We start from the raw sequence: 461,373 nt of genomic DNA, 5'->3' as shown, positions 1-461,373 counted from the left end.
CAGGGAGCGCTGGTGGGGATTGCCATGGTACTTTCAGCGGTATTTATTCCCATGGCCTTCTTCGGCGGCACTACCGGGGCTATCTATCGCCAATTCTCGATCACCATCGTATCCACCATGGTGCTCTCGGTTCTGGTGGCGATGATCCTCACCCCAGCCATGTGTGCCACCATACTCAAGCCCATCGCCAAAGGCCATCATCATGGCAAGCGTGGGTTTTTCGGTTGGTTCAACCGGATGTTCCAACGTAATGCCGAACGCTATGAACGTGGCGTTGCCCGGGTGCTCCACCACAGTATCCGCTACATAGTCATTTATCTTTTACTGCTTGGCGGTATGGCGCTGATGTTCCTTAAGCTGCCAACCTCATTCCTGCCACAGGAAGACCGTGGTGTATTCACAGTACAGGTGCAATTGCCCGCTGGCTCTACTCTGCAACAAACCACCAAAGTGGTGGAGAAAGTTGAACAATACTTCCTAACCAAAGAAAAAGAAGATGTGTTGTCGGTGTTTGCTACCATCGGTTCTGGGCCTGGTGGTAACGGCCAAAACGTTGCGCGGATGTTTATCCGCCTGAAGGATTGGGATCTCCGTACCTCAGGTGCCAATAGCTCATTCGATGTGATTGATCGCGCGACCAAAACTTTTAGCCATATCAATGAAGCACGAGTTTTCGCCAGCAGCCCCCCGGCGATTACCGGGTTGGGCAACGCTTCTGGCTTTGACATGCAGTTGGAAGATCACGCAGGTATGGGCCACACCGCGCTTATGGCTGCTCGCGATCAACTATTGCGCCTGGCTGGACAAAATCCCCAGTTATCCCGCGTTCGTCATAATGGCCTTGATGACAGCCCACAATTGCAAATCGATATTGATCAGCGCAAAGCGCAGGCGTTGGGCGTAGCCATCAGCGATATCAACAGCACCCTGTCGACCGCCTGGGGCTCAAGTTATATTAACGACTTTGTCGATCGCGGCCGGGTAAAAAGGGTGTATGTGCAGGCCGCAGCCCCCTTCCGCATGCTGCCGGAAGATATCAACAAATGGTACGTGCGCAACGGTAACGGTGGCATGGTGCCCTTTTCCGCCTTTGCCTCTTCACACTGGGAGTATGGTTCGCCCCGCCTGGAACGCTATAACGGCAGTTCAACGGTAGAAATTGTGGGGGACGCAGCCCCAGGTGTCAGTACCGGTACGGCCATGGATGAGATGGAAAAACTCGTCCGCCAGTTACCCGCTGGATTTGGCCTGGAATGGACGGCCATGTCCTACCAGGAACGTCTGTCTGGCTCCCAGGCCCCGGCGCTGTATGCGATCTCACTGCTAGTGGTTTTCTTGTGTCTGGCCGCACTGTATGAAAGCTGGTCGATTCCCTTCTCGGTGATGCTGGTGGTTCCATTAGGCGTGATCGGTGCCGTAGCGGCAACCTGGCTACGCGGCCTGGAAAACGATGTTTACTTCCAGGTTGGGCTGCTGACGATTATTGGTTTGTCGGCCAAGAACGCCATCCTGATCGTTGAGTTTGCCAGCGAACTCAACCACAAAGGCAAGGATCTGATCGCTGCAACACTGGAAGCTTCGCGTATGCGTTTACGGCCAATCCTGATGACCTCACTCGCATTCATATTTGGGGTGCTACCGATGACGATCAGTTCCGGTGCCGGTTCAGGCAGCCAGCACGCGGTGGGGACCGGGGTGATGGGTGGTATGATTTCTGCCACTGTTCTGGCTATTTTCTTTGTGCCACTGTTCTTTGTTCTGGTGCGCCGCCGCTTCCCTGGCAAGCAAGCGAAGATGCTACCTAGCGATAAAAACACCAAATAACAGACGTAAAAAAAGCAGCGCCGAGAAACCGGTGCTGCTTTATTACTTACTTAATTTTTTACCCAAGGTGTTTAAAATAAAAAACAATCAGCCTTGATTTAAGCTCCAGCGCGGTGTTAGTTGCCTAACATCTTATCGATGAAGTCTTTCCAGTTTGTTAACTCACGATCAACCATACAATTTACTACCTCATTAATTAGAGACTAGAATTCTACGCGTGTTTTTTGACCAAGTGAAGCATTTTGGGAACGTTGCCAAGGACAAAAACCGTGGAGAACGCACATTTTTTGATTTATCAGAAAGCTACCCGGTTTTTATAACCCTTGTCCGATCAATTCTTACGTAGTAGCGTGCCAGAGGACAAAAAAGGACTTTTGAGGAATGAAAAACCATGCTGATCACTACCAAACTGAGCCACTGTAACATCAACTGGCAGCAGTTATGTGCATTGCTAGCCGCTGCAGGATTGGGAGCGCGCGATCCGCAGGTTATGCAACGAGTCTATCAGAATAGTCAGTTCTGTTACTGGGGCTTTGTCAACGGTGAGCTGATGGCAACCGCGCACGCCATCAGTGATATGACCTCGGTATCTTATCTGGCAGATGTGGCTATTCACCCAGACTTTCAAGGGCACGGCTATGGTCGCCAGTTAATGGATCGCGTTATGCAGGATCTGGCCCCGCTGGGTAAGGTATTTATCTATTCAGTGCCAGACAAGCTCGACTTCTACAAAAAGTATGGCTTTCACGATTTGACTACCGGCATGGTGTATGCAGAGGGCATCGCGCTTGAGCGTTTGCAAGTTAGCGGGTACGTGCGTTGATGTCACAAACGTTCATTTTAGAGCGCTGCCAGCGCTTCTATCAAGTATCAGTAGTAAGTACTTAGCAGTTACATTTTTTATTAAAAGTTTAATTATAAGCCTCATTAAAATAAAAGCCCGGACGAACTATCTACGGGCTTTTTATTATATTTAATTCTTAAAATTGAATTGGTCATAACAACATTTCAGAGTAACAACATTATAGGTTAGTCAACAGGCATTGATTCTTCGGTTCGCTTTTCTGCAAAAATAGCCTTCTCTTTTTCCCTTATGGCTTTACACTCATCTATTGAAATGGTTCCCTGCTGGCGTCTTTGTTCAAACTCTTTAAATGCTGGTTCCCAAATCAAGTTGTTCTTATAAAACTCCCCTTCTGCCAATCTTTTACAAAGCGTTTGATCATCAAGCTCAGCCACGGGAGCAGAACATGCTGTTATCATTAAAGAAAAAAAAGGAATCACAATATAGCTTTTCATAAAAACTCCTCAAGATAGATTTGCACTGCATATATACCCAAAATAATTCGGGTTGCTTGTAGGCGGCAAGCTTGCGAGGCCCCAGGAGCATAGATAACTATGTGACTGGGGTGAGTAAGCGCAGCCAACACCCAACCAACTTGAAGTATGAAGGGTATAAACCTCAAAAAAACATTAGCACATAGACCAGTAATTACACTAATTGCAAAGTAAAATAATGTAAAAAGATGAAATATGAAGAAATTATGATATTTACGTATGGGAAGGTTAAATATTAGCTAACGATAATGTAATAAAAACTGCAGTACGATATTAACGGGATATTTATAGTAGCTATTCAGTGATGTTGTAGATGGCCTAAAGCACGGATTTATCTTACTAACATAGGTATAATACGCTGATACACATAACATAAGTAAAGCTGGATTTTATCAAGTTAGATTCGAGCACGATCTAATTGTTGAATATATACCCAAAATAATTCGAGTTGCTTGTAGGCGGCAACTGAGCGAATTCCCAGGAGCTTACTCAGGTAAGTGACTGGGGTGAGTGACAAATCTGCCAAGCAGATTTGAACGCTGCTTGCAGCGGCCCCTAAGGGGCGAGGCCCGGCATGGGCCGAGTAACGCAGCCAACAACCAAGCAATTTGAAGTATGAAGGGTATACACATACTTAAAAAGACTTTAGTAGGAGAAGCATTCAAAGCAACGATGAGGAACCTTTCGCGGTCTCTCCGTCTTTTACAAGCCTGCAGAGTCGTCGTCAACCTGCATACTCATGCAAATGCTCAGCCTTGGATGCTGAACGGTCTGTATCGATAATTAGCTTGTAGTCTGGATCGAAATCCTGCACTGGGGCATTATCTTCAAAATACTAGGCTGTGTCCCTTAATTGCACGCGAGCGCCGCTGGCGGTCATTTGCGCACAGGGCAAGGCGTGAGCCGCGAGGTTTGGTGGACCAAATAAGCGACGAACAACGCAGCAATGCGCGCAAATGGCCCCAGCCCGTAGGGTCGCGCCCCAAAAGCCCGTTTTCTGTGTTGTCGGGCTTGAACAGAGGGCCACTCTGCCCTTCACCCTCCGCCTTGATAACGGGCTTTTGGGTCTGCGACGGCACCACGGGCAATTAAGGGACACAGCCTAGGTTATGATTCCTGCCGATCTAGATCATCGCCAGTTATCTGTTGCTCTAAGCGGCTCCCGATGTATAGGTAACATTTCTTCATGATAGATAAGGACTCAAAAAGTTTGCTTAAGCTCTATGGCATCAAAAATTGCGACACCATTAAAAAAGCACGCCGTTGGCTGGAAGAACAGGGCGTTGCTTATCAGTTTCACGACTATCGCGCAGACGGGTTGGACGAACAGTTACTGCGGAGTTTTGTGGAACGCCTTGGCTGGCAGCCTCTGCTCAACACACGCGGCACCACCTGGCGCAAACTGGATGAAGCGCAGCGCTCCACCTGTGACAACGCCGATGCCGCCATTGCCCTGATGCTGGAACAACCAGCGATCATCAAACGACCACTATTGGATGACGGCAATGGCCATACCCTGCTGGGATTCAGTACCGACAGCTATCAGCAATATATTACCGAGGTTAATTCATGATTTGCCCCGTTATTGAACTGGCGCAACAACTCATCAAACGCCCTTCCCTCAGCCCGCATGATGAAGGCTGTCAGGCGCTGATGATTGCCCGCCTGCAAGCCATTGGTTTTACCATCGAACCGATGAACTTTGGTGATACCCAAAACTTTTGGGCCTGGCGGGGCCAGGGCACCACGCTGGCATTTGCCGGCCACACTGACGTTGTGCCAACAGGGGATGAAAAACAGTGGGATCACCCGCCGTTTGAACCGACGATCCGTGACGGTATGCTGTATGGTCGTGGTGCCGCCGATATGAAAGGTTCTTTAGCCGCCATGCTGGTGGCAGCCGAGCGTTTTGTTGCAGCGAATCCCAACCATCAGGGCCGCCTGGCGTTCCTGATCACTTCGGATGAAGAGGCCAGTGCCACCCACGGTACCGTAAAAGTGGTGGAAGCACTGATGGCACGCAACGAACGCCTTGATTATTGCCTGGTGGGCGAGCCTTCCAGCACCGAGCGCGTGGGAGATGTGGTGAAAAATGGCCGCCGTGGTTCGATCACCGCCAATCTGCGCATCCATGGTATTCAAGGGCACGTCGCCTACCCGCACTTGGCAGATAACCCGGTGCATCGCGCTATACCTGCGCTAAACGAACTGGTGGCCATTGAATGGGATCGGGGTAACGAGTTCTTCCCACCCACCAGCATGCAAATTGCTAATGTCCAGGCCGGTACCGGCAGCAACAACGTGATCCCTGGCGAGATGTTTGTGCAGTTTAATTTCCGTTTCAGTACTGAACTCACCGATACCATGATCAAACAGCGTGTACATGAGCTGCTGGATCGCCACCAATTGAACTACAGCCTCGAATGGTGGCTGTCTGGTCAGCCTTTCCTTACCGCACGTGGCGCGTTGGTTGATGCAGTGGTCAATGCAGTGGAACACTATGGGGAAATGACTCCGCAGTTGCTGACGACCGGCGGTACTTCAGACGGTCGCTTCATCGCGCAAATGGGGGCTCAGGTGGTTGAGTTGGGTCCGGTCAATGCTACCATTCATAAAGTGAATGAATGCGTGCACGCTGCAGACCTGCAACTACTTAGTCGTATGTACCAACGTATCATGGAGCAATTGGTCGCATGATCATGCCGGAAATGCTGACAGGCCGGTCGACGGAACATCTGGCCGTGCTGTGTGGTCACCACAGGTTGCAGCCAACTGCGGTAGCCGCCTTTCAGCACATGCAGCGGGCAGCAAAGGCCGCTGGTTTCGACCTGCAACCGGCCAGTACCTTCCGTGATTTCGACAGGCAATTGGCAATCTGGAACGACAAGTTTGGCGGTAAACGCCCGGTGTTAAACCAACACAGTCAACCGATAGATGTTATGCAGTTATCGGTGGCTGAACGTTGTGAAGCTATTCTGCGTTGGTCTGCGCTACCAGGCGCAAGCCGCCATCACTGGGGCAGCGATCTGGATGTTTACGATCCGTCGCTACTGCCAGAAGGCAAGAAGCTGCAGTTAGAGCCTTGGGAGTATCAGCAAGGTGGCTATTTCTACCTGCTGGATCAGTGGCTGACTGCACATATGGCAGAGTTTGGTTTCTACCGCCCATTTACCGAAGATCAAGGCGGCGTTGCTGCGGAGCCATGGCACCTAAGCTATCGTCCGCTGGCAAAGGAGGCCGAACATTTATTGACACCTGAGCTACTACTGGCATCCTGGCGGGATAAGGACGTTGCCGGTGCCCAATGGCTTGAAAGCCATTTGTCATCGATATTCAGGCGTTTTATACATCTTGAAGGAAAGGTATAAACATGCAATGGCTAGCTGACTATTGGTGGATCATTCTGGTCATACTGTTTGGAATCATCCTGAACGGGATCAAGGAATTACGCCGTCTTGATCATAAGAGATTTCTCGCCAACAAACCCGAAATCCCGCCTCACCGTGATAATAATGCTCAGTGGGACGAGGAAGACGATTGGCCGAAAAAGAAATAACCTCAGGGCGCACATTGCGCCCTGCTGTTTATCTGAACGCGATCAAATCACCACGTTTGCCAAACATCGCTTCTTCCCAATAACGCTGCGGCACGTAGTAATGCAAACGCTCCAGAGCCTTGTTCATCATCCCTTGGTTAATTGCGTGACCAACACCCTCTTCAACATCCAGGGTAAAGTCACAACCAGCAGCCTGTAACCCTGCCGCCGCCGCTTGGGCATGTTCCAACGTGATAACGGCATCTGTTTCGCCATGGATAAGGTGAACCACTGTTTCGCCAAAACCCGTCTCTGGCAATTGGGCAAATCGGCCACTAAAGGCTACAACACGCCCGGCCAGCTTCGACTCGGCCTTCAGCCCCTCCAAGACCATGATCGCGCCTTGAGAAAACCCCACCAATGCCGTTCCGCTATAACCCACTCCGCTGTGCTGTTGCCAATAACGCACGGTCTCAACAAACTTCGGCATCACTTCTGCTACGCGTTCCACACGATTGCTTTCCGTAATCCCCTGAACCGAGAACCACTGGCGGCCATTACCGAAAGCAAAAGGACCACCGATGCTCACCACCAATGCCTGTGGGAATTCTTTAGCAAAATAACTGCCTATTTGCCCCATGGCTACTGGATTATCGCCAACACCATGGAACAGTAGGATCAACTGTTCTGCCGGTGTGGCGGGGCTTTGGACAACAAAATATTCATGTTTCATGGCAACTCCTCATGCCAGGCCATATGCCAAGCGTCTGCCAGTGACTATACGCCGCTGAGAAATCGGAAAAATCGGGTTTTATTGAATAACTCCTTCCATTTATTGCAACGACTGCGACCAGAGATGCCAATAGCGGCAATGCTCAGTATCGAGGTGCTGTAAAGCTTTGGCTGTCTCTTGCCGCCAAAGGCGTAGTAGTGCTTTCTGGCCACTCAGGCCATGAAACGCAACGCATTGCGCGACCGTCTGTTTTTGCTGCAAATAGCCGCGCAATGCCATGCAAGACAATTCAGTCACCATCAGCAGACGCTGCAAAGCGCCCAGGCTGGCCTCCAGTGGCCGATGCGCAAAAGCAAAACCGGCTAGTTCACGCCAGTCCTCCTGATCCAGGGAGGGACCACTCTGGTCATCAATCATAGGGAGTTGGGGGCCACCAGGTTGCTGCAACCACCGCCAGTTGCGTGCCAGTTGCCTGCTCGCCGCATGGCACAGGCTTTCCCCTTGTTCGCTTAGCGGCAGCAATGCCATGGCAGTATGGCAACCGCTACTGGCTTCTGCTTTGTTACCGATGCGCACCAGGGTAAAACCACATGATTGCCAGAAATGCCATAACGGCTCGGTATAGCCAAAACTCACGGAGAGAAAATCCAGCCCTTGCGAACGTTGCTTTTGCTGTTCAATTAACCGGCTGGCAATCCCTTGCTGGCGTAACTCAGGTAATACCGCGATGCGGGTTATGCGGCGCGAGCGTAGCGTTGGTGCCCACCACTGCCCACTGTGTGCGGCAAGGGATTGTGCCACCAGATTACCACGCGGTCTTCTTCGGCCCGCCCACACCTCGTGGGCCAATTCGTCTGACAAGCCGCCTTCATCCACCAACCACAGCGCACCGACGATATCATCCCCCTGCGATGCTGCACTGAAATGCATTCCCGGGGCATCCATCAAGCGGCGTAAATCCAGTGGCGAAGTGCGGTAATGCGCGCTACAGAGCAGCGCATAGAATCGCTGTAAGCGCTGCGGAGCGGCGCACAGTTCAGCCTGTTCAAGATGCTGAATGGACAATGAAGGGCTGTTGGCTTGCCACTGCGGTTCCTCGTTGAACAGCAACGCGTTATCGATAATACGTTCCAGCGCATCCCCTGCGGCCCAACGCATGGGTTGCCGCAAGCTTAGTGGTTGCCACTGTGGCAAAGCAGCACAGAATTTCAACAGGAATCCTCGCCCTGTGCCTTCGTAGCCCTGCACCGTGGTGGTCAGCAACACCCGAGGGAAATAGGCAACCAGTTGTTGTAACAAGGGGCCGGGGATTGCCGCAGCTTCATCTACCAGCAACCAACCTGCATCAACACTTCCCTGTTCAGTACAGTGCTGTAATAACGCATCGGGGGCCCAGAAGTTCGCCCGCCCGTTAGACCAATCACTGGCGACTTCGGTGGCGGCTCGGCTTGGCCCGGTGATCCAACAACTCGATGCGCTTGAGGCCATCAACATGCCTGCCAAGGTTGATTTCCCGCGGCCACGTGCTGCAGTCAACACCCAGATACCTGATTCAGCCGCCAGCAGCCGTGCCAATATGGCCTGCTGTTCCTGGCTTGGTTCACCCAGCGGTGCCTGCCAGTCTGGGCGTATTGGCAAAGGTGCCAAATGCAGCGGCTCATCCTGTTGCCAGATAGATACTTCACGGTCAGCCAACAACTCTCTTTGCAGATGGTGGATAAAGTTGGGTGTTGGGATAGGTTGCGAACAGTCGCTCCAACGCAGGCTGTCGCTATCTTGCTGTTGTGCCCAGCGTTGCCAGGCTGGTACCAGCAATAGTAGCCAACTGCCAGCGCGCAATGTTCCGCAGAGCTGAGCCAGTGCTTCTACATCTAGCCCTTCCGCCGCCTCAAAAACCGCATGCAATCGCTCCTGCCCCAGCAGCGTTTTCGCGCTGCCGCTTGGTAGCCCCTGAACGTCTGCGGGGGCATCATTCCCCACCCATGGCCAGTCACCGGGCAATTGCGCCATCATTTGCCGAGCTTGGGCCCGGCACCATTGTGGTTCACCGCTTATGACCAACAACCGCCGTATGCCCTGCTGCTGCATGCGCTTTTGCATTTTCTCTAACATCGGAATTCAAGCCTGATAGAAGCATACCGATGCTGAGCACCGGCACTTGGAAAAATCAACGGTAAGCAAAAGTATTGCAAACATTAGGATCGCCACTGTCAAATCCACGCTTGAACCACGTATACCGCTGCTGCGAGGTACCATGAGTGAAACTGTCTGGTACAACCCGCCCCTGACTCTGTTGTTGTAAGCGGTCATCGCCAATCGCCTGTGCGGCATTCAGCGCAGACTGCAAGTCTCCGGCTTCCAGCATGTGTTGTTTCTCGGCATGGTGCCCCCAAACGCCAGCAAAACAGTCAGCCTGCAACTCCATTTTCACCGAGAGGCGATTAACCTCCGCCTGGCTAACCCCTTGCTGCATTTGGCGAACCTTGCGCTCAATCCCCAGTAGATTCTGAATATGGTGCCCGACTTCGTGTGCCACCACGTAGGCTTGAGCAAATTCCCCCCCCGCTCCCAGCTTGGTTTGCATGTCCTGATAGAATGACAGATCGATATATACCTTACCGTCTGCCGGGCAATAGAACGGCCCCATTACCGATTGTCCGGTACCACAGGCGGTTCGCGTCGCTCCCCGGTACATCACAAGTTTGGGGTTCTGATAGCGTTTCCCCATCTGCTGAAAGAGTTCCTGCCAGGTATCTTCGGTAGAAGCCAGCACCACCGAGGTAAATTTGGCCATTTCATCATCCTTGGGGCTGATCCTGGCGCTTTGCTGCTGTGTCTGCGGTGAAATATCGCCACCATTCAGCAGTGGGGTCAGATCGATTCCATAGTAGCTGGCAACCAGCACCACCACCAGAATGACCAGCCCACCTTTGCCGCGAATCGGCACGCGCAAGCCGCCGCCTGGAGACTGCCCGCGACGATCCTCGACATTGTCACTTTCCCGACGCCCTTGCCAACGCATAGATAAACTCCAGATTAGATTTTCATTAGGCTGTGTCCCTCAAATGACCGCCAGCGGCGCTCGCGTTCAATTGAGACACAGCCTAGTCACATTATAAAGGGTTGAAGGCTGCGGAAAGGCAGTAATTCGGTGAAATAGACAGAAATGGGGTGCGAAGAGAGAAGGATTGATGATTTTCCCCTCTGGCAGCCTGTTGAACAGACATTCGGTTCAATAGGCTGCTAAGGGGGAATGGGCTAGATTGCTATCAGTCCAGCTTGACGCCGATGCGGCGAGCCACTTCTTCATAGGCCTCGATCAATCCACCCAGGCTCTGACGGAAGCGATCTTTGTCCATTTTATTCAGGGTATTTTTATCCCACAGGCGGCTACCGTCTGGCGAGAACTCATCCCCCAGCACCACCTCACCTTTGAATAGGCCAAACTCCAGTTTGAAATCGACCAAAATCAGGCCTGCGTCATCAAACAGTTTGCTCAATACTTCGTTGGCCTTATAGCTCAGCTCACGCATACGTGCCAGATGCGCTTTACTCACCCAGCCAAAGGTTTCGCAATAGGATTCATTGACCATTGGGTCATGCATGGCATCATTTTTCAGGAATAGATCAAACAGCGGAGGATTCAGCGGCAGGCCTTCTTCAATACCCAGACGCTTCACCAGTGAGCCTGCTGCACGGTTACGGATCACACACTCAACCGGTACCATATCCAGTTTTTTAACCAGCACTTCATTGTCTGACAGCAAGCGCTCCATCTGCGTTGGAATACCGGCCTCTTCCAGTTTGCTCATGATGAAATGGTTGAACTTGTTGTTCACCATGCCTTTGCGATCAAACTGCTCAATGCGCTGACCATCCAGGGCTGATGTATCGTTACGGAATTCCAGCACCAACAGATCAGGGTTTTCCGTGGTGTAGACCGTTTTTGCCTTTCCGCGATACAGCTCAGCTAGCTTTTGCATCTTACTTACTCCAATAAAGTTATACCTCCCGGTTGCCAGACATTGGATCGATGACTCGCCTACCGGGTATGAAATTGACAGTTTTAATTTTTTGGCGCGCTGGTGACGACAAAACCGGCTACGCAAACGATACCGTACCAACAAAACAAAAAGGGGCCGAAGCCCCTTTAGGGTAATTATTTAACGCTGGTCTGGCTGAAAGCCGCCTGGAATACCGCCACCAGCGCATCATTCTGCGCCTGAGCCAACGGCTTACCTTTGGAATCGATAAATTGCAAACTGGTGCGGTTATTCAGATCACCAACCTGCAGCTTGTAATCACCTTCCTTCAGTTCAGGATCATTCACGCCCAATGCTTGCCAATCGGCTGCATTCAGAGACTTATAGGTGACAGCAACGGTGCCCTGCGGACGGCTGCGGTCCCCCACTTTAATCCCCAGTTTTTCCAGTGCTGCCGGCAGGCGATCCCACACTATCGCGTAAGGTGCACGCACAATCAGCGTTGGCAGGCCTGTATCATCAGCACCGCTTTGTACATCCAGCGCACCAATACGCTTGGCCGTCTGGCTAGTGGTCAGATTGTCCTGTTTATCCAGACCTGCAACGATGGTATTCATCATCATGCTGTTGTAGCGCTGAACCTCGGCAGGATTAGTCACCTTCTCGGTCTGCCCTTGCTGGCGCAGTTCGAGGGTTTTCACCACCAACGCCTGTTGGTAACCCTGCTTCTGTAGCGAAATCTGGTAGCGGCCTTCGTACTGAATATCTTCATCCAGCCGGTTCCACTTCACCCAGTCGGTAGTCAGCGTCTGTTCGGCATCCTGGCGAGAAGCAATCGGCATGTTTTTCGCCTGAAGCAAACTGGCGATGCGCGGCCAGAGATTCTGGTTCTGCGGGCTATTTTCCAACAGCAACGTTCCGCTATCACCCGCATTTTGCCCACGAGAACCGCTCAGCAGAGCCAGTGGTTGCACTGGCGGACGGATATCCAGTTGCTTGCCAGTTTGGCCTTTCTGCGTGGCTACCGGAACCTCATAGTTACCTGCTTGCACCGGCAGGATAAGGCCAGCCGGTGCGTTCAACGGTTTTAGCGGAGCAGCATCAAGATAGGATTCATCTCCGCTGACCTGACGCTTGTAGCGCTGATCGGAAGAACATGCCGCCAGCGTCATCATAAGCGCTATACCCACGACTGTTGCTACCGTCGACTTTTGCAATGAATAAGCCATCAAATTTTCCTAAGAGTTACAGCAAACCGGCGCTTTTCAACGCACGCTCCACGACAGGACGGGCAGCGTCAGTCAACGGCGTCATAGGCAGACGCATCGTATCGGTTGCCATCAATCCCAATGCCTTACAGGCCCATTTCACCGGAATTGGGTTTGCTTCTACAAACAAATCCTGATGCAACGGCATCAAGCGCTGATTCAATCGGCGGGCCTCGGCAAAGTTGCCTTGCGCTGCCAGGCGACAGAGTTCAACCATTTCACGGGCCGCCACGTTGGCCGTCACGGAAATCACCCCTTTACCACCCAGTTGCATGAAATCCAGACCGCTGGCGTCATCGCCGCTCAGCAAAATGAAGTCTTCATCATCAACCAGCACTTGGATCTGACTAACACGACTTAAGTTCCCCGTAGCTTCTTTGACGGAGACAATATTTTTGATTTTGGCTAAACGTGCAATGGTTGGCGGCAGCATGTCACAACCGGTACGTGAAGGCACGTTATAGAGGATCTGCGGCAGATCGGTGCTTTCAGCAATGGCTTTAAAATGCTGATACAAACCTTCCTGAGTGGGCTTATTATAGTAAGGGGTTACCGACAGGCACCCGACTACACCCGTATTGCTCAAGCGTTGAGTGAGCGAAATGGCTTCGCTGGTGGAATTGGCACCGGTCCCGGCAATCACCGGAATACGGCCCGCGGCCAGCTCCAGAGTCTGCAATACCACGTCGATATGCTCATCGTGGTTAAGCGTGGCTGACTCACCGGTGGTCCCTACAGAAACGATAGCTGCAGTTCCGCTGGCTACATGGTAATCAATCAGTTTTTTTAGGCTCGCACGATCGACAGCACCTTTGTCGTCCATCGGCGTCACTAGTGCAACAATACTTCCCGTAAACATTGGCCATCCCCTCCACAAACAAGTTCTTCATGGTACTTTTGTCACCTATCCAAAAGCAAGCAATCAACGTGTTGTAAGCGCTTGGCAGGCGGTTTTTTTTATGTTTACCATGGTAACCCCATTGAGTTCGACAGGAAGCTGTATTTTGCCTAAGCCAGATGAGCACTATCTTGTGATTACCGCACTGGGTGCGGATCGCCCCGGTATCGTCAATACCATCACCCGCCACGTCAGCAGTTGTGGGTGCAATATCGAAGATAGCCGTCTGGCCATGCTGGGTGAAGAGTTTACCTTCATCATGCTGCTGTCCGGCAGTTGGAACGCGATCACCCTGATTGAATCGACTTTGCCGCAAAAAGGCGCAGAGCTGGATTTACTGATCGTGATGAAGCGCACAAACTCGCAAGAAAGGCCGCCCATGCCTGCAACGGTGTGGGTACAAGTCGAAGTGAAGGACTCACCGCACATCATCGAGCGTTTTACCGGCCTGTTTGGCTCCAGACAGATGAACATCGCTGAATTGGTTTCTCGTACCCAGCCAGCTGAGGGCGGCTTGCCTCCCCAGCTCTATATTCAGATCACCGCACATAGTTCTGGCGATCAGGATGCCTCAAATATTGAACAAGCCTTCTATCGCCTATGTACAGAATTGAATGCGCAAGGCAGTATTAGCGTTGCGAACTATCCGCAGCATGACGATAAAGATGGAGAGTAGTGATGAGCCCATTGAAAGCCGGTGATACAGCGCCGAAATTTAGTTTACCAGACCAGGATGGCGAGGAAATTAGTCTGGCCGACTTCCAAGGACAACGAGTACTTGTTTACTTTTATCCCAAAGCTATGACGCCAGGGTGCACCGTACAAGCTTGTGGATTACGGGACAACATGGATGAGTTTAAAAAGGCGGGTGTCGAAGTGCTTGGCATCAGTACCGATAAACCAGAGAAGCTGTCACGTTTTGCCGAGAAGGAGTTGCTCAACTTCACACTGTTGTCTGATGAAGATCATCAGGTCGCGCAGCAGTTTGGTGTGTGGGGTGAAAAAACCTTCATGGGTAAAACCTATGATGGCATCCATCGCATCAGCTTCCTGATCGACACCAACGGTAAAGTTGAAAAAGTGTTTGATGATTTCAAGACCACCAATCATCACGACATTGTTATGGATTACCTCAAGCAGTAACAATACCTCCAAGCGCAGCAAACCTCTTTGCTGCGCTTTATTCAAGACTTACTCGGTTTCAACCCGCAATTCATCCGGCCAGGCGTGGATCACCGCTTTCACCAATGTTGCCAATGGGATCGCAAAGAACACCCCCCAGAATCCCCACAGGCCACCAAAAATAACCACCGAAAGAATGATCACCAACGGGTGTAGATTGACAGCTTCAGAGAACAGGATCGGCACCAACAGGTTACCATCCAATGCCTGGATCACCAGATAAGCGATAATCAGCGTCCAGAAATCGGCACCGATACCCCATTGGAACATCGCCACCACCACTACCGGGATCGTCACCAACACCGCACCGATGTAAGGTATCAGTACAGAAAACCCTACCAGCACAGCCAATAGCAAGGAATAGCGCATATCCAGAATAAAGAACACCAGATAGGTAACGACCCCCACTATCACCATCTCCAGCACCTTGCCGCGAATATAGTTAGTGATCTGCTGGTTCATCTCGGTCCAAACCTGCCCCGCCAGCCCACGGTTACGAGGCAAAACGCGGCGTACTGCATTAATCATCTGCTCCTTATCCTTGAGCAGGAAGAACAGCATCAGTGGCACCAGGATCAGATAGATGGCCAGCGTCAATAGCCCAACCAGGGAGGCCAGCGAGAATTTCACCACCGATTCCCCCATGCTGGACAACCGCCCACGCAGGTTCTCGGTCATCATATCGATGATGCCTGCATCCACCAGCGCCGGATATCGTTTCGGCAAGGTCGTCGCAAAGTTGTAGAACTGATTAAGCATTTTGGGTAGATCGGTCATTAGGTTGATACCCTGCTGCCAGGCGGTTGGTGCCACCACAAAAACCAATAGCAAGGTAATACCGCCAAACACGATCAGCATCAGGCTTGCCGCCCAATTGCGTGAAAAACCCAGGCCTTGCAAACGCGCCGTCGGCCATTCCAGCAGATAAGCGAGTACAATCGCCACCAACAGCGGCGCCAAAATCCCGTGCATAAAATAGAGAATACAGAACCCAACAACCAGAATGACCAACAGTGCAACGGCCTGCGGATCGGTAAACCGACGCCGATACCACTGTAATAACATCTCCAACATCAGAGATTACTCCTTATTTCATCAATGCAAGTGGACGATGGTCGTTCACTATGTGGCCCTATTTGTTTGTTTTAACACAATTTCAGGTCGCTTATACCCTATGGCTGAAAGATGCCGCAGAGTGGCCAGTTTGAAAGCCGACAATTATATCGCCGGACAAACATTTCATTGTCGGCAGTGGCTGGCTATTATGATCTCATGGCGCCGCCCACTTAGGCGCACGCTCCGCAAGCGGACTATTTTGTGAGCCAGGCTGTGTCCCTTAGTTGCCCGTGGTGCCGTCGCAGACCCAAAAGCCCGTTATCAAGGCGGAGGGTGAAGGGCAGAGTGGCCCTCTGTTCAAGCCCGACTTTACTTCGAACGGGCTTTTGGGGCGCGACCCTTCGGGCTGGGGCCATTTGCGCGCATTGCGGCGTTGTTCGCCGCTTATTTGGTCCACCAAACCTCGCGGCTCACGCCTTGCCCTGTGCGCAAATGACCGCCAGCGGCGCTCGCGTGCAATTAAGGGACACAGCCTAGGGCACTCTCACAATGATTGTACTGGAGAGTCGGGCACGGAAGAAGAACTCTTATTGTGATGCTGACACCTTGGTAGTTGATGATTTTTTTAAGGGAAATGCCTGACTATGATCACCCGGTTCACCCAAACAGCTTTAGCCGTTTTACTGATCGGCACCCTGAGTGTTTCTGTACTGGCGCCAGTGAATGCCCAAACACAAGACCAACTACCGGATATAGGCACAACCGCCGGCGGAACCTTGAGCATTGCCCAAGAGCAGGTCATGGGTGATTTTTACGTGCGCCAACTGCGCGCCAGTGCTCCATTAGTCAATGATCCATTACTCACCCAGTATATTAACCAGTTGGGTAACCGACTGGTGGCCAATGCCTATTCGGTAAAAACCCCGTTCCACTTCTTTCTGGTGCGCAACGATGAAATAAACGCCTTCGCCTTCTTTGGTGGCAACGTCGTATTGCATACGGCACTATTCCGCGAGACCGATAACGAGAGCCAATTGGCCTCGGTGTTGGCACACGAAATTTCTCACGTGACTCAACGCCATCTGGCTCGGGCGATGGAAGACCAGCAGCGTAATGCGCCGTTGACCTGGGTGGGTGCATTGGGCTCAGTTTTGCTGGCGATGGCGAACCCTACCATGGGAATGGCCGCCTTGAGCGGCACCCTGGCGGGAGCACAGCAAGGGATTATCAGTTTCACCCAGGCCAATGAACAAGAGGCTGACCGTATCGGGATCCAGGTGTTGCAACGTTCAGGTTTTGATCCAGTTGCCATGCCTGATTTCATGCAGAAACTCGCCGATCAGTCCCGTTACGCCTCCAAACCACCTGAAATGTTACTGACGCACCCCCTACCAGACAGCCGTCTTTCAGACGCGCGTAACCGTGCCAATCAGATGCCACGCCATATCGTGCAATCCAGCCAGGACTATCTGCTGGCGAGGATACGTGCTCTCGGCATGTACAGTTCAGAGGGGTACGGCCTGAACGACGAACTGCTGGAAAAATACGCTAAGGGTAACGTGAGGGAGCAAATGGCCGCAAAGTATGGCCGGGCGATCCTCTCTTACGAAGCGAAAAAGTACGATGACGCCCGTAATATTATTCAGCCCTTGCTGGCCCAAGATCCGAAAAACGTCTGGTTACTGGATCTGATTACAGACATCGATTTGGGCCAGAATAAGGCGGCGCAGGCCATTGCCCGCCTGGAAGCCGTCAACGCCGCACAAAGCAAAAATCCGGTGCTACTGCTCAATCTGGCCAATGCCTACGTGGAGGGCAATCAGCCCGCTCAAGCCTCAAAAATCCTCAACCGCTATACCTTTACCCACCCGGACGACCCGAACGGTTGGGATTTGCTGGCCCAGGCCAGTGCAGCGCAAGGGTTACGTGATGAAGAGCTCTCGGCCCGCGCAGAAAGCCTGGCATTGACGGGTAATTTTGATCAGGCAATCGGCCTGCTCAGCAACGCCAGCTCATTGCAAAAACTCGGTAGCCTGAATCAGGCCCGTTATGATGCGCGTATAGACCAACTACGTCAGTTGCAAAAAACATTCAGCAAATTCCAGCGCACCTGATTTGAACAAGGAATGATTGAAATGAACAATATCACGATTTATCACAACCCACGTTGCTCGAAGAGCCGTGAAACGCTCGCGTTGCTGGAACAGCACGGCGTGAAACCGCAAGTGGTTTTATATCTGGAAACACCACCTTCCGTAGACGAGTTGAAGAAATTACTGAAAGAACTGGGTTTCAGCACCGCACGTCAACTGATGCGTAAAAATGAAGATCTATACAAAGAACTGAAACTGGCTGATGGATCCCTGAGCGAAGAGCAACTGCTTGCCGCAATGGTAGAAAATCCAAAACTGATTGAACGCCCTATCGTGGTGAAAGGCAGCCAAGCGCGCCTCGGGCGGCCGCCGGAGCAAGTACTAGAAATTATTTAACTACGCAGGGGAAGCGTAACGCAGCCAACACCGCTGCCGTTTGAATGGTGACGGGTATACATTCCTATTACTTTATCTGATGGAAAATATATGCAGCGTAAATCCCTTGAGAGTATTGCCCCAGGCCTGATGAACCTGTTGGCTTATGAACGCAGTTGGCTGAAATATGATATTCGCGCGGGCCTCTCGGTGGCAGCGGTTGCATTACCAGTCGCCATTGCTTACGCCGAGTTGGCCGGTGTGAATGCGATTGTCGGCCTTTACTCCTGTATTTTGCCGATGATCGCCTATGCCATTTTTGGCACTTCACGCCAACTAATCGTCGGGCCTAACGCGGCAACCTGCGCGGTTATTGCCGCAGTAGTGGCACCACTAGCCGCAGGTAATAGCGAGTTGCACTGGCAATTGACCATCATTATGACCTTGATGATGGGAACCTGGTGCCTGATTGCCAGCCGTTTCAAACTGGGAGCGATTGCCGACCTGCTTTCACGCCCGATTTTGAACGGATTGCTGAACGGTGTAGCGCTGACAATTATCGTTAACCAGATCAGCAAGGTGTTAGGCTACACCTCCCCTTCCAGTGAGCTGATTGAACGCATTTACGCGTTACCGGGGAACTTACTCAACAGTCACTTACCCACTATTGGGGTCTCGCTGCTGACGCTGCTGATCTTGCTTGGGGTGCGTCATTTCCGCCCCAGTTGGCCAGCACCTCTCTTCGCCGTCGTATTGATTACCGGTTTGACCTGGGCCGCTAATTTACCGCGTTTTGGTGTTGCAACAGTTTCAGCCTATGCCGGTGGTGGGCTACCGGTAGTAGCGTGGCCTGACTTTAAGCCGGGGCTGCTGCGTGAGTTGGTGCTCCCGGCGTTAAACCTGGCTGTGGTCAGCTTTGTCATTATGATGCTGACCGTACGCAGTTTTGCAACAAAAAATGGCTACGAGGTTGATGCTGACCGCGAGTTCCGCGCATTGGGGTTGGTGAATATCGTCTCCGGGCTTTCGCAGGGTTTTGCCATCAGTGGAGCCAACTCCCGTACCGCCGTTAACGACGCCAGCGGGGGCAAGAGCCAATTGGTGTCTGTGATTGCTGCTCTGGCGATCGCTGTGGTGGTGGTGTTTTTTAATGAACCCCTGCAGTTTATTCCTATTGCAGTCCTGGGGGTGGTGCTGATTTACGCCACTTGGTCGCTGCTGGATATGCGCAGCATCTTCCGCCTGCGTAAACGCAATCGCCGTGCGTTCAGTCTGGCGCTGTTTACTTTCTTGAGCGTATTGCTGGTGGGGATCATTCCCGGTATCGGCTTAGCGGTTCTGCTTGGCCTGCTGCAGTTTCTACAGACCGTATTCCGGCCCACCGAGCAGTTGCTTGGAGTCAATGATGAGGGTTTGATCCATTCAATAGGCAGCAACAACGGCATTAAAGCGGTCGACGGCGTGATGATGTACCGCTTTAATTCACCATTGACCTATTTTAATGTCGCCTATTTCAAACGGCGGATCATCAGCCTGGTAGAGAGTTCGCCTTCGCAACCGCGCTGGGTAGTGATTGATGCCGTAGCCAGCTTTACCCACGCCGATATCAGCGTGCTCTCCGCTATCGAAGAGCTGAAGCAGGACCTTAAATCACGCGGAATCAGCCTGGTGCTCGCGGGCCGTCGAACCGAGTTGACGCGCTGGTTTCGTATCAATCGTTCAGATAATAAAGAACGCGATCTGATCCTGGTTCCCGATCTTTATCTAGCGTTGAGGTTGATTCAAAGCAAAGAGAGCAAGGCGGAAGGAGAAAGAAATCCGGCCTGACATTTACACCTCAGACCGGTGAAACCTTTTGACTCAGTCGCCCCTTTCATTCCCAGCCATGAAAGGGGCTGTTTTACCAAAGACGTGTTGGCTTAGAAGTTGTATTTCACCCCCAACATCACTGCGGTATCATTGTAACCTGCGTTACCAACCTGCACGCCAACGTTGCTCCAGACGCTCAGTTTCTTGTTAACTTGCCCTTCAACGCCCATTTTCAGCTCGCCGATATTCTCTGCACCCGCCTGCGTCACTTTGGCGCCATCCATCGCTACGCCGAAGTTCTTGGTATTGTGCAGCCAGTTCACTTCCACAAACGGCTGGAGTTCAAGGTTCTTGCCGCTAGCGTTCGCAGTGTGCACTTTCGTGTATGCCCTCGCCCCCAGCCGCGTCTGAAGATTTCCATTACCCTCGCCCGTTACCTGAGTACCGTTGGCTTCCGTGTGCCGATCGGCTTTGACTCCCATCCATACCATCTGAGCTTTAGGCTGGATAAAATACGCCACATCTTTAGCGGAGTTTTCACCGAGTTTAAACGTATAGCCACTTTCTACCGATGCGGTAACCCCTTTGGATTTGTAATTTTCGCCGCTTAAACCCTGCCCATTGACCCTATTATTGAACCAGCTGTATTGCGCCCAACTGTCCACATACAACCCTAATTTATCTTTTTCATTGGCATACCAGGTGCCGTACAAACCTAGAGAGTAGCCGTTGACGCTGCCATCTGACCGATAATCTGAATGATCCGAGCGTGTACGACTCTTGCTATTACCGTAGCCTGCCATCGCTCCAAGATGGAAACCATCCAGCGAATTACTGCTCCACTGGCCAATTTCCCCCCCCAGTTGCAGTACATAGCGATTACTTTGCGTTGCCAATTGACCACTCTCATCGCGGAAACGATTGTGCCCTCCCTGATTACGCAGCCACATGCTGGTTACCTTGATCTCCCCGGTAATTGCATCAATGTATTGGGTTTCTCCTGAGCGATCGTACAGACGGGTTAAAAACATGCTATTGGCTGCAGCAAGGTTTGCCGCATAGCTTCCTGCTTCGGGGCGAGTAACCGAATCATCGTTCGAGTTTTTCACACTGGTCAGATACCAGTTAGCCACATTGGTGCCCGTACCCCGTGCCAGGCTGTAATCATAGGCCCCGGCGACAATACGCCCCTGTTGCACAAAATCCCCCCCTGATAGCCCGTTCACCTGGATTAACTCGATCCCCTCGACGGTCTGAGCCCCCAAACCGCCCGCGTTATCCACGCTTACACGCGTGGTTCCACTGCTATTGCCTTTAACAATCATGCTATCTGTGGCTGAGGTGTCATCACCCAGTGCCGTATTGAAATGCAGCAAGCCATTGTTACCCGTATAGTTACCGTTGATCACTAACTGGTTCCCAGCCATTGCGTTGCCTTCGCTGGCTTTATTACCAATAAATACCGTGCCGCTGTTATTCAAATCAGTACCAATGGTCAACACATTCGCAGATGAGGCGGGCTGGATTGCCGAGAATTGCGATATCTGCGGTGTATCCGCCTGAGATTGAGTTCCGACAAACAGCGTACCGAGGTTATTAATTGCGCCCGCTACACGACTAACACCGGCTAAAAAGGCATTTTCAGCAACGTTAACCTGCTGGCTGGCTAGCGTATTGCTGCCTAATACCAGGCCACCGGCATTGATGTCGGTCTGTCCGGTGTAAGTGACTGCCCCATTTAATGACAGCGTACCTGCGCCGTTTTTGACCAGAGAGCCACTGCCATCAATCGTATTGCTGAAAGCGGCATCCGTAGCTTGATTGATGATCAGCGTCGCGTCGTTGAGGATTGCACCACTGCCAAAGCTGGTAGCTGAACCCGCCAGCGTGCCAACGGCAATCGTCGTTCCTCCTTGATAACTATTATCGTTACTCAGCGTAGTGGTCCCGCTACCCACTTGTTTCACCGCACCCGTGCCAGAAATCACACCAGAGAAGGCTGTGTTATCCGAGCGGTTGAAAGCCAGTGTGCCGTCATTGACCACATCGCCAATGATCGAACCGGTGTTACCACCATCACCCAGTTGCAGAGTGCCCGCCGAGATAGTCGTGCCACCAGAGTAACTGTTGGTTGCGGTTAATACGGTGGTACCTGTACCTATTTGCTCTACAGCACCGGTGCCACCGATTACACCGCTAACACTTGAACTATCGGAACGGTCAAAGACAAGCTTCCCGTTGTTAAGCACATCGCCAATGATCGACCCTGAGGTACCACCCTCGCCTAACTGGAGCGTGGCGTCCTGGATGGTGGTTCCCCCCTGATAATCGTTGGCTCCTGTAAGCACCAGCGTTCCCAAGCCCGATAATGTAACGCCACCAGTACCGTTTAATTCAGACTCAATGGTAGCGACGTAACTGGCACCGTCCTGAGTACCATCACCCACTCGAATAAAGTTTGTATCCCCTACCAGCGTAATCGGCCCACCCTCGATCCGATAACCATCGACAATAAACTGCATCCCCGAAGAGGTCACCGCCCCAAGGCTGTTATCAACCGTCACCGTGCCCGGTGCGCCGCCAAAAATAGCGAAGGCATCAGCGGCATAGGCTGCATTGAGCGTACCGGTACTATCAGCCCATAAGGTATTGCCAGCGGCGCCCTGCCAGATCCCAGTGCCGCCGTTCACTACGCCATTAAATTCAGGCCCCGTACCATCCCAATAGTTGAGCACTAATCCTGTGGTATTGACCAGGTTGACCTGACCGGTGAAACCAGTCTGGATATAATCGATAGTGTTCGCAGGAACGGTGCCGAGCACCAGACCATTATCGACCAGCGTGCCGCCATAGCTGATGACGCGATAAATACCCGGCCCAAAATCACCTCCAGTTGGCACTAACACGTTTAATATACCGTCCAGCGTCAGATTACCGCCCACCACCGTCAGATCATTGAAGACACCACCGCTCACATTAGCCTGCCCGAACTGGTAGTCCATAGTAGAGTTATTACTCAACGTGAGATCGCCGTTGATGGTCAGCGTAATGGGTTTTAGTGCGGTTGAGGTCAGGAGGCCATCGGCAACAAACACATTGCCGCCAATAGTGCCATTACCGTCAAGAGCCCCTCCAGAAGCCACTGAGATCGTACTGCCCGCCGCGCCGAGAGTACCATTAACCACCAACAGCCCGTTGCTGACGTTGGTATCGCCCGTAAAGTTACTGCTGTCGCCATTCAGCGTTGTTATACCGCTACCGTTATGCTGGATTGTTCCCGAACCAATGATACTGCCGTCCAAGGTCAATGCGCCCGTACGATTAAAAATCAACGTGCCGTCATCAACAATGTCACCCACGACCGAGCCGGTCGCTCCACCGTCGCCCAGTTGCAGGGTGCCGCCAGAGATGGTGGTCACCCCGCTGTAGGTGTTATTGCCGGTCAATACCGTGGTGCCACTGCCCGCCTGGTTAAAGGCACCGCTGCCGCCTATCGTCCCCGATAGATTCAGCGTATTGGAGCGCTCGACAATCAAGGTGCCGTTGTTAACCACGTCCCCGATCAGTGACCCAGTCAATCCACCACTGCCCAACTGTAACGTTCCTGCGGCAATAGTGGTATTGCCACCGTAGGCGTTATCGGCGTTGAGCTGCAGTGTCCCGGCCCCGGTTTTAGTCAGACTGCCGCTACCGGTAAAGGCCCCGTTGGTTATCAACGTCACCCCTGTATCGGTCTGCACCGTCCCGTGGTTAGCCGTTACATCGAAGGCGCGTGCAGTGGTAAAGCTGGCGGTCCCTTGTAGCGTACCGCCGTTCAGCACCACATCCCCTGCTGAATCGCCGAGGTTGTTATCCGCGCTGACGGACAGGGTGCCACCGGAAATCGTGGTGCCGCCGGTATAACTGTTAGCTCCGCCCAACACCAAAGTGCCCAGATCGGTCTTTTCTACCCCACCAGCCCCGCTGAGTAAGGCGTCAATGGTGGCAACAAAGCCAGCTCTGGCAGCACCGCCATCCCCCACCCGGATGATATTTCTTCCCGTCGCCAGAGTAATCGGATCCCCCTGGAGCAGATAGCCGCTGGTGGCAAACTGCATACCCGAACTGGTGATATCCCCCAGACTGTTGTCGACGGTCACAGTGCCCGCAGTACCGCCGAAGATGGCGAAAGCGCCGCTGGTATAAGGGGCGTTAACCACCCCGGTCGAGTCGGTCCAACCGTCGTTCCCCTGCGCATTTTGCCAGACGCCAGAGCCACCGTTGACCACGTTATTAAACTTCGGCCCCGGACCATCCCAATAGTTGAGCGTCAGGCCGCCGGTGTTCACCAGGTTGATCTGATTGGCGTAGCTGGTCTGCAGGAAAGGCGTACTGCCCACCGGCATAGTACCGAGAGTGAGACCATTGTTGGTCAATATGCCGCTGTAATTAATCAGGTTATAAAGACCCGGGCCAAAGTTGCCGCCCGGAGTCGTGGCCACATTCAGCGTACCGTCGAGCGTCAGATTGCCGCCCACGTCGACAAGGTTATTTAGTGGGCTACCTACGGAGTTGGCCTGACCCAGTTGGTAATTCAGCACCGAGGCACCGGTCAGCCCCAGGTTACCGTTAATAGTCAGCTTGCCGGGAGCCAGGATGCCACCGTCTATCGAGACATCGCCGCCGAGTACCCCATTGCCACTAAGAGTTCCGCCCGAGGTGACGGAAAGTGAACTGGCTGTACTCCCCAAGGTCCCGTTCACCTGCAAGGTGCCATTGGTGACGTTGGTGGTGCCGGAGAAGGTTCCGCTATTCCCGGTCAACTGTGTGGTGCCAGCACCGATCTGGTTGAGGGTGCCATTGCCGCTGATGGCTCCGGCATAACTCAACGCATTCGAACGGTTAAAAACCAGAGTAGCATTGTTGGCCACATTACCGACAATACTGCCGGTCGCCCCACCATTGCCAATCTGCAGCGTGCCTGCGGATACCGTCGTGGGGCCTGCATAAGTATTGGCAGCAGTGAATACCAACGTACCGTCACCGGTCTTGTTCAAAGGGTTGTTACCGATAGCTGAGAACACTCCGGTCGCCGTCAGCGTAGTACCGCCACCGGTCTGGATGGCGCCATTGGCACTGTTCAGGGACACTCTACGTGTCAAAGTAAAGCTGTCGGTGGTTTCCAGGATTCCGCCGCCCATGATCACCGAACCCGTCGCTGCACCGAGATTGGCGGCCTGACTGACTTCCATGACACCTGACGAGACAAAAGTAGAACCGGTAAAAGTGTTGACACCGGTTAGCACCAGCCTGTTGCTGCCCTGTTGGAAGAGTGTGCCAGTGCCAGAAATGACTCCGCTGAAGGTCCTCGCGCTGGTACCGGTGAAGGAGAGTATGCCATTGTTCAACACATTACCGACTATCGACCCGTTTGTGCCAATTTGCATTGAACCCGCAAGGAGTTGGGTACCACCGGTATAGGTATTGGCGTTACTGAGCGCTAAATAGCCGGTACCGGTCTTGATCAACGGGCCGACACCAGATATTACCCCGTTAAAGCTGAGATCGGATGGTGTGTTGAAGGTGACTGCACCGCCGAGCGTAAACGGACGCGTGAGAAATGAAGTGCCACTTGTCTGGAGCTTGGTGCCATCGTTCATAAACACAGGGGTATCCGCCGCCCCAAAGGCTCCATTGTTGTTGACCACCACCGTACCTGCGGTAATAAAGGTACCACCAGTGAAGCTGTTGCCTGTTCCGAGCTGCAGTGTGCCGGTACCTGTTTTGGTCAAGGAACCCGCCCCGCTTATAAGACTAGGAAAATTAAAAGTGACACCGGCGTCTGTCTGGATAGTCCCGTTGTTACCGGTGATGGTCATCCTACGTTGGTTTGACGCTATGAAGTTGGCGGTTGAGCGCAATGTGCCGCCATCCAGTGTAACATTGCCGATATTGAGAGCCGCAGCGCCCATATTGGCATCAGCACTCACCGACAAGGTGCCACCCGATGAGATTGTCGTCCCGCCGGCATAGGTGTTGGTGCCGCTCAAGGTCAATTGGCCCTGAGTTACCTTGACTGCCATTGCCGCATTTGCGCCAGTATTGCCAAGATTACCCGACAGGGTCCATGCACCAGCCCCCAACTTGTTCACAGTCTGGAAATTACTGATATTGCCAGCCATAGTATCGCTGGTGCCGTTAATGCTGCTGAGGTTGAAGGTGTTGGTGCCACCTGCACCATCAACGTTGCCGTTGAGGATAGATCCGGTATCAAGCGTCACTGTGTCATTACCGTCCCCCAACAACACGTTACCGTTCACCGTCCCGCCGGTATGGTTGATGAACTGCACTGCCCCCGTCGTGCCTGCCTGAACACCAATAGCGGCGGCAGTGCCTTGTGCCCGAATAATACCGTAGTTATCGAGAGTGTTGGCTATCCCAATGGACCTGTTCAGAAACCAGATAGCAGAACTCGCGGTCCCTTGTATGGTACCAAAGTTGATGATCGCATTACTTGCACCGAACGCTGCAACCGCCGCGTTTTGCGTCCCGGTTCCCAGCGAAGACACTATCGCGCCAGCCTGTAAGGTGAGCTGGGTATTACTGTTAAATTCGATGGTGTTTTGACCGGCACTGAATAGACCTGCCGCACTATTGGTGTTACTCGAATCGTTCTGAACCAAAGCGTTGCTGCCGAGATCGATGGTTGAATTGCTGTCAACGCTAATCGCCGTATTTTCGCCGGTACTGATCTGAGCTGCCGGGTCGACATTGATGGTCACGTTGTTAAGACCCGGGCCACTACCCACCGTGGTGATTTGATCGGTACCGGTGCAGGTTGTGGTGCCACCGCCGACAGGCGTTGGTGCACAAGCGGCCCATGCCCCGGCTGAATTCAGCAGGAGATTCACGGCGATTGCTGTCGCACTCCATTTAGCAACACGTGAGCCGATTATCAGATCACCGGCAACCGTTCCGATGGAAACCTGCTGTAACCGCCGCGTAGAACCCACGTTTGTAGCTAAACGCCCGGCTCGGCTGGCGAGTTCTGATGCGACAACCCAAAGTTGGAGCGAAGAATTCCAGACAACGCTAAAAATGTGATTCATGGATTTACCCTATGATTTTTATTCGCATAGCCTAAAAGTAGTCCATAGCAATAATCATCGGCGGAAAAACCAATTAGAAGTAGTAATAAACTAAAAAGTAGCGGGAATTAGAGGCAGAATAGAGATAAAAATTGCCGAGCAGAACTGCAGCTATACTCAAAATAATACGAGTTGCTTGTAGGCGGCAAACTTGCGAGGCCCCAGGAGCATAAATAACTATGTGACTGTGGTGAGTAAGCCCAGCCAACAACCAAGCAACTTGAAGTATGAAGGGTATATCTATTGGAAAATTGCGGATAGTTTATAAAAATGAGCCTGGAACTCGGCTTAGCCCTACAGTTTTAAAAGGCAATAAACAGAGCACTTACAAGCCCAGGATTTCCTTAACGAATGGAATAGTCAGTTTGCGCTGCGCGGTAATCGAAGCGCGATCAAGCTGATCCAGCGTCATAAACAGCGTACGCATCTCGCGATCCAGCCGTTTTAACAGAAAACGCCCCACATCTTCAGGCAGTTCAAAACCGCGCAGCTTGGCACGCAATTGCAATGCCAACAGTTTTTCTTCGTCAGAAAGTGGTTGAAGCTTGTAGATTTGCCCCCAGTCCAGACGCGATGCCAGATCGGGTAAATGCAGATTCAACTGGCGGGGTGGACGATCGCCAGTGATAAACAAGCGAGTACGGCCCGTTTCCAAAATACGGTTATAGAGATTAAAAATCGCCATTTCCCAGGCTTGATCACCGGCTATACATTCGATGTTATCGATACACACCAAAGTCAGTTGTTCCATGCCATCCAGCACTTCCGGCACGAAGTACGCGCGTTTATCCAGCGGGACATAACCCACCGCATCGCCACGTTGCGAAAGCTCAGCGCATGCTGCATGCAGCAGATGGCTACGCCCCCCGCCCTCGCGTGACCAGAAATAGATATAGCTACCATGTTCCTGACGGACTGCGGATTGGATCGCGGCTAATAAGGATGGATTTTCACCCGGATAAAAACTGGCAAAAGTTTCATCATCGGGAAGATAAAGTGGCAGTGAAAGCTGTGCCGGCGTATTCAGAAAAGCACCTCAACCAAAACTGGCAGAAAAACGCGGTCAGTCTATCACAGAAAGCAGCCACAGTTGAACCAGCAGTAACAACAATGGTAACAATACGATTTCATGACTGTTTTTTAATCAAAAAGAACTCCCATGCACCCAGATCATTCGGGTGACAGGCAGAATGCCCCTCCAATATGTCACTGCATTGAGAAGAAACATTTATCTGGCAACGGCCAACCACCGCCGCCAGATCGCGCAAATTAATCCACTAGAACGCGTTTGTTGGTCGCCCCCCAGAGGATCGACATCTCGGTAAACAACGCACCGCTAATCTCTTCGACTTCCTCTGCGGTTACCTCCGCCTTACCCTGCTTGCCAAAGAACACAACTTCATCACCTGGGTTAACATTCTTTAGATCCGTGACATCAACCATCACGGTATTCATTGAGGTTTTGCCCACAATCGGCACCCGCTGCCCTTGGATGAGTACATAGCCTGCGTTGCTGAACACCCGGCGATAGCCATCGGCATAGCCTACTGGGATATTCGCCAGCACAGAGTCGCGCTTCAGCTTGTAAGTACGGTCATAACCAACGGTATTACCTTTCGGGTAATGATTCAGCGCGGCAATAGAGGATTTGAAGGTCATGACACGACGGTATTCTGTACTGGCGATAGTATCACCATAAAATACCCCACCGACGCGCACCATATCGAGCCAGGATTCCGGCACGGTCAGCGTGGCGAAGGTGTTGGCAACGTGCAACGTTACGGCATCACGCTTGAGCCCAGTAATATCAAGTACCTGCTGCGACTGGACTTTGAAACGGGCGAGATCTTTCCTGACCGCATCAGCATCTTCTTCCGGATAATGCGACATGATACCGACAATTTTCAGATGACTTAGCTCCGAGATCGCCTTAGCTTCATTCAGACCAGCGGCTTTACTGACTTCCAGCCCATTGCGGGACATGCCACCAGAGTTGAGTGCCAAATGGATCCGCAACGTTTTCCCCTGCTGGGCGGCGATGGCATCCAGACGCTTGGCCATATCCAGATTACCGATCAGTTCTTCAACATCGTAATCTGTAGCCTGGCGCATTTCCTGCTCGGTGGCATTGCGGACGCGCATCAAACGCCCCGTAAAACCCAGCTCACGTACGGTTTTCAGTTCCTGATTGCTGGCAACACCGATGCACTGAACATTGTTTTTCAGCATAATCGGCGTAACCAGAGAAAGATCGTGCCCGTACGCATCCCCTTTCAGAATGGCGCAGAGGGTGGATTTATTCCCCAGCAGCTTCTGAATTTTTTGCGTGTTGTATTCCAGTGCACTGCTCGAGATCTCAATCCTGGCATTGTCCACCACTGCCGGTTGGCTTTTGGCCATGATAGGAATTGGGCTTGTGGTGGTTACGCTGACTGGCTGATGGCAAGCGGTGAGAACTAACAGCGGTATTAATGCTAAATGACGCAAGTGCTGCGACATGCTAACTCCTTAGCAAATTAAAGGTAACTTCCTGAGAATAAATCAGTTTTCTATTTTTCACTGATGATTGGTTTTATACCGACAGAGGTTGCAGCAAAGCATCAAAATATCGGCTTTATGCAATAGACGATAGAAATCAAGCGTTGTCAATCTGATCGTTGGATAAAATGTAGGGAGGTAGCATTTTGATTTTATAAGTTTTTTTAACGTTTCGACTATTTTTACCCCAGCATAACTACCCTGTTTCACCCAACGCGCTGGTCATGGAATGTTAAGGCTTTATCCCTTAATAGCATGCGAACAGCACGGGCGATTAAGGAACAAAACCTAGGCCAGAGTGATACCTGGCGTAATAGCAGAGGCGTTTTTGAATCATCTAGCTACCCTATTAGGTGTGAAGCTTCTTTCCAGGATGGCATTTAGCGTCTCACGCTCATCTTCAAGTGTCGCCTTGGGTAGATTTTTTAAAATTTCATCTCTCACATCGGTTGCTATATAGAGCAATGAGGTTTCTGAAAAGAAAGAGGGCGTTATCAAATAAATAGCAACCCTATCGTGATAGAGTTCCATATAGTTGCTACCAAATAACGATGTTTTCTTTACGATGACAGAGTATTTCTTTTCCATAAACTTACTGAGAATACTAAAGCAATCGTTTTTAAACTGGAGTTGCAACGCAGTTAAACTCTTATTCTGATCAAACAATATAAAAACACTTTTTAGGTCTTCATGAACGATGTCTTTATTCACCTCCTTGTTTTCATTAGGCATTTCCTTGTAAATGTTCCCTCCTAGCTCCTTGTTAACCCCCACGCTCTCTGCATAAGGATGAGTCGCCTTAAACATATCCTCCGTTGTCTGGCCAAATTTCACCGTAAGGGTGCCGGGATTGGAGGCGTATGAGTGACTGCAATAAAAACAAATCGATAAAAAAAGTGACAGGTAACTTAAAAAATAACTAATGTTCATGATGTAATCCTATGATCCTTTCGGGGCGGTAAAACAACCCTCGCAATAAAAACAAGACCCTGGAACTAAGCACTATATTCTTGTATTTTTAGATTCTTGGTTTTATATGCTACTCTCCATAATTATAATATTGCTGACCTATGCAAGTTCTTCATACCCAATGATAAAGCCCCCGCTCAAATTACCTGAGCGTTGGCAACCTTACTCGCCCCATACTTGTGCCCTGCTCCTGCGGTAGTGCTGTTCGCAGCACGCCTGCAACTTAAAGTAACGTGGGTATATACCCTTCATACTTCAAATTGCTTGGTTGTTGGCTGCCTTCGTTCACCCCAGTCACTTACCTGAGTAAGCTCCTGGGGATTCGCTCAGTTGCCGCCTACAAGCAACTCGAATTATTTTGGGTATAATACCCCGTTTTTTAGCTAAGTTGTCATTAACAGAAGAGTTTTGTCAATAACATTAATATTTAAACATAGTTATACTCAGGATGATAATGCTAAAGATAATGCCATGTACAACAGCCACAGCTTAATTTTAATGCAGCTTATGTGATTTTCATTATAAATCACTCTTTTTCAGGGTGAAGGTGCATACCGTCATACGCAATTTATTTCCTTGTGAAATTTCAGGATAGTTCTTAATCAACTTGAAACATTATCCTGTTATTACTCTTATTCACCAGCTACTCGAACGTACGTATTTTGACTGTACGGCAATCCCTTAATTGGCAATCGAGCTATATATTTAAGTTTATACATTCACCGCCTAGATTTAATATTTAAAAACAGGTCAACCACATGAGAAATTTGCGATCCATCCCAAATTTTTGTCAGCATCTATACTTATAATTGCCAAAATATAAAATTCAATAAAGGAGGGTAATATGTTTCAGATGAAGAATATAATGAATCTGGCAATAGCTTTTGGGGTGTTTTTTCACTGTGTAGCAGCCCACGCAACAGAATTAACCTCTTGGCCAAAAGAGCAGGCTAAACAGCTTACTCAACTGATTGTTGAACGAGCTAATAAAGGTGATTTTGCGGTTTTTGATATGGATAATACCACCTATAAAAATGATTTGGAGGAATCACTGATACCCTATATGGAAAATAAGGGCATATTGAAAAGGGATAACATAGATCCCTCACTAGTATTAATTCCATTCAATGATAGTCTTGGTGAAGCCGAGAACCTATACAGCTACTACCACCGTCTTTGCGAAATGGACGATCTGATCTGTTACCCATGGGCGGCACAGATCTTTTCCGGTTTTACCTTACGAGAGTTAAATAAGCAGGTTGACGAACTCATGGCATTGAAGGAAGACATACCAGTAAAATATATCAAGAACAATAAATTACTGCAGAAAAGTGTCTCGCCTCCGCGTCCATTACCAGGTATGCAGCAGCTGTTTGCCAAACTGCAGGAAAACGGTATTGAAGTCTACATTATGAGTGCTGCTCACGAAGAATTGGTACGTATGGTGGCCAGCAATCCGCAATATGGCTATAACGTAAAACCGCAAAATGTCATCGGCATCAATACCCTATTACTCAACCGAAAAACGGGTGACCTGACTACCGCACGCAAACAGATAAAAGCGAATAATTACGTTCCAGAAAGCAACCAGGATCTCACCATTACACCCTATCTGGTTAATCCAATGACATGGTTCGAAGGTAAAGCTGGCAGCATCCTGGCCTATATTGACCAATGGAGAAAGCCAATTTTAGTGGGTGGTGACACACTTTTTTCAGATACCTATATGCTATTTAACAGCGCCGATGCTCAAATCGGCAAGCGCTTGTGGATCAGCAGAAACCCGGAAACCTTAAAACGGTTGGCACAGTTGCAGCAACAGGCGGTACAACAACAGAAAATAGCAGGTCAACCAGCCGATGCCGATAAAAACTGGATAGTCGTCAACCAGCAAGATTTGGAGTAAGTGGAAAGGCGTTTTTGAACGTGCCCCTTGTAAAAGCAAGGGGCACTGGTTAATGAATATTACCTACTATTTATGCTCGGAACGCTCTTCCGGTACGTCGATCACTTCTTCTTCTTTGCGGTAAAGGCTGATCAATTTAAACAGCAGACTCAGGCCAATGCCGACAATCGTCGCCAGTGCCATACCTTTCAATTCCGCAGCCCCAATATGCACTTTGGCACCGCTGACGCCGATAATCAGGATAACTGAAGTCAGGATCAGGTTTTGCGCCTTATTGTAATCCACTTTGGATTCGATCAAGACACGGATCCCCGAAGCACCAATCACACCATACAACAGCAGCGAAACACCACCCATAACCGGTACGGGTACCGCCTGGATCGCCGCGGCCAGTTTGCCCACACAGGAAAGCAGGATAGCCAGAATAGCCGCACCGCCAATCACCCAGGTGCTGTAGACCTTGGTAATTGCCATAACGCCGATATTCTCGCCATAAGTGGTATTTGGCGTTGAGCCGAAGAAGCCGGAAATCACGGTGGAGATGCCGTTGGCGAACATTGAACGATGCAGGCCCGGATCGCGCAGCAGATCTTTCTTGACGATGTTTGCCGTTACCACCAAGTGACCAACGTGCTCGGCAATGACTACCAGTGCCGCAGGCAGGATGGTAAAGATGGCAAACCACTCGAAACGTGGCGTGTAGAAGGTTGGCAAGGCAAACCAGTGCGCTTCACGGATTGGCGTCAGATCCACCACTCCCATAATGAACGACAGGGCATACCCCACCAATACCCCTATCAGGATCGGGATAATGGCCAGAAAACCACGGAACAACACCGAACCCAATACGGTTACGCCCAGCGTCACCAGTGAAATGGTGATGGTAGTGCTATCTGCCGTGGTGCCTTCCGCAGGCAATAATCCCGCCATATTGGCCGCTACACCGGCTAGCTCCAAGCCAATGACGGCAACGATTGCGCCCATTGCCGCAGGTGGGAACATCACATCCAGCCAGCCAGTCCCTGCCTTCTTGACGATCAGGGCAACCAGACAGAACAGAAAGCCGCACATGATAAAGCCGCCCAGAGCGACCTCATAACCCAGCGGCAATAACAGCAGCACTGGCGAAATAAACGCAAAGCTGGAACCAAGATAGGCCGGAATTTTGCCCTTACAGATAAACAGATACAGCAGTGTACCGATACCGTTAAATAGCAGTACCGTCGCCGGGTTGATCTTGAACAGGATCGGCACCAGCACGGTCGCCCCAAACATGGCGAAGAGATGCTGGAAGCTGAGTGGTATGGTCTGTAGCAGCGGCGGACGTTCGCTAACGCCAATGGCGCGACGGGTCATGTGGTTTTTCCTCTGAGTTATTTCAGTCGTGTAAGCGTAGTTATGAATGTTCTCGTAGTTTCAGCTCACAGCCAGCCCGGTGCTGAGGCTTGAAAATAAGAACATAAAAAAGCCGACTCTCTGGTCGGCTTAGATTTATTTAGTACCAAATATCTTATCGCCCGCGTCACCCAGGCCAGGCACGATGTAACCTTTTTCGTTTAGGCACTGGTCAATAGAAGCGGTATACAGCTCAACATCCGGGTGGGCTTTTTCCAGCGCGGCGATCCCTTCAGGGGCCGCAACCAGTACTAATACCTTGATGCTGGTGCAACCGGCTTTCTTCAGCAGATCGATTGTCGCGATCATCGAACCACCAGTGGCGAGCATCGGGTCAACAACCAACGCCATACGTTCTGAGATATTGGACACCAGCTTCTGGAAATATGGCACCGGCTCCAGGGTTTCTTCGTCACGATAGACCCCAACCACGCTGATGCGTGCGCTCGGTACGTGCTCTAATACCCCTTCCATCATACCCAGCCCTGCACGCAGGATTGGCACAACGGTAATTTTTTTCCCTTTAATCTGTTCAATCTCAACCGGCCCGCACCAACCTTCAATGGTGACTTTTTCTGTCACCAAATCGGCTGTCGCTTCATAGGTCAGCAAACTACCCACTTCAGAAGCCAGCTCACGAAAGCGTTTGGTACTGATATCGTGCTCGCGCATCAAACCAAGCTTGTGCTTAACCAGCGGGTGTTTCACCTCAACGATCTTCATTATTTTTCTCCTATTAAGGCGGTTGACGGCCAAAAAATCGCGGGATTATACCGCCTTTTCGTAATCACGCCACTACCATTAGCCGGATCAAGATCAACAAAATGGTGATAATAAAGGGTCAGCCTAGGCTGTGTCCCTTAACTGTCCGTGGTGCCGTCGCAGATCCAAAAGCCCGTTATCAAGCCCGACAACACAGAGAACGCGCTTTTGGGGCGCGACCCGTAGGGCTGGGGCCATTTGCGTGCAGTTAAGGGACACAGCCTAGTATATACCCGGTGGATTTCAAGTTGCAGCAGGCCACGCAGGCATTCAGCCCCAGAAGGTTACAACCCTGAAGAGGACGAAAAACTGGAGCATACCGATAAGGCTCTCGCAAACGTTTGCTTGCGCTGTTAGAATTGCCGCGCCTTGTTCCGGCACAATACCGGAAGCACCGTTTTCAAACCGCAAACCGTCGTGGGGATCGCGCAGTGACCGACAAAACCTCTCTCAGCTATAAAGACGCAGGTGTCGATATCGATGCTGGCAACGCATTGGTAGACCGCATCAAAGGTGTAGTAAAACAAACCCGCCGCCCGGAAGTCATGGGTGGTCTGGGGGGGTTTGGCGCGCTGTGTGCACTACCGCAGAAATACCGTGAACCGGTACTGGTTTCCGGCACCGACGGCGTAGGAACCAAGCTGCGCCTGGCTATGGACCTGAAACGTCATGACACCATCGGTATCGATCTGGTGGCAATGTGTGTGAACGACCTGGTGGTTCAGGGTGCAGAACCCCTGTTCTTCCTAGATTACTATGCCACCGGTAAGCTGGATGTAGAGACTGCAACCAGTGTGATCACCGGGATTGCCGAAGGATGCAAGCAGGCTGGTTGTGCATTGGTAGGGGGCGAAACCGCCGAAATGCCAGGGATGTACCATGGAGAAGACTACGACGTAGCGGGTTTTTGCGTAGGCGTGGTTGAGAAATCCGAAATCATCGATGGTAGCAAGGTGCAGTCTGGCGATGTATTGATTGCCTTGGGGGCATCGGGGCCTCACTCCAACGGCTACTCGCTGGTGCGTAAAATTCTGGAAGTGAGTCATACCGACCCTACCACGACTCAACTCGCAGGCAAACCGTTGGCGGATCATCTGCTGGCACCTACCCGAATTTATGTCAAATCCATACTGGAACTGATTGAGAAAGTCGACGTTCACGCTATCGCGCACCTGACCGGTGGCGGTTTCTGGGAAAACATCCCACGCGTGTTGCCTGAAGGGATACAGGCCGTGATCGACGAATCAAGCTGGCAGTGGCCGGAAGTTTTCAGTTGGTTGCAACAGGCAGGCAACGTCAGCCGCCACGAAATGTACCGCACCTTTAACTGTGGTGTCGGTATGGTCATTGCGCTGCCGGAAGGTTCGGTTGAAGAAGCCCTTGCCCTGTTGACTGCCGCTGGTGAAAAAGCCTGGAAGATCGGTAAACTGATCGCTTCCTCTGACGAGCAGCAAGTGGTTATTCAGTGATGAAAAAGATTGTGGTGTTGGTCTCTGGCCAAGGGAGTAATCTCCAGGCGTTGATTGACGCCTGCCAGCAGGGCCGGATTGCCGCCAATATTGTGGCGGTATTCAGCAATAAATCTCAGGCTTACGGCCTGCAGCGCGCCAAAGAAGCTGGTATTGACGCCCATGCGCTGGATGCCAAAGCCTATGTCGATCGCCAAGCTTTTGACAACGCGCTGGCGCAATCTATCGACCAATACCAGCCCGATCTGGTGGTGCTGGCAGGTTATATGCGCATCCTCAGTAACACCTTTGTGCAGCACTACCAAGGACGCATGCTGAATATTCACCCTTCCCTGCTGCCAAAGTATCCAGGATTGCATACTCATCGTCAGGCTATTGACAATGGTGATAGCGAGCACGGCACCTCAGTGCACTTCGTCACCGAGCAACTCGACGGTGGCCCCGTGATCTTGCAGGCTAAAGTACCTATCTTCCAAGGCGACGAAGAAGATGAAGTGATTGAGCGGGTACAAACTCAGGAACACACTATTTACCCGCTGGTGGTGAACTGGTTCATTGAAGGCCGCTTGGCGATGCGTGACAACGCCGCCTGGTTGGACGGTGAACGCCTGCCAGCACAAGGGTATGCGGCGGACTGATGACCACAATCTGAAGCTATACTAAACGGTGTCCTGCGCGGCACCGTTTTTTTTCCCCGTAATTCATTCTCTGAAGTTATACTTTTCACAATTTAACGACATAGAGGAACACGCATGTCCAGCACTGCCAGCGTCAAACTTCGCCCACTTGAGCGCGATGATTTGGCGTTCGTCCACCAAATGGATAACAACGCCAGCGTGATGCGCTACTGGTTCGAAGAGCCGTATGAAGCCTTTGTTGAGCTTGCCGATCTGTATGACAAACACATTCACGATCAGAGTGAGCGGCGTTTTATCATTGAGCATGAAGGTGCCAAGGTCGGGCTGGTTGAACTGGTGGAGATCGACCATATCCACCGCCGCGCCGAATTCCAAATCATTATCGATCCGGCGCATCAAGGCAAAGGCTATGCCAGCACTGCCGCTAAACTGGCGATGGATTACGGCTTTTCAGTGCTTAATCTCTACAAGCTGTATCTGATCGTCGACAAAGAGAATCCGAAAGCGATCCATATTTACAGCAAGTTAGGGTTTGAGGTTGAGGGCGAGTTGATTGATGAATTCTTTGTGAATGGTGAGTATCGCACCGTACTGCGCATGTGCATCTTCCAACCACAATATCTGGCGAAATTCAAAAACCCGCAACCAGGCGAAAAACCTCGGGGTTAACAGCAGAAAACGGGGAGAACGCTCTCCCCGGATGGCCATTGATTACACCGCGCCCAGATAATCCATCTTACCCAGTTCAACACCTTGATTGCGCAGAATGTTATAGGCAGTAGTCAGGTGGAAATAAAAGTTGGGAATGGCAAAGGTCAGCAGAAAACTTTCTGCAGTGAAGTCCAAGTCACGCATTTTGCTCGTCAGCACAATTTTCCGCCCCTCGGCTTCGGCAAAATCCGTTGGCTGGAAACGCTGAACGTAAGCAATGGTTTTATCAATCCGTTGATACAGTTGAGCAAAGCTGGTTTCGTCATCCGGCATTGGTGGTATTTCCTGCCCGGTAAGCCTGGCAACCGCACCTTTGGCAGTATCACTGACGATCTGCACCTGCCGCAGCAGAGGGAACATATCTGGCGCCAGGCGGGCTTCAAGTAGCACACTTTCTGCCAACTGCTTCTCCAACAAGAATTGTTCACCTTTTAGCAATAAACCAGACAGGATCTGCAAACCGCGAACAAACTGCAAAGGGCTATGAGCATAAATCGACAAAGACATAAAACCTCCTGATTTTAACAACGTGCTTCCGACACAAATCTTACACTTACTGGTGCGATAATACGTTGAGTAACTCAATAATGTTTTTCCGTATGCTATTGAATCCCAATCATCCGTGGTTGCTATTTTTCACTTTGGGTGATCGTCATTTTTTATCGGTAAAATGGAATAATGAATTAATGCACATTATTGGGTATCATCTTCTGCGAGATGGGTCGCCCCAAAGGAGCAGTAAGTTAGCTGCAAAAAGACAATGCAGGCCTCCCTTACCCGTTGCAGAATGGAATTCAAACGGCCTGGAAATATGCGTAATTACAACTTGTTATGGTGTTTATGGGTATTATGGGCTTTGCTGATAATACTCTGGCTGACAGGGATCAGCTTCACCGAATTCAACTTAGACCGCGTGTTACCGGCAGCCTTGTTATTGACGCTGTTGGCAACCCTGGTGTTTACCTACAAAATTACAAGGAAGGATAAAATGTTATCATTCAATAAACAAAAGAAAACCATTAATGAGCCAAAACCGCAGGACATGAATGATCAGCCCACCGTTCATGCCGAAACTCCTACTTCGGCTGACGTTGCCGACGCAATCAAACCGATTCGGGCAAAGAAAGATACTTTTATCTCCAATGGATCCCAGTTTACCGGCGTGATTGAAGGTGATGGCAACATTGTTGTCGAAGGGAAAGTGGAAGGAAATATTCTTTGTACGCATATGGTTCGCATTGAGAACAGCGGCCATGTCAAAGGTGAGATCCGTGCTCAACAAATCATGATTAATGGTGCAGTTGAGGGCCGTTGCTATGCAGACTCGCTATCGATTCAAGCCAAAGGCAGCATGCGCGGGGATATTTTTGCCGACGAGATTTCGATCGAGAAAGGCGGCATCTTTATTGGTCAGTCGCAGTTAATGCAAAAAGCACAGCCCCAGTCGCAACCTGCTGCGACAAAAATCACCTCACTGAAGACTGCCTCCGAACCCACCGAACATGCAGCACAAGATATCTTGTCGAGCAAACAGGCCTGAGCAAGATACGCCAAATCATTCTAGGCTGTGTCCCTTAACTGTCCGTGGTGCCGTCGCAGACCCAAAAGCCCATTAAGTAGCTTAAAAGCTAAACGGAACTGGGTAACCACAGCCAGCATCAGCCATAGCGCCCTGTAATGTAATCCTCCGTTCGCCGTTGACGCGGCGACGTGAAAATACCATCGGTGTCGTTATACTCTACCAGCGCCCCTTGGTGGATAAATGCCGTGTAGTCTGAAACCCGAGCCGCCTGCTGCATGTTGTGCGTGACCAACACCACGCTGTAGCGCTGTTTCAGCGCTGAAATCAATTCCTCAATGGTTAAGGTAGAGATTGGGTCAAGCGCCGATGTCGGCTCATCAAGCAGTAACACTTCGGGTTCAATGGCAATGGCGCGCGCAATCACCAGCCGCTGTTGCTGGCCGCTGGAAAGACGAAAGGCGTTCTCACGCAGCCGGTCTTTTACTTCATGCCACAATGCCGCAGCTCGCAAAGAGCGCTCTACCGCTTCATCTAAAATACGGCGGTCGCCAATGCCTTGCAGCCGCAGACCGTAAACCACATTTTCATAAATTGATTTCGGAAATGGATTGGGCCGCTGGAATACCATACCCACTCGCCTCCGCAGAGCAGCAACATCAACCTGCAATCCCGAAATAGTTTCCCCATTAAGCTGTAACTCACCTTCGATACGGCAATTGTCAACCAGATCGTTCATACGGTTAAAACAGCGTAATAGCGTCGATTTTCCGCAGCCCGAAGGCCCGATAAAAGCGGTCACTCGATGCTTGGGAATACGTAAGGAAATATCATGCAGCACCTGTTTGTTGCCATAAAAAAGATTCAGGTTGCGCACTGATAATGTGGTCTGTTCATCAGCAAGCTGCTGAACATCCAGCCGGGGTAAACTGCCTGGCGTTATCAAGCCCATCGTCAACTTCCCAAAAGTGTTAATAGCATCACTGCGACCATACCCTATACCGCTCCCTCAGCGAGTGTCGGATGCCCATTGCCGCCAGATTCAGCCCCACGACAATCAACACCAGCAACAATGCTGTGGCAAATACCAGTGGCCGGGCAGCTTCCACACTAGGGCTTTGAAACGCCATATCGTAGATTTGAAAGCTCAGGTGCATAAACTTTCGCTCCAGATGCAGGTAGGGGAAAATATTGTCTACCGGCAACACCGGTACCGATTTTACCACGCCAACCAACATTAACGGGGCCGTCTCTCCGGCAGCTCGCGCCACTGCCAGAATCAGACCGGTCATCATCGCCGGGGCCGCCATAGGCAAGACAATTCGCCACAATGTTTCTGCCTGAGTAGCCCCCAGAGCCAAGGATCCTTGTCGCAACGAAATCGGTATGCGAGAAAGCCCCTCTTCGGTTGCCACAATCACTACCGGCAAGGTTAACAGTGCCAGAGTCAGCGCAGCCCAAAGCACGCCCGGCGTACCAAAGGTCGGGTTCGGTAACGATTCGCTAAACAACAGTTGGTCGAGCGTGCCACCGACCATATAGACGAAGAACCCCAGCCCAAATACGCCATAGACAATCGAAGGGACCCCCGCCAGATTCACCACCGAGATACGGATCAGGCGCGTAAGCAGATTATTTCCCGCATATTCATGCAAATATATCGCCGCAATCACGCCAAACGGCATCACGATGATCGACATCAGGATCACCATTAATACCGTGCCGAATATCGCCGGGAATACCCCACCTTCCGTGTTGGCTTCTCTTGGGCTTTCTGTCATGAATTTCTTTATCTGGTCGCCCCAATGCAGCAGCTTCTGCCCAGTCCCCATAGCATTCGGATACCAGGCATCCCGCACCTGGCTCAGTGGAATAGTGTGAATTTGCCCATGCATATCGCGCAATAATAACGCATCCCGTTGGCTGTCGCGTTCCAACCCTTTGAGTTTTGTCGCCAGCTCTTGATATTGCCTTTGCAGTTCAATACGTTCGGCACGGATTGCTGCTTGCCAGCGGGCATCCAGCTCATTGTCCCGCAGCAAACGTTTCTCACGCAGGCGCAAGTCCTCAAATTGCTCATTAATCTGCGCCATATCACCAGACTGAATGTTATGTGCCTGACGCGAAAGTGCGGCAATCTGCGGCAGGCGTTGTTGCAATGCCTGAGCAAGATCGCGACCGGTCAACGGTTGACCATCCTCCAACATTCCAGCCAGATATCCATAAGCCGTTCCGTTGACGTTCCGTTCCAGCACCAGTAAGTCAGTTGGCGTACTCTGGCTGCGCACATCGGAAGCCAGCAGAGTACGGAAATCCTGCCCCTCAATCTCACGATTACCCACCTTGATTAAATAACGGGTAAAGCTCTGCGCGTCCCCTGGAGGTAAGGTCACACCTGCATCTTGCAGTTGCCTGCGTGAAATCGTCTGCCGCTGGTAAAGTTCGCCAATCAGTGTCACCGGGCCAGCCGCAGTCTGGTTCAGTTCGAACTGATACACCGGGCTAGGCCAGAAATAGCGCATTCCCTGCCCGGCCAAGAGCAACAGGATAGCGATCAATGCCAACAAACTTACCGCCACCGAGGCGGCCGTCAGCCAAATCCACGGGGAACCACTCCTCACCCAGGATTTCATGGTGACTCCTGGTTCAGCGAATAACGCTCACGCAAGCGTAGCCTGATAGCTTCTGCCAATGAGTTGAACGCAAAGGTGAAAATAAACAGCACCAACGCAGTAAGCAACAGAACTCGATAATGGCTGCTACCCGGCACCGCTTCAGGCATTTCGATAGCAATGTTGGCGGCCATGGCTCGCAGCCCCTGGAACAGACTGCCATCCATGGTTGGCGTATTGCCAGTGGCCATCAGAACAATCATGGTTTCCCCTACAGCCCGGCCAAAGCCAATCATCAAGGCAGAAAAAATGCCTGCACTGGCCGAAGGTAAAACAACGTGAATCAGGGTTTGCCACTGGGTAGCCCCCAAGGCCAGCGATCCCTGACTGAGCGCACTGGGTACGCTGAATAGCGCATCCTCAGCCAACGAAAAAATAATCGGCACCAGCGCAAATCCCATCGCCATCCCGACCACCAATGTATTACGTTGATCGTAATCTTCACCCAACCAAAAATGCAGAGGCTCACCAAATAGCCTGAGTTCCAGCCAAGGCCCGACGGCAAGCGCCAACCAAATGGTCAGAACCACCAGCGGCAAAAGCAGCAGTAAATCCACTCCTGGAGGCAGCGGTTGTGTAACTAACCGATTCACCAGCCAGCCCGTTGCCAAAACCACCAACGCCAACAATAGCGGCAAGGCCAAGACGGCCAGCAGATAATGCTCAATCATCGGTGCCAACCAGATCCCGGCAATCAATCCGATCACTACCGTCGGCAACGCCCCCATCACTTCTACCGCAGGTTTAACCACTCGCCGCAACCCTGCCGACATAAAGCAGGCTGTATAAATTGCCCCAGCCAATGCCAGCGGCACCGCGAATAGCATCGAATAACCTGCGGCCTTGAATGTGCCGAAAATTATCGGCATCAGACTGAATTTCGCCTGATAGCTATCTTCACCGGAGGTGGATTGCCACACATAGGTCGGCTCTGGATAATTTTCATACCATAACCTGTGCCATAAAGAGCGCCAGGTCACATCAGGATAGAGATTGTCCACGGCGTAATGTTGCCAACCCTGGGCGGTTTCCAACAATAATCCATCCCCGCGTGCAGCGAATGCCACTTGCCATGCTCCGGCAGATAGCTTGGTTTTCAGCAAGGGGAGGGGTTGAATACTGGAAAACAGAGCAAATACCCCGTCAGGCTGCAAAGTCGCAAATACCCGCCGATAGGGCTCTGTCACCAATACATCCGATGATGATGCCTGGTGAGCGAAATTCTGGATACGAGTCAATTGGCGATGCTGGTTTTTCGCCACATCGAACCATTCGCTCATGCTGCCGTCAGCGGCACGAATCAATAGAGCACTACCGCCTGGTAATGCCGTCAAATGGTAAGGTGGCTGTTCGCCAAGAGTGACGGTCTCGCTTAAGTGTAACCGTGCGCCGTCAACCTGATAGCGGGCCAGTTGATTGCCGGTAAGCAAAAAAAGTTGGCGACCATCTGGTGTCAGCAGTATTTGCTGTGCGGCCGAAGCCAGCTGTATTTCCGTTTGTTGCGCCGGTTCTATAGAACCGAATCGCCCAAGTAGCAACCGATGATCGTCAGTCACTGCCGCCAGCAGGAAATTCCCTTTGCGGGGTTCGGCCAACGCCATCAGCGTCAGCGACCGCTCTCGAGGATCGAAGGTTAAAGGTGTTTGCCCCAATGGGAAACGCCATTGAGCTTCACCTGCGTCTGTGGTAGCAAAATCCGCCTGAGCGACTAACCAGCGGCCATCAGCTTGTGCCAGTGCGAACAGGTCTCCCTCGCCGACAGCCTGAGCCAGCAACGTGGGCCTGGTCAACAATGTCTGCTGTACCAAAGGGTGCCCGGCTGGAAGATTGTCTTGTGTCACCAAACGATAGAAGTGCCCTACTCCCTGTTCATCAATGCGATACCCGACGCGTTGCTGAACGTCCATCCCAATGGCTAATGACGGCGAGGAACTGGCTATCGGTATTGTTCTGGGTAACCCCACCGAAGCCGTTTTGAACAACGGTAGTACCGATAACAACAAATAGACAAAAATCAGCATCAACATTATCAAAACCAGCAACCCACTGCCGGTAACAACCCGGCGTACGCCACGATCAACGAACGCACGCAGGCGATCGCGGGGATGTTGGTTAAGGGGTATCTGCGCCATGTCTCTGTCGTCAGTTCCGTTCGCTGGTTTACCTTCAAAGATAACCGGGCATCTTATGTCATTTTTATGACGTTTGTATGACAAAGTTTTCGCTACGGATAGCCAATGAGTTTCAGGTTATTGCTCGTAAACTTGATAGCATTAACGCCAGAGATATGTTGGACATTCCTGCCGATCTCTCGCAATAATGACATAGAGACTAGGGGCGCGGCGTCCCGGATCCTTTTCTGAAATTGAACTGGAGTGGCAATGGGTCAGGAAAAGCGCTATATCGACAAAGAATTGAGCTGGTTGTCCTTTAATGAACGCGTATTGCAGGAAGCCGCTGACAAGAGTAATCCGCTGATTGAACGGATGCGGTTCTTGGGTATTTACTCCAATAACCTTGATGAGTTCTATAAGGTCCGCTTTGCCGATCTGAAGCGGCACATATTAATCAGCGAAGAGCAGGGTTCATCCGGTACCTCACGCCATTTGCTGAAAAAAATCCAGGCCAAGGTGTTGAAAACCGATCAGGAGTTCGACAGCCTGTACAACGATCTGTTGTTGGAGATGGCACGTAACCAGATTTTCCTGATCAACGAACGCCAGGTTTCTGAGAACCAGCAGATCTGGCTGCGGCAATACTTTAAGCAGCATCTGCGCCAACACATTACTCCCATTGTCATTAATCACGACACCAATCTGGTGCAGTTCCTGAAAGACGATTATACCTACCTTGCGGTGGAGATTATTCGTGGGACTCGCACCGATTATGCGTTACTGGAAATCCCTTCCGATAAAGTGCCTCGTTTCGTTAATTTGCCACCGGAAGCTCCACGCCGACGTAAGCCAATGATCTTGCTTGATAATATCCTTCGCTACTGCCTGGATGATATCTTCAAGGGTTTCTTCGATTATGATGCGCTCAACGCCTATTCGATGAAAATGACCCGCGATGCCGAGTACGATCTGGTGACCGAAATGGAATCCAGCCTGTTGGAACTGATGTCTTCGAGCCTGAAACAGCGTCTGACAGCGGAACCGGTGCGTTTTGTTTATCAACGCGATATGCCGAATGAAATGGTAGAACTGCTGCGCAACAAGTTGGGGATTTCCAACTATGACTCGGTGATTGCCGGTGGCCGCTACCACAATTTTAAAGATTTCATCAGCTTCCCTAACGTCGGCAAAGCCAATCTCGTCAACCCGCCGATGCCCCGTCTGCGTCATATCTGGTTCGACAAGTTCCGCAATGGCTTTGACGCAATCCGCGAAAAGGATGTGTTGCTGTACTATCCGTACCATACTTTCGAACACGTACTGGAACTGTTACGCCAAGCCTCGTTCGATCCGAGCGTGTTAGCTATCAAAATCAATATCTATCGCGTAGCCAAGGACTCACGCATCATCGAGTCGATGATCCATGCTGCCCATAACGGCAAGAAAGTGACCGTTGTGGTTGAGCTGCAGGCCCGTTTTGACGAAGAAGCCAATATTCATTGGGCGAAGCGGCTGACCGAGGCGGGTGTTCATGTGATTTTCTCTGCGCCAGGGCTGAAGATACACGCCAAACTATTCCTAATCTCACGCCGTGAAGGCGATGACATTGTGCGCTACGCTCATATAGGTACCGGAAACTTTAACGAGAAAACGGCCCGTATTTATACCGACTACTCGTTACTTACCGCCGATTCTCGTATCACTAATGAGGTTCGCCGGGTATTCAATTTTATTGAAAATCCATACCGGCCAGTGACTTTCGACAATCTGATGGTTTCGCCACAGAATTCACGCCGGATGTTATATGAGCTGATCGATCGCGAAATTGCCAACGCGCTGTCAGGTGAAAATGCCAGCATTATGCTGAAAATCAATAATCTGGTGGATACTGGGCTAGTAGATCGGTTATATACCGCTTCCGCCGCTGGCGTTAAAGTTCGTCTGTTGGTTCGCGGTATGTGTTCCTTGATCCCTAACCAGCCCGGAGTCAGTGATAATATTCAAGTAATCAGCATCGTAGATCGCTTTCTGGAACATGATCGGGTCTATGTATTCGAAAACAAAGGTGACAAACGGGTTTATCTCTCTTCTGCAGATTGGATGACCCGAAACATAGATTACCGCATAGAAGTGGCAGTATCACTGTTGGATCCCGCGTTGAAACAGCGCGTTCTTGATATTTTGGAGATCTTGTTCAGCGATACGGTAAAAGCCCGTTACATCGATAAAGAACTGAGCAACCAGTATGTACCGCGTGGCAATCGTCGCAAAGTACGTGCCCAGGTGGCCATTTATGAGTATTTAAAAGCTCTGGAACAACCAGGAAACTAGGCCAGCAACTATGCCACTAAAAAGCACTACAACCAATAAACCGTTGGAAATCGCAGCCATCGATCTCGGTTCTAACAGTTTTCACATGGTGATAGCTCGCGTCGTGAATGGCGCTTTACAGGTATTGGGCCGTTTAAAACAGCGGGTACACCTTGCCGATGGTTTAGACAGCAATAATGTGCTCAGTGAAGAGGCAATGGAAAGGGGCTTGGCCTGCCTGGCGCTATTTGCCGAACGATTACAAGGCTTTTCCGCTGATAACGTCACCATCGTAGGTACGCACACTTTACGCCAGGCGATAAACGCCGAGGTGTTTCTAAAACGCGCTGCGAAGGTGATCCCTTACCCCATCGAGATTATTGCCGGCCAAGAAGAAGCTCGTCTGATATTCATGGGGGTTGAACACACGCAACCAGAGAAAGGCCGTAAACTAGTTATCGACATCGGTGGCGGCTCGACCGAACTGGTGATTGGTGAGGACTTTGAGCCCTTGCTGGCGGAAAGTCGCCGTATGGGCTGTGTGAGTTTTGCGCAACAATTTTTCCCTGCTGGTGAAATCAGTAAAACCAACTTCAAACGTGCTCGTCTGGCGGCGGCACAAAAACTGGAAACCCTGGCATGGCAATATCGCATTCAGGGTTGGCAATACGCGCTAGGCGCCTCTGGCACCATCAAAGCAGCCCATGAAGTGCTGGTCGCTATGGGCGAAAAAGACGGCCTGATTACTCCTGACAGGCTAGAGATGCTGGTCGAGCAAGTGTTGCAGTTTAAAAACTTCAGTACCTTGAGCCTTCCTGGGCTGTCGGAAGACCGTCAGTCGGTCTTTGTGCCTGGTCTGGCTATTCTGTGCGGGGTGTTTGATGCGTTGGCCATTCGCGATTTGCGTCTGTCCGATGGGGCGTTACGTGAAGGCGTGTTGTACGAGATGGAAGGCCGATTCCGTCATCAGGATATTCGCAGCCGTACGGCGACCAGTCTGGCCGATCACTATAATATTGACCGTGAACAGGCGAAACGCGTACTTGAAACAACCGAGCTACTATACGCTCAGTGGATGGCGCAAAATACCAAGCTGGTACAACCGCAGCTTGAAGCGTTATTACGATGGGCCGCCATGTTGCATGAAGTTGGGCTGAGCATCAATCATAGCGGCATGCATCGCCATTCTGCCTATATACTGCAAAATACCAACCTGCCCGGCTTCAATCAGGAGCAGCAAATTTTGTTAGCGGCGCTGGTGCGCTTCCATCGCAAAGCGATAAAACTCGAAGAGTTACCCCGGCTGAACCTGTTCAAGAAAAAATACTATCTGCCATTGATCCAACTGCTGCGCCTGAGCACTCTGCTCAACAACCAACGGCAATCTACCACCACGCCTGAAACCTTGCGCCTGGAAACCGATGATAACCACTGGACGCTACGCTTCCCTGCCGGTTACCTGGCCCAAAACAACCTGGTACAGTTGGATTTTGAGCGTGAACAGGCTTACTGGAATGACGTTGTAGGCTGGAATTTGATAATTGAAGAAGAGAATACCCAGGACGAACAACCCGCAGCATAACAAGTTGATTGAACGACTCGGCCGATGAATAGGCCGAGTCAGCCCAATATACAAGGTGTGCCCCCTAAATCAGTCAAGCCGTGGCAGCAAAATCTGCTTCGAGGAGACCATCGGCAGTAACGATGCAAGTGGCTGTGGTTCACCAATAAAATACCCTTGCATATAATCCACCCCGAGGTTTTTGAGCACATCGCGCTGCTCTGCAGTTTCAACATACTCAGCGACAATTGATAGCCGTTGCATTAAGGCGACTTTACAGATTGACGAGATAATCTGGTAATCCACTTTATTGGTCAGCATTCCACGCACAAAACTGCCATCTATCTTCAACGTATCCACAGGCAACGCCTTAAGGCGGTCATAAGTGGCATAGCCGGTACCAAAATCATCCAGGGCGATACGGCACCCCATTTCATGGAGCTCTTTCAGCGAGTTTTTGGCATACCTGATATCTTGAACCAGGTGGGACTCGGTCACTTCCAGAATGAGCTGATAAGGCTCAATCTGATACTGCCGCAACGAATCACGTATATCCTGACACAGTCCAGGCCGACACAGTGAAGACGGTGAAAGGTTCACCGCAAAACGCGCGCTGGGCAAAACCTCACGGTTACGCTCCATAAATTGGAGGGTTTGGCGTAGCACCCACCTATCCAACTGATAGGCTAGGCCAAACTCATGTACTACCGGTAAAAACTCATTTGGTAACAGGGTATTACCCTCATCATCCAACATGCGCAGGAGGATCTCGTGGTAAGTATCCCCACGCACGCCAACGATAGGCTGTGCCATCAGCACAAAGCTATCGTTATCCAGCGAACGTTGAACCCAATGCAACAGGGAAACTTTGCGCTTGACATCATCTTGCGCAACATGATGATCGTTTTGCATGTTCTCTGGCCGGCCACTGGTCAGCGATATTTCCGCCAATGAGCTCAATTCCCCCAGCAATAGATGCAAATGTTCCACTTCAGAATAAACACCGCAGAAACTGATCCCCAATGGTGGATGAATTGGCAGACCATTCCATACTAACCGGAACTTTTCCAACACAACCTGAATGTTGGCTACCTTCGCTTCACCATCGGAACCATTAAGACGTAATACCAAGTCATACCCAGGCAGATGGTAAACATCTTCCCCTTCCTCTAATACGGTGCGTAAGCTCCCTGCCAATTTCTGTTTAAAGCGGATACGCAACTGCATACCATAGTTACGGCTGAGTAAATCCAACTCGGAAATACGCAAAAAACAGAGTGTGGAACGCGGGGCTTTCGCCAGATCGCGTTTCAACGCACGCAAGTTTGGCAAACCGATCACCGGATCCTTCAACGAAGCGCTCTGTGCCTTGGCATGATCCATACGCTGGCGGGTGTGGATAGCTGAAGTCAGAAGAATGCTGAGAGTGAAGGCCAGCATCATAGAAGAAATCATTGTCAGGTTATGCAGCAGATTATTCCACTGCACATAACCCGGATAATTAAAGAACAGCACTAACAGGGTTATTGCCCAGATAATGCCATTGAACTGAAAACCGAAGCGCATTGCGCTATAAAGCATGACTGGTAATAACAGTGTCAGAGTGAAGTCAGGAACTTGCATCACATTGGTATCTGCCGTGTGATAGGCAAGGATCAAAACCAGCACACTGAGTACGACAAACCACAGTTGTAATTCGCCATTTTTTACTGATGGCGCCATCTCCTGGCGAATACGCCCTAAAAGCACCCTGGCAAATTTGGGGTTATTCAAAATCCGCAAAACAAAATAGAACAGCTTCATGGAAGAGAGGCAGCCGATCAGGATAGCCTGGAAGTTGATCAACGTATGCAGGTTGTTCCCATTGCCTGAAAGCAGACCAAATTCGTCCGGCAACAGATCGAGGCCTATGACCAGTTGTAAACCAAAGATAAACAGCACAGGAGGTGCCAGTACCAGCCAGATAAGCCGGTATTTGCCAAGTTTTAACTCGGTCATTCCCGCACACCAACGCCGCTGTGACTGACAGCGATAACCCAGCCAGCACACGCTCAGGCACGCCATGTAAATCAGCGTCATGACGATGTCAATGGAAACACTTTCCCGGTCGGAATAACGAACAATAATCGCAACAGCAATGCCCGGTAGTGCACGCCAGTCGTACACCATTAACAAAGAAAAACAGACCGCCAGTGGCAGATAAACCAGATAGGCTTTACCATCAGGCAGCATCAGACGTGGCGAGAGCCAGCCGGCAACGGGCAACAGCAGCAGGCTCAGCACCATAGGCTGTCCCCACCAACGGTCCCGTAATTTATTCCAGAAACTTAAAATACCCATCAAGATACTGTATCCGCTAAGGCGTGATTTATTTCGTCGATTAAGCGTATTCACATCGCAGCCAAGGCAAGATCAGAACCAGCCTCAAACCATTCAAAAAGTCAGCGGGCACTGCGGGTTCAGCATCAAGAATGACTGTTAATACAATTCACTGCAACAGCTTAAGATTCGACCACATTCAATTAATAAGTAAAAAACGAACGGACATGATTATGACGTTTTTATGTCAATAATAACCCATTAATACAAAACAAAAAATCAGATAAACTCTGTAAAATGATTAAATCGCTTTATCAATCAAAAGGAAATAAATAGACATTTTTTGACATCACCGTATAGAATTCCATATTCAAACGGATGAATACTGGTGAAAGTATTCAAAAAAGTAATAAGCCCTGTCATTTTTTGGTGACAGACCACGGCATTGAAGCACACACTTACATTGCCAGGGATAGCGTTACTGACGGAAGCTGACAACAATGAGAAAAAAAAAGACCGGGCGCATGACAAAGATAGTGCTGCTGATCAGTTTTATCATTTTAGTCGGCCGTCTACTTTATGCCTTTATTGTAGCGATTCCTCACCATCAGGAAAAGAGAGCAGCCTCTGAACAACAAACTCAGCAAGCCCACACAGATAATCAGTAAATTATCACTAAGTATAATCCGAATTGTAACATCATGGTAGCGAAGACCAAAGATAGATAACAATGCCGGGTTCAGGTTTATTACTCGCCCTGCGTACCTAATTCATAAAAATGACCTTAATCACGGCTATGTTCTATCTTAAAGATAGTTGAAAAGGAACCGTGTGTATCCAGTCAGCATTAAGGAATACCATGTCCACCGCAACACATAACGTTAAAAAAGTCGCTGAATATCGTCAACGTATTCTTAGCCTTCTATTAAACAACAAACAACTGGTAGAGGGCATTCTCGGCCGTACCGGGGATGAAAAAGAGCTCAGCAAAAATGAATTGCTGAATCATACCGCCGAAATTACTCATCTGCTGCAAGATATGCATGCCGCTGACCTGGCAGACTTGCTGGAGGCGTTGCCACAGGATGAACGGCTGGCACTGTGGCGATTGGTCGATAACAGTAAGCGCGGCCAAACATTGGTAGAAGTTGCTGAACCTGTCTGGGATAGCCTGATCGAAGAGATGAGCGATAAAGATCTGCTCAAAGCGATCAAAACGCTGGATGTCGATGAACAGGCCTATCTGGCTCAATACCTGCCACGTAACCTGATGGGGCGCCTGCTGACCTCGCTTGAGCCGGAAAAACGCGCTCAGGTCCGCGAGATGGTTCATTATGCCAAGGACACCGTTGGCTGGATGATGGACTTTGAACTGGTGTCGGTACGCCCGGAAGTTTCCCTGGGCACGGTGCATCGATTCCTACGTCAGCGCAAAACTATTCCCGATGCTACCGATAAACTGTTCGTTACCGATCGCAAAAATACCCTATTAGGCGAACTACCGCTGACAGCGATCTTACTCAACGACCCGCAAACACCCGTTTCTGCCGTCATGGACAGCGATCCCACCACTTTCCAGGCCGAAGACAAAGCGGAAGCTGCTGCCAGCGCGTTCGAACGTTATGACCTGATAAGCGCGCCCGTAGTCGATGCCAAAGGCAAACTCCTGGGTCGTCTGACCATTGAAGAAATCGTAGACAACGTTAACGAAGAGAGTGATACCACGCTGCGCCGAATGGGGGGGTTGAGTCCCGCTGAAGACGTTTTTGCCTCCGTAGGTAAAGCTGTAAAAACCCGCTGGGCATGGCTGGCAATTAACCTGTGCACTGCCTTTATTGCCTCACGAGTGATCGGTCTGTTTGAGAACACGATTTCGCAACTGGTGGCATTAGCCGCTCTTATGCCTATCGTTGCCGGTATTGGCGGCAATACGGGTAATCAGACTATCACCATGATTGTTCGTGCTCTGGCACTGCACCAAATCGAAGCGGGAAATATTTCCCGGCTACTGCTCAGGGAATTAGGTGTAGCAATTATTAACGGCTTTGTCTGGGGAGGGATCATGGGACTGGTCACCTATCTGTTGTACGGCGATCTGGCGATGGGGGGCGTGATGATGCTGGCGATGCTGCTCAACCTGTTGGTAGCCGCTTTGATGGGAGTCATCATACCTATGCTTATGATCAAGATGGGCCGAGATCCCGCTGTGGGTTCCAGCGTGTTGATTACTGCCCTCACCGATACCGGCGGCTTCTTTATTTTCCTTGGATTGGCCACCATTTTCCTGCTTTGAGATAACCAACCAACGGTACAGAAGAGAACTTCTCGGATGTACCGTCCCTCCACTCAGGTAACCTTATTCCAACACGGAAGGTGATGAATATATTTGGATGGACTATCGCCGCAAACTGTAATTCGCCACACACTGTACTACCCTCTTATAAGACAGATACCCATTATCAATTGCACTACATACGCCAGTGGCCGAAAGCACAGTAAGGTTGCCCATGAACGTCAGCACAGAGAATTACACTGTCAGCCCCAAAAATCACTTACTCACCCATTCACTGCTGACCGCTCTGATTGTGTTTATCTTGTCATTTCTTTGCCTGTCGATGGCTGCAGAATCCAGTCGCTTTACCCCGTTATGGTTCCCTACTGCCGCCATCATCATGATGCTGTACCACCAGCCGCCACGCAGTTGGCCATTACCATTACTGCTAAGCCTGATCAGCATGTGCGGGGCCAGTTTCATCCTGTTCGGGTTCAGTTGGTTTCCGGTCAAACTCACACTAATCAATATACTGGAAGCAATTGTCAGTATCCTGGTACTGAAGCGGGTGCTGCCCGCCAAGGATCCCTTAGATAGTTTGGCAAACTGGCTGAAATTTGTCGTTTGCGCGGTGATTTTTACCCCTCTATTCAGCGCGTTGCTTGCTGCATCACTGGTTCCTGTGCCGGGAGAGTCATTCTGGCAGCCATTCACCACCTGGTTTATTTCCGAAGCAATTGGTGTGCTGGCACTGGCCCCGATCGGGTTGGTTTATCACCGCTCAGCCTTAAAAGATCTGAACCTTTTCGAACTGCTTCTGGTATTGATGGGAACACTGATCTTCTGTTATCTGGCACTGACCAACATGCCATACCCGTTTACTTTCGTTATTCTGCCGCTGCTATGGGCGGCGATTAGCCTACAAAGACTTGAGGCCTTCATCACCTGTTTTGCCACCACGCTGGTGATTACGGTAATGATCTCACTCGGAAAGCTGCATTTTCAGGAGAGTGGGCATTATTTACCTGATGTGGAAATCTACTTGCCTCTGCTGCTGATCCTGATCCCTGCACACGCCATGGCAATGGTCATGTATACCCTTAAAGTAGAGAAAGAACATATCGTTGAAAGCGAGGCCCGTTTCCGCAACGCGCTGGAGTATTCCGCTATTGGTATGGCTCTGGTTTCACCAGAAGGGAACTGGCTACAGGTCAACAAGGCACTCTGCAGATTACTCCACTACTCTCCAGAGTCTCTGAGTCGAATGACTTTAAAGGAAATAACCCACCCGAGTGATTTATACATCGATCAGATGCAGTTACACGATCTGCTGGATGGCAGTATCAGTAGCTATACCATGGAAAAACGCTATATCCGCAGCGATGGTCAAAGCGTCTGGACACTGCTAGCGGTCTCTCTGGTACGCGACGTCCAGGGACAGCCTCTGTACTTTATTGTTCAGGTAGAAGATATCAACGAATTGAAACGTACCGAGTCAGAAAATCGACAACTGATGGAGCGTATCACGCTGGCTAATGAAGCGGGTGGAATTGGCATATGGGAATATGCGCTGGACACCAAACAGCTCACCTGGGACAAGCGGATGTTTGAATTGTACGAGTTACCGCAGAATCAGGTACCCACGCTGGAACTTTGGCGTTCATTGCTGGTGCCAGAGGATCGTGAACGTATCAAACATCAAATGTCCAAGATGCTTGCCAGGCGACGGCCGTTCGTTGTGGAGTTTCGCGTCAAAAACCGCTATGGGGGGATTCGCCATATTCGTGGGCAGGGTAATACGATTCGCGATGAACACGGCAAGCCGAGGCGGATGATCGGCACCAATATCGATATGACGGAGATAAAATCCCTTACCGAAGCGCTACATGAAGAAAAAGAGCGGTTACACATTACACTTGATGCCATCGGTGAAGGGGTGATTTCCACTGACAAAGAAATGCGCATCACCTTTATGAATCCGGTTGCTGAAAAGATGTGTGGCTGGCAACTGGACCAGGCTCTTGGGTTGCCGATCCATGGCGTCGTGCGTATGACCAATGACAAAGAGGGGCCTGAGATCCAAAACCTGGTGCAACAGTGCTTACAAGAAGGGGGACGCTCGTCGCAGGATTATGCATCAGTAATCCATAGCCTTGATGGATGCCGCTTCGATGTTCAGGCATCGGTATCAGCGCTGAAAACCCTCGGGGGTGAGATGATGGGGGCGGTGATAGTGCTGCAAGACGTCACGGACTCGCGGGAATTGATGAGAAAGCTCAGCTATAACGCCTCTCACGATGCGCTGACTAGCCTGCAGAACCGTACCAGCTTTGAAAAACACTTGAAGGCTGCTATTGCCAGCACAATAAACAACGAACAGCATCACGCACTGGTATTCCTCGATCTCGACAGATTCAAAGCGGTCAATGATAGCGCCGGTCACGCCGCCGGTGACGCATTACTCAGGGAGATAGGCCAGTTAATGCATCGTCAACTGCGCAGTAGCGACTGTCTGGCACGCCTGGGCGGCGATGAGTTTGGCATGATCCTGTTTGATTGCTCGCTTGAGAAAGCAAAAACGCTGATTCAGCAAATAGTTACTCAGATCAACGAACACCCTTTTTATTGGGAAGGCAAACTCTATCACGTAGGTGCCAGCGCCGGTATCACACCAATCAATGCCCCCATCAACAAGAGCAACGAATTGCTGGCACAGGCCGATATCGCCTGCTACACCGCCAAGCATCGTGGTCGTGGTCAAGTTCATATTTATGAGGCCCGTAATAAACAGCAGATGGTTCATCAGCATGAGTTGCCAACAGAGCAAGAAGTGCTGGGCATCATTGAGGCACAGCAATTACAACTGCACGTCAGCGCAGTCTGTCCGCCCAAAACACCGCAGGCAGTCAGCTTCTACCAGATAAAGGTTCATGTCACCCCTTCTGAAGAGCGTTTACTGACGTCTGATGTTTTTTTCGCTGCGGTACAACTTTATGGCCTGCAGCCCGACATCGATCGCTGGTTAGTGAGCCAGGTTCTGGATAAGTATGACGAAGCTATTCACCACAAAGGAATTTGCATTGCGTTTTCCCTGGCAACAGACAGCATAGTAGATACTCATTTCCAGCACTTCCTACAGGAAAAACTTGCCGCGTCAACGCTCCCGCCACACGCACTGTATCTGATGGTGGATGAAACGGTGATCCTCGATCACCAACTTGACTGCGCTGTTTTTATCCGTGGTTTACAGGCTTTGGGTTGCAAATTGATCGTCAACGGTTTTGGGCGCAACCTGAATGCGTTCGAGCAGCTCAACGGTCAAACCATTGATTTTATACGCATTGACGAACGCTTTATCACCGACGTGCACTGTAATCAAATGGATGAATTAATGGTGTCGATGATCAATGGTGCCGCCCACAGGATTAATATCCAAACCCTGGCAGGCCCTGCCGACCTACAGGTGACCCTGAACGCATTGGCAACTATTGGTATCGATCTGGTGGACGGGGATGCCGTTGGGCTCGAACAACCGTTAACCGAGTTATTCGATAGTGGTTACTTTGGTATCCGGTGAAGGCGCCCAGCGTTCATTGTGCCAAAGATGCAGCGTTGCGTAAGAGCGCCATGGCCGCCAACGTTCGGCATAGCGCTCTATCTGCCGGGGTGCCATGCCAGGGAACCGCTGTTTGATAAGATAATCCCCCGACAGAAAAACGTCTGGCCATGACCAGGCACGCATAGCAATGTAGTTGGCCGTCCAACTACCAATGCCCGGCAGGGTGGTCAGTTCGAGGATCCCCTGCTCGATATCGAGAACGTTATCCAACTGCAAGCGTCCTTCTATCACTGCGCGCGCAACTGCGATCAACGCTGCAGCGCGTTTCAGCTGTATCCCCGATAAACGCAATTCTTCCGGTTGCAACTGTGCCACACACGCCGCATCTGGAAACAGGTGAGTGACATTGCCATAAGGTTGTTCCAGAGCCACTCCCCAACGTTCGGTCATCCGGCTTGCAAACGTGGCGGCCATCTTGACGCTGACCAATTGCCCCAACACTGCCCGCGCCGCCTGTTCAAAGCTGTTGACACAACCAGGCAACCGCAAACCCGGTGCATCTGCGGCCAGATCGCCCAACGCATCAACAATACGGTCCGGGGCAGCATCCAGATCAAATAACTGCCGAATACGCCGCAAGACTTCAGTCGTTACCCGGCTAAGCGAGGATGAAATCTCCACGCGCACCCGGTTACGTGACTCTTCCGGCTGCACACAGATCCAACCTTGATACTCGATCCCCCCTTGATTAACAGCAATCGAGCGCCAGTATTGCTGACCGATCACACTTTCAACGCCGATGACCGCACGCGCCTGTAAAAAGCCGAACATGCGCGGCCAGTCATAAGGTGGCCGATAGCCGAGATGAAAAACCAACCCACTGCTGGCAGCCTGTTCATGACGCCCTGCTGTGCTGCGTAATACCGAGGGAATCAAACGGTAGCGCGCCTTGAACAACTCATTGAAACGGCGCAGGCTACCAAACCCGGCTGCAAACGCCACCTCACTGAGCGGCAAATCCGTATCGGCTAACAGGCGTTTGGCTTGCAACAGGCGATGGGATTGCGCGTAATCAATCGGCGATGCGCCAAACTGCTCGGCAAAAATGCGCCGCAGGTGGCGATCCGAAATACCCAGCCGGATTGCAAGTTGCTCGCAGCTGTGTTCAGACAAATAGCCTTGCTCAATCAACTGCACCGCGACCTGGGCATAACGATTACCCAGATCGATAAGTGCCAGCCCCGGAGCCAATTCCGGGCGGCACTTTAAGCAAGGACGAAAACCTGCCAGTTCAGCCGCAGCGGCGCTAGGGTAGAACGTACAATTTTCGCTTTTCGGCGTACGTGCGCTACACACCGGCCGGCAATAGATACCGGTAGAGGAAACGCCAACAAAGAATCGTCCGTCAAATTTACGGTCTCGCGCACTCAGAGCGGCATACAGCGCCTGGTGTTGATTATTCATGATATCGCTCAGCGTCGGTTTTTTCTTCATTATGGAGTTCGTGCCTGTGGCTGACGTGCGGGAATCGGACATGAACCTGAGATATCAGGGCGGTTCGCCTATGAGTTCTGCTTCTGTAGTAAAGCACGCGCAAGCAACCACAGAGAAATTTTTCGCCGGTTATCGGCTCATACGTTGCTCGCCGCAGCACTCTCGGGTAAAGTCGCCCCCCTTCATTGGCATGGGGAAGTTAACAGAAAATGTTTATTGGTTTCGATTACGGAACAGCCAACTGTTCTGTTGCAGTAATGCGGGATAACGGCCCAGAATTACTGACTTTGGAAAACAACCAACCGTATTTACCCTCGATGCTTTGCGCGCCAACGCGCGAAGCAGTCAGTGAATGGCTACATCGCCACTGGCAGATCCCGACCGGTAGCGATGAGAACCAGCAGCTATTGCGGCGGGCAATGGCCTTCAACCGTGAAGAGGATATTCCGGTAAACGACGGCAGCGTGGTGTTCGGCCTGCAAGCACTGGCGCAATATATTGAAGATCCGCAAGAGGTATACTTCGTCCGCTCGCCGAAATCCTTCCTGGGAGCCAACGGCCTGAAGCCACAGCAGATCGCGCTATTTGAGGATCTGGTGTGCGCCATGATGTTCCACATCAAGCGTCAGGCCGAAGGAATATTGCAGAGCAGCATCGATCAGGCAGTGATTGGCCGCCCGATTAACTTTCAAGGCATGGGCGGAGAAGAGGCCAACCTGCAGGCCCAAGGCATTCTGCTGCGCGCTGCCGAACGGGCGGGTTTTAAACAGATCGCGTTCCAATTCGAACCGGTAGCCGCCGGGCTGGATTTCGAAGCAACACTGAGCGAAGAAAAAACCGTACTGGTGGTCGACATCGGCGGTGGAACCACCGACTGTTCGGTGCTGCTGATGGGCCCACAATGGCGCGATCGTGCCGATCGTCAACAGAGCCTGCTGGGGCACAGCGGTTGCCGTGTCGGGGGTAACGATCTGGATATCATGCTGGCCTTCAAACAGTTGATGCCATTGTTTGGCATGGGAGGAGAAACCGAAAAAGGCATCGCCCTGCCTGCTCTGCCTTACTGGAATGCCGTTGCGACCAACGATGTCCCTGCACAGAATGATTTCTACAGTTCAGCCAATGGCCGCCTGTTACGCGATTTGATCCGCGACGCCGCCGAGCCAGAGAAAGTGAAGCGGCTGATGAAAGTGTACCAACAACGCTTAAGCTACAGGCTGGTGCGGGCAGCGGAAGAGAGTAAAATCGCCCTGTCCGATCAACAGCGTTTTCATACTGAATTAGCGTTTGTGCAGCCGGAACTGGCGATAACGCTAATTCAGGATCAACTGGCCGATGCCATTGCTCAGCCAATGATGCGTATCCAGGAACAGGTGAGTGCCGCATTGGCTACCAGCCAGAGCACCCCGCAGGTGATTTATCTTACCGGTGGTAGTGCGCGTTCGCCTTTGCTTCGCAGTGCGCTGCAACAACAATTACCGGGAATACCGATCGTAGGCGGTAACGATTTTGGTTCAGTTACCGCCGGGCTGGCACGCTGGGCACAGACGCTGTTTCGTTAATTTGAACCAGGGGCGATTAAGCCCCTGACAAGGGAACACAATGGCTATCATTGTCCGTGAAACACCAAGACTACTAATGCGAAGCTGGCAAGACAGCGATCTGCCAGCCTTTGCCGCAATCAATGCCGATCCCAACGTAATGAAATATTTCCCAGCACCGCTAAGCCGCGCAGAAAGTGACACCATGGCCGAGCGCATCCGTGCATTGATGCAGCAACAGGGGTGGGGATTTTGGGCCGTAGAGGTAAAAGGCGGCAGCCCCTTTATCGGTTTTGTTGGGCTAGCTAGCGCCGGCGATGACTTGCCCTGCTCACCTTGTGTAGAAATCGGCTGGCGGTTGGCTGCTGAACATTGGGGCCAGGGGTATGCCAGCGAGGCGGCAAATTGCGCTCTGGAATTGGCCTTTAATACGCTGCAACTGACAGAGGTGGTCTCTTTCACCGCCGAGAACAATCATCCCTCACGCAGGGTTATGGCTCGCATCGGGATGACGTTCAGCGGTGAAACCTTCGAACACCCTCGCTTGCCCCCTGGGCACCCGTTACGCAAGCACGTGCTGTATCGCAAACGGCGGCAAACTTGTTAACAACTGGCCTCATCCAGCGCTTTGATATCTGAAGCATCGCGTTTCAGACGTGTGGCACTAGGCTGTGTCCCTCGTTCGTCGCTTATTTAGCCCACCAAACCTCACGACTCACGCCTTGCCCTGCGCGCAAATGACCACCAGCGGCGCTCGCGTGCAATTGAGGGACACAGCCTAGCCAATAGGCGCAGTAATGTTGGCTATATGTCAGAAAAAATGCCACTGGCTGAAACTTCTTCCTGGAATCCTGACATTTCTTCCATATTTCCTTCATTTTTGTGCTGCTGTAACTCGCTAAAATAGTATCCTGTGAGGAGTATCACTGTTGGCAATGATTGCCTGCACGCCTGCCTCTGGAGAGAATATTCACCGCTATGAATGCAAAACCCAAACGCCGTTCACTGATACTCCGCCTGTTGGCTGCTGTTGTCGTGGTTATTGCCACCTTCCTGATTTGGCGCCACTTCAGCCCTCCCCAGGTGAACGATGCGGCACCAGTTGCCCGTAACGCGGGTTCAGGCAACAGCGCGGCTGGCGGAAGAGCAGGTGGCCGACGTAGTGCCCCTATGTCACCGGTACAAGCAGCGACCGCCACGCAACAAACCGTACCACGCTTTCTTTCCGGGTTAGGCACAGCGACTGCGGCCAATACCGTCACCGTTACCAGCCGCGTTGAAGGCCAATTGATGGCGATCCACTTCACTGAAGGCCAGCAGGTAAAAGCTGGTGATCTACTGGCGGAGATCGACCCACGCCCTTACCAAGTGCAATTAACCCAAGCCTTGGGGCAACTGGCAAAAGATCAGGCTACATTAGCCAATGCCAAACGGGACCTGGCCCGTTACCAACAGTTGGTAAAAACCAATCTGGTGTCGCGACAAGAGCTTGATACCCAGCTATCGCTGGTGCAGCAGACCGAGGGAGCAATCAAGGCCGATCAAGGTGCCGTCGACAGCGCAAAACTACAGCTATCCTTCAGCAAAATCACCGCACCTATTGATGGCCGGGTAGGCCTGAAACTGGTTGATGTGGGGAACTATATCGCCAGTGGCAGCAGCACGGGCATTGTGGTGATCACCCAAACACACCCCATCGATGTGGTTTTTACCCTGCCGGAAAGCAATATTGCCGATCTGGTTAAAGCGCAAAAAGCAGGCCCTGTGAGCGTCCAAGCCAGGGATCGTACCAATCAGCAACAGTTGGCCCGCGGCACTCTTTTGAGTCTGGATAACCAGATCGATACCACCACCGGCACTATTAAACTGAAAGCGCGCTTTGATAATCAGGATGATGCGCTGTTCCCTAACCAGTTCGTCAACGCACAACTGAAGGTGGATACGTTGCAGAATGCCATCGTGATCCCAAGTGCCGCACTGCAAATGGGTAACGAGGGCCACTTTGTCTGGATATTGAGTGAAGACAACAAAGTCAGCAAACATCGGGTCACTGCGGGTATTCAGGACAGCCAGCAAGTGGTCATCACTGCCGGTGTCAACGTTGGCGACCGGGTGGTGACCGACGGTATTGATCGTCTGACCGAAGGCATGCAGGTTGAGGTGCTGGAGCCACAGAAAGCCTCTGCAAACGTCCCAACCAATCGCCAAGCCAAAGCTCAGGGGAAATCCTGATGCAGTCGATGTCCCCAAATAGTGGTGGTGGCCCTTCCCGCCTGTTTATCCTACGCCCGGTAGCCACCACGCTATTTATGCTGGCCATCCTGCTAGCCGGGATTATCGGTTACCGTTCATTACCGGTTTCCGCCCTGCCGGAAGTGGATTACCCCACGATTCAGATAGTCACGCTGTATCCAGGCGCTAGCCCGGATGTGGTGACTTCAGCGATCACCGCCCCGTTGGAGCGCCAGTTCGGGCAGATGTCCGGCCTAAAACAGATGGCATCACAGAGTTCCGGCGGCGCGTCGGTTATTACACTCCAGTTTCAGCTTGAACTGCCACTGGATGTTGCCGAGCAGGAAGTGCAGGCCGCGATTAACGCCGCCACCAACCTGTTACCCAACGATCTGCCCTACCCACCGATTTACAGCAAGGTCAACCCAGCCGATCCGCCGATCCTGACGCTGGCCGTTACCTCAAACGCCATGCCGATGACCGAAGTGCAAGACATGGTGGAAACCCGAATAGCGCAGAAGATTTCGCAGGTAACCGGCGTGGGCCTGGTGACCCTTTCCGGTGGCCAGCGCCCGGCCGTTCGGGTGAAGCTCAACCCCACGGCGGTCGCCGCCTACGGGCTCGACAGTGAAACCATTCGTACCGTCATCAGCAATGCCAACGTCAACTCGGCAAAAGGCAATCTGGACGGCCCAACGCGTTCAGTAACGCTCTCTGCCAACGATCAGATGAAAACCGCCGAGGATTACCGGCAGTTGATTATCGCCTACCGAAACGGTGCCGCAATTCGTCTGCAGGATATTGCCACTATCGAGCAAGGGGCGGAAAACAACCATCTGGCCGCTTGGGCCAATAAAGAGCAGGCGATTGTGCTGAATATTCAGCGCCAACCGGGTGTCAACGTGATAGCCACCGCCGACAGTATCCGCGAAATGCTGCCAGAGTTGATCAAAAGCCTGCCAAAGTCGGTGGACGTAAAAGTATTAACCGACCGAACCGCCAGCATCCGGGCCTCGGTCAGCGATGTGCAGTTCGAGCTGCTGTTAGCAGTGGTACTGGTCATTATGGTGATCTACGTATTCCTGCGTAACGTGCCCGCAACCATTATCCCGAGCGTGGCAGTACCGCTGTCGCTGGTCGGCACTTTTGCCGTCATGTATTTTCTCGGTTTCTCAATCAATAACCTGACGTTAATGGCACTAACCATCGCCACTGGCTTTGTGGTGGACGATGCCATCGTGGTGATCGAAAACATCTCACGCTATATCGAGAAAGGCGAAAAACCGCTGGATGCCGCGTTGAAAGGAGCCGGAGAGATCGGCTTTACCATTATCTCGCTCACCTTTTCACTGGTTGCCGTGCTGATCCCGCTGCTGTTTATGGGCGATATCGTCGGCCGCCTGTTCCGTGAATTTGCCGTAACGCTGGCGGTAGCCATCCTGATTTCTGCACTGGTGTCACTGACGCTGACGCCAATGATGTGCGCGCGGATGCTCAGCCACGAGTCACTGCGCAAACAAAACCGTTTCTCTCGTGCTTCGGAACGATTTTTTGAACGGGTAATTGCGCGCTATGGCGTTTGGTTGAAAGTGGTGCTTAACCACCCCAGGCTGACGCTGAGCGTCGCGCTGAGCACACTGGTGCTGACCGTTTTACTCTATCTGCTGATCCCGAAAGGGTTCTTCCCGGTGCAGGATAACGGCATCATTCAGGGAACGTTAGAAGCCCCACAAAGCGTGTCATTCAGCAATATGGCGGAACGCCAACAGCGGGTCGCCGCTGAAATCCTCAAGGATCCGGCGGTAGAAAGTCTGACCTCATTTGTCGGGGTTGATGGCAGCAATGCCACGCTCAACAGCGGCAGACTTCAGATCACCCTGAAGCCCCTGAGCGAGCGCAGCGAACGTATTCCGGCGATCATTACTCGCCTGCAACAACAGATGGCGCATTTCCCCGACGTAAAACTGTATCTGCAACCGGTTCAAGACCTGACTATTGATACCCAGGTCAGCCGCACGCAATATCAGTTCACCCTGCAGGCCATGTCGCTTGATGAACTCAGCCTATGGGTACCCAAGTTGATGGCTGAATTACAGCAGTCCCCACAACTGACTGATTTGACCAGCAATTGGCAGGACCAAGGGTTGGTTGCCTATGTGAATGTGGACCGTGACAGTGCCAGCCGGCTGGGTATTACCATGAGCGATATAGATAACGCGCTTTATAACGCCTTTGGTCAGCGTCTGATCTCCACCATTTACACCCAGGCCAATCAGTATCGGGTAGTGCTGGAACATGATGTTACCCACACGCCAGGGCTGGCGGCATTAAACGATATTCGCCTGACCAGCAGCAACGGCACCACCGTGCCACTGAGCACCCTGGCCAAAATAGAGGAGCGCTTTGGCCCCCTGTCGATCAACCATCTCGCTCAATTCCCGTCGGCCACCGTGTCGTTTAACGTTGCCGATAATTATTCGCTCGGTGAAGCGGTGGATGCCATTACCCAGGCTGAACACAACCTCAATATGCCGAAAGACATCACCACGCAATTCCAGGGGGCAACGCTGGCATTCAAGGCCTCGCTGGGCAACACACTGTGGCTGATTCTGGCGGCTATCGTTTCGATGTATATCGTGTTAGGCATACTGTATGAAAGCTTTATTCACCCGGTGACCATCCTTTCTACCTTGCCAACCGCCGGGGTGGGAGCCTTGCTGGCCCTGATGATTTCAGGGCATGAGCTGGATGTGATCGCCATTATCGGTATTATTTTGCTGATCGGCATCGTGAAAAAGAACGCCATCATGATGATCGACTTCGCTCTGGCCGCCGAACGTGAGCAAGGGTTAACGCCCTATGATGCAATCTATCAGGCCTGTTTGCTACGTTTCCGCCCGATCCTGATGACCACACTGGCGGCGTTGCTGGGTGCATTGCCGCTGATGCTGAGCACGGGTGTAGGGGCAGAACTGCGCCAGCCTCTGGGCGTTTGCATGGTTGGCGGTCTGGTGGTAAGCCAGATCCTCACGCTGTTTACCACCCCGGTGATTTACCTGCTGTTTGATAAATTGGCACGCAGCACCCACCGCCAAGTGGAACCGCAGGAGTTACCGTGAAATTCTTCGCCCTGTTTATCCATCGGCCAGTGGCAACAACACTGCTGACGCTGGCCATCGCTCTCGCCGGGATACTTGGCTTCCGGCTATTGCCGGTTTCCCCCCTGCCGCAAATTGATTTGCCAGTGATTGTCGTTAGCGCATCTTTACCGGGTGCCGATCCGGAAACCATGGCCTCTTCGGTAGCCACGCCGCTAGAACGGGCACTAGGGCGCATCGCCGGGGTCAATGAAATGACCTCAACCAGTTCCCTTGGCAGCACGCGGGTGATCTTGCAGTTCGATCTCGAGCGTGATATCAACGGTGCGGCACGTGACGTACAAGCAGCCATTAATGCCGCTCAGAGTCTTTTGCCCACCGGGATGCCGAACCGGCCAACCTATCGTAAGGTCAATCCTTCCGATGCGCCGATCATGATCCTGACGCTGACCTCGGATACCTACAACCAAGGGCAGTTGTATGATTTCGCCTCTACACAGCTGGCGCAAAGAATTGCCCAGACCGAAGGCGTCGGCGATGTATCTGTCGGTGGTAGTTCCTTACCCGCTGTGCGTGTGGAGCTTAACCCGGGGGCGCTGTTTAATCAGGGGATCTCGCTGGATACGGTGCGCAAAGCGATCGCCAATGCCAATGTGCGCCGCCCGCAAGGTGCGGTAGATGACCCGCAACAGCGCTGGCAGATACAAGCAAACGATGAGCTGAAAACCGCTGACGCCTATCGGCCACTGGTTATTCACTACAATAATGGCGCGGCAGTGCGCCTTGGTGATGTGGCAAACGTTATCGACTCCGTACAGGATTTGCGTAACGCCGGGATGACCAACGCCAAACCGGCAATCGTTCTGACCATCAGCCGTGCGCCTGATGCCAATATTATTGAAACCGTCGACCGTATCCGCGCGGAGCTGCCTACGCTGAGGGAGAACATCCCCGCATCCATTGAGTTGAATATCGCACAGGATCGCTCCCCCACCATTCGCGCATCGCTGGCTGAGGTGGAACAGTCTTTGATGATCGCCATCGGCCTGGTGATCCTGGTGGTATTTATTTTTCTGCGTTCTGGCCGCGCAACCTTGATCCCGGCGGTGGCTATACCCGTTTCGCTGATCGGTACTTTTTCTGCCATGTATCTGTGCGGCTTCAGCCTCAACAACCTGTCGCTGATGGCACTCACCGTCGCCACCGGTTTCGTGGTAGATGACGCCATCGTGGTACTGGAAAACATTTCGCGCCATATCGAAACCGGCATGAAACCGATTAATGCCGCACTGAAAGGGGTACGCGAGGTCGGTTTCACCGTACTTTCCATGAGCATCTCGCTGGTAGCGGTGTTTATTCCATTGCTGTTTATGGGCGGATTACCCGGCAGGCTGTTCCGTGAATTTGCCGTCACGCTTTCGGTTTCTATCGGGCTTTCACTGCTGGTTTCACTGACCTTAACGCCGATGATGTGCGCTTATCTGCTGCGTTATCAGCCAGCCCGTGAACAACGGCGCAAGCGCGGTTTTGGACGCGTACTGATTGCTTTGCAACAGGGTTATGGGCGCTCGCTCAAGTGGGTTTTGGGGCATGCTCGCTGGGTACTGGCACTGTTTTTCGCCATCATTGCGCTTAACGTCTGGCTGTATATCAGTATTCCGAAGACCTTTTTCCCAGAACAGGACACTGGGCGTTTGTTGGGTTTTATCCAGGCAGATCAAAGCATCTCGTTCCAGGCGATGCGCGGTAAACTGGAAGACTTTATGAAGATCGTGCGGGACGACAAAGATGTCGATAACGTCACGGGTTTTACCGGTGGTTCCCGTACCAATAGCGGATCGATGTTTATCTCGCTAAAACCCCTGTCGGAACGAAGCGATGATGCGCAGAAGGTGATCGCCCGGCTGCGTGCCAAACTGGCGAAAGAACCCGGTGCCAGCCTGTTCCTGATGGCGGTGCAGGATATCCGTGCCGGTGGGCGGCAGTCCAATGCCGGTTATCAGTACACCCTATTGGCGGACGACCTGCGCGAGTTGCGCGAATGGGAGCCAAAGATCCGTGTAGCGCTCTCTGCGTTGCCCGAACTGGCGGACGTCAACTCCGATCAGCAGGATAAAGGCTCAGAGCTGGATCTGACCTACGATCGCGAAACCATGTCTCGCTTGGGTATTTCAGTCACTGATGCCAACAACCTGCTCAACAACGCCTTCGGTCAGCGCCAGATATCCACTATTTATCAGCCGTTGAACCAGTACAAGGTGGTGATGGAAGTTGCGCCACCTTATACCCAGGACGTCAGTTCCCTGGAGAAAATGTTTGTGATCAACAGCGGCGGCCAAGCGATCCCTCTCTCTTACTTTGCCCAATGGCGGCCTGCCAATGCGCCACTGGCGGTTAACCATCAGGGATTATCGGCAGCGTCGACCATTTCGTTCAACCTGCCGGAAGGGGGTAGCCTGTATGAGGCCACGGTCGCCATAGAACGGGCCATGACCCAGCTTGGCGTCCCCTCTACCGTGCGCGGTACTTTTGCTGGCACCGCTCAGCTGTTTCAAGAGACGCTGAACTCACAACTGTTCCTGATCGCTGCCGCCATTGCCACGGTGTATATCGTGCTGGGTATCCTATACGAAAGCTATATCCATCCGCTGACCATTCTATCCACGCTGCCTTCTGCGGGCGTCGGCGCACTGTTGGCGCTGGAGCTGTTTAGTGCCCCATTCAGTCTGATCGCCTTGATTGGCATTATGTTGTTGATTGGTATAGTTAAAAAGAACGCCATCATGATGGTGGACTTTGCCTTGGATGCACAACGCAATGGTGGGCTTAACGCTCAGGATGCGATCTTCCAGGCTTGTCAGTTGCGTTTCCGCCCGATCATGATGACCACGCTGGCGGCGCTGTTTGGCGCATTACCCTTGGTTTTAGCCAGTGGTGACGGGGCTGAATTACGACAACCGCTGGGGATCACCATCGCGGGTGGATTAGTCATGAGCCAGCTACTGACGCTATATACCACCCCGGTGATCTATCTGTACTTTGACCGATTGCAGATGAAATTCCGTAGAGGCAAGAAACTGGCACCGCTGCCGGAGTGAGTACGTGCAGCCAACAACGCTGCGGCCTGAAAGACGACGAGCCCTTTGCTCTATGGATTTCTGGTTGCAGCTAGGCGGCAAGCGTAAGAGTCCCCAGGAGCTTGCTCTAGCCAAGTGACTGGGGCGAGTACGTGCAGCCAACAACGCTGCGGCCTGAAAGACGACGAGCCCTTTGCTCTATGGATTTCTGGTTGCAGCTAGGCGGCAAGCGTAAGAGTCCCCAGGAGCTTGCTCTTGCCAAGTGACTGGGGCGAGTACGTGCAGCCAACAACGCTGCGGCCTGAAAGACGACGAGCCCTTTGCTCTATGGATTTCTGGTTGCAGCTAGGCGGCAAACGTAAGAGTCCCCAGGAGCTTGCTCTTGCCAAGTGACTGGGGCGAGTACGTGCAGCCAACAACGCTGCGGCCTGAAAGACGACGAGCAAAAAGATGAACAAACAAAGCGCGCCACTACTCCCCACCTCCGTGCGTTGGCAACTGTGGATTGTGGCTTTCGGCTTCTTTATGCAGACGCTGGATACCACTATTGTTAATACTGCACTGCCTTCGATGGCTGCCAGTCTGGGTGAAAGCCCGCTGCGTATGCAGTCGGTCATTGTTTCCTATGTGCTGACGGTTGCGGTGATGCTGCCTGCTAGCGGCTGGTTAGCGGACCGGATTGGCGTTAAATGGGTGTTCTTCAGTGCCATCGTTCTGTTTTCGCTGGGTTCGCTGCTGTGCGCACAGGCTGAAACGTTGAATGGGCTGGTTGCTGCCCGTGTCGTTCAAGGCATCGGCGGCGCGATGATGGTACCGGTTGGCAGGCTGACGGTGATGAAAATTGTCCCGCGTGCACAGTATATGGCAGCGATGACCTTTGTGACTTTACCCGGGCAGATCGGCCCACTGATGGGGCCGACATTGGGGGGATTTCTGGTGCAATATGCCAGTTGGCACTGGATCTTCCTGATCAACATTCCCGTCGGCATCGCCGGGGCAATAGCGACACTGCTGTTGATGCCTAATTACACCATGCAAACCCGCCGCTTTGACGTCAGAGGTTTTATTATGCTGGTCGTGGGCATGGCAACATTGACCCTGGCACTCGACGGCCACCAAGGCATGGGGCTATCACCTGCCGCTATCGGCGCACTGGTAGCAATCGGCTTTGCGGCACTGGCGAGCTACTGGTGGCATGCCAAGGGAAATAGCCGTGCGCTGTTTTCTCTCCGGCTGTTTAAAACTGAAACCTACCGGGTGGGGTTGACCGGTAGCCTACTGGGGCGCATCGGGAGCGGTATGCTACCTTTTATGACCCCGCTATTCCTGCAGATAGGCATGGGTTTTTCACCATTCCACGCGGGCTTAATGATGATCCCGATGATTATCGGCAGCATGGGCATGAAACGTATCGTGGTGCAGGTAGTTAACCGTTATGGTTACCGCAATGTGCTGGTTGCCGCCACCTTAATGCTGGCGCTGGTCAGTTTAAGTTTTCCGCTGATCGCCATACTGGGCTGGGTTTATCTGTTGCCAGCCGTGCTGTTCTTTCAGGGGATGGTTAACTCCCTGCGATTCTCGGCAATGAATACTCTCACGCTGAAAGATTTGCCCGATCGCCTTGCCAGCAGCGGTAACAGCCTGCTGTCGATGGTGATGCAGCTTTCCATGAGCCTTGGCGTCAGTATTGCCGGGATACTGATCGGTAGCTTCGCCCACCAGCAGGTAGTCGCCAACAGCCCGGCCATGCACCATGCTTTTATCTATAGCTATGGTTGTATGGCGCTGATTATTGCACTCCCGGCACTGGCCTTTGCTAAAGTCCCTGCCGATACTGCCACCAATCGCCAGCTGAAAAAGGAACCGGGTACCGGTTCAACGAGGACCCAATGAGAATAGGTATCACCGGCAAACTTTTCATGGCAATTTTCGCTACCTGTATGCTGGCGTTGCTCACCATGCATTGGGGAGTCCGGATTAGCTTTGAACGCGGATTCATCGATTATATCAAGCACAGTAATGAGCAGCGTATTTCGATGCTTGGTGAAGCGCTGGAGGAACAGTATAGCCAACACGGTAGCTGGGCATTTCTGCGCAATAACGATCAGGTGGTCTACCGGATCATGCGATCGTTTGAACGCAGCAATGACAGCAACCAGAGCCTGCCGCCCAAAGGCTGGCGAACCCAGTTTTGGGTGGTAGATAGCCAAAACAATCGATTGGTCGGGCATAGTGGCCCAATTCCTCAGGAAACTACCCGCCACCCTATCCGTTACAACGATCAAATCGTTGGTTGGGTGGTAGCAACTCCACCAGAGAGGCTGACACGCAACGCCGATATCAACTTTGACCGCCAGCAACGCCAAACCAGCTGGGTGATCGTTGCATTATCCACACTACTGGCTGCGGCAGTCACTTGGCTGATGTCGCGCGGATTTCTGGCCCCGGTTAAGCGCCTGGTAGCAGGAACACACCGGCTGGCGGCGGGAGATTTCAGCACGCGGGTGGCAGTGAGCAGCCAGGATGAACTTGGCAGGCTGGCGCAGGATTTCAACCATCTCGCTACCTCGCTGGAAAAGAACGAACAGATGCGGCGGGCATTTATGGCGGATATTTCCCACGAGCTACGCACCCCATTGGCGGTACTGCGCGGTGAGCTGGAAGCCTTACAGGATGGGGTGCGCCAACCGACACCCGCCTCCCTCATTTCGCTGCAGGCTGAAGTGTCCACACTCACCAAACTGGTCAACGATCTGCACCAACTTTCGCTTTCCGATCTCGGAGCACTGGCTTACCGCAAATCGCAGGTAGACTGCGTGCATCTGCTGGAAATCGCCGTAGCGGCCTTCCGTGAACGTTTTCATACCAAACAGTTGACGATCATCACTCACTTGCCACCACAGGCGATACTATTTGGCGATCCTGATCGCCTGAATCAGTTATTCAACAACCTGCTAGAAAACAGCCTGCGCTATACCGATGCGGGCGGCAAGCTGGAGATCGGTATTGAACACCTGCCGGGAACCGTGCAGATTTACTGGCAGGACAGTGCCCCCGGCGTTAGCGATGAACAGCTGGCCCGTATTTTCGAGCGTTTTTACCGTACCGAAGGATCGCGCAACCGTGCCAGTGGTGGATCGGGGCTCGGGCTTGCCATCTGCCATAACATTGTCGAAGCGCACGGCGGCAACATCCACGCGGAGCACTCGCCTTTCGGTGGCATACGCGTTACGGTAGACTTGCCCAAAACGGGTGAATAACAAGGTTACTTGATGGAAAATCTCAATCAGCCACTACAGATCATGATTGTGGAAGATGAGCCAAAACTGGGTCAATTGCTGGTGGATTATCTGCAGGCGGCGGGCTACGCCACATGTTGGCTAACCAACGGTAACGACGTTATCCCCGCAGTACATGCTCATCCACCAGCATTGATCTTGCTCGATCTGATGCTACCGGGCTGCGACGGCCTGACCGTCTGCCGCGAGCTGCGCCGTTTTACCGAGATCCCCGTCATGATGGTCACTGCCAAAATTGAGGAGATCGACCGCCTTCTGGGGCTGGAGATCGGCGCAGATGATTACATTTGCAAGCCCTACAGCCCACGCGAGGTTGTCGCCAGGGTGAAAGCCATTTTACGTCGCTGTTCCCGGGATCAGGAGCGCAACGATGATGATGCCTTGTTGCATATTGATGAGCCTCGCTTTCAGGCCAGTTATCGCGGCCAGATCCTGGATTTGACGCCGGCAGAGTTCCGTTTGTTAAAAACCTTGGCTAGCCAGCCTGGCAACGTGTTTTCACGCGAGCAATTGCTGAACAATCTTTACGACGATTACCGTGTGGTCACCGATCGTACCATTGATAGCCATATCAAAAATCTGCGGCGTAAACTGGAACATATCGACGAGGATAAGGCCTTTATCCGTTCAGTATATGGTGTGGGCTATCGTTGGGAGGCTGAGCCTTGCAAATTGCTGAATGGGCTTTAGGCTGGCATAAATAGCCCCTCATGTTACAGCCTTGTTGACTACACTTATCTCGCTCATTGCAACCAACAGGAGAAGGACTATGGCAACAGGCTACTATGTGATGAAAAGAGCGAGTAACGGGCAATACCACTTCACACTGCATGCCAGCAATGGGGAGATCATACTTTCCAGCGAGATGTATGCCAGCAAAGCGTCAGCAGAAAATGGTATTTCTTCCGTGCAGGTCAATTCGCCCCATGAGGCACAGTTTGGGCTGAAAACCAGCAGCAATAACCAACACTATTTCGTTTTGAATGCCAAAAATCATCAGGTGATCGGCACCAGCCAGATGTACAGTTCGGAAAGTGCTGCAAAAAAGGGCATCGAGTCAGTAATAAAAAATGGCCCCAGCCAAGACGTTCGTGATTTAAGCGTTTGAGCCTCCCCCCATGCGCGGCATCATGGCCGCGTATCCTTCACAGTGCTCAAAGTGCTGCCAGCAGCACCATAAGTAATAAAGTCCCCCTGCCATGACGAAGATCAATAGCCCCCGAAAAACTCCGGTTAATTGCTGATTTCTTGCCGCGCTGCCGCTACAATTCCCCGCTTTCGCTGCGCCATCGGGTGGCGCGGTACTGACCTGAAATCAGACCGAGAATGATTATGTTTACACCAGAACTGCTTTCCCCGGCCGGAACGCTGAAAAACATGCGTTATGCCTTTGCCTACGGTGCCGATGCGGTATACGCCGGCCAGCCACGTTACAGCCTACGGGTGCGCAACAACGAATTTAACCATGAGAATCTGGCACTAGGGATAAACGAAGCTCATGCGTTGGGCAAAAAATTCTATGTGGTCGTCAACATCGCGCCACACAATGCCAAACTGAAAACCTTCCTGCGCGATCTGAAACCCGTTATCGATATGGGGCCAGATGCGCTGATTATGTCCGACCCCGGTTTGATCATGATGGTGCGGGAAGCGTTCCCGCATATGGACATTCATCTCTCGGTACAGGCTAATGCGGTCAACTGGGCCACGGTCAAGTTCTGGCAGCAGATGGGGTTGTCGCGCGTCATTCTTTCCCGCGAACTGTCATTGGATGAAATTGCTGAAATCCGTAGCCAAGTGCCGGAAATGGAACTGGAGATTTTCGTTCATGGCGCACTCTGCATGGCCTACTCAGGCCGCTGCCTGCTTTCCGGCTATATCAACAAGCGTGACCCCAATCAGGGAACCTGTACCAATGCCTGCCGCTGGCAATACAAGGCAGAAGAAGGTAAAGAGGACGATACGGGTAGCATTGTACATATGCATGAACCTATTACAGTGCAAAACATTGAACCAACGCTGGGTATTGGTGCCCCAACCGATAAAGTATTTATGCTTTCTGAAGCGCAAAAACCCGGTGAGTATATGAGTGCCTTTGAAGACGAACATGGCACTTACATCATGAACTCAAAGGATTTACGTGCCATACAGCATGTTGAACGCCTTACCCAGTTGGGCGTGCATTCGCTGAAAATAGAGGGCCGAACCAAGTCGTTTTATTACTGTGCACGTACCGCTCAGGTCTATCGCCGCGCTATCGATGATGCCGTTGCCGGTAAGCCTTTTGATCCAAGCCTGCTCACCACCCTGGAAGGTTTGGCGCACCGTGGTTATACCGAGGGTTTCCTGCGCCGCCACACGCACGATACGCATCAGAATTATGATTACGGCTCTTCAATTTCTGAACGCCAGCAATTCGTCGGCGAATTTACCGGCGTTCGTCTCAACGGCTGGGCCGAAGTTGATGTTAAAAATAAATTCCTGCTCGGTGACAGTGTGGAAATAATGACACCTTCAGGTAACGTTATGTTTACTATAGAAAATATGCAAAACAAGAAAGGTACTGCTATCGACGTCGCCCCCGGTAATGGCCATATTGTTTATTTGCCAATCCCCGAGGATGTGGACCTCAATTACGCATTATTGATCCGCAATTTGCCGCAAGATTGACGTAAATTCAGTCAAATTCTTTATGGTGCTATTTTTTAGCAAATATTAGAATCTGATCACATCAATTTCCGAGCAGCTTGGTTATTATCATGCTGCTTAAAACTAATAACGAAAATATTTGCATAGCAATACTAGGAACCACCTCCTTAGCCAACCCAATCTCCCTTGGGTTGGCATTTTCTTTTTCTCTTTCTAAAATAAATTATTCAGGTATGCAGCAATCAGGCTCCTCATCGCTAGGTGCATACACAGCTGGCGCGGCCCCAAACGGTCTACGCCTCACTGAACGGACATCATCAATACTGCGTTCGCGGTAAACTCTCCATCAACGATCGTTTTTTGCGTGGGGTTTTTGACCGGGGAAAAATAAATAACGTCATGGCCTTGCCCGTTTTGTAATCGAGTATTAAAACTGCTGTTCGGCCTCACAACGTTGCCATTGTATTTCATAATAATCCCCAAGTCTTTATTACTGCTTGCAATATAATCGCTGGAAAAAGCACTTTGGCTAGCGACCAAGGTGATTTTTATCGGCAGGTTATAGTCATTATTACAGCGGTAGTCAAGTAATATACTTTTACCATAACGGCTACCATCGCTACCGATCTCTGCACTGCTCAAGTCACCAAAGTTCACATTATATTCACCCTGGTTTTTAACTCTAATGTTACATTTCGCCGGTATTGGAGCCATCTGCCCTTTTAAAAAAAAACGAAAGGCCGGGGTCGGGCTTCGCACACCAGGTGGCGTGGTATACTGCCCATAGGTTAATCCCCCATACACTTCTGCTATTAATATTTCATTCGGCAACAATGTCAAACCACCAATGATATTCCTTCTGAGCTTGAGCTTCATATCAATTCTAAGCCAGTCAGAGTTAGTATAAGAAAATCCCCCTGCATCAGAAAGTTGGATGGCACTTACCAGACGCCAGTCAAAAGGGACAGTAAAAAAACTACTCTGCCAACTGTTCATCCCTAATTGTACATCAATATCGTCATTCAGCTTTAAATATCCAGGGTTGATGGTGGAAACGGGAAAATTTGATACCCCATAAAGATGTACCAAGGCAGTAGGATAAATAACATCAGTTGGACGATTTGGAGCGTAATACTGAAAATAATAGCGATAACCGCCTACAAAAAAAGCCTTTGACACCGTTGCACCAGCTTGATCGCTGGGGAAATGGAGATCATTAATATCAATAAATGTAATTGGCATCCCCACTGCCCAAAAGGTACGAGGCGTGCCAATCTGTGCATAGGTGCATTTTACGCCAAGGCATAAAAAAACGAGTAACAATACCTTGTAACGCAAAGAGGGAGAAGGCAGTCTTATAAGACTTTGAAAATAATCAATATATTCAAATCGTTTTTTAAAAAAGCACATCGGGGATTTAAAAAACTCAAAAAACAACGTCATGATATTCCTTACCACATATGGATGTTGACAATAGATATCACAAAATCCAGAAAATTAAAAATAGAAAATAGAAAATAACAAAAAGTATAAAATTGATATGTTTATTCACAAATCAAATAATCATCACGATATTCATCAGAATCAAATTAACTTTATTTTCTGAAATTTCAACCGCGTAATTGTAGTGAGATTATTTCATTTTTCAGATTATAAGGCAATAAAAAGAGCATTCATCAGTTTATACTCTAAATAATTCGAGTTGCATGAAGGCGGCAACGCAGTGAATCCCCAGGAGCTTACTCAAGTAAGTGACTGGGGTGAACGAGGAAAGCCAACACACATGCAACTTGAAGTATGACGAGTATATATGAATGCCATGTGCCGTTGTGGAGGGTGCAATCGTCCTATTCATTAAAACCAGGTTGGGTTCCCTCAAAAATGTTCTACAATGACTCGCGCCCATTGAGATAACGCACCCGAATAGGCTATATGAACCCATTAGACACCACACCGTTCTTCACCAGAGGCGATCGGGAATGAGCCAATATCCCCCTGCACTACTTATAATCAATGGTAAAAGTGCCAGTAACGAGGAAGTCCGGGCAGCAGTGAGCAGGTTGCGGGATGAAGGCCAGATTTTGCATGTTCGCGTAACCTGGGAGCACGGTGATGCGGCTCGCTTTGTCACGGAAGCCCACCCGTTGAGTGCCGAAACCGTGATTGCGGGTGGCGGTGACGGCACAATTAACGAGGTAGTTACAGCGCTGCTAAAACTGCCGACAGAAGAACGCCCGATACTGGGTATCTTGCCGCTGGGTACCGCCAACGACTTTGCTACTGCCTGCTCTATTCCCTTGGAGCCAGAACTGGCGCTTTCCCTGGCGATCAAGGGGCGGACGGTGCCCATCGACTTGGCAAAAGTGAACGATGATCGTTGCTTCGTTAATATGGCCACCGGGGGTTTTGGTACACGCATCACCACAGAAACCCCAGAAATACTGAAATCGACCTTGGGGGCCGTCTCCTACTTTATCCATGGGCTGCTGCGGCTGGATGCGCTGAAAGCCGACAGTTGCGTGATCAGAGGCCCTGATTTTCATTGGTCTGGAGAAGCCTTGGTCATCGGCATTGGCAACGGTAAGCAAGCAGGGGGTGGGCAGCAGCTGTGCCCTGGCGCCCTGATTAACGATGGTTTACTGCAAGTGCGCCTGTTAACCACCAAAGAACTGCTGCCTGCACTGGTCAACACCCTGTTCAGCGGTGAAGAGAACAGTAACATCGTTGATGTTTCCTTGCCTTGGCTGGAAATCAGTGCGCCGCATGAAATCGCCTTCAATCTGGATGGTGAGCCCCTTAGGGGCAAGCATTTTCGTATTGAAGTGCTACCCAATGCCATCGCATGCCGTCTGCCACCAGATTGCGCTCTCTTGCAATAATTGCGGCTGAAACCAGGCCCTGAAACAGGGCCTCAGACTGCTGAAAAACCCCGTTATTAGGGAGAGGGTCGTAACGGCGTAAACCGTCGGAGCGCCCCTCGGTGCGCCAGGCCCTGGTATCTCGGGTCAGAAGGCCGCTTTGTCATCAACCCCCTGACCTTTTCTTTCCACAGCTCATCTCCCCTTTCGATCCGGCGATTAATGTGATCCTGATTGGCAAATTCGGCAACTCATACTTGTATGGTAGTTATATCACGGTTATTTTTCGCGCATAACGTATTGCGTTAGAACAGGATGAGGATGTCATGAAGATCATTAAAGCCGAGGTGTTTGTTACCTGCCCGGGCAGAAATTTTGTCACTATTAAAATCACCACAGAAAACGGGCTGACCGGGATTGGCGACGCCACCTTGAATGGCCGTGAACTGCCGGTAGCGTCTTATTTGAAAGATCACCTCTGCCCACAGCTCATTGGGCGTGACGCCCACCAGATTGAAGACATCTGGCAATTCTTCTACAAAGGTGCCTACTGGCGGCGTGGCCCTGTCACCATGTCGGCGATTTCGGCGGTAGATATGGCGCTGTGGGACATTAAAGCCAAAGCGGCCAATATGCCCCTCTACCAGCTATTGGGGGGCGCTTCCCGCTCTGGCGTCATGGTCTATTGCCATACGACCGGCCACTCGATAGACGAAGTGCTGGACGACTATGCCAAACACCAGGAAATGGGATTCAAGGCCATTCGTGTGCAGTGCGCTGTTCCAGGGATGAAAACCACCTACGGCATGGCCAAAGGCAAAGGGCTGGCTTATGAGCCAGCGACCAAAGGTCACTGGCCAGAAGAACAAAGTTGGTCGACAGAAAAGTATCTCGATTTCACCCCGAAACTGTTTGAGGCCGTACGCGACAAATTCGGTTTCGAGCAACATTTACTGCACGATATGCACCACCGTCTCACGCCCATCGAAGCGGCCCGTTTTGGTAAAAGCATTGAACAATACCGCCTGTTCTGGATGGAAGATCCCACCCCGGCAGAAAATCAGCAATGCTTCCGTCTGATCCGCCAGCACACCGTAACTCCGATTGCGGTTGGTGAGGTGTTCAATAGCATCTGGGACTGCAAACAGCTGATTGAAGAACAGTTGATCGATTATATCCGAACCACCATCACTCACGCCGGTGGCATCACCGGGATGCGCCGCATCGCCGACTTTGCCTCGCTTTATCAGGTTCGTACCGGTTCACACGGCCCTTCAGATCTCTCGCCAATCTGTATGGCCGCCGCGCTGCACTTTGATCTCTGGGTGCCGAATTTTGGCGTTCAGGAATACATGGGTTACTCCGAGCAGATGCTGGAAGTCTTTCCACACAGTTGGACCTTCGACAATGGCTACATGCATCCGGGGGAAAAACCGGGGTTGGGTATCGAATTCGACGAAAAGCTGGCGGCCAAATATCCCTATGATCCCGCCTACCTGCCGGTCGCCCGTCTGGAAGACGGTACTTTGTGGAACTGGTAAATCGAGGAGTCACGATGAAAAGTATTACCGTTCAACAGCCAGAACAGCTGGTTATCGAAGATCGTCCGCTGCCTCAGCCACTGGCTGGTGAAGTACGCATCCGCGTTGTCAGCGCCGGGATCTGTGGTTCTGATGTGCATATCTATCGCGGTCATAATCCATTTGCCAAATATCCACGCGTCATCGGCCATGAGTTTTTCGGCCATATTGATGCGATTGGCGCAGGGGTTCCCCCCTCGCGTATCGGCGAGCGGGTCGTCGGTGATCCGGTAGTCAGCTGCGGCCACTGCTACCCCTGCCAGGTTGGGCGACCAAACGTGTGTAGCGAACTGAGTGTTATCGGGGTACATCGTGACGGCGGCTTTAGCGAATATATCACCTTACCAGCGCAAAATGCCCATCGGATACCAGACAGTATCCCCGACGATAACGCTACGATGGTTGAGCCCTTTACCATTGCCGCCAATATCTGCCAGCAGATGGCACCCGGTCCGCTGGATATTGCCCTGGTCTATGGCGCAGGGCCGATGGGGTTGACCACCATTCAGGCTTTGCGTGGCGTTTACGGCGTAAAAACAATTATCGCTGTCGATCGCATTGACGAACGCCTTGCCATGGCCGCAGCCAACGGTGCTGATCGAACGATCAACAACAGCCAACTCGACTTGGCCAGCGAACTGCACAAGCTCGCTATTCGGCCTACGCTGATTGTTGATGCCGCCTGCCACCCGGCGATCTTGCCAGAGGCCATCGGCTTAGCCTCCCCTGCCGCGCGTATCGGTATCATGGGTTTCTCTGCCGAGCCTTGCATACTCAACCAGCAAGCCATCACCAGTAAAGAAATCACTATTTACAGTTCACGGCTAAACAGTAACCGCTTTCCACAGGTTATCGAGTGGATGGCTGCCCGCAAGATCTCCCCCGAGAAACTGATCACCCACCAGTTCGACTTTTCTCAGGTAATTGATGCCATGAAGATTTTCGAAAGTGACCAAAAGCAGTGCTGCAAAGTTCTATTGAAATTCTAGCCAACCACGTTTGCCTGCCTGCACCGCAACCTGACGGGCGAGCGGCGCTGACAAAACTTGCTGTACTCACGACAACCATTGCGGGAACAGAACAATGATAAACACTCACACTGAATATACTCAGCCTGAAAGAAACACTTCGGATCTGGTCAAGGCAGCCGTTTCTGGCTGGTTAGGCACGGCACTGGAGTTTATGGATTTCCAGCTTTATTCACTCGGTGCTGCCTTGGTCTTTCATGAAATATTCTTCCCTGAGCAGTCTGCCGCAATGGCATTAATACTGGCAATGGGAACTTACGGAGCGGGTTATATTGCCCGCATCGTTGGGGCATTCTTCTTTGGCCGCATGGGGGACACCATCGGCCGCAAGAAGGTCCTGTTTATTACCATTACCATGATGGGTATCTGCACCACATTGATTGGCGTCCTGCCAACCTATGCCCAGATCGGTATTTTCGCCCCTTTACTATTGGTGTTGCTGCGTATTATCCAAGGGTTGGGGGCTGGAGCAGAAATATCCGGTGCCGGGACTATGCTGGCAGAGTATGCCCCTAAAGGTAAACGCGGGATTATCTCCTCATTGGTGGCGATGGGAACCAACTGCGGCACGCTGTCCGCAACCGCGATCTGGGCGATGATGTTCTTCTTGCTGACCAAAGAAGAACTGTTGGCCTGGGGTTGGCGCGTCCCTTTCCTGGCCAGCGTGGTGGTCATGCTGTTTGCTATCTGGTTGCGGATGAACCTGAAAGAAAGCCCGGTATTTGAGAAAGTGAATGACGATAACGCCACTTCCAGCCCGCAAGCCGCAGTAACCGGCGACACCCATTCGCTGTCGGCAATGTTCAGCAGCAAATCTTTCTGGTTGGCTACCGGGCTGCGTTTTGGGCAAGCAGGCAATTCCGGCTTGATACAAACTTTCCTGGCCGGTTATCTGGTACAGACATTACTGTTTGATAAAGCTATCCCTACAGATGCTTTAATGATCAGCTCGGTCATCGGCTTTATTACCATTCCATTACTCGGTTGGCTTTCAGACAAGTTTGGCCGCCGGATACCTTATATTCTGGTTAACCTCTCGGCGATTATTTTGGCTTACCCGATGATTTCGTTGATTGTGGACAAGAGCAATAACGTAAGCACCATTATGGCCGCCATTATTGTAATTCATAATGTCGCGGTGCTCGGCCTGTTTGCGCTGGAAAACATCACCATGGCGGAAATGTTTGGCTCACGTAACCGTTTTACCCGTATGGCGATTGCCAAAGAGGCTGGTGGTCTGGTGGCTGTGGGTTTCGGACCGGTTCTAGCCGGTATTTTCTGCAATATCACCGATTCCTGGTGGCCTATTGCCATAATGATGATTGCTTATTCCATTATCGGTTTATCGGCGACACTGATAATGCCAGAAGTGAAAGATCGTGATTTGAGCGAGGTTGAAGATGCCGCCGAGAGCACGGCGTTTAAGGCAGCTAAAAGCCTGCACAGCCACTGAATAGCGGCTAGTGAGTATTGATTGCCCCAGCATCATTGCGGCAGGGGCAATCAGGCTGCTTATCTGCTAGTATGTTGGGCAACTTACTCTTAGCCTACTGATTGATTGTCGCCATGTCAGAATCGTACAACCTCACGAATAGCCTACCGGTCAATCAACAAATCTATCATTTCCTGCGTAAAGACATCGTCGATTGCACGATCCCGCCGGGCACACTACTTTCAGAAAAAGAGATCTCTACGCGGTTTTGCGTGTCACGCCAACCGGTACGTGAAGCCTTTATCAAGCTGGCTGAAGCTGGGCTGGTGCAAATCCTGCCGCAGCGCGGCACCTTTGTGATGAAGATTTCTGCCAAACGGGTGGCCGATGGGCGCTTCATTCGCCAGGCGCTGGAGTGTGCCATTGTACGGCGCGCTGCCACCAGCATCACCCCTGAACAGTTGCTGGCGCTGGAGCATAACCTGCATCGCCAGACGTTAGCCGCGCAGAATAATCAGATCAGAGAGTTTTTAGCGCTGGACGATGAATTTCACTATCTGCTGACGCAAATCGCCAACTGTACGCTGGCCTGGGAAACCATCGAAACCATAAAGGCGACGATGGACCGGGTACGTTTCCTCAGCCTGAGTGAAGTCTCTCCCCCCGAGAGCCTGATCGAGCAGCACTACCTTATCTTTGAAGCACTGAAGGGGCGAGATCCCGATGCGGCAGAACGCGCCATCCATGAGCATTTGCAGGAAATGATCTATTCTATAACGCCGATTGCCCTGCAGAATACCGACTGGTTCGAGGCCGAATAATTCGCTTGCGATCGTGCACCATGGTCCCTTTTACTCTGTTGCTCTAGCGTAAAAAAGCGACCACCTACACGTATTGCAACACCCAGATGGTATTTCTTCTCAATCGCATCTATTGACTCTCCCCGCCATCAGTATTTCGCTAGGCTGTTTCTCACCGCTTTAATCACCGCTTATTGACCGCCGGTTGTCAGTTACCTTAGCTGACCGGCATATGTAAGCGCTTAACGGGAGTTAATCATGACTGATATTGCACAATTGTTAGGTAAAGAAGCAGAAGACCTGCTGCAACATCGTTGTACAACCATCCCTGCTGAAAATCTGTATCTGCCCGGTGGCGACTTTGTTGACCGGATTATGATCGACAACAATCGCCCGAACAGTGTCCTGCGTTCGATGCAAACCTTACTCAATCATGGCCGCCTTGCTGGCACCGGATATTTATCGATTCTGCCGGTCGATCAGGGCATTGAACACTCGGCAGGGGCATCTTTCGCCGCCAACCCACTCTATTTTGATCCGAAGAATATCGTCGAACTGGCGATTGAAGCCGGATGTAACTGCGTGGCTTCTACCTATGGCGTGTTAGCCTCTGTATCCCGACGCTACGCCCACAAGATCCCGTTTCTGGTTAAACTCAACCACAACGAAACCCTGAGCTACCCAACCCAATACGACCAGACTCTCTACGCCAGCGTCGAGCAGGCATTCAACATGGGGGCAGTTGCGGTGGGGGCAACCATTTATTTCGGCTCTGAACAGTCACGCCGTCAGATTGAAGAGATTTCGGTCGCCTTTGAGCGTGCGCATGAATTGGGAATGGTGACGGTACTTTGGGCCTATCTACGTAACCCGGCATTCAACAAAGATGGCGTTGATTACCATGCCAGCGCAGACCTTACCGGGCAAGCCAACCATATTGCAGCCACTATTGGCGCCGATATCGTCAAACAGAAAATGGCCGAGAACAACGGCGGTTACCGTGCAGTGAAATTTGGCTACACAGACGATCGTGTCTATTCCAAGCTGACCACCGATCACCCTATCGATCTGGTTCGTTACCAGTTGGCAAACTGCTATATGGGGCGCGCAGGTTTGATCAACTCCGGCGGTGCGGCCGGTGAAAACGATCTTCAGGAATCGGTGCGTACTGCCGTAATCAACAAACGTGCTGGCGGTATGGGCCTGATACTGGGGCGTAAAGCTTTCAAGAAATCAATGAAAGAGGGCATCGCCTTGATTAACGCGGTACAGGACACTTATCTCGACAAAAGTGTAACTATCGCCTAACCCATTACTTTATAACATTATTATTCACAAGGCCCGAATCTTCGGGCCTTTTTTATGCCTATTAATCAGCAACATAACGTTAACACCCCTACTAACATCTTCCTTTTATTTCATTTATATCTTTCAAAATAAAACATTTATCTTTCAAAATGTGATCCATATAAACAAAAAAAATTTTAAAGTGAGTAATGTAAGACGCATGGCGACAGAGCCGCTATTCGCTCCAGGCCATAGCATCCATCACAGGAGAAAAATAATGATTGACATAATTACCCATGGAGCCGAGTGGTTTATCGGTCTGTTTCAGAAAGGTGGTGAAGTGTTTGTTGGTATGGTGACCGGCATTTTACCTTTACTGATCAGTTTGTTAGTTATCATGAACGCGCTGATCAACTTTGTTGGCCAGGATCGTATCGAAAGATTGGCACAGCGCTGTGCCGGTAACCCGATTTCGCGCTATTTGTTTCTGCCGTTAATCGGCACCTTTGTGTTCTGTAACCCTATGACGTTGAGCCTCGGGCGTTTTATGCCTGAGAAGTACAAACCGAGTTACTACGCTGCCGCTTCCTATAGCTGCCACTCCATGAATGGTCTGTTCCCACATATCAACCCAGGTGAGCTGTTCGTCTACCTCGGCGTCGCCAGTGGGCTGAGCACACTTGGCCTGCCACTGGCACCATTGGCAGTGAGCTATTTCCTGGTTGGGTTGTTCACCAACTTCTTCCGCGGCTGGATCACCGATCTCACCACTAGCGTGTTCGAACGCAAAATGGGCATCAAACTGGATCGTCATGTTCAACTTTAATCTGTGGAGCGCAGCATGAGTGCATATGTCCGTATTGAAAAAGGTGCTGGCGGTTGGGGTGGTCCATTGCAACTCCCGATCCTCCCCGGCAAGAAGATTGTCTATATTACTGCCGGTACACGCCCGGCGATCGTTGACAAGCTCAGCGAACTTACCGGCTGGCCTGCAGTGGATGGCTTTAAGGAAGGTGAACCACCAGCGGAAGAGATCGGTCTTGCGATTATCGACTGTGGCGGCACATTGCGTTGCGGTATCTATCCCAAACGCCGCATCCCGACTGTAAATATCCACTCCACTGGTCGTTCCGGGCCGCTGGCGCAGTTTATTCTGGAAGATATTTACGTTTCTGGCGTACGGGAAAACAATATCAGCCTGGTAGAGATTGCCGACGGCGCTGAAGTTCCTCCTGCGGCATCCACTGCCGCCGCTGAGCCACAACCCAAAGCTCGTGACTACGACACCAGCAAGAAAATCACGGAGCAAAGTGACGGTTTACTGGCCAAAGTTGGCATGGGGATGGGATCGGTAGTCGCGGTGTTCTTCCAGGCCGGACGTGACACCATCGATACCGTATTGAAAACCATTCTGCCGTTTATGGCCTTCGTCTCGGCGTTGATCGGTATCATCATGGCCTCTGGTTTGGGTGATGTTATCGCCCATGGTCTGACGCCTCTGGCCACCAGCCCGATTGGCTTGGTGACGCTGGCGCTGATCTGTTCTTTCCCGTTACTTTCACCGTTCCTCGGCCCAGGGGCCGTTATCGCTCAGGTGATCGGCGTGCTGGTTGGCGTGCAGATTGGTCTTGGCCATATCCCCCCTCAATTGGCATTACCGGCGCTGTTCGCGATTAACGCCCAGGCTGCCTGTGACTTTATCCCTGTGGGTCTATCACTGGCCGAAGCCAAGCAGGATACAGTGCGGGTTGGTGTTCCTTCCGTGTTGGTTGGTCGTTTCCTTACCGGTGCGCCAACGGTCTTGATCGCTTGGGCAGCATCTGCCTTTATTTATCAATAGATTAATCAGGGAGAATGCCATGAATACCATCTTTGAAACCACCATTACCCGTATCGGCGACTCGGCGTGTGATGCTTTACAGGATGACATGCTGATTACCTTCCGTGAAGGTGCACCCGCAGACATCGAAGAGTATTGCTTTATTCACCATCACAGCCAAACCTCGGGGGATTTAGAGGTCGGCGGGGTGATGGAACTTGGCCATACCCGTTACCCGATTACCGCCGTCGGAGAGGTTGCCACACAAAACCTGCGTGAACTGGGCCACGTTACCGTGCGTTTCAACGGTGATACTGAGGCCGAATTCCCAGGGTCAATCCACGTAACTGGTGACACCCCCACGGATATTCCGTTGGGCAGCATGCTGAAATTTAGCGTAAAAGGAGTAGAAAATGTCTGAAGTAGCTGTAGTGATTGGCGGTGGACAAACGTTAGGGGCTTTCCTGTGCCACGGTCTGGCTGAAGCCGGTTATCGCGTTGCGGTTGCCGATCTTAATGCCGATAACGCTAATCTGGTGGCACAGCAAATCAACGAGCAATACGGTGCCGAATGCGCCATCGGTTTCCAGTCCGACGCCACCGATGAAGCCAGCGTGATTGCTTTGGCAGGCGCGGTTGACCAGGCATTTGGCAAGGTAAACCTGTTGGTGTATAGCGCCGGCATCGCCAAAGCGGCACCGATCACCGACTTCAAGCTGGGCGATTTCGATCGTTCGCTTCAAGTGAATCTGGTGGGTTATTTCCTTTGCGCTCGTGAATTCTCACGCCTGATGATCCGCGATAGCGTTGCGGGGCGTATCATTCAGATCAACTCTAAATCCGGCAAAGTTGGCAGCAAGCATAATTCTGGTTATAGCGCTGCCAAATTCGGTGGTGTCGGGTTGACACAATCACTGGCTCTCGATCTGGCGGAGTATGGTATTACCGTGCACTCCTTGATGTTGGGCAATCTGTTGAAATCACCGATGTTCCAGTCATTATTGCCGCAATATGCGCAAAAACTGGGTATCAAAGCAGAAGAAGTGGAAAAATACTACACCGATAAAGTCCCGCTAAAACGTGGCTGTGATTATCAGGATGTGCTCAATACGCTGCTGTTCTATGCCAGTGACAAAGCTTCTTACTGTACCGGTCAGTCAATCAATATCACTGGCGGTCAGGTTATGTTCTGATTATAGGCTATGTCACTCAATTGCACGCGAGCACCACAGGCAATAGAGGGACACAACCTGGGGCTGGGTCTTCCCAGCCCTTCACTTTCTCGAGGAGCGGAATACTATGACCAGCGCACTGATCACTATTGCCATTATCGCCTGGCTAATGCAGATTGCCCTGGGTTGGTGGCAACTCCAACGATTCAACCGCGCGTTTGATCGTTTATGCCAACTGGGTAACGTGGGTGTTGGCCGTTCGGGTGGACGCTTCAAGCCACGAGTGGTATTGGCACTGGCGTTCGACCCACAACAACGCGTCTGTGGCAGCATGCTGATGCGTGGCTTGACCATTTTTGCCCAACCCAAACAACTCAAACAGTTACACGGTATGCATCAGAAAGAGTTATGTCCCGATGTGATCTTCCCCGAGAATCAAGCGTGCCAAACTGCACTAATGTTAGCGATTACATCGAAATCATGATATTTTCACAGTAAAAGACATTACCTTTCATAGTGAATTATTCACCGAGGGGAATGCTTAACTCTTGTGAACAAGGATCGCTATGAAACCAAAGCAGCGGCAAGCCGCAATCTTGCAATATTTACAGCGACACGGCAAAACCGCTGTAGATGCTCTGGCTGAACATTTCTCCACCACCGGTACTACCATCCGTAAAGATCTCACCTTGCTGGAAGGAGAAGGCGAGGTGATCCGCACCTACGGCGGTGTCGTGCTTAGCCGTGACGATGGCGACCAGCCTATCGACCGTAAAACCCATATCAATGCTGAAAAGAAACGCCGGATTGCCTCTGCGGCCATCAAACTGATCGAGGACGGTGATTCTCTGATCTTTGACGCTGGCAGCACCGTATTGCAGATGGTTCCCCATCTGGCGCAGTTTAATAACATCACCGTCATGACCAACAGCCTGCACATCGTTAACGCACTAGTAGAGCTGGATAACGATCAAACCATCCTGATGCCCGGCGGCACTTACCGAAAGAAATCAGCTTCCTTTCACGGTAGTCTGGCGGAATCGGCATTCCAACAATTCAGTTTTGACAAGTTATTCATCGGTGCAGATGGCGTCGACCTCAACGCTGGCGTGACGACATTCAATGAAGTGCACAGCGTTAGCCAGGCGATGTGTAAAGCCGCCAGTTGCCTCGTTTTGCTGGTCGACTCGTCAAAATTTGGCCGTAAAAGCCCGAATGTAGTGTGTGAACTGAGTGCCGTTGACACCTTAATCACCGATAAAAATATCAATCCAGATTACCTTAGCGCTCTACAGGAAAAGGGTATCAATATCATTCTGGTTGGAGACTCTGATGAGTAACGCAACAACTCTGCTCACTTTCGCCCGCGAAACGCTGGAAATTGAATTGGCCGAGGCACAGCGCCTGTTGGCAAGGCTGGATGACAACTTTGTCCGCGCCTGCGAACTGCTGCTGGCCTGCAGTGGCAAGGCGGTGATTTCCGGTATCGGCAAGTCAGGTCATATCGGTAAGAAAATCGCCGCGACGCTTGCCAGCACCGGTACGCCATCATTCTTTGTTCACCCTGCGGAAGCGTTACATGGCGATCTGGGCATGATCGGTGCCGGTGATGTGGTGATTTTCATTTCTTATTCTGGCCGCGCCAAAGAGCTGGATCTGATCCTTCCCCTACTGGCAGAAAGCAAAATCCCGGTGATCGCTATCACTGGTGGCAAAGAATCACCGTTGGCCTTAGGCGCTGCCTGCACGCTGGACATCAGCGTTGAGCGTGAAGCCTGCCCGATGGGATTAGCCCCAACCTCCAGCGGAGTCAATACGTTAATGATGGGGGATGCGCTGGCAATGGCCCTGATGCGTCACCGTGGTTTTAACGCGGAAGACTTCGCCCGTTCTCATCCCGGCGGCAGTTTGGGTGCTCGCCTGCTCAATCGCGTGCATCATTTGATGCGTACCGGCGACCGTCTTCCGGTGGTCAACGAGAATGTCAACGTAATGGATGCAATGCTGGAGTTGAGCCGAACCGGCCTGGGATTAGTAGCCGTGTGCGATGCCGGGCACAAAGTGGTCGGCGTATTTACCGACGGTGACCTGCGCCGCTGGCTGGTGAAAGGCCATAGCCTTAATGACAGCTTAAGCCAGGCGATCACCCGCCCTGGCTACCGTCTGCCGGAACAGTGGCGAGCCGGAGAAGCGCTGGAGGCACTGCACGAACAGCACATCAGCGCGGCTCCGGTGGTCGATATTGACGGTGTACTGGTAGGCGCAATCAACCTGCACGACCTGCATCAGGCCGGAGTGGGTTAACTCACTTGTCGAAGACCCGCAGCCCCTCAGGGCTGCGGTAATTTATGGGGCATCAGGCAAGTCTGCCTAGCCACTGTAATATTCCAGTTGATCAAAACTCAGATAGCGATAAACCTCTTCTCCGGTATTTCCTGCTAACCCAGCCATTGCCTGCCGATATTGTGCCAACTGCGGTAAACACCCGTTGACGGCGGCGATCGCCGCTAACTCCGCCGAAGCCAGGTAAACCTGAGCCCCTGTTCCTAAGCGATTGGGGAAATTACGCGTTGAGGTTGAAACAACCGTCGCCCCCTCGGCAACCCGCGCCTGGTTCCCCATACACAGCGAGCAGCCTGCGGGTTCCATACGCGCCTCACTCTGCGTGAAAGTCTGGTAACAGCCTTCCAACTGGAGCTGACGAATATCCATGCGAGTTGGTGGTGCCAGCCACAAACGCGTCGGTAACGGAAGTGGCGCATTGGCCAACAGGCGTTCAGCCGCGCGGAAATGGCCGATATTAGTCATGCAGGAACCAATAAACACCTCGTCGATCTTTTCCCCCGCAACTTCCGACAATGGCCGGACATCATCGGGATCGTTAGGCGCACAAAGCAGGGGTTCTACAATCTCGGACAGATCGATATTAAGCACCGCTGCATACTCGGCATCGTTATCCGCCACCAGCAGTTGCGGTGCCGCCAACCATTGCTCCATTGCCTGAATACGCTGTTCAAGGGCTCCCCGGTTCTGATAGCCCTCCTTCACCATCCATTTCAGCAAAGCAACGTTTGAACGCAAATAGCGCTCAACCGCAGGCTCCTGCAGTTTGACGGTACAGGCGGAGGCTGAACGTTCAGCGGAAGCATCCGCCAGTTCAAACGCCTGTTCCACTTCCAACTGCGGCAAACCTTCTATTTCCAGAATACGGCCAGAGAACACATTTTTCTTGCCCTGCTTGGCGATGGTCAGCAGACCTGCCTTGACGGCAAAATACGGTATGGCGTGCACCAGATCGCGCAGCGTGATCCCAGGCTGCATTTGGCCATGAAACCGAACCAGCACTGATTCCGGCATATCCAGCGGCATCACGCCAGTGGCGGCGGCGAATGCGACCAATCCAGAGCCTGCGGGGAACGATAGGCCAATAGGGAAACGGGTATGAGAATCCCCGCCAGTGCCGAGCGTGTCAGGCAGCAGCATACGATTGAGCCAGGTATGGATGATGCCATCCCCCGGATTGAGAACTATCCCGCCACGTTCGGTAAAGAATGAAGGCAGTGTGCGCTGCATATCCAGATCGACCCGTTTGGGATACGCACTGGTGTGACAGAATGACTGCATGGTTAAGCCAGCAGAAAAACTGAGACAGGCCAGATCCTTGAGTTCGTCGCGCGTCATGGTGCCGGTAGTATCCTGCGATCCGACGCTGGCAACGTAGGGTTCACAATATTCACCCGGCAATACGCCGGTAACCCCACATGCGCGGCCAACAATTTTTTGCGCCAGGGTATAACCCTGCGCTTTTTTCTCAACGGCTGGCGGTTGGCGGAACAGATTAGCCGTAGGCAACCCTAGGGCATTGCGGGCACGGGCGGTCAGTTGACGGCCAATAATCAACGGGATACGCCCACCGGCACGCACCTCATCAAGCAAGACTTCCGTCTTCAATTTAAAAACGCTAAGCAGCGCATCGTCGCTATGACGGCGGATCTCACCGCGATAGGGGTAAATATCGATCACATCGCCGCTCTGAAGCTGGCTGACATCGGTCTCAATAGGCAATGCCCCACCATCTTCCAGGGTATTGAAGAATATCGGGGCGATCTTACCGGCAATCACCACACCGCCGTTACGCTTATTGGGGACAAAGGGGATGTCATTCCCCATCAACCACTGCAACGAGTTAGTGGCAGATTTACGTGAAGAGCCGGTTCCCACCACGTCGCCAACATAGGCCAACGGATAACCCTGCGCCTTCAACCGATTGATCTGGGCGATTGGCCCTTGCTTACCCACCTCGTCAGGTTCAACCCCGTCACGCGGATTGGATAACATCGACAAAGCGTGCAAAGGGATATCTGGTCTGGACCAAGCCTCCGGCGCAGGGGAGAGATCGTCGGTATTGGTTTCACCGGGCACTTTAAAAACCGTAACCGTCAACTTTTCTGCTAGTTCGGCTCGGCAGGTAAACCAGTCGGCGTCAGCCCAGGAGGCGAGGACCTGTTCAGCAAACACATTACCTGCCTCGGCAAGCCGTTGCACATCAGCAAAACGATCAAACATCAACAATGTGTTAGCCAGTGACTTCACGGCTATCGGGGCCAACTCTGGCTTTTCCAATGCGGCAAGCAACGGTTCGATATTGTATCCACCCTGCATCGTACCGAGCAGTTCCAGCGCTCGCCGGGCATCGATGAACGGTGAGGAGATCTCTGAACGAGCAATGGCGGCCAGAAATTTGGCTTTTACCTGTGCCGCATCATCAACACCGACAGGGATCCGTTCGGTAAGCAGCTTCAGCAGAATACCGCCATCGCGCACGGCGAAGGATTGCAACATACTGACCAGTTTTTCCGTTTGTTGTGCGGTCAAAGGTTGAGGCGGAATGCCTTGTTTAGCGCGGATCTCACTTTGTCGTAAGTATTCCGTTAACATACTTCACTCCTTATCTTGTCATGGGCTATCAGAGGAATGGCTTGTACAGGGAAGAACTCAAGGAAACGCGTGACTACCAGCAGGTCGGCGCTACCGCCTGGGCTGAGATGCCTGGCTATACAGTGGCGATCAAACCGCTGTAGCTGAGGAATGGCATCCGGCTGGGCCAGACCTCCACGCTCAAGGAAGTCTGCGGCATACTGCTGTAACCAACTCAGCCCTGCCAAGCCGCCACGAGCGACGACATTGGTGTCTGCATTGACCCGCATCAGGCTCAACAAAGCCGTCAGCAGCGACTCCTGCCGCGACATACCGCCGCCCAGCGCTTGCCGATAGGCGGGTAACCCAATGTGCAATACAGTGGCAAAACCGGACTCAGCCTCCGCGCGAGCGCCGCCGAGACCATACAGATGGAACAAGCGCTGCCCGGCAGTTTCGCGCCGTGGATCGTTGTGCAGCTCGCGTTCGGTTAACCCCCGGCACAGATACGCCACCTGCTGGCACAGCCTTTCAGGCGTCGGAATTTGTTGCCGGGAAAGGATCATACCGAGCGCACAGCACAATAATCCCAGTGCAAACACGCTACCCTTATGGGTATTCACGCCATAAGTGGCACGGAACATCTCCCGCTCGCAGGCAATCCCCAGTTCGCGCAAGCCCGCAGGCCATTTACCTGCAGCCAAGGGAGTAGCAGCAAATCCATAGGCGATGAAGCGCGGTAACCAGGGGCGGATCGCTGCGGCGCTGCGATAAAAATCGTCCAGCGCCATATCCTGGTGCGCGCCACTGTTGCGGCGATCCACCAGCCCCGGTTTAGGCGTCAGGTTGACTTCATCAAGCAAAGCCTGCCACGCCAGATCGCCAAGGTGATGAAAAACGTTCGCGCTGTTCACTCCTGTACCTGCCGGATCGTGTCGATCACCGAGCCGTCGCGATAACGCACCACGGCCACGGTACGTTGCGTGAAAGCGATAGGTTCGGGTTCGCCAGTCAGTTCCAGAGCGCGCTGATAAAGCTCATTGATGGTCATCAATGGCAAACCCGCCTTGGCAAAGCGCGCCAGCAACTCTGGGCGAGCCGGATTGACCGCAATGCCGTGGTCGGTTACCAACACATCAATGCTGGAACCGGGGGTGACAATGGTCAGTACCTTGCTCACCACCGTCGGGATGCGGCCACGTACCAGCGGAGCCACAATTACCGCCATCTTGGCGCTGGCTGCGGTATCGCAGTGCCCACCGGAGGCTCCGCGCAGCACGCCATCCGATCCCGTCAGTACGTTAACGTTAAAGGCAGTATCAATTTCCAGGGCGCTCAAAACCACCACGTCCAGACGATCGACCGCGTTCCCCTTGCTATCAGGGTTGGCATACTGGTTGGCACTGATTTCGAAATGTCGCGGATTGCGCCCCAAAGATTGTGCAGCCTCACCGTCAAAGCCCTGCACGTCCAGCAAGCAATCAATCAGCCCTTTCTCGTGCAGTTGGACCATGGTTGAGGTGATCCCCCCCAAAGCAAAACCCGCACGAATGTTTTTGCGCACCATTTTGTCTTCGAGAAACCGCGTGACGGCCAGTGATGCCCCGCCAGTGCCGGTTTGCAGCGAAAAACCATCGCGGAAATAGCCGGAGTGCTCGATCACATCTGCCGCACGGCGAGCAATCAGCAACTCACGTGGGTTAGAAGTCATGCGTGTTGCGCCCGCCCCGATTTTGCCCGCATCGCCCACCTGTTCAACCTGTACCACCCAGTCAACCTGGTCCTGTTTGATGCTGGCAGGTTGAAGCGGGTAAGGGGCAATCTCTTCACTCAGAATGATTACGGTCTTGGCATAGTCTGCATCGGTGAACGCATACCCCAGCGAGCCACAGCGAGCTTTGCCGGTAAAACCGTTGGCATTACCAAACTCGTCACAGGTAGGTACGCCGAGGAAAGCAACATCGATGGATAATTCACCTGACTGGATTAATTGGACTCGCCCCCCGTGCGAGTGGATCTGTACCGGTTCGGCCAGCAAGCCACTGGAGATGGCTTCGGCCAGCGGACCGCGTAAACCGGAGGTATAAATCCGGCTAACCAGCCCATTACGAATATGCTCAATCAGAGGGGAATGGCAGTCGGTCAAGGAGCTGGAAGCCAACGTCAGGTTTTTAAATCCCATATACGCCAATAACCCCAGCACCAGATTGACGGTCATATCACCGCCGCGAAAAGAGTGGTGAAAAGAGATCGTCATGCCATCTTTCAGGCCCGAGCGCCGCACAGCCTCCATCAGGGAGGTGCACAGTTTGCGTGAGCGTGGCCGCTCGGCCAGGGCATTAGCTTTCGAGATAGGTTGATAATGGCGGTCACCCGCAGAATTATTCATGCTCATTTCCTGTTATTCCTCGCGTATTCCCGAAAGTTGCGCCCGTTGCAGCAACAGTTGGGCGCGAGCGATCACCGGGCTGTCGACCATCTTTCCGTTCAACGACACCACACCCGAGCCTTCACGCTCGGCGGCTTCGGCAGCCTCAATGATTTGCCTGGCCTGATCGCATTGCGCACGAGTCGGTGCATAAATATGGTGCAACAGCTCGATCTGCCGGGGGTTGATCAGCGATTTGCCATCAAACCCCAACTGCTTGATCAAGGTGGCCTCCTGAATAAATCCAGACTCATTGGCGGCGTCGCTGTAAACGGTATCGAATGCGGCAATGCCGGCAGCCCGCGCCGCCTGCAGGATGGCACTGCGAGCAAACAGCAGTTCGATGCCTTCAGCTGAGCGCTCGGTGCGCAAATCACGTACATAGTCTTCGGCACCAAGTGCAATACCGATTAACCTCTTCGAAGCCAACGCAATATCGTTGGCCTGGGTGATCCCACGAGCCGACTCCACTGCGGCAAGCATGCCGGTTGAACCCACCTCGCGCCCGCAGCGCAGTTCGATACGCTCAATTTCGCACTCCATGTCGAGCACATCCTGCGCACAATCGGTTTTCGGCAAGCGCACAATATCCACTCCGGCACTGACGACGGCTTCAAGATCGGCAATACCAAACGGTGAGTCGAGCCCGTTGACACGCACAATCGTTTCCACCTGCCGGTAACGCGGGTGCTGCAACGCATGGAATACCAGCAAACGGGCCGAGTCTTTCTCACGCAGCGCTACCGAATCCTCAAGATCGAACATAATGGCATCAGCCATATAGATAAACGCGTTGCTGATCATGGCCGCATTGGCCCCAGGCACGAACAGCATACTGCGGCGCACGCGTCCTTCAGTTTGCACAGTCATAACGGTTTCTCCCAAGGAGCAGAGCCGTCCTCACTGGCTCTTAGTAGAGCCGTGTGTAAACGTGCCCGCAGTATGCAATCGAGAGCGCCTTTGTCATCGACCATCACCTGCACCCCACGCAATTGGTAATGTTGCAGCACTTCGAGCACCGTACGGCGAATGGCCGCACCAAACTGTTTTTCCACCATGCTACTGATCACAATGTCGATCTCCTGGTCAGTGAGTGGGGCAATGCGGATCATCACATCGCTGGATTCAAGCGTGCCAGCAACCGCTTCCCGAAGTAGCTTCATGGTTCACCTACCATTAACGTTGTTGTTTGTTTTGATATCCGCTGCCCCTTAGCCGGGTGTTGCTGCAGGAAATGCAAGGTCGACTCCGGCAACAAATGGGGCAGTCTTTCTGTATCGTTTTGAGCCCAAAGCTGGCGCACCCAAGAGGCTGAGATGGCTCGTTCCTGGTAACACAGACGCGGCAGTTCTCTCACCGTCAGAACCGGGGCGGGAAAGTCAGGCGTTTGCAGCCAATAGGCCATATCGTGGTTATATTTCGCGGTGACGGCACAATTCGGTTCTTCACCAACGAAGCGATGAGTGATGCCAAGCGCCGGGGCCAGGAATTGGCGAAACAGCTTCAGATCGATTTCGCTGTAACAGTCATTCACGACACGGCGATCTTTGATGAAATAACAAGGAAAGGTGGCACGAGAGATCAGGTATTGCGATCCCTGATGCAACGTGAGATTGCTGATATGACGGGTTCCGAGCCGCGCCATCGCCAGCCGCTGCTCATAGCTGAAGAGTGACGCATCTTCTTTCACCAGAAACAGATGCAACCACTCACAACGCCGAGCTGCCTCTTCGATCAAATACTGATGCCCTAAGGTAAACGGATTGGCATTCATCACAATGCTGCCAATCCGCTTCCCTGGCTGGCGCAATTGCGCCAGTTGTTCACAGTAGCGAGCCAGGCGGCAGCGGCTGTTTTCCATCAGTACGACGGTGCCTGGCACACTGGCAAGAGGGAAAAAGCCGCATTGCCGGAATAGCGCCTCATTCTGCGTTTTGGTGTAAATAAACAGTTGCGTATGGCCACGCTGGTAGGCCAGATTCACCAATTCAGTCGCCAGCATAAGCGCTACCCCTTCACCACGCAGTGACGGATCTATCGCCACACATTTGATGATATTACCGGCAATCCCCCCGCAGGCCACTAGCTCGCCATGGCGCATTACGCGAATAAATACGTCCACCGAGGTATCAATATTCAACCCGTTATTGCGCAGGAACTGTTGAATAACAGCAATATCCTGATGAGCGGAACGGGGGATTTGCTTGAAAATAAACTCTTCAGAAAACATGGTATTCACCGTTACCCAGTTATAGGTAATTCAACCTGATCAGCATTTCCCACCACCACACGCCCAATGTGACATGCAGGAGAAAAGTCACCAGCGTGATCACCAGCCCGACCAGCCACCAGGATTTAATATCGTTGTAACCGACGCCGAAAATGACCGGACCCGCCGCGCCGCCATAGTGGGTGACACAGCCGCCATAGGAGTTGGAAAACAGCAACGCCAGCGCTGTGATCATTGCCGGAGCACCTGAAACATTGGCTAAGGTGGCAAATACCGGCACCATCGCCACAATGTAGGCACTGCCGGAGGCAAAGAAATAGCGCACAATCACGCTGAGGAACACGATGATCAGGAAGGCAATATTACCGTGATCGCCGAAATTGATGTGTTTGGCCATGGTGTCGGCCAACCAGATAAAAAAACCGGTTTTCGATAGCAGTGAGCTAAGGCTAATAATGCCGCCGTACCAGATCAGGGTATTCCAGCCCCCCTTATTCTTGATAACGTCGTCCCAGGTGACGATGCCGAGTAACAGCATCAGCGCCATAACACAAATCGCCACTGCCGCTTCATCCATCCCCAGCGATGAGCTGAATATCCAACCGAGTAACGCCAGAATAAACAGTGCACACAGCATCTTCTCGCGCAGTGTCATCGGGCCCAATGCTTTCAATCCCTCTGCGGCGATGACTTTATTATCCACCTGCTTGATTTCCGGCGGGTACATCTTGTAGATAATCAATGGGATCAGCACCAGCATAATAATTCCCGGCAATGAGGCTGCCAGCGCCCACCCTCCCCAGCTCAACTCTATATGTAAAATATCGACGATCATTTTCAACGCCAGAATATTGCCTGCCATAGCGGTGAAAAACATATAGCTGGTCGTTTTGGTCAACATGTAGATGTTGAGCATTAAAAAATGACCGACCTTGCGCGGGCTTTTGTCAGGATCTGACCCTAACGCCACCGCAACGCTATTGATAATCGGCAGAACAATCCCCCCTGCACGGGCGGTATTTGAAGGCGTAGCGGGTGCCAGGATCCCATCCAGAAAGGCAGTGACATAACCCAACCCCAGCGTGGTACCGCCAATTTTGCCGATCAAAATATAGGCAATGCGCTTACCTAACCCGGTTAATACGAATGCCGCACTGAGGGTAAATGCAGAAAATACCAGCCAAGTAGTACCCGAGGCATATCCGCTCAGTACCATCGCCATCTTTATTTCCTTTCCCCCTAGATTCCCGACTATCACCATGGAAGCGGCTATCGCCAGCAACAGAATGACTGGTTCAGAATAAGGTTTGATAACCAGACCAACTATAGCGGCCAAATAGATACCAAATAGCTTCCAGGCTAAGTCAGTCAATCCTTCCGGGCTGGGAAAAATAAAAGTCAACAATGGAATAATTAATAATACGCCTAATTTCCAGATACGTTCTCTGCTCATGCTAATTTCCCTTATTGCAGAAAAATGGCTATCTTCCGCCGTATAATAAAGCCAGGGTGAACTTATTTAGTTTCGCATTCAGGAATATAAACATTTCCAGAAAGGAGTTTACGTGCCGTGCGTACAACAGAAGCGCGTATGGTTTCGGGCTTATCACCATCATTAAATAAATTCACTTCGATCTTTCCGCTCGGGTGTTCAATTACTATCTGACGCAGAAAACGCACCGTCTTATCTTGGTTGATAATTTTGGCAGCGACGCTACCCGCCAGCGTTGTGGCGGTGGCAATACCGATTGATCCCGTCACGGCCAATGCCTTGTGGCAATGATGTGGCATAAAATAGCGGGTACTCAGGGTACCGCCGTGGCAAGCCTCGGCCAGCAGAACCGGTTTTGGGATCACCTTCTCGCTGACATCCCCCAATCCAATTGCCAAGCCAGCAGCCAAACGGATGCGTTCCAGACGTTGTAAAAAAGCCTTATCTTTATCCAGTTGCTGTGGCGTTTCCTGGCCCGTTTTGCCCAGTGAGCTCGCCGCAATCAAGACCATCGGCATCGCCATGTCAATACAGGTGGTTTCCACCCCTTGGAACATATCGGTAATATTACCGGTTGGCAGCAGATGCCCGGTTTTGGCACCGCAGGCATTAAGAAAAGTCAGCGCGACCGGTGCCGCATGGCCGGGCACGCCGTCAATGGTGGTATCACCGTCATAGGTTACAATCCCATCGGGAGTCTGTACTTCTGCATCCACCAAGGTATTGGTATTCACGTTACGGATGCGTACTTGGGTAACCGGATCCGTAGCTGGGATTAACCCTTGCTCAATAGCAAACGGCCCCACGGCACAGAGCATATTGCCGCAGTTAGGGGTAGTATCGACCTGGCGTTGTTGTACCATCACCTGGGCAAATAAGTAATCGACATCAGCATCGGGATGACTTGAAGGACTGATAATAGCCACTTTACTTGTTTGCGGACTACCACCCCCAATACCGTCTATTTCCAATTCGTGCCCGGCTCCCATTATCGACAGCAGAATTTCATTGCGTTCCTCAATATTTTCAGGCAAGTCTTTAGCGAGAATAAAAGCCCCTTTAGAGGTGCCCCCTCTCATTAAAACACAAGGAATCTTACGCATTCTTTCCCCTCATTATTTTATTATGCAATTGTGAAATTTCGCGCATAATCGCATGAGGTTAAAAAACAGACTAATGCAAAAAATGGAGGGATTAATTCCAATTACTCATAGATAATAAACACAGAGAAAATAATTAGCGCTCAAATAAAACACAGGATCGTCGCTTTATGAAAAATGAACTTCAGGGAATTAAAGCATTTGTTAAAATAGCTCAAACTGGTTGTTTCACCAAGGCTGCGCACATGTTGAACATTACGCAGTCCGCTTTAACAAGAAGAATTAAAAAACTGGAAGAGAACTTGGGGAAACCCTTATTTGAGCGCACCACGCGTAAAGTGACCCTGACGCGAACAGGTGAAAAACTATTGCCTAACGCCAAGAATCTTATAGATATTTTTGAAAGCTCATTATTAAACATTGAGGAGTTGGCAACCTATCAGACGGGAACCATCACTCTTTCTTGTGTGCCGACGGCCACGTTCTATTTTCTTCCCGATGTTATTAAAACCTTTAACGCGAAGTATCCAAACATCAGCATCCGCATACTTGAGCATAGCGCCTATGATTGTCTCGAAACGGTGTTAAGCGGTGACGCCGATTTTGGTATTAATATGAACAACGTCACAAACGCCAACATCGAGTTCACCCCGCTGGTCAGCGAACCGTTTGTGGTGGCTTGCCGCCGCGATCACCCGCTCAGCCAGCAGAAACTGGTATCTTGGCAGGAACTATTAAAACATAAGTTAATTGGTGTACGGCGCTCCAGCGGAAACCGTCTGCTAATTGAAGGCGAGTTATTGAAAATAGGCCTGCAGCCTGAATGGTTCTATGAGGTGCGGCATTTATCCACCTCGCTGGGGTTGGTGGAGGCCGGATTAGGGATTGCAGCGTTACCCAGCCTGGCCATGCCAAAACACGATCATCCAATCCTGGTCAGCAAACCGTTGGTAGAACCGGTGATCCGGCGCACATTAGGATTGGTAAAGCGCCGGGATTCACCGTTATCCCCGGCAGCAAACAGTTTTGTTGAATTGCTCCTAACGCTTTGGAATCAGGAAGAACATCACCCGTGGTCTGAGCGCTTCCACCTCTAGGAGGTGCCATTGAAGGTTGTTCGGGGCAAACAACCTTAAGAGCAACCGCCTTGGGTAGATCGGCAATCTGTTACCACCAGGCATGAAAATGGTGCACCGGGCCGATCCCCTGCCCGACTTCCAGACTGTCTGCCTGCTGTAAGGCATGCTGCAGATAGTCCTTGGCTACCGCTATGGTTTCTGCCCAGGAGCCATAGCGTGGACGCAAAGCAGCCAACGCAGCCGATAAGGTACAACCGGTACCATGTGTATGCCGAGTCACCACACGAGGCGTACTGAAACGCTGCTCAATACCGGCCATGAATAGCCAGTCTGGGCTTTCCTCTTCGCTAAGATGCCCCCCTTTCATTAAGACCGCCTGGCAACCCATTGCCAACAGTGCCTGCCCCTGCTCGCGCATTTGCCGTTCATTTTCTGCCGGCTCGCAGCCGAGCAAAGCGGCAGCCTCCGGCAGGTTAGGTGTAATGATCGAAACCAGAGGCAACAGTTCGTGACGGATCGATTCCACCGCTTGCGGTGCCAGCAACGCATCGCCACTTTTCGCCAACATTACCGTGTCCAATACCACATAGGGCAACGAGTAATGACGCAGCCGTTCAGCTACGACCCCTACGATATCGGCATTGGCCAACATCCCTATCTTGGCGCTGTCGATACGAACATCACTGAGTACCGAATCAAGTTGGGCAGCAACAAATGCCGGATCGATATGATATACCGACTGCACACCACGGGTGTTTTGCGCCACCAAAGCGGTGATCACACTGGTGCCGTAAGCAGCCAAGGCAGAGAAGGCTTTCAGGTCCGCCTGAATTCCAGCCCCGCCACTTGGGTCAGTACCGGCGATAGTTAAGGCATTAATCCGCTTCATTGCAGCTCCTCCGCACACAGATGGTAAAGCGCATCCAGAAATACTGCGGTAAAGCTGCCAGGGCCATGACAGCTGGCCGTTGCTCTTTCACCGCACAGTGCCATTACGCGGCAGGCGGTCGCCACATTGTCCAACCGCTCACCGGGAAGACTACAAAAAGCCGTTACCACCGCTGAAAGCGCACAGCCCGTTCCAACCACACGCGTCATCAGGGGATCGCCGCCGGTTACAGCCCAATCGCGTTCACCATCGGTGACGTAATCCACCGCCCCGGTCACCGCCACTATCGCCCCGCTGCTGCGCGCCAGTGCTCGCGCAGCCGGTAATGCCGCCAGCGAATCATCCCGGCTATCCACGCCACGGCCGCTGGCTTGCAGGCCACTCAAGGCCATCACTTCCGAGGCATTGCCACGGATTGCCGCTGGCTTCATGGCAAGCAGGTGCTGTGCAAAGCGAGTTCGATACTCCAGACCACCTACGGCAACCGGATCCAGCACCCAGGGCTTTCCCGCCTGATTAGCGGCTTCCACAGCGGCAAGCATGGCTTCGGCCCGTGGCTGATGCAGCGTACCGATATTAATCAGCAAAGCATCGGCCACACGGCTGAACTGCTCGGCCTCCTGGGGCTCCACCACCATGGCAGGGGAAGCCCCCAATGCCAGCAGCACATTGGCGGTAAGTTCTTGTACTACTTCATTGGTCAGGCAATGAATTAACGGGGAATGGCTTTTAAACAGGCTAAAGCAGGCAGCGGCACGGTTGCCGGGTAACACATCAGGTCGAGTGAACATATTGCTCCCAACCGGCGTTCAAGAAGGTGGGTACCGGTTGAGATACCGAGACTTCCCTACGCTGGTATAATCCAGATCAGGTAATACGGGTAATTTCTCAGCCGATTGCATCGGCACCCCGAGTCATTGAAAAATCATTAATTTTTGTTGGTTAACTAGCCAACGCCGATCAGGATAATCGCCAAACCTAGTGCTGTAAACTCATATCGGGATGAAAGGCAAGAATGCTAAAACAAGTGCCCCGAACCAATACGGGTATAGAAGTCGCGACTCATCAACAATTCTTAAAAAACTATCCAGGGACTTCACCGCCACTTCACACTCGGTGTTTAGATTAAGGTCCTTCTACTTCGAGGGATTGAATCATGATATTAAGCAAACGCCTGTGGGTTATCCTCTTTCTCACCATTGGTTTGATGACCGGGCTGGTCACCCAGGCGCGGGATCTGCCCACGGTGCAGGAAGGCGATATCATTTTCCACACTTCCCGTTCGGTACAGAGCCTGGCAATACAACAAGCCACCGGCTCGCGTTACAGCCATATGGGGATCATCCTGCTGCGTGACGGTAAGCCCTACGTTTTCGAGGCGGCGGCAACGGTTAAGTACACCCCCCTGGCAAGCTGGATAGATCGTGGGGAAAAAAAACAGTTTGTCGTTAAACGCCTGAAAAATGCCGAGCGAATAATGACGCCATCCGCACAGCTAAAAATACGCCAGCAGGCCAAGAACTTTGCTGACAAACCTTACGACATACGGTTTTCCTGGTCGGATGAAAGGCTGTACTGCTCAGAGCTGGTGTGGAAGATGTACGATCGGGCACTGGGGATAAAGATCGGTGAGCTGCAAAAAGTTCGCGAGTTCAATCTTAACGCGCCTGCCGTGAAACAAAAGTTGGGGGAACGGTATGGAACGCTGATCCCGTGGGATGCGTCGGTTATTTCACCAAAGGCGATGTTTGAATCACCGCTGTTGGTCACGGTGATAGCCAATTAATGTGAGAGTCAGTCCCCCATACACAGGGATAGGGGACTGACCTCTACCTATTAACTCTGGCACCTGACAACACTCCCTCGCCCTTCAGGAAAGGGTGAGGGGAAAATATCGATTACAAAAAACCAACACGACTCACGGAGCTAGATGGCGTCCTGCACCCGCAACTCCACCTCATGCGCCTCGTCCGCCTGTGGGATCTCCAATTTACTCAGCATCCGCGCCATCGCCTCAACAGGTACGCTGTATTCCCGTTCGGCATTCTGCCGCTGCCACTGGGCGTAGGGCACTTCCAAGTAAACAATCTTCACCCTGGCACCATAGGCGGTAAACAGTTCAACCAACTGGCTACGCAACTGCCGGGTAATATTGGTGGCATTCCAGACAAAAGGTTCGCCCCGTCGTAACAGCGCCTTAGCCTGTAATTTGGCCTGTTGCACCACCCAGCCGGTCGCGTTTTTATCGGTAGGAGACAACCGGTGTTGGCGGCGAATATTGTCCAGGCTGATAACCTCACACCCAGCGGCATGCTGCGCGATATAGCGATCTTTCCCCATTCCCGGCAGCGCACAGAGCAGCGTCACTTCACTCTGAAATTGCTGATAGGGAACAAAATCTACGCTCGCCAGTGGGTGCGTCAGGTAATGGTAACGCTGGCTATCGCTAGCAAAAGGACGCGCTTGTCCCCAGCATTGCTGCTCCTGACAAAACAGTTCGAACAGCTCAATGTTATCCAGCAGGCCGTTCTGGTCTTCGCAGTCGCGGCCCATCACGTCAGCGCGTGCCAACAACGCCAGCAACCGCGTGTCCAGCCGTAAGGCGGCTAATAACAGCGCCCGCTCCGGCGTTGGCCGCCCCATGATCCACAACGGTAAACCATGAAAGCGCACCAAAGCCGCAACCTGTTCACGTAGCTGAAACGGCGTAACAATATCCCGATACAAAATCGTGCGCGTGGTCAGTTCACCACGCTTAGCATGATTGGGTGATGTCACCGAACCATCGTCTGCGACTCGCGTGGTGCTACGTTTTTCGACATCATGCAGCAATGCGGCAGCCCAGACCAGTTCCTGCTGTTGCTCTGGCAACGTCAAAAATTGCGCAGACTCGGTCAGTGCCGCCAGCACGCGCTGGGTATGAATTGCCACATCGCCCTCCGCATGATGGCGGGGATCTTGCGGCACCGTGTGCATGTCAGCCACCCAGCGGAATTTAGCCGCCAGCCTGCTCCACTGTTTATCTTCACTCAGGCGCCACATGGTTGCCCCCTTGCTGATATTCATGTGCCATGCGTGCCCGTTGCCAATTCACCGTCCAGTGGCGGTCGGTTTTCACATGGTTTTTACGCACATACTTAAACACGTTATGAGAAAACTGAGCCACCGGGAATTCAGCCGCATTACGGGTGACAATCCCTTCCATAGTACAAGGCAAGCCAGTATGTACGTCGTGCGGCGCAAACCACCCCGCTCGACCCACCTGTTCCAGTATTGCCATGCGGTATTCCGCTTCAGTCTGGCGCGGCACGTTCTGCACCACTTCGGGCACACAGGCAAAATCAAATAATGCCGCGTAAAATTGTACCTCTTCCCAACTCAGCCACATGTCTTTACAGCGCACGGCGAAAAGATAGAAGTCCTGCTGCAGGCCGCGATACTCGATCGAATGCGTGGCATACAGATTCTCCCCAAACAGTTCGATATCGCCCAGATCGTTTTTAATCAGTTGCCAGCGCTGGCGGATCTGGCGTGTCCAGGCAGAAACCGTTGGTGCCGCATGGGAGCGCGCAAATACGCCATACTGATTCAGGCAGTTATTCTCGCCATCGAGTTTTTCCGTATGGACCAGAGAGTGAATTAAGCGTATGTCTTGCCAATAATGTTTATTGATCCGATCGTCACTCGTGGTTCCCGGCGAGAACGGATAATGGTACGTCCGACCATATTTATGAGTTTCCATATTCTTTCTTCTTAATTTATTGAGCTCTCGGCCTGCCCCATCAGGCCGAGAGTTTAGGCTAGGCTGTGTCCCTTAACTGTACGCGAGCGCCGCTGGCGGTCACTTGTACGCAGAGCAAGGCGTGAGCCGTGAGGTTGGGTGGGCCAAATAAGCGGCGAACAACGCAGCAATGCGTACAAATGGCCCCAGCCCTGCGGGTCGCGCCCCAAAAGGCCATCCTCTGCGTTGTCGGGCTTGAACAGAGGGCCACTCTGCCCTGCGCCCTCCGCCTTGATAATGGGCTTTTGGGTCTACGACGGCACCACGGACAGTTAAGGGACACAACCTAAGTTTCTTAAGCGAGCGGCGTAAATTTTTCGCCTTTAAATACACGAACCGGCGAACCACGCACTATTTGATGATGAAACATCCGTCGTTCAGCGCGCTGTTGGTCCAACTGCTGTTGCTCAAGCTGTTCCAAGCGGTGAGCGATCAGCAAATACGCTAAACGTTTATTGGCATGTTGGCTGCGCTCGGTCTGCACCTTAACGCTAATGCCACTGGCAATATGGGTGGCGCGAATAGCCGACTCCGTTTTATTCACATGCTGCCCACCCGGCCCGGAGGACTTCAAGGTCTCAAAACGGATCTCGCTCTCTTTTAGCACCGCTGCCGGAGAGAAACGCGCCGCACCAATAAACCAGTTTTTTCTGGAGCGCCCGCTGCGCCATGGGCTTTCGCAAATCCATTGCAGTGTCCCGCACCACTTGGCGGCCAATGACTCCGCCGCATCACCGTTAAGCATCAATAGCACCGAGCGCAACGTGCCCGGCAGGCGGCCATCTTCCCGCTCAACCTCATTGAGTTCCACCTGCATCGCCTGGGCTTCTTTGTGGAACTGACGCAGTGCCAGGCTCACCGCCAGGCAACATTCGTCCGGCCCTTGAGCGGCAGAAATTTGTAATAACATCATCCCTGCCCCCCGCTGGTTTTGTAGGTCAAAACCGGCTGCATACGTGCCACCAAAGTAACCAATCCGGCCTGCTGCAAGGCTCCCACTACGCTATCAATTGGCTTGTAGGCTTCTGGCGCTTCCTGATAAATCAGTTGGCGGTCGCGGCAAATCACCCGGCTGCCGAAGCGAGTTCTGGCCAACTGCTCGGTACTGAAACGCGTCGATAAGCGGCCTTTACACTCGGAGCGCATCCATTTGCGCCCGGCACCGTGCGCCAGTGAATACAGACTGCTGGCAGCCGGTAGCGGCTGGACAATATAGCTGTAGTCGCCGCGTGAGCCGGGGATCACCACCAGTCCTTCATCCGACGGTGTAGCTCCTTTACGATGCAGCCAGCCAGGCACACCCTCGATAGTTGCCGCTGCCAGCAGGTTATGATGGATATCCAGTAGACAATCGCCAGCAGTGCGAAGCCGTTGTAATATCCGCTGGGCAATGAGTTGCCGGTTATAGCCTGCAAAATCCAGCGCCTGTTGATGCTGTTGTAGGTAATCGTTAGCCGCGTCGCTATTTTCCAGTAGGCCGTGGTGCCCATGGGCGCGCAGATGCTGTTCCAGTATGAGCTGGCCCAAGCCACGCGAACCGCTGTGCACCAACAGCATCAGGCGTTTTTTATCAAGGCCGGTCTGCTGATGATATATTTCGTCGATGCGTAACAGTTCAGCAAAATGGTTTCCACCGCCAATGGTGCCCAAGGTTTGAGAATAAGCACTAAATGCTGGCGCAATATCCCCCAACGCTTCTTCATCTAACGGGCCGTCAATATTACCAATATTTTTTTCCAATTTATCCAGCGACTGTTTCATCGCCAGTAAATCTGTTTGCCATAGCGACATGCCGCAACCGATATCATTACCGATTAACGCCGGGTAGAAACGATGTTGTGAAAAGAAAGCGGCACCAACCGGGTACCCACGGCCTGGATGCAAATCTGGCATCCCGACTACGCGCAGCATATCCGGCAATTTGGCGGTAATTTCTAATTGTTGGATTGCATTTCCTTCAATCCAGGTTTGTTCCGACGCGATCAATGAAACTCGCGGCGCAACGGAGCGAATAGTATTGCTCATAACCAATCCTGATTAATATTTTATCTAATTTTGGGATTTGGCGGGCGGTAGCCCTAGCAATACCTGGAGAGCAGGAAATTATGCCTGAGGATACGACCCGCAAAGGGTAAACAGTGCTTGATAATTCATGATGTACCTCCTTTGCCAAGTGAATGAATGGGAAAACGCGGCGATAGTACATATAAACTACAGCGTTAGCAATGGTCGGTCGCCTCAATCGCAAAAATTAATTCGGTGAGCCTAAATATTCTATACTTTAAATAATTCGAGTTGCAGGACAAAAACGCAATGCGTTTTTGAACAGCGCTTGCGCTGGCCCCGCAGGGGCGAGGCCCAATTTTGGGCCGAGTAACGCGGAAACGCAACGAATCCTCAGGAGCTTACTCAAGTAAGTGACTGGGGTGAGTGAGGAAAGCCAACGCACATGCAACTTGAAGTATGACGAGTATATCCGAGTCAACGTTGCATTAAACTCAATGATAATTACTCTGTGCAGGCATCACATTTACCGTATTACAGATCCAGACAAGAAGGTTTTTATCAAACAACCTGCCAGTAGCCGCTTTTAGTCGACCCAACTCTGACTAAGCGTTTTTCCTGTTGCAACACCTTGATAGTTCGCTCAATCGTACGACTGCTTACCTTCAACTGTTCTGCAAGTTGCACAATTGTCATGGAGGGATTATCGGTCACAGCGGCTAAAATGCGTTCCGCTGTTCGGCTTAAAGGCAGTGGATTTTCTACCGACATTTGCACCGACATTTCTACCGACATCGCAATGGGATATCCTCGCTGCTCATCGATACCTTCGGTTAATGCTCGAACCAGTTTTTCCAGCATAAATGCAATGAATGGCGTACAGTCGCTGGCCCGGTCACACTCCCCCAATACACGGTAATATTCTTGCTGCTGATTGTGGATTAACGTTTCTACCGGCAACCATGCCAATTCTGAACGCCATTCACTGAGGATCAACGTTTGCCATAAGCGCCCCATACGCCCGTTACCATCGGCAAACGGATGGATGAATTCAAATTCGTAATGGAATATGGAACTGGCAATCAACGGATGAATATCTGTGTGCTGTAACCATTCCAGCAGATCGCTAACTAAACGCGGCAATTGATTGGCTGGCGGAGCCATATGGATAAGCTGTTTATCCCGATACACACCAACATTGCCACTGAGCAACTGACCTGGAGCATCCACTAGGCTGTGTCCCTTAATTGCACGCGAGCGCCGCTGGCGGTCATTTGCGCACAGGGCAAGGCGTGAGCCGCGAGGTTTGGTGGACCAAATAAGCGGCGAACAACGCCGCAATGCGCGCAAATGGCCCCAGCCCGAAGGGTCGCGCCCCAAAAGCCCGTTATCTGTGTTGTCGGGCTTGAACAGAGGGCCACTCTGCCCTTCACCCTCCGCCTTGATAACGGGCTTTTGGGTCTGCGACGGCACCACGGGCAATTAAGGGACACAGCCTAGGCCAACCATAAGTAAACGATGCGCTGCCAGTAAATCATCGAACCGATAGCTCTTCCAGCCAAGCAACTTTTCATAGGCAAGGATAGCGTTACGAACTTCCTGAATGTCTTTTGCTGGTGCCAAGACCCGTTTACCATCCATGATCGCGGTAACCTGTTCGGTAGACAGACTGTTGTGTTCAATAGCCAATGATGCCTGGATAGTACGGATGCGGTTCTCTTTGCGTAGCAAGGGAGAGGATTGCTCAGCATGCGCAGCCCAACGGCCTAATAGCTCGCCCACTTCAACCACTTGATTCAGAATGGTTGGTGTTATGGTGTAAGGCGGTTGATAACCAGCCATCTTGCTCCCCTTGTCATCAAAAAACAGGCCCGGAATCACATTGGCGGCCCTTGCGTTACGCAAATCATGGTGTGTTGGGTGCCAAATATCAAGCAGTTGACCGGTTTCAAATAGCTTCAGTTATTCCATGGGGTATCTTTATTAGAAATTGAATGCAACAAAATCGCAGGTTCGATGATAGTAAGATGAGCAGTGGTGTTGAAACCATTGAAGGAACCAGAGAGACGAGGCTCAGGGTGAGCCCCATTACAGGGCCAACCTTATGTATCGCTTTAAGCGAACCCAGACCTATTTATCACAATCTTGCCGCTTTACTCGGGCCAATCTGAGCTAGCGCTGTTTCAAGTTTTATACTCGTCATACCTCAAGTTGCAGGGGTGTTGGCTGCATCCAGCTACTCGGCCCGTCCATGGGCCTCGCCCCTCTGGGGCCAGCGCAAGCGCTGTTCAAAAACGCATTGCGTTTTTGTCATGCTACTCGAATTATTTAGGCATAGTTATGCCACTTAACTCACGGCGTAATGAAATGATTTCCACCGCAAGCTCTTGGCAAAGCATGGCATTCATTAAGTGATCCTGCGCGTGAACCATAATCAAATTGACCGGGATCTTACCGCAGCCTTCATCAGCCCCGATAAGCTGAGTTTGAATATGGTGTGCTTCGCGCGCAGCGTGGGTTGCCGCAACCAGTAATTCATCGGCTTTTTCCCATTCTCCCTGGCGAGCATAGCGTAATGCTTCCATTGAGTTTGAACGTGAATTCCCAGCATGGATAATAAGCTCCATTACCACTACTTCTAAATCCATATTTACTCCGATTACTGTTTATAAAATGCAAAGCCATATCCCATATGATTTATGGAATTTACACTTAAAATGATAAAAGCACTCGCTCAACTAATTGTTATTTACCACCAAACTTCAGCCTGGACACCAAAGGAGAGTTGGTCTTTCTTCCCATCATTGAATGTCCAATGATCAATCTCACTATCCAATACTTTTAGGTAAGTACTATAAAACCGGATTTCCGGGCGAGAATTAAGCAAGCTGGTGCCCACTTTAAATGTATGGAACAGCGTGGTTTTATAGCCAGACTCATGATAGCTGTTATTGTCTGCTTTATTAACTTGCTCAAAATATGCTAGCTCAATTCCGGTCTGGTTATACTCACTCCAGATATATGATGGGCGAACCACAGCACGGATACTGTGAAAATCAGTACCGGCCAAGGTATTATAGTCATATAAATTGTTACCCTGACTGTAAACCAAGGTATTCGCCATAATCACATTTGGCAGCAGATAGGCCTCCCCCTGTGAAATTAAGCGAAATGCCGTTCCGCCATCTTGGTCACCGTAGTAGCGCTTGCCACGGCCAAAATCTGGATTAGCATCGGAGATATTCATAAAACCAGCTGCAATGGAGTTATTTGCCACCTGTACAGCAAATTCATTAAAGGCCCCCCGTTCAAAATTCTGGCGCAGTATGGTTGTTGCCAGCCATGCATCTTTTACATCAAAGAAATCGTTATCTCTTTCATTGCGCTTATTATCGTTGGTTTTATTTGCTTGGTTATAACGCCCCCGGAAGGTCAGGCTGGCGTTATCCCAAAGGGGAATATCATGATAGTTAAAATCAATCGAGTTGGTGTTTACATCATCGGTCTGGCTACAGTTTGCCGAACCGTTAGCGTTGCGCGCACAGTTTTCAAGATCCTGACGGTTAAGTGCAACATCCAGCTTCCCTGAGCCAACAGGAAGATTCTCTACGCCGACACCGCTGGCGCTATTCTCTTTATGTGCTTTCCAATCAAGCATCTGTAGTTCATATTGTTGCAATGCATGCCTGCCAACCCACAAGTTGGTATCCGGCAAGTTTGGTATAAACCCGGTGGTTGTCAGATACATGTCGGAGAACTTTAACAAGTCATCGCCCCCATCGTTAAACCAGCCGTCATTGTTCCGTTGCCCGACATTGCCATCCAGTGTCACAACGGCTTTTGCTGTCTTGCCATTGTTGTTGTATACCCTTTGGCTGAGCGTTAGGTCGAACCAGCCACTATGCTCATTCCCCAAACGGCCTAAGGATCCAATTGCCCAGGATTTTGGCCCGCCGCGAGGGGTTGTTGCCCAGCCAGAACGGAAGTAACCAGAATAGTTGAAGCCAATATCATCTTTAATATACTTGCCGAGTTCATCTAATGTCATGGCGCTATTTTTAACTTCAGATGGGTTGCCAACTGTGGGGGAAGCTTGCTGCTGAACCAGCACGTAGTCATTTTTGGATACCGGGGTTTTAACAGCTTCCGCCGCGCTATTAAGTTTATATTGCTGTAATTCTGAACGCGTCACTTGTAATTCTTTTTCATTTTCAATGAGCTTTTTTTCTAATAAAGCCAGGCGTTGTTCAACCGACAGCGGCGCGGCCATAGTAGAATAAGATATACAGGCAGATAAAACACCCAGGGCAATTCTGGTTTTTAAATAGTAGCAAGGCATGTCATTCTCCAGGCATTGAGTATTAAGGTTGTATAAATACAACCTTAGGGGATATTTTAAATTATTAGTTGATAGCGTTCACACTTAAATTTAAACGAGTGTTGCCCCACCAATCACATAGTTGGTTATGAGCAAGCATAATCGCTGTTCGAAATAGCATTGCTTCTCCATGTAACTCTAGGCTGTGTCCCTTAATTGCCCGTGGTGCCGTCGCAGATCCAAAAGCCCGTTATCAAGGCGGAGGGTGAAGGGCAGAGTGGCCCTCTGTTCAAGCCCGACAACACAGAGAACGGGCTTTTGGGGCGCGACCCTTCGGGCTGGGGCCATTTGCGCGCATTGCTGCGTTGTTCGCCGCTTATTTGGTCCACCAAACCTCGCGGCTCACGCCTTGCCCTGTGCGCAAATGACCGCCAGCGGCGCTCACGTGCAATTAAGGGACACAGCCTAGTTATTTAGAGTTACATGGCGCTAGATTTTAATGTTAAATCACCCTCTAGCAGGCTATGGTTTGCTTAAAATGATAAACCGCCCCTAATAACCCTGAACTATTCTTATGAGTTGTAATATCAATAACTACATCTTTGATATCAAACCAACTAAGATGCGCATTCAGCTCGTTTAAAAAGGCTTCCCTCTCAGTAATTCCACCACCGATAAAGATGTGTGTTGGGTCAAACAGATGAACCAGGTTATATATACCGGCGCAAATGTCATGATAAAAAGTGTCAACCAGACGTCGGCAAATCACATCACCATGGTCATAACCGCTGAATATCTCCTCACCGGTTACCGTTTCAACGGGACGATTGACCCTGGCCGCATAGCGTCTACGCAATATCTGTAGGGTAGCGATTTCGTTCATGGTGTAGCTACCGGGGCGGTCGGTGCCGGGCTGGGTATTAAACATATAGCCAAACTCACCTGCCCGGAAGTTTCCACCTCGGACCAAGTTACCATTAGCGAAGATCCCCCCACCAATACCCGTTCCGATGGTCAAGCAGAGAAAATCATTAAGCTGACGCGCTTTGCCTAGCCACTTTTCTGCCAGCAATACACAGTTTGCATCGTTTTCGATACTGACGGGTAAGCCACGCTGCTGTTCCAGCCATATCTTTAAGTTGAAGTTATCAAATCTGCGAATAGCCCCGCCCATGGAAATCAGCCCTGTTAACGGGTTAACGTGCCCTGGGGCGCTGATGGCAATGCCTTGGTAGCCCTGCTGAAGATCCAGCCAACCCAACATTGCCTGGAGTATCTGCTCACCATCATTTCCTTGTATCGCGGCTTTGTCCTGCAGCAGAATTTCACCTTCAGATGAGACAATACCCATCTTTAGTGAGGTTCCCCCGATATCAAACGCGGCTATTTTCATTATGATCTCTCTTGATAATCAACGCGGTCATGCGTTCTCGGCATTCTTCATCTGAACTTTGTTAGAAACTATCACAAAAGGTAGATAAATCAGCGTTGAGACTATCAGACATAGGATACCGACACCAAGTGCGAGCCAATTACCTCCGGTACCCAGGAAAGGGATCAGTGGCCCTGGTGTCGTCCAGGGAAGCGCATAAGCTACCGGTGGAATAATATTCATCGAGACAAAGAAATAGCCAATTAATGAGTTAATCGCTGGAACCATAATAAACGGAATAATCAATACCGGATTAAGAACAATCGGTAACCCGAAGATGATAGGTTCGTTGATGTTAAATAGACCAGGAACAATCGATAGCTTGGCAATATCGCGATAATCAGCACGGCGCGAGGCGATGAAAATGGCCAGTATTAAGCCCAATGTCATCCCTGAGCCACCATAGTTGGCGAAGGTATCGTAAATACTTCCCCAGGTCGTTGGGTAAGGTGCGCCCCAGGTAGTACCATGTGCAGCGGCGTAAGACAGGTTTTCCAGATTAGCTTCGGAGAAGATGGCTTCACGAATTGCCGCAATAGTATTTGGCCCGTGAATGCCAAGTATCCATAGAAAGTTACTGACAACCCCCAGGATCACCACGGCGAAGATATTGGTACCAACATGTTTGAGCGGTGATTGAATGAGGGAGTAGACCAAATCATTCACGCCCAGAGGCGATATCATGGAAATCAGATAGCTCAGGACAGAGAAAAATATCATCACCGAAAAAACGGGGATTAGCACTTTAAAGGAGCGAGCGACCGCAGGCGGTACCTGTGCGGGCATCGTGATAGTTGCACGGGGCGATCGCGCAAGGCGACTGAATATCTCACCAGTGATCAGCGCTACAATAATAGCGACGAATAGCCCTTGCGCCCCCATAAACCGCATGGTGATATAAGCCTGACCATTAATGACTTCATAAGGGGTATATACGATAAAGAAAGCCCCAATTGCGGTCAGGCCACACAGCAGGTCATCCTGCTTATAGCTAATAGCAATATTCCTCGCCACTAAGAATACAATCAGTATTGACATTATATTCACCGAGCCTTGCATTACCGGTGAAAATATTGCTTGTGCACTGGCAATATTAGGGAAGATTTTACCTAAGAAAAGCATTTTGGCGATAAAGCCATCCGGGGAAAGAATGGCAAAGTTGATCAGGATAATAAACGAGCTTGCCATAACCAATGGGAACGACAGAATGAATGCATCGCGAATGGCTGCAACATGCTTTTGTGAATTTAATCTTATCGCGATAGGAACGAGAATTTTCTCCATTCCTTTTTCGAAGGATGCCATAAAACTCATTATCATACCTTATTGTCAATAGAATAGAGGCGCAAATGCAATTATCTGCGCATAATTACTATCCCCTTCATACTTCAAGTTGCATAACGGCAGCAAGCACTGGCCCGCAAGGTGAGCCTTTTAGTCCCCAGCAACAAATAGTTGGGTGAACGACAATCTGTCTGGAACAGATTTGAACGTTGCTTGCAGCGGCCCGGAAGGGCCGAGTAACAAAGCCAATATACAGGCAACCAGAAGTATCGTGAGTATATTACTGAATGGCGCTTAGTGCTGTATCCAATACCGCCTTGCCATTCATTGCACCATAATCTTTCATATCTATAATCAGTACAGGGATCCTACCGTTAACAATCTCTTCAACCTCTGGCTTCTGATAGCGCACCTGAGGCCCAAGCATAACAATATCTACCGTATCAACTTTATCTTTGGCATCTGAAATTGACAGTGCCTCAATATCTACTTCTAAACCAATTGACGTAGCGTGGTCTTGCATTCTTTTAACGAGCATGCTGGTTGACATTCCAGCCGCACACACGAGCAATATTTTTTTCATAGCTACTCTCTAATAGATATAATTAACTAAAGAATGGAGAGAATAATATTCTGAACTATTTCCCTGATAAAGTCGCGCCCTTACTGGCAATGAGATCTTTATACCAGTAAAAACTTTTCTTCTTATAGCGCGTCAGCGACTTTTCATTTTGCTCATCACGATCGATATAAACAAAGCCGTAGCGTTTTTGATAGCCGTTCAACCAACTCAGAAGGTCGGTAAAACTCCAGGTACAATAGCCAATAACATCCACACCGTCAGTAATCGCTTGTTGTACTGCCAGCGCATGTTGATGCAAATAGGTAATACGATAGTCGTCGTTAACTTCTCCAGTATCCGTCAACGTGTCGTATTCACCCAAACCATTTTCAGTGATCATAACTGGTAAACGGTAACGGCTGGCAATACGGCGCAGACCAATACGCAAACCCGTTGGATCAATATCCCAGTCCCAATTGGTTTTCTCCAAAAATTCATTGCGCACATGCTTATAAACACCTGGCTCGCCAGAGTACTTGGCGCTGTCCTTTTGACCATTGGTATTCATTGCTTGTATGCCAACACCGTCTGCCGGATTAAACGCATTAGTCATGGTGCGATAATAGTTTACCCCGATAAAATCCGGCTTACCCTGTTTAAGCAATTCAGTATCTTGCGGATGCGTCTCAGGAGCCAGGCCTTGCGCCTCTAGCCAATTCCATACTAATGCCGGGTATTCACCATACGTATAAACATCCAACCAGAAATGAGCACCAAACTCTTCAGCATTTTCGGCGGCTAGAACATTTTTTGGATCGGCATTAACAGAGTAATTAGGACCATACGCAAAACTCGGGCCGATCTTCCCGTTCATGCCGAGTGTTCTAAAAGCCGCAATGGCCGCGGCGTTAGCCAGATTGGCGTGGTGATTAGCCTGATACATTCGTTTATCATCAGCAACTCCTGGTGGATGTAGCGCGGTCTTATAGCCATGCCCGATGAAAACATTTTGTTCATTCAAGGTTACCCAATACTTCACGCGGTTGCCAAAATGCTTAAAAACCGTCACTGCATAATGGGCAAAGTCATCAACCACTCTTCTTGATTCCCAACCACCATAGGCATCTTGCAAAGCCTGGGGAATATCCCAATGATAAAGCGTGACCACTGGCTCAATGTTATATTTGATAAGCTCATCGATCAGATTGTCATAAAATTGCAGACCTGCCTGGTTAATAGCCCCATTACCTTCTGGAAAAATACGGCTCCAGGCAATAGAGAAACGATAGGCTGCCAGACCCTGCTCTGCCATTAGAGCAACATCTTCTTTATAGCGATGGTAATGATCGACGGCAGTATCACCTGTTGTATTCTCAAAAGTTTTACCTGGAATACGAACAAATTTATCCCAAACTGAAATTCCCTTACCATCCAGATCCCAAGCACCTTCTACCTGATAAGCGGCAGATGCAGACCCCCATAAGAAATTATCAGGAAAAGACTTAAGCTTTTTATGCTCCATTATTTCATACCTTTTGATTAGCCATTTTGGTAACGCCAGAGTGGAGGATAAATTACACATATGTTTTTTCAAAAAATGTTATGTAGATCACTTTATTTTACATTGAAGTGTGTTCATTTAGCCCACCAAAAATGAACCTCCTTGCCAACAGTATTTTAATGAAAGTAACTAACCATATGTTATATAATACAAAAGAACAAAGCACACAAAAACATCAAGAGGTGCATAAGTGATTTATGCTGAAGTTGTTAAATGCCTTAGGGATCGTGTTAATTCGCAAGAATATAGAGTCGGTGATATTTTTCCATCTGAGCAAAAACTAGCGTTAATGTTGAACATTTCGCGTAATACCTTGCGTAAGGCAATAACCGTTCTGGTTGATGAAGGGCTACTTGAGAAGCGACACGGTTCTGGCACCTATATTAAAAATAAAAATATCCGTCCGAATGTTAGTACATTAAAAAGCTTCTCAGAAAATGCACAACAGGCGGGAAAAAATTGCACCAGTAAAGTGCTAAAGTTTATGGTAATCGAATCCAATGCGGATATTGCCTCTCAATTGAGAATAAAAACGGGCGATCAGGTTTACTATGTTCGGCGTTTGCGATTTATTGATGGGAAACCGGTACAATTAGAAGATACCTGGATGTCCGTAGCCCTATTTCCCGATCTCTCTTTACAGAATATGGTGAAATCAAAATTTGAATACATAGAATTAAGTTGCGGGATGACTATTGCCGGATGCTACGAGACCTTTATGCCGGTAATACCGGATAAAGAGGTAGCCAGTTTACTCAAAATCAACCCCCGAGAGCCTGCCCTGCAGTTAACAACGCAGGCCATTGATATTAATGGTGTATATCTTGATTACTCATTATTGGTCTCCAACGTAAATGAGTTTCGGGTGAAATATTTTTGGCCACGCCAACGTCCTGAAACCCTGCATCCAGATAGTTAACCTGCCGTCCCCAAAGCCCGTCATCGAGCTCAACGTGATCTCGGGCGGGCTTGGGTGCCTCCGCAACTTTAGGCTGTGTCCCTTAATTGCCCGTGGTGCCGTCGCAGACCCAAAAACCCGTTATCAAGGCGGAGGGTGAAGAGCAGAGTGGCCCTCTGTTCAAGCCCGACTTTACTTCGAACGGGCTTTTGGGGCGCGACCCTTCGGGCTGGGGCCATTTGCATGCATTGCTGCGTTGTTCGCCGCTTATTTGGTCCACCAAACCTCGCGGCTCACGCCTTGCCCTGCGCGCAAATGACCGCCAGCGGCGCTCGCGTGCAATTAAGGGACACAGCCTAGTGACGAGATGACCGGGGAGACAGCCTAGCGCCAGAATGGATTACTGCGCGTTATTACCTTGTCACTGGGCCGCTGGCTAGCTACCATGCTGTCTGAAAAGAGGAGCGTTGCTGATGATTGATAGATATTCTACGGTTCCGGTTTATTTGCAGCTTGAACAATACATTAGTGAGCTAATCTCGTCAGGAAATCTGCGCCCTGGTGATGCCGTGCCTTCAGAGCACGATCTTTGTCAAAAATTCACCGTTTCCCGGATGACTGCCCGTAAAGCTGTGGATTACCTTGTTCGTCAAGGGAAAGTAGAACGCAGACGTGGGCAGGGAACCTTCGTAGTACCGTTGAAAAAAAATATCCTGGTCTCATTACCCCTTGACCGTCATCTTTCCTCGAGCGAAGTGACATGCGGGTTGGATGTGCCAGTAAACAACCGTCTAATCTGCCTCTTCCGGCAACAAGCCACCGTCGAAATAGCAGATAAACTCTGTATTGCCCCCGGAAGTGACGTGTGGTTTATGAAGCGTCTGCGCCTGTTGGGTGATGTGCCCTTTGTATTCGAGCAATCGTGGATGATTACCGAGCTTTTCACAGATCTGCATGAAGACGATCTTAATACCTCAAAGTATGCCTATATCAGCCGCAAGGGTTTTAGTGTAGAGAGTTCGGAAAAAGAGCTACGCGCGGAGCTCCCTTCGCATGAAGTACGGGATATGTTGGGGCTGAAACGCGATGAACCGGTATTACACGCCACCTCGTTAGCAACACTTAGCGGTGGTAAAGTGTTTGAATTTTCTCATATTTACTATAACCAGCAGCATTATCGCTTTACTCTGACCGCTCACACGCTGAAGCAGTAATTTTGGAGGTTTTGTGACCATCCTCTTACTTTACAAGTAGTGGGCTAGACAACTATACATTTAATGCGGGTATACTGGCGCACAATCAAAACAAGCCTCAACCCCCTTGCAGGAGGGAGAACCAAATGAGTCGTGCCGGTGAGTTTCTACAAGATTTGGGCAAGGCATTGATGATGCCAATTTCTGTTATTGCCGCAGCGGGCATCTTCCTGGGCCTTGCCGCTGCGTTACAGAATCCGGCCATTGTCGGTGACAGCATCATGCATGCCGAAACCATGCAGAGATGTATTGGTTTTATACGAAAAGTTGCAGGTTCCCTATTTGCTAACCTCCCGCTTCTGTTTGCTATTGCAGCCGCTATAGGCCTTGCCCGTGATGAAAAGCCAACCGCCGCACTGGCGGCAGTGATTGGCTTTATCACCTTTCATGTTGGGGTGAATTTCAGCTTAATGTCCCAGGGACTAACACCAGACACTATCTCGGCAGCTGCTTTGGTATCAAAAGGTTACAGCCAAACCGAAGCGGTAATGTATTCCGCAGAATTTACCCATACGCTGGGGATTTTCACTTATCAAATGAGCGTGCTTGGCGGGGTCATTGCTGGCTTGATGACGGTCATGCTACATAATCGCTTTTATACGATTAAGCTCCCGGCGCCCATCGCCTATTTTGGTGGCCGCCGCTTTGTTCCTATTATTACTGTGATTGTTTTACCTATCATCGGGGTGCTGATGTCGTTAATCTGGCCGGTTATCGCCAATGGCATTATTCATCTTGGTAAATATATCGGGGAATCAGGCCCTTGGGGCACTTTCATCTACGCGTTTACTGAGCGCGTGCTTATCCCCACCGGGCTGCACCATATTCTTAATGAAACGGTGCGTTTTACACCGGTCGGCGGCGTGGTTCATATCAATAATGAAAGCGTGATCGGGGCTTTATCCATTTTCAACTACGCTTTGGCTCATCCCGGTGAACTCGCTGATAGCATTGTGCGTGAAGCGACACGCTTCCTGGCGCAAGGGAAAATCCCTGTAATGATGTTCGGTCTGCCTGCCGCAGCATTGGCCATCTGGCATTGTGCCAGGCCTGAGCATAAACAGCGTGTGAAAGCCTTGATGATGGCCGGTGCCCTCGCCTCTTTCACCACCGGGATTACGGAACCGCTGGAATTCAGTTTTATCTTTGTCTCGCCGGTACTGTTTTTATTCCACGCCATCATGACGGGGCTTTCATTTGCCGTCGCGCAGATATTCCAGGTGATGATTGGCAACATACAAGGAGGGTTTATCGACTTTATCGTCTTCGGTGTATTGGGCGGTGAGAAAACTCATTGGTGGGTGAGCTTGATAATGGGCGCTATTTGGGCACCGGTTTATTACTTTGCCTTCCGATGGATTATTTTACGCCAGAATGTCAAAACGCCTGGACGTGAGGATAAAACCGAGGCCCCTACCCTTTCTGCGACGGGCATTACTCAGGATGACGAACTGCCTAGCCAAATTATTGCCGGTCTTGGAGGTAAAGAGAATATCCGGCAGGTTGATTGCTGCTTTACCCGGCTGCGCGTAAAGATAAAAGATATCAAGAAGATTGATGAAACTCTCCTGAGAAAGAGCGGAGCTAGCGGCATCATCCGTGCGACAGAAAATGACTTACAGGTAATTTATGGCACTCAGGTAGAGAGTATTGCCGGAGCAGTCAAGAAAAGCTTACTGGTTTAACAGGCGTGATAAGAGAAAATTATGATGAAAACATCTTTTAATATTGTATTAGTGGGTGGTGGTTCTACATGGACACCGGGTTTATTAAAAGCATTATGTAAACTCAAAACTCGCCTGCCGCTTAAAAAATTGGTGATGTTTGATATTAATAGCGAGCGTCAGGCAATTATCGGGGAATATGCCAAAGTCCTGTTTAGTGAGGAATACCCTGAACTGGAATTTACTTATACCAATGATAAAGATATCGCCTTCCGTGATATGGACTTTATCTTCTGCCAGATGCGTACCGGCGGGTACGCCATGCGCGAAAAAGATGAAAAGATCCCATTGGAGTTTGGCGTTATCGGCCAGGAAACCTGCGGTGCTGGCGGGTTTGCTTATGGTATGCGTTCCATACGTGACATGATTGAACTAGTGGAAGATGTCAGGGCGCGCTCACCTCAGGCATGGATCCTCAATTACACCAACCCGGCGGCAATTGTAGCCGATGCCCTGAACAAAAAATTCCCGCATGATAAACGCATCCTGAACATTTGCGATCAGCCGGTGAATTTACTGCGCTCTTATGGCCGTTTGTTAAATCGTGATCCTGCCACTTTCGATCCCGTCTACTTTGGCCTTAACCACTTCGGTTGGTTTACCCATCTTTATGATGAAACCGGGCACGATCTGGCACCAGAATTGAAAGCCTATATCGCCGAAAATGGTTTTAAACCGGTGGATGCGGAGCAGCGCGATCAATCCTGGCTGGAAACCTATGCCGCCGTTGCCGATATGCTGCGCGATTTCCCTGATTATTTACCGAACACCTACCTGCAGTATTATCTCTACCCGGAATACAAGCTTTCAAAGCTGGATCCACATTATACCAGGGCAAATGAGGTCATTAACGGGCGCGAAAAGCGTGTATTTGACGAATGCCGTTCCGCAGCCATTGAAGGGACAACGCAAAATGTTCATGTAGTGCATAACGATGCGCATGGTGACATGATCGTTGAACTGGCAGAAGCTATTGCCTTCAATCTGAAGAAAAAGTTTATTGTCATGGTGCCCAATAATGGTCTGGTAGAAAATCTGGACGATGACGTGATGGTTGAGCTCACTGCCGAAATTGGCAGCAACGGACCAAGGGCATTCGGCATAGGTAAAATCCCGACGTTTTATAAGGGGCTCATTGAACAGCAGTTTGCCTATGAGCGCTTGACGGTTGAGGCTTGGTTTGAATGCTCTTACGCTAAAGCATTACAGGCGCTGACGTTGAACCGTACCATCGTGGATGCCAAAAAAGCGCGTCTGGTTCTCGACGCACTGATCGAAGCCAACAAGGCATACTGGCCTGAATTGCGATGATTTAAACCGGCAATTATTGAGTACCTCAAACCTCAAGGTTCACGCCTTGCTCTTCGTGTGAATGGCCCCAGCCCGAAGGGTCGCGCCCCAAAAGCCCGTTCGAAGTAAAGTCGGGCTTGAACAGAGGGCCACTCTGCTCTTCACCCTCCGCCTTGATAACGGGCTTTTGGGTCTGCGACGGCACCACGGGCAATTAAGGGACACAGCCTAGGCATTCCATACTAAAACCGGGTCAACAAACACGTTCTTCTAATTTTAAATATCACTGAAAAATATAATTCAAACAAATACTTTCTTAACAAGATAAATATCCCGGATAAATCCTAGCAATTAAAGACAAGGATTATTCTTAATTAATCCTCAAGGAATCCTAACTAAAAATAAAAATCAAGATGGCAATTATCCTATTAATTTTAGCAATTTCACTTTCGTGATACAGGTCTACTAAAAAGTGAGTACGTAATGCATGTTACCTATTTATTATTATTAAAACCTTCTGTATGATGAAAGATGCATAGAGTATTCAAGTTATAAATCTTTTAATCACGGTGTCCTTATTGGGCACTGTTTTTTTATGTCTTTAAAACATCGCTTATAAAGCAGGCTGTGTCTCTTAACTGTACGCGAGCGCCGCTGGCGGTCATTTGTACGCAGAGTAAGGCGTGAGCCGTGAGGTTTGGTGGGCCAAATAAACGGCGAACAACGCAGCAATGCGTACAAATAGCCCCAGCCCGAAGGGTCGCGGCCCAAAAGCCCATTCTCTGTGTTGTCGGGCTTGAACAGAGGGCCACTCTGCCCTGCGCCCTCCGCCTTGATAATGGGTTTTTGGGTCTGCGACGGCACCACGGACAGTTAAGGGACACAGCCTAGTATTTAGTAACTACTGTTGCTTTTTAAACTCATCGGAGGAGTTATTTAGCATGAATAAAGTTTATCGTCTGGTCCGCCACCGCAGCACTGGTGTTCTGGTCCCCGTCTCTGAGCTTTCCCGCAGTGGTGGCAAGTCACCTCAAAACCGCAAAGTTGGTATTGCACCCAGTCTGTTCCTGGCTGCGGCAGGTATGGTCGGCTCACTAGGAGGCGCCAGTGCAGCTGAAGTCGTAATTGACAACGGTGTGGAAGAAACCGTGCCTGGCACCAAACCGGACGGCTGGAAAACCGGAAGCAGAGTAGATCTGGTTATTGGTGACAACAGTTCGGGTAAATTAACCATCAGTGAGGGGGCCAAGGCAACTACAGTCGGTGTTGGCTATCTGGCGAGGCAAGCAGGCTCATTCGGCGAGGCCATAATCTCAGGTGATAAATCCCGCTGGAAACTCTACAACTACGACCCTCTCTATGGCCAAAATCTGAAAGTCGGTGTCGCTGGCGAAGGTAAGGTTTCCGTACTTAATGCTGGCACGTTGGAAGTTTCATTCATTGAACTAGGTGTGAAGGAAGGTTCCAAAGGTACTCTGAATATAAACGGTACGGGCTCTCAGCTCTTGGGCCATCAGGTGATTATTGGCAAGCAAGGGATCGGGGAGTTCAACATTTCTGACGGCGGTAAATTTGTACTGGATACCTTCGACAAAGTGATACTTGGTTACGATGCTACAGGGCAGGGAACAGTTAACGTCGATGGCGCGGGAAGCCAGCTTTATTACAATCAGTTAGGCTCTTCAAACATCTATGTGGGCTACGGCGGTAAGGGCGTAATGAATGTGACCAACGGAGCCAAAGTCGGTGCTGTTGAACTCCACTTGGGAACACTCGCAGGCTCTTATGGTGAGTTTAATATTTCTGGTGTTGGCACAGAGGTATCCTCTCCTGGCAGTCTTGTTATGCGGGCCGGTGAAAAAGGGGAAGGAAAGGTCAGTATCACCGATGGCGCGGTGTTCAATGGCGGCTATTATAGAAGTTACCTGGGTGACAGTGCTGGCGGAAAAGGAACGCTGCTGGTTTCTGGTAATGGCTCGACCTGGAAGTCCACCTCGATCCTGACGGTTGGCAATAACGGTGAAGGCAACCTGCAGATCACCGATGGTGCCAGCTTGGAGGCAGGAGGTTTAACTGTCGCTTCGCGGGTTAAAAGTCAGGGCAACGTACTCGTTACCGGTGCAAATTCTTCGTTGAAGGTTACTACACTTGATGTTGGTGTAGATGGCGTCGGCAGCATGACGATCGCCGATGGCGCACAGGTGACAAGTACCGGCGCAGATAAATTCAGCGGTGTGACAATCGGTGAACGTATGTTCTATTCCGGCACCTCGCCTGCCAGTGGTAACATTCTGGTCAAGGATGAAGGAACACTATTATCAGCCGGATTTATCAATATTGCTGGCACTTACGGTGACGCCACCTTGACCATCGCCGATGGTGGACTGGTGAAGGTAAAAGACACCGGGGAAGTACGGGTCGGTGATAGCGGAAGCTCGCTGAAAAAGGCGGTGCTCAATATTGGTACCGGTGGCAAGGCTGGTATCCTGGAAGCTTCCAGCGTTTTTCTGCATAGCCGCGGCATTCTGAATTTAAACTATACGGATAATTTGGATTTCTCCACCAAACTGAGTGGCTTAGGTACTATCAATCATCTAGGAGCCGGTATTACGCGCCTGATGTCAAAAGATAATATATTCGGCGGAACCGTGAATGTTGTTGCAGGAACGCTGCAAGCAGGTGTCGAGAATGGTTTCGGTGCCAACTATTTTAGCCCCGCCGTTTTTAACGTTTCCAAGGCCGCAACTCTTGATCTGAACGGGTTCAGTGCTTATTTCAGCGGCTTGAGTAACGCGGGCGTCGTCAATCTGGGCAGCAACGGCAAAGCGGGAATGACACTGACTCTGGCTAACGCCACTTTCTTCAGTGGTGGCGACGGCAGCTATAAAGGCGAAGGTGGCACGCTGAGGTTGAATACGGTACTCGGGGGCGATGATTCTGTCACCGACCGCCTGGTGATAAACGGCAGCAGCAGTGGCCAATCTTGGCTGCAGGTCAATAACGTCGGGGGCCAGGGGGCCAGTACCGTTGAAGGCATTGAGGTCATCAGCGTAGCTGAAGAGTCTAATGGTGTCTTTAACCTGCAAAAACCTGTTGTCGCGGGTGCGTACGAATATCTGCTGCATAAAGGGGGGAAACAGGATCCTGCCGATGGTAACTGGTACCTGCGTTCTGAAGCAGTTAAAGTTCCTGAAACGCCTCAACCTGAGACACCTAAGCCTGAAACGCCTAAGCCCGAAACGCCTAAGCCCGAAACGCCTAAGCCTGAAACGCCTAAGCCTGAAACGCCTAAGCCTGAAACGCCTAAGCCTGAAACGCCTAAGCCTGAAACGCCTAAGCCCGAAACGCCTAAGCCTGAAACGCCTAAGCCCGAAACGCCTAAGCCCGAAACGCCTAAGCCTGAAACGCCTAAGCCCGAAACGCCTAAGCCTGAAACGCCTAAGCCCGAAACGCCTAAGCCTGAAACGCCTAAGCCCGAAACGCCTAAGCCTGAAACGCCTAAGCCTGAAACACCTCAGCCAGAGACGCCAGTACCTGGGACACCAGATCCGTTAACGCCACTGACAGGAGGTGCTCCATCTCTGTTACGTGTTGATGCTGCCGCCTATCTGAATAACCAGAACGCCGCCGTACATATGTTCGATCAGAGTCGTTCCGACCGCATGGGTACGCCTGGGTTTGGTGCAATAGGTAAAGACGGTGACGCCGCGGTATGGATACGTGCCACACGTAACAACCTGGATGCTGGCGTTGTTGGCGAGCAGTTATCGGTCGATACCAACCTTGAAGTCATGCAAATCGGCGGGGAATTACAGCATGCTATTGGTGAAAGCCGTTTGCACACTGGGATAATGATGGGTTACGGCAGCGCCGATACTCTCGCCTATTCCGATCTGACCGAACGTAATGCCAAAGGCAAGGTTACGGGAACCAGTTTTGGTATTTACAGTACCTGGTACCAGAACGCTTCTTCACCTGCAGGGCTTTATTTGGACAGTTGGCTGCAATATGGCCGCTACGACAACGAAGTCAACGGCAGCGGGCTAGCCCGCGAAGAGTATAAATCCAATACCTGGAGCGGATCGCTGGAATTGGGTTATGCACTGCCGCTGTATGAAGGAGCCAGTCGTGGCGTGTATCTGGAACCACAGGGGCAAGTGATTTTCACTCGCTATAGTGGTGATGCGCACACCGAGGCAAATGGTACCAAGATTGCGGAACAGCGGAAAAATCAGACCACCACTCGTCTCGGTGTTCGCTTGTTCAGCAACTCTCTGGATACCAAAGCACATCAAGTCCAACCATTCCTGCAGTTGAACTGGTGGTCAGGTGGCAATGATGCGACGGTTGAGATGAATGGAACCCAAGTCCACCATAAACTGGCCGATAATGTCTATGAGGCAAAAGCTGGCGTTCAGGTTGAACTGAGCAAAGGTTGGAGTGCCTCTGGTAGCGTTGGGGTTCAGGGTGGTAAAGATGACTTCCGTGACGTTAATGGACAGCTGGGATTAAGATACAACTTCTGATGAGGTACAGCGGTCGGTATTTGGCCGCTGTAAAGGACCCGGCACATCTGTGCCGGGTTTGTTGTAAATAACGGTGCTTCATACCGCATCCCCCCAAGCTTCAGGCAGTTGGAAGTGACATAGATTTGAACGCTGCTTACACTGGCCCCGAAGGGCCGAGTAATACTGCCTAGTGCAAATCGAGTAATGCGGATTTTATACAGCTCAACTTTATCAAATCTGACTCATCACACATTTTGCTGCGATACGCTTGTTATTTTCAAAACCAGGTTGTTCAACCTCGATTAAATAACTGACAAAAAATGCAATGATGTACAGAGAAGTATAAGCTATTACCACGCCAATGATATTGAAGCTAGGAAGTAAAATGACTGCAATCGCTGGCGCCAGAAAATTCGATAACCCGGCTGATAGGTTATAAGCAGAGATTGCTGCCCCTTTATGCTTGGGTTCTAAAGCAGGGAATACCGCAGTCATAGGAACAAAAGCTGCGACAAATATCCCTAATGATACTGCCGGAATCAGTGCTATGTAGAAATTATTACCAAAATGTTGCGGGATATAATAGAAAGCAAAACTGGACACCGCCATACCGATGCAACCAAACCAGCGTACGACTCTCATCCAACCCATTTTTTCACTGACAATTCCCCAAAAAATGTTGAAGAATATAGTCGTAGCAAAGAATACGGTCCAGACTTTTAGCCACTCAGCCATAGTAAAACCAAGCTCATCAATAAACATCAGCGGCATTATGACCGGAAAGCCAAACAAGGAGAGCGTATTAATTATGCGCACTATACTCGCGTACAAAATTTTTCTGTTGGTATAGAACAACGTTACTGCACGGCTGAGTTCAGTAAACTTTTCTTTGGTAGTGCCAAGATGTTTGGGTACGCTGACCTTGCGCATTGATACCATCGCAATCACGCCGCCTACACCACAAAACAACAGCGCAAGCCAGAGCGTACCTAGTCCCCCCAGGTGAGGAATAGTCAGGCTCGGGATATAACTACCGGCAACACCAATACCCACCGAGTAGACTGCCCAGAACCAACCGAGCGCAGAACTCACACTACTGTCTTTAACGTTATGAACAATAATAACAATGAAAGAATATAGAAACAGTGGATATGCTAGCCCTCGGATACCGTAAAAAAGCAGGATCAGCGAGTAATTTTTCTGGCCTAGACCAAATGTGAGGAAAAGCACATGGAATATACACCACATTAAGAAACCAATCAGCATGGTTTTTTGTGGCGTAATAATTTCTGCCAGTACGCCAGATACCCATGCGGCAAGTGCGGCGGCAAAACCATACACTGTAAAAACCAGCGACGATTGAGCAGGCGAAAATCCCAGTTCTTTAATATAGTGTGAGAGGAAGGCCATTTCAAAACCATCACCGGTCATGAATATAGCGATGGCGACATATCCCCAAATAAGACTCAGGGGTAAGCCTAACCATTGTTTATTTATATTTTCCATATATGTCTCGTCTGTAGGGTACGGTAGAAAGCATCACAAAATAGATTGAGATGCTCACTCTATCTAGATGACGTACTGGACTATGGTTATACTATTTTAAATAATTTAAGCTTTACTGCATTTCTTCTCTAATCAGCCTGGCACTATTTTGCAGCAGTTTATAAGCCTCATAGCGATGCGAATGAAGTTGACGGAAATTGGCGTCTGGGCAGTATTCAGTATCCAATACAGAGAAATGTTCCATAGCATCCAGGACTGATGGCGCAAGCTTGGCTGCAACGGCCCCAAGAATAGCGGAGCCCAGCAAAACAGGTTCATTCGCCTTGGTCCCCAGCACGGTGTAACCACAGGTATCTGCAATAAGCTGCCGAACCAACGGGTGTCGTCCTCCCCCACCGCTGATAACAATATTGTCGATGACGATCCCCAGCAGTGATTGAGCGTCGATAATCTGTCTCAAGCCATAACCAATACCGCAAATGCCTGCCACATAAAGTGCTATCAGGTTATCAAGATCACTTTCCATGCCAAGCCCAACAATAATGGCTCGGGAATGTGGATCGGCAAAGGGAGCTCGATTACCCAGGAACTCGGGAACCACATGCATCCCGTCAGCCAGTTTTGCCGCCTCTGATGCCGTAGCCACTTTGGCTTGCGCCATATTGGCCAGGAAAGTCGGTAGCGATACGCCCATAGCCTTTGCCCGTTCCATTGCCTCTGCCGCCGCCGGATGGAAGGAGATTAACTGCTTGATTGCCGCTCCGGCGGCACTTTGCCCACCTTCATTCAGCCAAAGCCCTGGCACCATTGCAGAATAATAAGGGCCCCATACTCCCGGCACAAATGTCGGATTTTTCGTTGTCGTCATCGTGCACGAGGATGTGCCAAAAACGTATGCCAGATTATTGGTGGCACCACCGCCGACACCCACGGTGCCAATACCACCAGCATGCGCATCAATCATGCCAGCAGCTACAGGTGTCCCAATCGGTAACCCCATTTGTCTGGCCGCATCTGCCGTCAGGCCATTACCACACGGCGTTCCCGGCTCCACGATGCGTTCACCAATGCGCCGGAAATTTTCATCAGCGAGATCCCCAAGGCCGATGGTGTGAAAATAATCGGGATCCCAACGTTTCTCATGTGCCAGATAGGTCCACTTGCAGGTCACCGTACAGACCGAGCGCGCAAGATCGCCTGTCGCGCGCCAGGTCAGGAAGTCGGCAAGATCGAAAAACTGCCAGGCCCGATCATAAATTTCCCGCTTATTTTCCTTCAACCAGGCGATCTTGGGTGTTTCCATTTCCGGCGAAATTTTTCCACCCACATACTTGAGCACCGCATGCCCGGTCGCATTAATCCGTTCTGCCTGTTCTGTAGCCCGGTGATCCATCCATACAATAATGTTGCGATCGGGATCCTCGGATAAGCTGACAGAGAGCGGTTCCCCCCCGGCATCGAGCACTACCAGAGAACAGGTAGCATCAAAACCGATACCGGCAACGCTTGAGGGTAAGACTCCCGATGATGCAACGGCACTTTTAATGCTGCTGCACACCGCGTCCCATATGTCTCGGCTTGACTGTTCGACAAAGTTTTCAGGCCCGCGAAACAGGGTAATCTCCTGGCTGGCGTACGACAACATGGTTCCGGAAAGGTCAAAAACCCCGGCCCGCGCACTACCTGAACCCACATCAACGCCAATGACTACACGCTCTCCAGAATTATTATCGCCACTCTTCTCACTGTTCATAATGTTTCTCTTTAAGGTATGGTTCGGCAAATATGGAATATTCAGAGATCCACGCTGTTCGGCAAGATCACCAAATCACGGATAGTCACGTTCTTTGAGCGTGTCACCATAAACAGTACTGCCTCAGCCACCTCTGTAGGTTGCATCAGGCTGCCATTTGCCAACGCCTCCTCCATTTTGGCCTTTGGCCAGTCATCCAGTAACGCGGTCACCACTGGCCCAGGCAATACTGCTCCTACACGGACACCATACTGGGCAACCTGACGACGCGTGGTATGCACAAATGCCTGAACAGCGAACTTCGATGCGGTGTAAATAGGTTCCCAGATAACAGGGACTACGCCTGCAACTGAACTGGTGAAAAGAATATCACCCGATTTCTGGGCAATAAGGTGTGGCAAAACTGACTGGACGCAGCGAAATGCGGCATTAATATTGAGGTTAAGTACACGATCCCACACATCGGGATCCCCTTCCGCCACCGGGCCACCAACATATGCCCCCGCATTGACGTGAAAAATATCGAGACGCCCTGCCGCTGCCAAGATACCTTCCAGCATGCCCGAGACCTGCTTCGGATTAAGCAGATCGATGCCGAGGGCATAGGCATTTTCACCCATTTCGCTTGCGATCAACTCAAGTTTTTCCTTATCCATATCAATAAGGACAACTTTGGCTCCGGCCTGCAGAAACATATGAGCACATGCAAGGCCGATCCCAGATGCAGCCCCGGTTACAGCGGCTACTTTGCCTTTGAGTGGTAATTTTGACTGGTTAATATCGTTCATTTGTCTTCCTTAATTAATAGCAATAAGACTATCGTCACGAATAATAGTTACTTCGCTGGTTTAGGTGGATATTTGTTAATAACACCTTGCTGCTTCAGCCGTATTTATAAATACGCTAAGGATTTACCCCTGTTTTTCGCAGGTATCATTTTTTATTCCTACTTATCTTTTTATCACCTCCCATATCATTTCTTTACTTTTTGCTCAATCGATTGAGCAAAATTGCTACTTTAAATTTTTGATGTCAAGATATAGAAAAAATTGGAGTGAAATTTGTGACTGACTTCAAAGCGAAGAAAATGACCATTTATGACCTGGCGGAGCTGGCTGGGGCATCTTCGAGCGCTGTAAGTGCCGTGCTCAATGGCAGTTGGAAGAAAAGGCGGATCGGGACGCAACTGGCTGAGAAAATTTTACGTATAGCAGACGAACAAGGGTATACGCTCAACCAACAGGCCAGTCTTCTGCGCCGCAGCAAGTCAACAATGATTGGCATGGTAATACCCAAATATGACAACCGCTATTTTGGCTCTATCGCGGAATTATTCGAATCGATGGCCCGTGAGCGAGGCCTTTTCCCCATCATTACCTGCACCAACCGTGATCCCGAACTGGAAATCCAAGCGGCACGTGCCATGCTCTCTTACCAAGTGAGCCAGGTAATATCGACAGGGGCAACTTACCCCGATGAGATTAGCAAAATCTGTTCCGTAAAGGGGGTACCAACCTTTAATCTGGACTTGCCTGGCACATTAGCCCCTTCGGTTATTACAGATAACTACTCTGGGGCCAAAGAAATTACTCTGCGTATTTTCAATAATTGCAAGAAGAAACTTGGGTGCACGAAACCACTTATTTTTATTGGTGGCCGCATTAGCGATCATAATACAATGGAAAGACTTAGAGGTTTCAAAGATGCGCATCAACAACTTGGTATTGAAATTATTGAGACAAATATTCTGACTTGTGGCTATTCCCCCGAAAAAGCAGAAGTATCACTCAAAGATTTTATTGCAAAAGGCGGTGACTTTCGAACCGGTTTATTTGTCAACTCTACCATTTCTCTTGAAGGTGTCATGCGTTGGATGGCGTCGTCAGGCCATATCGGTGAGCGTCAACCCGCTATCGGCTGTTTTGACTGGGACCCATTCGTCGTGCTCCTAGGCCATGATATTGTCATGGTCAGGCAGGACGTCTCAAGCATGTTAAAAGCTCTGTTCGCGCTGATTGATGCAGAAGAACAAAGTCATAGAATTATTGAAATACCGCCTATTTTCCCCGTTATTGAATGAAAAAGCGGAATTCAGATAGTTCACGTGACCAGAAGGCTACATGCACTAGGCTGTGTCCCTTAATTGCCCGTGGTGCCGTCGCAGACCCACAGGGCTGGGGCCATTTGCGCGCATTGCTGCGTTGTTCGCCGCTTATTTGGCCCACCAAACCTCGCGGCTCACGCCTTGCCCTGTGCGCAAATGACCGCCAGCGGCGCTTGCGTGCAATTAAGGGACACTGCCTAGCATCATGACTCTCTGTGATCGAGATCAGATTTACACAGATCACAGAATTCGCAGCCTGAAACGAGGTATCTTTTAGCGGTGATGTGTTGTGCTAATAACGCTCACAGGATATGTCCTTGCCTTGCGCTTCCCTTGTTGTTAACTAGACTGATTGAAGAAAAACCGTGTTCTCTCTGTATTTAAAAAGAAATGCACTAAACGGGATTGATGACAAAGTAGCCCTATTCCCCGAGTCACACGGGCTTGAAGCCCCTAGCTGGGTTCTGCCTAATAACGGGCTTTGTCAGCGGTCTGACTAAACGTTTTTTTCATCGTTTGAGGCTCCAAAGAGAGGCGACAGAATATTTTACGTAAATTGGCCAAATCCTTAGGGCCATGCCTTCGATAGGCTAAGAGAGAATGATGTGAGTACTAACTATGAAGCGTTGTTCAATAACAGTTACGATCGGATCACAGCCAAAGATCATGGAGACGCCTTTTTCTCTCATTTCTACAAATTGTTCATTGAAAGCACGCAGGAACTGAAAATTCTGCCCAACGCTGAACTTCATCAAAAGCAGCAGAAAATTATTTATAAATCCTTTTTCTATATGCTCTCAGTGGCAACAACCCACATTGTTTCCGACTATCTGGAACATGTCGCTAGGGAACAAAGTTCGGAAGGCCTGAATCTGCCAGCTTCCGTGTTTGCCTATTGGCGCAGAGCGGTATTACAAACCGTGCGGGAACTCGATCCATTGTGGGATGAAGAGGTGCTCACCGCATGGGCCATTTTTATGGCCCCAGGATTGGAATTCATGCGGCGTCAGGCAGAATTACACCATGACGCCAATAAAGGCGGCGACCATGAACGTTAATCTGTTGTTGCCTGCGCTGGATTCAGCCAATGCAGCATTGCTGATCTATGATGCAGATGAGCGGCTGCGTTATTGGAATAGCAAGGTCACGGAATACTATCCTGACTTACATGGCAAAATCAGGCAGGGGCTGACCTTGAAAGAGATGATCGATATCATTCTCGAAACCAGCCATGTCGCTTTAGGTGAGCAAAGAAAGTCGAAACTTGCCGAGACGTTATTTCATCAATACCGCCAGGAAGCGCACTATGAGATCCGCCACCTGGCCGAACGCACGTTTTACATACAACACCATCGCATAGCAGCTGGCGGCATCATTAGTCTGCATACGGATATTACCCATTTCGCTGACATTACCAGCGCCAGGCAGATCCTGAATAACAATTTCATTCTTGCTGCGGAAACTTCACGCATCGGAATTTGGGATTGGGAATGTGCTCAGGATAAGCTGCAGGTTAATGACGCATTACTTTTGCTGTTAGGTGTTAACCGTGAAAGCGGCGAATTTACCTCGGCACTTTGGCAACAAGTGATCCACCCCGATGATCTACCCATGGTATTGGACTGCGTGCGTCAAGCCAATAATGCAGTATTACCAGTTTTTGCCTGCGAGGTGCGCGTTAAGCACCAAAGCGGGCACGAACGCTGGGTTTTAATCCAAGGGCAAATTGCCAGCCTGGGCATTAACGGGGAAGTACAACGCGCCATTGGAACCCTACAGGACATTACCGAGCGTAAAGAAGCTGAAGCCTCCTCTCAGCAGGCCGTTGAACTGGCCCATGCTGCCAATCAGGCCAAGAGTGAGTTTCTGGCTAACATGAGCCACGAAATCCGCACACCAATGAACGGTATTCTGGGGATGACGCAGTTATGCCTGGAAACCAACCTTAATAAAGAACAACGTGATTACATCAATATGGTGTACTCATCGGCGCGAGCTTTATTGAAGATTATCGATGATATTCTCGATTTCTCGAAAATTGAGGCCGGTAAAATCATCCTCGAGCTCGAAGACTTTGTTCTGCGTACCCTAATCCATGAGATTACACGCCCTTTAATGCCCAAGTTCTCCGAGAAAGGACTTGAGCTGATTGTCGATATTGATCCGAACGTCCCCGCCTTGCTTTACAGTGACGCGCTACGCCTGCGGCAGGTTATTACCAATCTGATTGGTAACGCGTTAAAGTTTACCCACACTGGTGAGGTCGTTTTACGCATCGCGCCTTCAGTCTCTGCACCGGATAGGCTGACGTTCAGTATTATCGACACGGGGATTGGTATTGCCGAAGACAAGCAGGCAATCATCTTTGAATCTTTCAGCCAAGCTGACACCTCGACGACCCGTAAGTACGGCGGAACCGGATTGGGATTAACCATTTCAGCCCGCCTGGTTGAAATGATGGGTGGTAAATTGCAGGTTTCCAGCCAGCCTCAGCACGGTAGCCGTTTCTATTTTTCTCTGCCGATCAATGCCGATAGTGGCACTTCTGTTTCCCGTCCGGCGATCACACTACCTGACTGGTTGAGGGGAATGGACGTTCTGGTGGTGGACGATAATGAAACCAACTTACGGCTGTTGTTTGATATGTTACGCAACACCGGATTGAAACCCTATACGGTCAATTCGGGTAAAGCGGCGCTTGAGTTGTTAAATGCTGGCCAGCGTTTTCCATTGATTTTGCTGGACTCACAAATGCCGGAAATGGACGGTATGGCGCTTGCGCTGGAAATCATGTCCACACCAAGCTTGCGCCAGTGCAAATTGATCATGCTGAGTTCCATGGGCAACCGGATTGATACCGGGGTTCTACGCAAAGTCGGTGTTTCGAGCTTTTTAACCAAGCCGATTGATGGCGCTGAATTATTAGAGGCCATTATATCTGCCTTTAACCCTGGGGAAATTCCTCTTTCCAAGCCAGCCGTTGAGACGCCAGCCCAGCTTCCGAGTAATGGTTTACACATTTTGGTAGCAGAGGACAACCTCATCAATCAGCAACTGGCGATCAACTTCGTCCGTAAACTTGGTCATACTTGCGAAGTGGTGGGAAATGGCAAACTGGCACTGTTGGAATTACAGCAAAACCATTACGACGTGGTTTTAATGGATCTACAAATGCCCGAAATGGATGGTATCGAAGCTGTCCAGCATCTGCGCGCCGCTGAGTCACAGCAACCCGGTAAGCATCTGCCAATTATTGCCATGACGGCCCATGCCATGAAAGGCGATCGTGAAAGGTGCCTGTCGCAGGGATTTGATGGATATATCAGTAAGCCTATCCTGTTAGACAATCTGGGTAGCGAAATCCAACGAATACTGAGCATCAGCCAGGCACCTAGCGAGGAGAGTATTTTCGATTACGCTCAGGCGCTGGCTCAGTTGGGTGACGATAGGACACTGTTCCATGAATTGGCAGCAATTTTCCTTGAGGAGCTCCCTTCCCTGCAGGCTGCTCTGAGTGAAGCCATAGGGAAACAGGATATGGAAGCCATCCGACGTAGCGCCCACCGGCTTAAAGGGGAATGCCTACACTTTGTCTGTCTGCCCCTGGAAAGTAAGTTGGGCTATATCGAGAAGGCGGCAGCAACAGCAGACCTGGAAGAGATTTTAGAACACTATCAGGGTCTGGATAAGCTATGCCAAGGGTTACAGGTGGCACTGATTGCGACGAGAGAAGAGGAGTAACGGCATAACCAGCGGCACGGTGATGCTATAAGCTGCGGGCAGAGGGGTTGAATTACCCGTTCTCAATTGATCGAATACTGTCCTCTGCCCGCTGATTTTGCCCTGTACATCGCGCCATCGGCTTCTGCCAGAAGCATCGTGATCGTCGTATTGTCACCGGTATAAATCGCTGCTCCAATGCTGGCAGATAGGCGCACAGCCTGTTCGCCAATACGCTTTAGCGCAGCCAGTTGCGCTAACACCTGTTCACAAAAACGCTGAACCTGGGCGCGGGGATCAGATAGCTGCCAAAGCACAGCGGTAAACTCATCCCCAGCGAGCCGGGCAACAAACCCGGTATTATGGATACAGCCGCTGAGTAACTTGGCAAAGGTCTTCAAGACTGCATCGCCAAAGTCATGCCCCATGGTGTCGTTAATCTGTTTGAAGCCATCCAAATCAATGAACAGAACGGCCATGTTCTGCCCTTTGGTCAGGCAATCCTCCCTCGCTACTTCCAGTTGATGAAGAAATGCTCTGCGGTTGGGTAAGCCGGTCAGCATATCGTGAGTCACTTCGTATTCCAGCCGCAGTTGCAATCGCTTAAGCTCACCGATATCCATCGACAGAATGTAAAAACCCTGAGTTTCACAAGGTACCAACGTAGTGTGGATTGACAACACACCGTTTTTTGCCTGCAACTCATTCTCGAAACTGACGGTTTGCCCCTGCAGCGCCCTTTCGATCATTGGTTTGGCGACTTGGTAGGCAGTTTCCCCCATGAACTGGCGCAATGTCATTTTCTTCAAAGACAGCTCATCAATACCAAACCAACGCTGATAGGCGCTGTTGGCAAACAGATAGACTTCATCCGGCCCCACCTGACTAATCAATGCCGGCATATTATCGGTGATCGCTCGTAAACGTTCTTTTTCCGCATTGAGTTGATGCTGAGCATTAACTCTGCTTTCAATTTCCAGATTCAACTTGTTCACAACGGAGTTCAATTCTTTCGTGCGTGAAATAACCCGATCTTCCAGTTCATGCTGCAACGTACGGAGATTGGTTTCAGCCAATTTACGTTCGCTGATATCAACAATAACGGAAATCAAGTGATGTGGGGATCCATCTGGCAAACGGTTAAGTGCCACGGTCAGTTCCACCCACACGATCAGGCCGTCGAAACGGAAATAACGTTTCTCTATTGAGTAAGTGGATATTTCATTAGCCAGCAATTGCCTCAACAGTTCCAACTCGCTAGCCAAATCATCAGGGTGAGTGACTTCTTTGAACGTGCGTGCCAACAGCTCATGTTCGCTATAGCCTAACAGTTCGCAAAGGCGCGAATTGACTCGTAGCGGATATCCATCCAACGAAACCAGCGCCATTCCCACCGCAGCTTGAGCAAATGTTTGTTCAAACAGTGTCTCGGAGCGCTGCAGGTCAGACTGAAGATTTTTTGTATACATATCGCGCTCAATACCGTGCAGATATTCCTCGACGAGCGCCGCGAAATCCCTCAGTTCGACCGCTTGTTCTTCAGTAAATGCGCGGGGTTGACTATCAATAATGCACAAAGTACCCAGCGGTAAACCATCCAGCGAGAGTAACGGCTGCCCGGCATAAAACCTGATATAGGGCTCACCTTTAACCAACGGATTATCAGCAAAGCGGATGTCGATACCAGTATCGAGCACAACAAACGTTTCTTTGCGCAAAATAGCATGGCCGCAGAAGGATATATTTCTCGTCGTCTGCTGGGCATCTAAACCGTAGCGCGATAAAAACCACTGCCGATCCCGATCAACCAAAGAGATCAGTGCAATAGGCACGCCAAAATAACTGGCTGTCAGGCGCGTGATCCTGTCCAGTTTTTCCGACGCCATGCTATCCAGAATATAGAGCGAATCCAATGCATTCTGGCGCAATGATTCATTAGCGGGCATACCAGGTTCGAACATAACAACTCCATGCTGCTATTCTCAGGACTACGTACTGTTACTCAATAAACTCTTGCTCAACGTAAGCCGGTTTAGCCCATTCACCGTTTCATATTGCACATCATCCATGACAGATTGAATCAGTATTAGTCCCATGCCACCTTCCGGCCATCCGGATGGGTTGCATGGGTCTGGGGAAAGAGCTGGCCCTTTTACTGAATTCTGCAAAACCTCAGCAGGGATCGGTAAGCCCGGATCGGAAAGCGTTAGTGTCAGTTGTTGGCCATCAATGGCCAAGGTAATGATGACGTTCTGATTAGCGTCATAATTCACGGCATGCCTGACAATATTGGTAAATGCTTCGCTTGAGGCCAGATCCATCTGATAAACAACGGCTGGATCCAGCGAGAATGGAGCCACAAAGTCATGCAGCCCTTCACTCAATTTTGCAAGACTCGCCAATGATGCCGGTAAACGCAGCGTAGTGTTGGCATTTGCCATACGGCCTCTCCTTTCGTACACCGTTAGCGATACTCAGCGATTCATCATTTTAAGCGCCGCTTCACGATCGCTGCCAATCGTAAAAATGCGATCCATTCGCGTCAGTTTGAACATATTCTGGATATTGCTGTTGAGGGAACAGAGGGCCAAATCACCCCGTTCATTAAGCATTTTGAGCATTGAAACCAAGGCACCGAGGCAACTACTATCGATAAAGTCCACCTGGCTGAAGTCCAGCAGAATGCAGTTTTTACCCTGTTGGATAAAAGATAAAACTTCCTGTTTGAATATAGTAGCCACCGATGCATCCAGGCGGCGTACTAAAGGCATAATAATTTCCACACCATTCTCAGACTGGATCTCAAAGTTCATAACAGCTCCTTATTCACTGTGTAGCCGTTGAAAGGCTGATACGCTCAATGGCCATCAGCGAAATATCATCGGCAAAAGGTTGGGGCGATATTGCTCCTGTTCCCCGACTATTCTCATGTTCACTACAGCACCAGGTATTTAACGCATTCTCCACGCTCGCAAACACCCGATCCTTTGCCAAACCACGGCACTCGGTCAGCAACGCCTGTAGCCGCTGTTCGCCATAAAGCTCCTGAAGGTGATTTTCACATTCGATGATCCCATCGCTGTAAAGATAGAGTCGATCACCCATTTCGAGGGTAAAATGTATGTCCTGGTATTCCGCATCAGCAAACAGCCCAACAGGCATTCCCCCTTCGCCTACGGAAGACAACTCACCACCAGCGCGGATAATAAAGGGCGTTGGATGCCCCGCCTGGCAGAGAACCCCATTACCCGTAGCGGTATGAATCACGCCATAAATCAGTGTGTAGTAACTGACCACCTGCTCGTTATCCAGACAGAAACGCTGATTTAGCTCCTCTACCACGCGATGTGGTGCCGCAGGAACCCGCTCACCTTCCGGCGTTTGGTGCAACAACAGGCTGCTAATGCGGCCTGTGAGAAACTCCCTGGCCACCGCCAGAGACAACATGGCAGCACTGACACCATGCCCGGCAACGTCAACGCTAAAGAAAGCGATGTGTTGATCCCCGAGCGGGAAATAGTTCAATGAGTCGCCCGACACATAGGCCGAAGGTAAAAACATCCAATCAAACTCAAACCCTGACAAAAACAGATTGTGGGTTGGCAAAAAGCTGTGTTGCAGTTTGGCTGCCGCTTGCAGGTCGGACTCTATCTGGCGATAAGCATAGGAGAGCTTCTCATTACGCGCAGCCAAAGTGCTTTCCAATAACAGTACCCGCTCTGCCGCATGCAACCGGGCGCGAAGCTGGCTTTGGTTAACCGGCTTAGACAGAAAATCATCGGCACCGGATTCCATCCCCGTCAGCAAATCTTCGATGGATTGTCTGGCCGTCAGTAATATCACGTAGATATAGTGACCAAAGTCGCGACTGCGTATTGCCTGACACAATGCAACACCATCCATGACCGGCATTTCCCAGTCACTGATAACGATATGAATCGGCTGTTGAGCCAACTTTTGCAACGCCTGTTGGCCATCTTCAGCCTCGCAGACGCTAAACCCCCACTTGATCAACGCTGCCGCCATCAGATGTCGATAACTTTTTGAATCATCAACAATCAGCACGGTCACCTGCAGCGGCCCAGCAGGAGGACTTTGGGTAAGCAGTTCCATACATGATGATCCTTGCCTCAAAAGGCTGTAATCAGCTCAGGTTGATGATACTTCTGGCAATCAGCCGTGCTCCGCCAGAAGTATCAGTCTCAGGTTTGATCACTTTGCAGAAGTAACCATTCACTTCAACAGGTGATCCCCCAGATTTCAGATGCGTAACCTTTGATTGTTCGATCGCTTGAGAAGCTCCCCATGCCAGCAATATTCAACAGTGCCTTCTGGTGCCACTGTTGAGGCTGGGAGAAGTCAGTAAGCACCTGATGTTGGGCAAGGCGATAGCTATCAAAGTCAAGCAGATGACAATAGTGATCCCCTTCCGTCAGCATACGATAAATCGGCTGAAAGAGAGATTTATCCAGGTTAAACCTGCCCGACACCAAAGCATCTACGGTTTCTCTGATAACCGGGTTACTGTGGTAGATCTGGTTATGGGAACCTGTTGCCCGGTGAGTATTGATTTCAGCTGCGGTGGCACCAAACAGGTAAAAATTCTCTGCGCCGACGGCATCACGGATCTCAATATTCGCACCATCCATTGTGCCAATGGTCAAAGCGCCATTCATGGAGAACTTCATATTACTGGTCCCTGAAGCTTCCGTTCCGGCAGTCGAGATCTGCTCGGAAAGATCGGTGGCGGGAATAATGTGCTCAGCCAGAGAAACCTTGTAATCTTCCAGAAATAAGACGCTCAATTGCCCTTTGGTACGCGGATCGTTATTTACCGTTCTCGCCACTTCATTAATCAGTTGGATAATCAGCTTGGCCATTGCATAACCCGGCGCTGCTTTTCCAGAGAACAGGTGTACCTTAGGCTGTATTAGCGTATTCCCCGATTCCACAATCCCCAAATAGAGATGTATGACATGCAGAACGTTCAGCAATTGCCGCTTGTATTCATGAATACGCTTCACCTGGCTGTCAAACATAGCCAGCGGGTCGACTTTTATACCCTGCCGAGAAGCAATTAGCCGGCAGAGAGCCTGTTTGTTATGCAGCTTGATACTTTGGATCTCTTCCACAACACCGCTGTCATTGGCCAATTTTTTCAGCCGCTGCAATTTATCAAGATCGGTAACCCACCCTGCGCCCAACTGGCGGGTCAAAAATGTCGCCAGTTGAGTGTTGGCCTGTTGGATCCAACGCCTTGGCGTCACGCCATTAGTCTGGTTGGTGAATTTCTCTGGTGAGATAAAGTAAAAGTTTGGCACCAGATCCTGCTTAATCAGTTCAGAGTGCAGTTTAGCCACACCGTTCACCTTGTGGCTGCCCACGATAGCCAGATGGGCCATGCGGATTTTCTTCTCACCGCGCTCTTCAAATAGAGATAATGACGCTAGCAATTCTGGTCTGTCTGGCCATTTTTCGGCCACATCGGCCAGGAATCGGTGGTTGATTTCGTAGATAATTTGCAGGTGGCGCGGCAACAGTTTCTCAAACAGTGTGACCGGCCAGGTTTCGAGAGCTTCAGGCATCAGTGTATGGTTGGTAAATGCGCAGGTTTTCTGCGTAATATCCCAAGCAGCATCCCAATCCAGGCGATGCTCATCGACCAGAATACGCATCATCTCAACAATCGCCAAAGCCGGATGCGTGTCATTCAGCTGTATGGCAACCGCATCCGGCAGCGCGGTTATATCGTCCGATTTATCGGTAAACTCCTGAAAAATATCACGTAAGGTACAGGCAACCAGAAAATACTCCTGAGTCAGGCGTAATTCTTTACCCGATTGGATCTCATCCGCCGGGTAAAGTATTTTTGAGATGTTTTCAGAAGCAATTTTTTGGCTCACCGCCCGCAGATAGTCGCCACGGTTAAAAATATGGACATCAAATGAATCAGAGGCGGCAGCGCTATATAACCGCAGTTTGTTAACCGTTTTACCGCCATAGCCTGTCACAAAATAATCATGGGGCACGCCAACTATCACCCGCCAATCCATCCACATCGGATTGTAATTGCCGTCGATATCTTCACTCTCTTCAATATGCCCGCCTATAGGGATAAGCATCAGCTGTGAGTGATGATCAATCAGCCAGGGTGAGTGGGTAGAATGCCAGTCGTCAGGTTGTTCAACCTGCCTGCCATGCTGAATGGATTGTTTAAATAACCCATACTCATATTTTATGCCGTGGCCAGAGGCAGCAATATCCAACGTAGCCATCGAGTCGATAAAGCAAGCGGCCAGGCGGCCCAGCCCCCCGTTACCCAATGCTGCGTCCGGCTCTTCTGCGGTAATATCCTCAAAATCAAAACCCAACTCATTAAGCGCTTGGTGGGCAGCAGGATATAATCCCAGATTCATTAAGTTATTACGCAACGACTGGCCAAGTAGAAACTCCATGGAGAGATAATAAAGTCGCTTAGATTTCGCTTCTTTCTGATAATGCTTGGTAGCAAAAAAGCTGTCTAACTGAAAATCTCTTATTGTTAATGCTAACGCATTGAAAATATCCGCATGAGTTGCATCCTTTAGATCCAGACATAAGCTGTATCGCAACTTGCTGATTAAATTGTTTTTAATCTCTTCAACTCCGGGCATTTCAACACGAGTTTGCTTTGTATTCATTGTAATCCCTATGTAAGCCGAATATCCGAGTGGTTATCTCTGAAAAGTGAAGATGAGCAACGGGTAAAATTCTCTGTCAAGTGTAGACGGCTTTCAGTTTTCGAGGATGAAATTGCAAAACATCAAGTTGAAATAATTCAAACGTATATAAGTTCGTCACATTTTACATTGCCGAGGTCTCTGCTGCAGAGGGTTACAGAGCCTCGCGAGAACGCGAAATATGATGAATTAACCTGCTTACTTCCTGAAATCACGCCTATATTTAACAATGAAGTCCACATAACTTGATAGCGGTCAGGAGAAAATTATCAACTACTCAACCGGCCTCAGGCTGCTATTGGCAGCAGCGTTATTGTCATCCTTCGTGGCACACGCTGCTAACGAAGCCGCTACCGTATTTCTACCACCACTCGATGCCAACGCAGTAGACCCGATTATTCTGGCTCAACAGCAAGTTAACCAACTCAGTTCCTATCAGTTGCGGCTCCATTCACAGTCTCCCAAGGGGGGGAATACCTTATTGACATACAGCTACCGCAAGCCGGGTTATGTACGCATGGATTTTTCCGATCCTCATCACGGGGCAGTGCTGATCTATGCCCCTGATAGTGATCGAGCACGTGTCTGGCCGTTTGGTCTCGGTACGCTTCCTGTGGTCAGCCTTTCCCCAGACAACGCCTTGATACAGGATCCTAACGGCCACAGGGTTGACCAATCAGATATAGGTACATTTTTACAGACTCTGCGTGGCCTGCAGCAAAATGGTAAAACCACCGTGGTTGGCAAGGAAATCCTCTCGGGACAACCCGTTCTACACGTTTCTGTCATAGGTTCAGCCGGAATCATGGTGAGCCAGGTTCATCGCTTTGATGTCTGGCTGGAAAGCCGCCACGCTTTCCCTGTCAAAATAATCAGCTACGGTGCCAATGGGCAGTTGATAGAAACTGTGGTTATGGATGCCATCGTGTACAACATGCAGTTTCCTGCCGACTTTTTCACCCCTTGATCAGAATCAAGCAGTCGGGCATTGCCTTATTTACGCCAGAAGGGTTTTTGGCCTTCCCGTAACGCTTGCTTACGAGACAAACCCACGTCTGCCAACTGGTTGTCACTGAGCTGCAGCAAAGATTGACGTGTCTGATGGCGCTGCAAGCACAGATGCAACCAGCGCCATAGGCTTTGGCTCTGAGTAAGTTTCATCATCATAATCTCCGTGTTTATTGATTGGTTTGATGATGCCGTTCCTGCCAAAAACAATACAGACCCAGAAAATCACTATTTCCTCAATACAAAAGCTATTAATCGGCCACTGAATCATCTAATTTGGCAGCATCTGTACCGGTTTTTACTGGCATGCCTCTTTGGGATTATCCGCATGACACGATACGCCACTCTGGCGGCGATCCTCAGCCAACGTATTGAGCAAGGGCTTTATAGCGCAGGGGAACGCCTGCCCTCGATTAGAGCACTCAGCCTGGAGCATACCGTCAGTATTAGTACGGTACAGCAGGCCTATCGCTTACTCGAAGAAAAGCGTTTGGTGGAGCCACGGGCAAAATCCGGCTACTTCGTGCGTAACCAGCCACTGCGCGCCGAGCTGCCTACCGTTACCCGACCGGTACAACGGCCGGTGGAGATTTCGCAATGGGAGCAGGTGCTGGATATTGTCCGCTCTCCCCCTCGGGACGATCTGCTGCAACTGGGGCGGGGTATGCCAGACATTACTGAGCCTACGCTCCAACCCTTACTAAAAGCGCTGAGCAACGTTGGTCGCCATGGCGATCTGCGTAGTTTGCGTTACGACAGTATTCAAGGGGTGTTTGGCCTGCGCGAACAGATCGCCCGTTTGATGCTGGATTCTGGCTGCCAGTTGGATGCCGAGCAGCTGATTGTCACCACTGGCTGCCATGAGGCACTTTCCACAGGTTTGCGCGCCGTTTGCCAGCCGGGAGACATAGTGGCGGTAGATTCCCCCTGTTATCACGGCACTATGCAGACATTGAAAGGCCTGGGCATGAAAGCTCTGGAGATCCCTACCGATCCCTTGACGGGTATCAGCCTTGAAGCGCTGGAGATGGCACTGGAACAGTGGCCGATCAAGATGATCCTGTTGACGCCCAACTGTAATAATCCATTGGGCTACATCATGCCGGAAGCCCGTAAAAAGCGGCTTCTGACCTTGGCACAGCGTTATGACGTAGCCATTATCGAAGATGATGTGTATGGCGACCTTGCCTACAGCTACCCAAGACCACGCACCATTAAGTCTTTTGATGACGACGGGCGGGTGTTGCTCTGTAGCTCATTTTCCAAAACGCTGGCCACTGGCTTGCGCATTGGCTGGATCGCACCGGGCCGTTACCTTGAGCGCGTACTGCATATGAAATATATCGGTTCCGGCTTAACGGCCACCCAGCCACAGTTGGCACTAGTGGAGTTTATCCGCCATGGTCACTACCTTCAGCACCTGCGCCGCATGCGGCAGCGCTATCAGCAAAATCGCGACCTGATGACCCAGTGGATCGGCCAATACTTCCCTGCAAACGTTCGCGTCAGCCAGCCCAGAGGGGGCTTTATGCTGTGGATCGAGCTGTACGAGGATTTTGATACGCTGCGCCTTAATCGCAATTTGGAAAATCAGGGGGTACAAGTCGCCGTCGGCAGCATTTTTTCCGCCTCAGGGAAATATCGTAACTGCATGCGTATCAACTACGCACCAAAGTTAACGGCGGAGATTGAACTGGCGATTAAAAAGGTCGGTACCGCGATTAACCAACTGATGGAGGCCAATTCAGCAACGGCTGAAGAGTGCCTACCGGGCCAATAACGGCGAAGCAAAGCTGGCATGAGGCAAAACCGAGTTGCTATTATACAGCCGCGCGTGTGGTCACCCGACCTCACTTTCGCCCCCCCTTCAACAGAGACTCCATCATGTTAATCGAACGGGCCAACGCCCTGGAATAAGGTCAGTGCCCCAGCCAGCCGCTGCTGCAGGTGGGCAATGCCGTTCGGGTGTTTGACAAATTCGTCCGTCGACATCATTTGCCAGCGTTGGCCCTCGTTACCAAAGCGAATGGCAGCGATCTGCGCGGGGGTAATTTCCCCCACCATAAACCAGGTAGGGGAACCGCCTGGGCTAATCGAGGTATAGCATTTCTGCCATAGGATCTGCTGCTCAGAAAGCGTAATACCGAACTCTTCCCACGTTTCACGCTGTACGCACCCTACCGGCGTCTCATGGTTTTCACGCCCACCTCCTGGCAGATCCCAACTACCGGGCCAGGGAATGCCGGGCTTTTGATCACGTTGGTAGACCAATAGTTTACCCGCATACAGCAAAGCGATTTTCGCCCCGTCAAAGTCCTGATTAGCCAATTCCTTTATCCTCAACCTCGCTCAAACCATTGCCTACCACTATGCAAGATCGTTGGGCAGCGTGACATAACCTGCCTAGAGTTACAGGATTATCGAGGGAAATGAAAATATTACCCAGGCTTAACGAGCAAAAGATAATCCCTGCCCCTGCCATCCTGTCTTTTGCAGGAACTGTTCCCAGGTCAAACTGCCTGGATTGACTTGCCTACTCCAAAGCAGATCGCGATCTTGACGGAAATAGCCGTACTCCACCGCATATTCAGCCATTCCTAAAATCTCATCGACCAGCCCTTGCATACTGGAAAATGCAGGGAAGTGTTGCAGTAATTCCTCGCGAGTATATGCCGAGCTGTAAATGGCTTTTTTCCCAGTAACACGGCTGAAGGTATCAACCAGCTCCTTGGGTGAAATCATCTCGCCGATAACCGGCAAAGAATGGCCTGCATACTTGGCCTGATTATCAAAAATCTCTAAAACGGCCGGACCGCTTGCGGTTAGTGGATCAACAAAAGGTGCACGAAAATTTTCTGGTAAATAGAGAGGAAAGACTAAAGTGTCACCTTCCAGTCGCGGTTGATAATACTCAAGCAGATTGGTGTAAAAAAACGCCATGTAGATAAATGAACTGGTGACGGGCAGTGAACGGATATAGTCCTCAACCCGCGCTTTATCAGTAAAGTGTGGGACCCATTTCTTACCCTCGGTAATTTTTTCGACGTTTTCCAGGCTAGTAAACACAATATGTTCCACACCGGCTGCGACGGCCGCATCAGCGAGCTGTTTACCCAGTTCGGCTTCGTACGTTTCGGCGTGGCTTGCCTCTGGAGTGACAGGCGGCGTCATCAGAAATACCCCATGTGAACCTGCGAAAACCTGCACCAGTTCTTCCTTATGCCCCATTTCAAGTGGCATCACCAACAGCTCCGCCCCTTGCAACGCCATGTTTTGCGCTTCTGGGGAATCAAGCCGCCGGGTTAACGCTCGCACGCGATAGCGTTGGCTTGCCAACAGTGTGTGTACAACGCTGCGCCCCTGTTTACTTAGTGCCCCTACTACTGTGATCAGTGGTTTGCTATTCGACAACATTGATCTGCTCCTGAACGTTCCTACGGTTTGAACTTGCATTATCAGGACGAGTAAGGGATAAGAGAAATCGATTGTTTTATGACTAGGAATCCACCAGATGGATACCAGACGGATAGATTTAAACCTGCTATTAACCCTCGAAGCGTTGCTTGTTGAACAGAATGTGACGAAAGCTGCGGTGAGAATTAATCTCAGCCAACCTGCGGTAAGTGCGCAGTTGAACCGTTTGAGGGAGCTATTTGACGATCCTTTGCTTATTCCCGCTCGTCGTGGGATGACGCCAACGGTTAAAGCACTCGAGTTGCTCGAACCTTTGCGCGAGTCTTTGGATCAACTCCGCCGCACAGTGCAATCCCACAAGGATTTTCATCCTGAGCGGGCAAAATTAACCGTCACGATAGCCTGCACCGACTACATACAGGCTGCCGTGGTGATGCCCCTTGTAATGGCCTTGCGACAAACAGCGCCCGGCATTCGCATCGCGGTGCGCCACTATAATCCGGGGCTACTGGAACAGCAGTTGGCAAATGGGGAAGTGGATATAGCCGTGATCACCCCGGACTCGCACCATACTCATCTAAGAACCCGCCATTTATTTGACGAAACCTATGTGCTTATTGGCCGGCGGGATCACCCTGCCCTCAGAGACAACCTGACAATGGAGGAGTTTGTCCGACTGGAACATGTGATTGTTTCACCCTCTGGCGGCAGCTTTACCACCCCGGTCGATGACGTTCTAGCAGCATTCGGGCATCAGCGTAAGGTTGTTATGTCGGCAGCTTCATTCTTGTCCGTTCCCGAGATCGTCCAAGTTAGCGATCTTGTTGCACTGGTCCCTCGGCGATTGTTACAGAGCACGTCGGATCGCCTCTTGATGCTGGATATACCGTGGCTTACCGAGCAATTTGAAGTCAGTCTAGTTTGGCATGAGCGCAGCCATGGACACGCCGGCCAACGTTGGCTGAGGGATTTGATCGGTGAACTTGCTTTTTAAAGTGGCTGTAATAAAAAAGCCAGTCAATCATTTGATTTAACTGGCTTTAAGACGTTAATGACCTTCAGAAGACGCTAAAAACTCATTCCCACTCAATCGTTGAATCCTCATGCAACACATTGATTTTTAATCAATTTAAACCAATTAAAAATATTAATACCGTCAAATCTACCGTTGTAGAAAAAGACTACCCAGTGGTAACGATTCTCTCCCGATTTTACCCCTACTCAATGAAGTTCAGCGAGTTGCTTGGGCAACCAGCTTAACCCCAAGAGCAGCACAGACACGGTTAATGGTGTCAAATCGCGGATGAGCATCCGGGCGCAATGCTTTGTAGAGTGCTTCACGGGAAATCCCGGATGCGCTGGCAATGTCGCTCATTCCACGGGCACGGGCAATCGTACCGAGAGCCTGGGCCAGTGCAGCGGGGTCATTCTCTTCCATTACAACGGTCAGGTATTCGGCAAGTGCCTCGGGGCTGTCCAGGTATTCCGTAACATCGAATTCAGGCAGGTTAGAAATTTTCATGGTTCAGTCCTTAAGGGTTGCAGCAAGGGCAATGGCTTCAGCGATGTCTTTCGACTGCGAGGATTTATCTCCGCCGCCCAGCATTACAATCAATACGGTTCCGCGCTGGATGTAGTACATACGCCATCCAGCACCAAAGTGTTCACGCATTTCCCATACTCCTTCACCGACAGGCTTACAGTCGCCAAGGTTCCCGAACTGGGCCTTTTCGATGCGACGCGCAAGGCGACGCTTGGTCATACCGTCCTTGATACTGGACAACCATTCGGTGAATTTGTGAGTGGTCTTGATCGTATACATGTGATTCATTGTAATCGAACGATTACAAAATATCAAAAAAATTGTATTTGGGGAGTTTAAAGTGATGACTCAACGCCGGGTCGTGGAGCGTTAAGTTATCGTCCCAGATAAACCGCTGTAATAGCTAAACGCTCATGGCCTAATTCACGACTAATGATTTGACGTGCGGCCCGATCCTGAACGCGCTGTTCTCGGGTCAATGCCTTGGCGCTTGGTCCTCCGGCAGCAGGAGCCTGCCAGCCGGTCAAGGCTTCATACCGCTGTTGTGCATAGTGGTGTCGTAACCCGTGCATATGGCTTAATCCCGCCCCCTTGCACTGTCCATCATAAGTGTGGCGCTGCTGGATGTAGGTTTTTTGCGCAGGGATTAGTGAGCCTGCCCCGACCAACTGGTGCGCTTCATCGAGTACGGCTCGTTGCTGCGGCGTTGTAAGCGGTACAACCCGCTCCCGTCCGCCCTTCGTCCAGGAGCCTTTCAGCAAAATGAAATCCCCCTGATCTGCATAGCCAGGACGAAACTTGATTGCTTCTTCACGACGCAGCCCGAAAGCCTGTTGCAGGGCCAGACTCATGCGTACACAGGGATCATTCACCCTGTCCAGGGCATCACCCAACACCTGTGCTTTGCTCTCCTGGGCGACAAAGCGCCGTTCAGGAATACCAAGCCGGGTATTGTCTGCCGGAATAATACCGGCCTTGCCCACTTTCTCAGCCCACCAGCGCACATGTGCCAGACGGTTTTTAAGCGTGCCAGCCGATAAACCCTCGGCCTGCCAGCGTTGCAGCAAGACATCAATATGTTTGCCCTTGAGCGAAGTTGCACGCATCTGGCGGAAACCGGCGTCGCGTAACTGGCGGCTCATCAAAGTCAGTGATCGCAGCCGGTCGCCCTGTGTTGTATGGCTGCCGTCCCGGTTGCGCTGGCAAAGCTGGCGCAGTGTGTAAGTTAAATCATCCATCAAGGCCTCCTGCGGCTCTCGTGTGTGCGTGTAGGGTCAAAACTAAGTTTTAATCGGTGAGTGTTGTTGCCAACTCGCCAAAGCGAGATCCCCGAAGGGCGAGGGCCAGGTGCTTAGTCACCTGTTGCCTACATTGAGGCGTCCGCCGTACTCCCTGCGGGGAGATCGGGCGGGGTTGATGCGAGAAAAAGAGCGCACGGCGCTGTGGAGAACCTCCTGTGTGTGAGAAAAGGGATAGAAAAGAAAGACGAACGGTGTCAGGCATTGCGCACTGAACGATTGCCGGTGAGGGGTGAAGCACCTTGGGTACGGAGAGAAGAAGGGGACAGAATAATCAGGCTCCCCCTATGGGTAAGGGGTCACGCGCATGATGAGCCGGGCGCATAGGAAGGCAGCATCGACAATTTTTTGCCGACCTGACGCTGACTGCCTTACGTCAGTACCGATGAATGAATCCCACCGGAAAGGCTTATTGCACGACCAGTCTGCCAGGGCATCATCACGCAAACAATAAACAATAGGATACGGCGCTAACCCACATTCCTGCGCGGGTGGTGGGGGCTGTCACTGCGGGGCAGTGACAGCCCCTTTGCGGCAAATGGCTCTGTGTTAGCCCCCCAAAACTCCGCTCGCCGCGAGGCAATCGCCGGAGGATGGTTAAACACCCCATCCCCCGGCATTGCCGCCAGCGTCAGGCGTTCCAGTCGCGTCAAGGGTCCGCTTCGCCAGGGTGCTCACCCGGTCTCTTCGAGCTGCGGCTTCACCCCTGCCCTTGACCCGACTTCCACACCCCCGTACTTTAAGCGCCACATCAAAGCGCCATTGATGCTACATCGTGCCGCGACATCATCAGACCTCCCCAGGAAGACAACGGTTGCCGTTGTCTTCCTGGGGAGGCACCAAGCGCAGCGCGGTAGTGATCTATCTGCCAGACTTAAGGGTTGCTCGCGGATTGAACAGCATATCGCGAGGTGATACCTTACGGTTTTATGTCTTTTTCATCTGTTTTGTTCATCGCTGGAGGTCTGTATGCCTATGCTCAATCCCCCTCATCCAGGCGAGGCACTACGCCTGGATGTGTTGCCTGAGATTGGATTGAGCATTACCGCACTGGCGGAGCATCTGGGCTACTCCCGCAGTAATTTGTCCGCAGTGCTAAATGGTCGGGCGACTATCAGTGCAGATCTGGCCTATCGCCTGGAACTGGCTGGCCTGGGTCGAGCACGTCAGTATCTGGCGGAACAGGTTGCGTATGATCTGTGACAGGCAAAACAGCGTGTCCATCCACTCATCAAGCGACTATCATTTACCAGATTGATTAGTTGAAGGAAGTAATAAGAAAGCATGGAAATTCACAAAAACTCTGACTTGATTCACTTCTCTAGAGCGGGTGATATTTTCCACTATAGGTGGGCTGTAAAACGCTGTCTAAAACTTTTAGATTTCAATACCGACTTAACCCAAATAACTATTGAAGGCTCGAAGGAATCCAAGCTAGCTGGTGAATGTGTTGTAGATTTGGCGGAATACCGCGAGTCTGAAGGCGGAGAAAGGTCTGTAGAGTATTTTCAGTTAAAGCACTCTACTGTGAGAGTAAGCGAACCTTTCACGTTGTCCAAATTAAAGGAAACCATAGAAGGCTTTGCAAAGCGTTTTATGGCTTTAGAGAAGTCTGAAGGTAAATTTACCAGTATCAAAATAACGGTTCTAACGAATCGCTTAATTTCAAATTATTTTAAAAAAAACGTTAAAAAATTAGCAGACGGCGAAGCTGCCCCCAAAGGCTTCATAAGTACCATAGAAAATTATACAAAACTCAAAGGTGTTAAACTTAAACAGTTCTGCCAATGCCTAAACCTAGACGACTCAGAAGGCAATTACGACGAGCAAAAGTTTGATATCCATAAAGAACTGTATAAGTTAACTGTTTCAAGAAATATTCACGATAGGGAAAAACTGCTAGTAGCTAAGGTTTGGGAAAAAATTGAGCCTGGCAAGTCTAAGGTGATCAAACGAGAGGACATGTTGGAAGCATTCGATGCTATAAATATGGATGACTTTTTCCCAGCTCCACCATTATTTGAGCCGATCAAAAACTATATTCCAAGAGAACAACAAACCAGCATTGCCAAATCAATAAGAGCGGCAACAACTCATACCGTAATCACTGCAAGCGGTGGTGTCGGAAAATCGATACTAAGTAACAATATTACCACGGAGTTTAACGAAACATCCGTAGTTGTTGCATACGACTGTTTTGGTAACGGTAGTTACCGAAGAATCAGTGCTAAACGTCATGAGGCTAAACACGCCTACACTCAAATTATAAACACTTTAGCTAAAGAGGGGATGTGTGACCAGGTTATACCTTCAAGAAATGAACCGGATGAATACTGGACAAAAATATTTTTAAGCAGAATTAGCGAAGCTTGTAATACACTTAAATCACAAGATGAGACTGCTCTTTTAGTCATAATATTTGATGCGGCAGATAATGCTGAAATGGCAGCCGAAGAGCAAGGAGCGACTTGTTTCGTAAACTGCCTCCTGAAAGAGATGGTGCCTGATAATTGTAGATTAGTATTTACTTGTAGACCTGAGAGATTAGCTCTTCTTGATCCACCTAGCACAATTAATCGATTACAGCTGTCTACATTTTCAAATGAAGAAACGCTGGCGAACTTACAAACTAAGTTTCTAACTGCAACCCAAGATCAGGCAATAGAGTTCAATCGTTTAACAGGTGGAAATCCTCGAGTGCAGTCTAGTTCACTGTCACTAAAAACATCGTCGTTAAGCAAACTACTGCTATCTTTCGGTACTAAAACAGTTACCATTGAGGACTTGATTGAAAAGCAATTAGAGCAGTCAATCGAAAGAGTAAAGGATAAATTCCCCAAGAACTATAGAAATAGCATCGACAATATTTGTACTGGACTTGCAGTATTGCCACCATTTGTTCCGATAAGTGTTTTGGCAAATGCAGCTGATGTATCAAAGGACTCGGTAAAAAGTTTTATCGCCGACTTGGGGCACCCTTTATGGCAAATAGATGACACTGTTCAATTCAGGGATGAACCAACGGAGAAGTGGTTCCAAGACAACTACTCTGCGACACCTGAAAAAATATACACCTTCATTCAAGCTATTAAGCCATTGGCGACTGAATTTCCTTATGTATCGGAGGCGCTTCCTCTTCTGTTACTTAAAGCAAATCAGCTAGATGAACTTGTGGAGTTGGCATTATCTAATGAATATCTTCCTTCAATCAGTAAATACGATGATAACCAGGTTAAAGTGCAAAGATTGCAATACGCTTTTAAAGCAGCACTCAAAGCTAGTAAAACCTACGAAGCAGTAAAGCTGGCACTTCTGGCGGGTGAAGAAATCGCTGGCAATGATCGACAACTCAGTATCTTGACTAACAATATAGATTTGGCAGCAATTTTTTTAACGCCAGACCGCGTACAAGAGTTAGCCCATAGAAAAGAGCTTAGTGGCAACTGGGATGGTTCAGAAATTGTGTACGCAGCGTCGTTGCTATCTACCATTCCCTCATTGAAAGGCGAAGCATACAATTATTTTCGGTCTGCTAATCATTGGCTTCGTCGTTATTTCCAAAAACGAGATGAAGCAAAGAATGAAGAAGAAAGGTTCGATGGGAAGCTTGAAGATATAGAAATCTTAGAGTTAGCTTTTACTCAGTACAGGATTAATGGCTATAAAAAGTGTGTTGATTTCCTGCTCTCATGGACACCACCTAGCTGTATCTACAGAGTTACATCTGACTTGCTTGAAAGACTGATAGATGTTGGCGACTTCGAAAATATTGAATTAATGGCTAGTTACGGAAAAGACGATCCAAGTTTTATAATAGCTGTTACTTCAGAGCTAATGAAAGTAGGAAGAACACCTTCAAGGAGCTGCCTAACTCGTTGCCTTAACCGAATTATTCAACCTAAAACTAGGATAGATCAACCTAGTAATGACATTCATAATACTAGATTTTCAAATGGCGCTTATTTGTCATTTTTTGAGGCTTGTGCCATTCATCGTTTGCCCGCTTCTAACATCAGAAGAGGAGTAAACTATTACTATAATGCTCCTATGCTTTATCGAGTAGCTGACGATCATCAGTATGATGATGCAAGAGAGAACTTTTTACGTTATTTGTCACTTCAAGCAATTTTAAAAAACGACTTTGCTCTCATTTTCGATGACTTTATTCCAAAAAACTGGCAAAGCAAAAATGATACATACGAAGACAAGCGTAAACTGGAAAGAGCGAAGGAACTAATTGGCAAGCTTTTACCTTGGTATATGGTGAGAGCTAAAGCTCTATCTGGATTAGATATAGATTTAAAAGAAGAGCATGAAACTGCGAATTTATTGTCATCCAAAATGGGATATAACTCTTATCGAGAGTATGAACCAGTACCTTTTGAAAGCACCAAAGCAAAATTTCAAAATATTTTATTTTGCAATTCAGGTTATTCGACTGAGCAAGAGTTGTTCTTTGAAAGCTATATCGGCAACAAACTGAAAATATCATTTCTTGATGATTTTTACCTTCTCAGAGTTAGCTGTAGAAGCGATAAATTTATCGCACTAAGCGAGTCTATTGAAGATCGTTGTCGCATACGTTTAAATAGTTATGACTACGATGAACCACCCGAAACACGTTCAGAACACTTTATTAAGTTATCTAGGGCGGTTCTTACTGTTGGTAGAGATGATGCCGCCGCCTATTTTGACGAAGCACTAAGCAAAGCCACTGAGTTTGGTGAAGAAGGTGTTATACGTTGGGAAGCCTTAACTTCTATTGCCAAGCGTAGTGCACAGATAGAGAAAGATAATCCTGAACTTTCACACCGATATATGAGATGTGCAGAAATGATTGGAGACTCTGTTGCAAGGGAAAAATACTGGGATCGAAACGATGCTGTTTCAACTTGTTTCCAATTGTCAGCAAAGTCAGCATTTCCTATTTTACATCGATGGAAAGACAGAAACGTTGGTTTGCATGATAGACAAATATATCCTCTTGCACACAGTGCAATAGATTCAGAATTGGCACCCCCAGCCGCACTGTGGTCATTATCTGCATTTTCGTGGGAATATGGCCTAGAAAAATTTTTAGAAAAATGTCTTGCGAATGAGCCTGTAAAGGCTAATCAACAGAAAATGTTGAATCACTATATTCGGGATTTAAGAATACGCGGATACACTGGTGATAAATGGGCAAAAATCAAAAAATTGGCTAACAAATTTGTATTAGAGTGCTTACCTGAAAAAGAACTTAAACAGTTGGCTATTTCTGATAGGCAAGACAAATCAAGTTATTCACCAAGTAGCTCAAAAAAAGACAAGGATGAAGAGTATCCGTGGAATATGCTTTATGGGCAATTTGATTTATTAACCGATGGTGGCTTCACAAATGCGTATCAATATTTTGAAAATCAAGGTTATCCAAGAAAAACTGATAATTTTTGGCAAGGTTGCTTCCAGAAAGTAACATCTAGAAAGTTAGGTTCGTTCTTAAACATCATAGTCCACTCAGAAAAATTGGATTTTTTTGATTTGAGGTGGGCATTTGAACAAATATCTGAGGACTGGAAAAACAAAGCTTCCGTCCAAAAACAATGGAATATCGCCATAAAACATATAGCCTCTCGATTTCCAAGTAAGTTTACGGAGATATATGAAAGACATTATGTGTTAGGTGGGTTCCTAATGAATGAAGCTACCAATGACGCAATTGAAGATGGCGTTAACATAGGTCTTTCAAATTCAGTCGATATTGAGTCATCTAGAGTTTTATTTAGTTTTGCACATTACAGCGCCAACAAGTTAACTGTGGAACAAGCACGAGAAATAATTGATTTTGGGCTTGCAAGGCTTGAAAATTTTCTTGATGAAGATTATGCTGATGGTAGTTGGAATAAACACAAGCAATTACCAAGCGGCCTTCCTCATGCAGTCGCCTGCTATATATATGCAAATCTAGGTTCGCCTCACGCTGAGGAACGGTGGAAAGCTGTACACGCAGTAACGAGACTGTATGATCTTAATTGCCAAAATGAGATTAATTTACTGCTAGATTGTTATATCAAAGGGCTACCTCCATCATATATTCCAACAAAATATGAGTTTTATGACTTGCACGCCAAGCTATATTTGCTTGTCGCTTTGACACGATGCGTTCATAAATCTCCGGAGTTGTTGGTTAGCAGTAAGGACTCGTTTGCCACCATAGCTATCAATAACGAACAAGGAATATTTTTTCAATACTATGCTAAGCAAATATGTTTAGCGTTACAAAATTACAGCTCCGATATTTTTGAAGATACCTTAGCTGATAAGATTCAGCGGGCTTGTACAACTCAGCACCCCACTATAAACGAAAATAAATATCGATACCGTGTCGATACTCCTTGGCATAAAACAGGAAAGTTAGGCGTGCTACCTGATGTTTGGTTTGCTCATGATTTTGATAGGTATTGGTTCGAACCACTAGGTCGTGTTTTTGGTGTATCAGGGCCACAAGTGGAGGACCTTGCAAAATATGTATTACTAAATCAATGGAAAATGAGCTTTGGGTCGTCACATTTGGTAGACTCAAGAGCTGAACTTTGGGAAAGTAGAAGAAACTATCGAGATACATATCACTCGCATTCAAGCTATCCGCAAATTGATAGCTATCCTTTCTACATCTCTTACCACCTTATGCTTGAAGTAGCATCAATGTTGTTAGGTTCAATGCCTGTAATTAAAGATGAAGATTATGATGTTGATTTTTGGGAGGATTGGCTTAGTGGACACCTCATTCTTAATAAAAATAATGCTCTACTAGCTGAGTTTAGAGACCCTATGCCGCTTGAAACGCCAAAATGGCTAAACAATAAATGCGATAAAGATTGGCAATGGCAGATTATTGAAACAGACTTTCTCGATCACTTAGTTGTCAGTGATGATTTTCCCACTTGGCTGAACGTTAATGGAAGTTGGGACAATTATAAGAATGAAAGAAATGAACATGTATCATTCTCATGTGTTTTAGTACCCAAGCATCTCAGTCAGTCACTGCTGTCTACTATAGCAAACTTCGACAATCATATGCATGAGTGTCATTTGGTTAACTTTTGCAAAACTGAAGATGCTTATGGAAAAATAAACAAGTTTCAATGTAAAGAATGGTTGATTACAGAAGGTGAAAACAATGATATTGAATCAAATGATCCTTTTGTTGGTATAATATCCGCACAGCCATATAAGTTAAAAAAATTTGTAACCGAACAAATTAAAGTCAAACATTGTGACGATTACAAAACCTATAGCTTGTCATCTAACGATAGCCTATGCCTCAAAAATACATACTGGAGCGAAGATAAGCCTAATGACTCAAACTCATATATCAGCTCTGGTCGCCTAGCACTAGTGTCGCTAAAGTTTTTAAAATTAATTTGCAATACACTGAATGTAGATATTGCTATCCAAGTGAATATTCAGCGGACTTTTAAAAACTCTTATAGAAATAAAAAAAATGAAGACGAGCTCGGATACATACCAAGTTACAGTAAAACCTTCATCTTATCTGGGGACGGAAAACTAAGAGACATCAGAAAAAGTTATCAGCTTAGGTAAAAAGTTTGACCTTAGTTCGTCTTGCTTAGATGATCCTGTGCCTGCTTCGCGTATATTGCTTTCAGGTTAACTCTAAAAAATTCTGAAAGCATAGTGTTATAAGCATAGCAACTCTACACTTTATACTCTTCAACCCACCGATCCACCATATCGGCCCAATCCTGCAAAAGCTGCTTTCTTTGCTCCGCATACTCAGCCTTGTTATACACCGCCCTCACTCCTCGCTGCTCGTGAGCCAAGGCTTTCTCAATCCAATCCGAGTTGTAACCGGCTTCATGCAAGTGCGTGGATGCTGTGCGCCTCATATCATGGATAGTAAAATCAGCCAGCGGCAAGCCCTGCTTTTGAGCTAGCGCAATCGCATGATTCGCCGCACGGTTAAGAGAACTCAGCGCTATTGTTCCGTGCTGAGATTGCCCGAAACTTGGCATAACAAACGGGGAGCCGTCCGCCAAAATATGCAGTTGCATGAGCAGATCCAGAGCTTGGTGGGACAGATAGACGACATGCGGACGCCCTGCTCCCTGGCGGCTGGCTTTCATTCTTTCGGCTGGAATCACCCATTCTGCCGTAACAAAATCTATTTCATCCCAAGTAGCGTTGACGATGGAGTTCTTTCTGATCATGGTCAGCATGACTATCTTGAGCGCCACCTTCAGCGCATGGGACGTTTGAGCATTTTTCAGCGTATTAAAAAACAGGCCAATTTCTCTTTTGGATAAGGCCCTGTCTCTGGGTTTGAACGTCGCAATAGTCGAAGGGGCCACATGGTCTGCTGGGTTTTCGCATTTAACGCCCCTGGCTTTGGCGTAGGTAAATACGTTGCCCACAATATCGCGTGTCTTGACGGCAGACGCTGAGGCTCCCCTATCCTTAATCTTTTCACAGTGATTGCGCAGCATATCCGGGGTGATTTCACTTAGCAGCTTTTTGCTGAACTTTGGTCTGACATCGCGCTTGATGATGCCCTCGACAATATTGCGCGTACTGTCCTTGTAGTCTGCATCCTGAAACCAGCGTTCAAGCCAGTCGCCAAAATAGGTCGATTTTGTCTGCTCTTTCTGCCGTTGCTTTTCTACAGCAGGGGATGAGCCCTGTGCTAACAGTTTTTTGGCTTCAATCAGTTTTTCACGTGCTTGAGCAAGTGAAAGGATGGGGTACTTACCCATTGTCAGCGTTTCACGACGCTCATTGATTTTGTAGTCGTACCTGAAAGTGATGAGGCCTGACTTGGCAACAGTGACATACAGCCCGTCACGATCAGCCACTTTGTAGACCTTATCGCCTGGTTTCAAAGATCTCAGTTTCGTTTCCGTCAGCATACTGTTGCGCCTCCTGATAGCCGATTGGATTTTTACCGTCGCATTGAACGGTAAAAATCCGACTCTATCACATCAGGGAAAATTTTTTACCGTCAAATTTTACGGTAAAAATAGCAGGAACAGCATGGAACCCGGTGGCTTTCAGAAAACAAAAAAGCCAGTAAATCATTTGATTTTACTGGCTTTTTAACACATCACTGACCTTCAGTGGAAGCTAAAGACTTATTCCCACTCAATCGTCGCCGGTGGCTTACCGCTGATATCATAGACAACTCGGGAAATACCGTTCACTTCGTTGATGATGCGGTTAGAGACGCGGCCGAGGAAATCGTAAGGCAGGTGTGCCCAATGCGCAGTCATAAAGTCGATGGTTTCTACCGCACGCAGTGAAACTACCCAATCGTACTTACGGCCATCGCCCATCACTCCAACAGAGCGCACCGGCAGGAACACGGTGAACGCTTGGCTGACCTTGTTGTAAAGATCGGCTTTGTGCAACTCTTCGATGAAGATCGCATCGGCACGGCGCAGCAGATCGCAGTACTCTTTTTTCACTTCGCCCAATACGCGCACGCCCAGACCCGGCCCTGGGAACGGGTGACGATAGAGCATAGCGTATGGCAGGCCCAGTTCCAGACCAATCTTGCGTACTTCGTCTTTGAACAGCTCTTTCAGCGGCTCGACCAGCCCCAGCTTCATCTCTTTCGGCAAACCACCCACGTTGTGGTGCGATTTGATCACATGTGCTTTACCGGTAGCGGAAGCGGCGGACTCGATCACATCCGGGTAGATAGTCCCTTGCGCCAGCCATTTCACCTCGCTCTGCTTGCAAGCTTCTTCGTCGAACAGCTCAACAAACACGCGGCCAATGATCTTGCGCTTGGCTTCTGGTTCATCAACCCCGGCCAGCGCGCTCAGGAAGCGATCTTCTGCCGGAACGTGCACAATGTTCAGGCCGAAATGGTCGCCGAACATTTCCAGTACCTGCTCGGCTTCGTTCAGGCGCAGCAGGCCGTTATCCACAAACACACAGGTCAGGCGTTTACCGATGGCGCGGTGCAACAGCATCGCGGTAACGGAAGAATCCACACCGCCGGACAAACCGAGGATCACATGGTCTTCACCGACCTGCTCACGAATGCGTTGAACGGCATCTTCGATAATGGTGGCTGGCGTCCATAATGCTTCACAACCGCAAATATCCAGTACAAAGCGTTCCAGGATGCGCTGCCCCTGGCGGGTATGGGTCACTTCCGGGTGGAACTGCACGCCGTAGAAGCGTTTTTCTTCGTTAGCCATAATGGCGAACGGGCAGGTATCGGTGCTGGCTATGGTCACAAAGTCAGACGGAATAGCAGTCACTTTGTCGCCGTGGCTCATCCACACGTCCAACACAGGTTTGCCAGCCGGGCTGATCGCGTCTTCGATATCACGGATCAGTGCACTTTTACTGGTGATTTCCACCTGCGCATAACCGAACTCCCGCTCATTGGAGCCCTGCACGTGGCCACCCAGTTGCACAGCCATGGTCTGCATACCGTAGCAGATACCAAACACGGGCACACCGGCGGTAAACACATATTCAGGTGCCCGTGGGCTGTTCAACTCAGTGGTACTTTCCGGGCTGCCGGAAAGGATGATCCCGCTAGGGTTGAATTCGCGGATCTGCTCTTCGCTGACGTCCCAGGCCCAGAGTTCGCAATACACACCGATTTCACGCACACGGCGGGCAATCAGTTGGGTATATTGCGAACCGAAATCCAGAATAAGGATCCGATGTTTATGAATATTTTTTGTCATGTGGGAAAAATTCCAGCAACAGAGAAAACGAGCAAAAAGGGTATTAGGGATGAGAATGTTTCTCTCACCCCATTTCTCCCCCGCAGAGGAGAGCAAAGCATTAGCCCATGCGGTAGTTAGGTGATTCTTTGGTAATGGTCACATCATGCACATGGCTTTCCTGAATACCGGCACTGCTGATGCGAACAAACTCAGCCTTGGTACGCAGCTCATCGATGGTAGCGCAACCGGTCAGGCCCATACAGGAGCGCAGGCCGCCCATCTGTTGGTGTACGATCGCTTTCAACATACCTTTGTAAGCTACTCGGCCTTCGATGCCTTCCGGCACCAATTTATCAGCGGCATTATCGGTCTGGAAGTAACGGTCTGAGGAACCTTTGGACATCGCGCCCAGAGAACCCATGCCGCGATAGGATTTGAATGAACGGCCTTGATACAGTTCGATTTCACCTGGGGACTCTTCTGTACCCGCCAGCATTGAGCCCACCATCACACAGGAAGCCCCGGCGGCAATGGCTTTGGCAATATCGCCAGAGAAACGAACACCACCGTCAGCAATCACCGGAATACCGGTTCCTTCCAGCGCTTCCACCGCATCGGCAATAGCCGTGATCTGCGGCACACCGACGCCAGTCACGATACGGGTAGTACAGATAGAACCCGGGCCGATCCCCACTTTTACCGCGCTAACGCCCGCTTCCATTAGTGCTTTGGCACCGGCTGAAGTCGCAACGTTACCGCCAACGATTTGCAGATCGGGATATTTGGCACGGGTTTCGCGGATGCGTTGCAGCACGCCTTCGGAATGGCCGTGGGAAGAGTCGATGAGCAGCACATCAACGCCAGCAGCGACTAACGCATCAATACGCTCTTCGTTACCGGCACCAGCTCCCACCGCAGCACCAACGCGCAGGCGGCCATGTTCATCTTTACAGGCGTTAGGTTTACGCTCTGCTTTCTGGAAATCTTTTACCGTGATCATACCGAGCAGATGGAAGCTATCGTCAACCACCAGCGCTTTTTCAACGCGTTTTTCGTGCATTTTCTGCAGCACGACTTCACGCGCCTCGGCTTCCTTGACGGTCACCAAACGCTCTTTTGGCGTCATCACCGCAGTAACCGGCTGGTTCAGATCGGTCACGAAGCGCACGTCACGGCCGGTAATGATCCCGACCAGTTCATTGTCTTCGGTAACCACCGGATAACCGGCAAATCCATTGCGTGCGGTGAGTTCCTTAACTTCTGCCAGAGTTGTTGAAGGTGTTACGGTCTGTGGGTCCGTGACCACGCCGCTTTCATGTTTCTTCACGCGGCGGACTTCTTCCGCTTGGCGCTCGATAGACATGTTCTTGTGAATGAAGCCCAGACCGCCTTCCTGCGCTAGCGCAATGGCCAGACCAGATTCGGTTACGGTATCCATGGCTGCGGACAGCATAGGGATATTCAGGCGGATAGTTTTGGTCAGTTGTGTGCCGAGATCTGCAGTGTTAGGCAGAACTGTGGAGTGGGCTGGAACCAGGAGAACGTCGTCAAACGTTAGAGCTTCTTTAGCGATACGTAGCATGGGCAATATCTCACCAGGGTGGATGCGGAAAAGATAAAATATTGCCGCGGCATTATACAGAGCGTAATCGGTTGCCTCCAGCACTTTCTCACAAAAACTCTTGATTACCTTCTGAAGCGCTGTAGTATCGGCAAATTAAGTGGTTGTTTTGAAATTTGATCTGGGTCACATGTCGCTACCTACTTCACCGTCCATTTTTACCGTAAGCCGCCTTAACCAGACGGTTCGCCAACTGTTGGAAATGGAAATGGGGCAGATTTGGCTCTCTGCCGAGATCTCCAACTTCTCTCAGCCCTCCTCCGGCCATTGGTATTTCACGCTGAAAGATGACCGTGCGCAGGTGCGTTGTGCCATGTTCCGTAACAGCAACCGCCGCACAACTTTCCGCCCGCAAAATGGTCAGCAGGTTCTGGTTCGCGCCAGCATCACTCTGTATGAACCACGCGGTGATTACCAACTGATAGCCGAAAGCATGCAGCCTGCCGGTGACGGCCTGTTGCAACAGCAGTTCGAGCAGTTGAAGCAGCGCCTTGCTGCAGAAAGTCTGTTTGATCAACAGTTCAAGCAACCGCTGCCAAGCCCTGCCAAGTGCGTTGGGGTGATCACTTCCGCCAGCGGTGCGGCACTGCACGATATTCTGCAGGTGTTGCAGCGGCGCGATCCCTCCCTGCCGATTGTGATTTACCCCACTTCCGTGCAAGGTGCAGAAGCGCCATTGCAAATCGTGAAAGCTATCGAAACCGCTAACCGCCGCGCTGAATGTGATGTGCTGATCGTGGGCCGTGGTGGTGGTTCGCTGGAAGATTTGTGGAGCTTTAACGACGAGCGTGTAGCACGGGCAATTTTTGCCAGCCGTATTCCGATTGTCAGCGCCGTCGGCCACGAAACCGACGTTACCATTGCCGACTTTGTTGCTGATTTGCGTGCGCCAACCCCTTCTGCCGCCGCTGAACTGGTCAGCCGCAATCAGTTGGAGCTGTTGCGCCAGTTGCAGTCACAGCAGCAGCGGCTGGAAATGGCGATGGACTATTATCTGGCGCAGCGCCAGCAGCAATTCACCCGCATCAATCATCGTTTACAGCAACAGCATCCTCACCTGCGTCTGGCGCGGCAGCAGACACTGCTGTTGAAGCTACAGCGCCGCCTGGAAGAGAGTATGCAGCAGCAGTTGCGCTTTTCCGCACGGCGCAGCGAGCGCGTTCAGCAGCGGTTGGCGCAGTCACAGCCGATGAACAGAATTCACCGTTTGCAACAGCGTATTCAGCAGCAGGAATACCGCTTGCAGCAAGGAATGGAACGCCAGCTCAATGCTTATCGCCAGCGCTTTGGCGTCGCCTGTAGCCAGTTGGAAGCGGTCAGCCCATTGGCGACGCTGGCGCGTGGTTACAGCGTGACGCAAACGCCGCGTGGTGAATTACTGAAAACCACCAAGCAGGCACAGGTCGGGGAAATGTTAACCACCCGTCTGCAGGATGGCTGGGTGGAAAGCGAAGTGAAAACCATCACCGTGGCGAAAAAGCCGCGCAAAAAACGCACGGCGGAATAACAGCCTAGTATCCTAACCCCCATTAGAGGGTTAGGATAAACATCAACTACAGCGTATAGGTATTACGGCAAACGCCGTTCACCCACAGCTCACGCGTCTCGCCTGCGGGCAGAACGATATTCAGCGTTTGCCACGCCGGTTTAAAGTCCCCCTCGGTGGTGATGTTCAACGTAATACGCTGGTTATCACTCACCGCCTCCCAGCGGAGCCACAGCGCGTTCCCCTGCTGCCAACCATAGCTTTCGCCGTCATCCTCAAACAACAGCCCTGAAGAGCAGCCAGCGCCCTTGGTAGGGAACAGCCGTAGCTGGCGGTTATCGTCCGCGGCGATATCCACATGCCCCAAACGTTGTGACAACGGCAAACCTGCCCCGGCACGAACCAACAATGGCAAGCGCTCCAGCGGCGCGTTAAGCACAATAGTCTGCCCCCCACTGAACCACTGACCAGTGTAGAAACAGTACCAACCTTCCCCATTATCAGGTAAATAGACCTCACGCTGGCGCTGCCCCTGCTCTACTACGCTGGCCACCAGCAGATCGCGGCCAATCAGGAAATCATCGCTCTCACGCAGGGTACGCTTGTCGTGTTCATGATCGAGGAAGGTCGGGCGCAGCATCGGTTCATCATCGGCACTGGCCTGCCATAGCTGCGTGTAAAAGTAAGGCATCAGTTGATAACGCAGATTGATCGCCTCACGGATCATTGGCGTTGCTGACGGGTACATCCAGGGTTCGTTGACGGTGGCATCATCGTTCCACGAGTGAATGGTAAAGCGGGGATGCATTACGCCGTTTTGTACCCAGCGAACAAACAGTTCCGCATCCGGTTTATCACCAGAGAATCCACCCACGTCGTGACCGACGTTATATAACCCGGATAAGCTCATCCCCAGCCCCATACGGGTGTTGTAACGCAGGGTTTGCCAGTTGGTACGGTTGTCGCCACTCCAGGTCTGCACATAGCGCTGCATGCCAGCACAGCCTGAGCGGGAGATCAGATAAGGCCGCAGGTGCGGTGCAAACCTTTGCTGAGCCTCAAGGGAAGCGCGCATCATCAGTAATGGCATAACCGGACGAATATGCTTGATGGCAATCGGCTTGCCGAAACCGTGGCAACGCGCTTCACCGTCCCACACTTCATATTCGTTGTTGTCATTCCAAGTGGAATCGATGCCCATTTCCAGCAATTGCTCGGTCACCCCTTTCTGCCACCAGCGCACCGTTGCCGGATTGGTAAAGTCGAGGTGTGACCCTTCATCATCCCAGAAGCTGGAACGTTCGGGGCTGTCACTTTGCGAATCGCGGATGAACAGACCTTGTTCGGCAACCTGCTGATACTGTGGGTGATCCTGCAACAGGCAGGGTTTGATATTCGCCGCCAGTTTCAGCCCGGCGTCGTGGAACGCTTGGCTCAGTTGCTGAGGCTGCGGCACCTTGTCGTAGTTCCAGTTAAAGACATAGCGCTTGTTGGCTATCGACGTATAACCGGAAGAGAGTTGGAACGAATCACATGGGATAGCATGTTCGCGGCAAAGCTGAATAAACTTCTGCAGTTGCTGTTGGGCATCCGGCGCATCGGTGTAATGCATGGTGGAACCACTATAGCCCAGGCTCCATTTGGGGCCAAAATGCGTTTTACCGGTCAGGCGCACAAACGCTTTAGTCACATCCAGTACGCGTGGCCCCAGGAACAGGTAATAATCCAGATCGCCCGCCTCGGCCTGATAACGGCGATAAGCCAAATGGTAGTTGTCGATCTCATTACCCAGATCCAGCCAGCAACTACTCAGGTTATCGTAGAACAGCCCGAAGCTAACGTCTTCACGGTGTGTGATGGTGAATGGAATATGTTTATACAGCGGGTCGGTACTCGCCGCGTTATACCCCATCGCATCCAGATTGCGCATCTCAAAACGGCGGCCTGAACGTTCCAGATCGCCGGTTTTCTCACCCAGCCCGTAATAACGCTCACCGTTGAATCGACGTTGGTAGTGCGCCACACCGTCGCCGTGCGCGTTAAGCAAATAAGCGCTGGTTGGACGATCCGCCGCCAGCGGCAACCATTCACCCTCTGCGTTGCAATACTCCCATTCCAGCCACAGCGGTTGGTGAATTGTCACACGCAGTTGCGCAGTTGCCACCGTCAAGGTTTCCTCCTGCTGCTGCAGTTGGTAACCCGGCAAACCGAAACCGGCCACGCTGAGGCGTTCACGCCCTTCCCATGGCACATCACCCTGCGGGGCGATACTCCAGGTCCGGTCCAAAGCCAATTCGCCATTGCGCTTGATCAGCACGCGAAACAGATTGTTTTCCAGGACATACAGGCAGAACAGGTGGCGCTCATCCACCCGCAGTTCTACTCGGTCGGCGTACTCCCCCGCCAACGTCCAGTTTTTTAACGTTTTCATATAAGTCCAACTTAAACAGAAGGTGATGGTTTTTTGCCACGTTCCGCGATCAAGCCAATCAGGAACATGGCGCCGATCAGGTCAAAGAAGCCCATGGCGACGAAAAGCGGATTAAAGCCGATGGTATCGGAGACCGCACCAATCAACAGTGTGAACAAGAAGCTGGCGATCCAGGCGCTGGAGCCACGCATACCATTCACCGTAGCCATTTGGTTCTTATCGAAGGATTCCACTACCAGTGCGCTCAACATGCAGGAGATCACCTGATGGCCAAACCCACCAACGGAAATCAGCGCAATGGCAATGTAAGGATCTTTGGTGATTGCCACAAACGCCAGCGACACCATCATAAAGGCCCCGGTCACCGAGCTAGCCACCACCGAGTTAACACGAGTAAAGCCAAACCATTTACGATACAGGGTGGTGAGATAACCACTGGCAACACTACCGATGTCTGCCGCCAGGAATGGCAACCAGGCAAACATGGCGATCTGCTTGAGATCCATACCGCGCTCGGTAGCCAGATATAGCGGTACCCAGAAGCTGAATACTGCCCAGGCCGGTTCGGCCAGAAATGCCGGGATAGCAATACCGTAGAATTTCTTGTTCTTGCACAAAATCGCCAGGGATTTGAAGAAAGGCAGTTTTGGCAGTACCGGTTCGTTATCCTCGTGGATCAGATCGAATTCTTTTTGGCTCAGATTAGGGTGCTGCTGTGGCGAATGGTAAAACACCCACCACAGAACGACCCAAACCAACGCCAAGGCACCGGAGAACAGGAAAGCGCCCTGCCAGCCGAAGGAAACATGCGCAATCACAATGATTGGCGGTGCCAGCATCGCACCAATCGAGAAACCAACGCCAGCCCAACCGGCAGCAATGGGGCGCTCTTTTTTCGGGAACCAGTCAGAAATCGCCTTGGCGTTGCCCGGTGTAGCTGCTGCCTCTGCCCCACCCATGAAGAAGCGCAGGATTGCCAGTTGAACCCAAGTACCTGCTCCGGCGTGCAACATACACACTACCGCCCAAATACTGGCGCAAATCAGGAAGCCCATTTTCAGGCCGATAACGTCGATCAACCAACCGCAGATCGGTTGAAATACGGTGTAAGCCAGTTGGAACGAGGCGACCACCCAAGAGTACTGCTCAGTGGTCATATTGAGGCTGGTTTTCAGCTCTGGAGCCAAAATCCCTAACGAGTTACGGGTAATGTAGTTGACCGTCACGCCCAGCAGGAACAAAGCCAGCATCCACCAGCGCAGTGATTTGAATTTACGCCGGGTGCTGTGTGCAACCGTTTGACTGATTTCTACACTCATATGTTTCTCCGTGGCGACGATGCGCCTTGTAGGTAGAGCACACTTTGGTATCGGAGGTGTTAACAGCGTTTTTTGCGACAACCATCACAAACGCAACATCAATGCTGTGATAACCCTATGATTTAATATTGTTTTACTTATATTCCAGACCAATGAATTGGACTGATAAATCTATAAAATTGGTGTACCACAGCAGCGTAACCAGCAGATTGAACAAGCGAAATGGTGTTTTTTGCAAAAATTTTCACGAGCGAGTTTAAATATCGCCATTATTGCATTGGAAAGCCGTCTTAAAGACAGATAAAGGCCGTGAAAAAATTCTCACAGCCTAATTTGAAGGGGATCACAAAATGAACGGAAAGCTGAAAATACAGGAAATTGCTCACCAGACCGGGCTTTCGATCAGCACCGTCTCACGTGTGCTGGCAGGCAAATCCAATACCAGTGCCAAGGCGCGGCAACAGGTACTGGCATGTGCACAGCAGAACGGGATACTGCAGGGGATTTCCAGCGGCAGGCTGATGCTGAATAACGTAATGGTGTTTGCTCCTCAGCGCGCTTTCGATGTGCGTACCGATATCTTCTACTACAAGGTGATCCAGGGGATCGCCGCGGCGCTGGCAGAACATGATGTTAGGATCCGCTATTGCGGGTTAGAAGAGACGAACAGTGACAGTGCGCTGTTTCTGGAGAAAATGAACGACCCGCAGACAGAGGCCGTGCTGATCATCGGCATTGACGATCAGCATATCCACACCTTGGCGGCAGACATGAACAAACCCTGTATCCTGATTAATTGCACTGACAGCCAAATGCGGCTGGACAGCGTTTCCCCCGATCATCAATTGATTGGGGAATACTCGGCCAACTATCTTTTCCAGCAAGGCCACAGCCGCATTCTTAATTTGCAATGTCTACGGCGCAACACCATGGAGCTGCGTCTGGCAGGTATCAAGCAGGCCTACACGCACCATAATATTCCGTTTGACGATAGCCGATATTTGGTGACTACCTCCGGTTTTGGCAGCGAAGAGGCTGAACAGGCAATTACCACTTTTATCAACGGTATCAGCGATCCCAAACAATTACCGACGGCGATCCTGGCCGGTGGCGATTATATGGCGGTTGGCGCAGTCAATGCGCTGAGAAAAATGCAGATTAGCGTACCGGGGAATATTTCAGTGATGAGTACTGACGGCTTTAATCTGGCGCAGATCCACGACGTAGCACTGACCTCCGTGCACGTGCCGCGTGATGAGTTAGGCATTGAGGCTATCGCCCTATTGCAGCGCCGGATGCTGCGCCCGAGCGCACCACCATGCAATATGCTATTACAAGGAAGGCTGGTGGTGCAGGATTCGGTAAAACGCCTCAGCCCAAATAAAGTGACGCCCGCAGTGAGTACGCACCACCACCGGCTTTATGATGCCTGAAGCTGTCAAAGCAGTTGGTAACGATACTTCACCCGTTTTTTTGAGATCAGGCCGTGACCATGTTGGCATAGATAATCCACGGCTCCGCAGGCTTTCAATTCCTGCAATGGCACGCCACAGTCAGGGCAATCGGCAAGCTGCCGATAGTCGCTGTTGCAGGTCTGGCAATGAAAATGCCCATCCTGCCAGTTCATCTGCTGAGTGCAAACCGGACATAATGCGTCCATCTTTTCTCCTGGGCTAAATAGCGCCCCACAAGCGTAAAAAATAGATCCCCAACGCGGTGGTAAAAAAGGACCCTACGGTAGTGATCGCAATAATATTCGCGGCCAGTGTCGCATTCCCCCCCATGGCGCGTGTCATTACATAGCTGGCGGAAGCGGTCGGCGTGGCTGAGAACATAAAAATAATCCCCAACGTTGTACCACGAAAACCGCATAACCATCCGCCCAGCGTCATGAGCGTCGGTACCAGAAACAATTTTGCTGCTGACGACAGTGCCGCGACATTAGAAGAACGAAACATCGACCGCAGCTCAAGACTGGCTCCCGCACACAACAAGGCCAATGGTAATGAAAGACCTGAGATATAACTGCCCGTCTGCTTGATGACCTGGGGAATTCCCAGCCCGGTTTGTGCATAAGCCAACCCGCTTAACAGCCCCAATATCAGCGGATTAGTCACGATGCTGCGCAACAAGGAAAGACGTTTGATCTTCTGGCCCTGCCCACCATGGAGGCTACGCGTCAGGGTGATCACCGATAACACATTAAACAGGATCACCGTAACGGTCAGGTACAAAGAGGCAATGGCGATCCCCTCTTCGCCATAAGCAGTCATGGCATAAGCCAGACCGACGATGGCACTATTGGAGCGAAATCCCCCCTGTACGAACACGCCGCGCTCGCGTGGTTCTGCTACCAACCATTTGGCCGACACTTCCAATAGCAGGAAAGTGGTCACCGTCCCTATCGCACCGAACACCACCAGAGCAAGGTTATCACTCAAGTGCGGATGATTGGAGGCGATACTGAAAAACAGCAGGCAAGGAAGCGCCATGTTGAACACCAGTTTACTGGCCCCGTCGATCAAGCGATCGTCCATCAGCCGTAAATGGCGCAGCAGAATACCCAACAGCAGCATCAACAAATTGGGGACGGTGACGCTGAATGCAAAACCCCAGGTTTCCCAGGACATGACGTTCCTTCGTAAGGAGATACCCCCATCGGCCTTCGAGTTACAGCCGACTACCTGCAACCTGTAGTAACTTGGGGATAAAGAGTAGGTTATCGGCAAATAATAGAACGAATTAAGCTGGATAAAAACAGGGCGCGGATTTATTTCCACGCCCTGTTTCTATACTCTAAATAATTCGAGTTGCATGACAAAAACGCAATACGTTTTTGAACAGCGCTTGCGCTGGCCCAGTAGGGGCGAGGCCCATGGACGGACCGAGTAGTCAGACGCAGCCAACACCCATGCAGCTTGAAGTCTGACCAGTATATTATTTGGATTTCTTCAGGTGGCTCATCAAGCGCTTACGCTTACGCATCTGATTCGGGGTCAAGGTATTGCGCTTACCCGCAAACGGGTTTTCACCTTCTTTGAACTGAATGCGGATGGGGGTGCCCATCACATTGAGTGAACGACGGAAATAATTCATCAGGTAGCGTTTGTAAGAATCTGCCAGATCGCTTACCTGGTTACCGTGGATCACCACAATCGGCGGGTTATATCCACCGGCATGGGCATATTTCAGCTTCACGCGACGGCCACGCACCAACGGCGGCTGATGGTCATCAGCGGCCATCTGCATAATTTTGGTGAGCATTGAGGTGTTAACGCGACGTGTCGCACACTCATAGGCTTCCTGTACCGATTCGAACAGATTGCCCACACCGCTGCCGTGCAACGCAGAAATAAAGTGCACACGGGCGAAATCGACAAAGCCCAAACGCAGATCGAGCATCTCTTTTACGTGCTCACGATCTTCCTCGCTCATGCCGTCCCACTTATTGACCGCAATCACCAGCGAGCGCCCACTGTTGAGAATAAAGCCGAGCAGTGACAGATCCTGATCGGAAATGCCTTCACGCGCATCGATAACCAATAACACCACGTTGGCGTCTTCAATAGCCTGTAACGTTTTAATTACCGAGAACTTCTCAACGGTTTCGGTGACCTTGCCACGCTTGCGTACCCCAGCGGTGTCGATCAACACGTATTCGCGCTCATCACGAACCATTGGAATATAGATACTGTCGCGGGTGGTACCCGGCATGTCATACACCACAACACGCTCTTCGCCGAGGATGCGGTTAGTCAGTGTCGACTTGCCTACGTTAGGCCGGCCTACAATCGCCAGTTTGATCGGCAGATCCTGTGGGTTGAAATCGTCCTCAGGCTCTTCATCCTCGCCGTCCTGATCGTTTTCACCCTCCTGCTCGGCCCAGTAGGCAGCATTGGCCTCTTCATCCGTCAGTTCAACTTCTTCCGGTTTTTCCGGCAGAAAAGGCACCAGAACATGTTCGATCAGTTGCGCCACACCGCGACCATGGGAAGCGGCAATCGCATAAACCTCACCCAGCCCCAGCGAGTAGAAATCAGCAGTGGCCATATCAGGGTCGATGCCGTCGGTTTTGTTGGCGACTACGAACGTGGCTTTCTCACGGCTGCGCAAGTGCTGCGCAATGCCTAAATCGGCAGGCATCAGTCCGGCGCGAGCATCCACCATGAACAGCACAATATCGGCTTCTTCAATCGCCAGCAGCGACTGGCCAGCCATTCGGGTCTCTACGCCGTCTTCCGTTCCGTCAATACCCCCGGTATCGACAATAATAAATTCGTTGCCCTCCACTTCAGCACGACCATACTTGCGGTCTCGCGTTAGCCCGGGGAAATCCGCCACCAGCGCATCGCGCGTATGTGTTAAACGGTTGAACAAGGTGGATTTACCCACATTCGGGCGCCCGACCAGCGCGACGACAGGTATCATGGTTGAAGCCTCATTACTTGATAATCAAAGCGTTACCATGCAGCGCAATAGACAGCGGCAGCATAGTTTTAAAATACGAAACGGCCCCTGAAGGTCAGGAGCCGTTATCCCCTTAATCTTTCAAATTGCAGCACTGTCGGTACATCATAGGCCACAATTTGCAATCTACCGGGTCTACAACCTGTTAACGCGTGAAGGCATACACTTTGCCGCCACGCGCCTGGATCAGTAACTTATCACCCGCAACGATAGGCGCTGACAGGAAACCGGAGCTGTCCACTTGTTGTTGTGCCACAAAACGACCATCGGTCGTATTGACCCAGTGCAGATAGCCTTGCGAATCCCCGACGACCAGATAACCGTTGTACAGCACCGGTGGCGTCAGATTACGGTGCAGCAGATCGTTCTGCTCCCACACTTTCGCACCACCTTCAGCGTTGGAGGCGACGATACGATCGGTTTGATCGACCACATAGATACGGCCTGCATCAACGATGAAATCGTTAACCGAGCCCATATCACGCTTCCAGATGATCTGACCGGAACGTAGATCCAATGCGGTGAGGTTACCATTGTAACCCAATGCATAGACGACGTTATCAACAATCACCGGAGTGGTGTCGATGTCGTTGAGGCGGTCGATCTCCGTTGCACCGCTTGGCTGGGAAACGCGCTGCTGCCAGATCAACTGGCCCTGCTGCATCAGCACGGCACTGACGCGACCATTGTCGCCACCAACAACTGCTGCGCCAAAGGCAACCGCAGGGGCTGATTCACCACGCAATGACAGCGTAGGAGTATCCAGGTTGACCGTCCATTTGATGGCACCGTCAGCCTCATTCAAAGCCTGCAATTGGCCATTAGTGGTATGGATCAGCACCATGCCATCAGCAACCACCGGGCGGGAAATCGCTTCACCCGCTACTTTGGTCTGCCATGCCACATTACCGTCTTGAGTATTAAGCGCGAAAACTACCGCTCTCTCACTGCCGATGTAAACGTTAGAACCGGATACCGTTAAGCCACCAGATAACAATGCAGATTGATTACTGGCAAAGAAACTTTTTTTCTCAGAAAGATCGACCTTCCATTTTTCTTTACCGTCGGTCAAATCCAATGCCTTGACCACGCCATAGCGATCGGCAGCATAGACGGTATTGTCCTGGTAGGCGGGACGCAAGTGGGAGTAATACTCACCAATACCATTGCCAACCGAGGTGCTCCACACTTTGTTTGGTGTGAACTGATTTTCAACTTTTGGCAGCGGTGACATGGTCACCACATCTTCTTCGCCGCCAAACAGCGAGCAACCACTCAGCAAGGCAACGGAAACCAGCCCGACCAAGAGTGTTTTACGCAATTGCATGGGAATTCCCCTTAGCTGGACAAGTTATTCAATTTCATACGCATCATTGCTGCAAGCGCCTGAGAGGTATTGGATTCAATACCCTTGCTGTAAGCCTCACGAGCGCCTTTGACATCACCTTTCGCCAACAGTACGTCGCCACGCACGTCTTGCATCATTGCTATCCAGCCTTCGCCTTTAACGCCCTCAAGCGTTTTCAGCGCTTCATCCGGCTTTTTCTGCTGCAGTTGAACGCGAGCCAAGCGCAGGTTAACCATCGCCTGCAGGTTTTCATCTTTAGCCTGGCTTTGTGCCACTAACAGCTGTTGCTCTGCTTTAGCGAAGTCATCTTGTTGAGCAAAATACTGCGCCAGATGTAACGCGGCAAAAACGCCATAGCTGTTGCTGTTGGCCTGGATAAATGCCTCTGCAGCGGCCACACCCTCGGTTTTACCGGCTGCCAGTGCTGTGTTTGCCTGTTCAAATGACTGGGAGGCAGCCATCATGCTGGAGTTTTGGTGGCTCTGCCAATAGCGCCAGCCAAGCAGGGCACCAATACCGAGCACAACACCCACAGCCAAAGCTTTGCCATTTTCAGCAAAGAACCGGCGCACGGCGTCAAGCTGTTCATTCTCACTGGTATAGACTTCCACGGTGTCCTTCTCCTTAACCTAGCATCAAAGCCAGACGCGCAGCGACTTCGCTTTGCGCCAGCGTTTCTTGTTCACCACTACGCAGGTCTTTAACCACAACCTGCTGCGCCGCCACTTCATTCTCACCCAGGATCAGGGCAATACGTGCCCCCCATTTATCTGCACGGGTGATCTGTTTTTTAAAGTTGCCGCCGCCGTAGTTGGTCATCAACTTAATCTGCGGCGCTGCATTACGCACATGTTCGGCCAATAGCATGGCTGCACTCTGCGTACCGACACCGGAGGAAATCACATAAACGTCGATCGTTGCCGGTGCCTTGAAATCAGGGTTCACCGCCTGAACCAACAGCACAAGACGCTCCATACCCATGGCAAAACCGACTGCTGGTGTAGCACGCCCACCCAATTGCTCGACCAGGCCATCGTAACGGCCTCCGGCACAAACTGTACCCTGCGCACCCAGACTGGTGGTTACCCACTCAAAGACCGTGCGGTTGTAATAATCCAGGCCACGCACCAGACGCTCGTTAACGGTATATGGGATACCTGCCTGCTGCAAAAGTTCACACAACCCTGCAAAGTGCTCTTTGGATCCTTCATCCAGATACTCGGAAAGACGTGGTGCATCGTTGAGCAGGGTCTGTACTTGCGCATTTTTAGAATCCAGTACGCGCAGCGGGTTGCTGTACATGCGACGCTTACAGTCTTCGTCTAGTTTATCCTGATGCTGTTCCAGAAAAGCGACCAGCGCATCACGATACTGGGCTCTTGCTTCGAGCGAACCGATGGAGTTCAACTCCAGGTTGACGTGTTCCGCAATGCCTAATGCTTTCCACCAGCGGGCACTCAGCAGGATCAGCTCGGCATCAATGTCTGGGCCCTGAAGACCAAAAACTTCTGCACCTAGCTGATGGAACTGACGATAGCGCCCTTTCTGCGGACGCTCATAGCGGAACATCGGGCCGATGTACCACAGACGCTGTTCCTGATTGTACAGCAGACCATGTTCAATACCGGCGCGTACGCAGCCAGCAGTCCCTTCCGGCCGCAGCGTCAGGCTTTCACCATTGCGATCCTCGAAGGTATACATCTCTTTTTCAACCACATCGGTGACTTCACCGATTGCGCGTTTAAATAACGGGGTCTGCTCTACAATCGGCAACCGGATCTCGCTATACCCATAGCCGCCCAGCACTTGCTTGAGAGTGCCTTCAATTCGCTGCCACAGTGCCGTTTCTTCCGGCAGGTAATCGTTCATGCCGCGAATGGCTTGAATGTTTTTTGCCACGTGAGTTCTCTGTCCGTTTTAAATAAAAATGAATCCGATTATAGGGACTTTACCATCCGCTGTTCAACGTGGATGCACAGTTAAAGTCCCCGGATCCATGAATCGGCGGGCTAAAAGGCCCGCTGTGCCGGTTATGTTCATCGCCTTCAGGTATAGCTAATAATGCTGGAGGGTTGCTGCTACCTGCATCTCGACGTCACTTGAGTATCGCTTATTTATTTTTCCAGCAGGTTGATCGCGATACGGTTAGTTTCATCAAGCATTGCTGCTTTGGAACGGATTTTCGCTTCCAACTGGTCGATCATCTGTTCGTTATCAAAGCGTTCTTTCTGGCGAACACCATCTTCGTAAAAACCACTTTTCTTGTGCCCACCGGTAACACCCAATGTAGACACCAGCGCTTCGCCTGGCCCATTCACCACGCAACCGATAATAGAAACATCCATTGGGGTAATAATATCTTCCAAGCGTTGCTCGAGTGCATTGACTGTGCCAATGACATCGAATTCCTGACGCGAACAGGTTGGGCAGGCAATGAAATTAATGCCGCGAGCACGGATGCGCAATGATTTCAGAATATCGAAGCCGACTTTCACTTCTTCTACCGGATCGGCCGCCAATGAAATACGCAGCGTATCGCCAATCCCTTCAGCCAACAGCATACCCAGGCCAATCGCTGACTTCACCGAGCCACTGCGTGCGCCACCCGCTTCGGTAATGCCCAAATGCAACGGTTGATCGATGCGCGCAGCCAACAAGCGGTAAGACTGTACGGCCAGAAACACATCAGAGGCCTTTACGCTCACCTTGAACTGATCAAAATTGAGGCGGTCAAGAATATCGACGTGTCGCATGGCTGATTCCAACAACGCTTCCGGTGTTGGTTCGCCGTATTTCTCCTGGATGTCTTTCTCCAGCGAGCCGCCATTCACCCCGATACGAATCGGAATGTTTTTGTCGCGCGCGCAGTCAACTACCGAACGGATGCGCGACTCATTTCCAATGTTGCCCGGGTTGATGCGCAGGCAGTCAACACCGTATTCGGCAACCTGCAATGCAATGCGGTAATCAAAATGGATATCGGCAACCAGTGGGACGTTGACTTGTTGTTTGATCAAGCGAAACGCTTCGGCTGCGTCCATAGTAGGAACTGAAACGCGAACGATGTCGACACCCACTCGCTCCAGCGCTTTGATTTGATTAACCGTCGCTTCAACATCGGTGGTACGGGTGTTGGTCATCGATTGCACAGCAATCGGTGCACCATCGCCAATAGGCACATTACCGACGTAAATACGTGTTGATTTGCGGCGGTTAATGGGAGCTTGGTTATGCATTACTGACTCTCCACTGCTGCTCAGACATAACGACAATAACCGCGCAATTACTGCGCGGGAATGGTCAGACGAGCAACACGGTTTGACTTAACAAACCGGCTTAAATCGACCGGCTGACCCTGGAATTGGATCTGTACCGCGGCCGGCGCGCCGATCGTGAGTTTATACGGTGCGATTCCTGCCAGATTCAGCCGAGCACCGCCTTTTTGGATACCACTGAATAACGTCTTTCCCGCCGCATCGGTCACTTGCAACCAACAGTCGCCAGAGAAGTCCAGTAGCAATCCAGTAGCATCCGCTGCCGGAGCAGCCACACCAGCTTCACCGGTAGGCAACTGAGCCTGTGCAACAGGCGCTGCTGTTTCCGGGATAGTGGCCTGGCTTGGCGCAACAACTGCCGGTTGCTGTGTTAGCGCAGCCGGAACCTGTTGAGCAGCCGCAGCACTAGTGCTGGCCGATGCTGTGCCGTTTTCTGGTGCAGTTGCAGTATGTGTATCCACCGCCGAAGCGCCGTTATCAACACTACTGTCCGTCAAAGGAACAGATTGACTTTCACTATTCTGGGAGAGCTGAGCCGAAGATTGATCGGCCATAGTGGCGATCTCTTCCTGCTGAACCTTATGATTTTGCCACCACCAAGCACCGGTGAGGCCTATAACCACAAACAGGATCAACCAGGTAAAGCTCATCAGCCAGCCATCACGCTTCTTACGGCGCTTACCCAGAGAGAAACTCTGCATCTGAGCCACTTTGGCGGCTTTGACAGGCGCCTGTTTGGCCATCATCGGCAACAATTCTTCTTCGGGTATATGCACCAATTTGGCATAAGAACGGATATAACCGCGCGAAAACGTTGAAGCAAGATCGGCTGCGATGTTGTCTTCTTCGATATCACGCACGGTAGACATTTTGAGGCACAGGCGTTCTGCAACAGCCCGTTGGCTCAACCCGAGCTGTTCACGGGCTTGGCGCAGGCGTTGGCCTGTCGTCATAGAGACGGTTTTATCTTGAGAGTCTTCAGTATTCATTAGCTAAGAACTGCTGGTACTGTTTGGATTGTGGAAAACTTCGCGCTAACTGTTTGCCATAGCGCTGAACGCTATCCTGACGGCCTGCTAACGCGGCGAAACGAATCTGTAACCATAAACTGTCGGCACTGGCCGGCAGAACATGTTGATAACTGTCCAATAAAAGTTGCGACTGCGCGCGTTTCCCTTCTCCAAATTGCTTTTCTGCCTCGGCTAGCAGTGGTCCACCTTTATCCGGGTCGATCTTCAGCGCCCGTTTTAGTAACTTGCGCGCTTCATCGTTCTGGCCGGCTTTCAGGAAACAGTAACCTGCATTTTCCAGACTGTCGGCAACATGGCCATAATCTTGCGCCTGTGCCGCAGCGCTAAACTGCTGTTGGGCCGGTACATACTGCCCTAAACTACAGAGAAACGCACCGTAATTATTCAATACCGTACCATTGCCTGGCGCAAGTTTGAGCGCTTGCTGATAGCGTTGCTCGGCAGCAGCATTATCGCCCGTCTGCTGATTGTAGAGTGCCATACCCAAGTGGGCCCGATAATCCCCTGGCGCCGCATCCAACGCTTTTTGCAGATTAGGCAGCGCCGCCTGAGTGTCACCCTGTTTCAGATATTCCAGCCCCAATTGTAATCGCGTCTGGCCTGCTGCCAACGATGACGCGTCTTTATCCGGCACCGAGCTTGAACAACCTGCCAGCAAACTGGCCGCCAATAGCACACCACAATATTTCAGCTTCATGCTGCACTCACTTCCTTACCTGATGTTACCCGATTGCCTTGAGGAATGCTGCTCACATAACAGGCTGTTAGATAACAAAAAAATCAAGATATAGGAATCAGACCTCTCGTATATTGATAGGTTCCCCGGCCATCTTCTTTTTAAGGGTTCGCTTAGTACGATCGATCACTTCTCCCGCCAACTGCCCGCAAGCCGCATCAATGTCATCACCACGGGTTTTACGAACAATAGTCGTAAAGCCGTATTCCATCAACACCTTGGAGAAACGATCTACGCGGCTGTTGGAGCTGCGGCCATAAGGTGCGCCTGGGAAGGGGTTCCATGGGATCAGGTTGATCTTGCAAGGCGTATCCTTCAAGACTTCCGCCAGTTGATGCGCGTCGTCGGTGCTGTCGTTGATGTGATCCAGCATCACATACTCTACGGTAACACGACCCTGATTGGCATTGGATTTATCCAAATATCGGCGTACCGCAGCCAGGAAAGTTTCAATATTATATTTGCGGTTGATCGGCACGATTTCATCGCGGATTTTGTCATTCGGGGCATGTAGCGAAATGGCCAATGCCACATCAATCATCTCACCCAATTTATCCAGAGCGGGAACTACGCCAGAGGTAGACAAGGTGACACGGCGTTTTGACAGGCCGAAACCGAAATCATCCAGCATGATCTCCATGGCCGGAACCACATTATTCAGGTTGAGCAACGGCTCACCCATGCCCATCATCACCACGTTGGTGATCGGACGCTGACCAGTCACTTTAAGTGCGCCAATGATTTTGGCAGCACGCCACACCTGGCCAATGATTTCTGACACTCGCAGGTTGCGGTTAAACCCCTGCTGTGCCGTTGAACAGAACTTGCACTCTAGCGCACATCCTACTTGCGAAGAAACACATAAGGTGGCGCGATCGGCTTCGGGGATATATACGGTTTCGACCTGTTGATCGCCAACCTGGATCGCCCATTTAATGGTGCCGTCGGCAGAACGCTGCTCCTCAACCACTTCTGGTGCACGAATTTCAGCCACGCTTTGTAATTTATTGCGCAAGACCTTATTGATATCGGTCATTTGCTCAAAATCGTCACAGCAGTAGTGATACATCCACTTCATGACCTGATCGGCACGGAATGGTTTTTCCCCCATGTTGGCGAAAAACTCACGCATTTGCTGGCGGTTCAAATCCAGCAGGTTAATTTTGGCCGTAGCCGGTTGTTCCGTTTGAACGGATTGCTCAGTCAGCGAATGATTTTCAGACAAGGTGTGCTCGGATGCGATGGGTTCTAACATAATGATCTCTTGGCCTCGTTGTTACACGTTATGGCTCGAAGGAATGAAAAGTAAGTGTGTCACTGACCCGCTGCTTCGAAGTCGCGGGTATAAAACACGCCCCAGATAAGCTGGCTTACCTGGGGCGCGGCATTGTACAAATTTTGTGAGCAGGTTTCCACGTCAGAACGGCTTTCACGGCATTTTTATTGTATCTGCCGGTAAATGGCCGCATTTCGGGGCAAAAACCCACTTATCCTCACCAGTTTCAAGCTGCAAACCTGCTAGCTGGCCGCAGCTTGAAGACTACTGGGAGATTAACGCGGGCAAATCTCGCTTTCGGTAAAGAAGAAAGCGATTTCGCGTTGGGCAGATTCCACGGCGTCTGAACCGTGAACGGCATTCGCGGTGAAGCTGTCTGCATAGTCAGCACGCAGAGTCCCTGCCAGAGCGTTGTCCGGGTTGGTTGCACCCATGATGTCACGGTTACGCTGTACCGCGTTTTCTGCTTCCAGTACCTGAACCACAATCGGGCCAGAGGTCATGAACTCAACCAGACCGTCGAAGAAAGGGCGTCCTTTGTGCTCGGCATAGAAGCCTTCAGCTTGCTCACGAGTCAAACGCAGCATTTTGGCAGCGATGATTTTAAAACCGGCACGTTCGAAACGCGCATAGATAGCGCCGATATCATTGTTGGCAACGGCGTTTGGTTTGATGATGGAAAAGGTACGTTCTACGGTCATGATGGCCTCTGTATAGCATCCAAAACAGGCCGGACGAAAAGTGGTGTGCCGGCCTTCTCAATTGGCGCAGATTATATGTGTGCTGTTAACGCTTGCCTACGGGAAAATCAACATTTCATTAAAAAAATCACCGCAATTCGCCATATTCGGTGACAGCTGCTGATTTTAACCCTACGCAGTCGTTACTGAGTTGTATCGGTAGAAGGAATAATGTTACGTAACCAACTCCCCCAGCGACGCTGGTAGAAAGGTTGGGTATGGGTGATCAGGTAGTGGCTGACGCCGCGATCTTTTTCCGAGACCAGACAAAAATCAACCGGATCGTCATTTGGCGCCGTCTCGCTGGCAACGCTACCCGCTTCATTAATCAGGTTTTCAATCTCTGCCTGTTCACCATCTACCTCCAGCCCGATCAACAGATTGGGTTTCTCGTCAACCGCACGGTCGTGCATCAACGCCAGAAAAGCACGGCGCACCGACTTACGTTGGCTGAACAAGGTCGTCAGCGCATCCACCATCGCTGAAGGATACTCTTCCGGCTGCCCAAGCAGAATTTGGGTTTCCTCGTCGATATAACGCTCAGCGGGTTTTACCACGCCGCCGGTAGCCAACAGCATGGCGATTTCATCCGGAAAGAATTCTTTACCGTATTCCGCTTTTGGGTTGAGGAAGAGATCCGCCCCTTGTGTGATTTCGAATAGCACACGCGCGGGCATGGCGATAAAAGGTTGTTCATCTTCTACCGCATTCTGTAACGTCTCCAGCGAAGAGAAGAAAGGGATAATGCTGCTTCCATCCTGCTTTTCCCAGTGCTGAATATTCACTGGCGTTTCCGCATTCAACGTAATATCGCCTTGCTGCGGCACCTGCTCACTATCACCCAGAATGTATATCGCTGAATCCAGTAACTCACGGAAAAACGCCGGGCGGTGTGCGGGGCCAGCTACCGCCAGTTTCAGAAGGCGTTCAAGCTCAATTTCGCCTGGAACGGCGTCATCATGATGGTGGTGGGAACTCATTGCCTACTCCAATATATTAAGGGTTCAGCATGCTGAACCCTTCTGAGAAAATGTTATTTTAACCCGCCTAGCAATTATCTGGCTTTGCTCAGCAACAGATTGGCCAGCGTGCGCACGCCCAACCCCGTAGCACCTGCAGACCACTGTTCCACTGCGCCTTTACGGTACGTCGCAGAACAGTCGATGTGCAACCAGCCTGTTTGATAATTCTTTACAAAATGCGACAGGAACGCCGCGGCGGTACTGGCACCAGCGGTGTAAGCCGCACCGGCAACGTTGTTCAGATCGGCAAAGTTGGAGGGCAGTTGGTTGCGGTGGAATTCTGCCAACGGTAAGCGCCAGAATGGCTCATGTTCTTCATCGGCACAGGCCAACACTTCTTTTGCCAGCTCATCATCAAAACTGAACAACGCGTGATAGTCATTACCGACGGCCGTTTTAGCCGCGCCGGTCAAGGTTGCGCAGTCGATGATCAGCGTCGGGTTTTGCTCACAGGCATCGATCAGGCCATCGGCCAGAACCAGACGCCCTTCCGCGTCGGTGTTCATCACCTCAACGCTCTTGCCATTACGATAGCGAATAATATCACCTAGCTTAAACGCGTTGCCGCTCACCAGGTTGTCTGCACAGCACAGATAAAGTTTGACACGTTGCTTCAGACCGCGTGCTGCTGCCAGCGCCAGCGCGCCAGTAATGATGGCAGCACCGCCCATATCGGACTTCATCGAGTCCATAAACGCACTCTGCTTCAGGCTATAGCCACCAGAGTCAAAGGTGATGCCTTTGCCTACCAGGCAGGCGAATACCGGTGCATCAGGGTTGCCCGTCGGATTGAAGTCCAATGCCAGTAACACAGGCGAACGGTCAGAGCCCCGGCCAACGGTGTGCAAACCGCTATAGTTCTGTTCGCGTAGATCCTCACCTTTAGTGATCCTGTAGCCGATCGTATCACAGGCTACATCGCACATCAGGTCAATGGCACGGGTGGCCAATTGCTCAGGCCCCAGCTCTTCCGCTGGCATATTGATGGTGTCCCGCACCCAGTCGATAATCTTCAAACGCTGTTCCAGTTCTTTACTTTCCACTGCAGGCAATTCTGCCCATTCAACACTGCGCAGGCCTTTTGGCCCACGGAAACCCTGCCAGAATGCCCAGCTTTGCTCCAGCCCCCAGCCTTCTCCGGCCAGTTTCACTTTCTTGATACCTTGCCCATCAATCTTGCGCGCCGCGCGCTGGATAACACCCAGTTTATCGTTCGCCGTCAGATGGATGGTCATACCTTGATCATTGGTACTCAGTATTGCCTTTTCGCCCCAGCGAGCATCAGCCGGTTTCAGCGATAGCGTGATCTGCATGATTTCTGTTGTCATAGCCTTACTCCGGAATATTATTTTGCCAATCTTGCCAGCCCAAAATAAACGGGCCGCCATAGGCAGCCCATTCAGCTATTTATTTACTCCGCCTCATCCAACCAGACCAGTAAGATTGCTTCCAGTATTTTTTCGTTGGATGCATGCGGATCGTCGTCAAATTCTTCCAGATCGCAGATCCATTGGTGCATATCGGTAAAACGCACGGTTTTCGGATCGGTGTCAGGATAGGCATCGTACAGTGCTTCGCCGATTTCCCGGCTATCTGTCCACTTTAGTCCCATTATTCTCTCCAGCATTAGGCTCATTTGACCCGATGTATTTCAGGTTGCAGTTTACCAGACACAGGCTAAATCAATGTTCACGCGCATGGTTAATGGTATAGCGTGGCATTTCCACCACCAGATCTTCATCGGTGACACGCGCCTGACAACTCAAGCGGCTTTCAGGCTCCAATCCCCAGGCTTTGTCCAGCATGTCATCTTCCAGCTCGCTGCTTTCATCCAGGGAGTCAAACCCTTCACGCACAATGCAGTGACAGGTAGTGCAGGCGCAGGACTTCTCGCAGGCATGCTCGATTTCAATACCGTTTCGCAGTGCGACATCGAGGATACTTTCCCCTTTCTCTGCTTCCAGTACTGCCCCTTCAGGACAAAGATCTTGATGGGGTAGGAAAACAATTTTTGGCATGGTTAAACCTCATCCACAGAATGGCCAGCCAGCGCACGGCGAATGGATGCATCCATGCGGCGCGCGGCGAAATCTTGGGTTGTCGCATCGACACTTTTTATCGCGGCTTCGATCGCAGCGGGGTCGGTACTCTGCACTGTTGCTTGCAGGTTAGCTACCGCACTATCGATTGCCTGACGTTCTTCTTCACTCAGCAAAGCGGCATCGCTGGCCAAAGCACCTTGCAAGCTTTCCAGCACTCGCGAGGCTTCGACCCGTTGCTCAGCCAGCTTGCGTGCTCCGATATCGCTTTGCGCATTGGCCATAGAATCTTTGAGCATGCTGGCAATTTCGGTATCAGACAGGCCATAAGACGGTTTCACCTGGATAGAAGCTTCAACGCCAGTAGATTTCTCCATTGCCGTGACGCTCAGCAGGCCGTCGGCGTCTACCTGGAAGGTTACACGGATGTGCGCCCCGCCCGCAGCTAATGGCGGTAACCCACGCAGCGTAAAACGAGCCAGCGACCGGCAGTCTTGCACCAGTTCCCTTTCGCCCTGCAACACATGGATCATCATGGCGCTCTGGCCGTCTTTAAAGGTGGTAAACTCCTGTGCCCGTGCAACTGGAATGGTGGTATTGCGTGGGATCACCTTCTCTACCAACCCACCCATGGTTTCCAGACCAAGTGATAGCGGGATCACATCCAGCAGCAACATATCGCTATCCGGTTTGTTCCCCACCAGGATGTCCGCCTGGATCGCAGCACCAATGGCAACCACTTTATCCGGGTCAATAGACGTCAGTGGCATCCGGCCAAAAAACTCACCGACTTGCTCACGCACCAAAGGTACGCGGGTGGAGCCACCAACCATAACCACTTCCAGAACTTCTTCGGCACTGACGCCCGCATCTCTTAACGCACGGCGGCAAGCCATCAGGGTACGTTTCACCAACGGGGCAATCAGCGCTTCAAAATGCGCAAGCGTGACCTCACCTTGCCAACCGGCAATATTGACCTGGGTGCTTGGCGCGTCACTGAGTGCAATCTTGGCCGCGACTGCCGCATCCAACAACTGGCGTTGCAGACCATGATCGCTACGATCAGCGATCCCCGCCTGTTCGCGCAGCCAGTCAGCCAGCAAGTTATCGAAATCATCGCCACCGAGTGCAGAATCCCCCCCGGTAGCCAGAACTTCAAACACACCACGGCTGAGACGCAGTATGGAAATGTCAAAGGTACCACCGCCAAGATCGTAGACGGCAATTACCCCTTCCTGACCAGAATCCAACCCATAAGCAATTGCCGCTGCGGTTGGTTCATTCAACAGACGCAAAACATGCAGACCCGCAAGACGTGCGGCATCCTTGGTGCCCTGCCGTTGAGCGTCATCAAAATAGGCCGGAACAGTGATCACAACGCCATCGAGTTCGCCTTCCAAGGCGGCGGTAGCACGTGCGGCAAGTGCTCTGAGAATATCGGCAGACACGCCAACAGGATTAAGCAGACCGGCGGCAGTAGCGATCATCGGTAAACCGTTTTCGCTGGCCTGGAACTGATAAGGCAAATTTGGATAACGCTGTTGTACGTCTGCCAAGGAGCGGCCCATCATTCGTTTGATGGAACTGATGGTGTTGGCCGGATCCTGCGCTGCCTGTGCGCGCGCAGCCCAACCGACATGATGTTCTGTGGCCTGATAGTGCACCACGGATGGCAACAGATACCGCCCTTCAGCATCGGCCAAAGTTTCAGCCTGCCCGCTGCGCACCGTGGCTACCAGCGAATTGGTGGTACCCAGATCAATACCCACAGCCAGACGACGCTGGTGTGGTGCAGCGCTAAGGCCAGGCTCACTAATTTGTAATAAAGCCATATATCGAAGCTTCCAAAATCAGATCAGAAATGTGTTACTCAAAACCCAGCAGTTTTTCTTCGAGTTGTTCAACCTGTTGCTGGAGTTTGTCCAAGAAACGCAGTTTACGCACCGTATCAGCCGCTTGTAACCATTGCTGATTATCCAGTTCCAGAACCATCTGTGCACTGCGCTGTTTAAACATGCTATTCAGGCGTGCAGAAAAAGCCGCAAGTGCGCTTTCCGCATCTGGCCGGCGTTCAATGGCATCAAGTTCTTCGCGCAACTCCAGCTGTTCCATCAGGAATGCGGTGTCGCGCATGGTATGCTGTTCGTTACTCAAATCAATGCCGTGCAAAGATAACATATACTCTGCGCGTTTTAATGGGTGCTTCAGCGATTGATAGGCTTCATTTATGGTTGCAGCCTGTTGTAACGCCATCAGGCGTTCACGCTCAGGTTGGAAGGCATTGCGGTCGGGGTGGAATTGACGTTGCAAATCCTGGTAGCGCGAGGTAAGCAGGCTGCCATCTACGCTGTAGCGAACTGGCAACCCGAATAAAGTAAAGTAATCCATAGCGTGCTCTGGGCGTTATCGTGATGAGTAAGGTTCCCCCGTAAAGCGCGGGGGAGCACGATGGACTGTCAGACGTTAAAACTTTCGCCGCAGCCACACTCGCTTGAGACGTTCGGGTTGTTGAACTTGAAGCCTTCGTTCAGGCCTTCTTTGACAAAATCAAGTTCAGTACCGTCAAGATAGACCAGGCTCTTGCCGTCAATGATCACCTTGACGCCCTTATCTTCAAAAACGACATCGTCATCGTTCGTTTCATCAACAAACTCGAGTACATATGCCATTCCTGAACAGCCGGAAGTTCGTACCCCCAAACGCAGGCCGAGACCTTTGCCACGGTGATTCAAAAATGCCTGAACACGCTGTGCGGCGCTGTCGCTCATGGTAATCGACATAACAACCTCATTCGAAGCAAAGCCCGACGAGGCGGGCTAAGTGACTCATAATAACTACTTGGCGCTGTGTTTGCTCTTGTAGTCAGCGATTGCTGCTTTGATGGCATCTTCTGCCAGGATTGAGCAGTGAATTTTAACCGGCGGCAATTCCAGCTCTTCAGCGATCTGAGTATTTTTGATCGCTTCGGCCTGATCAAGTGATTTGCCTTTCATCCATTCCGTCACCAGAGAGCTGGAGGCAATGGCAGAACCGCAGCCATAGGTCTTGAAGCGAGCATCTTCAATAATGCCTTCGTTGTTGACCTTGATCTGCAGCTTCATCACGTCGCCACAGGCAGGTGCACCTACCATGCCGCTACCGACGGTAGGATCTTCGTTATCAAAAGACCCCACATTGCGCGGGTTTTCGTAGTGATCGATTACTTTTTCGCTGTAAGCCATGACGTTACTCCTGAATCCTGAGAATTAATGATGTGCCCATTCGATGCTGTTGATATCCACGCCCTGCTTAAACATTTCCCACAGTGGGGAAAGATCACGCAAGCGGCCAATGGATTTGCGCACCAGCGAAATGGTGTAATCGATCTCTTCTTCGGTGGTAAAACGCCCCAAAGAGAAACGGATCGAGCTGTGCGCTAACTCATCACTCATACCCAGTGCGCGCAGCACGTAGGAAGGCTCGAGGCTGGCAGAAGTACAGGCAGAACCCGAGGATACCGCCAGGTCTTTCAACGCCATGATCAAAGATTCACCCTCAACATAGTTAAAACTGACGTTGAGAATGTTTGGGGCACCGTGCTCCAGATCGCCGTTCAGATAAACTTCTTCCATATCTTTCACGCCGTTCCACAGACGGTCACGCAAGGCGCGCAGACGGGGCATTTCGCTTGCCATTTCTTCTTTGGCAACACGATAAGCTTCACCCATGCCGACAATCTGGTGAACTGGCAATGTCCCAGAACGCATACCGCGCTCATGGCCACCACCATGGATCTGTGCCTCAATACGGATGCGCGGTTTACGGCGCACATAGAGAGCACCAATGCCTTTCGGGCCGTAAATCTTGTGGCCGGTAAAGGACATCAGGTCAACCTTCAAAGTACTCAGATCGATAGGCAGTTTGCCCACGCTCTGGGTGGCGTCGACGTGGTAGATGATACCCCGCGCCCGGCACATTTCGCCGATAGCCGCGATATCCTGCGCAACACCAATTTCGTTGTTTACATGCATGATGGAAACCAGAATGGTGTCTTCACGCATTGCGGCTTCGAGAGCATTAAGATCGATAATACCGTTGCTCTGCGGTGCCAGATAAGTCACTTCAAAACCTTCACGCTCAAGCTGGCGGCAAGTATCCAACACGGCTTTATGTTCGGTTTTGCTGGTGATGATGTGCTTGCCTTTCTTCTGATAGAAATTGGCAGCGCCTTTGATCGCCAGGTTGTTGGATTCGGTTGCCCCTGAGGTGAAAACAATTTCACGTGGGTCAGCGCCAACCAGTTCGGCGATCTGGTTACGGGCGATATCTACTGCCTCTTCCGCCTGCCACCCGAAACGGTGGGAACGGGAAGCAGGGTTACCGAAAGTACCGTCCAGGGTCAGAAACTGCATCATCTTCTCGGCTACACGCGGATCGACCGGAGTTGTTGCCGAGTAGTCCAGATAAATCGGTAATTTCATTGTTCTTTTGCTCCGTACATCACTTCCAAAAACGAATAAATTTGTCGCCAGCTGCTTTATGCACGCAGATTAACGTTGATCGTTTCCTGCAGACGACCATTAGCCGTACGGCGAGTGTCGTTGTTTTGACGGTCCGCTACGTCCAGCACTTCCTGATTATTCACCAATTCAGCCAGCGTAATGTTGTTGAGAAATCCGCTGATGCGCTCGCTCAGATCACGCCATAGGGTATGAGTCAGGCAGCGATCGCCCCCCTGACAACCTTCTTTACCCTGGCAACGGGTAGCATCTACCGATTCGTCAACTGCAGATATCACCGCACCAATGGCAATACTACCAGCGTCTTTGCCCAGCAGGTAACCACCACCTGGCCCACGCACACTGGCCACCAGGCCATTCTTGCGCAGACGAGAAAACAGTTGTTCCAGATAAGATAGCGAGATACCTTGGCGTTCGGAAATATCCGCCAGAGGTACCGGCCCTTCCTGGGAGTGTAATGCTACGTCAAGCATAGCGGTTACCGCATAACGGCCTTTGGATGTCAATCTCATAGCTAAATGGTTACCAGTTGGTCTAACATGGTCGAAAGTTTGACATTCCTGAGTAATACAGTCAACTATTTAACCTAGTGTTTTACTCAAGTATTACCGTTTCTATGCCTTTCCGTATGCGATGCATATAAAATACACCTTATAATCAATAGATAACTAATGCTAATTGCCGTCAGGCGACATTAATATTAATTACCTTGATGTTTGTCCTGTTTTTCAATCGACGTCAGCATACCACGCAGAATATTTAGTTCTTGCGTTTCAGGGCGGGCCCTGGCGAAAAGACGACGCAAACGGCTCATTACCTGGCCCGGATGCGCTGCACGGATAAAGCCAGTGTGAACCAACGTCTGCTCCAGATGCTGATAAAAACGTTCAAGATCGTCCACCAGTGGATAAGGGGTTTCTTCCAGCATTGGCTCCCCAGCCTGCTGGCGATCGAGATAAGCAACGCGGACTTCATACGCCAGGATCTGTACGGCCATCGCCAGATTGAGCGAGCTGTAATCCGGATTGGCTGGAATGGCGACATGATAATGGCATTTCTGCAATTCATCATTAGTCAAACCAACACGCTCGCGGCCAAAAACCAATGCAACAGGCCCCTGCTCACCTTCGTTTACGGCACGCACACCGCATTCACGAGGTTCCAGCATCGGCCAAGGCAGCGTGCGTGAACGCGCACTGGTGCCTACTACCAGGCGGCAACCGGCTATGGCTTCGTCAAAGGTATCAACAAGAGTGGCGTTACCGATGACGTCGCTGGCACCTGCGGCCAGGGCGATCGCCTGAGAATCGGGTTTTACCAGCGGATTGACCAGATAAAGGTTGGTTAACCCCATGGTTTTCATGGCTCGGGCGGTTGAGCCCATGTTACCGGTATGAGAGGTTTCAACCAGAACAATGCGAATATTGTGCAGCATACAAACTCTGAGCGTTGCGGAAAATCGTAGCATCTTAGCACAGGCAGAAGGGTATTAGGTATTTTGCCGAACACCTGCTATACTTCGCGCCGTTTCCTGTTCTTTAACATCCTGTGGAAGATACCCATGCATCCGATGCTGACTATCGCCGTGCGCGCTGCGCGCAAGGCTGGTAACCTGATTACCAAAAATTACGAGACGCCAGACGCTGTAGAAGCGACACAAAAAGGGTCTAACGACTTTGTCACTAACGTCGATCGCGATGCCGAGCGCTTGATCATTGAAATCATCCGTAAATCTTACCCAAAACACACCATCATTGGTGAAGAATGCGGTGAGTTGGTTGGTGAAGATCAGGATGTACAATGGGTGATCGATCCACTGGATGGCACCGCCAACTTCATCAAACGTTTCCCACACTTCTCGGTTTCTATCGCCGTACGCATCAAAGGCCGTACCGAAGTGGCGGTGGTTTACGATCCAATGCGCAACGAACTGTTCACCGCCACCCGTGGCCAGGGTGCACAGCTCAACGGTTACCGTCTGCGCGGTACTAACGCCAAAGATCTGGATGGCACCATCCTGGCTACCGGTTTCCCATTCAAAGTCAAACAGCATGCTCCGGCTTACATCAACCTGGTAGGTAAACTGTTCACTCAATGTGCTGACTTCCGCCGCACCGGTTCTGCCGCGTTGGATCTGGCTTACGTTGCCGCTGGCCGCGTTGACGGTTTCTTTGAGATCGGCCTAAAGCCCTGGGATTTCGCTGCGGGCGAACTGCTGGTTCGTGAGTCTGGCGGTCTGGTTACCGACTTTGTGGGTGGGCATAACCACTTTAACTCTGGCAACGTGGTTGCTGGTAACCCACGCGTGGTGAAATCTCTGCTTTCCACCATGCGTGAAGAACTGAGCGAAGCGCTGAAGCGTTAATTTATTACCCCAATTCATCCAAGTTGCAGATAGGCGGCAAGTTTAGCCAACACCGCTGCGACTTGAATGGCGACGGGCATAACAGCCATCCGCCAAGGGTGGCTGCTACTCCATGACACCTAGCCTGATACCGTACTTCTTGATTTTATAATGTAGCGTGGTGCGGGAAATACGCAGGTAGTTAGCTGCGCCAACCACGCGACCATTAGAACGGTTCAGCGCATTAACAATCAATTGCCGTTCGTACTCTTCTACCAGTTGATTCAGTTCGCCATGCGGCAGTTCAACCGCCTGCTTTTGAAGCGCAAGTACCTCCCCTCCCCCAACGTCCGGAAGTTCCTCATCAAAAGCCAGATCGTCAAGCGGTCCATCGTGTTCCTGCATGATCATGCTACGTACAATCACGTTTTCCAACATGCGCACATTACCCGGCCAGCTCTGCTGTTGCAGGATACTCAGCGCCCGCTCGCTGATGCCCTGAATATCGTGACTGACCAGCGCCTGATGTTTGCTGATAAAATGCCGGGTCAACAACGCGATATCGTCCGGCCTCGAACTGAGTGACGGCAACGTCAGCAGCCCTACTCCCAAGCGATAAAACAGATCGGCACGCAAACGCTGCTGATTAATCAGCAAACCCGGTGACTCATTCATCGCCGCAACGATGCGCACATCCGAAGTGAGTTGTTGATGCCCCCCCAATCTCCAGTAGGTTTTATCCTGCAGAAAACGCAACAGTTTGCTCTGCATTTCTACTGGCATCGCATTCAGTTCGTCCAGGAACAACGTCCCGCCATGCGCTAACTCAAGATAACCCTTACTGTTTTCAGCGCCGGTAAATGCCCCCTTTACCGTACCAAACAGCGTGCTTTCAATCAGTGTGGCGGGTAAAGCTCCGCAGTTCAGGGCGATGAAAGGTTTTTCTGCTCGCTGGCTGCAACGGTGTATCAGCCTGGCGAACAGTTCTTTCCCTGTGCCGGTTTCTCCCACCAGCATTACCGGCACGTTGTTAAGCGCCAGGCGCTTGGCTTTGGCAATCTGTGCCTTCATTTCTGGATTATCGGTAATAATCTGGTAGCGCTCCTGCCCTTGCTGGCTATATAGCAGCTGATTAAGCTCCACCACCTGTTCCTGCAACCGCCGTACGCCGGACATATCACGGCCAATCTCAATTACGCCAATCAGACTGCCATCTTTCCCATAGAGCGGGGCCGTGGTGTGCTGATAATCCACCGCCTGCCCTTTGGCATTGTAATACACTTGGTAATGCCCAATGTATTCAACCCCATGCTGCAACGACTGCAACATGGTGCTTTGCTCCTCTTTCATCTTCGGGTAAACGTCCAACATATGCCGTCCGAGAGCCTGACGAATGGTGTAGCCATCCAGATCGGCACTCTCCTGGTTGTAGTAGACGTATTCCCCATGGCGATTGATGATCGCCAACGGTTGATGAATCAGATCGAAAAACCGTGAGAACATGCGCAGCGCACGTCGTAGTTCTGGATCGATATATGACATGAAATGCTCTTTAAAATGACGGATTTTCGTCATTTTTCTCATAACCTGTCTTTATGTGCAATAACGGTCAAACGAAAAAAATACCAACCTACTGATTTATAATAAATTTATAAGTGGCACGGTCGTTGCTATGGAAAAGACACTCTCCACCAACTCTTTTCCAAATGTGAGGTTTATATGACTGACCCAATAGCAACCCAATACAACGCGCTACGTAAAAACATCAGTAGCCAGGATCGCCGTTTCTCCCATCAGGATGGCAAGTTGTGTTTTGAAGGTGTGAATATTGAACAGTTGGCAAAAAAATACGGCACGCCTTTTTATGTCTTTTCTGAAGCAGAAATTATTCGCAACATCGGCGAAATCCAGCAGGCCTTTGCCGCCCACCCAAATACCAAAACCTTCTTCGCTTCCAAAACCTGCTCAGTAATGGGCGTGTTGAAAGCCATCAAAGATGCCGGGATCTACGCCGAAGCCAACTCGCAGTTTGAAGTACGCAAGTGCCTGGAAATAGGCTTCCCTGGTAGCCAGATCGTGTTTAATGGGGTAGTAAAAAAGCCAGAGGATCTGGAATATGCTATCGATAATGAACTGTATCTGATCAACGTTGACAGCCTGTACGAGCTCGATCATATCGATGCTATCTCGCGCCGCCTGAAGAAAGTGGCCAATGTCTGTGTACGTGTCGAGCCTAACGTCCCTTCCGCTACCCATGCCGAACTGGTGACCGCCTATCACGCCAAATCTGGTCTCGATCTGGAACAGGCGGAAGAAACCTGCCGCCGCATTCTGGCCATGCCATATGTGAAACTGCGCGGTTTGCACATGCATGTCGGCGACCAGGTACCGGAATCAGAACCCTTCGCCAAAGCAACCAAAGTATTGGTCGATGAGTCTCGCCGTTTGGAGGAAGTGCTGGGGATCAAGTTCGATCTGATCAACGTTGGCGGTGGTATTCCCGTCCCTTACAAATACGACGATGAAAACGGTAATCCGCTGCAAGACAACATGTATGCCGGGATCACCGCGCAAGACTTTGCCGACGCAGTGATCAGTGAAGTACACAAATGGCGTACCGATGTTGAAATCTGTATCGAACCTGGGCGTAAAGTCACCGGTTCCGCCGCACTGTTGGTCACCGAAGTGGCCTGTGAAAAACGCAAAACCAATTACGATCTCGAGGGCAATGTCGAATGCCACGTCGAATGGAAATTTGTTGACGCCGGTTACAGCGTCCTTTCCGATAGCCAGCACTTTGACTGGTTCTTCTATGTCTACTCCGCTTCACGCATCACTGAACCTCATGACCAATACATCAAACTGGCCGGTCCGCTGTGTGATGGCGGTGACTACTTCCACATGGGGGTAAAAGGCGAAGAGTTCCTGCTACCGCACACCACCCAGATTGGCGATGTGGTGGTATTCCTTGATGCTGGTGCTTATACCATCGAAAGCCAGACCGTCTACAACAATCGTCCACGTACCGGTGTAGTCATGATCGACAAACACGGCAACGACCGTTTGATACGCCGAGAAGATACCTACGAAGACATGGTTAAGTACGACATTTATTAATTACCACCTTGCCGGGGAGTGTTATCACTCCCCGAGCCTTTCAGGAGTTGATCATGAGTAATCAAGACTCAAACCTGCTGGGGATCAAAGATATTGTCTTTATGAATGTCATTGCCATCCTCAGCCTTCGCCAGATCCCCAACGTTGCGCCCTATGGTGCCTCAGCCATGATGCTATGGGTGATCGCTGCTTTTTGCCTGTTCTTTCCGCTGGCTATGGTTTGCGGCGAGCTGTCGACCGGCTGGCCAAAAGATGGCGGTATTTTCGTCTGGATCAAAGAGGCCTTTGGTAAACGCATCGCCTGGATTGTGGTGGTCTGTTTTCTGTTCTCTTGCGTGCTGTTTTTCCCACTGATGCTGCAGTTCGGTTTTACCGCGCTCGGCTATATGTTTAGCGCCAGTCTGGCAGAAAACAAAGTATTTATCGGCGTCGGTTCGGCAGCCATTTTCTGGCTGTTAACGCTAATGAACATTCGCGGTATGCAATGGACCAAAATCATTAACGGCGTCAGTGCCTGGCTTGGGGTATTTATTCCATCAGCCATTCTGATTTTGCTGGCAGTGGTCTGGCTGGCAACCGGCCATCAGATGCAGACCGACTACTCGACGCCCGCATCATGGATCCCCGATCTCAGCCATTGGGATACCATCGTGTTTGTTTCCAGCATGATGTTTGCTTTTGCCGGTCTGGAAGTGGCACCGATGATCGCAGGGCGCACCCGCAATCCGCAGCGCGATTTTCCAAGAGCAATGGCATTTTCTGCCTTGGTGATTGTGGGGATCTATATGGTCGGAACCTGGGCGCTTAATACCCTGCTACCCGCCGGAAAAACCGACATTGTGGCCGGGGTAATGCAGGCTATGCACTCCGCCGCCGATACTCTGCATATGCCTTGGTTACTGCCGGTGATGGCAATCTGTATGTTCTTTGGCGCATTGGGGCAGATTAACTCCTGGCTGGTTGGCCCGATTTATATGCTGCAAGAAGCCTCACGCGAGGATAACCTGCTAGGCGAACGGATTGGGCGGTTGCATCCAAAATATCAGACCCCTGCTTTTGCTTTAGTGGTACAGGCGTTGATTGTGACCGTGCTGTGTTTCTCCACCTTTATTTCACCCAGCGTTGCCGCAGCCTATTGGATGTTGACGGCCCTGACCACCATCACCTATTTCATTCCTTATCTGGTGATGTTCCCTGCCTTTTATCGCCTGCGGATTACGCAACCCGACACACCACGCAGCTTTAAAATTCCGGGAAAAGTACTGCCGATCCTGCTACCTGCCTTGGGTTTCCTCTCTATCGCATTCGCCGTTTGTCTGCTGTTTATTCCACCGTCACAGATCGATATGGGAGGATATTTCCAGTACGCAGGGAAAATTATCCTGGGCGCATTACTGGCGATAGGTGTGGCGGAGTGGATCTACCACCGGGCGCAAAAACGCAATCATCAACCGCTGACTGGCAAGGTGAACTGATATGTATATGCCAACGTTGTATATCAATTTGCAAAAATTGACTGAAAACGCCGCAACAGAAAAAGCCCTCCTCGCCTCAAAGGGTATCGAGGTGATGGCCGTCAACAAAGTTTTTGACGGCTGCATTGAAACCGCTCAGGCAGTAATGGCCGGGGGGATTGAGGTGATCGCCGAATCACGCACCTATAACCTGAAAAAGATCCGTGCGACCGGTTGTACCACCTGTTTGCTGCGTAGCCCTTGCCTGAGCGAAGTGAAAGACGTTGTCCGTTACGCTGATATTAGCCTGAACAGCGAACCACTCATCATCCGGGCTCTGGCAAAGGAAGCCCTTAATCAGGGGCGAGTCCACCGCATTCTACTGATGGTTGACATGGGGGATTTACGCGAAGGGATATGGTTCGAACATTACGAGCAGATCCTCGCAACGGTGAAGCTGATTAACGAATTGCCAGGCGTTGAGCTGTATGGCATCGGCACTAATTTCAACTGCTATGGCACCGTGCTGCCAACGGTGAAAAATGGCGAGGACTTCCTGGCTATTATCAAACGTATCGAGGTGGATTGCGGTATCTCCGTCAGCCATATCTCTGCCGGTAATTGCACCAGCTACCATTTGCTGGACAAAGGTCTGTGGCCCGTTGGGCTAAACCATTTGCGCATTGGTGGCCTGCATGAGTTTGGCATTGAGTATGTGGATATGAAGTATCTCGATGAGTTCCACCACTCGTCAAAACCGGTCGGCAAAGCCTGTTCCGATCTGTATCAACTGGAAGCTGAAATCATAGAGTTGAACAGTAAACCGACAGTGCCGGTTGGCGAACTGGGGGTGGATGCCTTTCTGCAAGCGAAATCCTTCACTGACAATGGTACTCGACGCCGCGCTTTACTCGCGTTTGGCCGCCAGGATGTACCGGCAGAAAACTGTATTCCGGTCGATGACCGCATCACCCTCCTCGGCCAGACCAGCGATCATACGCTTATCGATATCGAAGATTGCACTAGTCACCTACGAGTTGGTGACCGCGTTCGTTTCGAACTGGACTACACCGGACTATTGATGGCTTGCCAAACCAGTGGGGTACAGCGCCGTTTCATACGCTAACCCTTATTTTTGATGTGAAACCGGTGGGCCTCCCACCGGTGGAGAAATAGAGTGAGTAGTTTACCTGTAACGCCTGAAGCTGAACTCGGTAACAACTTGAAGCAAACGCTGAAAAAGCGTCATTTATTGATGATGTCATTAGGGGGAACCATTGGCACAGGGCTATTTGTCGGTATTGCAGCGCCTTTGCATACCGTCGGGCCACTGGGTACAGTCCTTGCGTATCTGCTAGCAGGCAGCGTGATGATGGCGACCATGTTTTGCCTGGGTGAACTCTCTTGTGCTTTTCCCCACTCAGGGTCATTTCAACATTATGCACTGATGTTCTTCCCCTCGCCGATCTGGAGTTACACCATCGGCTGGTTATATTGGTTGAGCTGGGTGTTGAGTCTCGCGGCAGATCTTACCGCTGCAGGTCTGATCGCACATCAGTTTTTCCCGCACATTCCTGTCTACTATTTCTGCCTGGGCATACTTGTTGTCTTGGTCGCAGTGAATCTGTTTTCAGCCCGAGTATTTGGCGAATGCGAGTACTGGCTATCAGCGATAAAGGTTTTTGCCATCGTGCTGTTTATTCTGGTAGGGGCAGTACTGGTTTACCAAATCTATAGCCAGGCGGGCAGTATGCCCACACTGAAGACCTCGAGTGGCTGGTTCCCACACGGCCCGTGGAGCATTTTCCTGTGTATGACGATCGTTGCCTACTCATTCCAAGGCGTAGAGCTGATTGGCAGTGCGGCGGGAGAAACCCCCTCACCGCAGACTGTGCTACCCAAAGTGATCATGGGCATCGCCCTGAGGATTATTCTGTTCTATGCCCTGTCTATCGTCGTATTGGCACTGGTCTACCCTTATGAACGCCCTGTCGATGGCAGTAGCCCCTTTGTTTGGGTGTTTAACCATATCGGGCTACCGTCATCAGGAACACTGATGCTGATCGTCATCTTTTCCGCCGCGTTGTCTGCGGCCAACTCGGCGCTGTATGCCAGTTCGCGTATGCTGTGGTCGATGTCCAAAGATGGTTTCGCTGCTGGCGTTTTCTCACATGTCAGCTCACAAGGCGTTCCAGCAAAAGGGATCTTGTTTACCGCGCTGATCGCGCTGGTTTCGCTATTGACCAAGTACGTTTCGCCAGAAACTCTGTATCTCTACCTGATCGCCAGCACCGGCCAGGTGGGGTGCCTGGCCTGGATGGTTATTGCCTGGTGTCAGTATCGATTCCGCCGCGAAGTCAGTAAAGGGACCTATCCGGCAGAGTCTATCTCGTTCCGCTCGCCGCTGTTCCCCTGGTTGGCTGGCTTTGCCATTGTGATGAATATGTTGATCATCGGTGGAACCTGGTTAAGCGACGGTGGTGGCATCATGTTGGCAAGCGAGACAGTTCTAACAGCCATCATCATCTTCTCGTACTGCGTACGGGGCCAACAACAGATCACTTAGCGAGCAAACGGGCGGATACCGCCGCCAAACTCGGGTTGGGCACTGACATACAGCAGTACGCCAGCAAATAGCAGGATCAGCCCGCCAGCTAACGCCAACGAACCCCACGCAACGGCGCTCCAGGCTGCCGGTGCGCGTTGGCGGCTGATACGGATCGCCAGTTTACGGCTGTAATGAACCAACAACGCCAATGAAGAAATCGTCATTGACGTTCCCAGCGCCATCGCCAGTGCAGAAAGTACGCCCCAGGTAAAAACGCCGATGACTTTGGAAAACAACAGTACCAGGAGCGCCCCAGAGCAAGGCCGCATCCCCATTGCCAGCACAATAGCCGCTTTGGTACGCCAGTCATTACCGGCTTGTAATTCGCTGTCACTGGGTAGATGCCGATGTCCGCACCCACAATCAGCGCTATGCACGTGCTCTGCCGCCAAAGGTTGCAAGCCGTTGATACGCAATCCAGGAGTAGGTCGAATTGCTTTGACCGCCAGATGCAAGCGCTTAATCGCCCGCCAACTCAGTAGCAAACCAAGCAGTATCACCAGAATAAAGCTGCCTTTTTCCAGCCAGAATCCGCTCTGATGCAATTGGCGAGAAGAGAGCTGGAGCACCACCAGTACGATTGTCACCAACGCAATAGCAACGATCCCCTGCATCAGTGAGGCTGCAAACGTCAGTTTCAAGCTACTTTTCAGCCGGGCAGGATGGGTAGCCAAATAGGTCGCGATCACCACTTTACCGTGGCCCGGACCAAGCGCATGTAATATGCCGTAGCCCAGGCTAAACAACATCAGCGCCAGCCCGGCTTGTTGAGGTGCCGCTTTTACCTGCTGTAACAGCGCCGCCATCTGCTGATGTAAACCCTTCTGCCACACCACGCTCTGCATCAAGAGTTGCGGCCAGTAGTGCCATACCAGTTGCACACCTGCTACTAGCACAATAAAAAACAACAGTAACGGCCAAAGGCTGAGTACCCAGTGACGCTTAGCCGCTTGGGACTGGTTGAACACTACTGACATGACAGCGTAACTCGTTGTGCAAACTGTTGGCCCAAAGCCAAATCCTCCCCAGGTGAATCATTCTTATCCAGCGATAAGGCATACGCCTGTAATGACTGATCGGGCTTGGGTGTCATCAAGCTGAATTTGCACTGTTTCTCCATCTCAGAAGGCAGGTGCAGTGCCTGTTTATCCCGATAGGTCATGTCAACAAAATAGGTAGGATCGTAGGTTGAGATTTCAAAAGGTTCACCTGCCAACGGCTGTGGTTCCGCCAACGGCAGCACAAACTCCAATACCGCCTTATGGCCTTGACGGGAAAGATGGTATTCGGTTGGCAGGTTGAGGTATTTCAGCGGCTTGCCATCGCGGTAAATCTCAGTGAAGTAATGCTGCCCCAGAACATTAGCCATTACTTCTGCCGCCAGCTTCTTCCAGATTTCAGAATCGCTTTTAGCATTTTCCGCATCATACAGCAGATCTGCAGAGGTAATTTCATCCATAACCCAAACCATTTTCAAACCCATCAATTTCTGATCCTTGGCGACAAACGTAGTGTTCATATCGATAAAGCTGTGTGGGTGGGCACTCACCCCCACACAGAACATAACAAGCAAACTCGCCACCAGGCGGCATAACGTCTTCATCAGAGCATACTCATTATTGTTATAAAGTAACATAAATCTCACCTCAACAAACTTTGAGGGAGAAATAAATGTGACGAAAGTTATAAGCCTAAGCAAAAACCGGGGCATCCAAGACCCTTTTGCTATGCTTAAGCCTAGGCTGTGTCCCTCAATTGCCCGTGGTGCCGTCGCAACCCCTTCGGGCTGGGGCTACAGCCTAATTTAAACATTACCAGCCAGGAGGTGATATGAGCACGGATACTTCTTCTGCGCCCGCGCTCTCCGGCCAACAGCGACGCTGCCATCTACTGCTGATGCTGTTTGCACCGACGTCCGAGGTTAATCTGGAGGCTATCAGCCAAATCAACGGCGTTGGGCAATCGGTGACCCTGCAAGATATAGCCGAGGTTGCCAGTGAGATCCAGCAGTTCTACCATTTGGAAATCGGCGGCAGTTCCGCAGATAGCTTGCAAATTCAAGGCAGTGTGCTTAACCAGCGGCTCTGCCTGTTCCAGTGGCTACGCCGCACTTTGCGCTGTAGCCCAACGTTTGTTGAACAACATTTTGCCCCGCAATATCAACAAGCCTTATCACTCACGCACCAACAGATTTCAGCGCTTGAATTGTGCATCAACGATTGTGAACAACAGCTTAACCGCCACTTTGAGCCACGTGACCGGCAATTTTTGCTGCATTATCTGTGTTACTACGTTTGGACCAGCCGGTATCAACACCATACCTGTTTTGATCAGACGCAACGTCAGTGGCTACGGCGTAAACCGGAACAACAGGTAGCGGCCAAACTGCAGCAAACGCTGAACCAATTGTTTGACTTACCTGCGAATAACGACGAAAGCGACTTTCTGACCCTAATGCTTACCCTGTTAAAAAACCATAGCTATCAAACCAGTGGTTCTCCAGAAGATCGGCGCCTGATGAGCGCTATTGAGCAAACGGTAGCCTGTTTTCAGCAGATCTGTGGGATGAGCTTCAGCAGTCAGGAAGAGTTGATCAATCAACTGTTTGCCCATCTGGCCCCCGCTGTAGAGCGCTGCCACTTTAATATCGGTATAGACAATTCACTGTTGGAAGAGGTGGTGCGCAAATATCCGCGCCTAATGCGAACCACACAGAAGGCATTAGCTCCCTTTGAGCATGAGTATCAAATCCGTTTTTCGCGCGAAGAAGTGGGATTGGTGGCGATCAGTTTCGGTGCCTGGCTAATGCAAGACAACGCATTGCAGGAAAAACAGATCCTGTTACTCACGTGGGATAATCCTCAGTTGGAAGCAAATGTAGAATACCAACTTCGGGAGCTCACACTATTACCGCTCAATATTAAATATCTGCCATTAAGTGACTATCAGCAAGCTGGTGCACCATCCGGCATCGCCTTGGTCATCAGCCCCTATGCATCGCCGCCATTCGGGCAACAGCCGCCGCTGATACTCGCTGAGTTACCCTTGAAGCGCCAACAGCGCAAGATGCTGCGTACGCTGTTGGAAAGCCATTAGCGGCGAGAGGTGGCTGCGGGTGGCAGAACAAACAGCACAGGTATCACCACTGCTGCCATTACCCAGAATACCCCACCCTGCAAGTGTTCGAACAGGAAACCGGCCAACACGGTCATCACTGCAATCCCGCCGCCCATTGCCAGGGCAGAATAGACAGCCTGCAGACGGATCACTTCAGCCCCCTGCCGCGCCGCGATAAAACGCATCGCTGCCAGATGACAAACGGTGAAGGTGCCACAGTGCAGCACCTGCACTAACAGCAACATGCCGATCTCGGTCGAAGAGGCCATCAGCCCCCAGCGCAACAGGCCGCATACGGCAGACAGTAACAGCAAGTTACGGGCGTTCCATCGGCGGAACAGAAAATTGCTGCTGGCAAAGATAATCACTTCGGCCACTACGCCCAGTGACCACAGATAGCCAATGGTTGACGCAGAGTAGCCCGCTTCCTGCCAATAAATAGAAGCAAAGCTGTAATACCCGGCGTGCGCCCCTTGCAATAGTGTAACGCAGAGCAAAAAGCGCCAGACCGGTCCCTCGCTGAGCAGTTCACGCCAGGAACGGCTGGAGATATTCTGCACACTAGCCTGCCCTTGGGGCATCACACTGGGTTTCAGCAGCATCCCAAGAAGCATCACCAATAGACTGGCCAACAGGCTGAACAAGATTGCATTATGGCCCCAAACGGAAACCAGCTTCCCGGTCAACGCCGAGCCAATCACAAAAGCAAGCGACCCCCATAGCCGTACCCGGCCATAATCCAGAGTAATTTGGCGTTGCCAGGTGGATGCTAAGGCGTCGGTCAACGGCACTAACGGGGAAAAGAACAGGTTGAAACCGGCAATCACCAGCATTAACCAGGCCCAGCCGTTACCGAAAAAGAACCCAATAGCAAAGGCCAACGAGAGTAGCGCCAAGAGGCGCAGTGCGGTGATTAAATGCGAGGGATCCTTGACGCGAGGTGCAATCATCAGGCTCCCCAGGAAGCGCATCACCAAGCCTGCACCGAGCAAAATACCGATAGTTTCAGGGGCAATCCCCTCACCTTTCAGCCAGACGCTCCAAAACGGCAGGTAGATACCAAACGAAAAAAAGTAGGTGAAATAACTGAGAGCCAGCCAACGCGTTGATTGCAGAACCATGTTCCCTCCAGAATAAGGGCAATACTTTGACAGAGCTCACACCAGGCAGCAATCTTCATTCAAGCTTAAAGCGCGGGAGTGTAAAGCAGTTCACAGTTTAGGCTGTATATCTTAGTTGCTAGGAATGCAGTCACGTGCAACTAAGATATATACCCCAGTTACTGTACGATCAAAAAACCCGCCGCAGCGGGTTTGGAGTGTACAAAAAGAAGGTATTACGCGTAGACAGGTAGGCGAGCGCAAATATCCAACACTTTTTTCTTGGTGCGTTCGATAGTCGCTTCGTCGTTGATGTTATCCAGCACGTCACAGATCCAGCCCGCCAGTTCACGCACATCTGCCTCATTGAAGCCACGGCGAGTCACTGCTGGAGTACCAATACGAATGCCAGAGGTCACAAATGGGCTCTTCGGATCGTTTGGCACGCTGTTCTTGTTGACGGTGATGTTGGCACGCCCCAACGCCGCATCCGCTTCTTTACCGGTCAGGTTTTTATCCACCAGATCCAGCAAGAACAGATGGTTATGAGTACCGCCAGAAACCACTTTGAAACCACGCGCCAGGAACACGTCTACCATCGCTTTAGCGTTGTTGGCTACTTGTTGCTGGTAAATCTTGAACTCTGGCTCCATCGCTTCTTTCAGTGCTACCGCTTTACCGGCGATCACGTGCATCAGCGGGCCACCCTGGCCACCAGGGAATACGGCAGAATTCAGTTTCTTGTACAGATCTTCATCACCGCCCTTGGCCAGGATCAGGCCGCCACGTGGGCCAGCCAGAGTCTTGTGAGTGGTGGTGGTTACGATATGCGCATGGGGAAGCGGGTTAGGATAAACGCCTGCGGCAATAAGGCCAGCAACGTGCGCCATATCAACGAACAGGTAAGCACCAATGCTGTCGGCAATTTCACGCATTTTTGCCCAGTCAACCAGACCGGAGAAAGCAGAGAAACCACCGATGATCATTTTAGGCTTGTGGGTTTGCGCCTGTTTAGCCAGATCGTCATAGTCAATCTGCCCAGACTCATTAATACCGTAAGGCACCACGTTATACAGCTTGCCCGACAGGTTTACCGGAGAGCCATGCGTCAAGTGACCACCATGTGCCAGGTTCATCCCCAGAATAGTGTCACCCGGCTGCAGCAAGGCGGTATAAACGGCAAAGTTGGCCTGGGAGCCAGAGTGTGGCTGCACGTTAGCATAATCGGCACCAAATAGTTCCTTGGCACGATCGATAGCCAGTTGCTCAACGATATCCACATACTCGCAACCGCCATAATAACGTTTGCCCGGATAGCCTTCTGCGTATTTATTGGTCAGTTGGGAACCCTGAGCCTGCATTACACGTGGGCTGGTATAGTTCTCAGACGCAATCAGCTCAATGTGCTCTTCTTGACGCACGACTTCCTGCTCCATTGCATGCCACAGTTCGGCATCATAATCAGCAATGTTCATTTCACGCTTTAACATCCCGGCATCTCCTGACTTAAATCGGCTCACTGTACCCATGGATTTCCAGCTGCAACCAGGTTCCCAACTCATTCGTCCCTTGAACTGACTAAAGCCAAGTGACAGGGGGGAGCGAGTGTAGGTAACAACGCTGCTGCTTGAAAGACGACGGGTATAAAATCACCCTTTGGGGCTCTGGGTAACAGTGTAAACCGTTTCCCCCCATCGAAGATAGGTCTTGACAGAGGTTTTTACGCAAACGATTGGCTCTAGGTGGCACAAGGCTTTTACTGGCTTTTTACCCCTATTGTTGCAACGGACATTTACTCATAGTGGTAATGCGGTTTATTCATGTTCAACAGGTACAGCCGTCGATTGACAGACCCGTAACAAAAGCAAGAATATTTACAGGTTTAAAACAACCCTATAAGATGCATTTAAAATACGCCTTATTAAGCGACATAATATGTCCCCTCAAAGGAGCCCCACCATGCTGGATAGTCAAACCATAGCAACCGTAAAATCCACCATCCCTCTACTGGCCGAAACAGGCCCAAAACTGACCGCCCATTTCTACGAACGTATGTTTGCCCATAACCCTGAATTGAAAGATATTTTCAATATGAGCAACCAGCGCAACGGCGATCAGCGTCAAGCGTTGTTTGATGCCATCTGCGCCTATGCCAGTAATCTGGAAAATCTGGCCGCCCTGCTCCCTGCGGTAGAACGTATTGCACAGAAGCACGCCAGCTTCAATATCCAGCCCGAGCAGTATCAGATTGTTGGCCACCACCTGCTGGCAACGCTGGATGAAATGTTCAGCCCGGGCCAGCAGGTACTGGATGCTTGGGGAAAAGCCTACGGAGTGCTGGCAAACGTGTTTATCCAACGTGAAGGTCAGATTTATCAGGAAAGTGAACAAGATAATGGTGGTTGGCGCGATTTGCGTGCATTCCGCATCGTGAAAAAACAGCCGCAGAGCGAGGTGATATCCAGCTTTGTATTAGCCCCAGTAGATGGTGGCAGGGTCGCCAACTATAAACCGGGCCAGTATCTGGCAGTCTACATTAACGACAGTAATCTGGAGCATCAGGAGATCCGTCAATACTCACTCACTACCTCACCTAATGGGGAATACTATCGCATTGCCGTAAAACGTGAGGAGCAAGGTACGGTTTCCAACTTCCTGCATCAAACCGCTAAAGAAGGCGATGTTATTCAGCTCGCCCCACCACATGGTGATTTCTTTCTACAGGTGGAAGCTACCACTCCGGTGGCATTGATTTCGGCTGGCGTGGGCCAGACGCCGATGTTGGGGATGCTTAACACTCTGCATGAAAATCAGCATCAGGCAGAAATTCATTGGCTTCATGCGGCTGAGAACGGCGCAGTACACGCCTTTGCCGACGAAGTTTCCGCTATCGCCGAGCGTATGCCTGCCCTGCGCAGCCACGTCTGGTATCGTGAACCGAACGCTGATGACGTAAAAGGCCACGACTATGACAGCCTTGGCCTGATGGACCTCAGCAGCATGCGCAGCACACTGAACAACCCGCTGATGCATTACTACATGTGTGGCCCGGTACCCTTTATGCAGTCGGTAGGTAAACAGTTGCTGGCGTTAGGGGTAGCAGCCGAACACATCCATTACGAATGTTTTGGCCCACATAAAGTGCTGTAAAGATCGAAAGACCGGGAAAGCGGCAAATTGTAATGCATAGGGAGCCCCTCTTTTTTGTTGAGATGGGCACCCGTCAGCATAGCTTCCTAAAGCGTTAATGCTGTTTCAGCGCCCGGGCTGCTTTCACCTGTTCAGCAGTCACCTGCGTAGCCTGATTTCCCCAACTGCCACGTAAATAGCTCATCAGATCGGCTGCTTTCTGATCGCTGAGTGCCCAGCCATAGCCCGGCATAACGGTTGCTGCTGCTTGCTGAGTGATCGGTGTATGTGCTCCCTCCAGCACTACCCGCAATGCGGTCAGCGGATTATCTGCCGTGACGCTGGTATTCCCCGCCAATGCGGGAATAACATGATCGACCCCCTCACCTTTATTACCGTGGCAGGTAGAGCAATACATGGCATAAGTCTGTTTACCAGAGGCCATTATGGCTTCGGGTATCGCTGATACTGCCTGCAGTTGCGGCGTTTTTTTCGTCAGGCTATGCAGGTAAAGTGCAATGCTGTTCAGATCGGCATCGCTGAGATATTGAGTGCTGTGCGTCACGACTTCGCCCATCGGCCCGGCCACTGCCGCATGCTGACTACGGCCTTTCTTCAACAAGGCAACCACTTCCCCCTGCGCAAGCCCACGCAGGTTTGATGCATACCAGCCATCCAACTCGGCACCGCTGAGAAAAGCCGATGTATTACCGTCCATACCCTTCTCCTGCATTGCCCAACCGCGTGGCGTATGGCAACTCCCGCAATGACCAGGCCCTTGCACCAGGTACGCGCCTCGGTTCCATTCGGTACTCTGCCCGCTGTCTGATTGATAAGGCTGTTCATCATGGAAGAGCTGGTTCCATACTGCCAGAGGCCAGCGCATGGAGAGCGGCCAACTGATATCGCTTTCGCGATTGGCGGTGTTTTGCGGCGCAACTTCGTGCATCAGATATTCATAAAGAGCGCGCATATCCTGCTCGCTCATTTTGGCATACGCGGTGTAAGGCATGGCGGGATAGAGACGATGCCCGTCCTTGGCAATGCCCTGACGCATGGCGCGGTCAAATTCTTCAAAGCTATAGTCACCAATTCCCTGCTGTTTATCCGGCGTGATATTGGTGGCGTAAATATTACCCAACGGAGTGGGGAACTTCAGGCCCCCGGCCAGTTCCGCACCTCCCGGTGCAGTATGGCAAGCGGTGCAGTCACCCGCTTTGGCAACATATTCCCCGGCAGACATAGCATGCGCCGAACCAGCTACCAGCAACAGCATCAGATACAGTGGGCGTAAGCTCATACGCCCTCCTTGGCAGAAACCCTGCCGTAAGCCAGTTCGTTTACCGCGCGCCAAGCCTGGTCAATCGCCGAGTTAGCATAAGGGCTCCAGTCTGAGTCTGAGTTGGCAATGGCAATCCTACCGATTGGTTGCCGCGCCGTTTCGATGATCTTTTTGGCTTCATCTTCATCATCAAACATGCCGTTGAGGAAGTAGGAATAGCCATGTGACCAGCGATTAACGGTGATCGCCTGAATATCCCGTTGATGGTCGAAGCCAGCAGCCCCCAACATGCCTTGCAACTGTTCACGGATCATCTGTTCATGCACGTCAAATGGGGTACCCAGCAGTAATGCGCGTCCTTTGCGTGACTGTTCACGCGGGCTCAGAGCACTCCCCGGCAGCGTGGGAACATAAACCATATGCAGCCCAATCGGCTGATTCGGATCATGCGGATGCTGATAGCCCCCCATACTCACCGGGTAATCCAGCTTCACGCGGCTATAAGGCGCGGTCGGAGAATAGACTTCGTGTACCCCGAGCTTGATGAACGGCTGCCAGTTGCCGATCACCACTTTGCTGTAGACCAGTGGGGCTTTCACGTTCTGCTTCAACGCTTGCTGCTGCTCATGCGACATTTCCGGTACCAGATAGGGGATCATCATGTTGTAGCCGGCCATCACTACCTGCCCGGCACGGACTTTCACTATCTTTTCCCCGATGATATAGGCAACTTCCGCTTTATCCCCTACATTCGCCACATGTAGACCGGTGCTGTTCAGCCGAAGTTTCACTGGCGATTCAGGGCGGTCAAGCTGGCTGTAATCAAATCTGGCCAGAATAATGTCGTTCATATCTTTGCCAGCCGGTGCCACTGCCGGAATAAGGTGGCGCACCATCAAGCGTGCGATGCTGGCGTTGCCATCCGGAAAGTGGAAGACATAGGGATCATCAAGATCTGCCTGCGACTCTTCATCCAGCGGCGGTAAATTCATTCCGTTCAGGCCCGGCAGATCGCAGATCCGCGCATCGCTGCACGACGTGGCGTCAATACCGACGGCCTGAAAGTCGTTGGTTGTTTGTTGGAAATAGCGGATCGCCATGTCACTCAGCCCCACTTTCTCGCGCAGGAACTGGCTATAGCTGTGCTTGTCCAGCCAGGCCACTTTCTCTTCTAGACTCATGCCCGGCAGGTAATCTTTTTCGACCGTGTGCAGTGCAATCAACGCCTGACGATCTTCTGCCGATAACGGGAAATCACCGATAAAGGCTTCATAGGAGCGGCCATTCAGACGGTCACGGGGAATATCATCCGCCACTACCCGGCCCGGATCGCCATTAACGACTTTATCAACACCAAAATTTTTGCGGTCGAAGTAGACACCACGGCTCAGATTCAGGTCTGGATAAAAGGTTTTGTCAAAAGCCTGTTCCAAGCCATCGAGGCTGACCCCGAGATTTTTCAGTAACCCCAGTGCGACCGGGCTAAAGTTGGAACGTGGTGACTGTAATGACTCACTGCCACCGTAGCCGAGAAGGGTGCCCTTATCGGTGCTGAATTCGTTTCGCTTGGCGTGCCCACCAAAATCATCATGGTTATCAATCAGCAAAATACGTTGCTGCTTGCCTTTCATCTGTTGCCAGAAACAGGCTGCCGCCAAACCGCTGATCCCTGCGCCGACGACCACCAAATCAAACTCTTCTTCAATGGGTACGCCTGCGAAGTCAAAGGCTTTGCCATCGCGCCCCAATTGATGAGCATGTTCGAAAGATCCGGGGTGGTTGCCGCGTAAACCCGTTAGCGCTGGCGGGTAGTAAAGGGTTTGATGTGCAGTTTGTGGCGATGCCCGCAAAACTTGCATCGGGGTAAGTCCTGCAGCAATGGTGATCGCCACTCCATTAAGAAAATCACGACGAGTGATGGCCATAATAGCTTCCTTCCGTTTTATCTACCCCGTGCATAAAACTACAGTTTTATGCACGGGATCGGGCATTTAAGGCATGAAGTCCGCACTATTGTGCAGATTAACCCTGTAATATCAAGAAGGTTAGTGTTTGAACATCACGTGACGGATCGCGGTGTAATCCTCCAGCCCATACATTGACATGTCTTTGCCATAGCCCGACAGCTTCTGACCACCGTGAGGCATTTCGCTGATCAGCATAAAGTGAGTATTCACCCAGGTGCAGCCATACTGCAAACGGGCACTCAGGCGATGAGCACGGCCGACGTCGCGGGTCCACAGCGAGGAAGCCAGACCATAATCCGAGGCGTTGGCCCAGGCCAAGACCTGCGCCTCATCGTCAAACTGCGTTACCGATACTACCGGGCCAAAAACTTCGCGCTGAACAATCTCATCTTCTTGACGGGCACCGGCCAGTAAGGTGGGCAGGAAATAGTAGCCGGGGCCATTGACCTTTTCTCCCCCAGTGACCACTTGTATATGGGGCAACGCTTTGGCGCGTTCAACAAAACCCGTGACACGTTCCAGATGCTGCTTGGTGATCAATGGCCCCAGTTCGCTGCTGCTGTCTTCCGGTGGCCCAATTTTTAGGCTGGCAACTGCTTCACCCAGTGCTTTCACCAACTGTGGATAAATGCCCTTTTGCGCGTAAATACGGCAGGCGGCAGTGCAGTCCTGCCCGGCATTATAAAAGCCGAAGGTACGGATCCCTTCTACCACCTGCTCCAGATCGGCATCATCAAACACCAAAACCGGCGCTTTGCCCCCTAACTCCATATGGGTGCGTTTAATTCCTGGAGCGGTATGGGCAATGATGTGCTCACCAGTAGCGATAGAGCCGGTAAGCGAGACCATGCGAACCAAAGGGTGCCCCGTCAGTACATCCCCTACGCTTTTGCCGCGACCAAACAGCACGTTGATCACCCCTGCAGGGAAAATACCGGCGGCCAGTTCGGCCAGCTTGAAGGCGGTCAATGGCGTCTGTTCCGAAGGCTTGAGAACCACACAGTTTCCTGCCGCCAGCGCCGGAGCCAACTTCCATGCCGCCATCATCAACGGGTAATTCCAGGGCGCTATCGAGGCAATAACCCCTAGCGGATCGCGGCGGATCATCGAAGTATGTCCGGCAAGATACTCCCCGGCGGCCAAGCCACTCAGGCAACGGCTGGCACCGGCAAAAAAGCGGAACACATCCGCCACTGCGGGCAACTCATCATTCAGTACACAGTGGTACGGCTTACCGCAGTTAAGGGATTCCAGTCTGGCAAAGGTTTCGGCATGCGCGTCGATCACGTCTGCTAGTGCCAGCAAATGTTCGGCACGCTCTTTGGGCGTGGTTTGTCCCCACTGTTCAAACGCCGTATTGGCTGCCTGTACGGCATCTTCAACCTGCTGTGCGCTGGCTTCAGCCACTCGCACAATCACTTCCCCCGTCGCCGGGTTAAATACCTCCAGCTTTTCGCCTTGGCCGGAAACCAGTTGACCATTAATCAGCAGTTGGCTTTGCATAGGATGATCCTTTTAAAAAATCGATAGAGGTCCGCCCCTAGCCTCGGCACGCCGAGCCTAGGGGCTGATTCATGTTGTATTATTTTCCGCTGCCTGCGACGCTCTCTCCGCCTTTGGTCAGGTAATACGCGCCCAAAATGGGGATCATCGTCAGTAACATGACCGAGAGTGCCACCACATTGGTAATAGGCACGTCACGGGGGCGACTAAGCTGGTTGAGCAACCACAGCGGCAACGTGCGCTCATGCCCAGCGGTGAAGGTAGTAACGATGATTTCATCGAATGACAGGGCAAACGCCAGCATTCCGCCCGCCAACAGTGCCGACCCCAGGTTAGGCAGGATCACATAACGGAAGGTCTGCCAGCCATCGGCGCCCAGATCCATCGAAGCCTCAATCAGGCTGTGGGAGGTGCGGCGGAATCGAGCAATCACGTTGTTGAAGACAATCACTACGCAGAAGGTGGCATGGCCGATAACAATCGTCATGATACCCGGCTCAATATTCAGCGCCTTGAAGGCGGCCAGCAGCGCAATCCCGGTGACAATCCCCGGCAACGCTATCGGTAACAGCAACAGCAGTGAAATGCTTTCCTTGCCGAAAAAATCCCGGCGATACAGCGCAGCGGCGGCCAAGGTACCGAGTACCAACGCAATCGCCGTCGCCAGGCAGGCGATCTGCACCGAAAGCAGTACCGCATCAATAATATCCTGCCGCCCGGCGGCCACGCTAAACCAACGCAGGGTAAAACCCTGCGGCGGGAAGCTGAACGCCGCCTCTTCGGTGTTAAAGGCATAGATTGCGATAATCGCCAATGGGAAATGCAGGAAAATCAAGCCACCCCAGGCAGCCAGCTTCAGGCCTAATGGTGCGCGTTCAGAGTGCATTGAAAGCCCCCAGACGTTTCACAATAGAAAGATAAATCGCGATCAGCACGATCGGCACCAGCGTAAAAGCTGCCGCCATCGGCATATTGCCAATCGCCCCCTGTTGGGCATAAACCATGCTGCCGATGAAATACCCCGGTGGCCCCACAAGCTGTGGCACGATAAAATCACCCAACGTCAGTGAGAAGGTAAAGATCGAACCGGCGGCAATCCCCGGAACCGCCAACGGCAGAATTACATAACGGAAAGTCTGTGAAGGACGCGCCCCCAGATCCGCAGAAGCGTGCAGTAGTGAAGGTGGCAAACGCTCCAGGGCCGCCTGGATGGGTAAAATCATGAACGGTAGCCAGATATAGACAAACACCAGAAAGCGTCCAAGCCCGGAAGTGGATAGCGTATTACCACCAACCCCCGGAATACTGAGGATCCCGGTAAGTAGAGGTTCCAGCCCCATATGCTGCAAGAACCACTGCGCTACGCCATCCTTCGCCAGCAGCAACGTCCAGGCATAGGCTTTAACGATATAGCTGGCCCACATCGGCATCATCACTGCAATGTAGAAAAACGCTTTCACTTTGCCACTGGTATAACGGGCCATGTAGTAGGCAATCGGGAATGCCAATACCGCGCTAGCCAGCGAGACCAGCACCGCCATGGTCAAGGTACGCACAATAATGTCGTAATTGGCCGGGTTGAACAGTGCGCGCAGGTTGGCAAAGGTCAGATCCGGCGTCACCGTCATGGTGAAATCGTCAAAAGTGTAAAACCCTTGCCACAAGAGTGTCAGCAGTGATCCCAGATACACCGCGCCAAACCACAGTAACGGCGGTACCAGCAGCAAAAGCAGGTACAGCGTGGGTTTACGGTACAGGTAGGTTGAGAGCGCACGGATTTTCCCGCCCGATGAAACTGGATGATCGATGCTCATATCCATCTCACCTCTCCTCCAGCAGTGGTACCATCGCCTCTCTGGCCCAGCAGGCCGTGACTGGCTGGCCAATCAGGCGCTGTTGTTCCTGTGCCTGCCACTGTGGGTTGGCCTGGCTGACCAGCAGTTTCTCGCCGCTGTTCAGCGCGATTTCGTAGCGTGTTGCCGCCCCCTGATAGTGAATATCCTGCAAAGTCCCCTGAACCTGAACTTCCCCCTGCATAGCCGGGCTTTGGTCCAGCAGGCGAATATGCTCCGGGCGGATCGAGAAAATGGCCGATTGCCCCAGCAACCGCTCAGCCAGATCGCGATGCACCACGTTAGAAGTGCCCACAAACTCGGCAACAAACGGCGTTCTTGGCCGCATGTACAGCTCGCGTGGCGCATCTACCTGTTCGATACGGCCATTATTGAAAACGGCAACCCGGTCAGACATCGACAGAGCTTCGCTTTGATCGTGCGTGACGAAAATAAAGGTGATACCCAATTGGCGCTGCAGCTTCTTTAACTCGCCTTGCATCTGTTCACGCAGTTTCAGATCGAGCGCTCCGAGAGGTTCATCCAGCAGCAGTACACGCGGGCGGTTGACTAATGCCCGGGCCAAAGCCACACGCTGACGCTGGCCACCGGAAAGATGCGCCGGTTTACGTTCAGCGGCAAACCCCAGCGCCACGCTCTCGAGTGCCTCTTTCGCCCTGGCCAGACGTTCAGTTTTGCCAACGCCCTTGACCATCAGGCCATAAGCTACGTTTTCCAGCACTGACATATGCGGGAACAGCGCATAATCCTGAAATACGGTATTCACATCACGCTGATACGGCGGTAGGTTGCTGGCCTCTTGCCCATGAATACGGATTGAACCTGAACTCAGTTGTTCAAAACCGGCGATCAGACGCAGGCAGGTGGTTTTACCCGAGCCTGATGGCCCCAGCATAGAAAAAAACTCGCCGTCCTGTATTTCGACAGAAACCCGATCAACGGCGCGAACATCGCCGAAAATGCGTGAAACATCGATAAATTGCACAGCAATAGTCATGATGTACGCTCCAAATTAATACTATCACTCATCAACGTTGATTCCGTAGGCGTAGCGCGCTAGCACACCAAGCGCGCTAATCTGATGGATTGGCTGTTATCTGCCGCCCATGATGGCGATGTAATCCTGCGTCCAGCGGCTATAAGGGACAAATTTGCCACCCTCTGCCTGTGGTGTTTTCCAGAACGCAATCTTGTCGAACTGGTTGAATCCATTGGTTTCACAGCCTTTGTCACCCAGTAACGTGCTGGCTTTGCAACCTGCTGGTGAGGCAGGCAACGAACCAAACCAGGCTGCAACGTCCCCCTGAACTTTCGGTTCGAGCGACCAGTTCATCCACTGATAGGCACAGCTTGGGTGTTTAGCGTCAGCATGCAGCATGGTGGTATCGGCCCAGCCGGTAACCCCCTCTTTCGGGAATACGGTAGCGATGGGTTGCCCTTCACCTTTCAGGGCGTTGGCCTGATACGGCCAGGCGCTAGATGCCACTACCCCTTCATTCTTGAAATCACTCATCTGTACCGAGGTGTCATGCCAGTAGCGGTGGATCAACGCACGCTGGCTGCGCAACAGTGTCAGAACCGCCTGATACTGTTCTTCGTTAAGCTGGTAAGGATCGCTAATACCCAGTTGAGGTTGGGTCGCTTTCAGAAACAGTGCCGCATCGGCGATGTAGATTGGGCCATCGTAAGCCTGCACCCGGCCCTGATTGGTTTTCCCGTCCGGTAGGTTTTGCTGTTGGAACACCACGGCCCAACTGTCTGGCGGCGTCGGGAAGGTTTTGGTGTTATACATCAGCAGGTTTGGCCCCCACTGGTAAGGGGTGCCATAGGTTTTACCCGCCACGGTATACCAAGGCCCATTCAGCAGGCGTGGGTCGATATTCTTCCAGTTGGGGATCAGCGCGGTATTGATTGGCTGAACGCGCTTACCGTAGATCAGGCGCAGTGAGGCATCACCAGAGGCGGTAACCAGGTCATAGCCACCTTTCGCCATCAGGCTGACCATTTCATCTGAAGTGGCAGCGGTCTTCACATTCACCGCGCAGCCGGTCTGTTTCTCGAACTGGGTGACCCAGTCATAATTTTTATCCGACTGACCACGTTCGATGTACCCAGGCCAGGCAATAATATCCAGCCGTCCCTCGCCTTTGCCCAGTTGTTGTGGTACATCAGCGGCTTGTGCCATGCCGCAGAGAACAGTGATACAGAGTGCGGAAAGTGTGGTGGCTGCGGTTGTTTTTCCCATCGTAATTACCCCTGTGTTGCGTATCGAGATACGACTGATTTTTTATGTTGTATGTGGCTAGAATACGGACTTGAATTTCGCCATCACATGCCTGACAACGCTGTAATCCTGTAATGAATCGCTGGAGAGATCCTTGCCATAGCCTGAGCGCTTTAAGCCGCCATGCGGCATTTCGCTCGCTAGAGTAAAGTGGGTATTGATCCAGGTGGTGCCGTACTGTAAATGGGCAGCAGTGTGCAGCGCGCGGTCGATATTCTGTGTCCAGACCGAGGAAGCCAGACCGTATTCGGAGTCATTGGCCCACTCCACCGCCTGTTCCAAGGTGTCGAAACGCGTCACGCTCACCACCGGGCCAAATACCTCACGCTGTACGATTTCGTCTGTTTGCAGACAACCCGCCAACAGCGTGGGCTGGTAGTAAAAACCGGGTCCGGAATGCGCGGCTGCACCGGTAATCAATTCGATATGTGGTTGGCTGAGTGCCCGTTCGACAAAGCTGGCTACGCGATCGCGCTGACGGCTGCTGATCAACGGGCCAATCTCATTGTCTTCATCACGCTTGCGGGCAAAGCGCAGGCTGCTTACGGCTTCACCCAGGGCTTCTACCAGCTTCGGGTAAATGCCAGCCTGGGCATATATACGACAGGCTGCGGTACAATCCTGCCCGGCATTGTAGTAACCGAAAGTACGGATGCTGTTGACCACCTCGTCGAGATCGGCATCGTCACAAACAATCACCGGCGCCTTGCCGCCCAGTTCCAAGTGGGTACGCTTGACACTTTTTACCGCTGCTTTGAGTATTTTCTGCCCGGTAACGATGTCGCCAGTAACAGAAACCAACCGCACTTGCGGGTGGCTCACCAAATGGCCTCCCACGCCTTCACCACCGCCGTAGACGATATTCAGTACCCCAGGTGGTAGGATTTCCTGCAGCGCAGGCACCAGCGCCAAAATAGTCAGTGGCGTATGCTCAGAAGGTTTGAATACCACGGTATTTCCCGCTGCCAATGCAGGAGCTATTTTCCAGGCGGCCATCATCAGCGGATAATTCCATGGCGCGATAGACGCCACTACCCCCAACGGATCGCGGCGGATCATCGAGGTGTGCCCGGCAATATATTCCCCGGCCAATTGCCCTTGCTGGGTGCGCACCGCTCCGGCAAAGAAGCGAAATACGTCAACAGCGGCTGGAAGGTCGTCATTCATTGCCTGGTGAAAAGGCTTGCCACAGTTCAGCGCTTCAAGCCGCGCCAGTTGCTCTGCCTGTCGTTCAATGGCATCGGCAATACGCAGTAAGAGAGCGGCGCGGTGGGATGGAGTGGTGCGTGACCAGTGGGAAAAGGCACGCTGTGCGGCGGAAACCGCGTCAGCAACCTGTGTGGAAGAAGCTTCGGCAATAGCAACCAGGGTTTCGCCATTGGCGGGATTAACGATACTCTCCTGCTGGCCTTCACCTTCAACCAACTCGCCGTTGATGAATTGCTGGCAGGATAAAACTGAAACAAGAGAGTTCTCTGTCATTGCCATCGCTCATGTAAATAAAAAGTTAACAAAATGTAATAAGTTAGCTTTCATCAGACTAAGCGAGCGCTTGGCGGACAACAAATACTAAATACTGAAGGAAGCCTTCGATTAAATCGAAGGCTTCAGGCTCAACACGTTCATCTTGCTATTCTCACGAGCAATAGTAAGGAATGGGGTTACCAACTCGGGTCTTGCACTGCCACGACGCCACGCCAACCCAATATCCAAGGGCTCCAGCGAATCCACCAGCTTGCGCGCTTCGATCATATTGCCTTCCAGTGACCAGGCGCGGTAGGCCATATCGGGCAGGATCGCTATCCCCATTCCCGCTGCAACCAGGCTACGCACCGCTTCGGTTGAGGCAGTCTTCATCGCAATCTCTGGCTTCAGGCCAGCACGCGTCCAGATGCGCCGGGCATGAACGTCCATTTCATCTACGTTGAGTTGGATCAGCGGTTGTTTTGCCACATCGATCAGGCCAATGCTTTCATTCTCGAGCAGCGGATGTAGCGGCGGCAGCCACAGGCGAAACGGCGAATGCATCAGCACTTCGGTCTGCAGTGCATCACGGTCTTCAATGTTCGACAAGATCAGCACGCCAATGTCTATTTCACCACTCACCAATAGGTGCTCGATATAGGGGCGTTCGTCCTCAATCACCTGGATTGTCACGTTGGGATAGGCAGACTTGAAGCGTTTTAACAGCTCCACCAGGAAATATCCCGCCACCAGGCTGGTTACGCCAATAGTCAATTTGCCGCTCAGGCTTTCGGTCCCCAACTGCAAACTGCGCTTGGCATTATCGACGGTCGCCAGGATCAGATAAGACTGGCGTAGGAACTGGTGTCCTTGGTGGGTCAGGTTCATTCCCTTGGCATGGCGTTCAAACAGCCTAACGCCGATATCGGTTTCCAGTTGCTGGATCGCCAGCGTGAGTGAAGATTGAGAAACAAACGCCGCCTGCGCCGCAGCCGAGATCGAGCCGGTTTCCGCCACGGCGATAAAATGGCGGATTTGGCGTAACGTCATCATGGCAATACCCTCAAACTAAATCGTTGCTCTGAGTGTAGATGCCCGTCAGCAAGCCATCAGGAAAAGTGTCAAAAACGCGATAGCGTTCGCTTTTTTAGAATGAGTAAGAAGAGAGTTGCCAGCACAAATGACAAAAGCGCAGCAGTGCTGCGCTTTCAGGAGAGCAAGACAGAGGTATTCAGGTTAAATCGCTTCTTCGTCCTGCTCGCCGGTACGGATGCGCACCACGCGCGCAACATCGAAGACAAAAATCTTACCGTCGCCAATCTTGCCGGTCTGTGCTGTCTGCATAATGGTTTCCACGCAGGTATCCACGATGTCGTCAGCCACCACAATTTCGATTTTGACCTTGGGCAGGAAGTCGACCATATATTCCGCACCACGGTAAAGTTCGGTATGGCCTTTCTGGCGACCAAAACCTTTAACTTCGGTCACCGTCATTCCGGTAATGCCCACTTCGGCCAGCGCTTCACGCACATCATCCAATTTGAACGGCTTGATAATGGCATCAATCTTTTTCATCGTTGTTCCTTAATTACCAATTTTTACGGCCAAAGCCGGAGGTGATCGGATAGCGGCGGTCTTTACCAAAGTTACGCGCAGTAATACGCGGCCCCACGGCGGCCTGGCGGCGTTTGTATTCGTTGATATCTACCAAACGGATCACCTTGCGCACCACTGCTTCGTCAAAACCTTCAGCAACCAGATCGGCAACAGACTTGTCGCGCTCGACATAACCTTCCAGTATGGCGTCAAGAATGTCATACGGTGGCAGGCTGTCCTGGTCGAGTTGATCCGGTGCCAGTTCGGCAGAAGGCGGGCGGTCAATCACACGCTGCGGGATAACATAGGAGACGGTATTGCGATATTCAGACAGTTTAAATACCAACGTCTTGGGAACATCTTTTAATACGTCAAAACCACCGGCCATATCGCCGTATAGCGTGGCATAACCCACGGCCATCTCACTTTTATTACCCGTAGTCAGCACGATACTGCGGCGTTTGTTAGACAGTGCCATCAGCACCACGCCACGGCAACGGGCCTGCAGATTTTCTTCTGTGGTATCGCGTTCGATACCGGCAAACATCGGTGACAGTTGATTCATAAAGGCATCGAACATCGGTTCAATAGAAACGATGTCAAATTCTATCCCGAGAATATCCGCCTCTTCTTTCGCATCAATGATGCTGATATCAGCAGTATAGCGGAACGGCATCATCAAGGCCTGAACCTTGTCTTTACCCAATGCATCAACGGCAATCGCCAACGTCAGCGCCGAGTCGATGCCACCAGACAGGCCAAGTACCGCGCCTTTAAAACCGTTTTTGGTCACATAGTCACGCACAGCAAGCACCAGCGCTTCATAAATCTGCGCCAGTTGCGGCAGTTCCGCCGCAGGAGCCGTCATCGGCACCACTTCCAGGCCGTTGAATTGCAACAAGGTGACCTGCTCGGCAAAGGCTGCCAAACGGTGGGTCATATTACCGGCAGCATCAAACACTTTGGAACAGCCGTCAAAAATCAGCTCATCCTGCCCACCGATCTGGTTAAGGTATACCAGCGGCAAACCGGTGCGCTGGCAATGCCCTGCCATCAGGGTTTTGCGGATATACGGTTTTTCACGGTTATAAGGGGAAGCATTGATTGACAGCAGGATTTCCGCCCCTGCCGCCTTTGCTGCATCCACCGGCTCCGGAAGCCAAAGGTCTTCACAAATCAACAGCCCCAGGCGATAGCCTTTCAGATCGACCACGCAGCTTTTGTCGCCAGCGTGGAAATAGCGCTTCTCGTCGAAAACGCCATAATTCGGTAGCTGTTGTTTGAAGTAGCGTGCCTGTAATTGCCCTGCGGAAAACAGAGACAGTGCGTTATACAGGTTGCCGTCTTCACGCCACGGATGGCCCACCAGAATAGCCACATCGGTAGAGGCTTGCTGCAAACGGTTCAGTTGAATATCACAGCGTTGGTAGAAATCATCACGGTACAGCAGGTCTTCCGGCGGGTAGCCAGACAGCGCCAGCTCGGTGAACATAACCAGATCGGCCCCCGCCTTCTGCTGCTCTTGCACCGTTTGCAACATGCGCTCGCTGTTGCCTTCAATATCGCCCACCAGCAAATTCAGTTGGGCTAATGCGATAGAAAGTGATCTGCTCATATCTCAATGGTCTGCCATGCCACAACAAAGAAAGCGGAGTGTATAACCGTCGCCATTCAAGCTGCAGCGTTGTTAGCTGCCTTAACTCACCCCAGTCACTTACTTGAGTAAGCTCTTGGGGCTTCGTTCTGTTGCCGCCTACCTGCAACTTGAATGAACTTGGGTATAAATCATCCCAGCTATTTTGTTAAGAACCTGCGTACGCAGGTTCGGAAAAGAAAACATCATTCTTTGAAATCGTTGGCATCCAGCTCGTGGCGCGACAACAATTTATAGAATTCAGTACGGTTGCGGCCCGCCATACGTGCGGCCTGAGTTACGTTGCCCTTGGTGATCTGCAACAGCTTACGTAAATAGTGTAATTCAAACTGATTGCGCGCCTCGACAAAGGTTGGCAGTACGGTATTTTCCCCTTCCAGCGCCTGCTCGACCAGCGCTTCGCTGATCACTGGCGCCGTGGTCAACGCTACGCACTGCTCGATGACGTTAACCAACTGGCGCACGTTGCCCGGCCAACTGGCGGTCATCAGGCGCTTCATCGCATCGGAGGAAAAACTGCGCACGAACGGCTTATGGCGCTGCGCCGACTCACGCAGCAGATGGTTAGCCAGCAGAGGAATGTCTTCGGCACGCTCGTTGAGGGCCGGGATTTTCAGGTTAACCACGTTCAGGCGATAATAGAGATCTTCACGAAACTCGTTCTTCGCCATCGCTTTGGGAAGGTCACGGTGAGTAGCGGAAATGATCCGCACGTTGATATCCAGATCGCGGTTGCTGCCCAATGGCCGCACCTTGCGCTCCTGCAAAACGCGTAACAGCTTTACCTGCAGCGAAAGCGGCATATCGCCAATCTCATCAAGGAACAGCGTCCCTCCTTCCGCCGCCTGGAACAGCCCCTCACGGCTGCTGACCGCGCCAGTAAACGCACCTTTGGCGTGACCAAACAGTTCCGACTCCAACAGTTGTTCCGGTAACGCACCGCAGTTGATGGCGATAAACGCTTTTTTCGCCCGTGGGCTGGCACCGTGAATGGCCTGCGCCAGCACTTCTTTACCGGTACCGCTCTGGCCATTGATCAGCACGCTGACATCCGACTGTGCCACCATCTTTGCCTGTTCCAGCAACCGCAGCATAATCGGGCTACGAGTGACGAAATCTTCACGCCAACTGTCGTCTCCGGCAGCAGGCGCCGAGAGCGACAGCGCTTCATCTATCGCTTTATACAGCGCATCACGATCGACCGGCTTGGTCAGAAAACTGAAAACGCCCTGCTGGGTCGCAGCAACTGCATCGGGGATCGAGCCATGAGCGGTCAGGATAATCACCGGCATTCCCGGCTGATACTTCTGGATTTCAACAAACAGCGCCATGCCGTCCATTTCATCCATCCGCAGGTCGCTGATCACCAGGTCGATCTTTTCTCGTGCCAACAGGCGCAGTGCCTCTTGCCCGCTCTCAGCGGTAGTGACATGAAATCCTTCGCTGGTCAGGCGCATTCCCAGCAATTTAAGCAGGCTGGGATCGTCGTCAACCAACAAAAGATTGGCCGGTTTGCGAACTGTCATTGTGCTGGGGACTCCTTATGAGCGGGGGACGGCACGAAGGTGTCTTCTGGCTCCACGGGCAGAGCGGTTCCTGACTCCGTCACTGGAGCGGGTTCAGGCTCAGCTGCTTTAGCAGGGGCTGCGGGCTTGCCTGCCGCATCCGTCTTAGGCTGGGTGGCACTATTTTCAGGCATTTCACTCGGCATCGGCTTGCGTGACGAGAGCTGACGCTCGATATCCGTAAGATTTTCTAGCTTGCGCGAGGTTTCCTGCAGTTGGTTCTGCAAATGGTTCTGGCTCTGACGTAACGCCTCTATCTGGTTATCTGAACTTTCCTGCAGATGCTGAAAACGTGCTCGCTCGTCGGACAGGGTGATCTGTAGAACCTGCTGCTGACGCCACAATTGCAGCAGTGGGCGCAGCGAATTAGGGAATTCAAGACGATAGCTGTTCAGACGGTCTACCATCTGGCGGCGCTCAGCCAGTGTTGGCTCAGCATTGCCCAACAAAATGCTCTGCTTGAAAATATTGTACCAGTTGCCAGTTGGCAAGGTTTTTGCCAGTGCTCGTGCGTCAGCGGTGCCGACACGCTCAGAACAATCCATTGCCCTAAGCCAATAGAGTGAGTTTTCCAACACCTCTTTATCATCAAGCTGCCACAGCGCGTCACAAGCAACAACACGATAGTCCAGCACTTTGGTTTCAGGAATGGTTTCCTGCTGTTGGGACAAGCTACTGCTGACGACCCGATCGGTACACCCCATCAGCAACAACGGTGCCAATAGAAGTGTGCCTATTAATTTAAGCGGATGTTTGCCGAGCTGTTCGCGTTGAGAGAAGCGCGGTAAACCCTTGTTCTGCGGTAGATGAGCGCGTTTAGACTCTGTGTGCATTGTTTATTCATTCTCGGCAGTTAATGGCAATTCAATTCGGAAACAGACATCGGCATCTGGGATGTTAATCAGTTTCAATTCTCCGCGCATGCGACGGATGCAGTCCTGCGCGATACTCAACCCCAGCCCGCTTCCTTTAACAGCCCCTTTTCGCTGGTGACTCCCCTGGAAAAAAGGCTCGAAAATCATGGTTTGTTCTTTTTCAGGGATCGGTGTACCAGTATTGGCGACATCGATCTGTACCCGTTGATCAATCTGACGGCTACGGATCCAAATGTTACCGGATTCCATGCCGTAGTGCACCGCATTGGAGTAGAGATTATCCAGTACACGCATTAATAACGTAGGCTCCGCCCAACAGATTGCCGCCTCAAGCTTCACCTCCGTGCGGATCAACTTGGCCCGCGCTGGCAAACTGTGGGCGGACACGACCATGTCGATCAACTCTTCCAGATCGACATTCTCATGTTCCGATGGGCCATCGGCCAGTTTGCGGTTGTAATCCAACAGTTGCTCAATCAGTTGTTGCAGGTGGCGGCTGCTCTGATCGAGGATCGCCACTACCTCTTTTTGGTCGGAAGTCAGCGTGCCAACGACTTCATCAGCCAGCAGTTCGGTTCCTTCGCGCATGCTTGCCAGAGGCGTTTTCAATTCATGAGAGATATGGCGCAAGAACTCATGACGTTGCGATTCCAGCCATGCCAAACGCTCACTCAGCCAGATAATACGCTGAGCCAACGAGCGCAGCTCGCGTGGACCTTTGAAAGAAGCCGTCGTGCCGATAGGCCGCCCTTCTCCCAAACGATTAATCATACGCTCAACGGCCTTGACTGGCCCGATAATCATGCGGGTAAACAGCACGACCAACAGCACACTGACCAAAAACAGTATTAGTGCCTGCCAACCAAAGTATTGGCCACGTTCGGCAATCGCCTGCTGTAACTGTTGGCCGCGGGAAAAAATAACGTTACGGGTGGCCTGAACCATTTCGGCATTCGATATTGAGAATGACTCCAATAACTTCGAAGCCTCTTTATCTGGCCCACTGCTCTGGCATTTGATAGTAGCAAGCTCGGTCAACAGGTTACGTAACGTCTGATAGTAACGGTTATCCGGCAGGATCGGGGCGTGGGCATCCAGCATCTGTGAATATTGTTTGCGCTGGTTCTGGTATAAGCGTTCCAGCGTTGGGTCCACCAGTACACAGTACTGCCGGTAGCTACGCTCCATTCCCAATGCCACACCGGTCATCGCCTCACTGCGCCTGGCATCCACCAGCGTTGTGCGGTTGATATCTGCCGCCTGTGCGCTCAGATGATCCAGACTCTGGTAAGCCTGATAAGCCAATACCAAGAGCGGTAGCAGTACCAGCAGGAATGCCATTACTACCAACTGACGCAACGAACGCGGAAATAGACGCCATCTTTTCAAAAAAATCATCTCATTATTTGTTGGGCTATGGCTCGCCGTTGGCGAAACTGAACATGGCCATGCGTTGTCCCCCCAGAACCCGGAAAATAGGCATGCGGGCCCACGAACTTATCAGAGCCATTTTATTGGTTGCAATGATGCTAACCGAGTCGACGGGGAGAAAAAAGCCCGGCGGGTAATAATCCTCGCGACAACTCGCAAAGCGCTGCATTAAGCACAAAAAAAAAGCACTGGTCGCAAGACTCAGTGCTTAATCAAACAACAAATATTACCCGCTTGCGGAAAAACGGGCATGCTGAAGGGCAATCTGAATATCCCCTTCGCAGAACGGGTTTGGCTCTATTTTGCCATTAACCTGAATTAATCGGAGAAGATAGGTGATTAGTTAGTCTGCGCGAATGCGCTAATTGCTTTGACGCTGGGGCTTTCGCCCCATCGCAAGGAATAAGTGGATGCCCTTACGCCTCGTCCCCAGGGTGATGTAGCACAAGGCTGGCATCGAATCAGGACGAATAGCATCCATATGTATCCGGAATTGATGAACACTTCATCACAGTTGGATACAAGGCGGTGCCTCACTCAACGTGTCGTCCGATGTTTGATAAAGTCGCTTGCGCTTCTGTTATCGGTTTAGTTGGACGATAGGCACCATTTCTTTGGCATCATTCGGGGGGCTTATGAGGCGCTGTTCCGTCTATCACGGGGCCAATCATAAAAAGTTGAATGAGCAACTGGCAATAGTATTGCACCATCCGTGCCAACTTTAAAAATAAAATCACAACCAACTGTTTTTAATGATTTTTTAAAATAAAGCCTCGCTATATCATCCTCAGGAATGGCCAAGTATGGGTAATAATCGCCCTTAGCGTCGCCAATACCCGACAAGATAAGCCAAGCATTTTAAGTACCATTAAAATCAATTAGTTAAATGTCACCTTTTAGAGACAGACAATAGACCGTTTGTCGCAGAAAACCGACAGCGATTGTAACGCATTAAAAAATAAGATAATAAAAAGGGCACAATAGCTGTGCCCTTACAGATTTCGCCTCAGTTAAGCGGAATAATCACCCCAGTTGCTTACGGGCGTTACGGAACATTCGCACCCAAGGACTATCTTCGCCCCACTCTTCCGGGTGCCAGGAGTTGCTGACGGTACGGAATACGCGTTCTGGATGTGGCATCATCACCGTAGCTCGTCCATCGCTGCTGGTCACTGCCGTGATACCGTTCGGCGAACCGTTAGGGTTTGCCGGATAGGCTTCGGTTACCTGACCGTTGTTATCAACAAAACGCAGAGCAACCAGACCGTGATGTTCCAAAGCAGCCAAATGCGCGGCATCACGTACTTCTACATAGCCTTCACCATGACAAACTGCGATTGGCATACGCGAGCCCGCCATATCCTGCATAAACAGAGACGGACTGTTTGCCACTTCTACCAGGCTAAAGCGGGCTTCGAAGCGATCTGACAGGTTACGCACAAAGCGCGGCCAGTGTTCGGCACCAGGGATCAGTTCACGCAGATTAGACATCATCTGACAGCCGTTGCAGACACCCAGCGCCAAAGTTTGCGGCCGATGGAAGAACGCAGCGAACTCGTCACGCACGCGGTCGTTGAACAGAATAGATTTTGCCCAGCCTTCACCTGCACCCAGCACATCCCCATAAGAGAAACCGCCACAGGCGACTAATGTATGGAACGTCTGCAGATCGCGGCGGCCTTCCAGCAGGTCACTCATATGCACATCCACTGCATCAAAACCAGCGCGGTGGAACGCGGCCGCCATTTCTACGTGAGAGTTAACCCCCTGTTCACGGAGTACCGCAACTTTAGGACGCGCGCCCTTGGCGATATAAGGAGCGGCAATATCTTCATCTGGGGCAAAAGTCAGTTTAACGTTCAGGCCGGGATCTAGCTCGTTCTGCTTGGCCTGATGCTCCTGATCGGCGCATTCTGGATTGTCGCGCAGACGCTGCATCTGCCAGGTGGTTTCGGCCCACCAGGTACGTAAGGTGTTTCGACTTTCGCTGTAAACCGTTTCGCCACCACGGGTGATCAAGAAGCGATCCCCATGCTGGACGTGGCCTAAATGATGCACGTTGTCTGTCAGACCATGCAGCGCGAATACTTGCCTTACTGCTGCCAGTTGTGCAACTGGCACCTGGATCACTGCCCCTAACTCTTCGCTGAACAACGCGGCAAGGGTATCGTGCCCCAATGCCTGGATATCAACATCCACTCCGCAATGCCCTGCAAACGCCATTTCAGCCAAGGTGACCAACAGGCCACCATCAGAACGGTCGTGATAGGCCAGCAACGCGCGATCTGCTACCAATTGCTGCATAGCGTTGAAGAAACCGGCCAACTGCTCGACGTTACGCACGTCAGCTGGTTTATCACCAAGTTGGCGATAAACCTGTGCCAGCGCTGTTGCCCCCAGAGCATTATGACCATTACCCAGGTCGATCAGCATTAACGCCGTGTCACCTTTATCGGTACGCAACTGTGGCGTTACGGTATGGCGCACATCTTCAACACGGGCAAACGCGGTGATCACCAACGACAGCGGTGAAGTCATCTCACGTTGCTCATTGCCTTCCTGCCAGCGGGTTTTCATCGACATCGAATCTTTACCCACCGGAATGGTAATGCCCAGCGCGGGGCACAGCTCTTCACCCACGGCCTTCACCGCTTCATACAGACCGGCATCTTCACCCGGGTGACCGGCTGCGGCCATCCAGTTGGCGGACAATTTCACCCGCTTGAGCGAGCCGATTTCCGTAGCTGCCAGGTTAGTCAGCGCTTCCCCTACTGCCAAGCGCCCAGAGGCGGCAAAGTCCAGCAACGCAACAGGTGCTCGTTCACCTATCGACATCGCCTCACCGTAGTAACTGTCGAGGCTGGCTGTCGTCACCGCACAGTCTGCAACCGGAATTTGCCATGGGCCAACCATCTGATCGCGTGCCACCATTCCGGTGACGGTGCGGTCACCAATGGTGATCAGGAAGGTTTTCTCCGCCACGGCTGGCAAATGTAACACCCGTTTTACCGCATCAGTGATAGTGATCTCCGAGCGCTGTAACGCCTCGCCATCGGCCTGTTGGCGTTGAACGTCGCGAGTCATTTTAGGGGTTTTGCCCAGCAGGACGTCTAACGGCATATCTATCGGCTGGTTAGCAAAATGGCGGTCATTGAGCGTCAGATGGCGCTCTTGCGTCGCTTCACCAATCACCGCATAAGGCGCACGCTCGCGGCGACAGATAGCATCAAACTGAGCCATCTGTTCTGGCGCAACGGCCAGCACATAGCGTTCTTGTGATTCGTTACACCATACTTCCAACGGGCTCATGCCGGGTTCATCGTTCAGAATGTCACGCAATTCAAAGCGACCACCACGCCCACCGTCACTCACCAGCTCCGGCATGGCGTTCGAAAGTCCGCCCGCTCCAACGTCATGGATGAACAGGATCGGGTTGTGATCCCCTAACTGCCAGCAGCGGTCGATCACTTCCTGGCAACGGCGCTCCATTTCCGGGTTATCACGCTGTACGGAAGCAAAATCCAGGTCGGCATCAGACTGCCCTGAAGCCATGGAAGATGCCGCACCACCGCCCAAGCCGATATTCATCGCCGGGCCACCGAGCACCACCAGTTTGGCGCCCACGGTGATTTCCCCTTTCTGCACATGGTCGGCACGGATGTTCCCCAGCCCACCTGCCAGCATGATTGGCTTATGATAGCCACGCAGTTCGACGCCATTGTGGCTGTTAACTCGCTCTTCATAAGTACGGAAGTACCCTACCAACGCCGGGCGACCAAACTCGTTATTGAATGCCGCACCACCCAATGGCCCTTCAGTCATGATATCCAGAGCAGTTACAATGCGATCCGGCTTGCCGAAATCCTGTTCCCATGGCTGTTCAAAACCAGGTATACGCAAGTTGGAAACCGAGAAACCCACCAGCCCAGCTTTCGGCTTGGCACCACGGCCGGTCGCGCCTTCGTCACGGATCTCGCCACCGGAACCGGTCGCTGCTCCCGGCCATGGTGAAATCGCCGTCGGGTGGTTGTGAGTTTCTACTTTCATCAGGATATGTGCTTCTTCCTGATGGTAATCATAGTGGCCATTTTCCGCAGAAGGGAAGAAACGGCCGACCTGTGAGCCTTCCATCACGGCGGCATTGTCTTTATAAGCAGAAAGCACGTAGTCCGGCGTCTGCTCAAAGGTATTCTTGATCATTTTGAACAGCGACTTGGGTTGCTGTTCCCCGTCGATGATCCAATCGGCGTTGAAAATCTTATGGCGGCAATGCTCAGAGTTGGCCTGAGCGAACATATACAGCTCGATATCCGTCGGATTGCGCCCCAGATCGGTAAACGCCGCCAACAGATATTCGATCTCGTCCTGTGCCAATGCCAAACCCAGTTTGCTATTGGCCTGTTCCAAGGCGCTGCGCCCCTGGCCGAGCACGTCTACCGTTTGATACGGGGCGGGCTGATGGTGAGAAAACAGTTTTTCCGCTTGTTGCAGTTCGCTGAATACCGTTTCCATCATGCGATCGTGCAGCAACGAGGCCAACGCCTGCCACTGAGCATCGCTTAAATCGGAAGCGGTAACATAAAATGCCAAACCACGCTCAAGACGCACCACCTGAGTCAAGCCGCAGTTGTGAGCAATATCGGTAGCTTTAGAAGACCAGGGAGAAATGGTGCCCGGACGCGGTGTGACCAGCAGCAAGCGGCCTTCAGGGGTATGTTCTGCGAGAGACGGGCCATACTTTAGCAACCGTTGCAGTTTTGCATGTTCTTCAGCACTGAGCGGCGCACTGATGTCGGCAAAGTGAACGTATTCGGCGTAGATATCGTCAATCGGCAGTTGAGCCTCTTGGCAGCGGGACAGCAGTTTGTTAATACGAAAAGCCGACAAAGCGGGCGAACCACGCAGTATTTCCATAATCAAAGTTCTCTCGTCTTCGAAGCCACTGAACTCAGTGCTTCATTGGGCGCAACAGGCAACAGGGGAAAACGCGCGCCATTATAGAGAATCCTCGCCGCCGACGAAACCGTTTGCGTGGCTATTATTCATAAAAGCTATTCCCACCTTCGAATTGTCATAACGTGTCAATAAAGTTGCACACTGGCGCTATGTTGCGCAAAATGCCTCCGACACTGGTGATTTAACCATGATAAAACCAAAATCCGGCCAACATAAAGTGTGCTTTTATTTGAGATAACTATTTGAAACGCCTGAAAATAAATTACATCCTAATCGGTGTAGTCACCTTGCTTCTGGCTCTTGCCCTATGGCCTAACATCGCCTGGCGTGGGGGCTTGAGTGACGAACTGGAAGCTATCAAGTCACGAGGAGTTTTGCGTATCAGCACGCTAAACTCACCGCTGACCTATTTCAATACCAAACAGGGGCCGGGGGGCATTGACTACGAATTAGCCAAGAGCTTTGCCAATTACCTCGGGGTGAAACTGGAGGTGATCCCGCACAATAATATTAACGATCTGTTTGACGATCTGGATGATGGCAATGCCGATCTGCTTGCCGCAGGTTTGATCTACAATCCAGAGCGCCTCAGCCGTTCCAGAACTGGCCCTGCGTATTATTCGGTATCCCAGCAGGTAGTCTATCGACTGGGTAATTTGCGGCCAAAAACATTCGCGGACATGAAAGGCAAGCTGGCGGTTGCGTCTGGCTCAGCGCATATCAGCACGCTAAAACAGCTCAAACAGGATAAATACCCAACTCTCAGTTGGGAGTCGTCAAGCGATCTCACTTCAAAAGAGCTGTTGGAGCAGGTGGCCGATGGCAAGTTGGATTACACCATCGGAGATTCAGTCACTATCGCCCTGCAGCAGCGGATCCATCCGCAGTTGGCTGTCGCCTTTGATGTTACGGAAGAGGAACCAGTGACCTGGTATCTGAAACGTGGGCATGATGACAGCCTTTATGCGGCATTACTGGACTTCTATAGCCAGAAAATAGAGGACGGTACGCTAGCACGGCTGGAAGAGAAGTACCTTGGTCATGTGGGAAGCTTTGATTACGTGGATACCAGAACCTTTCTTTCGGCAATCGACGTCGTATTGCCTAACTTCCGCTCGTTATTCGAAAAGTATGCCAACGAAATTGACTGGAAATTGCTGGCAGCTATTGCTTACCAAGAATCTCACTGGGATCCTCAAGCCACCTCTCCAACAGGTGTAAGAGGCATGATGATGCTGACCCGGGCCACCGCTGACGGCCTTGGCGTCAACGACAGGCTCGATCCGGAAGAGAGTATTCAAGGCGGTGCACGCTATCTGCAACACCTGATGGCAAAAGTACCAGAGAGCGTGCCGGAGGATGAACGTATCTGGTTCGCCTTGGCTGGCTACAATATGGGTTGGGGCCATATGTTGGATGCACGCAAGCTGACAAAAAACCAGAAAGGTAACCCAGACAGTTGGGTCGATGTGAAGCAGCGCTTGCCGATGCTAAGCCAGAAGCGCTACTCCCCATTGCTGACCTATGGCTATGCACGTGGCAGCGAAGCCTATAACTATGTGGAAAATATCCGCCGTTATCAGGTCAGCCTTGTGGGTTACCTACAGGAAAAAGAGAAAAAGGCGGCTCAAGAAGCGGCAAAACACGCCGATTCAACCAAAGGATATCCAGCAGTCGATGCCAAGTTGGCGCTCAACTTTTGATTATGGGATTACTGTACGGAAACGCATGACAAGAGCGTAACAGATTGATTTTCAGTATATAAACTCATCGTGTCAGCGAATGGGTTTATATTAATTTCATTACCGGGTTTATTTACTCAAAAAGTGCTGAAAACCGTATATGTGCTGGCATCAATGAAAAGAGTCAACAAAACAGTCGTTTTCTTTACTCGTTAATCCGCTCAAAAAACGTACTTGACGTATACTTTTGCACGGTGGGGGCTTCAGACCCCTCGTCATGGCCTGTTAGCCTGGGATATTTTTACAGGAGTTTATGGCATGAAAATGGTTCTGCCCATAGAGGGCTATTCATCCGCCGGTGAGTTGATGTCGGCCTTGCAGGGAAGCCAGGGCGACGCTTTCTGGCTGTTCAAGCAGCAGGGCCACTGGCACGGCGGTATCCATCTGAACGACCGGTTCTACGCCGGTGGCGTGTACGATCCGAGCGGCCAGCGCCGCAGCGGTCTGCATGCAATGACCGATGGGCGTATTGTCGCCTATCGGCTGAATGATGATTATGTGACGGCAGCATACAATCTGGCTCACCTCCCGAAAGCCTTTCGCTTCACGTCGACCTTTGTGTTGATCAAATCCACCTGTACACCCGATGCCGAGAAGCCGGATAACGCGCTAGATTTTTACACGTTGTGGGTACAGTTGGCCCCGTTGGCGGCGTATGGACTGGAGGCTAACCTGACTGCGAAGGTGGTAGCGAGTTCGCTGAAAGTGCGACAGGACAACTCAGCCGCCGGCTGGGTACGCAGCGGGTTTCCGCAGGGGGTCGTCACCCCGACCTCGGTGGCGGCTCAGGTTCCCTATGCCGTTCCGGTCGAGAGCCAGAGTGTTCTGCCTCGCGACAGCGTGGTGGAAATCCTGGAGGAAGCCAATTTCTTCCTGCGCGGTAAGGTTGCCCCATTTGCTTTTGTACGAGTGAAAATGGTGCCAGAGGGACGAGCACAGACCCTTGAGGCTGGTATGACGGGGTGGATATCCGGGCTGGACAAATACCTGAAGCGAGAGAAGCGGCCCGTTCCGGCGTGGATGGAGGAAGCGCGGAAAAAAGGGGTCTTCAATGAGGTGGTGACGCTGAAGGGCGATGAGGTTATCCCAGTAAAGGCCGGTGATGTTATTGGGCATATGGGGCGGCATGAATCGCCGTTTGAACAGCCATACCATTTCTGCCATCTGGAAGTATTCAGTCAGGACAGCCGTCTGCCGGATTTTGTGGCCAACAAGGCGGGTGTCACTAAAGGGGAACCGCTCATCCGCTCACTGGCCGGGAAAACGCGGTATCTGTACCGGGAGAGTGAAAACAAGTTTGTGGTGTGTGGTGGGGATGAGCCGTTAACGACCCATGAAGATCGGTTTACTCCGATGGGTAAGTCCGACAAAAAGACGGTGGAGGGCAAAGACTGGTATTACATTGCGGGGGAAAATACCTGGCTACCCGCTGATGACGTGACGGTCGTCAATCAGTTTGACCTGGCACAGCGGGGTTTTGTGCTGCTGACGGAGGAAACTCTACCGAAGGACGTAGAGAAGGCAAGGCACGAACCGTGGTTCCGGGACGTGTTTGAGCAGCTAAAAACGCAGGCGGACAGCCACACACAAGGGATGTACTCGGCGACAGTGTCGGAAGGGTATCAACGGCTGTTGAGACAGATGGACCTGGACGGTGATGGAAAGGTCTCGAACGGTGAGTTGTGGAAATATATGCACTGCCGGGAGAAGCACATTCAGGATCGGTTGCAGCGGTTCATCGTGAAGCATCACAGCGAATGGGTTCATGGTGCGAGTTCAACGCTGTGGCAGAGTACGCTGGCCGAGATGGCGAAGCGTTATCCGGGGGATGCTGAATACAACCGGCAACATATCAACGCGATGGTGTGGATGAAGAATGTGCCAGACATTCGGAGTGGGGAGGCGTTGTGGCATATGCATCCAGTGGCTTTTTTGGAGGCTATTAGTTCAAAACCTAGAAAGAGAGAGATAAAAGGTAAGTTAACATATGACGCAGAGGGAAATAATGTTCCATCATCTATCTATTATAGCCGTGTAATTCATTGGCCGGGGAATGATTTGTCTGGCGTTACATTAGGGCGAGGCTATGATATGGGAGGTCGTTCTAGAGTTGAAGTATACAACGATATGATAGCTTCTGGTATAGAAAGCACTCAGGCAAGTAAAATATCTAACGGGGCTGGTTTAAAAGGTGAGAGGGCTAGGAATTTTGTTTCTGAAAATAAAATTGATATCGGGGAAATAACACTTTCTCAACAAGAGTTACTTTTTGATATTGTATACCCTAAATATATTGAAAGAGCTATTAATAATTACAAATCCTGGACTCGTGATGTAGTTAGTGCAAAAGAGTGGGATGAGTTGGATATACCGATACAAGAGGTATTGGTTGACTTCGTCTATCAGGGCTTTACTCAAGGGCCAAGGCCAATGCTTGCGGGATCAAATAATGATAAGCAAGAGCTGATTAATTACATAAGAAACACTCCTGCTATTTATCAATATGAGGAAGGTAGACATCGAGTGAGATATCTGGAGAATGCAGAGTGAGAAAGTATATTTTAATTTTTTTATTTTTTTCGCCTTTCGCTTTTTGCGAGAGTTTTTGTAATGATATTAACAATAGTAATCAAGTATATTTATGTTCTAAAGAGAAAAGAAGTTCCGCTGACAGCAAGTTAAATGCTAAATATGAGTTATTAATATCCGAAATTAAATCTGCATATTCAAGTCATAGCGATTTAAGAGATGCTTACTTGAATAAAATCAAAACTTCTCAGCGTGCATGGATAAAGTTCAGAGATAGTAATTGTGAAGTATATGCCTTTCAAATAGATAAGGTGAGTCAAGTATATGAAACTACAATTAATCAATGTGTAGTTGAAATGTCAGATAAAAGAACAGAGGAATTAACAATAATAATCAATAGCATCTAAAGCATGAAGAATGTGGGAGAACATCGCTTACGAAAAATGTGAAGTTTGTCACTTATGTGGCAACGTCAGAATTACGCTGGTGCTCTCGTTTTTGGGAGGATCTTTGAAAGATCCTCTTGAGATCCGATGATTCTGCGCGTAATCTCCTGCTCTGAAACGAAAAAAACGCCTTTCGGCGGTGAACCGTCGTTTTCTTTGCTCGTTAAATCCGCTCAAAAAACGTACTTAACGTACACTTTCGCACGGTAGCGGCTTCAAGTTCCATTATCCCGGTTTGTTGGCCAGTTTAAGCGCCTTTTTCTGCTCACGACGCAGGCGGAAGAAATTACTCAGGGTTGCTGCGCATTCTTCAGCCAGCACCCCTGAGATGATTTCTACCTGATGATTCATGCCCGGATGACGCAGAATATCTACCAGCGAACCGGCAGCGCCGGTTTTCTCATCAGTTGCGCCATACACCAGGCGACGAATGCGGCTGTGTATCATCGCACCTGCACACATCACACAGGGTTCGAGAGTGACATAAAGCGTTGCGTCCAGCAGCCGGTAGTTTTGCAGCACGCTTCCCCCCTGCCGTAACGCCATAATCTCTGCATGGGCGGTTGGATCATGATGGCCAATCGGCCGATTCCACCCCTCACCGATCACCTGATTATTCAGCACCAGCAGCGCACCAACCGGTACCTCACCTTCTTCCTGCGCACGCATGGCCAGGCTTAATGCCTGACGCATCCAATACTCATCACTATATTCATTCATTGCATCAATCCTCGTGCGCTTTGCGGCGGGCATTATACTGGGCATCTGGCCAGGACTGAAGCGTGACAATGGAATGCGGACCAGCCTTGGTCAAGCGTGACTCGCAACCAATCTGTATTTCCGTTGTTCAAACTCTCTTCAAGCAGTATTCCCACGAACCACTTTGCTTGGGCTAAGCCCTCATGAAAAATCAACTCGTTACAGCGCGGCTAGCGTACCAATAATAATGAACATTAAACATCATATTTAATGATAATTAATAAGAAGTCATTTTCAATTTATATGCGAAAACATCTTAAAAAAGCTTAATAATCATCACTTAAAATTAAAAAATCTTTCACTGATAAAATTGCCATAGATCATATTAACTTAATTATTAGCAGGGTAAGTTTCTGTATACGTAAAAGCCTCTAATAAGGAGTTGTTTATGGCTGTCTCAACATTCTTTATCCCTTCCATCAACATGATTGGTCCAGGCTGTCTGGAAGACGCAGCAAAAGCCATGAAAGAGCATGGTCTGCGTCAGGCGCTAATCGTTACCGACAAAGTTTTGAACAGTATTGGTGTCGTAGCTCAGGTACAACAGCTACTAGCGGCACAAGAGATTGAAAGCTGCGTGTATGATGGAACCCATCCCAACCCGACAACGGCGAATGTAAAGCAAGGTCTGCTTTTGCTGCATGAGTATCACTGCGATTGCGTGATTTCACTCGGGGGAGGCTCGCCACACGATTGTGCGAAAGGTATTGCTCTGGTCGCCGCCAACGGCGGTGAAATCAAAGATTACGAAGGGGTTGATCGTTCGGCTAAGCCGCAGTTACCTATGGTCGCCATTAATACCACTGCGGGTACCGCTTCAGAGATGACGCGTTTTTGTATCATCACCGACGAAACGCGCCACATCAAAATGGCAATTGTCGACAAACACGTCACCCCAATTATTTCGGTCAATGATCCAAATCTGATGGTCGGTATGCCAAAAGGCCTCACCGCAGCCACCGGTATGGACGCTCTGACGCACGCTATAGAAGCTTATGTCTCCAGTGCTGCAAACCCTATTACCGATGCTTGCGCATTGAAAGCCGCGACCATGATTGCGGAGTCACTACGCGATGCCGTGGCCGATGGGCAGAACATGCAGGCACGGGAAAATATGGCTTATGCCCAATTCCTGGCCGGTATGGCTTTCAATAATGCATCGCTGGGTTATGTGCACGCCATGGCGCACCAGCTAGGTGGTTTCTATAACCTGCCCCACGGCGTATGTAACGCAGTCTTATTGCCGCACGTGCAGATGTTCAATGCAACGGCCGCGGCTGGCCGTTTGAAAGACATTGCTGCCGCAATGGGGGTGAACGTAACCGGGCAAAGCGATCAGCAAGGGGCAGAACTGTGTATCGAGGCTATTCGCAAGTTGGCTAAAGACGTGGGTATTCCTGCTGGCTTACGCGATCTGAAGGTCAAAGAGGAAGATTTTGCTACTCTGGCGGCTAACGCCTTAAAAGATGCCTGCGGTTTCACCAACCCGATTCAGGCAAGTCACGAACAGATTGTCGCTATCTTTAAAGCAGCGATGTAACGGTTCCTTTTAAACTGTGGCTGAGTCCCACCGCGGATCCAGCCCAGATAAAAACCCGCGTTTTACTCCAACTGATGTAACTCACCTTCTTTACTGACGCGCCAGCGATGTTCACAGCAATATAGCAGCGGGTTATCTTGCTTGCTGTCACTGTAACCACTGAATAGTTTGAGCGGTGCTCCCAGACGTTGCTCAAGTTGCGTGACTTTTTGCACCCCAAGACAGCGCATCGGCAATACCCAACCGCCATTACGGCGCGCCATTCGGCTACCTACCAGCCTTACCCGAGGCAGAAACGCTGAATCCTGATAAACCTGTGCTACCAGCCTTTCTGGTGATCCGGTAATCAGCCATACTTGGGTATCATTTGCATCAAGGTACTGGCGCAACCGCATCTGTACCACGGGAAATGCGGTGACTTTCTTGCGGAAGTAAGTAACAAACTGCAGCTCAAGCGCTTTCAGCTTGGCCTCTGAACGGCCAAAGGTCATAGACCACAGTAGCAAACTCATCGGCCAGCGTGTCGCTCTTCCGCCGATCAACAGACCCAAGCCGACAACCGGCAACAGCGGCACCACCAGCAGTAGATTCAATGGCAAATGACGAAGTAGGAAGCGCAGGAAGCTGCCGAACATGTCTTCCTGATGCAGGGTGCCGTCCAGATCAAAAAACACCATCCGATCGCCTTGTGCGGCCTGTTGGTTTGGTTTATCTGTCAAGCGTTACTCCTTAGGATCGTTATGCCCCACTCTTTGGGCCAATATTCAGTTTTAAGCTAACCATGACATTATTGTAGAACGCAGCCTTTATCACGATACTATTGCTGACTAATGCCCTGTTGCGGCAAGGCCAAACAGTTAGTGAAAAAATGGGTCTAAGGCGTATAATCTGCGCTCCGAAAATCCCCCTGGAAATAATGAGAGAGTTGTCATGGCCCTGCTAATCACACGTAAATGTATCAATTGTGATATGTGCGAGCCGGAATGCCCGAATCAGGCAATTTCGATGGGGGATGAGATTTACCAGATCGATGTTAACCGCTGCACCGAATGCGTCGGCCATTATGACACACCAACCTGCCAACAGGTGTGTCCGATCGATAACACCATCATTACCGATCCTCAACACGTGGAAAGCCAGGATCAACTGTGGGAAAAGTTTGTCGTGCTGCATCACGCCGATAGTCTGTAAATCACTATCCCTCAATGATTACCGTCGCGCAGGCATAATGCCGTTCATCCGCCAAAGAAACGTGGATTGACTTCACCCCCATTTCCTTGGCCAGTTCTGCTGCACGTTCATGCAACCGGATGCTTGGTTTGCCTAACGCATCATTAAAAACTTCGAACTGATTGAATGCCAAACCATTGCGAATACCTGTACCAAATGCTTTGGCTGCCGCTTCTTTCACCGCAAAGCGTTTAGCCAGAAAGCGCACCGGCTGCTGATGCTGTTGGTATATTTCCCATTCTGGCTGGCTCAGCACCCGGCGGGCCAAACGATCGCCGCTACGTTCAACCACCGCTTCGATGCGCGCCATCTCAACAATATCGGTGCCTAAACCCAAGACCGCCATTAGCGACGCGCTGCTCGCATCAGTAATTTCATATCGGCAACCGCTGCCGGTAAGCCACTCATCACCGCTTGACCAATAATTGAGTGACCGATATTCAACTCATGCATCTCTGGCAGAGCGGCTATCGGCTGCACGTTGTGGTAGGTCAAGCCATGACCTGCGTTCACCTTTAGGCCTTTACCAGCTGCATAGGTTGCCGCTTTGGCAATACGCGACAACTCAGCTTGAACAGCCAGTTCGCCCTCAGCTTCAGCATAGGCTCCAGTATGAATTTCAATATATGGCGCGCCTACGGAAACGGCGGCATCGATCTGGCGATGGTCGGCATCGATAAACAATGACACCAAAATACCGGCTTGTGATAAGCGTTCAACCGCTACGGTCATTTTGTCCAACTGCCCGGCGACGTCCAATCCGCCTTCAGTAGTGACTTCCTGGCGTTTTTCCGGCACTAGGCAGCAGAAATGGGGTTTCAGCTCGATAGCGATATCGAGCATTTCATCGGTGACGGCCATTTCAAGATTCATACGTGTTTGAATGGTCTGGCGAAGAATACGCACGTCACGATCGGTTATGTGACGACGATCCTCACGCAAATGAACGGTAATACCATCGGCGCCCGCTTGTTCGGCAATAAATGCCGCCTGAACCGGATCCGGGTAGTTGGTGCCACGCGCGTTACGTAAAGTGGCGATATGATCGATATTGACACCAAGCAGCAAATCAGCCATGACAACCTCTAGAATATGATTTTCAGTAGCAGCAGTTTACACGCCAGCGGAAGTCGGCAAAAGTAGAAAGAAAGTTAACAGGCTGTTTCCCTTAATACGGGCAATCAAGCACTGCTTAGGCTTCATCAACGGGAGTATCGGGTTGTTTACGCACGAACTGGCGAAACAGTTCACGACTCTTCAGTGGTTTGCCGCCGAGATAGGGTTTCAGCGCCATGCGGGTAAAACGTTTGGCAGCTCGCAGAGTAGTTGGATCCGGGAATTGACGTTCGGCCAGCGCTCGAAGCTCACGCCCGGTAAAGCTGTAATGATCCACTACCAGGCTGGCGATAAACCCTTTCTCTTCGCGATAGCGATAGGTCATGCCGTCATCTACCAGCTCACCACTGCCAGCGCAATGGAGAAAATCGAGCCCATACCCCAAATGCCCTAGCAGTGCCAGCTCGAACTGGCGCAGGGCCACCTCGGGCGAGCTTTCCTCAGCTGCCAATGCCTGTAGACATTGCAGATAGTCGAAGAATAAGACTGAATAGTTGGTTCCCTGCTCCAGCACCCGTGACAACAGCTCGTTCACATACAGGCCGCTATAAAGCATCATACCCGTGAGGGGTAAACCGAGGGAGATCGCTTCGGCATTACGCAGCGTTTTCACTTCACCACGCCCGCCCCAGCGTACCAGCAAGGGGGTAAAGGGCTGCAGACAGCCCTTTAGATTGGAACGGCGGCTACGCGCGCCTTTTGCCAGCAAGCGTACTCGCCCCTGGCCTTCCGTGAACAGATCCAGCATCAGGCTGGTTTCACTGTACGGCCATCCATGCAGGACGAAAGCGCGCTCCCAGCCTTCCATTGGAAGTATTACTTCAGATCGTCAACATAGCCCAGGCTACGCAACGCACGTTCATCGTCCGCCCAGCCCGATTTCACTTTCACCCACAATTCCAGGTGCACCTTGGCTTCGAACATCTGTTCCATGTCCTGACGAGCTTCAATACCAATCGTTTTGATCTTCGAGCCTTTGTTGCCGATGACCATTTTTTTCTGACCTTCACGCTCTACCAGGATCAGGCCGTGAACATCGAAGCCCCCCCGATCATTGGCAACGAACTGCTCGATTTCCACCGTGACTGAATACGGCAACTCTTCACCGAGGAAGCGCATCAGTTTTTCACGGATAATCTCCGAGGCCATAAAGCGCTGGGAACGGTCAGTAATATAATCTTCAGGGAAGTGGTGTTCGGCTTCCGGCAGGATTTTACGCACGATAGCGGCGATAGTATCCAGATTCATACCTTTTTCAGCCGAGATTGGCACCACATCAAGGAAGTTCATCTGCTGGCTGAGGAATGAGATATGCGGCAACAGCCGGGATTTATCGGTAACGTTATCGACTTTGTTGATCGCCAACAGAACCGGGCACTGCAGGCTGCGCAGCTTATTGACCACCATCTCATCATCGGGAGTCCAGTGGGTACCTTCCACCACGAAGATCACCAGTTCCACATCACCAATTGAACTGCTGGCAGCACGGTTCATCAAACGGTTGATGGCACGTTTTTCTTCAATATGCAGCCCAGGGGTATCTACATAGATAGCCTGATAAGGCCCTTCGGTATGGATACCCATAATGCGGTGGCGGGTCGTCTGCGGTTTACGCGAGGTGATAGAGACTTTTTGCCCTAGCAACTGGTTCAACAACGTGGATTTGCCTACGTTGGGGCGACCGACGATCGCGATAAAACCGCAGTATTGTTTTTCTTCGCTCATTCAAGCTCCAGCTTTTTTAACGCCTGTTCCGCTGCGGCCTGTTCGGCTTTACGGCGGCTCGAACCATTACCCACAACGGGCTCGTCCAAACCACTCACATGACAGTGGATAGTAAATTCCTGATCGTGGGCTTCACCGCGAACCTGCACGACCAGATAAGATGGCAACGGCAGATGACGACCTTGTAAAAACTCCTGCAAGCGAGTTTTTGGATCTTTCTGCTTATCACCGGGGCTGATTTCGTCTAACCGACTGCGATACCAGTCCAAAATCAGCCGTTCGATGGTTTGGATATCGCTATCCAGAAACACGCCGCCGATTAATGCTTCTACCGTATCCGCCAAGATCGACTCGCGGCGGAACCCGCCACTCTTGAGCTCACCCGGTCCAAGTCGCAAACATTCACCGAGATCGAATTCCCGCGCCATCTCTGCCAGCGTATTCCCGCGCACCAGCGTGGCACGCATACGGCTCATATCCCCCTCGTCAACACGAGGAAAACGTTGATAAAGCGCATTGGCAATGACAAAACTAAGAATAGAGTCACCCAGAAACTCAAGACGTTCATTGTGTCTGCTGCTGGCGCTACGGTGAGTTAACGCTTGCAGTAAGAGCTCCTGCTGTTGAAAAGTATAGCCCAGCTTCCGCTGCAGCCTATTTATTACGATGGGATTCATGAGTTACCAATAGATCAAGAATGCGTCAAAAACTTGCAGCATACGGAACAGGCCTGATTCGCCAGAAGCCAATTCAAAGCTGTTTCGTTTGCAGTAGCGCCCAAAAGGGAGCCAACTTTTATCGCTCGAAAGGGTATTCTACAACGAGTGGAAATATAATGCTGCGTTTATATATACACCCCGTGTATTTCAAGTTACAGACAGGCGGCCATTAGCTATTTATCAGGAGGCTGGGGCAGTGAAGCTCTGGATAAGAAACTGCAGCCAAAGCGGCTGCAGTTTATACCCTTCATACTTCAGGTTGCTTGGGTGTTGGCTGCCCTCGTTCACCCTAGTCACATAGTTTATCTATGCTCCTAGGGCTTCACTCAGTGGCCGCCTACAAGCAACTCGAATTATTTTGTGTAAAGGACGAAGGGTGGCGAGTATATTAATGGATCCCGCCAATACGGCTCAGTCTTACGCCCGTTGGCCACTCACCTTCCTGCTTTTCAAAACTCATCCAGATGGCCGTGGCTTTACCCACCAGGTTTCTCTCAGGAACAAATCCCCAATAACGGCTATCAGCGCTATTATCGCGATTATCACCCATCATAAAGTAATGCCCTGCAGGAACAACCCACTCAGCCAGAGGATTGCCCGGTTGCTGGTAGTAGGCCCTAACCTGATCCTGCACGCCCGGCACCGTCAGGATACGATGCGTAACGTTACCCAGCGTCTCTTTGCGCTCACCAAGACGGATGCCACCTTGCGGCACATTTTCAGTCAATGGAATTTGGAAGAAACCGTTGCTGGCTTCACCCATATTGGTACGACTGAACATTTGCACGAAATCGCTTGGTTGCATATCACTATAGGTAACCGCCAGTGACGTATCGCATGTTTGCCCATCATTACAGGAGGGCTGGATAGTCACTCGCTTTTCGACTGGATCATAGGTCACTCGATCGCCCGGCAGGCCGATCACGCGCTTGATATAATCCAATTTCGGATCCAGTGGATATTTGAATACTGCAATATCGCCACGTTTAGGTTTACCCGTTGGAATGAGCGTCGTCTGAGTGATTGGATCCTTAATGCCGTAGGCAAATTTTTCCACCAGAATAAAGTCACCAATCAGCATTGTCGGCATCATTGAGCCAGAAGGGATCTGGAAAGGCTCGTAAATAAACGAACGCACCACTAATACCAACAGCAATACCGGAAAGACCGAAGAACCGGTTTCAACCCAACCCGGCTGCTTGGCAATCTTCGCCAACGTTTCTTCGTCAACCGCCCCTGCGGCCTGTGCATTGACCGCTGCAATTTTCGCCCGACGTGCAGGCGCCCATTTAAAGCGCTCAAAACACCAGATGATCCCAGTCACCAGCGTTGCAATCACCAAGATCAGGGCAAACATATTCGCCATGCAAACTCCCTAGTTGCGTGAGCTTTCGCTCTTGCTTACTTGTCTTTACCAACGTGCAGAATGGCCAGGAACGCTTCCTGCGGTAACTCAACGTTACCCACCTGCTTCATACGTTTCTTACCATCTTTCTGTTTCTGCAACAGTTTTTTCTTACGGCTGACGTCACCGCCATAACATTTTGCCAGAACGTTTTTACGCAGCTGTTTCACGGTGGCACGCGCAATAATGTGGTTACCAATCGCCGCCTGAATAGCAATATCAAACTGCTGGCGTGGGATCAGTTCCTTCATTTTTTCGACCAGCTCACGGCCACGATACTGTGAATTATCGCGGTGAGTAATTAGCGCAAGCGCATCCACACGCTCGTTGTTGATCAATACGTCAACACGCACCATGTCCGAAGCCTGGAAACGCTTGAAGTTATAATCCAAAGAGGCATAACCACGTGATGTGGATTTCAGGCGGTCGAAGAAATCGAGCACCACTTCCGCCATCGGGATTTCATAGGTGAGCGCAACCTGGTTACCGTGGTAAACCATGTTGGTCTGTACACCACGCTTCTCGATACACAGAGTGATAACGTTGCCCAGGTATTCCTGAGGCATCAGCATATGACATTCAGCAATAGGCTCGCGCAGCTCGGCAATGTTATTCAACGGAGGCAACTTGGAAGGGCTGTCAACGTAAATGGTTTCCTGACTGGTGGTTTCCACTTCATACACTACCGTTGGTGCAGTGGTGATCAGTTCCAGATCGTATTCACGCTCCAAACGCTCCTGAATAATCTCCATGTGCAACAGCCCCAGGAAACCACAGCGGAAACCAAAGCCCAGTGCAGTTGAGCTTTCTGGCTCATAGAACAGCGAAGCATCGTTCAGACTCAACTTGCCCAACGCATCGCGAAACGCTTCATAATCATCAGAACTGATTGGGAACAGACCAGCATACACTTGCGGCTTCACTTTTTTGAAGCCAGGCAACATTTTATCCGCAGGTTGACGAGCCAAAGTCAAAGTATCGCCAACCGGAGCGCCGAGAATGTCTTTAATGGCGCAAACTAACCAACCTACTTCGCCGCAATTCAGCACTTCACGATCGACGCGTTTAGGGGTGAAAATCCCCAAACGATCGGCGTTATAGGTTTGGCCTGTGCTCATTACCTTGATTTTGTCGCCCTTGCGTAACGTACCGTTTTTTACGCGGATCAAGGAAACTACGCCAAGGTAGTTATCAAACCATGAGTCAATGATCAATGCCTGTAGTGGTGCATCCGGATCGCCCTCCGGCGGCGGAATATCACGTACCAAGCGTTCAAGTACTTCAGGCACCCCCACGCCGGTTTTCGCGGAACAACGAACGGCATCGGTGGCATCAATACCCACAATATCTTCAATTTCCTGAGCGGCGCGATCTGGATCGGCAGCGGGCAGATCAATCTTGTTCAGTACCGGGACAACTTCCAGATCCATGTCCAACGCGGTATAGCAGTTGGCCAATGTCTGTGCTTCTACGCCCTGCCCTGCATCCACGACCAGCAACGCCCCTTCGCAGGCGGCCAATGAGCGGGAAACTTCATAAGAGAAGTCAACGTGCCCGGGCGTGTCGATAAAGTTCAGTTGATAAATCTGCCCATCTGAAGCTTTGTAATCGAGAGTTACACTCTGTGCTTTGATGGTAATACCACGCTCACGCTCCAGATCCATAGAATCCAGGACTTGGGAAGCCATTTCACGTTCGGTAAGGCCACCGCAAATTTGAATAATACGGTCAGACAACGTCGACTTACCGTGGTCAATATGGGCAATAATGGAGAAATTTCGTATATGCTTCATTATAAAAGTTTTTCTGCCTTGGTATTTCTGAATTACTCGCCTATGGAAACCCGCATGGACATAAAGCGACAGTGAATGGGTTAGGCCGTCTTTCGCCTGAATCGCAGCATTCTACATGCCACAACACTGAAAACCTAGAGATCGGTTCAGTGAAGGCATTCAATTATGCATACTTTAGTGTTACAGAGGGACGCAGTTTATGAAAGTAGATATTCGCACGGCAAAGACCATGTGGTTTATATGGGATAAACGCATTGCATGAGATATACCAGCCCACTTGGCAAAGGTTGGGTACTTAATAATTCGGGCGGTTCGAAGTCGGCAACGGTATTACACCGGATCTTCGGTTTGGGTATGCAAACGCATCGTCCCAGGTGGCAAACCAATCTGCAAGACCACGGGCTGATAATCGGCCTGTTTGCCCAAGCGTGGTGCCAGTAGTCGCACAACCAGAAAAGCAGCCGCGCCCCCTATAATGGCACCCAATAGTGAAGCAGCGTCGCTGCCTAACCACAACTGCAACAGCCCTCCGCCTAGCATGATACCGAACAACGGCGTCATATAGACCAGCATTGCCGAACGCAACAAACTGCCTTCGGCAATGCCTATTTCAACACGTTGGCCAGGTTCAAGGGGCTGTGCCACCTGCAACTGCAAATGATGTTCACTGCCTGGCACCAACTCGTTCAGAGCATGAACACCACAACCTGAACGTGCCGTACAACTGCCACACCCCGATTTGGGCTCACATCGAAGCAGCGCTACACCCTGTTGCCATGAGACCACCGTGGCCCACTCTTTCATCATTGCGCTGATACCTTGAAGGAAATGCTATCGGCAATACGTTTTGCCGTTGAAGGTGGCAACTCACCCACTACGGTAATTTCATTGCCATTACGAATTTCAGTCTGGATTGTACGCCGCCCCTGACGATAAAACTGCTGGCCGACATTATTGCCGGAGGGGCTAACATTGACTGAGAAACTGAACAAACCATCGCTAAACAGGCGCGACTCTACAGGCTCCGCCACATTCGGCAGTTTGCGGCGATTGCGAGCCACTTCATTTACGCCTTCGGGAAGCCAACCGGTATTCCAGGCCAACTTCACATTCTCAGCGGCAGGTAAGGTCAATAAGGGTGGCAAATTGGCTTCGAGCAAACCCTTCATCAGATTCTTCACCTGATCGCCCACTAATACTGAAATGACCCGATATTGCTCCAGCGTTTCACCATCGCGATCAAGTAAATCAACACGTAACGGCAGCTTGGTTTCAGTATCCATCCAAACAACATAGCTGTAACGGGAACCATCGCGCGCCACGATGCGAAAAACATCACATGACCGATCGGAAATACGAGTGCGCCCTACGGAAATGAAGTCGTAGTACTTGGCAAGATAGTCAAAATCGGCAAAAACGATAGCGGGCATAGCATCGACAATATGATCGCCAGACAGCGTAAACGGCTCTAGTCCAGGCTCAAAATAGCTGATACCTCCACCACGTTGCAGAACTTCACGGCGGGGCCCATCCATATGCAGCAATTGCCCCAGAGGTTGCTTGTCGAACACCGCGTGGCGATAACGTAGGGAATCGATGCCCTGTTTGCTGATGCTGATATAGGCGAGTTCGTAATTGAGTGAACGGCTGGCACTGCTCATCTGTTGCAATATCGCCCCGGACGCTGGTTGCGCCGAGGCGATATTTGAATGGAGCAGGCTGCCCGTTAGTAGACAAACGGATAACCAGATTTGCTTCATTACTGCTGTTGCATTCCTAAAGACTGGGTTCCAGGAACCTGAATGGCCGCCTGTTTCGGCGGACTTTGTTCCATCTGCAGTTGATCAGAATGCAAACGGCGTTGCAATTCATAATCCTGTAGCATGGCATTAATGCGTTTGCGCTGTTCCTGAACCTGCTGCTGTTGACCGCTGCCAGTAGAGAAACTGTCGGCAGGGACGCCAAGGCTCACCGGAGAGGCTTGCCCCATAATCGGTAGCGTATTGAACACTGGCGATTCTGTGTTGCCAGGCTGCACTTCAGGTTGATTGTAGTGCTGAACACCAACAATCACAGCAAGTGAAACGCAAGCAGCAATGCCAACTTGGGTAATCTGACTAGCCCAAGGACGGACCTTGTGCCAGAACGGCAGTTTTTGCCAAGTATCAGGCTGTGGCTGGGATTCGGGAACTGCGGATGGAACCAGCCGAGCCGGTTCTTTTTCCAACGCAGCAGCAACACGATCTGCGATATCGAGATGCATTACTTGTCCGATATCACCTCGTAGTGTGTCACGAATTAGGTGATAGCTCTGCCAACTTGCTTGAAGTGCCTTGTCTTTAGACAATGAACTTAGCAGTTCATTGTCTAGCATTTCACCGTCCATCAGAGCGGAAAGCTTTTCTTTCTGCATGCCTAGGTACCCTTCCAGTGTCCGCTAACGTTGGATCAGCGGTTGAACTTTATTATCGATAGCCTCCCGAGCACGGAAAATACGCGAACGCACTGTTCCTACCGGGCAATCCATGATGACTGCTATCTCTTCGTAGCTTAGACCATCCAGTTCCCTAAGGGTAATCGCCATGCGAAGATCCTCGGGAAGCGACTCAATGGTACGGAAAACTATCTGTCTCAGTTCTTCTGACAACATTAAGTTCTCAGGGTTCGAAATTTCTTTCAGTGCACCCGCACTTTCGTAATTTTCGGCATCATTGGCATCCACATCGCTTGATGGTGGGCGCCGCCCCTGGGCAACGAGATAATTCTTCGCTGTATTTACAGCGATTCGGTATAACCAGGTATAAAAAGCGCTATCACCCCGGAATGACTCCAGTGCTCTATAGGCTTTAATAAACGATTCCTGCACCACATCTGGTACATCGCCCTGTGGTACATAACGCGAAACAAGGCTCGCCACTTTATGCTGGTAGCGGATCACCAGTAAGTTAAACGATTTTTGGTCGCCTTTCTGGACCCGTTCTACCAAAACCTGATCCGTCAACTGCTCGCTCATCCGAGGTAAACTCTCCCCAAACCTGTCTCCACGCGTAAAATTGTACTGCCAGCCATACATTATTTTCCTGAGCAAGCACTCGCTTGGAGTTCATATAGAACATAAAGTTCCATATCGCCATTGTTTTTCTGTTGATATTACCTTGTCCGTGGCTTTTGCCAGGGCAAGTAGGCTAACATGAATTTCACTCTTCTTCTGCACACATCATACGTTATGCAACCATCATCTGAATATGTTAGCGATGTACTGATCGTCGGCAGCGGTGCTGCGGGCTTGTCACTGGCGTTGCGCCTGGCGCAACATTGCAAGGTTACTGTACTTAGCAAAGGTCCGCTCAATGAAGGCGCAACCTTTTATGCCCAAGGCGGGATCGCCGCGGTATTTGATGAAACGGACAGCATCGCCTCGCACGTTGATGACACACTGATCGCCGGAGCAGGTCTGTGCGATAAAGACGCTGTCGAGTTTATTGCCGGCAATGCACGGCACTGCGTACAGTGGCTGATCGATCAGGGCGTATTATTCGATACTGAAACCAACGCCCAGGGTCAAGAACGCTATCACCTGACGCGAGAAGGGGGGCACAGCCACCGCCGTATTCTGCATGCTGCCGATGCAACAGGTAAAGAAGTAGAGACAACGCTTGTCGCAAAAGCGAACGCTCACCCCAACATTTGCGTAATGGAACGCCGCAATGCGGTTGACCTAATTACCTCTAATAAAATTGGTCTACCGGGAACAAAGCGTGTAGTGGGTGCTTACGTCTGGAACCGAGAGCGTGAGTTGGTGGAGACCTATCGTGCCAAAACCGTGGTTCTGGCCACGGGGGGAGCAGCCAAGGTATACCAATATACCACCAACCCGGATATCTCATCGGGTGATGGTATTGCAATGGCATGGCGTGCCGGATGCCGGGTTGCCAATCTGGAGTTTAACCAGTTTCATCCAACCTGCCTGTTTCACCCGCAAGCACGTAACTTCCTGCTGACAGAAGCATTACGCGGTGAAGGCGCTCACTTGAAGCGCCCTGACGGTAGCCGCTTTATGCCAGACTTTGACCCGCGCGGGGAACTGGCTCCACGTGATATCGTCGCGCGAGCCATTGACCATGAAATGAAGCGCCTGGGTGCTGATTGTATGTATCTGGACATCAGCCACAAACCGGCAGAATTTATTACTCAGCATTTCCCAATGATCTATGAAAAGCTGCTGACTTTAGGGTTTGATTTGACCAAGCAGCCGATACCTATCGTCCCCGCGGCGCATTACACCTGCGGCGGAGTGATGGTCGATCAACATGGTCGTACTGATTTGGACGGCCTTTACGCTATTGGCGAAGTCAGCTATACCGGCCTGCACGGTGCCAATCGCATGGCGTCCAACTCATTGCTGGAATGCCTGGTTTATGGTTGGTCCGCTGCCGAAGATATACAGACGCGCCTTCCAACCATTAAATTGGCCAAGCAACTGCCGCAGTGGGATGAAAGCCGGGTGGATGATTCAGACGAGCGTGTCGTGATCCAGCATAACTGGCACGAACTGCGGCTATTTATGTGGGATTACGTGGGGATTGTGCGTACTAGCAAACGTCTGGAGCGTGCTTTGCGCCGTATCAACACGCTGCAGCAAGAGATCGACGAGTACTACGCCAACTTCCGCATCTCAAACAACCTACTGGAATTACGCAATCTGGTACAGGTGGCTGAATTGATCGTTCGCAGTGCCATGGAGCGCAAAGAAAGCAGGGGGTTACACTACACTCTGGACTACCCGGACATGTTGCCGGAAGCAAAACCGACCATTCTGCAACCCTGAGTCCATCCCCCTTTCAGCACCTGGAAGGGGGAACACATTTAGTAGTTCAAGTAAAAATCCGTAATTAACTGGCGAAAATCGGCGGTATAGCTGCCGTCCGCCAGTTTTATCGCCAAATCAGCCTCTTCCTTATGCGCCATAGCGCCCTTCGACAACGCCAACAGAAGGCGGTGCTTAGGCGTATCGGCACGATCGCTGATATTCAACCGTCGTGCTGTTTGCCAGCCACGTTGGTGTGCATTCACTTCAAATTCCTCACCGATGTCGTAAGGCAATATTACGCAAAAGTGACCGTCCGCCGCGATCAACCGCTCGGCACAATCCAGTAGAGCATCGTGATTCAATGTTTCGGTATAGCGGGCATTGGTTCTCGCCAAGTCGCGGCAGGCAACAGAAGGTTCAAAATAAGGGGGATTACTGACGATCAGGTCATAGCAATTAGCATGCTGCAGCGCAAAAAGATGGATGTCTTGATGATGTACCTGAATTTTTTGCGGCCAAGGTGAAGCCTGCACATTTTCCTGTGCCTGAACTGCGGCCTCGCTATCGAGCTCAACGGCATCAATGATCGCTCCAGTTGCCGAGCGTTGAGCTAACATAAGAGCGATCAGGCCACTGCCACATCCAATATCCAGCACACGTTGTCTTCCCTCCACTATTGCCCATGCACCGAGTAGCACGCCGTCGGTACCCACTTTCATGGCACAGCGATCGTGAGCCACAAAGAACTGTTTGAAGGTAAAACCGCCACGGCGCATTTTCGGTTTAGTGCTGTATTGATTACTCACAATGACCACCTGAAAACAAAACTGGCGTAGCATAAGGCAATCTGATTCAGGGGAAAAGAGATGCTTTCCTTAAAAAGGGTGAACCCTGAGGCTAACCCGTCTATAATCGGCGCCCCAAGTAGAGGTAGACCATGACAGCAACCAATTTTTCCGAACTCGAACTCGACGAACGCCTGATCACCGCATTGCGTGATAAAGGCTACGATCGCCCCACGGCTATTCAGGCCGAAGCGATCCCGCCGGCAATGGATGGGCGCGACGTATTAGGTTCGGCGCCGACCGGCACTGGTAAAACGGCCGCCTTCTTACTGCCCGTTTTGCAGCATCTGCTGGATTTTCCGCGTAAGAAGTCTGGCCCGCCGCGTGTGCTGATCCTCACCCCAACGCGTGAACTGGCAATGCAGGTGGCCGATCAAGCGCGTGAATTGGCTGCGCATACCTCGCTGGATATTGCCACTATCACCGGTGGCGTGGCCTATATGAACCACGCGGAAGTATTTAGTGAGAACCAGGATGTGGTTGTAGCTACGACCGGCCGTTTACTGCAATACATCAAAGAAGAAAACTTCGACTGCCGCGCCGTAGAAACGTTGATCCTGGATGAAGCCGATCGCATGCTCGATATGGGCTTTGCGCAAGATATCGAAACTATCTCTGCCGAGACGCGCTGGCGTACCCAGACTTTACTGTTCTCCGCCACGCTGGAAGGCGAAGCCATCCGCGAATTCGCCGAGCGCATCTTGAAAGAGCCGGTTGAAGTTGAGGCCGATCCATCACGTCGCGAGCGTAAAAAAATCCTCCAGTGGTACTACCGCGCTGATGATGTAAAGCATAAAACTGCCCTTCTGGTACATCTGCTGAAACAACCAGACGTGCAGAAGTCGGTAATTTTTGTCCGCAAACGCGAGCGCGTGCATGAATTAGCGGCCTGGTTGCGCGAAGCGGGTATCAACACCTGTTATCTTGAGGGTGAAATGGTGCAGGCCAAGCGCAACGAAGCGGTAAAACGCATGATGGATGGCCGGGTAAACGTACTGGTTGCCACAGACGTTGCTGCACGCGGGTTGGATATTCTGGATATTACCCACGTGTTCAACTTTGACATGCCACGCACCGCCGATACCTACCTGCACCGAATTGGCCGTACAGGCCGTGCCGGGCGTAAGGGAACGGCAATTTCGCTGGTTGAGGCACACGATCACCTGCTGCTAGGGAAAGTTGGCCGTTATCTCAACGAACCGCTGAAAGCTCGTGTGATCGAGGAACTACGTCCGACCACGAAAGTACCAAGCGAGAAGAGTAATGGTAAGCCTTCGAAGAAAGTGTTGGCCAAACGCGCTGAAGACAAAGTGAAAAATAAAGAAAAGGCTAAGGTAAAGGTACGCCACCGCGACGCGAAAAACGTTGGTAAGCGCCGCCAACCGAAGGCCAAACCCGGCACCGAGTAATCCTTCCAGCCTCAGAAAAACGTCTCTTCAGACTCCCCATAAAGTCCTGGCCCGCTGGCCGGGACTTTTCACTATTTCGGCAGGTTGAACTAAAACGCGAAACAGAGCAAATAGCACAACCTTGCGGGGATGCTTGCTGATAGCACGGCAAAAAAAGAACCCCAGTTCACAAATGAAATGGGGTTCTTTGATAGTCTGAAGGGAATCAACGCTCCCTTTGACCTAGCCCGAGATTACAGGCTTTCAGTAAAGGTACGAGCGATCACATCACGTTGCTGCTCAGGCGTCAGAGAGTTGAAACGCACTGCATAGCCAGAAACGCGAATAGTCAGCTGCGGGTATTTTTCTGGATTTTTGACGGCATCTTCCAGAGTTTCACGACGCAGCACGTTGACGTTCAAATGCTGGCCACCTTCTACACGAACGGTAGGCTGCATTTCCATCGGTACTTCGCGATATTCGATCTGACCCAATTCGCTGACAGGTACAATTTGATCTTCTGCGTAATCCGCTTTGGCACATACGCAACGAGCTTCTGACTTCTCTTCGTCTAGCAACCAGAAAGAGTTCACCAGGGCCTGATTGTTCGCTTTAGTGATTTGAATACCAGTAATCATTTTGTTGCCTCCGTAATAGGGGAGAAAAATTTCTACATCACCGAAAACCCAGTTGGTATTCCGGCCATTTGGTAAAACCAATGTTGTCTTGTTGTTCTATATACCAGTCTGAACTGGTCGATTCTTTGATTAAAGTCAATTTTTTAAGGACCCACTTTCAGCCATCAAGGGCAAATTTATGTTTTATATCAATTTTATCACTTCGAAGGCTTAAAATTATTTTTGTAAATTTTCAAAAATTTTTGTATTTACTGACCATAACGCTTCACCACATCGATTACAGAAGTGGGTTTCGTCGAACGATAGTTAACGGTAAGCTATGCGCAATGAAATGCTAAAGAAAACAAAGGAGAGCGTTTATGTCTACCCCCCTCACCTGGCATGACGTTATTGGCAAAGAGAAAGAGCAACCCTATTTTCTTGATACGCTCGCCTTTGTTGCCGCAGAACGTCAATCTGGTAAGACCATTTACCCACCACAGAAGGACGTGTTTAACGCCTTCCGTTTTACCGAGTTTACGGATGTCAAAGTGGTGATCCTCGGTCAAGACCCTTATCACGGCCCCAATCAGGCACACGGCCTGTCATTTTCTGTGCGTCCGGGCATTCCTGCACCACCTTCACTGGTCAATATGTATAAAGAGTTGGTGACCGACATCCCTGGCTTTGAGCGCCCAACACACGGCTGCCTGCAAAGTTGGGCAGAACAAGGCGTTCTGCTGCTCAATACTGTGTTAACGGTAGAAGCGGGCCGGGCACATTCCCATGCCAATTTAGGCTGGGAAACTTTTACCGACAGCGTTATAGCCGCATTGAATGAAAACCGTGAAGGGGTCGTATTTCTGCTATGGGGTTCACATGCGCAGAAGAAAGGGAATTTTATCGATCGCCATCGTCATCACGTGCTGAAAGCCCCACATCCATCACCGCTTTCCGCTCATCGCGGTTTTTTGGGATGCCGACACTTTTCACAGGCTAACCAGTTGCTTGAACAACAGGGCCTGGCACCAATAGACTGGGTGCCCAGATTGCCACAGGCATGATAGGACTTAAAAGGCACTGGAAAGTGCCTTTTGTTCGCCAAGCCTAATCAGGACTTCGCTTTAGAAACCGCGACCATTGCCGGGCGCAGCAAACGGCCATTCAAGGTATAGCCCTTCTGCATGACCATCATCACGTGGTTCGGCTGGTGCTCGGCTGATTCCATCATGCTCATTGCCTGATGGACATCCGGGTTGAACGGCACGTGGGTATCACCAACAACCTCGATACCATATTTGCGAACGGCATCAAGCAGCGATTTCAGCGTCAGTTCAACACCTTCGATCATTGCAGCCAGCTCTGGGTTGTTCTTGTCTGCCAACGAAAGCGCACGCTCAAGGTTGTCGATCACAGGCAGCAGGTCACCAGAGAATTTTTCCAGCGCAAACTTGTGCGCTTTTTCAACATCCAGCTCAGTACGACGGCGGACATTTTCCATTTCCGCTTTGGCACGCAGCAGGCTTTCACGCTCACGTTGCAGTGCTTCAACCAGTTGAGTTTCCAGTTCAGCAATGCGTTCATCGCGCAGATCGACACCTTCCGCTAACTCTGGCATGCCTTCCTCGCGCTGTGCTTGCTGTTCCATTTCTTCCGAGACTTGCTCGTTTGGCGTCTTCTGTTCTTTACTACTCATGAATATCTCCGCGTTTTAGCATTAATCTCGTAACTTCGCTTATTATGGGGATCAAAACCGGGGTTTCAAGTCGACCGGTCACAATGTGGGGGCATAAACCGACCCCGGTGAGGAAAATCACAGCAATGAAGAAAAAATTTGCATGTATTGGCATTGTTGGGCACCCGCGCCACCCTTCTGCGCTGGCAACACATGAGATGTTGTTTGAGTGGTTGGTCGCTCGCGGTTATTCAGTGATCCTTGAAAGCCAGATTGCCCACGATCTTGGCCTAAAGGATGTGGTAACAGGCAGTCTGGCGGAGATTGGTCAACGAGCCGATCTGGCCGTGGTGGTCGGTGGAGATGGCAATATGCTTGGCGCAGCGCGCGTCCTTGCCCGCTATGATATCAAAGTTATCGGGGTTAACCGTGGCAATCTAGGCTTTCTGACTGACCTTGATCCCGATAATGCTCTTCAGCAGTTGGCAGACGTGCTCGAAGGTGAATATATCGACGAGAAGCGCTTCCTGCTGGAAACCATCGTCCATAAGCAGCACCAACAATGCCGTATCAGTACGGCAATCAATGAGGTCGTGTTACACCCTGGCAAGGTAGCACACATGATCGAATTTGAGGTCTATATCGACGACCGTTTCGCTTTTTCCCAACGCTCGGACGGCTTGATTATTGCCACGCCCACCGGCTCCACAGCCTATTCGCTTTCCGCTGGCGGGCCGATATTGACTCCCTCTCTGGAAGCTATTGCACTGGTCCCCATGTTCCCACATACGCTTTCTGCCAGGCCACTGGTAATCAATGGCGACAGTACCATTCGGTTAAAGTTTTCCCATACTGGCGGCGACCTGGAAATCAGTTGCGATAGCCAGATAGCCCTGCCTATTCAGGAAGGGGAAGAAGTACTGATTCGGCGCAGTGATTTCTACCTGAACTTGATTCATCCGAAGGACTATAGCTATTTCAATACATTAAGCACCAAGTTGGGGTGGTCAAAAAAATTATTCTAAAAATGGCATCAGTCACTTTACTGTATATAAAACCAGTTTATACTGTATTTAATTACAGTTATGTATTTATACACAGGAAGGTCACTATGCTGGCGCAACTAACCATCAGCAACTTTGCTATCGTTCGTGAGTTGGAGATCGATTTTCAACCGGGTATGACGGCGATTACCGGTGAAACCGGCGCCGGTAAGTCGATTGCCATCGATGCATTGGGCTTATGCCTTGGCAGCCGTGCAGACGGTAATGTCGTGCGGCTTGGTGCAACCAGAGCCGATATTTGTGCCCGTTTCTCTCTGGCAGACACCCCTTCTGCCCGTGAATGGCTGGAGCAAAATCAGTTGGACGACAGCAATGAGTGCCTTCTGCGCCGGGTGATTGGCATAGATGGTCGTTCTCGCGGTTTTATCAACGGCACCGCCGTCCCCCTTTCCCAACTGCGTGAGCTTGGTCAACGCCTGATCCAGATCCATGGCCAGCACGCTCACCAATTGTTGCTGAAACCAGAACATCAAAAACAGTTGTTGGATGCCTACGCGAGCGAACCCACCCTGCTGGCATCCATGCGTCAAGCTTATCAGCAGTGGCACCAGAGCTGCCGCGAACTGGCGCATCATCAACAGCAATCTATCGAACGCGATGCACGTAAACAGCTGCTGCAATACCAGTTAAAAGAGTTGAATGAATTCGCCCCGCAGGCTGGTGAATTTGAACAGATCGACACCGAGTATAAGCGTCTTGCCAATAGCGGCCAGTTGTTGACCATTAGCCAGCAGGCACTTCAACTCCTGGCAGACGACGAGCAACACAATATGCTCAGCCAAATCTATAGCACCAAGCACCTGCTGGTTGAACTGGTGAGTATGGATGAAAATCTGAGCGGCTTACTGGATATGCTTGAAGAAGCATCGATCCAACTCAGTGAAGCCAGTGATGAGCTGCGCCATTACGCAGACCGCATGGATCTCGATCCCAACCGTCTGCATGAACTGGAACAGCGTATATCGCGCCAAATCAGCCTAGCACGCAAGCATCATGTTTCACCGGAAGAGCTGCCTAACCTGCATCAGGAACTGCTGGAAGAACAACAATTGCTGTCACAGCAAGAGAACGATCATCAGCACCTGAGTGAAGCGGTCACTCTGCATCACCAACAAGCGTTGGATCTGGCTGAGCAGTTGCATCAAAAACGCCAACATTATGCTAGCGAATTAACAACGCTGATTACTGAAAGCATGAACGCACTCTCCATGCCGCACGGTAAGTTCAATATCGACGTGCGCTTCGAGCCAGAACATTTAAGCATTGAGGGTGCCAGCCGCGTGGAGTTCTGCGTTTCAACCAACCCAGGGCAACCTCTGCAACCATTGGCAAAAGTCGCATCTGGTGGTGAGCTTTCCCGTATCGCATTAGCTATCCAGGTGATCACCGCGCGCAAGATGGAAACTCCAGCGTTGATCTTTGACGAAGTTGATGTGGGTATAAGTGGCCCAACGGCAGCGATTGTCGGCCGCCTACTGCGTCAGTTGGGTGAGTCGACCCAAGTTATGTGTGTTACTCACTTGCCACAGGTTGCCGGTTGTGGTCACCAACATTTCTTTGTCAGCAAACAAACTGATGGCACAGAGACCGAAACCCAAATGTCGCCACTGGACAAACGAGCTCGCTTGCAAGAGTTGGCGCGCCTTCTCGGTGGTAGTGAAGTCACCAAAAATACGTTGGCAAACGCAAAAGAGCTGCTTGCAGCATAAAAAAGAACAACTTTTTTGCATTCCTGAGGTCATATTGAAGCCCTGTAAAGGTTCCCAACTGCTGCAAGGTCTATTATCATCGGCACCCTATGCCCTAAAGGAATATGATTACTATGCGCTGTAAAATGCTGACAGCTGCTGCTGTGGTTCTTGTGATGCTGACTGCAGGCTGTTCTACTTTTGAGAAGGTAGTTTATCGGCCTGATATCAACCAGGGTAACTACCTGACCCCAACCGATGTGGCGAAAATCCACAAAGGGATGACTCAACAGCAGGTTGCTTACACATTGGGCACACCAATGATGCAGGATCCATTTGGTACTCAGACTTGGTTCTATGTGTTCCGCCAACAGCCAGGCCACGAAAAAGTCACACAGCAAACGCTGACGCTGACGTTCGACAGTTCAGGTGTATTAACGGATATACAGAACAAGCAGTCGTTGACAAACTAAGCCCGCAGGAACGGTCTTCCGGCCCGTGAGGATGTGTAGGACTCTTCACGACAGTCAAAGGCTGCAACTCGGGAGCAGGTTTTCTGATGAAATAAGGCGCATTGAGCGCCTTATTTTTTTGCTTTTTCCGCTCGTTGGCGGCGCAATTCTTTAGGATCGGCAATGAGTGGCCGGTAAATCTCCACCCTATCACCCTCACTAAGCACATCGTCCAGTTTGGCTGGCCTACTGTAAATACCAACCTTGTTATTAGCTAAATCGATATCTTTACGCAGCTCTAACAAACCAGAAGCCTGTATAGCCTGCTCGACACTGCTACCTTCTGTAAGTTGCACCTGGCGAACATACTGGCGCTCCGGTAACGCGTAGACAACTTCAACGCGTATTACAGACACTGTAGACCTCTTTCGCGCGCTGAGTGAACGCTTGCACCATACTACCGGCTAGCTCTTTAAAAATTTTACCAAAGGCAAGTTCGATAAGCTTATTGGTGAACTCAAAGTCCAGATGCAATTCCACCTTGCACGCTTCAGGGCTTAATGCGGTGAACTTCCATCCCCCCATCAGTGTCCGGAACGGACCATCAACTAATTGCATATTGATGCTTTGGTTATCCAGTAACGTATTGCGCGTGGTGAAAGTTTTGCTGATACCGGCTTTGGCCACTTCAACAGCAGCGGTCATTTCATTTGGGGTAGCGTTAAGCACCCTGCTGCCTGTGCAACCGGGCAGAAATTCGGGGTAAGAATGAACATCATTAACCAACTGATACATCTGCTCGGCGCTAAATGGCACCAATGCAGACCGATGGATCTGGGGCATATCATTTCCTGAGAGGCATAAAACGTACAGATAATACCATTTATCTGCCATCAGACAAAAAACTGCTAGGCATTTGACAGATAAAAATGCGAGAAATTGCGCAGGTGCTGAACGGGAAAGGATTTCTTTCGCTGCGGCATCCAGTATAATGAATACACTATGACAAAGAAAAAAGCATACAAACCCGGTTCCGCTACCATTGCGCAAAACAAGCGAGCACGTTTCGAATACTCCATTGAAGAAGAGATCGAGGCGGGTTTGGCTCTGCAAGGTTGGGAAGTAAAATCACTGCGTGCTGGCAAAGCTAACATCAGCGACAGTTATGTAATGTTCCGCGACGGAGAGGCCTACCTGTTTGGCGCTACTATTTCGCCGTTGAACGTCGCTTCGACTCATGTTGTATGCGATCCTACACGTTCCCGCAAATTACTGCTGAAGAAACGTGAGCTAGACTCACTGATCGGCCGCGTTAACCGCGAGGGTTACACCGTCGTCGCTCTTTCCATGTATTGGAAAAATGCCTGGAGCAAAGTGAAGATTGGTGTAGCCAAAGGTAAGAAAGAACACGATAAGCGCGATGATATCAAAGATCGCGAGTGGCAGACGGCGAAAGCCCGTATCATGAAGCACGCCAATCGTTAAGTTGCTGGCTTAACAGGATATACTTCTGGTATACTGCACAGAGTTACTTGGGGCTGATTCTGGATTCGACGGGATTTGCGAAGCCCTAGGAGCATGCCGAGGGGCGGTTTGCCTCGTAAAAAGCCGCAAAAAAATAGTCGCAAACGACGAAAACTACGCACTAGCAGCTTAATAACCTGCTTAGAGCCCTCTCTCCCTAGCCTCCGCTCTTAGGACGGGGATCAATGAGAGGTCAAACCTAAAAGAGATCGCGTGGATGCCTTGCCTGGGGCTGAAGCGTTAAAACCAATCAGGATAGTTTGTTAGTGGCGTGTCCATCCGCAGCTGACCGGCGAATGTAAAGATTGGACTAAGCATGTAGTGCCGACGGTGTAGTAATTTCGGACGGGGGTTCAAATCCCCCCAGCTCCACCAAATTCTTAAGTAGTAACGAGTACCTAAGTATAAAAAAGCCTTCAGAATCAACGCTGAAGGCTTTTTTTATGGTCATTTAGACTCATTTGTAATCGCTGACAAGCACAGCTTTTAGTTATATAATTAGTTATACGCACAGCATATAACTAAAAGGTGTATAACTATGGCGCGTACAACTACGCCACTGACTAATACAAAAATCAAAACGACCAAGCCCACTGACACAGAGTTTACCTTACAAGACGGCAACGGCCTGTACCTTCTGATAAAACCCTCCGGCTCCAAGATATGGCGATTTAACTACTACCGCCCCATCACGAAAAAAAGAGCATTGATAAGTTTTGGTAGTTATCCCACGGTCAGCCTTGCAGAAGCCCGCCAAAAAAGAGAAAACGCCAGAGAGTTGATAGCTAAAGGGATCGACCCTCAGGAATACAAGCAAGCAGAAGAACAGCGTCGCTTAGAAGAAAAGAACAATACTTTCGAAAAAATCGCCACTGATTGGTTCAAAGTAAAATCTAAATCAAACCTGCAAGAAAACACCCTAAAAGACATCTGGCGCTCTCTTGAACTACACGTCCTCCCTTCCGTTGGCAACATAGCAATCACTGAACTGAAAGCACGTCACTTTATCACCGCTCTTGAGCCGCTAAAGGCACAAGGTAAGTTGGAGTCAGTTAAGCGAGTAGCCCAACGCATCAACGAAATCATGTACTACGCTGTTAACGTCGGTTTTGTTGATGCCAACCCAGCGGCAAAAATTACTGCTGCATTTGAGAATCCAGTTGTAAAGAATCTCCCAGCACTACGCCCAGAACAGTTGTCAGAATTAATGTCTGCATTTCAAGGTGTCAATATCGAACGTCAGACATACTGCTTGCTACAGTGGCAACTGTTAACCATGACACGCCCTGCGGAGGCAGCAGAAGCATCATGGGATGAGATAGACGTTGCAAACGCGCTTTGGACTATCCCTGCCTCACGGATGAAAATGAAGCGTGAACACGCTATTCCTCTCTCACCACAGGCATTAGCAATTCTTAAAGTGATGAAACCGATTAGTGGGCATAGAGAACATGTATTCCCAAGCATGAAATCACCGCACACTAAACCAATGAATAGCCAGACGGTTAACGCAGCGATTAAACGAGTTGGTTTTGCAGGCCGCCTGGTGGCACACGGATTCCGTTCGATCGCATCAACAGCGTTAAACGAACAAGGCTTTCCGCCTGATGTGATTGAAGCTGCCCTCGCTCACATTGATGGCAATGAGGTTAGGCGTGCTTACAACCGAGCAATCTACCTAGAGCAACGGCGCGAGATGATGGACTGGTGGGGGGAGTTTGTGGAAAGCTCATCAAAAGCCAGCTTTAGATCATGACTGCTTTTCAATGTGGCTCTAGGCAGTGTCCTTCTATTGCACATGAACGCCGCTGAAAGTCATTTTGACGCATGACAAGACACAAGCCGTCCCCTTGGTGGACCAAATAAGCGGAGAGTAACGCAGATAGACGTTCAAATGGCCACCCCAAAGGGTCGCGCCCCACGGCTAAGGTACACAGTCTAATGTGCTTGTCGGGATTACTTTACACCAGCTCTACACTGCTTACGAGTTTGGCTTGGTAAGATGGATGAAAATTTGGCTAACCCGACATTTGCTAGCTAAAACCAGTCTGACACAATCCTTCACTGGACACTGCATGATAGTGTGTTGTCTAATGATGCAATATTAGACATTAAAAGGTGAAACTTAGTTTTCACTGCCAGTGTATAAAAGTAAAATAGAAGGACAGTGGTTATGAGCCAACAACAAGATCCAATTTTGAGGCTTAAGAAAAGCATTGCTTCTACTATCTCAGACTATCGTCATCAACCAGACAGTGGGATCGACGCAATTCATGTGGACAAATGGATTAGTCAGTTTAATCAAAATGACAGAGAGTTTGTTTTAACACAGACTGATGAGCTATTAAAAATATTTTATATCACTGAACAAAAATATGATGATTTTGTTACCGCAATTATTAAAAGACCAGCTAATGAAGAGTATTTCTTAGGATACTCCTTTCTTGATATTCAGGCTTCGGGAAATAGTCAGCATGAAATATTAGAAAAAATGCAGTTGGCTGCCAATGAACACGGAAGATTCAAATTATTAACCATTAACTCCTTCACAAAAAAAGAAAATTTAAGAAACAAGTTTATTTATCAAGATGATCTATCATTTTCAGCCAAGAAAGCACTCAGTGATATAACAGCATTTTGTGAAGGGAATGATATTCGAAATGCAGATATCATTATTGCTTTTTTTATTCAATTTTCATCAGGCAAACATTATCTTCTAACAGAGCTAAAGAAAAGGCTAGAAAGTAGAAATATAAATATTTCCATCTCAAGAATGAGCGTAATGGGAAGGGGTTTTCTTCTAGAAAATCGATTGACATACTCAAAACAGTCTGACGTTTTCTGGCCAAGAGAAAACTTAATTGAAATCCCACAATGGGCAACGACCCCAACATATGTCGGTGAGTATCGTAACGGCTTCATCGAGGGAGATGTTTTTAAAAATTCTGAAAATAGAGATAGATATGAAAAAATCCTTACTGAGAAAGGATTTTTAATATTGGAACACTCTTTAGAACGTAAACCTAGCCTCAAGCCATTAGGCTTTAAAACTTATCACGGCTTAGGATTTGGAGGAAGTGTTTTCTCTTATCGTAACTGCCCAAACAATACCCCTTTAGTATTTTGGTGGGGTACTTATGAACATACAGGTAACAAAGCTCTTGATTGCTGGTATCCTTTAATGAAAAGAGCTGGATATGAATAAAAGCACAATGTATAGAATATATAAGAGTGAAAAAACCGTTTCATTCAGAAAAACGACTGAGAAATGGGGAGGACTATCCAATATGGCAAAAGGGTACCCTCTACTTATTAACAACATCCCAATTCAATCAAGCGAGATATTATATCAAGCTTGTCGCTACCCAGAGCACCCAGACATTCAAAAACTGATAATTACGAACTCAAACCCATTTGAAGCAAAAAAAATCGCAAGGAAATATGATGCGTTAACACGTGCTGGCTGGGAAGAAAATCGCGTTTCAATAATGAAATGGTGTGTCAGAGTGAAACTTTGTCAGAACTGGAAGCCATTTTTTGAACTCCTTAATGCAACTAATGAAGCTAATATTGTAGAACACTCAGATAAAGATATTTTCTGGGGAGCAAGAAAAGAGTCGGATAATAGTTTTTACGGCATAAATGTGTTAGGAAGAATTTTGATGGAAACAAGAGAATTAGCAAGAAAAAAAGGACAAGATGGTTTTCTAATCATCCCACCGCTAAAAATTGATAGATTTGATATACTAGGAGATCCTATTAGCATTATTCGAGCAGATAAGCCAGATAACAGCCCCATAATTCCTTTGTTTTAATTAAAAATAAATATTAACTTTTCAACATAATCACTCTCTACCTAAAATTATATAGAGTGCTTTTACAAAAAATTAAACAAGGACATTATTATGATAAAGGAATTTCTAAATTCAATTTCTAATAATTTAAATGAGAGAATTTCCAGCCCGCTGCTAAGCTCATATACCATAGCAGCAATTATTTGTAACTGGATGCCCATAGTCGTTTTACTAACCTCTGAAAGCAAAGGCATTAAACGAGTTGCTGAAATTGAATCTGTGTATCCGGGGGTAATACACTCTATTATATATCCGTTGATTTTTTCAATTTCTTTTTCTTTACTTTATCCATCATTAAAAGCTTTTATATCTAAAATAAATACCAAAGCGAAAATTATGGAGTTAGAAAATGAATATAGAGTTGAAGAGTTAAAAGGAAAAGTAAATATAAAAAAGGATATTGTAGAGTCATTTATTCATGCCTTGAGTGAAAATACAATGGAGGTGTATGATAGTATAACATATCACCAATTAAAGAAAATATTGGATGCACTACCCAAATCTGAGGATCTTCTCATAAAAGAAGAAAAACCTAGAGATAGAGATTCCATTTGATTCTTTAAGAGATATTTTCTTGTAATAGCCTATTTATCACACTTGCGTCCTTCCAGCAGAAATAGGCTAATCATGAAAAAAATAAAGACAAAGCAAGAACGAATATCAGTGTTGACATTCCTAAAGGTGATATTCCAACAATAGTTGATAAAAAATAATAGAATAGCCTTGAGAAAAATTCATAGCCTCTAATAATAAAGAAAGGTTAGTGATACAGCCTCAGCCTAATATGTGGTTAAAAGCGAGTAATTGACTTGGATCGCCCTTTAAGCTTGTCCGAACCTACCTCAGGGATACTCTGATGCTTCAACTTTAACCGTAGGTAGGGGTGTACCCATTTCAACGGAACGCTGCTGACCAGCCCATCATGCTCACTTGAGCCACATACACCGGGATTCAGCAAGATGGTCTCATACGTCGCTAAGCTTTCAATGCCCTGGAACATATGACTGAGAATGCGGCAGCGGTTTTTGTGGGTGATTTTCTTGGGATTAATCAGGTATGTTTGGCGTACTGCGTTGCGGATTGCCAATCCTCGCCCCGGACAGTTAACTCCTTGCCCAATATAGATCTCAACAAGCTGTTTTAGCTTCTTTCTGATTGGCCGAATGAACTCACGCCAGCTATCCGCCTTTTCGACTGCCACGTCATAACCGTAAGCGTTACACAAGATGTTGAATACTTCGCTTTCCTTATGCTTCCTGACCTCACCAAGCGAGTAAATCAGGCTATAAATCAACGTTTTTGCAGATCCTTCGTCAATGTCGAAGCGCCGCATCACTTTTTCTTTGGTGATTTTCTTCAGGCGCACACACTTAAGCCCATATTTCTCAAGTTCATGACGCAGAATGGTTAATTGGCTGCTTTCGATGTCATAGTTGTAGCCTTCAAAGATATGCCATTTAATCTCTGATTTTAACGCCTGAAAGCCACCATGCTTCTCAAAGGAGCGTGTACCCAAGTCAGCCACCTTATACTCAGGCCAGTACTCCACCACCAAAGGAACACTGCTGACAAGACGACAACCACGTTCTGCAAGATGATTCAAGAACATGGTCTTTTGGAGTGCCTCCCTTTCATTCAAGGGCTGATAAGCTTGCAGTTTATCCAGATTAATACGCAATCCACCCATGTTACGGTACACTTCCCGCATATAAACCTGCGTTTCCCGCGACATAATATGACGTACCGCGTGCTTAGGCTTGCGGCATTCAGATAAGGCTTTCCGGATCAGCGATTCCTCGGTAAAACTGTCTATATTCCGCCTACGGAGGGCAGTCGTGAGATAAATAAAGCGATCTGTACGTTGCATATACTCAGCGTGCTTTTGATCGCCAAACCATCTACGAAGATGAGCCTTTGACAAGGCAAAAAGGCGACTAAGCCCCTTTCCAAAATCATGTGATTTAATCTTGATGATACCTGCTTCCGCAATAAGCTCTAATGCCCGGTCACAACACAAATATTTTGACTGTTCAAAAACAAACTTGAGCTTTTTCTTTCCCAGCACACTGGATATAGGTGAAAAAGTTGTATAGGGATCATCCGGGCCAGTATCTTCTGCATACAAGAATACATTACAAACCAAATGTTGTAAAAACTGTTGTATTTCTTTATAGAAAGTGGGTGACTGACGCTTATCTTTCCCAATAAAGCGTATTTTATGTACATCCTCAATAAACTTATCGTAAGTATCTAAAGACGTCAATATACCGCGATCAATAATATAAGCCATATATACCTGCCTGTCGGTTAATGTGAGAAACAACCAATTGCATAACTCCATAACGCAATTAACAGTAGTTAATTACGCAAGCCAAAAATTATGTTATGATGTCCAACTACTCACGCTCCCGGTCGCTGATACCTGCTGCACAATATCACTATTAATATGGCAGTAGCTATATAGACATATACTATCAACATACCATCTATATACAGAGTTATAGCATATACAGACCAGTTATATAGCCCAATATACCTTTTAGATTGAAATGGCGGTTTTGATATATAACCCTAGATTCTGCGCTATGGATGAAAGAGCCAGTTACAGCAGATAAATGCTGTTTTAACTCTGTTGTTAACCTGAATTAAAATCATGGTAATAATAGCTTAATCTGCCATACGGAAATAAAAATTGGTCTCCGGTTTTCCCCTACCAATGTACGAGAGTCAGATTTGTGGACGCTCTATATTGCAATTTGACAGACCTGCGAGCAAAATACATACGTCTACTCGCAGATCTACCCCCATAATTATTATCTTTAACCGCAAGCTTGGTTATAGGCCCAATATGCTCAACCCTCTGGCCTCCCTGCGTTGCCGGTGCCGAAGCAACCAATAGGCTGGTTGCCCCAATAAACCAAGGTTATGGATGCATAAACGCCAATGCTCCCATACTGCTGGTGTATCAATAAAAGTTGGTCTGATATGGTAGCGTAAGCACTGACGTTCAAACTTCTGTAACTCATTTTTCCCCACCATTTTTTTGAACTCGGACTTTGCTTGCGGTAATGGCCATTGTTGAAGCAATACCGCAAATTCTGGGTACTCAACCAAGTCGGCATCTAAAGATCGGTTATAGAACTCCAGACCATCAAACAGGTTGGCGATCCCTTGCATATTCTTCAATTTTAGCTGGTGCTTTTGCTTCATATGCAACCTAGCCTCAAACCGCGTGAAACACGGTAATTGTGCCGTATTAATCGTAACCATACCTTCGGTATCTGGCTCAGATGGCAACGTACCAAGAGCGTCTATTTTGGGGTAACAAGCGATGTACAGTTGTGACGTTCGACTACCCAAACAGATCTCTCTTCCACCATCAGGAAAATCACGGTTTTCGGCTTTGTAGCTGCCTTTCAACGACACATACGCATCTTTAAGGTAGAACTCGTAAACATCTAGCGCCGCATCAACGCGGGTGATCCAGGCTCGTTCCAACAGAGTAAACAACAATGGCCCCAGACGGTGTTCATCCGCCAGCCAAAGAAGCAATTTGTTGAGCCCCACATTGGAAAGATGCTGAGGTCGGAAGTCAAAGCGGATGTCCCCCGCCCCTTTGTTCACTGCACCATAGCCAATCCAAAGCAACACTGGGGCACCTGGGTACTTTGCTTTGATAGTAACAGCTTCACGATATCTACTCTTTTTGCCAATCCGACCATTGGAAAAATGCGGGGCGATTCGATACAGGCTGTTATCAGCTCGAATTGCCTTGAATCTTTCAGATAGGAACTGCTTTTCTGACAGCGAGTGCGTATCCGAAACAAGCGATAGATAGTCACAACGCAACCTAAGTTGGTGCCCCTCTTCACTCGTACCTACTGGGATAGACTTACAGCCATCATCAATACGCTTAAGTGATACTTTCATTCAGTTATTCACAGTCATAAGGTTCTACGATGGGGGATATGTGCTGTAGGGTGCTATTAGACGTGATGAAACTCAATATGCCTTAACACCTGAACGTTGCACATAACCATGAAATAAACCGCAGAGTCTGTCTTGCCCTAGGGTTAGTGCTGATGCATGTCCCCCTGCATAGGGGGACATGCATTGATTAGTATTTATTCAGTATCCCAATCAGATATGAAACTACTTTTACGTCCAATTGAGCCTGATTTACGCAAAATCTCTATGTCGCTTGTATCTATTTGAGTCTGGACAAAAAGCCCATCAATTAACGCATTGCTGAGTGAAGACTCTTTGCTTTTATTCAGCATAAGTCGTCCTGCTTTTGTTACCACACGGCATGAGCATTCGCACCATAAAGGATTATAAGCTGCGATAAGGGCATCATTGACTGTCTTGACCTTGAGTTTATTCACGGGATTGTTTTCAATAATCCCGTGAAGGTTCCCTTCGCCAGACTCAATCATAAAACTCAATAATTCCTGATGGAGCTCTTCATCATTAGGCAATATAAGACGAACTTGTGGCACCCAAACGTTTTTATTAACTAAATTATCGAAATGGTAATGACTCAGTCCCCATACACCACCTATCAGTAGGTTATCTCCGGCTATTTCTCTCCATTCCTTCAATTGCATGTCGATCTTATGTATCTTGCTGCTCAAAAGATCTTTATTGAAGTCTTCTGGGTTAATTGCAGCGCTGTTGAAGTTCAAATTCAGCACGCTAAGGCTATCAGCCAGTTTATTAGCCCATGAAAAGTTATCCTGCATAATCCGTAGGCGCTGTGTGCGTGAACAGGTCTTGCAAAGTAGGCAGAGGCAAGGTTGTCCCTTGCGACAAGCTTTCAGTTTTCCAACCACATCAACCAGCTTTGACATATCGGGATCTCTGGACGAAATTGTGTTGATGGTCGATAGCAGTGTATACAGAAGATATATATTTTCAGTTTCGGCGCTAAGCAAGTTCGGGAACTTACGAGTTTTTTTAAAACTCCGGCTAAATTTCTCCAAATATCGTGGTGATTTGCGCATATTTTTTATGTATTTCATCTTATTCTCCTGCTAGTTTTCAGCCATTAATTTATAGAGAATAAATAATTTCACATCGGAAAATCATCTATTCCAGAGGAAGTTGCTTTTTCTAATTCGTGACGAAATCATGCTTTTAAAGCGTCTGCACTCCATTGACCGTGACCAAGCGATAATGCCTATAATATTCAAGACGTGCAGCATTACCACAAGGATATAGCGGTCCACATGCATTCTGTTTATTAAACAGATTTAATTACATAGTACGAGACTTCAACCATTGTTGAATTGCCTCTAAGTCATACCCCACTCGACGTATTCCAATCTTTATTCGCGGCGGAAAGTTGGCATTAGCTTCCAGATAGTAAATTGAATTCCTTGTCTTATAATTCAACATATCCATTACCTCACCCATTGTTACTATCTTAATTTTATGGTTGCTTGTCATTACCGATTACCTCTCTTCGTTACTGAGTGGCGCTAATTATCTAAGAAAAAAATTTGAATATCGAAATTTTACGAAAACAGTTGTAACTTTGCGGGGAAATTTGATTAACCTATTGATTATATGATAAAAAATAAACTCACATTCAGACACTAATGTTGTTTGCGTGCAGAAAACGACGAAACAATCCTTAACCAACGCCCATAAAAGTAGACGTTGTCAATACGACAGAAAGTCAGCGCTTGTATCTCTACTACCAAATGGCGCAGGCTGGTGATGCAGGGGATCTCGTTGATGGTTTCAACTATACGAATAAGCGTGGTGTACCTTACTTCCCGCATACTAATGACATGAAGGCGAATATTGCGTTTTCTGACTGGGATCTGGAGCAGGCGTTAGACTTGGATAGTGATAGTGATGAAGAGACAGACTACGGCTATGACAAAGATCAGTGGTCAACCGTTGAGATACAGGTATTCCGTAAGCGTCAGGTGATAAGTCAGGCTATCAAAAAGCTGAATGAGGATGGTTATCAATATTCCTCACAAACTGCTGCTGATAGTGATGGTAAAGATCCTGATGATTGGACTGATTAACAGTGATCCCTTGTCCCCCAAAGGCTGCCGAGGCACTTATTGATTTTTGGCTATTTGAACACTGTGGCTACCTCGTAGCTGTTTTTTCTGGGGTAGAACCTGCACAGGCCGCAGCCATACTGGTGTTGCAGGGTTTCCTGACTTTAGGCCCACCCTGTACGTTTTACTTCAGGTTGGTTACTTCTTGCTATCCATTTTGACTTCCACCCTATGCTCAGAGTATTGTGCAACAATCTATTGACAAAAATGGTCCTTAGGAAATCGTTGAAATGAATGGTAGGTTGCGCCAGATGGACTGTGGTCCGTGCATGTAGTGGATCTACTGTGGGGCGGACTAAGAGCACGATTTGATAGACTTTGTATCCTTCCTAAATTAGATTGGTAAGAATAATTAATAGTGACTCGGATCATCTACAGCGAAAAGGAAGGGCTTATCAATGGAGAGGAATATTTTAGGCCATGCCCAAAGAGAAACCTCTGGTGCAAGCACTTTTGCTAAATATAACTTTCAATATCATTGGGCTTTATGTCGAATAATAGAAAAACATAAATCTAATTGTGATTATGCATTACTAATTGAACATCATGAGGATGTTGTTATAGCAGACTCATTGTATGGTAATTCAGCAAGCTTTGAATTCTTCCAGGTTAAGAATACTGGAAAACCATACACCCCTGATTCCTTGACCAAAAGAGAAGCTGGCGCCGATGGACCTAAAAGTTCAATATTGGGTAAGTTATTAAGCTCATGTTTAGGCACAGCGTATGAATCCCGGATAACGGAAATAGGCCTTGTATCATCCAATGGTTTCTCACTAGGTCAAAAAGATAATAAGTTAAAGCTCGACATTATAACTTCAGGCGATCTCAATAAAGAATGCCTATCGACATTAACGGAAAAATTAAAAAGCGAAATAGGCATAGAGATTTTTCCAGAAAACTTAAAGTTTATCGTCCCAAAAATAAAGCTAGAAAACCAAGAAGAGTTCGTAATTGGTAGGTTTGCTGAATTAGTAAATGAAATATTCCCGAATAGTCATTGTAATGCAGTAAATATTTATCGGGCCATCATCGATGAGATTCATCGCAAAGGCCAAAACACTCATGATTTTACTTTGTGGGAGAAAATGGTTGAGGATAAGTCTCTCACATCTCATAAAGTGAAGGATGTCATCGCAGTTCATACAACAAGCCCAAATTTTCAAGATTTTGAGAAAGATTTTGATTACTTAGCAACAAATGATATGAAATGGAACACCTTAACTTATAGAAAAATAAAGAAAAAAGTAAAACAGATTGTCTTGCGTCGAATCGGGCACGTTTCAGCTTTTGATATGAGTATAATGAGAATAGCACAGCAGGCGCTCAAAAGTGTTCCAGAAGAGGACTATACAGACGCTAGTGATTACATTGATTCAGTTGTTATAAAAGCCAAAGAATATAGAATTGAAACTCAAGTCCCCGAACATGATGATATACTCTGTGAAATACTTTATTGTTTTATAAAAGGTGATGAATGAATAATATAAAAATCAATAAAAACCACTATAAATTATTAATTCGGAACTTAAGGAATAAGAAAAATGAGAAACTTGACATTTCAACGATTAGTTCTAATATCAGATTCGAAAAGACTTGCGAATCAGTTTACGTTTCCGAAGAGATTGAATCTAATTACCGGAAAAGATAACAGTATTGGCAAGTCCACATTAGCTAAAAGCTTACTATGGTCTCTAGGATGTGAGCCTATTTTCGATCAAGAATGGAAGTCAAATGATATTAAATCCATACTATACTTCACATTAAATAATAAAGAGTATTTCACCTGCCGGGGAAGTCACTCAATAATTTTGGGGGCTATTGATGGCACTACTAAAAGATATATAAATGTAACTGGTGAGTATTCAAAGGACTTTTCCGATCTTATTAATTTCAGAATGAAACTACCTAATCGTACTGATGGAACCTTAGAGACTCCACCTCCAGCATATTACTATCTACCTTTCTATATCGATCAGATAAAGAGCTGGAGTTCACCGTGGGATTCATTTGAAAACTTGGGTCAATATGCGAATTGGAAAACCCCGTTAATCAAGTATTTTACTGGTTTTTTAAAACCAGAGCATTTCGACATTGAAGAAACCATTTATGAATTCGGTATAATAAAGAAAGAGTCAGTAGTAAAAATAGAAAAATTCAATAACGCAGTTGATGTTATAGCTGATAATTCAGCGGTTTCCCCCATAGCCTTAGATAATGAGGAGTTCAATAGAATTCAGGAAGAAATAAATACTGAGCTTCAAGAGTTAATAAGCTATCAAATAAGCCTATATGATGCTCAGGCTACGATCACCTCAAATATTTATGATCTCGAAAGGCAGTATGAGTTAGCCACCAGTTCTGCAAACGAACTCGAAGAAGATTATAAGTTTGCAGTAGAGTCCATTCCTACGGATAATTTAGAGTGTCCATTGTGTGGTACTCTTCATGATAACTCACTACCTAACAGAGCGCTGCTTCTTTCAGAAAAGGATTCGCTGCTTGAGGAGGCAAACTCAATAACATCTAAAATAGCAGAACTTAAATTATCATTAGCTGAATTAAATGAGGATGCTCAGTTTGCTACTAATGAAATTGAAAGAATCAATAAGAAGTACATCACCGATGATAACACGAGTGAAAAAGGTCTCATTGCGCAAGTAATAAATACTATATCCACTGAGAACGTCTCAAGAAATATTCAAGTTAAAATTGATAATGAAGATCTAAAAATCAGCAAAGCCAACAGCTCCATCACGGAATTAAAAAAAGACCAGAGAAAAATTCTTTCAACCAAAGACAAGGAAGAGCTGAACTCGGCCTTTATGTCAAAATTGTTGGGAAACATTGAAGCGCTAGGTTCAACAGGAATAAACCTTAACAAAGTAAAATCACCCACTGATTATAAACAGTTGCTTGGTGGTGGTGCTGCTGAGGCTGCTAGAGGATTACTTGCTTATCAACTCTCTGTACTGCAACAAATACATGGTGTTAAAACTTGCATAGTGCCTCCTTTCGTCATTGATACGCCTAACCAGCAAGAGCAGGCAGGACACCGTTATGAAACAATCATTAAAGAACTAATGCGCAGTGTCCCTCTGGATTATCAGATAATACTGTGTGCAATGGAGAATGATGCATTAAATAAATTCAAACATGATGCTAATGTTATTGAGCTAAATTCAAATAGGCTTTTAAATGCTTCGCAATATGACTCCCTAAGCGCAGAATATAAAGATATTCAATTAGCAGTGAGAGGCAATAGTGAAGATGATTAAAGAGGAAATATCAATTTAGACTATTGACACTTACCGATGGCGAGTGACTTGCTGTGCACTATATTTGCCTTGCTTAACGCTGCTCGAATTTTATAGGGCGGCAGTAAATAATCATTCATTGCCTTTTCTGTAGAAGAGGCAGGAAATTGGTCGCGAAAAAGCGACTCATCGTAAATGTACTAAGATCTAACTGTGTATTCTTGACTCCTGGATTAATGTAGTTAGTAAAATTATGGAACTGACTACTTTGAGGAAAGGACTTCCATTACAATTTATATAATTAAATGAGGACAACTTATCATCGCAATCTAATACAATGAAATTAAGATTAATCAGGCTAACACCCTTAAAATAATCGATAACAGCCAGATTAAGCCTAAGTTTTATATATAGTTATAAGTGTTGGCTTTAGAGTCTGTTACTCCCACAATACCAACCTCAATAAGACCTTTTTGCATAGCTTTGTATATAGTTAAAAAACTTGGAAACTTAAGAAGCTTCATTTTGTTGATGCGAGTTCGATTACAAATTTTCAAAAGCTCACGTCTTGATACGTTAAATGGGAAAATGTGAGTTCGAGGCTGATGATGAGATGCAAGAAGAATAGATCGATGTTGAACAGCCTTAAAAATAGCATTGACTAACCAACCATCTAAAGATTTCATTTGCACTTCATCGTTAATTAACGGATAAAAACTCATTATTCCTTTAAAGAATATACGATTGCTACGCCCATTAAGATATGCTGATATCATATCTTCAGAAAGGTTACCATACATATATCTTCGTATTTCACAAATTGCACTCAGTAACGCTTCGTCCTTGTTATTTGCGGGTATTTTTAGAGCTTTCAAAGGTGAGGATTTAAGAGGTTGAATTAGATGCTTATACAAAATATAAGATATTTCTCTTTTGATTTTTTTGACCGATGAGTCTTTGATTGAAACTTTATCAGTAGATATCGAGTAACCTAAGAAATCAACTTTATCTTTGCTTTTATGAAACTCTGATTTCATAGCGTTAGGGCAAAGGATACTGATTCCCTCAGATTTTTCAGCGTTTAGTGCGACACCAACCTCTTTAGAAAAATGACTTATAATGTCTAGAGCCTTGGTGATTTTTGTATAATCCTGTGACCAGACTATAGTGTCATCTGCATATCTAGCGAATTGCAACCCCTCTTTTTCTAACTGTTTATCAAGTTTCCAACAAGCCAGATTTGCTAAGAAGAGTGATATAGATGTACCTTGGGGTATTCCTCTATCGCGCCCTTTTAAAAAAGCTTTAATTACAGAACGTTCTTCTTGACTGATGAAAAAACCATTTTTTTCGAATTGTTCAAATAAATATTGATGTGAAATTGCATCAAAAAACTTCGAAAAATCGAATTCAGCAACAAATAATCTTGAGTTTTGAGATAATTCTACGGCAATATCCTGAATCGCAAAATGCACATTTCTATCATCACGATAAGCATATGAAAAAGAACTAAAGCGATGCTTGTTTTTACTGAGTAATCTATGATAAAAAAAAGTTGATATTGCAGCATCAGGAATCTGATACATTGCTACTTCTCTATAACCGCCAGATGATTTTGCAACCTTATTTTTTGCTGGTTCAAATGGTTCATACGTCTGAGATTTAATTTTACTAGCAATAGAATATGCTATTGTCTTTGCATGTTTTTTTACATAAAACGGGTCGAATTTTTTATCTTGTGACCAGTGTGGTGGTTTCGAAACCACTTTCAGATTTGAAGGTGACGAAGATCGTTGGCGTTTTCTTTCATTCTCAATATGCAAAGCGTTATGGTACGCATGGTGGCGTAGAGCTAATTTCTCTGCCTCTTTCTCGATATACCATACGATTTTTTCATACAATTCCATAGGTTTCTCCTAAAAAAAACCCAGCGAAAGCTGGGTTTATTCCACGGACACAACCTACGTAAAAGATAGTCACTACATACATTAGACGGATGTTTTATCCACTAACGTCCCTGCTCGGCACCCAACGTTAAGAAGGATGCTAAGTGGTAAGGGTGTCCGCTTGCCTCTATAGGCATGAGTGTAAAGTTACTTAATATTTTCCATAAAGTAAATACCTTACTGCTCATAAGGAACTGCATCACACGACAATTTTGTTTTTTATATCAGGAATAGTTTTCCCGAAGAATTCATCCTGTACAGCAAACCATCCTTGAAACCTCGTGTCGGATGTAATCATGACGGCATGATGGTTGCGTCCCTGATCCCTGAACTGGTCTGTAGTCAAATCAACAGTCTTTCCATTCACGACAAGCCAGGCCGCTGGAGGTGTATAGGATTCAGATCTTCATTGCAGCGGTCAATCATGTCAAAACTCCCGTTCAACAAAGTAAATGCTGTCGGGTAGCAGTTGGTGCGCCGTATCGGCTTTGAGTGACCAACTTTTGCGGGTTAATTTTTGCCACCCACTGCTATCAAAAAAGTAGAGGTATTGGCTATCAATGCGAATGATGACTGACCAATGGCGTTGGTCGTTAATCAGGATAAGGCGGGAGAAGTCAGGGCGGTCAAGGTAGTCGGTCATTCCGGTGAATATGCGTTTCGTGGTCAATCTCTTGCGTTCTCGGAAGGGATGGCTGATTTGGATGGGGAAGTGCTTCTGGTAGTAGCCTTGCCGTAGCACCCGCTCAATCAGGTAATCCATTCGAGGTTGGTCAAGTCCGTGAGCAAACCAGTCTTCCAGTGACCATTCACAGTGATATTCCCGCAACAACGTGCGCACCAGTGGCCCCCTCCTGACTTTGCCATCAAACAGGTAGCTCATCATATTCACCACGCTATAAACACCGCATAGGCAGTCTAACTCGCCCTGTATGGCCGGACGGACATCACGTTCTTGACTCACAATACTTCCCCTGATGGTTAGATTTCCCAAAGAAACTGGATGGTATAAACGCCCATGTCGTAATATTGAATAAAGTTGGATTGCCACAGGGTAAATAATTCACACGCGGCCCGGTGTCCAAGGTCGCCTAATCCAGCATGGAATGCGTAACGTTGTGACCAACAGAAATCAATTTCCTTTTCCAATTCAGGGTAAACCCGGCCCATGTACGCAAAGTCAGTGATGTAATCAAAAAACCATTGTTCGTCTTTTCTAACCAGACGGATCTCTACGGGGTGATAACCGCCTGTTTCCGCATTATAACTGCTGTCTCTGAATATCAATGAGGCGGCTTTCAATGCTTGCTTCATTGGTGGGATATTACCCAGCTCTTTATATAACAGGTCAATCAATTGTTGATTAGCGGGAAGCCGATAACCTTCCTGATGGATTATATTAGTCATATGGTTCCTTTTGAATTAAACACGGATAAGCAGTTGGCCGATTTTTAAATTCAGTGTTCCCTCCCGTTAAGGATTAATTAAATTGAGTTTATGTTGATTGGCTGAATACAGTCACTTTGCCACAATGACATTTTATCAAATAATATAATACATGGCAAATAGTTTCACTGAGAAACTATTAATTAAATAATGATTGGATTTGGGTCTGAAATAGCTATTCAGACCTTATTAGCTGGCGGGTGAAAGGGTGTCCAGAAGTTGTTGACGTTGTGCTTCTGAAAGCGTCATCAACTGACGGGCCAACATCATCACTTCCGGCTCTACGCTGCTGGTTAACATCAGGTCATCAGCTACTTGCTCTAATGCCTGTTTTAACAACCTGTCGCGTGAACTTGGCTTCATGGTTTTGAACAGTTGCACCCAGAGGTTCAGTTGTTCATCCGACCCATAGGGCGAGGCTGGCTGCGTTTTCCGCTCCTGCTGTTCCACTCGTTCACTCTTCAATTGCATCCCCGCCGCCCGGATATGGTACTCAAAGCCCTTATGTCCAGTTCTCTTCCTTTTGATGTCAGGATGCATAGCCGCCAGCTTTTCCAGGCGTAAACGGCAGCCTTTTGCCGTACCCGGCATTCCCGGCTTACCCGCAAACGCTTGTGCCGAGAGCCATTGTTCATCATCCAGCAGGCTAGTTTCTTGCGTCAAACTGTCGTTCATAAACTTTATTCCAGATATCAATGCGTTAACAAGAAACGGCAAAATAACCCAAAAAGAGAACTTGAATAGTTCACTTTGTTCGCATTTAATGGTGTTGTACTGATACAGAGGAGTTAACATCATGAATAACCACGTAGCATCGCAAAAAAAGCCCCCTAATGGAAGACTGGAAGATTGGCACCGGGCTGACATTGTGGCGGCCCTACACAAGCGGGGAGTGAGTCTGGCGCAGTTATCACGTGAACAGGGATTGGCTCCCCGCACTCTCAATAATGCGTTTAGTCAGCACTACCCCAAGGCAGAACGCTTGATAGCTGGGGTATTGGGGATGACGCCTGAACAGTTGTGGCCGAGCCGTTACTTCAACAAAGCACCCTCTATTCATGACAAAAAGAGGTAACAATGGCGACTACCATCACATCCGTAACAGAAAGCTTTGAATACTTCTTCCACTCACTCTATCGGCCTGAGTTTGTGAAAACACTGCGATTGAATGAATGTAGTGAAAGAGAACTGCTTCCTTTGGTGCGTTGCTACCTATTAGGGTACTTTGCTGATGCAGTATCGCCAGAAGTACAGGGGAAGCTGCCGGGAACGGTAACGGGGAATGGCTACATTGATTTTGTGATTGATGACGTGGCGGTTGAGTTTGCAGTACGCAGGCCCACCGCAGCAAAATCCACCGTCTCCGCGACCGTCAACAGCACGGAAATGAAGAAGCTGATGAAATATGACGGTAAAGCCTTGCTGGTGTTGTTCGACTTCTCTGAAACACCCTACTCAGAAGCCCAAATAGAGGCTTTCCGTGATTGGCCTTCACTGGGGAAAGGCAACCATAAGAAATCAGCGTTCAACGTAGCTTACTTTTATGTGGCGAAGCGCAGGCCGCTAATACTGGGGAAATTCGTTAAAAACATCCGTATTAACTGACAAGGAACGGTAATGAAAAGCATGATAATGGCGATCTTGTTTGTGCTGTGTCACACAGCCATAGCCGCCAAAATGGACGGGAACACCTTTGTTTATCAGAAATCCGATGGAGAAATCAGGTTAGCGGCAGTACCGGGTAATGACCAGCAAGCGAGATTCTCTATCAATACCAATGTAGAGGCGCATGTCTGTGAAGTGGAAGGCATTGCCAATGCTATTGCCGATACAACGCAGCATACCACCCTGCAATGGCGAGACAACGCCCAATGTTTGATTACCCTGACGTGGGGCCAATCTCGCGTTAATGTGAAAGCTACAGAGGAATGCAATAGTTATTGTGGCATGAATGCCGGTAACTCGCTGTCTGGCGTCTATAAATAAGCTGATTTTTTGCATGACTGTTTGTAATTCATTACGTACAGGCCCACATTTTATTCATAAGAGGAACCATGCTAACTGAGTTAAATAAAGACCCACTTTATGACCAAGCTCTTAACCTGATTATCAATCGTAAGTTAAAGAACGATATTAAAGCCGTCCAGCATCATTTCAGGATTGGTTATAACAGAGCAGCTAATTTTGTTCAGCGAATCAGACAGGATAACATTTCGTTAAATAAGGATAGATAATGACACCCACAAATGAAAATCAGCCTAAAGAGACTGAAAGCAATAATTTGAATGCAGTAAAGGAGAAGCTATTAAGTGGCGGCTATGGATTAACAGTAACGTTCTGGCTGTGGTGGTTTTTACCGACGATATTGATTATCTTGGTAAGAGATCATTTTAACATTCCACCGTTTGCAAAAGAATACTTCTATTTGAACGTGGCAAACATGATTTTGGATGGTTTCATGTGTGTGGCAGTAAAAAACACGATTAATGATAACAACAGAGTCATGGGTGTGATTGCCACTGTCATTATAGGTTTTCTGTTTATTACTCGCGGCGGTGACATTTTCGTGCATTTATTTAAGTAATAGGCTGGCAAGATGCATTGAATCACTCTGTTTGTACTAACTGGCTTTAACTTATAGGCGGCTGTCCATTGGACGGCCGTTAGTTCATCCCCCTTCTGTATCCCATTTTACTTCCCCTTTATAAATATTGAGAACCGTCATATGAAAACCTATTATGTAGAAGGTAATGTTTGCCATTTGGATTTTTCAGTGCCTCCATTACTCGAAATGCCCACATTCGAGCTTGAGGTGAATATATTCACTTGTAACCCGGAGATGATAGATGAAAGCCAGTTACCCGGTTTCGAACGTGATGTTTTCTATAATAAGATATCTTCCGCAGAAGAATATGAATCGCATGGTCACTACGTAGATTTAAATATTTTCATCATAGACAGCCAAGAAAGTGAATGGTTGATTGATATTGCCAGCGAATCAAAAGCCATTAAGTTTATTCTGGTGCATCCAAACTATCACCTGAAAAGAGATATCCCAGACGCACACTTAATCCCCTGTTGGAATAATCCATCGCGGGTATTATATCATGCGGTCTGTGCTGCATTTTATACCGGTGTGCTTTATAACCTCTCAAAAGCTAATTAAGGTGACACACGATGATCCCAATAAAAGTAAAAGCCATAATTGCAGCTATCATCACGATTATTATTGTTGTGCTGTTCTGGTTGTACTTGCCCAAAGGAAAGGCAGAGGAAGCACCATCAATGGGTAATACCATCTACGCTCAATCAAACTCACCGGGGGAATGCCGGGCTGTCATTACCACGATATTGGATGGTAGAAAGTCAGCGCCCAATGAACTCCCTTGCAAAGTGCAATTGAGAGCACAGAAGTAAGCGCTCGTGTTTGAAATCGTGTTTGAAAAGTGAATGCCTGAGTTGTGCAGCAGGGTTGTACTTCACCGCTTAGTTTGCAAAATCAAACAACCATTTTCACAAATTACCTATCCATATGCGGATGACACCGTCAACTTTCAAAACTAAGAAGTGAAAAATGTGATTTTCATCACAAGGAGATTAGGCTGTTCTTGATGTAAACTACCCCTATTTTTCATAGGAATTATTGCGGGGATAAGATGGCCTTACCTGAAAGACAGTACTACCCACTAGATTTAGCAGCGAAAAAGCTAAAATGCGATATAAATGATCTACTACATTATGCATCGATTGGGTTATTAGAACTCTGCATATCAACTCCAGAACGCTATAACTCTGATGAGGATATTGATAAAGATGAGAATTTAGAATTTAATAATTTAGATCCAATGATTAAATACATTAATAAAGATAAGATCGACAAAAGCGTATCTCGTTTAAATATAAAATATGAAACAATAAACACTACTCTTAAAGCAACATATAATGTAAGAAAAGAAACGTATGGGATGGTTAATATCACAGGACTCCTAGCCCTCCCATTTAACTGCATAAGGAATATAGATTGCAGCACCTCCGAGTATATAGAGCCAATTTACTTAACATTACCACGAACAGAAGAAAAAGTGACAATTACAGATAACATTGCAATTGAAAGGATATTTTTCAGCGAAAGATTAAAAATATAAAAAGATTCAATGGTTATAACATCAGAAGAATTATCATTATTAAATAGTGGAGGGAAACCTCTAAAATATACACCCTCACTAATAAATGATGCAGATAGTAATTACCTTCCTACCACTATAAAAGTGGAATCTCAAAAATCTGAAAATCTCAAAGTTGAATTTATAAGAAATCTTCTTACTATTCTTTATGGTAAGGAAGTAGCAAACAAACCACGCCCTCATTTAGATACTAAAGGAAAGATAAAAGCTGACTTTGAAACAAAAGGCCTAAAACCACCTTGTGGGGTTACTGTAGAAAAGTGGCTAGAATAAATTCCTTATCAATCGGGGTGTCTGTATAAACGCCCCTATTTGCTCAATATTTAAACTACTCAAGTACAATTAAATCCACTACGCTTTCCGTACGGCAATTTGCCAGAAAACTATCAGGAGTAATTATGGTAACAACCGCAAGACTTGAAGCCCGTGTTTCCACCGAACTTCATTCCTTGATCAAACATGCGGTAGAACTCCAAGGGTGAACTGTGACTGATTTTATCATTACCACCACATAGGAAGCGGCCAAACGTGCCGTTGAAGAAACCGCCCTGTTAAGGCTGGCTATTGAAGATCAACAACAGTTTGCAACCTCTTTGTTGGAGGAGTCCGCCACGCCCCTCTTACTTAAAGCAATGGCAAGACACAAGGAATTGGGGAAATAGTGGATGGATGCCTTTACTTATGAGCCTTTAAGCAAGAAACACCATAAAGCAGACTTTACCGCGCTAAACACCTACCTGCACAGATATGCCGGGCAGGATAGCCAGGAACGCTTTACCAAATGTTACGTCACAGCTACAGATAACCATATCGTCGCGGTTTTCTACATTTTGTCATCCAGTGCCATCGACATCAGCTTATTACCCTACATAATCACCAAAAAATTGCCTCATTACCCTTCTGTACCTGCTGCGCTGTTAGACCGCTGAACAATACACTGGCAAAGGGCTGGGTGGCTCGCTACTGGTTGACGCTATCCTTAATACAGCGCGTTCCACTATTGGTATCTGGGCCATGCATTTGGATGCGAAAGATCGTAACCGTTCACCAGAGGGGGATTGACGACTCTTTGGTGAGGCTAAAAACGTCAGGATAAGGGGGTTTGGCTAACACCGCCGAGACGATATCACTGACGACCTGAAAAGCGGAAAGTCCTCGCTTTTTACAGGTTTCAACCACTGACAATATTCGCGAACGGAATTTCTCACCACGATCCGATTGGGTGCCGTAACTGATTTTTCGCATTATCACCGTGCCACGCAGGCAACGCTCAGCCTCATTGTTGGTCAACGGCGTGTCGGGATGCAACAGGAATACCCATAACCCCGTTTCGTATTTCAGCAAATACTGGCATCGCCCTGCATATCGAGATACCGGGCTTTGACTGCCGCGAACCAGGTAGCGATGGAAACGGGCTTTCACGCGCATCATCCTGCTTCGCCAGCGAGTTTCATCCAGTTTGCCCGCTTCATAACGGTGTTGTGTTCTGAACACCGCCTGGCAAAGTAACACTAATCGGCTTCCCACCCAGGCGGTGTGCCCTTGTCCAACATAATCAGCCATTTGTTGCACATTACGCATGATATGCGACCAGCAGAACTGATGGCGCTCGGGGTCAAGCCAGTGATAGCTGGCACATTGATCGGTGATGACAATAGCCGACGCGTTTTTGCCCAGTAACGCCCTGGCTGAATCCTGATCACGAAAATAGCGTATCGTCTGGTAAACAACATCACTGCCGCTGAGTAGCCAGACCCAGCGAGTATGCGACTCGCCGTTACGTTGATGAGGGGTTTCATCAATATGGACATGCAGAGCTTGCTTGATACACAGGTGCAGTGCCTGATGTGTCGGGGTGAGCATGGCGCTGACACGACCGTGGGCTTCAGAAATCAGTCCCAGTGAAAAATGAACACCGTACTGACTTTTCAACAACTGCTGTATCTTGCGGACGCTTAAGTGAAATTGGCCTGCCAATACCGCAATGTAGCTCAGTAAACGAGGCCCCAGTTGCCCCTGCGGCGCATCAGTGGGTAATTGCCCTTTACTGACCTGATGGCAGCGCTCACACCGGCCATGATGAAGAGCATACTCTGTCAGTTCCAGTCTGGGTTGAGGTAATTCGAATACCTGATGCCGGTAACTTGCCGCTGGATAAGGTGCAACCACACCTCCACAACAAGCACACTGGGCATCAGGTAAACACACAATGCGCTCATCAGAAGCGGCAAGTTCGGTTATCGGTCGCCTGTGTCCGCTGTGACCTGGTTGAGCGCCAGGCGAATTTCTGCGGTCAGGCGTTGCAGCTTTTTTCGCTCCGCCTTAGCGGCAGGCGAGTCAGAAGACGGTGAACGTGATGAGTTACGCGAACTGGCCGCCAGCCTGTCCTCATATTCACGCAGTTTTTCCCACAACTGCTGTATCAGCGCATTGGCTTCGGAGAGGCTGTTAACCTCAGGAGCGGGAGCGTGAAAGTGTTTTACCTTTTTCATCCCCCGAGTGTGGCAAAGAAAAAAGATCACTCAATAGGTAATGTGGGATCGAGTGATGATCGTCTCTTTTTTATGTCAATGGGGGGCTGGTGAACGGTTACGAAAGATCAGCCAGAGATTTCTAATTAAAATATGGGTTTATCAGCTTTGAACGCAGAACTGACTCGTTGTACTTGCCACTGGCTAACGCCCTATTGAAAGATCTCGCATCTTTTAGCATTCTATATCCTATTGGTTACTCAATTTAGCCACTTAACCTATGCTTTTTGGTTGTTTTTCAGGCTAAAAATCAAGTGACATCATGCTATAGTTATACGTTTAGTTATACAATAAAAGTTGAATCTTTGTATATCATTTAATATCAATGAGATAAAACAAGGATTCAACTTTCCCCAGCCCAAATGATGATCCGGGTATTACCAGATAAGTCCGGAGAAGTACGGAAAGCCCGCATCCCACCTAGGTTTGCGGGCTTTTTTGTGTCTGTAACAGTCCGAGCATATCCGGCTGAATCCAGAGAAAATTGATATATGTTTGGGTACACGTTGTAATGTGTACCAATAATCGTGTACTCCTTATGGAAGAAAGCTTGTTATGGCGCGCCTAACACCCCCCTATCCCACAATGAAATCCTCAAAGCCAAGCCTCAAGACAAAGACTACACGCTGCACAATGGCGACAGTCTTTTCCTACCGCGGCAAGAAACTGTGGCGGTTACTCTACCAGCACCCTAGCACCAGTTCACGCCCATGATCGGCCTTAGCACATCCCCTGCTATTTCCCTAGCCAAAGCCCGGAATATTCCGCACCAACAAGCTAGCCATACGGTGAGTGACCGAACATGTAGATTAAACAATAACATCTATATTTCAGTTTAATTCTATGGATGTGGGGCAGTACACAAGAAGGCTACTACAGATAATTTCAACCTGCTCGCAGAGCATTTCTAATCCCCTCGACATAACCAAACTGACCTAGACCTTTTAATTTTACTCCTCCTCTGACTGTTCACAGCCATTGAACAGCGTTGCCAATTTTTGAATGAACTCTCTTTTTGCTGTGAATCTCAATTAATTATCAGAGATTGTTCCAGTCCGGTAACCTGTTCACCCACCTTTGCCAGCGGTGGTATAAAGCCATGATTACACCAAACAACAACCCAGCAATAAAACTGGTTTGCAATACCATTGATGCGCTGTAGCCCTCATTTCTCCAGCTCGTAAACCACATAATCGCCCCCAAAGAGGGCCAAAGAAACTGCCAGAGAAAAGCATATTTAGCCAAAATGGCGCAAACGGCGGCGGTGGGATTTGTACTCCCCAGCTCCATAGCAGGCGTAGGATTGGTGGTGCATAGTTACTCCGCCACATTTTTTCTCTTCCATTAGTGCTAATGCTAGTTTTTTCTTCTCATCAAATTTCATTGTCGCGTCACTTCACTGGAAACAGATTTTCTCTTTTATCAGATCAGTATAATTTTTGAAAGCTATCGGCAGAGATTAATATAAAAATTAACTTTCACAATATAAATTTAAATCATCATGCAAGTAGTATTGAACACCGAGAAAATACCATTTCCTTAGGGGAAAACACATTAATTCTTGGTTAACGGTATTGCTAAATAATTTACGTTACTATTGTCCCATTAAGTATAAGTCGCTAGTTCACTCATTAAAATAAAGTGCTGAATCACCCTATTTCTTTAATGTCACTGTAATTTTCAACACCAATACGCAGCTTAAAGAAAATGCGAAGGCGGTTTACATTTTTTTGTGAAGAGCAGGCATTTTTTACTGAATAAGTCCATGATTGATTTCGAGGAAAATCAAAGGAAACTTTTAAATAACAGTTATACCCTTCATACTTCAAGTTGCTTGGGTGTTGGCTGCGCTTACTCACCCCAGTCACATAGTTATCTATGCTCCTGGGGCTTCGCAAGCTTGCCGCCTACAAGCAACCCGAATTATTTTGAGTACATGTAAAGCAGTTTGAAGAACTGCAAGCCATTTATCCAGAAGCTGTGCGTGTCCGGTTTAAAGATTTCAAGAGTGAGGAATACAAAACTGAGGATACATTTACCAGTGTTGCAATATTTACCTCTCTGATAGATGTTTTATTGAAGTAATACAGGCTTTTTAGGTATCAGGCAGGTTCATCGATCTGCCATTACCTACCACACCATTTAAATTTTTATGATCTTTTAAGTCTATTAAAGCCCTCTTCCTACTCGGCTGTTTGGGAAAGACAATCCTGCTAATACACTGATGGTTACCTTGAAAACCCATAGGCGATCACATCTATAAAACATAAAATTGACAACACAATGAAGATAAAACAACATCGTCACCCTAGGAAATCACCTAAGAGCGTAAGTATTGGATTACTGTGAATCATGATATTGCTGTGTACATCACATTCGCCATTATAAGCTTCTTAGCTCTACTCCAGTTGTGTTCCGATAGCTAGCAGCGTTACGAAATGCTTTACCGCTAACGCCAATCAAAGCGCAGTGAATTATCATCAGTCGGTATAGATAACATCTTATTAAATAATCGATACCCTACCCCTAGCCCCCTAGTACTTTTTAACTATTTTTTTGATCTGTGAATCGAGTAACAACATTCTATAGCTATGCGTTACTGGCATATCGCACTCAGGTATCATACTTGCCTAAATGACTACATCAGCAATTCCCCTCTATCTTCGGAAAGATAATAATGAAAGTGGCAGAGCAAAAGTACGTAGAAGGTAAAAAGTACCAACTGGAATTTTACGACGGATTTGATCGCGGCTATCTCGATGAAACTAACTGGCTCCCCTATTATCTTCCACAATGGAGCAGCCGGGAATTATCCGCACCCCGGTTCGAATTTTCTGAGGCTGGCTTTTTACTCAAAATTGCAAAAGATCAAAAACCGTGGTGCCCAGAGTTTAATGGTACTGTTAGGGTTTCTTCTTTGCAGACCGGTGTTTACGCAGGTAAGGTTGGAACACCAATCGGGCAACATCGATTTTCACCAGACTGTGTGGTTCGCGAAGAGCAGATTGCTGAAAAAAAATACCTGCCTAAATATGGTTATTTCGAGCTCAGAGCCAAATGTGATATTGCTGAAAGCAATGTCGCAGCACTCTGGATGATCGGTTATGAAGATCTTCCTGAGCGTTCTGCTGAAATTTGTATATTCGAGCTAAAAGGTAAGAATATCCATAATAAACATGCTCTGATTGGTTACGGGGTTCATCCCTTTGGTGATAAAAAGATCGTGGATGAATTCTATGAACAGTCTTTTGACCTTGATGTTACAGTATTCAATACTTACGCTATTGCATGGTCAGAAGAAAAAATAGAGTTTTTTATCAACGATCGTAAGGTGAGAACCATTAATCAATCACCTGACTATGAAATGCAACTAATGTTAAATATTTATGATCTTGAAAATATAAATGCGGAAAACATGTGTTTCTATATTGATTATGTTGCCGGGTTTCGTATTACAGACCGTTGAATAACCCATAGCACGAGTATCGGGGGAGATAGCTTCCCCAATATTGGATATATTAACGAATTTTACTGATGGCAATAAAGCCGGGTTAAGTTGCTGGTTTCTGCACAGCCAGGATAAAGATCATCGGGTGCTTTGTTTCTTCATCCAATACCGGGTTGATGGCTATCTGCTGCGCTGATGAACCCCATTCATTCAAGTAACGGATTCAGCCACTTTAGCACCCTGTAAATCAGGCAGAATACTGCAGATGGTCGGCCATTCCTGTGCACAGTCCAAACCATGGACTGAACGGCTGAGCTGCGCACAACCGTTTATAAAAAATTGATTATTATGGATATTTTTAGAAAAAGTATCCCCTTTATCGTAAAAATCCGCACTGCTGTGGGGTACGATAATTGTTCGTACACATATCGTTACCTTCCACCAAATAACAATCAAAAATGATATTTATTACCACATTATCAAAATAAATAGCTAATAATGGATAATTAATTAACACATGGCGCTAATCTCAATTTTATGGATGCAATCCCTCAAGAATTCGCATTGTTCCATGGCATTTTGGCCAGTAGTGTCGCCATACCACAAAACCCGCTAACCCCAGCAAAAATGAGCCCCGCACCAACAAAACCAGGCAGCAGGAAAAACAGGGAAGAGAATAGATAACCCAGTATCGTTCCTAGCAGGATAAGTGAACCGGCAGCAATCTGTACCTGGCGCATAATAGGCAACGGCTGATTTTTGTTCTTAACGACGCTATTTCCCTGTTGCTTCCAACCATTGAGACCACCTTCCAGCACATAGATCTTTGCAGGAAAAACGGCAGTTGCCAGCAGGGGGGCATTTTCTGCAGTACGCCGCCCAGACTGGCAGTGGAAAATCACCACATCCTGCTCCGTGAGTTGTTGCAGTTTCTCGCCCTTTTCAATGGCAGTCAGAGGCAATAAGCTGGCTTGCGCAATATGTTCATGGGCGTATTCATCTGCACTACGAATATCGAGCAAATGTGCTCCCTGCCCGATTAATGCCTGTGCGCGTTGCGATGTTATCGTTTCTACGTTCATATTTTCCTCAGGGGCAATAGATGTTTTTAAGCGTGCTGATGATTTCCTGCACGGCGGTATTTTTGATGAAATAGTTGATTCGCTGGCCATCTCTTGTGCACTCAATCAGCCCCTCGTCACGCATTTTGGCCAGGTGCTGTGAAGTAGCAGAAGGACTTAGCCCCGTGGCAGCAGCCAGTTCCCCCGCATGAGTGCCAGGGGAATCAACCAGCATGCACAGGATTAGTAAGCGACGCGGGTTACTCATTGCTTTAAGCAAGGTCGACGCGCTGGTAGCACTGGCAAGTAAAGCGTGTGGTTCGTTTTTCGTAGCCATCTTTATTTTAGATAAAACTAAATTTAGACAACTCTAAAGTAATCATTCGAGAAATGCACGCTAATTTTCTATAAGGCTTGTACTTAAAGGGTTTGCTCGTCCGTGAGGTAGAGGATTGCAGGTAGACAATTCGGCATACCGCCTAGGCTGTGTCCCTTAATTGCACGCGAGCGCCGCTGGCGGTCATTTGCGCACAGGGCAAGGCGTGAGCCGCGAGGTTTGGTGGGCCAAATAAGCGGCGAACAACGCCGCAATGCGCGCAAATGGCCCCAGCCCGAAGGGTCGCGCCCCAAAAGCCCGTTCGAAGTAAAGTCGGGCTTGAACAGAGGGCCACTCTGCCCTTCACCCTCCGCCTTGATAACGGGCTTTTGGGTCTGCGACGGCACCACGGGCAATTAAGGGACACTGCCTAGATAAAGTGTGAAGTTGTTCTAATCTTTAAGTTGTATAGCAGCATGACTCCACGATGCCCAAGGAGCTCGCCATGAGCGAAAATTTAAAGGACGGTACTATTCTGCTGTCCAGAATTCTGTTGATGATTCTATTTATTATTTTCGGCTGGATGAAATTAACTAATTTCGGTGCCACCGTTACATCAATGGAGGGGTATGGTACGCCGCTGCCTTACCTGGCAGCTATTGTCTCTGTCGTTGTGGAGTTTATCTTCGGTCTTGCCATCGTTCTGGGGGCATTCACCCGGCCATTGGCCATCATTTATGCTGTCTATGTACTGGGCACCGCCTTGATCGGCCACCCATTCTGGAGAATGACTGGTGCAGAAATGCTCGGTAACGAGATTGGTTTATTCAAAAACGTTAGTATTATCGCCGGGTTACTTCTGCTCGCGGTCACTGGAGCTGGGCGTTTCTCTCTGGATTATAAATGGCTTAAGCGCTAATTCCTGAATGATTGTGGTGCGGCAAACGCCGCCATTTTTTGATCGATGACCCTGCCCAAGGACCAGCTTAGCGGCTGCGTTTAGCATGACGTTCGAAATTATCCGCCTTGGCTTCGGCTGATTTACGCAACGTCACGTAGCAAGCGCCCTCGCCCCCATCACGCGGCAACGCCCGGCAAAATGCCTGAACCTGATCAAACTGCTCCAGCCATTTGGCAACATAGCTACGGATAATATTCGCATGGCTCTTATCTTCCCGACCACGGCCATGCACAATCAACAACGAACGCAGGCTGTCTTTTTGTGCCTGAATTATGAAGCGGAATAGCGCTTGGCGGCAAGCTTCCACCGGCTGCCGAAGCAGGTTCAAACTAGCCTGTGGCGGGTAGTGCCCGTTGCGCAGTTTGTCCAATACGCCTTGCTGAATGCCCTCCCCCTTATATTCCAATTGGATATCACACGGAATAATGTCAAGAAATCCGGTGCTAAGGAAATTCTCCAGTTGCAACGCCTGCGCTTCGCGGCGCGCACTTTTATCAATGGGATCCTGCGGTTTGAGATATAGCGTTTGTTGCCCATCGGATAACGGAGTTACATCGGCCATTGCCTGCTCAAAAAAACCTTTATCTTCGTTGCTCATTTCGCGTCACTCTCAGGAGATAATGCCAACCTAAAACTCGCCGGGGCTTTTTGTTGCAGGGAATTATGATGATTGTAAGACGCCATGGCGAGGTTGCAAGCCGTGATTTTCAACAGAGGCTACGGCAACGGGTGAGCTTATGAGCGGTTTTCGTTATACTGCAGACCATTATTGAGTGCCGCAGAGGATCGAACCCATGACTATGCGTGAACTGGAAATCCAGTTTCAGAATGCAATGAATGAGTTGCAAGCCAGCTTTGAGAAGCAGCACCGCGAATGGCAGCAAGGCTATCAGGTTTTGCAACAGCAGTTGGCGGAAGCCAAGCAGCGTGAAATCGCGCTGCGCATGCAGAATGAACAGCTGGTACACAAATTGAATACGGCCAGTTCGGTGCCGGAACAGCATGCTCTGGTTAAACAGATCAAAATGCTGGGCGCACATCTGGATGCTCTAGCAAAAGACGCAGCCACCTTCAATCACCATGTCAATAATCAACAGCGGACCGCAGGCAATTTCAGCGGCGAGCAACACTGAAAATTTCAGCGCTGTGCGCAGCGTTTCTGCCAGCCACTGGCGAACCAAGACGGTAAGACATCATAAATGACATGGATCATCATCGCCGCCCTGATCGTTGTATTTCTCATTGGTTATCGCATTCTCACTTCAGATACCCGTAAAGCGATAGACTCGCTGGCACATTTGCTGAAAGTAAAGCCGATGTTGGTCGAATCAATGTTGCAGGAAATGGGCAGCCGCCATAGCCAAACGTTTATACGTATGCTGAACAATGGCTATACCGAAGAGATGCACCAAGCGGCGTATTTGCTGTTCATCTATCTGACCTTTATCAAACAGGCGGATGATGAACAGATAGGCCTGTGGCGTGAAACGCTGCTGCGCGCTGGCTTATCGCCGGAACTCCATGCCGAGCATACCGAAGCGGCACTGTTTTACTTTGCGGATTTAGAACTGGATGCGTTTGAGCTGGCACAGTTCCGCCGCGCCTATAATGAGCGCTATAACCGCGATGCAATAGCCAACTGGTGAGGCACTTGTTTGTTATGGATCCACTGGGTGCAATTTACGCCACTCGCTTGGGCTCATTCCCTGGACACGCAGGAATTCGCGGTTAAAGTTGGATTTGGTGCTGAATCCCGCTTCCAGCATGATCTCGGTAACCGGACGATCGCTACTGCTTAACCATTCCGAAGCTTGCTGAATGCGCAGTTGATTAACGTATTGCGATACGTTCATGCCAGTCTGCTGATTAACCGCCAGCGAAACTTTCCTGGCTGGCAGCCCCACTTTACGTGCCAGCCGGGCAAGATTGAGGTCGGCTTCAAGATAAAGGTTGTCCTGCCGCAACCGCTGTTCAACCTGCCCGAACCATGATTCTGCCTGCTGCTGATCCTCTTTGTTCGGAACTTCATCATCGGCGAGAGTATCTGACGTATTTTGCGAAGCACCGGAACGGCTCAAGGCCAGACAGATACTCGCCATGACCAAAATGTTACCTACCGTGGCAAGCAATCCCGCATGCCGGCCAGCAAAAAGCCAGAAATCCAACGCAATACCAAACTCAGCGATACCGCAAGCGATCAGCAGCATGCCTAAACTGCGCCACAATCGAATACTCAACCAGCTTTCGGTCAATCGGACCTGTTGAAGACAGTTTTCCCCCCCGCGCACATAAAACAGCACTGCCGCCCCGTAAGCCAGATAACAGACCACAATCGTAATATCCAATACAAAAGGAGCCCACAATAGCGCCATTGCCACTAACAGCATGGGTAGCAGGTGCAGTCCCGCGCGCCAACCCAAACGGCCTTTGGCAGTTACCTGCAACGCCAGATACGTCAGTGAAGGGATCATCACCGCACCCAAAGGTTGCAACATATTCAACTGATTAAATTGATAACCGTAGCGTATTCCCACCAACAGACCCTGCCAGGCACAAACCAGTAACAGCAGTTGACCAATGCCGTAGCGGAGCGAAGGCCAGCCAAGCCGCCACAGTAAGGCCAGGCAAAGAAGGCTGAATAAAAATGAGAGCGGTATTAACGGCATCGTTACGTGTTTTCACCAATAGATAGAAAACGACCAGTCTAAGAGTGGAAACACGCTAAAACAATCAGTTAACGACCTTGATCGCGATCCAGGTCGCGAAAAGCGTCTTTCCTCGCCACCCTCTCCTCATCTAATCCATGAGGAATGAAAGATGAAGAAATGGTTCGTACTGTTAATTCTGTTTAGCCAGTTGGCTAGCGGTGCATCACGCTATCAGGTTGCTACGCAAGAACGCGCTTTCTATAACGATTCGCGTACACTCTCCAGCGTTATTTATTACCCCACCGAGAGTCAGCAAACGCCGAAAACGGTAGGAGCAAGGCCGGTTTTTGACGGTATTGAGAGCCAGCCAGACGCAACGCCAGCCAACGGCGCGTTCCCGCTGATTATTTTCAGCCACGGTAGCGGCGGGAACAGCTACAGTCAGGCATGGCTGGCTAAGGCGTTGGTTGAACGAGGGGTTATCGTGGTCGCTGCCAATCATCCGGGTAGTACTTCAGGGAATTCAATACCCGCTGAATCGGTAAAATTGTGGCTGCAAACCCAGGATATTAGCGCGCTGATTAACGCGGTCGTGCAAGATCCGCAATGGCAGCAGCGAATCAACCACGATGCTATTGGTGTCTTGGGCCATTCCAAAGGGGGATATAGCGCGATTGCCAGCGTGGGCGGTAGAGTATCACTGCAGGATTTTGTCGCTGGTTGCCGGATAAATCCACACTCACCCAGTTGCCAGTTTTATACCCAGGCTAACGTCAATTTGGCAACACTGTCCGCTAAGGCGTTTGATGCCAACTTCACCGACAAGCGCCTGAGTTTCGCTATTGCACTGGATCCCGGTATGGTGCCTTATCTGCAACCGAATAGCCTGCGCCAGCTCAACGCACCGTTACTGATCGTGGCACCAGAACATTTTCGTGCTGATACTGCGGAAGCTAATCTGGCAGGTGCCAGTCTGGCGGCCTTTAGCGGGAAATGGCCGATTGATGCGTTAACATTGGCCGGAGCCAATCACTTTGACTTTTTACCGACCTGCCCTCCAACAGCACTTCAGTGGCTAGCGGAAGAAGGGGAAACTTTTATTTGTGCCTCTGAGCGTTCACAACGGGAGCAAGCACATCGGCAAACCATCGCTGCCGTTCTGGCTTTTATTCAACCGTGGCTAACCAATCACAATAAAATAGGCACCGTACACGCACCTCTTTAGAGAGATATAAAGTGCGCCAGTGCATTGAGGCAAGAAACGGTGTTCTGGCGAAGTTGAACAACAGTCAGAGAAAACTGTTGGTCAGGAATAATTCCCAGGCAGCCAACAGACCACAAAGCGCTACAGCACTGAAGATCACCTCAAACAAATATACCCTTCATACTTCAAGTTGCTTGGGTGTTGGCTGCGCTTACTCACCCCAGTCACATAGTTATCTATGCTACTGGGGCCTCGTAAGCTTGCCGCCTACAAGCAACTCGAATTTTTTTGGGTATAGCGGTTAATCATGATGGCATACCCCTAAAAAAAGACACCCGGGGAGCCGGGTGTCTGAGTAGTGCACCGATGACGCGGAACTCTATAGCTCCACCGTTTCACTTATTTTGCAGCTGGAGCAGCGGCTTTCTTGCTTGACTTGTGGTGTTTTTTAGCTGCCTGGGCTTTTTGCTCTGGAGCTTTCTTGCTGTGTTTTTTGGCTTTAGCAGCCTGAGCTTTTTGCTCTGGGGCTTTTTTGGTCGCTTTTTTATGATGAGTTGTTTTAGCTGGGGCCGCAGTTGTAGTCGCGGTGGTCGCAGCCGGTGCTGGCGCAGCTGCAGTATCAGCAGCGAAAGCAACAGAAGACAGACCCATAGTGGCAGCAACGATCAGCGCTAATACTTTTTTCATTTTTAAATCCTCAGGGAGTGTTTTATCGGTAAGCCCCGGTTGGGACGTTGAAGAGATAATAAAGGAATCAATTATGCGCTTCCGTGAGTGATTGGTTTCACAGAGTAACCAAATGTACAACGTTTGCGGTTCTCATCGATCCAAGGTCATGCATGCCGAAAATGTTTACGCTTGCAATGTCACCAACACAATATTGAGAATGGTCTATGCTTAACAGATGTGTGCCAAAACGGAGAGTCGAATGTTGAGTAAAACTGAAAAAGCAGAACAAGACATCGATCAGGACGTAATACTGTTAGCTGATACGCTGGATGAAGTATTACGAAGCTCCGCTAGCAAGACTAAAGAAGAGCTGAGCGAACTGCACAGCAAGGCAAGAGGGGTGTTACTCGATGCTCGTTCACGCCTTAACGGTAGTGTCGGCCTTACACAACACGTACGCGAAGTAGCCGATCACGCCGACAGCTACGTTCGTGGAAATCCCTGGCAGGGTGTTGGTATGAGCCTGTCCATAATTCTGTGTAACTGCCAACCTATTAAAGGTGACCGTCTAAGCGGTCACCGAACTCGATAATAAAACGACTCATCGCCAACCGCCAGTTCTGGATCGGCATACTCCATTTTTTCGACGCCGCCTGGATGGCCAGATAAATCACTTTTCTCACTGAGTCATCTGTCGGGAACACTTTACGTTTCTTTATCGCCTGACGGATCACGCTGTTCAGCGATTCTATGGCGTTGGTCGTGTAGATCGCTTTGCGGATATCCGCGGGATAACCGAAGAACGTGTTGAGATTTTCCCAGTGAGTACGCCAACTCTTGCTGATTTGCGGGTATTTTTCATCCCACACACCCGCGAACTTGTCCAACGCCATCAGTGCCGCTTCCTCTGTCGGGGCCTGATACACCGTTTTCAACCCGCTGGTGACCGCTTTGTAGTCTTTCCACGACACGTACTTCAGGCTGTTACGCACCATGTGGATAATGCACAACTGGATGTGGGTTTGCGGATAGACGCTGTTTATCGCCTCTGGGAAGCCCTTCAGGCCGTCTACACAGGCAATCAGGATGTCCTGAAGCCCCCGATTTTTTAGCTCGGTCAACACGTTAAGCCAGAACTTGGCCCCTTCATTTTCTGCCAGCCACATGCCCAGAAGTTCTTTCTGACCCTCGGTATTGATGCCCAAGGCAAGGAACACGGCCTTGTTGATGACGCTGCCATTTTGACGCACCTTCACCACGATACAGTCAAGGTAAACAATGGGATACAGTGAGTCCAGTGGCCGGTTTTGCCACTCGGTAACCTGCTCTTTAACGGCATCGGTGACTTTGGATATCAGCGTGGGCGACACGTCGGCATCGTACATCTCCTTGAACGTGGCGACGATTTCCCTCGTCGTCATCCCTTTGGCATATAAGGATAAAATCTGGCTGTCCATCTGCGTGATACGCGTCTGGTTTTTCTTTATCAGTTGGGGCTCAAAGGAGCCTTCACGGTCACGGGGTGTATTCAGTTCGAACTCACCATCATCAGTGAGCAACGTTTTAGACGAGTAACCGTTACGGGTATTCGAGCCTTTTTTAGGGGTATTTTTTTCATGACCGAGGTGGTCAGTCAGCTCGGCATTCAAGGCAGTTTCGACGGTGAGCTTGGTCAACATACGAGAAAACGCATTGAGATCGGCTTCTGTTTTAATGCCTTTGGCCAGCTCAGCAGCGAGTGCCTTAAGTTTCTTTTCGTCCATAATTTGCCTGTCTCCATTGTCAGGAAGAACATATCAAAAACAGGCAATTACACAATTTAAATTACAGTCTCTGTTGGTATCGGTGCCGCCGTTGGCATCGTACTCGGCTTCCTGCTTGCCCGGCGTTAGACACCCCATGCAGTAACTTTAAGAAATACAGATGCGCGTCTGGCCCACGGGAAACCGTGGGCCTTTTACGTTTTAACGTTCAAGCACCGCCGCCAAACGTGCAACCGCACTTTCTACCTCACTAAAGCTGATGAAGTTGGCAAACCCCATCAGCAACCCATTACCCGCAGGGGATTGCCTTTGCCACTGCGACAATGCCTGTAGCGCCAATCCCTGCTGCCAAGCACGTTGAGCCACTTCGCTGTCATTCAGTTCTGCGCTTAAATGGGCGAGCAGTTGAATACCGCCAGCCTGCGATGCCACTGTCAGAACATCTCCGAGCCGTTGGCTCAGTGCCAGAGCCAACCATTCGCGCCGCTGGCGATACAACTGCCGCATTCGCTTAAGATGGCGGTAAAAATGCCCGCCCTGAATAAAGTCAGCGACGCCAGCCTGCATCAATGGTGGGCATCCACAAATGCGAAGGTGACCCTGGTTTTCAAAATTCGCCACCTGATCTGCCGGGACAACCAGATAGGCCATACGAAGTGCCGGGAACAACGTTTTGCTGAAAGTTCCGGCGTACAGCACCCGCCCTTGACGATCGAGGCTTTTCAATGGGGGCAACGGTTTACCATGGTAACGGTATTCGCTGTCATAATCGTCTTCAACAATCCATCCCGCATTGCGTTGCGCCCAATCCAATAGAATCATGCGCCGTGCCAGGCTAAGAGTGACGCCGAGTGGGCTCTGGTGAGTCGGCGTCAACACAGCCATACGGGCTTCAGGCCGGGTGGCGATCCCGGCACTGATGTCCATACCTGCATTGTCTATCGCCACCGGTTCGGTTTTTACCCCTGCGGCGGCAAATAGCGGCTGAGTAACCGGATAACCCGGGTCTTCCAGCAATACCGTATCCCCAGGCTGCAGTAACGTACCGATAATCAAATCCATCACGGCCTGATAGCCTGCACAAATAAAGATTTGTTCAGGATCGCAGACAATGCCACGGGAAAGATGCAAGTAGTGAGCAATTGCCTCCCGTAATTCCCATAATCCTTTTGCCGGAGGCAGTGTCAGTGAAGCGATAGTCGTGCCACGCAACTGACGGGCAACAATGCGTTGCCATAGCGCGCGAGGAAAGGCATCCAGCGCAGGCAACCCCAGTTGAAAAGGTAGGTTCAGTCCAGCAGGATAAAATGCGCAAGGCGCTATAGCTGGCAATGTTGGCTCAGTAATCAGGGCGCTACGGTGAGGCACATCCAACAGTTGTGCTGAAACAAAAGTGCCCGCCTGCCCACGGCTTTGTAAAAAACCTTCGGCAATCAGTGCCCCATAGGCATTCTCTACCGTCGCACGTGCCACGCCAAGGTCGCTGGCCAGTCCGCGCACCGAAGGCAACCGGGTATTGGCCACTAAGCTTCCCTGGACAATTGCATCTTTGATACGCAGATAAATCTGCCGGTATAAGGGGGCAGCAAGTTGGTTATCCAACCGCAGAGCAGCAAACATCTGGCGCATTATGACCTGGTTAAATAATCATTTTATGGCCCTATAGTATAGGTCATAACTTGGCTAAAGTAGCGCCCATGCACTTAGTGCTTTTCCCATTAGACTGTTACTGTCCATTACCCAGAGGTTATGCATGATCACCCAGCGTTTACAATATTCCGAGCTGTCTCCCGCACCCTATAAAGGCATGTTGAGTGCTTTGAACGGGTTGGAAAAAGGTTCACTGGACAAAACATTAATCGAGTTGGTATTCATGCGCGTTTCGCAGATTAATGGCTGCGCCTATTGCCTGGAAATGCATGGCAAGGCACTAAGAGAAGCCGGTACCAGCAATACCAAGATTGATACTTTGTCTGGTTGGCGTGTTAGCCATGAATTCAGCAGCGCAGAACGTGCCGCACTGGAATGGGCTGACGCAGTCACGCTGATCGCCGCTACGGGAGCACCAGACAATGCCTTTGAAACACTCAAGCACCATTTCAGCGATGCAGAAATCAGCGATCTGACCTTTGCCATCAGCATTATGAACGCATTCAATCGCCTGGCGGTCAGCATGCGGCAATAATCTTTTAGGGGCGGGTAAGTGCGTGAACAAAAATACCTCACTCCGCCTGCTCCACGTTCATAGTGCCGCCGATAAGCCCACAGCTTGATCCGAAGCAATATTATTACCGGGGTTTCCCATGGTAGGGTAAGCCCCTGTGAAAAACGCCAGGATAAACGGCAGCCATGCGGATAAAGCTCTCTTTTCAAATCAAGCTGTTTCTATGTCTGGTGGCCTTTTCCAGCGTGTTACTGTCACTGATTGGGGTTTACACCTATTACCAATTGGATGCGCAGCTACACCGCGATCTGGGGGCTCGGGCACAGGTGCAGGCGCGTGGGATTGCGCTGATCCCAACGCTGATCGAGGCGGTAGAGAATAAAAATACCAATGATATTGCGGCGTTGATGAAGAAAATCCGCGCTAGCAGTGATGCCAGCTATATCGTGATCGGCGATCGCCATACGATGCATCTTTACCATTCCGAACATCCAGAACGGTTGGGTAAACCAATGGTCGGGGGGGATAATCACGAAGTTCTGCAAGGCAAAAGTATTATTTCTATCCGCCAAGGCGGCATTGGCATTTCATTGCGCAGCAAGGCACCGATTCTCGATGCCAATAATCAGGTTATTGGTATTGTTTCTGTTGGCTACCTTAAATCGCACATCGATAGCGTAAACTCCCGAACCCTGACGCAGATTGTTGGCTCTATCGTTCTGTTGTTAATGGCTTTGTTCATTTTTTCCTGGCTGTTATCGACAAACCTGAAACGCCAGATGTTCTCATTGGAGCCGAAAGAGATTGCGCTGCTGGTGCGCCAGCAAAAAGCCCTGTTGGAAGCTATTTATGAAGGCGTGATTGCGGTAGATCCTCAACTGCGCATTATTACCATCAATCATGCTGCCCGCGAGCGCCTGGATCTCCACCAACCGGTCAGTAGCCTGTTGGGGCTACATATCAATGAAGTGATCAAGGCCCAACCCGACTTCTTTGCTGTTCCCCAGTTGGCGCAGGACACACATGATGAAGTGTGCCGCTTCAACCATGTCAGGGTGATTGCCAGCCGGGTACGTATTATGCAAGATGATCAACCGCAGGGCTGGGTGATCAGCTTCCGCGACAAGAACGATATCAATACCCTCAGCAGTCAACTGAGCCAGGTGAAACGTTATGCCGATAACCTGCGTATCATGCGTCATGAACAGTTGAACTGGACCGCTACCCTCGCCGGTTTGTTGCATATGCAGCGCTATGATGAAGCGATCCGCTATGTGGAAGCCCAGTCTGAAGGTGCTCAGGAGATCCTCGATTTTATTTCCCAGCGTTTCAGTTCCGCTGCACTGTGCGGCCTGCTGATGGGTAAATATGCCAGCGCACGTGAAAAAGGTATCACCTTACGCTTCGATCCGGCCTGTCAGTTGCGTCAAATCCCGGCTGCGCTGAATGAGACCGAACTGATGTCGATTATCGGCAACCTGCTGGATAACGCCGTCGAGGCAACCCTACGCTGCCCCGCACCACATGAGGCGGTAGAACTCTATATCAATGACAGCAGTAAAGAACTGGTGATAGAAGTTGCCGATCACGGTGCCGGTATCGCCCCGCAGGTCCGAGATACGCTATTTGTTCAGGGCGTCACCACCAAAGAAAAAGGTGACCACGGTATTGGTCTGCACCTGGTGGCCAACCACGTTGCACAGGCGGGTGGTGGCATTGAAGTGTCGGATAATGACCCGCAAGGCGCTATTTTTTCACTATTTATTCCAAAAAATTAGGCAGTATCCCTTAATGGCACCAGCAAAGAGTCGTGGCCAAAAAAGGGATACCGCCCGCCAGCTATTTTGATACTTAAAAATTTTTTACCCGGTCAGTTTGTATGACCGGGTTTTCCGGCTGAATACTGTATATCAGAAGGTATAACGCACCCCCATGCGAATACGGTACTGCTCTTTGTTGTAATCATTCCAACGGTCCAGCCATTGCAGCTCTACATAGGGCATCCAATGCGTATCTATTTTATAACTGAACTTGTTGGTGACTTCCCAATGATGGCTCTTGCCATTCTTGCTCTGGAAATCATTCACTCGAATAAAATAATGAGGCTCAAACGTATAATTCAGCTTATCGGTGACGTTAAAATTCCAGTAGCTGGCAATTTCATGGGTATCATTGCGCGCGGGTTGCCCGTTAAAATCGATTGAGTCATAGTTATTACGGTTATAACGGTAACGTACCGTCAGGTTGAAAAATGGCAGAAACTTATAGTTGTTGTCCACGTAGAGTGCACCGCCGGAACCCGTTCTATTGGAGTTCACCAATCCGCCTGTGGTAACTGTCCATTCACTCGTTGGACGAAACAGCGGGTACCACCCCTCCAATTCGTTAAAGCTATGCTCAATCTGATCATACTTACCAATATTATAAGAATTAGTGGCCATCACCCCCGCACCGCCATCAAAGTTATAACCACCACGCAGGGCGATTTCGCTTAATTCAGAAGCTGTGTTATAGGCATGACGAGCCTCCAGATAAGCTCTGCCCGCGTGGGCACTTATTGATGTTGCAAATGCTGGAATTAACAGAATTGAATATATTTTTTTCATTACTCATCCCTAATCAAGAAGGTATTATTATTTGTTGCAGTACATTAGCCTTGATAAAATCGCGAAATCAAGTACTCCACATTGTTCTTTTAAAAAAACTCAAAACCATTTAATTAACATTTATAAACACATCAGAAATCGTATATACCATGCTTAATTTTAATTACACAAAGGCGCGCAACTGACCTACGCATAATTTGAAACATAATAGACGCGATGTGTGCGTGAGTCCGTCAGTATAAAAAACACACTGACAGCTCACATTTATAGAATATTCCCTACAATTAGGTTTCTTTGACTATTTTCGCATCAAATATTGGTTCAAATTCCGGATTATTATTCAGAGTACCTTTTCTCATATTAATATCCGCTATTATTCGCATAAATAGTTGTTCATCTAACTTATAGAAAGCCCCCATCATAACGGCGGCAGACATCGCTAATACGCAAGGGTAAATAAAGATTAACTGACGCAGTCCTTCCAATACCGCCGCTGATTGCTCGACGTTCGGAATATAACCAATTTGCGTCAACATAATGCCGGGTAATAAACCTGCCAATGCGGCAGAGATCTTGCGGGAAAATGTGTACCCAGTATAAACCGAACCTTCTGCGCGAATACCGGTCTTCCACTCACCGTAATCAACAGTGTCCGGTACCAACGCCCAGTTAAGGCTGTTGACGAACGCCGTACCGAAGAACGCCATGCAGGAAAACGCTACGAAAGAAATCGAGCTATCGCCCCAGGCATAGTTGAACAGATCGCCCAGGCACCAAAGCAACAAGCCGCCAAGATAGACGCTCTTCTTGCCGAAGCGTTTAACCGCCGCCGGGACCATCAGCACACCAATCAGAATACAGCCCATGCTGAAGAAACCCATGTAAGCAAGCAAATGGATATCGTGCAACACGTACTGGGTGTAATAAACCTGGATCGCCAGTTTGATATTAAACGCCGCCAACGTACACAGGTTGGCGATACACAACACCAACAGCGGTGGGTTTTGGAAAATGGCGCGGAAGGATTTAAAAATTCCCGGTTTATGATGTGCGGGAACCACATCAACATAGCGTTCCTTAACGCCAGCATGGCACCACCACATGCAAAACACGCCCAAGGTGGCAAATACAACGGCGGCAACCAGATACCCTATCTCTGGCGATGATATGAACAACATTTGGATCGGCACAAAGCCTACGGTACACAGCAACAGGCCCAGCGTAGCGCCCCCTTGCCTAAAAGCAGCCAATTGCGCACGCTCCTGTGGGTTTTTGGTGATTGCTGGCACCATTGCCCCATAGGCGCAGTTCATCAGGCTGTAGAACAGACCAAACAGCATAAACAACACGGTTGCCAGAACGGTTTTGGTATTCAGGCTGAAACTGCTATTGAGAAAGTTTGCCACTGCCAGCAATCCCACCGGCAATGAGGCGTAAAAAATAAACGGTCTGAATTTGCCTTTGGCACCGATATTACGCCGCGAATCTAGCAGCACGCCGGTCAATATATCAGTGAAGGCGGTAAAGAATTTGGCAATCAAAAAGATCACCCCGCCATAGATTGCCGGCAGCCCCAGAATATCGGTATAGAATTTCAGCAAATAAAGTGTGCCAATACACAGCATCAGGTTAGAGCCGAAGTCCCCCATTCCATAGGCAAACTTTTCGCGCAGTGGCAGCCGCAGCGTAACGGGGTTTTCGTAGGGTGTAGAGTTAGCCATCTGACAGGTCCTTATTATTGTTTTAACCCGTTTATACCCTTCATACTTCAAGTTGCTTGGGTGTTGGCTGCGTTACTCGGCCCATGTCGGGCCTCGCCCCTTCGGGGCCGCTGAAAGCAGCGTTCAAATCTACCAAGCGGATTTGTCGTTCACCCTAGTCACATAGCTTATCTATGCTCCTAGGGTTTCACTCAGTTGCCGCCTACAAGCAACTCGAATTATTTTGGGTATATCCATTACGTTCATGGCCTGCCATAAACGGGTTACAGGTTATTATCTTTTTACATTGCCGGGCTCACCGTGCGTTTTCTGTCCTCCAGCTCACCAACGATCTTGAGATAATTTTTCTCTGTCAGGTGATAGAACAGCCCCATGGTTAATGCGGTCAGCACCGCAAGCCCACATGGGTAGAGGAAGATCAATTGCCGCAAGCCTTCCAACGTTCCGGTGCCTTGTTCCACATTCGGGACGTAGCCGATATAAGCCAGCATCACCCCAGGGAAGAAACCCGCTAACCCTTGAGAAACCTTACGGAAGAAAGTGAAGCCGGTATAAACCGTGCCCTCGGAGCGCACGCCAGTTTTCCATTCACCGTATTCCACGGTATCCGATACCAGCGCCCAGTTGAGGCTGTTGACGAAAGCGGTGCCAAAGAATGCCAGGCAAGAGAACAGTACGAACAGCGTTGAGGTACTGCCCCACATATAGTTCATGGCGTCGCCGAGGATCCATAATGACAAACCGCCAAGATAGACATTTTTCTTGCCAAAACGCTTCACAACCGTTGGTACCAGCAGCACTCCGAGCAGGATGCACCCCATGCTGAAGAAGCCCATATAGGACAGCAAGGTGATGTCGTTAAGCACGTATTGGGTGTAGTAAATTTGGATAGCCAGTTTGATGTTGAACCCGGCCAGCGTACACAGGTTGGCTACGCATAGAACGAACAACGGTTTGTTGCCGGTGATCGCCTTAAAGGATTTCAGCAGGCCCGGTTTTGGCGCGCCTGGTTTCGGGATCTCGACATAACGTTCTTTTACCCCGGAATAACACCACCACATGCACAGCATCCCGGCGAAAGCGAAGATTGACGCAGCCACCAGATACCCCACCTGCGCACGGCCTTCAAACAGCGACAGGATCGGCACAAACCCAACGGTACACAGCAGCAGCCCCACCGTTGCTCCCCCTTGACGCCAGGCGGCCAACTGCGCACGCTCTTGCGGGTTTTTAGTCATCGCCGGAACCATCGCGCCATAGGAGCAGTTCATCATGCTAAAGAACAGACCAAACGCCATAAAGATCAGTGTGGCAATCACCGTTTTCATGGTGACGTCGAACGAAGTACCAATGAAGTTGGCCACCACCAGCAATGCCACCGGCATCGAGGCATAGAGGATAAATGGCCGGAACTTGCCTTTAGGACCAATGTTGCGCCGGGAGTCCAGCATCAAACCAGTACCTATATCGGTAAACGCAGTGAAGAAACGCGAGATAAGGAAGATCACCCCACCCCACGCGGCTGGAATGCCCAGCACATCGGTATAAAATTTCAGTAGATACAGGGTTCCTACGCATAACAGCAGGTTGGAACCGACATCACCCATGCCATAGGCGAATTTCTCACGCAACGGCAGTATCAGTTTGACCGGATCCTGATTGGTTTCACTCATGGTAATTCTCCTTGGAAAACAGCTGTTCCCAGAGATGGCCGCCACTACCAGGTGGCAATAGCGGCTGACAATAGGTAATTACAGTGCGCGAAGAGAGGCAAACAGCTGCGCCCACTCACTACCCGCCCGATAGAACACCGGCGGTTGGCCCATTGGTGCGGCGACCGTTACTTCTCTGCCACCGTTGCAGGGTTCACCGGTCCACAGATTGATCCAGCTATCCTGTGGCAGATAGAGCGTCCAATCGGTGCGGCCCTCTTCATGTACTGGTGCCACCAGCAGATCACGACCAAACAGATACTGGTATTTCAGGCTGTAGGTATGGGTATCGTCTTCATAGTGCAGGAACAGCGGACGCATCACCGGTAAACCCGATTGGGCGTTGAGCGCTACTGCCTGTTTGATGTACGGCTTGAGGGTGCTGAACACCTGGCTCATACGCGCAAACTGACGAATAGTTTCCACATCATGGTCAAACTGCCAGTTATCGTCTGGGCGGTTACCTTCATGGGTACGCATCAGCGGTGTAAAGGCGCAGAATTCGCACCAGCGCATCAACAATTCCTTGCTGCGCTTCATATCGAACAGTGTGGTGTAGCCACCAATGTCGCTATGGTGTAAACCGTGGCCAGTCATCGCCAGCGACAGTGCAGCCGGGATCACCGAGGCCAGCCCGTCGTCCAGGCTCCAGTCGACGTTCTGGTCGCCCGCCCACATCATCACCGAATACTTCTGGCTACCGGTGTAACCAGCACGCATAAAGAACAGGATCTCGCCCAGTTTGCCGCTTTCTACCAGTGCGTCGTAGTTACACTTGGCCCACAGCGCGGGCCAGGCGTTATGCATGATTTCTGCATCCACACCGTTATGCATCACGGTATCGGTGGGCAGGTATTCACCAAAATCGGCCATCCAACCGTCGAGGCCGAACTCGATCAGGTTCTTTTTGATGACGTTTTTGTACCAGTCATATGCCTCAGGTTTGGTAAGATCCACCACGCCTGCATAGAACTCGCCAAATTCGACCTGATAATCGTTGCCGCTATGATCTTTGGTCAGATAGCCATGTTCAGCGGCCTCGGCATACAGCTCTTTCTCGATGGCCACGTACGGGTTGATATAACCGAGAAAGCGCACGCCCTGTTTTTTCCATTGCGGGATACGCTTATCCAGATCCGGGTAAAGTTCGCTGTCCCAGCGCCAGTTCCACATCAGGCGTTTGCCGAAAGAAGTGATACGGCGGCCTTCCCAGTCCTGTGCCCAAATGCCGCTGACTTTGACGCCATGTTCACGCATCAGATCCAGCTTCTGTTGGCAGACTTCGGTTCCCCCTTGAATACCGAGGATCACACCGTCGTACACCCAGTCAGGCAGTTCAGGTTGGCGGCCCAGCAGGGCGGTCAGCTTCTCTAACAGGCTGATATAGGTGCTGGCGCAGTCAAAACGCAGCACCGCCTGGTCCTGCCAGATCGCCAGTTCGTGATAGGCTGGGGCAGAAAAATCAAAGTTCATGTAGCAGCTGTTTTCAACATGGCAGTAGTACTTCTGACTGCTGACGAACGTCGGCTGCGGGAAGAAGGTCCAGTAATAATCACCACCGGCATTCTCTTTACAGTCAGCCTGCCAGGTAACAAGACTCTGCTTGTTGCGGCCAACCCCCTGTTCGCTGGTCCATAGTGGAAAAGGCTTTCCGCGCAGATCGAAATAGGAAAACTGCTCGCCGCAACCATAAACGTGATCTTCTGGCTGAGCAGCCAGCCGCAGCCACATGCGGTTGTTGTGCTCATCGCCGTTGCGCAGTTGCATCTCCAAGCGCCCCGCGCTATCTGTGCCGATCTGTAGCGTGCTTTGTGCCACGTCACCGCGGCTGAAACGGATAAGCCAGCCACCAGCCTGCGGAGTAATGCTGGCCTCTGTCAGCGCCAGTTTTTCACTGAGTTGATCTTTGATGCTGAAGTTGCCGCGGAACATATCAATATCCGCCTTGCCACGCCCGATCCACAGGCAAGGTGCCTGGGTACTGTGTTGTAGCAGCACTCGGTTTTGAAATGTCAGCGTGAATCCATCTTGGTGCTGCGTCAGTTCCAGGCCATGCAGGCCGCCTTGCTGAGAAGCCATGATCCATTCTCCAAAAGGTTAATTAGCGTATTTTCCCCAAGCGTTTGCAGCAGGCTCAGGTCAGTTCAATCACGTCCAGGCCAAGCAGATTGGCGACTTTACGCAGTAGCGGTCGGTGTTCGCCGTAAACCAGTGAGGTGTGATGCTCCATGCCCGCCGCTATTAGCCGTTGGCGGTAAGTGTCGGCATCCACGTCCAGCCGTGCGGTCCCTGCAGTGCCGGAAAAAGCCAGCGGGGCTTTGATCATCTCGCCACCCGCCAGCATCAGGCGTAGCTTGCCTTCGCCCTGAGTGATGCGGCATAGCGTGATGCGCCCCGGTTTGAGGGCAAATTCAGAAAGCAGTGGGAGTTTGCGATTAGAGTGAATGGTGGCCTGTACCGGGCCATCGCGATCGGCCATTTCGATCGGTGCCTGTCCACAGTGCCAGAACACCACACTGTTATCCTGCGGATCGATATCCACCAGATCCGTATTGAACGCCGCATTGCCCGATGCCCACTGCGCCATCAGCGAAGAGAGCACACCAAACATGTCGGCTTCACAGCCGCAAGGCACTTTGTCTTCGTTCATCAGCGCCAGCGCACCGCAGGCGGCACAGCCGTAATCGGTGAAAAAGTCCGGCCAGCAGCGCACGGCAATCCCGGTGTAACCTTCGCGCTGCGCTTTTTCACGCAGGGCAGAATAAACTTTGAGAGTTTTACGGGTGGCGGTCTGGTCCATCTCCGCCAGGTTGGGGAAGTCTTTGGCACGGCGCGCGTAAGGTGCATCGGCCATGCTGTCGGGCAGCGCTTTCACTTCGTCGATAAACTCCAACACCGGTTGCCGGGTGATTTCGACACCAAACTGATGCTTCAACTGTTGCTGATTGTAGTTACAGGCGTCAAAACCCAGCGGGTGTTCGCCAATCACCATCACCTTGGCCTGTTTGAAACGTTTGACTATCGCTGCCGCCTGCGCAAGCTGCTGCAGTTCATTAACTACGCGGCTGTCGTCCGGCAAACCATGTAAAGTTTGTACGTTGATCGCTTCACGGCTCAGCGCATGGCAAGCCAGATTCACACCGCAGAATGAGTTCAGACGTAAACGGCCACCGGTGCGCGCCTCAGGGAATGACCACATTGCCGTCGGCACTGGGAAATCGCGCACCACTTCCAGAGTGAGGGAGGCATCGGTAAAGGTCACCTGTAAAATCAGCAACAGGTCGAGATCGGCCTGTTTGAGCGCGGGTAACATCTGCAGTGCAGATTCGGCATCAAACTGCAACGCCGGTTCCCCAACCAGTTCAATATCCATGCCCTTGAGCACCTGCCAAGCCTGTGCCAGCATTTCCTGCGCGTAGGGAACATCAAAGGTCGTGCGGCCCAACGCCAGCACGCCGACTTTTGCTTTATTTTTCATTTTATTACTTCCAGTAATCGAATAAATCTAGGCCACGGTACTGAAACGGTGCTCAGTCCGGCTGTGGTATTTTTCCCCTGGGCGCAGCACAACATTGCCGAAATGGGCATGGTGAATGCTGTCTGGGAATGCCTGTGTTTCGAGGCAGAGGCCGGAAAAAGCCTGATAACGATGGCCTGCCTTGCCGTTCCAGACCTTGTTGGAAAGTTTGAAGGCGTTATAGAACTGCATACCTGGCAGCGAGGTATGAACTTCCATCACGCGGCCACTCTGCGGGCAGATAAGCGTCGCGGCGGGATGCAATTCTCCCTCCCCCGGCTTCAGCACATAGTTCATGTCAAAGTCCTGCGCAGGCCGATGCAGCATGGCATCCCCCAGGCGACGGGCATTGCGGAAATCAAAGGCCGTTCCGGCCACCCGGCGGATTTCACCGGTTGGCAGCATGGTGGCTTCGTCTACTGGCGTAATAAAGTCGGCTTCGATCTTGAGCTGCTGGTTGTGGATCAGGTGCGTATGCCCCTGCAGATTGTAGTGGCTGTGATTCACCAGATTGACCAGCGTCGGTTTATCCGTTTCCGCTGAAAAGCTCAACGTCATTACGTTGTCTTCGGTCAGACCAATCCGGTGGCAAACCCGAAGATTTCCTGGGTAACCCTCTTCGCCATCAATGGAAGTCCGACTGAACAGGATACCGTCACCATCTTCCTGCGCTTGCCAGACATATTTATCAAAACCCCGACGTCCTCCGTGCAGGTGCTGGCCTGTCGGCAATTCATTGGTGGCCAGCACATACTCCTGGCCGTCCAGGCTGAAGCGCCCGCCTGCAATACGGTTGGCACAGCGCCCGGCAATCGCACCGAAGAATGGGTGCCCGGCCTGGTAGGAGGCCAAGTCGTCAAACCCCATAACGATATCTTCTACCTGTCCGTGACGATCCGGCACCCAGAGTTGCGTGATAATGCATCCGTAGTCGGTGACACTCAGCCGCATACCGTTAGTATTGGTTAGTGTGAAAAGGGAGACGGCCTGCCCTTGATGCTCGCCAAAGTGCTGGCGTTGAATGGTTGTCATAATCTGCACCTTATGATCGGCGCGGCATCAAGCCGCGCAAATGAGGCTTAAAACTGCGCGGCTTTGCCGCTGCTGCCGAATAACCTGATTTTTTCGGCTACCTTGGCCTTCATCATTTCTCGGCCATGCCCAAGTGAAACCGCCAAGACGAACTCTTGCGGATCCTTGTCGAGTACCTCAGCCACCCCTTGGGTAAATGCCTGCCGCAGTTCGGTATCCACGTTTATTTTTGCTACCCCCAGCGTGACCGCTTTACGGATCTGATCGTCTGGCACACCGGATCCTCCGTGCAGTACAATCGGCTTTTTGACGATTTCACGGATCTCCTGTAAGCGCTCGAAAGCCAGCTTAGGTTCCTGCTTGTACAGGCCATGGGCAGTACCGATGGACACTGCCAGATAATCCACAGTGGTCAATTCAGAGAATTTCAGTGCCTCATCACAGCTGGTGATCAGCGCATCTTTTTCATCCACCGAAATGTCATCCTCGGTACCACCAATCTTGCCGATCTCACCCTCCACACCGATATTCAGCACATGGGCAACATCCGCTACGGCGCGAGTGACGCGAACGTTTTCTTCGAACGGCAGATGTGAGCCGTCGAACATCACCGATTGGAATCCTGCCTGCACTGCCCGCATGGTCTGCTCAAAACTGCGGCTATGATCGAGGTGAATACACACCGGCACCGTAATGTCGTGCATGAACGCGTCGATCATTTTTTTCATCGGTTCCAGCCCCATCACACTGATCACTTTCTGGCCGACCTGGATCATGATTGGTGCCTGTTCCTGCTCTGCCGCCAGCAAAATGGCGCGAATGGTTTCAGCGTTATGTGCGCTGAAAGCGCCGATGGCATAGCCGTTTTCCCATGCATGCTGGATCATGGTGTTACCGGATAAATAAGGCATTTTCTCTCCCCTTTGCGCGCTGAATATCAGGCGCTTGTGCAATAAACTTACTTAGTGTTTGCCCTGCCAGAAGCAAAACGAACCTGCTCCAGAATGGCACTCCAATCCTGTCTGCCGCGCCCGCTGGCACGCGCCTGGCTGTAAACTTCACGTGAAGCGGCCCCCAGCGGCATCGCAACGTGCAGCTGATTGGCCACATCCAATGCGATACCCAGATCCTTATGTGCCAGATCGATCATGAAGGCCGGGCTGAGATCGCCTTTCAGTACCTTGTTAGGCCAGGTGGTGGTGAAATGGCCTTTACCTGCCGGTGTGCCGCTCATCACCTTTAGCGCTACGTCGAACGACAGCCCCAGAGCCTCACACAGCACCGCAGCCTCTGCCGATAGCGCATTCAGGGCGATGCTCATGTAGTTGTTGATCAGTTTCACGCGGATCCCCATACCTGGCCCACCGGCATTAATCAGCTCCGACCCCATCGCCATCAACACCGGAGTCGCACGTTCAACCTGCTCGGCGCTGCCACCAGCCAGGATCAGCAATGTGCCAGCCTGCGCATGATCTGAAGTGCGCCCTACCGGCGCATCCATCAGGCTGAAACCACGCTCCTGCATCTCGGCAATCAAGCGATCGGTTTGCAGCGGATGGATGGTAGACATATCAATTACCAGGGCCTGCGGTGACAACGCGGAACACACGCCTTCAGTACCGAACAGCACTTCACGTACCAGATCGCCGTTAGGCAGCATGGTGATAACGAACTCGGCATCCACTACCGCCTGTGCTGGACTGGTGGCACCTTTAGCCCCTTGCGCTACCAGGCTGCTGACCGCCACAGGGCTAATATCAAAAACGTTCAGCCGATGTCCCTGCTTAATCAGATTGCTGGCCATCGGCGCGCCCATTTGCCCTAGCCCGATAAATGCGATCTGTGCCATGGTGTTCTCCTGTTGGTTATGAGTGTCATCTTTGCGACAACCACCCGGTAACAATTAAGACCGTTTTTGTCTGTTTTTGATCGTATTTGTAATTTATGGTCAAAAAATTGACATTCATCACTCTTTTAACATTTAAGAAAATTAAAATGGTCGCATCGTGATCGAACGCCACTTTTTAGTGAAAAGCGTTTTGGCAACAGCAGATGAACAACAAGGAAACCAGACTATGACTCGAATCGCCTGTGTAGGTATTACGGTTCAGGACCGCTTGTACTACGTGGAGAAACTGCCTGAAGGTGGCGGTAAATATGTGGCGACGGATTATCGGGAAATCGGCGGAGGCCCAGCGGCAACCGCAGCCGTGGCGGCCGCCAGACTGGGGGCTAAGGTAGATTTCATTGGTCGCGTTGGGGACGATAGTACCGGGCAGACCTTGCTGGAAGAGTTGGCCGGTTATGGCATCAATGTCAGTTACACCCGCCGCTACCCGCAGGCGCGTTCGTCACAATCAGCGGTGCTGGTGGACGCACAGGGTGAACGCATTATCATTAACCATCCCAGCCCAGATTTGCCGCAGGAAGCCAGTTGGCTTAACCAAATCGACTTCAGCCAATATGACGTGGTACTGGCAGACGTTCGTTGGCATCAAGGGGCTTTGACCGCCTTTACCCTAGCCCGGCAGGCAGGCGTTACGACCCTGCTGGATGCCGATGTTACACCACAGGATATCCGCCCGCTGGTTAATCTGGCCGACCATGCGGCGTTCTCCGAACCGGGTTTATTGCGCATGACAGGAGAAACGGATGTGGAATTAAGTCTACGCTGCGCCAAAAATGACAAAAACGGACAAATCTATGTCACAAAGGGGAAGCATGGCTGTTTCTGGCTGGAAAATGGTCAACTGAAACATCAACCGGGCTTCAAAGTGAATGTGTTGGATACCACCGGTGCCGGAGACGTTTTTCATGGGGCATTGGCGGTCGCACTCGCTGGTAATAAGGATGTTGACCAGGCGGTACGTTTTGCAAATGCCGTTGCTGCGTTGAAGTGTACCCGCCCTGGCGGACGCGCAGGCATCCCCGATTGTGATCAAACAGACTCTTTCCTGGCCAGTTTTGTATAAAATGATCAACTGATGTCAATATTAAGAGAACTGAACATGAGTCTGACTGAACTTACCGGCAACCCACGCCACGATCAGCTGATTCAGTTGATCGCCAGGCGTGGCTATATGAACATCGACGAACTGGCGCAATTGCTGGAGGTCTCAACGCAGACGGTAAGACGCGATATTCGTAAGTTGAGCGAGCAGGGGCTGATTACCCGTCATCATGGTGGGGCTGGCCGTGCCTCCAGTGTGGTTAATACTGCCTTTGAACAGCGGGAGCTCTCTTATACCGAAGCGAAAATCGCCATCGCGGAAGCCATCGCCGATTATATTCCAGACCGCTCCACTGTATTTATCACCATAGGAACAACCGTTGAGCATATTGCTCGGGCGCTAATGAACCATAGCCACCTGCGCATTATTACCAACAGTCTGCGGGTAGCGCATATCCTGTATAAAAACACCGAGTTTGAGGTCATGGTACCCGGTGGTACGCTGCGCCCGAATAACGGTGGCATCATCGGGCCAAGCGCGGTGACTTTTGTGGAGGGCTTTCGCGCCGACTATCTGATTACCAGCGTTGGCGCGATAGAATCTAATGGCGACCTGCTAGAGTTCGATGTGAATGAGTCCTGTGTGGCGAAAGCAATGATGGCGCATTCACGCCATATTCTTTTGGCGGCAGACCACACCAAGTTCCATGCCTCGGCAGCAGTAGAAATTGGCAATACCCGGCAGGTCACAGCGTTATTTACCAACTCGCCGCCACCTGCTGCATTGGAAACACTACTGCAACAGCAGCAGGTAGAGCTGGTGGTTATCCCAACCGACAGCGAAGAACCCACTCTTTGAGCAAGACTGTGCCTGGGGTTGAAAAACAAGCGTTTTTTCGCCCTACAGGCCCAGGCTGGGTTTACTTGCTCGCGTAGTGAAGTACTATTTGCCTAAATAAACGCCGCATATTACGGGAAATTGCCTACTTAACGTACCCCTATGCCACCAGCCGGTAACAGACATAAGCCTAATATTATTTCCACCGCATATCGCCGTCATCATTCACTGATTGCAAACAGTAATTAGCCGCTAATAATGCAGGTAATTATGCGCGATTAGGCGAGTTAAAAATGGTGATTGGCAGCAGAATGTAAGATGCAGAAAGAGCATCATATTACCATTAAAGGTTGTCTCAGAATGTCAGTGTGTTAGGGTATATGGTACATTTATTTTCTTCACGCTAAATTATTCATGCTGCGTCAAAGCGGCAATTTCTAGCCACAGAGAAAAACGAATGACGAGGCTGAGTGAAGAATGCCTACACACCTAAAAATTGAAGTGCGACGAGTATATTGGGGAATAGTTTATCATTTGATAACAGACCACAGGAAACAGAAAATTGCATGGCAATTAAACTCGAAGTTAAAAATTTATATAAGATATTTGGTGAGCATCCGGAGCGTGCATTTAAGTTGATCGAGAAAGGTCTGACAAAAGATCAGCTACTGGAAAAAGCAGGATTATCACTTGGGGTAAAAAACGTTACTCTGGCCATTGAAGAAGGCGAAATATTTGTCATCATGGGGCTTTCCGGCTCAGGTAAATCCACCTTGGTACGCCTTCTCAATCGTCTGATAGAACCGACCCGTGGCGAGGTGCTTATTGACGGCAAGGATATATCAAAAATATCTGATACTGATTTACGTACCGTACGGCGAAATAAAATTAGCATGGTATTCCAATCATTCGCATTAATGCCACACATGAACGTACTTAATAATACGGCATTCGGTATGGAATTAGCCGGTATTTCTTTAACGGAGCGCCAAGAAAAAGCACTTGATGCCTTACGGCAAGTTGGTTTGGAAAATTATGCCAATTCCTATCCTGACGAACTTTCTGGAGGAATGCGTCAGCGCGTGGGATTAGCCCGTGCGATGGCTAATGACCCGGATATATTGCTAATGGATGAAGCCTTTTCCGCACTCGATCCATTAATCAGAGCCGAGATGCAAGATGAATTAGTTAAATTGCAGGCCAAAAATCAGCGCACCATCGTATTTATTTCTCACGATCTGGATGAAGCAATGCGTATTGGCGACCGTATTGCCATTATGCAGGGTGGCGAAGTCGTTCAGGTGGGAACGCCGGATGAAATATTAAACAATCCGGCTAATGATTATGTACGCAACTTTTTCCGAGGTGTCGATATCAGCCATGTTTTCAGTGCCAAAGATATTGCTAAACGCCGCCCGGTTACCCTGATCCGTAAAACCCCAGGTTTTGGTCCGCGTTCTGCCCTGCAGTTACTGCGTGATGAAGATCGTAACTATGGGTACGTTCTTGAACGTGGGCAGAAATTTATCGGAGTGGTGTCGATAGATTCTCTTGAGCAGGCTCTGGTGGCAAAACAGACGTTGGATGACGCTTTGTTAGATGCCCCACAACCCGTTCCCGCAGATATGCCACTGAGTGAGCTGATATCTCTGGTCGCACAGGCCCCATGCGCTGTACCGGTAGTTGGCGAAGACAATAATTATATCGGGATTATTTCCAAAGGCATGCTGCTGCAGGCTTTAGATAAAGAGGGCCCAACGAATGAGTGATAATCAGGATCCATGGGCAACAGCTGCCGCACCCGCAAAAGACGTCCCGGCAGCAGAAGCTGCCACCAACAGCGATCCATGGTCAACCGCAGCGCCGGTAGACAGCGCTGCGCCCTTGGCTAGCCAAGATGCTGCAAATCAAGCCACACAGAGCGCCGATTGGCTTAGCAGTACCCCGGTTGAGCCTGAGCACTTCAGTCTGCTGGATCCGTTCCACAAGACCCTAGTGCCGTTAGATTCATGGGTGACTGAAGGTATCGATTGGATCGTGCTGCATTTCCGCCCACTATTCCAGGGTATTCGCGTGCCGGTAGATTTTATCCTCAGCGGTTTTCAACAGCTTCTGCAGGGTATGCCCGCACCAATCGCCATTGTGCTGTTCTCGCTGATCGCCTGGCAGGTGGCCAGCATGAGTATGGGGGTTGCCACGCTGGTTTCACTCATCGCCATCGGTGCCATCGGTGCCTGGTCACAGGCTATGGTCACGCTGGCATTGGTGCTCACAGCCCTGTTCTTCTGCATCCTGATCGGTTTGCCATTGGGAATATGGCTGGCACGTAGCAAACACGCCGCCAAGGTGATAAGGCCCCTGCTTGACGCCATGCAGACTACGCCAGCCTTTGTCTATCTGATACCGATAGTCATGCTGTTCGGCATCGGTAACGTACCAGGCGTAGTGGTGACGATCATTTTCGCCCTGCCACCGATTGTGCGTCTGACCATTCTGGGTATCAACCAGGTGCCAAAAGATTTGATCGAGGCCGCTGAGTCTTTCGGTGCCAGCCCGCGTCAACTGCTGTTCAAGGTACAACTGCCGCTGGCAATGCCAACCATTATGGCCGGAGTTAACCAGACTCTGATGCTAGCCCTATCTATGGTCGTCATCGCCTCGATGATCGCCGTTGGCGGTTTGGGGCAGATGGTACTTCGCGGCATCGGCCGCCTTGATATGGGGCTGGCTGCGGTGGGTGGTGTCGGTATCGTTATTCTGGCCATTATTCTCGACCGCCTCACCCAGTCGCTGGGGCGCGATCGCCGCAGCAAAGGATTCGGCCGCTGGTATACCCACGGCCCCATCGGACTATTGGTTCGTCCGTTCATCAAGAAAGCTTGATCGCTCTTCCCACCAGCGGCATACGGCTCTGGCGGGTAATATACATTTTATACTCAAAATAATTCGAGTTGCTTGTAGGCGGCAAGCTTGCGAGGCCCCAGGAGCATAGGCAAACGGTGATTGGGGTGAGTAAGCGCAGCCAACAACCAAGCAACTTGAAGTATGAAGGGTATATCAATAACAGAGGAATAACTATGCGCACCACAGGGATCTGGGCCGTTGCCCTTACCACACTGCTTGGCTCACAGGTTGCTTCTGCTGCTGATTTGCCAGGAAAAGGTATTTCGGTTCAACCGATACAAAGCACGATTTCTGAAGAAACCTTCCAGACGCTGTTAGTCAGCAAAGCGCTGGAGAAACTCGGCTATGACGTTAAACCAACCCGTGAAGTGGACTACAATGTGGCCTACACCTCCATAGCTGCTGGCGATGCCACCTTTATCGCGGTGAACTGGGATCCGCTACAGGCCGATCAGTACAAATCTTCCGGTGGCGATGAGAAGTTCTTCCGTGAAGGGGTCTATGTCGACGGCGCAGCTCAGGGTTATATGATCGACAAAAAAACTGCCGATCAGTATAAAATTACCAATATTGAGCAGTTGAAAGATCCAAAAATTGCCAAGCTGTTTGATACCAACGGAAACGGTAAGGCAGGTCTGACAGGCTGTGCGCCAGGCTGGGGCTGTGAGACGGTGATTAACCACCATATTGCCGCCTACGGTCTGGACAAAGCGGTGGAACAAAATCAGGGTAATTATGCGGCCATAATCGCCGATGTCCTCACCCGATTCAAAGAAGGTAAACCGGTGTTGTATTACACCTGGACACCTTACTGGATTAGCGATGTCCTGGTACCAGGACGTGATGTGGTATGGCTTCAGGTGCCTTTCTCTTCACTACCCGGTGAGAGCAAAGACTTGGATACCAAACTTCCGAACGGTGCCAACTATGGCTTCCCGGTCAACACCATGCGCATCGCCGCCAATAAGCAGTGGGCACTGGCCAATCCTGCGGCTGCCAAACTTTTCTCAATCATGAAGTTACCGCTTGCTGACGTCAACGCTCAGAACCTTAGAATGCATGAAGGGCAAGCCTCTGACGCGGATATTCAAAACCACGTGAATGGCTGGATCAAAGCTCACCAGGCCACTTTCGACGGTTGGATCAAGACGGCTAGCGAAGCTGCAAAACAGTAGTCACTGTAAGGGCGCACGTTGCCGCCCTTACTCATCTCTATCCTAGGCTGTCAATGGCGAAACGAGCGGACTACGATGAAAATTATACGTTGGTTTCATATTCTGTTCTGCCCGATACTCTGCACACTTTTTTCTGCGACTGAATAGCAATGAATCAACACATCAAACATCCGGGCCTTAGCCCGGCACTGACTCTTATCATCGCCATGGCAACCGGCCTGGCTGTCGCCAGTAACTACTATGCTCAACCACTACTGGAGACTATCGCTCAGAATTTTAATCTGTCGGTCAACCAGGCTGGTTTTATCGTCACCGCCGCACAATTGGGTTATGCCGTTGGCTTGCTGCTACTGGTGCCCCTGGGCGATATGTTTGAACGACGCGGTCTGATCGTATTCATGACCCTACTCGCCGCCGGGGGTATGCTGGTCACGGCCACCTCCAACACGCTGCCAATGTTGATCCTCGGCACCGCTCTCACCGGGCTCTTTTCCGTCGTGGCACAATTGCTGGTTCCCCTTGCTGCAACCTTGGCACACCCAGCAAAACGTGGCAAAACTGTCGGTATCATCATGAGTGGGCTGTTGCTTGGTATTCTGCTGGCCCGAACCGTTGCCGGTGCTTTGGCAGCCATTGGTGGCTGGCGCACTATCTATTGGGTTGCCAGCGTGTTGATGATTATGATGGCAATCATTCTGTGGCGTGCCTTGCCACGCTACAAACTGCATTCGGGCCTGAATTATCCGCAACTGCTGAAATCGATCTTTTCCCTGTTCTGTTTCACCCCACTATTGCGTACCCGCGCGATCCTCGGTGCACTGTCGTTCGCTAACTTCAGCGTATTGTGGACATCAATGGCTTTTTTGCTCGCTTCCCCCCCATTCAATTATTCAGAAGGCGTGATCGGATTGTTTGGCCTGGTCGGTGCAGCTGGAGCACTGGCGGCATCACGAGCCGGTCAGCTTGCAGATAAAGGTAAAGCGGGGCTGACAACCAGTATCGGGCTGATACTGCTGCTGTTATCCTGGATCCCGATCTCGCTGGCGAAGCACTCTCTCTGGGCATTAATCATCGGCATTCTGGTGCTGGACTTGGCGGTTCAAGCGGTTCATGTCACCAATCAGAGTGTGATTTACCGGATCATGCCCGAAGCACGTAATCGCCTGACGGCAGGTTACATGACCAGTTACTTTATCGGCGGAGCTTTGGGTTCACTGCTTTCTGCTGCAGCTTACCAACATGCTGGCTGGTCCGGTGTATCTGCGATAGGCGGTGTACTATGCGTGTTTAATCTGCTGACCTGGTGGCGTGGAAAGCAACATGATCCACAAGGGCCCGCCACCATTTAAACTGCTGATTAATTTAAATGCACTATGCCGCGCGCCAACCAAACCGCTCGCGGCATTTCAAATGCCATCTAATTAGCAGACTCATAGTGAATAGAATAATTTATTAGCATACGGACTGTATAAATAACTAACTCACTGATAATATTACAGGCGCAATGATTGGGTTTCTATGTATCCTGTGCTTGGAAAGTGCGACTCCTCCCCCTCGTTACTCTATGTTTCTTTTTCTTGCATTTAGCTCAGCTGGCACAGAAAAAACATAACCACATGAATTAATTAAAAAATAAAAAACCCTTAGCTGTGGGAAGAGACGAAATTATGCCGTAACTGGCAGAAACACACGATTTGTACCATGTCAAACTTACAAATCACTTACAAATGACACAAATCGCTAAATTATTCCCCTTGTTGAAGATTTACATTATTAATCACTATCGTTACTATACCAAACGAAATTAATGAGGCCCTAAATTATGGAAAGTTCGTTTACGCCCATAGAGCAAATGCTTAATTTCCGCGCCAAGCGCCACAAAGATTTCCCTTATCAGGAAATTCTGCTGACACGCCTTTGTATGCATATGCAAAGTAAGCTGCTGGATAACCGCAATAAAATGCTCAAAGCACAGGGTATCAACGAGACATTGTTTATGGCACTCATTACGTTGGATGCCCAGGAAAACCACAGCCTTCAACCCTCTGAGCTAAGCTCGGCATTAGGTTCATCTCGCACTAATGCGACACGCATTGCTGATGAACTGGAGAAGCGCGGGTGGATTGAACGCAGAGAGAGCGACAATGACCGCCGCTGTCTTCATCTGCATTTGATTGAGCCGGGCAAAGCGTTTCTGGAACAATTGCTGCCACCGCAGCACAAATGTCTGCATTTCCTGTGGTCCACACTGAGCGGAGAGGAACAGCAACAGCTTGAAGCACTGATGCGCAAACTGTTAGTTCGCTTGGATCATATGGAAGTTTCAGAACAGTTATCCCAATAATTTCTGTTCAGGTAATTAATCTATGCAATCCCCGTTAAACTGGAGATTCACCCTGCTGTTCGCCGTTGTATTGCTGGCGGGGTGCGCATCGACCAACAGTATCGCATCCCAATCCGAGTTGATGGATCCACAACACTTGCAACTTGCACCGCCGAAAGTCAGCTCGCTGTCATTAAGCCCGCAGTGGTGGCTGGAACTTCATACCAACAGCAATCCTGTGCAGGCAAAAATAGCATTGATACGCGCACAGGGTGGTGGCTATCAGGCCTCAGGCACTGCGGATTTGAAATCATAACGTCTCGTCATATTACAAGCTGCAAGCGTATTGCCTGCAATTCGAACTATTCAAAGTTTATACGTGGAGAACGCCATGAGTACAGGCGCGGAAACTCAAGCCCCGCAGCAACCGACAGGCAAAAAGAAGCAGCGTAAATTCTGGCTGTTGCTACTAACGGTTATTTTTATTGTTATCGGGATTGCCTATTTAACGTATTGGTTCCTGGTACTTCGTCATCATCAGGAAACAGATAATGCCTACGTGTCGGGTAACCAGGTGCAAATCATGGCCCAGGTATCCGGTAGCGTAAACAGTGTGACATTTGACGATACTGATTTCGTCAGGAAAGGCGATGTGCTTCTCACGCTCGATCCTACCGATACAGAACAGGCGTTTGAGCGTGCTAAAACCGCTCTGGCCAATAGCGTGCGCCAGACGCACCAGTTGGTGATCAACGGTAAGCAGTATCAGGCGAATATTGCACTGCGCAAGTCAGATCTGAGCAAAGCCGAAAACGATCTAAAACGTCGTGTTGTGTTGGGGAATGCGGGGGCGATTGGCCGTGAAGAACTGCAACACGCTCAGGATGCGGTAGACAATGCCAAAGCTGCGCTGGAAGTGGCGGTACAACAATATAATGCCAATCAGGCAATGGTGCTTAATACCCCATTGGAAGAGCAGCCAGCCATTCTGCAGGCCGCAGCTCAAATGCGTGATGCCTGGTTGGCGCTGCAGCGTACACGGATCGTCAGTCCAATCACTGGTTTTGTTTCACGCCGCAGTGTGCAGGTAGGAGCGCAGATCTCGCCAGGTATGCCCCTGATGGCCGTAGTGCCAGCGGATCATGTATGGATAGATGCCAATTTTAAAGAAACACAGATCGCCAATATGCGGATCGGTCAGCCTGCAACCGTTATCACTGACGTTTATGGCAGTGACGTGGTGTTTACAGGCAAAGTGGCCGGTATTGATATGGGAACAGGCAGTGTCTTCTCCCTGCTGCCAGCACAGAACGCGACGGGTAACTGGATAAAAGTAGTTCAACGTCTGCCGGTACGTATCGAGCTGGATCCGCAACAGGTTGCTGAGCATCCTCTGCGTATCGGTCTTTCTACCCGCGTTACCATAGACACCGCCAATCTGGAAGGTTTGGTACTGGCTAATGTGGTGCGTGAAAAACCGCTGTATGAGACCAGTGCGCTGGCGCTCGACTTGGCACCAGTTAATCAGATGATCGCCGATGTGATCCATGCAAACGCCGGTTAAGCGAGCGGGAGGCTTCCTTGGCACAAAAACCGCTTGAAGGTGCCCAGCTTGCCTGGATGACGGTCGCGCTCGCTATGGCGACCTTTATGCAGGTGCTGGATTCCACCATTGCCAACGTGGCGATACCGACCATTTCAGGTAACCTTGGCTCTTCCAACTCGCAGGGCACTTGGGTGATCACTTCGTTCGGGGTGGCAAATGCCATCTCTATCCCGATCACCGGTTGGCTGGCAAAACGCGTTGGCGAAGTGCGCCTGTTCCTGTGGTCCACGGCGCTGTTTGCCCTTGCTTCCTGGCTATGTGGTATCTCCAACAGCCTAGGCATGTTGATCTTCTTCCGCGTGATCCAGGGCGTGGTCGCAGGGCCTTTGATACCTTTGTCACAAAGTTTACTGCTGAACAATTATCCACCCGCCAAGCGTGCGATGGCCTTGGCACTATGGTCGATGACCGTGATCGTGGCGCCTATTTTCGGACCGATACTCGGCGGGTTTATCAGTGACAACTATCACTGGGGCTGGATCTTCTTCATCAACATTCCTATCGGGCTGTTCGTGATCCTGGTAGCCATGTCAACGCTGAAAGGCAGAGAAACCAAAACCGAGATCAAACCTATTGATACCGTCGGCCTGGTTTTACTGGTGGTCGGTATCGGCTCGCTGCAAATCATGCTCGATCAAGGGAAAGAGCTTGACTGGTTCAACTCCACCGAGATTATCGTCCTGACCATTGTGGCCGTGGTAGCGTTGGTGTTCCTGGTAGTGTGGGAATTGACGGATGACCACCCGGTAGTGGATCTGTCGCTGTTCAAATCGCGTAACTTTACTATTGGTTGTCTGTGCGTCAGCCTGGCTTACATGCTGTATTTCGGGGCGATCGTACTGTTGCCGCAATTACTGCAGGAGGTCTATGGTTACACCGCTACCTGGGCTGGTCTGGCTTCGGCTCCAGTGGGGCTGATCCCGATAGTATTGTCACCGATTATCGGCCGCTTCGGTAACCGGCTGGATATGCGCCGCCTGGTGACCTTCAGCTTCATCATGTATGCAGTATGTTTCTACTGGCGTGCCTATACCTTTGAGCCTGGTATGGATTTTGGTGCTTCAGCATGGCCGCAGTTTGTGCAAGGATTCGCTATCGCCTGCTTCTTTATGCCACTGACTACCATTACCCTGTCCGGGCTACCACCGGAACGCATGGCGGCCGCCTCGAGCCTGTCAAACTTTGCCCGAACCTTGGCGGGTTCAATCGGTACCTCGATCACAACGACATTGTGGACTCGACGTGAATCGATGCATCATGCGCAACTGTCGGAGTTTGTGAACCCGTTTAATCCGCAAGCGCAGGAGATGTACGGCAAGCTGGAGGATCTTGGCATGAGCAAGCAACAGGCCTCGGCCTACATCGCTAACGAAATCACCGCACAGGGGCTGATTATCTCGGCAAACGAGATATTCTGGCTCTCTGCGGGAGTTTTCCTGATATTGCTAGCGCTGGTGTGGTTCGCCAAACCCCCATTCAGCTCTGGGGGCGGTGGGGGCGGTGCCCATTGATCGAGCAGTAAACAAAACGGGCGCTCAATGCGCCCGTCAGACTGCTGACAAAACCCCGTTATTAGGGAGAGCGTGCCGATGGGGTCGTAACGGCGTAAGCCGTCGGAGCGCCCCTCGGTGCGCTAGGCCCGGGTATCTCGGGTCAGATGGCGACTTTGTCATCAACCTCACGGGCGCTCAATGCGCCCGTTTTATCTGTAGCGTTATGGATCACGCCTGATTCTGACGCCACCAATCGGCCAACAGAATGCCAGTGGCAACGGAAACGTTTAGGCTTTCTACTTTACCTGTACCACCGATAGACACACTCATATCGCCCTGTTGCCAGGCGCTGTCACTCAGACCATCACGTTCTTGCCCCAATACCAGTACCATTTTGGCTGGCAGCTCGGCTTTCGCCAGCGGGGTGCCTTTGTGGCTGGAGGTCGTCACGATGGTGTATCCGGCCTTACGGAAGGTATCCAGCACCGACAAGAAATCATCGGCATTGATTGCCTGAATGTGCTCTGCGCCACCTTCTGCGGTTCGCACGGCTGCACCTGATTCAAGCACCGCCGGATCCTGCAGCAAGACACCATTCACGCCAAAGTGTGCACAAGAGCGAACAATCGCGCCCAGGTTATGAGGGTTGCCCACCTCTTCCAACGCCAGCACACAATCTTTGGCTGGCGCATTCTTCAGGTAAGCCTGTGCGTCTAGGCCCTGGCGTTTTTTGATCAGGAAACACACGCCGCCATGGTGTTCAGTGCCGGACGCTTTCGCCAGCTCTTCTTCGTCCACCACATGATAGGCCTTGCGGTTAGCAGCCATCCAGCGCAGCGCCTCACGGAAACGCGGGGTGACCGACTGTACAAACCAAGCGCGCACAATGGCATCTGGTCGGCTGGCAAATAATGCCTGGCAGGCGTTCTCGCCATACACCCGGGTTTCTTCAGCGCGCTGGCGGCGCAACTGCTCGGGATCGATAAAGCTTTTGCCACTGATCCCACCATGATCGAAAGCGGGCTCTTCTTCCGGGCCACGGGACACCGTTTTCCAAGGTGAATCGTAACCACCACGTTCTTCAGTGCGCGCTGGGCGGCGAGGACGATCGCTCTCACTGCGACGAGGATCAGCACCAGAACCCCGACGATCGCCACCCCGTGGTTTATTCTGCCCAGGGCGTGCATTGTCTGCAGGGCGGCCTTTACCGTCCGTACGCTTATTCTTGTTACGGTTGTCACCGCTGTCGTCGTCACTACGGACGTACATCACTTTGACTTTACCGTTCTTGCCACTAAATGAATCGTTCATTGTCTTCTCCACCAACGCGCAGGGCGCGAAGATTACCTGATGTTGGTGCGCTAAGCCACCAACTTGCAATAAAAGCTAGCAACTATCAAATTCATCGAACAAATCATCTGGTCGAGTACCGCGCTTTTACCGATAATAAGTAACACTGATGATACATATTTGCAGTCTGTAACGCTGCGTCAGCCCCTGAGGTCACCATGAATACAGTTTGCTCTGTTTGCTATGCCACCAACCGCGTTCCTGAAGAACGTATTGCCGATGGCGCTAAATGTGGCCGTTGCGGCCATGAATTGTTCAGCGGAGAAGTCATAAACGCGACTGCCGCCAATCTAGACCAACTGCTAAAGGATGACTTGCCGGTTGTGGTCGATTTTTGGGCTCCATGGTGTGGCCCCTGCCGCAGTTTTGCCCCAATTTTTGAAGACGTAGCTGAACAACGTGCGGGCAAAATGCGTTTCGTTAAGGTCAATACCGAAGCCGAGCCAGAACTGGGAGCACGTTTCAACATCCGTAGCATCCCAACCATAATGATGTTCCGTGACGGCAAAATGGTCGATATGCTTAACGGTGCGATGCCGAAGGGCCCTTTTGATAGCTGGCTCAATCAGCAAGTTTAACGCAAAAGCAGCCACGATGCCGCCGGTTGTTGGCAGGTAATAGCGAACCAGCAACAGTGAAAGAACCAAAAGCCCGAGAGACTCCCTTCGGGCTTTTTTCTGCGCTACAATAGCCATTTTTCAGGATCGTTATGATCGACAACGCCGTACTTCGTCTGCGCCAATTCCGTCTAGATAATGCTACCCGCCCCTATCGGGCTCGTGGCTGCCGCGTAGTGCGCTGTCAGAATTGCTTACTGCCGCAGCAAAATTGCCTGTGTGACACTATCAAGCCCCAGCAAGCCAACAGCCGTTTCTGCCTGATCATGTTCGGTTCGGAGCCACTGAAACCCAGTAATACCGGCCGCCTAATCGCAGACATTTTACCCGATACCCAGGCATTTCTTTGGTCCCGCACCGACGTTGATCCCGGTCTGCTGGAAGCAATCAACGATCCCTCACGTCAGCCTTACGTTGTATTCCCGGCTTCCTATGCCGATCCTGAACGCCCGGTTTTCAGCAGCCTGCCAACCGGAGGGAAAGCGCCCCTGTTTATTATGCTCGATGGTACCTGGTCTGAAGCGCGCAAGATGTTCCGCAAGAGCCCCTATCTGAATCAGTTTCCAGTATTTTCGCTGAATGTATTAGCAGCGTCCGGTTATCAACTGCGTGAAGCCAGCCGCACCGAGCAACACTGCACGGCAGAAGTCGCCGCAGCGCTACTGCAACAGGCAGGAGATGCGCAGGCGGCTAACGGCCTCAGTGAACACTTTACCTATTTCCGCGAGCAGTATCTGGTCGGAAAACCTTATCGACCAGAGGCACCGGTCACAACAAACACGCCACAAAGTGCCTAAAATCAGACTATAACTTGCCTCTTTCAGGTTTACGGCTTGGAAGAGGAAGGCCCATCAGCAACAGGAGCAGTACATGAGCCAGAGAGGGTTAGAAGCGCTGTTACGTCCCAAATCGATTGCCGTACTCGGTGCTTCGCAACAACCTGGCCGTGCAGGCTATCTGATGATGCGTAATCTGTTAGCCGGTGGGTTTAGCGGCCCAATTCTGCCAGTGAACCCACGCTACAAGGCAGTGTGCGGCGTTATGGCTTATCCCAATGTTGCCAGCCTGCCGCTGACCCCGGATTTAGCCATTTTATGTACTAATCAGCAACGCAATCTGTCGTTGATTGAAGCCCTAGGAGAGCGTGGCTGCAAAACCGCGATCGTGCTTTCCTCTCCCCAAGAGCAATTTGCAGAGCTTAAGGCCACCGCACAACGCTATTCGATGCGTCTGCTCGGGCCAAACAGCCTTGGGTTATTAGCTCCATGGCAGGGCATCAATGCCAGCTTTTCACCAGTGCCCATTCAGAAAGGTAAGTTGGCGTTTATCTCGCAGTCTGCCGCCGTGGCCAATACCATTTTGGACTGGGCACAACAGCGGGAAGTCGGTTTCTCTTATTTCATCGCGCTGGGCGACAGCCTGGATATCGATGTTGACGACCTGCTCGATTTCCTAGCCCGTGACAGCAAAACCAGTGCAATTCTGTTGTACCTGGAAAAAATCAGTGATGCCCGGCGTTTCCTTTCCGCATCCCGTAGCGCTTCCCGCAACAAACCTATCTTGGTCATCAAAAGTGGTCGGAGTAAACAAGCTCAGTTGCTGCTTAACAGCCAGCAGGGATTGGACGCCGCCTACGATGCCGCCATCCAGCGAGCCGGTTTGCTGCGCGTACAGGATACCCACGAGCTGTTCTCCGCCGTGGAAACCTTGAGCCACATGCAGCCACTGCGTGGCGAACGGCTAATGATTATAAGCAATGGCGCAGCGCCTGCCGCAATGGCACTGGATGAATTGCTTTCTCGCAACGGTAAGCTGGCAGTGCTGGCTGAAGAAACCCAGCAAAAATTAAGCACAACGCTGCCCAAATTTATTCGTGTCGGTAATCCTATCGACTTGCGCGATGATGCTACCCCCAAACGCTATCTGGCAGCTCTTCAGCCACTGCTCGACAGCCACGACTACGATGCCCTGTTGCTGATCCATGCCCCTAGCGCAGCCTCGCCAGGAACGCTAACGGCTGAATGCCTGATCGAAGCCATCCGTCAGCACCCGCGTGGCAAACGTATTACGTTGCTGACTAACTGGTGTGGCGAATATTCCTCGCAGGAAGCACGCCGTCTGTTTACCGAAGCGGGGATCCCGACTTACCGCACACCAGAAGGCGCGATCACCGCCTTTATGCATATGGTTGAGTACCGCCGTAACCAGAAACAGCTGAAAGAAACCCCTGCGCTGCCGGTTGGGCTGACCGCCAATACGGCCGATGCGCACAAACTTATCCGCGAAGCGCTGGCCGAGGGAGCCACCCAGTTGGATACCCACGAAGTTCAGCCCATTCTACAAGCCTACGGTCTGAGCACACTACCCACCTGGATCGCCGGTGATAGTGCCGAAGCGGTACACATTGCCGAACAGATTGGTTATCCGGTTGCATTGAAACTGCGTTCCCCAGATATTCCCCACAAATCCGAAGTTCAAGGGGTCATGCTCTATCTGCGTACCGCCACTGAAGTTCAGCGCGCTGCTGAGGCAATCCTTGATCGTGTAAAACGCACCTATCCGCAAGCACGTATACATGGCCTGCTGGTACAGAGTATGGCCAACCGTGCTGGAGCTCAGGAACTGCGTATTGCTGTTGAGCAAGATGCCATTTTCGGCCCATTAATTATCCTAGGCGAAGGGGGGATCGAATGGCGGCAAGAGAACCAGGTCGCGGTTGCACTACCTCCGCTTAATATGGCACTGGCACGTTATCTGGTGTTACAGGCAGTAAAAGGCGGCAAGATCCGTGGCCGAAGTGCACTACGCCCGCTCGATATTCCGGGGTTGAGCCGTTTGTTGGTTCAGGTTTCCAACCTGATCCTCGACTGCCCGGAGATCTCACGCCTCGATATTCACCCAGTTTTAGCATCTGGCAGCGAGTTCACCCTGTTAGATGTTTCTATGCAAATTGCGCCCTTCAGCGGTGATCCACAAGCCCGGTTAGCCATCCGCCCGTATCCTCATGAGCTTGAAGAAACCATCGAATTAAAAGATGGATCGCAGTGCCTGTTCAGGCCGATCCTGCCGGAGGATGAACCGGCGTTGAAACACTTTATTGATCGCGTCACCAAGGAAGATCTCTACTATCGCTACTTTAGTGAGATCAACGAATTTAGCCACGATGATTTGGCTAATATGACCCAGATCGACTACGATCGAGAAATGGCTTTTGTGGCCGTGCGTAATGGTGAAGAGATTATTGGTGTGACGCGTGCACTGTCTGATCCCGATAACACCGACGCGGAGTTCGCCGTTCTGGTTCGTTCCGATCTTAAAGGCCTGGGGCTGGGCAGACAACTGCTGGTGAAACTGATCGGTTACGCCCGCGCACATGGCTTGAATCGGTTGACTGGCATTACTATGCCAAACAACCGTGGCATGGTGACCTTGGCACAAAAACTGGGTTTTGTGGTTGATGTACAAATTGATGAAGGGATTGTCAATTTGACCCTGCCACTGCAGGATGACGTTACGCCGTGACCTTGGTCGCAATGCAATACGAATCCGCCACTTAACACCAAAACATACGCACAATCTGTACAACTAGTGGTATTATCGCCCGATTGTTCGAAGAATTGTTTTATTGTAAGTGGCGTTCCGGCCATCCTAACATGAGAGAAGAAGCGCACTGTGATGTTGTCAAATTTTAAACGTAGCAAACATCAACAACACCTTGCACAACTGCCCAAACTCCCACAGACGGTTGCTGATATCCGCACCCTCTACACCCCCTCTGACTTCCGCACCACGTTGCTGGAAGCCATTGCTAACGCCACAACACGTATTTATCTGGTTGCGCTTTATCTGGAACATGATGACGCGGGTAGGGATATCCTTAATGCACTCTACCAGGCAAAGCAGCATCGCCCGGAGTTAGAGATCTGTGTACTGGTCGACTGGCATCGTGCTCAGCGTGGGCGCATCGGTGCAGCCGCAGCCAATACCAATGCTGACTGGTATTGTGAAATGGCAGCGCAACATCCACATCTTTCTGTGCCGATTTACGGCGTTCCGGTCAATACGCGTGAAGCCTTGGGTGTGCTGCATTTAAAGGGTTTCGTCATTGATGATACCGTTATCTACAGTGGTGCCAGCATTAATGATGTTTATCTGCACCAGCATGACAAGTACCGTTATGACCGCTACCAGTTGATCACTAACCCTGTGCTAGCTGCAACACTGTGTGATTACATCAAACAGCATCTGTTAACTGCGGGTGCAGTACAACGCCTTGACCGTAATGACAGACCCAAAAGCCCGGAGATCAAAAACGAAACCCGCGTGTTCCGTTTGGCTCTGCGCCATGCTGAATACCAATTCCATGGTAATGCGGGTAACGATCAGTTGGCGGTAACCCCTCTAGTTGGGCTGGGCAAGCAGAGCATACTGAACAAGACCATTCATCATCTGATGGCCAGCGCAGATCAAAAACTGACGCTGTGTACGCCTTATTTCAATCTGCCAGCCTTACTGGTGCGTAATATTATTTATCTATTGCGCCAAGGGAAGCAGGTAGAAATCATCGTGGGTGATAAGACAGCCAATGATTTCTATATTCCTGAAGATGAGCCATTCAAAATTATCGGTGCGTTACCCTATCTTTACGAGATCAACCTGCGACGCTTCTTAAGCCGTTTGCAGCGCTATGTGGATACAGGTCAACTGATTGTGCGCCTATGGAAAGACGGTGATAACAGTTATCACTTGAAAGGGATGTGGGTAGACGACGAATGGCAGTTGATCACCGGTAACAACCTTAATCCCCGTGCCTGGCGTCTGGATCTCGAGAACGCTGTTCTGATCCATGATCCTAAGCAGGAGTTGCGAGAGCAGCGCCACAAAGAGCTTGAGACGATCCGCACGCATACTACCGTTGTCGGTAACTATCTCGAACTACAAGGTATTCAGCAATATCCGGTTAAAGTTCGCAAGCTGATTCGCCGCCTACGCCGTATCCGTATTGACCGATTAATTAGCCGTATTTTGTAGCATCGCTATAATATTTCCAGCGCAGCCCGGCACTTGCCGGGCTTTTTCGTACGTAATAACAGGTTTTTTCATTATGCGCTCACTCCATGTACTGCCCCTCGTTTCGGTTCTGTTTTTCTCCAGTGGCTGCGCACATATGGCCAATGACAGTTGGACGGGTAAAGACAAAGCCCAGCACTTTGTTGCTTCTGCAGCGCTTGCTGCAGTTGGCACCGCCTATGGCGATCATCAGAACTGGAACGAGGCTCGTAGCCGCAGCTTTGGCCTGCTGTTTTCGATTGGTCTAGGGGCAGCTAAAGAACTGTATGACAGTCGCGAAGGGGGGACAGGCTGGAGTTGGAAGGATTTTGCCTGGGATGTTGCAGGTGCTGCCACGGGTTACAGTATCTATCATCTTGCTCGCTAAGGGATTTATAAATATGCGCTAGCCAGCAGAATTTATATTTTTCATAAAGCAAAAAGCCTCATGCTTTCGCATGAGGCTTTCGACTTTGTTTGATGCCTGGCAGTGTCCTACTCTCGCATGGGGAGACCCCACACTACCATCGTCGCTACGGCGTTTCACTTCTGAGTTCGGCATGGGATCAGGTGGGACCACCGCGCTATTGCCGCCAGGCAAATTCGTTTCATTCCAACCGCTTCACGCTCACTCGCGCACAGCCATCAGAACCAATCTGGGAACTTCGCTGAAAATCAATTTCTCTCTCAAATCCAAAACACCTTCGGTGTTGTAAGGTTAAGCCTCACGGATCATTAGTACTGGTTAGCTCAATGCATCGCTGCACTTACACACCCAGCCTATCAACGTCTTAGTCTTAAACGTTCCTTCAGGGACCTTAAAGGCCCAGGGAAGACTCATCTCGAGGCAAGTTTCGCGCTTAGATGCTTTCAGCGCTTATCTTTTCCGCACTTAGCTACCGGGCAGTGCCATTGGCATGACAACCCGAACACCAGTGGTGCGTTCACTCCGGTCCTCTCGTACTAGGAGCAACCCCTCTCAATCTTCCAACGCCCACGGCAGATAGGGACCGAACTGTCTCACGACGTTCTAAACCCAGCTCGCGTACCACTTTAAATGGCGAACAGCCATACCCTTGGGACCTACTTCAGCCCCAGGATGTGATGAGCCGACATCGAGGTGCCAAACACCGCCGTCGATATGAACTCTTGGGCGGTATCAGCCTGTTATCCCCGGAGTACCTTTTATCCGTTGAGCGATGGCCCTTCCATTCAGAACCACCGGATCACTAAGACCTACTTTCGTACCTGCTCGAGCCGTCACTCTCGCAGTCAAGCTAGCTTATGCCTTTGCACTAACCTCACGATGTCCGACCGTGATTAGCTAACCTTCGTGCTCCTCCGTTACTCTTTGGGAGGAGACCGCCCCAGTCAAACTACCCACCAGACACTGTCCTCACCCCGGATTACGGGGCCGAGTTAGAACATCAAACATTAAAGGGTGGTATTTCAAGGTTGGCTCCATGCAGACTGGCGTCCACACTTCAAAGCCTCCCACCTATCCTACACATCAAGGCTCAATGTTCAGTGTCAAGCTATAGTAAAGGTTCACGGGGTCTTTCCGTCTTGCCGCGGGTACACTGCATCTTCACAGCGAGTTCAATTTCACTGAGTCTCGGGTGGAGACAGCCTGGCCATCATTACGCCATTCGTGCAGGTCGGAACTTACCCGACAAGGAATTTCGCTACCTTAGGACCGTTATAGTTACGGCCGCCGTTTACTGGGGCTTCGATCAAGAGCTTCGCGTTGCCGCTAACCCCATCAATTAACCTTCCAGCACCGGGCAGGCGTCACACCGTATACGTCCACTTTCGTGTTTGCACAGTGCTGTGTTTTTATTAAACAGTTGCAGCCAGCTGGTATCTGCGACTGGCTTCAGCTCCGAGAGCAAGTCTCTTCACCTACGCGCCAGCGTGCCTTCTCCCGAAGTTACGGCACCATTTTGCCTAGTTCCTTCACCCGAGTTCTCTCAAGCGCCTGAGTATTCTCTACCTGACCACCTGTGTCGGTTTGGGGTACGATTTGATGTTACCTGATGCTTAGAGGCTTTTCCTGGAAGCTTGGCATCAACCACTTCGCCACCGTAGTGACTCGTCATCACGCCTCAGGGTTGATATGCAACCGGATTTACCAGGTCACACCCCCTACACGCTTAAACCGGGACAACCGTCGCCCGGCTAGCCTAGCCTTCTCCGTCCCCCCTTCGCAGTAACACCGAGTACAGGAATATTAACCTGTTTCCCATCGACTACGCCTTTCGGCCTCGCCTTAGGGGTCGACTCACCCTGCCCCGATTAACGTTGGACAGGAACCCTTGGTCTTCCGGCGAGCGGGCTTTTCACCCGCTTTATCGTTACTTATGTCAGCATTCGCACTTCTGATACCTCCAGCAGACCTCACAGTCCACCTTCAACGGCTTACAGAACGCTCCCCTACCCAACAACGCCTAAGCGTCGCTGCCGCAGCTTCGGTGCATGGTTTAGCCCCGTTACATCTTCCGCGCAGGCCGACTCGACCAGTGAGCTATTACGCTTTCTTTAAATGATGGCTGCTTCTAAGCCAACATCCTGGCTGTCTATGCCTTCCCACATCGTTTCCCACTTAACCATGACTTTGGGACCTTAGCTGGCGGTCTGGGTTGTTTCCCTCTTCACGACGGACGTTAGCACCCGCCGTGTGTCTCCCGTGATAACATTCTTCGGTATTCGGAGTTTGCATCGGGTTGGTAAGCCGGGATGGCCCCCTAGCCGAAACAGTGCTCTACCCCCGAAGATGAGTTCACGAGGCGCTACCTAAATAGCTTTCGGGGAGAACCAGCTATCTCCCGGTTTGATTGGCCTTTCACCCCCAGCCACAAGTCATCCGCTAATTTTTCAACATTAGTCGGTTCGGTCCTCCAGTTAGTGTTACCCAACCTTCAACCTGCCCATGGCTAGATCACCGGGTTTCGGGTCTATACCTTGCAACTATTCGCCCAGTTAAGACTCGGTTTCCCTACGGCTCCCCTATACGGTTAACCTTGCTACAAAATATAAGTCGCTGACCCATTATACAAAAGGTACGCAGTCACCCCCATTAAGAAGGCTCCCACTGCTTGTACGTACACGGTTTCAGGTTCTATTTCACTCCCCTCGCCGGGGTTCTTTTCGCCTTTCCCTCACGGTACTGGTTCACTATCGGTCAGTCAGGAGTATTTAGCCTTGGAGGATGGTCCCCCCATATTCAGACAGGATGTCACGTGTCCCGCCCTACTCATCGAACTCACAGGATGTGCATTTTAGTGTACGGGGCTATCACCCTTTACTGCGCGACTTTCCAGACGCTTCCACTAACACACACCCTGATTCAGGTTCTGGGCTGTTCCCCGTTCGCTCGCCGCTACTGGGGGAATCTCGGTTGATTTCTTTTCCTCGGGGTACTTAGATGTTTCAGTTCCCCCGGTTCGCCTCGTTAAGCTATGTATTCACTTAACGATAGTGCAACGAATTGCACTGGGTTTCCCCATTCGGGTATTGCCGGTTGTAACGCTTCATATCAGCTTACCGACACTTATCGCAGATTAGCACGCCCTTCATCGCCTCTGACTGCCTAGGCATCCACCGTGTACGCTTAGTCACTTAACCTCACAACCCGAAGGTGTCTTTCGACGCACTTCGTGCTGTAAACATTTGAGAGACTCTCTGACAGGTTAGTTCTTATCTCAATAGTTCTACGGAGAGATAAGTTTCAGCTGTCAGGTTTCAATTTTCAGCTTGTTCCAGATTGTTAAAGAGCAAAATACTTCGCAGCATACTGTTGCCAGTACACTCTGAAGTATTATCAAGGACTATATGGTGGAGCTAAGCGGGATCGAACCGCTGACCTCCTGCGTGCAAGGCAGGCGCTCTCCCAGCTGAGCTATAGCCCCATACGTCCGTGCAGATACCTTTGATTACCACTCGTAAAAGAGTTAATTCTTTCTCAGACAAGGCGCGATCTCGCGACGCATATTGAAATATGCGAGTGAGGAAGCAACGCAGTATGAGGAAGAATTTGGTAGGCCTGAGTGGACTTGAACCACCGACCTCACCCTTATCAGGGGTGCGCTCTAACCACCTGAGCTACAAGCCTATAAAGGTATTTCTGCTCGTTACTTTTTCATCAGACAATCTGTGTGGACACTGCACTCAACTGCATATCTTTAGGTAAGGAGGTGATCCAACCGCAGGTTCCCCTACGGTTACCTTGTTACGACTTCACCCCAGTCATGAATCACAAAGTGGTAAGCGCCCTCCCGAAGGTTAAGCTACCTACTTCTTTTGCAACCCACTCCCATGGTGTGACGGGCGGTGTGTACAAGGCCCGGGAACGTATTCACCGTAGCATTCTGATCTACGATTACTAGCGATTCCGACTTCACGGAGTCGAGTTGCAGACTCCGATCCGGACTACGACATACTTTATGAGGTCCGCTTGCTCTCGCGAGGTCGCTTCTCTTTGTATATGCCATTGTAGCACGTGTGTAGCCCTACTCGTAAGGGCCATGATGACTTGACGTCATCCCCACCTTCCTCCGGTTTATCACCGGCAGTCTCCTTTGAGTTCCCACCATCACGTGCTGGCAACAAAGGATAAGGGTTGCGCTCGTTGCGGGACTTAACCCAACATTTCACAACACGAGCTGACGACAGCCATGCAGCACCTGTCTCACGGTTCCCGAAGGCACTAAGCTATCTCTAGCAAATTCCGTGGATGTCAAGAGTAGGTAAGGTTCTTCGCGTTGCATCGAATTAAACCACATGCTCCACCGCTTGTGCGGGCCCCCGTCAATTCATTTGAGTTTTAACCTTGCGGCCGTACTCCCCAGGCGGTCGACTTAACGCGTTAGCTCCGGAAGCCACGCCTCAAGGGCACAACCTCCAAGTCGACATCGTTTACAGCGTGGACTACCAGGGTATCTAATCCTGTTTGCTCCCCACGCTTTCGCACCTGAGCGTCAGTCTTTGTCCAGGGGGCCGCCTTCGCCACCGGTATTCCTCCAGATCTCTACGCATTTCACCGCTACACCTGGAATTCTACCCCCCTCTACAAGACTCTAGCTTGCCAGTTTCAAATGCAGTTCCCAAGTTAAGCTCGGGGATTTCACATCTGACTTAACAAACCGCCTGCGTGCGCTTTACGCCCAGTAATTCCGATTAACGCTTGCACCCTCCGTATTACCGCGGCTGCTGGCACGGAGTTAGCCGGTGCTTCTTCTGCGAGTAACGTCAATGAATGGTGCTATTAACACCAAACCCTTCCTCCTCGCTGAAAGTGCTTTACAACCCGAAGGCCTTCTTCACACACGCGGCATGGCTGCATCAGGCTTGCGCCCATTGTGCAATATTCCCCACTGCTGCCTCCCGTAGGAGTCTGGACCGTGTCTCAGTTCCAGTGTGGCTGGTCATCCTCTCAGACCAGCTAGGGATCGTCGCCTAGGTGAGCCATTACCCCACCTACTAGCTAATCCCATCTGGGCACATCCGATGGTGTGAGGCCCGAAGGTCCCCCACTTTGGTCCGAAGACGTTATGCGGTATTAGCCACCGTTTCCAGTAGTTATCCCCCTCCATCGGGCAGTTTCCCAGACATTACTCACCCGTCCGCCGCTCGCCGGCAAAGTAGCAAGCTACTTTCCGCTGCCGCTCGACTTGCATGTGTTAGGCCTGCCGCCAGCGTTCAATCTGAGCCATGATCAAACTCTTCAATTAAAAGCTTGATTTGCTGCAACTTGTGCAGCGATGCTCGAAAATTAACTTTCGTAATAATTCATTCGCATGAATTACTGCTTGGTCACTCTTCAAGACTTGATATTTTTTTGCTGCCGAAGCAGCTGGATATCGTCTTGTGAGTGCCCACACAGATTGTCTGATAAATTGTTAAAGAGCAGTGAGTTACGCGCTTCCGCTTGCTAACTCGAGGTGGCGTATATTACGCTTTCCTCTTGCAGAGTCAACCTCATTTTCAGGTTTTTTCTCTGCTGACTTCGGAAGCCTTGTGAAGTGATTCACATGTTCCGTGTCGATGGAGGCGCATTATAGGGAGCGGCTTCAGAATGACAAGAGATAATATTCACTTTTCTGCTGACCGCTCACTATTCACACACAATGCCTGTTAAACCCGCTTTTTAATCGCTTCCGGCAAGTCTTGCAGACTATTTAGCACCCAATCTGCCGCCTTCTCACCTTCTTCAGTCACTGGCTTGCCTGTTCGCACCAATACTTTGGTTCCTACGCCAGCTGCTGCGGCTGCTTGCATGTCTTCTATTTTGTCGCCAACCATATAAGAAGCTGCCAGATCGATATTCAACTCTTTTTGCGCCTGCAACAGCATACCGGGTTGTGGTTTTCGGCAATCACAGGCTTGGCGGTATTCTTCCGCTACCGCGTCAGGATGATGTGGACAAAAATAGATACCGTCGAGATCGACATCACGATCGGCCAATGACCAGTCCATCCACTCAGTCAGGCGCACAAACTGGTCTTCGCTAAATTTGCCGCGCGCAATACCGGACTGATTGGTGACCAGCACCAATGCAAAGCCCATTTTTTTCAGTTCACGGCATGCGTCAATCACACCATCTATAAATTGGAAGTCGTCTATTTCATGGACGTACCCATGATCGATATTAATCGTGCCGTCACGATCTAAGAATATTGCTGGAACGCGTTGTGTCACCGGTATGCTCCTGAAGACCTGAAAACCTGCACAGTATCGCATGTTTTAGCAAAGACTGAGAACGGTGAAGAATAGCGTTGACGTTGACTTAGACGTCTAGACGCCTTAACATCTGACTCTATACCTTGGCTCTAGCCAAGGTTTACTTTTATCTAGCCACGGGCAACAACGCTAAAAATAAGAAGAATATGATTAAACTTTCTAACATCACCAAAGTGTTCCAGCAGGGGGCTCGCACCATCAGTGCGCTCTCCGACGTGTCTCTTCACGTTCCTGCCGGGCAGATTTATGGCGTTATCGGGGCGTCAGGTGCCGGTAAGAGTACGCTGATCCGTTGCGCCAACATGCTTGAGCGCCCCACGTCAGGCACCGTTCTGGTCGATGGGCAGGAACTGACTTCTCTGTCTGAAAGCGAACTGACGCGTGCTCGCCGTCAGATTGGTATGATCTTCCAACACTTTAACCTGCTCTCTTCACGTACAGTGTTTGGCAACGTTTCCCTGCCGCTGGAGTTGGACAACACGCCTCGTGCTGAAATCAAAAAACGTGTCACCGAGTTACTGGAACTGGTCGGTTTGTCGGATAAACATGATGCTTACCCAGCCAACCTTTCAGGTGGACAAAAACAACGCGTGGCAATTGCTCGCGCCTTGGCTAGCAACCCCAAGGTTCTGCTCTGCGATGAAGCAACCAGCGCGTTGGACCCGGCGACTACGCGTTCTATTCTGGAACTGCTGAAAGATATTAACCGCCGTCTGGGGCTGACTATTCTTTTAATCACCCATGAAATGGACGTGGTTAAACGTATCTGCGATCAGGTTGCAGTTATCAGCCAAGGCCAATTGATTGAAAAAGACAGTGTCAGTGAAGTGTTCTCGCATCCCAAAACACCGCTAGCACAGCAATTTATTCAATCCACACTCCATCTGGATATTCCTGATGATTATGCCAAGCGCATGGTTTCTGAGCGAACCGGTGGCCTTCAGCCGCTGCTTCGGCTGGAATTCACCGGTCAATCGGTGGATGCTCCACTATTATCCGAGGCTGCCAGGCGCTTCAACGTGAATAACAATATTATCAGTGCGCAAATGGACTACGCGGGCGGAGTGAAATTCGGCGTGATGCTGGCTGAGTTGCACGGCACCGACGAAGATGCACTGGCGGCAATCAAGTTCCTGCAGGAAAATCAGGTAAAAGTAGAGGTTCTAGGTTATGTCTGAGGCAATGATGTGGTTAATGGCGCGTGGCGTGTGGGAAACTGTCACTATGACCTTTGTCTCCGGCTTCTTCGGTTTCGTCCTTGGCTTGCCAGTCGGCGTACTACTATATGTTACCCGCCCCGGGCAGATTATTGCCAATAGCACCTTATATAAGGCATTGTCCGGGCTAGTAAATATTTTCCGTTCCATCCCGTTCATTATTTTACTGGTATGGATGATCCCATTTACCCGTATCATTGTTGGTACGTCTATTGGCTTACAGGCGGCCATCGTCCCTTTAACCGTGGGAGCAGCGCCATTTATTGCCCGTATGGTCGAAAATGCTCTGTTGGAGATCCCATCAGGTTTGGTTGAGGCAGCACGAGCCATGGGTGCAACCCCCATGCAAATCATCAAGAAAGTATTGTTGCCTGAGGCGTTGCCTGGTTTGGTGAACGCAGCCACCATCACATTGATTACCCTGGTAGGCTATTCTGCGATGGGCGGTGCCGTCGGCGCTGGCGGTTTAGGTCAAATTGGTTATCAGTATGGTTACATTGGTTATAACGCAGCAGTGATGAATACGGTATTAATATTACTGGTCGTTCTGGTCTACCTGATTCAGTTCTGTGGCGACCGGATTGTTAAAGCAGTTACACATAAATAGTTTTTACCGCAACGCGCTTCAATTTGCCCAGCGGCGAGCGCGAAACCTAAGCATGCTCAATAGAGGAAGGGATATGTCGTTAAAATTTAAATCCATCGCGGCAATCGGCGCACTGATCGGTACTCTGGCTCTCGCAGGCTGCGGTCAGGACGAAAAAGACCCGAACCATATCAAAGTAGGCGTTATTGTTGGCGCCGAGCAGCAAGTTGCCGAAATGGCGCAGAAAGTAGCAAAAGAGAAGTATGGTCTGGACGTTGAATTGGTGACATTCAACGACTATGTTTTGCCAAACGAAGCATTGAGCAAAGGTGATATAGACCTGAACGCTTTCCAACACAAACCCTATCTCGATCAGCAAATTAAAGATCGCGGCTATAAACTGGTTTCTGTTGGTAACACCTTCGTTTACCCAATTGCCGGTTACTCTAAGAAAATCAAATCTCTGGACGAACTGCAGGAAGGTTCACAAGTCGCGTTGCCTAACGATCCAACCAATCTGGGCCGTTCGCTGTTACTGCTGGAGAAACAAGGTCTGATTAAGCTAAAAGAAGGTGTTGGCCTGTTGCCAACCGTGCTGGATGTCACTGAGAACCCTAAAAACCTGAAACTGGTTGAGCTGGAAGCGCCACAATTACCGCGCTCGCTTGACGATCAGCAAATCGCATTAGCCGTCATCAACACCACTTACGCCAGCCAGATTGGTTTGACGCCAGCGAAAGACGGCCTGTTTGTGGAAGATAAAGAATCACCTTACGTCAATATCATGGTGGCTCGCGAAGACAACAAAGATGCAGAAAACGTCAAGAAATTCGTGCAAGCGTATCAATCTGACGAAGTTAACGAAGCTGCCAACAAGATTTTCAACGGTGGTGCAGTAAAAGGCTGGTAATCTTTCATCAGCTATTTTTCTGATTAAAATAAGACGGGCCGCTCAGGCCCGTCTTGTTATTTCTACAATAGATTGCTTCAATAGCGCCACTTTTTATATAAGTTAGGGGAATTTCAATGCGTGTTTTACCTCTCTGTATGTTAGTGCTTGCGTTGGCTGGTTGTTCTACGCAGCATACCGCCCCATCCACAACAAACAGCGCCGCCCCCCAGAAAGCCCTTGCACCGGAAGGAACGGCTCCGGTAGCCCGTCAAGTACCAGCAACCCTATACAGAAGTGCAGAAGAATTAGTGGGTAAACCGTTCCGAGATTTGGGAGAAGTTTCTGGTAGCGTCTGCCAGCTCACCGTTCAAGATCCACCACCAAATCTGGCAACCGCGCGCAGGCTGATGCAAGTCCGTGCTTCACAGATGAATGGAAACGCCGTATTACTGCATGACTGCCAGATGATCAGGGGTTTAGCTGGCTGTTACCAACAGGCCATTTGCCAAGGTTCTGCGCTTAACGTTTCGCACAAATGAGCGAGTTTATCTTTAACCAGATTGGCACCATACGCTCACCATACAAAGAAAAGTTCGCGGTTCCCCGCCAACCGGGGTTAGTTGAGGATGGTAACGGCGAACTGGTGCTGCTGCCGCCCTACAACCAGACAGAGGCTGTTCGCGGCCTCGGTGAGTTTAGCCATATTTGGGTGATGTTTATTTTCCATCAAACTATGGAGGGTGGCTGGCGCCCAACGGTACGGCCTCCCCGTCTGGGGGGCAACGCTCGCATGGGGGTGTTTGCCACGCGATCGACCTTCCGCCCTAACCCACTGGGTATGTCGCTGATCGAACTGAAAGGTATACGCACCCAGGGAAGCGAGGTTGTGCTGGAGTTAGGTAGCCTCGATCTGGTTGACGGCACACCGGTAGTGGATATCAAACCTTACTTGCCGTTTGCCGAAAGCCATCCACACGCACGAGCCGGGTTTGCTCAAACCGCGCCCGCTGGTGATATGCAGGTATGCTTTTCTGCACGAGCGGAAGAACAACTACAACAACAGCTACGTCGTTATCCCAACCTGCGGCGCTTTGTGACCCAGGTTCTGGCTCAAGACCCTCGCCCTGCCTATCAAAAAGAGCAAGAAAGTAGCCGGCAATATGCGGTATGGTTGTTGGAGTTTAATGTGCGTTGGCGGATCGTTGGGGATCAAACAGAAGTGTTATCGCTTGATACTCGTTAAAATTCCACCCACTCTCTTTTGACAACTGGCTTGCGCTGGTAAACTAAACCACTTTTAAAAACTTTTGTTACCGCCCTGGTAGCACGAAGAAATTTGTAGTTCTAACGGAACCAAACACCATGCGTACTAGCCAATATCTGCTCTCCACTCTGAAGGAGACACCTGCCGATGCCGAAGTGATCAGCCACCAACTGATGCTTCGTGCCGGGATGATCCGCAAGCTGGCCTCCGGTCTTTATACCTGGTTGCCAACCGGCCTGCGTGTTCTCAAGAAGGTTGAAAATATCGTTCGCGAAGAAATGAACAATGCTAATGCGATCGAGGTTTCCATGCCGGTAGTCCAGCCTGCCGATCTGTGGCAGGAAAGTGGTCGCTGGGAGCAGTATGGCCCAGAGTTACTGCGTTTTGTTGATCGCAGTGAACGCCCCTTTGTGCTTGGCCCAACACATGAAGAAGTAATCACCGATCTGATCCGCAACGAAATCAGTTCTTACAAGCAGCTACCGTTGAACTTCTTCCAAATCCAGACCAAGTTCCGTGACGAAGTTCGTCCACGCTTTGGTGTTATGCGCGCACGTGAATTCCTGATGAAAGATGCCTATTCATTCCATACTACTCAGGAGTCTCTGCAGGCAACCTACGATGCAATGTTCGATGCCTACAGTAAAATCTTCAACCGTATGGGGTTGGATTTCCGCCCGGTACTCGCAGATACCGGCTCCATCGGTGGCAGCGCATCACACGAATTCCAGGTGCTGGCAGACAGTGGGGAAGACGATATCGTATTTTCTACTGATTCAGACTATGCCGCCAATATAGAACTGGCAGAAGCAGTGGCGCCAGCCAATCAGCGCGGTGCCGCGACGGAAGAGTTGCGGATTGTCGACACGCCAAATGCCAAAACCATCGCCGAACTGGTTGAGCAATTCCAGTTGCCGGTAGAGAAAACGGTGAAAACCCTGATGGTTCACGCTCATGAAGAGAGTGGTCACAAGCTGGTTGCCCTGTTGGTCCGTGGCGATCACGCACTGAATGAAATCAAGGCAGAAAAGCTGCCACAAGTGGCGGTTCCCCTCACCTTCGCCTCTGATGAGGAGATCCGTGCGATCGTTGGCGCAGGCCCTGGTTCTCTTGGCCCACTAAACCTGCCAATGCCGGTGATTATCGATCGTAGCGTAGCCGCTATGAATGATTTCGGTGCTGGTGCCAACATCGACGGGAAACACTACTTTGGCATCAACTGGGAACGCGACCTGCCGCTGCCACAAATTGCCGATATTCGTAACGTGGTTGAAGGCGATGCCAGCCCAGATGGTAAAGGGACGTTGTTGATCAAGCGTGGTATCGAAGTTGGCCACATTTTCCAACTGGGTACCAAATACTCGGAAGCAATGAAGGCTACCGTGCAGGGTGAAGATGGCCGCAATCAGGTGCTGACCATGGGATGCTACGGCATTGGCGTCAGCCGCGTGGTTGCCGCAGCGATCGAGCAGAACCACGACGAGCGTGGCATTATCTGGCCGGACGCGATTGCCCCGTTCCAGGTTGCCATTCTACCAATGAATATGCACAAATCATTCCGCGTGCAAGCACTGGCTGAAGAGCTGTATGACACGCTGCGTTCACACGGCATCGACGTTATTCTTGATGACCGTAAAGAACGCCCAGGCGTGATGTTTGCCGATATGGAACTGATCGGCGTTCCTCACTCCATTGTCATTGGCGATCGTAACTTAGACAGTGAAGAAATCGAGTACAAAAACCGCCGTATTGGTGAGAAGCAGATGATTAGAACCAGCGATATCGTAGATTTCCTGTTGGCGCAAATCAAACGCTGAGATTATCAGTAGCGATAAAAAACACCCTGTCATGCAGGGTGTTTTTTTATTGATTAAAAATGCGTTTTTATCCCGGTAATATCACTGACCACAGCTTTGCTTGCGATCAAATACAACTTTACCGCCAGGTTCAGGCACCAACGCTTTTTGCGTCCGCCCTTCTTCCATAGAAGGTTGCACACTGAAATGACCATTCAACATCAGGAATACCGGCTCTCCAGGCGCACCGCGAGCCTGAAGATAGCCCTTCTCCAACGCGATATTGTTCACAACCGGGAAGGTTTTACCGGTGGCACAATCCTGGAATACCGCAGCATCGGCCATGTAGGTATAAAGCCCTGTCAACGGCATCGGCGTTTTGGGCAACGATTTAGTCACCGCAGACAAGACATAATTGAGCTTTGACTCAATCGGCAAACCATTCTGATCGAGCATTTGCAGGTCTTTGCCTATCGGCCGGAAATAGCGTTTATCACCGTTAGCGTCTGTCAGAACCAGTTTATCGGCAGTACGCGCCCACTGGCCATGGCTGGCAAAAGTTTGATCCCCATTCTTGGTTCCGTTGTAGGTTTCCTGCAAGACGAATGTTCCGTCCACATCCAGGAAAAGTGATGTATCCAGCCCACTACAGTCGGCACAAGGCAATACGCCTTGATAACTCTGTTGCATCGGCTGAAGTGACTGCTCTTTAGGCTGGTATTGATTGTTGCATCCCAGCAATAAAAGGGCTCCTGCTGCAAAAAACAGGGCAATCGTAATTTTCTTCACACATATTCTCCTGCTGTGTTCCATTTCTACTACACAGAGTAGTGCCCTAAGGATGAACCTTGCCGCGCAGCGCTTTGGTTACACCTTTGCGTACCTTACCTTCCAGACGGCGTAATTTAGCCCCTCTGCTGGGTTTGGTTGCCCTACGCGGCTTTTCAATCACCATCGCTTGTTGGATCAAGGCTACCAGACGGGCCAACGCCGCCTCACGATTCAATTCCTGACTGCGATATTCCTGCGCTTTGATAATCACCACACCCTCTGCAGTTACCAGGTGATGATTCAACGCCAGCAGTCTTTCCTTATAATACTCTGGCAGGCTGGATGCCCGTATGTCAAAGCGCAAATGAATCGCTGTAGAGGTTTTATTCACGTGCTGTCCGCCAGCACCTTGAGCACGGATCGCCGTCAATTCTATTTCATGGTCAGCTATAGCTACATTTTTTGACAGTTCTACCACGGGTTATCCCTGCGCCTGCTGCCATTCGGTGAATTGAATTTCCAGACTATTCTTATCATCAGAAAGCCAGATTGTCCCTTCCTGCAGCGTTGCCTGCAGTGACATATTGCGGCTGGCCAATGCTGCTAGGCGGGACAATTGTTCATCATCGAGAAAACGAATGCTTAGGTTTTTGTGGTTTGCTACCTTGCTTTGCATAGACTGCCACCAGACATGCCCGGCACGTTCACCATAGGCATAAAGCATCACTCTAGGTGATTGATTACAGGCTTTTTTAATCCGTTTCTCATCAGGAAGCCCCAGCTCAATCCACATTTCCAGCCCGTTATGGTCGTTGCGCTGCCAGATTTCCGGTTCATCTTCCGCACTCAAGCCCTTGGTAAATATCAGGCGTTCATCGGCATGACAAATCCACGCCAACAGGCGCAGCATCATACGCTGCTCTGTTTCTGAAGGGTGTTGAGCCAATGTAAGCGTTGTATCGTGGTAAAAATGGCGATCCATATCAGCGATATTGACCGTGGCTTTGTAAATTGTTGCTTTAAGCGCCATGGGTAACCTCATTATTTGCAGGTGACAGTGTACTTGATAAGCTCGGTCTACAGCCAGCACAAGGGGTAGCAGCACGCAATGATAGCTAATAAGAGGTGCTAATAACTCCATAGCACCTGTGATATAGTCGACTACAATTGGATTTAACCCCAAGTATCTTTGCCCGGTCACTTTTTTGGCAATAAGGCAGAGGTTCCCAAGGGAGGAAGCTGTGCAGCAATACTGTGAGTTAGTACGCCGTTTTTACGCCGAGATCGGCAGTGGGGATCGAGGCTATGTGCCTGATGCACTTGCATGTGTCTTGAAGGCATTGGACGAGGTTGCAGCGAATAGTGCGCTGCCGTCCTCCGTTAGGGAACAGGCGGCATTTGCCGCCGCTAACTTATTGGTGAGCGACTATGTTGATGAATGATGAGTACCAATCCATCAATTGCGATGACTATGAAAGCCTGGAACTCGCCTGTCAGCATAACTACATTCTGAAGCTAGAGTTACGCGACGGAGAGAAGTTTGAAGGCATTGCCACCGAGCTGAAATTTACCAAGGGCGTTGAGTACCTGATTGTCGATCAGTCTGGTAATGCCCTCAGCTTGCGTCTGGATCACATCCTCAGTTTCAGTCATCCGGAAATCGGTACCGTAGTCGTCAGCCTGTCGGACTGATTTTGCGGTAACGCCATCTCAATACCTAAAAATTTACAACGGGTATACAGGGCAGCCTAATGGCTGCCCTCGTCATTTATGGCTTCAAGCTAGCGTATTAGGAGTAACGACTACACTGTTTACGTAGGGCATTAGTGGGTTAAAACATAAGTTATTGATTTTAAAATTATTTATAATTGGAGACATTATGTTGATGAATGATGAGTATCAACCCATCAATTGCGATGACTATGACAACCTGGAACTCGCCTGTCAGCATAAACTGACTCTGAAGCTGGAATTACGCGACGGAGAAGTGATCGAAGCCAAGGCCGTCGATCTGCTGCAAAAAAAGCGTGTTGAATATCTGACGATCGAGTTAAATGGTAGCCAACGCGATCTAAGGTTGGACCATATCGGCAGTTTTAGCCACCCGGATATTGGTACCGTTGTCGTGAGTCTTTCCGACTGACAGCCTCGGTAACCCCATCTCTACAGGGCAGCGCAAGGCTGCCCTCGTCATTTCTGCGTCAACGTCAACGCTCACAGCCTAAGGTTTCAGACTGGCGTAATAAGCAGACAGATCGGCAATATCCTGGTCAGATAGCCCGGAAACAAAGGCTTTCATCACTTCGGCCTGCCCCCCTGAACGTTCGCCCTTTTTGTAGGCCAGCAGAGAGTGCTCAAGATACGCCGCATTCTGCCCAGCAAGATTCGGGTACAGCGGCACAGAAATTTTGCCATCGACTCCGTGACAGGCCATGCAGCGTGCTGACTTATCCTTGCCTGCCGCCGGATCGCCCGCAGCCAAAGCGGAAAAACTCAGCAATGCCGCCAGTGCTAAGGTCGGGTTCACAAATCTCATTCATCTTCCTCAAAGGTGGTGTTTACTTTTTCCAGCCAAGCTGCCAGCCCGGTTCCCCGTCAGGCACTCGCCCGTCTTCAGTCACAAATACCCCAACGGCAGCGATCAGCCGCTCACCATAGTAAATCAGTGGAATGCGTCCACGTTGCCACGGAGGGATCCCAAACTCCTGCCAGAGTTTCTTTATATGCCTCGAACCTGTTCGGCCAACAATACGCACTTTACCCCCGGCAGTAAAACGCACCTTGACCGCTTCATCAGCCTGCGGTGCTCGTATCAGGAACTCCCCTTCACCAGCGAACAGCGTGCCCAGCCCATCGGGTAATGCCAGCGGCGCGTCATTCATCCAGAGCAGTTCCCTACAGCTAAGATCTTCCATTATTGGCAACAGGTATAGACGCTGTCGGAAACGGCGAATCTGATAGTCACCGAGTTGCAATTGCGGTTCAGCATCTTCCCTGCTGAGGGCAACTTCATGCCAAAGCCTGTGCAAGCCGTCTCGCGCTGGCAGGGGCACGCCAAATAAGGCAATCCAACGGCGCAGTAACGCGTTGCGCTTTACCGCAGAGCAGTCCTGTAACCCGGTTATCGCCAACGCATTTTCCCGATCCAGCAATTGAGCCAATTGCTCTGCCAATAATTCATCGAGTAACCGCTCTTGCTCGGCACATAAACTGGCACTGCGTGCTGTTGCCGACGCAAAATGCGGCCAGCGCTCATTCAGTAAAGGCAGTATTTTCAGACGCAAGAAGTTGCGATCAAAACGGGGATCCTGATTGCTGTCATCTTCGATCCAACGGAGTTGATGCGTTTGTGCATGGTCTTCCAATTGTTTGCGCGAAATACCGAGCAGGGGACGCAACAGCGGGTTATTACCCAGATGGGTTTGCGCCGCCATGGCAGAAAGCCCCGCAGGGCCGCTACCACGCTTTAGAGCCAGCAGAAAGGTTTCACATTGGTCGTCAAGGTGCTGTGCAGTCAGCAGAGTTTCATCAGCAGACAGTGTCTCATGGAAAGCGGCATAACGTACCGCTCTGGCCGCTGCCTCTATTCCCCCGGAATGCCCGTCAAGCTTGACGTAATGCACCACCAGCGGTATCTGCCACTGCTCACACTGTTGCTGGCAATAGGCCACCCAATCATCGGCAAAACGACTCAGACTATGGTGAACATGCACCGCGCGTAGCGCGATATTCGGTTGCTGTTGACGCAAAAGCATCAGCAAATGTAACAATACAGTAGAATCCAGGCCGCCACTGAATGCCACCAGCAACTGGTTTTCAGCCCCCAATTGCTCGCTGATATGCGTAAGAAGTTGATTGTTTATCATTTATTAAGTAAGACATCCATCCGCATAACTGCGTGTAAAGTCAACGGACTACACTCAGGCCGTGACGCCCAGATTGCGCTTTCACAATTCATAAAGCTCGAGCGGCAATCCATCAGGATCGCTGAAAAAGGTAAAGCGGGACTGGGTGTAGGGATCGACCCTTAACGGTTCACAAGTGACACCCGCCTCCTGCAAATGCGCAATCGACGCTTCGATATCTTCAACACTGAACGCCAGATGGCGTAAACCACAGGCTTCCGGGCAGCTGATCCGCGCAGGCGGCGACGGGAAAGAAAACAGCTCAATCGTGTATTGACCATTCAAAGCCAAATCAGCCTTCCAAGAATCACGTTCTTCACGATAAAACTCTGCAAGTAAGGTAAACCCCAAGATGTCGCAGTAAAAATGCTTACTGGCGGCGTAGTCAGAGCAAATCACTGCTATATGGTGAACTTGCCGTAGTGCCAACATAAGTAGACTCCGTTGTTATTACTGGTGAAACTCATCACGTTATCAAGCGTCTGACGTTTTCAACACCTTGACCAGATAGCGCCCGTCTTCCGTCAGTTTTGCACCATGAATGTCGGTTTCGAAACCGGGGTAACGTTCGCCAATCGAACACAGCATCAACAGAAAATCAAGCACGGCACGGCTCTCTTCGGTGATCATCTCCCCCGGCATCACCAGCGGAACTCCAGGTGGATAAGGCAGGAGCATATTCGCGGCCACTTTGCCAATCAACTGGTCGATCTCACAGGTTTCAACATTGCCGCGAACCTGTTGTTGGAACATTTCATAGGGCGTGAGCTTCATTTCTGGTAACACGTCAAAAGCACGTAGCATCAAGCGCGGTAGATCATGCTGACAAATAAGCTGATGGATCCCGGCAGCCAGATCCTGAATGCGCATATGGCGGTAAAAATCCGGATCCTCGGCGTACAGATCCGGCAACATATTTTTCACGCGCAGATTAAGATCGTACGCGCGTTTGAAATCTATCAGCCCACGCAGCAAACCCATCGCTTTGGTTTTATCGATTCCGATACTGAACAGGAACAGCAGGTTATACGGACCGGTTTTTTCCACCACAATCCCCCGCTCATCCAGGTACTTGGCCACCAGCGCAGCTGGGATCCCTGAACTCTCCAACTCGCCCAGTTCATTCATACCCGGAGTCAGGATCGTGACCTTTATCGGGTCCAGATACATGTGGTTGCTATCGGTGCGGCCAAAACCATGCCAGTTATCATCCGGATCCAGCGGCCAGCACTTTGCCTCATCAACCACTTCCGGCTGCCAGATGTCGAAGAACCAACTGTCACTCTCATCACGCAGGCGCTGCATTTCACGGCGAAAATGTAGCGCGCGCTCCACCGAGCGGTGGATCATGCGCCGCCCAGGATTACCACGCAGCATCGCTGCTGCAGTCTCCATCGAAGCGACAATGCCGTAATGTGGCGAGGTGGTGGTATGCATCATGTAAGCTTCATTAAAGGTGTTTTCGTCATAATCACCCTTTATGTGGATCATTGAGGCCTGTGAGAATGCCGCCAGCAGTTTATGTGTCGACTGAGTTTCGTAGATCACTTTGCCAGCAATGCGATCGCCACTCATGCCACTTTTGCCCTCATAAATCGGGAGGAAATTGGTGTAAGGCACCCAGGCGGAATCAAAGTGGATCGAGGCAACATCCAGCGTCTGTTTGATGTAATCAGTGTTATACAACAGGCCATCGTAGGTTGAATTGGTGATCACCGCATGTACCGGCCAACTGGCATTGGCGGTTTCCGCTACTCGCTTGGTAATGCTTTCGCGAGTGAATTCGTGCTGAGGGATCCCCCCCAAGATGCCGTAGGCATTTCGCAACGGGCGCAGATAAATCGGCACAATGTCACACATCATCAGTAAGTGGCATAACGACTTGTGGCAGTTGCGGTCTATCAGCACCGTACTTCCTGCCGGTGACGAGTACATACCGACAATCTTGTTGGCAGTTGAAGTTCCGTTGGTGACCAGATAGCTCTGCTCGGCATTAAAAGTGCGGGCAATATATTCCTCCGCCTCCAGATGCGGCCCTGTGTGATCCAGCAGCGAACCCAACTCTGTCACCGAGATCGAGATATCTGCCTTTAATGTATTAGCGCCAAAGAAATCATAGAACAGGCAACCTACCGGGCTTTTCTGGAATGCAGTGCCAGCCATATGACCTGGCGTGCAAAAAGTGTATTTCCCCTCTTTCACGTAGGTGAACAGCGCCTTGGTCAGCGGAGGAGTAATAGTATCGATATATTCATCGGTATACTGGCGGATCCGTTGGGCAATATCATCGGCAGCATTCAGGCCATACTCAAAGAAATACAATACCATTCGCATTTCATGCAGGTTGACATCAAATGTCGAATGCGTATTGATGAACGCATACAGCGGCAGATATTCATTGAGATCGTTGATTTCGCTGCATAGCTCAAGACTGTAATCGTCCCAGTCGAAAACTACCCCGCAGATACGTGCATTGTGCTCAATCAGCTTTAACAGATCGCCACTGTTCTTCGGGTATACCAGCTGAAAACCCATTGAGGCCAATGCGCCGTGAAGTTCGCGGATGGGTTCGTCTTTATAATAAACGCCCGTCGGGCTCATGATCGCAATGATATTCATTGGGCTATTCCTATCAGTTAACTTTCTGTGTCGAGCAAGGTCACAAAAAAAAAATCCCCTGCCAGCATTAGCCGACAGGGGATCATATCGAACAGGCCACGCAGTATCAGCAGTAACCGTAGTTCATCAAACGCTGGTAGCGGCGGTTGAGCAACTCTTCATTACTCAGAACATCCAGATCTGCCAGATCCGCCAACAGTTGCGCCTTCAACGAAGCCGCCATTGCCGGTACGTCACGATGTGCAGAACCCAGAGGTTCAGGGATCACCGAGTCGATCAGCTTCAGTTCTTTCAGACGCGGCGCAGTGATGCCCATCGCTTCTGCGGCAATCGGGGCCTTGTCGGCACTTTTCCACAGGATCGAGGCGCAACCTTCCGGTGAAATAACCGAGTAGGTGCTGTACTGCAGCATATTCACTTTATCACCCACGCCAATCGCCAACGCGCCACCGGAACCACCTTCACCGATTACGGTACAGATCACCGGGATATTCAGGCGAGACATTTCACGCAGGTTGCGGGCTATCGCTTCAGACTGCCCACGTTCTTCCGCACCTACACCAGGGTAAGCCCCAGGGGTATCAATAAAAGTGATAAGCGGCAATTTAAAACGGGATGCCATTTCCATCAGGCGCAACGCTTTGCGATACCCCTCAGGTGCAGGCATACCAAAGTTGCGCCGGATTTTCTCTTTGGTTTCACGCCCTTTCTGATGACCTATGATCATCACCGGGCGGCCATCGAGGCGCGCAAGGCCACCGACAATCGCTTTGTCATCGGCATAGGCGCGATCGCCTGCCAGTTCTTCAAAGTCGGTAAAAATGTGTTTGATATAATCCAGGGTATAAGGGCGGCGCGGGTGGCGTGCCAATTGGGCAATCTGCCAGGCCCCAAGATCGGAAAAAATCTTGCGCGTCAGCTCAACGCTCTTTTCACGCAGGCGCTGAACCTCTTCGTCCAGATTAATATCTAATTTTTCGTCTTGACGGCTGACTGCAGTCAGCGAGTCAATTTTCGCTTCCAGCTCTGCAATCGGCTGTTCAAAATCAAGAAAATTCAGACTCATAGTATTCCTATTTTAGTCAAATTCCAGTTCCACCTGCTCATTACCTACCAAGGTCCGCAAGTCAATCAACAAACGGTCGGTCGGCGTTACACGCCAAGTTGCACCGAAGCGCAATCTTGCCCGTGCATCTTCCCGCTGATAGTAGAGATGCACTGGAATCGTCCCCGAGCGATGGGGTTCCAAAGACTGACGGAGACGGTTCAAAAGCTGGTCATCAATTTGCCTGTCCGTCAGCGAGATAGCAAGCCCACGAGCGTATTTTTCACGGGCCTCACTGATATCCATTAATTCGCGGGCCGTCATTTTAAGCCCACCGTTAAAGTCATCAAAGCTGACCTGTCCAGTGGCAATCAGGATACGGTCTTTTTCCAACAAATGCTGGTATTTTTCCAACGCATCGGTGAATAACATCACGTCAAGACGACCGGAGCGGTCATCCAACGAGCAAATACCGATGCGATTACCCCGTTTGGTCATCATTACTTTCGAAGAAACCACCAGCCCTACGGCGGTCGTCATTTTTCCCCGATCCGTCGGGTGCATATCTTTCAAGCGCTGGCCACCGGCATAGCGCTCAATCTCCTTCAGATACTGGGTGATCGGGTGGCCAGTGAGATAGAGCCCCAGCGTTTCACGTTCACCATCCAGTACCACTTGTTCCTGCCAACGCGGAACATTGGCATAAGACTGCTCAACCTGTTCAGGTGCTTCAGCCAATACACCAAACATGTCTGACTGACCAATCGCTTCAGCTTTGGCATGCTGGTCCGCTGCTTTAAGCGCATCCCCCAGGGAGTTCATTAACGCAGCGCGGTGCGGCCCAAGGCGATCAAACGCCCCGGACATGATCAGTTTCTCCAGTATACGACGATTCAGCTTCTTGATGTCGGAGCGCGCACACAGGTCGAACAGATCTTTGAAATATCCTTGCTCTCCGGTATTGCGAGCCTCGATAATGGCTTCAATCGGCCCTTCCCCTACGCCTTTGATTGCCCCAATACCGTAGACAATCTCACCTTCATCATTCACGTGGAAATGGTACTGCCCACTGTTGATATCCGGTGGCAGGATTTTCAAGCCCATCCGCCAGCATTCGTCCACCAACCCAACAACTTTATCGGTGTTATCCATGTCGGCGGTCATCACCGCGGCCATAAACTCTGCTGGATAGTGCGCTTTCAGCCATAGTGTCTGGTACGACACTAAGGCATAGGCCGCCGAGTGCGATTTGTTAAAACCGTAACCAGCGAACTTTTCTACCAGGTCAAATATTTTTACCGATAGTTCACCGTCGATGCCGCGCGCTTTGGCCCCGTCTTCAAAGCCGCCACGCTGCTTGGCCATCTCGACCGGGTTCTTTTTCCCCATCGCACGGCGCAACATGTCCGCTCCACCCAAGGTATAACCTGCGAGTACCTGGGCGATCTGCATCACCTGTTCTTGGTACAAGATAATACCGTAGGTCGGCTCCAGTACCGGTTTCAGCGACTCATGCTGCCACTGGATATCTGGGTAGGAAATCTCTTCTCGCCCATGTTTGCGGTCGATAAAGTTATCCACCATGCCAGACTGTAGCGGACCGGGGCGGAACAGCGCCACCAATGCGATCATGTCTTCGAAGCAGTCAGGCTTCAGGCGTTTAATCAGATCTTTCATGCCGCGTGATTCAAGCTGGAACACCGCTGTGGTTTCCGAGCGCTGCAACATGTCGAAACTTTTCTTGTCATCGAGTGGGATTGCCGCAATATCAATCGGCTCCAATCCACTCTTGGCACGGCGGGCATTAATCATCGCCAGTGCCCAATCAATAATGGTCAGCGTTCGCAGGCCTAGGAAGTCAAACTTCACCAGCCCGGCATATTCAACGTCGTTCTTATCGAACTGGGTTACAGGATGATTACCTTCAGCATCACAATAGAGCGGTGCAAAGTCAGTGATCTTGGTTGGCGCAATCACCACCCCACCCGCATGTTTCCCGGCGTTACGCGTAACACCTTCGAGTTTACGCGCCATGTCGATCAGCGCTCTAACCTCTTCATCTGCCTCATAAATTTCCGGCAGTTGCGGTTCGGCAGCGAAGGCTTTTTCCAGCGTCATGCCAGGATCGGGGGGAACTAACTTGGATATACGGTCAACGAAGCCATAGGGGTGCCCCAGAACACGGCCCACGTCGCGAATAACTGCTTTCGCCGCCATGGTGCCGAAAGTGATGATCTGCGACACCGCTTCGCGGCCATACATATCGGCCACGTGCTCGATCACCAGGTCGCGTTTCTCCATACAGAAATCGACGTCAAAATCGGGCATCGAAACACGTTCCGGGTTAAGGAAGCGTTCAAACAGCAGGTCAAATTCCAGTGGGTCAAGATCGGTTATTTTCAGCGCATAGGCGACCAGTGAACCGGCACCAGAACCTCGCCCAGGGCCGACAGGCACGTCGTTATCCTTCGACCATTGGATGAACTCCATTACGATCAGGAAGTAACCGGGGAATCCCATCTGGTTGATCACTTTGAGCTCAATATCCAGACGCTCGTCATACTCAGGACGACGCTGAGCACGAATTTCAGGATCCGGGAACAGGAATTCAAGGCGCTCTTCCAATCCCTCTTTGGATTTGGCCACCAGGAAATCTTCAGTGGTCATATCACCTGTGGGGAACTGAGGTAGGAAGTATTCACCAAGGCGAATAGTCACGTTACAACGCTTTGCAATTTCTACGCTGTTTAGTAGCGCTTCAGGGATGTCGGCAAACAGCTCGCACATCTCATCTTCGCTGCGCATGTATTGCTGCGGAGTATAATTTCGCGGGCGTTTCGGATCGTCCAGCGTGAAGCCATCATGGATCGCTACGCGGATCTCGTGGGCATCAAAGTCATCTTCCACCAAAAAACGCACGTCATTGGTCGCAACCACCGGTAACCCGTGTTCCGTTGCCAGTGCGACTGCAGCATGCAGGTAGTTATCTTCGTCTGCCCGACCGGTGCGGATCAATTCAAGGTAATAATTGTCTGGGAAGTATTCCTGATAAAACTCAAGGCATTGTTCTGCCTGAGCCTGATTACCACGCAGCATAAACTTACCGACATCACCCATCCGGCCACCAGAAAGCAGGATCAGACCGGCTCGGTGTTCAATCAGCCAATCCCGATCGATTGTCGGCCCAGCTGCACCATAGCCACGTTGATAAGCCTTGGAGATCAATAAGGTGAGATTCTGATAACCTTCATTATCAGCGGCAAGTACGGTCAGTTGCGCAAGCTCATCACCCAATACTTCGCTTTGCACATGGAAATCAGCGCCGATGATCGGCTTGATCCCAGCACCGTGAGCGCTGCCATAGAACTTTACCAAGCCACACAGGTTGGTGAAATCTGTGATCGCCAAAGCAGGCATTGCAAGCGCCGCAGCTCTTTTCACCAACGGGCCGATCTTGGCTAATCCATCAACCATGGAGTAGTCGCTGTGGACGCGAAGATGAATAAAACGAGGTTCGGCCATATCCAGATACCAAGATGTTGGGGTTCAGCTTAATGAACCTGGGTTAACTCGATTTTGCAGCCCGAAAGGGCCAGGAAGTTAATTACCGCTCCAGCGCCCGTCTTACCGGGGCAAAGCTACGACGATGATGCTTGGTTGCCCCCAACGCCGCCAGTCTTTCTAAATGAAACGCGGTGGGGTATCCCTTATGCTGGGCAAAGCCATATTCAGGGAACGACTGGTCCAGTTCGGTCATTTCGCGATCGCGTGTGACTTTAGCCAGAATAGATGCCGCACTGATTTCCGCAACCCGGCTATCACCTTTCACCACGGCCAACGAACGCATGGGTAATGTTGGACAACGGTTGCCATCAATCAACACCATGTCAGGTTCAATATGCAACCCTGCGACTGCACGCTGCATCGCCAACATGGTGGCATGCAAGATATTAAGTTGGTCGATCTCATTGGGCTCTGCACGCCCCAGACTCCAGGAGAGCGCGTTATCTACGATTTGGTCGTACAATGCCAAACGCCGTTTCTCGCTGAGTTTCTTTGAGTCGGCCAGACCCACAATGGGCCTCGCGGGATCGAGTATCACAGCGGCAGTAACCACTGCGCCTACCAAAGGACCTCTCCCCACTTCATCTACACCAGCGATCAACCGGGCAGAGGGGTAAACAAAGGGTTCTATCATGATACTGCCAGTTCCAATACAGCCTGAGCGGCCTGTTCATCGGCACCGCAGCGAATACTTTGGTGCAGTTCAAGGAAGGTCTGCCTCAACAGTGCCGTTTCCGGGCTCTCTTCCAGCAACGGTAATAGCGCAGCAGCCAACTTCTCCGGCACACAGTCGTGCTGCAACAACTCAGTGACGATTTCTCTTCCGGCAAGAAGATTCGGTAACGAAACATATGGGGTTTTCACCAGACGCTCCGCCAGCCAGAAAGTAAATGGCTTCATGCGATAACCCACGACCATCGGGCATTTGGCCAACATGCATTCCAGCGCCGCAGTACCCGAAGCAAGCAGCGCCGCATCACTGGCAATCATCGCCTCACGCCCTTTGCCATCCAGCAGATGAACGTGGAGTTCTGGTGCAACCTCAGCTTTTATTCGCTCGAACTGCTCACGCCGCTTAGCATTAACTAGCGGAACTACCACTTCCAGCTCTGGATAATGCTCGCGCAGTAAGCGCGCTGTCCTGAGAAAATCAGCGCTCAACATTTCCACTTCGGCACCACGGCTTCCGGGCAGCAGCGCCAGGCAGCGTGCATCAAGGGGAATACCTAGTATCTTGCGCGCGGCTTGCTTGTCTGGCTGCAATGGCATGGCATCCGCCATGGTATGGCCGATAAAGCGGCAGGGAACATTGAAACGATCGTAAAACGCTTTTTCGAAAGGGAGAAACGCTAGCACCAGATCGGTCGCTTTACCAATTTTGAAAACGCGCTTTTGCCGCCAGGCCCACACTGAAGGGCTGACGTAGTGAATAGTACGGATACCGCGTTGCTTGAGGCGGCCTTCGAGAGTGATATTGAAATCAGGCGCGTCAATGCCAACAAATACGTCAGGCTTCAATTCACTAAACCGGCGGGTAAGATCCTTACGGATCTTCAACAGGCGTGGTAAACGCTCGAGCACTTCTACCACTCCCATTACCGCCAGCTCTTCCATCTCATACCAGGCTTCACACCCCTCGGCCTGCATCAGCGGACCTGCAACACCAACGAAGCGTGCGTTAGGATGGTGGGCCTTGAGCGCACGGATTAATCCGGCGCCAAGAATATCGCCGGAAGTTTCACCGGCAACTAGTCCGATAGTCAATGGACGATTTATCATAGATCAGCGAATAATCCCACGGGTGGAACGCGCAAAGAAATCCATGAATTGCTTAAGCACAGGGTTTTCTTTCATCTGAGCTTCAATTTCTTCTTTGGCTTCATCCAGGGTTTTCTCACTGCGATAAAGAATTTTGTAAGCATTACGGATCGCTTGCATTTCATCCTTATCAAAACCACGGCGTTTCAGACCAACCGCGTTCACACCAAACGGTGTCGCGTGGTTGCCCTGAGCGATGACAAAAGGAGGTACGTCCTGAGCCACACCGGAACAGCCGCCAACCATTACATGGGCACCAATAACACAGAATTGGTGAATGGCGGTCATACCACCAATAATGGCGTGATCGTCAATTTCCACATGCCCGGCAAGCGTTGCGTTGTTCGCCAGCACACAGGAATTACCTACCACACAATCGTGGGCGATATGTACGTTGACCATCAGCAGGTTGTCATTGCCAACTTTGGTCACACCTGTACCTTGAGCGGTGCCACGGTGGATAGTTACGCTTTCACGAATGCGGTTACGATCACCGACTTCGACTTTTGTCGGTTCACCGGCATATTTCAGATCCTGATTCACTTCGCCGATAGAGGCAAACTGATAAATCTCGTTATCGCGGCCAATCCTGGTGATACCGTTCACCACCACGTGCGATTTCAGTACCGTACCCGCGCCGATTTCCACCTGGGATCCGACGTAACAGAAAGGACCAATGTGCACTCCAGCGTCAATTACAGCGCCTTGCTCAACGATTGCACTAGGATGGATAAAGGCGGTTTTATCAATCACGGATTATGCCTCCCGGCTGCGGGCACACATCATGGTTGCTTCGCAGACAATTTTTCCGTCAACGGTTGCCACACCTTTAAAGCGTGTCAGACCACGGCGGGTTTTCTCAAAAGTGACTTCCATAATCATCTGATCGCCAGGCACCACTGGGCGCTTGAAGCGAGCCTCGTCAATACCGGCGAAATAGTACAACTCACCAGGTTCGAGCTTACCGACGCTCTTAAACGCCAGAATACCGGTGGCCTGAGCCATCGCTTCCAGAATAAGTACGCCTGGTAAAATCGGTTTACCAGGGAAATGCCCCTGGAAAAACGGCTCATTAACGGTTACGTTCTTCACTGCACGCAGATACTTGTGCTCTTCGAAATCCAGCACACGATCAACCAGCAAGAATGGGTAACGGTGAGGAAGTAACTCCAAAATTTCTGCAATATCCAGAGTATGAGTTTCAGTAGTCAAAATACTCTTCCTGTTTCTAAAAACTGATGGCATCAACAACACGGCCTGCGTTGACCCCAAAAAGGAGATCATCAGGCAGGCCGCAAATTAACAACTCTTTGCGCTTTTGGCATTACAGCCAACGCGTTTCGTTTTATACCCAGCATGGCGGGCTTATGGCGACTAGTCTTTTCCGACTTTTCGTTCGACAGCTTTCAAGCGTTTGCTAATCTCATCGATATTCATCACCAACGCAGCCGTTTTACGCCAAACCTTGTTGGGTTGTAACGGAATGCCAGAGGAGTATACCCCAGGTTCGGTAATTGGTCGCATAACCATTCCCATCCCGGTGACAACAACCTTGTCAGCAATCTCCATATGACCGTTGATCACACTAGCACCGCCAATCTGACAATAGCGACCAATCTTCAAGCTGCCAGCCATGATCACCCCCCCCGCAACGGCAGTATTCTCACCAATTACCACGTTGTGTGCGATCTGGCACTGGTTATCAATGATAACACCATTCCCAATCTGGGTGTTATCCAACGCACCGCGATCGATAGTGGTGCAGGCACCAATTTCAACACGATCACCAATGATAACCGTCCCTAATTGCGGGATCTTGATCCAGTTTCCACGATCAAAGGCATAGCCAAAACCGTCTGCACCAATCACCGTTCCAGACTGGATCAGGCAGTGCTGGCCGATTTCAACTTCATGATAAATAGTTACATTCGCCCACAGACGCGTACCCGCGCCAATTCGAGCCTGTTTACCGATAAAGCAACCTGGGCCAATAATGACGTTATCACCCAGCTCAGCACCGGACTCGATAACCGCATTCGCCCCCACAGCAACGTTCTTCCCGAGTCGGGCTTCAGGAGAGATCACTGCGCTTGGCGCAATATCTGCAGCCGGTGCCGGGGTGGTATCCATTAATTGCGCCATAAGCGCATAGGTCAGATAAGGGTTTTTAACCACCAGAGCCGCAGAATGGCAATGTGGTAAATCAGCCTCGGTAAGCACAATCGCGCTAGCCTGGCATGAGGCCAATTGAGCTTGGTAGCGGCTGTTTGACAAAAAAGTGATTTGCCCAGCCTGTGCAGAATGCATAGAAGCAATGCCGGTGATGACAATATCGCCATCACCGTGCAATTGTGCATCCAACTGCTGCGCTAAATCAGCCAGTCGAATTGAAGGCATGCGTTATTTAACCTGTTTCAGCACGTCAGCAGTAATATCTTTAGAAGTACCTGCGTAAGCAACCGCATTTGCATCGATTACTACGTCATAACCTTCTTTGCTGGCAACGGCTTTCACTGCATCCTGAATACGGCTCAGGATTTTGTTACGCTCTTCCATCTGGCGGCGACGGTTATCCTGCTCAAAAGCCTGGGCTTTTTGAGAGAACTGCTCACGCTGAGCCATCACATCTTTTTCCATCTTGGTGCGATCGCTGGCTTTCATGGTAGAACCGTCACGCTGCAATTTCTGCATTTTAGTTTGCAGATCGCGTTCCATGTTCTGGAGTTCACCTGCGCGGCCTTTGAACTCATTCTCCAGTTGTTTTGCCACGGTTTCACGTGCAGGCAACTGCTGGAAAATGCTGGAAACGTTTACGACAGCAATCTTGTCAGCTGCCTGAACGCCTGCTGAAGCAGCCATTGCTAAACCGAGGCCTGCGGCACACAACCACTTTTTCACTATAAACTCCTTACCATCACCCGTTTGTGTCATATGACACTTTGAAGTACACAATCTGCCAGACTTATCACATAACACAATGAGAATTCTCTCGCTGTGGTTTGGAATCAGTCTGGCATTTGCGATTCCGTATAACCGTTATGCCCGGTAGTGAAATCTATTACCAAGTTTTACCAATGTTAAACTGGAACTGTTCAGACCTGTCTCCATCGAACTTCTTGAGCGGATCGGCATAGGAGAAGACCAACGGCCCCAGCGGTGACATCCACTGCACGGCAATACCAGCCGAGTAACGGATATTGCTCGCCTTGCTGTAGTCTGGCACACCAAACATACTCGCATCGACAGGTCCGTTTTTCGAATTAACTGTGTTTTGCCATTTGGTATCCCACACGGTACCCGCATCGATAAACAGTGAGGTACGCACTGAGCTGGCATACTTCTCGCTCAGGAACGGCGTCGGCGTAATCAGCTCCAGGCTTGCCACTGCCATGGCGTTACCACCCACAGCATCATTAGAGCCACAGATTGTCTGAGGTAAGCTGCTACCTGGCGCATTCTGACATGTGTACGAGTTGGAATTATAGTACACAGCTTTAGGACCGATCGTGTTGGACTGGAAACCACGCACGGTACTTGAACCACCCGCATAGAAGTTATCGTAGAACGGAACTTCTTTACCACTAAAGCCATCGGCATAGCCCAGACGGCCACGGCCTAACAGGACCCAGGTCTTGTCTTCGTTGATTGGCAAGTACTGTGAACTGTCCAACGTGAACTTATAGTACGAGTTGTCCGAACCAGGAACGGTAACCTTGGTATTAAACGAAGTCCGGTTCCCCGTAGTTGGGAAGAAACCGCGATCGAGGTTGTTATAGGACCAGCCCAGGTTCAGCGCGAAATCGTCCGAGGTATAACTAGCCCGATTGAGATAGTCTGGATTTTCACCGACCGAATTCAGATAACGCCACATGGCAACCTGCGGTTGCATGTCGGACAAGGAGTTATGTACGTAACCCAAGCCAGCGCGCAACGAGTTGTTTTCGTTGATCGGGAAGCCCAGAGTACCGTCTACACCGTAGCTGCTATTGGTATAATCTGACAGATCGGCATTGTTTGCCTTAAAGTCATTGTAGAAGACACGCCCACCCAGACTCACACCATCAACGGTGAAGTAAGGGTTGGTCACCGACAGCTCGGCGTAGGTTTGATAGTCATTCTTGGTTCCACTGATACCAACGGAATAACCTGTACCTAACCAGTTATCTTGCTGAACGCCGGCCTGGAAGCTGATGCCACTTTCGGTACCGTACCCAACACCAAAGTTCAAACTACCTGTGTTACGTTCTTTAACCTTGTAGACAATATCAACCTGGTCGGGAGTTCCTGGAACACGCTGGGTTTCCACGTCCACGGTTTCAAAATACCCCAAACGATTCAGACGTTCCTTACCTTGTTCGACCTGGTCATTACCCAGCCATGCACCTTCCATCTGGCGCATCTCACGGCGTAATACGCTGTCTTTACTGGTATCGTTACCTTCAAACTTGATGCGACGCACGTAGAAACGGTTACCCGCATCAATGTCGATATGCAACTTGACGGTTTTATCCGTGTCATTGATTACAGGTTGAGTCTGTACCCGTGGGTAGGCATAACCATAACGGCCAAACATCTTCTTGATGTTGTCTTCCATTTTGGTCACTTTGGTGCCACTAAACAGTTCACCCGGTTCGACTTTGCTCAACTGAGCCACTTCAGCGGAGTGACCCGCCAGGTTACCATTCACCACCACACCGGAAAGCTTGTACTGATCGCCTTCGGTAATGTTGATGGTGACATAGATACCTTTTTTATCTGGCGTCAAACTTACCTGCGTCGAATCAATGTTGAAACGCGCATAACCGCGATCCAGATAGAAACTGCGCAGGATTTCAAGATCCCCTGCCAGCTTTTGTTTCTGGTATTTGCGATCTGCAACCACATTCCACCACGGCACATCATCACGCAATTGGAAGCGTGAAATCAGTTCATCGTTGGTAAAGGCATGGTTGCCGACAATGTTGATTTGTTGAATCTTGGCAGAAACCCCTTCAGTGAAGACCAACTTCAGGTCAACACGGTTACGCGGTAATGGCGTAACAACGGCTTTCACCGATGCACTGTATTTACCTACGCTGTAGTAGAAGTCTTCCAACCCTTTTTCAATGCTGGATAAGGTGGTGCGGTCGAGTGCTTCACCGACCCGGACGCCAGAGGCCTCCAGGTTTTGCTTGAGCATGTCATCTTTCACCGACTTGTTGCCGGAGAAAGTGATGCTGGCAATGGTGGGACGTTCCTTAACCTGAACAATCAGCGTATTACCATCGCGCAGTACGCGAACGTCCTCGAAGTTGCCAGTGGCAAACAAGGCACGGATGGTATTACTGAGATCATCATCAGAGACGGTATCGCCTACGCGAACCGGCATGTTGAGTAACGCCGCACCGACGGCGACTCGTTGCAGGCCTTCGAAATGAATATCTTTCACTACGAACCCGTCTGCACCGTATACGGTGGCGCTGCCAAACAGCAGCGACGCTATGAGCAACTTTTTCATCGCCATCGTTGTTATGCGTTCTTCCTAACCTGTCCCCGCCCCTAAAGGCGAGAAAAATCATTGAAAAGTGCAAGACCCATTAACAGTACCAGCAAGATCGAACCAATGCGGTAACTGTAGTCCTGTACCCGCTCAGAAACTGGCCCCCCTTTCAGCTTTTCTATCGCCAGAAAGAGAAGATGCCCACCATCTAATATCGGTAATGGGAATAGGTTTATGATCCCCAAGTTGACGCTAATCAACGCGAGAAACATCATGTAATATATAAACCCACCCTCTGCTGACGCCCCAGCTCCCTGTGCAATGGAAATCGGGCCACTCAGGTTGTTCAGCTTTACATCACCGGTAATTAATTTACCCAACATGCTGACCGTAAGCCGCATCAGTTGCCAGGTCTTATCCCCAGCCTGATAAAGCGCTGGGAACGGTCCATACTGGCGAATCGTTTTATACTCGTCCGGTATCGGTAACACTTTCGGAATAATGCCGGCAAAACCGACTACTTTGTCTTTTCCCACCGGTTTTGTATCCGGTATCAGCGTCAAAGACAAGGGGTTACCGTTTCTTTCAATCCCTAAAACCAACGGTTGACCGGGTCCATTGTAGATCCGTTTGGCTAACGTTGCCCAACGCCCAAGCAACTGACCATCGACTTTAACGATCCTATCCCCTGCTTGTAAACCTGCCTTTTGTGCGGCAGACCCAGCTTGAACTTCAGCCAGCACCGATTCAATCTGCGGGCCACGCGGGATCATTCCCAAAGAACGTACAGGGTCTTCTTTATCCGGCTCAAAGCTCCATTGGTGCAAATCGAGGGTTTTATTCGCCACCGCCGCAGCACCAAAGGCTGAAACCCCAACCTCGGTTTGCGCATCACCAATCTTGCTGACCAGCGCCAGACGAACAGATTCCCAATCAGGCGTTTCGATACCGCCAACTGACTTAAGTTCCATACCTGAGGAAATTTCTGCTTTCGCAGCAATTGATTGCGGCACGATTTCGCCAATTATCGGGCGATAACTTGGCACACCGATAACAAACACCACCCAATAGGCGAAAATGGCGAACAGAAAGTTAGCAATAGGGCCCGCGCTGACAATCGCCGCACGTTGCCAGACCGTTTTATTATTGAATGCTTGATGGCGAATCTCCGGTGCGACCGTTTCAGCACGCTCATCCAGCATTTTCACGTAGCCGCCCAGCGGGATCATGGCAACGACAAACTCAGTACCCTGACGATCGGTTCGGCGCCACAATGCGCGACCAAAACCAATCGAGAAACGCTCTACACGAACACCACAGCGGCGAGCCACCCAAAAGTGCCCAAACTCATGTACAGTGATCAATATCCCCAGAGCGATAATAAATGCGACCAAGTTCCAGAGCATGCCGATCATATAATCCTTTCACTCCCCCGCCGATGACGGATTAAAACACTAATAGCATCAAGCAGGCAAATACCGGCACAGCTGCGGTCAGGCTGTCTATACGATCCAGTATGCCGCCATGCCCAGGTATCAAATGACCACTATCTTTGATCCCGGCTTCACGCTTGAACATACTCTCGGTAAGATCGCCCAAAACCGAAGCCAATACGGCAATAATTGAACAGATCAGTAGCGTCATTGGTTCTAGGCTTAGTGGAGCATAACGACCAAATAACCAGGAAATTACGGCGGAAGTTACCAGCCCTCCGATCAGCCCTTCCCAGGTTTTACCCGGAGAAACTCTCGGCGCCAGTTTGTGTTTGCCAAACAGCTTGCCAAACATGTAGGCACCAGAATCAGCCCCCCAGACCAATACCATAACGTACAGCAGCCACCATGCGCCGGTAAAATGATTGTTCACATAGTCGAACTGGCGCAAAGCCAACATGCCCCAGAAAAACGGCACAATCGTCAACAAACCGAATATCAGGCGCAACGGGCGCGAATTACGCCATAGCGCTGCAGAACGGGGATAGAATAGCACCAATAGCAGAGCCGCCAGCCACCATACCAATGACAGCCACAGTGGCCCCCCGATCATCAATTGGTGAACCGAGTGGTGATAGGCAGGAACGCTGAGCATCATCAGCGCCAGCAGGAAACCGCATATTATCGCTAACCAGATACGCTGAGAGCGTTCTACATAACCAGCTAGCTGCCCCCATTCCCAGGCAGCCAACATGCACACAGCGAGTGTTACCAGAGCAAAAGCCAGCGGTGGCAGGAAAAACAGCGCAGCAATAACTACCGGAATTAAAATCAGAGCCGTTATGAGGCGATACTTCAGCAAAAGTTCCCCCTAGGACACATTGGCGTCAATAGGTGTTGTTCCCCCAAAGCGACGCTCGCGTTGTGCAAATGCATTCAGCGCACCTTCAAAGACAAGTTCATCAAAATCTGGCCAGAGTACATCAGTAAAGTAAAGCTCAGCGTAAGCAATTTGCCACAGCAAGAAGTTACTTATGCGATGTTCGCCTCCGGTACGAATCACTAAATCCACGGGTGCCAGATCGCTCATACAGACGCGATCGCTCAGCAACTCTTCGCTGATCTGATCCGGACGCAATACCCCATCTTGGACTTGCTCGGCCAGTTCCCTTACTCCCTGGATGATATCCCAACGCCCGCCATAATTAGCAGCAACATTAAGTGTCAGACCATCGTTGTTCTCTGTCAGTTGCTCGGAGCGGTGGATCCGCTCTTGCAGACGCGTACTGAAACGGCTGATATCACCTATCACACGAAGTCTGACGTTATGTTTATGCAGGCTTTTTACTTCACTGTCCAGAGCACGAACAAAAAGCTCCATCAAGGCAGAGACTTCCTGCGCAGGACGGTTCCAGTTTTCGCTGCTGAAGGCATAAAGCGTGAGCGCATCCAGATGGTTGCTGGCTGCAAAGCTGACAGCTCGCCGAACTGATTTCACTCCTGCTTTATGACCGAAGACACGTAATTTGCCCTGACGTTTAGCCCAGCGCCCATTGCCGTCCATAATAATTGCGACATGCCGGGGTCCTTGAGCAAATAGATTAGCTTCTTGTTGGTTTGCGGGCGACATAACTCGTACTTATTTCCTCAATATAAACACAACAGCCTTTCCGGAACTTCGGGCCTTGCGCGCAAAAAAAGCCGTGTGCCTGACACAGCTTTTCAGTCTGCTCACCTTGCGCCCTGAGGACTGCCGGGAAAGATTGGCATAAGTAGGCTCGCTATCTTAAATGCTGCAGCTCTCAATTGGCTGCAGTTTAAAAGATGAACGGGTACACCAATCAGGCCATTATTCAACGGTATACCCGCTGACAGATGACACAGACTATACCACCTCCGCGAAGCCTGAACAAACAGCCCCATAGCCGTGCGCGCACTTTGCAAACAAAATCAGACAATGTACCAAGCTCTGTTTGGCAATCAACCGCGGTTAAAACGAAACATAGTCTTTTGATTAAACACGTAATGAGCGAACGAAACCGCTAGCCATCTCACGGGCCTGACGATCAATATCTAAAACCATATCAATACATGTCGGCTCCTGTAGCGCCAAGCATTCAACAACTTTTTGGTTAACTACAGAAATATCAGTAAAACGAATTTGCTCTTGTAAGAATGCCGCTACGGCGATCTCATTGGCAGCATTAAGCGCAGTGGTTGCAGCTTGCCCAGCTTCGAAAGCATCAATCGCCAAATACAGGCAAGGATAGCGACCACGTTCGGGTTCAGAGAAGGTTAGCGACCCGATACGGCAGAAATCGAGCGCAGCGACCCCGGAATTGACCCGCTGCGGATAAGCCATCGCATGGGCAATAGGTGTGCGCATATCTGGCGTTCCCAGTTGGGCTAGCACGCTGCCATCTGTATAGCGCACCATGGAGTGGATCACCGATTGAGGATGTAAAATAACTTCCATTTGTTCAGCAGAAGCATTAAACAACCAGCGTGCTTCAATATATTCCAGACCTTTATTCATCATGGTGGCGGAATCCACCGAGATTTTGCGCCCCATAGACCAGTTAGGGTGAGCACAGGCCTGATTCGGTGTCATAGCAACCAACTGTTCCAACGGTGTGGTGCGGAACGGGCCACCAGACCCTGTAAGAACAATGCGCGAGACGCCATGTTCTTCCAGTGAGGCCGAGCCTAGCTGACGCTGAATACTTTCCGGCAAACTCTGGAAAATGGCATTGTGCTCGCTGTCGAGGGGCAGCAGTTGTGCCTGGCTTTTTTGTACCGCGTCCATAAACAGGCGGCCACAGGTCACCAATGATTCTTTGTTTGCCAGCAGAACCTGTTTACCCGCACGAATGGCCGCTAAGGTAGGCAAAAGCCCTGCTGCACCAACAATAGCCGCGGTAACCTGATCGACATCATCCAGCGCCGCCAGTTCGCAGGCAGCCTGCTCGCCAACCAGCACTTCAGTTTTCACACCGTTTTCCGCCAATAGGGCTCGTAACTCGCTCGCGGATTTTTCATCGGCCATTGCCACATAGTCAGGATGGAACTCGATGCACTGTTGCGCCATTACCGCCACATTATGGCCAGCTACCAGCGCTTTGATCGCAAAAAGGTCGGGATTCGCCCTGACAACGGCCAGGGTGCTGGTGCCCACAGAACCGGTGGAGCCCAGAATAGTCAGTTGCTTCATGAGTTCGCTCTGAATCACTGTATAATGAGGTCGGAGGTGTTCCAGTGTGTAACCGGAATCACAGCTTGTCCATACCCTTGTCATTCAAACTGCAACGCATTATCTGTGCGCACAGATAACCGGAAGTATGACAAGTATATGCACAAAAAATAAAGCGCCGCTCAAGCGACGCTTTATTGATGCTCGATGGCGATTAGAAATCCATCAACTCTTTTTCTTTGTCTGCCAGAGCAGCATCAAGCAGCTTGATGTATGCATCGGTCATTTTCTGAATGTCTTCTTGCGAACGGCGATCTTCGTCTTCGCTGATTTGTTTGTCTTTCAGCAGCGCTTTAACTTTATCGTTGGCGTCGCGACGTACGTTACGTACGGCAACGCGGCCCTGCTCGGCCTCACCACGTACTACCTTGATCAGATCCTTACGGCGCTCTTCCGTCAGCGGAGGAAGTGGAACACGGATCACAGTACCGGCAGAGTTGGGATTCAGACCAAGATCGGAAGACATGATCGCTTTTTCAACCGCTGAGCCCAGAGAACGATCAAATAGGTTGATCGCCAGAGTGCGGGAATCTTCAACGGTCACGTTGGCCAGTTGGCGCAACGGCGTTGCAGAACCGTAGTACTCAACCATAATACCATCCAGAATAGATGGGGAAGCACGGCCAGTACGGATCTTGCTGATTTGGTTTTTGAATGCTTCTACGCTTTTTTCCATACGCGTATCAGCATCTTTTCTGATTTCATTAATCACGTTGCGAACCCTTGGAAGCTGGTTACTTGGCAGGCAATACCCGAATATCCCCCTCGATTATCAAACCACTGCGTTGATGGCTGCGGCTTGAAATCCGTAGGGTTAAAGTATAACCCGTGTATTTTACTCAAGAGGAGCAAACCTCGCCTGGCGATATCTGCTCCCGCTAAATTTGGCCGAACAGCCGTTATTTGGTGATCAGTGTACCTTCGTTTTCACCCATTACCACGCGACGCAGCGCACCGGGCTTGTTCATATTGAACACTCGGATTGGCAAGCCGTGATCACGAGCAAGCGTAAACGCCGCCAGATCCATGACTTTCAGTTCCCGTTCCAATACATCCTGATAAGTTAACTGCTCGAACAGCGTTGCATCCGGGTTTTTCACTGGATCAGCAGAGTATACACCATCGACTTTAGTTGCTTTCAATACCACATCGGCTTCAATTTCGATCCCACGCAAGCAGGCCGCAGAATCGGTGGTAAAGAATGGGTTACCGGTACCCGCGGAGAAAATCACCACGCGGTTGTTACGCAGCAGGCTGATCGCTTCTGCCCAACTGTAATTATCACACACGCCATTCAATGGAATTGCAGACATCAGGCGGGCGTTCACATAGGCACGGTGCAGTGCATCACGCATAGCCAGGCCGTTCATCACGGTAGCCAGCATTCCCATGTGATCGCCCACTACGCGATTCATGCCAGCTTGTGCCAGGCCCGCACCACGGAAAAGGTTGCCACCGCCAATAACTACACCGACTTGAATGCCCAGTTCGACCAGCTCTTTAACTTCCTGAGCCATGCGATCCAAAACGCTGGCGTCGATCCCGAAACCTTCTGCACCTTGCAGGGCTTCGCCACTCAGTTTGAGCAGAATACGCTGATAAACGGGTTTTGCATTGGTTGCCATGGTGTTCTGTCCTAAGAAGCAGTAATAGTATTGGAGGTTTTAGCGGTACGATACGCCGTACTATGCTGAGTATAGTCGCACAAAGCGGCCATCAGTTTATCTCTGGCTGGATAGAATGGAACCGCCCTAACGGCGGTTCCATTAACAGGCATTAAGACTGTTTGCTCATTGCTGCAACTTCAGCAGCAAAATCGGTTTCAACTTTCTCGATGCCCTCACCCACTTCAAAGCGGATGAAGTTGATCACGTCGGCATTGCGCTCTTTCAGCAACTGACCAACAGTTTTGCTCGGGTCAATAACGAAAGGCTGACCGGTCAGAGAAACTTCGCCGGTGAATTTCTTCATGCGGCCTTCAACCATTTTCTCTGCGATTTCTTTCGGCTTGCCAGACTGCATAGCGATGTCCAACTGAACCTGGTACTCTTTTTCTACCACTTCAGCAGACACATCTTCAGGCTTCACGAACTCAGGCTTGCTTGCCGCAACGTGCATAGCCAGTTGCTTAACCAGCTCTTCATCAGCGCCTTTGGCTGCAACCAGAACACCGATACGCGCGCCGTGCAGATAGCTACCCAGCACTTCGCCTTCCAGGGAAGCAACACGGCGGATGTTGATGTTCTCACCGATTTTTGCCACCAGGGCTACACGCTCTTCTTCGAACTGCGCTTTCAGGACTTCAACATCAGTGATTTTGCCTGCAACAGCTGCATCCAGTACTTTTTCAGCAAAAGCCTGGAAGCCGCCATCTTTGGCAACGAAGTCAGTCTGGCAGTTAACTTCCAGGATCATGGCGTAGTTGCCTTCGATCCGGGTTTTGATCACGCCGTCAGCAGCAACGTTACCTGCCTTTTTAGCCGCTTTGATAGCGCCAGACTTACGCATGTTTTCGATTGACAGCTCGATGTCGCCATTGGCTTCGATCAGCGCTTTTTTACAATCCATCATGCCTGCGCCAGTACGCTCACGCAGTTCTTTTACCAGAGCAGCAGTAATATCAGCCATTTATTTTTCCTCGGTTATCTCACGTGGAGATAGTTCTCATTCAGATAAGCAAAGGGGGCCTTTAAAGGCCCCCCTAACCAACATATTCAATACCTGGTTAATAAGGGCTTGACCTTATTATTCAGCTTCTACGAAGCTTTCTTCCGCCTGAACGGCCAGATCTTGAGAACGACCTTCACGGACGGCGGTAGCAACAGCACCCAGATACAATTTGATTGCACGGATTGCGTCGTCGTTACCAGGGATGATGAAGTCAACGCCGTCTGGATCGGAGTTGGTATCAACGATAGAGAATACCGGGATACCCAGGTTGTTGGCTTCTTTGATCGCGATGTGTTCGTGATCGGCATCGATAACAAACAGAGCGTCTGGCAGACCACCCATGTCCTTGATACCACCCAGAGAATTTTCCAGCTTGTCCAACTCACGGGTGCGCATCAGCGCTTCTTTCTTGGTCAGCTTGTCGAAGGTGCCGTCTTGAGACTGAATTTCCAGATCTTTCAAACGTTTGATTGACTGACGAACGGTTTTCCAGTTAGTCAGCATGCCGCCCAACCAGCGATGGTTCACAAAGAACTGGTCGCAGTTGTTAGCATACTCTTTTACCGCTTCGCTTGCTGCGCGCTTGGTACCAACGAACAGGATCTTGCCTTTACGGGAAGAGATCTTGGTCAGTTCAGCCAGTGCTGCGTTGGCCATTGGTACGGTTTTTTCCAGGTTGATGATGTGAACCTTGTTACGAGCACCGAAGATGAAAGGCTTCATTTTCGGGTTCCAGTAACGGGTCTGGTGACCAAAGTGTACACCAGCCTGGAGCATGTCGCGCATGGAAACAGTTGCCATGATTAAACCTCTATAGAATGATTGGGGTTATGCCTCCACGTATCCCATAACGCCGACCCGGACAATGGCATAGGCCATCTCAAGGCACCCCGGCGAATGTGTCGATACGTGTGTGTTATTTACACAATGTGAGTGCAGTTTAAAGTATTTTCGGCCACATTCGCATCCAGCCACAAAGGCCACAAAAATAAAGATGCGGATCTGCCGGCGCGCTTTATACCATAAACCAGCCTCCGGCACCAACTTTTGTTGTATTCAGTATGGTGGTCGGAAATGAAATTTGGCAGCCTTGGGAAGGGCTGATACCATAAGCCAATGCCTTTCTTTTTACTGTCGACACTGTCGACGATACCGACACCTGTGGACTCATTTTCATGGCAATTTCAATTAAAACACCTGATGACATTCAGAAAATGCGCATTGCGGGCCGTCTGGCCGCGGAAGTGCTGGAAATCATCGAGCCGCACGTTAAACCCGGCGTAACAACCGGTGAACTGGACAGGATCTGTCACGAATATATCACCGATGTACAACAGGCCATTTCCGCCTGTCTGGGCTATCATGGTTTCCCTAAATCCGTGTGTATTTCGGTGAACGAAGTCGTCTGCCATGGTATTCCAAGCGATGACAAAGTGCTGAAGGATGGGGATATCGTCAATATAGACGTCACCGTGATCAAAGACGGGTTTCATGGTGATACCTCCAAAATGTTCATCGTTGGTAAACCCACCATTCTGGGCGAACGCCTGTGCCGCGTAACCCAGGAAAGCCTCTATCTGGCGCTGAAGATGGTAAAACCCGGTATTCGGTTACGCACATTGGGCAAGGCTATCCAGCAATATGTTGAAGCCGAGAAATTCTCGGTAGTGCGCGAATACTGTGGCCACGGTATCGGGGAAGTATTCCACGAGGAGCCGCAGGTACTACATTACGATGCCGATGATGGTGGCGTGGTGCTGCAGCCGGGCATGGCTTTCACTATTGAGCCTATGGTTAATGCCGGTGATTATCGCATCCGCACCATGAAAGATGGCTGGACGGTAAAAACCAAAGATCGCAGCTTGTCGGCACAGTACGAGCATACTATTGTGGTCACTGATAACGGCTGCGAAATAATGACGTTGCGCAAGGATGACACTATCCCCAATATCATTACGCACGAACAGTAAGAACCGCAGCTGATGCTGCCACTCTTGTGACAAGCCGGCTACTGCCGGCTTTTTTATGGGCTGTAAATCATGTCTGAAAATCATCATGAGCCAGAGAACTCCGTCGTTAAGCAACAGGCCGTTCCACAGCCGCCGGAATCTCCTAATACATACAGCGATGAAGAGATTAACTGGATTGCGCTGAAGCAGCGCCTTGAACAGTTCCAACAGTGGCAGGCTACGGCTTTCAATGCTGGCTCAAGTGCTGAAAGTCTGGTTGCAGGTCGCAGCGAATTCATCGATCGGTTATTGCGCCGGTTGTGGCAGTTCTACGGCTTTGACGCTTTTCCTGACACGGCGCTGGTTGCCGTGGGGGGTTATGGGCGGGGGGAATTGCACCCACTGTCTGATATTGACGTCCTGGTACTCAGCCAGACACGTCTGAATGAACAGCAAGCCGCTCGCGTCGGCGAATTTATTACTCTGCTGTGGGATCTGAAACTTGAGGTTGGGCACAGCGTTCGCACGCTGGAAGAGTGCCTGTTGGAAGGCCTTGCCGATCTGACTGTCGCCACCAACCTGATCGAGTCGCGGATGATTTGCGGCGATGTCGCCCTGTTCTTGCAAATGCAGAAGCACATTTTCAGCGACGGATTCTGGCCTTCGCCAAAATTCTTTGATGCCAAAGTGATTGAACAGCAGGAACGCCACCAGCGTTATCACGGCACCAGCTATAACCTGGAACCCGATATAAAGAGCAGCCCTGGTGGGTTGCGCGATGTCCATACGCTGCTTTGGGTTGCTCGCCGCCATTTCGGAGCGACATCGCTGGATGAAATGGTTGGTTTTGGTTTCCTGACTCAGGCTGAGCGAAGCGAATTGAACGAATGCCTGAGTTTCCTTTGGCGAATTCGCTTTGCGCTGCACCTGGTGCTATCACGCTATGACAACCGCCTGTTATTTGATCGCCAACTCAGCGTGGCTCAATTACTGCGTTATCAAGGGGAAGGCAATGCACCGGTAGAACGTATGATGAAGGATTTCTATCGCATGACGCGCCGGGTCAGCGAACTAAACCACATGTTGCTGCAGCTATTTGATGAAGCGATCCTGGCGCTGGATACCACGGAAAAGCCGCGCCCGTTGAACGATGAGTTTCAATTGCGTGGCAATCTGATCGATCTGCGCGACGAAACACTGTTTATGCGCCATCCTGAAGCCATTATGCGCATGTTCTACCTGATGGCGCGCAACCGTGAGATCAACGGTATCTACTCTACGACCGTACGCCAGTTACGCCACGCGCGCCGCCACCTGGCACAGCCCTTATGCACCATTCCTGAAGCAAGAGAGCTGTTTATGGCCATTCTGCGTCACCCCGGCGCGGTTTCCCGAGCCCTAGTCCCGATGCATCGTCATAGTGTACTGTGGGCTTATATGCCGCTATGGGGCAATATTGTCGGCCAGATGCAGTTCGACCTGTTCCATGCTTACACCGTTGATGAACATACCGTTCGCGTGTTGCAAAAACTGGAAAGCTTTGCCGATGAAAAAACACGCCCTCGCCACCCATTGTGTGTGGAGCTTTATCCTCGTCTACCTCAGCCTGAATTGCTGTTGCTGGCTGCGTTATTTCACGATATTGCCAAAGGCCGTGATGGCGATCACTCCATACTTGGTGCTCAGGATGCGCTTGAGTTCGCAGAATTACATGGATTGAACTCGCGTGAGACCCAATTGGTCTCCTGGTTGGTACGCTGCCACCTGTTGATGTCCGTAACAGCACAGCGGCGCGACATTCAGGACCCAGCCGTTATTCAGCAATTCAGCAGCGAAGTGCAGAGTGAAACGCGGCTGCGCTATCTTATTTGTCTGACGGTTGCCGACATCTGTGCCACCAACGAGACGTTATGGAACAGTTGGAAGCAGAGCCTGTTGCGTGAGCTGTACTTTGCCACCGAGAAACAGTTGCGGCGCGGTATGCAAAACACCCCGGATCTACGTGAGCGCGTTCGCCACCATCGTTTGCAGGCACTGGCTCTGTTGCGTATGGATAATATTGATGAAGAGGCTCTGCACCGTATCTGGAGCCGTTGCCGCGCCGATTACTTCCTGCGGCATTCTCCCAATCAACTTGCATGGCACGCACGCCACCTGCTAGCCCATGACCTGACCAAGCCTCTGGTATTGGTCAGCCACCAGGCAACACGCGGGGGAACCGAGATTTTCATCTGGAGCCCCGATCGCCCTTACTTATTTGCCGCCGTTGCGGGTGAAATGGATCGCCGTAATCTCAGCGTGCATGACGCACAGATCTTCACTAACCGTGACGGCATGGCCATGGACACATTTATCGTACTGGAGCCGGATGGCAGCCCGTTGGCACAAGACCGTCATGCGACCATACGTCATGCCCTGGAACAGGCGATCACCCAGCGAGAGTACCAACCACCGCGTGCGCGTCGTCCATCGTCCAAGTTGCGTCATTTCAGCGTACCAACCGAAGTCAGCTTTCTGCCTGCCCAAAACGATCGCCGCAGCTACATGGAGTTGACTGCCCTCGATCAGCCTGGTCTGCTGGCGCGTGTAGGGGAAGTCTTTGCCGACCTTAGGCTTTCATTACATGGTGCTCGCATTTCTACCATCGGTGAACGCGTTGAGGATTTGTTCATCCTCGCCGACAGCGATCGGCGTGCCCTAAGTCCTGAAATGCGCAGAAAGTTGGAACAACGGTTGACACAGGCCCTCAATCCAACCGATAAAATGTGATACAAGTAACCTTTCGTAAATAAAATCAGGACAGAGATCAGAATGCAGCAATTACAAAACGTTATTGAAAGCGCCTTCGAACGCCGTGCAGAAATTACTCCGGCCAACGTAGACACTGTGACACGTGAAGCGGTAAACCAGGCGATCGCCCTACTGGACAGCGGTGTTCTGCGCGTTGCCGAGAAGATCGATGGCCAGTGGGTAACGCATCAGTGGCTGAAAAAAGCCGTGCTGCTCTCTTTCCGCATCAACGACAATAAAGTCATGGAGGGTTCCGAAACCCGCTATTACGACAAAGTGCCGATGAAATTCGCTGACTACGACGATGCACGCTTCCAGAAAGAGGGCTTCCGGGTAGTCCCACCAGCCAGTGTCCGCCAGGGTGCATTTATCGCACGCAACTGCGTATTGATGCCTTCTTACGTCAACATTGGTGCCTACGTGGATGAAGGCACAATGGTAGATACCTGGGCAACCGTCGGTTCCTGTGCGCAGATTGGTAAAAACGTTCACCTGTCTGGCGGCGTTGGCATCGGTGGCGTGTTGGAACCGCTGCAGGCCAATCCAACCATCATTGAAGACAATTGTTTCATTGGCGCTCGTTCAGAAGTGGTTGAAGGTGTAATCGTTGAAGAAGGTTCTGTGATCTCCATGGGCGTTTATCTGGGGCAAAGCACCCGTATTTTCGACCGTGAAACTGGTGAAGTGCACTATGGCCGAGTGCCTGCCGGTTCCGTGGTCGTTTCTGGTAACCTGCCTTCCAAAGATGGTTCATACAGCCTGTATTGCGCGGTTATCGTCAAGAAAGTTGATGCCAAGACGCGCGGAAAAGTCGGGATCAATGAGTTATTACGATCCATCGACTAATATTGAATGGCGGGTGATTCACCCGCCATTTTTTTATCTTCATCATGTGAACCGTCACAATCTCTGGTGACTGTTTTCGCCATAATCTCTGGTAGTTATTCCTACCGGATTTGATACTTGCGGTGAGTTAAACTGCAAATTAGATAACAACTGGAATACCCTATGGATTTCAAGTTGCGGCCAGATAGCAAGATGAACTTACCTGTGGTTGGCTCAATAAGGTCAACATTGCTGCGGCTTGAAAAACGGCAGGGGCTTAAAGTTAATTAAAAGGTGGCGCGATTATGTATGACAACCTGAAAAGCTTAGGAATCAACCAACCGGAAGATATTGATCGCTACAGCCTGCGTCAGGAGGCCAATAACGACATCCTTAAAATTTACTTCCGCAAAGACAAAGGCGAATTCTTTGCTAAAAGCGTGAAGTTCAAATACCCGCGCCAGCGCAAGACCGTGGTGGCTGACAATGCTGGCCAAGGCTATAAAGAAATCCATGAAATCAACCCAAACCTACGCTATGTGATTGATGAGCTGGATCAGCTATGCCACCGAGATCAGGTAGAAGTCGATTTAAAACGTAAAATCCTGGATGACCTTCACCATCTGGAAAGCGTCGTCTCCAACAAAATTGCCGAGATCGAATCCGATCTGGAAAAACTGACCCGCGGTAAATAACGCTAACTTGATTTACTGTGTGCCAACAGGCTCACATTTTTATTTATTTACTCTGTGGTAGGGTTAGCTGGTAGTCAGACTGAGTCCCTTAATGACGTGATAGACAAGTCGTTAAGGGACTCAGTCTGAAAGGATTGTTACTGCTTACGCAGGCAAAACCTAATTCCTTAACGCTTATGGCTTCGGCTTCGAGTAGTTAAGGGGTTAGGTTTTTTTTGCCTCCGCGCCAAGACACCAGAATCGCCTAAGGAAAACTGATGAAAATAGAATTATTTCCCAATATAGAAAAGCTCAATCAGCAAGCGGCAAATCACATTCTGCATGCGATGCGTCAGCATCTTCACTTCAACTTTGCCCCTACCGGCGGTTCGACTCCTTTAGCCCTGTACCAGTTACTCACCCCCCATCTGCGTGAAAGCCAACGCTACCAACACGTCCATTACTACACGCAGGATGAAGTTCCGTTCCATCCTTTTGAGAACGACAAAGGTGCTATTTATCAACACTTGCAACGCCATCTTTTCACGCCCGCCGGTATACCTGATGAGCGTATCCATGCTTTGAACGGAAGTAATTATCTTCATGCGGATCGGCAGATAGCGAACAATGGTGGCATCGATCTGTTAGTGCTTGGCCTCGGCAGCGACGGACATATCGCAGCTAACCTGCCAGGTACACCCTTTGACAGTGAGGCGCATAGAATTGCCATAGATCGTAAAAATCCAGCACTGATGGCCATACTGGCAAATGAAGTAGGCGGCAAGGATCTGGTACCTGACGCCTATTTCTCACTGGGGATCAAAACCATCATGCAAGCTAAAAATATCCTGCTGCTGGTAACTGGGGAGAACAAAGCGCAAATACTCAAACAGGCGCTGGAAGGCCCGCTGACGGAAAAGGTCCCGGCTTCGATACTGCGCTTTCATCCAGCATGCACACTGTTTGCCGATGTTGCCGCAGCACAACTGCTAAAGGAAGTAAATGTATCGCAAGGGCTTTGAATTACAGGCAAGTTAGCTGTGTGATGTGCCTGGTAGCCAGCCACCAGGCACCGGATCAGAAGGGGTTATTTTAGCAATGCGCCCCACTGTTCGACCCACGGGCAGGACACAGCTTCTGGTTCAGGCTGTTCCATCGCATCGATCTCCAATACCTCTCCCACTCGCGTCGCGCCTTGCTCTTGCAACAGCACATCAAAGGCACGACCGGCCCCGCAAAAGTTATCGTAGCTGCTGTCACCAAGCGCGATGAGTCCATAACGCAATTCTGGCTGATAACCAACCTGATCACGGATCGCATGGAATAACGGTGCAATACTGTCCGGCAAATCGCCCTGCCCGGTAGTGGAGGTGATCACCAATGCATAATGCTGGCGGTAAAACTGCCAAGCTTCCAATCCCCCCTCTTCAAACAGCTTGACCTCGTGGCCCTGCTCCTGAAGGATAGTTTCCGCTTCTTCCGCAACCAGCAATGAGTTGCCGTAGACCGTACCTACAAAAATGCCGACCTGAGCCATCAATCCTGCTCCTCTGATTATCCTGAAAAAATGTTCAGCTATCCTGACCGCTAGCCAACGGAAACTCAACCCCGGCAAGTTCAGGGACAACGTCGAGCCAGCCAAACTGAGCCATAACACCTTGCCAGGCGGGATCCCATGGCGCAGAAATCTGCAGAGGTTCACCGCTGATAGGGTGACTCAGTTGAACATGGGTTGCATGTAGCATTAGGCGAGAGCAAGAGAAGTGTTGAGCCATTCCCCGGTTTTGGCGGAGATCGCCATGAGCCGTATCCCCAATGATAGGATGACGGATATGCACCATATGGCGGCGTAGTTGGTGTTTACGGCCAGTTTCAGGCTTTAGCTCAACCAGGCTATAGCGTGAGGTGGCGTAACGACCAATGGCCACCGGCATTTCAACCGTTGCTAAGGGCTGGTAATGACTGACCGCCGATTTAGGGCCTTTCTCCGGGTTGGCATGCTTGTCTGCCAGCTTGTCCAACTCTTCTGTTAGCGCGTAATCGATAGTTCCCCCCTGCAATACATAGCCCCGTACCACTGCGTGATAGGTTTTCTGTACCTGATGCTGCTCAAACTGTTGCGATAGCAAACGCGCCACATCGCTGGACAGCGCCATCAGCAACACGCCAGAAGTGGGGCGATCGAGACGGTGGACAGTAAATACGTGTTGCCCAATCAGATCGCGCACGGTTTGCATAACAAACTGTTTTTCATGGCGATCAAGCCAACTGCGGTGCACCAGCCAGCCAGCGGGCTTGTTGATGGCAATAAGATGTTCATCCTGATACAAAACCTGCATAGATACCTATTCTTAATTAACGCTAAAGGGTCTGATTTATTATTGTATTCATTTTACTGATACCTACTAAAAATGCTCGATATTAGGCTGTGTCCCTTAATTGCCCGTGGTGCCGTCGCAGACCCAAAAGCCCGTTATCAAGGCGGAGGGTGAAGGGCAGAGTGGCCCTCTGTTCAAGCCCGACAACACAGAAAACGGGCTTTTGGGGCGCGACCCTTCGGGCTGGGGCCATTTGCGCGCATTGCTGCGTTGTTCGCCGCTTATTGGGTCCACCAAACCTCGCGGCTCACGCCTTGCCCTGTGCGCAAATGACCGCCAGCGGCGCTCACGTGCAATTAAGGGACACAGCCTAGCGTGTATTGTATGCCGCAATCGCAGGATTTGATTGGTCAGAATAGTCCGAACAACCATCAGTAACGAGGCCATGATGAGAAAGACGCTAAAGGATAAGATAATTCAGGTTTGCGATGACAAGATCGCTGCCAAGGGAAGTAACGTAGGACTTTCATTTTATGCTTTTTTCGCTAACAAAAACGATGATCCTGAACTATTGATGGAGGCAGCCTGCTGGTGGATCCAGGAAATGAAACTGGATCACTTTGAAAAGGCGATGAAAATAAAGGCACTTGTTGTTTCTATGCAAGAATAAAGCACAGCTAGGCTGAATGGGGAGCGGCGGTGTTGCTCGACTACCGCTAGCAAAAGAAGTTGCCAGTAACTTTATGGGTATGAAAGCACCATCAACTAGGCTGAATATACCCGTAACCCTTCAAGCTGCATGGGTGTTGGCTGCGTTACTCGGCCCATGCTGGGCCTCGCCACTTCGGAGCCGCTGCAAGCAGCGTTCAAATCTGCTTGGCAGATTTGTCGCTCAGTGGCCGCCTACATGCAACTTGAAGTAACTTGGGTATATAAGCTCACCATGCATCAAGCTACCAGTTCTTTGCCATTGTTAATTAACTGAGAAACTAATAACTCATTAACTACAGACTACAGTTAAACTCCCAAGTAAAACATTCAATAAAAATTACACCATAAATATTTATGAAAAGAATAATCCTATAACTATGAACCACAATAAACTCAGTAACATCTTTGCTCTTAGTCATATGCTGTTTTTATAAGACAATACTGAAATAACCTGACAGGTAAAATATCATACCCACTTAAAAGTGACTATCGAATGTCAAGACGGATAACATTACAATAATTTATACTTATCAATGGATAAGCCCCCTCACAATACTGTTGAAACTTTGAGAATTGCTAAATTTTTAGCCAGATAACTATTTTAAAAATGCGCTGCTCCTGCTAGGCTGGATATACCTGATTAAAAGTCAGGGTTATTCTTTTTATCAATATAAAATTTTTATTCATTGAAGATTTTCACGCTGGGATCCGCCATAAAAACGGCCTGATTAGGCTATAGTAATAAACCTTGGGACAAACCGCTTGCGTTATAAGATGACCAACAGGAAGAATATAACAAGCAAATCAGGAAGAAGAAACATGAGCATTGAAAGAGAATACTTACTTCCAGCAATATGGGTTCGCGAACATATCGTTCAGGTTCCGCTTAACTGGTTCGATAGCCAGGATACCCGCACCATCGATATCTTTGCACGTGAACTGGTTGATCCGACTCAACGCGATGAACAGTTACCTTGTCTGTTATTTTTACAAGGTGGCCCTGGAGGTAAAAGTCCACGCCCTACAGCACGGAGCAGTTGGATCGCAGAGGCACTGAAAAGTTACCGGGTGATCTTGCTCGATCAGCGCGGCACAGGCCGTAGCAGCCGTATTGAAGGCAAAAGCCTGGCAGGGCTGACTGAAATTCAGGCTGCAGATTATCTGGCTTGTTTCCGCGCCGACTCCATCGTGGCTGATGCCGAATATTTGCGTAAGAACTGCTTTGGTAATCGCCCGTGGAGTACATTAGGGCAAAGCTACGGTGGCTTTATCACCCTAACCTATCTATCTCAGGCACCAGAGGGCCTTCATTGCTGCTTTATGACTGGTGGCCTTGCCAGCCTTCAACCCGATGCTGATGAAGTCTATGCGCATACCTACCCACAGGTGGTAGCCAAAAACCGTATTTTCTATCAACGCTACCCCCATTTGGAGGCACAAGTTGGTCGTATTGCCGACAAACTTGAGCAGGAAGAAGTGCTGCTACCCGACGGAGACCGTCTGACAGTAAGGCGTTTGCAAAGTCTGGGTATCGATCTTGGCATGAGTGAAGGCTATGAGCGGCTGCTTTGGTTGTTTGACGAGGCTTTTAATCCCGACGAGCAGCTCAGTGATACATTCCTTGCGCAGGTGATGGCATTGACCAGCTATGCGGAAAATCCGCTATTTGCAGCACTGCACGAAAGCATCTACGCGCAGGATAAAGCCACAAACTGGGCCGCACAGCGCCAACGAGATAATTTCCAAACTTTTGCCGAAGACAGACGCCCACTCTACCTGACAGGTGAAATGATCTATCCGTGGATGTTTACCGACATTGCAGCACTACGTCCTTTTAACGAACCGGTTAAAATCCTGGCTGAGCGTAGAGTTTGGTCACCGTTATACGATAGCGATCGTTTACTGGAAAACCGGGTTCCCGTGTTTGCCGCTATCTATTTCAGCGATATGTATGTTGACTTGAAGTTATCTTTGGCGACAGCTCAACAAGTGGGTAGTCTGACCCCTTGGATAACAAACGAGTATGAACACAATGGGTTACGTGTCGGTAATGTTTTTGGCTATCTACAGAACATGGCTAAAGAAGCTGGCGTTTTCCCAAAATAGCAGGGCCAATAAATGCAAAAGGGGCTGTATGTTGCCCCTTGCTAACCCATTAGGCTCTTGAGCTGCAGAGCGGCGCAACTAAGGGGCACCGTCTAGTATCAATTCACCAACTCAATCATGATCAGGCGACTATCGGCTCGCCCATGATCATCCACCGCGCTGATTCGATAATGCCCGTTATTGATCGGCCGCCAATCGATGGTTTTTTTACTGGCGCTGCTGCCAAGATAGATATCGTCCACAAACCAGTAAATGGTTTTACTATCGGCATCCGTCACCGCGTTAAACGCGATTTTGTCACGCCCCTGCTGCGACTGCCGTAAGGTATAAGTGGTATTTTTCAATGGTGAAGTAATACGCGGGGGATTGCCACCAGCATCAACCCCATTATCCTTGCAATGGCTTACCGGGGGAGCCCGTTTGGGTAATCCAGCCTGAGCGAAGACATTTGCCAGATCCGAAGGCCAGAACTCGAACACTTCGGTGCGAGTTTGTGCCTCGTCATAGGGCGGGCAGGCAACGTCACCGCTTTGACTATCCAACACCACCGGGCGATAGACAGTATCTACCTTTATCGGTGACTTACCGGGAATAAACCAGGTTTTACCTTTTTGCTGACACCACTGCGTAGGCAAGTTGCCGCTGGCCAGGCAGATCTCTACCCGTTTCAGCTGTTTCGGGAAGGGATGTTTTGGCTCCTGTAACCCGGGATAACTGGCATTAACGCTATCGATAATATTGAAGAACAGCGGAGCGGCTGCGTCAGCGCCGACAAAAACGTTATTGCCTTTGCTATCAAAATTCCCTTCCCACACCACCAATATATAAGGCCCAAAAATTCCGACACTCCACGCATCGCGAAACCCCCAGGAAGTGCCGGTTTTCCAATATACCGGCAATGATGAAGGCCTTTGCGCCAGCGTGTCGCCAGGACGACGATGCTGGCTCAACATATCCAGCGTAATAAAACTGGCCTCTTCGCTAAGCAAGCGTGTCGGTTGGGGATAGACATCATTTTTCTGCATACGTAAAGGACGTAAGAACCCTCGATTAGCCAATAACGCATACAGTTTGGCCAATTCTTGCGCTGTAACCTCACCACCACCCAATACCAACGAAAGGCCATAATGGTTTTCACTGGCCATATTCGCGATCCCGGACAGGCTTAAAAACTGATAGAACGTTGGTTGGCGCAGTTGCGACGCCACATAGACAGCGGGAATATTGCGGCTGAAATTCAGCGCATCGGTTGCAGTGACCGGCCCCAAAAAACGCCGGTCAAAATTCTCCGGTGCATAAGCACCGAATGACGAAGGGACATCCTTCAGGATAGTCATCGGATGCAGTACGCCCTGCTCTATCCCCAACGCATAAATAAATGGCTTGAGCGTTGAACCAGGAGAACGTTTGGCGTTGGTGCCGTTTACCTGGCCCTGAATTTCCCGATTGTAGTAATCGGCAGAGCCCACCAGAGCACGTATCCCCATATCTCGGCTATCAACCAGCAGCACTGCGGCATTATGTATACCTCGGCTCTGATTACGGGCAATAAATGCGTTCACCTGTTTTTCAATCAGGCGTTGTAGCCCCGCATCCAGCGTGGTGTCTATACGGGTATCGCGTTGCACCAACCGCTGAGTCTGCTGGCGCAGTTGTTCGATAAAATGCGGCGCAATATAGGGCATCTGCTCCGGTTGGCGCAGCGCTAGTGGTAACTGGAACAGCGCTTTCTGGCTAGAGTCTGTGTCATAAACCTCCTGCCAACGCTGGAACAGGCGATTGCGTGCCTGTGTCAGCGCCTCCCCCAGAACGCCTGTTTTAGGATCAATGCGGTAGCTTGGTGATTGGGGTAAAACAGCAAGCGTCAGCGCCTCCGGCAATGTTAGATCCTGTGGCGCTTTAGCAAAATAGATCAGACTGGCCGCACCTATACTTTCAATATTGCGGCCATAGGGAGCGTAATTCAGGTAGGCTTCCAGAATATCTCGCTTGGAATAGCTCAACTCCAGTTGGATAGCCCTTAGCACCTGCACCACTTTTCCTCCCGGCGTGCGGGTATTCAGATGCCAATGCATCCGCGCCAACTGCATGGTGATAGTAGAGCCCCCCTGTATTTTGCCACCTGCCACATAACTGCGCCAAAAACCACGCAGCAGGCTAACCGGGTTAAAACCGGGGTTGTAATAGAACCAGAGATCTTCATGCAACAACATGCCCTGCACTGCTAAAGGCGAGATCTTTTCCAGCGGTGTCCACAAACGATAACGATCATCATTAGCCAGAGTGATCCGCATCAATACGCCATGGCGATCGTAGTAAACAGAGGAAAAAGGGATACCCTGGTAAAGGGGAGTGTGGGGCCACAGCCGAGCACCAATGATCCCCAGAGCCAGTAGGAATACCGCCATCAGAATATTTTGCAGCCAACGTTTTGTCGCCGCAGAGAATACAGGAAGGATTTTCATTAATTCTCAATACATACAACTGCCCCGCGGAAAACCAATGCGGGGCAAAGACTGCTGCTTAGTGGCTTGCTGCCGGTACAACAACCAGTTTACCGCTACCGATTGACATAGCCTGCACTTCGCGATCGTACATAGCTTCACCATAAGCCGGAGGGATCACAAAACTACCGGTATTGGTCGCTTTAATCTGGTAAACAAACTCCTGAACCTCAGTGCTGGCGTTACCATAGATGATCACCCTATCCTCGCGTATATCGCTATAGTCCGGTGCCCAGGTTGAGCCTGATGCCGCCAGCGGCGACTGCCATCCTCCTTCAGGATCTGCATTGTCATTCCCTTCCCCCTCATCGCTGGCAGGTTCAGGTGCAGTTTGCTGTACAACCTCAAACCCGCCGGGTAACAGATCGACAATCGCCAGATTATTCTGCCCTTCTTTCGAATTCGCACGTATCTTCAAGTGGACATTGATCCTTTGCCCCAATGTCACCTGTGTCACCGGTTTGCCCTGCTCGTCGGTATAGTCGCGGGTGATTTCCAAGCCTCGAGCTATCGCCTGCTGCGGCGCAGTAAGATCGTAACCGGCCTGCGTGACCACATACCAGGCAGGAGCATCGCTGGTATTAGCGAAACGAATGGCCTGCGCATCGGTATCAAACTGGCCTTTGGCAAACAGCCCAGCCAAGGTAGAAATAACCTGCGGCGCGACATTCGCTTGCTTACCAACCTGCGCAATGGTCAGTGTATCCGTTGCGGAAGATGCTTTTGCTGCCAACTGCACAGAATAGCTCTCCAGTGCCAAAATACTCATCGCAGAAGAATAGGTGGTATAACGCTCTTCTCTCAATGCCTTAACCATGTTCTCCAGCACTTGCGGAGGGATGGAAGAGACCTTCTCCGGGAAGTGGCGGGTGATCAGGTATAGTCGCGTCGCATCCTGCACCAGCGGATCAAAATAGTTCTGTGTCCACCAGCCCTTATCATAGGCACTGCTCAATTGCTGCCAGCTCGGCTGCAACAGGCTGTTCGCTTCATCATCCATTTTTAACAGGCGATAAGAAGATGCCAGGTACAAGGCGCTCAGGTCCGTCTTCCAGCTATCCGGATAGAGTTTTTGTAGCGTCGCCTGTACCGAGGCCAACGCGTTAGTGGTGATCTCGCCTTGCAAGGTCAACAGATAAACCGCCCAGGTCCGCAGGCGCAAATGGTAGAGATCATCATAGCGGCTTGCCGCCAACGCTCTCAGCGCACTATTGGCCTCGTCCAGCATGCCCACAGGCAGCGCATAACCTGCCGCTTTGGCTTGCAGAAGATATTGCACCACGTATGGCGTGACAAACGGATCGGTGACTGGTGATGAACGCCAAGCACCGATGGCACCATTGTCATTCTGACGTGAACGCAGCACGCCGAGCAGGTTTTTAAGCTGCTGGCTGACTTCGCTCTGGCTCAAGCTACTTATCATTTCCGGATGCTGACTTTGCATTATCATCGGGATAGACCGGCTGACAATTTGCTCAGAGCAGTAATACGGGTAATCCGCCAGATACTGGGACAGCCCACGGGTAAGCACTAAAGGTGAATGAGATACCGCCGCGTTACGCAGCGCAAAGGCATCAAACATCTGCCGCAGGTTATCAATATTCTGACTGCTGCCATTCATCCGGCCCATTACCGATTGTGTGCGATATGGCATAGCAGGACGTACCGAGGTACTGATGGTACGGCGACTGGTTTTGTCACCATAGCGTGCATCAAACACCAGCGGCGCATCTCCAAGTACCGACCTTGCCCGCAAACGGAAGTTGACCACACCTTCGCGTTTCTCCGCCAATGACAGGCTTTGCTCTGCGTTACCCACGACTTCCAGTTGCGCTGGCGGTGTCAGATGGACACTGATCGCTACCGGTTGGCCATTTCCACCCTCAAGGTTGTTGCTAACACCCACACTGACGTCAAATTCATCCCCTGGTGCCACCATGGCAGGCACATTAGGCGTCATGATGAAGTTGTCACGCACCGTTGCAGAAGTCTGAGCCTTACCGATTTTGTCTGGTGTAACAGAAATCGCCATCACACGGATTTTGCCATTGAAATAATCCGGCACATGGTAGTCAAACTGCTTCTCGCCGTTAACAACGGTAATGCCAGACCAAAAGGCCACCGCTTTATCACGCTTGCGTTTGAACGGATTGAGGTTGAGATCCAACCCTTCCCCCGCATCGCCGCCAGGTGCCGCCGAAAGCGCCATCAGCTTGCTGAATTCCGGCAGGATCAAATCGAGGATTTGCGAGCTTTCAACGCTCAGTTCCCGCTTACGGAAGAAGTACTCCAGCGGGTCTTTCAGGCGATAACGTGCCACCTGCAAAATCCCCTCATCCACGGCAAACAACGCCACGTGTTGAGGGCCGTCGGTTTTCACAGTCATCGCCAGATTTTCTCCTGGCTTGATCACCGCAGGAGCAAGCACTTCAAGACTGTTCTGACGGGCTCGCGTACTGATTTTAAAAGGCACCACGCCATAGCTCAGCGGGCTCATGAAGATTTCGTTGGAGTTTATATCGCGTACAAACTGCACATTGATATATCCGTTGCCTTCCATACCTGCCGGAACACGGATTTTTTGCACCGAACCAGTGGTTTCTGTATGGAACCACTGCCAGGCATAAACCCGATCTTTTTCGATGGTAATCAAACCGCTGCCCGTATAAGGCGCGTTAATCGAAACTTCAATTTCTTCACCCAGCTGATATTCCGCCTGGTTCAGTTTCAGCTTCAGTTCAGCATTGCGGTCCAACGAGCGGCTAAGGTTGGCATTACCCGCTACGCTATAGGCGACTCGGTTAAGCACCTTACCCTGCGCATCTTCGATCACCAGCACAAAGTCCCCTGGCGTAGCCGTAGCCAGCGGCAGGCCGTTACCTTGCTCGGTGAGTGATAATGGCTGCTCCGATAGCTGAACTTCCTTCATCTTCGACTGATATTTATAAACTCCTGAGTCCTGCTTGGTCAGCACTGAGATGTATTTCTGTTCAAGCAACACCAGCTTCAGGTCAGACAGTGCAATCTGTTTCAAGGAAGGATCAACAGCGATCACGTTCAAGTTTCGCACCGCCCCACGGTTGATATAGCCTAAGTCACCGTCTGGCTTGACGCCGATCAGATAATCATAAGGGGACACCAACACCCGCGCAGTAGCAGCGACCGAGCGCCCACTTCCAGCCACAAAGGCTTCTGACAGTAATTGAAGCTGGTAGGTAGCATCTGCGTAAGACTTCAGATCCAGAGGAATATTGGCAACACCCTGCTCATTGGTGGTTCGATCTTCCAGTTCCGTTTCGAAACCATCACTGTTTTGGCGGTCCTCAAAGAAAACATAGTCCGGGAACCGCTCAAAACTCGGATACATTGGCCTTAACGTTAACTTAGATGCCACTCGACGATCCTGAGCTGGCGTTCCAAACAGGTTCTGAACATCAATGTTTGCCTGTAGCTCCGAGGGTTTTACCCACCCTTGCTGGCGGTTTGGCGTCAACTCCAGCTTCACTTTCAACTGGTCAGGCTCAAACTCTTTCACGTTAACGGCTGTATGGCCAAGCAAGGCTGAAGTGTTGTTATCTTTACCAATCAGATACAAATAGATATTCCACTCACCCGTTGGAGCATTTTCATCGGTGGTGAAACTTAATTCATTGAAACCGCTGTTGCCAAGGGTTAAAGGCACCGTGCTCATCAGCTTATCCCGCGGATCGCGGATCTCGGCACGAACCGGCACACCAGCCAAGGCTACACTCCAGTCTGCCGCTCGGGTAATCAAACCAATATTGAAAGTATCACCTGGCCGGTAAACCCCTCGGTCAGAGAACAGATAGCTGCTCAGAGTACGCGGATCGAACGGGGTTTCTTCCCCCTGAATATCAAAGCGCGAGAAATCGAGACCGCGATCGTTATAACGGTTGGTTGGCAGGAACGATACATCGCCATCTTTTTCCACCAGGAACATCACCGGTTGACGTTCATTGGTATACACGTCTAACGAGGGGAAGCTAACGTGCCCATTGGCATCGGTGATCTGGCTGAGGAGCGCCACACCATTTTTGGCAATCACCGAAACTTTTGCATTGCTGACCGGTGTACCACTATGAATCGACTGCACAAAGATATCGCGCGTTTTATCCTGAGAACGCTTGGCAATGATCCCCAGATCGGTCACAACAACAAAACGAGAATCACCAACCGCAGGAGACTCATCTCCTTCCTCTTCGCTTTGTTCGCTCTCTTCTTCATCCGCCTGCGGCTTTTTCTTTTCTGGCTGCCACTCAGACAGCGTTAACAGGAAAACACCACGATGAGAGTCCTGGTTGGTAGACAGGTAGCGGGAGAGATCAATCCCCTGATAATTCACTTCACCCGGCTTATCGTTCTTGATTGCCGTCTGATAGGTAAAATGCTCGGTAAAGTACTCATCGTTTAGCTGATTAAACTGAGCGGATGAATATTCACTGCTTTTGAAAGAGACAATGTGCTGCAATTGGCTTGGGATCACCCGCTTGATATCCAGACGCAACCCAGGCACATTGCGCGCCGCTACGCTGATTTGCTTGTCACCATTGACCGACAATAGAGACCCCTGTGACATAAACTGCAGGGATTTTGGATAATCCGGCACTTCTACAATGCGATAGGTTTTTTCCGGCATTTTATAACCGCCCGATGAAGTCATCAGGTTTTCAATTTCTATCAGCATAAAGCGATGAGCGGGGGCATCAAACTTGAAGCTGAACTGCGGCTGATAAACATCTTCAGCATCATTTAATGTCAGAGTCAGCGCCGTCGACTGAGCAAGAACGCCCTTATCGATGCTTTCAGTATCTCCCCACTGATAGAAATCATCAGGATCTTTACTGGCATCGTTATCGTTTGGATTATGTTGCGGCAACAGCCAGGCTTTAACAGCACGCCCAATATCTTTATCTTTTACCGCATCACTGAAGGCGACGATCAGCGCCCGCTGACTTTGGCTCCCCTCGTTGTCTACCACCAGTGCACTGGTATCTTTCACTTTGAGGCTATAGAGAGTTGGTAAAGATACCCAGTTATTCTTCGCTTGCGCGGTCGCATTGGCTGGTACTACCGAGCGGATGCCCTGGCCCAGCGCAAGATGCACCTTACCACCATGATCAAGCGCTTTCAGCGGCTCTGAGTGGACCCAGGCATTCAGTTTCTTCTCGTCATAAACCAGCGAAAAATTGAGCTTCTTCTCGGATTTGGCATTCGCTTCTGTCAACCCCAAGGCAATCTGCTTTTCAAAACTAGCAACGTCTACAGGCGCATTGAATTTAACGTTAAATATAGCGCTGCGCTTCTGGGGATCTTGCGGATCCTGATAGTATTCGGCCTGGCCCAGCTGATAATCAAAAGCGGGAGCATGAAAGCTATAGCGGGTATTAGCGAGTTTAATCTGTGGGGCCAACAATACGGAAGGCTCCAGTTTAATCTCATACTGCGTTCCCATGGGTAAAGGGTTTTTAGGGGTAAAGGCCAAGGTCCAGGCATTGTTCCACTTCCACTGCCCTTCAATAGCAGGGCTGATCGTCACGCCTTTATCCACTGCTTTACCAACATCGGTGATCGGCGCCACGGAATTTTTAAAAGTGAGCAGGATTTGCTGTGGCACCGATTTCTGTAATGCGTAATTGATGGCTTCAGGATCGGTCACTCGCACGCTGGTTTCCTGGTAAACCATAGGGGCAGGTTCGATAGGCTGTGGCTTGTTCAGCCACCAGTGCCAGCCGTAAAAAGCGCCACCGGCAACACCGAGTATGACCAATAACGCCAGGCTTACGGCTTTCGGGTATTTGTCTATCCCACTTTCCAGACGCATAAAAACGCGTTTAACCATACCGGACAACGCTGCCCACCAAACCGGAGCGCGCCAGTCAAGGTTACCTACCACTGGGCTGAAAATCCGCCCCAGCAGTACCAGGATCATAGTAATGAGACGAAAAAACCCTTTTATCAACGTAAAAGGCAGACGAAGGATGAACTTCAACAAATCCATGGTTACATCACCTTATGAATCTTGACTGACACGCATGGGAACAGCATTTATGCCGGCAGCAACTTGTACCACAAACAACTCGCTACGACCCTCGGCACCAATGTCAAAACAGCGATGACCACCAGTCACCCAAACTTCCCATAATCAGCGGTAACACTACCGCAATCAGAACAATGACTGCGATCACACCAAATGCAAATACCGCCATCTGAAAAGCTAATGTGCCTGCACCGAGCATGAGCGCACCAGAAACCGCCCGCCGATTTTCTCTGCGTGCTCCGCCAATGACGCCAAAGATCACCGAAGAAGCCGCAAGTATGGCAATAACGACTTTCAATAGCTGGTCGAGATTATAGTGAGGCTGCAGAGGGCTCTCAGAAACTCTATGACCCGTCAGCGAAGCTAATAATGATTGTTTAATTGCCACCGTTTTACTGGCAACCAGGCTTTCCAGCGTTGGCTGGGGAGAAAATGGGCCGGCATAGAAATGCACCATCGCCAGCAGCAAAGCAATGCTACCCACTGCGATACCTATCCAGCCGAACAGGTCTTTTTTGAACATGAAGAAACCTTCCGTGGTTACCATCAGCTAAAGCATTCCAACTGCATTATCCAACATTTTCATGCTGAGGCGAAAAACATCTTTTAACGATGCGAAGTGAACGACATTTATGCTTTTAGGTTTTGCACACTTACAAACTGATTATTGCGGCTCTTTATTAAGCAATGCATCCAGTTGTTGTAGCAGCACCAACAGTGGTATACAACTTGGCTGCCTATCCTTTAGCGCCACCTCAAAGTAAGGTGCAATAGCAAAACGCGTTGGTAAAGGCGCACCGCTTTCCAGCAATGCATACATCCGTGGTAACAGCACCCACTGCAACCACTCTTCTGCCAGCATACTATCGACACAGAAAGGTTCCATGCTGGAAAACGCTGCTGCCTCAGGCGGTGCCGCCTGCCACAAAGTTAATTCCTGCATTGACTGCTCAATCGCCTGTAAACTCTGGCGAACCTTGTTTTGTATACTCATTTACATTCCCGAACTGCTTATCATGGATTATCGAACAGAAGGGAGCATAACACTTCAGGCCCCCAGACTAGGCCAGGTTCATGAAATCTGCATATTTTATCTGGTGGTGCCGCACATCGCACGGCACAATACGCGCATCCAATAAACCACCTATGACGAAAGACATGTCCGCAATCTCACCAACTAAAAATCATGCAACTCCCGGTAAAGCCATGCTGGCTTCGGTGACCGGTTATGCCATGGACGGCTTCGATTTGCTGATCCTCGGCTTTATGCTGCCGGTTATCACCTCTGAATTGGGCCTAACCTCATCGGAAGCCGGTTCGCTGGTAACCTGGACCCTTATCGGCGCAGTGCTCGGCGGGGTGATCTTCGGCCATCTCAGTGACCGTTTTGGCCGCATCCGTGTGTTAACTATCACTATCCTGATGTTCTCTCTCTTTACGGGTTTGTGCGCTATAGCCGTTGGTTACTGGGACCTGCTCGCTTACCGGACATTGGCTGGCATCGGGTTGGGGGGCGAGTTCGGTATTGGTATGGCTCTGATTGCCGAGGCCTGGCCTGCGGAGAAACGCAACCGCGCCTCAGCCTACGTCGGTATGGGATGGCAACTCGGTGTACTTGCGGCGGCCTTCCTCACGCCGCTGCTATTACCTTATATCGGCTGGCGTGGCATGTTCCTGGTTGGCCTGTTACCAGCGCTGGTTTCGTTCCTTATACGCCGCACCATGGGTGAGACAGAAGAATTCACGCAGCAGAAACCCAGTGAGCAACATCTTTCATTCACGCAACGAATAAAACTGTTATTTAAAGATCGTGCTACGAGTAGGGCCAGCCTAGGGATTTTTATCCTTTGCTCGGTGCAAAACTTTGGTTATTACGGATTGATGATCTGGATGCCAACCTATCTGGCAAAGAACTTTGGCTTTTCATTGACTAAATCTGGCGTCTGGACCGGCGTTACGGTTATTGGGATGACCTTCGGGATCTGGCTATTCGGCATTCTTGCCGATCGTTTTCCTCGTTGGATTATCTTCGTGATCTACCAGAGTGGCGCTGTAGTGATGGTTATTTGCTATGCGCAACTCAGCGACCCTACCCTGATGCTATTTGCCGGTGCACTGATGGGAGTGTTTGTTAACGGTATGATTGGGGGGTATGGCGCTCTGATTTCCGATACTTATCCAGTACAGGCACGCGCCACTGCACAGAATATCCTGTTCAATCTTGGCCGGGGTGTTGGTGGGCTTGGGCCATTGGTCATCGGAGCGTTAGTCACGCAAGTTTCTTTTACCGCGGCTATCAGCCTTCTGGCTAGCATTTATCTACTGGATATTTATGCGACGCTATTCCTGCTACCGAAGAAACAGACCACGGGCGACACATTGGGAGCTATTGGTTAACGGTTTTCGCCATTCGAGGGCTCTGGCCCTCGAAGCAACTTGCCAACCGGGTAAATCCCCCCACCCAATATGGATGAAGTCCAATCAACTTATTTTGGCTATTTTTTGCCAGACAAAAAAGTGAGGGCACTGCGTTAACAGTGCCCCCGGTTCGTTTCGTAGCTATCCTGCTACAAAGCGTGCTCCCTGCTCAATCCCTGAAAACTTTTCCATCTTCCTCGGCCATCCTGACCAAACAGTCCTTGATATTCCTAAAGCGTATTCCTTACGCGGTTCCTCGGTCTTCCTAACCCACCAGTAGTCCAGTACTGGCTCTCAATCTCCTTCCTGGAGGTGTCCTTGGTTTCAATCCTGAAACATCCTGAGCGTCGTCCTAACGCCAATCCATTCTCACTCTTCCTGAGTGTGTCCTTCTCACTCTTCCTGAGTGTGTCCTTCTCACTCATCCTGAGTGTGTCCTTCTCACTCATCCTGAGTGTGTCCTTCTCACTCATCCTGAGTGTGTCCTTCTCACTCATCCTGAGTGTGTCCTTCTCACTCATCCTGAGTGTGTCCTTCTCACTCATCCTGAGTGTGTCCTTCTCACTCATCCTGAGTGTGTCCTTCTCACTCATCCTGAGCGTGTCCTTCTCACTCATCCTGAGCGTGTCCTTCTCACTCATCCTGAGTGTGTCCTTCTCACTCATCCTGAGTGTGTCCTTCTCACTCTTCCTGAGCGTGTCCTTCTCACTCATCCTGAGTGTGTCCTTCTCACTCATCCTGAGTGTGTCCATTTCTTCTTCCTGAAGCCGCATCATCCTGATGCTTTCCTGCTCCACCCGACTCCTGTTCGGTAGACATAAGATCGCTTAATTCCGTACCAATCACAAGGGCGTGTAGGACAGATTACAGCGAACTTCAATTAGGTATTATTCTTAGTCCAATTTAAACAATTGATCTGGATAGTAATAAGTCCAATCTAAGCCACTTCTATTTAAAAATTAAGCGCGATCTCTCACAGCTTTTGTAAGAGATGTCTCACACGCTCTAAAGAAAAAAGCGCAGGCTAAACAAAGCTTGGCCGTAAACCATCGAGGAAATTGCCCAAAGAAGCGGATAATACTACTCTTTTGTCGGTTCCAAACTGCTCAAGTACCACATTACCGCTCACATTACACAATGAAACCATCGCCATTTCAGATTCAGTGGTCGCCAGGAAAATCGTTGGCGACAATTTGAGGCGCTTTTGGGTAACCAGATGCCCGATCAGGTTTTCCTGCAGCCGAACGAAATCATCCTCACTCCAAACCTGTAAAAGCGTCAGTTGATGTTCAGCAAACTGCGCGCTCATGTCACCCGCATATTGCTGGGTATAAAAAGTGTGACTGTCCGGTTGCAACTCTATTTCCAACGCCTTTTCTACTTTCTCCAACGTTGAAACTGGGGTAAAGGGTTGCGGTAACCACAACACCACATCATCGCGATTTTCGACTATGCAAGGGGAAGCGATACCATACAACTCCTGACTGGCAGGGGCATGACCGCGTTGCTGTTGCCAGACATCAACATAGCGCTGGGTAAACTCACGCAGCGCGCTCGATACATCATGTTCCATATTTTTTCTCACATACGGTAAACTGGCGGCCATTGTACCTATCTATAACCAAGGTGACAGCCATGTCCTATTATCAAGATCACCAGGCTCTGTCAGCGTTGACGCTGGGTAAGCCAACCGCTTACCAAGACAGCTATGATGACTCACTGTTACAAGCCGTTCCGCGCAGTATGAATCGTGAGCCTTTGGGTCTCTATCCCGACAATCTGCCTTTTCATGGTGCCGATATCTGGACGCTGTATGAATTGTCCTGGCTGAATGCTAAAGGCCTACCCCAGGTCGCAGTAGGAGAAATCAGCCTGAATGCTGATAGTATCAATCTGATTGAGTCCAAAAGCTTCAAACTTTACCTCAACAGCTTCAACCAAACGAATTTCCCCGACTGGGAGAGTGTACGCACCACGCTGCAGCGCGATCTCTCAGCCTGTGCGCAAGGGGATGTCGACATTACCTTGTTCAGTATCGATCAGATTGAAGGCCAGCCAATCGCCCGCCTGGAAGGCGAGTGCCTTGATCAGCAAGATATCAGCATTGAAAGCTATCAGTTTGATTCAGGCTATCTGCAAGGCGCAACAGGTGAGCGCATGGTTGAAGAGACATTGGTGAGTCATCTGCTCAAATCAAACTGTCTGATCACCAACCAACCCGATTGGGGTTCAGTACAAATCCGCTACCGTGGGCCACAGATAAACCGTGAATCCCTGTTACGCTATCTGGTTTCTTTCCGCCACCACAACGAATTTCATGAGCAATGTGTTGAACGTATCTTCAACGACCTGCTTCGCTTCTGCCAGCCGGAGCAACTGAGTGTTTATGCGCGCTATACCCGGCGCGGTGGCCTGGATATCAATCCATGGCGCAGTAATGTGGCGTTTAAACCAACCTCAGGCCGCCTTGCGCGTCAATAAGGGGGATCTTTTAGCTGCGCGCGAGTGCCGCTGGCAATCATTTCAAACACCGATACCGTTGCTCAACAACTGAGCTAACAATCGGTTTGTATTGGTAAAAACCTGGATACAGCGGTAAGGTTAAATCAATAGCCTCTACTACATAGTCAGGCTATACAATATTCTAACCGTCGGGCACAAAAGGAAAAAGCGCAGAAAGCTATACCCAAGTGACTTCAAGTTGCATGTAGGCGGCCACTGAACGATGCCCTAGGAGCTTGGTAAACCAAGTGACTTGGGTGAGTGACAAATCTGCCAAGCAGATTTGAACGCTGCTTGCAGCGGCCCCGAAGGGGCGAGGCCCAGCATGGGCCGAGTAACGCAGCCAACACCAATGCGGCTCGAAGGGCGACGGGTATAAAAGGCTCACTTGCTGCCATACGGTCTATTACCGCGCCACAATCGGCGCAAAGGAGCTACCTTGATTACACATATCAGCCCACTTGGCTCAATGGATCTTTTGTCGCAGCTTGAAGTCGACATGCTGAAACGGACTGCCAGCAGCGATCTATACCGCTTATTCCGTAATTGCTCTCTGGCAGTATTGAACTCCGGTAGCCAGACTGATAGCAGTAAGCAGCTGTTATCGCGCTATGAAACTTTTGATATCAATATTCTGCGCCGCGAACGTGGCGTAAAACTGGAACTGGTTAACCCACCAGAAGAGGCCTTCGTCGATGGGCGAATCATACGCTCACTGCAGGCAAACCTGTTTGCCGTACTGCGCGATATTCTGTTCGTTCACAGCCTTTTTGTCAGCCCTGGGCGGCTGCCGCAGCTCAATCTGGAGAACCCGAGTCATATTACCAATCTGGTATTCTCCATCCTGCGCAATGCCCGTACGTTGCACCTTGATGAAGATCCAAATCTGGTGGTGTGCTGGGGCGGTCATTCGATCAATGAAAATGAGTACCTTTATGCCCGGAGAGTGGGTAGCCAACTGGGCCTGCGCGAACTGAACATCTGTACCGGCTGCGGGCCTGGGGCAATGGAAGCGCCGATGAAGGGAGCCGCCGTGGGGCACGCGCAACAGCGCTATCACAATAGCCGTTTTATCGGCATGACCGAGCCTTCCATCATTGCCGCTGAACCACCAAACCCACTGGTGAATGAACTGGTGATCATGCCAGACATTGAAAAACGTCTGGAAGCTTTTGTGCGCATCGCTCACGGAATCATCATTTTCCCTGGCGGTGTAGGTACTGCGGAAGAACTGCTTTATTTGCTTGGTATCCTGATGAATCCAGAGAATAGCGAGCAGGTGTTGCCTTTGATCCTGACCGGGCCAAAAGAAAGTGCCGACTATTTCCGCGTATTGGATGAGTTCATCATGAATACGCTGGGGGATAAGGCGCGTCGCCATTACACCATTATCATCGATGATCCGGCAGAAGTGGCTCGTCAGATGAAGAAAGCCATGCCGCTGGTGAAAGAGAATCGCCGCAATACTGGCGATGCCTACAGCTTCAACTGGTCTATGCGTATTGCACCGGATCTTCAGTTACCCTTTGAGCCAACCCATGAAAATATGGCTAACCTCAACCTCTATCCGAACCAGCCTGCTGAGCAGTTAGCGGCAGCGCTCCGTCGCGCTTTCTCAGGTATTGTTGCGGGTAACGTGAAAGAAAACGGCATTCATGCCATCGAACAGTTCGGCCCGTACAAGCTGCATGGTGAGCCACAGATGATGAAGCAGATGGATAGTCTGTTACAGGGCTTTGTTGCCCAACATCGTATGAAACTGCCAGGAACGGCCTACGTTCCCTGCTACGAAATCGAAGCCTGATTGCCAATTCCGGGCGGCCTTGTTAGCCGCCCCTTCTTTTTGCTACCACCACCGCAGTTTTAAAGACGATGAGTCTATGCCTATACATCTCTTGATTGTTGATGCTCTGAACCTGATTCGCCGCATTCATGCCGTGCAGGGAACCCCTTGCCTGAATGCCTGCCGCCATGCGCTGCAGCAGTTGATTCAGCATAGCCAGCCAACCCACGCAGTAGCAGTGTTCGACGAAGATGATCGCAGCACCAGTTGGCGTCATCAAATCCTGCCAGATTACAAAGCCGGGCGCTCACCTATGCCGGAAAACCTGCAGCAGGAAATGCCACCGTTGCGTCAGGCGTTTGCCGAACTGGGCGTCACAAGTTGGCATTCACCGGGAAATGAAGCTGACGATCTGGCGGCCACGCTGGCGGTGAAAATTGCCGCTGGCGGCCATCAGGTGACGATTGTTTCAACGGATAAAGGTTATTGCCAGTTGTTGGCTCCCAACATACAGATACGCGACTACTTCCAGAAGCGCTGGCTGGATATGCCATTTGTGCAGGAGGAGTTTGGAGTGTTAGCGCAACAATTGCCTGATTATTGGGGCCTGGCAGGGATAAGCAGCAGCAAGATCCCCGGCGTCGTTGGTATCGGCCCGAAAACAGCGGCATTACTTTTACAGCAGCGAGAAGATTTGGATAGTCTGTATCAGCATCTCGAAGAAGTGCCTGATAAATGGCGTGGTAAGCTGTTGCAGCACCGCGAACTGGCATATATCAGCAAGAGAGTCGCCAGCTTGCGCACAGACCTGGCGCTGAATGGCAACCTGCAGCAACTGCGCCTGCAGTCTAATCAGGCTTAATTAATTTGCCAATTGGCCGTCAATCAACGGAGCGCTGTAAACAGCGCCCAGACTGTTGACAAACCCCGTTATTAGGGAGAGCGTGCCGATGGGGTCGTAACGGCGTAAGCCGTCGGAGCGCCTCTCGGTGCGCTAGGCCCGGGTATCTCGGGTCAGAAGGCGACTTTGTCATCAACCTCAGCGCTGTAAACAGCGCCCACTTGTCTTAATCGCGCTCGTCGCGGCGGCCAGGTATCGCCGACCACATTCGCCGCACATGTACGGTGATCTCTTCACGGTCGTGATATAGCTGCTTGGCATTCACCTCCGCACTGATATCCGCCGCGGCTAACGCTTCGCGGATACTTTGCAGATTCTGAGCCACTTCTTCGTAGCGTTTTTTCATCGGCAATTTCAGGTTAAAGATCGCTTCACGGCACCAACCGTTGATCAACCATTTAATCATCAGGCTGGTAACGCGTGCTGGCTTCTCGACCATGTCACATACCAGCCAGTAGATTTTGCTGCTGTCCGGCTCGAATTTAAAACCATCGGCTCGATGATGGGTGACCTGCCCTGTGTCCATCAGGCTTTGGGCCATTGGGCCATTATCCACCGAATGCACCATCATACTGCGCTTGACCAATTGGTAGGTCCAGCCACCAGGGCACGCACCCAGATCAACTGCGTACATACCGCTCGCCAAACGCTCTTCCCACTCGTCTGCCGGAATGAAAACGTGAAAAGCCTCTTCCAGTTTCAGTGTGGAACGGCTTGGCGCATCCGCCGGGAATTTCAAACGCGGGATGCCCATATAGAACGGGGAATTGTTGTTGCTGTAGGAATAGCCGACATAGCAACAGCCTGGAGCAATAAAGAAAACATGTACCACCGGACGATTAGGGTTTTCACGCGCCATCATCACTTTCTGCTCGCGCATAGCGGCACGCAGCGGCACCGTCAACTTACGGCAGAACTTCATCAGTTCTTTACTCTCGTTGGTATCCGGCACTTCTACCCGTAATTCACCACCGCGATCAACCACGCCAATCAGCATGCCGACAATCGGCGAAACACGGTCTTCTGGCGGTAAATCACGCAATAGTTCGCCAACCACAATCATCTGACGCGCAAAGATCAACTCACGAAACGGGACTTCCCGCGCCAAGCGATCGGCATCGTCTGGCTGATAGCATTCAAACAGCACATAACCGCTGTTATCTTTCACACGGGCAAAGCCAAAAACCTCTAATTGGGCGGCCCTATCGGTAATTTCAGCCGCGCACTCTTTTTCAAAACCGGGGCGGCAATACAACGCGATTCTATTCATGGCACTCGGCCTTTTTCCTCAGACGCAAAGCGCCAATCAACATCAATACCCAACCGATCAGGAAACATGTCCCGCCAACCGGCGTGATATAGGCCCAGAACTTCAGGTGTGACAGCGCCAGACAATACAGACTGCCGCTAAATAAAACGGTGCCGAGCGCCAACAGCGCTCCGCTCCAATAGAACCAAAGGCTGATCCGGCGCTGCATCACAACAGCCAAAGCCAGGATTGCCAGCGTGTGGAAGCCCTGGTACTCAAGACCGGTGCGGATCCAGGCCATTTCATTGGCCCCAAGTGCACCCGCCAAAACGTGTGCACCAAATGCCCCGAGAGCAACAAACACAAAACCGCTGATAGCGGCAAAAACCAGCATTGAACGCGTACCCATCGGTATTCACCTTAATCGAGGTTAACCAGCCGCAGCATTACCGCAACCTGCATTATTGTTCATAGCGAAAACGGAATTTTTCCTGCTCACTGGCCGCACGCGCAAGGATCCATTGACGAAAAGCGGCTATTTTACCCAGTTCTGCCTGGCTGTCATGGCATACCAGATAAAAAGCATTTTTGCTCACCAGCACGTCGTTGAAAGGACATACCAGCCGGCCGACTTCCATCTCTGTTTGCGCCATAACGTTATTAACTAAGGCAATTCCCTGACCATGAACCGCAGCCTGAACCACCATGGCACTGTGGCTAAAAATAGGCCCATGTTGCACATTAATGTGCTGTAACCCCAATTGACGGGTGTATGCCAGCCAGTCACGGCGCGAAGTATCATGCAGAAGCGTATGATAAGCCAGATCGCCCGGCACTTTTAGTGCATGATCGCCCGTCAACAGGCTTGGCGAGCACACTGGCAGCAGATATTCCGCATACAGACGCTCGGCCCGCACTCCAGGCCAGTTACCACGCCCATAGAAGATCGCTACATCAACATCATCTGCCAGTTTATCCTCTTCACGATCAATAGCCTGTATACGAACATCAATTCCCGGATAAGCTGAATTAAAACCTGAAAGGCGCGGCACTAGCCACTGAATAGCAAAGCTGGGTGGCAGGCTGACCGTCAGAGCTCCTTTGGCACTGCGCGCCTGAAGTTTGCGCGTTGCCTCATTGATTGAAGAAAAAATCTCTTTGATATCGAGGTAATAACTTTGCCCATCTTCTGTCAGTAACAGCGAGCGATTACGCCGCCGGAACAGTTTTAGCCCAAGGAAATCCTCCAGTGATTTGATCTGGTGGCTTACCGCTGCCTGGGTGACAAACAACTCTTCTGCAGCTTTAGTAAAACTCAAATGACGCGCTGCCGCGTCAAAAACTCGCAACGCATTGAGTGGTGGTAAACGTTTGGACATGAGTTATACCTTGAGGTCCACTGGGCTTAGCTACATTCATACGACAATTGTTCAACTGGCCCGACGCAGAGGATAAATTCGCGCTATGAATAATGCGATATGTCCCATTGAATAAACAATTATCATTAGTTTTTTTAATCCGAGCCATTATAAATTGTCCGTTGAGCAGGCGCCAGTAAATACCTATAGTAGCGCCACTTCCCAAGCCGGAACGAAAAGGAATTGGGTGTCGAGAGCACCGATGAACTTTTGGCTTTGTGGTTGTGATGTTGTGTTTGCAATTGTCCGCCTGTCCGGACATGGTAGCTAGGCTACTCTTTTTTCACTTCCTGTACATTTACCCTGTCTGTCCATAGTGATTTTATGTAGCACCGCACTTTTTGCGGTGCTTTTTTTTGCCGGTAATACCTTTCATTTTACTCTTTCTCGCGCCAGACCGCTTCCACAGCGTCGTGGAGACGGGAAGAGAGCGTATGGGTAAAACTTGTCTCAACAAAAAAAATAAGACAGGATCGCTTTTTGCCGCAGCCAGTGATGAAAGACCTATGAAGCCCTTTGATCCCGCTCTTTTTCGCAGCCAGTTTCCAGCCCTTGAACAGGCGGGAACTTATCTGGACAGTGCCGCTACAGCGCTAAAACCACAGGCGGTGATTGACGTCACACAACAGTTTTACAGCGCCAATGCCGCTACGGTGCATCGCAGCCAGCATCGTGCAGCACAGGATCTGACCCGGCGTTTTGAACAGACACGCCAGCAGGTAGCCTCGTTGATTAATGCTCCCAGCTCGGACGATATCGTTTGGGTGCGCGGTACCACGGAAGCCATCAATCTGGTAGCGCAAAGCTATGCCCGCCCCCGTCTGCAACCTGGCGATCAGATCCTGGTCAGCGAGGCAGAGCATCATGCCAATCTGATCCCCTGGTTGATGGTGGCAGAACAGACCGGCGCTCAAGTGGTTAAACTGCCTTTGGGTGAAGACCGCTTGCCGGATTTGGCTCGGTTACCTCTCTTGCTCAGCGAAAAAACCCGCATTCTGGCCCTTGGGCAAATGTCGAACGTTACGGGGGGCTGCCCGGACCTTTCGCTGGCGATTAGCTTGGCGCATTCGGTTAACGCAGTAGTGATGATTGATGGCGCGCAGGGAATTGTACATTGCCCCGCCGACGTCCAACGGCTCGATATCGATTTCTATGCCTTCTCGGGGCATAAATTGTATGGGCCGACCGGAATTGGCGCATTATATGGTAAAACTGCGCTCCTGGCTGAAATGGAGCCCTGGCAAGGAGGCGGTAAAATGCTGACCCAAGCCTCATTTAGCGGCTTTACGGCACAAAAACCCCCACACTGTTTTGAAGCAGGCACGCCTAATATTGCTGGCGTGCTTGGGCTTTCTGCTGCACTGAGCTGGCTAGATACGCAAGATAAGCTCGCCGCCGAAGACTACAGCCGCGCTTTGGCGCAAAATGCTGAGCAGCGACTACTTCAGTTACCCGGTTCGCGAAGTTTCCGCAGTTCTGGCTCCAGCCTGCTGGCGTTTGATATTGTCGGGATCCACCACAGCGATATCGTCACGCTGCTGGCAGAACAAAACATCGCCGTGCGCGCTGGTCAGCACTGTGCGCAACCCTTGATGGCCGCCTTGGGCGTCAGTGGGACGCTGCGCGCTTCATTTGCCCCTTACAATACACAGCAAGATGTCGATGCCTTGATACAGGCACTGGAGAATGCCATCAAACTGCTGGCTGAATGACTTTTATGAAGAGTGAAGAAAACATGCTTGTTCCCCACCCTTTTGGCCGAGAGATCACTGCCTCTGCGCTGATCGAAAAATTCAGCGCGTTGAGCCTGTGGGAAGAGCGTTACCGCCAGCTGATCATGTTGGCAAAACAGCTACCGCCACTACCAGACGAACTCAAGCAGGTGGAAATAGAGTTGAGCGGCTGTGAAAATAGGGTCTGGCTAGGGCACCAGCTATTAGCGGATGGTTCACTGCATTTTTACGGTGACAGCGAAGGCCGCATTGTACGCGGCCTGCTGGCGATCTTGCTGACCGCAGTGGAAGGCAAAACGCCGCAGCAGGTATTAGCCACCGATCCTTTGGCGCTATTTGACCAACTGGCGCTTCGTGCCCAGCTCAGTGCAACACGAGCCAGCGGGCTGGCTGCATTGGCAACCAGGGTCAACGCCATAGCAGCTCACTATGCCTGACGAGCGGCCCTTGCCAGCATCTTCTTCAACGCGTGGGAAACAGCAACAAAACCAAAGGTAGCAGTGACCATGGTCGCTGCGCCAAAACCGGCGCTACAATCCATTCTCTTTGGTCCTTCGGCAGTACTGCGGGATGCACAGACCGATCCATCAGGCTGTGGATAAACCAGCGGTTCACTTGAAAACACGCAATCGATCCCCAGTTTGCCTTTGCTGTTTCTCACTACGTTAAACTCATTTTTCAACCGCTCGCGCAGCTTGGCAGCCAGCGGATCCTGAATGGTTTTAGCCAAATCAGCAACTTCAATACGCGTAGGATCGATCTGCCCCCCAGCCCCTCCTGTGGTCACTACCGGGATTTTGAAACGACGGCAATAAGCCAACAACGCTGCTTTTGGCCGTACGCTATCTATCGCATCAATGACATAGCTGAAGTCACGATCAAGTAACTCGGCCACATTGTCCGGGGTAATAAAATCATCAATACAGGTCACCCGGCATTCCGGGTTTATCGCCAGGATACGCTCAGCCATCACCTCGGTTTTCGACTGGCCGACATGCTGGCGCAATGCGTGGATCTGACGGTTGGTATTGGTGACACAGACATCGTCCATATCAATCAGCGTGATGGCGCCGATACCCGTTCTTGCCAACGCTTCAGCCGCCCATGAGCCCACCCCACCAATACCGATCACACAAACGTGTGCCTGAGCAAACAGCGCCAGCGCAGGCTGACCGTACAAACGTGCCGTGCCGCCGAAACGCTGCAAATAAGCCTCTGAATAGGGAGTACTCATCTCTTTTAATTACCTTAACGTTGCAAATGGCAAGGGCCGGAAGATCCGGCCCTTCAGACTGCTGACAAAGCCCGTTATTAGGGGGAGCGTGCCGAAGGGGTCGTAACGGCGTAAGCCGTCGGAGTGCCCCTCGGGGCGCTAGACCCGTGTATCTCAGGCTAAAAAGCGACTTTGTCATCAACCTCAAGGGCCGGAAGATCCAGCCCTTGCTGGCAGAAATGCCGTTTCTCTTCAGCGGGTGACCAGTTTAGTATCGCCAGAAGAAGATTTTGGCTGGTTAGTGCTAAACATGGGTACTCCGTTATTGGCACCTTTCAACACCCAAACCCGACCATAGTGATTATAATAACCCGCAGAGTGACCGGCTTCGGCACCAATCCCCTGATACATGTCAAAGTGTTGGCCTTTGATTGCACCGCCAACATCCAGAGCGACCATCAGACGCATTTCGTATTTTCCCGTGAATTTGCCCTTATTGTCCAGTAGCGGCACTTCGGCCAGCAACGTAGTACCTGCCGGGATCAAGGAACGATCGGAAGCCACAGAGGCTTTGGCAATCAATGGAACCGCACTGGCTCCCTTTACCTTGGCCATCGAGGATTCAGGGCGGAAGAACACAAATGAAGGGTTCTGCTCCAACAGTTCGCGGACTTCGGATTCACTATGGGTATCCGCCCAATGGCGAATGGCCTGCATGGACATATTTTCCCTGGCAACTTCACCGCGGTCGATCAACACTTTGCCGATACTACGATAAGCATGGCCATTTTTGCCGCCGTAACCGAAGAACACTGGCGGCTGCCCGTTACCAAAATCGACATAACCGCTCCCCTGAACCTCCATCATAAAGTTGTCCATGATAGAGTTGCTGTAGGCAATAATGTAACGGCTATCTAGCGCGCCGGAGTAAATATTCGCGCGGTCCGGCAGGCGTCTTTTCCCCTTGGCTGGCATTCTGTACAGCGGGTAACGGAACTCCCCCTGTCGGGTGTAGCGAGCCTGCACCACTGGGGTGTAATAGCCGGTAAACTGCACGTTGCCGTAGTTATCTACTCCTTCCATCTGGTAGGCACTGAGACCAAACTGACTCAGTTGACGCGTATCCGCACCAGAAGCCATCCAGCTTTGCACTGCCTGATAAGTACTATTATTGCGGTTAAACAGCGACGGAGAGGCATACTTAATCTCCATCAACTGGTCAGAGTAATCTTGAGCGTTGACCGGTACTCCTCGGGCATTGGGCTGATTGACCAACTCCAGCGGCTGCTCCAGGCGCCCATCTTTATATTGTTGCCCCAGATCGGTCGGTTTTGACGAACAACCGGCCAGTACCGCGATCACTAACCCACCCAGCAAGTATTTGCCCCAACGTCCTTTCATCGCACACTCTCTTCGACAGGTATGTTCTACCGGCGAACGATAACAAACAGCTATTGATAAAGGAATCGGTGCGGGAAAAAATTCCCCGGTCAGGCGATGGCGCTGAAAAATAGAACAGATTGAGGACTAATTCAGCAGAAAAATGGCTTTCGATGAATTATATGCAAAAAGGGGTTGCAACAAAGTCGCTGGGGAGTATAGTGCGCTTCCATCGGACGCGGGGTGGAGCAGCCTGGTAGCTCGTCGGGCTCATAACCCGAAGGTCGTCGGTTCAAATCCGGCCTCCGCAACCAACCGACACTTATTGCGACAGTGTCAGATAAAAGGTTGGATTCGATGAAAAAAAAGGTATTATACGGACGCGGGGTGGAGCAGCCCGGTAGCTCGTCGGGCTCATAACCCGAAGGTCGTCGGTTCAAATCCGGCCCCCGCAACCAACCGATGCTGTAACAAGCAGCGTCACATGAAAGGTTGGCTCGGTAATACCAGTATCAAGACGGACGCGGGGTGGAGCAGCCCGGTAGCTCGTCGGGCTCATAACCCGAAGGTCGTCGGTTCAAATCCGGCCTCCGCAACCAATCTTGATAACCACAAACAAGCACCTTGACGGGTGTTTTTTTGTATCTGAAATCCAGTGCCAATACCGCGCCCCTCCGTAGGCAACGATAAATTTACCGGCTAGCGAGTGCCCCACCATTGGCAAAATAGGCTTTGATCCCCGCCAGAATAGATTCCGCAACCTGCTGTTGGAAATGGCTGGTACGCAACTTGCGCTCCTCCTCAATATTGCTGATAAACGCCGTTTCTACCAGGATGGATGGGATATCCGGTGCCTTTAACACGGCAAAACCCGCCTGATCGACACGATTCTTGTGCAAACGGTTAATTTTACCCATTCTGCTTAGTACTTCCTTACCGAACCTCAGGCTGTCATTAACTGTGGCGGTTTGCAGCAAATCGAACATAGTGTGATCAAGATAGCGATCGCCACTTCGGCTAATACCACCAATTTCGTCGGCGGCGTTTTGGGTTTGTGCCAAAAACTTGGCGGCATTACTGGTCGCCCCTTTGGTTGATAGCGCAAAGACCGAAGACCCCCTTGCAGCTCTGCTAGTAAAGGCATCGGCATGAATAGAGACAAATAAATCGGCCCGCTGTTTACGTGCCTTGGCGACCCGCACTTTAAGTGGAATGAACACATCTTCATTGCGCGTCATAAAAACTTTCATATTTGGCTCACGCTTGATAAGCGCGCTGAGACGGCGAGCGATCTGCAGCACAATATCTTTTTCTCGCGTTTTATTTTTACCGATGGCCCCGGGATCTTCGCCCCCGTGCCCGGGATCAAGCATGATAACGATAGGCCGATCGCGTCCTGCCTTACCTGCCCGTGGCGCTTCAGCCGGTAACGAACGTTCAAGATCCCCCTGATTGTAATCTTCCAGTAACGCCAACAGCGGATCATACTCTTCACCGGATTGCCCTTTGGTTGGATAGAGATCCATCACCAGCCGGTTACGGTATTCAGAAACTGGCGGCAGGGTAAACATATTCGGGCTCACCGTTTGCTTGAGTTCCAACACCAGCCTGACGGTATTTTTATCGAACTGGCCAACGCGAGCCTGCTTCAGGTAGGGGTCTTCCTTGCGAACCTGCCCGGCAATCCCTTTGAGCACACTATTAAGCTGAACGCCTTCCACATCCACCACAATGCGATCTGGATTAGTCAGCGAAAACTGTTTGTATTTGAGTGGAACATTGGATTCCAGCGTTACCCGAGTATAAGTCGAGGAAGGCCAGACACGGACGGCAATCACATGAGAAGCAGCAGCGAAACCCACGCGGCTCACACTCAGCAACCAGGTTGCGGCAACCCCCTGCAAAATACGGCGGCGACCCAGATTGGGATTAGTGTTAGACATGTGGCTCCAGCAACGGTAAAGATTAAAAAAACACCAAAAAAGTGAGAGTGGCAAAAACTTTAGCGAATCAATAGGACACTGTCATCCGAAAATCATTTTATGATATTTCAATTTATTAATTATTTAGCCCTCTCTGCAAACGGGCTGACATCATTTCCCGCTTGCCATTCGCGCAATAAAAGAATAAAAATACAGAAATACCGTATAAATATGCAAAGAGGATGTGCCGTGAAGGAACGTAGTACAGAGCTGGTCCAAGGATTCCGTCACTCAGTTCCCTATATCAATGCTCACCGTGGCAAAACATTCGTCGTCATGTTGGGTGGCGAAGCCATAGAACATGAAAACTTCTCGAGCATCGTCAATGATATTGGGCTGTTACATAGTCTGGGGATCCGTTTGGTAGTGGTATATGGTGCGCGGCCACAGATTGACAGCAATATGGCTCTGCATAATTACCAACCGATTTACCATAAGCACACTCGCGTTACCGATGCCGCTGCCCTAGAACTGGTCAAACAGGCAGCGGGGCTGTTACAGCTGGATATTACCGCCCGGCTCTCAATGAGCCTGAATAACACCCCATTGCAGGGTGCTCATATCAATGTGGTCAGCGGCAACTTCATTATTGCTCAACCGCTAGGGGTAGATGATGGCGTCGATTATTGCCACAGCGGCCGTATCCGCCGCATCGATGAAGAAGCCATCCATCGCCAGTTAGACAGCAATGCTATCGTGCTGATCGGTCCGGTGGCCGTATCGGTCACTGGTGAGAGTTTTAACCTGACTTCGGAAGAGGTCGCTACCCAACTGGCGATCAAACTGAAGGCGGAGAAAATGATTGGCTTTTGCTCGTCACAAGGTGTGACCGACGAAGAGGGCAATATTATTCCTGAAATGTTCCCCAACGACGCACAAAAGCGCATTGAGCAACTGGAAGATTCTGGTGACTACCATTCTGGCACGGTGAGATTTCTGCGGGGGGCAGTAAAAGCCTGCCGTAGTGGAGTGCGTCGTAGTCACTTGATTAGCTATCAGAAAGATGGATCTCTGGTGCAAGAGCTGTTCTCACGCGACGGTATTGGTACCCAGATCGTGATGGAAAGCGCAGAGCAGGTTCGCCGCGCGACGATCAACGATATCGGTGGGATACTCGAGTTGATCCGTCCGCTAGAGCAGCAAGGTATTTTAGTACGCCGCTCGCGGGAACAACTGGAAATGGAGATCGACAAGTTCACGATTATCGAACGCGATAATCTGACCATTGCCTGTGCGGCACTCTATCCGTTCCCGGAAGAGAAGATCGGCGAAATGGCTTGCGTGGCAGTTCACCCTGATTATCGCAGTTCATCACGGGGAGAAATGCTATTGCAGCGGGTTGAAAGCCAGGCTCGCCAGATGGGGTTGCAGAAGCTGTTCGTATTGACGACCAGCAGCATTCACTGGTTCCAGGAGCGGGGTTTTTCGCCAGCTGAAGTAGAAGTGCTGCCGATGAAAAAACAGGCGCTGTACAACTACCAGCGCCGTTCGAAAATTCTGTTGGCAGATCTATAAAATGCCAGGCGCTGGCTGGCCAGCGCCTTTAGCCCCGGTCACCTTTCTGCAAACGCTCCGCCAGCCCGCTACGGCGTTGTGTCGGGGTGCGTATTGCACTCATCAAAACCTTATCTGTGGCATAAAGCGAAAGCCGCTTACGCGCTCGGGTTATGGCGGTATAAACCAGTTCGCGAGTCACTACAGCAAGATAATGATTGGGTAACACCAGCGCAGTGTGATCAAATTCTGAGCCCTGCGATTTATGCACCGTCATCGCAAAGGCGGTTTCATGCGCCGGTAAACGGCTCGGTTGCACCGACTTAATGCTGCCATCCGGTAATTGGAAGTGCACACGCAGATCGCTCCCCTCGCCGGGCAGGGCTATGCCAATATCACCGTTAAACAGCCCCAACGCACTGTCGTTTCGGCCAATCATAACTGGTCGCCCCAAATACCAGCGTCCGGCTGGTCCGGGATTACGGCGGATCAATCCTGCACGCTGCAGGGCGTTTTCGATACGCTCGTTCAGCCCGGCGACACCAAATGGCCCTTCGCGCAAAGCACATAGCACCTGAAAACGCCCGAATGCCTCCAGTACGGTTACCGCGTCGGCACCTGAGGCGACCTGAACCAGATAGTCACGATAGCCTTCTACACAAGCGTCCAGCAGTTGTTGGTAATCCTCTGCCTCAGACAGTGGATACCCCGACACATCCTCGTAGCGGCCTTTCAGGGCCGCTATAGCGCGTTTGCTGTCGCCAGCGTTAACAGCCGAAGCCAACTGACCAATCCCGGAGGCCGCATCAAACCGGTAGCTCTTGCGCAGCAAGCAGAGGCTATCGCGCACTGCCGCGTCAGCCGCTGCGGCTTGCCCATGCAATGAGTAACCGGTCAAACGAGCCAGTTGAGCCGCACGCCCCTCGCTATACCCTTGTTCAGCAAAACGACAGATATCGCCCAACACGGCCCCCGCCTCTACCGACGCCAACTGATCGCGGTCACCCAGAAAAATGACCCGCGCCTTGGGCGGTAAGGCGGCAATCAAACGCGCCATCATGGGTAAATCCACCATCGAGGCCTCATCCACCACCAGCACATCCAGATGCAACGGATTGCCCCGGTGATAGCGCATACGCTGGCTATTGGGCTGAGCACCGAGCAGACGGTGCAAAGTGGATGCTTCCGAAGGGAACAGTGCTCGTTGTTCTGGCGTTAACGATAATTGACGACTGGCACCGCCCAGAGACTCGGTCAAACGTGCGGCCGCTTTGCCAGTAGGCGCAGCAAGCTGGATACGCAAGCGCACCCCTTCCGCCAACTGTACTAAAGCTGCCAGCAGTTTAGCCACGGTGGTGGTTTTACCGGTACCGGGGCCGCCGGAGATCACTGCAATACGGCGAGTTGCCGCAACCGCTGCCGCAATTTTTTGCCAATCATCCTCGCCAGCCGCCTCACCAAAAAGCCGATCGAGGATGGCGCGCAGTTGTCCTTCGTCAATCTCATCAGGGATGCTGTCACTGCTGATGAAATCGGCAACCTCGCCTTCACTCTGCCACATGCGCTGTAAATACAGCCGTTGCTGCTGCAATACCATCGGTGTTGCCATACTGCCATCGCCCACCGCTGGGCTTGCCGCCAGCCGCTGCTGCCAACCGGCAAGATCCAGTTGCCCGCAAGCCTGCCATGCGGCTATAGCCAACTCTGGATTGCGCCCCTGAAAGAGGTTTTCCGGCAGTAATTGCTCAAGCAGGAGACAAACGTGCCCCCCCCCCGCTTCAGCACTCAGGCAGGCCGCTGCCAGCATTATTTCAGGCCGGTCTTCACCAGCGACCACTTGAGCAAACTGCACATCTAACGGACGCAGCATCCCCTGTGCCTGGGCCTGATCCAGAATATCAATCATTGCACGTTCCCCGCATCTACCGTTTCGCCGCTGAAAAGGCGGTCCATACCATCGACCAGCGCTTCCTCAGGACGACATGCGAAAATACCGTTACCGGCATGCTCAGCATCAACTCCACGTAGGAACAGGTAGATTACGCCCCCGAAATGACGACTGTAATCATAGTCAGCCAGCCGGTGCCTCAGATAACGATGCAGCGCCAAAGTATAAAGTTGATATTGCAGATCGTAACGATGTTCGCCCATTGCTCGCGCCATCGCCTGTTGGGTATAGGCACTGCTGTCCTCTCCCAACCAGTTGGACTTGTAATCCAGCAGGTAGAATTTCCCTTGCCAGCAAAATACCAGATCGATAAACCCTTTCAGCATGCCCTGCACCTGTTGGAAGTCCAATTCCGGGCAGCTTGCAGAAAGCGGATCGTAACGCTTTGCCAGTTTATCTAGCTCACGTGCCTGCAACAGACCGTTGATAGGCAGGTAGAACTGCAGTTCAGCCTGCCTGCTCTTGGCCGACAAAGCACAAAGGGCAACCCCGCTGTCATTTAGCGGCGTATTCAGCAACACGTTCATCCAGTCGCGCAATACCGGCAACCAATGCTCTTCAAGCCCCTGTTTTTGCAATTTTTCCAGCAACCAAGGCTCCTCAAGCGGCTTGGTGAAATCCAGTTTTTCAAACAGGCTATGCAGGAAGGTCCCTGGCGCTGCGCCACGCGGAAACGTATGCGGTGTCAGCGCGGGCACCACATCCTGCACCTGCTCACCCACCGCATCGACATCCAGGCGCGGCAATAGCTCCTGCATACCACCTGAACCCTTTTGCTGTAAGCCGGTATAGCTGGTCACCCGCCAAAAATCCTGCATCCGACGAGAGAACTGTTTGGCCGCCAGCGTAGTCGTTGTTGCCAATTGTGGTTGCCAAGCCTGTTCATTGGGGGCATCCACCAGTGACAGAGCAATTCCCTGGGTTGCTAACCGCTGCAAACAGTCGTGCAGGTAAGTGGCATCCCCCGCCTGCCCGGCCTGCACCAGATATCCCAGCGCACTCCGATGCAAATCAGTCTCCCCCTGTTTCTTGCGCGTCCCTTGGAACAGTGGCGCAATACCGATGCTGCAGTGATAGACCGAACGGGTCAGAGCCACATACAGCAATCGCAAATCCTCGGCTAACCGTTCCTCTTCAGCCAGGGCGATGCTCTCTTCGTTGGCATGAAGATCCAGCAAGGCCTGGAACGTTTGACGATCGTGGTACAGCCCCTGCTGTTGCTGACGGAAATTGCCCACAAAAGGCAACCATACCAGATCGAACTCCAGCCCTTTCGACTTGTGAATGGTAATAACCTGTACCAGATGGCGATCGCTCTCCAGCCGCAACTGTTGATTATCCGACTGACGGTTTGGCTGAGCGATCTGTTGTGCTAACCAACGCACCAGCGCATGTTCACCGTCAAGCTGCGCAGAAGCCTCTTGCAGCAACTCTCCCAGATGCATAACATCCGTCAAGCGACGCTCTCCTCCCGGGCTGGCCAGCAGATCCTCCGCCAGACGCCGCCGGGACATCACTTCACGCAGCATCGGTAAGACTCCGCGACGTAGCCAATAGGTGCGGTACGCATCGAATTCATCGACCAACGCATCCCAGGCACGTTCATTACGGTTCAACTCGTCTAATGTCAGTGCATCCAAGCCCATTAAACCGGTAGCCATTGCGCTGCGTAGAGTGCGTTCCTGTTCCGGTGCCAGGACCGCCTGCAGCAGCCATAACACATCTTTGGCTTCCGGCGTATCAAACACACTGTCACGATTGGAAAGGTAAACGGAGGGGATTGCCAAGGCGCTGAGCGCATCGCGCACTAATGCGGCCTCAGCGCGGCTACGTACCAGAATGGTAATATCCGATGCCTGTACGGGACGACGGTGTTCACCAGCAACCAGCCAAGCCTCTCCAGCCTGCCCTGCGCTGAGCCAGTCACGGATTTGTGAAGCGCACAGACGGGCCATTAGCTGTTGGTAATCACTCACTCCAACGCCTTCGCCCTGCTGTAACCAGAATTTCATCGCTGGCTGCGGCTTGTTTAGCAGCTCAAAAGCCAGCCCCTGATTTTTAGCTGCAGCCGCAACATTGATAAAGGGGATCTGGCTGAACAGGAACGGTTTTTCAACCTGCGCAAACAGTCTGTTCACACTGCCAACCATAGAGGGTGACGAACGCCAGTTAGTTTCCAACGTATAGTGGGCACTCACCTCTGAACGCGCCCGCATATAGGTAAAAATATCTGCGCCGCGGAAAGCGTAAATCGCCTGTTTGGGATCGCCAATCAGCAACAATCCGCATTCTGGTTGACCAATATATATTTTTTGGAAAATACGATACTGCTGCGGGTCGGTGTCCTGAAACTCATCAATCATTGCCACTGGATAACGCTGGCGGATAGCCGAAGCCAGTTGTTCACCTCCTGCGCTTTGCAGTGCGGCATCCAGCTTGCTGAGTAAGTCATCAAACCCCAACTCGGCGCGTTGACGTTTTTCTTGCTGAATAGAATGGCGAATTTCGCTCAATGCCCGCGCCATAATCAAATCACGCAGCGTCAGAGGTTCGGAGAACAGCGCGTCAATCGCCACAAACAAATCATGACGTGGTGCCTCACCTTTCTTGGTTTTATCTAACAATACCGACTGGCAAAACTTCTCCAGCTCTTTGGGTAGCTGATAATCCTGCGTTTCCTGCCCTGCCCACTCCCCGACCTTATTCAGCCAGTTGGGTAAATGCTTGCTGCTATAGCTACGTTTATCGACGCCAGACTGGCTGATCAAAGCTTCCAGCTCACTGGCTACCGCGCGCCATTGCGCCTTAATAGCGTCAATACGGGCAACAATCTGCTCATGGCGCATCAACACCGTTTCATCATCTTTTGGCGGCTGACGCAAGGTTGGAGACTCTCCATGCAGATAGCCAGAAAGATCGCTCAACAATGCTTCCGGGCCACTCCATTCCTGGCTGACCGCACGGGCAACGCCGATCGGCAACGGGTAACAGTGTCGCCGCCAGAAATCAGCGCAGGCCTGGCGACGTAACGGCAGCTCATCTTGCACCAATGTTTGCTCAAACAGAATACCGGACTCGAATGCATTATGAGTGAGCATTCGCTGACAGAAACCGTGAATGGTGTAGATTGCAGCCTCATCCATCTGCCGCTCCGCAGCCAGCAATTGCGCTGCCGCCTCAGACGGATCGTCAATTTCTGCCATCAGAGTGGCAAACAGCGGCTCTTTACTGCCGCCACGTACACAGGCAATGCGTAACGCATGGATATTGCTGCGAATACGCCCGCGCAGTTCCTCGGTCGCTGCCTCTGTAAAGGTCACGACCAGGATCTCTTCTACCGTTAGCGGCCGTGGAAACGCTGCATCTTTACCTAAGCCAAGCAGCAGACGCAGGTAGAGTGCCCCGATGGTGAAGGTTTTACCCGTTCCTGCCGAGGCTTCGATCAGCCGTTCACCAAGCAGCGGCAATGCCAGTGGTTCAAGCGGTTGAGGAACCATCCCCGTCATGGCCTGGCTACTTCGCGTGGCAAGGTTTTTTGCAGGGAGGAAGCATTAGGATAGGTCACCCAACCTTCACCAGGTACCGCGAAGTCTGCTTTCTTCTGGTTGTTGCCGCTCACCTGGGATAGCACTGCCAACCCTTGTGGTTTTATCACCGCTTGATGGAAATAATCCGCAAGCTTAGCTGGTGTCAGCGCTTCAATTTGCGTAATCAGCTTCTCACGGGTATCAAAGGCGAAATTACCGCGATCAAAATCGTTATTGAAGCGGTCAGCTTCCTCACCGAGCGTTTGTGGACGCTGTTTCAGCACATTGATCATCGCATGTTTGTACTGTTCGAAATCCGCATCACTCATCTCACGCAAACGCTTTTCCGTTTTCGGATAGAAATCCTGATAGCGTTGATAGAGATAGGCCGGTTGTTTGCTATTGCTCTGTAACAGGAAAGCTAGCCCCCACTGGCGGCCTACCGGCATTGCATAAGCAAACACGGCATAGCCAAGCTGCTCTTGCGTGCGAAGTTGGCTGTAGAACCAGGGTTGAATGATCTGCCCCAGCAATGAGCTATATGCCATACCGGTGATATCGTCATAGCCAGTAGGGATATAGACTGCTGCCAAGGCTGAGTCGGTGCTGCTTCCAGGGCGCTGCAGGTTGGCTAATCGTGTTTTGTCGATCACCACATTTTCACCGTGCCACCATTCAACGCCGGTACACCCCACATTTTGTTTTAATGAAGCGGCCAGTGAAAATACCTGCTGTTTGCTCATATTCCCCACGACCAGTAGCTCAGGCGTGGCACCTTTCATCAGTTCATCGCGGTAAGCCAGCACATCGTTCAGCGTCAGGGTTTTTAACAACTCGCGGCGTTCACTACGTTCTGAATACGGCACCCGGGAAAGCATATGCACTGGCTGGACTGCCAGTTCAAAAGCTTTACCCTTCTCGGCTGAATCCAACTGCTCCAGATACCATGATTTGGCTTGCTCGAACTGAGCTTCTGTTGAGGTAAAGGTCGAATAGCCTTCAATCAGCGCGGTCAGCAACTGTGGTAAGCGCTGGGTAAAGCCATTGGCAGTAAACATCAGACCATTATTCGGCGCGGTAGAAAAGCTCAGCCCCCCCACAGAAGCCTGATAGCTCAACTGATCGAGTGAAAGCCCCGCCAGATAATCCATCAAAGAGAACAGGATCTGATTGCGAGCAGAGTCCATGGTTTTAGCGTTACGGAAAGCCACAGTAACATCGGCTTTGGGTTCATCGAAAAAGTAGCGGCTCGGCATATACAACACCCTCAGACCAGGCTGGTTCAGCACGATTTCCGGCTTGGTAAACTCACGTGAGGGCTTGTTAAGTGAAAAGTCATCGGGAATATAAGGATTCAGACTCGGCAAGGAAAGTGCAATATCCTGGCCCAACCGTTGCCACTTCTCGAAGCGTTCTGGGGTGACTTTCTCTACCTGATAGGGCGCATCGACAAAATAAGCCGTTTTATTGTGGGGTTCATCGGGGCTGATAAACCAGATCCGCGCGTTTTGCGGCGTCATTTGTGCCAGACGCTCTGCAATGGCTTTTGGGTCATAGCGGTCTGCCAGATAAGAGGCATCCAGCGCATGTTGAACCGGCACACGCAGCATGGTATCCACCAACCACTCAATGTAGCCCATGTCCCGCGTAATTGACGGATAACGAAAACCCAGATGAAGAACATTCGCAATCTCATCAAAATAGCTTTGCTTGATCCCTTCAGTGCGTAACATTTGTAGATAGCTGAAGATGGCAGCAACCACTCGATCACGTTCTGCTAGCCCTTTATCGGTCAAGGAAACGTTGATAACAAATACGCCACCGTTGCGATCCACCATCGGATCGGCACCCGCATTAATGGCATCGGCCAACCCTTGCTGCTGCAACCAGTCCGAGAGCGTATTCTTGCTGCGGTTGCCAATCAGATAGCTAACAAAGGTGTCCGTTTTACTGCGAAACTCGGCGCTGTTGTTATCAATCCGGAACTCAATTTTCAGCTGTTTGCCGGGCTGCGCAGGTACGTAATGAATAATAATGCCCTGCTGCTCAGGGGTTACCGCCGGTACGGTTATCGGTGGCACTTTGGCGTCACGGTTAGGTATGCGGCCAAAGGTTTTGGCCGCAAGCGCGGCTAACTCTGGCAATGACTGGTTACCATACAGCACACCGACCATTAGATTGGCGGAATAATAGCGCTGATAGAATTGGGTCAATTCGTCATGCAGTTTGCTACCGGGTTTATCTTTTAGAGTGTCGAGATTCCCACCAGAAAAACGTGCGCTGGGGTGAGCTGGATTGAGTGTTTCTGACCCCACCTGCGCCATGCGCATGCCATCGCGGGAGCGTGCCATAGTTAATTCAGCATTGACCGCATTGCGTTCGCGATCGGCATTCTCGGGATCCAGAATGGGTTCTGCAATAGCATCCGCAAGGCGATCAACTGCCGAGTCAAATGCATCATTTTCCACTTCCAGATAATAAGCTGTGCGATAAGAAGCCGTGCTGGCATTGTGGCTGCCGCCATGTTTTTTCAAAAACTCGGCAAGGCTTTCCGGTTCTGGATAGTGTTTGGAGCCCATCAGCACCATATGCTCAAGGTAATGGGCCAGGCCGAGCTGGCTATCGGGATTCTCCAATGAACCAACAGGCAACGCCAACGCAGCCAATGACTTGGGGGCTTCAATGTCAGAAACCAACAACACCGTCATCCCGTTGGTTAACGTAATTGCCTGGTACTGGCGTGGATCGCGTTCGCTTTTATTGATCTTTTCCGCCAGCGGTTGCCATCCTTGCACAGCCCAACTTAACGGAACCCAAAACACAACCAATAACACCACCCCGGTAATGCGGGCCAACCATCTGCGCGTATCCAAAATAAACCCCTTTTCTCTAGCTATCAGGCCAAAACCGTGAAACCTAGGCAGTGTACAAAACAACATAAACAGAAAGTAGTACCAGCAAAATGATATGCCGCGCTTAAAAACCTACAGTGAAAAATACGCAACCCGATGTATCCCAATCCATTTCAAACTCATCACCTGGTTGCAGATTGAAAAGCAAAGGATAAACATCTCTGCGCGATCTAAGACCAGGGATAACCCCAATGGTTGAGTATCAGACCGCTTATTTTTTAACATCACATGATAAAACAGCACTATAGTGAAACGTCACCCAAGGTTATAGCGCGCCAGTGGTAACTGGTAACATTCTGTTTCACTGATGATTTGCTCAAGAGAGGTATTATCCATCTGCCGTAAAATACGCTGAACATAGGGATCGGCTCCTTCACCCGGTATTCGTTGGTCCCCCTGCCAGGTTTGCAACAGTTTAGCCCGCGCTTTGACCTGCACCGCTTCATCCCAGTCAATTTGCTGCGTCTCCGCCTGATAACACTGGCTCAACCATGCCCAGCCGCTTTTGTTCAACAGCATTAACGGTTGAGACAAACCGCGACGATATCCGGCAACCAGTTCAGCTAACTGTTGGTAAGCGTCCTCAGGCGAAAGCCAGGCATAGCGCCATACAGAGCTCTTACGGCCATAGATGCGGCTTTCTCCCATTCCCCCGCTGCAGCAATACACCAGATGTTCCAGCCAAAGCAATATGCCATCTACGGCTGAAAGTGTTGCAGGCCGCCAACGCAGTAACCCATCCTGCTGAACCTGGTGCAGCCAGCCGGTAATATGCATACCCGCAACGTGAATATCCAGTTCCAAACTGCTATTTTCCTGGCGTTGCTCGCGCACAGTTTCAGCCAGCTCGGCCATTTCTTCCTGTTGTTTTTGCCAATAGATCTCACCAAAAGCGCCATAGGGTAATTCACCCGATGCACGCACCCGCTGGTATAGCCGTGTAGCATCCTCACCCTCGATCAGCGTATTCAGTAATTGGCTGCTCAACTGATAGCGGCTGAGATTGTCCAGCGTAAAAGGTTCCTCTTCCGGCAGTTCGGTTTCTTCCAGAATAAAGTTAACCCCCAGGCGAAGCTGAAAAAAGGCGCGGATCGGATGACGATAAAAACGCAGTAATTCATCTAGGGAAACCTGCGTTTTCTCTTCTGCAAGTAACGGCTGATTAAACGCCAGATGAGCGGCTCCCTTCCCATCCGCCGCTGGCAACCATTCAGCAGCATAACTTTGTTCTTCAGTTCCAGGCTGGAAGTTTTCAGCCGCAAACGGCATACGGGCATGGTGTTTAAGCAAGTGCTCACCGACCCGGCGCGCACTGCTGTCTGCATCAATTGCCTCATCACCGGGTAAGCAATAACTCTGCTGCAGGTACTCCAGCAATTCCATGACCAGCACCGAGGGATAACGCTCGCTATTGTCCTGAATAGAGCGGCCGATAAAGCTGATATACAGCCGCTGCTGGGCTGAGAGAATGGCTTCCAGAAACAGGTAACGGTCATCATCGCGTCGGCTGCGATCGCCACGTTTAATCTGCTGGGCCATTAAGTCAAAACCCAACGGTGGCAGAGTGCGTGGATAAACCCCATCGTTCATTCCCAACAGACAAACGACTTTGAACGGAATCGAACGCATGGGCATCAGGGTACAAAAATTGATCTGACCAGCAAGAAAACGTTGGCTGATACGTTGCTGATCGAGCCGGGCGGCCAGTTCATCGCGCAGCAACGTCAGTGGCACGGCATCTGGATAACGGGCATCCAGGCCAAAGCCGTTCACCTTCTGCCACTGCTCTTCGATCAGTGCCAAGGCTTCTTCTGTTTCATCGTCTGCCTTAAAGAAGGTTTCCAGCAATTGGCGGCACAGCGGCAACCACTCAGCCACCGTGCGCTCCTGGCTCAATATTTGCCGCCAACGGCTGAGCTGCGCTAGCAAATCTGCCAACTGACCAGCCAGTTCCGCCACCAGACCGCTCGATTCATCGTAGGGCAATACTCCCTGCCACTCACCAGCATTACTGTCCATAGCGTAACCCAGCAGCATGCGGGTGATCCCGAATCGCCAGGTGTGTTGACCAGTTGCGGGTAAGTCAAGCTCGCGTACGTTATCGTCGTCCAGCCCCCAACGTACCCCTGACTCCCCTGTCCAGTGGCGTAGCAACGTCAACCCCTCCTCCTGAATCGAGAAACGGGCAGCTAACGCAGGCACATCCAGCAACGCCAGAACCTGCTCTGAAGTGAAGCGGCTTTGTGGTAAATCCAGCAAAGAGATAAATGCCTGCAATGCGGGATGTGCCTGACGGGCTTTGCGATCCGAAATCGCAAAGGGCAGATAACGTGCGGCTGACGCATTGCCAAATACCGCCTGGATATAGGGGGTATAACTGTCGATATCGGCGACCATCACAATAATATCGCGAGCGGTCAGTTGTGGGTCCGCTGCCAGCATGGACAACAACCGATCGTGCAGCACTTCAACCTCTCGCTGCGGACTGTGACAAGCGTGGAAACTGATCGAGCGATCAAGAGGATCAAGGCGGCGCTTTTTGTCACTGCGCTCCAGCGTTTCCGGCGTAGTACCAATCAGCGCATGATCTTCCAATTCCAGCATGTCGTGTTGGATCGCATGCAGCAGGTTATCTGCCGGGATATCCACAAAGGCATCGACTTCCTGTACCGCCTCCATTTGGGACAGCAAGTACAAATTGTCACGCCCCAGCTTGCCCCATGAAGCCAATAGCGGATTACTTAGTTGTTGTTCACCCTCCGCATCAAACAAGGCTGCAGCCTGCTCCGGTTTGCGGAATAACCCCTGCTCCCGGGCCTGATGATAGTGACGGCGTTTACGGCTCTGTAGGCGCGCAAGAAAAGCGTAGTCCTGAATGTCTCCCCAGTAATAGCGGCAGGGATTGGTGAACATCAGATGGATATCGATATGTTTGCCAAGTGCCTGCAACGCCTCCAGATAGACCGGGGGCAAGGCAGAAATGCCGCAGATGAATACCCGTGGTGGTAAACCAGGTGGGCATTGAGTGGTACTTTGCAGCGTGTTGATAAAGCGCCGGTATAAATTGGCACGGTGCCATTCTGGTTGCCCCAGTTCATGGGTATACGCCACCAACCGCTGCCATAACGGAGCTTGCCAAAGCTGAGCATCCGCCAACCCGTCAACCTGTTCCCCTCGTTGCCAGCTTTCCAACCACTGTGGACGATAAACCAGATATTGGTCAAACAGGTCAGCAACACGCCCGGCAAGCTGGTGGATCTTACGCTTGTCACCATCATCGCGCAGGTAATGCTGCAAAGGAGCAAACTCAGGCTGCGCCAGCATCTTTGGCAACAACCACATCAACTTCCAGGTCATGGCGTCTTTGCTGAAGGCACTCTCTGGAGGGATCCCCGGTAATACCTTGGTAAACATCTCCCAGATAAACGTTGCCGGCAGTGGGAACAGGATATTGGCAGCGATACCAAATTGATCGGCCAGCTGCATCTGTAGCCATTGCGCCATACCAGGGCTTTGCACCAGCACCACCTCTTGCTGGAATGGGTCCGCCAACGGCTCTCTGGCTATCAACGCGCTGGTCAGCGTCTTCAGCAAATCCAACTGATTGGAATGGTAAACCGTGAACATGAAGCTCCTTTAAAACCGAAAAAGTGCGCGTTACCGACCACAGTACCATCGGCTGAGTTCAACCCGTTGCCGCAACGGCGTTTCTATTATTACCGTACGCCGGAGGCAAGACTGTAGCGTCATATGAGTTTCAACTTCACTGCGCCAATCTGGCGGCATTTCCGGACTATCAACAGACGTTTGTGAACTGGCATCAAGTATTTCCAACCGCTGGTGCGCCAGCGACCATGCCTGTTGATATTGCCATTGCCGCTGGAAAGCCTGCAATAAAACCTGATGATAGTGCAACAGCCCCAGCAATGACACAGCGAACAACAGTGCCGCAAACAATACCTCTGGTAGACTAAAACCTTGTTGATGATGCCGATTGGCCTGTTTATTCATCACAATCGCTTTCTCTTTTTGCCGGGCAAAAGTCCAGCCATCCGCCTTTCTGAGCTTTCAGGTTGCTGCTGCTTCCCACACCAATTTCTGTAGCCAGTTGATATAGCCACAGTGGTTCTGCCCCAGGAATTTCCCCTGCCCCACGCACCATCACAACACCGGTAAGAGCAGAGCGCTTGGCGCAGGCAAGCAGTGCTTCCTTCTGCAACTGTTGGCAGTGCCACTGGGGTGTTTGCAGAGAATTGCGGGGCCAAGACTGTGCCAGCCCCCAGCTCAATGCTGAAGCAGCCTGATTGTAAGCTCGCAGATAACGTTGCTGATCGGCAGCCAGTAGCAATGCGCTGTCCAATTGCCGATGTTGGGCCGTGAGCATCATCAGCCCCACCATCAGCAGCATCATGACGGCCACCAATGTGCTGGCCCCCTGTTGTTTTCGCCTGTTTATGGCGTTTCGATACTTGCCGCCCATTCCAGACTCCGTTGTATATTCTGCTGTACCGTTGAACGCCCGCTTAAACGGAACGTCACCAGAGATTTTCCATTACTTTGTGGTTTATGGTTGATAGAAAAGGACTCAATTCTCACCTCTTCCTGATCGAGTAGACGTTCCCAACCGGCCCCCCGGCAGTGAGTGACACCGCGTTGCCCCTCCAAGGCTCCGGCACGCAGACGATAGCCGAAATATTCTGCTTCACCGGTCGTTTCCCAACGCCCGTTCAGATTAAGATCGTAAGCAACGATCACGCAGCTATCGGGATGTTCACCCGCAGCATTCGCGATCAGCAGGGCTTTCCCCCGGCATTGACCGGCACAAAAACCGGCACGGTGCAGATCCTTTTCAATACCGAATGCCAACTGGCGCAGAACCAGATCCAAACGGTAGTAGCGGCCTACATCAACGGTTTGCTGGCGCAAAATAGGCATGGACTTCGCCGCTGCAAGCGCAATCAGGCTGCCAAAGGTCATCGCCAGTAGTACTTCGGGCAGGGTGAAACCCCGTTGCTGGAAATTTCCCACAATCGCTCCCGAACGGCGCTGTAATTCTTTCAGACGCATGGATTTACTGGCATAAGGCAACACTCCTAATTACCGTCTCCTCGCTACACAATCGTAAACGGCCTTTCGCAGACAGCACTAAGCGTATTTTCCCAGCCTGATTCCCCAACAGAATGCTCCCAGCCTGGGCATTGTTACGCACACCATAGAACCCCATCTCTTTCTGAGTGAAATCACGCAGTGCCACATCATGATACTCAGGCTTAAACAGCCAGCCCTCCTCAACGCTACAGGATGTGGCTGGTGCTCCACTTCCTACACACCAGTTTTTTCCTGGCCGAAACCACAGCAGGGCATTGCGATTGTGCCAGTTAGCATCCGCCTGTAAGCGCGTCAGGAATGCCAGCAATTGCTGTGCCGTTTGCTCCAACCGTAGCGCCTGCTGGTATTGATGCCATTGGCCAACGCCCCAGGAAGTCAGCATGCTGGCCAGCAGGATCACGACCAATAACTCGATCAATGTCAGACCTTTCTGGCAAGCAGGGTTATCTCGATGCTTGTTCATGGGACGAGTGTAATGCGCCGGACTATAAGGCGTGAGCCGTCATTATTGAGGTTGGAAAATAGCGAGCAAAAAATTTTTCTGGTTAGTAATCAGGCAAGATAAATTGCGAGCAGCTGCGCATTGTTGGCACTAACGGGAGGGATAAAAAAAGCCAAGGCCCAGCGAATGCTGGGCCTCAGACTGCTGACAAACCCCGTTATTAGGGAGAGCGTGCCAATGGGGTCGTAACGGCGTAAGCCGTCGGAGCGCCCCTCGGTGCGCTAGGCCCGGGTATCTCGGGTCAGAAGGCGACTTTGTCATCAACCTCGGCCCAGCGAATGCTGGGCCGAGGTTGATCTACGATCAGGACGAAAAATCAAATTGCCACTGGCGCCTTTATCGGCGGATGCGGCTCGTAGCCTTCAATTTCAAAATCTTCAAAACGGTAATCGAATAGCGATTCTGGTTTACGTTTGATCACTAACTTTGGCAGCGAGCGCGGTTCACGCGTCAATTGCGACTGCGTCTGTTCCATGTGATTGCTGTAGAGGTGTGTGTCACCACCGGTCCAGACAAAATCACCTACTTCGAGATCGCACTGCTGCGCCATCATATGCACCAGCAAAGCATAGCTGGCGATATTGAATGGCAGACCAAGGAACACGTCGCACGAGCGCTGATACAACTGGCACGAAAGCTTGCCGTCTGCCACATAGAACTGGAAGAAGGCGTGGCAAGGAGCCAATGCCATTTTATCCAGCTCCCCCACGTTCCAGGCAGATACAATGATCCGACGTGAGTCTGGATCCTGTTTCAACTGTTGCAACACGGTGCTCAACTGATCGATCTGACGCCCATCCGCAGCGCCCCACGCACGCCACTGTTTTCCGTATACTGGTCCCAGATCGCCGTTTTCATCGGCCCATTCATCCCAGATAGTGACTTTATTTTCACGCAGATAAGCCACGTTGGTCTCGCCATTCAGGAACCACAGAAGTTCATGAATGATCGACCGCAGATGGCATTTCTTGGTGGTTACCAACGGGAAACCTTCCTGCAGATTGAAACGCATCTGGTGGCCGAAAATCGACAACGTGCCAGTGCCGGTACGGTCGGCTTTAGGGGTGCCCTCGGCGAGCACTTTCTTCATCAAATCCAGATACTGTTTCATTTTTCCTCACGACAATTGTTGCTGTGGACGACGGCGGTACGCCCAGACCATCATCAGAATACCGGCGATCACCATCGGTACAGACAGGATCTGCCCCATGCTGACAAAACCTTCAAACAGGCCAAGCTGGGCATCCGGCTGGCGGAATGCTTCAACGATAATCCTGAATGCGCCGTAGCCGATCAGGAATAGGCCAGATACAGCCCCCATCGGACGCGGCTTACGGATAAACAGATTCAGAATGATAAACAGCACAATGCCTTCCAGCACCATTTCATACAGTTGCGAAGGATGGCGCGGCAGCACTCCATATTGATTCAGCAACGGCAGCAGGTTGGGATCGGCAGCGGCGATAGCGATATCTTCCGTGCGGGAACCCGGGAACAACATGGCCCAAGGGGTATCGGTGGTGACACGCCCCCAAAGTTCGCCGTTAATAAAGTTACCCAAACGCCCGGCGCCCAAACCAAATGGAATTAACGGAGCCATAAAATCAGAAACCTGGAAGAAGGTGCGCTTGGTACGGCGAGCAAACCACAACATCACCAGGATCACCCCCATCAACCCACCATGGAACGACATACCGCCATCCCAGACTTTGAACAGGTAGAGTGGGTTCTCCAGGAACAGCGGCAGGTTATAGAACAGCACGTAACCCACACGCCCACCAACAAATACCCCCAAGAAACCGGCATAGAGCAGGTTTTCAACTTCATCTTTGGTCCAGCCACTTCCTGGTTTGTTCGCACGGCGTACCGCAAGCCACATGGCAAACACAAAGCCAACCAGGTACATAAGGCCGTACCAATGCAAAGAGACCGGGCCAATAGAGAAAATCACCGGATCAAATTTAGGAAACTCCAGATAGCTATTGCTCATCTATCACCACAACATGTCTATTATTCTTCCCCATCAGGGGGCGGCAGGTGCCAAACGCAGTGCAAAACCCGTTAACGAGAACACGGCATTGAGGTTGCGCATCATAGCATAGGCGTACTCACGTCCAAGCTTGCCTGCTGGGAAAAGTTCTGTAAAAAATCATGCGGTGTCTATACCCAGGTCAGCGTTTACGTTGGCCCCAAAAGAGCGGGCCCATTGACGGGCCGAGTAACGCAACTAGGCTGTGTCCCTTAATTGCCCGTGGTGCCGTCGCAGACCCAAAAGCCCGTTATCAAGGCGGAGGGTGAAGGGCAGAGTGGCCCTCTGTTCAAGCCCGACTTTACTTCGAACGGGCTTTTGGGGCGCGACCCTTCGGGCTGGGGCCATTTGCGCGCATTGCGGCGTTGTTCGCCGCTTATTTGGTCCACCAAACCTCGCGGCTCACGCCTTGCCCTGTGCGCAAATGACCGCCAGCGGCGCTCGCGTGCAATTAAGGGACACAGCCTAACGCCACAGCAGCTTAAATGGCGACGGTGATAACCCGCTCACCGCCCGCCGCGAATCAATCCCCCCATACCTCGGCGCTCCATAAATGCCGCCATCAGATGGCGAACCTCTGTGGTCATCTGGGCACTCAGCACTCGTTGGGCAAGAGTTTGCGCATCGTCGAGATCAATATGCCGCAACAGGTATTTAATACGCGCTACGCTGCGCCCATTCATGCTTAGGTTGCGGTACCCCATTCCTACCAGCAGCACGGCTCCCATCGGGTCGCCCGCCAGTTCACCGCACAGCCCTACCTGTAGCCCGGCGGCTGTTCCTTGCTCGATAATCATCTTGAGAACCTGCAACATGGCCGGATGCAGACTGTCGTAGAGTGAAGCCACGCGGGTATTGTTGCGATCTACCGCCAGCATGTACTGGGTCAAATCGTTAGTCCCTACCGAGATAAAATCGACACGCGTTGCCAGATGGGGGATCAGGAAGATCATGGAGGGCACTTCCAGCATAATGCCTATTCTGGGTTTAGGAATTTCATATCCCAGCATCTCTTCCACTTCACGCCCGGCTCGGTCGATCAGGCGTTTCGCCTCGTCGATCTCATCCAGACTGGTGATCATCGGCAACAGTATTCCCAAATTACCGGTTCCTGCATTGGCACGCAGCATAGCGCGAACCTGAATCAGGAAAATTTCCGGCTGGTCCAAAGTGATACGAATACCGCGCCAACCCAGGCAAGGGTTTTCTTCACTGATCGGCATATAAGGCAGCTGTTTATCAGAACCAATATCCAGCGTGCGCAGCGTTACAGGCTTTTGCGGATGAAGCTGCAACATGCCCTGATATTGTGCCACCTGCTCCTCTTCAGACGGGAAACCGCTTTGCAGCATGAACGGGATCTCGGTACGGTAAAGGCCAACGCCATCAACACGCCCGCCGAGCAGTTGCTCGTGTTCAGGGCTCAGACCGGCATTCAGCATCACCAGGATCCGCTCGCCAGTTTTCAACTGTGCGGGCTGCTCAACGTCATCTTCCGCCAGTTTGCTCAGTTCCAGTTCTTCACTGATCAGGCGTTGATATTCCTGCACCAGAACCGGTTCCGGATCCACCAGCAGTTCGCCACGATAGCCGTCGACAATCAGCATCCGCTGAGCCAGCAGGGCAGGCTGAATATCCGCCCCCATGACCGTCGGTACCCCCATTGCACGCACCAAAATCGCGGCATGAGAGTTGGCTGCGCCATCCCGAACCACCACCCCAGCCAGACGATCCCGTGGCACTTCTGCCAGCAGGGTAGCCGTCAACTCATCGGCAACCAGGATAAAACGAGCTGGCCATTGGGTGGCCCCTTGGGTGGTATCATCAAGATGGAATAACAAGCGTTGGCCAAGCGTGCGTAGATCGCTGGCGCGCTCGCGCATATAGGTGTCCTGCAAAGAGGCAAACTGCGCTGCGAAGGCTTCAATTACCTGTTTCACCGCCCACTCGGCTACCGATCCGGCATCTATTTCCGCATAAAGTTCGCGCTTGAGGCGTGCATCGTTGAGCAGGTGGGAATAGAGATCGAAAATCGCTGCGCTTTCTTTCTGTGAACTGGCGGCAAAGCGCTTGCTGAAACGACGGAATTCCGCCCCAGCTTCTTCCAACGCCTGCGTGAGACGCTCGCGTTCACTGACGGTATCCAGCGTTGAGGCTTTATAAACCTGATCAAGCGAAGGTTGGCTGCTATCCTGCCAGCCCGGTGCAACAGCTACCCCTGGGGAGGCCGCCAATGCCCGAATTCGGGTTTGACGATACTGACCAAACAGGGCATTAAGCTGGGATAATGAGAGTATCCCGGCCATTTGCGTGGCCAGGGTAACCATGAAGGACTCTTCGCTTTCGTCGAACTGACGCAATTCACGCTGCTGCACAACCAGCACCCCCAGCAATTGCCGACGGTGAATAATCGGCACGCCAAGGAAGGAGCGGAAACGATCCTCTTTTACCTGTGGAATATATTTGAAACTTGGGTGACTCTGCGCGTCAGCCAGGTTGATTGGCTCAGCCCTTCGCCCGACCAAACCGACCACGCCCTCGTCAAAAGCCAAAGCGATGGTTTTGCCACGTGGTTTCTTCAGGCCACGCGTCGCCATCAGGTAGTAACAGCGACGGTCGTTATCCGCCAGATAAATGGAACAGACTTCGGTGTCCATCGCCAGACAGGTTTCATTGACCAACAGGTCCAAGGCATCTGTCAGACTGGCCGTCGCAGCCACTTTCTCAACAATTTCTCGCAAACGCGTGAGCATAGTCCGTTTGACTTAACCTCTTTTTCGGCGATAAGCGGGTACCTGCCGCTGCGCTGTTTGCTCCTGCATCGGCATAACGGTCGCGGCAAACTCTTTCATTACCCGACGGTAAACGTCACGTTTAAACGATACCACCTGGCGCACCGGATACCAGAAACTCACCCAGCGCCAGCCGTCAAACTCCGGCGTGCTGCTGCGTTGCATATTGATATCCGCGTCATTACAGGTTAACTGCAATAGAAACCATTTCTGCTTCTGGCCGATACAAACCGGCTTTGTGTCCCAACGCACCAAACGTTTTGGCAATTTATAGCGCAACCAGTTACGGGTTAAGGCAAGAATACGAACATCCTTTTTACTCAACCCGACTTCTTCGAACAGCTCACGGTACATCGCTTGCTCAGGCGTTTCGCCAGCGTTTATTCCCCCTTGGGGAAACTGCCAAGAGTGCTGACCAAAGCGGCGTGCCCATAAGACCTGCCCCTGACGATTACAGATTACGATACCAACATTCGGGCGGTAGCCATCATCATCGATCACCGGACTACCTCGATAAGCATAAATTTGTATTGATTACCTGATTGTTTCACACAAGCTACAGGCGGTAAACCACTGCTTTGCAACGCCACCCCGGATAACATTGGGATAACTCACAGATAAAGGCAAAGTTATAAACATGCGACGGGTTATCAAGACGGTTTTATTCACTTTTTCTGTGGATAGGTGTGTGAAGAACCCAAGGGATAAGCCGGTAAAACTCGGCTGGAGTACAAAGTCGTTATATTTTTATTTTTATAAAAACCCTTTTAATACATGACAATAAAATGAGTTAAGCAGTTATAAACAGGGTAATAATGTGATCTATGTACGCTTTGGATCTTTCTCTGGCGAAAGATCCACCAACATGGATTTTATCCACAGCTTATCCGTAATAGTGACGCACAAAATCAACAAATTCGTAAAAAAAGCCTCACGTCAAGGCTGTAAATCAAACCAGTGATCGGCAAAAACCTGGGTTATCCCAGAAATCTGTGGATAAATAGGGGTAAGATCCTGTTCATTGTCGGTGGTTACTGGTGCACAAGCACCGAGTGATATTTTTTTATACTGTCCATTGCAGGAAAAAGTCATGCAAAATCATGCTACTATTATTCTTTTACCCCATCTCATATCGGTACATTGGGTTGTGGGCAAATGCAGTACGTTTTTTAACCAGAACTCATAGGTTTGATTTATGGCATTTTTACCCTCCCCCCCTCTCCCTCCTGAAAATGAACAACAGCTATTTGGACGAGCACTGGCGCTAGCCGGTTTTAATCTTGGCGAGTTGGCGGCTCGTGCGGGAGTTGCTATTCCAAACGACCTGAAACGTGATAAAGGTTGGGTGGGGATGCTACTGGAATTGTATCTGGGCGCCATGTCAGGTAGCAAACCGGAGCAGGATTTCCCTGAGCTGGGCATTGAGTTAAAAACCATTCCGGTTGATGCCAGCGGTAAACCGCTGGAAACGACATTTGTTTGCGTGGCACCGCTCACCGGTAATAGTGGCGTAACCTGGGAGAGCAGTCACGTGCGCCATAAGCTGGCACGTGTACTTTGGATCCCGGTGGAGGGCGAGCGGCAAATCCCCTTGTCACAGCGCCGCGTAGGTTCTCCCCTATTGTGGCAGCCCAATCAGGAAGAAGAAGAGTTGCTGCGCCGCGATTGGGAAGAACTGATGGACCTGATTGTTCTTGGCCAAGTCGAGCGCATCACCGCCCGCCATGGTGAAGTCCTGCAATTACGCCCCAAAGCGGCTAATAACAAAGCGCTGACGGAGGCAATCGGCGAGCAGGGGCAACCGATTCTTACCCTACCTCGCGGTTTTTATCTGAAAAAAAATTTCACCGGAGCCCTACTCGCCAGGCATTTCACGGTTTGACCAATTAACAACACCATTTTTTCAATTTACTGGCTCACAATTTTGCAATTAAAATCATCATATCCTTCGAATTTTTCCTTATTTGTTTACACAAGGTTTAACTCGCGCTACCGCCTGCGAAAGAAACGCGTATAATCCCGCTTTATTTTTATTAAGGTGTGACGGCAATGTTCGAATGGATTGTGGATCCCAATGCCTGGTTAGCGCTAGCGACGCTGACCATTCTTGAAATCGTGTTGGGTATCGATAACATTATTTTCCTCTCCCTGGTAGTCGCGAAACTGCCAAAAGCGCAGCAGAACAAGGCTCGCCGTATCGGTTTGGCAGCCGCAATGCTGATGCGCTTAGGTTTGCTAGCCTCGATATCCTGGGTGATCAGCCTTACCCATCCACTGTTTACCGTGCTGGATCACAGCGTCTCGGCCCGCGATTTGATTTTGTTGCTGGGTGGCCTGTTCCTGATCTGGAAAGCCAGCAAAGAGATCCATGAAACGATCGAGGGGTCGTCAGAAGAACATCACTCTAAAGTGAACAGTTTCTTTAGCGCGATTGTGCAGATCATGATGTTGGATATTATCTTCAGCCTGGATTCGGTCATTACCGCCGTGGGTCTCTCCGATCATCTGTTCATTATGATGGCTGCGGTGATCATTTCCGTTGGCGTGATGATGTTTGCTGCAAGGCCAATTGGCGAATTTGTCAACCGCCATCCTTCGGTGAAAATGCTGGCCCTGGCGTTTCTGATCCTGGTTGGCTTCACGCTGATGCTGGAAAGCTTTCAGGTCCACATTCCGAAAGGGTACATCTACTTCGCCATGTTCTTCTCGATGGCTGTTGAAACCCTCAACCTGATGCGCGGCAAGAAAAACCGCACCGCCGATTGATCTATTCCTGGGGCACACTCGCCGTGCCCCAGTTTTACTGCTTCCTTTTGCTCAACCTGCTAATCTAACAAAAATTATTCTATTTCTGGAAGGTACGCAGCATGAAAAAATGGGTAATGGCCCTTTCTACCCTGTTAATGGTCACCAGCCTGGCGGGATGTTCAAGCAACTATGTCATGGCAACCAAAGACGGCAATATGCTTCTCACCCAAGGTAAGCCTAAAGTCGATAAAGATACCGGCCTGATCGGCTATACCGATGAGCAAGGTAATCGTCGCCAGATCAATAGCGATCAGGTAACACAGATTATTGAACGTTAACCTGCGGTTATCGCCAAACGTGAATAATTGACCGAGTTCGAGCAGGCTGAAATAATCCACTTTCCCCAATCTCCTGGCTTGGTTATAGTCGTGAATGGCGTTTCAACGCCGTCAACTCTGGCTTCTGTTTTACCGGGTATTTCGCTTGCCAAATGATTGATGCATAGGGAGTGCCCGTAAGCACTAACATTGAAGGAAAGCCATTAATGCAATACCACCGTATTCCCCACAGTTCTTTGGAAGTGAGCGTGCTGGGACTGGGCACTATGACGTTTGGCGAGCAAAACAGCGAAGCCGATGCCCATGCACAATTGGATTATGCATTGGCCGCTGGCATCAACCTGATCGATACCGCTGAGATGTACCCAGTCCCGCCCCGCCCGGAAACGCAGGGGCTGACAGAGCAGTATATTGGCAGTTGGATCAAAGCGCGCGACAACCGGGACAAAATCGTGCTGGCAAGCAAGGTTACCGGGCCGGTGAGGGGAAATGACAGCGGCATACGCCCGCAACAGGCGCTGGATCGCAAGAATATTCGTGCTGCGTTGGATGCCAGCCTGAAGCGGCTGAATACCGATTACCTTGACCTTTACCAATTACATTGGCCACAACGTACTACCAACTGTTTTGGCAAGCTGAGCTATCAGTACACCGACGAAAAAGCCACCATTCCGCTGCTGGAAACCTTAGAAGCGCTGACCGAGCAGGTGCGCGCCGGTAAAATCCGCTACATCGGTGTTTCTAATGAAACTCCATGGGGCGTGATGCGTTACCTGCAACTGGCGGAAAAACATGAACTACCGCGCATCGTATCGATCCAGAACCCCTACAGCCTGCTGAACCGCAGTTTTGAGATTGGCCTGGCAGAAATCAGCCAACATGAGGGCGTCGAGCTGTTGGCTTATTCCAGCCTGGCCTTTGGTACGCTTTCGGGTAAATACCTGAATGGCGCCAAACCGGCAGGAGCACGTAATACTCTGTTCAGCCGCTTTACCCGCTATACCTCGCAACAAAGCCAATTGGCGGTGGCCGAATATGTGGCGCTGGCGAAAAAACACAATCTCGACCCTTGCCAGATGGCGCTGGCTTTTGTGCGGCAACAGCCGTTCGTTGCCAGTACCTTGCTGGGAGCGACAACGCTAGAACAGTTGAAAACCAACATTGACAGTTTCAACGTGGTGCTCGATAGCGAAGTGCTGCAGGCACTGGAAGAGATCCATACCCGCTTCACCATACCGGCACCGTAAATCGTACCGGGCGCTGTATTCAGCGCCCGAACTTTCAGGCTTTAGCGCGTAGCTGGGATAACCACAACGCAGCGATGGCGATGGCAAACACCACGCCAAAACCAATCCCAACCCCGACTACCGGCACGCTTAACTTGACCGCAAGGGAGTAAAGGCCCAGCATCAGCAGCATGGCGGTGTTTTCCCCCAGGTTCTGCACAGCAATCGCGTTACCGGCACCAACAGAATGCTTACCCCGCTGTTGCAGCAGCGCATTCAATGGCACTACAAAGAAGCCACCTAGCACACCAATCACCAGCAGTACACCATAAGCATTCAGCATACTGGTTTGTACGGCGAAGAACGCCACGGCAACACCGATCAGGATCCCGGCCGGCATACAGCGCCGTACCGTTTCCAAGGTAACAAAACGTGCCGCTGCCCCCGCTCCCGCAACAATACCGATGGCTACCATGGCATTAAGCAGCGTTGGCGTTGCGTTATCGGTAATACCCAGCGCCACGGGCACCCACAGAACCAGGAGAAAACGCAGCGTCACCCCCGCCCCCCAGAACAGGCTGGTACCAATCAGGGAAAAACGCATCTGGCCGTCACGCCACAGCAGAATGCAGGCGTTGAAGAAACTGCGCCCCATGGCTTGCGGCCACCACGAGAGTGCCTTGCGGGCCGCTGGCAAACGCGGAATATACAGGTTGGCGACCACCGCGCCGCCAAATACCAGGGCGCAAACTACCAGCGCCGCCACAATATGCCAATCTGCCAGCAGGCCACCAGCAACCGAACCGAGCAGGATCGCCGCAATGGTTGAGGCTTCCATTAAACCGTTGGCCTTCACCAGTTTTTCGCCGCTGGTGATCTCCCCCAGAATGCCGTACTTCGCAGGGGAATAGGCTGCGGCACCTATGCCTACCAGGCTGTAACCGAGGAATGGGTTAAACCCGAAACCAATCACCAGTGCCCCTGCCAGCTTGAGTCCGTTGGCCACCATCATTACCCGCCCCTTGGAAAAGCTGTCGGCAATCTGCCCAACGAAGGGGGCTAAAACAATATAGGTAGCTACAAAGGCCATCTGCAGTATCGGTTGGCTCCAGTCCGGGTAAGTTTGCTGTTTGATCAAGGCTAGCGTGGCAAACAGCAACGCATTGTCACCAAACGCCGAGAGGAATTGGGCGCAGATCACCGCGATCATGGCGCGAGACAGTAGAGGCGAATCAGTCGTGTTCATCAGGCACTCTCCGGCTGTTCAGCCATTTTGCGCAAAGTAACGAAATCCGGTTTACCACTGCCAAGCAGCGGTAACGCTTTAACCAGACGAATATCACGCGGAACCGCCAACTCTGGGCTACCCTGTTCACGCGCGACACGCAGCAGCGCTTCACGGGTTATGCTGGCATCGTTGGTGAACAACACCAACGCTTCTCCTTTACTGCTGTCGCCTTTCACCGTGGCTGCATGCAGCCCTTCCGGGGCGAGGAACAGTGCCAGTAGCTCCACAGTTTCCAGCGAGACCATTTCCCCTGCCAGCTTGGCAAAGCGTTTCACACGGCCACGGATGGTGCAGTAACCGTGCTGGTCAAAGGAGACAATATCACCAGTATCATACCAACCGGGTTGCAGCACGCCGTTATCATCTTCAGCAGCCGGTGGCTCCAACTGCCCCGGACGTTCAACACGCAGATAGCCTTTCATGATATTTGGGCCTTTCAGCTGTAGGCGCCCACCGTTATCAATGCCCGGAATCTTCATCAATCGCGCTTCCATCCCCGGCATAATACGCCCCACGGTGCCGACTTTTGCCGCGAGAGGAACGTTGATCGATACCACCGGGGCACATTCAGTTACCCCGTAGCCCTCCAGAATGCGGATACCATATTTGTCTTGGTAAATCTGTCTGGTGCTTTCAGGCAGCTTTTCGGCCCCGGCAACCACATAGCGCAGGCGAGCGAAATCGTAAGGGTGAGCGAAACGGGCATAGTTATTCAGGAAGGTGGCGGTACCAAACAGCACGGTGCAGTTACGGTCATACACCAATTCCGGGACGATGCGGTAATGCAGCGGGCTAGGGTAAAGAAAAACCCGGCTACCGGTCATCAAGGGGGTGATCAACCCCACCGTCAGCCCGAAAGAGTGGAACAGAGGTAAGGCAGACATAAAGCGATCGCGCGGCGTAAAGTCAGCAATAGTGCGGATCTGTTCGACATTCGCCAGCAAACTGGCATGGGAATGTACCACACCTTTCGGAGCGCCTTCCGAACCGGAAGTAAACAGGATCAGGGCAGCGTCGTCGGGCTGTTGCGGCACCATCGCCCTTGCTGGCTGCAGCAGGTGGCGCAGGATCCACAATTTATCCTGCAAGGTAACGGTATCTTTCAAGTCCTCCAGGTACACCCAGTTGGCCTGCGGAACCTGTTCCGGCAGATGGGTCAGCTTGCCTTTCTCCAGAAACTGGCGTGATGTAACGATAGTCTTGATAGTCGCGGCGGTTATTGCGCCTTTCAGCCCATTGGCCCCTGCGGTGTAATTGAGCATCGCGGGAATGCGCCCCCGCAGGGTAGCCCCCAAAATAGCGGCCACGGTAATAGTAGCATTTGGCAACAGCATTCCCACATGCTCACCTTGCTCAGTAAAGCGCTGCAGGATACGGCTGACACCCAGCGCTTTTTTGATCAGCGTCTGATAGCTGTCTTCCTTAAATGAAATATCTTCGATGCAAGGTTTAAAGCGACCATAACGACGTTGTGCAGCCAGCAGTGCGCAGAACAGGGTTTGTGGTTTAAGGCTATCCATACGTGCCTGCATCATAATCTGGTGCAGCCGGTCACCAGCCAGCATCCTACGCTCGCGTGCCCTAGGAGCCTCCGGCATCGCCAGGCGCGTAGGCGAAAGAATACTGATGGTGATTTGCGGGAAGGTGCGGATTTTGAACACCCCGGCCATGCGACCAAATGGGCTGAACTCTGGGCCATCAATGCGAATAGGGACAATGGTCGCCCCAGATTTCGCTGCGACAAACGCCGCACCATCATAGATCTTCATCAGCGAGCCAGTAACGGTAATCCGCCCTTCCGGGAATACCACAACCGGTCGGCCCTGTTCAACCATCCGCACCAGATGCTTGATGGCCATTGGCTTGGTGGGATCCAAAGAAACAAAATCAATATACGGTTTCAGCCAGCGCATGAACCAACGCTCTGAAATACTGGAATAAACGGCAAAAACCGGCTTTATCGGCAAAAATAGCGCTAACAGCACGCCATCGATGAAAGAGACATGATTAGGGGTAATCAACAGCTTCTGCTGCTCCAAATGCCGGGTATCACCTTCAAGCCGTACACGAAATAACAGTCGCAGCAGGGCACGTAGCGCCGAAAATATCATCCCACTCTCCCTAGGGCTTAATCGTCTTTATAACTTAGAACCTACCACGGTAGGTATGATTGGCGCGTACATTGAGTACATGAAGATGGCTCACTTCATGCCCCTTTGCGGGCATTCAAAGGCTAAAGCCTGAGGTTGATGACAAAGTCGCCTTTTAGCCTGAGATACACGGGTCTAGCGCCCCGAGGGGCACTCCGACGGCTTACGCCGTTACGACCCCTTCGGCACGCTCCCCCTAATAACGGGCTTTGTCAGCAGTCTGAGGCTAAAGCCTTTGTCTGAATACTGCTCTGGGCCAAAATGACCAGTGGCGCTAATGGGATAGGTTCTTATTGTGGGAAGGATACTATATGACAGGCAAAAAAAAACCTACGCTTCTGCGTAGGTTGGTGCAAGTGAAAATAGTACATACAGAGTATGTCGATTTCTCACCAATCAATACCTCTGGGATTGGTAATGTACCCCGCAGCACCAACCCCATTCCAGCGGCTAATCGCAACAGTCCGGCGCAAAGTGTAACTAGCGATGTGGATTTTCTTTGGCTGAAATGAATCAGCATAAAATTTCAACAAATAAACAATAAATAGAATAGTACTCTAGTCAAGTAACAATATCTGCAACCGCTACCACAAGTTATATCTTCTCCCCCTTGCAGCACGTGGTTTTTTCCGCAAAACTGGGGAATGTAAGCGATTACTCAGGAAGTGTTGATAGATATGGCCACGATTAAGGATGTTGCCAGGCTGGCGGGTGTTTCCGTAGCCACGGTATCCCGCGTAATAAACAATTCCCCGAAAGCCAGCGAAAGTTCACGTGCTGCCGTGCTGGTTGCCATGGAAGAATTGCAGTACCACCCGAATGCCAATGCAAGAGCCTTAGCGCAGCAATCCACCGAAACCGTTGGTCTGATTGTGTCCGACGTGTCCGATCCCTTCTTCGGTGCCATGGTGAAAGCGGTCGAACAAGTGGCTTACGCCACCCATAACTTTCTGCTGATTGGCAACGGTTACCACAATGCAGAGAAGGAACACCAGGCGATTGAGCAACTGGTCCGTCACCGCTGTGCGGCGCTGGTGGTACATGCCAAGAAACTGACCGATGATGAACTGATCGTCTGGATGCGTCAGATCCCGGGAATGGTACTGATCAATCGAACGCTGGCAGGGTTTGAAACCCGCTGTATTGCTCTTGATGACCGTTATGGTGCCTGGCTGGCAACACGTCATTTGATCCAACAGGGTCACCAGCGTATCGCTATCATCTGTTCAAACCATCAGATTTCCGACGCAGCCGAGCGGTTACAAGGTTATCGGGATGCCCTTGAGGAGCAAGGTATCCCAGTGGATGAGAAATTGATCGCCTATGGTGAGCCGGATGAAATTGGTGGCGAACAGGCCATGACCGAATTGTTGGGGCGTGGTAAGAACTTCACCGCCATAACCTGCTATAACGATCCAATGGCAGCAGGGGCGCTCTCTGTTCTGAGTGATAACAGCATTGATGTGCCTGGCCAGATGTCGCTGATCGGTTTTGACGACGTACTGATTTCACGCTACTTGCGCCCACGCCTGACAACCATCCGTTACCCGGTTGTTGCGATGGCAACGCAAGCTGCGGAGTTGGCTCTGGCGTTGGCAAACAATCAGCCGCTACCGGAAATCACCCATATGTTCAGCCCAACGCTGGTACGCCGTCACTCAGTAGCCAGTATCAATAATGTCTTCGAGCAGAATTGAACAACGTTAAAGAGCGCGGTGATACAGGCGCACCGGGCGATCCGGATAGTCCAGCGCCTCACCAATATGGTTCCAGCCATGGCGCTCGTAATAACCGGCGAAATCTGCATACAGATATAGCTCATTAAACCCGGCACTGCGGCTGTAATCTTGTACATGCTGCTGTAGCTGCAATGCCAGCCCGCTACCACGCTGGGTTTCTTCGACGTAAAGCGCCGCCAGCCACGGTGTTAAATCCTGGCGGCTGATCAAGTCGCAACGCCAAAGCCCCACGGTTCCAACCGGCTTATCGTCCAGCAGTGCGATAAAGGTAATCGGTAAACCCTCGAACCTCAGACTACTTGCCACCACGCTGGCAAAAAAATCCCGGCTGTTATCAGAGCCAAAGGCCTGCCATTGCCAGTCAATAACCTGTTGCTGATGCTGCGGATAATCTGCCAGCTTAACGATGCGAACCAATCTGGTTTCCTTTTTAAAAACGCTGCCAATAAACTCGCCTGCAAGACAGGACTATGGCACTTGAGCCGCACATAATGACGGCAACCAACAATTTTGCCAAACCCTACCTGCGTTGAGTACTTTTATAGCGTTAACCTTTCACCACAATCACCGGGCACAACCGGCCATAACCCTATGCTAAACTGGGCGTTATTTGCTGCAGCGAACGTAGAAAGGGGTTAAGCACCTGATGATCACCATGTTGGATGTATCCATTCGTGCAGGGGTATCCAAAGCCACGGTTTCGCGCGTTTTGAATGGTACCGGGCAGGTGAAAAAGAGCACGCGCGACGCGGTGTTTAAAGCCATGGACGAGCTAGGCTACCGGCCAAATTTTCTCGCTCAGTCACTGGCCAATAAAAGCTCCAACAGTATCGGTCTGGTGGTGTCGAATTTCGACGGCCCCTATTTTGGTCGCCTACTAAGACAGGCTGCCAAGCTGATCGAAGCCAGCGGGAAACATCTGATCGTCACCGATGGCCACGATACGCCAGAGGGGGAACTGCAAGCCGTACAACTGCTGGCCGATCGCCGCTGCGATGCCATTATCCTGTATACACGCTTCATGAGCGAAGATGCACTCATGACATTGCTGGATAACCTGCCGGTTCCAGTAATGGTGATTAACCGCGAACTCCCACAAGCTCGTGAACGCTGTGTGTTTTTCGAACAAAAAATTGCCGCATTCAATGTGGTGGATTACCTGATCCGTCAGGGACACCGTGAAATCGCCAGCATCACCGGCCCGATTGCTACTCCTACTGCTCAAGCTCGATTAGCGGGATACCGCCAGGCACTGGAACATCACCAGATTGCCTTCAATGATGCGCTGGTCACCAACGGAGACAGTAGCGTGCAGGGGGGATACCACAGTTGCAAAGCCTTGCTGGCCGCTGGCGCACCGTTCAGTGCACTGTTTGCCAGCAACGACGATACGGCAATTGGCGCGATGAAGGCCCTCTATCAGGCCGGAATGCGCCTGCCGCAGGATGTCTCGCTGTTTGGCTTTGACGATGAGCCTAGCGCAGCCTACCTGCACCCGGCCCTATCCACTGTTTACCTGCCGATCGATGCGATGATCGAAGCCGCCATCACCCAGGCATTTCGCCTGATAAATGGAGAAACGTTACAACCGCTCCCCCCCTTTACCGGCGAATTGAAGCTGCGTGAGTCCGTAGCTCCCGGCCCATACGCCGATTGAGCCCAGAGCCGCAAGTATCGCTTAAACCAGTTCTAACCCAATCAGCTCTTCTATCGTTTGGCGGCGGCGTATCAGGCGAGGTTCGCCGTTTTCAAATAACACTTCCGGCAGTAACGGACGGCTGTTGTAGTTGGAGGACATGGATGCACCATAAGCACCAGTGTCATGGAATACCAGATAGTCCCCTACTAATGCCTGCGGCAACGAGCGGGTTTCGATACCACCGCCCGCCTGCTGGGTAAAGACATCACCTGACTCGCACAGCGGCCCGGCAATCACGGTCTCATGCAGCGGTTGACTTTCCAGGCTGCGGCCATCCGCAGGTAACAGCGAGATATGATGATAACTGCCGTACATCGCCGGACGCATCAGATCGTTGAAACCAGCATCGACCAAAACAAAATGGCGGGTGCCCATATCTTTCACCGATCGCACTTCTGCTACCAGTACCCCCGCTTCTGCCATCAGGAAACGCCCAGGTTCAATTTCCAATTTCACCGGATGACCAAGATGAGCGGCAACCCGCTCACGCGCACGATTCCACAGACCATAATAGTGCTCAGTGTTGATCGCCTCTTCTCCTTGCTGATAAGGAATCGAAAGGCCACCACCGGCAGAAATCGCACTGATATCCTGACCAAGGGCAATCACCTGCTGCACCATGGCATCGCATACGCGCTCCAGATGCTGATAATCCACACCAGAACCGATATGCATATGCAAACCGACCAGTTTCAAACCGTATTGCTGCACCTTGGCTACCGCCTGAGGCAAGTCGGCATACCAAATACCATGCTTGCTGTTTTCACCGCCGGTATTGGTTTTCTGGCTATGCCCATGGCCAAAACCAGGGTTAATCCGCAACCACACCGGATGCCCAGAGGAAGCCCGCCCAAGTTGCTCCAGCATATCGATGGAACCGGCGTTTACCGGGATTTTCAATTCGCTGACGCGTGCCAGGGTGGCATGATCCAACACATCAGCGGTGAAAATAATATCTTCGCCACCGGGCTCAAAACCCGCGTTCAACGCACGTTCGATCTCACCCAGTGACACCGAGTCTACCTTCACGCCCTGTTCACGCATCAGACGCAGAATATGAATATTCGAGCAGGCTTTCTGGGCAAAACGGATCACATCGAAGTGGCGCAGTTGTTCGATCTGCTGGCTGATAATGTCAGCATCATAAGCCCAGACAGGGCAGCCAAAACGTTGCGGCAATGCCAGCAGATTGGTGGCATTCAAGGCAGTAGAGGTGTCATTCAAAGCGCGTGGCATCAGGCTGTTCCCTTAATAAAATTTTCCATCATCATGCCGCCGAAAATCCTGCGTGAAAAATATCTATTTCGCCATAGTCTATTCATTTATGATATGGCATTCGCCGCCAGCGGAGTTCCACCATGCATGCGATTACCCTGCGCCAGATCGAAATCTTCCACGCGGTGATGACTACCGGCAATCTCACCGAAGCAGCCACCTTACTGCAAACCTCACAGCCTACCGTCAGCCGCGAGTTGGCCCGCTTTGAGAAGCTTATTAAATTACAGCTGTTTGACCGCCTGCGTGGTCGTCTTTATCCAACGGTTCAAGGCTTGCGATTATTTGAGGAAGTGCAACGCTCTTACTATGGTTTGGATCGCATTAAGAATGCCGCCGCAGGTATCCGCCAGTTCCAACAGGCGCAGCTTTCCATCGCCTGTCTGCCGGTATTTTCACAATCTCTATTGCCTGCCGTGTGTAAACCTTTTGTTGATCGTTATCCTGAGGTGAGTTTCAGCGTTATCCCGCAGGAATCGCCGTTGTTGGAAGAGTGGTTGTCGGCACAGCGCCACGATTTGGGCCTGACGGAAAATACCCTGACGCCAGCAGGCACCGAGCGCATGACGCTGATGACCCTGAATGAGGTATGCGTACTGCCTGCTGGGCATCGGCTATTGGCAAAAAGCGAGTTAACGCCACAAGACTTCCAGGCTGAAAACTTTATCAGCCTATCGAGCACGGATAATTACCGCCAATTGCTGGACGCTCTATTTAATGAACAGGGCATTGAACGCAGGATGGTGCTTGAGACACACAGTGCTGCCTCAGTCTGTGCCATGGTGAAAGCTGGGGTCGGTATCTCTATTGTCAACCCGCTGACAGCACTGGACTACGCTGGCAATGACGTCCATCTCAGGCCATTCAGTGTCGAAGTGCCTTTTACCGTCAGCCTGATCCGTCCGTTGCATCGCCCGTCCTCGGCGTTGGTTAGCGCTTTTGTGCAGCACCTGCACCAGCAAGCAGAACAGTTTCCTGCCCGTTTAGCCTCGGTGATAAAGCGCTAGGCTGTGTCCCTTAGCTGGACGCGAGCGCCGCTGGCGGGCAGTCGCGCCCTTTAGCGAAGCGTGGCTTGCCAGTCAGGATCGGTAGCAAACCAGGTTACCAAAAAGTCCAGCATGGTACGTAACGTGGCTGGCATTTGGCGGCGCGAGGTATAAATACCGTAAATCCCCATCACTAGCGGTGTATAGCCTGGAAGCAGTTCGACCAATTCGCCCTTCGCCAGCGCCGGTGCTGCTGAAAAATAAGGCTGTAGGGAAATCCCTGCACCTTGCAGCGTACCAGACAACAGCACAACCGACTCATTAGCACTGAGATTACCACTCACCGCCACCGCTGTTGTTTCTTCTTGACCGTCAAAATGCCACAGGCTTTTACCAAAGTAGGAATATGTCAGGCAGTTATGCACTGCCAAATCCTGTGGATGCCTTGGAGTACCGTGAGCGGCCAGATACGCCGGTGACGCGCAAACCACCGAAGCACACGTGGAAAGTGGCCGCGCTATCAGGTTAGGATCCAGTTCATTGGTAATACGCAGTGCCAGATCGATACGCTCCTCAACCAGATTGACCGCGCGATTATTCATTTGCAGATCCACCGCAACCTGAGGATGACGCTTCAGATACTGTGCTACCGCACCGACTACTGCCGTCTGGCCAAGCGATTGTGAACAGGAGATGCGCAACAGGCCACGGAGATCGTCACTCTGTGCGCTCTCGACCAGATCGATTTCCTCAGCCACCGCCAGCATCTTTCGGCAACGCTCCAGTGTACGCTCTCCGGCATCGGTAAGGCTCAGCTTGCGAGTGGTGCGATGCAACAATCGCGCACCGGTCCACCGTTCCATTTGTGCCAGGTAGCGAGTGACCATGGCACGCGACATCTCCAGGGTATCTGCTGCGGCAATCATGCTACCGCGATCGACAATGGTGACAAAAACTTCCGCAGCGGTAATTCGATCCATAACTCTCCCGATTTATGCAACTAACCATTGCTTATTATCCGATTTTTCTTTCACTTTATGCAACGTAATATCCTGCCAACCACAACGATCCTCCCTAGGAAACCCGCAAGATGTTTAAAAAATCGTTACTGATCCTGGCTTCTGGCTGTGCAATGACTTTAAGTCCCCTCGCCAACGCAGCCGACACGCTGACCATGGAAGTGTATAACCCAGGCGAAAAGAGCGTTTTCCCGGTTTCATCGGAGATCATCAGCGGCAAGAACGAGGTAGCGCTGATAGATGCTCAATTCCAGCGTAATGATGCCGAACAACTGGTGAAAAAAATCAAAGCTACCGGCAAAAAGCTGACCACGGTTTACATCAGCCACTCGGACCCAGATTTCTACTTCGGTCTTGACGTTATTAAAGCCGCATTCCCACAAGCAAGAATCATCGCCTCACCGAGCACGATCAAAGAGATCAACGCCACCAAAGAGAGTAAAATTGCCTATTGGGGGCCGATTCTGAAAGAGAATGCCCCTCAGCAGGTTATCGTGCCACAACCCTTGCAAGGCAACAGTTTCACCATTGATGGTCAACCGGTTGAAGTCAAAGGTCTGAGCGGCCCAACGCCAGAGCGCACTTACCTGTGGATCCCGGCGCTTAAAGCCGTAGTGGGTGGGGTCGCGGTGGCCGGTAACAATATTCATCCGTGGATTGCCGACAATCAGACTGTAGAGTCCCGTGCTCACTGGCAGCAAACGCTGGCAAGTATCAAGGCACTGCAGCCGCAGGTCGTGGTACCCGGCCACTTCCTGCCTGGCGCACCACAGACGCTGGAGTCAGTAACATTTACTGGACACTACCTGACTACGCTGGAGAGCGAGCTGTCAAAAACCAAGGATGCCGCTGAGTTGATCGCCGCCATGCAACAGCATTATCCCAATCTGCAGGACGGTGCGAGTCTGGAACTGAGTGCCAAAGTGCTGAAAGGCGAGATGAAATGGCCGCAGTAAATATTTGCTCTGAAAAATAATAGGTTATCAGCAGGACACTACCATGACGACACTACACTACATTTTCGATCCCTTGTGCGGCTGGTGCTACGGCGCCGCACCGCTGGTCAAAGCTGCGCAGACCATTCCAGGGTTAACCATCGCTCTGCACGCCGGTGGCATGATGACCGGCAACAGTCGCCGCCAGATCAGTGATGTATGGCGCAACTACGTCATGCCGCATGACAAGCGAATTGCCGAACTGACCGGTCAAACTTTCGGTGCAAGCTATTTCAACGGTTTACTGAAAGATAACACCGCAATCATGGACTCCGAGCCACCGATTACGGCCATTCTTTCAGCAGAGCGGTTGGCCGGGCGAGGCCTGGATATGTTGCATCGTATCCAGGAGGCTCACTACCAAGAGGGACGGCGCATCGCCGACTTACCAGTGCTGGTTACACTGGCTGAGGAGCTTGGCCTGGAGCCTAAGGCATTTGTTACAGAAATGCACCGCGACAACGGTGCATCGACGGCCCAACACATTACAGAAAGCCGTGCACTGCTGGCCAAAATACAAGGTGAGGGCTTCCCGACCTTCGCATTGCAGGATGTGACAGGCCAGTGGCATCAAATCCCAGTAGGGATCTATCTTGGCAATGTCGAGGCATGGAAGACGTTGCTGAGCAATGCGGTAAGTTAAGCTATATCCCTGAGGTGCCCTTCCAGCTAAAGGAGGGCATCTCATAATATGGCAAGAACAATCTCTGAATTAGAGCAGTCAACATATTTTTTACTTATCTATTTATTGTCAATCACATTTTTTCCCGCCAGTATGTCCTGTTCGACAAAGCTGCAGCGTTGTTAGCGACACAACTCAATACATCCGTGAAGTTTCCCCCTTTGAAGTCATCTTCAAATCAGTTGATGGCGGCATGGTTATTTAACCGAGTCGAGACTCAGGAATGAACCAACGGATTGGCTGGCTGCAGCTCGAGGGGCGGTGGGTATAGCTGCAGTAATATGCTAGGCGTGATTGGCCTTATTACAAAATGGTCAGCGGCGTCAAAACTGCTTACAAGTGCCAATTTGTTAATTCCCCGCCATACGTCCATCATAAAAGGAAACAATACATTCTGGATCATCATGAACAAAACGATTTCGCAAAAACATGCTGTCTGGCAGTTAATCAAACCTTTCTGGGTTTCGGAAGAAAAATGGCGCGCCTGGTCGATGCTGCTCGCAATCATCGCCATTTCACTGGGGTTGGTATACATCAGTGTACTTATTAATCAATGGAATCAGGTATTTTACGACGCCTTACAGAATAAAAACTACCCGGTATTCAAAGAACAATTATGGCGATTCAGCTATCTGGCGTTGATCTTCATTGTGCTGGCGGTTTACAAGGTCTATCTGACCCAAGGGTTGCAAATGCATTGGCGACGCTGGATGACGGAAAAATTCATGGGTAAATGGCTGGCCCATCAGTCTTATTACCATACCGAACAGCAGCAGCTTATCGATAACCCTGACCAACGTATTGCCGATGATCTCAACGTTCTGACCCAATATACGCTTTCACTTTCACTCGGTCTGCTCTCTAGCGTGGTCACACTCTTCTCATTCGTCGGTATTCTCTGGCATATCAGTGGGCCGATCAGCTTTGCGATCTCCCAATATACCGTTACCCTCCCCGGCTATATGGTGTGGTTTGCCTTGCTGTATGCGGTATTGGGCTCATTGCTGATCTGGTGGGTCGGTAAACCGTTGGTCATGCTTGGCTATAACCAAGAACGTTTTGAAGCAAACTTTCGTTTCGGATTGATTCGTATCCGTGAAAATAATGATGCCATTGCTTTGTATCAAGGTGAACCGCGCGAAAAACAACAGTTGAATAACCGTTTTGAGGCTATCCGCAGTAACTGGTGGTCAATCATGCGTATTACTCGACGGCTCAATATAGCCAGCAATTTCTATGGCCAGTTTGCCATAATCTTTCCGTTGCTGGTGGCTGCGCCACGTTACTTCTCTGGCGCTATCCAAATGGGGGGGCTGATGCAGATCGCCTCCGCTTTCAGCCAGGTGCAAGGGGCTTTATCGTGGTTTGTCGATGCATTTACTACCTTGGCTACCTGGAAGGCTTGCGTTAACCGTTTGGCTGGTTTTAATGCCGCTGTGGACCAGATCCACGACCAAACACGTGGTATCAGCCTGCAGCATGAGGACGGGCAGCCATTGGTACTGCGCAATCTTGGCATGACATTACCAGACGGACAGCCATTGCTGAGCCCGGCGGAGATGACGCTAAAGCGTGGTGAACGTGTGCTGGTCGTCGGCCCTTCGGGGTGTGGCAAGTCTACCCTGCTACGTGCCATTGCCGGGATCTGGCCGTATGGCTCCGGTGAAATCGCCCGCGATAAAAACCTGAGTACTCTATTCCTTCCACAGCGCGGTTATATTCCGATCAGTACATTGCGCGAGGCTCTGACTTATCCGCATCAGGATCGAGAGTATAGCGACCAGCAATTGCTGAACGTGCTGGAAAACTGCCGCCTGAAACATTTACGTCTCTCGCTGGATACCGTAGCAAACTGGAGCCATCGCCTTTCTCCCGGCGAACAACAGCGGCTGGCATTTGCACGGGCGATCCTCACCCGCCCGGACTTGTTGTTCCTGGACGAAGCAACTAGCGCATTGGATGATGAAACTGAACAACTGATGTATTGCCTATTAGTTGATGAGCTGCCTGATGTAACGTTAGTGAGCGTTGCACACCGCAATAGTGTGGCGAAATACCATCAGACCTGCTGGCGTTTCAGCCGCAACGAGGACGGCCCGGCACGGATGGCGATTAGCCCGCTGCCTGTTACAAGCTAAGCGTTATTGATACTGAGGGGAGAAGGGCTCTGCATCAAAAGCAAAGCCCCTCTCCCTATGAACAGGCTGTGCACCGCTAGGGGACAGTAAAGGGATACCCCGAAGGTCAGTTAACCCACTCTACCCCAACGTGCGTGACTAAACCTACAATCACGAGGATCAGGATCACGGCGACGGTGTACATTAAAATGCGGCGGGGGCTGTAAAAGGCCATCGGCTGTTCCTCTAATTAGAAAAGTGTTTACTGCCGTTACTGTTAGGCTGTGTCCCTTAATTATTATACTGCAAGTTGCCAATGTTGCGGCTCTACTCGGCTACTTGATCCCGTGGGGATACATCAAGTGGTGTTTCAATTTACGCTTTGCCGATTTGTGGACTTAAATAATACTAATTATCGACGCAGAGAGCTTAAACAGAGTCGTTCTCAGTTAAAAGAGGGTTTTTGAGACACGGATTGGCGGATTAGGGTTATTCGAACACATTGCTGCACTGCGCAGCACTTAATTGGCGCATTAACCCCGCGACTCACACACCTCTTCCCTAGAGCTCAAATGACTGCCAGCGGCGCTCGCACACAATCAATTCAGAGACACAGCCTAAAGGATATTGAAGTGTGATTCGGCTTATTAGCCGGATGCTGCCAGATTATCCGCTAAATCTGAGGAGACATTGGTCTGGTCTTCCGACAACCAAAGATCTTCAATAAAGCGCTTTTGCAGCTCATTCAATTGCCATGCGGCGGGAAGTATCGCCTTTTGTGGTAATTGAGTTTCTTCGCTGAATGTAAGTGATTTATTATCCATCGGCTCGTTCCTGACTACCCAGTTCCCAATAAATTTTTGCTTTCATCTTGCGCCAGAATGGCCCCTTCCCGTGGTGCTTTTGAGCAGGCATCTGTAAAGGGTGGCTGCAACCGCAAGTCATTATATACTCGTCATACTTCAAGCTGCATGGGTGTTGGCTACGTCCGTCGGCATCAGTCACATAGTGGGCTATGTTCCTGGCGACTTTCGGTATTGCCGCCTACATGCTACTCGAATTATTTAGAGTACACTTCGCCTGTCACATCTACTTTTACTACCACCAATTACTCGCCTCTTCGGGCAGCGAAAAACGGCATAGAAAGCACATCATTATGACTTCACCTTAGGCCTGCTACTTTGCGGCGTTCAAATCGGTTCCCGACCGATTTTCCAGGTAGATTGATCATCAGCTTAGAGCCTGACGCAACGCAAATTATGCCGAGCATAAGTCAATTGCCTCAATCCTTATTATCGTTTTCAGCAATCGGTGTACTAGTCTATTCCTATGGTATATTCTCAACAAATTAATTATTGGAAACATTGCTATTAAAAATTTGGCGACTCTCTACAGGCACATCATCGAGAAACCAACCGAGCCCCATTAACAAGTGTATGATTTAAATAATTATATTAACAGGCCAGACCATATCTACATTTGGCGAGGATAAAACCAGTCCCCTTCAACCAAACAGATAATTGAGACTATTAGGCTGTGTCCCTTAACTGCACGCGAGAGCCACTGGCGGTCATTTTCGCGCAGGGCAAGTCGTGAAGTCCTGCCTAACAAGGTGCAACTCGGTTGACTTAACGTTATCTGCGGTGATGTTGTAGCCCAAATTTCACCTTCAGACAGGTAAGTACCCTGCAGCGTCTCCATTCTTGGGTCTTGCATCACACCGCCATACGCTTGTCTGTTGACTGATGTGTTCACCCTCATCTATACCCAAGTTACTTCAAGTTGCATGTAGGCGGCAACTCGAATTATTTTGGGTATAGACTACTTTCATGATGACGTAAGTCATCATGAAATAGCCGAATTCCCATGAAGATGAAAAAAATTCACAATGCAATAAAATTAAGATATTTCTTATCGGAAATGCCGCAAATTAACCTTACTTTCATGAATGTTATAAATAATCTATTTCTCAGTGAGCAGACAGACAAAAAATCCATCTGAAAAAAATTTTAATGCTACTCAGGTCAAAGAAATGGAGAGAAAAGGCAATAACCTAGGAAACACTTTCACAACTCATATTAATTTCTTGTTGCGATTAATCAACATCAGACTATCGGATTTATTCTTCACCTGAATCTGCTACTGAAAGCCTGTTAATCCCATACCAACAGGTTCTGCAAGCTGAGAGTCGCTTGCTGTAATACAGAATACACTTTCATATTAATTGTGTAGAATCAAAGTCATCAACCGAAAAAAATAATTATCTTGGTATGTTTGCAACCTATTCCCCAGTCATAAAACCATTCATTAAGTGAATAAATTAAAGTGATTACATATTATAAACAATAGATTTATTTCTAGCTAGAAGGTTAATCTGAGTATTAACAACTGAACTTATATATCATGATATTTTGAAATAATTGGTTTACTTTCCAGTAAGTATGATATTTTACAAGAAAAATCTTAAACCAACATTTAATTTGCCGAGTCAGGTATTCGATGCTTAAATAACCCAGCTAACAGCAGTATTTACTTTCTGTAACGCAGGATAAAAAAATGAAAAAAAGGAAATATCTTAGTCATGTCGAAATTGAGAGGATGATATCTGCAATACCTGATGGGCCCAATGGTTGGCGAGATCGGTGCATGTTATTGATGTGCTTTATTCATGGATTACGCGTTAGTGAACTCCGTGCATTGCGCCTGGAGGATATTGATTTAGAGACAAACCGTCTGCACGTATCTCGTTTAAAGAATGGCTTTTCTGTCCAGCATCCTATCCAGAACCGTGAGCGTATAGCGCTGAACACATGGCTGTTACAGCGCCCACGCTATCTGGAGGCCGACAGCCCCTGGTTATTCCTTTCACGCCACGGCGGGCAAATCTCCCGCCAGCAGCTTTATCGTTTAATAAAGTCATACGGTGAATTAGCCGGTATCAGCGTTCGGGTACACCCCCATATGCTGCGCCACTCTTGCGGTTATGCCCTTGCAGATAAAGGGGTCGATACACGGCTAATTCAAGACTACCTCGGCCACAGAAACATTCAAAACACCGTTATTTACACTGCAAGCAACGTAGAACGTTTCAGAACAATACATATTTAGCCAAGTACTCACATCACGCTAAATTAGGCAACACGTATAATTTAGCCCGCACTGATTTTCATCTCACAGGAGCGACGATATCGGCAGGAGCCACAACATCTAGGATCTTCACGTTATAAACCATTGTAGACCCCGGCGGGATGTCAGGTGGTAGACCTTTATCGCCATAAGCCAAAGAAGGCGGTACTACCATCGTCATACTGCCGGTATTTTGTAACTTGGAAAGTGCTGACTTGAACATCGGAGGATAGCTACCCAAAGGTTGCTTGATCGATGTACCAGCGGCTTCCATATCTTTGATGACCTTGCCATCCGTCAGGCTTTCTTTTACCGCTACGGTGACAATACTGTTATCATCGATTTTTCCTTTACCTGGCTTATCGATACGATAGAAAAAGCCTGTGGGATCTTTCTTCACCAGCTTCTGCTTTTTAAACTGCTCGATATAGCGTAAACCTGCCGCCTCGGTTTTTAATTTACGCTGTTTTTCATTGGTGTTCACCGCGACTTCAGCGGCATCCAACGCTTTATCTATCTTTTCACGCGGTAACTTACTATTCCCGGCAAAAGTATCCTGTACTCCAGCTAAAGCCAGGCGGCTATCTACCTCTATACCGTTCGCCGCTTTCTCTCTGAGTAAGGCCAGCATGTCTTCAGCCAATGAACTCCCGATTGAATAATCACGGATTTCACGCTCAGTTTTCGGCTCTACCACGGTCTTTTGCAATGCGGCCAACTGTTGCTGGAGAACTCCGTTTTCCAACTGTTGCTCACCCATTGTTTCCTTTAAGGAGCTCAGTTGACTCTGCAAGTCCTCACTCTGTTTGCGGCTCTCATCCAGAGCGGCTTGTAGAGCCTGGCTACCTTTAGTTTTCTCGCTTTCAGACTGCGTTAGCGTATCCAACTGTTTCTTCATGGCAACCAGCTGTTGCTCTTTCTCCGCATTTTGATCTGTCAACTCGGTAAGCTGCTGCTGTAGTACATCACTCTGTTTTTTACTTTGCGCTACTTGCGCTTTCAATGCCTCACGCACGCCATTCTTGTCAGCCTGATCGACAGTCAGATCGTCGAGCTGTTTTTGCAATGCCGCAGTTTTCTGGTCTTTCTCGCTGACTCGCTTGGTTAACTCCGTCAACGCATTTTGCGACTCTTCAATCTGCTTACGCTTTTCGTTCAACTCAACCAGGAGTTCCTTGTTTTTCTGCGTATTCTCATTGTGTGATTGAGCCAATGCATCCAATTGCTGCTGTAAGATCGAACTTTGCAACTGACTTTTATCGAGAGCCATTCGCAACTGGCTGCTGTTCTTTGAATTCTCAACTTTCTGCGCCGTTGCGGTAGCCAGATCCTGCTGCATCTTTTCTGTAGACTGGAGATTTTCCTGCAGATTCTTTTTCAATCGGGCAACTTCATCACGCGCATTAGCATCTTGCTGTGCCGTTTGCCTGAGTTGTTTCAACTCCCGTTCTTGCTGGCTGAGAGTGGTATTCAACTGATTGATTTTTGCCTGTAGTTTTTTTAACTCAGCCACAGGGACGGAACTGGGTTCACTTGATTTTTTGCTCAATGAACGTTTGGCAGGTTTAGCTGTATCTCTTTCAACACTTGGGCTGACTGCATCCAGTTGAGATGGGGTCAATAAGAGTAGCGCAGGTGCTTCATCTACCTTACTGGTTATTGCATTCAACGACTCAAGTGTTGATCTCATGTCTTCTTTGGGGGGTTCCGCTCCCAAAGCGCAACCCAGAGGGAGCGTCATTGTAAATAAAAAACCGTACTTTAATCCCTGCTTCACTTAACTCACTCCCCTTTACGAATCAGCCCATTAAGAACGTCACGCACAAACTCCAGGCACGCCCGATTAGCATCGCATCTATGCAGTGCGCCTAAAATCTCTTTGGTGAACAGGGTAATTTTACCACGCAAGGAATTATATACCGAGGCACTTTTCAGCAGATTGTTGAAGTCTGACTTTCTGGTCGCATAAGCCTCAGAAACCAACATATGCGGCAAAACGAACGCCTACCTGCACCTTACCACTCCATTGAAGATGCAACACACTCCTGACCCGTCCTTGGTCAGGAGTGTCACTCGCCAAAGGCGAGCCTGATTTCAGGTCATCATTCGTAAGCAAATCGCTGAGCGATATTTTTTCTCAGCGAAAACAGCTCACTGTCACTCTTAACCCGCAATTTGCGCATGGCAGAACATTTGTGGGCACTGATGGTCTTGATACTGCGATGCTGGAGTTCTGCGATTTCCCGCAGGCTCATACCGTTGAACAAAAAGGTCAGCACATCATTTTCACAGCGAGTCAGGGTATTCAGGCTTGATACATCATCAGAATTGTTACGCGCCAGATAAGAACCAATCAGCGGGCTGAGTACACGTTCACCATTGAACACCCGGTTGAAGAACTCACTGACCAAACGCAGATCATCTCCACGTGAAACCATACTGATACTGGTTGTATCAAGAAGCTGGCACAACTCTTCACCTTTCTGGCAACGGGTATAAACAATGACGCGCAACTCCGGAAGTTGCTGGCTCAAACTCAATAAAGTTGCACAACCTTGAGCAGCGGTTTCATTCAAACCATTCAGCTCAGTGATAAGGATATCGACGGGTTTGTACAATATCGCTTCTGACACAGCCGCCATACTGGTTTCCTGTATGACAATCTCATTTTCGACATCGAGGTTATCAACAAAGCATGACAGCCCAGTCAATGTAAGCGGACTGCGATCCATCAAAGCCAAGACGTGCGGTTTTCGTGACAAAGAGGACATAGGGCTACTCCTGTATGAATATCTGCTCATTCCATCCCGGGAATGGGTGCATATCGGAATAAATGTCAGTGGGTAAATACTGGACCGGTTTTCGCCATCCACTTACCCTGTAAATACAGCTCGCCATCGTTATGGAAGCCAAGTTTGTGCATAGCATTACGTTTATGAGTACTGATAGTTCGGATGTCACGATGCATCATTAACGCCGCAGTAGTGACACTTTTGCCAGAAAATAGATAAGCCAGAACGTCCAGTTCACGGGCAGTCAATGCTTTACCACCGGTGGATTGGTTGGCTAACAGTTGTCTGACTTTAAGGCTGTAGTTACGGTGACCTGATATGACTTGCTGCACACATTGCGCCAGCGCGGCTGTTGGCTCCTGCTTGAGAACCAACCCTTTAATTCCAGATGCAGTTAGCAGTTGTAGCACGCGAGGATTATCGAGTGCGGTACAGACGATTATTGATGCCGCCGGCCAATTTTCCAGACAAAGTGCAATCAACCGCAATCCATCCAGAACCGACTCATCCTCACCACACAGTTCCATAATTATTAATTTTGCAGGATTATGCCGCATCAAAAGAGGAATTTCAGAAAGGTTACTGACTAACTCTACACCTGCTGCAAACCCACAATGCCGGGCTAAAATGTTACGCATACCGATCGCAGTAATTGGACAAGATTCCATTACAATTACACCCTTCCCTTTTTGTCCATATAAATGCGGGGAATGTGCACTTACTCTCTGATAAGTGTGAGCCGTTGTCATATTTATCTCCCTTTTTGCAGATTACTCTTTTCGTTAGGCATCATTCAAAGGCTGACATATTTTAGCATTCCCGCCGGCTTATTCTCTGAGGATGACCGCTCTCGCAACAGGAACCCAAGAAACAGATTAAAATCACAATCAAATAAAAAAAGCCCCGATTTAAAGCATTCCAGACACAGGTAAATAAAAGCCGTCAAGAGTATAGTGGGGCAATGCTCTGTTCGTGACGGAAAATATCACCAGCAAGGTACTAAATAATTCAAATTGCATAACAGCAGTAAGTTCGTAATCTCTTGGCAGCATAGATACCTATGCTGCCGGAAACACCTGACGCAAAAACTTGAAGTATGGCCAGTGTATTACTGGTAAGTAAATGCCACCTGGACAACACCCAGAATAGTGCCAGGAGTTACCCCCCCCTCCACGGTGTAAGCGCGGGCCCGCATTGGGAATGTTGCGTCGTGGGTTGCAAGGGTAACCGGAACCATCATGGTGCTGCTATTCCCCTGTCTGGTACCGCCGCCTCTGCTATCTTGCAACTCAATCTGAACCTTACCTGCGGTGCCGGTGTTTTTATACATATTTGCAGCACCCGTTTCAGTGGCTTGCGTACCGCTAAAGGTTGCAACAGCCTGGGTCGTAGCGTCAGGGCAATCTTTCAGATGCAGAGTAAAGTCTTTCCAGTCGGAGAACCGGTTTGGTGCCGCTAACGTATTTGCCTCAATGCTATCCCCCAGATTGACGCTAACATTACCCGCTGCATCATCGGCATCGACAACGCATGGGGAGGCTTTTATCGTCCCTTTAATCGTCAATGTTGCACCGGCAGCCAGCGTAGTAAAGCTGGCTCCCATGCTGGCTAACGCCAGACAGAGAGCCGCATTTTTAAATACATTTTTAAGATCCATCTCTATATCCTATTAAGTAATTATGTATTTACACTTTGCATATTAACCGCGTTTATCACGCACCCAGAAATTATTGAATTTCCACGTCAATGGTGGCTGTGGCATTAAACTGGCCCACCGCCGGGGCTTTGCCGGTGGTACTGATTGGGTATACATTCATCTCAGTACTACCAGTACTGTCTATTTGCCCGGTATAGTTCATATTTACCGGCAAACGGCCGCTGCTCGGAGAGATGATATTACCGTTGGCATCCTCAATCCTGACGGCAATATCACTATTGTCAGTTTGCAGTGCATTGCTAAACCTCGCGTCAGGGACTGCCTGCAGCAGCAGATTAATTTTCACCCCATCAGCAACGTTACGACAGGCAAGAGTGAGGACTTGATTCCTATTATTAAAACCTTCTGGTTTCACCCCTGCGGTTTTAAAGGAGTTTGACATAATATCGCCAAAATCTATGGTAATGGCTTGCGGGTTAATGTCACATTTCTGTGGAACCGTGACGCTGCCCGTCATCATAATAGTAACCGCTGCTTGTGGGCTGGAAACACCATCCTTTGAAGAGATATAGACGTTAATCAAAGGGACTGTGCCAAAATCTTGAGTTCCAACAAAAGCACGACGAAAACGGAGATGGACCTTTCCTTTAGAACCACTACCATAGTCCCATCGGCTACACTTTTGTCCTGTTGTTGTACCTGGAAAATCAGCAGGTGTTAACTTATTGGACACATTATTAAAAGGGACAGCGGCATAATCATTAACATTTCCTGCAATCCACACCTCGGCGGCTACCGCAAGAAATTCATTTATATTATAGGGTTGAAGAGTTTTACCACCGGCAATAATAGGAACATCCCCCAGCGGTAACTGCGATCTCGCAGAAATCCACGACGTAAACATTGTAGGCGGATTAGGGCAGTCACAGGTTACCGGATAAAGAGGCAGGCTGTCCCAAATACTTCCCGCAGCATTTTCTATCACCCTCCCAGCCACGTTTAATGCAGGATCATCGTAGGTCTTGGTAAAATCGAAAGTCCTAGTCACCGTGCCATCTGTCGGCCAGCAAATCCCCGAGCCCGCCGCCTGTACCTGCTGGGTAAATAGCAGGCCAGCAGCAACCACGCTACCAAAAACCGAGAAACGTAAAATAGATTTCAAATTTTTCATAGTCAACGCCTTTATAAACACTGGCTATTCATTAACAGAATGCCGGTATTCTCTTTCCGCTCCGCCAGACTGTAAGACACCTGACACTGTTCTGAAGAGGTCGTGCCCCATTTAACGTTCAGCTTGCCACTCCCGGTCATACCGGTGAGATACACCTGCCCGCTATCACCCACAATGCTGGCATTCTGGCCGTCGGCACTGGTCACGGTAGCGCCAAACGGTACCGGTGCCCCGCCCTGCATCAATATCGTCATCAACACACGTTGACCAACATTGGGTTTGAAGTCCGCACGGACGACTGCACCACGGGTTGGGATCACTGTCTGGCTGGTCAGGGTCATATCGACATCATCTGGCATGGTGGTGGTATCCAGTGCGACACTGTTTTTGCGATAAACCGTTGCGTATGGCACCACCGCATAGCCACGCCAGTCGGTGGTCACCCCGGTCTGGTTGGCAATATTGACATCTTTTGCCCCCGGCGCTTTCACCAATACCACCGTTTCACCCAAGGACTGGGAAAGCGTCACGCCATTCTCATGCACCATGACTCCGCCCTGCACACCGTAGTTGATCCGCTGTTGATAGTGGTCATAACCATAGCCCGCGTTCACTTCACCCAAACCACCACGGTAGCGCAGGTTGGCGTTACCATTCGCGCCCTGACCGCCACTGGTATAGCCCTGGCTGATACCATAGTTCAGATTGCCACTCGGCAATGCGCTACCGTTAATCCCAACCGTATTGCTGGTTGAACCGCGCCGGCTGGTATTCAGGCTGTAACTGGCAGAGCTGTTTGCCAGCCACTTGCTTAACGGCACGCTAATGTTGAAGGAGAAGATCTGATCGCTAAAGTTGGTCTGCTCACCATTACTGTTGTAACCGTTTTTGCTGTAGGTATAGAACATGCCATAGCTGATACTGTTCCAACTGTTGTTGTATCCCAAGCTCATCGACTGGTTGCGGCGGTTATCATCCCAGTAGTCTTCCCTGACCAGGCTCAGAGACAGCGCTCCGGCGCCTTGCCACAGGTTTTGGCTTAGCGTCAGTTCAGCCCTGTTCTTCCTACGGCTAAGGTAAGACGAAGTTCCGCTGTTGGTGTAGGTATCCAAGGCTTCTTGCAACGTGAAGAAGCCCTGGGTGGAATAGCGATAACTCGCCAGGCTGAAGTTGGTACCCGTTTCAACAAAGCTCTTACCGTAGCGCATACGCCAGGATTGACCACTTTCTTTCCGTGAGTTATCAGGTTTGGTCCAGGCTTGTGTCACGTCGGCAGATATCGCGCCGATCACCCCCATATTCTGGCCCCAGCCAAAGGCTAGTGACTGATATTTACTGGCAGCCTGCACTCCACCATAAATCGTCGCGCCCCAAGGTAAGCCATAAATTGCTGTTCCCTGAGTAAACGGCGTTTTCTCAACGTCATCGTTATAGGAGCGGTATTGACCACTGGTTAGGCTATATTTGAAGTATCCTTCGCGTTGCAGAACCGGCACCGAGGCAAATGGCACTACCAGGAGCTGTTGGCTGCCATCCGCTTCCTTGATGGTTACATTCAGATCGCCACTGCCTGAGGTTGGATACAAGTCATTGATTACAAAAGCCCCAGGAGGTACATAGCTCTGATAGATGATGAAGCCGTTCTGCCGGATCGTGACCTGGGCGTTACTACGGGCAATCCCACGTACTACAGGCGCATAACCTTTCATACTGGCTGGCAACATTTCGTCATCAGAACTCAGTTGGCCACCACGGAAGGGGACGCTGTCAAAGACATCGCTAGATGAGGTACTTTCCCCCAATACCAACTGGCTTTTCAGCGCGATAATGTCGCGCTGTAAATAGGTGTTAATGGAGTCCCAGCGGCTTTGACCATCACTGTTTCTATTCCAGGATGAATAGTTACGCAAACGCCACGCACCCAAGTTTGCCCCCGAACGCAAACTCAGGAAATAGCTACTGTTGTTGCTGTTAGCATTAATACCTTCGACACTCTCGTTATTATCACTGCCATTGTTGTTATAGTTGTCGTTATTACGAGACCAATTATTGGCGCCAGAAAAGGTGTAATTCACCAACAGAGCCGGGACACCCTGATCCCACTTATCTGGTGAGACATACTCACGGGCCATCGAGTTCAGGGCAGCCTGCGGAATACTCAGATCCAGCCGTTGCTGGTTGAAACGGAAATTGGCTGATGCTTGTGGGATAGCACTCGAGAGATTGACGCACTGCGCGGAAGCCTGGATGGCCGGAAAAGAATTGATCCTGACACCCATTGTTTCGAGCATGCTGCTGCTGATACAAGGCTGCAGGCTCTCTTTGCCAGTAGCATCTTTCTGTAAGGAGAAGTCGAGCTCTTGGGTATCCACCATACTGCCATTCAAAAACACGTCAACGCGGTATTTACCCGGAGCCTGGTTGACCCCATCCTCAAAAACCGTCAGGTCAGCCCCTCGCTGAGACGGATTATCAAGCTCTAGCAATGCTGGGTTAAAGTAATCGCGAGCCTGTATGCTACCGGAAATCCCCATAAGCATCGCGATCTGACACGAAATAAGCCAAGCAAGAGGGGTACGGTTAAATCCGCGAGAGCCTAAACGCTTCGGGTTCTTCATCCATTTAACTCCATTTATCAGCAGTGCCAATCAATGTTGGCTGACCGCGTCCATTCCCCGTCACTACCTGTGCAGGGATTGTTTTTAGTTATTCTGGCGACTGTTTTTAAATATTCCCGGTGAACGGTTTACTGGTACCACCATAATCGTTAATGATTTCCCAGCTCAAAGCACCACCACTGTTACCTGCCGGTAATTCAAAGCGGGCGCTGGATTTCGGTGCAACCATGGTGGTATTTTTCAGCAAGGTGCCATTTACCTTCACTTTGAAGAAAGTAACGTAATAAGGCGATGGGTTGGTCACTTGAAGAAAATTACCGCTACGCTGCCACTGTAACCCTTTTGCCGCTTCATCCAACGAGCCTGGCAATCCCTGCGGGCGATAAATCAGCTTCATGCGCGTTTTAATCGCAATTTGCAATGAATTCTCTTTTTTCTCCGCTGAAGGGATCGATTTAATATTCATCCAATATAAAGATTCTCTATCGGTTGGCAGATTACCGCCAGCACGTACCACGCGCAGAATATTGTCTTGCCCACCATCCAGACGGAATAAAGGAGGGGTAATGATAAATGGAGTTTTAGAAGTATCACCTTCCTGTAAATCTACCCAGGACTGGATCAGATACGGTATCTTGTCGGGATTGCTCACCCCGATAGAAGACTCTTTTTTTCCACCGTCATAAATCAAACGCGTACCACCAACAACGATGCCCGCCTGGGCCTGCATTCCGAAGGTGAATAAGAGCGCTGCAACTATTGTACTCCGCCAGACTTTCATTTCTTGTTCATCCACTTAACCATTAAGATAAAAGCCAGGGGAGACTGGTGTCCCCCTGACCATGCCTTATGCTGCCGGCGTAGACGCGGGCAGATAAAACTTACTGATAAGCGATGGTGAAGTTGCTGACGGCGTTAGCCACACCAGGGTTAACGATGTCGGCAGTTGAGACATAGCTCGCAACGAATTTCAGTTCGTTCTCAACGCTGCCACTAACCAGATTGGCAGGGGTTGAGTCCTGGAACAGGTTGATCACTCTATTGTTGCTGTCAGAGATCTGAATACCAACGCCAGTTGCAACGCCTGGTTCAGTAGTCAATGCCAAGATGGCGTTGTTGCCTGGTACCTGAGTACCGCTAAAACGCACGCTAGCTGTAGAAACGGTGGTTGGGCAGTTGGTCAGTATAATAGAAAAATCTTTATCACCAGCAGTTGCACCAGACTGAGGGAAAGCAGTGGCAGCAATCTTTTTCAGATTAACAATTTGGTCCTTGGTATCAGCAGAAACTTCGCAACCCTGTGGAATAATCTCACCAGTAAAACGAACTGTGCCGTCACCACCAGGTGCAGCAAATACACCGGATGTCAACGCAGAGGTAGCAAGCACAGCAATGGCGATCAGCTTCTTATTCATACTACTTTTCCTTTAAAATAATGCACTTCTTATGCATTTGTTTATTTTTGACATAACCCTATGTCATTCCCTTTATTTAGTTCATAGCCTGGAAGCCACCTCCGCCAATAGACATTGAGCAGCGCTAACCTTTCCAGCCAAACGATTCATTTTGAACTAAAGTGACTCCTTTAGTTTTAAAATCTACCAAATGGGATTAAAAGTTAATTAAGTAATATTTTATTCTTAATTCTTAATATAAATTAAGATAAAAAACTACATTAAAAAAAAGAGGAATTTAGTCTTAGGTTTTGCAGTAGGAAAAAACAAGAAAAAACTTAGATTTACACAGAGGATTTAAAGCGACTTTATTTAGATAAGTTATTGTTATTAATATGTTTTTTTCATAAAATTAAAATAATAAATTGTTAATGTTGACATTATTTTTATGCATCCTTAGAGTATGTTTCAATTTAGTTCAAAGTGACTCATTAGACATATTTAATTACACCTCAGTTACCATACTTCCTTAAACCTTCTGGCGTTACTTGCGGTATATAACACCGTGTTCTGAATATTCCTGTGACCAAGAAAATCCTGAATCAACCGTGTATCAATCCCTCTATCCGCCAAAGCGAAACCACAGCCATGACGCAACATGTGAGGATGAGCATTCACCTCGAGATTAGCAGCCTCACTGTAATTACGAATCAACCAATAAATGCGTTGGCGCGATAAGCGGGAACCTCGGTTAGAAAGAAAAAGCCATTCACTGTCAGCCCCTCGGTAATTCTTTCTCTTTGCCATCCAACGCTGTAGGCATTTCCTTTCGCGAACATACAATGGGTGGACCGTCGAAAAACCATTTTTCAATCTATGGATATAGATATTCCCTCCTTCAAGGTCAATATCTGATAACCGCCAACTATTTATCTCACTGACTCGGCAACCGTGGATAAAACACATCCAAATCAAGCAGTAATCGCGCTCAGGATTTTTACCCCTCAAGGTTGCCTCAAGCAACTTCTCGACTTCAGAAGGTGTTAAATGCTTACGACTGGTCATAGTACCTCTTACTCTTCACAAAGAAAAATGTGGATTTCTTTTTCCTTTGTCAACTCCACAGCAGTTTTCAGGAGTATTCCTCCTGCCTCCGGAAACATCCTTAATCCTGCGTGGAGTATAGCTGATAAGTGCGATTGTGACAGCCTCGAGATTAGGTAAATCAAGGCATAAACTGAGAAACTTAAGCATCTCTCATGTAAAAAAAAAAGGGTGGTGACCTTAAGAAAATTCGCTATTAATCATAGAGTAAAATAATTATACATATTCTGAATATTCTGCCAGCTCGATTCACTCACAATACAATATTCAGGCCTAAGTAAAGTCTTAAAAAATAAAGTTTAAAAAACAACCTGAGGTATGGAATAATCTTAGCCGTTTTAACCATTACTTTATTTTTATTAATTAACAAAGGTGAAAATAAAATTAATATACTCTAAATAATTCGAGTTGCATGTAGGCGGCAAGACCGAGAGTCGCCAGGAGCATAGCCCACTATGTGACTGGTGCGATTGGTCGCAGCTAACACCCATGCAACTTGAAGTATGACGAGTATATCCGATAATTAATTCGAATTGCCTGAACGATGCTTACAACTGCCCGAAAAGGCGAGAAACAACGGCGGGCCGAGTAACTCAGCAAACGCCTCTGCATTTTGATGTCTGACGAGTATTGATACTCTGGTTTTAAAGGAAGTCAGGAGCCCAAGGATAGGCTCCAAATGTGGGGTAGGTAGGGATATGCAGAGATCTCCCTACACAATGGTGGGGTTCAGGCGGTCAAGCCGCCATCAAGTATCAAGGTCTGCCCTGTCATATAACGGCTGTCTTCACCGATAAGAAACGCCGTCGCTTTGGCAACCTCACTGGCTTTCCCTAAACGACGTAAAGGAATTTGCTTGCGCAGTGCCTTCAGTGCCTCTGCCGGAATGGCCTGTGTCATCTCACTTTCAATAATCCCTGGTAACAGGCAATTCACCCGGATACCAAAGCGAGCCACCTCCAGCGCCAGCGATTTGCCCATGCCAATCATCGCCGCTTTACTGGCACCATAAGCCGTTTGCCCAATATTGCCTTTGATACCAGTCACCGAAGACATCAGCACTATCGCCCCTTCCCCTTGCGCCATCATTGCAGGCAGCAGATGCCGGTTCCAATAGAATATGGCATTCAGGTTGGTATCGATGACCTGCCGCCAGCGTTCCCCAGTTTGCTTTATCTGCAAGCCGTCGAGCGTGATACCCGCATTATGGATCACTGCATAGGGAGCGCCATAACGAGCCAGTAAGTCTGGGGCAGCAAGGTCCACCGCCTGTTCATCACTGCCATCACACACGCAGCATTCAACCCATAAACCAGGCTGCACCTCAATGGCCTCTGCACTTTGCGGCTGTTGACCTCGGCTGGTGAAGACCACATTCCACTGTTTAGACAACTCCTCCACCAACGCACGACCAATACCCCGCCTGCCGCCGGTCACTAACACCCATTGCTTGGTCATAACTATTTTGCCAGGCTCTGACAGAGCTCACCCAGTGTCATGGTCGGATTTGCGATAAACATTTCAGCAGTCAACGTTGCACCAAACTCGCGTTTAGCCAATACCATCAATTCGACATAGTCCAGGCTATCCAGTTTCAGTTGATGCAAAGGCATTTCTGGAGAAAGATCGGTCAGCTCAAGGTCTTTGGCATCACAAATCATTTCACAGACGGCGTTGTAAACCTGCTCGTATTTTTCCATGGTTAACTCCTTATTCAATTCACGGCCACCGGCCATGTTTTCAAAGTTACTGCGGTAGTCATCAGCGGTTGATGCTGCAATCTGGCCTGGACCACTGCGCGTAAAACAAAGCCACTGTGGCTATTTCCCATTATCAACATCGGCAGAATGGCGTAGTAAAGCCGCTCTGCCGCTTGAAAATAGCTATCAGCAGCAAATAGTCTGGCACTGAAGTGGGTTTCATGGTGCGTCTGCACCACCGGGATCTGGCTAAATACCTCGATCAGCGTCGTCGCAGCCAATTCTGGTAACGCCGAAGTTAACATCGCTAACATATCCGGTGATTTCACCAGCCGTTGGAACAACAGCGCGTCTAGGAAGCCCCAGGTCTGGGTGATATCTGAAACATCGCCAGGAAACTGCTGGCCTTGAGTGAAAACCTCATCGGCTGTCAGAACATATTCCCGTTCGCCAGGGCTTAATACCAACGGCTCGGCTGAAGTTAACTTGCTGCTGAAGCAACTTTCCTGCGTCGTACTGTCCAGCAACTTGCCGGTCACCCGTTCGCCGTTGCCGGCTATCTGCAAATGATAGGGCGTTTGACAGAGTACTGGCTGACGCAGGCGCGTGCTGAAAACATAAAAATCCTGTTGTGGTTCGCCTGCAAGTAGCGCAGCACTGAGCTGACGTTTCATATCCAACATTGCTCGCATACCGTGGACGCTTAACTTCTCTGCCCCCATCTTGCGAACATGTTGTAAATCAAAATGGATCGGATTGTAGTCGCCAGAAAAGGCAGCCCACGCCTCAGCATCCCGTAGGGTATAGGTGTAATCCATGCTCACGCCTTGCCGATCACTAAAGCCGCGTTGGCACCGCCAAAGCCAAAACTCAGATTCAACGTATTAGTCAGCGCCGCTGGGCGGTGGCCTTCGCTGATATAATCCAGATCACACAGCGGGTCGGCGTTTTTGAGGTGGCAGGTGGCAGGCATCAGTTGATGCTGCAACGCCTGCAGGCAAATAATGGATTCATAGCTGCCTGCCGCCGCAATCAAATGCCCGGAGTACGATTTGGTGCTGGAAAGCGGTGTGGTGTAGGCCGCTTCGCCGAATGCCAACTTGATCGCCTGAGTTTCATTCAGATCGTTGAGGGGCGTCGATGTACCGTGTGCATTGATGTAATCAATCTCAGAGGCAGCCAGTCCGGCCTGTTGCAGCGCGTACTGGATGGTTTTCACCCGGGCAATTTTATCTTCTGCCGGGGCAGTAAAATCGAAGGCATCGGAATAGTTACCATAGCCCTTAATCTCCCCCAGGATTGTTGCCCCACGGGCCAGCGCGGCTTCGCGCTCTTCCAGGCACACAACAGCAGCCCCTTCAGAGAGCACAAAACCGTTGCGATCAAGGCTAAACGGGCAACAGGCCTTGCTGATATCTTCCTGCTCACTGGCCAGCGCACGCAATACGTCGATATTCCAAACCGCAGCATCGGTGCGCAAAGATTCACCCGCCCCCGCCAACATCATTGCTGCGCGACCACTGCGAATCACTTCAAAAGCATCTCCGATGGCAATAGTCCCTGTCGCACAGGCGGCTATCGGGCTATTTTGATAACCCCGCAGGCCCCAATAGAGGCTACAGGCCGCTGTGGCCGCATTAGGCATTGAAAGGAAGCAACCAAAGGGTGAGCCCAGTCCGGTCCGCTGGTAGTCTGCATAATTATTATGGGTTTCATCCTGACCCGCCCAACCGCTACCGATGATGGTGCCACAGTCCAACAGGTCGTAATAAGCTGCCGGGCTTTCACTGTGGAATGCCATTTCCATCGCTTCACGGGCGGCTGCCAACACTAGCCTGGCATAACGCGGCAAGCGGCGGCGGATCGCAGCGGGCACCCCTTTCAGATTGGGCTCTTCATCTATCACACCAAAGAAACGAGACTGAACCCCATCGCTGGATCTATCGTAGTAGCGATAACCCAACTGGTAATCCATCATTGCCTCCCAGCTTCGTTCGGCATTCATCCCCATCGGGGTTATCGCCCCATAGCCAGTCACGACCACCCGGCGTGGCAAAGGATCTCTATTCATGTTTTTCTTCCCTAATGTTTTCTTTTTCCATACCGCCGCCCAACGCTAACCACAGTTTCATGGTGGCATTGAGGTAGTTGTACTGCAGGTCGGACAAATTGGTTTCAATGGTCAACAGCGCATCCTCAGCATCCAGCAAGGTCTGGAGAGAGACAGCTCCGGCCTGATACTGGCTCTTGGCCAGCGCCAAGCGCTGCTGGCTGAGCTTCAGGCTCTGCTGCTGGTTTTTTCTTTGCTGCTGATAACTGAGGCGCTGAGTCATGGCGTTATCCACGTCGGATAGCGCGCTGTAAACCTTGCTACGAAAGGCGATCGCCGCCTGTTTGACGTCCAACTGCGATTTTTCGATAGTCAGTTGCACCGTCTGCCACTGCACAAATGGCAAGGTGGCGCCGGAGCCAAGCGTTCGGGTTGGGTTACTGAACCACTGCTGGAAAACGCTGCTGGCCGCGCCGAGCGAAGCCGTCAGTGAAAGCGTCGGGTAGAAACTCAAGCGCTCCACATCCGAACCTGCCAGGGCTGCACGCAGCCGCCCTTCTGCAGCCTTCACATCTGGCCGGCGGGCAATCACCTCAACCGGTAGCGTCTTAGCGATCGCCACATCCTGATCGATATCCAGTGAAGGACGTTCTGCCTGACGATCGGTGGGTGAGCGGTTAAAAAGGATCGCCAGAGCATTCCTGGCCTCTTCACGCTTTTGCTGCAAGCTGCGATATTGGTTTTCACGATCGAGCAGGGATTGTTGCGCCTGTAACAGATCGATCTGCCCTGCTGCACCCGCCGCATAGCGTGACTGCACCATCTCCAGCGTTTTGCTGCCAATCTCCAGCCCCGCTTTCTGCTGCGCGATCTGTTGGTTGAGATTGGCGATCTGCCAATAATATTGTGCCGTGCTGCCTATCAGCGTCAGCGCAGTATTTTGCCGATCCTGTTCCGTGGCTTCGACCTGCCATTGCGCCTGCTCCCTGGCTCGCGCCAGCTTACCCCACAGATCCAGCTCATAGCTGAGATCCAGCGAACTGCTGTAAGACTCAACCGGCGTTCTATCCTTACGCAGATTACTGCTATTACTAGCAGCACCGCTGACCGCCACGTCCGGTGTCAGATTGGTATTGGTTAACCCAGCTGCCAGCCGCGCCTGCTGCAACTGCAACCCGGCGATGGCCAAATCGTTGTTGCTGGTAAGCGCACGGCCAATCAGAGTAGATAACTGTGGATCGTTGAAATTATCCCACCAGTGCTCGGTGTGTTGCAGATAGCCAGAGCCGGTATCCTCTACCCGCCAATGCGTGGGTACCGACAACATGGGCGGTTGGTAGTCACTTTTAACCAGGGAGCCGCAACCACTCAGCAGCAGGGATAGCGCTATTGCCAGAGAGAGTCTGTTCATCATTACTCGCGCGCCAGCGCCTCCGTTGGGTGAAGGCGCGCCGCATTGCGCGCGGGGAAAAAACCGAACCCCAGACCAATCAGTGCCGAAGAACCACAGGCCAGTAAGATCGGTGGCCAGGTAAAGACCATGGTGAACTCCTGGGTCACCCAGGAGAAAATCACGCCGGCTACCCCGGAGCCAATAACGCCGATAATCCCCCCCAGCGAGCAGATCACCATGGCTTCGATCAGAAACTGGCGCATGATGTCCACTGGACGCGCGCCCACAGAAAGGCGTATACCAATCTCATGGGTGCGCTCGGTCACCGAAACCAGCATGATGTTCATTACCCCCACCCCCCCCACCAGCAGTGAAATCCCGGCAATCGCGGTGATCAGCAAAGTCATGGAGTCCGAAGCTTTGCGAATTGTCTGCGTCATCTGATCGTTGGTCTGGGTAAAAAAGTCACGTTGGCCGTGAACCTGCTCCAACAACCGTTCCACGCTGCCTTGCACTTCACGCAGGGAACTCCCTTCATGGACGCGCAGCGTTATCGACTCGATAGGCATGTTGCCGGACATCCGTTCCAGCAACGAGGTGTATGGCATCCAGGCACCCAACATCATGCCGCTGAACTTTCCCCCCTTACGCTCGGCGACCCCGATCACCCGGTAAGGCGTACCGGCAAGTTGTACTATTTCCCCTTCAGGAACCTCACCCTGCTCAAATAGCGTTGAGCGTAATTCGGGATCGATGATCACTACCGGCTCTCGCTCATCAAGATCGCGTTGGGTAAAGCTATTGCCAGACAGGAAATTCAGCCCCTGAACGCGAAAATAGGCATTACTGATACCCGAAATAGACACCTGAACCTGCTTGCCTCCACGCACGGCAGTAACGCTGGTGCTAACGACCGGAGAGACACTATCGACATAGGGTTGCCGTGCCAGTAGTTCAACATCAGAGATGGTCAGCGAACGAGCAAAATCCGCACGCGGTTGATCCCAGCCAAGTCCAGGGCGGATCTCCAGCGTACTGATCCCTAATTGGCTAATTTCATTCAGAATGCTTTGGCGAGCCCCTTCCCCAACGGCCATTGATGACACCACGGAAGAGATGCCGATAATGATGCCCAGCATCGACAGAAAAGCCCTGACTCGATGCCCTAATAGGGCTCGCCAGGCCATTTTTACTGCTTCTTTCACACTCTGCCAGAACAGTGTGCGCCCGGTGGCGGCAGCGGCGGGCAACGCCGTTTTGGTTTCCTGCGGTGCAACGGCCTGATTGAGACGATCGGCAATAATCTCACCATCGCTGATTTCAATAATGCGTTGTGCCTGATTGGCGACGTCACGATCGTGGGTAACAATAATGATGGTATGCCCAGATTGATGCAGGGAGTGCAGGATCCCCATCAGTTCCTGGCCGCTGGTACGGTCGAGTGCGCCGGTAGGTTCATCAGCCAGAATAATTTCCGCCCCGTTCATCAAGGCACGGGCGATACTGACACGTTGTTGCTGCCCACCCGAAAGCTGTGCCGGTTTATACTCCATCCGTTGTTGCAACCCGAGCCGCGTAAGCAGATATTCAGCTCGAGACTGGCGTTCGGCGGCAGGCATCGCGGTATACAATGCCGGTACGGCAACGTTTTCCACTGCGCTCAGATAAGGCATCAGGTGATAACGCTGAAAGATAAAGCCGATGTATTGGCTGCGTAATTGGGCCAATTGTTCACTGCTGGCAAGCCGTGTTGAGATGCCTTTGATATGCATCTCACCCTGTGTCGGTTGATCCAGGCAGCCGATGATATTCATCAGTGTCGATTTCCCCGAGCCCGAGGCACCAACGATCGCCACCATTTCGCCCCGTTGAATGGTCAGTGAAATATTCTTCAGCACCGCAACCGTCTGTAATCCAGAAACAAAATGACGGAAAATGCCGTGTAATTGGATCAGAGGAGGAGATTGATCACCCATTGTTGCCATTCCCCATCACGTGCTGGGCCAAGACCACACGCTCGCCCTCTTTTAACCCCTCTTTCACTTCAGCAAACTGACTGTCGTTAAGGCCAATCTCCACCCAGCGGGACTCGACCTGTTCGCCGTTCATCACTTGCACCTGATAGCGGTCTTTACCCTGCTGTGCTCCCAGCGCGGCAACCGGCACACGTAATGCATTCTTAGCCTGTTCGGTAATGATAAATACCTGCGCAGTCATTGAAGTGCGCAACAGACGTTTCCTATTGGCAATGGCAAATACCCCTGTGTAGTACACCGCCGAAGGTTGTTGATTAGCAGAAGAGAAAACGTTGTCTTCCCTTAACGCATCGCTAGGGGCTTCCTGGAGCGAGCCCATTACGCTGTCATAACGGTGTTTGGGGTCGGCAACCACATAGAACCACAAAGGCTGTCCTACGCGGACTTTGAGAATATCGGTTTCAGAAATGCGGGTGTGAACCGTCATCGTGTCCACATCTGCCAATACCAGGATCGTCGGTACGGTTTGTGAAGACACAATGGTTTGCCCCTCTTTGGTGACAATCCCCAACACTTCACCATCAATCGGGGCGACAATCCGGGTGAAGCTCAGGTTGGCTCGGGCCGTTTCCAGTTCCATCTGAGCCTGGACAATCTGCGCCTCATTCACTTTCAGCTGCGCAACCTGGGTTTGGAACTGAGCCTGTGCTCTCTCTAGTTCGCTTTTTACTCCAGAACCGTCACGATCCATTCTCAGCTGACGTTTCAGCTCTTGCTGATACTGCCTGAGCGTTGCCTGGGTGACCTGTTTCTGTGCCATGGCACTTTGTAATGCGGCTTCTGATTTACGCAGTGCGTTCTGTTGTAATGTGGGGTCAATCTCCGCCAGTAGTTGTCCACGGGTAACGCGATCGCCTTGTTTCACATACAATTTCTGCAACTGCCCATTAACCTGGGCACCTACGCTAACCTGCAGTGCCGGTTTAAGAATACCGGTTGCCAGCACGGTTTTCTCAATATCACCACGGGTCACATCTTCGGTATTCAACAGAGTATTTTGGGCTGGGGAAGTGAAATGCCAAGCAGCAGCACCGATCAAAATCGCCAATACCAACAGGGCGATAAACGCTATTGCGCGTGTTTTGTGTCTAGCAATCCCTGGTTTCATCAACACACCGCCGTTGCCAGCATTGGCTGCGGTTCAAACATCGTACCTATGGCTTCAATGCGGCCACTATTCATGCGGTAAACCCGATCAAACATTGGCAGCACACTCTCACTATGCGTAACGATGATCAGCGTTTTATGGTATTCACGGCAATGGGCCAGCAGTGTGGTCATTACCTGATGCGCCGTCTCTTCATCCAAGTTGGCAGTAGGCTCATCCAATACCAACACCGGGCAATCACTGTACATTGCCCGCGCTAACAGCAAACGTTGCCGCTGGCCGAGTGACAGCCCGGCATGACTTTCGCGGATCAACGCATTCAAACCACCCGGCAGTTTATCCACCACCGAACGCAGATTAAGGCCCGCAAGCGAACGTTCAATTCGCTGATGCTTACGCTCATCGAAGTCGTCATCAAACAAAGTAATGTTCTGCAACACCGAGGCGTTGAACAAAATGTCTTCCTGGCTCTGCAGGAAAAACAGTGCGTGTATATGGCGATAGAGGAGCGGCTGACCGTCGACGATCACCTCACCTTGCTGCGGAGCCATCAACCCTGTCATCACCTTCAACAGCGTGCTTTTACCCGCCCCCGACTCACCGACAATAGCAATGCTTTCACCAGGCTTGAGCGATAAACAGAGATCGTGCAGCACCGGCTGTTGCGCATCATAGGCAAACGAGAGGTTGCGATAACGCAAGTGTGAGGTGAATTTGGGTATTGCCGCTGGCACCGCATCTTCACCTGCTACATCTTGAGCAGGTGAAGGTGGGAACAGGTCCTGAGCACGAGTATCAATAACGTGCAGTTGGTTCTTTTGCAGAATGGAATAGAAAATTTTGGTGATATAGGAGGTGAAAATCTCACGAACGAAACTATAGGCAAAGAACTCCCCCAGCGTAATAGTGCCGTTCTTCAACAGCGGCAGTGCAAGGAACATGAAAACCACCATCTCCAGGCTGCCAATTAATTGATACAGGCTGCTTTTTACCTGCTCATACACTTTCTGTTGCTGACGGCAGGTGAACAGCGACAACGCAAACTTGGCAAACATGCTTTTACGTTGGTTACCCAGCCCGGCAGATTTAATGGTGGAGAACCCCTGGATACTCTCCAGAATGAAGTCACTCTGCTCGGCGGTTTTTACCTGTAACTGCTGGGTATAATAGCGGTCGCGATAAATAGCCCATACGCTGATCAGCCCCATCAGCGTGACCCCGATGCCCGATACCATTGCCAGCAGTGGGCTCATGTAACACATCACCGCCAGAGCAATAGCGCCAATAATCCAGTCTGTCCGTAACCCGTTATCCAGTTCGATCTTTATGCCCGAGGCCATCTGCCAGTTGGAGAAGCGGCTGAAAACCTCACCCGGAGCGCGTTTATCAAAAAAATTCAGCGAGTTACTTAGCAAGCGTGAAAATCCGGCTACGCTATTGACCACCACAAAACGTTTAATATACCGTTCCGTGATCCAGCAAACGGCAAAGGCTAGCGTGGTCGAAACGACGAATGCCAGCAGGAAATAGAAATACGGGAAGTCGGTTTTACCTGCCGTAGAGAAAACCTGATTGATCGCACTGCTGACCATCGTTGGCATGATAAACAGGGTTAATGAAATCAGAAACGCCAGCAGCATCAAACGGTAAATGCCAGGTATTCTAGCCGTTTCTTTCAGGCTCATACATTCTAGCGCCTTGAAACGCTTGCTGCGCTTTATGTTGGCCTGGGCCAAAGGATCGGTCTGACTTTCATTGTCCAGAACCAATGCATAACCACTGATTTCCAATTTCAACGCATTAATCGGCAACAACTGCTGACCAATCGCCGGATTCATCACACAGACATAGTCCCCTTTACGATATGCCAGCAGAACGTAATGGTTGGCACCGTAATGCAGAATGGCTGGCAAGGGCAATTCCGCCAACTCGTCATGTTCAAAGGCGACAGGATAAGCAGGCATGGCCAGCTCAGACATAATGTTACACAGCGTGATTAGTGAAGTACCGTGCTGTGAGGCGGGATACCGTTCGCGCAGACTCTCCAGCGGCGCACTGATACCCTGAGTTTCAGCCATCATGGCGATACAGGCCAACCCACATTCATTCGTTTCGCCTTGAAATACCAGCGTCGGGATTATCTTTTCCATGATCTGATGTCTTAAATTTCCAGGTTATTCATTGATAAAAAATAACGAATGTGAATGCCATAACAGCCAGTCCGAAGGATGCCGCGCGATCGACATCTCAATTATTTCCGGTAATTTTGCTTTCAGGCTTCGTGCTGCCATTGGCTGATAAATATGAATTTTTATTTCCTTGTCGTAATACAGATAGTAAAAAACCACTTGCGCGGACAATGCTCTGGCAATGCGGATAATACCGCTGTGTAAATTGGCAGGGCGATCGAACAGTCGGCAGCTTAACTTGGCGGTTTCAGCGTGGTTGGTATTGACGGTATAGTCCGGCGTGATGTCGGGGAAAATAATGATATTCCGCCGATGCTCAGCCGCTTCCATTATCGCGCCCATCAGATTCCCGGCTATTGCCCGGTTATCATCATGGATAGAGCAGTAAGACAGGTTCACCCCGCCCAATTGACGCACCTTGTCCTGATAGACCTCGGCACTGGCAGAAACAATAACCGTAGCTTGCCCCGGAAAAACACCGCTGCCGACCATGCCGGCCAGCACGTCGGACACCATATGCAAGGGAGCCAATACCACCGGTTGCCCCGCCTGATGTAAAGGTTCAACCACCGCGTTAAGCTGTGCTCTGCATCGTTCAAGCTGGGCCAGTACCTGCGGGTTTTGCCCGAAGGTAGCAGCAAGATCCAGTAACCGACGGCGTTGGCTAAGCTTGGCATAGTCCACTTTGCGGGTATCATTAAGCAGACATTTTTTGTTGGCTTCAGCCACGAAGGCGCGTTTGTAGTCGCCCCGATTGCTCAAATGCAAAAGCCGCCCCAACGCGGCCAGCCAGAAAAACCAACGGTAATCCCCATGCCGCAGCAACCAGCAGACAGATTTAACGTATGCCCGGCGAAGGGGGGTAAAACTCCGCGCTATTTTTGTGAGGGTGTTTCTCCACGTCAGATAAACCCACACGGCAAAGAAACGCATTATTACTCCAGAGGTTTATCGTGCTGCAATAACGACAGCAGTTGATCGGCAAACTCAGGGAAATCACGGTCCTGTAGCGCT

379 protein-coding genes, 5 tRNA genes, 3 rRNA genes, 1 other RNA gene, 5 pseudogenes and 1 riboswitch (2 of these 394 running past the window's edge) are annotated in these 461,373 nt (G+C 50.4%); of the genes and pseudogenes, 161 read left to right on the top strand and 232 right to left on the bottom strand.

From position 1 onward, the window contains the following. Positions 1-1,824: the 3' portion of a multidrug efflux RND transporter permease AcrD gene (gene acrD, locus SAQUA_RS07720; protein WP_380672287.1), read on the top strand. 1,314 nt of this gene lie to the left of the window's left edge; the window shows 1,824 of its 3,138 coding nt (coding positions 1,315-3,138); its start codon lies off the left edge, out of view; its stop codon occupies positions 1,822-1,824. A gap of 116 nt (positions 1,825-1,940) precedes the next feature. Here the strand turns inward: acrD and ypfM are convergent, their stop codons facing one another. Continuing rightward, positions 1,941-2,000: a protein YpfM gene (ypfM, locus tag SAQUA_RS07715; RefSeq protein ID WP_380673610.1), complete on the bottom strand. Its 60-nt coding sequence runs from the start codon at positions 1,998-2,000 to the stop codon at positions 1,941-1,943. A gap of 215 nt (positions 2,001-2,215) precedes the next feature. Here ypfM and SAQUA_RS07710 point away from each other — a divergent pair, with 215 nt between their 5' ends. Next, positions 2,216-2,647 carry a GNAT family N-acetyltransferase gene (locus SAQUA_RS07710; RefSeq protein ID WP_380672285.1) on the top strand — a complete coding sequence of 144 codons (432 nt, stop codon included), beginning with the start codon at positions 2,216-2,218 and terminating at the stop codon, positions 2,645-2,647. A 206-nt stretch (positions 2,648-2,853) separates the two neighbouring features. Here the strand turns inward: SAQUA_RS07710 and SAQUA_RS07705 are convergent, their stop codons facing one another. Next, the gene (locus SAQUA_RS07705) at positions 2,854-3,123 is read right to left on the bottom strand and encodes a hypothetical protein (protein ID WP_380672283.1); all 270 of its coding nucleotides are present in this window, start codon (positions 3,121-3,123) and stop codon (positions 2,854-2,856) included. Between the two features lie 1,225 nt (positions 3,124-4,348). Here SAQUA_RS07705 and SAQUA_RS07700 point away from each other — a divergent pair. Genes SAQUA_RS07700 through SAQUA_RS07685 form a run of 4 tightly spaced genes read left to right on the top strand, consistent with a single transcriptional unit; the run spans position 4,349 to position 6,718 of the window. Continuing rightward, positions 4,349-4,735, top strand: coding sequence for an ArsC family reductase (locus SAQUA_RS07700; RefSeq protein ID WP_380672281.1), 387 nt, complete (start codon positions 4,349-4,351; stop codon positions 4,733-4,735). Continuing rightward, complete coding sequence (gene dapE, locus SAQUA_RS07695; RefSeq protein WP_380672279.1) at positions 4,732-5,859, top strand: succinyl-diaminopimelate desuccinylase; 1,128 nt, start codon at positions 4,732-4,734, stop codon at positions 5,857-5,859. The genes SAQUA_RS07700 and dapE overlap by 4 nt, the downstream gene beginning before the upstream one ends. Further along, on the top strand, positions 5,856-6,530 hold the full coding sequence (locus SAQUA_RS07690) for a M15 family metallopeptidase (RefSeq protein WP_380672277.1): 675 nt from the start codon (positions 5,856-5,858) through the stop codon (positions 6,528-6,530). The genes dapE and SAQUA_RS07690 overlap by 4 nt, the downstream gene beginning before the upstream one ends. A gap of 2 nt (positions 6,531-6,532) precedes the next feature. Beyond that, positions 6,533-6,718, top strand: coding sequence for a YpfN family protein (locus SAQUA_RS07685; RefSeq protein WP_380672275.1), 186 nt, complete (start codon positions 6,533-6,535; stop codon positions 6,716-6,718). 28 nt (positions 6,719-6,746) lie between these two features. On the opposite strand, the gene ypfH is transcribed toward SAQUA_RS07685, so the two are convergent. The 6 genes from ypfH to dapA form a co-directional block, all read right to left on the bottom strand. Further along, positions 6,747-7,430: an esterase gene (gene ypfH / locus SAQUA_RS07680; protein WP_380672273.1), complete on the bottom strand. Its 684-nt coding sequence runs from the start codon at positions 7,428-7,430 to the stop codon at positions 6,747-6,749. A gap of 99 nt (positions 7,431-7,529) precedes the next feature. Beyond that, the gene (locus tag SAQUA_RS07675; protein WP_380672271.1) at positions 7,530-9,542 is read right to left on the bottom strand and encodes a tRNA(Met) cytidine acetyltransferase TmcA; all 2,013 of its coding nucleotides are present in this window, start codon (positions 9,540-9,542) and stop codon (positions 7,530-7,532) included. Positions 9,543-9,597: 55 nt separating this feature from the next. Continuing rightward, entirely contained in the window at positions 9,598-10,452 is an 855-nt protein-coding gene (locus tag SAQUA_RS07670; protein WP_380672269.1) for a neutral zinc metallopeptidase, read from the bottom strand. 247 nt (positions 10,453-10,699) lie between these two features. Continuing rightward, positions 10,700-11,413, bottom strand: coding sequence for a phosphoribosylaminoimidazolesuccinocarboxamide synthase (gene purC / locus SAQUA_RS07665; protein WP_380672267.1), 714 nt, complete (start codon positions 11,411-11,413; stop codon positions 10,700-10,702). A 176-nt stretch (positions 11,414-11,589) separates the two neighbouring features. Continuing rightward, a complete protein-coding gene (gene bamC, locus SAQUA_RS07660) occupies positions 11,590-12,642 on the bottom strand; it encodes an outer membrane protein assembly factor BamC (RefSeq protein ID WP_380672265.1) in 1,053 nt (350 codons plus the stop codon). A 16-nt stretch (positions 12,643-12,658) separates the two neighbouring features. Beyond that, positions 12,659-13,540 carry a 4-hydroxy-tetrahydrodipicolinate synthase gene (gene dapA, locus SAQUA_RS07655; protein WP_380672263.1) on the bottom strand — a complete coding sequence of 294 codons (882 nt, stop codon included), beginning with the start codon at positions 13,538-13,540 and terminating at the stop codon, positions 12,659-12,661. 109 nt (positions 13,541-13,649) lie between these two features. On the opposite strand from dapA, the gene SAQUA_RS07650 reads away from it, so the two are divergent. After that, positions 13,650-14,255 carry a glycine cleavage system transcriptional repressor gene (locus tag SAQUA_RS07650; protein ID WP_380673609.1) on the top strand — a complete coding sequence of 202 codons (606 nt, stop codon included), beginning with the start codon at positions 13,650-13,652 and terminating at the stop codon, positions 14,253-14,255. 2 nt (positions 14,256-14,257) lie between these two features. Continuing rightward, a complete protein-coding gene (gene bcp, locus SAQUA_RS07645) occupies positions 14,258-14,722 on the top strand; it encodes a thioredoxin-dependent thiol peroxidase (RefSeq protein WP_380672261.1) in 465 nt (154 codons plus the stop codon). Positions 14,723-14,770: 48 nt separating this feature from the next. Here bcp and SAQUA_RS07640 read toward each other — a convergent pair whose 3' ends face one another. After that, complete coding sequence (locus tag SAQUA_RS07640) at positions 14,771-15,835, bottom strand: AI-2E family transporter (RefSeq protein WP_380672259.1); 1,065 nt, start codon at positions 15,833-15,835, stop codon at positions 14,771-14,773. 626 nt (positions 15,836-16,461) lie between these two features. Between SAQUA_RS07640 and SAQUA_RS07635 the strand changes: the two genes are divergently transcribed. The 3 genes from SAQUA_RS07635 (at position 16,462) to SAQUA_RS07625 (ending at position 20,112) form a co-directional block, all read left to right on the top strand. Then, complete coding sequence (locus SAQUA_RS07635) at positions 16,462-17,931, top strand: M48 family metalloprotease (RefSeq protein ID WP_380672257.1); 1,470 nt, start codon at positions 16,462-16,464, stop codon at positions 17,929-17,931. Between the two features lie 21 nt (positions 17,932-17,952). Then, positions 17,953-18,306, top strand: coding sequence for an arsenate reductase (glutaredoxin) (gene arsC / locus SAQUA_RS07630; RefSeq protein WP_380672255.1), 354 nt, complete (start codon positions 17,953-17,955; stop codon positions 18,304-18,306). A 90-nt stretch (positions 18,307-18,396) separates the two neighbouring features. Then, positions 18,397-20,112 carry a SulP family inorganic anion transporter gene (locus SAQUA_RS07625; RefSeq protein WP_380672253.1) on the top strand — a complete coding sequence of 572 codons (1,716 nt, stop codon included), beginning with the start codon at positions 18,397-18,399 and terminating at the stop codon, positions 20,110-20,112. A 92-nt stretch (positions 20,113-20,204) separates the two neighbouring features. Here the strand turns inward: SAQUA_RS07625 and SAQUA_RS07620 are convergent, their stop codons facing one another. The 4 genes from SAQUA_RS07620 to SAQUA_RS07605 all read right to left on the bottom strand — a co-directional run bounded on the left by SAQUA_RS07620 (position 20,205) and on the right by SAQUA_RS07605 (position 30,689). Continuing rightward, positions 20,205-27,182, bottom strand: coding sequence for an autotransporter outer membrane beta-barrel domain-containing protein (locus SAQUA_RS07620; RefSeq protein ID WP_380672251.1), 6,978 nt, complete (start codon positions 27,180-27,182; stop codon positions 20,205-20,207). Between the two features lie 364 nt (positions 27,183-27,546). Next, a complete protein-coding gene (gene hda, locus SAQUA_RS07615) occupies positions 27,547-28,248 on the bottom strand; it encodes a DnaA inactivator Hda (protein ID WP_380673608.1) in 702 nt (233 codons plus the stop codon). Between the two features lie 242 nt (positions 28,249-28,490). Beyond that, positions 28,491-29,720, bottom strand: a complete 1,230-nt coding sequence (gene alr, locus SAQUA_RS07610; RefSeq protein WP_380672249.1) for an alanine racemase — start codon at positions 29,718-29,720, stop codon at positions 28,491-28,493. Positions 29,721-30,092: 372 nt separating this feature from the next. Next, on the bottom strand, positions 30,093-30,689 hold the full coding sequence (locus tag SAQUA_RS07605) for a hypothetical protein (RefSeq protein ID WP_380672247.1): 597 nt from the start codon (positions 30,687-30,689) through the stop codon (positions 30,093-30,095). A gap of 883 nt (positions 30,690-31,572) precedes the next feature. On the opposite strand from SAQUA_RS07605, the gene SAQUA_RS07600 reads away from it, so the two are divergent. Next, positions 31,573-32,634: a haloacid dehalogenase-like hydrolase gene (locus SAQUA_RS07600; protein ID WP_380672245.1), complete on the top strand. Its 1,062-nt coding sequence runs from the start codon at positions 31,573-31,575 to the stop codon at positions 32,632-32,634. Positions 32,635-32,700: 66 nt separating this feature from the next. Here the strand turns inward: SAQUA_RS07600 and uraA are convergent, their stop codons facing one another. Then, positions 32,701-33,990, bottom strand: a complete 1,290-nt coding sequence (uraA, locus tag SAQUA_RS07595; RefSeq protein ID WP_380672243.1) for a uracil permease — start codon at positions 33,988-33,990, stop codon at positions 32,701-32,703. 135 nt (positions 33,991-34,125) lie between these two features. Then, on the bottom strand, positions 34,126-34,752 hold the full coding sequence (gene upp, locus SAQUA_RS07590; protein ID WP_380672241.1) for a uracil phosphoribosyltransferase: 627 nt from the start codon (positions 34,750-34,752) through the stop codon (positions 34,126-34,128). 470 nt (positions 34,753-35,222) lie between these two features. Between upp and purM the strand changes: the two genes are divergently transcribed. From purM to speG, 3 genes are all read left to right on the top strand, one after another. After that, positions 35,223-36,260, top strand: a complete 1,038-nt coding sequence (purM, locus tag SAQUA_RS07585) for a phosphoribosylformylglycinamidine cyclo-ligase (protein WP_380672239.1) — start codon at positions 35,223-35,225, stop codon at positions 36,258-36,260. Next, positions 36,260-36,898 carry a phosphoribosylglycinamide formyltransferase gene (gene purN, locus SAQUA_RS07580; RefSeq protein ID WP_380672237.1) on the top strand — a complete coding sequence of 213 codons (639 nt, stop codon included), beginning with the start codon at positions 36,260-36,262 and terminating at the stop codon, positions 36,896-36,898. The genes purM and purN overlap by 1 nt, the downstream gene beginning before the upstream one ends. A gap of 114 nt (positions 36,899-37,012) precedes the next feature. Continuing rightward, complete coding sequence (speG, locus tag SAQUA_RS07575) at positions 37,013-37,567, top strand: spermidine N1-acetyltransferase (protein WP_380672235.1); 555 nt, start codon at positions 37,013-37,015, stop codon at positions 37,565-37,567. Between the two features lie 42 nt (positions 37,568-37,609). On the opposite strand, the gene SAQUA_RS07570 is transcribed toward speG, so the two are convergent. After that, positions 37,610-38,116 carry a DUF1993 family protein gene (locus SAQUA_RS07570; protein WP_380672233.1) on the bottom strand — a complete coding sequence of 169 codons (507 nt, stop codon included), beginning with the start codon at positions 38,114-38,116 and terminating at the stop codon, positions 37,610-37,612. Positions 38,117-38,597: 481 nt separating this feature from the next. Between SAQUA_RS07570 and SAQUA_RS07565 the strand changes: the two genes are divergently transcribed. Beyond that, positions 38,598-39,149, top strand: a complete 552-nt coding sequence (locus SAQUA_RS07565) for a polymer-forming cytoskeletal protein (protein ID WP_380672231.1) — start codon at positions 38,598-38,600, stop codon at positions 39,147-39,149. A gap of 118 nt (positions 39,150-39,267) precedes the next feature. Here SAQUA_RS07565 and pstB read toward each other — a convergent pair whose 3' ends face one another. Genes pstB through SAQUA_RS07550 form a run of 3 tightly spaced genes read right to left on the bottom strand, consistent with a single transcriptional unit; the run spans position 39,268 to position 43,932 of the window. Then, on the bottom strand, positions 39,268-40,080 hold the full coding sequence (gene pstB / locus SAQUA_RS07560) for a phosphate ABC transporter ATP-binding protein PstB (protein WP_380672229.1): 813 nt from the start codon (positions 40,078-40,080) through the stop codon (positions 39,268-39,270). Positions 40,081-40,108: 28 nt separating this feature from the next. Then, positions 40,109-41,761 carry a phosphate ABC transporter permease PstA gene (gene pstA, locus SAQUA_RS07555; RefSeq protein ID WP_380672227.1) on the bottom strand — a complete coding sequence of 551 codons (1,653 nt, stop codon included), beginning with the start codon at positions 41,759-41,761 and terminating at the stop codon, positions 40,109-40,111. Next, positions 41,758-43,932: an ABC transporter permease subunit gene (locus SAQUA_RS07550; RefSeq protein ID WP_380672225.1), complete on the bottom strand. Its 2,175-nt coding sequence runs from the start codon at positions 43,930-43,932 to the stop codon at positions 41,758-41,760. Before SAQUA_RS07550 ends, pstA begins: the two co-directional genes overlap by 4 nt. A gap of 249 nt (positions 43,933-44,181) precedes the next feature. On the opposite strand from SAQUA_RS07550, the gene ppk1 reads away from it, so the two are divergent. Next, positions 44,182-46,245, top strand: a complete 2,064-nt coding sequence (gene ppk1, locus SAQUA_RS07545) for a polyphosphate kinase 1 (RefSeq protein WP_380672223.1) — start codon at positions 44,182-44,184, stop codon at positions 46,243-46,245. A 10-nt stretch (positions 46,246-46,255) separates the two neighbouring features. Then, entirely contained in the window at positions 46,256-47,806 is a 1,551-nt protein-coding gene (gene ppx, locus SAQUA_RS07540; RefSeq protein ID WP_380672221.1) for an exopolyphosphatase, read from the top strand. Between the two features lie 69 nt (positions 47,807-47,875). Here ppx and SAQUA_RS07535 read toward each other — a convergent pair whose 3' ends face one another. Beyond that, a complete protein-coding gene (locus SAQUA_RS07535; protein ID WP_380672219.1) occupies positions 47,876-50,071 on the bottom strand; it encodes an EAL domain-containing protein in 2,196 nt (731 codons plus the stop codon). A 533-nt stretch (positions 50,072-50,604) separates the two neighbouring features. Between SAQUA_RS07535 and SAQUA_RS07530 the strand changes: the two genes are divergently transcribed. From SAQUA_RS07530 to SAQUA_RS07520, 3 genes are all read left to right on the top strand, one after another. Beyond that, positions 50,605-50,772, top strand: coding sequence for a YfgG family protein (locus tag SAQUA_RS07530; protein ID WP_380672217.1), 168 nt, complete (start codon positions 50,605-50,607; stop codon positions 50,770-50,772). Between the two features lie 191 nt (positions 50,773-50,963). Further along, positions 50,964-52,397, top strand: coding sequence for a magnesium transporter (gene mgtE / locus SAQUA_RS07525; protein ID WP_380672215.1), 1,434 nt, complete (start codon positions 50,964-50,966; stop codon positions 52,395-52,397). Positions 52,398-52,611: 214 nt separating this feature from the next. Then, positions 52,612-55,953 carry a diguanylate cyclase gene (locus SAQUA_RS07520; RefSeq protein WP_380672213.1) on the top strand — a complete coding sequence of 1,114 codons (3,342 nt, stop codon included), beginning with the start codon at positions 52,612-52,614 and terminating at the stop codon, positions 55,951-55,953. On the opposite strand, the gene alkA is transcribed toward SAQUA_RS07520, so the two are convergent. Beyond that, on the bottom strand, positions 55,921-57,429 hold the full coding sequence (gene alkA, locus SAQUA_RS07515) for a DNA-3-methyladenine glycosylase 2 (RefSeq protein WP_380672211.1): 1,509 nt from the start codon (positions 57,427-57,429) through the stop codon (positions 55,921-55,923). The genes SAQUA_RS07520 and alkA overlap by 33 nt on opposite strands. A 209-nt stretch (positions 57,430-57,638) precedes the next feature. Between alkA and yegD the strand changes: the two genes are divergently transcribed. The 10 genes from yegD to yegQ all read left to right on the top strand — a co-directional run bounded on the left by yegD (position 57,639) and on the right by yegQ (position 73,346). Next, positions 57,639-58,991 (top strand): molecular chaperone, encoded by a 1,353-nt coding sequence (gene yegD, locus SAQUA_RS07510; protein ID WP_380672209.1) that lies wholly within the window; start codon positions 57,639-57,641, stop codon positions 58,989-58,991. Between the two features lie 40 nt (positions 58,992-59,031). Beyond that, positions 59,032-59,577 (top strand): GNAT family N-acetyltransferase, encoded by a 546-nt coding sequence (locus SAQUA_RS07505; RefSeq protein ID WP_380672207.1) that lies wholly within the window; start codon positions 59,032-59,034, stop codon positions 59,575-59,577. Positions 59,578-59,948: 371 nt separating this feature from the next. Then, positions 59,949-61,202, top strand: coding sequence for an MdtA/MuxA family multidrug efflux RND transporter periplasmic adaptor subunit (locus SAQUA_RS07500; RefSeq protein ID WP_380672205.1), 1,254 nt, complete (start codon positions 59,949-59,951; stop codon positions 61,200-61,202). Further along, positions 61,202-64,321 carry an MdtB/MuxB family multidrug efflux RND transporter permease subunit gene (locus SAQUA_RS07495; protein WP_380672203.1) on the top strand — a complete coding sequence of 1,040 codons (3,120 nt, stop codon included), beginning with the start codon at positions 61,202-61,204 and terminating at the stop codon, positions 64,319-64,321. The genes SAQUA_RS07500 and SAQUA_RS07495 overlap by 1 nt, the downstream gene beginning before the upstream one ends. Beyond that, the gene (gene mdtC / locus SAQUA_RS07490; RefSeq protein WP_380672201.1) at positions 64,318-67,398 is read left to right on the top strand and encodes a multidrug efflux RND transporter permease subunit MdtC; all 3,081 of its coding nucleotides are present in this window, start codon (positions 64,318-64,320) and stop codon (positions 67,396-67,398) included. Before SAQUA_RS07495 ends, mdtC begins: the two co-directional genes overlap by 4 nt. A 429-nt stretch (positions 67,399-67,827) precedes the next feature. After that, positions 67,828-69,270 (top strand): MFS transporter, encoded by a 1,443-nt coding sequence (locus tag SAQUA_RS07485; protein ID WP_380672199.1) that lies wholly within the window; start codon positions 67,828-67,830, stop codon positions 69,268-69,270. Continuing rightward, entirely contained in the window at positions 69,267-70,637 is a 1,371-nt protein-coding gene (gene baeS, locus SAQUA_RS07480; RefSeq protein WP_380672197.1) for a two-component system sensor histidine kinase BaeS, read from the top strand. The genes SAQUA_RS07485 and baeS overlap by 4 nt, the downstream gene beginning before the upstream one ends. A 12-nt stretch (positions 70,638-70,649) precedes the next feature. Continuing rightward, a complete protein-coding gene (baeR, locus tag SAQUA_RS07475; protein ID WP_380672195.1) occupies positions 70,650-71,366 on the top strand; it encodes a two-component system response regulator BaeR in 717 nt (238 codons plus the stop codon). Between the two features lie 79 nt (positions 71,367-71,445). Continuing rightward, positions 71,446-71,784, top strand: coding sequence for a YegP family protein (locus SAQUA_RS07470; protein ID WP_380672193.1), 339 nt, complete (start codon positions 71,446-71,448; stop codon positions 71,782-71,784). 224 nt (positions 71,785-72,008) lie between these two features. Beyond that, the gene (yegQ, locus tag SAQUA_RS07465) at positions 72,009-73,346 is read left to right on the top strand and encodes a tRNA 5-hydroxyuridine modification protein YegQ (protein ID WP_380672191.1); all 1,338 of its coding nucleotides are present in this window, start codon (positions 72,009-72,011) and stop codon (positions 73,344-73,346) included. A 279-nt stretch (positions 73,347-73,625) separates the two neighbouring features. Here the strand turns inward: yegQ and SAQUA_RS07460 are convergent, their stop codons facing one another. Then, positions 73,626-74,768, bottom strand: coding sequence for a fimbrial protein (locus SAQUA_RS07460; protein WP_380672189.1), 1,143 nt, complete (start codon positions 74,766-74,768; stop codon positions 73,626-73,628). Positions 74,769-75,304: 536 nt separating this feature from the next. On the opposite strand from SAQUA_RS07460, the gene yegS reads away from it, so the two are divergent. From yegS to gutQ, 13 genes are all read left to right on the top strand, one after another. After that, positions 75,305-76,204 carry a lipid kinase YegS gene (gene yegS, locus SAQUA_RS07455; RefSeq protein ID WP_380672187.1) on the top strand — a complete coding sequence of 300 codons (900 nt, stop codon included), beginning with the start codon at positions 75,305-75,307 and terminating at the stop codon, positions 76,202-76,204. A gap of 305 nt (positions 76,205-76,509) precedes the next feature. After that, positions 76,510-77,724 (top strand): D-mannonate dehydratase ManD, encoded by a 1,215-nt coding sequence (manD, locus tag SAQUA_RS07450; protein ID WP_380672184.1) that lies wholly within the window; start codon positions 76,510-76,512, stop codon positions 77,722-77,724. 14 nt (positions 77,725-77,738) lie between these two features. After that, positions 77,739-78,752 (top strand): Zn-dependent oxidoreductase, encoded by a 1,014-nt coding sequence (locus SAQUA_RS07445; RefSeq protein WP_380672182.1) that lies wholly within the window; start codon positions 77,739-77,741, stop codon positions 78,750-78,752. A gap of 94 nt (positions 78,753-78,846) precedes the next feature. Beyond that, on the top strand, positions 78,847-80,244 hold the full coding sequence (locus SAQUA_RS07440) for an MFS transporter (protein ID WP_380672180.1): 1,398 nt from the start codon (positions 78,847-78,849) through the stop codon (positions 80,242-80,244). 113 nt (positions 80,245-80,357) lie between these two features. Next, the gene (locus SAQUA_RS07435; RefSeq protein ID WP_380672178.1) at positions 80,358-81,044 is read left to right on the top strand and encodes a GntR family transcriptional regulator; all 687 of its coding nucleotides are present in this window, start codon (positions 80,358-80,360) and stop codon (positions 81,042-81,044) included. 237 nt (positions 81,045-81,281) lie between these two features. Then, positions 81,282-82,331, top strand: a complete 1,050-nt coding sequence (gene fbaB, locus SAQUA_RS07430; RefSeq protein ID WP_380672176.1) for a class I fructose-bisphosphate aldolase — start codon at positions 81,282-81,284, stop codon at positions 82,329-82,331. 256 nt (positions 82,332-82,587) lie between these two features. Further along, positions 82,588-83,136, top strand: a complete 549-nt coding sequence (locus tag SAQUA_RS07425; RefSeq protein WP_380672174.1) for a PTS glucitol/sorbitol transporter subunit IIC — start codon at positions 82,588-82,590, stop codon at positions 83,134-83,136. Between the two features lie 15 nt (positions 83,137-83,151). After that, the gene (locus tag SAQUA_RS07420) at positions 83,152-84,150 is read left to right on the top strand and encodes a PTS glucitol/sorbitol transporter subunit IIB (RefSeq protein ID WP_380672172.1); all 999 of its coding nucleotides are present in this window, start codon (positions 83,152-83,154) and stop codon (positions 84,148-84,150) included. Between the two features lie 19 nt (positions 84,151-84,169). Beyond that, positions 84,170-84,550, top strand: coding sequence for a PTS glucitol/sorbitol transporter subunit IIA (gene srlB, locus SAQUA_RS07415; RefSeq protein ID WP_380672170.1), 381 nt, complete (start codon positions 84,170-84,172; stop codon positions 84,548-84,550). Next, positions 84,543-85,322, top strand: coding sequence for a sorbitol-6-phosphate dehydrogenase (srlD, locus tag SAQUA_RS07410; RefSeq protein WP_380672168.1), 780 nt, complete (start codon positions 84,543-84,545; stop codon positions 85,320-85,322). Before srlB ends, srlD begins: the two co-directional genes overlap by 8 nt. 106 nt (positions 85,323-85,428) lie before the next feature. Next, entirely contained in the window at positions 85,429-85,785 is a 357-nt protein-coding gene (gene gutM / locus SAQUA_RS07405; protein WP_380672166.1) for a transcriptional regulator GutM, read from the top strand. Between the two features lie 82 nt (positions 85,786-85,867). Beyond that, positions 85,868-86,641, top strand: coding sequence for a DNA-binding transcriptional repressor (locus SAQUA_RS07400; protein WP_380672164.1), 774 nt, complete (start codon positions 85,868-85,870; stop codon positions 86,639-86,641). Next, a complete protein-coding gene (gene gutQ / locus SAQUA_RS07395) occupies positions 86,634-87,605 on the top strand; it encodes an arabinose-5-phosphate isomerase GutQ (RefSeq protein ID WP_380672162.1) in 972 nt (323 codons plus the stop codon). The genes SAQUA_RS07400 and gutQ overlap by 8 nt, the downstream gene beginning before the upstream one ends. A 66-nt stretch (positions 87,606-87,671) precedes the next feature. On the opposite strand, the gene acnB is transcribed toward gutQ, so the two are convergent. The 8 genes from acnB to SAQUA_RS07355 form a co-directional block, all read right to left on the bottom strand. Further along, complete coding sequence (acnB, locus tag SAQUA_RS07390) at positions 87,672-90,239, bottom strand: bifunctional aconitate hydratase 2/2-methylisocitrate dehydratase (protein ID WP_380672160.1); 2,568 nt, start codon at positions 90,237-90,239, stop codon at positions 87,672-87,674. Next, positions 90,233-91,132, bottom strand: a complete 900-nt coding sequence (citG, locus tag SAQUA_RS07385; RefSeq protein WP_380672158.1) for a triphosphoribosyl-dephospho-CoA synthase CitG — start codon at positions 91,130-91,132, stop codon at positions 90,233-90,235. The genes acnB and citG overlap by 7 nt, the downstream gene beginning before the upstream one ends. Beyond that, complete coding sequence (gene citF / locus SAQUA_RS07380) at positions 91,129-92,607, bottom strand: citrate lyase subunit alpha (protein ID WP_380672156.1); 1,479 nt, start codon at positions 92,605-92,607, stop codon at positions 91,129-91,131. The genes citG and citF overlap by 4 nt, the downstream gene beginning before the upstream one ends. 12 nt (positions 92,608-92,619) lie before the next feature. Continuing rightward, positions 92,620-93,516, bottom strand: a complete 897-nt coding sequence (citE, locus tag SAQUA_RS07375) for a citrate (pro-3S)-lyase subunit beta (protein WP_380672153.1) — start codon at positions 93,514-93,516, stop codon at positions 92,620-92,622. Further along, complete coding sequence (gene citD, locus SAQUA_RS07370) at positions 93,513-93,809, bottom strand: citrate lyase acyl carrier protein (protein WP_380672150.1); 297 nt, start codon at positions 93,807-93,809, stop codon at positions 93,513-93,515. Before citD ends, citE begins: the two co-directional genes overlap by 4 nt. After that, a complete protein-coding gene (gene citC, locus SAQUA_RS07365) occupies positions 93,806-94,876 on the bottom strand; it encodes a [citrate (pro-3S)-lyase] ligase (protein ID WP_380672148.1) in 1,071 nt (356 codons plus the stop codon). The genes citD and citC overlap by 4 nt, the downstream gene beginning before the upstream one ends. 19 nt (positions 94,877-94,895) lie before the next feature. After that, positions 94,896-96,329, bottom strand: a complete 1,434-nt coding sequence (locus SAQUA_RS07360; protein ID WP_380672146.1) for an anion permease — start codon at positions 96,327-96,329, stop codon at positions 94,896-94,898. A 62-nt stretch (positions 96,330-96,391) separates the two neighbouring features. Continuing rightward, positions 96,392-97,471: a 4-oxalomesaconate tautomerase gene (locus SAQUA_RS07355; protein ID WP_380672144.1), complete on the bottom strand. Its 1,080-nt coding sequence runs from the start codon at positions 97,469-97,471 to the stop codon at positions 96,392-96,394. A gap of 167 nt (positions 97,472-97,638) precedes the next feature. Here SAQUA_RS07355 and SAQUA_RS07350 point away from each other — a divergent pair, with 167 nt between their 5' ends. After that, a complete protein-coding gene (locus SAQUA_RS07350) occupies positions 97,639-98,565 on the top strand; it encodes a LysR family transcriptional regulator (protein WP_380672141.1) in 927 nt (308 codons plus the stop codon). A 70-nt stretch (positions 98,566-98,635) separates the two neighbouring features. Here SAQUA_RS07350 and thiD read toward each other — a convergent pair whose 3' ends face one another. Continuing rightward, positions 98,636-99,436, bottom strand: coding sequence for a bifunctional hydroxymethylpyrimidine kinase/phosphomethylpyrimidine kinase (thiD, locus tag SAQUA_RS07345; RefSeq protein ID WP_380672139.1), 801 nt, complete (start codon positions 99,434-99,436; stop codon positions 98,636-98,638). Continuing rightward, positions 99,433-100,227: a hydroxyethylthiazole kinase gene (gene thiM / locus SAQUA_RS07340; RefSeq protein WP_380672137.1), complete on the bottom strand. Its 795-nt coding sequence runs from the start codon at positions 100,225-100,227 to the stop codon at positions 99,433-99,435. Before thiM ends, thiD begins: the two co-directional genes overlap by 4 nt. 36 nt (positions 100,228-100,263) lie before the next feature. After that, positions 100,264-100,358, bottom strand: a riboswitch (TPP riboswitch). Positions 100,359-100,592: 234 nt separating this feature from the next. Between thiM and SAQUA_RS07335 the strand changes: the two genes are divergently transcribed. Beyond that, the gene (locus SAQUA_RS07335) at positions 100,593-101,222 is read left to right on the top strand and encodes a YiiX family permuted papain-like enzyme (protein ID WP_380672135.1); all 630 of its coding nucleotides are present in this window, start codon (positions 100,593-100,595) and stop codon (positions 101,220-101,222) included. A gap of 140 nt (positions 101,223-101,362) precedes the next feature. Here the strand turns inward: SAQUA_RS07335 and SAQUA_RS07330 are convergent, their stop codons facing one another. The 12 genes and pseudogenes from SAQUA_RS07330 to SAQUA_RS07275 all read right to left on the bottom strand — a co-directional run bounded on the left by SAQUA_RS07330 (position 101,363) and on the right by SAQUA_RS07275 (position 114,339). Next, a complete protein-coding gene (locus tag SAQUA_RS07330; RefSeq protein ID WP_380672133.1) occupies positions 101,363-102,502 on the bottom strand; it encodes an AAA family ATPase in 1,140 nt (379 codons plus the stop codon). After that, positions 102,462-103,178: an RNA ligase family protein gene (locus SAQUA_RS07325; protein WP_380672131.1), complete on the bottom strand. Its 717-nt coding sequence runs from the start codon at positions 103,176-103,178 to the stop codon at positions 102,462-102,464. The genes SAQUA_RS07330 and SAQUA_RS07325 overlap by 41 nt, the downstream gene beginning before the upstream one ends. Positions 103,179-103,512: 334 nt before the next feature. Beyond that, positions 103,513-104,130, bottom strand: coding sequence for a peptide chain release factor H (gene prfH / locus SAQUA_RS07320; protein WP_380672129.1), 618 nt, complete (start codon positions 104,128-104,130; stop codon positions 103,513-103,515). Further along, positions 104,127-105,242 carry an RNA ligase RtcB family protein gene (locus tag SAQUA_RS07315; RefSeq protein WP_380672127.1) on the bottom strand — a complete coding sequence of 372 codons (1,116 nt, stop codon included), beginning with the start codon at positions 105,240-105,242 and terminating at the stop codon, positions 104,127-104,129. The genes prfH and SAQUA_RS07315 overlap by 4 nt, the downstream gene beginning before the upstream one ends. A gap of 540 nt (positions 105,243-105,782) precedes the next feature. Next, positions 105,783-106,454, bottom strand: a pseudogene (locus SAQUA_RS07310) (Fic family protein); the annotation flags it as partial. A 267-nt stretch (positions 106,455-106,721) separates the two neighbouring features. After that, positions 106,722-107,063 (bottom strand): annotated as a pseudogene (locus SAQUA_RS07305) (Fic family protein); the annotation flags it as partial. 482 nt (positions 107,064-107,545) lie between these two features. Then, the gene (locus tag SAQUA_RS07300; protein WP_380672124.1) at positions 107,546-107,869 is read right to left on the bottom strand and encodes a PTS lactose/cellobiose transporter subunit IIA; all 324 of its coding nucleotides are present in this window, start codon (positions 107,867-107,869) and stop codon (positions 107,546-107,548) included. Between the two features lie 101 nt (positions 107,870-107,970). Further along, the gene (locus SAQUA_RS07295; protein ID WP_380672123.1) at positions 107,971-109,560 is read right to left on the bottom strand and encodes a carbohydrate porin; all 1,590 of its coding nucleotides are present in this window, start codon (positions 109,558-109,560) and stop codon (positions 107,971-107,973) included. 493 nt (positions 109,561-110,053) lie between these two features. Next, the gene (locus tag SAQUA_RS07290; protein ID WP_380672122.1) at positions 110,054-110,932 is read right to left on the bottom strand and encodes an ROK family protein; all 879 of its coding nucleotides are present in this window, start codon (positions 110,930-110,932) and stop codon (positions 110,054-110,056) included. A gap of 27 nt (positions 110,933-110,959) precedes the next feature. Beyond that, the gene (locus SAQUA_RS07285) at positions 110,960-112,285 is read right to left on the bottom strand and encodes a PTS sugar transporter subunit IIC (RefSeq protein ID WP_380672120.1); all 1,326 of its coding nucleotides are present in this window, start codon (positions 112,283-112,285) and stop codon (positions 110,960-110,962) included. Between the two features lie 250 nt (positions 112,286-112,535). Beyond that, the gene (locus SAQUA_RS07280; protein WP_380672118.1) at positions 112,536-112,838 is read right to left on the bottom strand and encodes a PTS sugar transporter subunit IIB; all 303 of its coding nucleotides are present in this window, start codon (positions 112,836-112,838) and stop codon (positions 112,536-112,538) included. A gap of 55 nt (positions 112,839-112,893) precedes the next feature. Further along, positions 112,894-114,339: a glycoside hydrolase family 1 protein gene (locus SAQUA_RS07275; protein WP_380672116.1), complete on the bottom strand. Its 1,446-nt coding sequence runs from the start codon at positions 114,337-114,339 to the stop codon at positions 112,894-112,896. A 229-nt stretch (positions 114,340-114,568) separates the two neighbouring features. On the opposite strand from SAQUA_RS07275, the gene SAQUA_RS07270 reads away from it, so the two are divergent. The 5 genes from SAQUA_RS07270 to SAQUA_RS07250 all read left to right on the top strand — a co-directional run bounded on the left by SAQUA_RS07270 (position 114,569) and on the right by SAQUA_RS07250 (position 124,069). After that, positions 114,569-115,297 (top strand): GntR family transcriptional regulator, encoded by a 729-nt coding sequence (locus tag SAQUA_RS07270; protein ID WP_380672114.1) that lies wholly within the window; start codon positions 114,569-114,571, stop codon positions 115,295-115,297. 452 nt (positions 115,298-115,749) lie between these two features. Next, positions 115,750-116,490, top strand: coding sequence for a GntR family transcriptional regulator (locus tag SAQUA_RS07265; RefSeq protein ID WP_380672111.1), 741 nt, complete (start codon positions 115,750-115,752; stop codon positions 116,488-116,490). A 125-nt stretch (positions 116,491-116,615) separates the two neighbouring features. Further along, positions 116,616-118,214, top strand: a complete 1,599-nt coding sequence (locus tag SAQUA_RS07260; RefSeq protein WP_380672109.1) for a PTS transporter subunit EIIC — start codon at positions 116,616-116,618, stop codon at positions 118,212-118,214. A 21-nt stretch (positions 118,215-118,235) separates the two neighbouring features. Continuing rightward, entirely contained in the window at positions 118,236-119,564 is a 1,329-nt protein-coding gene (locus tag SAQUA_RS07255) for a 6-phospho-alpha-glucosidase (RefSeq protein WP_380672107.1), read from the top strand. 920 nt (positions 119,565-120,484) lie between these two features. Beyond that, positions 120,485-124,069, top strand: coding sequence for an autotransporter outer membrane beta-barrel domain-containing protein (locus SAQUA_RS07250; RefSeq protein WP_380672104.1), 3,585 nt, complete (start codon positions 120,485-120,487; stop codon positions 124,067-124,069). A 213-nt stretch (positions 124,070-124,282) separates the two neighbouring features. Here the strand turns inward: SAQUA_RS07250 and SAQUA_RS07245 are convergent, their stop codons facing one another. From SAQUA_RS07245 to SAQUA_RS07235, 3 genes are all read right to left on the bottom strand, one after another. Then, positions 124,283-125,557, bottom strand: coding sequence for an MFS transporter (locus tag SAQUA_RS07245; protein WP_380672102.1), 1,275 nt, complete (start codon positions 125,555-125,557; stop codon positions 124,283-124,285). A gap of 112 nt (positions 125,558-125,669) precedes the next feature. Then, on the bottom strand, positions 125,670-127,310 hold the full coding sequence (locus SAQUA_RS07240; protein WP_380672100.1) for an FGGY-family carbohydrate kinase: 1,641 nt from the start codon (positions 127,308-127,310) through the stop codon (positions 125,670-125,672). A 41-nt stretch (positions 127,311-127,351) separates the two neighbouring features. Next, positions 127,352-128,098, bottom strand: coding sequence for an SDR family oxidoreductase (locus tag SAQUA_RS07235; protein ID WP_380672098.1), 747 nt, complete (start codon positions 128,096-128,098; stop codon positions 127,352-127,354). Between the two features lie 299 nt (positions 128,099-128,397). On the opposite strand from SAQUA_RS07235, the gene SAQUA_RS07230 reads away from it, so the two are divergent. The 3 genes from SAQUA_RS07230 (at position 128,398) to SAQUA_RS07220 (ending at position 133,155) form a co-directional block, all read left to right on the top strand. Continuing rightward, positions 128,398-129,390 carry a substrate-binding domain-containing protein gene (locus SAQUA_RS07230; protein ID WP_380673607.1) on the top strand — a complete coding sequence of 331 codons (993 nt, stop codon included), beginning with the start codon at positions 128,398-128,400 and terminating at the stop codon, positions 129,388-129,390. A gap of 629 nt (positions 129,391-130,019) precedes the next feature. After that, a complete protein-coding gene (locus SAQUA_RS07225) occupies positions 130,020-130,472 on the top strand; it encodes a Globin (RefSeq protein ID WP_380672096.1) in 453 nt (150 codons plus the stop codon). Continuing rightward, a complete protein-coding gene (locus tag SAQUA_RS07220) occupies positions 130,462-133,155 on the top strand; it encodes a response regulator (RefSeq protein WP_380672094.1) in 2,694 nt (897 codons plus the stop codon). The genes SAQUA_RS07225 and SAQUA_RS07220 overlap by 11 nt, the downstream gene beginning before the upstream one ends. A 62-nt stretch (positions 133,156-133,217) precedes the next feature. Here SAQUA_RS07220 and SAQUA_RS07215 read toward each other — a convergent pair whose 3' ends face one another. The 5 genes from SAQUA_RS07215 to SAQUA_RS07195 form a co-directional block, all read right to left on the bottom strand. After that, a complete protein-coding gene (locus tag SAQUA_RS07215; protein ID WP_380672092.1) occupies positions 133,218-135,095 on the bottom strand; it encodes a diguanylate cyclase domain-containing protein in 1,878 nt (625 codons plus the stop codon). 27 nt (positions 135,096-135,122) lie between these two features. Further along, on the bottom strand, positions 135,123-135,575 hold the full coding sequence (locus SAQUA_RS07210; protein ID WP_380672090.1) for an ATP-binding protein: 453 nt from the start codon (positions 135,573-135,575) through the stop codon (positions 135,123-135,125). Positions 135,576-135,608: 33 nt separating this feature from the next. Continuing rightward, positions 135,609-135,947 (bottom strand): STAS domain-containing protein, encoded by a 339-nt coding sequence (locus SAQUA_RS07205; RefSeq protein WP_380672088.1) that lies wholly within the window; start codon positions 135,945-135,947, stop codon positions 135,609-135,611. Between the two features lie 13 nt (positions 135,948-135,960). Then, a complete protein-coding gene (locus SAQUA_RS07200) occupies positions 135,961-137,247 on the bottom strand; it encodes a PP2C family protein-serine/threonine phosphatase (RefSeq protein ID WP_380672086.1) in 1,287 nt (428 codons plus the stop codon). A gap of 125 nt (positions 137,248-137,372) precedes the next feature. Beyond that, positions 137,373-139,787 carry a glycogen/starch/alpha-glucan phosphorylase gene (locus SAQUA_RS07195; protein WP_380673606.1) on the bottom strand — a complete coding sequence of 805 codons (2,415 nt, stop codon included), beginning with the start codon at positions 139,785-139,787 and terminating at the stop codon, positions 137,373-137,375. Positions 139,788-140,151: 364 nt separating this feature from the next. Between SAQUA_RS07195 and SAQUA_RS07190 the strand changes: the two genes are divergently transcribed. Beyond that, on the top strand, positions 140,152-140,820 hold the full coding sequence (locus tag SAQUA_RS07190) for an outer membrane lipoprotein carrier protein LolA (protein WP_380672084.1): 669 nt from the start codon (positions 140,152-140,154) through the stop codon (positions 140,818-140,820). 26 nt (positions 140,821-140,846) lie between these two features. On the opposite strand, the gene SAQUA_RS07185 is transcribed toward SAQUA_RS07190, so the two are convergent. Beyond that, the gene (locus tag SAQUA_RS07185; RefSeq protein WP_380672082.1) at positions 140,847-141,020 is read right to left on the bottom strand and encodes a DUF1127 domain-containing protein; all 174 of its coding nucleotides are present in this window, start codon (positions 141,018-141,020) and stop codon (positions 140,847-140,849) included. 169 nt (positions 141,021-141,189) lie between these two features. On the opposite strand from SAQUA_RS07185, the gene SAQUA_RS07180 reads away from it, so the two are divergent. Beyond that, the gene (locus tag SAQUA_RS07180; RefSeq protein WP_380672080.1) at positions 141,190-142,641 is read left to right on the top strand and encodes a PLP-dependent aminotransferase family protein; all 1,452 of its coding nucleotides are present in this window, start codon (positions 141,190-141,192) and stop codon (positions 142,639-142,641) included. A 107-nt stretch (positions 142,642-142,748) separates the two neighbouring features. On the opposite strand, the gene SAQUA_RS07175 is transcribed toward SAQUA_RS07180, so the two are convergent. Both SAQUA_RS07175 and SAQUA_RS07170 read right to left on the bottom strand, forming a co-directional pair. Next, positions 142,749-143,189, bottom strand: coding sequence for an NUDIX hydrolase (locus tag SAQUA_RS07175; protein ID WP_380672078.1), 441 nt, complete (start codon positions 143,187-143,189; stop codon positions 142,749-142,751). A gap of 120 nt (positions 143,190-143,309) precedes the next feature. Then, positions 143,310-144,275, bottom strand: coding sequence for an NmrA/HSCARG family protein (locus tag SAQUA_RS07170; RefSeq protein WP_380672076.1), 966 nt, complete (start codon positions 144,273-144,275; stop codon positions 143,310-143,312). A 97-nt stretch (positions 144,276-144,372) separates the two neighbouring features. Here SAQUA_RS07170 and SAQUA_RS07165 point away from each other — a divergent pair, with 97 nt between their 5' ends. After that, positions 144,373-145,269 carry a LysR family transcriptional regulator gene (locus SAQUA_RS07165; RefSeq protein WP_380672074.1) on the top strand — a complete coding sequence of 299 codons (897 nt, stop codon included), beginning with the start codon at positions 144,373-144,375 and terminating at the stop codon, positions 145,267-145,269. Positions 145,270-145,506: 237 nt separating this feature from the next. Here SAQUA_RS07165 and SAQUA_RS07160 read toward each other — a convergent pair whose 3' ends face one another. The 4 genes from SAQUA_RS07160 to SAQUA_RS07145 form a co-directional block, all read right to left on the bottom strand. Beyond that, positions 145,507-145,797 carry an addiction module antidote protein gene (locus SAQUA_RS07160; RefSeq protein ID WP_223498199.1) on the bottom strand — a complete coding sequence of 97 codons (291 nt, stop codon included), beginning with the start codon at positions 145,795-145,797 and terminating at the stop codon, positions 145,507-145,509. Between the two features lie 3 nt (positions 145,798-145,800). Beyond that, positions 145,801-146,097, bottom strand: coding sequence for a type II toxin-antitoxin system RelE/ParE family toxin (locus SAQUA_RS07155; protein WP_140920016.1), 297 nt, complete (start codon positions 146,095-146,097; stop codon positions 145,801-145,803). Positions 146,098-146,192: 95 nt separating this feature from the next. After that, on the bottom strand, positions 146,193-147,056 hold the full coding sequence (locus SAQUA_RS07150) for a phage integrase N-terminal domain-containing protein (protein WP_380672071.1): 864 nt from the start codon (positions 147,054-147,056) through the stop codon (positions 146,193-146,195). A gap of 530 nt (positions 147,057-147,586) precedes the next feature. Further along, the gene (locus SAQUA_RS07145) at positions 147,587-147,769 is read right to left on the bottom strand and encodes a hypothetical protein (protein WP_380672069.1); all 183 of its coding nucleotides are present in this window, start codon (positions 147,767-147,769) and stop codon (positions 147,587-147,589) included. Positions 147,770-148,085: 316 nt separating this feature from the next. Here SAQUA_RS07145 and SAQUA_RS07140 point away from each other — a divergent pair, with 316 nt between their 5' ends. Together SAQUA_RS07140 and SAQUA_RS07135 are read left to right on the top strand one after the other, a co-directional pair. Further along, positions 148,086-148,319, top strand: coding sequence for a HigA family addiction module antitoxin (locus SAQUA_RS07140; RefSeq protein WP_380672067.1), 234 nt, complete (start codon positions 148,086-148,088; stop codon positions 148,317-148,319). An 81-nt stretch (positions 148,320-148,400) separates the two neighbouring features. After that, positions 148,401-154,700: a hypothetical protein gene (locus SAQUA_RS07135; protein ID WP_380672065.1), complete on the top strand. Its 6,300-nt coding sequence runs from the start codon at positions 148,401-148,403 to the stop codon at positions 154,698-154,700. 113 nt (positions 154,701-154,813) lie between these two features. Here the strand turns inward: SAQUA_RS07135 and SAQUA_RS07130 are convergent, their stop codons facing one another. The 3 genes from SAQUA_RS07130 to guaB all read right to left on the bottom strand — a co-directional run bounded on the left by SAQUA_RS07130 (position 154,814) and on the right by guaB (position 159,386). After that, positions 154,814-156,022, bottom strand: a complete 1,209-nt coding sequence (locus SAQUA_RS07130) for a tyrosine-type recombinase/integrase (RefSeq protein WP_380672063.1) — start codon at positions 156,020-156,022, stop codon at positions 154,814-154,816. A gap of 222 nt (positions 156,023-156,244) precedes the next feature. Next, the gene (guaA, locus tag SAQUA_RS07125) at positions 156,245-157,822 is read right to left on the bottom strand and encodes a glutamine-hydrolyzing GMP synthase (RefSeq protein WP_380672061.1); all 1,578 of its coding nucleotides are present in this window, start codon (positions 157,820-157,822) and stop codon (positions 156,245-156,247) included. A gap of 100 nt (positions 157,823-157,922) precedes the next feature. Further along, complete coding sequence (gene guaB / locus SAQUA_RS07120; protein ID WP_380672059.1) at positions 157,923-159,386, bottom strand: IMP dehydrogenase; 1,464 nt, start codon at positions 159,384-159,386, stop codon at positions 157,923-157,925. Positions 159,387-159,555: 169 nt separating this feature from the next. On the opposite strand from guaB, the gene xseA reads away from it, so the two are divergent. Then, the gene (gene xseA / locus SAQUA_RS07115) at positions 159,556-160,932 is read left to right on the top strand and encodes an exodeoxyribonuclease VII large subunit (protein WP_380673605.1); all 1,377 of its coding nucleotides are present in this window, start codon (positions 159,556-159,558) and stop codon (positions 160,930-160,932) included. A 46-nt stretch (positions 160,933-160,978) separates the two neighbouring features. On the opposite strand, the gene SAQUA_RS07110 is transcribed toward xseA, so the two are convergent. Beyond that, on the bottom strand, positions 160,979-163,342 hold the full coding sequence (locus tag SAQUA_RS07110; protein ID WP_380672057.1) for a TIM-barrel domain-containing protein: 2,364 nt from the start codon (positions 163,340-163,342) through the stop codon (positions 160,979-160,981). Between the two features lie 11 nt (positions 163,343-163,353). After that, positions 163,354-164,661 carry an MFS transporter gene (locus SAQUA_RS07105; RefSeq protein WP_380672055.1) on the bottom strand — a complete coding sequence of 436 codons (1,308 nt, stop codon included), beginning with the start codon at positions 164,659-164,661 and terminating at the stop codon, positions 163,354-163,356. A 350-nt stretch (positions 164,662-165,011) separates the two neighbouring features. On the opposite strand from SAQUA_RS07105, the gene SAQUA_RS07100 reads away from it, so the two are divergent. Beyond that, complete coding sequence (locus tag SAQUA_RS07100; RefSeq protein ID WP_380672053.1) at positions 165,012-166,094, top strand: LacI family DNA-binding transcriptional regulator; 1,083 nt, start codon at positions 165,012-165,014, stop codon at positions 166,092-166,094. A 5-nt stretch (positions 166,095-166,099) separates the two neighbouring features. Here the strand turns inward: SAQUA_RS07100 and SAQUA_RS07095 are convergent, their stop codons facing one another. The 22 genes from SAQUA_RS07095 to trmJ all read right to left on the bottom strand — a co-directional run bounded on the left by SAQUA_RS07095 (position 166,100) and on the right by trmJ (position 186,529). Beyond that, positions 166,100-166,321 (bottom strand): zinc ribbon domain-containing protein, encoded by a 222-nt coding sequence (locus tag SAQUA_RS07095; RefSeq protein WP_380672051.1) that lies wholly within the window; start codon positions 166,319-166,321, stop codon positions 166,100-166,102. Between the two features lie 13 nt (positions 166,322-166,334). Next, on the bottom strand, positions 166,335-167,291 hold the full coding sequence (locus tag SAQUA_RS07090; RefSeq protein WP_380672049.1) for an AEC family transporter: 957 nt from the start codon (positions 167,289-167,291) through the stop codon (positions 166,335-166,337). Between the two features lie 307 nt (positions 167,292-167,598). Continuing rightward, positions 167,599-169,089 carry a ribosome biogenesis GTPase Der gene (gene der, locus SAQUA_RS07085; RefSeq protein ID WP_380672047.1) on the bottom strand — a complete coding sequence of 497 codons (1,491 nt, stop codon included), beginning with the start codon at positions 169,087-169,089 and terminating at the stop codon, positions 167,599-167,601. 184 nt (positions 169,090-169,273) lie between these two features. Further along, complete coding sequence (gene bamB, locus SAQUA_RS07080) at positions 169,274-170,455, bottom strand: outer membrane protein assembly factor BamB (RefSeq protein ID WP_380672045.1); 1,182 nt, start codon at positions 170,453-170,455, stop codon at positions 169,274-169,276. Between the two features lie 11 nt (positions 170,456-170,466). Beyond that, positions 170,467-171,087 carry a YfgM family protein gene (locus SAQUA_RS07075; RefSeq protein WP_380672043.1) on the bottom strand — a complete coding sequence of 207 codons (621 nt, stop codon included), beginning with the start codon at positions 171,085-171,087 and terminating at the stop codon, positions 170,467-170,469. A gap of 13 nt (positions 171,088-171,100) precedes the next feature. Continuing rightward, entirely contained in the window at positions 171,101-172,375 is a 1,275-nt protein-coding gene (hisS, locus tag SAQUA_RS07070; protein WP_380672041.1) for a histidine--tRNA ligase, read from the bottom strand. Positions 172,376-172,590: 215 nt separating this feature from the next. Continuing rightward, positions 172,591-173,712 carry a flavodoxin-dependent (E)-4-hydroxy-3-methylbut-2-enyl-diphosphate synthase gene (gene ispG / locus SAQUA_RS07065; RefSeq protein ID WP_380672039.1) on the bottom strand — a complete coding sequence of 374 codons (1,122 nt, stop codon included), beginning with the start codon at positions 173,710-173,712 and terminating at the stop codon, positions 172,591-172,593. 47 nt (positions 173,713-173,759) lie between these two features. Further along, the gene (rodZ, locus tag SAQUA_RS07060; RefSeq protein WP_380672037.1) at positions 173,760-174,740 is read right to left on the bottom strand and encodes a cytoskeleton protein RodZ; all 981 of its coding nucleotides are present in this window, start codon (positions 174,738-174,740) and stop codon (positions 173,760-173,762) included. Further along, the gene (gene pilW, locus SAQUA_RS07055; RefSeq protein ID WP_380672035.1) at positions 174,730-175,479 is read right to left on the bottom strand and encodes a type IV pilus biogenesis/stability protein PilW; all 750 of its coding nucleotides are present in this window, start codon (positions 175,477-175,479) and stop codon (positions 174,730-174,732) included. The genes rodZ and pilW overlap by 11 nt, the downstream gene beginning before the upstream one ends. A gap of 97 nt (positions 175,480-175,576) precedes the next feature. After that, positions 175,577-176,773 (bottom strand): bifunctional tRNA (adenosine(37)-C2)-methyltransferase TrmG/ribosomal RNA large subunit methyltransferase RlmN, encoded by a 1,197-nt coding sequence (locus SAQUA_RS07050; protein ID WP_380672033.1) that lies wholly within the window; start codon positions 176,771-176,773, stop codon positions 175,577-175,579. 296 nt (positions 176,774-177,069) lie between these two features. Then, positions 177,070-177,495: a nucleoside-diphosphate kinase gene (gene ndk, locus SAQUA_RS07045; RefSeq protein ID WP_380672031.1), complete on the bottom strand. Its 426-nt coding sequence runs from the start codon at positions 177,493-177,495 to the stop codon at positions 177,070-177,072. 182 nt (positions 177,496-177,677) lie between these two features. After that, positions 177,678-178,514 (bottom strand): enhanced serine sensitivity protein SseB, encoded by an 837-nt coding sequence (gene sseB / locus SAQUA_RS07040; RefSeq protein WP_380672029.1) that lies wholly within the window; start codon positions 178,512-178,514, stop codon positions 177,678-177,680. 74 nt (positions 178,515-178,588) lie between these two features. Then, complete coding sequence (gene pepB, locus SAQUA_RS07035; RefSeq protein ID WP_380672027.1) at positions 178,589-179,884, bottom strand: aminopeptidase PepB; 1,296 nt, start codon at positions 179,882-179,884, stop codon at positions 178,589-178,591. 83 nt (positions 179,885-179,967) lie between these two features. Next, the gene (gene iscX / locus SAQUA_RS07030) at positions 179,968-180,168 is read right to left on the bottom strand and encodes a Fe-S cluster assembly protein IscX (protein WP_380672025.1); all 201 of its coding nucleotides are present in this window, start codon (positions 180,166-180,168) and stop codon (positions 179,968-179,970) included. A 70-nt stretch (positions 180,169-180,238) separates the two neighbouring features. Continuing rightward, entirely contained in the window at positions 180,239-180,574 is a 336-nt protein-coding gene (fdx, locus tag SAQUA_RS07025; protein WP_380672023.1) for an ISC system 2Fe-2S type ferredoxin, read from the bottom strand. Between the two features lie 2 nt (positions 180,575-180,576). After that, entirely contained in the window at positions 180,577-182,427 is a 1,851-nt protein-coding gene (hscA, locus tag SAQUA_RS07020; protein ID WP_380672021.1) for a Fe-S protein assembly chaperone HscA, read from the bottom strand. 34 nt (positions 182,428-182,461) lie between these two features. Beyond that, positions 182,462-182,983: a co-chaperone HscB gene (hscB, locus tag SAQUA_RS07015; RefSeq protein ID WP_380672019.1), complete on the bottom strand. Its 522-nt coding sequence runs from the start codon at positions 182,981-182,983 to the stop codon at positions 182,462-182,464. Between the two features lie 68 nt (positions 182,984-183,051). Continuing rightward, positions 183,052-183,375, bottom strand: a complete 324-nt coding sequence (iscA, locus tag SAQUA_RS07010) for an iron-sulfur cluster assembly protein IscA (protein WP_142014948.1) — start codon at positions 183,373-183,375, stop codon at positions 183,052-183,054. A gap of 54 nt (positions 183,376-183,429) precedes the next feature. Next, a complete protein-coding gene (gene iscU, locus SAQUA_RS07005; protein ID WP_004952090.1) occupies positions 183,430-183,816 on the bottom strand; it encodes a Fe-S cluster assembly scaffold IscU in 387 nt (128 codons plus the stop codon). A gap of 24 nt (positions 183,817-183,840) precedes the next feature. Next, positions 183,841-185,055: an IscS subfamily cysteine desulfurase gene (locus tag SAQUA_RS07000; RefSeq protein WP_380672016.1), complete on the bottom strand. Its 1,215-nt coding sequence runs from the start codon at positions 185,053-185,055 to the stop codon at positions 183,841-183,843. Positions 185,056-185,111: 56 nt separating this feature from the next. Then, positions 185,112-185,606: a Fe-S cluster assembly transcriptional regulator IscR gene (gene iscR / locus SAQUA_RS06995; protein ID WP_380672014.1), complete on the bottom strand. Its 495-nt coding sequence runs from the start codon at positions 185,604-185,606 to the stop codon at positions 185,112-185,114. Positions 185,607-185,794: 188 nt separating this feature from the next. Then, positions 185,795-186,529, bottom strand: coding sequence for a tRNA (cytosine(32)/uridine(32)-2'-O)-methyltransferase TrmJ (gene trmJ, locus SAQUA_RS06990; RefSeq protein ID WP_380672012.1), 735 nt, complete (start codon positions 186,527-186,529; stop codon positions 185,795-185,797). 126 nt (positions 186,530-186,655) lie between these two features. Here trmJ and suhB point away from each other — a divergent pair, with 126 nt between their 5' ends. Next, positions 186,656-187,459, top strand: coding sequence for an inositol-1-monophosphatase (gene suhB, locus SAQUA_RS06985; RefSeq protein ID WP_380673604.1), 804 nt, complete (start codon positions 186,656-186,658; stop codon positions 187,457-187,459). Positions 187,460-187,564: 105 nt separating this feature from the next. Here the strand turns inward: suhB and SAQUA_RS06980 are convergent, their stop codons facing one another. Continuing rightward, the gene (locus SAQUA_RS06980) at positions 187,565-188,980 is read right to left on the bottom strand and encodes a sigma-54 interaction domain-containing protein (RefSeq protein ID WP_380672010.1); all 1,416 of its coding nucleotides are present in this window, start codon (positions 188,978-188,980) and stop codon (positions 187,565-187,567) included. Between the two features lie 177 nt (positions 188,981-189,157). Between SAQUA_RS06980 and SAQUA_RS06975 the strand changes: the two genes are divergently transcribed. From SAQUA_RS06975 to SAQUA_RS06960, 4 genes are read left to right on the top strand one after another with little or no spacing between them, the layout of a single operon-like run. After that, a complete protein-coding gene (locus tag SAQUA_RS06975) occupies positions 189,158-190,555 on the top strand; it encodes a diaminopimelate decarboxylase family protein (RefSeq protein ID WP_380672008.1) in 1,398 nt (465 codons plus the stop codon). Between the two features lie 53 nt (positions 190,556-190,608). Next, on the top strand, positions 190,609-192,030 hold the full coding sequence (locus SAQUA_RS06970; RefSeq protein WP_380672006.1) for an APC family permease: 1,422 nt from the start codon (positions 190,609-190,611) through the stop codon (positions 192,028-192,030). A gap of 1 nt (position 192,031) precedes the next feature. After that, a complete protein-coding gene (locus tag SAQUA_RS06965) occupies positions 192,032-193,135 on the top strand; it encodes an alanine/ornithine racemase family PLP-dependent enzyme (RefSeq protein WP_380672004.1) in 1,104 nt (367 codons plus the stop codon). 51 nt (positions 193,136-193,186) lie between these two features. Then, positions 193,187-194,575: an amino acid permease gene (locus SAQUA_RS06960; RefSeq protein WP_380672002.1), complete on the top strand. Its 1,389-nt coding sequence runs from the start codon at positions 193,187-193,189 to the stop codon at positions 194,573-194,575. On the opposite strand, the gene SAQUA_RS06955 is transcribed toward SAQUA_RS06960, so the two are convergent. Together SAQUA_RS06955 and SAQUA_RS06950 are read right to left on the bottom strand one after the other, a co-directional pair. Further along, entirely contained in the window at positions 194,572-195,594 is a 1,023-nt protein-coding gene (locus tag SAQUA_RS06955) for a nickel/cobalt transporter (protein ID WP_380672000.1), read from the bottom strand. The two genes, SAQUA_RS06960 and SAQUA_RS06955, sit on opposite strands and share 4 nt — an antisense overlap. Further along, positions 195,585-196,220: a DUF1007 family protein gene (locus tag SAQUA_RS06950; protein WP_380673603.1), complete on the bottom strand. Its 636-nt coding sequence runs from the start codon at positions 196,218-196,220 to the stop codon at positions 195,585-195,587. Before SAQUA_RS06950 ends, SAQUA_RS06955 begins: the two co-directional genes overlap by 10 nt. A gap of 227 nt (positions 196,221-196,447) precedes the next feature. On the opposite strand from SAQUA_RS06950, the gene csiE reads away from it, so the two are divergent. Continuing rightward, entirely contained in the window at positions 196,448-197,713 is a 1,266-nt protein-coding gene (gene csiE, locus SAQUA_RS06945) for a stationary phase inducible protein CsiE (protein WP_380671998.1), read from the top strand. Here csiE and SAQUA_RS06940 read toward each other — a convergent pair. Continuing rightward, positions 197,710-198,855, bottom strand: coding sequence for a 3-phenylpropionate MFS transporter (locus tag SAQUA_RS06940; protein WP_380671996.1), 1,146 nt, complete (start codon positions 198,853-198,855; stop codon positions 197,710-197,712). The two genes, csiE and SAQUA_RS06940, sit on opposite strands and share 4 nt — an antisense overlap. A 215-nt stretch (positions 198,856-199,070) precedes the next feature. Then, positions 199,071-200,324: a serine hydroxymethyltransferase gene (gene glyA / locus SAQUA_RS06935; RefSeq protein ID WP_380671993.1), complete on the bottom strand. Its 1,254-nt coding sequence runs from the start codon at positions 200,322-200,324 to the stop codon at positions 199,071-199,073. Positions 200,325-200,793: 469 nt separating this feature from the next. Here glyA and hmpA point away from each other — a divergent pair, with 469 nt between their 5' ends. Next, positions 200,794-201,984 (top strand): NO-inducible flavohemoprotein, encoded by a 1,191-nt coding sequence (gene hmpA / locus SAQUA_RS06930; protein ID WP_380671991.1) that lies wholly within the window; start codon positions 200,794-200,796, stop codon positions 201,982-201,984. Positions 201,985-202,078: 94 nt separating this feature from the next. Here hmpA and SAQUA_RS06925 read toward each other — a convergent pair whose 3' ends face one another. From SAQUA_RS06925 to purL, 15 genes are all read right to left on the bottom strand, one after another. After that, on the bottom strand, positions 202,079-203,263 hold the full coding sequence (locus SAQUA_RS06925; RefSeq protein WP_380671989.1) for a cytochrome c: 1,185 nt from the start codon (positions 203,261-203,263) through the stop codon (positions 202,079-202,081). Next, complete coding sequence (locus SAQUA_RS06920; RefSeq protein ID WP_380671987.1) at positions 203,260-205,170, bottom strand: NAD(P)-binding protein; 1,911 nt, start codon at positions 205,168-205,170, stop codon at positions 203,260-203,262. The genes SAQUA_RS06925 and SAQUA_RS06920 overlap by 4 nt, the downstream gene beginning before the upstream one ends. A gap of 120 nt (positions 205,171-205,290) precedes the next feature. After that, complete coding sequence (gene patD, locus SAQUA_RS06915; protein WP_380671985.1) at positions 205,291-206,715, bottom strand: aminobutyraldehyde dehydrogenase; 1,425 nt, start codon at positions 206,713-206,715, stop codon at positions 205,291-205,293. Between the two features lie 79 nt (positions 206,716-206,794). Next, on the bottom strand, positions 206,795-207,601 hold the full coding sequence (locus SAQUA_RS06910; RefSeq protein ID WP_380671983.1) for an ABC transporter permease: 807 nt from the start codon (positions 207,599-207,601) through the stop codon (positions 206,795-206,797). Then, positions 207,591-208,535 (bottom strand): ABC transporter permease, encoded by a 945-nt coding sequence (locus tag SAQUA_RS06905; protein WP_380671981.1) that lies wholly within the window; start codon positions 208,533-208,535, stop codon positions 207,591-207,593. Before SAQUA_RS06905 ends, SAQUA_RS06910 begins: the two co-directional genes overlap by 11 nt. A gap of 1 nt (position 208,536) precedes the next feature. Continuing rightward, a complete protein-coding gene (locus SAQUA_RS06900; protein WP_380671979.1) occupies positions 208,537-209,565 on the bottom strand; it encodes an ABC transporter ATP-binding protein in 1,029 nt (342 codons plus the stop codon). Positions 209,566-209,661: 96 nt separating this feature from the next. Beyond that, a complete protein-coding gene (gene ydcS / locus SAQUA_RS06895; RefSeq protein ID WP_380671977.1) occupies positions 209,662-210,813 on the bottom strand; it encodes a putative ABC transporter substrate-binding protein YdcS in 1,152 nt (383 codons plus the stop codon). A 57-nt stretch (positions 210,814-210,870) separates the two neighbouring features. Continuing rightward, the gene (locus SAQUA_RS06890) at positions 210,871-212,334 is read right to left on the bottom strand and encodes a gamma-aminobutyraldehyde dehydrogenase (protein WP_380671975.1); all 1,464 of its coding nucleotides are present in this window, start codon (positions 212,332-212,334) and stop codon (positions 210,871-210,873) included. Between the two features lie 111 nt (positions 212,335-212,445). Next, positions 212,446-213,369: a LysR substrate-binding domain-containing protein gene (locus tag SAQUA_RS06885; protein ID WP_380671973.1), complete on the bottom strand. Its 924-nt coding sequence runs from the start codon at positions 213,367-213,369 to the stop codon at positions 212,446-212,448. A 183-nt stretch (positions 213,370-213,552) separates the two neighbouring features. After that, complete coding sequence (glnB, locus tag SAQUA_RS06880) at positions 213,553-213,891, bottom strand: nitrogen regulatory protein P-II (protein WP_004847623.1); 339 nt, start codon at positions 213,889-213,891, stop codon at positions 213,553-213,555. A 13-nt stretch (positions 213,892-213,904) separates the two neighbouring features. Further along, positions 213,905-215,527 (bottom strand): NAD+ synthase, encoded by a 1,623-nt coding sequence (locus SAQUA_RS06875; protein ID WP_380671954.1) that lies wholly within the window; start codon positions 215,525-215,527, stop codon positions 213,905-213,907. Positions 215,528-215,751: 224 nt separating this feature from the next. Next, positions 215,752-217,092, bottom strand: coding sequence for a two-component system response regulator GlrR (gene glrR / locus SAQUA_RS06870; protein WP_380671952.1), 1,341 nt, complete (start codon positions 217,090-217,092; stop codon positions 215,752-215,754). Next, positions 217,089-217,964 carry a two-component system QseEF-associated lipoprotein QseG gene (gene qseG, locus SAQUA_RS06865; protein ID WP_380671950.1) on the bottom strand — a complete coding sequence of 292 codons (876 nt, stop codon included), beginning with the start codon at positions 217,962-217,964 and terminating at the stop codon, positions 217,089-217,091. The genes glrR and qseG overlap by 4 nt, the downstream gene beginning before the upstream one ends. A 3-nt stretch (positions 217,965-217,967) precedes the next feature. Further along, on the bottom strand, positions 217,968-219,404 hold the full coding sequence (locus tag SAQUA_RS06860) for a sensor histidine kinase (protein WP_380671948.1): 1,437 nt from the start codon (positions 219,402-219,404) through the stop codon (positions 217,968-217,970). Positions 219,405-220,460: 1,056 nt separating this feature from the next. After that, positions 220,461-224,354, bottom strand: coding sequence for a phosphoribosylformylglycinamidine synthase (gene purL / locus SAQUA_RS06855; protein ID WP_380673602.1), 3,894 nt, complete (start codon positions 224,352-224,354; stop codon positions 220,461-220,463). A gap of 281 nt (positions 224,355-224,635) precedes the next feature. On the opposite strand from purL, the gene mltF reads away from it, so the two are divergent. From mltF to SAQUA_RS06840, 3 genes are all read left to right on the top strand, one after another. Continuing rightward, positions 224,636-226,096 carry a membrane-bound lytic murein transglycosylase MltF gene (mltF, locus tag SAQUA_RS06850; RefSeq protein WP_380671946.1) on the top strand — a complete coding sequence of 487 codons (1,461 nt, stop codon included), beginning with the start codon at positions 224,636-224,638 and terminating at the stop codon, positions 226,094-226,096. A 297-nt stretch (positions 226,097-226,393) separates the two neighbouring features. Then, entirely contained in the window at positions 226,394-228,685 is a 2,292-nt protein-coding gene (locus SAQUA_RS06845; protein WP_380671944.1) for a pesticin C-terminus-like muramidase, read from the top strand. Beyond that, complete coding sequence (locus SAQUA_RS06840; RefSeq protein ID WP_380671942.1) at positions 228,682-229,071, top strand: lysozyme inhibitor LprI family protein; 390 nt, start codon at positions 228,682-228,684, stop codon at positions 229,069-229,071. The genes SAQUA_RS06845 and SAQUA_RS06840 overlap by 4 nt, the downstream gene beginning before the upstream one ends. Before the next feature lie 264 nt (positions 229,072-229,335). Here SAQUA_RS06840 and tadA read toward each other — a convergent pair whose 3' ends face one another. Beyond that, positions 229,336-229,830 (bottom strand): tRNA adenosine(34) deaminase TadA, encoded by a 495-nt coding sequence (gene tadA / locus SAQUA_RS06835; RefSeq protein WP_380671940.1) that lies wholly within the window; start codon positions 229,828-229,830, stop codon positions 229,336-229,338. 427 nt (positions 229,831-230,257) lie between these two features. On the opposite strand from tadA, the gene yiaY reads away from it, so the two are divergent. Beyond that, positions 230,258-231,409: an L-threonine dehydrogenase gene (yiaY, locus tag SAQUA_RS06830; RefSeq protein WP_380671938.1), complete on the top strand. Its 1,152-nt coding sequence runs from the start codon at positions 230,258-230,260 to the stop codon at positions 231,407-231,409. Positions 231,410-231,471: 62 nt separating this feature from the next. On the opposite strand, the gene yfhb is transcribed toward yiaY, so the two are convergent. Further along, entirely contained in the window at positions 231,472-232,086 is a 615-nt protein-coding gene (gene yfhb, locus SAQUA_RS06825; protein ID WP_404413202.1) for a phosphatidylglycerophosphatase C, read from the bottom strand. 253 nt (positions 232,087-232,339) lie between these two features. On the opposite strand from yfhb, the gene SAQUA_RS06820 reads away from it, so the two are divergent. Next, the gene (locus tag SAQUA_RS06820; RefSeq protein WP_380671934.1) at positions 232,340-232,600 is read left to right on the top strand and encodes a YfhL family 4Fe-4S dicluster ferredoxin; all 261 of its coding nucleotides are present in this window, start codon (positions 232,340-232,342) and stop codon (positions 232,598-232,600) included. Positions 232,601-232,604: 4 nt separating this feature from the next. Here the strand turns inward: SAQUA_RS06820 and acpS are convergent, their stop codons facing one another. From acpS to rpoE, 11 genes are all read right to left on the bottom strand, one after another. Then, a complete protein-coding gene (acpS, locus tag SAQUA_RS06815) occupies positions 232,605-232,985 on the bottom strand; it encodes a holo-ACP synthase (RefSeq protein WP_380671932.1) in 381 nt (126 codons plus the stop codon). Next, positions 232,985-233,716 (bottom strand): pyridoxine 5'-phosphate synthase, encoded by a 732-nt coding sequence (gene pdxJ, locus SAQUA_RS06810; protein ID WP_380671930.1) that lies wholly within the window; start codon positions 233,714-233,716, stop codon positions 232,985-232,987. The genes acpS and pdxJ overlap by 1 nt, the downstream gene beginning before the upstream one ends. A gap of 115 nt (positions 233,717-233,831) precedes the next feature. Further along, complete coding sequence (recO, locus tag SAQUA_RS06805; protein WP_380671928.1) at positions 233,832-234,563, bottom strand: DNA repair protein RecO; 732 nt, start codon at positions 234,561-234,563, stop codon at positions 233,832-233,834. Between the two features lie 8 nt (positions 234,564-234,571). Further along, complete coding sequence (gene era, locus SAQUA_RS06800) at positions 234,572-235,480, bottom strand: GTPase Era (protein WP_380671926.1); 909 nt, start codon at positions 235,478-235,480, stop codon at positions 234,572-234,574. Next, on the bottom strand, positions 235,477-236,157 hold the full coding sequence (gene rnc, locus SAQUA_RS06795; protein WP_380671924.1) for a ribonuclease III: 681 nt from the start codon (positions 236,155-236,157) through the stop codon (positions 235,477-235,479). Before rnc ends, era begins: the two co-directional genes overlap by 4 nt. A 430-nt stretch (positions 236,158-236,587) precedes the next feature. Continuing rightward, positions 236,588-237,565 carry a signal peptidase I gene (gene lepB / locus SAQUA_RS06790; protein ID WP_380671922.1) on the bottom strand — a complete coding sequence of 326 codons (978 nt, stop codon included), beginning with the start codon at positions 237,563-237,565 and terminating at the stop codon, positions 236,588-236,590. 35 nt (positions 237,566-237,600) lie between these two features. Further along, on the bottom strand, positions 237,601-239,397 hold the full coding sequence (gene lepA / locus SAQUA_RS06785; protein ID WP_380671920.1) for a translation elongation factor 4: 1,797 nt from the start codon (positions 239,395-239,397) through the stop codon (positions 237,601-237,603). Positions 239,398-239,727: 330 nt separating this feature from the next. Further along, on the bottom strand, positions 239,728-240,204 hold the full coding sequence (gene rseC / locus SAQUA_RS06780) for a SoxR-reducing system protein RseC (RefSeq protein WP_380671918.1): 477 nt from the start codon (positions 240,202-240,204) through the stop codon (positions 239,728-239,730). Beyond that, entirely contained in the window at positions 240,201-241,157 is a 957-nt protein-coding gene (gene rseB / locus SAQUA_RS06775; protein WP_380671916.1) for a sigma-E factor regulatory protein RseB, read from the bottom strand. Before rseB ends, rseC begins: the two co-directional genes overlap by 4 nt. Further along, a complete protein-coding gene (gene rseA / locus SAQUA_RS06770) occupies positions 241,157-241,810 on the bottom strand; it encodes an anti-sigma-E factor RseA (RefSeq protein ID WP_380671914.1) in 654 nt (217 codons plus the stop codon). The genes rseB and rseA overlap by 1 nt, the downstream gene beginning before the upstream one ends. Positions 241,811-241,834: 24 nt before the next feature. Further along, positions 241,835-242,410 (bottom strand): RNA polymerase sigma factor RpoE, encoded by a 576-nt coding sequence (gene rpoE / locus SAQUA_RS06765; protein WP_380671912.1) that lies wholly within the window; start codon positions 242,408-242,410, stop codon positions 241,835-241,837. A gap of 213 nt (positions 242,411-242,623) precedes the next feature. Between rpoE and nadB the strand changes: the two genes are divergently transcribed. Then, positions 242,624-244,225, top strand: a complete 1,602-nt coding sequence (nadB, locus tag SAQUA_RS06760) for an L-aspartate oxidase (protein ID WP_380673601.1) — start codon at positions 242,624-242,626, stop codon at positions 244,223-244,225. 38 nt (positions 244,226-244,263) lie between these two features. Here nadB and SAQUA_RS06755 read toward each other — a convergent pair whose 3' ends face one another. Beyond that, the gene (locus tag SAQUA_RS06755; RefSeq protein ID WP_380671910.1) at positions 244,264-245,046 is read right to left on the bottom strand and encodes a tRNA1(Val) (adenine(37)-N6)-methyltransferase; all 783 of its coding nucleotides are present in this window, start codon (positions 245,044-245,046) and stop codon (positions 244,264-244,266) included. A gap of 98 nt (positions 245,047-245,144) precedes the next feature. Here SAQUA_RS06755 and srmB point away from each other — a divergent pair, with 98 nt between their 5' ends. Further along, positions 245,145-246,461: an ATP-dependent RNA helicase SrmB gene (gene srmB, locus SAQUA_RS06750; protein ID WP_380671908.1), complete on the top strand. Its 1,317-nt coding sequence runs from the start codon at positions 245,145-245,147 to the stop codon at positions 246,459-246,461. Positions 246,462-246,694: 233 nt separating this feature from the next. Here the strand turns inward: srmB and grcA are convergent, their stop codons facing one another. Beyond that, positions 246,695-247,078: an autonomous glycyl radical cofactor GrcA gene (gene grcA, locus SAQUA_RS06745; RefSeq protein WP_021178913.1), complete on the bottom strand. Its 384-nt coding sequence runs from the start codon at positions 247,076-247,078 to the stop codon at positions 246,695-246,697. Positions 247,079-247,437: 359 nt separating this feature from the next. On the opposite strand from grcA, the gene ung reads away from it, so the two are divergent. Beyond that, positions 247,438-248,121, top strand: coding sequence for a uracil-DNA glycosylase (gene ung, locus SAQUA_RS06740; protein ID WP_380671905.1), 684 nt, complete (start codon positions 247,438-247,440; stop codon positions 248,119-248,121). 47 nt (positions 248,122-248,168) lie between these two features. Here ung and grpE read toward each other — a convergent pair whose 3' ends face one another. Further along, complete coding sequence (gene grpE / locus SAQUA_RS06735; RefSeq protein ID WP_380671904.1) at positions 248,169-248,753, bottom strand: nucleotide exchange factor GrpE; 585 nt, start codon at positions 248,751-248,753, stop codon at positions 248,169-248,171. 125 nt (positions 248,754-248,878) lie between these two features. Here grpE and nadK point away from each other — a divergent pair, with 125 nt between their 5' ends. The 3 genes from nadK to bamE all read left to right on the top strand — a co-directional run bounded on the left by nadK (position 248,879) and on the right by bamE (position 251,957). After that, the gene (gene nadK, locus SAQUA_RS06730; protein ID WP_380671903.1) at positions 248,879-249,757 is read left to right on the top strand and encodes an NAD(+) kinase; all 879 of its coding nucleotides are present in this window, start codon (positions 248,879-248,881) and stop codon (positions 249,755-249,757) included. A gap of 86 nt (positions 249,758-249,843) precedes the next feature. Beyond that, positions 249,844-251,505 (top strand): DNA repair protein RecN, encoded by a 1,662-nt coding sequence (recN, locus tag SAQUA_RS06725; RefSeq protein WP_380671901.1) that lies wholly within the window; start codon positions 249,844-249,846, stop codon positions 251,503-251,505. 113 nt (positions 251,506-251,618) lie between these two features. Continuing rightward, positions 251,619-251,957, top strand: a complete 339-nt coding sequence (gene bamE, locus SAQUA_RS06720) for an outer membrane protein assembly factor BamE (protein ID WP_380671899.1) — start codon at positions 251,619-251,621, stop codon at positions 251,955-251,957. Positions 251,958-252,067: 110 nt separating this feature from the next. Here the strand turns inward: bamE and SAQUA_RS06715 are convergent, their stop codons facing one another. Then, on the bottom strand, positions 252,068-252,352 hold the full coding sequence (locus SAQUA_RS06715; RefSeq protein WP_380671897.1) for an RnfH family protein: 285 nt from the start codon (positions 252,350-252,352) through the stop codon (positions 252,068-252,070). After that, complete coding sequence (locus SAQUA_RS06710; RefSeq protein ID WP_380671895.1) at positions 252,333-252,779, bottom strand: type II toxin-antitoxin system RatA family toxin; 447 nt, start codon at positions 252,777-252,779, stop codon at positions 252,333-252,335. Before SAQUA_RS06710 ends, SAQUA_RS06715 begins: the two co-directional genes overlap by 20 nt. A 159-nt stretch (positions 252,780-252,938) precedes the next feature. Between SAQUA_RS06710 and smpB the strand changes: the two genes are divergently transcribed. The 6 genes from smpB (at position 252,939) to SAQUA_RS06680 (ending at position 257,869) form a co-directional block, all read left to right on the top strand. After that, positions 252,939-253,421: an SsrA-binding protein SmpB gene (gene smpB / locus SAQUA_RS06705; protein WP_380671893.1), complete on the top strand. Its 483-nt coding sequence runs from the start codon at positions 252,939-252,941 to the stop codon at positions 253,419-253,421. A 49-nt stretch (positions 253,422-253,470) separates the two neighbouring features. Continuing rightward, positions 253,471-253,835, top strand: a transfer-messenger RNA (tmRNA) gene (gene ssrA / locus SAQUA_RS06700). A gap of 163 nt (positions 253,836-253,998) precedes the next feature. After that, entirely contained in the window at positions 253,999-255,216 is a 1,218-nt protein-coding gene (locus SAQUA_RS06695) for an integrase domain-containing protein (RefSeq protein WP_380671891.1), read from the top strand. A gap of 417 nt (positions 255,217-255,633) precedes the next feature. After that, positions 255,634-256,665, top strand: coding sequence for a hypothetical protein (locus SAQUA_RS06690; protein WP_380671889.1), 1,032 nt, complete (start codon positions 255,634-255,636; stop codon positions 256,663-256,665). Then, positions 256,658-257,275 carry an NADAR family protein gene (locus SAQUA_RS06685; RefSeq protein ID WP_380671887.1) on the top strand — a complete coding sequence of 206 codons (618 nt, stop codon included), beginning with the start codon at positions 256,658-256,660 and terminating at the stop codon, positions 257,273-257,275. Before SAQUA_RS06690 ends, SAQUA_RS06685 begins: the two co-directional genes overlap by 8 nt. A 90-nt stretch (positions 257,276-257,365) precedes the next feature. Beyond that, a complete protein-coding gene (locus SAQUA_RS06680; protein WP_380671885.1) occupies positions 257,366-257,869 on the top strand; it encodes a hypothetical protein in 504 nt (167 codons plus the stop codon). A gap of 235 nt (positions 257,870-258,104) precedes the next feature. Here SAQUA_RS06680 and SAQUA_RS06675 read toward each other — a convergent pair whose 3' ends face one another. The 4 genes from SAQUA_RS06675 to SAQUA_RS06660 form a co-directional block, all read right to left on the bottom strand. Next, entirely contained in the window at positions 258,105-259,604 is a 1,500-nt protein-coding gene (locus SAQUA_RS06675; RefSeq protein WP_380671883.1) for a hypothetical protein, read from the bottom strand. 545 nt (positions 259,605-260,149) lie between these two features. Continuing rightward, complete coding sequence (locus tag SAQUA_RS06670; RefSeq protein WP_380671881.1) at positions 260,150-261,244, bottom strand: hypothetical protein; 1,095 nt, start codon at positions 261,242-261,244, stop codon at positions 260,150-260,152. Positions 261,245-261,438: 194 nt separating this feature from the next. Then, entirely contained in the window at positions 261,439-262,335 is an 897-nt protein-coding gene (locus SAQUA_RS06665) for a hypothetical protein (protein WP_380671879.1), read from the bottom strand. 235 nt (positions 262,336-262,570) lie between these two features. Continuing rightward, positions 262,571-262,711 (bottom strand): helix-turn-helix transcriptional regulator, encoded by a 141-nt coding sequence (locus SAQUA_RS06660; protein WP_404413201.1) that lies wholly within the window; start codon positions 262,709-262,711, stop codon positions 262,571-262,573. Between the two features lie 290 nt (positions 262,712-263,001). On the opposite strand from SAQUA_RS06660, the gene SAQUA_RS06655 reads away from it, so the two are divergent. The 3 genes from SAQUA_RS06655 to SAQUA_RS06645 all read left to right on the top strand — a co-directional run bounded on the left by SAQUA_RS06655 (position 263,002) and on the right by SAQUA_RS06645 (position 266,672). Continuing rightward, a complete protein-coding gene (locus tag SAQUA_RS06655) occupies positions 263,002-263,355 on the top strand; it encodes a hypothetical protein (protein ID WP_380671877.1) in 354 nt (117 codons plus the stop codon). Positions 263,356-263,792: 437 nt separating this feature from the next. Next, positions 263,793-264,875, top strand: coding sequence for a DUF4297 domain-containing protein (locus tag SAQUA_RS06650; protein WP_380671875.1), 1,083 nt, complete (start codon positions 263,793-263,795; stop codon positions 264,873-264,875). Between the two features lie 63 nt (positions 264,876-264,938). Next, positions 264,939-266,672, top strand: coding sequence for a hypothetical protein (locus SAQUA_RS06645; protein ID WP_380671873.1), 1,734 nt, complete (start codon positions 264,939-264,941; stop codon positions 266,670-266,672). Positions 266,673-267,055: 383 nt separating this feature from the next. Here SAQUA_RS06645 and SAQUA_RS06640 read toward each other — a convergent pair whose 3' ends face one another. From SAQUA_RS06640 to SAQUA_RS06625, 4 genes are all read right to left on the bottom strand, one after another. Then, on the bottom strand, positions 267,056-268,558 hold the full coding sequence (locus SAQUA_RS06640; protein ID WP_380671871.1) for a reverse transcriptase domain-containing protein: 1,503 nt from the start codon (positions 268,556-268,558) through the stop codon (positions 267,056-267,058). 466 nt (positions 268,559-269,024) lie between these two features. Next, positions 269,025-269,561, bottom strand: coding sequence for a hypothetical protein (locus SAQUA_RS06635; RefSeq protein ID WP_380671869.1), 537 nt, complete (start codon positions 269,559-269,561; stop codon positions 269,025-269,027). 17 nt (positions 269,562-269,578) lie between these two features. Beyond that, positions 269,579-270,004 (bottom strand): DUF2787 family protein, encoded by a 426-nt coding sequence (locus tag SAQUA_RS06630; protein WP_380671867.1) that lies wholly within the window; start codon positions 270,002-270,004, stop codon positions 269,579-269,581. 228 nt (positions 270,005-270,232) lie between these two features. Then, entirely contained in the window at positions 270,233-270,718 is a 486-nt protein-coding gene (locus tag SAQUA_RS06625; RefSeq protein ID WP_380671865.1) for a hypothetical protein, read from the bottom strand. A 121-nt stretch (positions 270,719-270,839) separates the two neighbouring features. Here SAQUA_RS06625 and SAQUA_RS06620 point away from each other — a divergent pair, with 121 nt between their 5' ends. The 11 genes from SAQUA_RS06620 to SAQUA_RS06570 all read left to right on the top strand — a co-directional run bounded on the left by SAQUA_RS06620 (position 270,840) and on the right by SAQUA_RS06570 (position 275,156). After that, positions 270,840-271,118 (top strand): transcriptional regulator, encoded by a 279-nt coding sequence (locus tag SAQUA_RS06620; protein ID WP_380671863.1) that lies wholly within the window; start codon positions 270,840-270,842, stop codon positions 271,116-271,118. 2 nt (positions 271,119-271,120) lie between these two features. Next, positions 271,121-271,648 (top strand): hypothetical protein, encoded by a 528-nt coding sequence (locus tag SAQUA_RS06615; RefSeq protein ID WP_380671861.1) that lies wholly within the window; start codon positions 271,121-271,123, stop codon positions 271,646-271,648. 12 nt (positions 271,649-271,660) lie between these two features. Continuing rightward, complete coding sequence (locus tag SAQUA_RS06610) at positions 271,661-272,029, top strand: hypothetical protein (protein ID WP_380671859.1); 369 nt, start codon at positions 271,661-271,663, stop codon at positions 272,027-272,029. A gap of 68 nt (positions 272,030-272,097) precedes the next feature. Continuing rightward, positions 272,098-272,277: a DNA translocase FtsK gene (locus SAQUA_RS06605; protein WP_380671857.1), complete on the top strand. Its 180-nt coding sequence runs from the start codon at positions 272,098-272,100 to the stop codon at positions 272,275-272,277. Further along, the gene (locus SAQUA_RS06600; protein WP_380671855.1) at positions 272,277-272,627 is read left to right on the top strand and encodes a hypothetical protein; all 351 of its coding nucleotides are present in this window, start codon (positions 272,277-272,279) and stop codon (positions 272,625-272,627) included. The genes SAQUA_RS06605 and SAQUA_RS06600 overlap by 1 nt, the downstream gene beginning before the upstream one ends. Before the next feature lie 141 nt (positions 272,628-272,768). Further along, positions 272,769-273,209, top strand: coding sequence for a hypothetical protein (locus SAQUA_RS06595; RefSeq protein ID WP_380671853.1), 441 nt, complete (start codon positions 272,769-272,771; stop codon positions 273,207-273,209). Between the two features lie 11 nt (positions 273,210-273,220). Further along, the gene (locus tag SAQUA_RS06590) at positions 273,221-273,460 is read left to right on the top strand and encodes a hypothetical protein (protein ID WP_380671851.1); all 240 of its coding nucleotides are present in this window, start codon (positions 273,221-273,223) and stop codon (positions 273,458-273,460) included. Positions 273,461-273,699: 239 nt separating this feature from the next. Further along, positions 273,700-274,188 (top strand): hypothetical protein, encoded by a 489-nt coding sequence (locus SAQUA_RS06585; RefSeq protein WP_380671849.1) that lies wholly within the window; start codon positions 273,700-273,702, stop codon positions 274,186-274,188. A 9-nt stretch (positions 274,189-274,197) separates the two neighbouring features. Beyond that, positions 274,198-274,500, top strand: a complete 303-nt coding sequence (locus tag SAQUA_RS06580) for a hypothetical protein (RefSeq protein ID WP_380671847.1) — start codon at positions 274,198-274,200, stop codon at positions 274,498-274,500. A 275-nt stretch (positions 274,501-274,775) separates the two neighbouring features. After that, on the top strand, positions 274,776-274,889 hold the full coding sequence (locus SAQUA_RS06575; protein ID WP_404413200.1) for a hypothetical protein: 114 nt from the start codon (positions 274,776-274,778) through the stop codon (positions 274,887-274,889). Between the two features lie 3 nt (positions 274,890-274,892). Then, the gene (locus SAQUA_RS06570; RefSeq protein ID WP_380671845.1) at positions 274,893-275,156 is read left to right on the top strand and encodes a hypothetical protein; all 264 of its coding nucleotides are present in this window, start codon (positions 274,893-274,895) and stop codon (positions 275,154-275,156) included. A 115-nt stretch (positions 275,157-275,271) separates the two neighbouring features. Here the strand turns inward: SAQUA_RS06570 and tnpC are convergent. Together tnpC and SAQUA_RS06560 are read right to left on the bottom strand one after the other, a co-directional pair. Continuing rightward, a protein-coding gene (gene tnpC, locus SAQUA_RS06565) for an IS66 family transposase (RefSeq protein WP_380671843.1) occupies positions 275,272-276,719 on the bottom strand; the annotation gives its coding sequence in 2 pieces (ribosomal slippage) (positions 275,272-276,518 and positions 276,518-276,719; 1,449 coding nt in all). Positions 276,720-277,796: 1,077 nt separating this feature from the next. Then, positions 277,797-278,089 (bottom strand): annotated as a pseudogene (locus tag SAQUA_RS06560) (DUF6404 family protein). A gap of 1,346 nt (positions 278,090-279,435) precedes the next feature. Between SAQUA_RS06560 and SAQUA_RS06555 the strand changes: the two are divergent. Continuing rightward, positions 279,436-280,224 carry a glycoside hydrolase family 16 protein gene (locus SAQUA_RS06555; RefSeq protein WP_380671841.1) on the top strand — a complete coding sequence of 263 codons (789 nt, stop codon included), beginning with the start codon at positions 279,436-279,438 and terminating at the stop codon, positions 280,222-280,224. A gap of 85 nt (positions 280,225-280,309) precedes the next feature. Here SAQUA_RS06555 and SAQUA_RS06550 read toward each other — a convergent pair. The 3 genes and pseudogenes from SAQUA_RS06550 to SAQUA_RS06540 all read right to left on the bottom strand — a co-directional run. Beyond that, positions 280,310-280,429, bottom strand: a pseudogene (locus SAQUA_RS06550) (SAM-dependent methyltransferase); the annotation flags it as partial. 328 nt (positions 280,430-280,757) lie between these two features. After that, on the bottom strand, positions 280,758-281,288 hold the full coding sequence (locus tag SAQUA_RS06545; protein WP_380671839.1) for a rhodanese family protein: 531 nt from the start codon (positions 281,286-281,288) through the stop codon (positions 280,758-280,760). 7 nt (positions 281,289-281,295) lie between these two features. Beyond that, positions 281,296-281,604 carry an ArsR/SmtB family transcription factor gene (locus tag SAQUA_RS06540; RefSeq protein WP_380671837.1) on the bottom strand — a complete coding sequence of 103 codons (309 nt, stop codon included), beginning with the start codon at positions 281,602-281,604 and terminating at the stop codon, positions 281,296-281,298. Positions 281,605-282,088: 484 nt separating this feature from the next. On the opposite strand from SAQUA_RS06540, the gene SAQUA_RS06535 reads away from it, so the two are divergent. Beyond that, the gene (locus SAQUA_RS06535) at positions 282,089-282,502 is read left to right on the top strand and encodes a DoxX family protein (protein WP_380671835.1); all 414 of its coding nucleotides are present in this window, start codon (positions 282,089-282,091) and stop codon (positions 282,500-282,502) included. A gap of 67 nt (positions 282,503-282,569) precedes the next feature. Here SAQUA_RS06535 and smrA read toward each other — a convergent pair whose 3' ends face one another. Continuing rightward, positions 282,570-283,142, bottom strand: coding sequence for a DNA endonuclease SmrA (gene smrA / locus SAQUA_RS06530; protein WP_380671833.1), 573 nt, complete (start codon positions 283,140-283,142; stop codon positions 282,570-282,572). 196 nt (positions 283,143-283,338) lie between these two features. Between smrA and SAQUA_RS06525 the strand changes: the two genes are divergently transcribed. Together SAQUA_RS06525 and SAQUA_RS06520 are read left to right on the top strand one after the other, a co-directional pair. Further along, a complete protein-coding gene (locus SAQUA_RS06525) occupies positions 283,339-283,677 on the top strand; it encodes an MbeD/MobD family mobilization/exclusion protein (protein ID WP_380671831.1) in 339 nt (112 codons plus the stop codon). Positions 283,678-283,743: 66 nt separating this feature from the next. Next, entirely contained in the window at positions 283,744-284,190 is a 447-nt protein-coding gene (locus tag SAQUA_RS06520) for a DUF1198 family protein (protein WP_380671829.1), read from the top strand. A 12-nt stretch (positions 284,191-284,202) separates the two neighbouring features. On the opposite strand, the gene SAQUA_RS06515 is transcribed toward SAQUA_RS06520, so the two are convergent. After that, positions 284,203-285,210 carry a helix-turn-helix domain-containing protein gene (locus tag SAQUA_RS06515; RefSeq protein ID WP_380671827.1) on the bottom strand — a complete coding sequence of 336 codons (1,008 nt, stop codon included), beginning with the start codon at positions 285,208-285,210 and terminating at the stop codon, positions 284,203-284,205. Positions 285,211-285,361: 151 nt separating this feature from the next. On the opposite strand from SAQUA_RS06515, the gene SAQUA_RS06510 reads away from it, so the two are divergent. After that, entirely contained in the window at positions 285,362-286,417 is a 1,056-nt protein-coding gene (locus SAQUA_RS06510; protein ID WP_380671825.1) for an alpha/beta hydrolase family protein, read from the top strand. 378 nt (positions 286,418-286,795) lie between these two features. Here the strand turns inward: SAQUA_RS06510 and asr are convergent, their stop codons facing one another. Beyond that, on the bottom strand, positions 286,796-287,083 hold the full coding sequence (asr, locus tag SAQUA_RS06505; RefSeq protein ID WP_380671823.1) for an acid resistance repetitive basic protein Asr: 288 nt from the start codon (positions 287,081-287,083) through the stop codon (positions 286,796-286,798). Between the two features lie 241 nt (positions 287,084-287,324). On the opposite strand from asr, the gene SAQUA_RS06500 reads away from it, so the two are divergent. Next, positions 287,325-287,657 (top strand): YqjD family protein, encoded by a 333-nt coding sequence (locus SAQUA_RS06500; RefSeq protein ID WP_404413163.1) that lies wholly within the window; start codon positions 287,325-287,327, stop codon positions 287,655-287,657. On the opposite strand, the gene SAQUA_RS06495 is transcribed toward SAQUA_RS06500, so the two are convergent. Continuing rightward, complete coding sequence (locus SAQUA_RS06495; RefSeq protein ID WP_404413008.1) at positions 287,620-288,828, bottom strand: IS256 family transposase; 1,209 nt, start codon at positions 288,826-288,828, stop codon at positions 287,620-287,622. The two genes, SAQUA_RS06500 and SAQUA_RS06495, sit on opposite strands and share 38 nt — an antisense overlap. A 60-nt stretch (positions 288,829-288,888) precedes the next feature. Between SAQUA_RS06495 and SAQUA_RS06490 the strand changes: the two genes are divergently transcribed. Beyond that, positions 288,889-288,957 (top strand): glycine zipper domain-containing protein, encoded by a 69-nt coding sequence (locus tag SAQUA_RS06490; RefSeq protein ID WP_380679788.1) that lies wholly within the window; start codon positions 288,889-288,891, stop codon positions 288,955-288,957. Between the two features lie 72 nt (positions 288,958-289,029). Here the strand turns inward: SAQUA_RS06490 and SAQUA_RS06485 are convergent, their stop codons facing one another. Beyond that, entirely contained in the window at positions 289,030-290,457 is a 1,428-nt protein-coding gene (locus tag SAQUA_RS06485) for a PLP-dependent aminotransferase family protein (RefSeq protein WP_380679716.1), read from the bottom strand. A 124-nt stretch (positions 290,458-290,581) separates the two neighbouring features. Between SAQUA_RS06485 and SAQUA_RS06480 the strand changes: the two genes are divergently transcribed. Beyond that, complete coding sequence (locus tag SAQUA_RS06480) at positions 290,582-291,013, top strand: carboxymuconolactone decarboxylase family protein (protein WP_380679719.1); 432 nt, start codon at positions 290,582-290,584, stop codon at positions 291,011-291,013. Between the two features lie 164 nt (positions 291,014-291,177). Continuing rightward, the gene (locus SAQUA_RS06475; protein ID WP_380679722.1) at positions 291,178-292,770 is read left to right on the top strand and encodes an ATP-binding protein; all 1,593 of its coding nucleotides are present in this window, start codon (positions 291,178-291,180) and stop codon (positions 292,768-292,770) included. A gap of 132 nt (positions 292,771-292,902) precedes the next feature. Here the strand turns inward: SAQUA_RS06475 and ompL are convergent, their stop codons facing one another. From ompL to yihU, 8 genes are all read right to left on the bottom strand, one after another. Next, positions 292,903-293,598, bottom strand: a complete 696-nt coding sequence (gene ompL / locus SAQUA_RS06470) for a porin OmpL (RefSeq protein ID WP_380679725.1) — start codon at positions 293,596-293,598, stop codon at positions 292,903-292,905. A gap of 284 nt (positions 293,599-293,882) precedes the next feature. Beyond that, positions 293,883-295,319: an MFS transporter gene (locus tag SAQUA_RS06465; protein WP_380679728.1), complete on the bottom strand. Its 1,437-nt coding sequence runs from the start codon at positions 295,317-295,319 to the stop codon at positions 293,883-293,885. A 281-nt stretch (positions 295,320-295,600) separates the two neighbouring features. Further along, positions 295,601-296,992 carry an MFS transporter gene (locus SAQUA_RS06460; protein ID WP_380679731.1) on the bottom strand — a complete coding sequence of 464 codons (1,392 nt, stop codon included), beginning with the start codon at positions 296,990-296,992 and terminating at the stop codon, positions 295,601-295,603. Between the two features lie 78 nt (positions 296,993-297,070). Beyond that, positions 297,071-299,110, bottom strand: a complete 2,040-nt coding sequence (locus SAQUA_RS06455; RefSeq protein WP_380679734.1) for an alpha-glucosidase — start codon at positions 299,108-299,110, stop codon at positions 297,071-297,073. A 55-nt stretch (positions 299,111-299,165) separates the two neighbouring features. After that, entirely contained in the window at positions 299,166-300,509 is a 1,344-nt protein-coding gene (locus tag SAQUA_RS06450; RefSeq protein ID WP_380679737.1) for an L-fucose/L-arabinose isomerase family protein, read from the bottom strand. A 27-nt stretch (positions 300,510-300,536) separates the two neighbouring features. Further along, complete coding sequence (locus SAQUA_RS06445; RefSeq protein ID WP_380679740.1) at positions 300,537-301,580, bottom strand: aldose epimerase family protein; 1,044 nt, start codon at positions 301,578-301,580, stop codon at positions 300,537-300,539. Positions 301,581-301,627: 47 nt separating this feature from the next. After that, complete coding sequence (locus SAQUA_RS06440) at positions 301,628-302,491, bottom strand: ketose-bisphosphate aldolase (protein ID WP_380679743.1); 864 nt, start codon at positions 302,489-302,491, stop codon at positions 301,628-301,630. Positions 302,492-302,538: 47 nt separating this feature from the next. Further along, positions 302,539-303,429, bottom strand: coding sequence for a sulfolactaldehyde 3-reductase (gene yihU / locus SAQUA_RS06435; protein WP_380679746.1), 891 nt, complete (start codon positions 303,427-303,429; stop codon positions 302,539-302,541). Positions 303,430-303,655: 226 nt separating this feature from the next. On the opposite strand from yihU, the gene SAQUA_RS06430 reads away from it, so the two are divergent. The 10 genes and pseudogenes from SAQUA_RS06430 (at position 303,656) to emrB (ending at position 314,887) form a co-directional block, all read left to right on the top strand. After that, positions 303,656-304,552: a sugar kinase gene (locus tag SAQUA_RS06430; RefSeq protein WP_380679749.1), complete on the top strand. Its 897-nt coding sequence runs from the start codon at positions 303,656-303,658 to the stop codon at positions 304,550-304,552. Positions 304,553-304,588: 36 nt separating this feature from the next. Then, the gene (locus SAQUA_RS06425) at positions 304,589-305,389 is read left to right on the top strand and encodes a DeoR/GlpR family DNA-binding transcription regulator (RefSeq protein WP_380679791.1); all 801 of its coding nucleotides are present in this window, start codon (positions 304,589-304,591) and stop codon (positions 305,387-305,389) included. A gap of 545 nt (positions 305,390-305,934) precedes the next feature. Beyond that, on the top strand, positions 305,935-307,137 hold the full coding sequence (gene proV / locus SAQUA_RS06420) for a glycine betaine/L-proline ABC transporter ATP-binding protein ProV (protein ID WP_380679794.1): 1,203 nt from the start codon (positions 305,935-305,937) through the stop codon (positions 307,135-307,137). Continuing rightward, complete coding sequence (proW, locus tag SAQUA_RS06415) at positions 307,130-308,251, top strand: glycine betaine/L-proline ABC transporter permease ProW (RefSeq protein ID WP_380679752.1); 1,122 nt, start codon at positions 307,130-307,132, stop codon at positions 308,249-308,251. The genes proV and proW overlap by 8 nt, the downstream gene beginning before the upstream one ends. A gap of 194 nt (positions 308,252-308,445) precedes the next feature. Next, on the top strand, positions 308,446-309,447 hold the full coding sequence (gene proX / locus SAQUA_RS06410; RefSeq protein WP_380679755.1) for a glycine betaine/L-proline ABC transporter substrate-binding protein ProX: 1,002 nt from the start codon (positions 308,446-308,448) through the stop codon (positions 309,445-309,447). Between the two features lie 149 nt (positions 309,448-309,596). Beyond that, positions 309,597-310,796 (top strand): MFS transporter, encoded by a 1,200-nt coding sequence (locus tag SAQUA_RS06405; RefSeq protein ID WP_380679758.1) that lies wholly within the window; start codon positions 309,597-309,599, stop codon positions 310,794-310,796. Between the two features lie 473 nt (positions 310,797-311,269). Then, the gene (mprA, locus tag SAQUA_RS06400; protein WP_380679761.1) at positions 311,270-311,791 is read left to right on the top strand and encodes a transcriptional repressor MprA; all 522 of its coding nucleotides are present in this window, start codon (positions 311,270-311,272) and stop codon (positions 311,789-311,791) included. 22 nt (positions 311,792-311,813) lie between these two features. Further along, positions 311,814-311,993, top strand: a pseudogene (locus SAQUA_RS06395) (transporter); the annotation flags it as partial. A gap of 168 nt (positions 311,994-312,161) precedes the next feature. Beyond that, positions 312,162-313,334 (top strand): multidrug efflux MFS transporter periplasmic adaptor subunit EmrA, encoded by a 1,173-nt coding sequence (emrA, locus tag SAQUA_RS06390; RefSeq protein ID WP_380679764.1) that lies wholly within the window; start codon positions 312,162-312,164, stop codon positions 313,332-313,334. Between the two features lie 56 nt (positions 313,335-313,390). Continuing rightward, positions 313,391-314,887 (top strand): multidrug efflux MFS transporter permease subunit EmrB, encoded by a 1,497-nt coding sequence (gene emrB / locus SAQUA_RS06385; protein ID WP_404413199.1) that lies wholly within the window; start codon positions 313,391-313,393, stop codon positions 314,885-314,887. Between the two features lie 210 nt (positions 314,888-315,097). Here emrB and SAQUA_RS06380 read toward each other — a convergent pair whose 3' ends face one another. Next, on the bottom strand, positions 315,098-316,180 hold the full coding sequence (locus SAQUA_RS06380) for a tRNA/rRNA methyltransferase (RefSeq protein WP_380679770.1): 1,083 nt from the start codon (positions 316,178-316,180) through the stop codon (positions 315,098-315,100). A 197-nt stretch (positions 316,181-316,377) separates the two neighbouring features. Between SAQUA_RS06380 and trxC the strand changes: the two genes are divergently transcribed. From trxC to SAQUA_RS06355, 5 genes are all read left to right on the top strand, one after another. Then, a complete protein-coding gene (trxC, locus tag SAQUA_RS06375; protein WP_380679773.1) occupies positions 316,378-316,797 on the top strand; it encodes a thioredoxin TrxC in 420 nt (139 codons plus the stop codon). Between the two features lie 131 nt (positions 316,798-316,928). After that, the gene (locus SAQUA_RS06370; RefSeq protein ID WP_380679776.1) at positions 316,929-317,633 is read left to right on the top strand and encodes a tRNA-uridine aminocarboxypropyltransferase; all 705 of its coding nucleotides are present in this window, start codon (positions 316,929-316,931) and stop codon (positions 317,631-317,633) included. A gap of 73 nt (positions 317,634-317,706) precedes the next feature. Further along, positions 317,707-320,358, top strand: a complete 2,652-nt coding sequence (locus tag SAQUA_RS06365; RefSeq protein ID WP_380679779.1) for a bifunctional acetate--CoA ligase family protein/GNAT family N-acetyltransferase — start codon at positions 317,707-317,709, stop codon at positions 320,356-320,358. A 153-nt stretch (positions 320,359-320,511) separates the two neighbouring features. Next, positions 320,512-321,867: a CDP-diacylglycerol--serine O-phosphatidyltransferase gene (gene pssA / locus SAQUA_RS06360; RefSeq protein WP_380679782.1), complete on the top strand. Its 1,356-nt coding sequence runs from the start codon at positions 320,512-320,514 to the stop codon at positions 321,865-321,867. A 73-nt stretch (positions 321,868-321,940) separates the two neighbouring features. Further along, on the top strand, positions 321,941-322,273 hold the full coding sequence (locus SAQUA_RS06355) for a YfiM family lipoprotein (RefSeq protein ID WP_380679785.1): 333 nt from the start codon (positions 321,941-321,943) through the stop codon (positions 322,271-322,273). Between the two features lie 94 nt (positions 322,274-322,367). On the opposite strand, the gene rrf is transcribed toward SAQUA_RS06355, so the two are convergent. The 6 genes from rrf to gmhB form a co-directional block, all read right to left on the bottom strand. Next, positions 322,368-322,483: ribosomal RNA gene (gene rrf, locus SAQUA_RS06350) — 5S ribosomal RNA — on the bottom strand. 116 nt (positions 322,484-322,599) lie between these two features. Then, positions 322,600-325,509: ribosomal RNA gene (locus SAQUA_RS06345) — 23S ribosomal RNA — on the bottom strand. Positions 325,510-325,717: 208 nt separating this feature from the next. Continuing rightward, a tRNA-Ala gene (locus tag SAQUA_RS06340) sits at positions 325,718-325,793 on the bottom strand. 126 nt (positions 325,794-325,919) lie between these two features. Beyond that, positions 325,920-325,996: transfer RNA gene (locus SAQUA_RS06335), tRNA-Ile, on the bottom strand. Positions 325,997-326,071: 75 nt separating this feature from the next. Further along, positions 326,072-327,614, bottom strand: a 16S ribosomal RNA gene (locus SAQUA_RS06330). The 16S, 23S and 5S rRNA genes sit together here with 2 tRNA genes alongside, the layout of an rRNA operon. A gap of 403 nt (positions 327,615-328,017) precedes the next feature. Further along, positions 328,018-328,581: a D-glycero-beta-D-manno-heptose 1,7-bisphosphate 7-phosphatase gene (gene gmhB / locus SAQUA_RS06325; protein ID WP_380673883.1), complete on the bottom strand. Its 564-nt coding sequence runs from the start codon at positions 328,579-328,581 to the stop codon at positions 328,018-328,020. 188 nt (positions 328,582-328,769) lie between these two features. On the opposite strand from gmhB, the gene metN reads away from it, so the two are divergent. The 6 genes from metN to proS all read left to right on the top strand — a co-directional run bounded on the left by metN (position 328,770) and on the right by proS (position 334,399). Further along, positions 328,770-329,801 (top strand): methionine ABC transporter ATP-binding protein MetN, encoded by a 1,032-nt coding sequence (gene metN / locus SAQUA_RS06320; protein WP_380673884.1) that lies wholly within the window; start codon positions 328,770-328,772, stop codon positions 329,799-329,801. Further along, a complete protein-coding gene (locus SAQUA_RS06315; RefSeq protein ID WP_380673885.1) occupies positions 329,794-330,447 on the top strand; it encodes a methionine ABC transporter permease MetI in 654 nt (217 codons plus the stop codon). Before metN ends, SAQUA_RS06315 begins: the two co-directional genes overlap by 8 nt. A 73-nt stretch (positions 330,448-330,520) precedes the next feature. Beyond that, positions 330,521-331,336 carry a MetQ/NlpA family lipoprotein gene (locus SAQUA_RS06310; RefSeq protein ID WP_380673886.1) on the top strand — a complete coding sequence of 272 codons (816 nt, stop codon included), beginning with the start codon at positions 330,521-330,523 and terminating at the stop codon, positions 331,334-331,336. Positions 331,337-331,452: 116 nt separating this feature from the next. Continuing rightward, positions 331,453-331,857: an Rcs stress response system protein RcsF gene (rcsF, locus tag SAQUA_RS06305; RefSeq protein WP_380673887.1), complete on the top strand. Its 405-nt coding sequence runs from the start codon at positions 331,453-331,455 to the stop codon at positions 331,855-331,857. Further along, the gene (gene tsaA, locus SAQUA_RS06300) at positions 331,854-332,561 is read left to right on the top strand and encodes a tRNA (N6-threonylcarbamoyladenosine(37)-N6)-methyltransferase TrmO (protein WP_380673888.1); all 708 of its coding nucleotides are present in this window, start codon (positions 331,854-331,856) and stop codon (positions 332,559-332,561) included. The genes rcsF and tsaA overlap by 4 nt, the downstream gene beginning before the upstream one ends. 119 nt (positions 332,562-332,680) lie before the next feature. After that, on the top strand, positions 332,681-334,399 hold the full coding sequence (gene proS, locus SAQUA_RS06295) for a proline--tRNA ligase (protein ID WP_380673889.1): 1,719 nt from the start codon (positions 332,681-332,683) through the stop codon (positions 334,397-334,399). Positions 334,400-334,480: 81 nt separating this feature from the next. On the opposite strand, the gene nlpE is transcribed toward proS, so the two are convergent. From nlpE to SAQUA_RS06280, 3 genes are read right to left on the bottom strand one after another with little or no spacing between them, the layout of a single operon-like run. Next, a complete protein-coding gene (gene nlpE, locus SAQUA_RS06290; protein ID WP_380673890.1) occupies positions 334,481-335,167 on the bottom strand; it encodes an envelope stress response activation lipoprotein NlpE in 687 nt (228 codons plus the stop codon). Positions 335,168-335,213: 46 nt separating this feature from the next. Further along, on the bottom strand, positions 335,214-335,627 hold the full coding sequence (arfB, locus tag SAQUA_RS06285) for an alternative ribosome rescue aminoacyl-tRNA hydrolase ArfB (protein WP_380673891.1): 414 nt from the start codon (positions 335,625-335,627) through the stop codon (positions 335,214-335,216). A 3-nt stretch (positions 335,628-335,630) separates the two neighbouring features. Next, the gene (locus SAQUA_RS06280) at positions 335,631-336,179 is read right to left on the bottom strand and encodes a YaeQ family protein (protein WP_380673892.1); all 549 of its coding nucleotides are present in this window, start codon (positions 336,177-336,179) and stop codon (positions 335,631-335,633) included. 211 nt (positions 336,180-336,390) lie between these two features. Between SAQUA_RS06280 and SAQUA_RS06275 the strand changes: the two genes are divergently transcribed. From SAQUA_RS06275 to rof (SAQUA_RS06265), 3 genes are all read left to right on the top strand, one after another. Next, complete coding sequence (locus SAQUA_RS06275) at positions 336,391-336,591, top strand: YaeP family protein (RefSeq protein WP_380673893.1); 201 nt, start codon at positions 336,391-336,393, stop codon at positions 336,589-336,591. Next, complete coding sequence (gene rof / locus SAQUA_RS06270; protein WP_380673894.1) at positions 336,578-336,841, top strand: Rho-binding antiterminator; 264 nt, start codon at positions 336,578-336,580, stop codon at positions 336,839-336,841. The genes SAQUA_RS06275 and rof (SAQUA_RS06270) overlap by 14 nt, the downstream gene beginning before the upstream one ends. 187 nt (positions 336,842-337,028) lie before the next feature. Continuing rightward, positions 337,029-337,292 carry a Rho-binding antiterminator gene (gene rof / locus SAQUA_RS06265; RefSeq protein WP_380673895.1) on the top strand — a complete coding sequence of 88 codons (264 nt, stop codon included), beginning with the start codon at positions 337,029-337,031 and terminating at the stop codon, positions 337,290-337,292. Between the two features lie 78 nt (positions 337,293-337,370). Here the strand turns inward: rof (SAQUA_RS06265) and SAQUA_RS06260 are convergent, their stop codons facing one another. From SAQUA_RS06260 to rpsB, 21 genes are all read right to left on the bottom strand, one after another. After that, positions 337,371-337,685 carry a c-type cytochrome gene (locus SAQUA_RS06260; protein WP_380673896.1) on the bottom strand — a complete coding sequence of 105 codons (315 nt, stop codon included), beginning with the start codon at positions 337,683-337,685 and terminating at the stop codon, positions 337,371-337,373. Between the two features lie 22 nt (positions 337,686-337,707). Continuing rightward, positions 337,708-339,015, bottom strand: coding sequence for a tRNA lysidine(34) synthetase TilS (gene tilS / locus SAQUA_RS06255; protein WP_380673897.1), 1,308 nt, complete (start codon positions 339,013-339,015; stop codon positions 337,708-337,710). A gap of 81 nt (positions 339,016-339,096) precedes the next feature. Beyond that, positions 339,097-339,486, bottom strand: coding sequence for a VOC family protein (locus SAQUA_RS06250; protein ID WP_380673898.1), 390 nt, complete (start codon positions 339,484-339,486; stop codon positions 339,097-339,099). Positions 339,487-339,528: 42 nt separating this feature from the next. Next, on the bottom strand, positions 339,529-341,673 hold the full coding sequence (locus SAQUA_RS06245) for a lysine decarboxylase LdcC (RefSeq protein ID WP_380673899.1): 2,145 nt from the start codon (positions 341,671-341,673) through the stop codon (positions 339,529-339,531). Between the two features lie 106 nt (positions 341,674-341,779). Continuing rightward, a complete protein-coding gene (gene accA, locus SAQUA_RS06240) occupies positions 341,780-342,739 on the bottom strand; it encodes an acetyl-CoA carboxylase carboxyl transferase subunit alpha (RefSeq protein ID WP_380673900.1) in 960 nt (319 codons plus the stop codon). 12 nt (positions 342,740-342,751) lie between these two features. Then, on the bottom strand, positions 342,752-346,240 hold the full coding sequence (dnaE, locus tag SAQUA_RS06235) for a DNA polymerase III subunit alpha (protein WP_380673901.1): 3,489 nt from the start codon (positions 346,238-346,240) through the stop codon (positions 342,752-342,754). Between the two features lie 82 nt (positions 346,241-346,322). Beyond that, positions 346,323-346,916 carry a ribonuclease HII gene (gene rnhB, locus SAQUA_RS06230; RefSeq protein ID WP_380673902.1) on the bottom strand — a complete coding sequence of 198 codons (594 nt, stop codon included), beginning with the start codon at positions 346,914-346,916 and terminating at the stop codon, positions 346,323-346,325. Further along, the gene (gene lpxB / locus SAQUA_RS06225; RefSeq protein WP_380673903.1) at positions 346,913-348,061 is read right to left on the bottom strand and encodes a lipid-A-disaccharide synthase; all 1,149 of its coding nucleotides are present in this window, start codon (positions 348,059-348,061) and stop codon (positions 346,913-346,915) included. The genes rnhB and lpxB overlap by 4 nt, the downstream gene beginning before the upstream one ends. 3 nt (positions 348,062-348,064) lie before the next feature. Then, positions 348,065-348,853 (bottom strand): acyl-ACP--UDP-N-acetylglucosamine O-acyltransferase, encoded by a 789-nt coding sequence (gene lpxA, locus SAQUA_RS06220; RefSeq protein ID WP_380673904.1) that lies wholly within the window; start codon positions 348,851-348,853, stop codon positions 348,065-348,067. 3 nt (positions 348,854-348,856) lie between these two features. Beyond that, positions 348,857-349,312 (bottom strand): 3-hydroxyacyl-ACP dehydratase FabZ, encoded by a 456-nt coding sequence (fabZ, locus tag SAQUA_RS06215; protein WP_380673905.1) that lies wholly within the window; start codon positions 349,310-349,312, stop codon positions 348,857-348,859. Between the two features lie 162 nt (positions 349,313-349,474). Continuing rightward, complete coding sequence (gene lpxD / locus SAQUA_RS06210) at positions 349,475-350,497, bottom strand: UDP-3-O-(3-hydroxymyristoyl)glucosamine N-acyltransferase (RefSeq protein ID WP_380673906.1); 1,023 nt, start codon at positions 350,495-350,497, stop codon at positions 349,475-349,477. A 3-nt stretch (positions 350,498-350,500) separates the two neighbouring features. Further along, positions 350,501-350,998, bottom strand: coding sequence for a molecular chaperone Skp (gene skp, locus SAQUA_RS06205; RefSeq protein ID WP_380673907.1), 498 nt, complete (start codon positions 350,996-350,998; stop codon positions 350,501-350,503). Positions 350,999-351,158: 160 nt separating this feature from the next. After that, the gene (gene bamA / locus SAQUA_RS06200; RefSeq protein WP_380673908.1) at positions 351,159-353,603 is read right to left on the bottom strand and encodes an outer membrane protein assembly factor BamA; all 2,445 of its coding nucleotides are present in this window, start codon (positions 353,601-353,603) and stop codon (positions 351,159-351,161) included. A gap of 35 nt (positions 353,604-353,638) precedes the next feature. Beyond that, positions 353,639-354,994 (bottom strand): sigma E protease regulator RseP, encoded by a 1,356-nt coding sequence (gene rseP, locus SAQUA_RS06195; RefSeq protein ID WP_380673909.1) that lies wholly within the window; start codon positions 354,992-354,994, stop codon positions 353,639-353,641. Positions 354,995-355,025: 31 nt separating this feature from the next. Then, the gene (cdsA, locus tag SAQUA_RS06190; RefSeq protein ID WP_380673910.1) at positions 355,026-355,874 is read right to left on the bottom strand and encodes a phosphatidate cytidylyltransferase; all 849 of its coding nucleotides are present in this window, start codon (positions 355,872-355,874) and stop codon (positions 355,026-355,028) included. A 9-nt stretch (positions 355,875-355,883) separates the two neighbouring features. Further along, positions 355,884-356,642, bottom strand: a complete 759-nt coding sequence (gene ispU, locus SAQUA_RS06185; RefSeq protein WP_380673911.1) for a (2E,6E)-farnesyl-diphosphate-specific ditrans,polycis-undecaprenyl-diphosphate synthase — start codon at positions 356,640-356,642, stop codon at positions 355,884-355,886. Positions 356,643-357,026: 384 nt separating this feature from the next. Then, positions 357,027-358,223 (bottom strand): 1-deoxy-D-xylulose-5-phosphate reductoisomerase, encoded by a 1,197-nt coding sequence (gene ispC, locus SAQUA_RS06180; protein WP_380673912.1) that lies wholly within the window; start codon positions 358,221-358,223, stop codon positions 357,027-357,029. Positions 358,224-358,416: 193 nt separating this feature from the next. Further along, on the bottom strand, positions 358,417-358,974 hold the full coding sequence (gene frr, locus SAQUA_RS06175) for a ribosome recycling factor (RefSeq protein ID WP_380673913.1): 558 nt from the start codon (positions 358,972-358,974) through the stop codon (positions 358,417-358,419). 187 nt (positions 358,975-359,161) lie between these two features. Further along, complete coding sequence (gene pyrH, locus SAQUA_RS06170; protein ID WP_024910155.1) at positions 359,162-359,887, bottom strand: UMP kinase; 726 nt, start codon at positions 359,885-359,887, stop codon at positions 359,162-359,164. Positions 359,888-360,038: 151 nt separating this feature from the next. Further along, complete coding sequence (tsf, locus tag SAQUA_RS06165; RefSeq protein WP_380673914.1) at positions 360,039-360,890, bottom strand: translation elongation factor Ts; 852 nt, start codon at positions 360,888-360,890, stop codon at positions 360,039-360,041. Positions 360,891-361,007: 117 nt separating this feature from the next. Further along, complete coding sequence (gene rpsB / locus SAQUA_RS06160; RefSeq protein WP_380673915.1) at positions 361,008-361,733, bottom strand: 30S ribosomal protein S2; 726 nt, start codon at positions 361,731-361,733, stop codon at positions 361,008-361,010. Positions 361,734-362,107: 374 nt separating this feature from the next. On the opposite strand from rpsB, the gene map reads away from it, so the two are divergent. The 5 genes from map (at position 362,108) to SAQUA_RS06135 (ending at position 368,192) form a co-directional block, all read left to right on the top strand. Next, entirely contained in the window at positions 362,108-362,902 is a 795-nt protein-coding gene (map, locus tag SAQUA_RS06155) for a type I methionyl aminopeptidase (protein ID WP_380673916.1), read from the top strand. A gap of 69 nt (positions 362,903-362,971) precedes the next feature. Further along, entirely contained in the window at positions 362,972-365,650 is a 2,679-nt protein-coding gene (gene glnD / locus SAQUA_RS06150; RefSeq protein ID WP_380673917.1) for a bifunctional uridylyltransferase/uridylyl-removing protein GlnD, read from the top strand. A gap of 42 nt (positions 365,651-365,692) precedes the next feature. Further along, positions 365,693-366,517 carry a 2,3,4,5-tetrahydropyridine-2,6-dicarboxylate N-succinyltransferase gene (dapD, locus tag SAQUA_RS06145; protein WP_380673918.1) on the top strand — a complete coding sequence of 275 codons (825 nt, stop codon included), beginning with the start codon at positions 365,693-365,695 and terminating at the stop codon, positions 366,515-366,517. A 284-nt stretch (positions 366,518-366,801) separates the two neighbouring features. Continuing rightward, positions 366,802-367,191: a DUF3461 family protein gene (locus SAQUA_RS06140; RefSeq protein ID WP_380673919.1), complete on the top strand. Its 390-nt coding sequence runs from the start codon at positions 366,802-366,804 to the stop codon at positions 367,189-367,191. A 257-nt stretch (positions 367,192-367,448) separates the two neighbouring features. Beyond that, positions 367,449-368,192 carry a 6-phosphogluconolactonase gene (locus tag SAQUA_RS06135; protein ID WP_380673920.1) on the top strand — a complete coding sequence of 248 codons (744 nt, stop codon included), beginning with the start codon at positions 367,449-367,451 and terminating at the stop codon, positions 368,190-368,192. A gap of 65 nt (positions 368,193-368,257) precedes the next feature. Here SAQUA_RS06135 and SAQUA_RS06130 read toward each other — a convergent pair whose 3' ends face one another. Both SAQUA_RS06130 and truC read right to left on the bottom strand, forming a co-directional pair. Further along, the gene (locus SAQUA_RS06130; RefSeq protein WP_380673921.1) at positions 368,258-368,707 is read right to left on the bottom strand and encodes a flavodoxin; all 450 of its coding nucleotides are present in this window, start codon (positions 368,705-368,707) and stop codon (positions 368,258-368,260) included. 34 nt (positions 368,708-368,741) lie between these two features. Further along, entirely contained in the window at positions 368,742-369,509 is a 768-nt protein-coding gene (gene truC / locus SAQUA_RS06125) for a tRNA pseudouridine(65) synthase TruC (RefSeq protein WP_380673922.1), read from the bottom strand. A 427-nt stretch (positions 369,510-369,936) separates the two neighbouring features. Between truC and SAQUA_RS06120 the strand changes: the two genes are divergently transcribed. Further along, positions 369,937-370,158 (top strand): DUF6500 family protein, encoded by a 222-nt coding sequence (locus SAQUA_RS06120; RefSeq protein ID WP_380674184.1) that lies wholly within the window; start codon positions 369,937-369,939, stop codon positions 370,156-370,158. A gap of 860 nt (positions 370,159-371,018) precedes the next feature. Continuing rightward, complete coding sequence (locus SAQUA_RS06115) at positions 371,019-372,305, top strand: alpha/beta fold hydrolase (protein WP_380673923.1); 1,287 nt, start codon at positions 371,019-371,021, stop codon at positions 372,303-372,305. A gap of 98 nt (positions 372,306-372,403) precedes the next feature. Here the strand turns inward: SAQUA_RS06115 and pbpC are convergent, their stop codons facing one another. The 4 genes from pbpC to SAQUA_RS06095 all read right to left on the bottom strand — a co-directional run bounded on the left by pbpC (position 372,404) and on the right by SAQUA_RS06095 (position 381,861). Then, positions 372,404-374,770 carry a penicillin-binding protein 1C gene (gene pbpC / locus SAQUA_RS06110; RefSeq protein WP_380673924.1) on the bottom strand — a complete coding sequence of 789 codons (2,367 nt, stop codon included), beginning with the start codon at positions 374,768-374,770 and terminating at the stop codon, positions 372,404-372,406. Between the two features lie 58 nt (positions 374,771-374,828). Continuing rightward, the gene (locus SAQUA_RS06105; protein WP_380673925.1) at positions 374,829-380,828 is read right to left on the bottom strand and encodes an MG2 domain-containing protein; all 6,000 of its coding nucleotides are present in this window, start codon (positions 380,826-380,828) and stop codon (positions 374,829-374,831) included. A gap of 103 nt (positions 380,829-380,931) precedes the next feature. Beyond that, positions 380,932-381,390, bottom strand: a complete 459-nt coding sequence (locus SAQUA_RS06100; protein ID WP_380673926.1) for a hypothetical protein — start codon at positions 381,388-381,390, stop codon at positions 380,932-380,934. Between the two features lie 141 nt (positions 381,391-381,531). After that, positions 381,532-381,861: a YqcC family protein gene (locus tag SAQUA_RS06095; protein ID WP_380673927.1), complete on the bottom strand. Its 330-nt coding sequence runs from the start codon at positions 381,859-381,861 to the stop codon at positions 381,532-381,534. 164 nt (positions 381,862-382,025) lie between these two features. On the opposite strand from SAQUA_RS06095, the gene SAQUA_RS06090 reads away from it, so the two are divergent. Beyond that, complete coding sequence (locus SAQUA_RS06090; protein WP_380674185.1) at positions 382,026-383,264, top strand: MFS transporter; 1,239 nt, start codon at positions 382,026-382,028, stop codon at positions 383,262-383,264. A 251-nt stretch (positions 383,265-383,515) separates the two neighbouring features. On the opposite strand, the gene SAQUA_RS06085 is transcribed toward SAQUA_RS06090, so the two are convergent. Together SAQUA_RS06085 and syd are read right to left on the bottom strand one after the other, a co-directional pair. Beyond that, positions 383,516-384,082: a hypothetical protein gene (locus SAQUA_RS06085; RefSeq protein WP_404413162.1), complete on the bottom strand. Its 567-nt coding sequence runs from the start codon at positions 384,080-384,082 to the stop codon at positions 383,516-383,518. Positions 384,083-384,309: 227 nt separating this feature from the next. After that, a complete protein-coding gene (syd, locus tag SAQUA_RS06080) occupies positions 384,310-384,858 on the bottom strand; it encodes a SecY-interacting protein (RefSeq protein WP_380673929.1) in 549 nt (182 codons plus the stop codon). Positions 384,859-384,920: 62 nt separating this feature from the next. On the opposite strand from syd, the gene queF reads away from it, so the two are divergent. The 3 genes from queF (at position 384,921) to xni (ending at position 388,432) form a co-directional block, all read left to right on the top strand. Continuing rightward, complete coding sequence (queF, locus tag SAQUA_RS06075; RefSeq protein ID WP_380673930.1) at positions 384,921-385,766, top strand: NADPH-dependent 7-cyano-7-deazaguanine reductase QueF; 846 nt, start codon at positions 384,921-384,923, stop codon at positions 385,764-385,766. A gap of 460 nt (positions 385,767-386,226) precedes the next feature. Beyond that, positions 386,227-387,591 carry a nucleotide 5'-monophosphate nucleosidase PpnN gene (gene ppnN, locus SAQUA_RS06070; protein WP_380673931.1) on the top strand — a complete coding sequence of 455 codons (1,365 nt, stop codon included), beginning with the start codon at positions 386,227-386,229 and terminating at the stop codon, positions 387,589-387,591. Positions 387,592-387,667: 76 nt separating this feature from the next. Continuing rightward, complete coding sequence (gene xni / locus SAQUA_RS06065) at positions 387,668-388,432, top strand: flap endonuclease Xni (protein ID WP_380673932.1); 765 nt, start codon at positions 387,668-387,670, stop codon at positions 388,430-388,432. 205 nt (positions 388,433-388,637) lie between these two features. On the opposite strand, the gene rlmM is transcribed toward xni, so the two are convergent. Genes rlmM through SAQUA_RS06050 form a run of 3 tightly spaced genes read right to left on the bottom strand, consistent with a single transcriptional unit; the run spans position 388,638 to position 391,099 of the window. After that, the gene (rlmM, locus tag SAQUA_RS06060; protein ID WP_380673933.1) at positions 388,638-389,741 is read right to left on the bottom strand and encodes a 23S rRNA (cytidine(2498)-2'-O)-methyltransferase RlmM; all 1,104 of its coding nucleotides are present in this window, start codon (positions 389,739-389,741) and stop codon (positions 388,638-388,640) included. Beyond that, positions 389,734-390,129 (bottom strand): DUF423 domain-containing protein, encoded by a 396-nt coding sequence (locus SAQUA_RS06055; RefSeq protein ID WP_380673934.1) that lies wholly within the window; start codon positions 390,127-390,129, stop codon positions 389,734-389,736. The genes rlmM and SAQUA_RS06055 overlap by 8 nt, the downstream gene beginning before the upstream one ends. A gap of 52 nt (positions 390,130-390,181) precedes the next feature. After that, positions 390,182-391,099: a transcriptional regulator GcvA gene (locus tag SAQUA_RS06050; RefSeq protein ID WP_380673935.1), complete on the bottom strand. Its 918-nt coding sequence runs from the start codon at positions 391,097-391,099 to the stop codon at positions 390,182-390,184. A gap of 545 nt (positions 391,100-391,644) precedes the next feature. On the opposite strand from SAQUA_RS06050, the gene csdA reads away from it, so the two are divergent. Next, the gene (gene csdA / locus SAQUA_RS06045) at positions 391,645-392,850 is read left to right on the top strand and encodes a cysteine desulfurase CsdA (RefSeq protein WP_380673936.1); all 1,206 of its coding nucleotides are present in this window, start codon (positions 391,645-391,647) and stop codon (positions 392,848-392,850) included. 23 nt (positions 392,851-392,873) lie between these two features. Further along, positions 392,874-393,308 carry a cysteine desulfurase sulfur acceptor subunit CsdE gene (gene csdE, locus SAQUA_RS06040; RefSeq protein ID WP_380674186.1) on the top strand — a complete coding sequence of 145 codons (435 nt, stop codon included), beginning with the start codon at positions 392,874-392,876 and terminating at the stop codon, positions 393,306-393,308. On the opposite strand, the gene tcdA is transcribed toward csdE, so the two are convergent. Both tcdA and mltA read right to left on the bottom strand, forming a co-directional pair. Beyond that, the gene (tcdA, locus tag SAQUA_RS06035) at positions 393,299-394,105 is read right to left on the bottom strand and encodes a tRNA cyclic N6-threonylcarbamoyladenosine(37) synthase TcdA (protein WP_380673937.1); all 807 of its coding nucleotides are present in this window, start codon (positions 394,103-394,105) and stop codon (positions 393,299-393,301) included. The genes csdE and tcdA overlap by 10 nt on opposite strands. A 231-nt stretch (positions 394,106-394,336) precedes the next feature. After that, on the bottom strand, positions 394,337-395,485 hold the full coding sequence (gene mltA, locus SAQUA_RS06030) for a murein transglycosylase A (protein ID WP_380673938.1): 1,149 nt from the start codon (positions 395,483-395,485) through the stop codon (positions 394,337-394,339). 216 nt (positions 395,486-395,701) lie between these two features. Here mltA and SAQUA_RS06025 point away from each other — a divergent pair. The 3 genes from SAQUA_RS06025 to SAQUA_RS06015 all read left to right on the top strand — a co-directional run bounded on the left by SAQUA_RS06025 (position 395,702) and on the right by SAQUA_RS06015 (position 396,063). Beyond that, positions 395,702-395,778: transfer RNA gene (locus tag SAQUA_RS06025), tRNA-Met, on the top strand. A 67-nt stretch (positions 395,779-395,845) separates the two neighbouring features. Further along, positions 395,846-395,922, top strand: a tRNA-Met gene (locus tag SAQUA_RS06020). A 64-nt stretch (positions 395,923-395,986) separates the two neighbouring features. Then, positions 395,987-396,063, top strand: a tRNA-Met gene (locus tag SAQUA_RS06015). 93 nt (positions 396,064-396,156) lie between these two features. Here the strand turns inward: SAQUA_RS06015 and amiC are convergent. Next, entirely contained in the window at positions 396,157-397,407 is a 1,251-nt protein-coding gene (gene amiC, locus SAQUA_RS06010; protein ID WP_380673939.1) for an N-acetylmuramoyl-L-alanine amidase AmiC, read from the bottom strand. A 228-nt stretch (positions 397,408-397,635) separates the two neighbouring features. Here amiC and argA point away from each other — a divergent pair, with 228 nt between their 5' ends. Further along, positions 397,636-398,961, top strand: coding sequence for an amino-acid N-acetyltransferase (argA, locus tag SAQUA_RS06005; protein ID WP_380673940.1), 1,326 nt, complete (start codon positions 397,636-397,638; stop codon positions 398,959-398,961). 28 nt (positions 398,962-398,989) lie between these two features. Here the strand turns inward: argA and recD are convergent, their stop codons facing one another. The 12 genes from recD to rppH all read right to left on the bottom strand — a co-directional run bounded on the left by recD (position 398,990) and on the right by rppH (position 418,260). Further along, complete coding sequence (gene recD / locus SAQUA_RS06000) at positions 398,990-400,846, bottom strand: exodeoxyribonuclease V subunit alpha (RefSeq protein ID WP_380673941.1); 1,857 nt, start codon at positions 400,844-400,846, stop codon at positions 398,990-398,992. After that, the gene (recB, locus tag SAQUA_RS05995) at positions 400,843-404,394 is read right to left on the bottom strand and encodes an exodeoxyribonuclease V subunit beta (protein ID WP_380673942.1); all 3,552 of its coding nucleotides are present in this window, start codon (positions 404,392-404,394) and stop codon (positions 400,843-400,845) included. Before recB ends, recD begins: the two co-directional genes overlap by 4 nt. After that, complete coding sequence (ptrA, locus tag SAQUA_RS05990; protein WP_380673943.1) at positions 404,391-407,288, bottom strand: pitrilysin; 2,898 nt, start codon at positions 407,286-407,288, stop codon at positions 404,391-404,393. Before ptrA ends, recB begins: the two co-directional genes overlap by 4 nt. A 294-nt stretch (positions 407,289-407,582) precedes the next feature. Further along, complete coding sequence (recC, locus tag SAQUA_RS05985; RefSeq protein ID WP_380673944.1) at positions 407,583-410,954, bottom strand: exodeoxyribonuclease V subunit gamma; 3,372 nt, start codon at positions 410,952-410,954, stop codon at positions 407,583-407,585. A gap of 30 nt (positions 410,955-410,984) precedes the next feature. Further along, positions 410,985-411,338, bottom strand: a complete 354-nt coding sequence (locus SAQUA_RS05980) for a prepilin-type N-terminal cleavage/methylation domain-containing protein (RefSeq protein WP_380674187.1) — start codon at positions 411,336-411,338, stop codon at positions 410,985-410,987. Next, the gene (locus SAQUA_RS05975) at positions 411,331-411,807 is read right to left on the bottom strand and encodes a YgdB family protein (RefSeq protein WP_380673945.1); all 477 of its coding nucleotides are present in this window, start codon (positions 411,805-411,807) and stop codon (positions 411,331-411,333) included. The genes SAQUA_RS05980 and SAQUA_RS05975 overlap by 8 nt, the downstream gene beginning before the upstream one ends. Then, positions 411,780-412,394 (bottom strand): prepilin peptidase-dependent protein, encoded by a 615-nt coding sequence (locus SAQUA_RS05970; protein WP_380673946.1) that lies wholly within the window; start codon positions 412,392-412,394, stop codon positions 411,780-411,782. The genes SAQUA_RS05975 and SAQUA_RS05970 overlap by 28 nt, the downstream gene beginning before the upstream one ends. A gap of 4 nt (positions 412,395-412,398) precedes the next feature. Continuing rightward, complete coding sequence (locus SAQUA_RS05965; protein WP_380673947.1) at positions 412,399-412,899, bottom strand: prepilin peptidase-dependent protein; 501 nt, start codon at positions 412,897-412,899, stop codon at positions 412,399-412,401. Between the two features lie 355 nt (positions 412,900-413,254). Then, positions 413,255-414,049: a thymidylate synthase gene (thyA, locus tag SAQUA_RS05960; RefSeq protein ID WP_380673948.1), complete on the bottom strand. Its 795-nt coding sequence runs from the start codon at positions 414,047-414,049 to the stop codon at positions 413,255-413,257. A 6-nt stretch (positions 414,050-414,055) separates the two neighbouring features. Beyond that, positions 414,056-414,928 (bottom strand): prolipoprotein diacylglyceryl transferase, encoded by an 873-nt coding sequence (gene lgt, locus SAQUA_RS05955; protein WP_380673949.1) that lies wholly within the window; start codon positions 414,926-414,928, stop codon positions 414,056-414,058. Between the two features lie 545 nt (positions 414,929-415,473). After that, positions 415,474-417,720, bottom strand: coding sequence for a phosphoenolpyruvate--protein phosphotransferase (gene ptsP, locus SAQUA_RS05950; protein WP_380673950.1), 2,247 nt, complete (start codon positions 417,718-417,720; stop codon positions 415,474-415,476). A 12-nt stretch (positions 417,721-417,732) separates the two neighbouring features. Then, entirely contained in the window at positions 417,733-418,260 is a 528-nt protein-coding gene (gene rppH / locus SAQUA_RS05945; RefSeq protein ID WP_380673951.1) for an RNA pyrophosphohydrolase, read from the bottom strand. A 694-nt stretch (positions 418,261-418,954) separates the two neighbouring features. On the opposite strand from rppH, the gene mutH reads away from it, so the two are divergent. From mutH to SAQUA_RS05925, 4 genes are all read left to right on the top strand, one after another. Beyond that, complete coding sequence (gene mutH / locus SAQUA_RS05940) at positions 418,955-419,641, top strand: DNA mismatch repair endonuclease MutH (RefSeq protein ID WP_380673952.1); 687 nt, start codon at positions 418,955-418,957, stop codon at positions 419,639-419,641. A gap of 167 nt (positions 419,642-419,808) precedes the next feature. Then, positions 419,809-420,525 carry a TerC family protein gene (locus SAQUA_RS05935; protein ID WP_380673953.1) on the top strand — a complete coding sequence of 239 codons (717 nt, stop codon included), beginning with the start codon at positions 419,809-419,811 and terminating at the stop codon, positions 420,523-420,525. A 101-nt stretch (positions 420,526-420,626) separates the two neighbouring features. After that, a complete protein-coding gene (locus SAQUA_RS05930; RefSeq protein WP_380673954.1) occupies positions 420,627-420,845 on the top strand; it encodes a YgdI/YgdR family lipoprotein in 219 nt (72 codons plus the stop codon). Positions 420,846-421,051: 206 nt separating this feature from the next. Then, entirely contained in the window at positions 421,052-422,092 is a 1,041-nt protein-coding gene (locus SAQUA_RS05925; protein WP_380673955.1) for an NADP(H)-dependent aldo-keto reductase, read from the top strand. A gap of 34 nt (positions 422,093-422,126) precedes the next feature. Here SAQUA_RS05925 and lplT read toward each other — a convergent pair whose 3' ends face one another. Beyond that, the gene (gene lplT, locus SAQUA_RS05920; RefSeq protein WP_380673956.1) at positions 422,127-423,317 is read right to left on the bottom strand and encodes a lysophospholipid transporter LplT; all 1,191 of its coding nucleotides are present in this window, start codon (positions 423,315-423,317) and stop codon (positions 422,127-422,129) included. Beyond that, on the bottom strand, positions 423,317-425,470 hold the full coding sequence (aas, locus tag SAQUA_RS05915; protein ID WP_380673957.1) for a bifunctional acyl-ACP--phospholipid O-acyltransferase/long-chain-fatty-acid--ACP ligase: 2,154 nt from the start codon (positions 425,468-425,470) through the stop codon (positions 423,317-423,319). The genes lplT and aas overlap by 1 nt, the downstream gene beginning before the upstream one ends. Positions 425,471-425,820: 350 nt before the next feature. Here aas and SAQUA_RS05910 point away from each other — a divergent pair, with 350 nt between their 5' ends. Further along, positions 425,821-426,021, top strand: a complete 201-nt coding sequence (locus SAQUA_RS05910) for a hypothetical protein (protein WP_380673958.1) — start codon at positions 425,821-425,823, stop codon at positions 426,019-426,021. Positions 426,022-426,186: 165 nt separating this feature from the next. Continuing rightward, on the top strand, positions 426,187-427,206 hold the full coding sequence (galR, locus tag SAQUA_RS05905) for an HTH-type transcriptional regulator GalR (RefSeq protein WP_380673959.1): 1,020 nt from the start codon (positions 426,187-426,189) through the stop codon (positions 427,204-427,206). 6 nt (positions 427,207-427,212) lie between these two features. Here galR and SAQUA_RS05900 read toward each other — a convergent pair whose 3' ends face one another. Next, positions 427,213-427,665: a GNAT family N-acetyltransferase gene (locus tag SAQUA_RS05900; RefSeq protein WP_380673960.1), complete on the bottom strand. Its 453-nt coding sequence runs from the start codon at positions 427,663-427,665 to the stop codon at positions 427,213-427,215. A 229-nt stretch (positions 427,666-427,894) separates the two neighbouring features. Here SAQUA_RS05900 and SAQUA_RS05895 point away from each other — a divergent pair, with 229 nt between their 5' ends. Beyond that, positions 427,895-428,905, top strand: coding sequence for a LacI family DNA-binding transcriptional regulator (locus SAQUA_RS05895; RefSeq protein WP_380673961.1), 1,011 nt, complete (start codon positions 427,895-427,897; stop codon positions 428,903-428,905). Between the two features lie 21 nt (positions 428,906-428,926). Here SAQUA_RS05895 and lysA read toward each other — a convergent pair whose 3' ends face one another. Then, complete coding sequence (gene lysA / locus SAQUA_RS05890; RefSeq protein ID WP_380673962.1) at positions 428,927-430,183, bottom strand: diaminopimelate decarboxylase; 1,257 nt, start codon at positions 430,181-430,183, stop codon at positions 428,927-428,929. Positions 430,184-430,305: 122 nt separating this feature from the next. Here lysA and SAQUA_RS05885 point away from each other — a divergent pair, with 122 nt between their 5' ends. Further along, positions 430,306-431,229 (top strand): LysR family transcriptional regulator, encoded by a 924-nt coding sequence (locus SAQUA_RS05885; protein ID WP_380673963.1) that lies wholly within the window; start codon positions 430,306-430,308, stop codon positions 431,227-431,229. A 50-nt stretch (positions 431,230-431,279) separates the two neighbouring features. Here the strand turns inward: SAQUA_RS05885 and SAQUA_RS05880 are convergent, their stop codons facing one another. Next, positions 431,280-432,188 carry a LysR family transcriptional regulator gene (locus tag SAQUA_RS05880; RefSeq protein ID WP_380673964.1) on the bottom strand — a complete coding sequence of 303 codons (909 nt, stop codon included), beginning with the start codon at positions 432,186-432,188 and terminating at the stop codon, positions 431,280-431,282. A 110-nt stretch (positions 432,189-432,298) separates the two neighbouring features. Between SAQUA_RS05880 and SAQUA_RS05875 the strand changes: the two genes are divergently transcribed. The 3 genes from SAQUA_RS05875 to SAQUA_RS05865 all read left to right on the top strand — a co-directional run bounded on the left by SAQUA_RS05875 (position 432,299) and on the right by SAQUA_RS05865 (position 436,042). Then, positions 432,299-433,183 (top strand): MBL fold metallo-hydrolase, encoded by an 885-nt coding sequence (locus SAQUA_RS05875; protein ID WP_380673965.1) that lies wholly within the window; start codon positions 432,299-432,301, stop codon positions 433,181-433,183. A gap of 43 nt (positions 433,184-433,226) precedes the next feature. Next, positions 433,227-433,865: a DsbA family protein gene (locus tag SAQUA_RS05870; protein WP_380673966.1), complete on the top strand. Its 639-nt coding sequence runs from the start codon at positions 433,227-433,229 to the stop codon at positions 433,863-433,865. Between the two features lie 443 nt (positions 433,866-434,308). Continuing rightward, on the top strand, positions 434,309-436,042 hold the full coding sequence (locus SAQUA_RS05865; protein ID WP_380673967.1) for an ABC transporter ATP-binding protein/permease: 1,734 nt from the start codon (positions 434,309-434,311) through the stop codon (positions 436,040-436,042). A gap of 626 nt (positions 436,043-436,668) precedes the next feature. Here the strand turns inward: SAQUA_RS05865 and SAQUA_RS05860 are convergent. After that, positions 436,669-436,845: a hypothetical protein gene (locus SAQUA_RS05860; RefSeq protein ID WP_380673968.1), complete on the bottom strand. Its 177-nt coding sequence runs from the start codon at positions 436,843-436,845 to the stop codon at positions 436,669-436,671. A gap of 1,732 nt (positions 436,846-438,577) precedes the next feature. Here SAQUA_RS05860 and SAQUA_RS05855 point away from each other — a divergent pair. Next, positions 438,578-439,129 (top strand): tyrosine-type DNA invertase, encoded by a 552-nt coding sequence (locus tag SAQUA_RS05855; protein ID WP_380673969.1) that lies wholly within the window; start codon positions 438,578-438,580, stop codon positions 439,127-439,129. A gap of 58 nt (positions 439,130-439,187) precedes the next feature. On the opposite strand, the gene SAQUA_RS05850 is transcribed toward SAQUA_RS05855, so the two are convergent. The 19 genes from SAQUA_RS05850 to SAQUA_RS05760 form a co-directional block, all read right to left on the bottom strand. Continuing rightward, on the bottom strand, positions 439,188-440,837 hold the full coding sequence (locus SAQUA_RS05850) for an FKBP-type peptidyl-prolyl cis-trans isomerase N-terminal domain-containing protein (RefSeq protein ID WP_380673970.1): 1,650 nt from the start codon (positions 440,835-440,837) through the stop codon (positions 439,188-439,190). Between the two features lie 412 nt (positions 440,838-441,249). Next, positions 441,250-441,918: a LuxR C-terminal-related transcriptional regulator gene (locus tag SAQUA_RS05845; protein WP_380673971.1), complete on the bottom strand. Its 669-nt coding sequence runs from the start codon at positions 441,916-441,918 to the stop codon at positions 441,250-441,252. A 65-nt stretch (positions 441,919-441,983) separates the two neighbouring features. Next, positions 441,984-442,688, bottom strand: coding sequence for a LuxR C-terminal-related transcriptional regulator (locus SAQUA_RS05840; RefSeq protein ID WP_380673972.1), 705 nt, complete (start codon positions 442,686-442,688; stop codon positions 441,984-441,986). Positions 442,689-443,047: 359 nt separating this feature from the next. Beyond that, entirely contained in the window at positions 443,048-443,596 is a 549-nt protein-coding gene (locus SAQUA_RS05835; RefSeq protein ID WP_380673973.1) for a fimbrial protein, read from the bottom strand. Between the two features lie 70 nt (positions 443,597-443,666). After that, positions 443,667-444,767, bottom strand: coding sequence for a fimbrial protein (locus SAQUA_RS05830; RefSeq protein WP_380673974.1), 1,101 nt, complete (start codon positions 444,765-444,767; stop codon positions 443,667-443,669). Between the two features lie 11 nt (positions 444,768-444,778). Further along, positions 444,779-447,385, bottom strand: a complete 2,607-nt coding sequence (locus SAQUA_RS05825; protein WP_380673975.1) for a fimbria/pilus outer membrane usher protein — start codon at positions 447,383-447,385, stop codon at positions 444,779-444,781. A 106-nt stretch (positions 447,386-447,491) separates the two neighbouring features. Next, a complete protein-coding gene (locus SAQUA_RS05820) occupies positions 447,492-448,166 on the bottom strand; it encodes a molecular chaperone (protein ID WP_380673976.1) in 675 nt (224 codons plus the stop codon). Between the two features lie 100 nt (positions 448,167-448,266). Beyond that, positions 448,267-448,800, bottom strand: coding sequence for a fimbrial protein (locus SAQUA_RS05815; protein ID WP_380673977.1), 534 nt, complete (start codon positions 448,798-448,800; stop codon positions 448,267-448,269). Between the two features lie 495 nt (positions 448,801-449,295). After that, positions 449,296-449,844, bottom strand: coding sequence for a tyrosine-type DNA invertase (locus SAQUA_RS05810; RefSeq protein WP_380673978.1), 549 nt, complete (start codon positions 449,842-449,844; stop codon positions 449,296-449,298). Positions 449,845-450,612: 768 nt separating this feature from the next. Further along, on the bottom strand, positions 450,613-451,341 hold the full coding sequence (locus tag SAQUA_RS05805; protein ID WP_380673979.1) for an SDR family oxidoreductase: 729 nt from the start codon (positions 451,339-451,341) through the stop codon (positions 450,613-450,615). A 2-nt stretch (positions 451,342-451,343) separates the two neighbouring features. Next, positions 451,344-451,583 (bottom strand): acyl carrier protein, encoded by a 240-nt coding sequence (locus tag SAQUA_RS05800; protein ID WP_380673980.1) that lies wholly within the window; start codon positions 451,581-451,583, stop codon positions 451,344-451,346. Positions 451,584-451,597: 14 nt separating this feature from the next. Continuing rightward, a complete protein-coding gene (locus tag SAQUA_RS05795) occupies positions 451,598-452,401 on the bottom strand; it encodes a hypothetical protein (protein WP_380673981.1) in 804 nt (267 codons plus the stop codon). A 2-nt stretch (positions 452,402-452,403) separates the two neighbouring features. Then, a complete protein-coding gene (locus SAQUA_RS05790; RefSeq protein ID WP_380673982.1) occupies positions 452,404-453,654 on the bottom strand; it encodes a beta-ketoacyl-[acyl-carrier-protein] synthase family protein in 1,251 nt (416 codons plus the stop codon). Continuing rightward, positions 453,647-455,044, bottom strand: coding sequence for an efflux transporter outer membrane subunit (locus SAQUA_RS05785; protein WP_380674188.1), 1,398 nt, complete (start codon positions 455,042-455,044; stop codon positions 453,647-453,649). Before SAQUA_RS05785 ends, SAQUA_RS05790 begins: the two co-directional genes overlap by 8 nt. 2 nt (positions 455,045-455,046) lie before the next feature. Next, positions 455,047-457,002, bottom strand: coding sequence for a MacB family efflux pump subunit (locus tag SAQUA_RS05780; RefSeq protein ID WP_380673983.1), 1,956 nt, complete (start codon positions 457,000-457,002; stop codon positions 455,047-455,049). Further along, positions 456,995-458,170, bottom strand: coding sequence for an efflux RND transporter periplasmic adaptor subunit (locus SAQUA_RS05775; RefSeq protein ID WP_380673984.1), 1,176 nt, complete (start codon positions 458,168-458,170; stop codon positions 456,995-456,997). Before SAQUA_RS05775 ends, SAQUA_RS05780 begins: the two co-directional genes overlap by 8 nt. After that, positions 458,170-460,320 (bottom strand): peptidase domain-containing ABC transporter, encoded by a 2,151-nt coding sequence (locus SAQUA_RS05770; protein ID WP_380673985.1) that lies wholly within the window; start codon positions 460,318-460,320, stop codon positions 458,170-458,172. Before SAQUA_RS05770 ends, SAQUA_RS05775 begins: the two co-directional genes overlap by 1 nt. Positions 460,321-460,344: 24 nt before the next feature. Beyond that, positions 460,345-461,292 carry an ABC transporter gene (locus SAQUA_RS05765; protein WP_380673986.1) on the bottom strand — a complete coding sequence of 316 codons (948 nt, stop codon included), beginning with the start codon at positions 461,290-461,292 and terminating at the stop codon, positions 460,345-460,347. 2 nt (positions 461,293-461,294) lie between these two features. Then, positions 461,295-461,373, bottom strand: the 3' portion of a protein-coding gene (locus SAQUA_RS05760) for a DsbA family protein (protein WP_380673987.1). The gene runs 587 nt beyond the window's last position; 79 of the gene's 666 nt are visible here — the last part of the coding sequence; the start codon falls outside the window, past its right edge; it ends in the stop codon at positions 461,295-461,297.

It is taken from the genome of Serratia aquatilis (genome assembly GCF_044865145.1).
Taxonomy (GTDB): domain Bacteria; phylum Pseudomonadota; class Gammaproteobacteria; order Enterobacterales; family Enterobacteriaceae; genus Chania; species Chania aquatilis.
The sequence above is the reverse complement of the archived record's forward strand: the minus strand, read 5'-3'. Positions and strand labels throughout refer to the sequence as shown.

Coding starts and splice junctions, on each gene's coding strand:
- SAQUA_RS07170 (WP_380672076.1), bottom strand. CDS start 144,275: ATGTTGTCGAATAGCAAACCACTGATCACAGTAGTAGGGGCACTAAGT.
- SAQUA_RS07605 (WP_380672247.1), bottom strand. CDS start 30,689: ATGAACATTAGTTATTTTTTAAGTTACCTGTCACTTTTTTTATCGATT.
- SAQUA_RS07210 (WP_380672090.1), bottom strand. CDS start 135,575: ATGGCAAATGCCAACACTACGCTGCGTTTACCGGCATCATTGGCGAGT.
- SAQUA_RS07135 (WP_380672065.1), top strand. CDS start 148,401: ATGGAAATTCACAAAAACTCTGACTTGATTCACTTCTCTAGAGCGGGT.
- amiC (WP_380673939.1), bottom strand. CDS start 397,407: ATGTCTAACACTAATCCCAATCTGGGTCGCCGCCGTATTTTGCAGGGG.
- SAQUA_RS07275 (WP_380672116.1), bottom strand. CDS start 114,339: ATGGAGCATAAAAAGCTTAAGTCTTTTCCTGATAATTTCTTATGGGGG.
- guaB (WP_380672059.1), bottom strand. CDS start 159,386: ATGCTACGTATCGCTAAAGAAGCTCTAACGTTTGACGACGTTCTCCTG.
- SAQUA_RS07625 (WP_380672253.1), top strand. CDS start 18,397: ATGCAGCGTAAATCCCTTGAGAGTATTGCCCCAGGCCTGATGAACCTG.
- upp (WP_380672241.1), bottom strand. CDS start 34,752: ATGAAGATCGTTGAGGTGAAACACCCGCTGGTTAAGCACAAGCTTGGT.
- SAQUA_RS05815 (WP_380673977.1), bottom strand. CDS start 448,800: ATGAATAAGAAGCTGATCGCCATTGCTGTGCTTGCTACCTCTGCGTTG.
- rcsF (WP_380673887.1), top strand. CDS start 331,453: ATGCGTGTTTTACCTCTCTGTATGTTAGTGCTTGCGTTGGCTGGTTGT.
- SAQUA_RS07640 (WP_380672259.1), bottom strand. CDS start 15,835: ATGTTGGAGATGTTATTACAGTGGTATCGGCGTCGGTTTACCGATCCG.
- bamB (WP_380672045.1), bottom strand. CDS start 170,455: ATGCAATTGCGTAAAACACTCTTGGTCGGGCTGGTTTCCGTTGCCTTG.
- SAQUA_RS05765 (WP_380673986.1), bottom strand. CDS start 461,292: ATGCGTTTCTTTGCCGTGTGGGTTTATCTGACGTGGAGAAACACCCTC.
- SAQUA_RS05965 (WP_380673947.1), bottom strand. CDS start 412,899: ATGAACAAGCATCGAGATAACCCTGCTTGCCAGAAAGGTCTGACATTG.
- SAQUA_RS06975 (WP_380672008.1), top strand. CDS start 189,158: ATGACTGACCCAATAGCAACCCAATACAACGCGCTACGTAAAAACATC.
- SAQUA_RS06845 (WP_380671944.1), top strand. CDS start 226,394: ATGAAAATGGTTCTGCCCATAGAGGGCTATTCATCCGCCGGTGAGTTG.
- emrB (WP_404413199.1), top strand. CDS start 313,391: ATGACGGTCGCGCTCGCTATGGCGACCTTTATGCAGGTGCTGGATTCC.
- thiM (WP_380672137.1), bottom strand. CDS start 100,227: ATGTTCACTCGACCTGATGTGTTACCCGGCAACCGTGCCGCTGCCTGC.
- SAQUA_RS07165 (WP_380672074.1), top strand. CDS start 144,373: ATGGATACCAGACGGATAGATTTAAACCTGCTATTAACCCTCGAAGCG.
- ppk1 (WP_380672223.1), top strand. CDS start 44,182: ATGGGTCAGGAAAAGCGCTATATCGACAAAGAATTGAGCTGGTTGTCC.
- SAQUA_RS05895 (WP_380673961.1), top strand. CDS start 427,895: ATGATCACCATGTTGGATGTATCCATTCGTGCAGGGGTATCCAAAGCC.
- hmpA (WP_380671991.1), top strand. CDS start 200,794: ATGCTGGATAGTCAAACCATAGCAACCGTAAAATCCACCATCCCTCTA.
- SAQUA_RS05875 (WP_380673965.1), top strand. CDS start 432,299: ATGTTTAAAAAATCGTTACTGATCCTGGCTTCTGGCTGTGCAATGACT.
- SAQUA_RS07685 (WP_380672275.1), top strand. CDS start 6,533: ATGCAATGGCTAGCTGACTATTGGTGGATCATTCTGGTCATACTGTTT.
- SAQUA_RS07100 (WP_380672053.1), top strand. CDS start 165,012: ATGAACGGAAAGCTGAAAATACAGGAAATTGCTCACCAGACCGGGCTT.
- SAQUA_RS06905 (WP_380671981.1), bottom strand. CDS start 208,535: ATGGATATGAGCATCGATCATCCAGTTTCATCGGGCGGGAAAATCCGT.
- SAQUA_RS07485 (WP_380672199.1), top strand. CDS start 67,828: ATGAACAAACAAAGCGCGCCACTACTCCCCACCTCCGTGCGTTGGCAA.
- SAQUA_RS07505 (WP_380672207.1), top strand. CDS start 59,032: ATGGCTATCATTGTCCGTGAAACACCAAGACTACTAATGCGAAGCTGG.
- SAQUA_RS07180 (WP_380672080.1), top strand. CDS start 141,190: ATGACACGATACGCCACTCTGGCGGCGATCCTCAGCCAACGTATTGAG.
- srmB (WP_380671908.1), top strand. CDS start 245,145: ATGACAGCAACCAATTTTTCCGAACTCGAACTCGACGAACGCCTGATC.
- bamC (WP_380672265.1), bottom strand. CDS start 12,642: ATGGCTTATTCATTGCAAAAGTCGACGGTAGCAACAGTCGTGGGTATA.
- trxC (WP_380679773.1), top strand. CDS start 316,378: ATGAATACAGTTTGCTCTGTTTGCTATGCCACCAACCGCGTTCCTGAA.
- proX (WP_380679755.1), top strand. CDS start 308,446: ATGCGCACCACAGGGATCTGGGCCGTTGCCCTTACCACACTGCTTGGC.
- SAQUA_RS07250 (WP_380672104.1), top strand. CDS start 120,485: ATGAATAAAGTTTATCGTCTGGTCCGCCACCGCAGCACTGGTGTTCTG.
- SAQUA_RS06540 (WP_380671837.1), bottom strand. CDS start 281,604: ATGGCTACGAAAAACGAACCACACGCTTTACTTGCCAGTGCTACCAGC.
- yegD (WP_380672209.1), top strand. CDS start 57,639: ATGTTTATTGGTTTCGATTACGGAACAGCCAACTGTTCTGTTGCAGTA.
- SAQUA_RS07650 (WP_380673609.1), top strand. CDS start 13,650: ATGGTAACCCCATTGAGTTCGACAGGAAGCTGTATTTTGCCTAAGCCA.
- SAQUA_RS07550 (WP_380672225.1), bottom strand. CDS start 43,932: ATGGCGCAGATACCCCTTAACCAACATCCCCGCGATCGCCTGCGTGCG.
- fdx (WP_380672023.1), bottom strand. CDS start 180,574: ATGCCAAAAATTGTTTTCCTACCCCATCAAGATCTTTGTCCTGAAGGG.
- recN (WP_380671901.1), top strand. CDS start 249,844: ATGCTGGCGCAACTAACCATCAGCAACTTTGCTATCGTTCGTGAGTTG.
- map (WP_380673916.1), top strand. CDS start 362,108: ATGGCAATTTCAATTAAAACACCTGATGACATTCAGAAAATGCGCATT.
- SAQUA_RS07295 (WP_380672123.1), bottom strand. CDS start 109,560: ATGCCTTGCTACTATTTAAAAACCAGAATTGCCCTGGGTGTTTTATCT.
- iscU (WP_004952090.1), bottom strand. CDS start 183,816: ATGGCTTACAGCGAAAAAGTAATCGATCACTACGAAAACCCGCGCAAT.
- SAQUA_RS06355 (WP_380679785.1), top strand. CDS start 321,941: ATGCGCTCACTCCATGTACTGCCCCTCGTTTCGGTTCTGTTTTTCTCC.
- SAQUA_RS06965 (WP_380672004.1), top strand. CDS start 192,032: ATGTATATGCCAACGTTGTATATCAATTTGCAAAAATTGACTGAAAAC.
- yfhb (WP_404413202.1), bottom strand. CDS start 232,086: ATGGTGTTTTTTGATCTGGACGGCACCCTGCATCAGGAAGACATGTTC.
- SAQUA_RS06710 (WP_380671895.1), bottom strand. CDS start 252,779: ATGCCCCAGATCCATCGGTCTGCATTGGTGCCATTTAGCGCCGAGCAG.
- pdxJ (WP_380671930.1), bottom strand. CDS start 233,716: ATGGCTGATTTGCTGCTTGGTGTCAATATCGATCATATCGCCACTTTA.
- SAQUA_RS06620 (WP_380671863.1), top strand. CDS start 270,840: ATGAATAACCACGTAGCATCGCAAAAAAAGCCCCCTAATGGAAGACTG.
- SAQUA_RS06570 (WP_380671845.1), top strand. CDS start 274,893: ATGGATGCCTTTACTTATGAGCCTTTAAGCAAGAAACACCATAAAGCA.
- SAQUA_RS07710 (WP_380672285.1), top strand. CDS start 2,216: ATGCTGATCACTACCAAACTGAGCCACTGTAACATCAACTGGCAGCAG.
- alr (WP_380672249.1), bottom strand. CDS start 29,720: ATGTCGCAGCACTTGCGTCATTTAGCATTAATACCGCTGTTAGTTCTC.
- SAQUA_RS06535 (WP_380671835.1), top strand. CDS start 282,089: ATGAGCGAAAATTTAAAGGACGGTACTATTCTGCTGTCCAGAATTCTG.
- rpoE (WP_380671912.1), bottom strand. CDS start 242,410: ATGAGCGAGCAGTTGACGGATCAGGTTTTGGTAGAACGGGTCCAGAAA.
- SAQUA_RS06580 (WP_380671847.1), top strand. CDS start 274,198: ATGGTTATAACATCAGAAGAATTATCATTATTAAATAGTGGAGGGAAA.
- SAQUA_RS06450 (WP_380679737.1), bottom strand. CDS start 300,509: ATGAAAAATAAAGCAAAAGTCGGCGTGCTGGCGTTGGGCCGCACGACC.
- SAQUA_RS05795 (WP_380673981.1), bottom strand. CDS start 452,401: ATGGATTACACCTATACCCTACGGGATGCTGAGGCGTGGGCTGCCTTT.
- SAQUA_RS07400 (WP_380672164.1), top strand. CDS start 85,868: ATGAAACCAAAGCAGCGGCAAGCCGCAATCTTGCAATATTTACAGCGA.
- srlB (WP_380672170.1), top strand. CDS start 84,170: ATGAATACCATCTTTGAAACCACCATTACCCGTATCGGCGACTCGGCG.
- SAQUA_RS06510 (WP_380671825.1), top strand. CDS start 285,362: ATGAAGAAATGGTTCGTACTGTTAATTCTGTTTAGCCAGTTGGCTAGC.
- tsaA (WP_380673888.1), top strand. CDS start 331,854: ATGAGCGAGTTTATCTTTAACCAGATTGGCACCATACGCTCACCATAC.
- SAQUA_RS05780 (WP_380673983.1), bottom strand. CDS start 457,002: ATGGGTGATCAATCTCCTCCTCTGATCCAATTACACGGCATTTTCCGT.
- emrA (WP_380679764.1), top strand. CDS start 312,162: ATGAGTACAGGCGCGGAAACTCAAGCCCCGCAGCAACCGACAGGCAAA.
- rseC (WP_380671918.1), bottom strand. CDS start 240,204: ATGATGAAAGAGTGGGCCACGGTGGTCTCATGGCAACAGGGTGTAGCG.
- SAQUA_RS07495 (WP_380672203.1), top strand. CDS start 61,202: ATGCAGTCGATGTCCCCAAATAGTGGTGGTGGCCCTTCCCGCCTGTTT.
- SAQUA_RS06890 (WP_380671975.1), bottom strand. CDS start 212,334: ATGACAGAGAACTCTCTTGTTTCAGTTTTATCCTGCCAGCAATTCATC.
- xseA (WP_380673605.1), top strand. CDS start 159,556: ATGTCGCTACCTACTTCACCGTCCATTTTTACCGTAAGCCGCCTTAAC.
- lpxD (WP_380673906.1), bottom strand. CDS start 350,497: ATGCCTTCAATTCGACTGGCTGATTTAGCGCAGCAGTTGGATGCACAA.
- SAQUA_RS05980 (WP_380674187.1), bottom strand. CDS start 411,338: ATGAATAAACAGGCCAATCGGCATCATCAACAAGGTTTTAGTCTACCA.
- baeR (WP_380672195.1), top strand. CDS start 70,650: ATGGAAAATCTCAATCAGCCACTACAGATCATGATTGTGGAAGATGAG.
- bamE (WP_380671899.1), top strand. CDS start 251,619: ATGCGCTGTAAAATGCTGACAGCTGCTGCTGTGGTTCTTGTGATGCTG.
- SAQUA_RS07445 (WP_380672182.1), top strand. CDS start 77,739: ATGAAAAGTATTACCGTTCAACAGCCAGAACAGCTGGTTATCGAAGAT.
- SAQUA_RS06590 (WP_380671851.1), top strand. CDS start 273,221: ATGATCCCAATAAAAGTAAAAGCCATAATTGCAGCTATCATCACGATT.
- proW (WP_380679752.1), top strand. CDS start 307,130: ATGAGTGATAATCAGGATCCATGGGCAACAGCTGCCGCACCCGCAAAA.
- aas (WP_380673957.1), bottom strand. CDS start 425,470: ATGATATTTTCGGCGCTACGTGCCCTGCTGCGACTGTTATTTCGTGTA.
- bcp (WP_380672261.1), top strand. CDS start 14,258: ATGAGCCCATTGAAAGCCGGTGATACAGCGCCGAAATTTAGTTTACCA.
- SAQUA_RS05835 (WP_380673973.1), bottom strand. CDS start 443,596: ATGGATCTTAAAAATGTATTTAAAAATGCGGCTCTCTGTCTGGCGTTA.
- thiD (WP_380672139.1), bottom strand. CDS start 99,436: ATGAAGCGGATTAATGCCTTAACTATCGCCGGTACTGACCCAAGTGGC.
- galR (WP_380673959.1), top strand. CDS start 426,187: ATGGCCACGATTAAGGATGTTGCCAGGCTGGCGGGTGTTTCCGTAGCC.
- pbpC (WP_380673924.1), bottom strand. CDS start 374,770: ATGAAAATCCTTCCTGTATTCTCTGCGGCGACAAAACGTTGGCTGCAA.
- SAQUA_RS06980 (WP_380672010.1), bottom strand. CDS start 188,980: ATGTCATATATCGATCCAGAACTACGACGTGCGCTGCGCATGTTCTCA.
- speG (WP_380672235.1), top strand. CDS start 37,013: ATGTCCAGCACTGCCAGCGTCAAACTTCGCCCACTTGAGCGCGATGAT.
- acpS (WP_380671932.1), bottom strand. CDS start 232,985: ATGGCGGTCTTGGGTTTAGGCACCGATATTGTTGAGATGGCGCGCATC.
- SAQUA_RS06610 (WP_380671859.1), top strand. CDS start 271,661: ATGAAAAGCATGATAATGGCGATCTTGTTTGTGCTGTGTCACACAGCC.
- acnB (WP_380672160.1), bottom strand. CDS start 90,239: ATGTTAACGGAATACTTACGACAAAGTGAGATCCGCGCTAAACAAGGC.
- SAQUA_RS06900 (WP_380671979.1), bottom strand. CDS start 209,565: ATGACTATTGCTGTGCAATTTATCGATGTTTCACGCATTTTCGGCGAT.
- qseG (WP_380671950.1), bottom strand. CDS start 217,964: ATGCACACAGAGTCTAAACGCGCTCATCTACCGCAGAACAAGGGTTTA.
- ung (WP_380671905.1), top strand. CDS start 247,438: ATGTCTACCCCCCTCACCTGGCATGACGTTATTGGCAAAGAGAAAGAG.
- rseA (WP_380671914.1), bottom strand. CDS start 241,810: ATGCAGAAAGAAAAGCTTTCCGCTCTGATGGACGGTGAAATGCTAGAC.
- SAQUA_RS06690 (WP_380671889.1), top strand. CDS start 255,634: ATGAGCCAACAACAAGATCCAATTTTGAGGCTTAAGAAAAGCATTGCT.
- SAQUA_RS06440 (WP_380679743.1), bottom strand. CDS start 302,491: ATGCCTTATTTATCCGGTAACACCATGATCCAGCATGCATGGGAAAAC.
- SAQUA_RS05935 (WP_380673953.1), top strand. CDS start 419,809: ATGTTCGAATGGATTGTGGATCCCAATGCCTGGTTAGCGCTAGCGACG.
- hscA (WP_380672021.1), bottom strand. CDS start 182,427: ATGGCTTTATTACAAATTAGTGAGCCTGGCCTTAGCGCTGCACCACAC.
- tcdA (WP_380673937.1), bottom strand. CDS start 394,105: ATGAGTACTCCCTATTCAGAGGCTTATTTGCAGCGTTTCGGCGGCACG.
- recD (WP_380673941.1), bottom strand. CDS start 400,846: ATGATTGATATTCTGGATCAGGCCCAGGCACAGGGGATGCTGCGTCCG.
- dnaE (WP_380673901.1), bottom strand. CDS start 346,240: ATGGCCGAACCTCGTTTTATTCATCTTCGCGTCCACAGCGACTACTCC.
- lysA (WP_380673962.1), bottom strand. CDS start 430,183: ATGCCACGCGCTTTGAATGACACCTCTACTGCCTTGAATGCCACCAAT.
- pilW (WP_380672035.1), bottom strand. CDS start 175,479: ATGAAGCTGAAATATTGTGGTGTGCTATTGGCGGCCAGTTTGCTGGCA.
- rof (WP_380673894.1), top strand. CDS start 336,578: ATGTTGATGAATGATGAGTACCAATCCATCAATTGCGATGACTATGAA.
- yegQ (WP_380672191.1), top strand. CDS start 72,009: ATGTTTACACCAGAACTGCTTTCCCCGGCCGGAACGCTGAAAAACATG.
- SAQUA_RS06100 (WP_380673926.1), bottom strand. CDS start 381,390: ATGTTCAAAAAAGACCTGTTCGGCTGGATAGGTATCGCAGTGGGTAGC.
- SAQUA_RS06520 (WP_380671829.1), top strand. CDS start 283,744: ATGACATGGATCATCATCGCCGCCCTGATCGTTGTATTTCTCATTGGT.
- ptsP (WP_380673950.1), bottom strand. CDS start 417,720: ATGCTCACGCGTTTGCGAGAAATTGTTGAGAAAGTGGCTGCGACGGCC.
- pstA (WP_380672227.1), bottom strand. CDS start 41,761: ATGAAATCCTGGGTGAGGAGTGGTTCCCCGTGGATTTGGCTGACGGCC.
- sseB (WP_380672029.1), bottom strand. CDS start 178,514: ATGAGTTCCCACCACCATCATGATGACGCCGTTCCAGGCGAAATTGAG.
- SAQUA_RS06555 (WP_380671841.1), top strand. CDS start 279,436: ATGAAAGTGGCAGAGCAAAAGTACGTAGAAGGTAAAAAGTACCAACTG.
- ydcS (WP_380671977.1), bottom strand. CDS start 210,813: ATGGGAAAAACAACCGCAGCCACCACACTTTCCGCACTCTGTATCACT.
- SAQUA_RS05775 (WP_380673984.1), bottom strand. CDS start 458,170: ATGAAACCAGGGATTGCTAGACACAAAACACGCGCAATAGCGTTTATC.
- SAQUA_RS07435 (WP_380672178.1), top strand. CDS start 80,358: ATGTCAGAATCGTACAACCTCACGAATAGCCTACCGGTCAATCAACAA.
- SAQUA_RS06660 (WP_404413201.1), bottom strand. CDS start 262,711: ATGTTGAATTATAAGACAAGGAATTCAATTTACTATCTGGAAGCTAAT.
- yegS (WP_380672187.1), top strand. CDS start 75,305: ATGAGCCAATATCCCCCTGCACTACTTATAATCAATGGTAAAAGTGCC.
- SAQUA_RS06250 (WP_380673898.1), bottom strand. CDS start 339,486: ATGTTGGCACTACGGCAAGTTCACCATATAGCAGTGATTTGCTCTGAC.
- SAQUA_RS07600 (WP_380672245.1), top strand. CDS start 31,573: ATGTTTCAGATGAAGAATATAATGAATCTGGCAATAGCTTTTGGGGTG.
- SAQUA_RS07425 (WP_380672174.1), top strand. CDS start 82,588: ATGATTGACATAATTACCCATGGAGCCGAGTGGTTTATCGGTCTGTTT.
- patD (WP_380671985.1), bottom strand. CDS start 206,715: ATGCAAAGCCAACTGCTGATTAATGGTCAACTGGTTTCCGGCCAAGGC.
- SAQUA_RS06755 (WP_380671910.1), bottom strand. CDS start 245,046: ATGCTACGCCAGTTTTGTTTTCAGGTGGTCATTGTGAGTAATCAATAC.
- SAQUA_RS05865 (WP_380673967.1), top strand. CDS start 434,309: ATGAACAAAACGATTTCGCAAAAACATGCTGTCTGGCAGTTAATCAAA.
- SAQUA_RS07470 (WP_380672193.1), top strand. CDS start 71,446: ATGGCAACAGGCTACTATGTGATGAAAAGAGCGAGTAACGGGCAATAC.
- rpsB (WP_380673915.1), bottom strand. CDS start 361,733: ATGGCAACTGTTTCCATGCGCGACATGCTCCAGGCTGGTGTACACTTT.
- mgtE (WP_380672215.1), top strand. CDS start 50,964: ATGTCCACCGCAACACATAACGTTAAAAAAGTCGCTGAATATCGTCAA.
- SAQUA_RS06310 (WP_380673886.1), top strand. CDS start 330,521: ATGTCGTTAAAATTTAAATCCATCGCGGCAATCGGCGCACTGATCGGT.
- glyA (WP_380671993.1), bottom strand. CDS start 200,324: ATGTTAAAGCGTGAAATGAACATTGCTGATTATGATGCCGAACTGTGG.
- SAQUA_RS06515 (WP_380671827.1), bottom strand. CDS start 285,210: ATGCCGTTAATACCGCTCTCATTTTTATTCAGCCTTCTTTGCCTGGCC.
- SAQUA_RS07265 (WP_380672111.1), top strand. CDS start 115,750: ATGATTGATAGATATTCTACGGTTCCGGTTTATTTGCAGCTTGAACAA.
- SAQUA_RS05840 (WP_380673972.1), bottom strand. CDS start 442,688: ATGACAACGGCTCACACTTATCAGAGAGTAAGTGCACATTCCCCGCAT.
- purN (WP_380672237.1), top strand. CDS start 36,260: ATGAAAAAGATTGTGGTGTTGGTCTCTGGCCAAGGGAGTAATCTCCAG.
- syd (WP_380673929.1), bottom strand. CDS start 384,858: ATGGAACATGATGTATCGAGCGCGCTGCGTGAGTTTACCCAGCGCTAT.
- SAQUA_RS06675 (WP_380671883.1), bottom strand. CDS start 259,604: ATGGCTTATATTATTGATCGCGGTATATTGACGTCTTTAGATACTTAC.
- SAQUA_RS07690 (WP_380672277.1), top strand. CDS start 5,856: ATGATCATGCCGGAAATGCTGACAGGCCGGTCGACGGAACATCTGGCC.
- baeS (WP_380672197.1), top strand. CDS start 69,267: ATGAGAATAGGTATCACCGGCAAACTTTTCATGGCAATTTTCGCTACC.
- SAQUA_RS05880 (WP_380673964.1), bottom strand. CDS start 432,188: ATGGATCGAATTACCGCTGCGGAAGTTTTTGTCACCATTGTCGATCGC.
- citD (WP_380672150.1), bottom strand. CDS start 93,809: ATGAAGCTACTTCGGGAAGCGGTTGCTGGCACGCTTGAATCCAGCGAT.
- SAQUA_RS06885 (WP_380671973.1), bottom strand. CDS start 213,369: ATGATGACGTTACGCCAAATCCGCCATTTTATCGCCGTGGCGGAAACC.
- SAQUA_RS07200 (WP_380672086.1), bottom strand. CDS start 137,247: ATGGAACTGCTTACCCAAAGTCCTCCTGCTGGGCCGCTGCAGGTGACC.
- SAQUA_RS07330 (WP_380672133.1), bottom strand. CDS start 102,502: ATGAATATCAGCAAGGGGGCAACCATGTGGCGCCTGAGTGAAGATAAA.
- SAQUA_RS06500 (WP_404413163.1), top strand. CDS start 287,325: ATGTTGAGTAAAACTGAAAAAGCAGAACAAGACATCGATCAGGACGTA.
- SAQUA_RS07420 (WP_380672172.1), top strand. CDS start 83,152: ATGAGTGCATATGTCCGTATTGAAAAAGGTGCTGGCGGTTGGGGTGGT.
- purC (WP_380672267.1), bottom strand. CDS start 11,413: ATGCAAAAGCTAGCTGAGCTGTATCGCGGAAAGGCAAAAACGGTCTAC.
- SAQUA_RS07215 (WP_380672092.1), bottom strand. CDS start 135,095: ATGTTCGAACCTGGTATGCCCGCTAATGAATCATTGCGCCAGAATGCA.
- SAQUA_RS05825 (WP_380673975.1), bottom strand. CDS start 447,385: ATGAAGAACCCGAAGCGTTTAGGCTCTCGCGGATTTAACCGTACCCCT.
- smpB (WP_380671893.1), top strand. CDS start 252,939: ATGACAAAGAAAAAAGCATACAAACCCGGTTCCGCTACCATTGCGCAA.
- SAQUA_RS07160 (WP_223498199.1), bottom strand. CDS start 145,797: ATGAAAATTTCTAACCTGCCTGAATTCGATGTTACGGAATACCTGGAC.
- SAQUA_RS06475 (WP_380679722.1), top strand. CDS start 291,178: ATGCGGATAAAGCTCTCTTTTCAAATCAAGCTGTTTCTATGTCTGGTG.
- arsC (WP_380672255.1), top strand. CDS start 17,953: ATGAACAATATCACGATTTATCACAACCCACGTTGCTCGAAGAGCCGT.
- SAQUA_RS05785 (WP_380674188.1), bottom strand. CDS start 455,044: ATGAACAGACTCTCTCTGGCAATAGCGCTATCCCTGCTGCTGAGTGGT.
- SAQUA_RS06615 (WP_380671861.1), top strand. CDS start 271,121: ATGGCGACTACCATCACATCCGTAACAGAAAGCTTTGAATACTTCTTC.
- SAQUA_RS07235 (WP_380672098.1), bottom strand. CDS start 128,098: ATGAACGATATTAACCAGTCAAAATTACCACTCAAAGGCAAAGTAGCC.
- ispU (WP_380673911.1), bottom strand. CDS start 356,642: ATGTCGCCCGCAAACCAACAAGAAGCTAATCTATTTGCTCAAGGACCC.
- SAQUA_RS07255 (WP_380672107.1), top strand. CDS start 118,236: ATGATGAAAACATCTTTTAATATTGTATTAGTGGGTGGTGGTTCTACA.
- uraA (WP_380672243.1), bottom strand. CDS start 33,990: ATGACCCGTCGCGCCATTGGCGTTAGCGAACGTCCGCCGCTGCTACAG.
- rseB (WP_380671916.1), bottom strand. CDS start 241,157: ATGAAGCAAATCTGGTTATCCGTTTGTCTACTAACGGGCAGCCTGCTC.
- SAQUA_RS06600 (WP_380671855.1), top strand. CDS start 272,277: ATGACACCCACAAATGAAAATCAGCCTAAAGAGACTGAAAGCAATAAT.
- SAQUA_RS06455 (WP_380679734.1), bottom strand. CDS start 299,110: ATGGCTTCTCAGCAAGGCGGCCTGCATGGCCTGGAACTGACGCAGCAC.
- SAQUA_RS06545 (WP_380671839.1), bottom strand. CDS start 281,288: ATGAACGTAGAAACGATAACATCGCAACGCGCACAGGCATTAATCGGG.
- SAQUA_RS07140 (WP_380672067.1), top strand. CDS start 148,086: ATGCCTATGCTCAATCCCCCTCATCCAGGCGAGGCACTACGCCTGGAT.
- bamA (WP_380673908.1), bottom strand. CDS start 353,603: ATGGCGATGAAAAAGTTGCTCATAGCGTCGCTGCTGTTTGGCAGCGCC.
- SAQUA_RS06645 (WP_380671873.1), top strand. CDS start 264,939: ATGAGAAACTTGACATTTCAACGATTAGTTCTAATATCAGATTCGAAA.
- SAQUA_RS06940 (WP_380671996.1), bottom strand. CDS start 198,855: ATGGTTCTGCAATCAACGCGTTGGCTGGCTCTCAGTTATTTCACCTAC.
- SAQUA_RS05910 (WP_380673958.1), top strand. CDS start 425,821: ATGACAGGCAAAAAAAAACCTACGCTTCTGCGTAGGTTGGTGCAAGTG.
- SAQUA_RS07260 (WP_380672109.1), top strand. CDS start 116,616: ATGAGTCGTGCCGGTGAGTTTCTACAAGATTTGGGCAAGGCATTGATG.
- SAQUA_RS07440 (WP_380672180.1), top strand. CDS start 78,847: ATGATAAACACTCACACTGAATATACTCAGCCTGAAAGAAACACTTCG.
- SAQUA_RS07205 (WP_380672088.1), bottom strand. CDS start 135,947: ATGAACTTTGAGATCCAGTCTGAGAATGGTGTGGAAATTATTATGCCT.
- pssA (WP_380679782.1), top strand. CDS start 320,512: ATGTTGTCAAATTTTAAACGTAGCAAACATCAACAACACCTTGCACAA.
- SAQUA_RS06525 (WP_380671831.1), top strand. CDS start 283,339: ATGACTATGCGTGAACTGGAAATCCAGTTTCAGAATGCAATGAATGAG.
- pstB (WP_380672229.1), bottom strand. CDS start 40,080: ATGGGCTTGATAACGCCAGGCAGTTTACCCCGGCTGGATGTTCAGCAG.
- ndk (WP_380672031.1), bottom strand. CDS start 177,495: ATGACCGTAGAACGTACCTTTTCCATCATCAAACCAAACGCCGTTGCC.
- queF (WP_380673930.1), top strand. CDS start 384,921: ATGTCCTATTATCAAGATCACCAGGCTCTGTCAGCGTTGACGCTGGGT.
- SAQUA_RS06260 (WP_380673896.1), bottom strand. CDS start 337,685: ATGAGATTTGTGAACCCGACCTTAGCACTGGCGGCATTGCTGAGTTTT.
- SAQUA_RS06665 (WP_380671879.1), bottom strand. CDS start 262,335: ATGAAATACATAAAAAATATGCGCAAATCACCACGATATTTGGAGAAA.
- metN (WP_380673884.1), top strand. CDS start 328,770: ATGATTAAACTTTCTAACATCACCAAAGTGTTCCAGCAGGGGGCTCGC.
- SAQUA_RS07530 (WP_380672217.1), top strand. CDS start 50,605: ATGAGAAAAAAAAAGACCGGGCGCATGACAAAGATAGTGCTGCTGATC.
- ompL (WP_380679725.1), bottom strand. CDS start 293,598: ATGAAAAAAATATATTCAATTCTGTTAATTCCAGCATTTGCAACATCA.
- SAQUA_RS06670 (WP_380671881.1), bottom strand. CDS start 261,244: ATGAAAGTATCACTTAAGCGTATTGATGATGGCTGTAAGTCTATCCCA.
- SAQUA_RS07635 (WP_380672257.1), top strand. CDS start 16,462: ATGATCACCCGGTTCACCCAAACAGCTTTAGCCGTTTTACTGATCGGC.
- SAQUA_RS06430 (WP_380679749.1), top strand. CDS start 303,656: ATGACTCGAATCGCCTGTGTAGGTATTACGGTTCAGGACCGCTTGTAC.
- rseP (WP_380673909.1), bottom strand. CDS start 354,994: ATGATCGGCATGCTCTGGAACTTGGTCGCATTTATTATCGCTCTGGGG.
- SAQUA_RS06925 (WP_380671989.1), bottom strand. CDS start 203,263: ATGAGCTTACGCCCACTGTATCTGATGCTGTTGCTGGTAGCTGGTTCG.
- SAQUA_RS06595 (WP_380671853.1), top strand. CDS start 272,769: ATGAAAACCTATTATGTAGAAGGTAATGTTTGCCATTTGGATTTTTCA.
- iscR (WP_380672014.1), bottom strand. CDS start 185,606: ATGAGATTGACATCCAAAGGCCGTTATGCGGTAACCGCTATGCTTGAC.
- SAQUA_RS07500 (WP_380672205.1), top strand. CDS start 59,949: ATGAATGCAAAACCCAAACGCCGTTCACTGATACTCCGCCTGTTGGCT.
- SAQUA_RS07565 (WP_380672231.1), top strand. CDS start 38,598: ATGTTATCATTCAATAAACAAAAGAAAACCATTAATGAGCCAAAACCG.
- lplT (WP_380673956.1), bottom strand. CDS start 423,317: ATGAACACGACTGATTCGCCTCTACTGTCTCGCGCCATGATCGCGGTG.
- srlD (WP_380672168.1), top strand. CDS start 84,543: ATGTCTGAAGTAGCTGTAGTGATTGGCGGTGGACAAACGTTAGGGGCT.
- SAQUA_RS07675 (WP_380672271.1), bottom strand. CDS start 9,542: ATGTTAGAGAAAATGCAAAAGCGCATGCAGCAGCAGGGCATACGGCGG.
- SAQUA_RS07355 (WP_380672144.1), bottom strand. CDS start 97,471: ATGCGTAAGATTCCTTGTGTTTTAATGAGAGGGGGCACCTCTAAAGGG.
- SAQUA_RS06445 (WP_380679740.1), bottom strand. CDS start 301,580: ATGACAACCATTCAACGCCAGCACTTTGGCGAGCATCAAGGGCAGGCC.
- xni (WP_380673932.1), top strand. CDS start 387,668: ATGCCTATACATCTCTTGATTGTTGATGCTCTGAACCTGATTCGCCGC.
- SAQUA_RS07150 (WP_380672071.1), bottom strand. CDS start 147,056: ATGGATGATTTAACTTACACACTGCGCCAGCTTTGCCAGCGCAACCGG.
- SAQUA_RS05845 (WP_380673971.1), bottom strand. CDS start 441,918: ATGTCCTCTTTGTCACGAAAACCGCACGTCTTGGCTTTGATGGATCGC.
- SAQUA_RS07285 (WP_380672120.1), bottom strand. CDS start 112,285: ATGAGTTTTATGGCATCCTTCGAAAAAGGAATGGAGAAAATTCTCGTT.
- recO (WP_380671928.1), bottom strand. CDS start 234,563: ATGGAAGGCTGGGAGCGCGCTTTCGTCCTGCATGGATGGCCGTACAGT.
- der (WP_380672047.1), bottom strand. CDS start 169,089: ATGATACCTGTCGTCGCGCTGGTCGGGCGCCCGAATGTGGGTAAATCC.
- SAQUA_RS07350 (WP_380672141.1), top strand. CDS start 97,639: ATGAAAAATGAACTTCAGGGAATTAAAGCATTTGTTAAAATAGCTCAA.
- ppx (WP_380672221.1), top strand. CDS start 46,256: ATGCCACTAAAAAGCACTACAACCAATAAACCGTTGGAAATCGCAGCC.
- SAQUA_RS06685 (WP_380671887.1), top strand. CDS start 256,658: ATGAATAAAAGCACAATGTATAGAATATATAAGAGTGAAAAAACCGTT.
- tadA (WP_380671940.1), bottom strand. CDS start 229,830: ATGAATGAATATAGTGATGAGTATTGGATGCGTCAGGCATTAAGCCTG.
- SAQUA_RS06315 (WP_380673885.1), top strand. CDS start 329,794: ATGTCTGAGGCAATGATGTGGTTAATGGCGCGTGGCGTGTGGGAAACT.
- SAQUA_RS05790 (WP_380673982.1), bottom strand. CDS start 453,654: ATGAATAGAGATCCTTTGCCACGCCGGGTGGTCGTGACTGGCTATGGG.
- SAQUA_RS07460 (WP_380672189.1), bottom strand. CDS start 74,768: ATGACGTTGTTTTTTGAGTTTTTTAAATCCCCGATGTGCTTTTTTAAA.
- glnD (WP_380673917.1), top strand. CDS start 362,972: ATGTCTGAAAATCATCATGAGCCAGAGAACTCCGTCGTTAAGCAACAG.
- csiE (WP_380671998.1), top strand. CDS start 196,448: ATGAGCACGGATACTTCTTCTGCGCCCGCGCTCTCCGGCCAACAGCGA.
- lepB (WP_380671922.1), bottom strand. CDS start 237,565: ATGGCGAATATGTTTGCCCTGATCTTGGTGATTGCAACGCTGGTGACT.
- SAQUA_RS06055 (WP_380673934.1), bottom strand. CDS start 390,129: ATGGGTACGCGTTCAATGCTGGTTTTTGCCGCTATCAGCGGTTTTGTG.
- SAQUA_RS06650 (WP_380671875.1), top strand. CDS start 263,793: ATGGAGAGGAATATTTTAGGCCATGCCCAAAGAGAAACCTCTGGTGCA.
- guaA (WP_380672061.1), bottom strand. CDS start 157,822: ATGACAAAAAATATTCATAAACATCGGATCCTTATTCTGGATTTCGGT.
- glrR (WP_380671952.1), bottom strand. CDS start 217,092: ATGACAGTTCGCAAACCGGCCAATCTTTTGTTGGTTGACGACGATCCC.
- SAQUA_RS05975 (WP_380673945.1), bottom strand. CDS start 411,807: ATGGGCGGCAAGTATCGAAACGCCATAAACAGGCGAAAACAACAGGGG.
- glnB (WP_004847623.1), bottom strand. CDS start 213,891: ATGAAAAAGATTGATGCCATTATCAAGCCGTTCAAATTGGATGATGTG.
- SAQUA_RS07570 (WP_380672233.1), bottom strand. CDS start 38,116: ATGTCTTTGTCGATTTATGCTCATAGCCCTTTGCAGTTTGTTCGCGGT.
- SAQUA_RS06480 (WP_380679719.1), top strand. CDS start 290,582: ATGATCACCCAGCGTTTACAATATTCCGAGCTGTCTCCCGCACCCTAT.
- yihU (WP_380679746.1), bottom strand. CDS start 303,429: ATGGCACAGATCGCATTTATCGGGCTAGGGCAAATGGGCGCGCCGATG.
- SAQUA_RS05810 (WP_380673978.1), bottom strand. CDS start 449,844: ATGACCAGTCGTAAGCATTTAACACCTTCTGAAGTCGAGAAGTTGCTT.
- SAQUA_RS05770 (WP_380673985.1), bottom strand. CDS start 460,320: ATGGAAAAGATAATCCCGACGCTGGTATTTCAAGGCGAAACGAATGAA.
- SAQUA_RS07335 (WP_380672135.1), top strand. CDS start 100,593: ATGATATTAAGCAAACGCCTGTGGGTTATCCTCTTTCTCACCATTGGT.
- iscA (WP_142014948.1), bottom strand. CDS start 183,375: ATGTCGATTACCATGAGCGACAGCGCCGCACAGCGTGTTCAGGCATTT.
- SAQUA_RS07325 (WP_380672131.1), bottom strand. CDS start 103,178: ATGGAAACTCATAAATATGGTCGGACGTACCATTATCCGTTCTCGCCG.
- SAQUA_RS07670 (WP_380672269.1), bottom strand. CDS start 10,452: ATGCGTTGGCAAGGGCGTCGGGAAAGTGACAATGTCGAGGATCGTCGC.
- SAQUA_RS07105 (WP_380672055.1), bottom strand. CDS start 164,661: ATGAGTGTAGAAATCAGTCAAACGGTTGCACACAGCACCCGGCGTAAA.
- SAQUA_RS07240 (WP_380672100.1), bottom strand. CDS start 127,310: ATGAACAGTGAGAAGAGTGGCGATAATAATTCTGGAGAGCGTGTAGTC.
- SAQUA_RS05870 (WP_380673966.1), top strand. CDS start 433,227: ATGACGACACTACACTACATTTTCGATCCCTTGTGCGGCTGGTGCTAC.
- SAQUA_RS06970 (WP_380672006.1), top strand. CDS start 190,609: ATGAGTAATCAAGACTCAAACCTGCTGGGGATCAAAGATATTGTCTTT.
- proV (WP_380679794.1), top strand. CDS start 305,935: ATGGCAATTAAACTCGAAGTTAAAAATTTATATAAGATATTTGGTGAG.
- SAQUA_RS07620 (WP_380672251.1), bottom strand. CDS start 27,182: ATGAATCACATTTTTAGCGTTGTCTGGAATTCTTCGCTCCAACTTTGG.
- rodZ (WP_380672037.1), bottom strand. CDS start 174,740: ATGAATACTGAAGACTCTCAAGATAAAACCGTCTCTATGACGACAGGC.
- SAQUA_RS05855 (WP_380673969.1), top strand. CDS start 438,578: ATGAAAAAAAGGAAATATCTTAGTCATGTCGAAATTGAGAGGATGATA.
- SAQUA_RS07245 (WP_380672102.1), bottom strand. CDS start 125,557: ATGGAAAATATAAATAAACAATGGTTAGGCTTACCCCTGAGTCTTATT.
- SAQUA_RS06245 (WP_380673899.1), bottom strand. CDS start 341,673: ATGAATATCATTGCGATCATGAGCCCGACGGGCGTTTATTATAAAGAC.
- SAQUA_RS06460 (WP_380679731.1), bottom strand. CDS start 296,992: ATGAGTGAAACCAATCAGGATCCGGTCAAACTGATACTGCCGTTGCGT.
- SAQUA_RS07290 (WP_380672122.1), bottom strand. CDS start 110,932: ATGAAAATAGCCGCGTTTGATATCGGGGGAACCTCACTAAAGATGGGT.
- SAQUA_RS06130 (WP_380673921.1), bottom strand. CDS start 368,707: ATGGCTCAGGTCGGCATTTTTGTAGGTACGGTCTACGGCAACTCATTG.
- ypfH (WP_380672273.1), bottom strand. CDS start 7,430: ATGAAACATGAATATTTTGTTGTCCAAAGCCCCGCCACACCGGCAGAA.
- SAQUA_RS06425 (WP_380679791.1), top strand. CDS start 304,589: ATGAGTCTGACTGAACTTACCGGCAACCCACGCCACGATCAGCTGATT.
- ispG (WP_380672039.1), bottom strand. CDS start 173,712: ATGCATAACCAAGCTCCCATTAACCGCCGCAAATCAACACGTATTTAC.
- gutM (WP_380672166.1), top strand. CDS start 85,429: ATGACCAGCGCACTGATCACTATTGCCATTATCGCCTGGCTAATGCAG.
- alkA (WP_380672211.1), bottom strand. CDS start 57,429: ATGAAGAAAAAACCGACGCTGAGCGATATCATGAATAATCAACACCAG.
- nadK (WP_380671903.1), top strand. CDS start 248,879: ATGAAGAAAAAATTTGCATGTATTGGCATTGTTGGGCACCCGCGCCAC.
- recC (WP_380673944.1), bottom strand. CDS start 410,954: ATGTTCACGGTTTACCATTCCAATCAGTTGGATTTGCTGAAGACGCTG.
- SAQUA_RS06140 (WP_380673919.1), top strand. CDS start 366,802: ATGTATGACAACCTGAAAAGCTTAGGAATCAACCAACCGGAAGATATT.
- SAQUA_RS07000 (WP_380672016.1), bottom strand. CDS start 185,055: ATGAAATTACCGATTTATCTGGACTACTCGGCAACAACTCCGGTCGAT.
- SAQUA_RS05860 (WP_380673968.1), bottom strand. CDS start 436,845: ATGGATAATAAATCACTTACATTCAGCGAAGAAACTCAATTACCACAA.
- SAQUA_RS07360 (WP_380672146.1), bottom strand. CDS start 96,329: ATGAGCAGAGAACGTATCTGGAAATTAGGCGTATTATTAATTATTCCA.
- SAQUA_RS06955 (WP_380672000.1), bottom strand. CDS start 195,594: ATGTCAGTAGTGTTCAACCAGTCCCAAGCGGCTAAGCGTCACTGGGTA.
- rnc (WP_380671924.1), bottom strand. CDS start 236,157: ATGAATCCCATCGTAATAAATAGGCTGCAGCGGAAGCTGGGCTATACT.
- SAQUA_RS06280 (WP_380673892.1), bottom strand. CDS start 336,179: ATGGCGCTTAAAGCAACAATTTACAAAGCCACGGTCAATATCGCTGAT.
- dapD (WP_380673918.1), top strand. CDS start 365,693: ATGCAGCAATTACAAAACGTTATTGAAAGCGCCTTCGAACGCCGTGCA.
- SAQUA_RS06380 (WP_380679770.1), bottom strand. CDS start 316,180: ATGAACGATTCATTTAGTGGCAAGAACGGTAAAGTCAAAGTGATGTAC.
- SAQUA_RS05970 (WP_380673946.1), bottom strand. CDS start 412,394: ATGCGTCTGAAAGAATTACAGCGCCGTTCGGGAGCGATTGTGGGAAAT.
- thyA (WP_380673948.1), bottom strand. CDS start 414,049: ATGAAACAGTATCTGGATTTGATGAAGAAAGTGCTCGCCGAGGGCACC.
- era (WP_380671926.1), bottom strand. CDS start 235,480: ATGAGCGAAGAAAAACAATACTGCGGTTTTATCGCGATCGTCGGTCGC.
- dapA (WP_380672263.1), bottom strand. CDS start 13,540: ATGTTTACGGGAAGTATTGTTGCACTAGTGACGCCGATGGACGACAAA.
- SAQUA_RS07130 (WP_380672063.1), bottom strand. CDS start 156,022: ATGCTGACGGAAACGAAACTGAGATCTTTGAAACCAGGCGATAAGGTC.
- tilS (WP_380673897.1), bottom strand. CDS start 339,015: ATGATAAACAATCAACTTCTTACGCATATCAGCGAGCAATTGGGGGCT.
- SAQUA_RS07705 (WP_380672283.1), bottom strand. CDS start 3,123: ATGAAAAGCTATATTGTGATTCCTTTTTTTTCTTTAATGATAACAGCA.
- SAQUA_RS07700 (WP_380672281.1), top strand. CDS start 4,349: ATGATAGATAAGGACTCAAAAAGTTTGCTTAAGCTCTATGGCATCAAA.
- citC (WP_380672148.1), bottom strand. CDS start 94,876: ATGTTTTCTGAAGAGTTTATTTTCAAGCAAATCCCCCGTTCCGCTCAT.
- SAQUA_RS05850 (WP_380673970.1), bottom strand. CDS start 440,837: ATGAGATCAACACTTGAGTCGTTGAATGCAATAACCAGTAAGGTAGAT.
- SAQUA_RS06405 (WP_380679758.1), top strand. CDS start 309,597: ATGAATCAACACATCAAACATCCGGGCCTTAGCCCGGCACTGACTCTT.
- SAQUA_RS07155 (WP_140920016.1), bottom strand. CDS start 146,097: ATGTATACGATCAAGACCACTCACAAATTCACCGAATGGTTGTCCAGT.
- SAQUA_RS06605 (WP_380671857.1), top strand. CDS start 272,098: ATGCTAACTGAGTTAAATAAAGACCCACTTTATGACCAAGCTCTTAAC.
- SAQUA_RS06860 (WP_380671948.1), bottom strand. CDS start 219,404: ATGATTTTTTTGAAAAGATGGCGTCTATTTCCGCGTTCGTTGCGTCAG.
- SAQUA_RS06105 (WP_380673925.1), bottom strand. CDS start 380,828: ATGGATTTGTTGAAGTTCATCCTTCGTCTGCCTTTTACGTTGATAAAA.
- SAQUA_RS05805 (WP_380673979.1), bottom strand. CDS start 451,341: ATGACCAAGCAATGGGTGTTAGTGACCGGCGGCAGGCGGGGTATTGGT.
- recB (WP_380673942.1), bottom strand. CDS start 404,394: ATGACGGGGATGGTTCCTCAACCGCTTGAACCACTGGCATTGCCGCTG.
- SAQUA_RS06120 (WP_380674184.1), top strand. CDS start 369,937: ATGAGAAAGACGCTAAAGGATAAGATAATTCAGGTTTGCGATGACAAG.
- grpE (WP_380671904.1), bottom strand. CDS start 248,753: ATGAGTAGTAAAGAACAGAAGACGCCAAACGAGCAAGTCTCGGAAGAA.
- SAQUA_RS06910 (WP_380671983.1), bottom strand. CDS start 207,601: ATGCACTCTGAACGCGCACCATTAGGCCTGAAGCTGGCTGCCTGGGGT.
- lepA (WP_380671920.1), bottom strand. CDS start 239,397: ATGAAGCATATACGAAATTTCTCCATTATTGCCCATATTGACCACGGT.
- SAQUA_RS07095 (WP_380672051.1), bottom strand. CDS start 166,321: ATGGACGCATTATGTCCGGTTTGCACTCAGCAGATGAACTGGCAGGAT.
- SAQUA_RS06465 (WP_380679728.1), bottom strand. CDS start 295,319: ATGGCTAACTCTACACCCTACGAAAACCCCGTTACGCTGCGGCTGCCA.
- SAQUA_RS06680 (WP_380671885.1), top strand. CDS start 257,366: ATGATAAAGGAATTTCTAAATTCAATTTCTAATAATTTAAATGAGAGA.
- SAQUA_RS06640 (WP_380671871.1), bottom strand. CDS start 268,558: ATGGAATTGTATGAAAAAATCGTATGGTATATCGAGAAAGAGGCAGAG.
- SAQUA_RS07300 (WP_380672124.1), bottom strand. CDS start 107,869: ATGGATTTAGAAGTAGTGGTAATGGAGCTTATTATCCATGCTGGGAAT.
- truC (WP_380673922.1), bottom strand. CDS start 369,509: ATGCAGGTTTTGTATCAGGATGAACATCTTATTGCCATCAACAAGCCC.
- SAQUA_RS06585 (WP_380671849.1), top strand. CDS start 273,700: ATGGCCTTACCTGAAAGACAGTACTACCCACTAGATTTAGCAGCGAAA.
- SAQUA_RS07220 (WP_380672094.1), top strand. CDS start 130,462: ATGAACGTTAATCTGTTGTTGCCTGCGCTGGATTCAGCCAATGCAGCA.
- SAQUA_RS06920 (WP_380671987.1), bottom strand. CDS start 205,170: ATGGCCATCACTCGTCGTGATTTTCTTAATGGAGTGGCGATCACCATT.
- SAQUA_RS06365 (WP_380679779.1), top strand. CDS start 317,707: ATGAGCCAGAGAGGGTTAGAAGCGCTGTTACGTCCCAAATCGATTGCC.
- SAQUA_RS07110 (WP_380672057.1), bottom strand. CDS start 163,342: ATGAAAACGTTAAAAAACTGGACGTTGGCGGGGGAGTACGCCGACCGA.
- SAQUA_RS07230 (WP_380673607.1), top strand. CDS start 128,398: ATGACCATTTATGACCTGGCGGAGCTGGCTGGGGCATCTTCGAGCGCT.
- csdE (WP_380674186.1), top strand. CDS start 392,874: ATGCTTGTTCCCCACCCTTTTGGCCGAGAGATCACTGCCTCTGCGCTG.
- SAQUA_RS05800 (WP_380673980.1), bottom strand. CDS start 451,583: ATGGAAAAATACGAGCAGGTTTACAACGCCGTCTGTGAAATGATTTGT.
- SAQUA_RS06115 (WP_380673923.1), top strand. CDS start 371,019: ATGAGCATTGAAAGAGAATACTTACTTCCAGCAATATGGGTTCGCGAA.
- asr (WP_380671823.1), bottom strand. CDS start 287,083: ATGAAAAAAGTATTAGCGCTGATCGTTGCTGCCACTATGGGTCTGTCT.
- SAQUA_RS05885 (WP_380673963.1), top strand. CDS start 430,306: ATGCATGCGATTACCCTGCGCCAGATCGAAATCTTCCACGCGGTGATG.
- SAQUA_RS06625 (WP_380671865.1), bottom strand. CDS start 270,718: ATGAACGACAGTTTGACGCAAGAAACTAGCCTGCTGGATGATGAACAA.
- SAQUA_RS05830 (WP_380673974.1), bottom strand. CDS start 444,767: ATGAAAAATTTGAAATCTATTTTACGTTTCTCGGTTTTTGGTAGCGTG.
- SAQUA_RS06875 (WP_380671954.1), bottom strand. CDS start 215,527: ATGAGCAGATCACTTTCTATCGCATTAGCCCAACTGAATTTGCTGGTG.
- SAQUA_RS06695 (WP_380671891.1), top strand. CDS start 253,999: ATGGCGCGTACAACTACGCCACTGACTAATACAAAAATCAAAACGACC.
- prfH (WP_380672129.1), bottom strand. CDS start 104,130: ATGATGTTATTACAAATTTCTGCCGCTCAAGGGCCGGACGAATGTTGC.
- citF (WP_380672156.1), bottom strand. CDS start 92,607: ATGAATAATTCTGCGGGTGACCGCCATTATCAACCTATCTCGAAAGCT.
- rlmM (WP_380673933.1), bottom strand. CDS start 389,741: ATGAATAGAATCGCGTTGTATTGCCGCCCCGGTTTTGAAAAAGAGTGC.
- SAQUA_RS06485 (WP_380679716.1), bottom strand. CDS start 290,457: ATGCGCCAGATGTTTGCTGCTCTGCGGTTGGATAACCAACTTGCTGCC.
- accA (WP_380673900.1), bottom strand. CDS start 342,739: ATGAGTCTGAATTTTCTTGATTTTGAACAGCCGATTGCAGAGCTGGAA.
- csdA (WP_380673936.1), top strand. CDS start 391,645: ATGAAGCCCTTTGATCCCGCTCTTTTTCGCAGCCAGTTTCCAGCCCTT.
- rnhB (WP_380673902.1), bottom strand. CDS start 346,916: ATGATAGAACCCTTTGTTTACCCCTCTGCCCGGTTGATCGCTGGTGTA.
- ispC (WP_380673912.1), bottom strand. CDS start 358,223: ATGAAGCAACTGACTATTCTGGGCTCCACCGGTTCTGTGGGCACCAGC.
- fbaB (WP_380672176.1), top strand. CDS start 81,282: ATGACTGATATTGCACAATTGTTAGGTAAAGAAGCAGAAGACCTGCTG.
- pyrH (WP_024910155.1), bottom strand. CDS start 359,887: ATGGCAACCAATGCAAAACCCGTTTATCAGCGTATTCTGCTCAAACTG.
- SAQUA_RS06095 (WP_380673927.1), bottom strand. CDS start 381,861: ATGAGTATACAAAACAAGGTTCGCCAGAGTTTACAGGCGATTGAGCAG.
- yiaY (WP_380671938.1), top strand. CDS start 230,258: ATGGCTGTCTCAACATTCTTTATCCCTTCCATCAACATGATTGGTCCA.
- SAQUA_RS06820 (WP_380671934.1), top strand. CDS start 232,340: ATGGCCCTGCTAATCACACGTAAATGTATCAATTGTGATATGTGCGAG.
- SAQUA_RS07280 (WP_380672118.1), bottom strand. CDS start 112,838: ATGAAAAAAATATTGCTCGTGTGTGCGGCTGGAATGTCAACCAGCATG.
- dapE (WP_380672279.1), top strand. CDS start 4,732: ATGATTTGCCCCGTTATTGAACTGGCGCAACAACTCATCAAACGCCCT.
- SAQUA_RS07315 (WP_380672127.1), bottom strand. CDS start 105,242: ATGAGCAATACTATTCGCTCCGTTGCGCCGCGAGTTTCATTGATCGCG.
- mltA (WP_380673938.1), bottom strand. CDS start 395,485: ATGAAAGGACGTTGGGGCAAATACTTGCTGGGTGGGTTAGTGATCGCG.
- mprA (WP_380679761.1), top strand. CDS start 311,270: ATGGAAAGTTCGTTTACGCCCATAGAGCAAATGCTTAATTTCCGCGCC.
- mutH (WP_380673952.1), top strand. CDS start 418,955: ATGGCATTTTTACCCTCCCCCCCTCTCCCTCCTGAAAATGAACAACAG.
- pepB (WP_380672027.1), bottom strand. CDS start 179,884: ATGACAACAGAAATCATGCAGATCACGCTATCGCTGAAACCGGCTGAT.
- manD (WP_380672184.1), top strand. CDS start 76,510: ATGAAGATCATTAAAGCCGAGGTGTTTGTTACCTGCCCGGGCAGAAAT.
- rof (WP_380673895.1), top strand. CDS start 337,029: ATGTTGATGAATGATGAGTATCAACCCATCAATTGCGATGACTATGAC.
- SAQUA_RS07195 (WP_380673606.1), bottom strand. CDS start 139,787: ATGCCCGGAGTTGAAGAGATTAAAAACAATTTAATCAGCAAGTTGCGA.
- grcA (WP_021178913.1), bottom strand. CDS start 247,078: ATGATTACTGGTATTCAAATCACTAAAGCGAACAATCAGGCCCTGGTG.
- tsf (WP_380673914.1), bottom strand. CDS start 360,890: ATGGCTGATATTACTGCTGCTCTGGTAAAAGAACTGCGTGAGCGTACT.
- SAQUA_RS05820 (WP_380673976.1), bottom strand. CDS start 448,166: ATGAAAGTCTGGCGGAGTACAATAGTTGCAGCGCTCTTATTCACCTTC.
- SAQUA_RS07535 (WP_380672219.1), bottom strand. CDS start 50,071: ATGGTGCTGAGCCTGCTGCTGTTGCCCGTTGCCGGCTGGCTCTCGCCA.
- gutQ (WP_380672162.1), top strand. CDS start 86,634: ATGAGTAACGCAACAACTCTGCTCACTTTCGCCCGCGAAACGCTGGAA.
- SAQUA_RS07520 (WP_380672213.1), top strand. CDS start 52,612: ATGAACGTCAGCACAGAGAATTACACTGTCAGCCCCAAAAATCACTTA.
- SAQUA_RS06630 (WP_380671867.1), bottom strand. CDS start 270,004: ATGACTAATATAATCCATCAGGAAGGTTATCGGCTTCCCGCTAATCAA.
- SAQUA_RS05925 (WP_380673955.1), top strand. CDS start 421,052: ATGCAATACCACCGTATTCCCCACAGTTCTTTGGAAGTGAGCGTGCTG.
- SAQUA_RS07185 (WP_380672082.1), bottom strand. CDS start 141,020: ATGATGATGAAACTTACTCAGAGCCAAAGCCTATGGCGCTGGTTGCAT.
- SAQUA_RS07090 (WP_380672049.1), bottom strand. CDS start 167,291: ATGTCCTGGGAAACCTGGGGTTTTGCATTCAGCGTCACCGTCCCCAAT.
- hscB (WP_380672019.1), bottom strand. CDS start 182,983: ATGGATTACTTTACTTTATTCGGGTTGCCAGTTCGCTACAGCGTAGAT.
- SAQUA_RS06950 (WP_380673603.1), bottom strand. CDS start 196,220: ATGAAGACGTTATGCCGCCTGGTGGCGAGTTTGCTTGTTATGTTCTGT.
- SAQUA_RS05930 (WP_380673954.1), top strand. CDS start 420,627: ATGAAAAAATGGGTAATGGCCCTTTCTACCCTGTTAATGGTCACCAGC.
- citE (WP_380672153.1), bottom strand. CDS start 93,516: ATGACTGTGCAAACTGAAGGACGCGTGCGCCGCAGTATGCTGTTCGTG.
- SAQUA_RS07050 (WP_380672033.1), bottom strand. CDS start 176,773: ATGTTAGAACCCATCGCATCCGAGCACACCTTGTCTGAAAATCATTCG.
- trmJ (WP_380672012.1), bottom strand. CDS start 186,529: ATGCTGCACAATATTCGCATTGTTCTGGTTGAAACCTCTCATACCGGT.
- lpxB (WP_380673903.1), bottom strand. CDS start 348,061: ATGATAAATCGTCCATTGACTATCGGACTAGTTGCCGGTGAAACTTCC.
- SAQUA_RS06090 (WP_380674185.1), top strand. CDS start 382,026: ATGTCCGCAATCTCACCAACTAAAAATCATGCAACTCCCGGTAAAGCC.
- iscX (WP_380672025.1), bottom strand. CDS start 180,168: ATGGGACTAAAGTGGACAGATAGCCGGGAAATCGGCGAAGCACTGTAC.
- SAQUA_RS06495 (WP_404413008.1), bottom strand. CDS start 288,828: ATGGACGAAAAGAAACTTAAGGCACTCGCTGCTGAGCTGGCCAAAGGC.
- smrA (WP_380671833.1), bottom strand. CDS start 283,142: ATGAGCAACGAAGATAAAGGTTTTTTTGAGCAGGCAATGGCCGATGTA.
- proS (WP_380673889.1), top strand. CDS start 332,681: ATGCGTACTAGCCAATATCTGCTCTCCACTCTGAAGGAGACACCTGCC.
- SAQUA_RS06135 (WP_380673920.1), top strand. CDS start 367,449: ATGAAAATAGAATTATTTCCCAATATAGAAAAGCTCAATCAGCAAGCG.
- SAQUA_RS06050 (WP_380673935.1), bottom strand. CDS start 391,099: ATGTCCAAACGTTTACCACCACTCAATGCGTTGCGAGTTTTTGACGCG.
- nadB (WP_380673601.1), top strand. CDS start 242,624: ATGCAACCATCATCTGAATATGTTAGCGATGTACTGATCGTCGGCAGC.
- suhB (WP_380673604.1), top strand. CDS start 186,656: ATGCATCCGATGCTGACTATCGCCGTGCGCGCTGCGCGCAAGGCTGGT.
- lgt (WP_380673949.1), bottom strand. CDS start 414,928: ATGAGCAATAGCTATCTGGAGTTTCCTAAATTTGATCCGGTGATTTTC.
- SAQUA_RS06370 (WP_380679776.1), top strand. CDS start 316,929: ATGATCGACAACGCCGTACTTCGTCTGCGCCAATTCCGTCTAGATAAT.